This window comes from Pseudomonas sp. 15A4, from assembly GCF_016925575.1.
GTDB lineage: Bacteria > Pseudomonadota > Gammaproteobacteria > Pseudomonadales > Pseudomonadaceae > Aquipseudomonas.
Window position 1 is genome coordinate 4,982,672 of sequence record NZ_CP068986.1, and the last position, 461,373, is coordinate 5,444,044.

Sequence of the window (461,373 nt, forward strand, 5' to 3'; positions counted from 1 at the left end):
AAAGCCGTTGCCCACGTAATGGGGCAGCACCGCCATTTCCATGTTTTCCAGCACCGACAGGCACGGAAACAAGCCGCTGAGCTTGCGGTCTTCGGTGAGCAGCGCAAAGCCTCTCTCGATGGCGAAGTGCGGGTCGCTGACGCGGATTGGCGTCCCGTCGAGGAGAATTTCCCCGCGCGTACTCGGGGTGATGCCGAAGAGCGTTTCGGCGACGTTGGTGCGCCCCGAGCCCATGAGGCCCGCGATGCCCAGCACTTCGCCAGCGTGGAGGTCGAACGATACGCCTTCGAACACGCCGTCGAGCGACAGGTCGCGAACCGACAGCAGCAACTTGCCCAAGGGCTGGTCGCGTTCGGGAAACAGTTGAGTCAGTTCACGGCCAACCATCATCGAAATCAGGCCGTCGCCGTTCATGCTGTCGGCTCGCTGCAGGCCGATATAGGCGCCGTCGCGGAACACCGCCACTTCGTCGGCGATGGCGAACACTTCGTTCATCTTGTGGGTGATATAGATGATGCCCTTACCCTGGGCGCGCAGGTCGGCAATGATCGAAAACAGGTGGGCCACCTCTGTCTCAGTGATAGCGGACGTCGGCTCGTCCATGATCAAGACGTCGGAGTCGTAGGAAACGGCCTTGGCGATCTCGACCATCTGCCGTTCGGCGATGCTCAGGTTGCCGACCATTTCTTCCGGATCGAGGTTGATGCGCAGGCGTTCGAGCAGTTCCGCCGTGCAGCGGTGCATCGCGCGGTGGTCGACCATGTGCAGGCCGTTGAGCTGCTCACGGCCGATCCAGATGTTCTCGGCGATGCTCATGTGCGGCATCAGGTTGAGTTCCTGATGGATCATCGCGATGCCCGATTGCAGCGCCGCCAGTGGCGACTGGAACACCACCGGTTTGCCGCGCAGGCGGATTTCGCCGGTGTCGGGCTGGTAGATGCCGGCGATGATCTTCATCAGCGTGGACTTGCCCGCGCCGTTCTCGCCCATCAGCGCCAGCACGCTGCCGGGCCGCACGCGCAGTTGCACGTTGTCCAGTGCCACGACCCCGGGGAAGCCCTTGCTGATGTTGGTGATTTCCAGCAGATAAGGGTGCTCGACGTCGTCCGCCGTCCCGGAACCGGGGGGTTGGTCGAAGCCGAAGACATTGCGGAAGCGGAAGCGAACATGGTCACAGGCTCCTCGAGTGACAGGGGCGGCAGCAGCACGGAGGGGGATGCTCTGCCGCGTGTCAGTCGTTGTGAGATGAGCGGTTATTTGAAGGTGTTGACGTTGTCCGGCGTGATCAGCTTGAAGGGAATCACGATGGCCTGTTCGGGCAGCGTTTCCTTCTTCGCCAGTTTCACGGCCGCATCAATCGCGCCCTCACCCTGTCCCTTGGCGTCCTGGAACACCGAGACCGAGAGGTCGCCTTTCTTGACCGCGCTCAGGCCGTCCGGCGTACCGTCGACACCGGCCACAAACACCTCACCTTTCTTGCCGGCCTGCTTCAGGGCCATGGCCGCACCGATGGCCATTTCGTCGTTGTTGGAGATGACCGCCTTGAAGTCGCGGCCCTGGGTCAGCCAGTCATTGGTGACGTCCATGCCTTTCTGCCGCTGCCAGGCGCCGGTCTGCTCCTGGGTCACCTTGATATTGGGGTAGTTTTTCAGGACTTCCTTGACCCCTGCGGTGCGGTCGCGTGTCGAATTGTTCGCCAGCTCACCGAGCAAGATGACGACATTGCCTTTGCCGTCCATTTTCTTGGCCAGATACTCCATCTGCATGCGACCGGCTTCTTTGTCGTCGGAGGTCACAGAGGCGACGCCTGCGGGCAGCTTCGGATCGTCCGGCCGGCGGTTGACGTAGACCAGCGGAATGCCGGCATCTGTGGCGGCCTTGGTGATTTTTACGGTGGCTTCGGTGTCGACGGGGTTGACGATCAGTGCGTCGACCTTCTTGCCAATCAGCTCTTGCACCTGATCGAGCTGTTTGTTCACGTCGTTGCGGCCATCGACGAACTGCAGATCGACGCCGCCCATGGCTTTGACTCTCTTGTCCATGTCCTCGCGCATGTAGGTCAGGTAGGTGTCATCGAACTGCGACATGGACACGCCGATCTTCAGGTCGGCGGCCAGGGCGGCGCCGCTGCTCAGCATCAGGGCCAGGGCGAGTGAGGTGAAACGCAGTGGGGTATTCATGAACGGTCTTTCTCCAGATTCTTGTTGTTGTAATGGCAGGGCTGACGACTGCTGGAGGTGCTGAGACTTAGCGCGGAGCGGTTGGCGCCGTGTCTGCAAGGTGCGCGACCGACCCGCCCGATGCCCCGCACACCACAACGCCGCGGCTTTGAACGTAGAGCACGCGGGCGATGGTTTCGAGGGCGGATTCGAGGGCGGATTCGAACGCGGGGGCAGCGTTGACCAGCGTGCGGGAAGCTGCGTGGGAAACAGCGCGGCGGAGGGCGGGAAGCGCGAGTAAGAAGGGACGGCAAGCCTTGGCGGCTGATCTGAAGATGTTCATCGGCGGTACCTGTCTGCGATTGGCTTTCTTGTTTTTGTGTCGCTCGTTCGGCCTGCTGCCGGAAGACCCGACCTCAGGCGCTGACGGCGAGAATCGGCAACCTGGAAAGGACTCTATTGGAAAATAATTTCTACTTCAACAGCTTTTAGAATTAATTTCTATTTTCGTTTTGATGCGCCACGTTCGGACTATTGGTGGGTGCAGCGCAGTGCGTCACAGGGCATCTGCGTGTGCTTTTCACAGCACCACCACCCTGCCCTCCATCGCGCTGATTCTCGCGGCATCCAGCACCCTGGCCGAGGCCACCGCATCGTTGGCATCCACAGGATTACGCCCCTGATTCATCACCGCGTCTTGCAACTGCCGGTAGAACTCGGTCCAGCAGCCACGCTCCGACGGGACCCGCTCGCGGTGCTCGCCCTGCTCGAACCAGCCCCAGCGTCGGTGTTCTTCCACGCCCCAGCGTTCGCCTTCGGATCGGGGAGACAACCCGGCCAGCGCAGCAGCTTCCTGGCCGTCAAGGCCCTCCACGGTATAGCAGCCCCGTGAACCATTGACCCGAAATCGCGGGCCCTGGGCGTTTTGCAGGCAGTTGCCCCAGAGGTGCGACACCACGCCATTGGCATGGGTCAGGGAAATAAAGAAGCCGTGATCGATCTTTTGCTCAGGCGTCGCAAACTCAAGCTCGGCATACACCCGCTTCACCGGCCCGAACAACAGCAGCGCCTGGTCCACCAGATGGCTGCCGAGATCGCGGAGAATGCCGCCGCCGCTTTCCTTGCCAACCGAGGTGGGCGAATAGCGTTCGACACGGGACTCGAAGCGGCTGATGTCGCCGAGAATGCCCTGGTCGATCAGCTTGCGCACGGTGAGGAAGTCGGAGTCCCAGCGACGATTCTGGTACACGCCCAACAGCACGCCTCGGCGTTCGGCGGCGTCCACCAGTTCCTGTGCCGCCTGGGCATCCGGCGCGAAGGGCTTGTCGCTGACCACGGGGACGCCGAGTTCAATGGCCTCGAGGATCAATGCACGCCGGGCGGCCAGCGGCGTCGAGATCACCACCGCATCGACACCGGCGGCGATCAGATCGGCCAGGCTGTCGAAGGACGGGACCTTGGGGTAGTCGTTGCGCAGGTCTTGGCGGCGTTCCGGCGAACGGGTGACCACGCCGGCAAAGGTCACGCCGGGCTGGCTGGCAATCAGCGGCGCGTGAAAGTAGCGCCCGCCTTTGCCGTAGCCGATGAGTCCGATTTTCATGGGTGGAATTCCTGTTCCTGCTGGAGCCTGTTCAATACTGACGGGCCTTGGCCAACGCCGTTTTTTGTCGCTCGTACGCTTCGGCGGTCGTGCCCGTGGTCGATACCTGCGCTACGCCCACGCGCCACCACGACAGGTAGCCGTGGATCATGGTTTTCGGCAGCACCTTGATGTCGATCAGGGTGGAAACCGTCTGCGTGCGGGCATCGGCCAGTGCCGCTTCCAGCTCCCGGGCGTTGCTGACTTTGTACGTCTTGCAGCCATAGGCCTCGGCACTCATGGCGAAATCCACCGGCACAAAATCGCCATCCAGCTGACCGGTCTCGGGATTGCGATACCTGAACTCGGTGCCGAAACTGCCCATGCCGTTGCCCATCTGCAAATTGTTGATGCAGCCGAAGGCCATATTGTCGAGCAGCACCACGTTGATCTTGCGCCGTTCCTGAATCGACGTGGCCAGCTCCGAGTGCAGCATCATGTAGGAACCGTCGCCGACCAGCGCGTACACCTCACGTTCCGGCGCCGCCATTTTCACGCCCAACGCGGCGTTGACCTCGTAGCCCATGCAGGAATAGCCGTACTCGACGTGATAACTGTCGACACTGGTGCTGCGCCAGGCCCGCTGCAAATCACCGGGCAGACTGCCGGCCGCCGCGACGATCACCGCGTCCGCTGGCAATTGCTGATTGAGCACACCCAGCACCCGGCTCTGGGTCAGGCACGAACCGGTCATCTCGATGAAGTCGCGTAGCACCTGCGGGTCAAGGTGGCCGCTGACTTCCGGCTCGAAATTCTCGGTCTGGTATTCCACGGCGTACAGCCGATCCACTTCCGCGTCCAGGGCGGCCCTCGCCTCTCGCGGCTGCTCGCCCCACTGCGCGCGATAGTCGCCCAACTGACTCGCCAACGACTGCAGCGCCAGGCGCGCATCGGCCAGCACCTGCACGCCATCGAGCTTCTGCACATCGAAGGCGCCGACGTTGAGGTTGAGAAACTGCACGCCAGGGTTCTGAAACAGGGATTTGGAGCCGGTGGTGAAGTCGCTGTAACGGGTGCCGACGCCAATGATCAGGTCTGCCTCTCGCGCCAGGGTATTCGCCGCCAGGCTGCCGGTCTCGCCGATACCGCCCATGTTCAGTGGATGGGCGGAGACGATGGCGCTCTTGCCCGCCTGGGTTTCGCTGAACGGAATGCCGAAGCGCTCGGCAAACGCCTGCAACTCGGCGGCCGCGCCGGAATAGCGCACGCCGCCACCGCAGATCAGCAGCGGTTTGCGTTTGCCCTTCAGCAGCGCAACGGCGTCATTTAGCATGGCTTCGGTGGGCGGACGGCGGTCGATGCGGTGCACGCGTTTTTGCAGGAAGGAATCCGGGTAGTCGTAGGCTTCGGCCTGCACGTCCTGGGGCAGCGCCAGGGTGACCGCGCCGGTTTCGGCAGGGTCGGTGAGCACGCGCATGGCGTTGAGGGCCGCGCTCATCAGTTGCTCAGGGCGATTGATGCGGTCCCAGTATTTGCTCACGGCCTTGAAGGCGTCGTTGGTGCTGATGCTGAGGTCGTGGAACTGCTCGATCTGTTGCAGCACCGGATCGGGCTGGCGACTGGCGTAGACATCGCCGGGCAGCAACAGCAGCGGAATGCGGTTGGCCGACGCGGTGGCCGCGGCGGTGATCATGTTGGCGGCGCCGGGGCCGACCGACGAGCTGCAGGCGTAGATCTTGCGCCGCAGGTGTTGCTTGGCAAAACCCATGGCGGCGTGGCACATGCCCTGTTCGTTGCGCCCTTGATGCACGATGAGGTCGCCGCTGTCTTGCTCCAGCGCTTGGCCCAGGCCAAGGACGTTGCCGTGACCAAAAATGGTGAACACCCCGGCGACGAACTTGCTCTGCACGCCGTCGACCTCGACGTACTGGTTATCGAGAAACTTCACCAGGGCCTGGGCCATGGTCAATCGAGTCGTGGTCATGCTTGCACCTTGTTGTTATTAGAGGTGATTGCTTCGTCTGCTTACCGCGATCCCCTGTAGGAGTGAGCTTGCTCGCGAAGACGGCATTCCAGCCGCTGAAGATTTAGCGAATGTCCGAGCCCCTTCGCGAGCAATCTCGCTCCCACATTGACCACCTACGACAGACGGCCAGCGCAAATTCCTTACTTCGCCGTCGGCATGCTGAATTCCGCACCCTTGGCGATGCTGTCCGGCCAGCGCTGCATGACGCTCTTGTAGCGGCTGTAAAAGCGCAGGCCTTCTTCGCCGTAGGCATGGTGATCGCCGAACAGTGAGCGCTTCCAGCCGCCAAACGAATGCCAGGCCATCGGCACCGGGATCGGCACGTTGATGCCCACCATGCCGACCTTGATGTTGCGCGCGAACGCCCGGGCGATGCCGCCGTCGCTGGTGAAGCACGACACGCCGTTGCCGAATTCGTGGGCGTTGATCAGCTCCACCGCCGAAGCGAAATCAGGCACGTGGACGATGCCCAGCACCGGCCCGAATATTTCTTCCTTATAAATAGTCATCTCCGGGGTCACGTCATCGAACAGCGTGGCGCCGACGAAGAAGCCCTGCTCCGCGCCCGGCACGGTGAAGTTGCGCCCGTCGACGATCAGCTTCGCGCCTTCCTGCACGCCCTGAGCGATGTAGCCCTCGACCTTGGCCTTGTGCACCGCCGTGACCAGCGGGCCCATGTCCGAATCGGCGTTCATGCCGTTGCCGACCTTGAGCGCATCAATGCGCGGCAGCAGTTTGTCGATGAGTTTGTGCCCCACGTCCCCCACCACCACGGCGATGGATATCGCCATGCAGCGCTCGCCCGCCGAACCGTAGGCTGCGCCGATCAATGCGTCGGCGGCCTGATCCAGATCGGCATCGGGCATGACGATCATGTGGTTTTTCGCACCGCCGAGGGCCTGCACCCGCTTGCCGTGAGCTGTGCCCTGTTGATGAATGTATTCGGCAATGGGCGTGGAGCCGACAAACGAAATGGCCTCGATGCCCTTGTGTTGCAACAGCGCGTCCACGGCCACCTTGTCGCCCTGCACCACGTTGAACACACCATCCGGCAGGCCCGCCTGTTTCAGCAATTGCGCCATCAGCAGGCTCGCCGACGGGTCACGCTCGGACGGTTTGAGGATGAAGCAGTTGCCGGTGACCAGCGCCATGGGGATCATCCACAGCGGCACCATCACCGGGAAGTTGAACGGCGTGACGCCGGCGCAAACACCCAGTGGCTGACGCAGGTTCCAGTTGTCGATGCCGCCACCGATGTTGTCGCTGTAGTCGCTTTTCAGCAGGCTCGGCGCGCCACAGGCGAACTCGACGATCTCGATGCCACGCACCACTTCGCCCTTGGCATCGGAAAACACCTTGCCGTGCTCGCGGCAGATGATGGCGGCCAGCTCGTCATGGTGCTGGTCGAGCAATTCCTTGAATTTGAACATGACCCGCGCACGCCGCAGGGACGACTGATCCGCCCACGCGGGAAACGCCGCCTGGGCCGCGGCGACGGCTTCATCAACGGTCTTCAGCTCCGCCAGCGCCACCCGCGCCTGCACGGCGCCAGTGGCCGGATTGAACACATCACTGAAACGCTCGGCGCTGTCGTGAATCTGGCCGTTGATGTAGTGGCCGATGATTGGGGCAGTGCTCATTGCGGGCTCCTTAAAATAAGCGGGAAATTACAAGTCGAGCAGCCAACTGTGTTGCGGATCGTTATGGAATTGCCAGGCGCGCTTCGGCCCGGCCATCACGTTCAAATAATAGGACTCGTAGCCGTACGGCACGCTGACCGGGTGATAGCCCTTGGGCACCGTGACCAGGTCATTGTTCTCCACGGCCATGGCCTGATCGATGCTGCGATCGTCGGTGTACACGCGCTGGAATACATAGCCCTGGGGCGGGTTGACCTGATGGTAATAGGTTTCTTCGAGAAAGCTCTGGTGGGGTAAATCATCTGTGTCGTGCTTGTGCGGCGGGTAGCTCGACGAGTGGCCCGAGGGCGTGCGCACCTCCACCACCAGCAGTGAATGCGCCGGTTCGGAATCGGGAAGGATGTCGCAGACGTAACGGGTGTTGGCGGCCCGGCCACGCACGCTGCGTTTCATCGTGTTGGGAGTGATGACGCGCGCCGGCAGGTCTTTGGACGCATCACCGGGCGCGGCGCACACGGCAATCTGCACCGCGCTCAGCGCCGTGACTTCGGCCTGACTGCCCGGCGGCAGATACACCGCAAAGGGCGATTTGTCCTCGAACACGGATTGCCGATCGCCGAGGTTTTCCCAGCTGAAACTGCCCTGCCCCGGCGCCTCGCCGCTGACGCTGATGCGGCCGCTGAGCAGCACTAGGCAGATTTCCTTGTCGCCCGTACTCACCGGCAGCCGTTCGCCGACGCTCAATCGGTGGGCGGAGAACCCGACGTACGTCAGCACGCCGTCGGCCAGCGCTACCACGTCGCGCCCTTCCGGCTTGCTCTTGACCAAAAGATTCATGTTCACAGGCTCCTCTGTTCAAGGGGATGTTGAAGTGCGTTCTGTTGGTCAGCCACGCTGTTCACCTGCGCGGCGGCCAGCAGCGTGCGCAGGGTTTCGCAGCCCTTCTTCGCGTAGGCATAACTCGGCGCGACGGCCGGGTCCTGTTCCGCCTCGACCACCAGCCAGCCCTGGTAACCGGCCTGCATCAACACGTCCAGCAGCGCGGCGAAGTCGATGTCGCCATCGCCGGGCACGGTGAAGGTGCCGTTGACGATGCAGTCCGGAAAGCTCCACAAGTTGTTGCGCGCCAACTGCACCACCGGCTTGCGCACGTCCTTGAAATGCACATGGCAGACGCGCTCAATGTGTTTGCTCAGCACTTGAAGCGGCTCGCCGCCCCCATGTAGCAGTGACCGGAATCGAACAGCAGGCCGACTTCATCGCCAGTCAGCGCCATCAGCGTGTCGATGTCCTGCGGCGATTCCACGTACGCCCCCATGTGGTGGTGATAGGCCAGACGCACGCCCTGAGACAAGGTAAATCGGGCCAGTTCGGTAAGTTTGTCGGCGTAGGCCTGCCAGGCGCTGGCGGTTTGGAAGCGCGGCCGCTCGACCAGCCGGATACGCTGGCCCTGAATGGAATCGGCCACTTCGCCATAGACCAGCACCGAGGCTCCGTTGTGTTTAAGCAGTTCGACGTGACTGGCGATGGCGTCGACTTCCTCGGCCGCCGAACGGCTGGCCAGTCGACCGGAATACCAGCCTGACACCAGCGCCAGGTCATACGGGCGCAACACATCGGCCACGCCTTGAGCGGTCTTCGGGAATTTGCCGTTGAGCTCGAAGCCCTCGTAGCCAATCTCCTTGCCCTCACTGAGCGCAGTGCTCAGAGGCGTTTCGCCGCCGAGGGCCGGCAGGTCATCGTTGCTCCAGGAAATCGGGTTGATGCCAATTCGGATTGCAGAAGCGGGCATGGCTGCACCTTTATTGTTGTTATCACGTTCAACTGAACGCACAGTCCTCAGGTTCTGACTTCAAGCCCGGGCGTCGCGCCAGGACTCGATCAGGAACACGAAATTGCTCTGCACCCGCGTGATCAGGTCCGCGTCATCGATTTCGCCCTCCAGCCAGGCTCGGCTCGGTTCGTGAAAAATCGTCCGGCCTACGGCAAACCCACGGCAGGTGGTGCTTTTCGCCGCCTGACGAAAACCGGCCGCGAGGGTTTCGGCAGGCGCGTTCAGCCCCAGTAACACCACGCCCCGGCAGTACGGATCGCGCTCGTGAATCAGCGCGTCGAGCTGTTCCCAGACTTCGGCGGGCTGCGACTCGATTTTCCACCATGCCGGGTAAATGCCGAGGTTGTAGAGGCGCTTGAGAGAACGAAGGATGACGTCCGGATGAGTCGAAGGATGATCCTTGGGCGGGATAACCTCCAGCAGCAGTTCGTGACCGCTGGCCAGCGCCGCCTGATACAGCCCCAACAACTGCGCTTCCTGCTCCAGCCGCAGCATCGGCTCGTCGTCCGGGTGATATTGCACCAGGCACTTGATGATCTGTTCCTGAGGCCAGGCCAGTAACGTGCTGCCCACCGAACGCCCATGCTCGAATGCCAGCGGCCGCGAGCCTTGCACTTCCACCGGCCGGGCCACCCACCAGCCGCGGCCGCTGGCGGCATTCAGCGAATCCTGACCAAAGCGCTGATCCGCCAGCACCCCAACATCAGCGGCAATGCCGCGCTTGTGCAAATCGGCCTCGACCCGGGCGACCGCCTGAACGAACAACTGCTTGAGCTGGCCGATGCAGGCCGGATCGCGCCCGGCCTTTTGCGCCAGTTCTACCAATTGCCCCCGGTGATCGAAGGCGAAGATAAACAGCGGCTGCCATTCCCGACGGGGCACGCTGACGCGGTGCAGTCGCTGCAGCACCGCGTCCTGATCGGGTCGGGTAATCGGCACCGGGCTGTTGAACAGGTATTCCAGCTCGACCAGCGTGGGCATGGCCGGCGCGCAGGCATGGCGCGATACCACCAGACCACCGCAGGCATTCGCCAACTGGCAGCAGCGCTCGTCGCTCTCGTCGTTAAGCCAGCCCTTGAGGAAGCCGGACATGAACGCGTCGCCCGCGCCCAGCACATTGAGGACTTCCACGCGCACGCCGGGGTAAATTGCGCCGTCTTCCAGCTTCTCCGGTATCGCCCCGTGAATCACCGTGCAGCCTTGGGGCCCGAGCTTCACCACCAGGGTCGCGGCACTGAGCTCGCGGACCCGGCGCAAGGCACTGAGCAAATCGGTCGAGCCGCCGGCGATGAGGAATTCTTCTTCGGTGCCGACGATCAGGTCGAAGCGCGGCAGGATGCGCTGCACGTGCTGGCTAACGGTGTCGTTGGCGACGAAGCGCGTCTCGCCGTCAGCTTTGCCGGCCAGCCCCCAGAGCACCGGGCGGTAATCGATATCGAGGACACGTTTGACGTTGTGTTTTTCGGCGTAGTCCAGCGCCTGACTGCTGGCGCGGAACACCTGATCGGTGGAGAAATGCGTGCCGGTGATCAGCAGCGCCTTGCTGGAGGCGATCTGCGCTTCGTGGATGTCTTCGGGTTGCAGCGCCATGTCGGCGCAGTTCTCGCGGTAGAACACCAGCGGAAAGGTTTCGCGGTCCTTGATGCCGAGCAGGACCATGGCGGTCAGGCGTTCACTGTCGACTTTGATACCGCTGACGTCGCAGCCCTCCCGCGCCAGGGATTCCACCAGGAACCGGCCCATGTGATCGTCGCCGACGCGGGTCAGCATGGCCGACTTCACGCCCAGCCGTGCGGTGCCGAACGCGATGTTGGCGGAGGAGCCGCCGAGGTATTTGGCGAAACTGCTCACGTCCTCCAGGCGCGCGCCGATCTGCTGCGCGTAGAGATCGACGCCAAGGCGCCCGAGACAAATCACGTCCAGCTGACGCCCAGTGGCAAAACGAGTCTGGCCCATGCCGGCCCCTCTTCTTTTATTGTTATTGATTTGATTGCTCATGGACCCGCTTGAAAGCGAGGTGCCTGCAAGCGAGTTCGTGGGTGCAGACTAGAACGCCGCCGAGGCTTGATCAATGAATTTTTCTAAATTATTTTCATGTGGAATATTTATTCCACTTTGCAATGCGGGTCGCAGCCTGCAAAACTGCCTGCCTGTCGTCCCGAACACTCCACAACGCAACACCCCGCCAAAGGATTCGCATTTATGTCCAGCCTTGATCAGCCAGGCTCGCCCGATACCGGAGCCGACGGTGCAACGGCCGTTACCGCCGCGCCGGAGACCGCCGATGCACTGCTCAAGTTGATCACGGCCGAATACGAAAGCCTGCCGCGCCAGCTCAAGCGCATTGCCAGCTACATGAGTCAGCAGAGCGACCGGATCATGGTCGACCGCATCAGCGACATCGCCCGGGAATGCGAAGTGCATCCTTCCGCCATCGTGAGGTTTTCCCAGCGCTTCGGCTTCAGCGGCTTCAGCGAAATGCAGGCGCTGTTCCGCGAGGCCTACACCCACAAAGCCACGCCGGTGCAGAACTACCAGCAACGCATTCGCAGCATGATCGCCAACAAATCCCAGAAGGCCAGCGCAGGCGACCTGGCCCGCGAATGCGTGAACGCCACCCTGTCGGGGCTGGAGCGGCTGGCGCTGGAACTGGACGACGAGGCCTTCGAGAACGCCGTGGACCTGGTGGTCAACGCCGACAATATCTACGTGGTCGGGGTGCGACGTTCGTTCGCCGTCGCCGACTATCTGGTCTACAACCTGCAACACACCAACAAGCGCATCCATCTGATTTCCGGGCTCGGCGGCAGTTATCGGGAACAGATGCGCAGCGTACGCGCCAACGATCTGGTGATCGCCATCAGCTTCACGCCCTACGGCAAGGAAACCCAGCACTGTCTGCGCATCGCCCAGCATCATCAGGCCAAGACGTTGATCATTACTGACAGCAATCTGTCGCCCCTGGCCAAGCGCGCCAATGCGGTGCTGCTGGTCAACGAAGGCAGTTCATTTGCGTTTCGCTCCCTCAGCGCCACGCTGTGTTTGTGTCAGGCACTGTTCATTGCCGTGGCTTATCGCCTAGAGCTGAAAGTGGACGAGATCTCCGAGCAGGCGGGGTTCGAGGACTGACATCAGACAACCTTATACAAAACCGACGAGCTGTATAACTTCGGTATAGCTTTTTAACATCACGTGCGTGATGATCCGCTGCACTGCACACGGAATACGCATCTGAGCTGCCTCGCGCTCGCCAGGTCATGGATAGGACCGCTCCTCATCCATTTGCCTGAGCCGCCATTATGTTTTTCGACTCGTCCAAGAACAAAATCATCCAGGACCTGCAACTGACCGTCGCCCATCAGGCCAGTCTGCTGGAGGCGATCAATCGCTCAATGGCCAGCATCGAATTCGATCTGAACGGTGTGGTGCTCAAGGCAAACGACAACTTCTTCAAAACCATGCGCTACCGGCCCGAGCAGGTCATCGGCAAGGAACACCGCATGTTCTGCACGCCCGAGCACGCGCGCAGCCCCGAGTACGCGCAATTGTGGTCGCGCCTGCGCAATGGCGAATTCGTCTCGTCGAGGTTCCAGCGCATGGCGGGCGATGGCAGCACCGTATGGCTGGAGGCCAATTACAACCCGGTCAGGGACTCGGACGGCAAGGTCACCCGGGTGGTCAAATACGCGATGGACGTCACCACCAAGCTTCAGGGCGAGAGTGAAACCCACAATAAGCTGCAGGCCATCGACCGCGCCATGGCAGTCATCGAGTTCGACCTGGACGGCACGATCATCGCTGCCAACGACAACCTGTTGCGCTTGCTGGGCTACAGCCGGCAAGAGCTGCTGGGTAAAAGCCACAAGTTACTCTGCCCCCTGAGTTCACCAAAAGCACCGAGTATCAGGACTTTTGGCGTCGGTTGAACAAGGGTGAGTTTTTCAGCGATCAGTTCAAGCGCGTCGGCAAGCACGGCCAGACGCTCTGGCTGGAAGCGTCCTATAACCCGGTGTACGACGCCGCCGGCAAGCTGTGGAAGGTGGTCAAGTTTGCGTCGGACGTGACCGCGCGCATCGAAAAGCACGAGCAGGATTCCCACAGCGCTGCGCAGGCTTATCACATTTCGGTGCAGACGCAGAAGTTTGCCGAGCAGGGCACGCTGGTGATTCAGCAGGCGGCCAGTGAGATGCGTCAGATCTCGCAGAATATCGATGATTCGTCGCGGATCATTGGTCAGTTGGGTGAGCGGTCGGAGCAGATCACGGCGATCGTGAATACGATTCGCAGTATTGCGGATCAGACGAATTTGCTGGCGTTGAATGCGGCGATCGAGGCGGCCCGGGCCGGTGATCAGGGCCGTGGCTTTGCGGTGGTGGCGGATGAGGTTCGGCAGTTGGCGGGACGCACGAGCCGTTCGACGCAGGAGATTTCGGAGATGATTCAGGTGATTCAGACCGAGACGCGGCAGGCGATTGTGAGTATGGACAATACGCGGAGTACGGCGGTGAAGGGTGTGGGTCTGGCGGATCAGGCGGGGGATGCGATTGTGCAGATCAGTTCGGGGACGAATGATGCGGTGGATGCCGTGAGGATGTTCGCTGGGCGGGATTGATCTTCAAGCTCAAGATCAAGGGCGTCTGCCTGGGGGCAGACTGTTTCGCCTTCGGCGACTTACTTTTGAAAAGCACCAAAAGTAAGCAAAAGTGCCTGCTCTGGGGTTGGCCCTTCCTTCGTCAGGGTTCCTTCACTCCGGTCTCGCTCCGTGGGCCCGCTGCCATCCGCCATCCATGGCGGGGGCAGCTCTCGCGGCATCCATGCCGCTCGGCCCACTCCGCGAGACCTGCGTTCAGCCTGCACTCAAGTCGCGATTGGCGGTGACTGGACCATCAGTGTATGAAGATCAAAAGCAGATCAAAGGCTTCCCGGCTGAAGCCGGTCTCACTGAGCGCAGGGGATGCTTTTAGTGGGACCGGCTTTAGCCGGGAAGGGGCCAGTTCAGGCGCTGGCGATTTCAGGATCTTCGCTGATCGTGCCCACGCTCCGCGTGGGCATGCATACCGTGACGCTCCGCGTCACCCGAAACCGGTTCCACTGAGTGAACGCGGTGTTTTTGTAGGACTGGCTTTAGCCGGGAAGGGGCCAGTCCGGGCACCACTTTTTTGACTGAGTTGAGCGACTGATTTATTTACGACGCCTCACTGCAAATTCATCAGCCCCCGACCTCCCGCGTCACCCTTCCCACTCACAACTGCCCTTCATTCCTGAGCCGCATGGCCTTCGCGCGCTTTTCCAATACCACGTAAACCACCAGCGCAATCATCAGCGGGATGAGGAAGTAGATCACCCGATAGCCGATCAGCGCAGCGAGCAGTTGGCCTTTGCTGAATTGGTGTTGCATCAATGTGATGAAGACCGTCTCAAGCACACCGAGCCCGGCGGGGATGTGGGCGATGACGCCGGCGATGCTGCTGATGAGCAGGATCCCGAGCACCGCCGGGTAGAAGGCTTTTTCCGGCAGCAGGACGTAGATGAGCAGCGCCATCAGTCCCCAGTTCAGCGCGCCCAGCAAGGCTTGGCGCAGTGCCTGGTTGAGTGAGGGCAGGACGAGTTGTTGCTTGCGAAGGGTCCAGGTGCGTTTTTTAGAGAAACGGCAGGCCAGGAAGTACGCCAGGCAGACCGCCAGCAGGACGAAGCCGATAAGTTGCAGCGTGGTGTCGCCGATCTTCCAGCCTTCCGGGAGGTCGACGAAATCACCCGCGAAGACAAACCCCGCCAGCAGCATGTAGCCCAGCCAGTTGGTGATCAGGCTCAGGCTGAGGATCCGGGTGATGGTCGGCACGTCCAGGCCCAGCCGCGAATACAGCCGATAGCGAAGCGCGATGCCGCCGACCCATGAACTCAGGTTCAGGTTGAAGGCGTAGCACACGAAGGTCAGGGGGATGATCTGTTTCACCGCCAATTTGTGTTCGGTGTAGCGCCGGGCCAGGACGTCGAAGCAGCAATACGTCAGATAACTGCCCGCAGCGATGACGAAGCCCAGCGCCAGGGTGCTGAGCTTGTAGGACTCCAGCGCGTGCATCACCTCGTTCCAGTCGAGGTTCTTCATCAGCGTGAACAGCAGGACCGGCACGGCGATGAAGAAGAACAGCGTAAACGCACGTTTGGCCCACTTCAGCCACGGACGATTCTTGCTGGCCTCGGTCGGTTTCTGCTCGTGGGTGGAAGCTTGGGAGACGCCTGTCATAAGGATTTCTCCTGATCGGTCGGCAGGTCGTTTTTAAGGGCGGCGGCTTCCGGCAGTGTTTCCGGTGCGCGCAGGGGTTTAAGCCGAGGGCCGTGTACCGGGAACAGGCCGGCAATGGCCGGAAAGTGCCGCAGGAAGTGGAAGCTGAGGAAAATCATCGGCGCACGCCACCATTGCCCTTTTGCCAGGCCCTTGAGGTTGACCTGTTTGCTGTGGGCCACCGCGAGGTCGCGCAAGTGTTCGTGCAAGCGCTGGTTCAAGGCGTGGTCGCGGATGAACAAATTGGCTTCCAGGTTCAGCGCGAGGCTCAGCGGATCGAGGTTGCTGGAACCCACGGTGGACCACTCGTGGTCGATCAATGCGACCTTGCCGTGCAGCGCCCGTTGTTTGTATTCATGGATCACCACGCCTTCACGCAGCAGCCAGGTGTAGGTCAGGCGTGAGCACACGCGCACAAACGGCATGTCTGGCTTGCCTTGAAGGATCAGCGTGACCTTCACCCCGCGACGGGCTGCGTTGCGCAGTTCACGCAAGAACCGGTAGCTGGGGAAGAAGTACGCGTTGGCAATGGTGATGCGCTGAGTCGCATTACGCATCGCCAGCAGGTATTGCTCTTCGATATCGGTGGTGTGATGACGATTGTCGCGTTCGGCGAGAAGCATCCGCGCGCTGCCGGCCTGACGGGTCACCGGCTTGAGCGGCGTGAAGGTTTTGCGCACGGCCGGGCCTAGCATGGCCAGGGTCGAGCGATAAATGTCGGCGACAATCGGCCCGCGCACCAGCACGGCGTAGTCCTGCTTGGCGGTGATGCCGGTGTCGGCCATGTGGTCGACGCTGTAGTTGATGCCGCCCATGAACGACGTCTCGCCGTCGATGACCACCACCTTGCGGTGCAGGCGCCGGAACAGGTTAGTGCGCATGCCCATCAGTTTAGGGCGCGGGTCGAACAGCTGAATCTGCACGCCGGCTTCGATCATCTTGCTGACGAACGCGGTGCTCAGGTCGCTGGTGCCGTAGTCGTCCACCGTAATAATCACTCGCACGCCACGGCTGGCCGCTTCGATCACGGCCTGCTGCAAACCCTCGCCGACGCGGTCTTCGAAGATGATGAAGGTCTCGATCAGCACCTCTTCGCGCGCCCCGCGAATGGCGTCGAACACCCGAGCGAAGAAGTCTTCGCCATTGATCAGCAACTCCACCGAGTTGCCGTCCCGCCAAAGGCCACACATGGCGCCCATCGCTCTCATACCCCTCAAAGCGTTACCTCCACCGCCAACGGCGCATGATCGGAAAGGTGCGACCAGGGACGATTCGACATCACCCTGGGCGACCGGATGTGCGCGTTGCGCACGTAAATACGGTCCAGGCGCAACAACGGAAAGCGCGCCGGGAAGCTTTTCGCCGGCGCGCCAAATGATTCAACAAAAACCTCGCGCAGCCCGGCAGGATTCAACACGTCATCGGCCTTCTGCCGCCAATCGTTAAAATCCCCCGCCACAATCACCGGCGCATCGGCCGGTAGACGCCCCACCAAGTCGGCGAGCAATTTCAGCTGCTGCTGGCGATGAACCTCTTTCAGGCCCAGGTGCACGCACACTGCGTGCAGCTCGCCGAAATGCGGCACGTCCAGCACGCAATGCAGCAGACCGCGTTCCTCAGTGCCGTGGATCGAGATGTCGAGGTTGTCATGACGGAGGATCGGGTACTTGGACAGCAGCGCATTACCGTGGTGGCCATGGGGATACACGGCATTGCGGCCGTAGGCGAAATCCTTCCACATGCTGTCGGCGAGGAATTCGTACTGCGAGGTGGTCGGCCAGTTCTTCACGTTCTGCGCATGGTCCTGATGCTCGCCATGGACTTCCTGCAGGAAGACGATATCGGCGGACACCGAGCGTACTGCGTCGCGCAGCTCCGGGAGGATGAAGCGTTTGTTGAGGAAACCGAAGCCCATGTGCATGTTCATCGTCAGCACGTTAAGGGTGACCGAGGCCGACGCGCTTTGTCGTCGGCCGTTGAGGTCTTCGGGGATCAGGGCACTGGTCACAACGTGGCTCCATGCAAATCGCCTGGCGCAACTTCCAGGTTTTCAGTGAGATTGAAACGTTCAAGCAACCGGCGCGCGTCGTAAGGGGCGCGGACCTTGATGTCGTTGTCGAAATAGCAATAAACGTCGCGGGACTTCCGCGCGCGCGGGGCTTTGTCCACGATCAGTTGAGCATCCTTGGGCTGCGCGCCCCGTTGCCAGGCATCGATGCGGTCGCCCCAGTGCTTGATCGCTTCGTCGGAATAGCCGCTGGCATAGAGTTCCTTGTCACCGTGCAGGCGCACGTAGACGAAATCCGTGGCAAGGTCTTCAACGTGGGGCCACTTGCCGGCGGTGTCCGCGACCACCAGCGCCACCTTGTATTGGCGCAGCAGCGCGACAAACTCAGGCACCAGAAAGCTTTCATGGCGGATTTCAACGGCGTGACGCAGCTTCAGGCGCGCCGGAATGTCCAGATAACCCGGCTGCTGCAGCCGTTCTGCGCATTTGCTGGCGCAGGCCTTGGCGGCTTTACCGTCGTGGGGCAGCAGTTTGAGAAAGTGCTCAAAGCGCTCGGCGTCGAACTTGAAGTTGGGCGCGAACTGCCAGAGGATTGGCCCCAGTTTTTCCTTGAGCTGAAAAACACCGGAGGCAAAGAAGTTGGCGACAGGCTCGTCGATTTCCTTGAGACGGCGGACATGGGTGATGTAGCGCGGGCCCTTGACGCTGAAAACAAATCCCTTTGGCGTGTCGTCGTACCAGCGCGCGTACAGCTCAGGCGATTGCAGCGAATAGAACGAGCCATTGATTTCGATGCTGTTCACGGCTCTGGAGGCGAATTTCAACTCGTTTTTCTGCGTCAGGCCGTCGGGATAGAAATCCCCGCGCCATGGCGTGTAACGCCAGCCTGAAATGCCGATACGAATGTCGCCCATGCCTGTGCTCTCTCGTGTCCTGCCACGGCACCTGCCGCGACACTTCTGAACTAGAGATAAGAAGCTTGGGAACCCGGCAGGTTCCCTGGCTTTTTGCGGGCGTTGTCGCGCAGATTGCCGCAGGCTGCGCCACTGCCTGCGCTCAGGACGCGGCCATGGCCCTTTTGACCTTTTCCCGCGCGCCGCAGACATTCATCTGGCACCACCGGCGGCGGCCGTTTTTAGAGGTGTCAAGGAACAGCCAGTCGCAGTCCGGGGTGGCGCACGCCCTGAGACGCGACAGATCGCCGGAGGTGAGCAGCTCTGATGCCTGAACCGCAAGCCGGCCGATAAACCCGGCCGTCATCGAGCCCAGATCATCGCCGACACGCCAGCGCCAGATCACACCCGCTGGCGTCAATACCAGCAGGCGCTGGTCGGCCGTGTCGGCCAGCGCCTGATTCAACGCATCGAGGCTGACTTGATCGGCGCTGTGGTCCAGCGCCATAGGAAGCAATAACCGATACAGCGCTTCGCGGAAATCGATCAATTGTTCAAATGCCGTCACCGTGTGCCAGGAAGAACGGCGCACGACGGCAACGAAGTGCTGGTGCTCCAGATCGTCGATCAGGTCGGCGTGGCGGAACCAGTGGACGATGTCCTCCAGGTTGCCCAGCTTGTCGACAACCTCCAGCAACCCCGTGCCCGGGCGGCGGCCGTCACAGGTATTGAGGTAATCCAGCACAGCCGACCCGCCGACGAGGCGGATGGCGTTGATCTTCAGTTGTCCGATAGACATGGAATGCCCTCAGCTGGAGGCGGTGAGGGCATCATGGCAGAGATGTGAGGGGTTGCTGAAGTTTCGGACGGTTGTAGGGTGAGTGGCTGTACACGACTCCAAGTTGCCGGTCACCTCTGCAGACATGGGCTGAGAGTAAGCCGGCCCCTAGCCAACCGATGCGCCATCTTTATGCATTGATGTGTCCTTACTTCCGCCAACGAACAGGTCCCTGCAGTGGCGACTCATATACCTAACAATTGCCGAGGAAACCCATGCTCGGATGGGAGGCCAAGCGATGCGAACAGGCAGCCAGGTAAATCGGGCTTCGTGTCGATTATGTCTCCCACTTGTTGCAGCCACCGTGACCCTGGCCCGATCTGGCGTAGCAGGAACCACATAACGGAAATCAGTCCGTAGAGACGGCTGAGCGCATTCTGATCTAGCGCCAGGGCTTGGAAGTATGCATCTGTGGGGAGCACTGGTAACGGATTAGACGCTACCTGGTTCCAGATACGGGTATGGTGAGCGCTACGGTTTCGCAGCGTGTTAATTTCCTGCAGCCAATCTTTAAGCACCTTTGCGTTGCTGATCCCCAGTCGAGCTGCAATTCGGTTTTGATAGCCTCCCTTCAGGATCTCAAAGTACTTGGAGAGAGTCCCGAAGTCCCAAGCCTCTACCACTACCCAGAAAGGCATGGCTTTGTGGTTCTGACGATGCCATTCGATGCAGTCTTCCCGGCTGCGGTTAATTTGATCCGTTTGCCTGGTCTGCCACTCGTTCCAGGTGTTGCGCTGCCTCCCGCGTCGGTCCTGCCAGTTCGTGGTCTGCTTCGGGTTGACGAATCGCGTGTCGAGGTAAGCGAGCGGATCGTGGTATCCAACCTCATGAGCAATTATCGCGCGCATGTGAATCTCGATACGCTCGATAGCATCGAGCATCAACTGGCGAAGCTTTTTGTCGAAGAGATAAAGATTGACTACCGAATCAAAAGAGGCGCCAGCCGTGAAGGCCTCTTTTCGCCGAGGCTTCAGCGTGGCGTTGCAGAGGGTAACTTGACCTTGCTGATCCCGCTCAAACTCTCGTGCGGGAAACCAGAACCCACTAAGCCGATAGTAGCCCACCTGTGCAAGCTTGCGCTCAGCCCGAAGCGGATCTGCAACCTCCATGCCGCGACTGATCAGCAGTCTGGCCAGGTCGCTATAAGACCGGAATGGTTTAGGTGGAGCGAGTTGCCGCAACTTCCATGTCCCAAATACGAGAAGGCCCAACCATAGAACCGGACTTGCCGGTACCAGAGGATTGGGCGCAATTGCCGCAAATACTGATTCACACCGCCTGGTTTGTCAAATAGTCCCATGATCCGATGCCACAGCCATCCACCTCAAGCTCACACCCACCTCAAGACGTCTTCCCAAGCTGAGAAAGACTCGCCGCCAGCTCGCTCTTGCGGAACGGTTTGGTCAGGCGCGGCAAATCCGGGTCCAGCCCTTCATGTTCCGCATACCCCGATACAAGCAGGATCGCAGTCCCGGGTCGAGCGTTACGGACCCGTCTGGCCAGGTCGGTGCCACTGATGCCGGGCATGAGATGGTCCGTGACGATCAGGTCGACGTGCTGGCCGGTCCCCAGCAGTTGCAGGGCTTCCTCGCCAGACGAGGCTTCGATGACCCGGTAGCCCAGGTCGGCCAGCATGTACGACGTGCTGGCCCGCACAAGCTCTTCATCGTCTACAAGCAGCGCGATCCCACGCAGCGAGTGCCGTTCCTGCGCGTCGTCGATACGTGCTGCCGAGGTCGGCAGGGTCATGCTGCGGGGCAGCCAAAGCTCTACGTTTGTCCCAAGCCCTGGCGAACTCTGAATGGTCAGCGCGCCGTTCAGCTGGGACGCCAGGCCGTGCACCATCGACAGACCCAGCCCCGTGCCTTTGCCAACCCCCTTGGTCGAAAAGAACGGCTCCACCGCCCGCGCAAGGGTGGGCGCATCCATACCAATGCCGGTGTCCGCAACGGAGAGGCACAGGTAGTCGCCGGTCGGCAGCCTGGAACGGTGGTCCCTGCTCACCCACTCGGTGCAGGCAGATATCCGCATGGTCCCGCCCTCCGGCATGGCGTCGCGGGCGTTCACGGAAAGGTTCAGAAGCGCCATCTCAAGCTGGTTAGGGTCCGCGATCGCCGCTGGCAGATCAGGCGGGGCATCGACCACGACCCGGATCTGCGGCCCGGTAGTGCTGGCGACGAGATCGCCCATGCCGTTCACCAGTTTCGCCACATCGACCGACACGGGCTGCAGCGGTTGACGACGAGCGAAGGCCAGCAACCGCTGCACCAGCGTCCTTGCACGATCGGCTGACTGCACGGCGCCGGAGATCAACCGCTGCTCACGTTCACCGCCCACGCCTCGGCGCTGGAGCATGTCGAGGGTGCCGACGATCGGGGTGAGCAGGTTGTTGAAGTCATGGGCCACGCCACCGGTAAGCTGCCCCATGGCTTCCATCTTCTGACTCTGGCGCAGTGCCGCCTGGACTTCTTCACGCTCGGCGATGGCATTGGCAATTCGTCCTTCCAGCGTGGCGTTCAGCTCCCGCAGTCCCTCTTCGGCCTCCTTGCGCGCGGTCACCTCGACAGCCGTGCCGGTAACGCGCAGGCAGCGGCCGGCGGCGTCGAACACGCCGCGCCCCTTGGCGGCGACCCAGCGAATCATGCCGTCGTCCCTGCCAATGGTGCGGTAGTCGACGTCATACAGGGCGCGGCGTTCGGGGTCGATGGCCGCCGTGAACGCCTCGATCGTTGCGTCCCGGTCATGGGGATGCAAACCGTCATAAAAGTCTTGAATCGTGACTGGCACGTCAGCCTGGATGCCGAACATTGCTTTGGTTCTGGGCGGCCAGATCAGCGTGTCGTGAACGATGTCCACGTCCCAGAAGCCGATGTCGGCGTGTTCGACGGCAAGGCGCAGACGCTCTTCGCTTTCGCGCATGCGCATCTCGGCGCCCACCCGCTCGACATGCGCCCAGCAGCGTTCGACGACTTCCCTGACGAGCATGACTTCCGAGGGCAACCAGTCTCGAGGCTGATCCTGATGCACCGCCATCATGGCGGTCAGCCGGCCATTCTTGACCAGCGGGCAGCAGATGATGGCGTCAACGCCGATGCCCCGAAACATCTCGAGGCCTTCGCTGGGGCCGAGCTCTGCGCCGACGTCGTGCACGATCAGCGTTCGGCCTTCGCGCATGTCAGCCGCCGCCCGCGGGCCGAAAAGATCGAGGCTGTAGGTTCCGGCCGAGCTCTGGATGCCAGCCGCGTTGTAGTCGCTGCGAATCCAGAAGCGGTCGTTATCGACGTCGACATCCGCGTAGGCGCAGCGCGACACGTTGAGCCGGCGCCCGAGCAACTCGGTCGCAACGAGCAGAGCGTCTTCGGCGCGGCGGATGCTGAAAAGGCGACCGTCGAGTTCATCAAAAAGCTCAGTCTCGCCGCGCTCTCCTGCAGCGCCGCTTCCGCCTGATGCTCGGCGGTGCGGTCGCGGAAGATTTTCACGAAACCGCCCTGATCCATGACAAGGGGCATCATCAGTCCCGAGCCCCAGAAGCGCGCACCGTTTTTATCAACGTGCCAACGCTCGTTGACGGCCCGCCCCTGTTCCACCGCGAGTGCGAGCTCGCTCTGGAACACTCGCTCGGCCTGGTCGGTTTCGGTGTAGAAAAGATCGCCGTCGCGGCCCATGACTTCCTCGGCACGGTAGCCGACAACGCGCTGGGCGCCGATGTTCCAACCGGTGACCTTGCCTTGGGCATCAAAAGTGATGATTGCGAAGTCCTCTGCGCCTTCGACGATCTGGCGGTAGCGCGCCTCGCTGCTACGAATCGCTGCCTCAGCCCGGGCACGGTGGACGACCAGTCCGACGGTCTTGACCAGGAAGTCGCCGATCTCGATATCCGCCGGCAGCGGCTCGCGCCGTTCAGGGTGATACATGACAAACGTGCCGAGCATGGCACCCTGTGCCGACCGAATCGGAATGGACCCGCAGACCTGCAAACCGTGTCCGACGGCGAGCGCCCGGAATGCGGCCCAACGCGGATCGTTGGAGATGTCGGGCACCGCCACCCGTGGGTTCGGGCTCGAGGACGTGCTGCCGGGACCTGCGCCCGGGCTGACATGGGTGCTTTCCACAGCCTCGATAAATGCCAGGGGCAGGCCAGGTCCGGCGCAATGCTGCAGATGATTGCCCTCCTCGTTCAAGAGCAGGATATTGCCCAGAAAACGGGACGGGGACAGCGCCTCCACCTCGCGGACAATCGCGTCCAGCGCGACGTTCAGCGGTGTTTCTTCAACCGCCAGTTCAAGGATTCGGTTCTGGGCGGCCCCCGTGCTGCCGCGCGATTGCGTGCCTGGGTCAGGCGAGCATTCTCGATGGCAATCGTTGCCAGACGCGCCAGGCTTTCCAGGCGTTTGACCGTGTCGTCGTCGTGAGTGCGGACCTGCGACCAGTAGGCGCCGAGTGCCGCGACCGGAACAGGTCGACCGATAGGCGCCATGACCAGGCTACGGACGAACGTCGGCGCGTAGGCGTCCTGCGGGATACGTGGATCGGCCCGCACGTCAGGGATCGCAACGGTCTCGCCGCGATGCATGACCCACCCTGAGATGCAGTGATCGGCCGGGAAGGTCTGGCCTTGCCAGAGCGGTGAGACCGCATCTTCCGCTATGTAGGAACAGCGCCCGTCATCCTGAATGACGATCGCAACGCCATCCGCGCCGACCGTGGCGCGCGCCACGTCGCGGAGGACGGCAACGACCTCATCTACTGATTCCGCCATCACCAGCCGCTCACTGGCATTCAGCACATGAGACAGGCGCTCATCGCCGCTAGGATCGACCGGATTGGTAGTCAAACGGATCTCCCGACATCGCCACGGCATCAACATCCCGCAGACTGGTTCGAACTGGACAGGGCTAGAGCGGCATTGTATCGGGTAACCCTTCGCCCTCGACACGGCCCGCATCAGTTTTTTCGGCGAAGCGACCCACGCGCAAACAGCTCACCCTTTTGCATGATTCAGCAAACCTGAAACCACGAAGCCCCGCTGTCAGAAAACCGACCAGCCAATCCGCGAGCTCAACAATTCCAGTGCCGCCATCCCGGCGAGCGAATTCCCTGCTGCATTGAGTTCCGGCGACCACACGCACACGGTAAATTGCCCCGGCACGATCGCCACGATTCCGCCCCCTACCCCGCTCTTGCCAGGCAACCCCACGCGGTAGGCGAAATTGCCGGCTTCGTCATACAGCCCGCTGGTGGCCATGATCGAGTTCACTTGCTGGGTCTGGCGTGGGGTGAGGATCTGCTCGCCGCTGTGCTTGCAGAACCCGTTGTTCGCCAAAAAGCAGAACGCCCGGGCCAGGTCGAGGCAGCTCATCTTCAGCGCGCAGCAACTGAAATAACTGCGCAGCACGGTTTCAACCTCGTTATGGAAGTTGCCGAAGGACTGCATCAGGTACGCCATTGCCGCATTACGGGCGCGAAACTGGTACTCGGAATCCGCCACGCGGGCATCAATCAAGACCTGGGGATTAGCCGACAGCCGCCTTACGAAATCGCGCATGGACAACGTCGGCGCGGCGAAGCGCGACTGATTGATGTCGCAGATCACCAAAGCGCCGGCATTGATAAAGGGATTACGGGGCCGCCCGCGCTCGAACTCCAGCTGCACCAGCGAGTTGAACGGCTGGCCCGAGGGCTCATGACCCAGGCGCTCCCAAATGGCTTCGCCGGAATGGCCGATCGCCTGAACCAGGCTGAACACCTTGGAAATGCTTTGCACCGAAAACGGCTCCAGTGCATCGCCCGCGCAGTGATAGGTGCCATCGTTGCCATACACGGCAATGCCCAACTGCTGGGCCGGCACGTCGGCCAGCGCGGGAATGTAATCAGCCACCTTGCCCTGGCCGATCAAGGGACGGACTTCGTCGAGAATCTCGTTCAACAGCGTTTGCATGGAGGGTCCTGGTGTCGATCCCCTGACGGCAGCAGGGGTTAGGATTCATGACGAATGCTGGAGGGGCGGGATCACACAATTGGCCAGGATTTTGGTTGTTGAGGTCTAGAAGATGGCGTATCAAAGGACCGGCATTGCGTCGGTCGCGGGTCGGGAGGCAGGGGGCAGCATCAAATCACCCGGCCCCCGCGCGGGAATGTGCGAGGAAATAAAAATCATCGAAGGTGAGGACTGCGGTCGACCGAGCATGCCATACGGAGTGCCCGGTCATTTGCCGCATTGGCCTGTTTATCGGTCTATCGAGGCGACTTCCAGTCGAGCCTGACGACGTACGCTTTCGGTATTTTCACGAACAATGGCAGGAATCAAAAAAGCGTCAACCAGCACCCATATCCCCGTGATGATTAGCGGAATCAAAGTAAACAGACCCACTACGGTGATGATGAGCTGGGCCACTGCAGTACCGGTTTTGCCTAGATAGAATCGGTGGCCCCCGAAGCCGCCCACAAAAAACCAGAGCAGGTAAGCCACTCCAGTAGATTTCTGGGCGTTGGATACTTTTTGCTCGATGAGCATTTCAGATTGTAGATTGGACATGTATTCCCTTTCCCTGGTAGTGATCGACGCGCTTAATTTCGCGTGGCTAATTGAATCCTCAAGGGTAGCAATTTGCAATCATTTTGACGTTGCTCGGCATTTCAATGATCTGGAGGGCCAAGCCCGCTCATTGCGATGACACGACCACATCTCAGGGGCAGGGCAACAATCCCAAGTGAGCAAGCACGCCAAAAACAAAAGAAGTGCGCGCAAAACAGGGGACCCATCTTTCCCTCAACGCTGTCCGCTACAAGCCGAAAGCCGCTCATGGCGATGGGTAGCTGTCGCGCAAAAACTGTCTCCCGCCCTCGCGACATTAATGCCCTAGGTTTCGCTGTCGTCCGCGACTACTGGAGTCGCAGCCGTTCCGGCCAACAGGCCACCATCAATGTTGAACTCACTGCCCGTGATGTACGTGGCGTCATCCGACGCGAGTAACAGAGCCAGAGCGGCCACTTCTTCGGGCATTCCAAATCGCCTGAGCGGCGTGTCTCGAACCAGCGCAGCCATTCTCGCTTCGCGACCGGCATCGTTGCCCAACATGGGTTCCCACATGGGGGTAAGGACGGCCGCCGGATGTATCGAGTTGCATCTGACGTTCAGCCCTTGCTCGGCGCAGTAAAGCGCTACTGTTTTAGTGTGATTGCGAACGGCAGCTTTGGACGACGCATACGCTGCGGCACTTGGAATGCCCACCAGGCCGGAGCGAGAGGAGATGTTGACGATGGAACCGGCGCCTGACGGGCGCATGGAGCGAATGGCGTATTTGCATCCGAGGAAAACACCGTCGAGATTGGTCTGATGCACCGAACGCCAATCTTCCAACCGTGCATGTTCCGGGTCATGCTGCACTGCGCCGTTCTCGAATCCGGTGATGCCCGCGTTATTCACGAGGACATCCCAACGGCGGCCGCCATCTGAAATCTGCCCGGCCAATCGTTGCCAATCCTCTTCACGCCGCACATCCAGACGCAGAAAACAGGCGCGAACACCCAACGCGCTTGCAACCGCACGACCCAGCTCTTCGTTGATATCCGTGACGTAAACGAAGCAACCTTCTTGCACAAAGAGCCTTGCAATGGCGGCACCGATGCCTTGAGCCGCGCCGGTAACGACCGCTGTCTTGGAGGCCAGTTTATTTTCCATAAATGATTTTATCTCCAGGGTAAGGGGTGTTGAGCGCCCATGAGAATGAGGCACTGTCCTGTGCCATGCTTACGGCTGGCGTAGAGGCTAATCCATAACCGAACGCCACGAAACCTGAACGCCAAAACCTGACCCGAAGTCATAAAAACACCTCAGCCATGCTCCTCAAGGTGCCTTATGCGTTTGATACCCGAACTGAACGGCAAAGCTCACGTGCTGATATGCGGAGCCAGCCGCGGTATTGGCCTGGCACTGTGCGCGGCGTTGCTGGCTCGCGATGATGTGTCTCAGGTTTGGGCAGTATCACGAAACGCTACTACGGCTACAGAGCTGGCAAAGCTCGCAGAGCACTATGGCGACCGTCTGAAACGAGTCGACTGCGACGCGCGGGATGAGCCATCCCTCGAAGGACTGGTGAGCGAGACGCTTGCAGGGTGCGATCATCTGCACCTCGTCATCAGTGCGCTGGGCATCCTTCATCAGGACGGCGCCAAAGCAGAAAAGGGTCTGGCGCAACTGTCGCTGGCGAGCCTGCAAGCGAGCTTCGCGACCAACGCCTTTGCTCCCATCCTGTTGCTCAAACACCTGCTTCCGTTATTGCGCAGGCAACCTTCGACGTTCGCGGCGCTGTCCGCGAGGGTTGGCTCCATTGGCGATAACCGATTGGGCGGCTGGTACAGCTACAGAGCCAGCAAAGCGGCGCTCAACCAGCTGCTGCACACGGCCAGTATTGAACTGAAACGCTTGAACCCTGCCTCTACCGTCCTCGCCATACACCCAGGCACAACGGATACCGACCTGTCCCGGCCATTCCAGGCGAATGTGCCTGAAGGTCAACTATTTGAAGCGGGTTTCTCGGCGGATCGCATTCTTGAGGTGGTAGGCGCACATGGGCCGGAGGACAGCGGGACATTTTGGGCCTGGGACGACAAACCCATTGTCTGGTGAAGTATTTTGATCGAGAAATCCCTGCCAGGCATGTCCCCCGAAGGAGGAAACATGCGGCAGGAATCGTTTAGAGCATGCCCGCTGCGTTGCGCACCCCTTCAGGCGCAGCTTTGGTTTCAGACAACGCCCCACCATAAGCACCAGCCGCCATGGCGACCGGGTTGCCGCCACCGCCGATAAGGCCCACGGCTGCGCCTTTCGCAGTGTCCACTGCGCCTCCGACGCCGCCTTTGAGCATCCCGCCGACACTGCCGTCGGACTCGCCGATGCCAGTCATCACGTTACTCAAACCGGGCACCATCCACAGTGCTTTCCCGACTTGCCCAGCGGCTCCGGTTAAACCGTCCTTGTTATGGCTTTGCTCGGCCACAGGCGTGTCCTTGGTGTGCGTGCGGGCAGCATCGCCGCCGGCAGGTTGCTTACTCGCCCCGCCGCCAACTGACTGCAACAGCGCCCCGATCAACTTATCCAGCAGCTGCAGAAGCGGTGAGTTCTGCGTCGACTGCTCACCGGCGTTGCCCAGTCCCGGGCTCTGCTGAGCCAGGGACTGGTTTTGCAGACCCGACGGCCCGCCACTCCCGGCAGGGCCGCCATAGTTCACTGCGCCCGTGGTGGATTGCGTGGCGTATTGAGAATTCTGCGTGCTCTGGTCAGCCCGGTAAATGGCCGCGCCGCCGCTGGCCAGAGCGCCCGTACCTTGGGCGACATTGCTGAAGTTGCCGGTGGCACGGCTGCCGCCGTTACCGGAGTCGGTGGAGGTATTCGAGGGTTTGCCCGCGTCGGGCGTCGGCTTGGCGTCCGGCTTGGAGGCATGGGGAGTGATGTCTGGTGTCTTGGGCGACGAGGCGCCGAGTCCGGGTAATTTCACGTTTTTCTCCAAACTGAAAGGTCGGTTGGCAGTGCCCCAGGCCCACTCTGGACCGCTTGCACGGATGCAGGCGTGTTGGATGTTGTAACGGGGCGATCGCTGTGAGGTTCGCGTGGGAGTGGGTAGCCCTTGTGTGGCGCCTAACGGCAGATCGGTTCCGCGGAAATAAAGGGTCCGGTCTGCAGCGGGGTCCCGATCTTCACTTCGCAGCAAAAAACGCCTTCAGCGCGCTCGCCAGTTCAGCCGGCGCCTCCTCCGCCATGTGGTGGCCGCTATCGATTCCGATGCCGGTGACCTTCTGTTGTGCCCATGGCTGCCAAACAGCAATCACATCGCCGTAGAGGAATTCGAGGTCATCCTTCAAGGACCAGATGACGTGAAGCGGGCATTGAATCCGGCGACCGGCCTCGCGGTCTTCCTTATCATGCACGTGGTCCAGGGCGAGGCCTGCGCGATAATCACCGAGCATTCCGATAACCGTTTCGGGGTCCTGGATCGCGGCCTGAAAATCTTCGAAATTCTCCTGGCCCATCGATTCGGCGCTGCCTCCGTACCAGGCTTTGGGGTCGGCGAAAATCGCCCGCTCAGGCTTGTCGGGTTGAGCATAGAAAAACCAGTGCCACCAGCTGGAAGCAAACCGCGCTCCACACCGTTCGAGCGCTTCCAGGATGGGCACGCCATCCAGAATCGCCAATTTCAGCACCCGAGAGGGATGGTCAAGGGCCAGACGAAACGCCGCGTAGCTGCCCCGGTCATGACCTGCCACATGAAATTTATCGAAACCGAGGCTATCCATCAGGGCGATGCAATCACGCGCTTTCGCTCTTTTTGAAAACGCCTCGTGGTCATGGGGGTCGGCGGGCTTGCTGGACTGCCCAAAACCCCTGAGGTCAGGGCAGATCACCGTAAAAGAGTCTGCCAGCAGTGGCGCCACCTGATGCCAGGTCGTGTGGGTCCGTGGATGACCATGAAGCAACAGCAACGGAGGACCAGAGCCACCGTAGCGAACCCGTAGCGTCGCCTCAGGCAGATCAATCATCGCGAGTTGGAAACCTTCGAACATGTTCACCTCCTGGTGACCTCCCACGGTAGTGCAGGCACCGCTGGCGTGCGCCCGCTTCAGGCTCACCGATTACAGTCGGCCGTGCGCAACTTCCTGACAGCTCAGAAACGATCCCTTGGCCCATGGAATCAGCTGGATCACTACCGCGATCGCCATCGAGGCGACGGCGCACAGCCGCAATAGGCGGTGGTGGCATACCCGGCCGTCCTGGTGCGGCTGGACTCTGGCACATGGTCCGCCAGGGCGGCGGAAATCGATGCGCCGATCATCGGCATGAACAGCCCTGTCGCCCCTTTATGCGTGGGGACCGACAGCCGAGCCGGGATGTCAGGACGGCATCAACAACTGCGGCAGCCTGGAAAGGTCTTTCAGTACAGCGTCAGGTTGCCATGCGGGGTCCAGGGGTTCGCCCTCTCGGTCGATCCAGACGGACCGAATGCCCAGTTCCTGGCAGACCTTCAGATCACTGAACTGGCCCATGGCGACATGGATCGTTTCATCTTTCGTAACACCCATCGCGGCGTAAGCGTGGTGGAAGAGCGCGTGATCGGGCTTGTACGCACGCGCCTGTTGGGCCGTGATGACAAAATTGATCGGTGTTGCGATGGCGGTGATGGTGTCGGCAATCAGGTGATCCGAGGTGTTGCTGATGACGGCGATCCGGTAATGCTCGCGCAATCGGGCAAGCGCTTCGGGTACGTCGGGGTGGGGCTCGATCCTTCCCAGGGTCGCGAGCAAGGCCTCAAGGTCTGCCGCCGTGGCGTCATGACCGGTTTCGCGCAACGCCTGGTTCAGGCTCGCATCGAGTACCGCTTCATAGTCGCGAAAGGGCGATTGCTGTTGGTGCTCCATCGCAATCTCGCGCAGGCGCACCGCGAAACTTGCGATGCTTTCCGTGGAGGCAGGGGCCGACAGATGTCGCTCAAGGATGGATGCCGCCGCTCGCCGAACAGCGTCATGCCACTGCACAAGGGTGCCGTAACAATCGAAGGTAATGACTTTGATGCGGGAATCGAGCTCAAGCATGGAAGTGTTCTCCGAAGGCTGCGGAACGATGCCGCGTGTGGACCACAAAAGGGACTGACCCGGCGGCACGCGCTAAAACTCAGTGTCCGGGTTGTTCAAAGAGTTCCACCGGAATACGCCGCCTGGCAGGTGGAAATGATGATGTCCCTGAGCCTGCGGTGAACCGGGTCAGCGTCCATGCGGGGGTGCCAGAGCGCCGAGACTTTGAACGCCGGAACGGGTGACGGAAGATCAAAGCGGCCCAGGGTTTGGCAGCCCGGGGCCGAAGCCGCATCAGCGAGGCAGGATGCCGGGACGATAGCGATCAGTTCCGACTGGCAAGCGATGCCCATGGCGTCCGGGTAGCCCGGCACCACAATGGTGATTCTTCGGCGCAGACCGATGCCTTCAAGTTCGTCATCCAGCGGCTTGATCGCGTGCCCCTCCTGCAACGCGACAACATGACTGCACGCGGCAAACTGCTCAAGCGTTACCGCCTCACTTTCCAGAATCGGGTGCCCGATCCGCGCCACGCCCACGTAGTGATCGTGGAAAAGAAAGCGGGTGCGAATTTCCGGTGCCGACGTTCCTATGCGCCCGATCTCCAGGTCAACCAGCCCCTCCCGAAGGGGTTGCGCATCCTTATCGGGCTTCGCTTCGAAACGCAGACAGATGCGTGGCGCTACGCCAAGAACCGCGTTCGCCACCGGGCCGGAAAGCCACTTCATGAACGATTCACTCGCGCGGACCGTGAACGTCAATTCGACCGACGCCATGTCCACCTGACTGACTTGCGGCCGCAGCACCGCCAGGGCATCTCGCGTCAACGTATGGACGTGATCCACCAGCTCCAGCGCACGAGGGTGGGCACCAGCCCCCGTCCTGCGCGCACCAGCAACGGATCACCCGTCACCACACGCAAGCGCGCCAGCGTACGGCTCATGGCCGAGTGGCTCAGGTTCAAGCGGCGAGCGGCGCCGGTCACGCTGCGTTCGACGAGTAAAGCATCCAGCGCCATGAGGAGGTTCAAATCAACGTTGCTCATATGGGAATCCGCAGGGGTTGCGATGGCCAGCTATGGCGTCGGACGCAACTATAGTGTGATTCCTATGCGCCTACCGCTTTTAGCAGGCCGACTTTATAGTCGAATCAACCCCAAAGACCCTCGCAGCACAGCGTGCCGGGCGACGGTCAATCGGGCTGAATTATCCCGGTAGACCCATTGCGCGGTGAGCGCGGAGAACAGGATGAAGCTGATAGGCATCGAAGAGCATTTTCTGATGGCGGAAGTACATGACGCGTGGAGCGCAATCGGCCTTGAGCTGACCGACCCCAGCGTCGGCTTCCATGCCGGCGCCATCGAGAAACGCCTGACAAATCTCACCGACGAGCGTCTCGCGCTGATGGATGAAACAGGACTGGATGTTCAAGTGCTGTCGCTCACCACCCCGGCGCTTCACGACCTGGGCCCGGAAAGCGTCGATATGGCACGCCGGATCAATGACACGGTCGCCAGGGCAGTGGCGCGGCATCCCGACCGCTTTCAGGCGCTGGCTACGTTGCCGGTCGGATCGCCTGAGCAGGCCGCCCTGGAACTGGAACGCTGTGTCACCGCCCTGGGTTTCAAAGGGACCATGCTGTGCGGGAGAGTGGGTGAACACAACCTGGACCACAGCCGCTTTCATTCCATCTTCGCCTGCGCCGAAGCGCTGACCGCACCGGTATTGCTCCACCCCCGAACACCGCCGACTGCCGTGCGCGAGGCGTATTACTCCGGATTCAACCCCACGCTGGATGCCTGTTTCGCAACCTTTGGTATGGGCTGGCACTACGATGCCGGTCTTCAGTTTCTGCGGCTGATCCTGTCTGGCACCTTTGATCGCTTGCCGAGGCTGCAGATTATTCTCGGCCACTGGGGCGAGCTGGTGTTGTTCTATGCCGAGCGCTTTGCGCGAATGGATCAGGTCGCCGGCCTGGAGCGTCCCATCGAGACGTACTTTCGCGACAACCTGTATGTGACGGCCAGCGGGATGTTTCTTCGTCACTATCTGGACCGTGCCGTCGAGATCGTCGGCACCGAGCGGTTGCTGTTCTCCACCGACTTCCCTTACCAGTACCGCCCGGGTCGGGATGCCCGAAATTTTTGGAACAGTGCGGCCTCGATCAAGAAGCGACCGACGCATTTGCCCATGGTAACTGGACGCGATTGATCAGCGGCTTGCCAGCTTGAAGAGGTGCGGATGACCACGGGTGGTTATCCGCACCTCTTCCCCTACCCTCGCGCCAACAACCAATCATCAATCATCTTCACCGCCCGCCCCACATCAACCTGATCACTGCGAATGTGCAACTCGGGAAACACCGGCGGTTCATACGCTGAATCCACCCCGGTAAACCCTGTAATTCCCCCCGCCCGCGCACGCCGGTACAACCCTTTCGGGTCCCGGGCTTCAGCCACCGCCAGCGGCACGTCGACAAACACCTCCACAAACCGCGCACTGCCCACAATCGAGCGGGCCAGCTGCCGGGCCGAGCGCGTGGGCGAGATCAACGCCACCATCACCGTCAACCCTGCTTCAACCATCAACGCCGCGACTTCCGCCACCCGGCGCACGTTCTCTTCACGATCTTCGGCAGAGAAACTCAAGTCGCGGCACAGACCGGTGCGTACCGAATCGCCGTCCAGAATGCAGGTCGTCAACCCGCGAGCGCTGAGCACCGGCCTGAGGTTGTCGACGATGGTGGATTTCCCGGCCGCCGACAGCCCGGTCAACCAGAGGACCCGGGGTCTGGCGCCGGGCCTGGCCGAGGTGATTTCGCTAAACGGGTACGGCACCAGATTGTTGTGCTGCGTCAGGCCAGGGGTATGGGTGATCATGACAATGCTCCTCCTTGAGTCGGCGTCAGGCGTGGGCCTGGTGGATGATGAAGTCCACGTTCATGACGTCGTAGATCGGCTTGAAGTCGCCGTACGCATGGGGGCGCGGAACCCCGCCGCACGCAGTTCGTCCTGCAACTGGCGCGGGCGAATCGGGCACACGCGCAGCCGATATTGCGGCCCGTCGGCGAAGCGATAGACGAACTCGCACACCGACTCGTCCAGTTCGCCAAGGCTGACACTGGCGGTGTCGCCGCAGTAGTAGTACCGGCCTGAAGAGGTGAAACGGCCGGCTAGAATCGCCTCGAAGTTGCGCTGATCGATCAACAGCAGCCCACCGGGTTTAAGCATCTGCCGAAACCGCTTCAACACGGCGATGCGCGCCTCGCGGTCGAACAAATGGCATAGCGAGCTGCCGAGGCACAGCACTGCGTCAAACTTGCCCAGTACGCGGGCGTCCAGCGCTTGCCAGTCGCAACGATGGAGCGGAACGTCGACCCCCAGCCGATCGAAGTTGCGGCGGGCGCGATCCACCATGGTCGGGCTGCCGTCACAGGCAGTGACGTCAAACCCGGCCTTGTGCAGCTGGGCGGCATGAAAGCCGCTGCCGGTGGCGGCATCCAGCACCCGCCAGGCACCGGCGGGGCGCAGCAGATCGTAGAAGAAAGAGCCCTCGCCGGCCGCACGTTTGTTCCAATCGATGAGTTCGTCCCAGCGCTCGACGAAATCCGCCGTGTACTGCCGGGCATAATCCTCCTCGGCACTGCCTGACAGGTCAGCAAGCGAAAGCGCGATAACCGGCGTCATGGGCGGCGACTCCTGCGTGATGGCTGTTGGTGTGGTGGCTCGCGTCGGCGTACGCCCGGTATTTGCTCCCCAGTTCCTCCGCCCACGCTGCAGAATCGCAAACGCGCATCTCGGCCATGGCGAAATTCAGTTCACGCTGCATGACCTGCCTCTGCGCCTCGCCGAACACTACCGTGCCATCGGCGCGAATCAGGCTGATGCCGTCCAGGCGCTGCCCTGCTTCATTGACCTTGATGGCTTCTTCGCGCGTCACGCCGTAGGGCAGGTCGAGCAGCACCTTGCCCATGCCGACCTTGACCGGATAGCCACCGGGCAACCCGTGGGGACCGGGGGCGTGAACCCGCACCTCGTGATCGGCGTAGAGGTTTTCCAGCACGGTCACCGCAGACATGGCGGTGAGATACTGCCCGTCAACGCCGCCGAGCCGACTGAATTCACGGGCGACGCAGCCAAAAATAGCCTCGGCCGTGTGCTCGTCGGTGCGCTCTTCGCCATCAATCCAATAGGTCAGGTTGAAGCTGGCGTCGTGCCGTTGCGTCGCCAAGCCATGGCGAGGCACGCTGTGGCTGAAATAGTGATGGCCGACGAGTTTGGCGCAAACCTGTGTCGGCAGGCAGTCGGTCAGATGCGCGATGGCGCTGCGCGTGGCCGGAACCAGGTTGGCGATGTTGCCGATGCCGACATCCGGCGCCATGCCGACCTTGTAGAGGATCGGATTGACGGCGTCCGGGAACGCCGCGTTGACCACCAGACTTTTCGGGCACGCCTGTTTGACGGCGCGCATCAGCGCGTAGGCCGGTGCCAGGTGCATCGGTAGCCAGGGCCCGAGCTGCGCCTGATCGAGGGCAGCGAAACGCTCGGCCGGCAATTGCGTGATCACACGCCAGGATTGCAGCGAGGCACAATTGATAATGATGTCCGGACGAATCTTCAGGAGCATCTCGGCATTGCGGGTGATGCACGACTCGCGCAGGTCCATCTCATGGCTGTGAATCTGAATCGCGACGTTTTGTTGAAGTGCGGCCAGTCGGATCAGGTTGCACATCCGCGTGGCCTTTTCGAGATCGCGGCTGGCGACGTGGAATTCGAACTGATTGCGCGGGGCCAGGACCTGCAGGATTTGCAGGCACAAATTGCCGCCGCCAACGATGAGCAGTTTCTTGCGGTGCATGGTGTTCTCCCTGAAATGCGTGAGGGACTGCGGTGTTCCTGATCGCTAGCGCGGGTAGGCGCCGTTATCCACTGCGAGGACTTTTCCGGTCAGGTGACGGCTCTTTTCCGAGAGCAGGAACAGAATGACGTCGGCCACGCCGTCTGGCTGGATGGGCTCCTTGATGATTTCCTGCCGCTCGTACTCCTTAAGGCGCGGCTCCGGAATACGGTCATGAATCGAGGTGTCACGAATCAGCCCCGGGGACACGGCGTTCACCCGGATCCGGGGGCAAAATTCCAGGCATTGGCCTTGGTCAGGCCGATCACCCCAGCCTTCGTCGCGCCGTACAGCGCGTCCATGCTGCCGACCTCACCCGCAACCGACGTGACGTTGACGATGCTGCGCAAGTGCGTTGCGCCGGACTCGCGCCGGGCGAAATCCTTCGACAGGTAAACCAGCGACTTCAGATTGACCGCCCATATTTCCTCCACCTCCTCGTCGCTGTAGTCATAGACGCTCTTGCCGTGATAGATCCCGGCATTGTTCACCAGCGCCTCAAGTGCGTTGTGTCGGTGGCGGTCATAGAGGTCGCCGATGAATGACTGATAGACCTGCGGCTGAGAAAAGTCTGCCAGGTGCGTTTCCAGCCGATGCGTGGGCAGACGGGCCTGCAAGGCTTGCAGCCCCAGGCGATCCTTGTCAGCGGCGATGACGTAATAACCCGCCTCTACACAAGCAATGGCGGTGGCCTTGCCGATGCCGTTGGCGGCACCGGTGATGACGATTTTTTCATGGCTGTCCCTGCTCGGTGAACTGATTCATGCGCTCATAAAAAGGCCGATGAAGCTGGTAGTAGGTCAGCAAGCGCGAATCAGCGTGCAGAGGACGCTCGTCGAAGTCGGCGCTGCCAGCTGTGATGGTGGTGCTGTTTTCCGCGTCCTTGTGCCAGCCGCGCCAGGTCTTCCATTGTTCGGGACATGTCGCGTTCCAGTTCAAGGCATCGGGCATGAAGTCCAGCTGCAGGTGGTCACACAGCCTGCGCACGGTATGTTCCGGGCGGCTGGCAAGGTCCTCTGCGTTGATCACCCAGGGGGTTTTGCCGGTCAGCCGCCTGACTTCGCAGAATATTTCGTAGAGCGCCTGGTGACCGATCGCCTGCACCGGCATCTGCGGGAAGATCGCGTAATGGGAAAGAATCGCCCGGGCCGGGTCGCGAATGATGAAGACGTTCTGCTGCTCCATTAAAAACTCGGCATCAGCCTTCAACGGGGCGAGACAGTGGTAGCACATGTCCTTGTGCAAGACAGACGAGCGCTGGCGGGCGTTGCGCAACAGGGCCTTGATCGCTTCGTAGTCACGGGGTATCCCGCAGTTGAGGTCGCCATGGGGAATGGCCGAATGCTCGTCGAAGGCCATGTGCGAAAAAGGCTCGTGGAACACCTCGAAGTCACCGCGCTCGATGAACACCCTTTCCAGCACTGTCGAGCGCGACCGAGGATGGGCCCACAGGGCAATCATGCGGTTCATGCCCGGCCCTCCAGAGCCGCTTGCCGAAACGCGGACCGACGCACGAAACCTGGCGGATCCAGGGTGTCGGTGATAAAGCCTTGCAGGCGTTGCATGCCCAGGCGCACGTCATTGCCTGCGGTGAGGAACGCCGGATGACGCGCGTATTCGTCCTGGGTCAGGCCGCCTTCAAAATACGCCTGGTTGAAATAAGGAATGGCCAGAAGACGATCGAGGACTTTGCCGGGAATCTGCACCCACTCGGTGGCCGGTACGATGCTGCGCCCGGCCTGCTGGCGACGCACGATAAACTCGATGAGCTGAGGCGTCAGCGTGTACAGCGTGGTGTCGGCGCCGGTGCGCTGCAGGTGCCAGCAATGCTCGCGGCCGCGTGCATCGGTGTCGACCTTGATGCTGCACAGCAACAGTTGCGCCGGGGTCTCGCGCCGTCGCATCAGCGCCTGCATCGCCTGATACACCGCAAGCTCCGCCCAGCGTTTGTCCGTGCGGCTGAGGTTGATACGACTGCCCCGCGCCTGCCGCTCGAACTCCGTTTCCGCACCCAGCCGACCAATCATGAAGCTGACCACGTAACGCGCCCGCTCCGTGTTCACGCCGTTGGCGAGTGCACGCTGACGCCCGGCATGGATGGCCTTGAGGCAGGCCTCCAGCTGGGAAACGGTAAAACACAAGGTGTTGTTGATCGAGCAGCCCCGCGCCACCAACTGCTCTATGGCGCGATAGCCCTGGGCGCTGCCGGGGATCTTGATCATGATGTTCGGCGCCAGCGCCGCCAGTTCCAGCCCCGCGCCACCAGCGCGTCCTGATTCATCCAGTGCCCGCCCTCGATTTGTGCCGACATCCAGCCGTATCGGTGTCTTGAACGCTTAAACAGCGGCAGCAACGGTTGAGCGCTGTCGATGATCACCTGGTCGTAGAGCTGTCGCAGCCGGGGTTCGACCGACATCGACGTCGGCAAGGTGTGAAGGAAATCACGGTAGTGGGCTGCATTGCTCATGACAGCCTGACCGATGAGCGAAGGGTTGGTAGTGGCCCCGCTGACGCCTGCATCCGAACTACCCGGTTCATCGGGCAACAGTCCGGTAATAACATCGCGCATGTCCGGATAATCCCGCATCAACTTGTTGGCGCAGTCTTTATATACAGTCGGCGACGAATCAAACCACACTTGCGCATCGGAGTTATGACGTTTTAACAGATCAACAAAGCCCGAAGCATCCATGTAAATGCCCTTCCCTTTTCAATAGACCCAGGAAAAATCGAGGCCCCCATTGCATACGGGCAAAATGCCAGCTTTTTCAAGCTGATAGTCAGGAATCTGAGCCGTCGAGGCATTAAGATGGATCCATGCAGATGACCTGTCAAACTGATTTAGACAGATTTTTAATGCCAATTCAGAATAAAAAGATGCAGTGCATATAGCTAATATCAAGATGAATGATTATTCAGCGTTTTCCCGCTATTTGAATTTACTCAAACGAATGACATTTAATTTAAGTATCAGAATTAGTGCAAATCAGTATTAAGCAAGTCAGCCCATGAACTTTTCGAAGCCGCGATCTGTGAAATAATTAGTCATACCAATTATGAGGGATGGAACTGTTTCGTAGTGGAAGCGATAACGCTGCGGACATGTTTCACGCGCAAGCGGGTGATGCGCCAAGTGCAGGTCGACTCGCACGTTGTCCTCGACGACCACCCGCCATTGGGTTATGAAAGCGCTGCGGCAGTGATTGCGCCGCGCCAGATCACAAAAACAGACCAAGAGACCTGACCGTGAGCAAACCTTTCGCTACCGAACGCTACAGCTATAAAGCCCGCTGGTTTCACTGGGTGATGGCGATCCTGATTGTGCTCGCCTACGCGCTGATCCTGAGCCGTACCCAACTGGCCCGTGGCAGCGACGCACGAACCTTCGTGGTGCAAACGCATTTCTGGGTCGGCATTGTCGTGCTGGTCATGGCATTTTTCCGCATCGCCGAGCGCCGCCGCCACACGCCGCCCGGCATCATCCCGCCTCTGGAAGGCGCGTTGCGTCTGGCCGCCACGTTGTCCCATTACGCGCTGTACGCCTTCCTGTTCGCACAACCCCTGCTGGGTCTGTTCACGGTGCTGCTGGAACGTGGCGCCTTGCCAATTCCCCTGACCTCGCTGAGTATTCCGGCGCCGTTCGACCTTTCCAAGGACACCGCCGAAACACTGGAGCATTACCACGTCCTGCTGGGTACGATTTTCTACTACGTCATCGGCCTGCACATGGTCGCGGCGATCTGGCACCACTTTGTGCGCAAGGACAACACCGTCAGACGCATGGTGTAAGCGCGACCTGTCATTCGTCAGCGCCTCTCGCTTCAGCCTTTCCATGGGCCTCATCGAGGAGCTGGCGAATGACCTGCTCCTGGGTGTCGTAGGCGCCTTCGCCAAAGTGGCTGTAACGGATCTGCCCCCGGGCGTCGATGAGGTAATGCGCGGGCCAGTACTGATTGTCGAAAGCGCGCCAGATGGCATAGTCGTTGTCGACAGCGATCGGGTAATTCAGGCCCAGCCTGGCGACGTTCTTGCGCACATTGTCGATGTCCCGTTCGTAAGGGTATTCAGGCGTGTGCACGCCGATCACCACCAGGCCATCCTTCTCGTACTTCTTCGCCCACTCATTGACGTGCGGAACACTGTGCTGGCAGTTGATGCAGTCGAAGGTCCAGAAATCGACCAGCACCACCTTGCCGCGCAGGGATTCATCATCGAGCGGCGGCGAGTTGAGCCATGCCGTTGCGCCGGAGAGTGAAGGCATCGCGCCCTGGCTGCCGAGATTCGGCGCGGCGGCAGCGTTGACGCGGGCGACGACGTAGTCGATGGTTTTGGGCACGGCGCTGAGCAGGCCCTTTTCTACCGCGGCTGCGCCTTCAGACGTGGTGCCAGCGAGCAACTGATTCTGCGAGCCGGTGGCAAGGGTCACGGCCACCAGCAATGCAGCGAAGCCAATGCCACGCCGCAGCCAGCCGGTGACCGGCAGCGACAGTTTCAGCCGCGCGAGCAACCCGCGTCCGGCGAAAATCAGTACCCCCAACGACACCGCACTGCCGAGCCCGTACGCCAGTAGCAACAGGCTGGTCTGCGCATTCGGCCCCTGCAACATCGCGCCGGTGAGAATGATCCCCAGAATCGGACCGGCACATGGCGCCCATAGCAAACCGGTCGCAACACCGATCGCCACTGACGCACAAGGACCGGACAGGCGCCGCGTAGCCGGGTCGAGCCGATTGCCCAGCGTCACCAGCGGCAGCATCAGCCAGTGACCCAAGCGGACGGAAAGCAGCGACAGGGCAAACAGCGTCAGGATGACCAGCGCGATATCACGACCGATGCCGTTGGCCGCCACCACCCAGTCGCTGCTGACCACGGCCAGGATTGAGACCAGCGCAAACGTCAGGGTCAGCCCCAGCAGGGTCATCAGCACCGACGACGCCGACCGATCGGCCCGGGCAAACAGAAAGGGGATGACCGGCAAGATGCAGGGGCTGAGCACCGTAACGATGCCGCCCAGAAACGCGATCAGAAACATGGCCGGCCACCCACGTCGCTGATGAGCGTGGCGGACAGGAAGGCAGTGGTGAGGTTTTTCCAGTTCATGGCGGGCTCCGGGCACTGGGCACGTTGGATGTAAGAGCGGCCGAGGCGTGTTGCCTCGCAGCCGCCATTCAACGTGCGGGAGGTGTCGCCGGTGTGTCGGAAACATCAGTCAACGAATCGGCACGTATTTGCCACGGGACGGGATACACGGCGATACAGGCGGGCCGATTCAGCGACCGTTCACCGAGTCCACCTTGCCATCCACCGGGTCCGGCGGTACGGCGCCGTCCTGGCTGGTGTCGATGCTGACCACCACCGACATCCCCGGTCGCAGACGGTCGACGTCGTGCTGGTCGTCGTCGATGGTGATGCGCACCGGAATGCGCTGGGCGATCTTGACGAAGTTGCCGGTGGCGTTGTCGGCAGGCAGCAGGCTGAACTCGGACCCCGCTGCGGGGAAATGCGCTGCACCCGGCCGCGCATCTTCAGATTTTCCAGGGCATCGACGGTGAAACTCACCGGCTGACCCAGACGCACGTTGGCCATCTGGGTTTCTTTCATGTTGGCGATGATCCAGCGCGGGCGCGGCACCAGCGCCATCAACTGTGCGCCGGAATTGACGTACGCACCCAAGCGCACCCCGATCTGACCCAACTGACCGTCCCGAGGTGCGGTGATGCGCGTGTTGGTCAGGTCGATCCGCGCCAGCTCAATGGCCGCCTCGGCATTCTTCACCGAGGCCTCCAGCGAGCCGCGATTGACAATCACCGTCTGCAGGTCCTGACGGGAAATCTCCAGCGCCGCTTTGGCCTCGGCCAGCGCCGCCTTCGCTTGCGCATCTGCGGCACGGGTCACATCGAATTCGCTTTTCGACACTGAGCCATCAGTCACCAGCGCCTGCCCGCGGCGAAGGTCGGCTGCGGCCTTGTCACTCTGGGCCTGGGCATTCGCGATAGCGGCCTGCCGCTGGGCAATAGTGGCTTCGGCGCTGCGCCGTTGCTGCAGATTATTGGCCAGTGCGGCCTGTTGAACGCCCAACTGAGCAATGCCCTGATCCAGGTGCTGCTGATAGATCCGGTCGTCGATGCGCACCAGCAAGTCGCCCTGCTTGACCCACTGAAAATCCTGCACCGGCACTTCGTACACATAGCCACTCAGCTGTGGGCCGATGATCGTGGTTTGCCCGCGAATCAGGGCGTTCTCGGTGCTTTCGATCGGACTGCTGAACGGCGGTAACTGCCACGCATACAGCACGACCAGCACACCCGCCAGGGCGATGCCGCCGAACAGAATGGAGGACACCAGGCGGATACGCGCCGAACGCGGTTGCGTGGTGGCCGGCATCACCGCCGGCGCGGGCGCCGGAGCACTCGCCGAGGACGGTGCAGAGCTGCCCGAATCACCGGGTGTTGTATAGCCAGTAGCGTTGCCAGAAGGTTTGCCGGGTTCTGTCATGAAGGTTGAGCGCCAGAAGGTGTTAAGGGAGATGCCGCAGGGGTCGCCGGCGTAAACGGCGCGACCGGCTCGGTGGTGATCCACAGCCAGGTGGCGCGGCTGGTGATCCAGATCATGGTCAGCACCGCGATGACCGCAATCAGCATGAATACATCGTTATAGGCCAGGGTATTGGCTTCGCGGGTGGCGGCCGTCGCCAGCGAGCGAATGCCCAGACTGGTGCGCGCCGCCGGGTCGGCGATGGCGGAAATATAGGTCCCGCTCGCGCTTTGCAGGCGCGACTGCACCTGAGCATCAATCAGCGTGACGTGTTCGACGATATGCGCCGAATGGAATTTCTCGCGCCAGACCTGAAAGGTGCCCAGCAACGCCGAGCCGATCAGGCTGCCGACGTTTTGAGTGATCCCGAACATCACCGAAAAACTGACCATGTTGCGCGGGTTGCTGATCACCCCGCTGATGCCCAGTACCAGGGTCGGCCCAAGAAAGAAGGTGCCGCCGAACGCCAGCAAAAACTGGCTGAAATACATCTGCGGGCCGCGGGTCAGGCTGGTTGAAAAGCTGTCCATGCTCGAACCGATCGCCATCAGCGCCAGGGAAATGATCAATGGCTTGAACAGGTGCTGCGGATCGATCGTCAGTGCGCTGATCGCCAGGCCGGCGACGCTGCCCAGCAGCATGAACATATACAGCGTGTGCAACTGCTCGGTGCCCTGGTTCATGCCCTGAAGAAAACCGACCGCGCCGGTGGATTGTTCCGACAGCACGATCCGCGTCAGCAGCACGCCGAAGGCGAAGCGGATCATCCGTCCACTGCCCAGCCAGCGGGTGATCAACAGCGGGCGGGTGCGGTTGTGCTCGATGCACAGTCCGGCCAGGATCAGCACGATGGACGACGCGAGAGCGATGCCGATCCACGGTTGTTCAAGCCACCACTCGATTCGCCCCAGCGACAACGCCGCGCACAGTGCCGCGAAGCCTGATGCCAGCAAGGCGAAGGTCAGAAAATCGAGTTTTTCGAAAGCCTTGAAGCGGTCGCCCGGTGGCAACTTGAGAATCAGCACGCAGCCCAGGGACAGCAGGCACATGCCCAGTTCGAACAGGTAAAGCCCGCGCCATTCGGCAATCTGCAACAGGTCTTCGGAGACCAGTCGCGCCAGCGGTGTCGCCAGTTGCGCCGTGCCGAGGCCCAGCACCAGCGCTTTCATCCGCCACTTCTGCGGAAAAGCCTGAATCATGTAGTACAGGCCCAGCGAACTCAGTGCCGCGCCGACCATGCCGTGGGCAGCGCGAACGGCGATGGCCGATTCGATGTCGTTGACGAACAAGTGGGCGAAGGTGACCAGCGCGTACAGCACCAGAAATACTTCAGTGAACGCTCGCAGACCAAACTGCTGGCGAAACTTCACCAACAGCAGATTCATCGAAACGTTGGTCATGACGTAAGCAGCCGGCAGCCACGCGATTTCGGCCTGGGTGGCGCCCAGCGAGCCTTGCAGGTATTGGAGGTTGGCGACCACCAGCGCGTTGCCCAGCCCGCCGGTCAAGGCCACGATCACGCCGACGATGGCGTAGGCCCAGCGCTTGGGCGTTGCGTGCAAGGGCGTCGACGGCGACCCCGGCAACGTTGGTCGCTCGTGGGGGGCCCAGTCGTGGGGTTTGTACTTGTCGTTCATTGAGCGAACCTGATGGATGCCGTGCCGAGATCACCGAGAAGCGAGGGAGGCCATTCCTGCAAGAATGGTCCCCCGTTAAAACTAGCTGATCATTCTCAGTTCCCGCGCCTGCTCCAGCGTCACATCCACCGCATGAATGCTTGCCTGTCGATGCTTGAGCATCCCGCCGCTGCGGCCGTTGAACACCGCGTTGATCTCGGCGAGGATCGACAACGCCACGCTGTGGGGCGCGTCACCGCCCAGGTCCAGCCCGACCGGGTAATGCAGGCTGGCCTGCGCAGCGGCTTCACGGGCCTGATCCGGCAGCTCGTCGAGCAAACGTTCGGTGCGGCTGCGTGGCCCGAGCTGGCCAATGTAGCGCGGCGTCGATTGCAGAACCTGCCCCAGCCAATGACGGTCCTGGCTCAGGCTGTGGGTCATCACCACCACGGCGGCATCGGCGACCATCGCATGGAGTTCGGGCATCGGTTGCAGGGGCGCTGAAAGCACCTGATCGGCATCCGGAAAACGCTGGGGCCGGGCGAAATGCGAGCGCGCGTCGATCACCGTGATGTGCCAGCCCTGCAACCGCGCCATGCTGACCAGCGGCATGGCGTCATGTCCGGCACCGAAGACCACCAGTCGACGCGGCGCTGCGATGTACTCAAGCAGCACTTCAACGGCGCCGTCCGCGCTGTCGTAGTTACGGGTGGCCGAGCGGCGGGCATCGAGCACCGTTTTCAGGTCCTCGGCCACGGCCGTCGCCAGCCAGCGTTCGCGCATTTCGACCTGCACCTGCCCGGATGAGCGAATCGCCACCCGTTCACCCAGCGCGGTGTGACGTTCGCTTTGTGTGCCGATCACCGTCGCCAGCGCAGCGCCAGATCCGCTGGCCTTGACCTCACGCAGCACGTCGACCACCAGACTCGCGGCGTGAGGATCTATCCGCTCGAAAAGGATGTGCACCGTGCCGTTGCAACCCAGCCCGAAGCTGAGTTCGGCGTCTTCGAGCTCGTCGTCGTCCTCGCCCGTGCTGTATGTGCGCATGGACGGCTTGCCATTGGCCGTCAGCCACCAGGCCTTTTTGCTGACGTCGCTTTCCAGGCAGCCGCCGCTGACGGTACCGGTCGACTCGCCCATCGGCGCGATGATCATCCGCGCCCCCGGGCGTCGGTAGGCCGAACCCTCGACCTTGACCACCGTGGCGATCACCACTTCCTGCTGCCCGGTCTGCGCCTCATCAAGCGCCTCCAGCAGACTGGATAGATCATTCATGCGCGTCCCCAAAAACCGGTTCATTCATCTGGCGTGATTCGTTTGTCACCTGACACATAGCCTGAAAAGCCACTGCCGTCTGTGACGCAAGTGCTGTTGTGCAGACTGCGAGTCGCGGCGCAGGTTCAGGTTTTGCCCACGAAACACGCGTCGTGCGCAGCGCACTTCCAGCGATTGGCCAGCAGGTTACCGCAGACGGCGCGCGGGTTGGCCATCGGTCACCAACCGGGCGAATCAGCCGACGCCGGGGCTACACTCGAAGCTTGCCGTTAAATCCATGCAAAACGCTGATAATCCAGGGCATCAACGTACTCGTGGACAAGCGCCATCCTTCGTTTGGATATTTCGGTTGAACATTCCGGGCGACCCGAGTCTCAAACCCTGAATCGCCGTACCGCCTGGCTGCGTGGAATCAGTCCACCGGGCCCACCGGGCATCGGCTACGCCGGAGAGCACCTGATGACGCGCCAATTACGCCAGCTTCGCGAAACATCCTCCACTCACACCCTGTGCCAGCGCTTTCAGAGCGTGCGCGACCGTACCGAATTTCTGGTCGAGCCGCTGAGCGCCGAGGACATGGTGGTGCAGTCGATGCCTGACGCCAGCCCGGCCAAATGGCACATGGCGCACACCACGTGGTTCTTCGAGACATTTCTGCTGATCCCGAACCTGTCGGCGTACGAGCCCTTCGATCCGACATTCGGCTACCTGTTCAACTCCTATTACGAAGCCGTCGGCCCGCGCCATCCGCGTCCGCAACGCGGTCTGATGACCCGGCCGAGCGTCGATCAGGTCCTGGCCTACCGCAGGCACGTCGACGAAAACATGACCACGCTGCTGATGACGCCGCTGAGCGACGAGATGACCAGCCTGATCGAACTCGGCCTCGCCCACGAAGAGCAGCATCAGGAACTGCTGCTGATGGACATTCTCCATCTGTTCAGCCTCTCGTCGCTGAAACCGGCCTATAGCCCACGCTGGCCGAAGGACCTGTCCGGACGCCGCGGTCATTTCAAGCCGCTAAGCGCCGGCCTGACCGAGATCGGCCACGACGGCGACGGCTTTTCGTTTGACAACGAAGGCCCACGCCATACCACCTACCTGCAGTCCTTCGAGATCAGCGACCGGCTGGTGACCAATGGGGAATGGCTGAGCTTTATTGCCGACGGCGGCTATCACACCGCTGCGTTGTGGCTGTCCGAAGGCTGGACGCTGGTGCAGGAACACGGCTGGAATTCACCGATGTACTGGCAGCACGACGAGAACGGCTGGAAGCGCATGAGCCTGCGCGGTCTTGAGTCGATCGACCCGTCAGCGCCGGTCACCCACATCAGTTATTACGAAGCCGCCGCATTTGCACTGTGGGCCGATGCGCGCCTGCCCACCGAAGCCGAATGGGAAGCCGCTGCCCGCGCCGGTCTGCTGGAGCAAGTGGACGACGTCGCCTGGCAGTGGACCCAAAGTGCCTACAGCGCCTACCCCGGCTTCAAGCCGTCAGTGGGTGCCGTCGGCGAGTACAACGGCAAGTTCATGGTCAATCAGATGGTCCTGCGGGGCGGTGCCAGCATCACGTCGCCCGATCACTGCCGCCTGACATACCGCAATTTCTTCCACGCCGACAAGCGCTGGATGGTCTCGGGCCTGCGCCTGGCCCGTGACAGCCGTCAGCCCGGCGTGGTTGACCCCAACGACAGCGAGTTTGCCCGCGACGTGGTGGCCGGTCTAGGCGCCCCGCAGAAAACCCTGTCGCCCAAGTATTTCTACGACGCAGCGGGTTCGGACCTGTTCGAAGCCATCTGCGAAACGCCTGAGTACTACCCCACCCGCGCCGAAACCGGGCTGCTGAAAAGCATCGCCGGGCAGATCGCCGCGACCATTCCACACGGCGCAGCGCTGGTGGAATTCGGCAGCGGCGCCAGTGAGAAGACGCGCCTGGTGCTCGATGCCGCGCCGCACATCGCCGTCTACGTGCCCATCGACATCAGTGCAACCGCGCTGAACAAGGCCGCACGGTCATTGCGCCAGCGCTACCCGTCGCTGGTCGTCGCGCCGCAGGTCGATGACTTCACCCGGGTGCTCACGCTGCCTGAAGAAGCCGACGGCCACACGCGCGTGGGTTTCTTTCCGGGCTCCACCATCGGCAACTTCACCCACGAGCAGGCTGTTGATTTCCTCCACAGCGCCCACGATGTGCTGGGTGAAAACGCCCATTTCATCGTCGGCGTCGATCTGGTCAAGGACGAGCAGACACTGGTGGCGGCCTACGATGATGCCGAGGGCGTTACCGCGCAGTTCAACAAGAACCTGCTGACCCGCATCAATCGCGAGCTGCACGCCGACTTCGACGTTTCTGCCTTCGACCATCTGGCGGTCTGGAATGCCGAACAGTCCTGCATGGAAATGCACCTGGTCAGCCGCAAACAGCAGAGCGTCACCGTCGCCGGCCACACCTTCCGTTTCGCTGCCGGTGAACGGCTGCACACCGAGAACTCCCACAAGTTTACCGTCGAGTCGTTCACTGAACTGGCGGCCCGTGCAGGGTGGACCGTCAGCGAATGCTGGATCAGCGACGCGCCGGAAATGGCGCTGTTCAGTTTGCAGGCTTGATGGGGATCGCTGTTCTCCCACAATTGCGGTCGGTTGATGCCTCGACATTCCCACAGGATTCTCCAGTGTCATTTGCAAAATGGCGCTGGTAGCATCCGTTAGCACCCTCACGGATCCCGGCGGTTCAGCCGGGGATTGAGCACAACAATAATCAACAGGGAGTCAGCGATGACGGCTCAGGTCTTACCTGCCGAATACGCGGGCCAGCAATCAGCCTGCGCGAGCGTTCTGTCCGACGTTCGCAATCACATTGGTCACCTCACCCTCAACCGCCCCCAGGGCCTCAACGCCATCGACCTGCACATGGTCCGGCAGCTGCAGTTCCAGCTGGACGCCTGGGCGAAGGATGATGACGTCTACGCCGTGGTCCTGCGCGGCTCCGGCGAAAAGGCGTTCTGCGCCGGCGGCGACATCCGCTCGCTGTACGACAGCTTCCACGCCGGTCGAACCGAGCACCTGGACTTCTTTGTCGAAGAATACGCGTTGGACCTCACGCTGCATCGTTACCGCAAACCCGTCGTCGCCCTGATGGACGGCTTCGTGCTGGGCGGCGGCATGGGGCTGGCGCAAGGTGCAGACCTGCGCGTCGTCACTGAACGTAGCCGTCTGGCGATGCCGGAAGTGGCGATCGGTTATTTCCCTGACGTCGGCGGCAGCTACTTTCTGTCCCGGGTCCCCGGCGAGCTGGGAGTCTATCTGGGCGTCACCGGTGTGCAGATCCAGGCTGCCGACGCGCTGTATTGCGGTCTGGCGAACTGGTACCTCGACGGCGAACGCCTCGATGACCTCGATCTGCAGCTGGATAATCTGAAGTGGAGCCTGACCCCGCTCAAGGACTTGCAGGGCGTGCTGGCGAAACTCGGCGTGCAGCATCTGCCCGCCCCGCCGCTGGCCCGGTTGCGGCCAGCCATCGATCACTTCTTCGCCCTGCCAGACGTCCCGAGCATCATCGAGCAACTGCTGGAAGTGAGTGTCTTTGACACCCATGCCTGGGCCATCGACACCGCTCACCTGATGCAAACCCGCTCACCACTGGCCATGGCAGTGACCCTGGAGCTGCTGCGCCGCGGCCGGCACTTGCCGCTGGAGCGTTGTTTCGCCCTGGAGCTGCACCTGGACCGCCAGTGGTTTGAACGCGGTGACCTGATCGAAGGCGTTCGTGCCTTGATCGTCGACAAAGACAAGAAACCGCAATGGAGCCCTTCCAGTGTGCAGGCCCTGGATGCCGAGCACGTGGCAAGCTTCTTCAGCGGTCATGAGGCGTGACCTATGCAAGATATTGAAATGACCGAAGAACAAGTGATGATCCGCGACATGGCGCGGGACTTCGCGCGCAACGAAATCGCGCCCCATGCTCAAGCCTGGGAAAAAGCCGGCTGGATCGACGACGGGCTGGTGGCCAAGATGGGCGAACTGGGCCTGCTTGGCATGATCGTTCCGGACGAATGGGGCGGCAGCTACATCGACTACGTCGCCTACGCGCTGGCGGTGGAAGAGATCTCCGCCGCCGACGGCGCCACCGGCACGCTGATGAGCGTGCACAGTTCAGTGGGCTGCGGGCCGGTGCTCAACTACGGCAGCGACGCGCAGAAACAACAGTGGCTTGAAAAACTCGCCAGTGGCCAGGCCATCGGTTGCTTCTGCCTGACCGAACCCCAGGCCGGCTCTGAAGCTCACAACCTGCGCACCCGCGCGGAGCTGAAAGACGGCGAATGGGTGCTCAATGGCGCCAAGCAGTTCGTCAGCAACGGCAAGCGCGCGCAGTTGGCGATCGTCTTCGCCGTCACCGACCCGGAGCTGGGCAAGCGCGGCTTGTCGGCGTTTCTGGTGCCCACCGACAATCCCGGCTACAGCGTCGACCGCATGGAGCACAAAATGGGTATCCGCGCCTCCGACACCTGCGCGGTGACCCTGAACGACTGCCGGATTCCGGCGCAGAACCTGTTGGGTGAACGGGGCAAGGGTCTTTCGATTGCCCTTTCGAACCTGGAAGGCGGACGCATCGGCATTGCCGCCCAGGCCCTGGGCATCGCTCGCGCCGCCTTCGAGGCCGCGCTGGGGTACGCCCGCGAGCGGGTGCAGTTCGACAAGCCGATCATCGAACACCAGAGCGTCGCCAATCTGCTGGCCGACATGCACACCCGCATCAACGCCTCGCGATTGCTGGTCCTGCACGCTGCACGCCTGAGAACGGCGGGCAAACCCTGCCTGTCGGAAGCGTCCCAGGCCAAACTGTTCGCCTCGGAAATGGCCGAGTGGGTCTGCTCCAAGGCCGTGCAGATTCATGGTGGCTACGGCTATCTGGAAGATTACCCGGTGGAGAGATACTACCGGGACGCGCGGATCACTCAGATATACGAGGGCTCCAGCGAAATCCAGCGTTTGCTGATTGCCCGCGAGCTACGGCTCTACGCGCTGTAAGGGTGAGCCGGTTCGCCGGCACGCCCTCGCCTGCTCACCACCCAACGAACGCCGAGCCCCTCAAAGCTCGGCGTTTGTCACTCAGCGGCCGCCCGGCGAAGAGGCTGGCACGACAAAGCTGCGTCTTCCCAGGCGCAGGATCAGCAGGGTCACCGAATCGGCATTGGCCAGCAGAATCTTGCTTCGTTTACTCGCATCGCTGAGAAACACGTCACGGGCCTCGTCCAGAGTCTTGGTGCGCGCAAGCTTGAGGATAGCGCCGTGTTCAAAGCCCTCATCTTCATCGAAATCACGCCACTCGCCCTCTTTCAGCTGCAGAAACAGCTCATTGCGCGTGCTCAGGTGCGACAAGCCGTAGGTTTGCATCCGCTCGATATCCGCTTTCAGCTTGATGTTGTTGGCGTTGTTTTCCAGTAGCAGGTCGGGATACGGCGCCGTGCTTTCCAGATAAGCAATGTCGTGGGTATCGAGCACCAGGTGCGAGAGTTCGTGGATCAACGTCGCGGCACGGTAATGGGCCGGGCAATCGAAGCCCTGGGCGGCCGCCTCGGGTGTGAGCGGGAACGGCGGTGCATCAAAATAGCGATCAGTCAGGAACACGCGCTTTTTCGGGTCCCTCTTGATGACGAAGCCCATGGTCCCTGAATGGCCCGCGCGATTGGTCCCCACCACAAACCGCGGTGATGAATACGGCGACAGCGACGCATCCATGACCTCATCGAACAGCGCCTTGATCGCGCGCTCGGTCTCGACCAACAGTTCGGGATCGGGCTGACTGACGCCAAAAAAGTCACCGATGATTTGCGTGACACGCGGGTGCAGCGGAGCGCCCGGTTTATGCACGTTCAAGTTATCCAGCGCGTTTTCAAGGTAGCGCTTGGCCTGCAGATGAGCCTCGCCGATATGCTGCGCGCGTTCGCGAAAGAACTGGCGTATCTCGGGCATGCCAGTGGCCTCGACGAGCAAGACGTCATCGGCGCTGACGTCCGCAGCATGTGCGCGCAGCTTGGTCACTGCCCCGCCACCGCCCTTCAGACCGGACTCGATGTCCAGCTGCCAGCGCTGCTTGTCGTCCAGCCTGATGCGCGGGCCGAGTGTCCGGTCTGCGCCGATAATCATCCATCTGCCGTTATTGGCCTCGCGTCGCACTTCATATACCCGTCCGGCAACCGCCGCGTAGGCCTTGCCGTTGCTCGGGTTGATGAACAGGCTCAACAATTCATCGCGACGCAGATTTTTGAGCGAGATGTTCCGGGCCTCCAGCGCCTGCAGGCGCTTCAGTTGCTCGGCGGTGAGTGTGACCTCATCCCAGGAAAAGTCTGAGGATCTCAAGTCCTCGTCGGTGATCAGATCGCCCCCGATCAACTCGTCCTTTTCGGCCTGTTCCCTGGCCGTCACCATCACGCCCAGCGCCGCGGAAAACTCCGAGATGGCCTCGCCCCAATGACGCCCGGCCGCAGACGCCGCCGATGCACGAAACAGCGTATGGCTCTGCCACAACGCAACCAGAGTGGCGAGCTTGCCGGGCACGATGCTCAATGCCTGCTCCAGGCCCAGCGACGCCAGGAACTTGCGGGACGCCTGATCGGCCTCCTCGGTGGTGACCGTGTCGGACGCGCCAATGTCCAGCAGCAGGCTGACGGTGTCGGTAAACATGAACTGCAGGGCGTTGCCCTTTTCTTCATCGAGCGAAACCGTGACCGGCCCCGGCGTGTTGGTGGGCACATCGCCCGGCCCCTGGTAAAAGAACGGCAGATGGGGCTCGACGAACCCGCCGTGTTCGTATCGCTTGCGTATTTCCGGGTCCAGTCGTTCGAGCAGCAGCTGTTGCACTGTGGTGTCGCTGCGTATATCGGCCAGTAAGGCGGACAGGCTGGCGTACTCGCGGAAGACCAAATCCGGGTGGTACACGGCGTGCAAAATCACCGGGCCGCTGTCAGGGTCCTCGGCGCAGATCAGATAAACGCCCTTGACGGGGTCGGGTGTCATGCCTTCATCGGCAACCAGGCGCAGGGCACTGATGATCGTGCGCTCGCCGTCAAACGGTTCGCGGGCGATACCGTCGGGCATTTCAACCACCTGCGAGATGAATTCGCAGGCCCTGAAACTCAGTTTTCCTTGCAACTTATGCTGCATCGCCACCGCCTGCATCATCGGCGGCAGCTGATTGACATAGAGGGTGTTTCGCTTTTCCCAATTGGCATCCGCAGGATTCAACGTCTGCCGCAACAATGCTCGGAAGCCTGCGCCGACGTCCAGCCGACGGACAGTCCTGCGCACATAATCCGGTGTCACCAGGCGGCTGACATCGGGGTATTCGGTGGAGTGGAGGGTCAACGCCGCGTCCGGGAATTCAACGAAGCGATTGATGGCGTAATCGGTCAGTGACTCGCTGTGCTCAAGGGTGGCGGCGGGAATCGCTGAGGGAATTTGTCCAATGCCGGGAGGCGCGGCCACGTAACGACGCTGGGTGACCCTGATCTGGTCAGGATCCAGATTGCGTCCTGGGAAATCCATGCTCATCTGATCAAGCAGCCTGGTGCGCGCGTATTCAGAGAGCGTCGGGATGCCAAAGAGAAAGTCTTCATCGCCTTCGCTGGCGAGAAAAAACGACGCCATATCGCGTTATAGGCACGAATGTCGCTGACCGAGGCGGTCTTGAACCAGTCCGGCAACAGCTCTTCAAACAGGGTGTTGTCGATCCGGACCGCGAGCGCGTCAAGCATGTCGACCAGTTGCGTATCCAGTTCGGTGGCACGGGCGACGCCGGTAAAGAGCCCGGCTTCAAACCGACAACGCCGGGCCCGGGCGCACAGCTGCTGAAGATTCTGCAACTGGCGATTGAACACGCTCTGCTGTAACGCCTCGATCGCATGGCCGTCGCAACGATTGAAACGCACATGAAGTTGCCCGCTCGGTTGCGTACGCAGGTGATTGCGCAGCAGCACCCGGTCTCGCTCCCCCAACAAACCCAGCCAGCGCTCGCTGTGTCCGCTGCGCAATCGACTGCTGAGTTTGTCGATCAATGCCTGAGTGGAGGCGAAGTACTCCCACCCCTGCAGGCTGCTCCAGAACATCAGACCTGCGCCGGGCTGAAACGGCTGCCAGAGCACCATCGCATCGCTGAGGATGGCCCTGACCTCGGGCCCGTATACCAGCGAAAGCGAAAACACGTCGGTCATCGACAGGCCCGACGCTGTTCTCTGCGCACGGAGCGGAGCGTTGAGCACTTGCATGACCATGCGCGCCTGCTCGCTCGTCACCTGTTCCATGCGCTGCCTCACGGCCAGGTCCAGCCGCAGGGCGTCTTCCCTGAGCACCAGCGCCATCGCAACCGGCTGCAGCTGCCTGTCGTCAAGGCGCGCAAGGGCGACGCGTGACTGCTCAAACCGATCCAGGTAGCGTTCGACGAAGTCCTCGGCAATGCGCTTGAGCATGAAGTTGATCAGCTCGATATCCAGGTGCGCCCCTGCCACCTGGGAAGAGACCAGTACCTGCGCCGTGTGTATGAGGGGATCAGGTCGGTGACCACTCACGCGCTCAAGCAACAACGCCACCAGATCCATTGACGTCGCGCGCAAGGATTCACTGATGGCGACAGAGGTCGGCTCGACATCGGAGGCGGCAATCGGCAGCGATTCCAGCCAGCGAACCCGGACCTCACCCGCGCGCAGGCCCCGTGCCGACGCCGCGCAGAGATAGCTCTGCAGTGCCTGCTCGGCGTAGCTGACGAGAACGTTGTCCAACTGGCGCAGGTGCGCCGCGCTGGCATCGGACGCCTGGGTTCTCTCCAGCCAGGACGGTGGCGACGGCTGAAGCACAGCGGTCTGGGAGGGTCCGGAGGCTGGGGGTTCATGGACGGCACTGTCAGGCCCCGGCGCCAGGGCGACCTGAATCAGGTTGTCCGCGGCGCTGCTGCACCAGACGGCGGCGAAGTCCATCGGTTGATTGTGCCGCCAGCGGCCCGCAGTGAAATGCACCTGACGCGGATCGATCAGGTGACGCACGTCCAGCGCGTCGTCATACATCGCCGACACCTTCACCGACTCAGCCGACAAACCTGTGACGTACTGCAGATTGCGCAGCTGAAGCGCAAGGATGGAATCCACCCGTTCGCGAAGCATGGGCCCGCCGATGATCTCCAGCGACACGGTCAAGGAGCCTTCACGCAGCAACAGTGGCTGGTCGGCAATCCCCAGTGTCGGGCGCAACAGCTCGCGTCCTTCCGGGGTTGAGCAAAATGAACTCAGCGACGTCAGGTTGGCGAATCGGCGCAGGCCGTGCTCCGGCGTAAACCACAGCAGCGGCAGGTCGGCCGGGCTGAAATCGAAAACCAGTGTGCCGGCCAGTTGCGTGACGGTCCCGTCAGCCAGGTGCAGCACAAGACGTCTGCAGCGCACTTGAGCGTCTGACGAGGTGTAGAGCGGCGCCGAGATGAGCAACGGCTTCAGCCTTTCGTACTCTTGCCGAGTGAGGTTGCCCTCGTGGCCGTAGCGGTACAGCTCATGGCACAGGCTGGTCGCGTAGACCTGAATAGCCATGTCGCGGCAGGAACCGGTCGCGCGTTGCTGGCTCCAGTAATCGCGCAGCAGCGCGGCGAATCGGTCAGGCAGCGCAGGAATCGCATCGGCCATGGCCTGCGTGAATAATTGCGCGTCGCGATCGCTTACCACCCGCCCCTGCTCATCCAGAAATTGCTGCGTCACCCCCGCAGTCTGCTCGGCCTTGCAAAACGCTTCAAAGGCCGTCTGCGCCAGGGTTTGCGTCATCAGCACCTGCTCTTCGTCAGCACTGAAAGCAGGTTGCACCATGCGCATAAGGTGCTTCGCCGGATCAATAGCCTGATCCGGCAGCAGCCGGCGCAGTTGCAGGGCCAGAGCCGACGTGACAGCGCCAACCAGGTCAGGGGTCAACTTCAGCTTCTCGGTGAACTGCCTCACTGACTGCGCCTGATATTCGACGATGGCCTGCATCTGCGCGTGAAAAAACTGATTTTCGATTTTCTCGTACTCGAACGCCGCCGAGCGGTCGCTGTTCGCAAAGCGTCCAAGCAGCGCCTCCAGCAAAGCATGGCGATCGTCAAAGGCTTCGATGCCGGACGCCAGGGTAAACAGAAAAATCCGTGGGTCGGGGGTCTGGCCGTGGCTGAACATCAGCGCAGCGCTGAGCTCAAGCGACGTGGGCGGGCCGTCATTGAGCAACAGCCGATCGACCCTGACCGGATCGGGATCATCGGCAGCCATCGCGCCTGCTGCGCGTCTGAGCCAGGTTTGTTCGGAAGAGCCGAGCACGCCCGCAGCGAAAGCGTGGTCGAGTTCGTCGAGAAAGCGCTGTCGCAGTGACGCGCTGTTGAAGTACGTGGTGGTAACGGTGGACATGATAGCTCCTTGAGCACAGGCGCCCACGGCTGGCGTTGGCCGGCTGTGGGCAGGAAGGCTGGGAGCGTAGGGAAGAAATCCACCGCGACTGCGGTACATAACGCTGTACACGGGAAGGAAAATTCAGGATTGACTGGCGAAGGCGCGGCGACGTCAGGCCATGAATGCGAAAGGCCCGCACGTCGAGTGGCGTGCGGGCCTTTTGATCAGAAGACAGTCCAGCCAATCAGGCTTTCAACGTGCGCTCAACGTGGCCGGCGAACGCATCAATGATGTTCTGCAGGAACGGCCGGGTTTTCTCGCTCAGTTTGCCGTGCTCGTCAAAGAAGGTGCCGGCGTTGCCCAGATACGCTTCCGGCTGCTGCATGCACAGCACGTCGAGGAACACGAAGCACTGGCGCAGATGCTGATTGGCGCCGAAACCGCCGATCGCCCCAGGCGACGCACTGACCACCGCCGCCGGCTTTGCTTTGCCCCACGCGCTTTTGCCATAAGGGCGCGAGCCGACGTCGATGGCATTCTTCAGCGCGCCCGGTACCGAGCGGTTGTATTCAGGGGTGACGAACAGAAAGCCGTCCGCGCCCTGCAAGGCTTCGCGGAACGCGGTGTACGCGGCAGGCGGCGAGTCGAGGTCGATGTCTTCGTTGTACAACGGCAGGTCGCCGATTTCGACGATGCTCAGCTTCAGGCTTGGCGGCGCCAGTTCGGCCAGTGCACGGGCCACTTTGCGGTTGATGGAGTCTTTCCTCAAGCTGCCGACGATGACTGCAATCGAATGAACCTGGCTCATGAAACGGACCTTCTGCTGTGGGAGGAAACAACAGTTATAGATGAAACAGGTGCGACATTCTGCGTTGTTTTTCCGTTGCTGATCATCGAAAGGTTCGATCCTGAAGCGTTGGCCTTCAGCGCGTCCATCGACAGGCCCCTCGATCCCGGCGCTACCGTTGGTCGCGACTATTTTTTACGCGGCGAAAACTACCTCTTGAAACGGCGGTCTGACTGCCTTAGGCGAATAAGGTCCCTGTAGAAATTTAGGAATTACCTTACAAGCGGCCACGGTTTATTCACTCGCGGTGTTAGGATGCGAGCGAAAACGAGCAGTTATTTCCAGAGGTTACAAAGCAAATGGCTTCAGTTCTAGTTGGGCAATTTCATGCGAGGGATGCGGAGGGTCGCGTTTACTCGGTGCATGAATTCCGTGAATCACAACCTGACGAGGTTGATGGCAAGGAGCCCGTTTCCACTTATCGCCTGGCCATTGGCGACCGCGTCAAACATTTGGGCGGAGAAGAATTCGAGTTGATTCAGGGCAAGGTCAAGCTCATACGAGAGCATTGAAATACCCTGCAAGCCCGCCTCTCTCCCCACAGGCCGTGCAACTGGCGCGGCCACGAGTCTGGTTAGAAGGGCTTGCCACAGTGATCGATGCCCGGCGCGTCGAACAGCAGATACCAGAAAATCGCCGTTTCCTGCGTCGCCGGATCTATCGCGCGATAACGCAGATGATCCACCCCGCCGACCACAAATCCGTAGCGCTCATATAACCGGCACGCCTCCAGATTATTGTTCTGGGTTTCCAGGGTAATGCCCGGCAGACCGCGCTTGCGGCTCCAGAACTGCGCCACGTCCAGCAGCTTTCGCGCCACGCCATTGCGCCGCGCCCCGGTGTCCACCGCCAGCTCGTCGATATGGGCGAAGCCATTCCAGTGCTGACTGACCACCACATGCCCCACCGGCTGTTCGTCAAGCCAGGCCACCAGCACGGTGCTGTCGGCGGCGTCCCGATAATCGCAGAACTCTTCCGAATCGATGCCGTAGTTTTTCAGGTAAGGCTCGACCGCATCGACGGGCCAGTGAGCAACCGGCTCGCCGATCTGCACCCGTGCGTAACCGGTGACGGTGAAGGTGAATTCGCTGTTGAGGATGTAGTCTTCGAAGCACTCGTCAGCGACACGAATGCTGAACGTCGGGCTGGACGTGTTCACCATGGGCCTCCTGCACCATTACCGGATCGACATCACCTTCTATCAGAGCCGCCGTCTCACGCAAGCAGAGTCTTCGCGTCGCTGCTGCCGTCAGGCTTCTGCCTGAGTCTGAGTCTGCGCTTCAAGCAGCTGGGTCCACAGGGCCGGGGCACCGGCGGATTTGGCGATAACGGCCAGACGCGCCTCGTGCTCCGCCAACTCTGACTCGCTGGCGATGATGATGCGGCCCGGCGTGCGATTGGCGATCCGGCGGATCTCGGAAGGACGGTCGGCGCCACCCTCACCATCGTTGTTGCCCGCCAGCGACAGGGTGGTCTGGCCACCGGTCATCGCCAGATAGACTTCGGCGAGAATCTCGGAGTCGAGCAAGGCGCCGTGCAGCTCGCGGCCAGAGTTGTCGACGTCGTAGCGTTTGCACAGCGCATCGAGGCTGTTGCGCTGGCCCGGGTGACGTTCGCGGGCCATCGCCAGGGTGTCCAGGATCGTGCAGTAATCGCTCAGGTTGGCGCGATCGTGCTGGCCGATCAGGGCGAATTCGTTGTTCAGAAAGCCAACGTCGAACGCCGCGTTGTGGATGATCAGCTGAGCGCCTTTGACGAACTCGAAGAATTCGTCGGCCACTTCAGCGAAACGCGGTTTGCCGATCAGGAACTGGTCGGTGATGCCGTGAACGCCAATGGCCCCCTCGTCACTCTCCCGGTCCGGTTGCAGGTAAACGTGGAAATGCCGCCCGGTCAGACGTCGGCCAATCAGCTCGACGCAGCCGATTTCGATAACCCGGTGGCCGTCGGTGACTGGCATACCGGTGGTCTCGGTATCGAGGACAACCCTTCGTTCAGTGATGATGTTTTGTACAGTCATTGCCTACCGCCTCAGCTTCAGGCGCGGATATTAGCATGGGGGTTTTGGGATGTGCGCTCCCCTCGGGCGACGGACACCACTGTTGCAGCGACCATAATCTTCAGCGCACGCTAAATCTGTGGGAGCGCAGTCACTGCCATACAACGCGGCGTTCGATCGACAGAGATCGCCTGCAATACTCAATGCAAGCTAGGCGTGCTTGATACCGCGCACTTCATCCACGCCGCGGTTCGCCAACTGGTCGGCGCGTTCGTTGCCAGGATGGCCAATGTGCCCACGCACCCACTGCCAGCTCACCTTGTGGCGGCCAACCTGCTCGTCCAGCTGCTTCCACAGATCGGCGTTTTTCACCGGTTCCTTCGCTGCGGTCTTCCAGCCGCGCTTCTTCCAGTTGGTCATCCACTCGGTGATGCCCTTCATCACGTACTGCGAGTCGGTCACCAGGATCACTTCACACGGCCGCTTCAGCTCTTCCAGCCCGCGAATGGCGCCGAGCAGCTCCATGCGGTTGTTGGTGGTGTTGGCTTCGCCGCCCCAGAGTTCTTTTTCGACGCCTTTGCACACCAGCAACGCACCCCAGCCGCCGGGCCCCGGGTTGCCCTTGCAGGCGCCATCGGTGAAGAGTTCTACGGTATCGCTCATTACGATGTTTCCAGAAAATTGAGAAAGCGTGGCGCCGGCCGGTGAATCAAGGCTCGGGCGTGCGCCGATTGACCTTGGCCATCGGCAGCGGCAGCAATTTGCCCATCGGCTCGCGGCGCGGCATGCGCACAGGTCGCAGCCCTACGCTCATTTTACGTGCAATCAATAGATAGAAGCCGCCGCCGGGACTTTGCCAGCCATCGCCGAGACGTTCGAGTCCGGCCAGACGGGCCTGCCACTTGGGCGAAGCAAGCGGCGGACGATAGCACCCGAAGCGGCGTTTCTCCAGCGCGAAGCCCAGTAGGTTGAGCCAGTCACCAACCCGCGAAGGCGAGATGCAACGCGCCCTGCGCAGGGCGTCGTTGGCGAAAAAATGACGAATGCCCCAAGTGCTCCAGGGGTTGATGCCGACGATCACCAGATGCCCACCGGGCCGCACGCTGCTGGCCGCTTCGCGCAACAGGCCGTGGGGCGACAGGCAGAAATCCAGGCCATGCTGCATGACCACCACATCGGCGGCGTGCTCGCTCAACGGCCAGGCCTGCTCTTCACAGACAATCTCGACACCCGGCAACGGTGCGCCGAGCCGTACGTTGCGCTGCACCTGCTTTGCTGCCGGCGGGGTTTGCGCGGACGGACCGTAATGCACCAGATAGCCGCCGAAAAAACGCTCGAGCTCTTGCTCCAGCACGCGGCTTTCTTCTTCCAGCAACAACTGCCCCAGGGGCCCGGACAGCCAGTCGCGGGCGGCGCTGATCAGCTCAAGCCATTCAGGATCGGCCTGGGCGAACGCTTCATCGGTCATTTCCGGTCTCCATGAGAAGGTCATTGCGATAGAGACTCGCCTCGAGTCAGTTCAGACCCTAAGATGCTTCTCTATGTTTCCAGCCAAGCGAACCGCGCCATGATACAGGTCGATGCCCTGCCCGCTTTCAGCGATAACTACATCTGGTTGTTACAAGACAATGCCGCCAAGCGCTGCGCCGTGGTTGACCCGGGCGACGCCACTCCGGTCATTGCCTGGCTTGAGCGCAACCCGGATTGGCGCCTGACCGACATTCTTATCACTCACCACCACGCCGACCACACCGGTGGCGTCGCGCAACTTAAAACGCTCACCGGCGCCAAGGTGTACGGCCCGGCCAACGAGAAGATTCCGGCGCGGGACGTGGCCCTGTCCGACAATGATCAGCTCACCGTACTCGGCCTGACATTCAGCGTCCATGCGGTCCCCGGCCACACCCTGGGCCACATCGCCTTTTACCATGCCGACGCACAACAGCCGCTGCTGTTCTGCGGCGACACGCTGTTCGCCGCCGGTTGCGGCCGCTTGTTCGAAGGCACCCCGCAGCAGATGCACCATTCCCTCAGCCGACTCGCCGAGCTGCCCGACAGCACCCTCGTCTACTGCGCCCACGAATACACCCTGAGCAATCTGCGCTTTGCTGTCGCGGTCGAGCCGGACAACCCTGACGTGCTGCAACGTTTCGAGCAAGTGACGCAATGGCGTGCGCAAAATCGCATCAGCGTGCCGTCGACACTGGCACTGGAGCGCAAGACCAATCCGTTTCTGCGCGCCGCCGTCATCTCAGTGAAACAAAAAGCAGACGAACGGAGCGGAACCCTCAACGTAACGCCCACAGAGGTCTTTGCCGTGCTGCGGGCATGGAAAGATAAGTTCTAAACAGGCTGCGAATCAGCACGGAAATTCTGAAAGGTTGACCGTTCAGCAGCCGCTTTCTAGAATCGCCCGACATTTTCGCCTGGAACTATCCCCCAGCCAATGTCGTCATCTATACGTAAAACCTTCAATTCCGACACATTGACTCGGTTGGCCCAGGCGATCGCGGTGGTCGCGAGCGCGACACTGGCAGGCTGCCAGAGCACCGGCAGCCTCGAGTCCGGGAATGGCAGCAGCACGTCTCATCCCGTCGCCAGTACCAAGCCGAAGCCTGTTTACATTGCGCGCAAACCCGTGCCGCTGGCCCCGCCCCACGATGTCTGGGAGCGCATGCGTCAGGGTTTCCAGCTGCAGGACGGCAACGACCAAAACCCACGTATCGATCAGCAGCGCCTCTGGTACGCCAACAACCCGTCGTTCCTCGAAACGGCCGGTAACCGTGGCAGCCTGTACATGCACTACATCGTCGAGCGACTGGAAGAGCGCAACATGCCCCTCGAACTGGCGCTGCTGCCTGTGATCGAGAGCGCATACAACCCGATGGCCTTGTCACGCAGCGATGCGGCGGGGATCTGGCAGTTCATTCCATCCACCGGCCGCTACTTCAACCTGCGTCAGACCAATTTCTACGACGGCCGCCGGGACATCACCGCGTCCACCACGGCAGCGCTGGACTACCTGACCAAGCTGCACGACATGTTCAACGGCGACTGGCTGCTGGCCCTGGCGGCCTATAACGCCGGCGAAGGCACGGTCAGCCGCGCCATTGAGCGCAACGACAAGCTCAACCTGCCCACCGATTACTGGAACCTGCCGCTGCCACAGGAAACCCGCGACTATGTGCCTAAGCTGCTGGCGCTGTCCCAGGTGGTCATGTCGCCGGATGCTTACGGCGTCAACCTCAGCCCGATCGACAACAAGCCGTACTTTCAGGTGGTCGAGCTGAATCAGCGCATGGACCTGTCGAAGGTCGCCGCCATGGCGAACATCGACGAAGACGAGCTGGTGCAGCTCAACCCGGCGTTCAAGAAGCGTCTGACCATCGATGGCCCGCAGCACCTGCTGGTGCCAACCTCGAAATCCCAGTTGCTGACCACCAACCTGTCGAACATGAAGCCTGAAGAGCTGGTCGACTGGCAGCAGTACCGCGTACGTCCGGGCGACAGCCTGGCCAGCATCGCCAGCCGCTACAAGGTCTCGACCAGCACCCTCAAGGACATCAACAAGCTGTCCGGGAACCAGGTCAAGCGCGGCCAGGCGCTGACGATTCCGGTACAACCGGGCATGCAATTCGCGATGCCAGTGTTCGAAGAAGTCGCCGAGGTGGACGAGAAGCCAGCGCGCACCCGCAGCTACAGGGTGAAGAAGGGCGACAACCTGGTGCAGATCGCGCGCATCAACAAGGTCGACGTCAAGGATTTGCAGCACTGGAACAAGCTGTCGGGCCAGAACCTCAAGGTTGGCCAGACCCTGGTCATGCAGGACAACAGCAAACCGGCGAAAGCCAGCTCCCGCGCCGTGGCCAAGGCCGACAACAGCGCCAGGGGCGAAGACGCCGGCAAGAAATCGATGCAGTACAAGATCCAGAAAGGCGATTCGATGTACCTCGTCGCCAAGCGGTTTAACGTCGAAATGCAGCACCTCAAGCGCTGGAATCCGCGCAGCGGCCAGGCGCTCAAGCCAGGGCAGACGTTGACGGTGTACCTGCCGCATTGATCTTACGCCCGCCGTGCCGACGCGCCGTGTAGGAGCGTCGGCCTGACACCTCCGCCCCACCCTTTTTCCAGCCGATACAAGCTGTTACTGTGACCGACCGCTGCCTGGATCGACCGCCGACTTGATACGTCACCTGCTGCTGACTTTCAGCCTGGTCTTGAGCACGACAGCCGCCGCGACCATCAGCGAAAGCCATGGTTACGCACAATTCGGCGTCCTCAAGTACCCTGCCAGTTTCACGCATTTCGACTGGGTCAATCCTGAGGCGCCGAAGGCTGGCACCCTGCGAATCATGGCCAACGGCACGTTTGATACCCTCAACCCCTACACCTTCAAGGGCAGCAGCCCGATTTCGACGGCCAACTTCGGCCAGTACGGCGTCAGCGAACTCAACGAACCGCTGATGGTAGGCACCGGCCAATACGACCCGTCCGGCGATGAACCCACCTCCAGCTATGGCCTGATCGCCAAAACCGTCGAGTACAGCGAGGACCGCAGCTGGGTGGTCTTCAACCTGCGCCCCGAAGCGCGCTTTCACGACGGCAAGCGGATTACCGCCTACGACGTGGCGTTTTCCTACCGGACGCTGTTGAAGGACGGCCACCCGCAGTACCGCACCGCGCTTCAGGAAGTGCAGCGGGTGGACATCCTCAACCGCCACCGCATTCGTTTCGTGTTCAAGCGCGCCGGCAATCCATTATTGATTTTGCGCCTCGGCGAACTGCCGGTCCTGCCGCAGCATTACTGGAAGAACCGGGACTTCAAGGCCACCTCCTTCGAGCCCCCGTTGGGCAGCGGCCCCTATCGCATCACCCAGGTGCGGCCGGGGCGCAGTCTGGTGTTCGAGCGCGTAAAGGATTACTGGGGCAAGGACCTGCCGGTCAACCGCGGCAAGTACAACTTCAATCGGGTGGAAGTGGAGTTCTACCGCGACGCCGACGTGGCGTTCGAAGCCTTCAAGGCGGGCGAGTTCGACATCTACATCGAGCATCAGGCGAAAAACTGGCTCACCGGCTATGACTTTCCGGCGGTAACCGAGGGCAAGGTGATCAAGGCGCAGATCCCGCACCAGATCCCCACGCAGACCCAAGGGCTGTTCATGAACACCCGCCGCGGCGCGTTCGCCGACATCCGCGTGCGCGAGGCCCTGGGGCTGATGTTTAACTTCGAATGGACCAACCGCACGCTGTTCAACGACGCCTACATGCGCTCGACCAGTTACTACCCCAACAGTGAATTCACCTCCAGCGGACTGCCCGCCGGCCGGGAGTTTCTTATGCTTTCGCCCTACCGCGAGCAACTGCCGGCCAGGCTGTTCACCCAACCGTTCGCCGTGTCAAAAACCGACGGCGGCGGCGTGCCCCGGGATTCCATTCGCAAGGCGCTGGGGCTGCTGGCCGACGCAGGCTGGACGTTCACCGAGCGCGGCTTGACCAACCGCGCGGGCCAGCCGTTGCGTTTCGAAATACTTCTGGTCAACCCCAACCTAGAACGAATCCTGCAGCCCTACATCGAAGACCTCACGCGGATCGGCGTCGACGCGCACCTGCGCACCGTCGACCGCGCCCAGTACAAACAGCGGTTGGACCAGTTCGATTTCGACATGATTCTGATGACCCTGAACCAGACCCTCAGTCCGGGGCTGGAGCAATGGCAGTATTTCCATTCCAGCCAGGCCAGCATCAAAGGCAGTAAAAACTACGCCGGCGTCGCCAATCCGGTGGTCGACAACCTGCTCAACCAGCTGTTGGCCGCGAAGACCCGGGACGACCAGGTGGCAGCGACCCGCGCCCTGGATCGCGTGTTGCTGTGGCAGCACTACATGATCCCCAACTGGTACCTCAATAATCATCGTCTGGCGTATCGCAACCGGTTCGCCATGGTCACCACCCCGCCCTATACCCTGGGCCTGCGTGCGTGGTGGCTCAAGCCTTCGGAGAAAACCCAATGACTGCCCTGCGCTCCCTGACCCGCGCCGGCGGCCTGTTTCTGAGTCCGTTCGTGCTGGCCCCGCTTCTGCTGGGCGTGACCGGTCCAGCCCACGCGGCCCCGCAACACGCCATCACCCTGTACAACGAAGCGCCGAAGTACCCGGCCGACTTCAAGCACTTCGATTACGTGAACCCGGACGCGCCCAAAGGCGGAATCCTGCGCAGCGCCGGTTTTGGCGGCTTCGACAGCCTCAACCCGTTCATCAGCAAAGGCGTGCCCGCCGACGACATCGGCTTGATCTACGACACCCTCGCCCGCCAGGGCCTGGACGAGCCGTTCACCGAGTACGGCCTGATCGCCGGCAAGATCGAAAAGGCCCCGGACAACAGCTGGGTGCGTTTCTACCTGCGCCCCGAAGCGAAGTTCAACGACGGCCACCCGGTGCGCGCAGAAGACGTGGTGTTCAGCTTCGAGACCCTGATCAAGGACGGCTCGCCGCTGTACCGCAGTTACTATGCGGACGTGGATCAGGCCGTCGCCGAAAACCCGACCACGGTGCTGTTCAAGTTCAAGCACAACAACAACCGCGAACTGCCGCTGATCCTCGGCCAGTTGCCGGTGCTGCCAAAACATTGGTGGGCCTCCCGCGACTTCAGCAAGGGCAACCTGGAAATTCCGCTTGGCAGCGGGCCGTACAAGGTCGTCGAGGTCAAGGCCGGCCGCTCGGTGCGCTACGAGCGGGTCAAGGATTACTGGGGCAAGGACCTGCCGATCAACAAGGGCTTCTACAACTTCGACCGGCTGTCCACCGACTACTACCGCGACAACACGGTGGCCCTCGAAGCATTGAAAGCGGGTGCCTTCGACTTCTGGCAGGAAATGGCGGCGAAGAACTGGGCGACGGCCTATGACGTTCCGGCTGTCAGAGAGGGTCGTCTGATCAAGGAAGAAATCCCCAACGGCAATCCCCAGGGCATGCAGGGTTTCATCTTCAACCTGCGCAAGCCGATGTTCCAGGACGTGCGCGTGCGTCAGGCCCTCAGCCTGTTGCTCGACTTCGAGTGGACCAACAAGCAGCTGTTCTTCGGCACCTACACCCGCACCAAAAGCTATTTCGACAATTCCGACATGGGCGCCAAAGGCCTGCCGACGCCTGCCGAGCTGAAGATTCTCGAGCCCTTGCGCGGCAAGCTGCCGGAATCGGTGTTCACCGAGGCATTCAAACTGCCGGTCACCGATGGCAGCGGCATCATCCGCGAGCAACAGCGCAAGGCGTTTCAGTTGCTCAAGGAGGCTGGCTGGAAAATCGTTGGCGACAAGATGGTCGACACCGACGGCAAGCCCGTCACCATCGAGTTTCTCCTGGCCCAGACCGAATTCGAGCGCGTGCTGCTGCCGTACAAACGCAACCTGGCCGACATCGGCATTGATCTGGAAATCCGCCGGGTCGACGTCTCCCAGTACATCACCCGCCGCCGCTCACGGGACTACGACATGATCGTCGGCAGTTTCCCGCAATCGAGCTCGCCGGGTAACGAACAGCGCGAATATTGGGATTCCTCAGCCGCCGACAAGCCGGGCAGCTACAACGTCATCGGGCTCAAGGACCCGGCGGTCGACACGCTGGTGAACGGCTTGATCAACGCCGACTCGCGCCAGAGCCTGATCGACCACACCCGCGCCCTCGACCGCGCGCTGCTGTGGGGCTACTACGTGATCCCGAACTGGCACATCAAGACCTGGCGCGTCGCGTACTGGGATCACCTGGGCCACCCGGGCAAAACCCCGCTGTACGACATCGGCACCGTGACCTGGTGGGTCAAACCCGACGCGACGCCGGCCATTCCCGTGCAGGTCGCGCCGGACGCCGCCGAGCCTGAACCCGCCCAGCCTGAAACCGACCAGCCAAAAGGCACGGAGCAATAACATGCTGGCCTACATTCTGCGGCGTCTGCTGCTGATCATTCCGACCCTGTTCGGCATCTTGCTGATCAACTTCGTCATCATCCAGGCCGCGCCGGGTGGTCCGGTGGAGCAGATGATCGCCAAGCTTGAAGGCTTCGAAGGCGCCACCAGCCGCATCGCCGGCGGCGGCGCGGAAGTCTCGGTGGCCGGCTCGACCTATCGCGGCGCCCAGGGCCTGGACCCGAGCCTGATCAAAGAAATCGAGCACATGTACGGCTTCGACAAGTCGGCGCCGGAACGCTTGTGGATCATGGTCAAGAACTACGCCCATCTGGATTTCGGCGACAGCTTCTTCCGCGACGCCAAGGTCATCGACCTGATCGTCGAGAAGATGCCGGTGTCGATCTCCCTCGGGCTGTGGAGCACGCTGATCATGTACCTGGTGTCGATCCCCCTGGGGATCGCCAAAGCCACGCGCCACGGCAGCCATTTCGACGTCTGGACCAGCTCGGCAATCATCGTCGGCTACGCCATTCCGGCGTTCCTGTTCGCCATCCTGCTGATCGTGGTGTTCGCCGGCGGCAGTTACTTCGACTGGTTCCCGTTGCGCGGGCTGACGTCGAGCAACTTCGACGAAATGAGCTGGCTGGGTAAAGTGGGTGACTACTTCTGGCACTTGGTGCTGCCGATCACCGCGCTGGTCATCGGCAACTTCGCCACCATGACCCTGCTGACGAAAAACAGCTTTCTCGACGAGATCGGCAAGCAATACGTGATCACCGCCAAGGCCAAGGGCCTGACCCAGCGCCGCGTGCTCTACGGCCACGTGTTCCGCAACGCCATGCTGCTGGTGATCGCGGGTTTTCCGTCGGCGTTCATTGGCATCTTCTTCACCGGCTCCCTGCTGGTTGAAGTGATCTTTTCCCTCGACGGCCTTGGCCTGATGAGTTTTGAAGCCGCGATCAACCGCGATTACCCGGTGGTGTTCGGCACCCTGTTCATCTTCACCCTGCTGGGGCTGGTGGTGAAACTGATCGGCGACCTGACCTACACGCTGGTTGACCCACGCATCGACTTCGACCGCAGGGATCATTGATATGACGTTGTCCCCTCTCAATCGACGCCGTTTCGAACGTTTCAAGGCCAACAAGCGTGGCTGGTGGTCGCTGTGGCTGTTTCTGATCCTGTTCGGCGCAAGCCTTGGCGCCGAACTTATCGCCAACGACAAACCCCTGGCCGTGCGCTACGACGGCGAGTGGTATTTCCCGGTGTTCAAGCGCTACCCGGAAACCACCTTCGGCGGCGAATTCCCGCTGGAAGCCAACTACAAGAGCCCGTACATCAAGGAGTTGCTGGCGGCCAAAGACGGCTGGACGCTGTGGGCGCCGATTCCGTTCAGCTACCAGAGCATCAACTACGACTTGAAAGTCCCCGCCCCGGCCCCGCCTTCGCGGGAGAACCTGCTGGGCACCGACGATCAGGGCCGCGACGTGCTGGCGCGGGTGATCTACGGCTTCCGGGTGTCGGTGCTGTTCGCCCTGACGCTGACGATCCTCAGCTCGATCATCGGCGTGATCGCCGGGGCGCTGCAGGGTTTCTACGGCGGCTGGGTCGATCTGATCGGCCAGCGCTTCCTGGAAATCTGGTCCGGGTTGCCGGTGCTGTATCTGCTGATCATCCTCGCCAGCTTCGTCCAGCCCAACTTCTGGTGGCTGCTGGGCATCATGTTGCTGTTTTCGTGGATGAGCCTGGTGGACGTGGTGCGCGCTGAGTTTCTGCGTGGCCGCAACCTCGAATACGTCCGCGCCGCCCGGGCGCTGGGCATGGAGAACGGCGCGATCATGTTCCGCCACATCCTGCCCAACGCGATGGTGTCGACCATGACCTTTATGCCGTTCATTCTCACGGGAGCCATCGGCACGCTGACCGCGCTGGACTTCCTCGGCTTCGGCCTGCCCGCTGGCTCACCGTCCCTGGGCGAACTGGTCGCGCAAGGCAAATCCAACCTGCAGGCGCCGTGGCTGGGCATCAGCGCCTTTGCCGTGCTGGCGATCATGTTGAGCCTGCTGGTGTTTATCGGCGAATCCGCCCGCGACGCATTCGACCCGAGGAAATGAGATGAATCAGGACAATCTGGTCGAAATCCGCGACCTCTCCGTCGAATTCGTGAACGGCACCAGCGTCCAGCGGGTGGTCGAGGGCATCAGCTTCGACATCCGCAAGGGCGAAACCCTGGCGCTGGTCGGAGAAAGCGGATCGGGCAAGTCAGTCACCGCCCACTCGATCCTGCGGCTGCTGCCTTACCCCCTTGCGCGCCATCCGACGGGGACGATTCGCTACGCCGGTGACGACCTGCTGAAAGTCAGTGAGAAGCGCCTGCGCGGCATTCGCGGCAATCGCATCGCGATGATCTTCCAGGAGCCGATGACGTCGCTGAACCCGCTGCAGTCCATCGAAAAACAGATCAACGAAGTGCTCGGCCTGCACAAGGGCCTGACCGGCAAAGCCGCGACGCGACGGACGCTGGAGCTGCTCGATCTGGTGGGCATTCCGGAACCGGCCAAGCGCCTGAAAGCCCTGCCCCATGAACTGTCCGGCGGCCAGCGGCAGCGGGTGATGATCGCGATGGCCCTGGCCAACGAGCCCGAGCTGCTGATCGCCGATGAACCCACCACTGCGCTGGACGTCACGGTGCAGCTGAAAATCCTCGAGCTGCTCAAGGAATTGCAGGCCCGGCTGGGCATGGCGTTGCTGCTGATCAGCCACGATTTGAACGTCGTCCGGCAAATTGCCAACCGAGTATGTGTCATGCAGCGCGGTTGCATCGTCGAACAGGCATCGTGCGAAGAGCTGTTCCGCGCGCCGCAGCATCCGTACACCCGGGAATTGCTCAGCGCAGAGCCCAAAGGCGGGCCGGCGAACAATCCGCCGGGCGCGCCGATGCTGGAAGTCGAGGACCTGCGGGTCTGGTTTCCGATCAGGAAAGGTGTGTTCAAGCGCACGGTCGATCACGTCAAGGCTGTCGACGGCATCCATTTCAGTCTGCCCAAGGGCCAGACGCTGGGGATTGTCGGCGAGAGCGGCTCGGGCAAATCAACGCTGGGCCTGGCGATCCTGCGGTTGATTCGCAGCGAAGGCGAGATACGCTTTCACGGGCATTCGCTGGGCGCGATGAATCAACATCAGGTCAGGCCGCTGCGGCGGCAGATGCAGGTGGTGTTTCAGGACCCGTTCGGCAGCCTGAGCCCGCGCATGTCGGTGTGTGACATCGTCGGCGAAGGCCTGCGAATCCACAAGATGGGCACGCCGGTCGAACAGGAAGCGGCGGTGATCGAAGCGCTCAAGGAAGTGGGCCTTGATCCAGCGACCCGGCACCGCTACCCCCACGAGTTTTCCGGGGGACAACGGCAAAGGATCGCCATTGCCCGGGCATTAGTGTTAAAACCGGCGCTGATTTTGCTGGACGAGCCGACTTCGGCCCTCGACCGCACCGTTCAGCGTCAAGTGGTGGAGCTGTTACGCTCCCTGCAAACCAAGTACAACCTGACGTATTTGTTCATCAGCCATGACTTGGCGGTGGTCAAGGCGTTAAGCCACCAACTGATGGTGGTCAAGCAAGGCCAAGTGGTTGAACAGGGTGTGGCAGAAGCCATCTTCGCCGCACCGCAACATCCTTATACACAGCAGCTGCTGGAGGCCGCCTTCTTGGCGCCGGCAGCTGTCGATTAACCTGAAGAGGAACAAAACAATGGGTTTTCTCGCCGGTAAGCGCGTCCTGATCGTCGGTGTCGCCAGCAAATTGTCCATCGCATCCGGTATCGCTGCCGCCATGCACCGTGAAGGCGCTGAGCTTGCCTTCACGTATCAGAACGAAAAACTCAAGAAGCGCGTCGAGGAATTCGCCGAAAGCTGGGGTTCGAACGCTGAGCTGTGCTTCCCTTGCGACGTCGCCAGCGACGAAGAAATCGCCAAGGTCTTCGAAGAGCTGAGCAAGAAGTGGGACGGCCTGGACTGCATCGTGCACTCCGTTGGCTTCGCGCCGGGCGACCAACTGGACGGTGACTTCACCCAAGCCACCACCCGTGAAGGTTTCCGTATTGCTCACGACATCAGCGCCTACAGCTTCGTGGCCCTGGCCAAAGCCGGCCGCGATCTGATGAAGGGCCGCAATGGCAGCTTGCTGACCCTGTCGTACCTGGGCGCCGAGCGCACCATGCCGAACTACAACGTAATGGGCATGGCCAAGGCCAGCCTTGAGGCCGGCGTCCGTTACCTGGCCCGCAGCCTCGGCCCGGAAGGTACCCGCGTCAACGCCGTATCGGCTGGCCCGATCCGTACCCTCGCCGCTTCGGGTATTTCGAACTTCCGCAAGATGCTGGCGGCGAATGAGGCGCAGACTCCATTGCGTCGCAACGTGACCATTGAAGAAGTGGGTAACGCCGGCGCGTTCTTGTGTTCTGACCTGGCGTCCGGTGTCAGCGGCGAGATCATGTACGTCGACGGTGGTTTCAACACCACGGCGATGGGTGATCTGGAAGGTTGATGGTTGCTGCCCGTTTTCAGAGTGACGACGCTCTGAAGACGGGCGCAAGACCTGCAAGCGCCGGCTAGCTGGCGAAAGCGGTGGATCAGACGGCCCTGAGGCTGAATGATCTGCCGTTTTTTTCGTCCTGAGTTTGCCAGTCGGGGTATGCGGCGTTCATTGGAGTCGGCCTAACGGCCTCGGGTTTCGCCTTCGGCGAGTTACTTGGAAAAGCACCCCAAGTAACTCGCCGAAGGCGAAATGTCTGCCGTTAGGCAGGCGCTTGTGATCTTCATATGCCACGCCGCAGATCTCTGTAAGCACGAACGCGGAATAATGGACACAAAAAAAGCCCCGACTCTCGCGAGTCGGGGCTTTCTGTTAACAGCTTCCTGCGTCGATCAATATTTCTCGATCTTCGCCGCTACTTCCAACTGCTTACGGTAGGCCGCGAAATCCTGCTGCCCCTCACGGGATGACAGGAAACGACGGTACTGGCTCTTCTCCTCATCCGACGCCGGCGCCGCCTGATTCACGCCATTCAGACGCACAATCACAAAACTGCCATCCGCCGCCGTCAGGCTGCCATATACCGGCTTGTCCTTGCCTTCAGGCTTCGGCATACGGAACACCGCCTGCAACACCTGAGGATCGACACCTTCCTGGCTGCGTGAGGCCGCTTCCACGACCTTCCAGCTCTGACCTTCCTGCTTGGTCGCCGCATACGGCACCTTGCCGTCACGCAGGCCTGCCAAGAGCGCCTCGCCCTTGGCCTTCATCGCATCGCTGGCATGTTCTTTCGCCAGTTGCGCACGAATCGGCGCCGACACCGCTTCCAGTGGCAATTGCTCCGGCTGACGGTGCTCCTTGGCATGCACCACCACCACAGTCTCCGGATCCAGTTCCAGCGCAGAACTGTTGGAACCCTCTTCCATCACTTCCGGACTGAACGCCGCTTGAATCACCGCGCGGTTGGCTGCAATCCCTTCGCCACCCTCGCGACCGAACGGCGCGGTCGTCTGCACTTTCAGACCCAGATCCTGAGCCGGTTGAGACAGGTCGGACGCTTCGAACGCAGCGTCTTCCAGCTTCTTGCTCGCATCAACAAACTTCTGCTCGACCTGCTGAGACTTCAGCTCGTGGGTCAGCTTCTCCTTCAGGCTGGCGAACGTCGGTACCGACGGCGCTTCAACGCCCAGCAGCTTGATCAAGTGCCAGCCGAACTGACTGCGAACGGGTGCCGAAACCTGATCCTTGTTCAGCGCGTACAGCGCGTCTTCAAACGCTGGATCGTAGACGCCCTTGCCGGCGTAGCCCAGGTCACCACCTTTGGTCGACGAGCCCGGATCCTGAGAGAATTCCTTTGCCAGCGCCGCAAAATCTTCGCCTTTGGCCACGCGCTGCTGGATCTCTTCGATTTTGGCTTTCGCCTGAGCATCCGTGGTCTTGTCGTTGACTTCGATAAGGATGTGCGCCCCACGGCGCTGCTCGGCCAGATTCGCGATTTCTTTCTGATAGGCCGCCTGCAGGTCTTCGTCCTTCACCGAAACCTTATCGAAGAAGGAAAACTTCTTCAGTTCGATGTAGTCGAGCACCACTTGCTCAGGACTCAGAAACTCTTTCGCGTGTTGATCGTAGTGCGCCTTGATCTCGTCGTCGGTGACTTTAACGCTCGACGGATCGGCCGGAAGGGTCAGCGTAGCGAAATCGCGGGTCTGTTTTTCCAGGCGGGCGAACGCGTCGACCTGGGCGTCAGTCACGAACGCACTGCCGCCGATGCCGGCACGAATCTGACCGATCAGCATTTCCTGACCCAGAATCTGGCGGAACTGCAGGCGGGTGTAACCAAGCTGGCGAATGACCTGATCGAAGCGATCGGCGTTGAATTTACCGTCGACCTGGAATTCCGGCGTCAGCAACATTTGCTGATCCAGCGCAGCTTCGGAGAAGCCGAATTTGGAGTCAGCGGCGCCCTGCAACAGCAGCTTGCGATCGATCAGGCCTTTGAGGGCCGAGTCACGCAGCATCTTTTCGTTGAGCATCGCAGGATCGAAATCCTTGCCCAGCTGTTGCATCAGTTGGCGGCGCTGCATTTCAACCGCTTGACCCAGTTCAGCCTGGGTGACTTCCTCGCCATTGACCTTCGCAGCGTCCTGAGAATGGCTGGTAGCCCGAAAAATGGCATCGAAGCCGGTCAGGGCCATCAGGGCGATGATGACCCCGATGATGGTTTTGGCAATCCAGCCCTGTGAATTGTCCCTGATATTCTGCAGCATGTATCCCCCAGAGGGTTGTACTCGACTCACCAGGCTGCTGCACACGGTAACGCGGAGCGTGGGTTGAATCCGGATAGAAGAAAGGCGCATCCGAGGATGCGCCTTCTCGTAACTTGCAGAGCGGACGGGGTTCGATGTGCGTTCCCCGAGTGACAGTCCAGCGCTTGACCAACCGCACGTACCGCTTCACGCCCCGAACAGAGATAACGCTGTCCTGGACGGGCAAAGTAAAAAGAAACTTAGTTGACGGCTTCTTTCAGAGCTTTACCGGCTTTGAAGCCTGGTTTCTTGGCCGCTGGAATTTCCAGGGTTTTACCGGTCTGAGGGTTACGGCCGGTACGGGCAGGACGATCAGTGACGGAGAAAGTGCCGAAGCCCACCAGTACAACAGAGTCGCCAGCCTTGAGAGCGCCAGTGACGGATTCGATTACAGCGTCCAGCGCACGGCCAGCAGCAGCTTTCGGGATGTCAGCGGATGCGGCGATGGCATCAATCAGTTCCGACTTGTTCACTCTAAGTCCCCTTATATATTTGAGTATTTCTAAGTTTTTTTGGTGCAACCAAACGAACACTGAGCGGCCTGAACAGGCTTGAAGAGCCGCTTTATAGCAAGGGCCCCAAAAACCTGTCAAGGAAGGCCTCCCAGACTAATGCGTGCTGATCCTCTCCTTGGCATCAGACTCGCGCTTTTCATCCTTGGCAACCATCTCGGGAGCCACATCCGGCAAGGGCTGCGGCGCGTATTGCAGCGCAATTTGGAGGACCTCGTCAATCCATTTAACCGGTTTGATCTGCAGGTCTGCCTTGATGTTGTCCGGAATCTCCTTCAGATCACGAACGTTCTCTTCCGGGATGATCACTGTCTTGATGCCACCACGGTGAGCGGCCAGCAATTTCTCCTTGAGACCACCGATGGCCAGCACCTGTCCACGCAGGGTGATTTCACCCGTCATGGCGACGTCAGCACGGACAGGAATCCCCGTCAGGGCCGACACCAGTGCCGTGCACATGCCTACGCCTGCGCTTGGGCCGTCTTTTGGCGTCGCACCTTCCGGCATATGGATGTGCGTGTCGCGTTTCTCATGGAAGTCCAGAGGAATGCCCAGGCTCTTCGCACGGCTGCGCACAACAGTCAGCGCTGCCGTGATCGATTCGACCATGACATCGCCCAGCGAGCCGGTCTTGATCAATTGACCCTTGCCCGGAACAACTGCCGCTTCGATGGTCAGCAACTCGCCGCCCACCTGCGTCCAGGCCAGACCGGTCACCTGACCGACCTGATCCTGCTGCTCGGCCAGGCCATAACGGAATTTGCGCACGCCCAGGAAGTTCTCGAGCATATCCGCCGTAACGACCACGGAAAAACGCTTCTCGTGGGCGTGTTCCTTGACCGCCTTGCGGCACACCTTGGCGATCTGACGCTCAAGGCTGCGCACGCCCGCTTCACGGGTGTAGTAGCGGATGATGTCGCGGATCGCCTCGACTTCGAACTCGATCTCCCCTTTCTTCAAGCCGTTGGCAGCGATCTGCTTGGGCGAGAGGTACTTGGTCGCGATGTTGATCTTCTCGTCTTCGGTGTAGCCGGGCAGACGGATGACTTCCATACGGTCGAGCAGCGCCGGCGGAATGTTCATCGAGTTGGCGGTACACAGGAACATCACGTCGGACAGGTCGTAATCGACTTCCAGGTAATGGTCGTTGAAGTTGTGGTTCTGCTCAGGGTCGAGCACTTCCAGCAACGCCGACGCCGGGTCACCACGCATGTCGCTGCCCATCTTGTCGATTTCGTCGAGCAGGAACAGCGGGTTGCGAACGCCAACCTTGGTCATTTTCTGAATCAGACGACCTGGCATCGAACCGATGTAGGTGCGACGGTGACCGCGAATTTCAGCTTCATCGCGCACGCCGCCCAGAGCCATACGCACGAACTTGCGATTGGTGGCGTGGGCGATCGACTCGGCCAGCGAGGTTTTACCCACGCCAGGAGGACCGACCAGACACAACACCGGGCCACGAATCTTCTTCACGCGCTTTTGCACGGCGAGGTATTCAAGGATCCGCTCTTTGACTTCTTCAAGACCGTAGTGGTCAGCGTCAAGGATGTCCTCGGCGCGGGCGAGGTCAAGACGCACCTTGCTCTGGGCCTTCCACGGCACCTGGACCAGCCAGTCGATGTAGGAGCGAACGACAGTGGCCTCCGCTGACATCGGCGACATCTGCTTGAGCTTGTTCAGCTCGGCGGTGGCTTTGGTCATTGCGTCCTTGGGCAGGCCGGCGGCATCGATGCGCTTTTTCAGCTCTTCAATTTCGTTGTGGCCTTCTTCGCTGTCACCGAGCTCCTTCTGAATGGCCTTCATCTGCTCATTCAGGTAGTACTCGCGCTGACTGCGCTCCATCTGCTTTTTCACGCGACCGCGGATGCGCTTCTCGACCTGGAGCAAGTCGATTTCGGCATCCAGCAACGCTAGCACGTGTTCGACACGGGCTGGCAGGTCAATGATCTCGAGGATCTCCTGCTTTTGCTCGATCTTCAGCGCCATGTGGGCAGCCATGGTGTCGACCAGACGACCCGGTTCATCGATGCTGTTGAGGGAGGAAAGCACTTCAGCCGGGACTTTTTTGCCCAGCTGTACGTATTGTTCGAACTGAGCCAGCAGGCTGCGAACGAAGACTTCGGATTCACGATCCGGCGCGTCGACTTCATCGATCAACGCAACCTCGGCGCGGCAGTGGCCGTCTACCTCAATGAAGCGCTCGACCGAGCCACGCTGCTCGCCTTCGACCAGCACCTTCACGGTACCATCCGGCAGCTTCAACAGTTGCAGCACGGTGGCAACGGTGCCGACGTTGTACAACGCGTCTTCGCCGGGATCGTCGTCCGCCGGGTTTCGTTGCGCCAGCAGCAGGATCTGCTTGTCGCCGGTCATCGCCGCTTCCAGGGCCTCGATCGACTTCTCGCGCCCCACGAACAGCGGGATAACCATATGCGGGTAAACCACAACATCGCGCAATGGCAAGAGAGGCAGTTCAATGGTCGTCTTCATGATTTCGCCTCTACGGCGGCCTTCAGGCCATGGACAGATATAAATAAGCTGAAAATCAAGATGGGGGTAGAACCTTAAAAAAACAAGCGCCGGGTTGAGTTAAAACGAAAGGATGCTTAAACGCAGACCGGCTTCGGAAGAAACGCGAAAAGGGCCCGAGGGCCCTTTTCGTTTCCAGTCGCCCGGTACGTTGCCAGCAGGCTACGCGTCGGGTGCCGCCTTGGCAGGTGGCTCGCTATTTTCGTAAATCAACAGCGGCTTGGAGGTGCCCTCGATCACGCTTTCATCGATCACCACCTTGCTCACGTCGGACTGCGACGGGATCTCGTACATGGTGTCGAGGAGAACGCCTTCGAGGATGGAGCGCAGACCGCGAGCACCGGTCTTGCGCTCAAGCGCACGACGGGCAACCGATTTCAACGCATCCGGGCGGAACTCGAGGTCTACGCCTTCCATCTCGAACAGCTTGCCGTATTGCTTGGTCAGCGCGTTCTTCGGCTCGGTCAGAATCTGCATCAGCGCAGCTTCGTCCAGCTCGTCCAGCGTCGCCAAAACAGGCAGACGACCCACGAATTCCGGGATCAGACCAAACTTGACCAGATCGTCAGGCTCGACCTCACGCAGGGACTCGCCGACCTTCTTGCCTTCTTCCTTGCTGCGCACCTCGGCGTTGAAGCCGATGCCGCCTTTGGTGGAGCGATTCTGGATGACCTTTTCCAGGCCAGAGAACGCACCGCCGCAGATGAAGAGGATATTGCGCGTGTCCACCTGCAGGAATTCCTGCTGCGGATGCTTGCGACCGCCTTGAGGCGGAACGGAAGCCACAGTGCCCTCAATCAGCTTCAACAAGGCCTGCTGCACGCCTTCGCCAGACACATCACGGGTGATGGAAGGGTTGTCGGACTTGCGCGAAATCTTGTCGATTTCGTCGATGTAGACGATACCCATCTGGGCCTTCTCAACATCGTAATCGCACTTCTGCAACAGCTTCTGGATGATGTTCTCCACGTCCTCACCCACATAACCGGCTTCGGTCAGGGTGGTGGCGTCAGCGATGGTGAACGGAACGTTGAGCAAACGAGCCAGCGTTTCCGCCAGCAGAGTCTTGCCGGAGCCTGTGGGGCCGATCAGCAGGATGTTGCTCTTGCCCAGTTCAACGTCGTCGTTTTTCTTGTCACGCTGGTTCAGTCGCTTGTAGTGGTTGTACACCGCTACTGCGAGAACCTTTTGGCACGTTCCTGACCAATGACGTACTGGTCAAGGATGCCGCTGATTTCTTTAGGCGATGGCAGTTTATGCGCGCTGCTCTCGGCCTGTGCTTCCTGCACCTCCTCGCGGATGATGTCGTTGCACAGGTCGACGCACTCGTCACAAACAAATACCGAGGGGCCGGCAATCAACTTGCGCACTTCATGCTGGCTTTTGCCACAGAAGGAGCAATAAAGCAGTTTGCCGTTGTCCTCGCCGTTGCGGGTGTCAGTCATTCGATCGATCCAATCCGGTAGGCTTGCAACACAAGATGAGGGCAATTGCTCGATTTTTCAAGTCCACAGGCGGCATGGATGTATCAACCGCCCGGGATTATTGCCCTTCACGCAATCATTTGGTCATTTGACGCCGGTCGATCACCGAGTCCACCAAACCATATTCAGCAGCGCGTTCGGCGCTCATGAAGTTGTCGCGGTTGGTGTCGCGCTCGATCGCTTCCAGCGTCTGGCCGGTGTGGTGCGCCAGCAGCTCGTTCAGACGTTGACGGATGAACAGGATTTCTTTCGCGTGGATGTCAATGTCCGACGCCTGACCCTGAAAACCGCCCAACGGCTGGTGAATCATGACGCGAGAGTTCGGCAGTGCGAAACGCTTGCCCTTGGCACCACCGGCCAACAGGAAAGCACCCATGCTGCAGGCCTGGCCCATGACGGTCGTCGAAACGTCCGGCTTGATGAACTGCATGGTGTCATAAATCGCCATGCCCGCGGTCACCGAACCGCCTGGGGAGTTGATGTAAAGATGGATGTCCTTGTCCGGGTTTTCCGCTTCAAGGAACAGCAGCTGCGCCGAGATAAGGTTGGCCATGTAGTCTTCAACCGGACCGACCAGGAAGATGACGCGTTCCTTGAGCAGGCGGGAGTAGATGTCATAGGCGCGCTCGCCACGGGCGGACTGCTCGATAACCATCGGGACCAGGCCGCCAGCGGCCTGGATGTCAGAGTTCTGCTGAATATAAGAATTGCGGGACATGTCTCGCATTCACTCCCAAATAGTCATGTCTTGAATACGCATAAGCCAGCGCGAAGGCTGGCTTATGGTGTTTTCGAACGAGAGAAGGAAATCAGTCGGCTTGTGGAGCTTCAACCGGCTTGACTGCCTCTTCGTACGAGACCGCTTTGTCGGTCACGCTCGCTTTCTGCAAAACAGTATCCACAACTTGTTCTTCCAGCACAACCGAACGAACTTCGTTCATTTGCTGTTCGTTCTTGTAGTACCAGGCCACAACCTGCTCTGGCTCCTGGTAAGCGGAAGCCATTTCCTGAATCAGCTCGCGAACGCGAGTGTCTTCAGGCTTGAGGTCGAATTGCTTGACGACTTCAGCCACGATCAGGCCCAGTTCAACGCGGCGCTTGGCCTGCTCTTCGAACAGCTCTGCCGGCAGTTGGTCAGGCTTGATGTTGCCGCCGAACTGCTGAACAGCCTGAACGCGCAGACGGTTCACTTCGTTTTCCAGCAGCGCTTTAGGCACTTCGATCGGGTTGGCGGCCAGCAGACCGTCCATTACCTGATTCTTGACCTTGGACTTGATGGCCTGACGCAGCTCGCGCTCCATGTTCTTGCGAACTTCGGTGCGGAAGCCTTCGATGTTGGTTTCCTTGATACCGAACTGCTTGAAGAAGGTCTCGTTCAGTTCAGGCAGGGTCGGTGCCGACACGGTGTTGACAGTGACGGTGAACTCGGCGGTTTTGCCAGCCAGTTCCAGATTCTGATAATCCTCTGGGAAGGTCAGATTCAGAACGCGCTCTTCACCGGCTTTGGCGCCGACCAGACCGTCTTCGAAACCCGGGATCATGCGACCCGAACCCAGCACCAGCTGAGTACCGGTGGCCGAACCGCCAGCGAACGCTTCGCCGTCGATCTTGCCGACGAAGTCAATGTTCAGTTGGTCTTCATTTTGCGCAGCGCGGTCAACGACTTCGAAGCTGACGTTCTGCTTGCGCAGGATTTCCAGCATGTTGTCCAGGTCGGAATCAGCGACGTCAGCCGACAGACGCTCGACGGAAATGGACTCGAAACCGGCAACGGTGAATTCAGGGAACACTTCGAAAGTAGCGATGTACTCGAGGTCCTTGCCCTTTTCGAAGGTTTTAGGCTCGACGGACGGTGCGCCGGCCGGGTTCAGCTTTTGCTCGACGACTGCTTCGTAGAAGGTCGCCTGGATCAGGTCGCCCAGTGCTTCTTGACGAGCACCGTCTTCGTAACGCTGGCGGATCACGCTCATAGGCACTTTGCCTGGGCGGAAGCCCGGGATCTTGGCTTTACGTGCGGTCTGCTGCAGACGCTTGTTGACTTCAGTCTCGATGCGCTCAGCGGGCACGCCAATGGTCATGCGGCGCTCGAGAGCGGAAGTGTTTTCAACAGAAACTTGCATGGATATTCCTCGTTGCACAGACGTTAGCCGGCCGTTTCCGACCCCAGAATCAAGGGCAAGCATTCTAGTGGGTCAAACTCAAGAAGTCACCCTACTGAACAAGGGTAAATAAAGTGGCATGCAGCCTGGGAATCGCAGACGTATGTTTCAACCTGCGGGAGGTGTCTGGAACGCACCTGATACGCCCCTATATAAAGGAAGCAAAAGGACGACCGAAACATGATCCAGTCCCTGGAAGCACACCGGACGAGCCCTGTGTCATGGACCCCATCAAGCTCGCACCGCGGTAAAAAGCAGCACGCTGAAACAAAAAAAGCCGCACTAGGCGGCTTTCTTTCGCCCCTCAACACCCGAGGCGTTGCGAGACTTGTAACTGGTGCGGACGGAGAGACTCGAACTCTCACACCTTTCGGCGCTGGAACCTAAATCCAGTGTGTCTACCAATTCCACCACATCCGCGTTTTGAAGCGCTTAAAGCAAAGGCGCCAGATCAAAAATCTGGCGCCTTTTCGAATATGGGGTGGACGAAGGGGATCGAACCCTCGACAACGGGAGTCACAATCCCGTGCTCTACCAACTGAGCTACGCCCACCATATTGCGTTGTAACCGACGCACTCAAACTGAATGCTACTTGTGCCAAAGCTGCCTAATGGCGCACCCGGCAGGACTCGAACCTGCGACCATCCGCTTAGAAGGCGGATGCTCTATCCAGCTGAGCTACGGGCACTTATTTCATTTGCCTTCATGAGACTGCAAATTAAGAGCTTTCAATCACGCTGAGCCGATCTTAACTCTACCTGACTTATTCAACCTTTCGACCTGATCTACCGCTTCCGGCTTATCCTGTGTGGGGTTGTGCCCGACAAGTGCGACGAATCTTATAGACGGCCCAAAAGGTCGTCAACACTTTTTTCTAAAAAATTCAGTTAATTAAAGGGCTTAGCTTATTAACCGGACCAACCGTCTTTGCCCTTGGGTCAGGTCATGCGAGAATGCGCGCTCTTTTTCCCTCCCCTTCCGATGGTTAATCACGCGTAATGACTGCAAAACTAATAGACGGCAAAGCGATCGCAGCCAACCTGCGCCAGCGGATCGCTCAACGAGTCGCCCAGCGTCGCGAGCAAGGCCTGCGCACGCCAGGCCTCGCGGTGATTCTGGTTGGCAGCGACCCGGCCTCTCAGGTTTACGTCTCGCACAAACGCAAAGACTGCGAAGAGGTCGGCTTCATCTCCCAGGCCTATGACCTGCCCAGTGAAACCACCCAGACCGAACTGACCGATCTGATCGACCGCCTCAATGACGATCCGGCCATCGACGGCATCCTGCTGCAACTGCCGCTGCCCGAGCATCTGGAATCTTCCAGCCTGCTGGAGCGCATCCGCCCGGATAAAGACGTCGACGGCTTCCACCCCTACAACGTGGGTCGTCTGGCCCAGCGCATTCCACTGCTGCGGCCCTGCACACCCAAAGGCATCATGACCCTGCTTGAAAGCACCGGTGTCGATCTGTACGGCAAGGACGCGGTCGTGGTGGGTGCTTCCAACATCGTCGGTCGTCCGATGGCGATGGAGCTGCTGCTGGCGGGCTGCACCGTAACCGTGACCCATCGCTTCACCCAGGATCTGGCCGGACACGTCGGGCGCGCCGATCTGGTGGTCGTGGCAGCGGGCAAGCCGGGCCTGGTCAAGGGCGAGTGGATCAAGGAAGGCGCCATCGTCATCGATGTCGGCATCAACCGTCAGGATGACGGCAAGCTGGTGGGCGATGTCGTGTACGAAACCGCCCTGCCCCGCGCCGGCTGGATCACGCCGGTGCCAGGCGGCGTCGGCCCGATGACCCGCGCCTGCCTGCTGGAAAACACGCTGTACGCGGCTGAAACGCTGCACGGCTGATTTCCCAAGCCTGAGCCCCAAAGCGCGCACATGAAAAACGGCACCCGAGGGTGCCGTTTTTTATGGGCCGAACGTAGAAGCGTGCAGCTTACTTCTTCGCGGCTTCCCAGCTCTTCAAGAGGTCCGAGTAAGCGATGGTTTCGCCCTTCGGTTTCTCGTTGGCCAGTTTGCGTTGTGGCGCGAGGAATGCACCGTTGCTCTTCTCGGCTTTGGTGTACCACTCTTCGGCCGAGGTTTCCGGGTTCATCTTCGGCGCGCAACCGCTTGGTTCCTGAACCTTGGAGCGCTCGATGCGGGTCATGATTGCATCCTGATCCTTGGCCAGACCGTCGAGGGCCGCTTGCGCGCTTTTCTCGCCGGTAACGGCTTCAGCCACGTGACTCCACCACAACTGAGCCAACTTCGGATAATCCGGAACGTTGGTGCCGGTTGGCGACCATTGCACACGGGCCGGGCTGCGGTAGAACTCGACCAGACCACCGAGTTTCGGCGCCAGGGCGGTCATCTCTTTGGAGTTGATGTCCGATTCACGAATCGGCGTCAGGCCCACGATGGTTTTCTTCAGCGAGACGGACTTCGATGTCACGAACTGCGCGTAGAGCCAGGCGGCCAGGCGTTTCTTCTCTTCGGTGGACTTGAGGAAGGTCCAGGAGCCCACGTCCTGATAACCCAGCTTCATGCCCTCTTTCCAGTAAGGACCCTTAGGCGATGGCGCCATCCGCCATTTCGGCGTGCCGTCGGCGTTCATGACCGGCAGACCTGGCTTGGTCATGTCAGCGGTGAAAGCGGTGTACCAGAAGATCTGCTGTGCGACGTTACCCTGGGACGGCACCGGACCGGACTCGGAGAAGGTCATGCCTGCCGCTTCAGGCGGCGCGTAGGCCTTGAGCCAGTCGATGTACTTCTGAGTGGCGTACACAGCGGCCGGGCCGTTGGTGTCGCCGCCGCGGGTGATGCTCGAACCGACCGGGTGGCACGCTTCAACACGAATGCCCCACTCGTCGACCGGCAGACCATTGGGCAAGCCTTTGTCGCCACTGCCGGCCATGGAGAACCAGGCATCGGTGAAGCGCCAGCCCAGGGACGGGTCTTTCTTGCCGTAGTCCATGTGGCCGTAGACTTTCTTGCCGTCGAGTTCCTTGACGTCTTCGCTGAAGAACTTGGCGATGTCTTCATAGGCGGACCAGTTCACCGGCACGCCCAGCTCATAGCCGTATTTGGCCTTGAATTTCTCTTTCAGGTCAGGACGGTCAAACCAGTCGGCGCGGAACCAGTACAGGTTGGCAAATTGCTGGTCAGGCAGTTGGTAAAGCTTGCCGTCCGGCGCGGTGGTAAAGGACGTACCGATGAAGTCCTTGAGGTCAAGCGTCGGAGAAGTGACTTTCGCCCCTTCCGGGCTGGCCATCAGGTCCGTCAGGGACATCGCCTTGCCGTAGCGGAAGTGCGTACCGATCAGGTCAGAGTCGTTGACCCAGCCGTCATAGATACTCTGGTTGGACTGCATGGCGGTCTGCAGCTTCTCGATCACGTCGCCTTCCTGCAGCAGGTCGTGAGTGACCTTGATGCCGGTGATTTCGGTAAACGCCTTGGCCAGGGTTTTGGATTCGTATTCATGGGTGGTCAAGGTTTCGGAAACCACCTTGATGTCCATGCCGCGGAACGGCTCGGCGGCCTTGATGAACCACTCCAGCTCCTTGAGTTTCTCGGCATCGGAGAGCGTGCTCGGCTTGAACTCGCTGTCGGCCCATTTCTTCGCGGCATCCTCGTACTGATCGGCCCAGGCTGACACGCTCAAACCACTGAGCACTACCATCGTTGCTACCGTCACACTATGTCGCAGCTTGTTTTTCTTATTGAACATAGACACCTCTTGTGTTGAATCTTATGTGATCCCGCGTTTCAACCTTCGTCATTCGCTTGCAGCAGGGGTACGTCTGCCCCCTGCTGGCAAAACCTTTTCAACCCCAACGCATCACCACCAACAGCCAGACCAGGGACAACCCGGAGGCCACCCAGATATCCCAGCTCGTCGCGCCGATGACCAGCAGATGCAAGTAGGCACTTCCGAGCAGGCCAATGAACAGACGATCGCCGCGCGTCGTGGCGATCGGCAGAAACCCACGCCGCTCAATGCTCGCCGAACGCAGTTCCCAGGCCGTCATCGCTACCAGGATCGCAGCGATGGACGCAAAGAAAATAGCAGTTGGCAGGGTCCAGGACATCCACTCCATTTTTCGACTCCTCAGACACGACCAAGAGCAAAGCCCTTGACCACGTGATTACGAACGAACCAGATCACCAGCATGCCCGGCAGAATGGTCAACACCCCCGCCGCCGCCAGCACCCCCAATCAATCCCCGACGCTGAAACAGTCCGGGTCATGACCGCCGCGATCGGCTTGGCATTGACCGAGGTGAGCGTGCGCGCCAGCAGCAACTCGACCCAGGAGAACATGAAGCAGAAGAACGCCGTCACACCGATGCCCGAGCCAATCAGCGGGATGAAAATCTTGCCGAAGAACTTGGGAAAGCTATAGCCGTCGATGTAAGCCGTTTCGTCAATTTCCTTGGGAACCCCGGACATGAAGCCTTCCAGAATCCACACCGCCAGCGGCACGTTGAACAGGCAGTGCGCCAACGCTACCGCAATGTGCGTGTCGAACAGGCCGATGGACGAATACAGCTGGAAGAACGGCAGCAGGAAAACCGCAGGTGGTGCCATCCGATTGGTCAGGAGCCAGAAGAACAGGTGTTTGTCGCCGAGGAAACGATAGCGTGAAAACGCGTAGGCCGCAGGCAATGCGACGCTCAGCGATATCACCATATTCAGGCAGACGTAATACAGCGAGTTGATGTAGCCGCTGTACCAGCTTTCGTCGGTGAAGATCACCTTGTAGTTCGCCAGCGTGAAGTCCTGTGGGAACAGGGTCAGGCCGCCGAGGATTTCGGTGTTGGTCTTGAACGACATGTTGACCAGCCAGTAGATCGGCACCAGCAGAAACAGCAGGTAGATCCACAGCGGTATGAGCTTTTTGAACGACACTTTCTCGCGCTTGTTCATGGGCGCTCCTCAGTTCTTTTCGCTGTGGGTCATGGCGGTGTAGAACACCCACGACACCAACAGAATGATCAGGAAATACACCAGCGAGAACGCTGCCGCAGGGCCCAGGTCGAACTGGCCCAGCGCCATGGTCGTCAGGGTCTGGCTGAGGAAGGTCGTCGAGTTGCCCGGACCGCCACCGGTGAGTACGAACGGCTCGGTGTAGATCATGAAGCTGTCCATGAAGCGCAGCATCACCGCGATCAGCAGCACGCTCTTCATCTTCGGCAGCTGGATGTGTCGGAACACCGCCCAGTTCGACGCCCGATCAATACGCGCCGCCTGGTAGTACACGTCCGGAATGGCGCGCAGACCCGAATAGCACAGCAACGCCACCAGCGAGGTCCAGTGCCAGACGTCGATGACCAGCACGGTCACCCAGGCGTCCGACGCGTTGGCCGCGTAGTTGTAGCTGATGCCCAGCACATCGTTGAGGATCCAGCCCAGCAGACCGATGTCGCCACGGCCGAAGATCTGCCAGATGGTGCCGACCACGTTGAAGGGGATCAGCAGCGGAATGGTCATGACGATCAGGCACACCGACGACCAGCGTCCCTTGGTCGGCATGGTCAGGGCGATGCCGATGCCCAGCGGGATTTCGATCAGCAGCACGCAGGCGGAGTAGATGAACTGGCGCAGCAGGGAGTCATGCAGGCGCGGGTCCTGCAGCACTTGCCGGAACCAGTCGGCGCCGACGAAGTAACGGCTGGACTGGTCGAAGATGTCCTGCACCGAATAGTTGACCACGGTCATCATCGGAATGATGGCGCTGAACGCCACCAGCAGGAACACCGGTAGCACCAGCCACCAGGCCTTGTTGTTTTGCACTTTAGTCATGGGACACCTCGCTGGCCGACAGTGTGTTCGTCGCGGCCTCCAGCAGAAATTCATCGGCGTAGAGCATCAGCCATTGCGCAGGGAAACTGACCCAGGCCTGACCCTGAGGCACGGGTTTGTCTTCCTGCAGGCGTACTTTCAACAGTTGGCCGGCCAGCTTGAGGGTGAGGATCTTGTAGGTCCCCAGGTCCTCGACGTAGGTGACTTCAGCCTGCATGGCGTCATCCACCGGGCCGTCCCAGACGTGCACGAACTCGGGACGAATCCCGACTTTCAACGTGCTCCATTTAGTGGCTGCCAAGCGCTGCTGCAAGGCGTCGGACAACGGCAGATGAATCCCGCCAAAGCCCACCCCGCCCGCTTCAGGCTTGACCTCGATGAGGTTCATGCCGGGGCTGCCGATGAAGTAGCCGACGAAGGTGTGGTGCGGCTTTTCAAACAGTTCGCGGGGGTGCCGAACTGGACGATCTGGCCGCCGTACATCACCGCAATCTTGTCGGCGAAGGTCGATGCCTCCAGCTGATCGTGGGTGACATAGACCATGGTGATGTTGAACTGCTCGTGAATCTGCTTGAGCTTGCGGCGCAGTTTCCACTTCAGGTGCGGGTCGATCACAGTGAGCGGTTCGTCGAACAGAATCGCTGACACGTCATCGCGAACCAGCCCGCGGCCCATGGAGACTTTCTGCTTTTCGTCAGCGGTGAGGCCTTTGGCTTTCTTCCTCAGCAACGGCTGCAGATCCAGCACGTCGGCGATTTCCTGCACCTTGATCTTGACTTTCGCTTCCGGCATGCCCTGATTGCGCAGCGGAAAGGCGAGGTTGTCGTACACCGTCATGGTGTCGTAGACCACCGGAAACTGGAAAACCTGAGCGATGTTGCGCTCTTCCGGCGACATGTCGTTGACCACGGTGGTGTCGAACAGGACCTTGCCTTCAGAAGGGCTGAGCAGGCCGGAGATGATATTGAGCAGGGTCGATTTGCCACAGCCGGACGGGCCGAGCAAGGCATACGCGCCGCCCTGCTCCCAGATGTGGGTCATTTCACGGATGGCATAGTCTTCAGGGCCGGTCGGATTGGCGCTGTAGCTGTGCGCGAGTTGTTGCAAGCGGATCTCGGCCATCAGGCAACCCTCGCCATGCGCAGGCCCGGCGCCTGAATCAGGCCGCCCTGCTGATCGAATACGAACAGTTTGTGAGTCGGGATGTACACGCGAATCGGCGTGTCCACGTCGTACTCATGGACGCCCGGCAGATGCAGCACCAGCGAGAAGTGCTCGTTGCGCACGTGCAGGAAGGTTTCCGAACCACTGATCTCGGCGAGCTCGACGGTGACCGCCAGCTCGAGGTCGTCGTCGTTGGAAGGCACCAGGCTCAGGTGGCTCGGGCGCACGCCAAAGCGGTACTCGCCGTCGCCGATGGTGCGCAGGTCGACGTTCAGCGGAAAGTGCACGAAGTTGGCGAAGCTCACTTCGTTGCCTTCGATGCGGCCTGGCATCAGGTTGATCGGCGGCTCGGAGAACAGCTCGGCGGCCAGCACGGTTTTCGGCTGGTGATACACCTCGGGCGTACGGCCGCTCTGAATCACGCGACCTTCGTGCAGAATCGTGGTGGTCCCGCCCAGCGCCAGCGCTTCGTTCGGCTCGGTGGTGGCGTAGATAGCAATGGTGTTGCGCGTCTCGAACAGCTGACGCATTTCCTGACGCAGCTCTTCGCGCAGCTTGTAGTCCAGATTGACCAGTGGCTCATCGAACAGGATCAGTTCGGCGTCCTTGACCAGTGCCCGCGCCATGGCCGTGCGCTGCTGCTGGCCGCCGGACAATTCGAGGGGGTGGCGGCTGAGGAATTTTTCGATGCGCAGCATCTTCGCGGTTTCGCGAACGCGGCGGTCGATTTCGTCCTTCGACATCTTGGCCTGGCGCAGCGGCGAGGCGATGTTGTCGTAGACGGTCATGCTCGGATAGTTGATGAACTGCTGATAAACCATGGAAACGTTGCGATGACGCACCGCGACCTGGGTGACATCTTTGCCATTCATCAGTACCCGGCCGCTGTCTGGCTTGTCCAGACCGGCCATCAAGCGCATCAGGCTGGTTTTGCCTGATAAGGTGCGCCCCAGCAATACGTTGAATGAGCCGGGTTCAAAGCTCAGCGAAGCATCGTCGATCCAGATCTGACCGTCGACGGCGCGGCTGACGTGCTCAAGCGTGAGAGACATGGCGTGCCCTTTTTATTTGTTTTGTTCGGGGTGTTGCGTGTGTGCCGTATGGCAGGCCGTGACATCCGTTGACCGATTGTGCTGACCGCTTGTTGGATAGCGACAATCGTGCCAACCGGCCTGCTCCGGCGCTTTCTGGCTGAAATGCGCGGACTAGAGCGGTGGTGACAATTTGCCGCAAAGATCGGCATTCGTAGATGAACATAAATGAACAGGAAAGGCTGAACACCTGAACAAAATGAACATTGACTTTGAACAATCCTGAACAACAATGGGTGGACGTTTTCGAGCAGGGATGCTCTGCCTAGCGGCATCTCGACAACAATAAATAAAAAGTACTCGGACGGAGCCATTTCATGGCCACAGCAGGCGCATCCCCCAGCCACGACACCATCATTCAGGACTCGTGGGCCCGTTGCCGCGAGTTCGGCCTCGACCACCAGTCACGGCCGTCCTTTGGCCGCCTGCCCGATCAGCAGGTTTCGCAACTGCTCGAGCGCCATCATTCACTGGTGCAGACCACCCATCAGCAGGTGCTGCCCTTCTACGAGAACATCCTGAGCAATTCCAATTGCCTGATTCTGCTCGCCGATCATCAGGGCCAAGTGCTCAATTCCTGGGGCAACAAGCGCTTCGTCGAGCCAGATCAACAACCGGGTTTCGTCGCCGGGGCCAGCTGGCTGGAGCAAGGCGCCGGCACCAATGCCATTGGCACGGCCCTGGCGTGTGAACAGGCTGTTCACATTGAACACGATGAACACTTTCTCAAGGCCAACCGTTTCATGACCGGGTCGGCGGCGCCGATTTTTGATGCGTCGCGGCGGATGATCGCAGTGCTCGATGTGTCCAGCGACAGCTTCCTGCCGCCCTCCCACACCCTTGGGATGGTCAAGATGATGGGCCAGACCATCGAAAACCGGTTGATCCTCGACCAATTTCAGCACAGCCATTTCCAGCTGGTGTTCAATACCGGCCTGAACAACCTCGACAGCCAGTGGGCCGGGCTGCTGGTGTTCGACGAAAGCGGCCGGGTGCTCTGTGCCAACCGCCGCGCCGACAACCTTTTGGGCGTCAGCCTGCTCAACGCCAACATCGAAAACCTGTTCAAGGCGCCGATCGCCGACCTGCTTGATCAACCGGAAGGCCAGCCTTTCCCGCTTCAGGCCTCTGGCCACAACCGTTTTCATTGCGTGCTGAAGCGGCCGAAGGCGCCGGTGCTCAAGCTCAGAACGGTACCGGTGCCAATTCCGGTGCAAGCACCGGTTGTGTCACGGTCGGTCACCGTTGGCGCCATTGAGCCAGGGCTGGGTGATGAGCGGGTTGAGAAAGCCGCGCGCCAAGGTCAGCGACTGCTGGAGAAGAACGTTCCGCTGTTGATCCTCGGCGAAACAGGCGTAGGCAAGGAAGTGTTCGTCAAGGCCCTGCACCGTGCCAGCTCCCGCGCCGATCAGCCCATGATTGCCGTGAACTGCGCGGCGATCCCGTCGGAACTGGTCGAGGCCGAGTTGTTTGGCTATGAAAAAGGCGCGTTCACCGGCGCCCACCATAAAGGCAGCATCGGGCTCATCCGCAAGGCCGACAAAGGCACGCTGTTCCTCGACGAAATCGGCGACATGCCGCTGCCGGTTCAGGCGCGCTTGCTGCGGGTGTTGCAGGAACGGTGCGTGCAACCGGTGGGCAGCAGCGAGTTGTACCCGGTGGACATCCGGGTGATTTCAGCGACCCATTGTTCACTGCGCGAGCATGTGCAGAACGGGCGGTTTCGTCAGGATTTGTACTACCGCATCAGCGGCCTGAACCTGGAGTTGCCGCCGTTGCGGGATCGCAGAGATAAGCCCGCGCTGGTGCGTGCCATTTGGGAGCAGCACCGCGAACCGCAGCAGACCGCGGGGTTTGAGCCGCAGGTGATGGAGTTGTTCGAACGGCACCCGTGGCCGGGGAACCTGCGGCAGTTGAGCAACGTGATTCAGGTGGCGTTGGCGCTCGCCGACGATCAGCCAATTTCCACCGAGCATCTGCCGGAAGACTTTTTGCGGACCTGGCGATGGGCTGCGAGCGCGTCGAGCCCGAGACAGTGCTCAACCGCAAGGCTGCGCTGGACACGCCGGAGGAACTGAGTGAGCTGTTGCAGGCCGCGGGCGGGAATATCTCGCAGCTGGCGAAGCGGCTGGGGGTAAGCCGGAATACGCTGTACAAGCGACTGCGGGAACAGGGGTTTTGAAGGCTTAGATGGTTCCCACGCTCCGCATGGCAACCCGCCGATGACGCTCCGCGTCAAATTAGACGCGGAGCGTCAGACGAGGTATTCCCACGCAGAGCGTGGGAACGATCGTCATCAACCGTGTGCGCGGCTGATCAATCCGTCAGCCGCCATGTCGTGCTGCCTTTGCTGTCTTCCAGCACCACGCCCATGGCGGTGAGTTGATCGCGGATGCGGTCGCCTTCAGCCCAGTTCTTGTCAGTGCGCGCCTGCAGGCGTGCGGCAATCAAGGCTTCGACTTCGGCAGCATCCACACGACCTTCGGCGCCGGCGCGCAGGAAGTCGTCGGCTTCCAGTTGCAACACACCCAGCACACTGGCCAGTTCCTTCAAGCGCGCCGCCAGACCTGCCGCTGCGTTGACATCGCTGTCGCGCAGACGGTTGATCTCGCGAACCATCTCAAACAGCACGGCGCACGCTTCCGGCGTGCCGAAGTCGTCGTTCATCGCCGCCGAAAAACGCTCGACGTACGCTTCGCCACCCGCAGGCTCCGCGACCGGCAGCCCCTTGAGCGCGTGATAGAAACGCTCCAGCGCGCCTTTGGATTCCTTCAGGCTGTCTTCGGAATAGTTGATCGCGCTGCGGTAGTGGCTCGACACCAACAGGTAACGCACCACTTCCGGGTGGTATTTATCCAGCACGTCGCGAATGGTGAAGAAGTTGTTCAAGGACTTGGACATCTTCTCGCCATTGATGCGGATCATGCCGCAATGCAGCCAGGCGTTGGCGTAGGTCTTGCCGGTCGCGGCTTCGCTCTGGGCAATCTCGTTTTCGTGGTGCGGGAATTCGAGGTCGCTGCCGCCGCCATGAATGTCGAAGGTCTCACCCAGGCAGCAGGTGGACATCACCGAGCACTCGATGTGCCAGCCCGGACGCCCTGCGCCCCACGGCGATTCCCAGCTCGGCTCACCCGGCTTGACGCCTTTCCACAGCACGAAGTCCAGCGGGTCGTCCTTGGCTTCGTCGACCTCGATCCGCGCACCGATGCGCAGGTCTTCGATCTTCTTGCGCGACAGCTTGCCGTAACCGAGGAATTTGCCGACGCGGTAGTACACGTCGCCATTGCCCGGTGCGTAGGCATAGCCCTTGTCGATCAGGCGCTGGATCATGTCATGCATGCCGCCGATGTAATCGGTGGCACGCGGCTCCATGTCCGGCTTGAGGATGTTCAGGCGCGCTTCGTCCTCGTGCATCGCGTCGATCATGCGCGCGGTCAGGGCATCGAAGGCCTCACCGTTTTCACGGGCGCGGTTGATGATCTTGTCGTCGATGTCGGTGATGTTGCGCACGTAGGTCAGGTCGTAGCCGCTGAAACGCAGCCAGCGGGTGACGACGTCGAACGCCACCATGCTGCGGCCGTGGCCCAGGTGGCAGTAGTCGTACACGGTCATCCCGCAGACGTACATGCGCACCTTGTTGCCATCCAGCGGTTTGAAGACTTCTTTGCTCTTGCTGAGCGTGTTGTAGATAGAAAGCACGTTGCCTACCTTAGCTCCACGAATCGCGGAGCGTCACAGTCCGGTTAAAGACCGGATGACCGGGTTTCGAGTCCTTCAGATCCGCGCAGAAATAGCCTTCGCGTTCGAACTGGAAACGGTCTTCCGGCTGAGCGTCAGCCAACGACGGTTCAGCGCGACAACCGGTCAACACCTGCAGGGAGCCTGGGTTGATGTTGTCCAGGAAGGTCTTGCCCTCTTCTGCTTTCTCAGGGTTTGCCGACAGGAACAGACGGTCGTACAAACGCACTTCGCATTCGATGCTTTCGGCTGCCGGCACCCAGTGCACAACGCCTTTGACCTTGCGGCCTTCAGGGTTCTTGCCCAGGGTTTCCGGGTCGTAGGAGCAACGCAGCTCGACAATGTTGCCGTCGGCGTCTTTGATCGCTTCGTCGGCGCGAATCACGTAGCTTCCACGCAGGCGCACTTCGCCGTTGGGCTCCAGACGCTTGTAGCCTTTCGGCGGCTCTTCCATGAAGTCGTCGCGGTCGATGTAGATCTCGCGGGAGAACGGCAGCTTGCGCACGCCGAGCTCTTCCTTCTGCGGATGGCGCGGCAGTTCGAGGTGGTCGACCTGGCCTTCCGGGTAATTGGTGATCACGACTTTCAGCGGACGCAGCACGCACATGGCGCGCGGGGCGTTGTGGTCCAGGTCCTGACGGATGCTGAATTCCAGCATGCCGAAATCGACCACGCCGTCGGAACGGTTGGTGCCGATCATTTCGCAGAAATTGCGGATCGACGCCGGGGTGTAACCGCGACGGCGGAAGCCCGAGAGCGTCGACATGCGCGGATCGTCCCAGCCATGCACGTGCTTTTCATCGACCAGTTGCTTGAGCTTGCGCTTGCTGGTGATGGTGTAGTTCAGGTTCAGGCGCGAGAACTCGTACTGGCGCGGCTTGCACGGCACCGGCAAGTTGTCGAGGAACCACTCGTAGAGCGGGCGATGGCTCTCGAATTCCAAAGTGCAGATCGAATGGGTGATGCCTTCGATGGCGTCCGATTGACCGTGGGTGAAATCGTAAATCGGGTAGATGCACCACTTGTCACCGGTCTGGTGGTGGTGGGCGTGACGAATGCGGTAGAGGATCGGATCGCGCAGGTTCATGTTCGGCGACGCCATGTCGATCTTGGCGCGCAGTACGCGGGCGCCGTCTTCGAACTCGCCGGCTTTCATGCGGCTGAACAGGTCGATGTTCTCTTCGACGCTGCGATCGCGAAACGGGCTGTTCTTGCCCGGCTCGGTCAGGGTGCCGCGGTATTCGCGGGCCTGCTCGGGGGTCAGGTCATCGACATAGGCCTTGCCCGTCTCGATGAGATGGACCGCCCAGGCGTACAGCTGGTCGAAGTATTGCGAGGCATAACGCACTTCGCCGGACCACTCGAAGCCCAGCCATTTGACGTCGGCTTCGATGGCATCGATGTATTCCTGGTCTTCCTTCGCCGGATTGGTGTCGTCGAAGCGCAGATGCGTGACGCCGCCAAATTCCTGAGCCAGACCAAAGTTGACGCAGATCGACTTGGCATGACCGATGTGCAGGTAGCCGTTGGGCTCCGGCGGGAAGCGGGTCACGATCTGGGTGTGCTTGCCCGAATCCAGGTCTGCCTGCACGATGGGGCGCAGGAAGTTGGTTGGAATGGCAGGGCCTGCCTTGGAATTCGCAGCGGCATCTTGAGTGGGCTTGCTCATAGGATCCTTGTACGGGTCGCGGCCAGGAAGGCCGGTTAAATCAAAGCGCCTATCATAGCCGAAGCTGTCAAGCCCCTGACAGCGCGCTGTGACAAAACTGCCGAGATGGACGTGTACCTAGCGAGAACCGCCGGGGCAATCGCAACTACCCGAGCGACGGCGACCCTCTGTAAACTGCGCGCCTGGTGTGATCAAAGGAACAGGCCTCGCACCCCGATGGCCGACTGCTGCGATCACCGCCCCTCACCACAGACTTCAAAGAGCGAGCTGACCATGTCGAAAGTAAAGCTGACCACCAACTACGGTGAAATCGTTCTGCAACTGAACGCAGAGAAGGCGCCGCTCACCGTCGCCAACTTCATCGAATACGTCAAAGCCGGTCACTACGAAAACACCGTATTCCACCGCGTGATCGGCAACTTCATGATCCAGGGCGGCGGCTTCGAGCCGGGCATGAAAGAGAAGAAAGACAAGCGCCCGAGCATCCAGAACGAAGCCGGCAACGGCCTGCCGAACAAGAAGTACTCAGTGGCCATGGCCCGGACCATGGAGCCCCATTCAGCCTCGGCGCAGTTCTTCATCAACGTTGCCGACAACGACTTCCTCAACCACAGCGCCAAGACCGTGCAGGGCTGGGGTTACGCCGTGTTCGCTGAAGTCATCGAAGGCACTGAGGTGGTCGACAAGATCAAGGGCGTCGCCACCACGTCCAAGGCGGGTCATCAAGACGTGCCGGCTGACGACGTGATCATCGAGAAAGCCGAGATCGTTGAGTGATATTGCTGATCTCCGATCTGCACCTGGAGGAGAGACGCCCGGACATTACCCGGGCGTTTCTCGGTCTGCTGAATGGGCGCGCTCGTGGGGCCGAGTCGCTGTACATCCTCGGGGACTTTTTCGAGGCCTGGATTGGCGATGACGCCATGTCGCCCTTTCAGCGCTCGATTTGCCAGGCGCTGCGTACGCTGAGCGACAGCGGCACGCGGGTGTTCCTGATGCATGGCAATCGCGACTTCATGATCGGTCAGGGGTTTTGCAAAGCGGCGGGCTGTACGCTGCTCAAGGACCCGAGCGTCGTGAATTTCAACGGCGAACCGGTGCTGCTGATGCACGGCGACAGCCTGTGTACGCGGGACGAAGCCTACATGCGTATGCGCCGTTACCTGCGCCATCCGCTGACGCTGTGGGTGCTGCGGCATCTGCCGTTGAGCACACGGCACAAGCTGGCGCGCAAGCTACGCAGCGAAAGCCGTGCGCAGACGCGGATGAAGGCCAGCGACATTGTCGACGTCACGCCCGAAGAAGTGCCACGGGTGATGAACGAGTCTGGCGTGAAGACGCTGATTCATGGTCACACCCATCGGCCTGCGGTTCACGACCTTCAACTGGGTGAGACCACGGCGCAGCGCATCGTGCTGGGGGACTGGGATCGTGAGGGGTGGTTGCTGCAGATCGATGAATCGGGCTTTCATCTGGAGTCGTTTGCGTTTGAGGCCTGACAGTCCGACGATTGTCCGACGGGGAACCTGTGGGAGCGAGCTTGCTCGCGAAAAGGCCGGTACATCCGCTGAATCTTCAGCGGCTGAAATGCCGTCTTCGTGAGCAAGCTCACTCCCACAAGTATCGTGTTTGACGCCAACAGCGCGGCGTCAATCAATGCCCTCCCCAGGCGCCGCCTTCGCGGTAAACGGCGGTTTAGCCAGCCAGATGATCAGGATCAGCGACAGGAAGATCCAACCCATCATGTAGAAATAGTCCACCGTGGACATCATGTAGGCCTGACTGGTCACCATCGAATCGAGCTGTGCATACGCCTGATTGCTCGCCCCGCCCAGGGTCTCCAGCGCATGCCGCGTTGTCGGCTCGTAGGCGTTCACGTTTTCGCTCAGATACGCATGATGCTGATTGGCGCGGCGGATCCAGATCCAGGTGGTCAACGACGCTGCGAAGCTGCCGCCCAGGTTACGCAGGAACGTCGCCAGCCCCGAGCCGTCGGCAATCTGCGACGGCGGCAGGTCCGACAGCAGGATGCTCAAGGTCGGCATGAAGAACAGCGCCACGCCTGCCCCCATGAACAACTGCACCAGCGCGATGTGGGTGAAATCCACCTGACTGGTGAAATCCGCACGCATGAAGCAGCTCAGGCCGATCGCCAGAAACGCCAGACCGGCCAGCAGACGCAAGTCGAACTTATGCGCGTAACGTCCCACAAAGGGCGACATCAGCACTGGCAGCACGCCCAGTGGCGCCACCGCCAGCCCTGCATAGGTCGCCGTGTAACCCATCTGCGTTTGCAGCCACTGCGGCAGGATCAGGTTGATCCCGAAGAACCCCGCATAGCCCGCCACCAGACAGATCGTCCCGTAGCGAAAGTTGCGGAACGCAAACAGCCGCAGGTTGACCACGGGATGGTCATCGGTCATTTCCCAGATGACAAATGCCGCCAGGCCAATCGCCGAAATCGCCGAACCGATAATGATGAAATTCGACTCGAACCAGTCCAGGTCGTTGCCTTTGTCGAGCACGATCTGCAACGCGCCCACGCCGATGATCAGCGTGATAAGCCCCACGTAGTCCATGGGCTGGCGACTGGTGCTGACCGGTCGCGTGGCCATCTGCTGACGCACCACGAACGCCGCGAACAGACCGATCGGCACGTTGATGAAAAAGATCCACGGCCAGCTGTAACTGTCGGTGATCCAGCCGCCAAGAATCGGCCCGGCAATCGGCGCCACAACCGTCACCATCGCCAGCAATGCCAATGCCATCCCCCGTTTCGCAGGAGGATATACGGCAATCAGGAGCGTCTGTGTCATCGGGTACAACGGCCCGGCGACCATGCCCTGCAGTACCCGAAAGCCCACCAGCTCAGGCATCGAGGTGGAAATGCCGCAGAGGAACGAGGCAGTCACGAACAGCAACGTCGCCCACAGAAACAGCTTCACCTCACCGAAGCGTCGGCTGAGCCAGCCGGTCAGCGGCAGCGCGATGGCGTTACTGACCGCGAACGAGGTGATGACCCAGGTGCCCTGCTCCGAACTCACACCGAGGTTGCCGGAAATGGTCGGCAAGGCCACGTTGGCGATGGTCGTGTCGAGCACTTGCATGAAAGTCGCCAGCGACAGGCCTATGGTGGTCAGCAACAGGCTTGGCGGCGTGAAAGAAGCGGGAGCGTTATTACTCATCGCGAATCCTTTGACACTCGAAGATCACCCCAGCCTGTACACACAGGCCGGGGCAGATGGATTGGCGAATCAGCGCAGGGCCGTCTTGCCGCTGGTTGACGCGCTGTTCTCATGGATCACGCGGGCAATCATCGTGTCGGCGTCGGCCAGTTGTTTGGCGTAGACATCGGTGGTGAACAGCGGCTGCTTCGGCGGTTGCTGCGCCAGCACCGGACCGCTCTGGTCGTGCAGGTTGACGTCAACGGTGGTCGACAGGCCTATGCGCAGCGGGTGCTTGGCCAGTTCGTCGGCGTTGATGTGAATCCGCACCGGCACACGCTGGACGATCTTGATCCAGTTACCGGTGGCGTTCTGCGCGGGCAGCAACGCAAACGCACTGCCGGTACCGGCGCCGACGCTGTCCACGGTGCCGCTGTATTTGATGTCGCCGCCGTACAGGTCTGCTTCAATGTCCACCGGCTGGCCGATGCGCATCTGGCCCAGCTGGGTTTCCTTGAAGTTGGCGTCGATCCACAGCTGGTCGAGGGGAATCACCGCCATCAGCGCAGTGCCCGGCTGAACCCGCTGGCCCAACTGCACGGTGCGCTTGGCGACGTAACCGGTGACCGGCGCAATCAGCGTACTGCGCGCGTTGCTCAGGTAGGCCTGGCGCAGTTGCGCGGCCGCCGATTTGACGTCCGGGTGCGAGGAAACCTGGGTGTCGTCCACCAGCGCGGTGCTGGTTGCCAACTGCTGCTGGATGTTGGTCAACGCGTTCTGCGCGGTGGTCAGGTCATCCTTGGCGTGGGACAGCTCTTCCTGGGAAATCGCCCCGCCCGCCGCCAGACTGCGACGACGGTTGTAGTTGTCCTGGGCTCTCTGCACTTCGGCGCGCTGGGCCGCCAGTTGCGCCTTCATGCCGTCGACGTTGCTGTACAAACCACGCACCTGACGCACCACTTTGGCCAGATTGGCTTCGGCACTTTGCAGCGCCACTTCGGCGTCATTCGGGTCGAACTGCACCAGTACCTGCCCCTCGCGGACCAAATCGCCGTCGTCGGCGCCGATGCTGACAACGGTGCCGGTGACTTGCGGGGTGATCTCCACGACGTTGCCGTTGACATAGGCGTCGTCGGTGCTCTCGCTCCAGCGACCATACATTTCGTACCAGGCCCAGACGCCAATCACGCCGAGCACCACGATCAGCAGCAAACCGAGCAGCAGCAACTTGCGCTTGCGCGGGTTTTTGGTCGGCGTGGTCTGCCCGGCGCCCTTCTCGGCTGGCTTGTCAGCGGCCTTGTCGGGCGCCGAAGCGTTGACGTCCTTTTGTTCGTTTTCAGCGTTGTTGTCGGTAGTGGCAGTGGCCATGACGATTACCTTAATGAGTCAGCGAAGCAGTTGACGGGACGACCGGGGCGGCGTTTTCGCCGGGCTTGCTGTCTTCGAAGCCTCCCCGAGGGCCTGCATCAACTGGATCGAGAGATCGATTCGTTCCGCGTTGAGATCAGCCTGTTGGCGTTGCGATTGCAGCAGTTGTTGCTCGACGCTCAGCACGTCCAGGTAATTACCGATGCCGGATGAGTAGCGTTGAACGACGGTGTCGTAGGATTTCTGAATCACGTCGGTCGCCTGCTGGCGGGCCTCGATCTGGCGACGGATGTCGCGCAACTGGCCAATGCCATCGCTGACATCCCCCAGCGCCCGGACCAGCGTCTTGTTGTATTGCGCCACGGCGAGGTCGTAGTCGGCGTCCCGTGCATCAAGGTCGGCACGGCGACGGCCACCGTCGAAGATCGGCAGCGACACCGTCGGCGCCACGTTGAAGAAGCGACTGGCGGAACCGAACATCGCATCACCCAGCAGCGACTCCGCCCCTGCCGAGGCGCTCAGGTTGAGGTTCGGGTAGAAGTTGGTCTTGCTGACGTCGATGTTCTTGCTCGCTGCTTCAACCCGCCAGCGCGCGGCGACCAGATCCGGGCGACGGCCCAGCAATTCCGCAGGCACCACCGACGGCAAGGCCACCGCAGCGGGTTGCAACACGGCAGGCCGGCTCAACTGTTCGCCGCGGTCCGGGCCTTTGCCCATGAGCACGGCCAGTTGGATCCTGGCGCTGCGCAGGTTCTTTTCCGCGTCCGCCAGCGACTCGCGGGAGTTGGCTTCAAGGCTCTGGGTCTGCTCGTACTGGTACTCGCTGTCGATGCCCGACTTGAAGCGCCGCGAGCCGAGGTCCAGCAGTTGACTTGTGCGCTTGAGGTCTTCGGCCGCCAGATCGCGGACGATATAGGCCTGGCCCAGGTCGCTGTAGGCACGGGCAACGTCGGCAGCGAGGGTCAGCTGCGCCGCTTGCTGATCGACTTCGCTGGCGCGGGCCTGGCCCAATGCCGCTTCCCAGGCAGCGCGCTGGCCGCCCCACAGATCGAAGTTGTAATTAAAGCCCGCGCTCAGGCTGCGCAAGGTGCTGTAGCGACCGCCGGCCCCGGTCGGGTCCTGATCCCGGGCCAGACGGGAACGGCTGACGCTGGCATCGGCATCGACGGTCGGCATGCGTTCGGCGTCGGCGGCGTACGCCTGGGCATTGGCCTGATGGGTGCGGGCAGCGGCGATCTGCATGTCCGGGCTGTCGCGCAGCGCTTCGGTGATCAGGCTGTTGAGCTGCGGATCGCCCAGGCTGGTCCACCAGTCGCGCTTGGGCCAGGCCGCGGGCGACAGGGTGATGCCGTTGAGGCTCTGGGTCGCCTGCAGCGTGTTTGCATCAATGCCGACGCCTTCGGTTTTCAGGCCTTTGGAACTGGCGCAACCGGCCAGCACGAGTGCCACGACTATCAGGCTCAGGGACGTGCGCAGGGTCGAGCCCCGCTGAATGTGAGTGCTCATCGTTCGGCGATCCGGGCAATCGTGATGGGGTCGCCCGAGGCAACCAGAATTTTTGTCAGAATCTTTTCCAGTGCCAGCAGCTCGCTGTCTTCCAGCACGCCGACCATTTCGTTCATCGCGTGTGCGCCGATTTCAGGCAACAGGTCAGAGAGCGCCTTGCCTTCATCGGTCAGCACTAACTGCACCTGGCGTCGATCTGATTCCGAGCGCGCGCGGGACAGCAGGTTTTTCTGTTCAAGGCGATCGAGCATGCGGGTCATCGAGCCACTGTCCAGGTTCAACATGCGACAGATGTCAGCCGGGGTCTCGGCGCAGAAACGCGCGATCATCACCAGCACTTTGAACTGCTGCGCGGTGACGCCATGGGGCTCGAGATGTCGGTCGAGGATGCGGTTTTTCAGCTGTTCAGTCCGGCCCAGCAACATGCCCAGCAGACTGTCGTGAAAGTTTTCGGGAGTGAAATGCGCCATTGATAGCCAACCATTATCTGCTTAGGCAGTGAATGGAGCGGATCTTACTGCCTAGGCAGTGAACACACAATGAAACAATATTTAAGGTGCACGAAATCGGACGAACGTGATTCGCCTGCTGACGCGGAGGCTTTGATGATGTGGGGATCTAACGCATCTAATGCGGATGAGAAACTGTGGAAGTGAGCTTGCTCGCGAAGTGGTACGTACATCCGCTAGATATTCAGCGGATGTAACGCCGTCTTCGTAAGCAAGCTCACTCTCACATGGACGTTGATTGCTGCCGACAGCGCGGCGCCTGAATTATGAGGAGGCGCCTGAAATGACGCGTTAACCAAAGACGATTTAAAGGGCCGGCACGCCGCTGTGAAAGCGGAAGTCTTCGTCCGGGCTCAAGATCAGCTCGCGCTCGGCCTGGCGGATTTCTTCGATCTTGGCGTCGACGTCCGCCTCGGTGCCGTAGGTGTAGGCGAGCTTCAGGTAATCCTGAAAATGCCGGGCTTCGGACTTGAGCAGGCTGGCGTAGAACTTCGACAGGTCTTCATCCAGATGCGGCACCAGCGCAGCGAAGCGTTCGCAGGATCGCGCTTCGACGATGGCGCCGACGATCAGCGCGTCGGTCAGTCGGTAGGGGTTGTGAGTGCGAACGAGTTTGCGCAGCGAACCGGCATAGCGCGCTGAACTGATGTTAGCCATCGGGATGTTGCGCTTCTTGATGATGCCGATCACCTGCTCGAAGTGACGCAGCTCTTCGCGCGCCAACCGCGACATCTTTGCCAGCAGATCGAACTTGTCGTTGTACTGGAACATGAACTGAAACGCCGCACCGGCGGCCTTCTTTTCATTGTTGGCGTGATCGATCAGCAGGATATCCAGATTCTGCAAGGCGGCCTGAACCCAGCTGTCGGGCGTGGGGCAAAGCAGGAAGGCGTCGATTTCTGGATAAATCTGCATGGGTTCACGGATGGCTGGCTGGGCAAGGCGCCGCATTATACGGAGCCTGACCGGCAGAGCCAGCCTGCGCAGATGAAAAGCGCAGGATTTACCGCAGGCGCCTGAGCGTCACGCTGCTGTCAGACCGCGCCCATCGCATCCTTGAGGAAGCCGGGCGCGATGTAGCGTTCATAGTGCGCTTCGGACAGCAGGAAGAATTCCCGATCAATGGCATCGCGCAGTTCAGGCAGCGACCAGTCGCGAAACTCCGGCAGCAGCACCATGCCGTAAGCGTCCAGCTGGTTGATCACCCGCGCACCCCGCGCAATCAACTGATACGCCCAGCAATATTCAGACTGATGGGGGACGAAGCGGATCTTGCGCTGCTCCAGCTGCGCCCGAAGCCTGGCCGGGTCGAAGACCTCGACTTTCCCCGCCATCACCTGCACCAGCAGCTGTTCCAGACGCAGCCAGACGGCACGTTTAGCCTCTTCGTCATAGCCGTTCCAGTGAATCACTTCGTGGTGGAAGCGCTTGCATCCCCGGCACACGAGGTCGCCGTAGACGGTGGAGCACAGGCCCACGCAGGGCGTTTTGATGATTTGATTGGGCATGAAGGAGCAACACGGCGGCGAACGAAACAAGCCGGCATGTTAGCCCTTTGTCTAACGAGGTACACCCTTCAACCTGTAGGGGCTAACTTACCTTCAGCGGTTTTTTACCGTAGAATCACCGGGCCTTTTAAGGCGCCAATGTCCGTTGGAAGCTGTTTTCAAAGCGTCACGAGCACAGTCAGGGCTTTTTACGATGAGTCGGCCAGCCACCCGTCGCACAAAGCCCGCCCTGCAGTCCGGTCCGACGCGAGTTCGCTTGCGTCCCCTCCTCGACCGATCATGCAGGCGTAAAACTTTGAAAACAGCTTCTGTTGGAGATCGTCAGCTTCCTGCCAAGAAACTTTAAAAAGTTCGAGAGCGCCGATGCGGACCTTCTCTGGATGAGCGTCCCGGACACCCATTTGGGACCACTGATGAGGGTAATACTGTGCTTGAAGCCTACCGTAAACACATCGAAGAGCGTGCCGCCCAGGGTATCGTGCCCCAGCCGCTTAACGCCGAACAAACTGCAGGCCTGGTCGAGCTGCTGAAAAACCCACCGGCTGGCGAAGAAGCTTTCCTGCTTGACCTGATCACCAATCGCGTTCCACCAGGCGTTGACGAAGCTGCCTACGTCAAAGCCGGTTTCCTTTCTGCCCTGGCCAAGGGCGAAGTCACTTCCCCTCTGCTGGACCGTAAACACGCTGTAGAGCTGCTCGGCACCATGCAGGGCGGTTACAACATCGTGACCATGGTCGAGCTGCTGGACGACGCTGCATTGGGCCAGGTCGCTGCCGACCAACTCAAGCACACCCTGCTGATGTTCGACGCCTTCCACGACGTCGCTGAAAAAGCCAAAAACGGTAATGCAATCGCCCAAGGCGTTCTGCAGTCCTGGGCTGACGGTGAGTGGTTCCGCAAGCGTCCGACCCTGGCCGAGAAGATCAGCCTGCGCGTCTTCAAGGTCACCGGCGAAACCAACACCGACGACCTGTCGCCTGCACCTGATGCCTGGTCGCGTCCAGACATCCCGCTGCACGCCCTCGCCATGTTGAAAATGGCCCGGGAAGGCATCGTGCCTGACGTTCAGGGTTCCATCGGCCCGATGAAACAGATCGAAGAAATGCGCGGCCAGGGTTTCCCTATCGCCTACGTGGGCGATGTGGTCGGCACCGGTTCTTCGCGCAAGTCGGCAACCAACTCGGTGCTGTGGTTCTTCGGCGACGACGTCCCGAACGTACCGAACAAGCGCGCGGGCGGTTTCTGCTTCGGCACCAAGATTGCCCCGATCTTCTACAACACCATGGAAGACGCCGGCGCCCTGCCAATCGAATTCGATGTCTCGAACATCAACATGGGCGACGTGATCGACGTTTACCCATACGCTGGCAAAGTCTGCAAGCACGACAGTGAAGAAGTCATCACCACCTTCGAACTGAAGACCCCAGTGCTGTTGGACGAAGTCCGTGCCGGCGGTCGTATCCCGCTGATCATCGGCCGTGGCCTGACCGACAAGGCGCGTGCCGAGCTGGGCCTGGGCCCGACCGACCTGTTCAAGCTGCCTGAAGCCCCTGTCGACACCGGCAAGGGTTTCACCCTGGCGCAGAAAATGGTGGGCAAGGCCTGCGGTCTGCCGGAAGGCAAAGGTGTGCGTCCTGGCACCTACTGCGAACCGAAGATGACCACCGTCGGCTCCCAGGACACCACTGGTCCAATGACCCGTGATGAACTGAAAGACCTGGCGTGCCTGGGCTTCTCGACCGATCTGGTGATGCAGTCGTTCTGCCACACCGCGGCGTATCCAAAGCCGATCGACGTGACCACGCACCACACGCTGCCTGACTTCATCATGACCCGCGGCGGCGTTTCCCTGCGTCCGGGCGATGGCATCATCCACAGCTGGCTGAACCGCATGCTGCTGCCGGACACCGTCGGCACCGGTGGTGACTCGCACACCCGTTTCCCGATGGGGATTTCGTTCCCGGCCGGTTCCGGTCTGGTGGCGTTTGCCGCGGCCACTGGCGTGATGCCACTGGACATGCCGGAGTCGATCCTGGTCCGCTTCAAGGGCGAGATGCAACCGGGCATCACCCTGCGCGACCTGGTTCACGCGATTCCTTACTTCGCGATCCAGAAGGGTTTGCTGACCGTCGAGAAGAAGGGCAAGAAAAACGCCTTCTCGGGTCGCATCCTGGAAATCGAAGGCCTGGACAACCTGAGCATCGAGCAGGCATTCGAGCTGTCCGACGCCTCGGCCGAGCGTTCTGCCGCAGGTTGCACGATCAAGCTGTCGAAAGAGTCGATCACCGAATACCTGAACTCGAACATCACCCTGCTGCGCTGGATGATCGAACAGGGTTACGGCGATCCGCGCACCCTGGAACGTCGTGCTCAAGCGATGGAAGCCTGGGTCGCCAATCCGGAGCTCATGGTTGCGGACGCTGATGCCGAGTACGAAGAAATCATCGAGATCGATCTGGCCGACATCAAAGAGCCTGTGCTCTGCGCGCCAAACGATCCGGACGACGCCCGTCTGCTGTCCAGCGTTGCTGGCGAGAAGATTGACGAAGTGTTCATCGGTTCGTGCATGACCAACATCGGCCACTTCCGCGCTGCGGGCAAGTTGCTGGATCAGGTCAAAGGTCAGCTTCCTACGCGTCTGTGGCTGTCGCCGCCGACGAAGATGGATGCTCATCAATTGACCGAGGAAGGCTACTACGGCATTTACGGCAAGGCTGGCGCGCGCATGGAAATGCCGGGCTGCTCGCTGTGCATGGGTAACCAGGCACGTGTGGAGCCGAATTCGACCGTAGTATCGACGTCGACCCGTAACTTCCCGAACCGTTTGGGTGATGGGGCGAACGTGTATCTGGCGTCGGCTGAGTTGGCGTCGGTGGCGTCGATTCTGGGTCGTCTGCCGACGGTCGAGGAGTACATGGAGTACGCGGGCAAGATCGACAGCATGGCTGCCGATGTTTACCGTTACCTGAGCTTCGATCAGATCGCGGAATTCCGTGAGGCTGCGGCGAACGCTAATATCCCGGTTGTTCAGGCTTAATAGCTGAGACCGTGTTGAGAAAACCCCGCTTCGGCGGGGTTTTTTGTTTTTAAGATCAAGGGCGTCTGCCTGGGGGCAGACTGTTTCGCCTTCGGCGACTTACTTTTGAACAGCACCAAAAGTAAGCAAAAGTGCTTGCTCTCGGTTGGGCCCCTCGTTCCTCGGGGTCCCTTCACTCCGGTCTCGCTCCGTGGGCGCGCCGCCATCCGCCATCCATGGCGGGGGCGGCTCTCGCGGCATCCATGCCGCTCGGCCCACGGAGCGAGACCTGCGTTCAGCCTGCACCCAAGTCGCGTTTTGCGGTGACTGAGCTTTTTGCGTATGAAGATCAAAAGCGCAAAGCAGATCAAAAGCTTCCCGGCTGAAGCCGGTCCTACGGGCGTACGCGCTGCTGTTAGTGGGACCGGCTTCAGCCGGGAAGGGGCCGGTGTGGGCGACGGTAATTTCACGGCATGACGCTTGATCGTTCCCACGCTCTGCGTGGGCATGCATCCCGTGACGCTCTGCGTCACAACGCGCGATGTCCATGCTTTTGGGCACGGGTCGCCGTAGCCATGTCAGCAATTGGCCGCTTAGACTGTTCCCTCTTTCTGTTTTCAAAGGACGAATCCAGTGAATGTTGCTGTCGATCAAGTGGTGATCCATCGTTTTACCGAGGCCCATATCGAGGGCGTGACTGCGTTGTATAACGACCCCGAGGTGTGTCGTCAGGTGCTTCAGATGCCGTATCAGTCCGCCGATGTCTGGCGCAAGCGGCTGGCGGGGGCGGACGACCGGTCTGTGAAACTTGTCGCTTTGCATCAGGGCCAGGTGATCGGCAACATTGGTCTGGAGCAATACGCGCGCATTCGCCAGCGCCATGTCGGCGCGATCGGCATGGGCATAGCGGCGGCGTGGCAGGGCAAAGGGGTGGGGTCGCGGCTGATGGCTGCCGTGCTGGAAGTCGCGGACAACTGGATGAACCTGCACCGGGTTGAACTGACGGTGTTCGCCGACAACGAAGCCGCCCTGGCGCTGTACCGCAAGTTCGGCTTCGAAACCGAAGGCCGCCTGCGTGACTACGCCATACGCGACGGCGTCCTCGTCGACGCCATCAGCATGGCGCGGCTGAAATAACCGCCCAGCCCTTTGGAAGAACGACGCAGAGCGTCCCAGGATGCATACCCACGCGGAGCGTAGGAACGATCAACAGCATTCGCGAGCGAGCTCGCTCCCACAGGTAGGTTGTTCGGCCAGCAAACCTGCCACCGTCCACACTGGCCCCTTCCCGGCTAAAGCCGGTCCCACTAAAAAGCACACCGCGTACACCCTGTGGGACCGGCGTTAGCCGGGAAGCTTTTGATCTGCTTTGCTTTTGATCTTCATACGCAAAAAGCCCAGACACCGCCAAACGCGACTTGGGCGCAGGCCGAACGTAGATGATGCGCAGTGGGCCGAGCCGCATGGATGCGGCGAGAGCGCCGTCAGGACATGGATGTCCGTTCGGCGCGGGCCCACGGAGCATCGTCGAAGTGAGGGAACCCGACGAAGTCGGGCCTAGCCAGGAGCAAGCACCCTTGGTTACTTGGGGTGCTTTTCCAAGTAACTCGCCGAAGGCGAAACAGTCTGCCCCCAGGCAGACGCCCTTGACCTTGATCTCCCAACGCAAAAACAAAAAAGCCCCGCGTCTCTCAACGCGGGGCTTCCGATTACAAACGACTAAACCCTCAAACCACAGCCGTCTGCCCACTCATCGCCAGATCCAGCAACTCACGGTTAGCGACCGCATACATCGCGTAATCGTGACCACTCGCTGCACGCAACTCCACCAACATCGCGCGCCAGCGCTCGACCATCGGCAAATGCTGCTCCAGCCACAGATTCAAACGCTCCTCGACGTCCGCAGGACCATTCGCCATCTGCAACACAGACACCGTGATCGCCCGCTGCTGCCAATCGATATCATCGCGGAACGCCTCACGGGCCAGCGCCTGCCAATTGTTTTCAACCGGCAACGCACTGATCTGCTGCAGATACCACGTCACATCCAGCGAACTGCCCACCGCGAAATACACCTTCGCCACGTCCGCTGCATTCTGACCGGTCACATCCGACGCCTCGATGATCGGCAACAGCGTGTACAAATGACTCGTACCCGCCACCATCCGCGCCAGCAACTCCGGCACGCCGGCTGCCACGTACTCCTGATATCGCGTCTGCCAGACCTCACGGGTCGGCCCTTCCAGCAACTCGTCCAGCTTCAGACCCAGCGCCGCGATGTGCGGACCGAAGTGCGCCACGTCACGCGCCGCGTCCAGTTCGTTGCGACGGCTGCGCAGGAACCAGCGCGTCGCGCGACGGCCCAGACGCATCAGCTCATCCATCAACGCCAGCTGAATCTCGGCCGGGACCTTGTAGTCCAGCGCCTCGATCTGACGGAACCAGTGCGGGAGGTGGAAAATGTCACGCACGATCACGTAAGCACCGGCCACGTTGGCGGCCGTCATGCCGGTCGACTCTTTGAGTCGCTGCACGAACGTGATGCCCATGTGGTTGACCAGATCGTTGGCGATCTGAGTGCTGACGATTTCGCGCTTCAAACGGTGACGACGCATCGACTCGGAGAACTTCGCGCCCAGCGACGGCGGGAACGCGGTTTCCATGTCGCGGGCCAGGTAATCGTCGTCCGGAACGCGGGACTCCAGCAGCGCTTCCTTGAGGTCGATCTTGCTGTAGGAAATCAGCACCGACAGCTCGGCCCGGGTCAGGCCCTTCTTCTCGGAAATGCGCTCGGCCAGCTGATCTTCCGCCGGCAGGAACTCGATGGCGCGGTCCAGCTTGCCCCGCGCTTCCAGGTCGCTCATCAGGCGCTTGTACTCGGCGATGCGCTCGTAGGCACGGCGCTCCGCCAGGGACAGAGCCTGGGTCTGCTTGTAGTTGTTGCCGAGGACGAGATTGCCCACTTCGTCGGTCATGCTTTCGAGCAGCAGGTTGCGCTGCTTCTCGGTCATGTCGCCGGCCTGAACCACTTCGTTCAGCAGGATCTTGATGTTCACTTCATGGTCGGAGCAGTCCACGCCACCGGCGTTGTCGATGAAGTCGGTGTTGGTAGCGCCGCCCATCAGGCCGAACTCGACACGGCCCAGTTGGGTCATGCCGAGGTTGCCGCCCTCGCCCACCACTTTGCAACGCAGCTGATTGCCGTTGACGCGCAGCGCGTCGTTGGCTTTGTCGCCGACGTCTGCATGGGATTCGGTGCTGGCCTTGACGTAGGTGCCGATGCCGCCGTTCCACAACAGATCCACCGGCGCCTTGAGCAGCGCGTGCATCAGTTCGGTCGGGGTCAGCTTGTCAGCGGTGATGTCGAAGCGCGCTTTCATCTGCGGGGTGATCGCGATGCTTTTCGCGCTGCGCGGGAAGATACCGCCACCTGCGGACATCAGGCTGGTGTCGTAATCGGTCCACGCCGAACGCGGCAGGTCGAACAGACGCTGACGCTCGACGAAGCTGCTCGCCGGGTCCGGATTCGGGTCGATGAAGATGTGCAGGTGGTTGAAGGCCGCCACCAGTTGCAGCTTGTCGGACATCAACAGGCCGTTGCCGAACACGTCACCGGCCATGTCGCCAACGCCGATCACGCTGATGCTGTCCTGCTGCACGTTGATGCCGCGCTCGCGGAAGTGGCGCTGTACGCCGACCCACGCGCCCTTGGCGGTAATGCCCATTTTCTTGTGGTCGTAACCCGCCGAGCCGCCGGAAGCGAAGGCGTCGCCGAGCCAGAAGCCGTAATCGATAGCGATGCCGTTGGCGATGTCGGAGAAGGTCGCGGTGCCTTTGTCGGCGGCCACGACCAGGTACGGGTCATCGTCGTCGTGACGCACGACGTTGGCCGGCGGTACCAGCGCGCCTTCTTTCAGGTTGTCGGTGATGTCCAGCAGACCGGAAATGAACAGGCGGTAGCAGGCGATGGCTTCAGCCTGAATCTCGTCGCGGGTCCCGGTGGTCGGCAGACGACGGGGCAGGAAGCCGCCCTTGGCGCCGACCGGCACGATGACCGAGTTTTTCACCTGCTGGGCTTTGACCAGACCCAGCACTTCAGTGCGGAAGTCTTCTTCACGATCGGACCAGCGCAGGCCGCCACGGGCTACGTTGCCGAACCGCAGGTGTACGCCTTCGACGCGCGGCGAGTAGACGAAGATTTCGAACTTCGGCACCGGCTTCGGCAGCTCGGGGATCAGGCGCGGGTTGAACTTGAAGCTGAAGTAGCTCTTGCTCTGGCCGTTGGCGTCGCTCTGGTAGAAGTTGGTGCGCATGGTCGCCTTGATCAGGTCAAGGTAGCGACGCAGGATGCGGTCTTCGTTGAGCACCTGCACGCCGTCCAGCGCGGTCAGAATGGCCTGTTCCAGACGCTGCTGCATGTCGTCGAGGTCGCCGCCGCTGAGCTTGCGCGCCAGGTAGAAGCGGGTCTTGAACAGACGCGTCAGCTCGCGGGCGATGTCGGCGTGGTTGTTCAGCGTGCTGGCGATGTAACCCAGGTCGAAGCCCAGACGGATCTGTTTCAGGTACCGCGCGTAGGCCCGCAGCAACGCCACATCGCGCCACGGCAAACCGGCCGTCAGCACCAGGCGGTTGAAGGCGTCGTTTTCGGCTTCGCCCCGCACGATATGGACGAAGGCGTCCTGCAACGTGTCGTTGAGCTGTTGCAGGTCCAGCTTCAGGCCTTCGCCGTAAGTGAACGCAAAGTCGTGAATCCAGAATTCGCGGCCATTGGTGTGGCGCAGGCGATATGGGAACTCGCCGAGCACGCGCAGGCCGAGGTTCTCAAGAATCGGCAGCACGTCGGACAGCGCCAGCGGCGTGTCAGCGTGGTACAGCTTGCAGTGCAGCTGCGCCTTGTCGCCCGACAGCGGCTGATAGAAGCTCATCACCAGCGGATTGGCTTCGGACAGGCTCAGCACGTGTTGCATGTCGACCACGGCAGAGTGCGCGGCGAAACGCTCGCGGTAGCCGGCCGGGAAACCTTTCGGGAAGTCGGCCAGTACATTGGTGCCCTGGGCTTCGCCGAAGCTTTCGATGACCAGACTGGCGTAGTCGTCTTTCCACGAACGGCAGGCCTGAACGACTTCGTTTTCCAGCTGCTGCGGGTCGATGTCGAGGGTGACTTTCGGGTCCACCCGCAGGATCAGCTGCACACGCGCCAGTACCGACTCGGAGAAGAAGGTCCAGAACTCGCAGTCGGTGGCTTTCAGGCGATCCATCAGCACTTGCTGGATCTTCTGACGGACTTCGGTGGAGTACACGTCGCGCGGCACATAGGCCAGGCAGTAGCAGAAACGACCGTACGGGTCTTTGCGCAGGAACACGCGAATCTTGTTGCGCTCCTGGATCTGCACGATCGACATGACGGTGGTAAACAACTCGTCCACCGGGGTCTGGAACAGGTCGTCGCGCGGCAGCACTTCAACCACTTGCGCCAGTTCCTTGCCCAGGTGCGCCTTGGCGTCGAACCCGGAACGGCGCTCGACTTCGGCGACCTTGCGGCGGATGTAGGGAATGGCGCGCACGCTTTCGCCGTACACCGACGAGGTGTACAGGCCCATGAAGCGAGACTCCTTGATGACCTTGCCGTCGGCGTCGATCTGGCGGATCGACACGTAGTCCGGATACGCCGGGCGATGCACGCGGCTTGGGTGCGCGGCCTTGGCGAACGACAACAGGGTCGGCTCCTGCAGGTACTTCACTGCATAACCTTCGATGTGCAAGTCATCGGCGGTGAGCCCAGCGCGCAGCAGTTTGGTCAGGCCTAGGAAGGACGACGGGTCGTACTGGAGCTGACCGCCCTCGCCTTCGTCACTGACGGTGAATTCTTCGTAACCGAGGAAGGTGAAGTGGTTGTTCACCAGCCATTCGAGGAACACCTTGACCTCGGATTTCTCCTCGGGGTCAATGTTGTACTCGGTGGCGTCGATGCCGGCCAGCAGCTCGTGGAGCTTGGCTTTCATCGGCTCGAAGTCTTCCACCGCGACGCGGACTTCCCCCAGCACCTGCTCCAGTTCGCGGGCCAGCACGTTCAGCTCCGCAGCATTGGCGCAACGGTCGATCTCCAGGTACATCAACGATTCTTGCAGCACATCTTCGCCGCTGGTGCCTTTGGGCAGCAGTTCGACCAGTTGACCACGGGCATCGCGTCGCACACTCAGTACGGTGGTTTGCAAGGTGTGGATGCTGTAGCCGCGGCGGTTGAGCTCGGTGCGCACCGAGTCCACTAGAAACGGCAGGTCGTGGTGCAGCACTTCGACGGCGGTGTGGGTCGACTGCCAGCCGTGGCGCTCGTAATCGGGGTTGTAGACCCGCACTTGCGGGCTGGAATGTTCAAAGCGCTCAAGCAAACGCCAGGCAGAAAGGGTACAGCCTGCCAGATCGGAGAGCCGACGCTGGGTCAGCTCGTCCAGGGAAATGATGCCGAAGAACTGCTCAGCGAACAGCGCCACTTGTGGCAGTGCCTGTTCACTGATGTGCTGGGCCAGTGCCGCTTGCAGTTGGTGCTGGAAGTCGGACTTGCTGGCTGCGGTGAAGAACGCCATCTTTGGTACTCCGCTTGGGCTTTTATATACGGTCTTAGGAGAGATGCGTGGTGCCGGGTCGAGTGTCGCGTTTACCGCTGCACGAGGATAGTCAGGAAAACGTGACTACGGGCAAAGCGTAGCGCTTTGCTTAAGTACTAACGCTTGTCGTGTGTGCGCCGTCACATCTGGCCGACCCGAATGAACCGTGTACACCGTCGCCCAGGCAGGCTCGGCTGTACAGCGTTTCATCTGCTACGCAGCTTAACGAGACCAGCCGCGCGCCTGCTTGCGGTGCTGCGACATATTCGGACATCGGGTTGCTACGGGATGTTGCGAAAGCGGCGAAGGCGCCGCCTGGCTGAGATGACAACCCGGGCCTGGTACGAGTGAGTGGGCAAATGTGCGCGAACACTGGCAAAATCCCGCTCACCCCCAGACGCTCTCAAGGAACATTCCCATGCTCATGACCACCGACAGCTTCATCTACAACCCCTGTGACGAGGAAGAAGATGACATGGCGCTGGCGTGTTGCCATGGGTCAAACGGCGACCTGTTCATGCTGGCGCGCTTTCCGGACGAGGACGAAGTCGACATCACCTTCCGCGACGACACCATTCACGTCGACGAGCAGATCATCGTGACCTTCAGCGCCACCCGCCTGATCTTGGAGATTGACGCAGGGGACGCCATCCATCTGGGCGGAGATACGTCCTACGAAATCCTGCACAGCACGCCGGCCAGTGAGCTGGCCGATCTGGATGCAACGTTGCGAATCATCCTCAAGGATGTAGGGGCATACATCAGCGAAATCCGCTAGTGAGTGACCCGGTCGTGGAGTACACCCGGCGGTGAGCGACGACTGGCCTCCCTTCTTCGACCGACGCCACCAACGCCTCGACCTCTTCACTGAACGCTTTTCCGCCGTCGAGCGCCATGTATCGCACATGCAAGATGACGTCGGTCAGCGTCGCAAGCATAGCCTGCTGACTCTCGGATTCATGGTTGGGGAAACTCAGCGTCCAGCTAGAGATGGCGCCCGTGCCTTCAAACGGGAAATAACGCTCATCGCCAAAGTCCAGCGTCGCCATGCCGTGGTCATCAACACCGCTGGAAAGACCAATCTGCTGATTGGATCGTGGGTTGAAGACGATCTGGTCCTGACGAATATCTTCGTCGCCTTCTGCCAGCTCCCCAGCCTGTTGATAAAGGTATTTCACATTGCCAATCTGCGGCTTCAACAGGTAGCTACTGGACTGCTGGCTCAGCGTTGCATGAATGTCCTGATAGGGTTGGAGCACGACTGGCAATGACACCGACACCCGCACCAGTTGGCGCAAGTAATGGCCGGGGTAATCCTTGTCGAATGTCGAGGACTTGAGCTGAAAATTGATTTCACCTTCGGCCCGCAGTGTCTCGACCACCGCGTCCCAACCCGTGGCAGCGGTCTGCGACGAGAAAGCAGCGCCTGGATCGTAATCCTGCAATAGCGCTTTGAGCGACACGGTTTTTGTCAGTTCAAGGCGCCGCTCATGACGACTCAGATACGCCGACTCCATCTGCAGCAAGCCCAATTTAAGGGACTCGCCCGCTGTCAACCCGAAGCGGTTATCAGCCCAGGCGGTGGTCGAGATAAACCGCGTATCGCGATCGCCGATTTCATACTGCCAACAGGCTTCGGTGCTCAAGCACATCGAGAGCACGGCGTCGTAGGCCTGGAAATACAGCGTCGACATTTGGCTCAACAACCATTGATACAGCCCAGCGCCGCAGGCCCGCCCTTTGATGAAGGCGTACATCGCTTGCGCCTGTTCCCGCGCTTTGGTGGCCTGTTCCAGGCTGGTTATGGCCGACTGCAGGTTCACGTCCTGCGCCTGGATCTGCTGATCGAGTATCTCCAGCTCGAACTCGGCCTGTTTGGCCATGAACTGCCACTCGTCACGACGGCGATTTTGCATGTCAGTGGTCAGTTGTACCTGGGCCAGCTCCGACAATACTGCAGCGGCACTTTCGGCTAATTCCGCCGGGCCAAAAGCAGCGCCGCCCCAGTGCATGCCACCGGTGGCACCACCGAACAGGTTAGGTGCCAGGTTGGCGAAGTGTCCAGCGGCACCCAGCGCCCGGGCAGCAACGGTAGAGCCCATCGCAGCCATACGCTTGCCATGGGCAGATTTTTCCAGCGCGCTGACATCCTTGCGCACTAACGCGTCGTAATACTCTTTGCGCGCGGCGACACCGCGACGACTTGCTTGCAACGCGTCGCGGCTTTTGCCGGCCTCATCGATGGCATTTTGTTGTAGCCGCTCGGCAAAGGTCGCCAGATCATCGACGATCTGCCCTTGCTGCAGCTCATCCTGCTCGGCGCGGTCCCGGGATTCCATGTGGTTGAGCACTACCTGGGCAAAACGGATCAACATTTCCACCGCGTATTGGGTGCGTGGCAGCATGGCGCGAAAACGATACGGCGGGATGATTGCCAGCGAGCCCAGGCGCCGCTGGCTCAGGCTCGAGCCGCTCAACTGCGCACGCAGCAGGTCCAGCGGATTGGCCGGGGCTTCGTACAGCGCCAGTTGCATCGGCTTGCCGTCCAGCGTCAGGTTGTGGCGCAGGTTGAACAGCCGTTGCTCCAGCTGGCTCCACAGGTCCAGCAACAGGCTGTTGACCGGCAGTCGGAAGGCCGGGAGATCAAGCAGACGCAGCCAGGGTGCGCCGTCGTCGCGCAGCGGGATCAAGTCGCGCAGCTTGTGGAGCATGGATGACTCGAGCAAGGCAAAGGAACGCTTCTCCGGTTCCAGCACAGCAGACAGGGTCGCCGGCGTCCAGCGGCTGATACTGCGGCCCTTCGACAACGGGCCTAACAGGGAGCCTGCCCGAACGTACAGCAGCTTGGCCTCGTTGAGGGTGTCGCGGGTGACCTGGCGATACAGCATGTCGCCCCAGGTCATGAGGTTGTTCACGTAGAGCATGAATATCGCTTTGCGGTAGTGCGACGGCGCCCCTCGCGCGATGGCGTCAGGATTGCCCAAACCTTCCAGCTCGGTGTTGAAGCGATCAGGCAGGCCCAGCGGACGGCAACTCCAGTAAGGCAACCAATCTGTCGTTGAAGGCGGCGGGTAAAGGGGAGCAACGCGCATTTGCGGATTGAACAGGCGCTCCAGCCAGGCCTGCGCTTCTGAGTAGTCGAACTCCTGCTGTAAGCGCCAGGCGACCAAGTGCGAGACGTGAAAGAAAATCTCCCAGAAATAAAGGCCATTGGCGCCATCGAAGTCCAGGTAAACCGGCGCGGTCTGGCCGGGTAATTCAGGTTCTACGGTGTGCTGGGTTTCCCAGGACAAGGCACTTTCCAGCGAGAAAGCAGCCTTGTGCGACAGTTCCTTTGCGAAAAGGGTGTTGAGGCGGATGGAAGCGGCGCTGGCATCGATGCCAATGGGGCTGAGATCAAGGTAATGCGCGCCGGCTGGGGTTGTCATGATCAGTGGAGCGGGGGTGGATACCGGCACCAGCTCCACCTTGAATGCGTTTGCGCCGAACTTCACGTCATCACCCAGTTTTTCACCCCACTGATACACACGATTATGGTCAAAACCCGTCGCCCAACTGTGCTCGATCAGGGGCGTCCTGGCAGCGCCATTTAAAATTAATGTTCCACTTCCTACCGGTGCAATGGGATCGAAGCGGCGGATAACCCACTCCATCTCCGCCGGTTGGTAATTAGGCTTGTATTGAGCACAATCCAGTGGCCAGTCCATGCTATCGCTTATGCGGACGATGAACTCACCGTCACTGCCCGTCAATTCAAACGCCTCTTGATCAAACTCAATAACTTTCTCTGCCCGCATGTAGGTGAAATAACCGTCGCCGTAGTCCGCAAAGTCGGCCTCATTAACGGTACAGAGCTCTTGTCCAGCACAAACGAGTGATGCGCTTATAGGAGGAAATACCAAGTCCTTGTCGATAAACCTGATCACGCTGAAGGTTAAATCGCCGATACCTGAGATGACGTCCACATGAAATCCATACCGCTGACTGTAGTCGATGGCTTTACTATAAATAAAATCACTGCCCCGCTTTACATTGACTGCCTTATTGCAGAACCCTTGAAGGGTCCCGGCATTGTTTTTCCAATCGACGTGAAGTGTCAGGTATTGATTGACCGCCAACTCTCCTTTCCCGAGTACCGTTCCCTCGCTTGTTTGATCCCACGTTATCGGCGCAATCGTATACTCGCTGGCCACATCGTCGAAGGCGAACTGAACCCGACGGTTGTCTGCGCCAAGCATTGCACCCATGCTCCCGGAGACATCAAGGTTGATAGGGTTTAAAAGACTGTCGCGCACGAGGTAAGTGTTGATATCAGGCTCGAATCCTTGTGAGACAAAGTGTACCGCTAACAGCCGACCACCATCAGCGGCCCGGTCAGTGCCAACACCGAGTCGATAGCCTTTTGTAACAACACCCTCGGCACTCACCTCGTTGGCGAGCAATTCATCCGGCGCCACACCCGACTGAAGAAGAATTGGCACACTCCAGCCATTATCAAGCCTTCGATATGCCAGCTTCAGATGATATTCGAACTCACCGGTGGTAGCCCCGGCATCGTCATATACCGCTTTCCCGGACTCAGCCCAGACCGCATATAACCGCCCATCCATCACAACCGGCCGACAATGTTTTATATGTGCACCCGAGACCGAGTCAATCGGCAACCACTGTGTCCAGCCTGCCATGGTCGGTTTGGTTGCATCGTCTCCCGGATATAAATGCGCCTTGCGCCAATAGAACCCAAACGGCTCGATGCTTTGCCGTCCGATAAAATAGTAATCGGCATCCACGAACTTCGTGCTGTCCACATAACAACCGGTGATCTGCAGATTGCTGATCACCTCGAATGCCTGCAGGTAGTTGCCCAACGCGCTTTGAACCGAATCCCGAGACAACCGGGCCTGGGCGATTTCTGACTCAAAAGTCTCGAACATGCTCGTCTTGTCGAGTCGCAGCGTCGGGTCAAGATAGTTTTCGGGGTAATCCGCAAGCATCTGGTAGCCCGCCCACACGCTGTACTGCGACATGCCCTCGCGCCAGAGCGTCAGCGATTCGCGGGATGCGTTGGCGTAGCCTGGCTCCATGCCATTGTAGATGGCGTGAATATGTTGCTGGACGCTGGCAATGCTCTGCGCCACTCGACTGGTGTCCACCTGCCCGGTGACCTGATTGTCGATCAGCAGATACTCGTAGAGATCGTCTTGGGTCAGCGCCGGACTCAACGCCGCGTTTCCCTGGGGAGCGAGCTGGCCCAAATAGTAGGCGACCAAAGCATCCCGTCGTTGTTCTTCCAGAACCCCAATAATTGCCTGGCTCATGGCCTTGCCCTCATCATCCGTTGATGTGCGTACGCCGCGCCGCCAGAGCGGCACGATCCTGTTGAAGGCTGGCGGCCAGCGTCGCCGCTAACCGACGCTGGTCAGGGGTGGCAGCAGCGCCTTGACCTGTTCGGCAAACACTTTCCCACCGTCCATAGCGCGATAGCGCAGGTGGATGATGATGTCCTGCAACTCATCGAACATCCGTTGCTGCGAGCCACATTCGTGTCGCGCAAATGTCAGCGTCCAGCTCGATACTGCGCCAGTCCCCTCAAAGGGCAGGTAACGCTCATCGCCCGCCAGGGGCGTATGCAGACCGCTGTCTTCGGTATCACCTGAGATCGCGATCTGCTGCCCTGATCTGGGATTGGCGATGACAAACCTGGGATTGACGTCATCGTGCTCGCCCGGCAACTCATTGGCCTGCTGATACATGTGTTTGCAACCACCCGGATCAGCCTTCAGCAAGTAGCTGTTAGTGAGTTGTCCGAGCACCGCCCGGGCGTTCTCGAACGGCCCCAGCACGCCGGGCAGCGACAGCGTTACCTGTCCCAGTCGACGCAAGTAGTGGCCCGGATAATCCCGGTCGAACAGCGATGGCTTCAAGGCAAAATCAAGGGTGCCGGACGTACGCAACTGGGCGATCACGGAAGGCCAGCCTGCCTCGTTTCCGTCAGTTTGGTAGTCGGCCAGCAAGCGTCTTAGCGATACGGTTTTTGCCAGGTCAAGGGACCGTTCATTGCGCACAAGGAAGGCCGACTCCATTTGCATCAGCCCCAGCCCCAGGCTTTCTCCTGCCGTAAGCCCGTGGCGGTTGTCCTGCCACGCATTGACCGGTATGAAGCGCGTGTCATCATCTCCGATCTCGTACTGCCAGCATGCTTCGGTGGCCAGGCACAGCGAAAACACGGCGTCGTAGGCCTGAAAATAAAGCGTGGCCATCTGCCCGCCCAACCACTGATACAGGGCAGCATTGGTGGCGCGGTTCTGGATAAATGCATACAGCGCCTGCGCCGCTTCACTGGATTTGCGAGAGCGATCGCGTTTCAGTTGTGCTGAACGAATCAACATCTGCTGCAGCTCATCCTGCAGGGCGAGCGCCTCGACCTGCTTTTGCGCCTCGTCCTTGAGGAACGCCCACTCGGTGCGCCGCCGCTCACGGGCATCGGCACGCATCTGCGCTTCGGCACTGTCCGAAAAATAGATGGCCGCACCCTCTAGCAGTGAAGCCGCCGCCCAGGGCGGCCCTCCCCACGTCCATCCACCCGGTACGGGGATAGGCACCGGGGCGCATATCAAGGTGATGGTGTTGGGAAGCGCGCTCAACGCGCTGCCGGCTGAGCGCAACCCGGCCGCTACCATCCGTGAGGCACTGGCTCCGGCGAGCATCTGTTCCGCCGCCAGCTCCGCATCGCTGACATCCTCTTCCAGCCATTTGTCGTAGGACGCGACTTTGGCGTGCAGTTGCTCACGGCGCGACTTCAACGCTGCCAGATTAAATTCCGCCTGCTCGATGGCCTGAGTGTCGAAGGTTTCCACGAACTGTGTCAGCTCCAGCAGATGAGCCTGTTGGAGGCTCTGCTGTTCGGCGCGGTCGCGGTTTTCCATATGCGCCTGCAGTTGATTGCCAAACGCCATAAGCGTGTCCACCGCCGACCGCGCACGCATCAGCATCGCTGAAAAGCGGTAAGGCGCAATGATCGCCAGTGCACCCAGACGCCGGACGGCGGCGCTGCTGCCTGCCAGTTGAGCACGCAGAAGGTCCCGCGGGTTGGCCGGGGCCTCATACAACGCCAACTTCATCGGCCGGCCATCCAGCGTCAGGTTGTTGCGCAGGTTGTAGAGACGCGTGTCCAGCTGGTCCCATACGTCCAGCAGGCGGGTATTGACCGGCAGGCGAAACCACGGAGCGTCGATCAGCCGGAGCCAGGATCCGGCACCCAGAGACGCGCAAGTCACGTGTTCGGGGGACGCGGCGGTTGATACCTCGAAAGCTGCCAAGGCGTCATCCTCATGACGGGCGGCTTGAGCCAGGGTTTGCGGCGCCCATTGGCTGATGCTGCGGCCCTTGGACAGAGGCCCGAGCAGCGACAGTGCACGGACATAATGCAGCTGGGCTTCGGTCAAGGTGTCGCGCGTCACCTGCCGGTAAAGCGAGTCGCCCCAGGCAATGAGGTTGTCCACATAGAGCATGAAAATGGCTTTGCGATAGTGTGAAGGCGCGCCATACGCGATGGTGTCCGGGTCCCGTGGCGCGGCGGTGTCGCGCGACGGGTCATCGGCGAACGCCAACGGTCGGCTGGTCCAGTAGGGCAGCCAGTCCACAAGCGCAGGAGCGGGATGCAACGGCGCCACCCGCGCCTGTGGATTGAACAGATAATGCAGCCATTGTTCAGCGCCCGCGTAGTCGAACGACTGATGCAAACGCGTCGCGACCAGGTGTGGAAGGTGAAAGAACAATTCCCAGAAGTACCGCCCGTTGGCGCCATTGAAATCGACGGGCTGGGGCTGCTTGCCCGGTGCAGCGCCTTCGAGCATGTGCTGTGCCTCCCAGCCCAGCGCCGCCTCCACAGAGATCTCAGCCCTGCGCACCAGCTCACCGGCGAAGGCGGTGTTGAGCCGCACGTAACGCAGAGACGGCACCAACAGGCATTCCAGATCGATGAACTGGCTGCCATCGGCGGCGGTGACGATAGTGGGCATCGCATCGGAACGTTCTTTGCGGGTGATGGTGAATTCGTTGTAGCCCAGGCTGCCCGCCTCTTTTTTCATGCCGAAGCGCATCGGATACGTCAACTCGCCGCTCCATGGATCAACTTGCGCAGTCGTTCTGGCCGAGCCATTGAGCACAAGAGCATGATCGGCGTCTGGCACGCTTTTCCAGATTCCGAAGTTGCGACGTAGGGGAGTGATCCCTTCAGCGTCCTCATACAGCGGCTTGCTGCACACGCCGATGGACTCAATTTTGCAAACCTGGTCAATCACTTTGATGCGTACATTGAGATCGAGAAACGAACTCAAGACGCCAGGATCGTTGTCACCGCTCGGATTCAAGTCCACGCGGTCCAGGGTCCACACTTTCCCGTCAGCGTCGGCACCTTCCATCGGAACCTGTGCGCGCCCGCGATCGCCACCCAACTGCTTCACCAGCGCGGTAAGGGCTGAGGTCATGGACGCCGAAGTCGGCGTGACGGACTGCCAGTACTTATCTTTCACGAGCACAAATGCGTGGCCTTCCACCAGAGTAACGTGTCGTTTTAAAAAGCCGATGATGAGTCTGGGATCCGCATGAGAGCGGTTATCAAACGTAGCTATCAGCATGTAATCCGACGCTTCGAGTGTTTCAAACGAAGGCATCGTGCATTCACGCAACGCGATTGCAGCACTCCATTGCCCGTTGCTTTGCAGGTAACTCACGTTCAGTCGATAGATAAAACTGTCAGCCTTGGGCTTTTCATTTGCGTCCAGCTCTTCTCGTAGTTGTTCCAGCCACACCACATGCAGACGCCCCTCCACCACCACCGGGCGGACATGAGTAACTGTTCCAGACGTTTGCGTTTCGATCTTCTTCCACTCAGTCCACGCGGACGGTGGCACCACCGGGCTGCTCCCATCAAGATCAATGGCTGCCTTGCGCCAATAACAAGCGAACGGCTCCACTGTCTGGCGGCCGATAAAGTAATAGTCGGACTTACAGAAATCCACGCCATCGATGTAACAGGCCACCGTATTGAGGTTGCTGACTTCTTCAAACAGCGTCAGGTAGTTGCCCAGCGCTTTTTGCACCGTATCGGTTGTCAGTCGCGCCTGCGCCAGATCCCCTTCCAGCGCCTTGAACGCCTCCGTCTTGCTCAGCCGCAAGGACGGGTCGAGATAATTTTCAGGATAGTCGGCCAGCATCTGGTAACCCGCCCAGGTGCTGTATTCACTCATGCCGTCACGCCACAATTGCTGCGTACGAGTGTGCTCGGCGAGATCGGGAATCTCCCCGAACCCCGGCTCCATGCCGTTATAGATGGCATGCACATGCTGTTGAATGCTGGCAATGCCTTGCGCGACACGACTGGTGTCTACTTCGGCGCTGACCTGATTGTCGATCAGCAGGTATTCGTAGAGGTCTTCCGGGGTGATAATGTTTTCGGGCGCAGGATATTCCGGACTTGGGACAAGTTGGCCGAGGTAGTAGGCGACGAGGGCGTCGCGGTGTAGTTGAGCTAATTGATTCACACGAGTCGTTAGCATGGTTATTCACCTTTGAAACAAGCGCGCCTGATCATAACCATGGACAACACTGTGACCAGGAAGAAACCCTAAATGTCTATTTTCAGATACACAGCCCGTGCTTGACGTCGATTCGCCACCCACCCAAGGAACATTGTCAACAGAATCAAGGAGCGAGCCCCATATAGCCTGCCCGAATGGTGCAAAGACTATGGTTGTCCGCTTTGTCCAACCATCTACTGATGAGTAATCTGTATAGAGGATGCCATCCAAAAGATCTGAACCGTCAGAACCGTCAGTAGGATGAAGAGCGTCGGGCATCGTGCCGAAAACCCGGGAGTCTGACGCCGGTTGCCAAATCGCAATGGCCAGCCCCTGATAGAATATGATCCCGGCATAACTGCAAATCGATCCTATATAATAATTCAGACTCAGAGGTGTAATCGCGTCTCCTTGCAAGATTAGTCCAATATCCGCCCGCGACCCACCTTCGACGTCGATTAATATATCTACGCCACCCGAGATCGAAACCAGATCCTCATCTAAACCATCGATTATCACGCCTTCCAGAGCTGGTTCCACACCGGTGGACTTTAATGCGAATTTTACGCCCTCGTCTTCTAAACCATCTTCATTGACGACTCTAACATTGAGGACGTAGGAGGAGCCTCTCGATAATAGCCTGGACTCTGCCGGATGTTGTAACCCTTTAAGGCTCACGACAAAGTCGCACCTCGTAAATGAAGCAACCGAGAACTCAGCCGACTCTTGCCCGCCATAAATTCGCGCAATGACTATATGGTCTCCTGCTGCAAAATCCGAATTAAAACTGGCCAGACCTAATTTATCTGAGTACGTAGTTATTGTTTTCGCCCCATCTATTAGCCAATCTACCGGCATTCCCGGCGCAACTTCGCTTTCAATTTCCAGCCAAACTGAAAAAACGATGGGCTTAGATAATCCAACTAGATACCGCTCACTGGTAGCCTCTTGTTTAGAAATAACCACATGCTGATAAATCTTAGTCACTGGCGAAATTTTAGGTCCGATTGAATCGCCCATGTCTGTGGTCGCGGTTACCGTTAACTGCACCTGGCCCGCCGCTTCCGGTAAAAAACGATTTACCGCAATACCGTCCTCCCCAGTAATGCTCTCCAGCCCTGAGAGGCCCGAAGCGTCCGCACTCCAGTCGACTGTCACTCCTTGTTTGGGAGTGCCATCCAACTCTACGACACGGCAATTTATTCCAACCTCAATACCCGCTATAAGCGTGCTCACGAATCGCACATATTCAAAGTATGGGATGCTTAAGAACTCGACCGATTTAAACGGATATTCCTCGCCGTTACTGAAGCGCGCCACTGCAATCGCAGAACCCGGATGCAGACTTCTCAAGTCAGCCGTCGCCACACCATCGCTATTGGTGAATGTTTGAGGTCGCTTGAATGCACCCAGCGAGGTGGCCCACTCAACAGCTCGGTCAACCCCCTGTTCCCGTAATAGTCCTCTAGAGTGACGCTGTGCGGGATGGATTCCAGCAGGTTGCACAATGCTGAATCGGGCGAACGCTCACCCGCAATGAAAGTCAACGTACCTTCATCGCAGTCAATTCTCAACGAAGGCGCCTTGAGCACGTCATCGAGCCCATAATTCGCTACAACATTTACGACGCCCATCTCATCGCCACTGGTGAAGATTACGGAGCTCATTCCGTTTTCATCTGTCACGCCGGATAACTGATCCAGTTCGCCCAGTTCAGGATTGCTCCATGTAACGGTCGCTTGCGCGATGGGATTGTTCATAAAGTCGCGCAGAGTAATGGTGTAAGTGGCGGTATCTCTGCGTTTTGCAACCAGATAATCAGGCGTAACTGTAATGACACTGTTGGAACTCTGCCCGACTTCGTCGGCTACCCCCTGGGAGGTTTCGGTCAGACAACTGAGCGCCAGTTCTGCAGCCTCACGATATTGCTCGGCTACGCTGGTAGGTGCTAGCGCATGCAACGCCAAGTGGGCTTTGGCATCCATCCGGGTGTTGCCACTGAACCGCGAAATCCGGACCGCCGTATCGAATGTGCGCAATGTATCGATCACGCCGTCTTTGGGCTCAACATGAAAGGCAATGGCCAATATCTCGCGGACGCTCCAGCGCAAAAAACCGGCCAGCTTATTCGCCGCGCTTTCGCGAATCAGACGTTTGTCCCCTTCGGATAACCCGTCCTTCCAAAGAGTGTTGATCAACCGGAAGTAGTCCAGCACAGTCTCTTCATTCTGCTCACTCAAACGCAGCGCTGTGGCGTATTGCGTCAGAAAAAATACCAGCTGCAGTGATAGCTCGGCGTCATTTAGGCCAAACCACGCCGGATGTTCCAACAGTTGTGTGATCAATGCCGAGCTCAATTCCAGATGCGAGCTGACAGCCGCGCGTTTGACTAATGCATCCAGCACCAGCAACACCTCATCGCCGATGTCTACCGTGGAATCACCTGGCTGGCTGTAGACCCTGAGCACCTCGTTCAGCAACTGATAACGGCTACCATGGGCCCAGCTCAAGAGCGCCTTTGCAAGGTCCGCAGAGGTATTCAAGTAGCTGGCTAAATCCTCCATCAGCAGAGCTTCCTGCGCACCTCGGGCACGCATGATCATGTTAGTAATTTTCGGGTGCAGCTCCTCAACGGCGAGGCCATGGGCTTTTATGACTCTTATAACCTGCTCGCTCAACGCGTTTGCAAATTCTGCCTCTGTCTCGCCACTGAGAATTTTCACCAGGCCCCTTGCAGTGGCCGCGGTTTTACCCGTATCGATGAAAGTCTCTAACTCGGCAAACCAGTCAATCGGCTCACTGGTATGAAATTTCTTACCCTGCTCATCAGGCTGCGACGTCACCGACACCTCCGGCGCCCCCACTTGAGCGAAGCTGCTGTCGGTGACCAGTGCCTCCGTCAGCCGAGAGTGGATTTGCTCAAGCAAGCCTTGTTCGGCTTCAGTGGCAATGGGCCTAGTCACTGGAGGCAGCACCAGCTGACACAATTGAGTAACGGTCCATTTGTTGTCCTTAAGCCAGACGCTGAAATCAACCAGCGCGTGCATCACGCTCAACGTGTCGGTGTTGGCCGAGGCAGAGTACGTCGCGATCTGCGTGACGCCCGCCAGCTTGGAAACCAGATGACTGCCGCCGCCGTCCAGCAACTCCAGCAGCGCCAGTGCTTCGACAGTATTGAGGTCCAGATAACGCGGCAGTTTTACCAGGCGATAAAACGCTGAAACCACTTCGCGGGACCAGCGTAATGACTGCCCGGCGTAGGCCTGTCGCACCACCTTGGCGACATAGCGAAACACTTCGTAGGTCATCCCCAGCGCCGCGCACAAGTGATTGATCTTCTGCCGCTCAGCCTCGTTCTCGGGGATGATCGAAAACGGCTGGTCGTCGAGAATCAGCGGCACTTCAAACAACGCCTGGCCGTTAAACACCCGATCAAATTGCGACGCGGTCTTCCCCCGTCCATACGTGCCCAACCCGTACAGCAACGCGGCAAAGTCTTCGGCGGTGGCGCCAAAGCGTTTACGCACGATCTGAAACAGGCCCAGCGAGCGCAGTGTGTTCTGGGTGATGTGGTAGGGGTTCGAGTCGCCTACCTTGACTCTGCGCGTGACAGTGGATGCCTGTTGCTCGGCTTGCAACGAGGCCACCAGCAGCAGGTCCACTTCATGAAATGGCAGCTCAAGCCAGCGCGATAAGCGGATCATTCGGTTCATGCGATCAAATCGATCAGGCGAGCTACCGGTGAGGCGATGACTTGGCCCTGGACCGCCGTCCTGCGCTGGCAGCGTTTCAATGCCCATCGCCGGCGATGCGCCAGCGTTGATGTAGACCGAACCGGACAGGCTGCCATCCACCGCCTGCCCCGCGGCCTGAGTGACGTTGGATGAACGGGTCGTTGCGAACGCACCGACGGACAATAAGGCTTCAAGTTCCTCGGTGGTAAGCCCGGTGCGAAGGCAAAACGTCTGGGTGTCCTCCAAATCGGTAAAACCGCCCACACCAAAGTTGTCCAGATAAAACGTTGTGGGGGTGCCCAGGTCGGTTTCATCGCGCAACAGGCGGGTGCGCGGATCGATGCGGCCTCGGCTTGAACTCAGCGGATGTGCCGGGGCATCGTCTTGAGGAAAATACGGTGCTTCGAGCAGCAACCCCTGCTGCACCGGACCAAACCCGGTGTCCTGAATCAGCGCGATGTCTGACAGCAAGGAATGCACACCGGGCTCCTTGAAGTACGGATAATCAGGGTCCGCCGCGCGTATGGCATCGCCCAGGGTGTAATTCTTGCGGCCGAGGGCGTAGTTGATCTGGCTGGTGTAGCGCTCGAACGGCAGCGCATTGGGGTAGCGCGCCTCCAGTAGCGCATCGTCGACCGGCTTGTCCTCCAGCGCGATGCCGTCCAGATAACCACGGATCGAGCTCTCCAGAATCTCGTTGACCAACACGATGGTCGGCTCTACGCGGTTGAGCGCGGTGTGGTCGAGCAGCAGGTCCTTCAGATCAGGCCGCCGCGCGTCGAGGCTGATGATTGCGCTCTGATCACCGGAGGCCTCCAACTCCAGCGCGAACCGATACAGATCCGCCAGATAGGCAACAGGCGAGGTGGTGGCTTCAATGGCATCCGGCGGACAGTGATTGGCCCAGTCCGGGTTGAACATGTCTGTGTAGGTAGGGCCTTCCACCAAACCTTTGATTCCGGACGGCGGGCGGTTAGCCTGGCGCACCGAGGCCGTCAGACGTTGCTCGCGAAACTGTCGGGCAATCACCACAGACATCGCCTGCGCACGCGCATGGATATCGCGGGCTTCAGTGATGTGCATCTGCGGGTTTTGCTTCATCAAGCGGGGAATATTGGCTTGGGCCAGGCTCAGAACCGAACTGAACTGCTGGGTCAGCGCAGAAATTCCAGCCTTGGTCTGCCGTGTATTGCCCAGCAGCATATCCAGGGCCGAAACGGACTTGGCGGAATTCTTGACGATCTTCTTCATGACGGTCCTCATCCTGAGATAACGCTTCCATTAACGGATCACCGCACAAGATCCTTAAGATAAGTCAAGCAGACCCACGCCAATCCGCCGGGCAGAACCGACTAACGGCGTAGTCATACAAGAGGCTTCAGCCTGCGACCCGCGACCCGCGACTAAAGAGGGTAAGCACCCGTAAAAAAGTCTGAGCAATGTGCGGGCAGCTCTGAGAATACGTTCTGTTGGCGCTGACGAGCCGAGCGAGGATTCGTATCCTTCAGCCAATTCTCCACTTTGCGACACCCTTCCCTGAAAATCCTGCAAAAACCCCCTTCGCCGTTAGTCGCCAGCCCTTGGATCGATTAAAGTAACGCCCCCAGCTTCGGCGCCACTTGGCGCTGCTGCCTCTCCTGCCAGGAACTGTCATCGATGGAACATCGTGAAGCGTTGATCGCGCTGCGGACCTTTCTCTCCACCCAGATTCTCGGGCAGGAGAAACTGGTTGAGCGCTTGCTGATCGCGCTGCTGGCCGACGGCCACATGCTGGTCGAAGGTGCCCCGGGCTTGGCCAAGACCAAGGCGATCAAAGAGCTGGCCGAAGGCATCGAAGCGCAATTCCATCGCATCCAGTTCACCCCTGACCTGCTGCCCGCCGACATCACCGGCACCGAGATTTATCGTCCGGAAACCGGCAGTTTCGTGTTCCAGCAAGGCCCTATCTTCCACAACCTGGTGCTCGCCGACGAAATCAACCGCGCGCCGGCCAAGGTGCAATCTGCCTTGCTGGAGGCCATGGCCGAGCGTCAGGTCAGCGTCGGGCGCAGCACTTACGACCTGTCGCCGCTGTTTCTGGTGATGGCGACGCAGAACCCCATCGAGCAGGAAGGCACCTACCCGCTGCCCGAGGCGCAGCTCGATCGATTTCTCATGCACGTCAAGATCGGTTTTCCGGACGCCACCGTCGAACGCAAGATTCTCCAGCAGGCCCGGGGCGAAGCGCTCAACGGCGAGACCAAGCCCGAGCGCAGGGTCAGCCAGCAGGCGATTTTCGCCGCGCGCAAGGAAATCCTCGGTCTGTACATGGCCGATGCCGTTGAGGAATACCTGGTGCAGCTGGTGATGGCGACCCGCACGCCGGCCAAGTTCGATGCCGAGCTGGCCGAGTGGATCGGTTATGGCGCAAGCCCGCGTGGCTCGATTTCCCTGGACCGCTGCGCCCGGGCCCACGCCTGGCTGGCTGGGCGGGATTTCGTCAGCCCGGAAGACATTCAGGCGATGGTGTTCGACGTGTTGCGCCACCGCATCATTCTGTCGTTTGAAGCAGAAGCGGCTGGCATCGATCAAGACCGCGTGATCCAGCGCATTCTCGACGTCGTGGCCGTCGCCTGACCCCATGCAACCCTATCTGATCTCCCAACCGGGCATCCGCATCAGCCTCGCCGAGCTGATTGAAATGCGTCATCGCGTGCGGGAAGTGCAGCTGTTTTCAACGCCCAGCCAGCGCAGCCCGTTGATCGGTCTGCACCACTCCAAGCTGCGCGGGCGCGGGGTCGACTTCGATCAGGTCAGGGTGTATCAGGCCGGCGACGACGTCAGGACCATCGACTGGCGCGTCACCGCCCGCACGCAAGAGCCCCACACCAAACTGTTTCACGAAGAACGCGAGCGACCGATTTTCATCATGGTCGAGCAAAGCCGCCGTCTGTTTTTCGGGTCCGGACTAATGTTCAAATCAGTCCTCGCTGCCCAAGCCGCCGCGTTGGTGGGATGGGCAGCGCTGGGCCACAACGACCGGGTCGGCGGGCTGGTGTTTGGTGACAACGAGCATTACGAAATCAAACCGCGACGCAGCAAACAAAGCCTGCTGCAACTGCTGAACCGGCTGGTGCGGGTCAATCAGTCGCTGCACACCGAAGCCGCTGCTGACCGCGACACCTTTGGCGTGGCGCTGCGTCGTGCGCGGGAGGTGATGCGTCCGGGCAGTCTGGCGATCATTCTGTGCGATGAGCGCGCGCTGTCCGACTCGGCCGAACAACAACTGACCTTGCTGTCACGGCACTGCGATCTGTTGCTGCTGCCGCTGTCCGATCCGCTGGATCACGCCTTGCCCGCTGCCGGCCTGCTGCGCTTTGCTGATCGCGGCGCGCACCTGGAACTCGACACGCTGAACGCCGACCTGCGCCAGAGCTACCGCGCCCAGGGCGAGGCCCGCCAGGCACGTTGGGAACTGCTGGCGCAAAAGCTGCGCGTGCTGATGATGCCGCTGAGCACCCAGCGGGAAATGGTCGAGCAACTGCGCGAATACCTCAACGGCCAGCGTCCGGTGAAACAGCCATGAGTGCGCTGGACCAGCTGCAACCGCTGATCCTGCCGGAGCCGGTCGGGTTCTGGCCGCCCGCGCCGGGCTGGTGGCTGTTGCTGATCCTGCTGCCGGCGCTGGGCTACGGACTCTGGCGCGCGCGCACGCTGCTGCCGAAAAAGGCCAGCCGCGAAACCGTCGAGCCATTGGACCCGCTGCGCCAGGCCGCGCTGGTCGAACTCGCGCAGATGCCCAAACCCTACGACGGCGCCCCGGCCGGTGCCTGGCTGCAACAGATCAATGGCCTGCTCAAGCGCCTGTGCCGCAATCACTACCCCTACAGCCAGAGCCACACCCTCAACGGCCGCAAATGGCTGGCGTTTCTCGACAACCGCTGCCCGGCCGCCGGCCTGACGCGCTGGATGATCCTCGTCGAGGGTGCCTACAAACCGGAATGCAAGCTCGACGACAAGGCCATCAACGGCCTGACCCAGTCGGTCGAGACCTGGATTCGCAAGCATGTTTGAATTCGCCTGGCCGTGGCTTTTCGCCCTGCTCCCGCTGCCGTGGCTGATGCGCTTCGTGCTGCCCGCCGCAGACAGCGGCGAAGCGGCGTTGAAAATCAGCTTTCTCCCCGAGCTCGAAGGCCTCGCCGGTCGCCGCGCCCGAACCCGTTTGCCGGGCTGGCGGCGTCAGTTGCCGTTCATTACCGTCTGGCTCCTGCTGCTGGTCGCTGCCGCCCGCCCGCAGTGGCTGGGCGAGCCGTTGCCGGTTGCCGCCAGCGGGCGCGATCTGCTGGTGGCGGTGGATGTGTCGGGCTCGATGGATTACCCGGACATGGTCTGGAAAAACGACGAGGTCAGCCGGCTGACCTTGGTGAAAACCCTGCTAGGGGACTTTCTTGAGCACCGTCAGGGCGATCGCATCGGCCTGATTCTGTTCGGCAGCCAAGCGTACCTGCAGGCGCCGCTGACCTTCGACCGCAAGACCGTGCGCGTCTGGCTGGACGAAGCGCGCATCGGCATCGCCGGCAAGAACACCGCCATCGGCGACGCGATCGGCCTGGCTTTAAAGCGTCTGCGCCAGCGCCCGGCCGAGAGCCGCGTGCTGATTCTGGTCACCGACGGCGCCAACAATGCGGGCCAGATCGACCCAAGAACGGCCGCGCGCCTGGCCGCCAGCGAAGGCGTGAAAATCTACCCGATCGGCATCGGCGCCGACCCTGACAAAGGCGCCACCAGCATTCTCGGCCTCAACCCGAGCCTGGATCTGGACGAGCCTGCGCTGCGGGAAATCGCCGCGGTCAGCGGTGGGCAGTATTTCCGTGCGCGCAACGGCGCCGAACTCGCCAGCATCGGCAAGGCGCTGGACCGGCTGGAGCCTGTCGCGCAACAACCCACCCAGGCACGTCCGGCCCGGGCGCTTTATCACGTACCGCTGACGATGGCCCTATTGTTGAGCCTGCTGCTGGTGGTTCAGGAGCGTTGGCCGAACAACCCGGTTTATCACTTCTTCGCGCGCCGGCCGACGTTCGTTCGGCGCACGCAGTGGATTCAGCACTTGAAGCGCCTGACGAGGCGCCCATGATCGAGTTCCTGTCCGGTCTCTGGCCCCATTGGTCGCGCCCGGGGTGGCTGCTGATGCTGCCAGCGCTTGGCTGGCTGTTGTGGCGGTTATGGAATCGGCAGAAGCGCGTCGGGCGCTGGCAGATGATTATTCCCAGCGCCTTTCATTCTGCTTTGCTCAGCGGTGGCGGCGGTCGGGAAAGCAAATTGCCGTGGGTGGTGCTGGGCCTTGGCTGGTTGCTGGCGGTGTTGGCACTGCTCGGGCCGAGCTGGCAGCGGGTTGAGCAGAACAGCCAGCGGCCGGTCGATCCGTTGGTGGTGATGATCGAGTTGACCCCGGAAATGCTCGCGGCTGACAGCCCGCCCACCCGACTCGAACAGGCGCGGCGCAAGTTGCTCGATCTGCTACAGGCGCGCAGCGATTCACAGACCGCGATTATCGTGTACGCCGGCAGCGCCCACACGTTGGTGCCGCTGTCCGATGACCTGGCGACCAGCAAAAACCTGCTGGATACGATCAAGCCATCGATCATGCCTGAAGCCGGCCAGCGCGCCGACCTCGCCGTGCGCAAGGCGCTGGATTTGCTGGAACAGGGCGACCTGGGCCAGGGGCGACTGCTGTGGGTCGGTTCATCCCTCAGCGACGCCGAACGTCAGGGGATTCGCGCCGCGATGACCGGCCGCGATGCCCCCCTTTGTTAATGCTCGGTGTCGGCACGGCGGAAGGCGCGCCAGTCACGCAAGAGAAAGGCGGGTTTCTGAAGGACGCCCAGGGCGGCATTCTCGTGCCGCGTCTGGACGGGCCTGTGCTCAAGGATTTCGCCGACAGCATGGGCGGTCGCTACACCGCGCTGCGCCTGGACAATCAGGACCTCGACGAACTCGGCCTGCTCGACGGTCCGAAGAGCCTGATCAGCCAGGGCCAGAAAGTGCGGCTCGACCGCTGGGCGGATCAGGGCTATTGGTTGCTGCTGCCGCTTCTGCTGCTGGCCGGTTGCGCCGGGCGTCGCGGCTGGCTGTTGTGTTTGCCGTTGCTATTGATGGCCGTACCGCAACCCAGCTATGCCTTCAGTTTCGAAGACCTGTGGCGCACGCCCGATCAGCAGGGCCAACACCTGCTCAAGCGGCATCACCCGGCGGAAGCCGCTCGGCATTTCGAAGACCCCCAGTGGCAAGGCGTTGCCCTCTATCAGGCCGGTGACTACGCTGGCGCCGTCCAGCGCTTTGCCCAGGGCAGCAGCGCCGCGGACCATTACAATCGTGGTAATGCACTGGCCCGAAGTGGTGAACTGGAAGGCGCCATTGACGCCTATGAACAGGCGCTGGAGCGTCAACCGGACTTCCCGGCGGCGCTGGCCAACAAGGCGTTGGTGGAACAGCTCCTGGAGCAAAGCAAAGCGTCGGATCAGGCAAAAGCAGACGAGAAGGCGAAGACTGACGAGAACGCCGACAATGCCCGCCAAGGCAATGCCGGACAGACGTCATCGAACGCGCAGTCAGCGCCGCAGGATGCCAATGCCGACCGCTCGGCCAGCGATCAGGAAGCCTCGGCCGACGAGCAGGCTTCTGGCGCAGGATCCGACAGCGATGAGCCTGCCCGCGCTTCCGGCAAACCGGGGGACGGGCAAATCGATGGCGAGCAGAAACAGGCGCTCGAACAATGGCTGCGACAGATCCCCGACGAACCCGGTGAGCTGTTGCGGCGCAAATTCTGGTACGAACAACAGCAGCATCAGGAAAAGACCCGATGAGTCGTCTGCACAGGTTGCTGATCGCAGGAATGTGGTGCCTGTTTGCCCTGGTGGCGCAGGCCGGCAGTGCAGGCTCCACGCTGCAATCCAGCGTCGATCGCACGCGCGTCAACACTGGCGAAACCGTCGAACTGACCCTTGAGACCGACGACGCGACCGTCTTCGGCCGGCCGGACATGAGCGCGCTGGACGCCGACTTCGAGGTCCGCGACACCCGCCAGCTCAACAGCCTGACCACGCTGGAAGGCAACGTCCACGCGACGACCCGCTGGCTGATCACGCTGATGCCGCGCCACAGCGGATCGATCGAAATCCCGTCCCTGAAACTGGGCGAAATGACCAGCCAGCCGATCGTGCTGCAAGTGGTCGACGTCGGCCCCGCCGCCCAGGGTCAGGAGCAGAAGCTCGCCCCGGTGTTCATGGAGGCGAGCCTCGATCAGGACAGCGTGTATGTTCAGGCGCAGGTCTTGCTCACCGTGCGCATCTACCACTCGGTGTCGCTGTTCGACGACAGCAGCCTGACACCGCTGCAAGTGCCCGACGCGCGCATCGAAAAGCTCGGCGAGACGCGCACGTACGAGAAGCAAATCAATGGCGTTCGCCACGGCGTGATCGAAATGCGTTACGCGCTGTACCCCCAGCACAGCGGTGTGCTGACCATCCCGGCACAGGCGTTCAGCGCCACGCTGGTTCAGGACACTACCGACGCCGCTGCGGCCGCTGCCATGGCACCGGGCGCGATTGCCAGCGGCCCGAAACCTGGCCGATTGATGCACGTGACATCGCTTCCCTTGACCCTCGACGTCAAGCCGCAACCCGCGCACTACCCGGCCGACACGCCATGGCTACCGGCGCGCAGCGTCAGCCTCAGCGAAAGCTGGAGCCCTGATCCCGCCCACAGTCAGGTCGGTGATTCCCTCACGCGCACCTTGCAGCTCAAGGCCGAAGGCTTGTCCAGCGCGCAGTTGCCGCCGCTGCCCGCCACTGACGTCAGTGCGTTGCGCCGTTACCCCGATCAGCCGCAACTCAGCAATCAGCCCGGCGAACGCGGTTTGACCGGCGTGCGCGAGGAGCGTGAGGCGCTGGTGCCCAATCGTCCCGGTGCCATCGAAATCCCCGCTGTCGATCTGGTCTGGTGGAACACCCATGAAGATCACCTGGAGCACAGCGCCCTCCCCGCTCGCACCTTGCAGGTCAGCCTCAACCCTGCTTTTGCCGTGGACACGCCGGTGAGCGACAACGCAAATGTGACGGTGATGGGTCCGCCGGTCTGGCCATGGCAGTTGAGCACGGTGCTGTTGAGTTTCACCACGCTGCTGGGCTTCGGCCTGTGGTGGCGCGGCCGCTGGCAACCGGCACTGGCCCGAGTCGCGCAAACGGGGCCGAGTCCGCGTACAGTGCTCGACGACCTGAAACGCGCGTGCCTGGCCAACGACCCCCACGCCACCCGCCAGGCGCTGGACGCCTGGGCCCGTCAGCAGCCGGAAACCCTGGCCGACATGGCCGCGCGCTTCGTGCCGCTGTCCCATGCGCTGGATGGCTTGAATGGCGCGCTGTACAGCGAGACCGAAAAACTGTGGCTGGGCGACGACCTCTGGCGCGCCGTCAAAGCGCTGCCCGCCATCGAAAACCCCCAGGACCCGAGCGGAGGCGACAGCTTGCCGCCGCTTTATCCAAAATGATTTCCATCGATCAGCGCATTCACCGGTCACAGACACAATGCGCTGATTGTTAAACCAAGGTACCCCCATGCGTCTGTTCCACACCTCCGACTGGCACCTCGGCCAGAACCTTCATGGTCAGGAGCGAGATTTCGAACACGCCAGCTTTCTGACCTGGCTGCTGGCCCGTCTGGCCGAGCGCAAACCAGATGTCCTGCTGATCGCCGGCGACATCTTTGACACGGTCAATCCGCCGGTCAAATCCCAGGAGCGCCTGTACGATTTCATCGTCAGCGCCCACGAGCAGAACCCGCAGCTGACCATCGTCATGATCGCCGGCAACCACGACTCCGGCTCGCGCATCGAACTGCCCGCGCCGCTGATGCGACGCCTGCGCACCCACGCCCTGGGCCGGGTGCTCTGGCTCGACGACGGCGTGCTCGACGTCGATCGCCTGTTGCTGCCGCTGAGCAACGCCAAGGGCAAAATCGTCGGCTGGTGCCTGGCGCTGCCCTTCCTGCGCCCCGCTGAAGTCACCGGCGCCGCGTTGGGCGACAACTACTTGCGCGGCATCGGGCAGGTCCACGAAATGCTCATCGCCGCCGCCAATCAGCGGCGCAAGAAAGGCCAGGCGCTGATCGCCATCAGCCACGCGCACATGGCCGGCGGCTCAGTGTCGGAAGACTCCGAACGCAGCCTGATCATCGGCAACGCCGAAGCCCTGCCCGCGAGACTGTTCGGCGACAGCATCACCTACGTCGCGCTGGGTCACCTGCACAAGCCCCAGCGGATTAACGGCGAAGACCGCATTCGCTACAGCGGCTCGCCCATTCCCCTGTCGTTTTCGGAAATCGGCTACCAGCATCAGATCCTCGAAATCGAGTGCGACGGCGACACACTGGTCAGCGTCAAACCGTTACTGATTCCCCGCGCCGTCAACCTGCAAAGGGTCGGCCCGGCGCCACTGGCCGAGCTGTTGCTGCAGCTGCGGGATCTGCCGGACATCGACCTGCTGGCCGATGTCGACCGTCAGCCGTGGCTCGAAGTCCGCGTGCGCCTGGACGAACCGCAGCCAGACCTGCGCAACCAGATCGAGGCCGCGCTGGAAGGCAAGGCCGTTCGGCTGGTGCGGATCGCTGCCGAATACGCCGGCAAGGGCCGCCGCGAAGACGCCAACCAGGACCTGATCGAACTGGACCAGTTGAGCCCCCAGGAACTGTTCAGCCGTGCGTGGCAGGACAGTTACGGCAGCGAAGTAGATGAGCAGACGCTGCAGGACTTCGCGACCCTGCTTCAGGACGTTCAGCTGGAGAGCGAGCAGCCATGAAAATCCTCGCCATTCGCCTGAAAAACCTCGCCTCGCTGGCCGGCCCCTTCGAGCTGGATTTCACCGCCGAGCCCCTCGCCAGCGCCGGCCTGTTCGCCATCACCGGCCCCACCGGCGCGGGCAAAAGCACGTTGCTGGACGCCCTGTGCCTGGCGCTGTTCGGCGCGATTCCCCGGCTGAACAACATCGGCCAGTCCCGCGTGCCGGAGATCGATGGCGACATCAGCACAAACGACCCGCGCAACCTGCTGCGTCGCGGCACCGGCAGCGGTTACGCCGAGGTGGATTTCGTCGGCATCGACAAGCGTCGTTATCGCGCGCGCTGGGAAGCCAACCGCGCCCGCGACAACGCCACGAAAAAACTGCAGGCCAGCCGCCAGACGCTGATCGATCTGGACAGCGAGCAGATTCTCAGCACGCAGAACAAGACCGAGTACAAGACCCTGCTCGAAGCACGGCTGGGGCTGAACTTCGAGCAGTTCACCCGCGCGGTGATGCTCGCGCAAAGCGAGTTCAGCGCCTTCCTCAAGGCCGACGACAAAGACCGCAGCGAACTGCTGGAGAAGCTCACCGACACGGCGATCTACAGCCAGCTGGGCCGCCGCGCCTACAGCAAAAGCAAGGAAGCCGAAGAAGCGCTGAAAACCCTTCAGGCCCAGGCCGGCACGCTGACGCCGATGGAGCCGGAGCATCGCGCCGAGCTTGAGCAGCGCTTCAACGACGCTCAGCAGCAGCTGAAACTGCAACAGGCGCACCTGCGCGAGCTGGAGCTCAAGCAACAGTGGTTCAAGGAATTGAATCGCCTGCGCGACAGCCATCAGGCGGCCAACGAACAGCTTGCCAGCGCCCAGCAGACGTGGGACGCACACAGCGCTGATCGCCAGCGGCTTGCGCTGCTGGAGCGTCTGGCGCCACAGCGGCATCTGTTCGGTCAGCGCGCCCGGCTTCACGCTCAGCTCGCGCCGCTCACCGCCGCGATTCAGGCCCATCAGCTCAAGCAAACCGGGCTTGATGGGCGCATCGCCGACCTGGACAGCAAGCGCATCAGCGCCGACGGCGCGTTGCAGCAAGCGCAGGAACAACTGCTCAATGCGCGGCCGGCCCTGAGTGAAGCGTTCGAGCAGCAGGCTCAGCTCAATCATCTGAATCAGGAGCTGCAACCGCTTGGCGAGCAGGCACGCGCCGCGCAGCAGGCCAGCACCGAGGGCCAGTCGACACTCGATCAACTCGCCGAGCAGCAGCGCCAGGTCCAAGCGCGTTTGCAGTCGATCGCCGAGCAGCTGGAACAGAGCGCGTCGCTGACCACGTTGAGTCAGTCGTGGAGCGCCTACCGGCCGCGTCTTCAGCAAACCGTGCAGCTCAGCGCGCGCCTGATTCAGGGACGTGCCGAGCTGCCGCAGCTGGAGAAAAACGCCACCCTCGCCGAGCAGACCCTGAGCGAGCGCCGCAGCGCGTTGCAGGCGCTGTACGACGACGCCGAGGTCAAGGCCGATGCGGTCAGCCACGACATCGACCGGCTGGGGCAACTGCTGCAGGACAACCGCCAGCAGCACGGCGCCAGCGACTCGCTCGAACGCCTGTGGCAGCGCCATCAGGACGTCGCCGGCCGGTTGCTGGACGTGCAAACCCGCCAGCAGCAGGCCACCGAGCGTCGCGCCCAAGGCATCGCCCAAGGCCTGAAACTCAAGGCCGAACACGAAGCCGCCGAGCAGGCGCTGAAGGTCACCGTCGAACTGCTGCAGCGCCAGCGCCTGGCCCGCAGCGCCAGTGTCGAGCAACTGCGCGAGCAATTGGTCGATCAGCAACCGTGCCCGGTGTGCGGCAGCGAAGAGCATCCGTATCACCAGTCGGCCGCGTTGCTGGAAGCGCTGTCCGGCCATGACGATGGCGAAGAGGCGCGCGCCCGGCAAACCGTCGGGCAGCTCAGCGAAAAGCTCGCCGAGCTGCGCGCCGAAGTTGCCGAGCTCAATAACCAGCTTAAGCAATCCAAACCGCAGCAGGACCAACTGGCCGAACAGCTGCAGACCCTGGCACCTGAGCTGGAAGCTCACCCGCTGTATCCGCGCTTGCTGGAGCAACCCGAGCACCTGCGCGGCGACTGGCTGAGCGAACGCCTGCACCAATTGGCCCAGGACATCGTCAGCGCCGAGCAGCGCCAGACCCGTCTGCTGAAAGTGCAGCGGGATGCCGAGTCCCTGCAGCAGCAAGTGCTTGAGGCGCGCGAGGCCAGTCAGCAGGCCATGAAGCTGCTGGACGATCAGCAACGCCACATCGCCTTGGACAACCAGGATTTCGAAGCGGCGCTGCAGGAGTTCGAACCCCTGCTACCCGCCGAAAGCCTGAGCCAGTGGCGCGAGTCGGCGACCCAGAGCTTCATGCAGCTGGACAACGACATTGCCGCACGCGTCGAGCAGCTCGATCAGCAGAAGACCGAGCAGCAGGAGCACAGCGAGCGGGCGCAAAAACTAGAACGCGAGCAAGTTGCGCAGCAGAGTCGCGAGACCGAACATCAAAAGGTGCAAGCGCAACTCGCGGCCCGTCATCAGCAGCAACAGACGGTGCAACAGCGCCTGGCACAGACCCTCGGCGATCACGCGTCGCCCGAGCGCTGGCAGCACGCCCTTGAACAGGCGGTCGAACAGGCCCGTGAGGCTCAGGCCGCCATTGCCCACGAACTGCAAGCGGCGCGCAGCGAACTGATCAAGCTGACCGCCGAACTGGAGGGTGAGCAACACCGCTTACTGGCCCTTGAACAGGAATTGGCAGAACTCGAACGGCAGATCGCCGAGTGGCGCAGTAGCCACAGCGAGCTGGATGATGCCGCGCTTGAGACCTTGCTGGGGATGAGCGACGACAGTGTTGGCGGGTTACGTCAGCAATTGCAGTCCAGCGAAAAGGCGCTGGAGCAAGCCAGGGTGTTGGTGGCAGAGCGCGCGGCGCAGTTGCAACAGCATCAGGCCCAGCACAGCGACAGTGGCGACGCCGAGCAGTTACTGGCCGCGTTGACCGAAGCGCAGGCGCAATCGGTGATTCAAGATCAACTGTGCGCCGACCTGCGCGCCCAGGTCAGCGAAGACAACCGCCGTCGCGACGCCAGCAGCGAGCTGCAACAGCGCATCGCCCACGCACACGCTGAATATCTGCGCTGGGGCCGACTCAACGCGCTGATCGGCTCCGCCACCGGCGATACGTTCCGCAAGATCGCCCAGGCCTACAACCTAGATCTGCTGGTGCACCACGCCAACGCGCAGCTCAAGCAGCTGGTGCGTCGCTATCGCCTGAAACGCGGCGGCAGCATGCTCGGCCTGCTGGTCATGGACACCGAAATGGGCGACGAACTTCGGTCGGTTCACTCGCTCTCGGGCGGTGAAACCTTCCTGGTGTCCCTCGCCCTGGCGCTGGGCCTGGCGTCCATGGCTTCAAGCACGCTGAAGATTGAATCGCTGTTCATCGACGAAGGCTTCGGCAGCCTCGATCCTGAATCCCTGCAACTGGCCATGGACGCCCTCGACGGGCTGCAGGCCCAGGGCCGCAAGGTCGGGGTGATCTCCCACGTGCAGGAAATGCACGAGCGAATCCCCGTGCAGATTCAGGTGCGGCGTCAGGGCAATGGCCTGAGCACCGTCGAGGTCAGCAGCGGCTAATCCGTTTTTTCACGACGCACGGAAGCGCCCGATGGCGTTTCTGTGCAACCCTGTATCCCTTGCGCGACAGTCGCGCCAAACTCGAAAGAAGGTAAAACCACGTGGCAAACTCAAAAGTATTCTTCGACATCACTGCCAACGACGAGCCGATGGGCCGCATCGTCATGGAGCTGCACAACGACGTCGTTCCGAAAACCGCTGAAAACTTTCGCGCGCTGTGCACCGGCGAAAAAGGCGACGGCCTGAGCTACAAGGGTTCGTCCTTCCACCGCGTGATCCAGAACTTCATGCTGCAGGGCGGTGATTTCACCAACCACAACGGCACCGGTGGCAAGTCGATCTACGGCAACAAGTTCGAAGACGAAAACTTCACCCTCAAGCACACCGCCCCAGGTGACCTGTCGATGGCCAATGCTGGCCCGAACACCAACGGCAGCCAGTTCTTCATCACCACCATCGTCACCGAATGGCTGGACGGCAAACACGTCGTCTTCGGCAAAGTCATCGAAGGCATGGACGTGGTCAAGGCCATCGAAGCGCTGGGTTCGCAATCCGGCCGCACCAGCAAGAAAGTCGTCATCGCCGATTGCGGCGAACTGACCGAGGCTTGAGCATGACGTCGGCGCCTCACGCTGAATCGACGGTGCCGACGCTCTACTCGTTTCGCCGCTGCCCCTACGCCATGCGCGCCCGCATGGCGCTGGGATATTGCGGCGCACCGGTGCAGACCGTGGAAGTCAGCCTCAAGGCCAAACCGGCCGAGATGCTCGAACGCTCACCCAAAGGCACCGTGCCGGTTCTGGTGCTGCAAGACCGGGTGCTGGAGCAGAGTCTGGACATCATGCACTGGGCCTTGGCGCAGCATGACCCGGACGATTGGTCCCTCGCACGCAACGTCGAAGGTCAGCAACAGATCGCCGCGCTGATCGCGGAAAACGACAGCAGCTTCAAACAGGATCTGGATCACTACAAATACGCCGTGCGTTATCCCGAATTCACGCAGGAAGAATACCGCCAGCGGGGCGAGAGGTTTCTGCGCAGGCTGAACGAGTTACTGGCGTCACGGGACTTTCTGATCGCCGATCGACTGAGCCTGGCCGACACCGCCATTGCGCCGTTCATACGGCAATTTTGCGCGGTGGATGCGGACTGGTTCTGGCAAAGCCCCTACCCTCACCTGCAGCGCTGGTTGCAGCGATTTCTGGCATCGGAGCTGTTCATCACGGCGATGGCCAAGCGCTGATTGCAACCGCATCGGTTAATAGCCAAACCACTTCGCTACGCCACTTCCAACTGAAAGATCGGCGAGATCATCTCGCTGTGCCGTGGCGGCGGATTGCCGGTGTTGAGCTTCTGCGAGCGCTGCATCTCGACCGCTTCAGCGACCTCTGTCTTGAACTCCATGCTGCGTGCCACACCGCCCACCGAACCTTCGCCATGGCCGAGCAATGAGCAGCCGTTGTTGATCAGTGCAAAGAACACAATCCCCCAGAAGTTCGCGCCTTTCACGACGCACGCCCCTGGGACTGAACTGGCGCTCGTATGACTTCAACGGATGCTGTTTGCGTCGACATCTGCGACGGGGCATTTATTTGTGGGTTCGTGCTGATGACGGTAACCACTGCGATGAAAACAACATACAACGCGATGGCGGTATAAGCGCCGTGTTTGATTGAATTGAGGATGGCAGTGGCCATGTGTGTAGCTCCGGGACGTGTCTGTTTCAGGCGCCCAGAATGCTTGAAGTGATAGTTATTAAAAAACGATGGCTGGCGATTCAAAAAATCGATGGGGTTGATTATTCAAGAAGTTAATCAGGTAAATAGACCAACGCGTTGGTCATACTTACATCAATCCAAGTGGGAGCGAGCTTGCTCGCGAATAGGCTGGGACATCCACCAAATCTCCAGAGGCTGGAATGCAGTCTTCGCGAGCAAGCTCGTTTCCACAGGATCAGTGCCTGCTGTCGGAAACCGGGCGTCACCCCCTTGGATACAACCCACAAAAAATCCCCATCGCTTATTCAGCAGACGGGGACCAAGGGAGGAATTCAGCGCTTTCGCGAACAAGCTCGCCGGCACTTGATGCATGGCCTGACACGCAATGGTCAGTAGGTCGCATCAACCTGTAGAAGACGAAGTTGCTCGCGAAAGCGTTTTCCGGTGATCAAAAACTTGCCGTTAAAAACCAGGTTCTTACAAATCCATTCCCCGGCAACGATACGTTCGTTAACGGGGAATGGATTCACTTCGAATTTCTATTCATTGTTGAATCTTGTGATCCAGAGCGGCGTAGAAGTTGGCGCTTTGTTGCAGGTACTTCGGGGTGTAACTCTGGGTCGAGCTGACTTTCTTGTCGGTCGCTTCAACACTGGCACTGGCAGGCAATGCAACGGTGGCGGAGATGGCGGACGCGGCGATGATGGAGAAGAGATTGAAGTTCATGGTGGGTACCTCGCTGTGGTGTGTCGTTTCAAGTCTTGACCGTCGTGGCCGTGGAATGAAAGTTACGCCCGAGGATGTTCTGGAAAAAATCTTTTCTGGCACTAGCCCTTATCACTTGAATTGATACAGGCCCAGAGCCCTTGTGGAGCAAGGGCCGAGCCTGCGTCAAAGTGTCACGCCGGCGTCAGTGCGCCGTCAGGAAATGAAAGTCAGACGGCGAATCTAAGTCGACTTTCTGCACGGTGTCGCCCAGCAGACCGGTTTTCGGGTCAAAGCGAACGGTCACGATCTGGTTGCTCTTCTGGTTGGCGATCAGCACAAAGTGGCCGCTCGGGTCGAAGGCGAATTCGCGCGGTTCCTTGCCTTCCACGGCGCGGCGCTGGATTTCCCTGAGCTGGCCGTTGGCAGCATTAATGCTGAACACCAGCAGCTCATTCACTTCGCCACGGTTGGCAACGTAGAGGAATTTGCCGTCCGGCGAGGTGTGCAGGCCACCGGCAGCGCGGTTTTGCTGACCTTCCTTGTTGGCGAGATCCACCAGTTGGGTCTGCTTGAACACGCCGTCGTGGTAGTCAAACACCGCCACTTGCGCCGTCATTTCCATGGTCAGCCAAGCGTGCTTGCCGTCTTTGCTGAAGGTCAGGTGACGCGGACCGCTGCCCGCTGGCAGATCGACCGAAGGCACTTTCGCGGGTTGCAGCGGCTGGGGCTGCTTGGCGTCGTAGTTGAAGACGAACATCTTGTCGGCGCCCAAGTCCATCGCGATCAGGTACTTGCCATCCGGCGTCGGTACCGCGGCGTGGACGTGGGATGAAGCCTGACGCTCCGGATTGACCTTGCTCGCTTCGTGGGTCGCGGTCTGCACCACCGGCGCGAGTTTGCCGTCGTTGCCGACCGGCACTACCGCCAGCAGGCCACCCGGATCAGGGTGTACGGCGTAGTTGGCAACGAACAGGAAACGCCCGTCCAGGCTCAGGCTGGAATGGGTCGGCTCGTCACTCTTGGTGTCAACCTGATTAAGAAACGACACCGCATGGGTCTTGGGATCGATTGAGTAGCTGCTGACCTTGCCGACGACGTCAGTCTGGCCCGGGCCGTTTTCGTTGACCGCGAACATGTGGCGCTGGTCCTTGGAGAGCGTCAGCCAGGACGGGTTTTCAGTCTGGATGACCTGACGCGGCTTGGCATCGAGCTGGCCGGTCTGGGTGTTGAAGCCGAAGCGGTAAATGCCTTCGCTGGCGCCGGCGGTATACGAACCGACCAGTACGTCGTAATCAGTCATGGGTTTGGCCTGAACGGAGAGCGCGGAAAGGCTGCTGGCGAGCACTAACCACGGCAGAATTCTGGGAGTCATTGGGGTGTTCTCTTGTTGGAGTTGTTGGCGTGCCGTGCACGCGGGCGTTCACCGGCTATGACAGCGTAGTGCGGAAAGTAGTTGCCTGGGGCTGGACGCCTCGGGGCACGCAGCACATTTGCAGGAGCCGGCATGCTGGCGAACACGATGAATCTCTCACCGCTGCGGCGACTGGAAGAATGCGTTCGCCAGCAAGCCGGCTCCTACGGAGAATAGGCGTTGCCCTCTAAATTGAGGTCAGGCGCAGAAGGGTTATCACCCGTTATCCGCCATGTCGCCTTGATTGATGAGTACGCGATTACTCCTGTTCGCCCTCGTCATCCTCGTCACTCGCCGAGATGCCATTGAGCACGACGATGCGGTGGTCGGCGTTGCCGTCATTGATGACCCAGCTCTGCAGCTCGGCATCGAATTCGGCAGCGTCGATCTGCGCCAGCGAGAAGCGCCAGACCTTGCGCTCGCGGCCGTCCATGCTTTCGATCTGGAGCATTTCGTCGAGGGTGAATTCGAAGGCGTGCAAGCCGTCGATTTCCAGCATGCTGTGGGCGGTCAGCGCGGCCTGGAGTTCAGTGCGCAGGGATTGAGGTGTGGTGGTCATGGCAGTGGTTCGCATCAGTGAAAGCGCGAATGATAGGGGAAAGACGCCGAGGCGCTGGCCTCGGCGTCCGATGACCGCAGGTTCAGTCCTGAACCGCTTCCTTCACGTAGTAGCGCGAAGGGATGCCCCAGACGATCAGCGCGATGGCCAGCACGCTGACGCCGAACAACGCGAACAGCGCCGGCGTCGCCGTGCCGGTGAGGTCCTTGATGCGGCCGACCATGAACGGCGCGATGATCCCGCCCAGTTGCCCCAGGGAGTTGATCAGCGCGATGCCCGCAGCGGCGGCGATACCGGTGAGAAAGCGCGGCGGGATGGTCCAGAAAATCGGCATCCAGGCGATGATGCCGGTCATGATCATGGTCATGCCGATCATCAGCGGCACCAGTTGTCCGGGAAACAACGCACAGACCAGATAGCCCGCAGCGGTCAGCGTCGCGCAGCCCGCCATGTGCCAGCGGCGTTCGCCGTGGCGGTCGGAGCTGGCGCCGATCAGCAGATTGCCAATCACCGCGCCCACATACGGGATCACTGTCAGCAAGCCAATGTTCAGGGTGTCGGTCACGCCAGCGGTTTTGATCAACTGCGGCATCCAGAACAACAGCCCGGTCAGCGCCATGACCAGGCACAGGTAAATGCCAGACATCACGTAAGTGGTCGGGTGTTTCCAGATGTCCTTTACGGTCTGTTTAACGACGGGTTTGGCCTCTTTTGCCATGCGCGCCAGTACCACCTGTTTCTCCTGATCACTGAGCCAGGTGGCGTCCTCGATACGGTCTTTAACCAGCCAGAACACCACGCCGCCGAGCAGAATGGACGGAATGCCTTCGATCAGGAACAGCCAGCGCCAGCCGGCCAGGCCCATGACGCCGTCGAAGTGACCGAGGATCAGCCCGGCAATCGGACCGCCGACGATCCCGCACAGGCAGATGGAGCTTTTGAAGTAGGAGTTGACCCGCGCCCGACGTGAGCCCGGATACCACTGGGTGAAGAAATACAGGACGCCGGGGACGAAGCCGGCTTCCATCACACCGATCAGAAAGCGCAGCGTGTAGAACCAGAACTCGGTCTGCACGAACATCATGCAGGCGGAGGCGATGCCCCACGAGACCATGATCCGCGCGATCCAGATTCGCGCGCCGATCTTGTGCAGCAGCACGTTGCTTGGCACTTCGAACAGGAAGTAGCCGACGAAGAACAGGCTCGCACCCAGTCCGTAAACGGTTTCGCTGAATCCGAGGTCGCTGGCCATTTGCAGCTTGGCAAAGCTGATGTTGACGCGGTCCAGGTAGGCGAACAGAAAACAGGCGATGAACAACGGCACGATTCGCCAGCTCACCTTGCGATAGATGCTGTCCTCGAGGGCGTCGGCATCAAGGCGTTCCAGCGGGATGGCAGTGGCGGTCATGGGTCGCACCTCGTTTTGTTTTTATGGGTGTCGTATCGAGCGCAGCAGCCAGCCACTGTAGGAGTGAGCTTGCTCGCGATAGCGAAATTCCGGTCATCCCGTTCAGGGACTGAATCACCGCATCGCGAGCAAGCTCACTCCTACAAAAATCTCTGCAACGCGGCGGATCACCGCGCATGCAGTCCTGGCCATTGAAGCGTTGTGCAGCCGGCCAGGAATCAAAGCTGCTTGATGCCGCCCGGCTGGAAAACGGCCTCGGCCGGCGCGATGCCATTGATCAACGGCGCGCCGAACTCATGCTGGCTGATCTCGAACGTGTCGCCCGGTTGAGTCTTGACGCCGTCGGCAAACGACAGCGTTGCGGTGCCGAAGAAATGCACATGCACATCGCCCGGGCGCAGGAACTGGGCGTATTTGAAGTGGTGGTATTCAAGGTTTTCCAGGCTGTGGCACATGTTGGCCTCGCCGCTCAGGAATTCCTTCTCCCACAGCACCTGGCCGTCACGGTGGATGCGACTGGTGCCCGCCAGATTCTGCGGCAGATCGCCGACGCGCAGCTCCGGGCCGAACGAGCAGGCACGCAGCTTGGAATGGGCCAGGTACAGGTAGTTCTTGCGCTCCATGATGTGATCGGAGAATTCATTGCCGATGGCGAAACCCAGGCGGTAAGGCTTGCCATCGTGACCGATCACGTACAGGCCACTCAGCTCAGGCTCTTCGCCGGCGTCTTCGGAGAACGGCGGCTGCGGGAACGACTCACCCGGGCGAATGACGATGCTGCCGTCGCCCTTGTAGAACCACTCCGGCTGCACGCCCGGCTGACCGGCTGCTGGCTTGCCGCCTTCCAGGCCCCATTTGAAGATGCGCAGGGTGTCGGTCATGCCCGCTTCGTCATTGCCCTGCTGGTGCATTTTGTCCCGGGCCGAGGCGCTGCCCAGATGGGTCAGGCCCGTGCCGCTGACCAACAAGTGCGCCGGATCGGGGTGATCCAGTGGCGGCAAAATCATCAGATCGGCGCGCAGCTGCGAGTAATCGTGGTTGTCGCCCAGGCCCAGGCTGTCGACCTGTTCAGCGAGGGAGATTTTTTGTCGATGGCTGCCAGGGCCAGATCACGGGTGCTGGTCGCGCCCTGGATTTCGCGCACCAGGGGGCCGTCCACCAGACCGACGCGACGCTGGCCGTTGCCCAGCTCGAACTGTACTAAATGCATGGGATTCTCCTGTTTGGGGTCTACACGGCCGCCCCGGAGAGCGGCCTGAGGTTAACGAGAGCCGCGCGCGCTGGCGGCGAATTTGGACTCGGGCAAGACGTGCTTGCGTTCCAGGACACGGTAGACCACGCCGGTCAGAATCAGGCCGCAGATCATCACGCCCGAAAGGAAGTACAAGCCGCTGGCCAGATTGCCGGTCAGTTCTTTCAGCCAGCCGATGACGAAGGGGCCGATGTAGCCGCCCAGATTGCCCACCGAGTTGATCAACGCAATGCCCGCCGCGGCACTGGCGCCGGCGAAGAAACGACCGGGCAAGGTCCAGAACACCGCGGTGCAGGAAAACAGTGAGAACGCTACCAGCGACAGCGCCGCCAGTTGCAGCACCGGCACGGTCAGGTACGCGCTCAGAAACAAACCGATCGCGCCGATCACATACAGCACGGCCAAGTGGCCATAGCGGTCGTTGAGCCGGTCGGAGCTGCGCGGGACGATCAACAGGCCGACGATGCCGAAGATGTAAGGCACGGCTGAGATGAAGCCGGTGGTCAGGTCACTGCCGCCGAACTGTTTGATCAGCGTCGGCAGCCACAAGCCCAGGCCATAAATGCTCAGGGTGACCGGAAGGTAGAACAGCGCCAGCAGCAGAACGCGTTTGTCTTTCAGCGCGTGCAGCGGATTACCGTGGCGGGTCTGGCCGTATTCTTCCAGGTCCTTTTTCAGCTCGCCGGCGAGCCATTGTTTCTCGACCGGATCCATCCACTTCACGTCTTTCGGGCCGTCAGGCAACCAGCGCAATACCGGCAGGGTCAGCAGAATCGCCGGCGCGCCGATGCACAGGAACAGCCACTGCCAGCCGTGCAGACCGGCCACCCCTTCCATGCCCAGCAGACCGCCGGAAATCGGGCCGGTGATCATCATCGCGATCGGTTGGGAAAGAATGAACAGGCCGAGGATCTTGCCGCGATGGCGGACCGGGAACCATTGAGTGATGTAGTACAGAACGCCCGGGAAGAAGCCCGCTTCGGCCGCGCCCAGCAGAAAGCGCATGACATAGAAGCTGGTCGGGCCCTGGACGAACGCCATGCCCATGGTGATGGCGCCCCAGGTGAGCATGATCCGGGCGAACCAGCGCCGCGCGCCGAAGCGTTCGAGCATCAGGTTGCTGGGGATCTCCAACAGGAAATAGCCAATGAAGAACAGGCCGGCGCCCATGCCATAGGCCGCGTCGCCGATGCCCACGTCCGCGCCCATGTGCAGCTTGGCGAAGCCGACGGCGGAACGATCCACATAAGCGATCAGGTAGAGCAGGATCAGAAAGGGAATAAGTTTCAGGGTGATGCGACGAATAAGCCTGAGTTCCTGGCTCATGGATGCGGTCCTCATTGTTTTTGTTATGGAAGCCTGCGGGGATCGCCTCTGCCTTCGTGTGCGCATTGCTGCGGAAGAAGCCGGCAGGGTCGTCCCTCGGTCGAGATCGACTATATAGTATTACTATTTAAGACTACAACTCTTCCACTCGTGACATTTTCGGCCTATTTTAGTCGGCACCTGCAGCCTTTAGTCTTACAAATAAGCCCTAACAATAAGAGTGCCGATTTATGTCTGATTCCGATAAGAAACCCGTGCTGCGCTCCGCCCAGTGGTTCGGTACCGCCGACAAGAACGGCTTCATGTACCGCAGCTGGATGAAGAACCAGGGCATCGCCGACCATCAGTTCCAGGGCAAGCCGATCATCGGCATCTGTAACACCTGGTCCGAGCTCACTCCCTGCAACGCCCACTTCCGCACCATCGCCGAACACGTCAAACGCGGCGTGATCGAGGCCGGTGGTTTCCCGGTGGAATTCCCGGTCTTCTCCAACGGCGAATCGAACCTGCGCCCCACCGCGATGCTGACCCGCAACCTGGCGAGCATGGACGTCGAAGAGGCGATTCGCGGCAACCCCATCGACGGCGTGGTGCTGCTCACCGGTTGCGACAAGACCACCCCTGCCCTGTTGATGGGCGCCGCCAGCTGTGACATCCCGGCCATCGTCGTCACCGGCGGGCCGATGCTCAACGGCAAGCACAAGGGCAAGGACATCGGCGCCGGCACCATCGTCTGGCAGATGCACGAATCCTACAAAGCCGGGCAGATCAGCCTCGACGAATTCCTCTCCGCCGAATCGGGCATGTCCCGCTCGGCCGGTACCTGCAACACCATGGGCACCGCCTCGACGATGGCGTGCATGGCCGAAGCGCTCGGTACTTCGTTGCCGCACAACGCTGCGATTCCTGCCGTCGACTCCCGCCGTTATGTACTGGCGCACATGTCCGGCATGCGCGCGGTGCAGATGGTCAACGAAGACCTGCGCCTCTCGAAAATCCTGACCCGCGAAGCCTTCGAAAACGCCATTCGCGTCAACGCGGCCATCGGCGGTTCGACCAACGCGGTTATCCATCTCAAGGCCATCGCCGGTCGTATTGGCGTAGAGCTGGAGCTCGACGACTGGACCCGCATCGGTCGCGGCACGCCAACGTTGGTGGACCTGCAGCCTTCCGGGCGCTTCCTGATGGAAGAGTTCTACTACGCCGGCGGCCTGCCTGCGGTGTTGCGTCGTCTGGGCGAGAACAACCTGATTCCCCATCCCGAGGCCTTGACCGCCAACGGCAAGACGCTCTGGGAAAACGTGCAGAACTCGCCGATCTATGGCGACGATGAAGTGATCCGCGCCATCGACAATCCGCTGGTGGCCGATGGCGGTATCTGCGTGCTGCGCGGCAACCTTGCACCATTGGGCGCAGTGCTCAAGCCGTCCGCCGCCACGCCTGCGCTGATGAAGCACCGGGGTCGCGCCGTGGTGTTCGAGAACTTTGACATGTACAAGGCGCGCATCAACGATCCGGATCTGGACGTCGACGCCAGCAGCATTCTGGTGATGAAGAACTGCGGGCCGAAAGGTTATCCGGGCATGGCCGAAGTTGGGAACATGGGTCTGCCGGCCAAGCTGCTGGCCCAGGGCGTGACCGACATGGTGCGAATTTCCGATGCACGCATGAGCGGCACGGCGTACGGCACGGTGGTATTGCACGTGGCGCCCGAAGCGGCTGCCGGCGGTCCGCTGGCGGTGGTGCAGGAAGGTGACTTCATAGAGCTGGATTGTGCAACCGGCCGCTTGCACCTGGACATCCCGGAAGCGGAACTGGCCGCGCGCTTGGCCGATTGGCAAGCGCCGCCACAGTTGTTGATCGGCGGATACCGTCAGCTGTACATCGATCATGTGATGCAGGCGGATCAGGGTTGCGACTTCGACTTCCTGGTCGGCATGCGCGGCTCGGAAGTGCCACGGCATTCGCATTGATTGACAGTCATTAATTGAGTGCGCCACGCCGCCGGAACTGTGGGAGCGACTGAGTTCAGACTCAACCTGGAATTCCGCGACTGGTGGAGATCCTGTGGGAGCGAGCTTGCTCGCGAAGACGTCAGTCCAGCCGCTGCATCTCTGGCGGCTGGACATAAGCTTTCGCGAGCAAGCTCGCTCCCACAGGTTCGGTGTTCGGCCGAACAATCCCAGCTCATTTCGGGCGGCGCGCCTCTCTCGCCGCCAATGCTATGATGCGCCGCATTCATCGCTCAGGATCGCCCCGCGCCCCATGGATTACCGTAAGCCCTCCGACCGTAAAAGCATGCACTCGCGCATTGTCCAGGACATCGGCATGCAGATTGTCTCGGGTCGATTCAAGCCCGACGACAAGCTCCCCGCCGAAGCCTTGCTCTGTGAAGAATATGCGGTCAGCCGTCCGGTGCTGCGCGAAGCCACGCGGGTATTGGTCGCCAAAGGGCTGGTGTATTCCCGGCCACGGGTGGGCACGGTGGTCAAGCCGCGCCGCGAATGGCACATCCTCGACCCGGACGTGCTGCACTGGCTGATGCAAAGCTCGCCGCAGAATGAATTTTTCGCCCTGCTCACCAGCGTGCGCAGCATCATCGAACCGGCCGCCGCCGCCCTCGCCGCGCAACATGCGACCCCCGAAGACCTCACCGCCATTGGCGAAGCCTACGAGCGCATGGCTGCGGCGCCGACCGTCGAAGACGTGCTGCAACCCGACCTCGATTTCCACAGCCGCATCGCCGACGCTACTCACAACGACCTGCTCGCGCACTTGTGCAACATGCTGTCGCTGGCACTGCGCGAAGCGTTGAAGCATTCCAACAAACGCCCGAACCTGCACGAACTGGCCTTGCCCCGCCATCGTGCGATCCTCACTGCCATCGAAAATCGCGATGCACTGGGCGCCCACCACGCCACGCTGGTGCAACTGGACGATGCGCGCAACGCGCTGAATGTGGTGCTCGGAAAAGGCGTGAAGCTGTAATTGGCAGACGCTCCTGCCGTGTCCACCATCAGGCGGCTTACGCAGAGACTGTGGGAGCGAGCTTGCTCGCGAAAGGGCGGCTTCCGCTGAATTTTCAAGCGATGGAATACCGTATTCGCGAGCAAGCTCGCTCCCACAGATTCGCCCACAGCGTCATTGTTGTCAGGGCAGATAAATGCTGAACAACCCGCCGCCCAGCTCGCCGCCGTTGGCAATTTCGATGTGGCCGGGGACGCCTTTGCGCTGATGCTGCCGGGCAATGTTCGCCGCGAAGTACAAACCCAACCCCGTGCTGCCGCTGTTCTGGTTGATCCCCAGCACGTAGTCGGTCTGCTCCTCGATCATGCGCGCGGGAAAGCCCGGGCCGTCGTCGTTGATGCTGATCACCAGTTGCTCGCCGACCTGTCCTGCCGTAATCAGCACTTCGCTGCGCGCAAAGCGAATGGCGTTGATGACCACGTTGGACACCACCGAACCCACCAGCTCGCGATCAAAGAAACCCGGCAAATCGAAAGCATCGACGGTAAAGCGGGCAGAGATGCCGCGACTGACGAGGACTTCCTGATGGAAGGCCAGCTGCGCTTCGATGAAATCGTCCAGCTCGTGATAATCCGGGCGCAACGGCAGTTGGTTGACCCCCAGCTTGTACAGCCCAAGCAGCTGCACCAGCATGCCGTTCAGGTGGGCGAATTCGTAATCAATGACACCCTGATCCGGCGTACCACGACAGTTCTCGGGAAGCTGCTTGACCCATTGACCGTGGGCCTGAATCAACGAACCCAGCGAGTTCTTCATGTCATGGACAGTGGAAGCAATCACCATAGAGAAGTCGAGCCCGAGATCCTGATCTTTCATTCGCCGAAAGCCCTCAGCCGCAGTTTCTGGAAGCGCTCGAAGCGCGGGTCGGTCTCTGGCATCTTGCCGACCATCTTGAGACTGTTCTGGCATTCCGCCAGGCTCGCCGCGTCGAGGTTCTGAACGCCCATGTGCAGCAGCGACTGCGCCATGTTCAGGGCGATACTGATGTTCTTCGGTTGCAGGGCCAGGCCCTGGCGGAACAGATCCTGCGCCTCGCCGAGCTTGCCGGCGCGGTAGCAGCGAATGCCCTGAACGTTGAAGTCGATAGCCGCTTTGCCCGCACCGAGAATCTCGGGATCGTCGGTCTGCTTGGCGATGTTCTGCATAACCACCGGATCGTCGCCGTAGATCTCGGCACAGCTTTTCAGAATGCCCGCGCCGGCGTTTTCCTGGCCGAGCGCCTTGAGCTGCGACGCCACCGCCAGCGCCGCATCGGCGCTGAGAAACTGCTCCATGCCCTCGAGCCGCTCCATCGCCTGCTCGGTCAGCTTGGCGGCCATGTCCGGATCAGAAGATGCGACGCTGGTGGCTTTCATCAGACGCGCGCGCACCTGCAGGCCGGCATCGTTGCCGTTCTCTTTGGCGACTTCGGTCAGGGTCTGGTTGATCTCCACGCGAGTGCGCGCATCCAGCCCGCGCTCGCCACCACGGCTGATCAATGCCTGAGCAAAACCCAGGTTGGTTTCCGGGTCCTTGAAGCGAGAAAACTGGCCCTGGGAAACGGCCTGACGATACGCTTTCGACGCACCGTCGAAGTCCTCATTTTCCAGCGCCAGTTTGCCCAGCAAACGCTGACGGCGAACGGCGTAGGGCGACAAGCGCACCGCTTCTTCCAGCATCTTCTGGGCGCGCTTGTTGTCGCCGCTGGCCACCAACACATCGGCCAGCCCGTCGTACAACACTGGCATGGCGTTGAAGGCGCGAATCGCTTCTTCGTACACGGCTTGCGCTTCGGCATTGCGGCCGCGCTTGAACAGCAGCTTGCCCAATGCCGCATATGCCCAGGGCTGCGGGCGGTCCGCGAGGATCGATTTGAGAAAGGCTTCCAGCGGCTCGTGCTGGTTGAGGTCACGCAGTGCGTCGGCTTTGTAGCGCAGGCACAGCGGCGCAAAACGGGGGTCCTGTTTGGTCAGCGCGAGGCAGGCCGCCAGCACTTCGGTGGGGTTGCTGCGATCGAGCGCTTGCAGGATCGGTTTGAGCAGGGTCTTGCGCTGGACGATCTTCTCCAGACGCTGAGCCAGGCTCGCGCGGTTGAACGGCTTGGTGAGGTACGCATCCGGCTCCCACTCCAGGGCGCTCATCACCATCGCCTGGCTGTTTTCAGCGGTGACCATGACGAACACGCTTTCATGGCTGATCAGCCGATCGGTCATCAGGTCTTCAAGCACCTGCTGGCCGTTTTTCTTGCCATCGCCCAGATTGAAGTCGTGGAGGATGAAGTCGTAGCGCTTCTGCGCGCACATCTTCAGCGCCTCTTCGCCGGTGTCGGCAGTGTCCACTGCCCTGACGCCCAGCTCGCGCAGCATCGAGCGGACCGAACTGCGGAAGTCGGAAAAATCGTCGACGATCAGAAAGGTTTTTTGGTTCCACGCCAGCATCGAGATTCCTGTCACCGGATAAATAGTCGGCCCTGAGGCACTTGCAAGGGCGGCGGTCTCGTTCCCAACGTCGGGCAGAGACGGCCAATAGAAATGCGGCATGACGCCGCTTGTCCGAGTTATCGGCGGCTGCAGGGCAAAGCTTAGGCACGCCGCGCGGGAAAAGTGACGGGCGCGCGTCGGGTTGATGGGGGCATCGACGCCGAATGAGGCGTGCACGAGCAGGTAAAGTCCTTGGGTGCCCAGCCGATATCCAGTCATGCAACGCGTAGCCAACAGCAACAACCCATTCCCTTCGAGTGCACCCCATGTCCTGGCTGACCGACCTGAAATTGAAGACCAAGCTCCTTTCGGCTTTCTGCCTGTGTGCGCTGATCACCGTGGTCGTGGGCGTGCTGGGTCAGAGCGGTATCTCCCGCCTCTACGAGCTGTTTGAAAACACCGTAAGCGACAATCTGGTATCGATCGCCAAAGTCGATTCGGTGAAGGCCAACGTCATCGCCACCAACCGCGACTTTTTCAAGGCCATCGGACTGAGCGCGCTCAAGGCCAACCCGGACGACATCAACGCGGCGATCCAGTCACTGAAAGAAAATCAGGCCCAGGCCGAGACCGACTTCAAGGTCTATCGCTCAACGCCGCTTGAAGCGGATGAAAGAGCCGCAGGCGATGACTTCGAACGCGACTGGGCCGCTTACATCAGCGCCGCCCTCAATGCGCTGTCTGTGGCGCAGAGCGGCGACCTGGAGCAAGCCAGCAAACTGGCGGCCACCAGCGTGACGCCCAGCTATCGCAAGACCATGGGTGAACTGAAACTCATGATCGAATCCAACATGCGCCAGGCCAACGAACAGGCCCAGGCGGGGGTTGAAACGGACAAGCAGGTCACTTGGACGCTGATCATCGGCTCGTTGATCGCGGTGGTGTGCGCCATCACGTTGGGGCTGAGCGTCACGCGAATGATCACCCGGCCTATCTACCAATCGGTGGCCAGCGCCACCCGGGTGGCGGCGGGTGATTTGAGTCAGGCGATCCAGGGTGGCGGCCAGGATGAAACCGGTCAGTTGCTCAAGGCGCTGTCCAACATGCAGGGCAGCCTCAAAGGCACGGTTCAGCAGATCGCCACCGCGTCGGACCAGTTGGCGTCCGCCGCTGAAGAACTGACCATGGTCACCGATGACAGCACCCGCGGGCTCATGCGTCAGAACGATGAAATCCAGCAAGCCGCCACGGCCGTCAATGAGATGACCGCTGCGGTGGAAGAAGTGGCGCGCAACGCCGCCAGCGCGTCGCAGGTGTCTGCGCAGACCTCCGAAGATGCCATCAAGGGCCAGCAACAAGTGCAACAGGCTGTCACCGCGATGAATACCATGACCGTGGAAATCACCGACTCGACCCAACGCGTCGAAGCGCTGGCCGGGCAGATCCGCGATATCACCAAAGTGCTCGATGTGATCCGCGGGATCGCCGAGCAGACCAACCTGCTGGCGCTCAATGCCGCCATCGAAGCCGCCCGCGCCGGCGAGCAGGGCCGAGGCTTTGCGGTGGTGGCGGACGAAGTACGTGCCCTCGCCCACCGCACTCAGACCTCCACCGGCGAAATCGAGTCGATGATCACCAAGGTGCGCAATGGCGCCGACGAAGCCGTACAGGCCATGGGCAAGAGTCAGGCAATCGCCGTGCACACTCAGTCGCTGGCGACCGAGGCCGGCCACGCACTGGCACGCATCAGCGAGGGCGTCAGCCAGATGAACGAACGCAACCTGGTCATCGCCAGCGCCGCGGAAGAGCAGGCGCAAGTGGCTCGCGAAGTAGACCGCAATCTGGTGAACATCCAGGACTTGTCGACACAGACCGCGGCGGGCGCCAACCAGACCAGCGCCTCGAGTCAGGCGCTGTCGCGATTGGCCGTGTCGTTCCACGCCATGGTCGGTAAATTCACGCTGTAACCGGCTTGGCGTTTCGGCGTCCGGCCAGCCAATCGCCACCCTGAGACAAAATGGCGTATTGACTAATTTGACACCCGATTTGTCGAAAATGACATTTCGGGTACAATCCCCGCCCGCCGCAGGGGATGGACCTGATGACCAGGTCCTGCGGTGGATGATGTTTACTCAAGCTGCTGATTCCAATGATCGAATAAAAAGCACAGCACCGAGGGACATAGAACACGAGGTCGACCTGTTCACTGGCCTCTTGACCCTTCCTCCTCGTTTTCCGAGAGCGAAGCCTGTCTGACGTTCGCGCCGCACACTGGCGCCCGGCATCGCAGGACGTTGCGCGACGATTGCTGCAGGCGGATAACTTTCTATCTATTGGATGATTCGATGTTCAAGAAAACGAGCACCGCTCTACTGGGCCTCGCGATTTCGGCCACCTTCCTGCAAGCCCATGCCGCAGAAAGCAAGAAAGTCGATGTACTGCTGATCGGCGGCGGCATCATGAGTTCGACCCTGGGCGTCTGGCTCAATGAACTCGAGCCGAGCTGGTCGATGGAAATGGTCGAGCGCCTCGACGCCGTGGCCGAAGAAAGCTCCAACGGCTGGAACAACGCAGGCACCGGTCACTCCGGTCTCGCCGAGCTGAACTACACGCCTGAAGACAAAGACGGCAAGGTCAACATCTCCAAAGCCATCGAGATCAACGAAGCCTTCCAGGTCACCCGTCAGTTCCTGTCCTGGCAGGTCCGCCAGAACGTCCTGAAGAACCCGCCTTCGTTCATCAACACCACACCGCACATGAGCTTCGTGTGGGGCGATGACAACATCAAATTCCTGAAAAAGCGTTATGACGCGCTGCAAGCCAGCCCGCTGTTCCGCCCGATGCAGTATTCCGAAGACCCGGCGCAGATCGCCAAGTGGGTCCCGCTGATGATGGAAGGCCGTGATCCTTCGCAGAAGCTGGCGACCACCTGGACGCCAATCGGCACCGACGTCAACTGGGGTGAAGTGACCCGCCAGTACGTGTCGTACCTGCAGACCCGCCCGAACTTCGACTTGAAGCTGTCCAGCGAAGTCAACGACATCACCCGCAACGACGACGGTTCGTGGCACGTTGAATACAAGAACCTGAAAGACGGCACCACCACCGGTACCGACGCCAAGTTCCTGTTCATCGGTGCAGGCGGCGGCGCATTGAAGCTGCTGCAGAAATCCGGCATTCCCGAAGCTCAGGACTACGCAGGCTTCCCGGTTGGTGGTTCGTTCCTGGTGACCGAGAACCCGACCGTTGCCATGCAGCACATGGCCAAGGCCTACGGCATCGCCTCCACCGGCGCGCCGCCCATGTCGGTTCCGCACCTGGACACCCGCGTGCTGGACGGCAAGCGCGTGATCCTGTTTGGCCCGTTCGCCACCTTCTCCACCAAGTTCCTGAAAGAAGGTTCGTACTTCGACCTGTTCAGCAGCATGACCACCCACAACTTCTGGCCAATGACCAAAGTGGGCATCGAGCAGTACCCGCTGGTCGAGTACCTCGCCGGTCAGTTGATGCTGTCTGACGACGACCGTTTCAAGGCGTTGCAGGAATACTTCCCGCACGCCAAGAAAGAAGACTGGCGCCTGTGGCAAGCCGGTCAGCGCGTGCAGATCATCAAGCGTGACGCGGACAAGGGCGGCGTGCTGAAACTGGGCACCGAAGTCGTTTCCTCCCAGGACGGCACCATCGCTGCCCTGCTGGGCGCATCGCCAGGTGCTTCGACTGCTGCACCGATCATGCTCAACGTCCTGGAAAAACTGTTCAAGACTCAGGTTGCGACGCCTGAGTGGCAAGCGAAGATCCATCAGATCGTGCCGAGCTATGGCACCAAGCTGAATGAATCGCCAGCTGCTGTTCAGCAAGAGTGGAACTACACTGCCGAAGTGCTGCAACTGGGCAAGCCACCTGTGCTCGATCAGAGCGTCGGCACCAGCACTGCTGCGCCGGGCAAGCCTGCTGAAAGCAAGCCCGCCAGCGACATGGCGCTGTAAGCACGCCTGACCGTTTGCATCGATGCCTCTGCAGCCGTTCACGAAAGCCACGAGACTCCGCGTCTCGTGGCTTTTTTATTGCCTGTTCACCCACCCAAGGGCCTTGCGGATTGCCTGAAGAGCGTCGGCAACCGCTGATGAGGTGAAAGTGAACGGCAAGCGCTTGCGTCGGGTCCATCCTGTAGAACCAGTCAGGGAGAAAGGTATGGACGCCACAAATACACAAGTGCTTAGGGATGTCGTCGTCATCGCAGGTTCACAAGGCGCGACCGAGGCCCTGCGGCACCTGCTCGTCAAGCTGCCGGCGGATTTCCCCGCTGCGGTGCTCATCGTCATTCACACGCTCCCTTCAGGTCCCGACTACATGGCTTCAGTGCTCGGTCGTTACTCGACGCTGCCTGTAGGCTATGGTGAGGAAGGCGAACCGGTGCTGCCTGGCCGTGTGTACCTCGCCCCTCCTGACCGGCATCTGGAAATCGTCTCCCCCGGGATCATTCATCTCGACGACGGACCCAAGCTGCACCTCGCACGTCCTGCCGCCGATCGCCTGTTCACCACTGCTGCCGAGGTTTTTCGCGAGCGAGTGATCAGCCTGGTGCTGTCAGGCGGCGACTCCGATGGTGCGGAGGGTGCGGTAGCGGTCAAGAACGCCGGCGGGTTGAGTTTTGTCCAGCGTCCCGAGGAGGCGCCGGTGCCCAGCATGCCGATCGAGACGATGCGAAAAACCATATCGAGCCCTCAACTGAGTGCGGAAGAAATGGCAGACGCGCTGATCAAAGCGGTCGGCAGCGTCCATAGCTGACTTATTGCAGGAGACCGCGAGCATGCCAGGAGGCGAACAGCATCCACCGCCGTCAGGCGCCTTCGATCTGCTGGACCTGGGCCCGGGGCGCAACACGGCGGTGTTTCGCCTGACCCTTGCTTTCATGATTCTGGTGCTGCTGACGTTCATCTCGGTGGAGGGTGGCGCGCCTGGCGCGACTACAACCACGCGTACGACTTCGCCCGGGACTCGGTCACCAATCTGGCCCGTGCCACGGCGCAGCACGCTGAGGACGCCATCAGGCAGGTCGACATCCTGACGTACGCCCTGGGTGAGCGGGTCGAAGGCGACGGCCTGGCCAATATCAACGTTCCCCGCATTCACGCCCTGATGGTGCAGCAATCGAGGCTCATGCCTCAGCTCCACGGGCTGTTCATCTACGGCCCCGACGGTCGATGGATCGTCACCGACAAGGACATCACCCCGGAGACTGCAAACAACGCAGACCGGGATTACTTTAACTATCACCGGACCCACACCGATCACCGTGTACGCATCAGTAACGTGGTCAAGAGCCGGTCCACCGGCGAGCTGATTATCCCGGTCTCCCGACGGCTGAATAACCCGGACGGGTCGTTCGCGGGCGTGCTGCTGGGCACCATCAAGCTCAGCTACTTCATGGATTACTACGGCGACTTCAAGATTGATGATCGTGGTGCGCTGGTCCTGGCGATGCGCGACGGCACTATCCTGATCAGGCGCCCTTTCATGGATTCGATGGTGGGGCAAAGCCTGGCCGACAGCGAGATATTCAAACGCTACCTGCCGACCGCCGACGAAGGGGTTGCGGAAGTCAAAGCCATCGTTGACGGCACGTACCGGCTGTACGCTTACCGCGCCCTGTCCAGCTACCCGCTGGTGGTCGAAGCGGGGCTGTCGAGAGAGTCCTTCGTAGGGCCGTGGCGTCGCGACCTGTTCAAGTCCGGACTCGTGCTGTTGGTCCTGGTTGCCGGGCTCATCGGATTTGCCTTCATCGTACTCACCCAGCTGCGCCGCCGCATGGCCATGGAAAGTGAAATACGCCTCGCCCACCAGGCGGTCAAAGACATGGCACTGACCGACAGCCTGACCGGGCTGGGCAACCGCCGGCGCCTCGACATGGCACTCCACAGCGAAATCGGGCGCGCGAAACGTCAGCGCTACCCGCTTGCCCTGATCATGCTCGACATCGATTACTTCAAGCGCTTCAACGACCGCTACGGCCACGGCGCGGGTGACGACTGCCTCCAGCAGGTCGCTCAGGCCATCAGCGGCGTGCTGAAACGCCCTGCGGACCTCGCCGTTCGTTACGGCGGAGAGGAATTCACGATATTGCTCCCGGACACTGACATCCAAGGTGCAGGGCGTCTTGCGGAGGACATCCTGCAGGCTATCCGTGGGCTCGCGCTGGAACATGCCGATCATCCTGAGCGAATCGTCACCGCAAGCGCTGGCGTCACAGCCAGGTTTCCTGCGCAGGAAGACACGACCCCCGCCGGCATGATCAAAGCGGCGGATGCCTATCTCTACTACGCGAAAAATAATGGTCGCAATCGCTGGTATGCAGATCAGCACGCTTAAGCGAGCACGCAGGCATGAATGACAGATGGGTTTGAATGGCCGGCGGCCGGGACGCGTTACCGGGAAGGAAAGGTGTTCTGGCGGGAATGGAAGTGGATCAGATATGTCCCCTGCAGGAATCGAACCTGCATCTAGCCCTTAGGAGGGGCTCGTTCTATCCGTTGAACTAAGAGGACACTAAAACGGACGGCGTGCATCTTAACGGCAAGGCGCATGCTTGTCATGTCGTCATTATCAACGGGAGCTGTAGGCCGCTGGCTGGACGTCACATCGAAGGGCCATCGTGCAGAATGCAACGACGGCAATAGGCCATATTGCAAAACGCAACCCTACAATCCGCCAAATAAGCCATAGGTTATTGATTTACATCGGTTTTATTCGTCTTCGAGATTGGCATGCAGGCTGCAATACTTTTCCTCGCAAATTACCCTTCTGTACGCCATCCCTGCGAAGGTACCCGAGATGAACATGACCCTGCCCCTGCTTAACGCTGCCGCGCTTGTCGCATTGGTCGCCTTCCACTTCCAGGATGATGGCAGCACGTCAGAGGCGGTCCGTTCAGAGAGCTTGGCAATACAGGCGCAGCCCCATTACCTCATGCAGCAAGCTCCCAGGTTCGCAGCCATGCCGAGCCAGGGTACAGAAGCTATCTTGGCTAATGACAGTGAAGAGGCGGTACCCGTTAACCGCCCGGACCGTTGGGTATTCTGAAAAAAATCGCCGATCGGCAGTTTCAAAGAGTTCGATGAGCTCTCTTCCAGAGAGCAAACATAGAGAGCAACCATGTCCAAAGCAGCAATTTCATTCCTGATCCTGGCCCTGATGGCCCTCGCAGCAGACCAGCTACTGGTGCCTTCAATGGAAACGATGAGCACCTTGGCGAAAGCCGCGGCAGGCGTTTTTGCCAGCCTGTTCGTTGTAGCACTCTTCGTAGGGCGCCGCATCAAGTTTGACCCGATCTTGCGGCAAGCCAAGTCCTGACGCCTCGCCAGCCCCACGCTGGGGTGCTTTCAAGGCTGATCGCCGTCTCCCAGGCGGCTGAGGCATATGCAAGGCGCTCACACCGCAGCCGACCCTTCGTCTTTTTATTCACTCCCTCCTCGTATTTTGCTTATTCTCCCACTACGCTGGAGACAGATAGCCATCACGGCGCAGGCCCAGTACCATCAGGCCGCTAGCCTTCGCACTTTGCAAACCAGCACGCAATTCGGATAATTGGTGCTGGCTAAAAGCCTTTATCTAGTTCAATATTTGTCACACATTTGACGCCAAGGATTCGACGCATTGATGCAGGATGTCGGTCCTTTATGCGGGCTGGTTGAACATTTCGTCTAAAAGACAGTCAGAGCATGACATCTCGCGGCCTAATGCAAGAACCGCCTCTCTCTTTGAACTAATTCGGTTAAATATATGAGCCCTATGAAACAGGCCAATTATTCCAGTCGCACAGCTGACAAGTTCGTAGTTCGTCTACCGGAAGGCATGCGCGAGCGTATTGCGGACGTCGCCAAACAGCACCACCGCAGCATGAACTCTGAAATCATTGCGCGTATTGAGCAGAGTCTGATTCAAGAAGGCGCGCTGGGTGATGAGCCAAGCCTGCGCCTGGACAGCCCGGAGCTTTCGCTTCATGAACGTGAGCTGTTGCAGCGCTTCCGTCAGTTGGCTCATCGCCAACAGAACGCGCTGGTTTCCCTGATTGCACATGACACTAGCCTGGCAAACGACGACGAATAAGTCGCGCAAGCCAGAGACTTAAAGGCCAGCGCTCTGCTGGCTTTTTTGTGCCTGAAATTCGGTTGAAACCTGGTCTGCGCGCATTAAAAACCGCCTTGAAGGCGGTTTCGATTGAAGCGATGGGTCAAAGCAAGAATACGGTCGCCAGCCCGAGAAAGATAAAGAACCCGCCACTGTCCGTCATGGCCGTGATCATCACACTGGCGCCCATGGCCGGATCGCGCCCGAGCCGCGCCAGGGTCATCGGGATCAGCACGCCCATCAACGCCGCCAATAGCAGATTCAATGTCATGGCGACGGTCATCACCACCCCAAGGGACCAACTGTTGTAGAGAAGATAAGCAACAATCCCTATCACCCCGCCCCACACCAGACCGTTGATGAGCGCAACGGCCAGCTCTTTGCGCATCAGGCGTGAGGTGTTGCCGGTGTTGACCTGATCAAGAGCCATGGCCCTAACGATCATGGTGATGGTCTGGTTGCCGGAGTTGCCCCCGATCCCCGCCACGATCGGCATCAATGCCGCCAGCGCCACCAGCTTCTCGATGGAGCCTTCGAACAGGCCGATCACACGTGAGGCGAGAAAGGCTGTAATCAGGTTGACCGCCAGCCAGGACCAGCGGTTGCGCAGCGAACGCCAGACCGAAGCGAAGATGTCTTCTTCTTCGCGCAGACCCGCCATGTTGAGCACTTCGGTCTCGCTCTCCTCGCGGATGAGGTCGACCATCTCGTCGATGGTCAAACGGCCGATGAGCTTGCCGTTCTTGTCGACCACCGGGGAGGAAATTAAGTCGTAACGCTCGAACGCCTGGGCGGCTTCATATGCATCGCCGTCAGGGTGGAAGCTCACCGGGTCGCTGGCCATGACCTCCGACACCTGCTTTTCGGGGTCGTTGACCAGCAGACGCTTGATGGGCAGAACGCCCTTGAGCACGCCATCGGAATCGACAACAAACAGCTTGTCGGTGTGGCCGGGCAGTTCTTTGAGACGGCGCAGATAACGCAGAACGACTTCCAGGCTGACATCCTCACGGATCGTCACCATCTCGAAGTCCATCAGGGCGCCGACCTGCTCCTCGTCGTAGGACAGAGCAGAGCGCACGCGCTCGCGCTGCTGACTGTCCAGCGCCTCCATCAGCTCATGGACGACATCGCGCGGCAGCTCTGGAGCAAGGTCGGCGAGCTCGTCGGCGTCCATTTCCTTGGCGGCGGCCAGCAGCTCATGATCGTCCATGTCGGCGATCAGGGTTTCCCGAACGGAGTCGGACACTTCGAGAAGGATGTCACCGTCACGCTCGGCCTTCACCAGCTGCCAGACCGTCAGACGGTCTTCGAGGGGAAGTGCTTCGAGGATGTAGGCAACGTCGGCAGAGTGCAGATCGTCGAGCTTACGCTGCAGCTCCACGAGGTTCTGCCGGTGAACGAGGTTTTCGACACGATCCTGGTGCTGGCCTTCCTGACGGTGTGTCAGGTCTTCGACGATGCGCTGACGCTGCAGCAAGTCGATGACTTGGGCGAGACGATCCTGAAGGCTTTCCTGCGTCTTTTTTACTTCGATTTGGGTCATAGGCGAACTCCACTCCCAGCAGTGGAACCCGCCAGAAGATCAATCAGTCGATTCTTGATTGGTGAAACTTAGTATTGAGTTGCTACTGGGTAAGTCCATGGAGGTAGTCCACAAGCCCCGGCGGGGCTGACGGCCGCAATCATACACCGCTTGCCGTGGCGGGAGGCTAAAAATTCAACCTGAAACAATCGGTTGCATCGCATCCCTAACCGTTGTCCGAGTCCCTGATATCGCGCCGTCACATCCGGCGAACAAAACTCGCTCGCCGTGAGAAATTCTCATCGCTACCCTTTGCGGACACAGGTCAGGGAGGACGTCGCGATGCCGCTGAACACTGAAAAGCTCTTCATCACTCTGCTACTGCTTTTGCCATTCGGCGTAGGTGCCTCCACCGTCAATCGCTGCCAGGATCAAAGCGGCAGCGTGACCTTCACCACGCTGAGCTGCCCCAGCGGCCAAACGACAACACCACAGGGTATCAACCCAGCATCAGGCATGACTTTCACGCCCCCTCCTCCAACTTCGAAAGCGGAGGAGACGAAAGATCGCAAAAGCCGAGAGGTGGTGGTCGTGGGTCAGCGCGATGATGGTTGCGGAAATATCCTGAGCGCAGAGCAGCGCCGCAAGGCAATCATCAATCGGCAGACGCCAACGGGGATGAGCAAACGTGATGTGGAAAATTTGCTCGGACGACCGGACAAGATCATCAGCCGGAACGCTGAAGTCCGATATGTGTATGAGGAAAAGAAGGGACGCAGCCGACAGGTGTCATTCGATGAGCACGGCTGTGTAAAAGGCAAACGCTAGAAAGCAAAAAGCCCGCATTTGCATGCGGGCTTTTCGTTTTATGGTGCACTCGACAGGATTCGAACCTGTGACCGCTCGGTTCGTAGCCGAGTACTCTATCCAGCTGAGCTACGAGTGCAGATGGTGCTTTTTAAACCAGTTCACCTCTGGGCATCGCATTTTACTTCTGGAAGTGAGTGGTGCTTCCGAAGACCTGTTGAAGCCAGGCTCTTTCTAACTTAAGACAGTTGCTTGTATCACTACAAGCAACGCTTAAATGGTGCACTCGACAGGATTCGAACCTGTGACCGCTCGGTTCGTAGCCGAGTACTCTATCCAGCTGAGCTACGAGTGCATTTGTTGCCGCGCATTATAGGCCGTCAAATCTCTTGGTCAAGCACTTTTTCTAGTAAATTCAACAACTTACCGATCAAGCCAGATTACAACGTACTACGCAAATAATGGCGGAGAACGGGGATTCGAACCCCCGACACCCTTTTGAGGTGTACTCCCTTAGCAGGGGAGCGCCTTCGGCCACTCGGCCAGCTCTCCGCAACACGGGGCGTATAATAACCACCCTTTTCCCCGTTTGCAAACCAAAAATTCAATAAAAATTAATGGCTTGGTTCTTCGTCCTTCTCTTTCTTTATACGCAGGTAAATCTCTTCGCGGTGAACAGCCACTTCCTTGGGCGCGTTGACCCCAATACGTACTTGATTGCCTTTTACGCCGAGCACGGTCACGGTGACTTCACCATCACCAATGATCAGACTTTCCGCGCACCGGCGAGTCAGAATCAGCATACCTATCTCCTTACGGCTTACATTCAAGGGACTACAGTCTGCACAGACAAACGGCATGATCCCGAGCCAGAGGCCGCAGGATCATGCCTCAGTATCGACCAGCGCCGGAAAAAGAATAGCGGCTTGCACACATCCACTCGCAGAAGGCGCGACCGAAATCGGGCCTTCTGTCCAAGGCTTACTCGCCCTGACGCGGTGCGTCGAGTTCGAAAGCGGTATGCAGTGCGCGCACGGCCAGCTCCAGGTACTTCTCTTCGATCACCACCGAGACCTTGATTTCGGATGTCGAGATCATCTGAATGTTGATGCTCTCCTTGGCCAGCGCTTCGAACATGCGGCTGGCAACACCGGCATGGGAACGCATGCCGACACCGACGATGGAAACCTTGGCGATCTTGGTGTCGCCAATGACTTCGCGCGCGCCGATTTCACTGGCGGTGTTCTGCAGAACCTGCAGCGCGGCCTGGTAATCATTGCGGTGAACGGTGAAGGTGAAATCGGTGGTGTTATCGTGCGAAACGTTCTGCACGATCATATCGACTTCGATGTTCGCGCCACTAATGGGACCGAGAATCTTAAACGCAACGCCCGGGGTGTCTGGCACGCCACGGATGGTCAGCTTGGCTTCGTCGCGGTTGAAGGCGATGCCCGAAATGATCGGCTGTTCCATGGATTCCTCTTCATCAATGGTAATGAGGGTGCCTGGACCCTCCTTGAAGCTGTGCAGTACGCGCAGCGGGACGTTGTACTTGCCGGCGAACTCGACCGCGCGGATCTGCAGGACCTTGGAGCCAAGGCTCGCCATCTCCAGCATTTCTTCGAAGGTGATCTTGTCCAGACGCTGGGCCTGCGACACAACACGCGGGTCAGTCGTGTAGACGCCATCGACGTCGGTGTAGATCTGGCATTCATCGGCTTTCAATGCCGCAGCCAGGGCCACGCCGGTGGTGTCGGACCCGCCACGACCCAGGGTCGTGATGTTGCCGTCTTCATCGACGCCCTGGAATCCGGCGACCACCACCACACGACCGGCCTTCAGGTCAGCGCGGATTTTCTGATCGTCGATCTGCAGAATACGCGCCTTGTTATGGGCGCTGTCGGTCAGGATGCGGACCTGATTGCCGGTATACGACACAGCCGGAACGCCGCGCTTGATCAGCGCCATGGCCAGTAGAGCAATGGTGACCTGCTCACCGGTGGAAACAATGACGTCCAGCTCGCGAGGCACCGGCTGATCGCTGATCTGCCGGGCCAGTTCGATCAGGCGATTGGTTTCGCCGCTCATGGCCGAAAGCACCACCACCAGATCATCGCCCGCATCACGGAATTTCTTGACCTTGTCGGCCACCTGTTCGATGCGCTCGACCGAGCCCACCGAGGTGCCGCCAAACTTTTGTACGATTAAAGCCATCTCAAAGCCGCCTCAGCCCATGAAGGGCGCCCGTTATCATTCAAACCGCGAAGCGCCGGGACCCGAATGACGGGCCCCGGGTGGGTCGACTTAAATACCTTGCTCGGCGAACGGAACAGCCAGTGCCAGCGCTGCTTCGAGTCCGGCAGCATCAACACCGCCGCCTTGCGCCATGTCAGGACGACCGCCGCCTTTACCGCCTACTGCGGCAGCCGCCTGCTTCATCAAATCACCGGCTTTGAGTTGGCCAGTCAGGTCTTTGGTGACGCCTGCCACCAGCACGACCTTGTCTTCATGCACCCCGCCGAGCAGGATCACTGCGCGGCCGAGCTTGTTCTTCAATTGATCAACCAGGGCCAGCAGCGCCTTGCCATCCTGACCGTCGAGACGGGCAGCGAGAACCTTGGCGCCCTTGACGTCCACTGCCGACCCTGACAGATCGTCGCCCGCAGCACTGGCCGCCTTGGCCTGCAGTTGTTCCAGCTGTTTTTCCAGCAGCCGATTGCGTTCCAGCACCGCCGACAGCTTGTCCAGAACGTTGTCACGATTGCCTTTGACCAGGTTCGCGGCTTCCTTCAGTTGTTCTTCAGCCGCGTTCAGGTATTCCAGTGCCACGGCGCCGGTCACCGCTTCGATACGGCGCACGCCGGCGGCCACACCGCTTTCGCTGATGATCTTGAACAGCGCGATGTCGCCGGTGCGGTTGGCGTGAATGCCGCCGCACAGCTCGACCGAGAAACCGCCGCCCATGCTCAGCACGCGGACGTTGTCGCCGTACTTCTCGCCGAACAACGCCATGGCGCCCTTCTGCTTGGCGGTCTCGATGTCGGTTTCTTCAGTTTCGACGGCCGTGTTCTTGCGCACTTCGGCGTTGACGATGTCTTCAAGCGCCTTGATCTGCTCGGGCTTGATGGCTTCGAAGTGGCTGAAGTCGAAACGCAGGCGCTGACTGTCGACCAGCGAGCCTTTCTGCTGGACGTGATCGCCCAGCACTTGGCGCAATGCAGCGTGCAGCAGGTGCGTGGCGGAGTGGTTCAGCGAAGTGGCCTGGCGCACTTCGGCAGCCACTTCGGTGCTGACGGTGGTGCCGACTTTCAGGCTGCCCGACACTTGAACGCCGTGGTGCAGGAACGCGCCGCCGGTCTTGGTGGTGTCGCTCACGTCGAAGCGCGCATCGCCCACGGTCAGGTAACCGCTGTCGCCAATCTGGCCGCCGGACTCTGCGTAGAACGGAGTCTGGTCGAGGATGACCACGCCGTCCTCGCCTTCACTCAATTGCTCGACCGCGAGGCCGTCTTTGTACAGGGCGACGACCTTGGCCTCGCCTGCGGTGGCTTTGTAACCGGTGAACTGCGTGGCCACGTCAACCTTGACCAGGCTGTTGTAGTCCATGCCGAAGGAACTGGCGGAACGCGCACGTTCACGCTGGGCGTCCATCTCACGCTCGAAACCGGCCTCGTCGAGGGTCAGGTTGCGTTCGCGGGCGATGTCGCCGGTCAGGTCCATCGGGAAACCGTAGGTGTCGTACAGCTTGAAGACCACGTCGCCGGGGACGATGGTGCCCTTGAGTTCGGCGAGATCCTGCTCGAGGATCTTCAAGCCCTGCTCCAGGGTCTTGGCGAACTGCTCTTCTTCGGCCTTCAGCACGCGCTCGATGTGCGCCTGCTGGTTCTTCAGCTCGGGGAAGGCTTCGCCCATTTCGGCGACCAGTGCAGCGACGATCTGGTAGAAGAAGCTGCCCTTGGCGCCCAGCTTGTTGCCGTGACGGCAGGCACGACGAATGATGCGGCGCAGCACGTAGCCGCGGCCTTCGTTGGACGGCAGCACGCCGTCGGCAATCAGGAAGCCGCACGAGCGGATGTGGTCGGCGACGACTTTCAGGGACGCCTGATTGTCGTTGCTGCAGCCGATGGCTTTGGCAGCGGCGGCCAACAGGCTCTGGAACAGGTCGATTTCGTAATTGGAATTGACGTGTTGCAGGACGGCGCTGACGCGCTCAAGGCCCATGCCGGTGTCGACCGATGGCGCTGGCAGCGGGTGAAGCACGCCGTCGGCCGTGCGATTGAACTGCATGAACACGTTGTTCCAGATCTCGATGTAACGGTCGCCGTCTTCTTCCGGCGAACCCGGCGGGCCGCCCCAGATGTCGGCGCCGTGGTCGTAGAAGATCTCGGTGCATGGGCCGCACGGGCCGGTGTCGCCCATGGTCCAGAAGTTGTCGGAGGCGTAAGGCGCGCCTTTATTGTCACCGATGCGCACCATGCGCTCGGCCGGCACGCCGATCTCTTTGGTCCAGATGTCGTAGGCTTCGTCGTCCGAGGCGTAAACCGTGACCCAGAGCTTTTCCTTGGGCAGGTTCAGCACGCCGGTGAGGAAGGTCCACGCGTAGGTGATCGCGTCGCGCTTGAAATAATCACCGAAGCTGAAGTTGCCCAGCATTTCGAAGAAGGTGTGGTGGCGCGCGGTGTAGCCGACGTTTTCCAGGTCGTTGTGCTTGCCACCGGCACGTACGCACTTCTGGCTGCTGACGGCGCGGGTGTAGGCCCGTTTTTCCTGGCCGAGGAAGCAATCCTTGAACTGGTTCATGCCTGCGTTGGTGAACAGCAGGGTCGGGTCGTTGCCCGGGATCAGGGAGCTGGAGGCGACTCGGGTGTGGCCTTGCTCTTCGAAGAAGCGAAGGAAGGCTTCACGGATTTCTGCGCTTTTCATAGGTTCTTCCACGGGAACTGCGGCCTGGCACATGCATAGCGTCGTTCGACGCAGCGACGGCAAAGGGCCGCATTATATAGGCGTTGTACGCTCGGTACAGCGTGTTATTCGATAGAAACCGGCAATCGGGCCGATCACCCGATCAGCGAACGCCAAATTCGGCAAAGGCCGCAACGACCTTGTCCAGATGCGCAGCCGTCACATCAAGATGGGTGACCATGCGCAACCGCGGCGCAGCGCTCAGCACGATACCGCGCTCGGCACACAGAGCTTTGAGCGCCTGGGCACGATCGCCGATCTGCACGTAAACCATGTTGGTCTGCACCGGCTCGACGTTAAAACCGAGGTCTGCAAGCGCTTTGCCCAGAGCGGTGGCATTGGCGTGATCGTCGGCCAGGCGCTCGACCTGATGCTCCAGCGCGTACAGCCCCGCTGCCGCCAGGAGACCGGCCTGACGCATACCGCCGCCGACCATCTTGCGCAGACGCCGGGCCTTGGCGATGAACTCACTTGAGCCGCACAGCACCGAGCCGACCGGCGCGCCGAGCCCTTTGGACAGGCACACCGACACCGAATCGAAATGGCGGGTGATCTCATGCGCGTCCACCCCCAGCTTGACAGAGGCGTTGTACAAGCGAGCGCCGTCCAGGTGCAGGCTGAGGCCTTTTTCGCGGGTAAATGCCCGGGCCGCCGCGAGGTATTCCATCGGCAGAACCTTGCCCTGCATGGTGTTTTCCAAGGCCAGCAACCGGGTGCGGGCGAAATGAAAATCGTCGGCCTTGATGGCGGCAGCCACTTGATCCAGGTCCAGCGATCCGTCCGCCTGGTTGTCGAGGGGCTGAGGCTGGATCGAGCCGAGCACCGCCGCCCCGCCGCCTTCATATTTGTAGGTGTGTGCCTGCTGGCCGACGATGTATTCGTCGCCCCGTTCACAGTGGGCCATGAGGCCGAGCAGGTTGCTCATGGTGCCGGTCGGCACGAACAGCGCGGCGGCAAAACCGAGACGCTCGGCCAGCCACGATTCCAGCCGATTGACCGTCGGGTCTTCGCCGTACACGTCATCGCCAAGGGGCGCGCCGGCCATGGCGTCGCGCATGCCGGCGGAGGGTTGGGTCACGGTGTCACTGCGCAGATCGATAACCGCCACGATGAAGCTCCCAATGATTAGGGTCGAGCCTCAGTTCTGAGGCCCGGGGCACCGATAATCAAGGCTTGGGGCGGGAATGCCAATACGCCTTATAAGAAAAGCTGATGAAAACCATCAAAAAGGCTCCAAGCGAATCCGGGAAATGTATGTTACAAACTGCACGCCGACGCGAAACGCCGTTGGCAACGTTCTCAGGGCGGGGTGCGATTCCCCACCGGCGGTAATGGCGCGCAATGCGTCTAGCCCGCGAGCGCTTGCGCCGAGCTAAGGCTCGATGCAAGGTCAGCAGACCCGGTGTGATCCCGGGGCCGACGGTCATAGTCCGGATGAAGAGAGAACGGGACTGGCACAACAGGATCGTTTCGAGACAGCTCCAGGCGCTTGGCGTCGGGGACGGTTTCGCACGTACCCTGGCATCCCATTCGATCCAAAACGCCCTGTTTTTTTCATTAAACAGGAGTCAGAACACATGCAACCTACCGCCATTCACGCTCACGAGCGCATCGCTTTCATTCAAGCCTGCTGGCACAAGGAAATCGTCGATCAAGCGCGTAAAGGGTTTGTCGCCGAGATGGCGCAACACGGTTACGCCGAGACCGACATCGATTTCTTTGAAGTCGGCGGCGCGTTCGAAATCCCGCTTCACGCCAAATTGCTCGCCAAGTCGGGTCGCTACGGCGGCGTCGTGGCGGCCGGTCTGGTGGTCGACGGTGGTATCTATCGCCACGAGTTCGTTGCGCAGTCGGTGATCAGCGCGCTGATGCAGGTTCAGCTGGAAACCGAAGTGCCGGTGTTCTCGGTCGTGCTGACCCCGCACCACTTCCACGCGGGTGAAGAGCACCAGAAGTATTTCTTCGACCACTTCGTGCACAAAGGCCAGGAAGCCGCCAAAACGTGCGCCGACACGCTGACAAAACTGCGTGCAGTGCGTCGGGTGGGTGAGGTGCAGAAAGCGGCGGGTTGATCAAACCGACGGCAGTACATCCGCCAGAAAATTAGCGGATGTACCGGCCCCTGTGGGAGTGACCGGGGTGGCGCTCCACCTTGCTCACGAAGACGGCATTCCAGCCGCTAGAAATGTAGCGGATGTACCGGCCTCTTCGCGAGCAAGCTCGCTCCCACAGTTCGGTCTTCGGCGGGACAGCTACTGGCGCGTCACGCCAATGTCTCGTCCGTCGCCGGCACGATCAGAATCCCCGCCCGCAGTCCGTTTTTGACGTTCGGGTTGGGGAAGATGATCCGGGCGCCCTCTTCTTCTATCACCCAGCGTGAATCGGCCAGGTCTTCGGCCAGCACGTAGCCTTTTTCCAGTTCCGTGAAGTTCTCGATGTCCGCCGGCAGGTGCAGGCGGAAGGCGTCGCTGTGCTTGATGATCTCCCGGGCCACGCTGAACAGCTGCAAGCCATCCAGATCGGCAGGCTGATCGGCGTTGGTGCCAGCGATCAGGTGTTCGAGGCAGGACTTCAGCTTGTCCAGATTGACCTGCTGGTTCTGCCCGAACGGGCGCGCCTTGCCCAGTTCCAGGGTGAAGGCTTCGGCGTCGAGCTTGTCGTAGGTGTAGGCGCTGAACACGATCGACGCCTTGTTCTGCAGGAGCACCGCTTCCATGCCCGCCGTGCGCAAACGGGCGAGTTCACGGCGGGAGTGGGCGCGACCTTCTTTCCACGGGTACAGCGCGAACTGCTCGATTCTGGAGCCGCGAATCGCCGTGTGCAGGTCGTAGTGCAGGCGATAGCGGCCCGGAATATTGAAGAAGCTGGCGGCCAGACGCTCGAGTTCGCAGGCGCGCAAGGCTTCGCTGCCGCCGCTGTGCTCGTGACGGCCGTTGAACAGCCGGTTGACGTCCTGCTCGACGTATCGCTCGCCGCGACGCATCGCTTCGGGGTTGCCAAACAGGAACAGAATACGCGCGCGAGGCTTGAGTTCGCCCCGGGCGATGGCGTGAATCAGCGTGTCGAGCAGTTCGATCGGCGCGGTTTCATTGCCGTGGATGCCGGCGGACAGCAGCAGGTCGGTGCCATTGTCGCGTGCTTCGGGAGGCCGGACTTCCAGCGCCCCCTCAGCGAGCCAGCGCATGCGAACGCCGTCGACGGTCAGCTGAGTCTTTTCCGCGGGTTCGCGACCCGCGAGGGTCAGTTCAAGCAGTTTGCCGAGGGCGAGCATGGGGAAGCTTCCTGCGCAGGCTTAGTCGTGGGTGCAGTCTGGGCCGTGCACGTGGCCTTCTTCGTCGTCGCCGCTCATGTCAGCCGGCTCCATTTCCAGCTGCAGGCTGACCAGGTTGGTCGCCAATGGACGCAGCAGCAGGTTGGCGTATTCGGCATCGCCTTCTTCGACGTCAACGCCGATCAGCAACTGGCCACGGCCGTCCTGTTGAATCCAGACCTCTTTGCCCTGCCAGATAACGGCAAGACGGGTGCAGGACGTTTCCAGCTGAGTGCCGTCGGTGTCTTCAAGGATCAAACGCAGCGCGTCGGTCATGGCAAAACTCTCTCTGTAAAAGCAAAAACATCGTCGCCTGACGCCGCTCGGGCGCAGGCGTAACGGATGGGGTGCATCAGTTGATCTGGAAAGGATAGACCGCGCCCAGTTTCAGGTGCTGCGTCAGCTCGTCCAGCGCCGTGCGGCATTCGGTCAGCAACTGCGGATCGGCCAGATCACTGTCGCTCATGCGGTCGCGATAGTGCTTGTCGACCCACTGCGTCAGCGTGTCGTACAGCGGCGCGGTCATGATAACGCCTGGATTGACCGCCGCCAGTTCGGTTTCATTCAAGGCCACGCGAAGACGCAGGCACGCCGGGCCGCCGCCGTTCTGCATGCTCTGCTTGAGGTCGAACACCTTGACCTCGCGAATAGGGCTGTCGTCCGCCAGCAGGCGCTGCAGGTAATGCCACACGCGCTCGTTGCTGCGGCACTCTTCCGGCACGATCAACAGCATCGAACCGTCGGCACGGGACAGCAACTGGCTGTTGAACAGGTACGAACGCACCGCGTCTTCCACCGCCACTTCACTGCGCGGCACGCAAATGGCCTGGAAGCGACCGCCGCGTTGACCGAGTTTGGCGTGCAAGTCGGCGAGCATGGGCTCGGTATTGAGGAACGCATCTTCGTGGAAGAACAGAACTTCACCGTTGCCCACCGAGATCACGTCGTTGTGAAACACGCCCTGATCGATGACGGCCGGGTTCTGCTGGGCGAAGACCACGCCCTCGGCGCTCAGGCCATGCAAACGCGCAACGGCCTGGGACGCTTCGAGGGTCTGGCGTGCCGGGTATTTCTGCGGCGCGGGGAAACGGCTGTCGAACGCAGCGCGGCCGTAAACGAAGAACTCGACGCCGGGCTCCCCGTAGCTGCGGCAGAAGCGCGTGTGGTTGGCAGCGCCTTCGTCACCGAACTGGGCAACGGCAGGCAGCGCCGCGTGGTGGGCGAAATGCTGCTGATCGGCGAACATCGCGCCAAGCACGCGGCTGGTGGTCGGGTGCTCGATGCTGCGGTGGTATTTGCAGTTGAGGTTGGCGGCGGTGAAATGCACGCGGCCGTCGGCGGTGTCGGCGCTGGGGCTGACCGTGGCGGCGTTGGCCACCCACATGCTCGACGCCGAGCAACTGGCGGCCAGCAGCGGCATCGACTCTTTGGCCGCGCGCTCGATGACCTGTGCGTCGCTGCCGCTGAAGCCCAGCTTACGCAGACCGGCCACATCGGGACGTTCGTGGGGGGCCAGCACGCCCTGGGCAAAACCCATCTCCATCAGCGCTTTCATCTTGGCCAGCCCCTGCAAAGCGGCCTCGCGCGGATTCGAGGATTGCTGGCAGTTGTTCTGGGACGCGACGTTGCCGTAGGACAGCCCACCGTAGTTGTGGGTCGGGCCCACTAGACCGTCAAAGTTGACTTCACAGGATTTCATCGGTGAGGCTCCGTGGATCTGTTTTTATGTGCACATTCTTCGAAGTGCGCGGCGCTATCAAGGAGCGCGGTCAGTTCAGGGTGATGCCGGGCGTCAGGCTGGCAGGCAGCGCCAGGGTTTCGGTCTCCAGCGACGCCACCGGGTACGCGCAATAATCCGCCGCGTAGTAGGCGCTGGCGCGATGGTTGCCCGAGGCGCCGACACCGCCGAACGGTGCCGTACTCGCCGCGCCGGTCAGTTGCTTGTTCCAGTTGACGATGCCTGCACGGCTATGCAGCCAGAACTGCTGATAGCGCGCCTGGGAATCCGACAACAGCCCCGCCGCCAACCCGTACTGCGTGGCGTTGGCCTCTTCGATGGCTGCGTCGAAATCAGCGTAGCGAATCACCTGCAACAGCGGCCCGAACAGTTCCTCATCCTCACGATCTGCCACGTCACTGACGTCGATGATGCCCGGCGTCAGCAGCGCCGATTGCGCGGCAGGCTGGGCCATTTCAAGCAGGGCAACTGCGCCGTTGGCCAGCATCACTTCCTGGGCATCGATCAGTGCCTGCGCAGCGGCCAGGGAAATCACCGAGCCCATGAACGGCGCCGGCTGTTGATCGAAGGCGCCGACCTGAATGGTCGAGGTCACCTCAACCAGCCGCGCCAGGAATGCATCGCCCCAGGCACCTTGGGGCACCAGCAGGCGGCGGGCACAGGTGCAGCGCTGGCCGGCAGAAATAAAGGCTGATTGAATCACGGTGTAGACCGCGGCATCGACGTCGGCGACCTGATCGACCACCAGCGGGTTATTGCCGCCCATTTCCAGCGCAAGAATCTTGTCCGGGCGACCGGCGAACTGTTGATGCAGGGAATTGCCGGTGCGGCTGGAACCGGTGAAGAACAAGCCGTCGATGCCTGAATGGCCGGCCAGTGCGATGCCGGTGTCCCGCGCGCCTTGCAGCAGATTGAGCACGCCCGCCGGCAGACCGGCCTCGATCCAGCATTGCACGGTCAGTTCGGCGACGTTGGGGGTCAGTTCGCTGGGTTTGAACACCACGGTATTGCCCGCCAGCAGCGCCGGGACGATGTGGCCGTTAGGCAAGTGACCCGGGAAATTGTAAGGACCAAACACCGCCACCACGCCGTGGGGTTTGTGTCGCAGCACGGCGGTGGCGTCGCCTAGCGGGCCGCTCTTCTCCCCGGTCCGCTCGCGGTAGCTTTGAATGGAGATCGCCACTTTGTTGGCCATGCTGGTGACCTCAGTCGCCGATTCCCACAGTGGCTTGCCAGTTTCCTCACCGATGCAACGGGCGATTTCATCGGCGCGGTTCTTCAGCGCAGCGGCGAAGGCTTCAAGCACAGCAATGCGCTCGTCCAGGCTGCGCGTCGCCCAGGCCGGAAACGCCTGACGGGCCGATTTGACCGCCGCATCAACCTGTTCCGCCGTTGCGCTTTTGCCCGACCAGATCACTTGCTGGGTCACAGGGTTCAGGGAATCGAATACGTCGCCCTGGCCGTCCTGCCAGGCACCGCCGATATACAACGTGTTCATCAAATACTCTCCCGGGCAGGCGACAGTGGCACGGCGCGAACCTGATCACCGGCGCTGAGGCGCAAGCGCTTGGCGGTCTGTGGATCGACCACCAGGGTGCCGGCGGCGAAACGCGCAGGGGCAGCGGTCACGCGGCAGTCTTCGCGCTTGCGGTTGTGGATAAGGAAGGGCGTCGCGTCGTCACCCGGCGTGCCGACGGCCAGCACCAGCGCCTGGCTGTCGCGGACCGCGCGGATCTTGCTGGTTTCGCATTCGATGGCCGGGCCGGCGTCGAAGATGTCGACGTATCCCTGATAGCTGAAGCCTTCAGCCTTGAGCATGGCCAGCGCCGGTTCGGTGCTGACGTGCACGCGGCCGATGACCTCGCGCGCGGCTTCTGAGAGGAAGCAGCTGTACAGCGGAAACTTGGGCATCAGCTCGGCAATGAACGCGCGGTTGCCGACTCCGGTGAGGTAGTCGGCCTGGCTGAATTCCATTTTGAAGAAGTGCCGACCCAGGCTTTCCCAGAACGGCGAATGACCCTGCTCGTCGGAGATGCCGCGCATTTCAGCGATGGTCTTGGTGCCGAACAGCTCCGGAAACTCGGCAATGAACAGCATCCGCGCCTTGGACAGCAAGCGGCCATTGAGGCCATTGCGGTAGTCGGCGTGAAGGAACAGCGAGCACAGCTCGGAGTTGCCGGTGAGGTCGTTGGCCAGAAACAGCGTCGGGATCTCGCGGTAGATGTTCAGCTCTTGGGACGCGCTGACCGTCAGGCCCACCCGGTAGTTGTACCAGGGCTCGCGCAGCCCCACAGCGCCGGCGACCGCAGAAATGCCGACGACTTTCTCGTCGTCATCCTCGAGCACGAACAGGTAATCAGCATCGCCCCGCCCCGCCTCGCCACGGAAGGTTTTCTCGGCCCAGCCGACCCGGTGCGCCAGACGCTCTTCATTGGCCGGCAAGGTGGTCAGGCCTGCGCCGGTGCTGCGCGCCAGCTCGATCAGCGCCGGAAGGTCACTGCTGCGTACGGGACGAACGATCATGCTTTCTCCTCATGCCGGGGTTCTGCAACCCCCGGCGAACTCGCTAACCTGCTTTACGGCGTCGGCCTGCCATTGCATCGCCGTTCGCCGTCAACTCATCTCAACCCAACTTGACCCGGTTGTCAGACCGCGACGATGCGCACACTGGCGCCTTCGCCGACACCCAGCGCTTCGGCCGCAGTCAGACTCAAAGCGACCGGCTTGCCGGGCACCCAGTCCAGTTCCAGCATGACCGCGCGGTAATCCTGCAACTGGCCATTGGAAACCAGATAAGGCCGCCCGCCCTTGACCGCATCACCGGTACTGACCGTGTCGACCTTGACCGGCACGACGCGGCTCTGGGCGATGGAACGAATGCCCGAGACCCGCGCGTGCAGGGTCGGCCCGCCGTCGAAGATGTCGATGTAATGATCGGTCTCGAAGCCTTCGCGCATCAGGATGTCGAAGGTGATCTGCGCGCGCGGATGGACCTGGCCCATGGCCTCTTGGGCTTCATCGGGCAGCAGCGGCACATAGATCGGGTAATGGGGCATCAGCTCGGCGAGGAAGGTCCGGCTTTTCAGCCCGCACAGGCGCTCGGCTTCGGCGTAGTTGATGTCGAAGAAGTTGCGCCCGATGGCGTCCCAGAACGGCGAGTCGCCGTGGTCGTCGCTGTAACCGACGATCTCAGTGACTACTGAGTCGGCAAAGCGCTCCGGGTGGCCGGCGACGAACAGCAGACGGCCGCGGGAGTTGAGCTCCGACCACAGCGTACCGACCAGTTCGGGCAGCACGTAGAAGCTGGTCAGCAGGCTGTTGCCGGTAAGGTCGTGGCACTGCGAGAGCACGTGAATCTTGTTGTGGATCTTCAGTTCACGGGAGGCGTGGACGAAGGTTTCGTTGCGAAAGCTGTAGAACGGCTCGGAGTACCCCGCCGAGGCGACGATCCCTGAACAGCCCACCAGGCGGCCCGCTTCTGTGTCTTCGAGGACAAAGAAGTAGGTCTCTTCACCGTTGAAACTGACTTCCGCCGCGAACGAGGCTTCGGACGCAGCAATCTTGTCACTCAGACGTCCAGCGTCATCCGGCAGGGACGTGACACCAATCGGGCTGTCTGCCGCGAGTCGTTGAACCTCGCTCAGATCCGCCATTTGCGCGGGGCGCATCACCAGCATGGTGTCACTCCTTGAGAAAAAATCGGGCCGGTATTCCGGCACAGGAAAAAACAAAAAGTGAAGCGTGCCCGACCTTGTAGGTGTGGGCTTGCGGGAGCGCCCGGGGTGGCGCTCCCACAGGTGGCTTATGCCGCCGTCAGCTTGGCAACCGCCCGTTCGAAGCGGTTCAGGCCTTCTTCGATGTCGGCGTCTTCCACCACCAGACTCGGGGCGAAACGCACCACGTCGGGACCGGCCTGGAGCACCATCACGCCTTCCTGTTCGGCGGCGTTGAAGAAGTCTTTGGCTTTGCCTTTCCAGGCGTCGGTCAATACGCAACCGATCAACAGGCCCATGCCGCGCACCTGGCTGAACACGCCGTATTGCTGACCGATCTTCTCCAGACGCGCCTTGAACAATTCATGCTTGGCCTTCACGCCCGCCAGCACTTCCGGGGTATTGACCACATCGATGACCGCTTCGCCGACTGCGCACGCCAGCGGGTTGCCGCCGTAGGTGGTGCCGTGAACGCCAACGGCCAGGTGCTTGGCGAGTTTTTCAGTGGTGAGCATGGCCGCCATCGGGAAGCCGCCGCCGATGCTTTTCGCGCTGGAGAGGATGTCCGGCGTCACCCCGTAATGCATGTAAGCGAACAGATGACCGCTGCGCCCCATGCCGCTCTGAACTTCGTCGAAGACCAGCAGCGCGTTGTGGTCGTCGCACAATTTGCGTGCGCCTTGCAGGTATTCGAGTTCGGCAGGCAGTACGCCGCCCTCGCCCTGGATCGGCTCCAGCACCACCGCGCAGGTCTTGTCCGAGACAGCGGCTTTCAGCGCGTCAAGGTCATTGAAAGGGACGTGGGTGATGCCGGTGATTTTCGGCCCGAAGCCGTCGGAGTATTTCGGCTGACCGCCGACGCTCACCGTGAACAGGGTACGACCGTGAAAACTGTTCAGGGCAGCGACGATTTCGTACTTGTCCGGGCCGTACAGATCGTGGGCCACGCGGCGGGCCAGTTTGAAAGCGGCTTCGTTGGCTTCCGCGCCGGAGTTACAGAAGAACACGCGGTCGGCAAAGGTGGCGTCAACCAGCTTCTTGGCAAAACGCAGCGCCGGTTCGTTGGTGAAGACGTTGGAGACGTGCCACAGCTTGTTGGCCTGTTCGGTCAGCGCGCCCACCAGCGCCGGGTGCGCGTGGCCCAGCACGTTGACCGCGATGCCGCCGGAGAAATCAACCAGTTCGCGACCCGACTGATCCCAGACGCGAGAACCCTGACCGCGCACGGGGATGAACGCTGCCGGGGCATAGTTGGGGACCATCACCTGGTCGAAATCGGCACGTTGCACCGGTACTTGCTCAACGGACATCGGAGTCTCCTGAAGAGGAACGCCTGCCTGGGACAGGCGAGCGATGGAAGGATTGTAAGGACTGATTCGGGCCGGGCCTTGCCGCCAAGCGACAACTTCTTACAGCGCCAAACCGGCTTTTTACGGGGTTTGCGGCAATGCGACAAATTGCGTCACAAAGGCGCAGTTTAACCGGTGGCGTGCGCGTATTGCAGTGCAGGATCGAAACAGCCCAGGGCTAATGCTCAACCACGCTCGGCGGGCACCGACGACAATTCGAATGGGCTGCTGCTGCGACGCTGGTTGCGGTCTTCACGGGGTGTGGCGCCGAAGAAGTTGCGGTAGGCGCTGGAGAAATGCGGCCCCGAGGAGAACCCGCAGGACAGGCCGATCTGAATGATCGACTTGCTGGTCTGCATCAGCATCTGGCGCGCCTTGTTCAAGCGCAGTTCGAGGTAATACTGGCTCGGCACGCGATTGAGGTATTGCTTGAAGATGCGTTCCAGTTGACGTCGCGAGACGCACACGTGCTGGGCGATTTCGTCGGTGGTCAGCGGCTCTTCGATGTTGGCTTCCATCAACAGCACCGCCTGGGTCAGCTTCGGGTGGCTGGAACCCAGACGGTTCTGCAACGGAATCCGCTGACGCTCGCCGCCCTCACGGATGCGCTCCACCACCAATTCTTCCGACACCGCGCCGGCCAGCTCGGCGCCATGATCACGGGCCAGCACCGCGAGCAACAGATCCAATACGGACATCCCGCCGCAGGCCGTCAGGCGATCGCGATCCCAATCGAACAGATGACTGGTGGCGATGACCTTGGGGAAGCGTTCCGCAAAATCGTCCTGCCAGCGCCAGTGCACCGCGGCACGGTAACCGTCGAGCAAACCCAGCTGCGCCAGTGGATACACACCCGCCGACAACCCGCCGATCACGCAACCGGCGCGGACCAGCTGCTTGAGCGCGCCACCGAGGGCCGAAGACATCGGCGCCGGCGGCTCGTCGGCCAGCAGAAACAGCTTCTGAAACCCCTCCAGACGACCGACCCACGGCTCGCCCGGCAATTGCCAGCCGGTGCCATCAGTTGGCGGCTCGGCCTGCAGAAACGACAGTTCGTAAACCACTTCGGGGTGAACGCGCTGAGCAACACGCAGGGCTTCCTCCGCCAGCGCCAGGGTCAAGGCTTTGGTGCCGGGCCAGATGAGAAATCCGATTCGATGGGCAGTCATGGCGTGCAATCCGAAACGTGTCGCTAAAAGGGGTCGCACGCCTGGCATGCGATGGGATTCTGTAACCTTCAGTCAATGGCTGCGGTCTGAATGACGCGCAGCATGAACCGTTCTGAAGCAAAACGCACCGCTCTCACATGGCGGGCTCGCTACTTCAAACTGCCGGACAGGAACTGCTGCAAACGCTCGGATTTCGGATTGACCAGCACTTCACGGGGATTGCCACTTTCTTCGACCAGGCCCTTGTGCAGGAAGATCAACTGGTTCGACACTTCACGGGCGAAGCCCATTTCGTGGGTCACCACCACCATGGTCCGGCCTTCCTGGGCCAGCGCCTGCATGACTTTCAGCACGTCGCCGACCAGCTCGGGGTCCAGCGCGGAAGTCGGTTCGTCAAACAGCATGACTTCCGGCTCCACCGCCAGCGCCCGGGCAATCGCCACTCGCTGCTGTTCGCCGCCGGACATGTGCCCTGGGTAAGCGTCCTTGCGGTGATAAACGCCGACCTTGTTCAGATAATGTTCGGCCTTTTCCAAGGCCTCTTTCTTCGGCACGCCCAGGACATGCACTGGCGCTTCGATGATGTTTTCCAGTGCGGTCATGTGCGACCACAGGTTGAAGTGCTGGAACACCATCGACAGGCGCGAACGCATGCGCTGCAGCTGTTTCGGATCAGCTGCCTTCAGACCACCGTTCTTGTTGGAGACGAGTTTCAGCTCTTCATTGTTGAGCAGGATGCGCCCTGATTTCGGCTGCTCCAGCAAGTTGATGCAGCGCAGAAAGGTGCTTTTACCCGAGCCGCTGGAACCGATGATGCTGATGACATCACCAGCCTTGGCGGTCAGCGAGACGCCTTTCAGCACTTCGTGACTGCCATAGCACTTGTGCAGGTCCTGGACTTCCAGTTTGTTCATGATGTCGGTTCTCACAAGTAATCAGTCACTGAGCAGGCGGCCGCTGCGCAACGGTGTGCGGCCGGCCACTTTGGCCATCCAGAAACCCGGCTGGGCGTAACGCAGTTTTTCGATGGCGAACAGCACCCCGGCGGTGCCGGCACAAACGGTGGTGGCGCGATCGGTCAACGGGTCGATGACTTCGAACAGCGGCTCGCCTGATTCGACCCAGGCCCCCGCCGGACGCAAGAAAGTCAGCACGCCGGGATGGGGTGCGTAAATCATTTCGGTGCCTTCGAACGGCATGCCTTCGCACGCTTCATGGCCAGCTTGCGGCCAGTCGCCACTGATCAGGCCCTGCTCGGCGAGAAACGCCAGAATGCCCTCGGCGTAGGCCTCGGCTTCAGCCTTGCCGGTGTTGGTCTGGCCGCCCAGTTCCAGAGTGGTCGCCAGGCAGGCCAGCGGGATCTGCGCGTCCGGGAACTGCTTGGACAAACGCAGCCACGGCAACGAACAGGCTTCGTCGAACGAACTGCCGCCGGAATCTTCAGCCAGCAGCGCAACCGTGACCCCCAGATGCGCCGACAGCGAACGCCATTGCGGCCAGTGCTGGGGCAAGGCGTACATGTGCAGCGAAGCGTCGGTGTCGCAATGCAGGTCCAGCACCACGTCGGCGTTGCAGGCGTGACCCAGCAAGACGCGCTGCATGCCGGCCAGTTCGCTGCCCGCCGGCGGTAACTGCTCAAGCACGTCGGCCATGGCCTGACGAACCAGTTTGACGTTGGCGTGGGGGTCGTCACCGAGCTTGCCTGCCAGCGCCTGAGCCACCGGCTCGCTCAATTCGGTGAAATCGCGATTGAAATTCTTGCCACTGCCGTACTCGAAACGGCCCTGATGGTTGCCCTGCAGCAACTGGCCCAGACCGATCGGATTGGCGACCGGCACCAGCTCGATGACGCCCTTGAGCAGGCCCTGTTCTTCCAGCTGGGTCAGGCGTTTCTTCAATTCCCAGGCGGTGCGCATGCCCGGCAGCTCATCGGCGTGCAGGCTGGCCTGAATGTAGGCCTTGCGCTCGCCCTGACCGAAACGGAACACACTCAGGGTGCGCTGGGTGCCGAGGTTGCCCCACGGCAAATCGTGATCGATGCGCTGCATATCAGTGCTTCCTCGGGGCGAGGTAACTGAGCCAGCGGCGCTCGGCCAGCTTGAACAGTTTCACCAGAATGAACGTCAGGCACAGGTAGAAAACGCCTGCGGTGATGTAGGCCTCGAACGGCAGGTAGAACTGGGCGTTCACAGCGCGCGCCGCACCGGTGATGTCCATCAGCGTGACGATGGACGCCAGACTGGTGGTCTGCAGCATCATGATCACTTCGTTGCTGTACTGCGGCAGCGCCCGGCGCAGGGCCGACGGCAGCAGAATGCGGCGGTACATTTTGGCTTTCGACATGCCCATCGCTCGCGCCGCCTCGATCTCGCCCGGCGGCGTGGACTTCAGGCTGCCGGCGATGATTTCAGCGGTGTAGGCGCTGGTGTTGATGGCGAAGGCCAGGCACGCACAGAACGTCGCGCTCGACAGCCACGGCCACAGAATGCTTTCGCGCACCGCTTCGAATTGCGCCAGACCGTAGTAGATCAGGAACAGCTGCACCAGCATCGGCGTGCCGCGAATGACGTAGGTATAACTCCAGGCCAGCAGATTGACCCAGGCGATTTTCGACACGCGCATCAGGCCCAGTGGCAGTGCAGCGAGCAGGCCGAAAAACAGCGAGAGCGCGAGCAGTTTGAGGGTGATCAGCAGGCCGCCGAAATACAGCGGCAGGCTTTCCCAGACGACGTTGTAATCGAAAATCATAGGTCTGCCACCCTTACGCCGGCCGAGTAACGTTTTTCGACGTAGCGCAGTACCAGCAGCGAGACACTGGTGATCACCAGGTACATGGCCGCGACTGCGAGGAAGAAAGTGAAGGGCTCGCGGGTGGCATCGGCCGCCTGCTTGGCCTTGAACATCATGTCCTGCAGACCGACCACGGAAATCAGCGCGGTGGCCTTGGTCAGTACCAGCCAGTTATTGGTGAAACCGGGGATCGCCAGACGGATCATCTGTGGAACCAGAATGCGGAAGAACACCCGGCCACTGCTCATGCCGTAGGCCATGCCCGCTTCGGCCTGGCCTTTCGGGATGGCCATGAACGCGCCGCGGAAGGTCTCCGACAGGTACGCGCCAAAAATGAAACCCAGCGTGCCGATGCCGGCCACCAGCGGGTTCAGGTCAATGTAGTCGTCGTGACCGAGCAACGGTGCAACGCGGTTGAGCAGGTCCTGACCGCCGTAGAAAATCAGCAGAATCAGCACCAGATCGGGAATGCCGCGGATCACGGTGGAGTACAGATCGCCCAGCCAGGCCAGCCAGCGCACCGGCGACAGCCGCAATGCCACGCCGATCAGGCCGAGCACGATCGCCAGCGCCATGGAGCACAGAGCGAGCTGCAAGGTCAGCCATGCACCGTCGAGGATGACGGCTCCGTAACCTTTCAACATGTTGTTTGGCCCTCAAGCGCGGGATAGAAAAATGGCGCAATTAGTCGGTGCGGTGACCGGCTGTTTGCGCCATTGACGGCTTTAAACCAACTTACTTGCCGTAGATGTCGAAGTCGAAGTACTTGTCCTGGATGGCTTTGTATTTGCCATTGGCACGGATGGCCGCGATGGCGGCGTTGAGCTTGTCCAGGTCAGCCTTGTCGCCTTTGCGCACGGCAATGCCGACGCCGTCGCCGAAGTAGTTGACGTCGGTGAAGGCCGGGCCGACGAACGCGTAGCCTTTGCCGGATTCGGTGTTCAGGAAGCCGTCCTGCAGCAGGGTGGCATCCGCCACGGTGCCATCGAGACGACCGGCGCCGATGTCCAGATAGACTTCGTTCTGCGAGCTGTACGGCTTGATTTCAGCACCCAGCGGGGCCAGGACTTCCTTGGCGAAACGCTCGTGGATCGAGCCACGCTGCACGCCGATGTTCTTGCCCTTGAGCTCGGTCAGGGCGTCGCTGACGACGGTGCCCTGTTTCATGACCAGACGGGCCGGGGTGTTGTAGTACTTGTTGGTAAAGTCGACCGACTTCTTGCGGTCTTCGGTGATGGACATCGAGGACAGGATGGCGTCGATCTTGCGCACTTTCAGCGCCGGGATCAGGCCGTCGAATTCCTGTTCGACCCACACGCACTTGACCTTCATCTCTTCGCACAGGGCGTTGCCGATGTCGTAGTCGAAGCCGACGATGCTGCCGTCCGGCGCCTTCGAGGCAAACGGAGGGTATGCCGCTTCGATGCCGATCTTCATGGGCTTTTCATCGGCGAACACGGGCTGTGCCAATACGGACAGTGCCAGCGCACCCAGCAGCATGAGCTTTTTCATTTCTTGGAACTCCATCGGTATAACGCGACAAATGGCAATGAGCGAGACGCTCAATGAGCAGGAGGAATCAGAAATTGCGACGCGAGGTGCCGGCGGGTCTCTGGACCCGACTAGCCTTCGGCGAGTGGTCGGCATTTTAGCGGCAGGCTGAAAGTCGATATTTCTTCAATGCGACAACTAGTTACAGAAGCGCATGAAATCGTATTCAGGCTAATTGACATCCAAAAAGCTTTATGCGAGTGCCAGAGCTGGCAAACCTATCAACGAAGCAAATAACGCGCCCATTATTGGCAAAGCCTTATGATCCGGCAAGTCCAGCGTGGAAGCGGGTTGATTCGGGAGGATGAAATGCTTTGTTTTCGGGTGGAAACGCCCCACAGCGGGGCGCAAGGTTACGCGAGCGGATGTGCGGTAACAGATCGATAATTCCCGATTCTTCGGGGGACCGTCCGGGTTATTAGGATCAAGAGCGTCCGCCTGGGGGCGGACTGTTTCGCCTTCGGCGAGTTACTTGGAAAAGCACCCCAAGTAACCAAAGGTGCTTGCTCCTGGTTTGGCCCTCCTTCGTCGGGTTCCCTCACTCCGACGACGCTCCGTGGGCCCGCGCCGAACGGACATCCATGTCCTAGCGGCGCTCTCGCGGCATCCATGCCGCTCGGCCCACTCCGCGTCGTCTGCGTTCAGCCTGCACCCAAGTCGCGATTGGCGGTGTTTGAGCCTCTTGCGCATGAAGATCAAAAGCAGATCAAAGGCAGATCAAAGGCAGATCAAAGGCAGATCAACGGCAGATCAAAGGCAGATCGAGGGCGGATTGCGGGCTAAGGATACTGGGGGACTTGTGGGAGTGAGCTTGCTCACGAAGGAGTTGGTACATCCTTCGAATCTCTGATGTTTGAAATGCAGCATTCGCGAGCAAGCTCACTCCCACAAGGACGGGGGTGCGATCAGCATAATTGTTGGCGCCTGGACTGGCCTCTTCCCGGCTAAAGCCAGTCCCACTCACAGCAGCGCGTGCATTCAGTGGGACTATCGCCGACTGTAGGACCGGCTTCAGCCGGGAAGCTGTTGTTGTTGATCTTCTACGCGATAGCCCAGACACCGCAAAATGCGACTTTGGTGCAGGCTGAACGGAGGTCTCGCGGAGTGGGCCGAGCCGCAGGGATGCGGCGAGAGCGCCGTCAGGACATGGATGTCCGTTCGGCGCGGGCCCACGGAGCGAGGCCGGAGTGAAGGAACCCGACGAAGTCGGGCCCAACCGAGAGCAGGCACCCTTGGTTACTTGGGGATGGTGCGACTTTCGACTTTTCCAAGTAACTCGCCGAAGGCGAAACAGAGGCCGTTAGGCCGACGCCCTTGATCTTACGAAGCATGACCGTCACGCCGCAGTCATGGTCTTGTGGGTTTCCACCAGATGCGCCACCACACTCGGGTCAGCCAGCGTCGAGATATCGCCCAGCGCGTCGTACTCCCCGGTCGCGATCTTGCGCAGGATGCGTCGCATGATCTTCCCGGAACGGGTCTTCGGCAGGCCCGGCGCCCACTGGATCACATCCGGCGAGGCGATCGGGCCGATCTCCTTGCGCACCCAGTTGCGCAGCTCGATGCGCAACGCCTCGTCCGGCACCTCACCGCCATTGAGCGTGACGTAGACGTAGATGCCCTGCCCCTTCAAATCGTGAGGCACGCCCACGACCGCCGCTTCGGCCACTTTCGGGTGAGCCACCATCGCGCTCTCGATTTCGGCGGTGCCCATGCGGTGGCCGGACACATTGAGCACGTCGTCGACGCGGCCGGTGATCCAGTAGTAACCGTCTTCGTCGCGACGGGCGCCGTCACCGGTGAAATACATGCCGCGGAAGGTCTTGAAGTAAGTGTCGACGAAACGGTCATGATCGCCATACAGGCTGCGCGACTGACCCGGCCACGAGTCGAGAATCACCAGATTGCCTTCCGCTGCGCCTTCGATGAGGTTGCCCAGGTTATCCACAAGGGCCGGAATCACGCCGAAGAACGGACGGGTCGCCGAACCCGGCTTCAGGGCAATGGCGCCAGGCAGCGGGCTGATCAGAATGCCGCCGGTTTCGGTCTGCCACCAGGTGTCGACAATCGGGCAATTCTTCTTGCCGACCGTGTTGTAGTACCAGTTCCAGGCTTCCGGGTTGATCGGCTCACCCACCGAACCCAACAGGCGCAGGCTCGAACCGTCGGCGCCCTCTACGGCTTTGGTGCCCTCGGCCATCATCGCGCGGATGGCGGTCGGCGCGGTGTAGAGGATGTTGACCTTGTGCTTGTCGACAATTTTCGACACGCGGGTGATGTCCGGGTAGTTCGGCACGCCCTCGAACAGCAGCGTGGTCGCGCCATTGGCCAGCGGACCGTAGACGATGTAGCTGTGGCCGGTGACCCAGCCGACGTCCGCGGTGCACCAGTACACTTCGCCCGGACGGTAATCGAACACGCGCTCGTGGGTCAGCGCGGCGTACAGCAAATAGCCCGCTGTGGTGTGCAGCACGCCCTTCGGCTTGCCGGTGGAACCCGAGGTGTAAAGGATGAAAAGCGATTCTTCGGCGCCCATCTCTTTCGGCGCGCAGGTGCTTGAGGCCACGTCCAGCAGCGAGTGGTACCAAATGTCGCGATGACGGTTCCACTCGATATCGCCGCCGGTGCGCTTGCACACGATGACTTTCTGTACGCTCGCCGTTTCCGGGTTGGTCAGGGCACGGTCGACATTCGCCTTCATCGCGGTTTTCTTGCCACCGCGCAGCCCTTCGTCTGCGGTAATCACTACCTTCGATTTGCAGTCGATGATGCGACCAGCCAGTGCTTCAGGCGAGAAACCACCGAACACCACCGAGTGAATCGCACCAATGCGCGCGCAGGCCAGCATGGCCACCACGGCTTCCGGGATCATCGGCATGTAGATAGTGACGACGTCGCCGCGATGGACATCCTGCCCGCGCAGCGCGTTGGCGAACTTGCAGACTTCCTCGTGCAGTTCGCGGTAGGTAATGTTGCGGCTCTCGGAAGGATCGTCGCCTTCCCAGATGATCGCGATTGAATCACCGCGCTCGGCCAGATGGCGGTCGAGGCAGTTGTAGGAAACGTTCAGGGTGCCGTCGGCGAACCACTTGATGTCGACGCGGTGGTCGTCGAAGGAGGTCTGTTTGACGGTGGTGAATGGCTTGATCCAGTCAAGGCGCTGGGCTTGTTCGCGCCAGAAGCCATCGGGGTTGACCACCGACTGCTGGTACATCGCCTTGTAGGTCGCCTCGTCAGTCAGCGTATTGGCTGCCACTTCAGGGCGGACGGGGTACAGGGAAGCCGCACTCATCTTTCTTACCTCGGTGGAAATGTTGTTGTTTTATGACCCTGTTGTATCCGCCGATGGCTGCAAAGGCCATTCGACGATGGTCTTACCGACTCCGAGCATAGCGCCGAAAGCAGCTGAGGTGCCCGGTTTCAGGCAAATCTTCATGTCCCGGCTACGACTAAAGAACCCGTCGAGCCCGGCCAACAACCGAATAACAGCGATTGTTGCCGATTTGCTCAACAGACTTTATCAGAATGGTTTCTATATGAATTCCAGACAGGGGCATAGAATCCGTTCCGCCAACACGGCAAATGATTGATTAACAACAGCCCCCACGCTGGAGTATCGATCAACTAAACCCACCCGGTCATCATTCGCTTCACCCAGAGCCCCACAAGGATTCTGCGCACCCTGTCGACCGCACTTTCTGCGTCGCAGTGTTAATGAAGCAACTTAGAGGAAATGAGTAATGAAAGCTGCACTGGTTGTAATGGCTCTTTGTGGTTTCAGCGCCATGGCAATGGCAGAAGAATCCGGCGCAAAAGTCGCCGCCCAGCAACAGCGTGTCGAGGAATACACCTACTCCACCAAGCTGGATATCGCGAAGGTTATTTCGGTGGATGAAGTGCCGAACGTCTGCCAGGTCGTCCCACAGCATATGACCTACGTTGACTCTCAGGGCAAACGCCACGTGCTTGAGTATCAGGTCATGGGCAACGGTTGCAGCAACGGCTGATCAGTTGCGCTCGCCGCTTGTTTGCAAGAGCGCTTGCCCGCGAATCGCGGTGTATGAGTTTATATATCCGCTAACAGCATTACAGATTCGCGGGTAAGCGTGCCTCTGTAGTCATGAACAACTTTTAACTTTGGCCTATTCCGTAGTGCTTCAACTTATTGGCGACGGTTGTATGGGAAACACCCAATCGCTTGCCTAATAAACGGCTGCTCGGGTGCGCCGCATAGAGCTGCTCAAGTACTGCTTTCTCAAACCGCCCGACAATATCTTCCAGCCCCCTTCCAGGGAAAACGCTCCCAAGGGTTGTCGCACGCCGTAATCCGGCAGGCGAATATGGTCAGCTTTCACCAGTTTTCCGTCGCACAGCGAAACAGCCTGGAACAACACGTTTTCCAGCTGCCGCACATTGCCGGGCCAATCGTATTGGCTGAGGCGCTCCATTGCCGCTGGCGCCAGCCGGGGCAAAGTGCAGCCGATCTGTCGGCTGGCCTGATCGAGAAAGTGCTCAACCAGCGGCGCGAGGCCGTCCAGGCAGTCGCGCAGGGGCGGAATGTGCAGCGACAGCACGTTGAGCCGGTGATAGAGGTCCTGGCGGAATTCGCCCCGGGTGCAGAGTTCGGACAAGTCCACTTGCGTGGCACAGATGATGCGCACGTCCAGGTACACCTCCTCGTCGCTGCCGACCCTCCGAAAGCACCCTTCCTGCAAGTAGCGCAGCAGTTTCGCCTGCAACCGTCCACTCATCTCCGCAACCCCGTCGAGAAACAACGTCCCCCCGAGGTCAATTCGAGCAGCCCCAGCTTGCCTTCGGCTCGTGCACCTTCAAATGCGCCGGGGCCGTAGCCGAACAGCTCGGTCTCAGCCATGGATTCGGAGAACCCCGCGCAATTGAGCGCCATCATCGGCGACTGGCCGCGGGGGCTGGCCAGGTGACAGGCCCGCGCCAGCAGTTCTTTACCCGTGCCGGTTTCGCCTTCGATCAGCAACGGCGCATCCAGCGGCGCCATGCGCCGGGCCTCCCGGACCACCGCGGCCATCACCTTCGAGCTTTGAAAGATGCTGTCGAACCCACGCAGCTCCTGCTTGCGCACGTTATAGATGTGCTCGCCGACCCGGTCGGCGCGGTGCAGTGTCAGCACTGCGCCGGCCATGGCCTCGCTGTCTTCATGCTCGGATTGCAGGGGCGCGATGTCAGCCAGAAAGATGTCGCCCCTCACTTTCACACGCATGCCGTTGATGCGCGAGCGATTGGCGCGCACCAGTTGTGGCAAGTCGAAGTCCTCAGCGTAGCGGGACAGCGGGATGCCCGGCACCTCATCAACCCGCACTCCCAGCAGCTGCGCGGCGGCGCGGTTGGCCGCAACGATGGAGCCGCCCATGTCGATGGAGAGCACCGGGAATTCAAGTGCGCCGAGCAAAGCATTGAGCTCCATGTGCCGACGCTCGCTGGGCATCAATCCCACACGCTTGACGCCGAATACCCCGGCGATGGTCTCGAACTTCGGCACCAGCGCCTGGAACTGCAGATTGATCAGGTTCGGGCAACGCAGGTAAATGGCGTCGCCATGCTCACCGCCCACTTCGCCGCCGGAGACGTTGACGCCGTAAGCCACCAGCAACTCGAGGATGTCGCGCAGGATACCGACGCGGTTCTGGCAATGGACTTTGATACGCATGAAGGGCTCGCGAACGTGGCATCGATTTCGGATTGGGCCGAGTTTATCGTCAAGAATACGTTACAGCGCAAGCGCTGAATGAAGCGCATCAGGTGATGTATTTGAGCAAGCACCGGCTGGTCGTCACGATTTCTTTACAGATCCGCGAGCATTTCGGTGCTGATCGAACGGCAACCCTGCACTTCAAGAGCGCCAAATCAGCTATCAATGGCTCAATCGGATTTAACATCCGCACATCGCTTGCTCCATATAAGAAAAAACCATCAGGAGTGCCCCATGAGTACGCAGTACGTCGCCCGCGAGCCGGATGCCACCGGATTCATTGATTATCCCGACGCTGAGCACAGCATCTGGAACACCCTCATCACCCGGCAGCTCAAGGTCGTCGAGGGCCGTGCATGTCAGGAGTATCTGGATGGGATCGAGCAACTCGCCCTGCCCCACGACCGTATTCCGCAGCTCGGCGAGATCAACCGCGTCCTCGGCGCTACAACGGGTTGGCAAGTCGAGCGCGTACCGGCGCTGATCCCTTTTCAAACGTTCTTCGAGTTGCTGGCGAGCAAGCGATTTCCAGTCGCTACGTTCATTCGCAGCGAAGAAGAGCTCGACTACCTGCAAGAGCCCGATATCTTTCACGAGGTTTTCGGACACTGCCCGCTACTGACCAACCCCTGGTTTGCAGAATTTACCCACACCTACGGCAAGCTCGGTCTGGCAGCCAGCAAAGAGCAGCGCGTGTATCTTGCCCGCCTCTACTGGATGACCATAGAGTTCGGCCTGGTCGACACGCCCCAAGGGCGCAAGATCTACGGCGGCGGCATCCTTTCCTCGCCCAAGGAAACCGTTTACAGCGTGTCATCAACCCCCGAACATCAACCCTTCGACCCGATCGAAGCCATGCGCACGCCCTACCGCATCGACATTCTCCAGCCGCTGTATTTTGTGCTGCCGGATCTCAAGCGCCTGTTCGACCTTGCCCACGAAGACATCATGGGCATGGCCCGCACGGCGTCCGAACGAGGGCTGCACGCGCCGAAGTTCGCCGCCAAGACAAAAGCCGCCTAAACAAAAGCTGCCTGAAACAGCAAGCCCGAACCCGATCAAGGAATCTCCCAATGACCGCTCTCAATCAATCCCAGTGCGAAGCCTGCCGCGCCGACGCCCCACAGGTCAGTGACGCCGAGCTGCCGGACTTGCTCAAGCAGATCCCGGACTGGAACATCGAAGTGCGTGACAGCGTCATGCAGCTGGAAAAAGTCTTTCTGTTCAAGAATTTCAAATTTGCGCTGGCGTTTACCAACGCGGTCGGCGAAATTGCCGAGGCCGAAGGTCATCACCCGGGTCTGCTGACCGAATGGGGCAAAGTGACCGTGACCTGGTGGAGCCATTCCATCAAGGGGCTGCACCGCAACGATTTCATCATGGCCTCCCGCACCGACGAGGTGGCCAAAAGTGCCGAGGGCCGTAAGTAAATGCATTTTTCACAGATCCAGCGCGTACCGGACGATCCCATCCTGGGCCTGATTCAGGCCTACGCCAAAGACCCGAATCCGAACAAGTTCGACCTGGGCGTGGGCGTCTATAAAGATGCGCAGGGCCTGACGACCATTCCCCGCGCGGTGAAAATCGCCGAGCAGCGGCTGGTCGACTCGCAACCCACCAAGAGTTACATCGGTGGCCATGGCGAACCGCGGTTCGGCACGCTGATCTGTGAGCTGGTCATGGGCGCCGACTCACCGCTGATCGCCAGCAAGCGCGTTGGCGCCACGCAGACACCCGGCGGCACCGGAGCGCTGCGTTTGAGCGCGGACTTCATTGCCCATTGCCTGCCGGGCAAGGGCATCTGGCTGAGTGATCCGACCTGGCCGATTCACGAAACCATCTACGCCGCGGCGGGCCTGAAAGTCAGTCACTACCCCTACGTGGGCAGTGACAACACGCTCAACGTGCCGGCCATGCTGGAGACGTTGAGGACCATTCCCGAGGGCGACGTCGTCCTGTTGCATGCCTGCTGCCACAACCCGACCGGGTTCGACCTGTCCCGTGATGACTGGTACGCGGTGCTGGACATCGTCAAGCAACGCAACCTGCTGCCCTTGATCGATTTCGCGTACCAGGGTTTTGGCGACGGTCTTGAGGAGGACGCCTGGGCGGTTCGCCTGTTTGCCGGCGAACTGCCGGAGCTGCTGATCACCAGTTCGTGCTCGAAAAATTTCGGCCTGTACCGCGAGCGCACCGGCGCCTTGCTGGTTTGCGCCGACACCACCGACAAGCTGATGGATGTACGCAGTCAGCTGTCGGCGACGGCCCGTAATCTGTGGTCGAATCCACCGGATCATGGCGCTGCCGTCGTCGCCGAAATCCTCGGCGATCCTGAATTGAAAGCCCTTTGGGCTGAAGAAGTCGAAGAGATGCGCAGCCGCATTGCGCACCTTCGGGTCGGGCTGGTCGAGGCACTCACGCCGCTGGGTCTGGGTGAACGCTTCGCCCACATCGCCGTGCAGCGCGGGATGTTTTCCTACACCGGCATGAACGACGATCAGGTGGCGCGTCTGCGCAACGAACACAGCGTGTACATGGTGGCGGCGGGTCGGGCCAACGTGGCGGGGATTGATGCCACGCGACTGGCTGAACTGGCAGCGGCGTTTGCAGCGGTTTGCGAGGACTGAGGCGCTCACCGAGCCGACTTTTTCGAGGGCCGCGCGCATGTTGTAGGAACCCATCCTCACTACATGACCGGCGGCCCGCATTTAAAAGTCTGATTGTCATTTGTACTGCTGTATCCTCCCTGAGCGTTTTAAGACGCGCTGTTCAATTCAGCCGCAACACACTTGTGAGGAGCGATGATATGCATGAAATCCCGAACTTCCCCTTCCCAAGCCAAACCCAGCAAAGTGCAGCAGCCCGCCAGGAACTCGGTCAGCCGATCGAGATGAAAGCCAGCGGTAAGAGTAATGACAGCAGCAAAGCCCAAAGCCCGCGCTGAAGGCCGATTTTTACCGCTGACTGTTCAGCCCCTATGGAAGAGCGTCTTCAAGGTGTATTTCCATAAGGGCTGAATCATTCGCAACAGGCTTTACCTCTGCTTGACCCCGAAATCAGATCCGCCCATCCGCTGCTGCCATGAACCACCGTGCCTCGTTATCATGTGCCCTCGCACGGATTCAAGCGTCTACGCTTCAACCCGATTGACCCCTCGCTATTCTTTTTCCGTCGTAACCGTGGATCTATGCCCATGCCAGACGCTTCGAGCGCTGCCCCTCAACGTCCTATGGCTGTCACGCTGCAGGTTGTTTCCATCGTGCTGTTCACCTTCATCGGCTACCTGAACATCGGTATCCCGCTGGCCGTATTGCCGGGTTATGTGCACACCGACCTTGGCTTCGGCGCGGTCGCCGCCGGGCTGGTCATCAGCGTGCAATACCTCGCCACACTGCTCAGTCGCCCCTTTGCCGGGCGCTTCATCGACACCCGAGGCCCGAAAAAGGCCGTCATCATCGGCCTGTTCGGCTGCGGGTTGAGCGGCGTGTTCATGCTCCTCGCCGACTGGCTCGACGCCTGGCCGATGGTCAGTCTGATCAGCTTGTTCGTGGGCCGTCTGGTGCTCGGCAGCGCAGAAAGTCTGGTTGGCTCCGGCTCGATTGGCTGGGGCATCGGCCGCGTCGGCGCTGCCAACACGGCCAAAGTGATTTCCTGGAACGGTATTGCCAGCTACGGCGCACTGGCCATCGGCGCGCCGCTGGGTGTGCTGCTGGTCAACGCGCTGGGGCTGTGGAGCATGGGCGTCAGCATCATGCTGCTCGCGGCGCTGGGGATTTCCCTGGCCTGGAAGAAAACCCCGGCGCCGTTGGTGCATGGGGAGCGTTTGCCCTTCCTTCACGTGCTAGGGCGTGTGCTGCCCCACGGCACCGGGCTGGCGCTGGGGTCGATCGGTTTCGGCACCATCGCGACGTTTATCACGCTGTATTACGCCAGCCACGCCTGGCCGAATGCGGTGTTGTGCCTGAGCCTGTTCGGCGCCTGTTTCATTGGCGCACGCCTGCTGTTCGGCAACCTGATCAATCGCATCGGCGGCTTCCGCGTGGCGATTGCCTGCCTGTCGGTGGAGACGTTGGGGTTGCTGCTGTTGTGGCTGGCGCCCAACCCGAATCTGGCATTGGCCGGCGCGGCGCTGACCGGCTTCGGCTTCTCACTGGTGTTCCCGGCGCTCGGCGTTGAAGCGGTGAATCTTGTGCCACCGGCCAGTCGCGGTGCGGCAGTGGGGGCTTATTCGCTGTTCATTGATCTGTCACTGGGGATTACCGGGCCGGTGGCGGGCGCCGTGGCGGCAGGCTTCGGCTTTGCGTCGATTTTCCTGTTTGCCGCGCTGGCTTCGCTGAGCGGGCTGGGGCTGAGCGTGTATCTCTATAAGCACGCGAAGAGGACCCGGGAAAAGCCAGTCGCGAGCTGATCCCGCTTGCGCGGGTCAAAAATCGACTTTGCCCCGCCCTGCCTTGATCGACCCGCGCTTGGTCTTCGACTCCAGTCGACGGGTCTTCGAGCCCAGGGTCGGCTTGGTTGGCCGGCGCTTCTTCTCGACCTTCCCTGCACTGATGATCAACTCACTCAGACGCTCCAGCGCGTCGGCACGGTTCTGCTCCTGCGTCCGGTATTGCTGCGCCTTGATGACCAGCACGCCGTCGCTGGTGATACGACTGTCACGCAGCGCCAGAAGTCGCTCCTTGTAGAACGGCGGCAGCGACGAGGCGTTGATGTCGAAGCGCAGGTGCATGGCGCTGGACACCTTGTTGACGTTCTGGCCACCGGCACCCTGGGCACGGATGGCGGTCAGCTCGACGTCGCTGTCCGGCAGATGGATGTTGTTGGAGATGATCAGCATCGCAACCTATGTCCTGGTTCAAAGCCGCCGCGATTTCACCGGCGGCTCTCGCCTCATTTGATGATCGACGTGCGCTGGGCCATCGACTCGCTGTTGGCCCGGCGCTTGTTCTTGATCAGGTAGAACACCCACATCGCCGCCAGCCAGACCGGGATCGCGTACACCGAAACCCGGATACCGGGAATCATCAGCATGATCCCCAGAATCAGCACCACAAACGCCAGACAGACGTAGTTGCCGTACGGGTACCACAGCGCCTTGAACAGCGGCTGCTGGCCGACGCGGCTCAGGTGCTGGCGGAATTTGAGGTGGGAATAGCTGATCATCGCCCAGTTGATCACCAGCGTCGCGACCACCAGCGACATCAGCAGCTCAAGGGCGTTTTGCGGCATCAGGTAGTTGAGCAACACGGCAATCAGCGTCACCGCCGCCGATACCAGAATCGCCCGCACCGGAACACCCCGACTGTCGACCCGCGCCAGTGACTGCGGCGCATCGCCCTGCTCGGCCATGCCGAACAGCATGCGTGCGTTGCAATAAGTGCCGCTGTTGTAGACCGACAAAGCCGCCGTCAGCACGACGAAGTTGAGAATGTGCGCCGCCGTTGTGCTGCCCAGCATCGAGAAAACATGCACGAACGGGCTGCCGCTGTAGGCATCGCCGGAGGCATTGAGGTCAACCAGCAAGGCGTCCCACGGCGTCAGTGACAGCAGCACCACCAGCGAGCCGATGTAGAAAATCAGAATCCGGTAGATCACCTGGTTGATGGCCTTCGGAATGATGGTGCGCGGCTGGTCCGCTTCCGCAGCGGTGAAGCCGAGCATTTCCAGGCCCCCGAACGAGAACATGATGAACGCCAGCGCCATCACGAGCCCGCTCACGCCATGGGGGAAGAAGCCACCCCGATCCCATAGATTGCTCACCGACGCTTGCGGGCCACCCTCGCCGCTCACCAGCAGATAACTGCCCAGGGCGATCATCCCCAGAATCGCCACGACCTTGATGATCGCGAACCAGAATTCGGCCTCGCCGAAGACTTTCACATTGGCCAGGTTGATGACGTTGATCATCACGAAGAACACGGCTGCCGAGGCCCACGCAGGGACTTCCGGCCACCAGTACTGGATGTATTTGCCGACGGCGGTCAGCTCGGACATGCCCACCAGAATGTACAAAACCCAGCAGTTCCAGCCCGACAGGAAGCCGGCAAAGCCGCCCCAGTATTTGTGGGCGAAATGGCTGAACGACCCGGCCACCGGCTCTTCGACGATCATCTCGCCGAGCTGGCGCATGATCATGAAGGCGATGAAGCCGCAGACGGCGTAGCCAAGGATCATCGACGGGCCAGCGGATTTCAGAACCCCTGCCGAGCCCAGGAACAGACCCGTGCCAATCGCGCCACCGAGGGCGATCAGCTGGATGTGGCGGTTCTTCAGACCGCGCTTCAAGTCACCCGAATGGGACATGTTTTCACTCATTGGCAAATCACCTTGGCGCGCTTGTCTGTGACGGAATCGAACCCGACGCGCTCATGGCGCGACGGAGGAAAACGGAGTGGGTAACCCCGAGGGGTTGGCGTCCGTACGCCGGTGGATCACAGAAAAAACGGGCGCGCATTGTACACCGCTCACACCGGTTTGCGCGGAAGAGTAGGACCGGCTATAGCCGGGAAGCTGTTATTGATTGGGCTTTCAATCACCCCACCGACACAATTTTGTCGCAAAAATAATTAAATAAAATCGTAAGCCCCCTAACGTTGTTTTCGTTGCAACTTCTGAAAAGTCCGGCAAAATGCCAGCATCCAGCACCCGTTTTTCACTTTGCAACAGCCTGACTATTGAACTAGTTTTTTCAGTGCTTGCTGGCCACGAAGGTCAGTGTGCTTCCATGACGAGGACTTAAAGCGATGCCTTTCGTCCTCGCTGCATTCGGCAAGTACGTCATTCTCAGGAGATTCACCTATGCAAACAGTTGAACTGGCTCTGGAAGAAGAACTGCAATTGGACGATTGGTTTGAAGCACCGACTCATGATGCCGCTGTGGAGATGATGCAGGCCGACGCCGTGGTGCCGTTTGGCACCGCAATGTGGCCGTTCTAAAACAGCTGAAGGGCGAACGTGGCTAACGCGTTCGCCCTCTTGTTTTGAGCATTCGGAGCGGAGCGCACCCATGGACAACAGCAGCGCCATCGAACACTTCCTGTATTACCTGCAACACCACCCCGCCGTTAACGGCATGACCACTCCTCAAGTACTACTGGCCCATACCCCGGAATACCGCAGCCTCATCGACGCCATCGCCGAAAGCTCGACGGCGCGGGATTTCTTCCGGTTCAGCACTATGCCGCTGGACACCACCCCGGTCGGCGAACTGACAGAAGCCATCACCCATTCCGATCTCTTTGTCCTGTTCTACGATTCCTCAACGCTGCCTAACCCGCGCGCCGAAGGACCGCCTTTCATTCGTCAGTTGCAGGACGTGATGTCGGCGCAGTGGAAGAAGTCTCTGCTGTTCAAGGATTACGGCGACTATTTCTACGACACGTTCAGCGTTGAGCCAGAGCGCATCGCGCAGCTGAATGCGGCGTTGATCGACACCATGAACGAAGGCGAGACCCTCAGCTTCAGCGACGAGCACGGCTCGTACTTCGAGGCACCGCTGCGCGAACTGAAGAAGTGGACCAACATCAACGGCGTCGGCAACTACGACCTGGCACCCGGTGAGATCGCCACCCACAGCGAATCCATCAACGGTCATGTGCGGTTCCTCGGCACCTTTCTCAGCACCATCCCTTTCGCGCGCAAGTACGGGATCATCGAATCGCCACTGGAACTGTGGATCGAGAACTCCGTGGTGACCCGCATCGCTACTGACGTACCGGGGCTGGAGCATGACTTCAATAAGTACCTGGACGCCAATCCTTCGAACCGGCGCATCGAAGAACTGGGGATCGGCACCAACGAAGGCGTCAGTCAGCTGTACGCGCGCAACGCGGGGTTCGAAGAGCGTCACTGCGGGCTGCATCTGGGCCTGGGCGGCGGCGCCAAGGGCAGCCATCACATGGACCTGATCTTCAACAGCGGTTCACTGGCCGTGGACAAGCGCGTGGTGTTCGACGGCACCGCCTACGTCGTCTGACTGTTAAGCGCGCATAAAAAAACGCCAGTCTCTCGACTGGCGTTTTTCGTAGTGCAGACCGCTGTCAGTGTTTCACTACGGCATTACTCAGGCTTGCGACGACCGAAGCCTGGACGCTGACCGGAGCCGCTTGGCGGGCCGCGGCGTTTGCCGGACGGGGTCTTGTCGTCCACCAGACCAATGCCAGGGCGCGAAGGCTTAGGCTTGGCTGGGCGTTTGTTCATGTCGCTCGGACGTTCCGCCACTGGCGTACCACGACCGTTGTCACTGCGAGCGCTGTCGCCACGTGGATTGCCGCCACGGGCATTGTCGCCGCCACGACCACCGATGGCCGGACGCGGGGTGCGCGCCGGACGACCGTTTTCCGCAGGCTTGCGCGCCGGGCGCTCGCCATCCGCCAGACGCGGCTCGCGGGCCGGACGATCCGGAGACACCGCATCCTTGGCCGGACGCAGCTGACGCACGCGCTCGCCTTTGCCCAACGGACGGGACGACTGACGCTGCAAACGCTCCAGCTTGTCCTTGGTCTTGGCGGTCATCTGCGGCATGGCGACCGGCGTCAAGCCGACCTCCGCGCTGAGGATGTCGACTTCCTGCTGACTCATTTCGCGCCAGCGGCCCATCGGCAGGTCGGAATTAAGGAACACCGGACCGAAACGCACGCGCTTCAGGCGGCTGACCACCAAGCCCTGGGATTCCCACAACCGGCGAACTTCGCGGTTGCGGCCTTCCATCACCACGCAGTGGTACCAGTGGTTAAAGCCTTCGCCGCCCGGTGCCTGCTGGATGTCGGTGAAACGCGCCGGGCCGTCTTCCAGCACCACGCCAGCCTTCAGGCGTGCCAGCATGTCGTCGTCGACTTCGCCACGGACGCGCACGGCGTACTCGCGGTCCATCTCGAACGAGGGGTGCATCAGGCGGTTGGCCAATTCACCGTCAGTGGTGAACATCAGCAAGCCGGTGGTATTGATGTCCAGACGACCGATGTTGATCCAGCGGCCTTCTTTCGGGCGCGGCAGGCGATCAAAGACGGTCGGACGGCCCTCGGGGTCGTCACGGGTGCAGATTTCACCGTCTGGCTTGTTGTACATGATGACGCGGCGAACGGTTTCGGCGGCTTCTTCGCGTCGGATCACGCGACCGTCGACCGTGATGGCGTCGTGCAGGTCAACGCGTTGACCGAGCGTGGCCTGAACGCCGTTGACCTTGATGCGGCCTTCGCCGATCCAGGCTTCAACGTCGCGACGGGAACCAACGCCAATGCGCGCCAGAACCTTCTGCAGTTTTTCGCCTGCTGGGCCGATCTCTTTGTCTTGCTTGTCTTGTTCACTCATCTGGGCACCTCCCGGTGTGTCGAATCAGGGCATGCGCGAGTGGGCATGGCCTGTGGCCCGGCTCTCTGGAAGAAAGCGACTCCGGATCAGAACAACTCTGACGCGGAACGGGCAGAAAACTGAAATCCCTGGCGCGTGTGGATCGCCAAAAGGTCGCGAATCATACGCGCCTGACGCGCGTTGCGCATCAAAGACTAGATGAAAAAATCAGGCTCACTTCTTTTTCCGCCGACTGGCGCCCTTGAGCTTGATCAGCCGAAGGGCCGATTCGGCGAGCACCGAGCGCTTTTCGTCCTTCTCCATCTTCTTCCAGGATTTGATCTCGCGCTTGCTGCGACCGCAGCCGAGGCAAATCTCTTCGTCGAACTTGCAGAGGCTGATGCAGGGATTCTTGGTGCTCATGGGTTCGCCTGAGTGAGGAATTGGAGCTGCGGACATTTCCGCCGCAGCCATCGTCACCGCGGATCTTCATCGTCCTGCGGCGGTTCTTCCAATTCAGACTCTTTATCGGCCTCATCGAGCAATAAATCGTCGAAGTCGATTCTCAGGCCCTGCTCCATGGTATCCAGCTCGGCCAGCAGGCTGCGGAAACTGGTCTCATCCCGAGGTGTTTCAGGCTCTGCGTCGGGATCAACTTCCAGGCTGGCATCGGCCAACGCCTGCAAATGCGCAGGCACTGGCGCGTCGTCGAATTCCAGCACCGGCTCGGTTTCCATCTCGCGCAAGTCGGCCAGCGGCGGCAGTTCGTCGAGGTTTTTCAGGTTGAAGTGGTCAAGAAAGGCTTTCGTGGTGGCGAACATCGCAGGCTTGCCGGGCACGTCGCGGTAGCCGACGATCCTGATCCACTCGCGCTCCATCAAGGTCTTGACGATGTTGGTATTGACCGCGACGCCGCGCACGTCCTCGATCTCGCCCCGAGTGATCGGCTGGCGATACGCGATCAGCGCCATGGTTTCCAGCAGGGCCCGTGAATAGCGCTGGGGCCGTTCTTCCCACAGACGCCCGACCCAGGGCGCGAACTTCTCGCGGATCTGCAAGCGATAGCCGGTGGCGACTTCTTTCAGTTCAAAGGCGCGGTTGTCGCAGGACTTGCCCAGCAACGTCAGCGCCTTTTTGAACACCGGCGGTTCAGGCCGCTCGCCCTCTTCGAACAGCTCATAGAGGCGTTCCAGGGATTGCGGTTTTCCGGAGGCAAGCAGAAACGCTTCGAGCAACGGCGCCAGATCGCGAGGTTCATTCAGGTTCATTGGTCAGTTCTTGCTCTTTATTCGGCTCGCGCCCGCACATGAATGACGGCGAAGGCCTCGTTTTGCACCAGTTCCACCAGTTGCTCCTTGACCAGTTCCAGCACGGCCATGAACGTCACCACCACACCCAGCCGCCCCTCTTCTGCCGTGAACAGCTCGGCGAAAGGCACGAAACCCGCCCCTTTCAAGCGCTCCAGCACATCACTCATCCGCTCGCGGGTGGACAGCGCTTCGCGGCTGACCTGGTGGCTTTCAAACATGTCACCACGGCGCAGCACGTCGGCCATCGACATCAACAGCTCTTCGAGGGCGACATCCGGCAACAACTTGCGCACCCGTGCTTCCGGCGCTTCCAGCCTGGGCACCAGTACGTCACGGCCCACGCGAGACAGCTGATCGATACCTTCTGCCGCGGCCTTGAACCGCTCGTATTGCTGCAAGCGGCGGATCAGTTCGGCGCGGGGATCGCCCTCTTCCTCTTCGGCCATTTCCGAGCGCGGCAGCAACATGCGCGATTTGATCTCGGCGAGCATGGCCGCCATGACCAAGTACTCGGCGGCGAGCTCCAGGCGCACGGTTTTCATCAGCTCGACGTAACCCATGTACTGACGGGTGATTTCCGCCACGGGGATGTCGAGGATGTTGATGTTCTGTTTGCGAATCAGGTAAAGCAGCAGGTCCAGCGGGCCTTCGAAGGCTTCGAGGAACACTTCCAGCGCATCCGGCGGGATGTACAGGTCGACCGGCATCTGTGTGACGGCCTGACCGTAGACCATGGCAAACGGCAGCTCTTGCTGAGCACCGGCCTGCGCGTCGGTCTGAGCATCCAGGGTTTGCGCTTCGGTCACTCGACTTCGACCCCGAACGGCGTCGGATCGCCGCAACCCACGCGCACCACCTGGGGCTCGCCATCGGTCAGGTTGACCACGGTCGAGGCCGAAATGCCGCCCTCGCCTGCGTCGATGATCAGATCCACCTGGTGCTCGAGGATTCCGCGCATCTCGTAAGGGTCACTCATCGGAATGGTCTCGCCGGGCATGATCAGGCTCACGCTCATCAGCGGCTCGCCGAGTTCCTGCAGCAGCGCCTGGGCGATGGGATGACCCGGCACGCGCAGGCCGATGGTCCGGCGCTTGGGGTGCAGGACCAGACGCGGCACGTCACGGGTGGCGCCGAGGATGAAGGTGTACGGCCCCGGCGTGTGCGCCTTGAGCACGCGGAACGCCGCCGTATCGACCTTGGCGAACAACCCCAGTTGGGACAGGTCGCTGCACATCAGCGTGAAATTGTGTTTGTCATCGAGTTGACGCAGGCGACGGATGCGCTCGACGGCCGTCTTGTCGCCCATCTGGCAACCCAATGCGTAGGACGAATCGGTGGGATACACCACCAGACCGCCCGCCCGGATGATTTCCACGGCCTGCTTGATCAGGCGCGCTTGCGGATTCTCCGGGTGGACCTGGAAAAATTGACTCACGGTAATTTCCTGTTCAGACGGCAGTAGGCTGGTCATGTTTGAACCGACACCAAAGGGGCGGCAGGTCTTCGGGCAATGGGCGATAAACGCCGATTTCAGACCATGCGCCTGGGGCATGAAAATCACTGCCGGCACTGACCAGCAGACCGAACTCACGGGCCAGAATCGCCAGACTGCCGACCTGATCGGCAGGCTGCAGGCCGTTGACCACTTCTATTGCGTGGCCGCCGGCCTGGATGAAGTCGGCGACCAGCTTGCGACGCTTGCTGCGAGTGAAATCGTAATGCGAAGGGTGCGCAAGGCTGATCCAGGCCCCGGCGGCGCGCAGGGTCGCCACCGTTTCCTCAAGGGTCGGCCAGTGTTGCTTGACGTCGCCCAGTTTGCCCGCACCAAGCCATTTGCGGAACGCTTCGGCGCGATCTTTGACGAAACCCTGATTGACCAGAAAGTCGGCAAAATGCGGTCGGGCCGGCGCATTGCCGCTGTCGCCCAGCGCCTGCTGCACCGCGCGTGCACCTTCGAGCGCGCCGGGCATACCTTTCATCGCCAACTTTCGGCTTATTTCTTCGGCCCGCAACCAGCGCCCCTTGTGCAATTGCTCGATGGCCTCACGCAATTGCGGGGCATCTACGTCGAATCCGTAGCCCAGTACGTGAATGGTGGCACCGCCCCAGGTGCAGGACAATTCGATGCCATCAATCAGCTGCATACCCAGCGCAAGCGCCGCAGCACGGGCCTCGGCCAGGCCTTCAAGGGTGTCGTGATCGGTCAGCGCGAGGACTTTGACGCCGTGCTCGTGGGCACGCGCGACAAGTACCGCGGGCGCAAGGGCGCCATCGGAAGCGGTACTGTGGCAGTGCAGATCGACGTTCATAGGGGCGCTTTCGCAGTCATTGATGTTTGTTATTATGCCGTCACATCCAGCTTCTGGCTCTTACTGTGAAACAATTCATCGACTTCATCCCGCTCATCCTGTTCTTCATCGTTTACAAAATCAGCCCGCAAGCCGTCGATGTCCTTGGCCACAGCTTCATGGTAGGCGGGATTTACAGCGCCACCGCGATGCTGATCGCCAGTTCCCTCGTGGTCTACGGCGTCCTTTATGTCCGTCAGGGCAAACTGGAAAAAGTCAGTGGCTGACGCTGATTGCCTGTCTGGTCTTCGGTAGCCTCACCCTGGCCTTCCACAGCGAAACCTTCCTCAAGTGGAAAGCACCAGTCGTCAATTGGGTCTTCGCGCTGATCTTCGCCGGCAGTCACTTCATTGGCGACCGTCTGTTGATTCAACGCATCATGGGTCACGCGCTGACCCTGCCGCAGGCGGTCTGGACCAAGCTGAACATCGCCTGGATCGTGTTCTTCCTGTTCTGCGGCGCGGCCAATCTTTATGTTGCGTTTACCTATCAAGAATTCTGGGTCGATTTCAAGGTGTTCGGCAGTCTGGGCATGACCCTGCTGTTCCTGGTCGGCCAAGGCATCTTCCTGGCCCGCCATATCCATGACGCCGACCCGTCCACCCAGCCTTCAAACAAAAAAAGAGAGGACTGACATGCTCTACGCAATCGTGGCAACCGACGTCGCCAACTCGCTGGAAAAACGCCTAGCCGCACGCCCTGCGCATCTGGAGCGTCTGAACGCAATGAAAGCCGAGGGCCGCATCGTCCTTGCGGGCCCGATGCCCGCGATAGACAGCATCGACCCGGGCACGGCAGGGTTTACCGGCAGCCTGATCGTCGCCGAATTCGAGTCGCTCAAGGACGCCCAGGCCTGGGCCGATGCTGATCCCTACGTCGCAGCGGGTGTCTACGCCGGCGTGGTCGTCAAACCATTCAAGCAAGTCCTGCCCTGATACCTCAGTCGAGCACCCGGCTCTTCTCACCGAGTCGGGCCGCCTTCAACCCGCACGCTAAAGCTCACCCTTCGCACCGCCCTGCCGATACGTTGCTAGAACCAAAGGCTTTAACTGCGGCTCAAAGAGGCACGGGCGGTCATGCCTTGTGGGTGTTGATCGAACAATAATGGTTTGTCGCGAGGGGTCACACAGCAAGGGTGGCCCTCCAGTGCGGTATCGTTGCCAGCGGCTGGCGTAGACGTCGTCGGCACTGGCTAAATTGAGTGAGTCATGAGCGAGCTGTTACTTATTGATGATGACCAGGAGCTCTGTGAGCTTCTGAGCAGTTGGTTGAGTCAGGAAGGGTTCGCCGTGCGCGCCTGTCACGATGGCCAGAGCGCGCGCAAGGCGCTCGCTGAATTTGCACCCGCTGCGGTGGTGCTGGACGTGATGCTCCCCGACGGCAGCGGTCTGGAACTGCTCAAACAATTGCGCACCGATCACCCGGACCTCCCCGTGCTGATGCTCTCGGCGCGCGGCGAACCGCTGGACCGTATCCTCGGTCTGGAGCTGGGCGCCGACGATTACCTGGCCAAGCCCTGCGACCCACGCGAACTGACCGCCCGTCTGCGTGCCGTGTTGCGCCGTAGCCACCCGACGGCGGTGTCGTCGCAGATCGAGCTGGGTGACCTGTGCTTCAGTCCGGCGCGCGGTGTGGTCACGATTGACGAGCAGGAATTCACCCTCACCGTTTCCGAAGCGCGCCTTCTTGAAGCCTTGCTTGGTCAGCCCGGCGAGCCGCTGGAAAAGCAGGAGCTGGCGCAGCTGGCCCTGGGCCGCAAGCTGACCCTCTACGACCGCAGCCTTGATATGCACGTCAGCAACCTGCGCAAGAAGATCGGCCCCCACGCCGACGGCCGCCCGCGCATCGTTGCGCTGCGCAGCCGCGGGTATTATTACAGCCTCTGACGAGGCAGTTGGGAGCGGCAAGCTGCAAGCAACAGCGACAGCACAAGCAACAGCATCGGCAGCGACGCCGGACTGCTTTTGGCTTGAAGCTTGTGGCTTGCAGCTTACAGCTGGGCGCGCACTCGGTAGGCACACTACGTCAACACGCCAGCGCGCCCCCTTTACCCAAGCTTTACCGATGCCTGACCTCCCTTGACCTTGATCTCCCTAAACTGGCCTCAACCGGCACAGAGCCGAAATCGAGACAAGGAGATTCACCATGCGCAAGACTTTGATGGCTTTGATGTTCGCCGCAGCCCTGCCTACCGTTGCAATGGCCATGCCTCCGGAAGGCGGCCCGATGGGTGGCCCTGGCGGCCCAGGCTTCGATGGCCCCGGCATGCATCACCGCAACGGTCCGATGGACAGACTCAACCTGACCCCGGAACAACGTCAGCAAGTCGACAGGCTGATGGGCGCTCAATGGCACGGCCGCAACGAGATCACCCAGAAGTACCTGGCCAAGCTGTCGGCTGCCGACCAGAAGGCGATGAAGGATGAACAGGACGCTGCCCGTGCTAAAACGCAGTCCGACATTCGCGCCCTGCTGACGCCGGAGCAACAGAAGACCTTCGACCAGGTCCAGAAGGACGAAGCCCAGCGCCGTGCGGACCGCGCCGAGTTCGAAGCCTGGAAAGCGCAGAAAGCGCAAAAACCCAGTAACGGCCTGCTGGCGCGGCATTACACTTCCCCCAACCCGACACGCTTCCCGGCGTGTCGGGTTTTCTGTTTGACGAACCGGGTCGAGGGCAGCACGTGCGTTCATTGTTCTGGAGAATCCTGGCGAGCTTCTGGCTGGCCATCGCGTTGGTGGCGGGCCTGTCGATTCTGATGGGCCATGTGCTCAATCAGGACGCCTGGATTCTCAGTCGTCATCCCGGTCTGCATAACTTGCCGCAGAAATGGGTCGAGCTGTACGAAGGCCAAGGTGAAAAATCTGCCCAAGACTATCTGCAAGACCTCAAGCGCAAATACCATATCGACGTTCAGGTGCTGAACGACAGCGGCGAAGCGGTGATCCCCGGCACCTTCCGCCCCGCGCGGCGGCCTTTGAAGAGCGACAGAAAGACGATACACGCCCATTGCCGTGGCGGCGCCTGACCAGCGAATACACCAGCGAAAAAACAGGTGAAACCTACCTGCTGATTTACCGTATCCCCCACCCGGAGCTGGACGCGTGGCACCGCGACAGTCTGGTCTGGCCGCTGAGTGCGCTGGGTATCGCGCTCGTGGTGCTGACGTTGTTCAGCCTGATGGTGACGCTGTCGATTACCCGCCCGTTAAGCCGTCTGCGCGGCGCGGTGCATGATCTGGGCCAGACCACCTACCAGCAAAACAGCCTGGCGCAACTGGCTAATCGACGGGATGAATTCGGCGTGCTGGCAAATGACTTCAACCGCATGGGCGCCCGGTTGCAGAGTCAGATCAGCAGCCAGCGGCAGTTGCTGCGTGACGTTTCCCATGAACTGCGCTCTCCCCTGGCCCGGTTGCGGATTGCCCTGGCGCTGGCCGAACGTGCCGAACCGGTCGAGCGAGACAAGCTGTGGCCGCGCCTGACGCGCGAGTGCGACCGGCTGGAAGAGTTGATCAGCGAGATTCTGGCGCTGGCGCGACTGGACGCCGACATGGGCAGCGCCACGGCGGTGGATCTGTCAGGGCTGTTGCACCATTTGCAGGCCGAGACGGAGATGGGCAGCGGCGAACAGACGGTTTCGGTGTCGGTGGAGCCGGGCGTGCAGTTGCAGGGCTGGCCGAGCGTGCTGGAACGGGCGCTGGATAATCTGCTGCGCAACGCGCTGCGTTTCAATCCGGCAGGCCAGCCGATCGAGTTGAGCGCAAGCACCGAGGGGGATGAACTGCGCCTTAGCGTGCGGGATCATGGCCCAGGCGCCAACCCGGAGCATCTGGCGCAGTTGGGCGAGCCCTTTTATCGCGCGCCGAACCAGACCGCACCGGGTTACGGGCTGGGTCTGGCGATCGCCAAACGCGCCGCCGAGAAGCACGGCGGAACGCTGATGCTGGGCAATCACCCGCAGGGCGGCTTCGTGGCCAGCATCGTGGTACCCCGCGAGCTGACCGTTCTGCACGGCTGACCCAATGTGATCGCCTGATGCTCAGCAGGACCGGCTTCAGCCGGGAAGAGGTCGGCAAGAGCGCCATTTATTTTGCGGTGTAACGCAGGCCGCCTTCCCGGCTGAAGCCGGTCCCACTAGCCCTCCCAAGCGCTTACAAAATCAGCCACCTCAGGCTTCGCAGGTTCTCGCGGCGGGTTTTGCGGGGTACCGAGGTAGAGGAAGCCGACAACTTCTTCTTCGCCTGTCAGACCCAGCCCTTCGGCGACGTGGCGAGAGTACGACAAATCCCCCGAACGCCAGACCGCGCCGATACCCATTGCGTAGGCAGCCAACAGGATGCCGTGGGCGGCACACCCTGCGGTAATCACCTGTTCCTTTTTCGGCACTTTGTAGTGGTCAGTCAACTTGGCTATCACGACGACCACCAAGGGCGCGCGAAGGGGCCCGTTGCGGGCCTTGTCCAGCGCTTTGGCGTCGACATCGCCGCCCTTGTCGACCAATGCCTGGGCGAGCAATTCGCCCATGCGATGGCGTGCGTCGCCTTCGACGGTCAGAAAGCGATAAGGCCGCAAGACGCCATGGTCAGGCGCGCGCAGGGCGGCGCCAAAGAGGATCTCGCGCTGCTCGGCGTCCGGGGCGGGTTCGATCAAGCGGGGCACGGACACGCGATTAAGCAATACGTCGAGCGCTTCCATTAAGTCGTCTCCAGGAAAAATGACGGGCCATTGTAGTGCCCTCGGTGCAGTCTTGAACTTCAATAACGATTAACCCGGGCAATTACTTACAACACTCTCGGAAATGCCTCGGTTTACACCAACGGGCTCGCGAGTAGAATGGCCGCCCTCTCACTTCCTGATCAGAGCGACTGCATGGCGTTGCCGACCCTCCGCATCATCGGTTTCATTATCGGCATCTTCCTGATTACCCTGGCCATCGCCATGGTCGTGCCGATGATCACCTTGATGATCTTCCACCGTACCGCCGACATGCCGTCGTTTCTGTGGTCGAGCCTGATCACCTTCGTGTCCGGGCTGGCATTGGTGGGCCAGGGCCGGCCAGAGCATGTGCACCTGCGTCCGCGCGACATGTACCTGCTGACGGTCAGCAGTTGGGTCATTGTGTGCATCTTCGCGGCGCTGCCGTTTCTGCTGACGCAACACATCAGCTACACCGACTCCTTCTTCGAAAGCATGTCCGGCATCACCGCGACGGGTTCCACCGTGCTCAGCGGTCTGGACACCATGTCCCCCGGCATCCTCATCTGGCGTTCGTTGCTGCACTGGCTCGGCGGTATCGGCTTCATCGGCATGGCGGTGGCGATTCTGCCGCTGTTGCGCATCGGCGGCATGCGCCTGTTCCAGACCGAGTCGTCGGACCGTTCCGAAAAAGTCATGCCGCGTTCCCACATGGTCGCCAAGTTCATCGTCCTGGTTTACCTCGGCATCACCGTGCTCGGCACGCTCGCATTCTGGTGGGCGGGCATGAGCCTGTTCGACGCCATCAATCACGCGATGTCGGCGATATCGACGGGAGGGTTCTCCACCTCTGACCAGTCACTGGCGAAATGGCCACAACCCGCCGTGCATTGGGTGGCGATCGTCGTGATGATCCTCGGCGCCCTGCCGTTCACCCTGTACGTGGCGACACTGCGGGGCAATCGCGGGGCGCTGCTCAAGGATCAGCAGGTGCAGGGTTTCCTCGTCCTGCTGCTGGTGACGTGGCTGGTGATGGGGGCCTGGTACTGGGCGACGACCGATCTGCCGTGGTACGACGCGCTGCGTCATGTCGCGCTGAACGTGACATCGGTGGTGACCACCACCGGCTTCGCGCTGGGGGATTACAGCCTGTGGGGCAACTTCGCGCTGATGCTGTTCTTCTATCTGGGGTTCATCGGCGGGTGTTCGGGGTCGACGGCGGGCGGGGTGAAAGTCTTCCGCTTTCAGGTCGCGTACATCCTGCTGCGCGCCAACCTGCACCAGCTGATTCACCCGCGCGCGGTGATCAAGCAGAAGTACAACGGTCACCGGCTGGATGACGAGATCGTGCGCTCGATCCTGACCTTCTCGTTTTTCTTCACCTTCACCATCTGCCTGATCGCGCTGATGCTGTCGCTGCTGGGGCTGGACTGGATGACCGCGCTGACAGGCGCCGCCAGTACCGTGTCGGGCGTAGGGCCAGGGCTCGGTGAAACCATCGGGCCGGCGGGTAATTTCTCGACGCTGCCGGACGCCGCCAAGTGGATTCTGTCCCTGGGCATGCTGCTCGGGCGGCTGGAGATCATCACGGTGCTGGTGCTGTGCATCCCGGCGTTCTGGCGCCACTAGAACACTGCAAGCCGGACAACATCACGGGCGGCGCCGTCAGAAAATTTCACCTCGGGCGGCGGGGGCTGGACTAAGCTCAGCCAACACCTTGGCCGCAGAGCACAACCTTGTGGAAACCCTGAAGACTTTCGACCGGTTTGCAGATTTCTATCCGTATTACCTGCATGAACACCGCGACAGCACCTGCCGTCGTCTGCATTTCATCGGCACCAGTCTGGTCATCCTGATCCTGGCATTCGCCGTGCTCAGCGCAAACTGGACGTTGTTGTGGGTCTTGCCGCTGGCGGGTTACACATTTGCCTGGGTCGGCCACTTCTTTTTCGAGAAGAACCGCCCGGCCACGTTCAAGCATCCGTTCTACAGCCTGCTCGGCGATTTCGTCATGTACAAGGACATGCTCAGGGGCAAAGTGCCGTTTTGACCCAACGTTATCGGCGTCGCTCATGACGCCTCGCTGCCGCGCCGCTTGAGCAAAAAGCTGCCGGCGCTCAGACCGTCTCGCCCACGGGCTCGGGGGCTTGCGGGCTTTTAACCTTGACGTGGGCATCGGCCAGCCGGAACAGCTCGATCGTGCCATCCCAGTGCTCGATCAAGGCCGTGCAGGACTCCACCCAATCGCCGCAGTTGAGGTACTCCACGCCGCCCACCTGACGGATTTCGGCGTGGTGAATATGTCCGCACACCACCCCGTCCAGCCCGCGCTTGACGCACTCATGGGCGATGGCTTCCTCGAAGTCGCTGATGAAACTCACCGCTGTCTTGACCTTGTGCTTCAAGTACGCCGACAGCGACCAATAGCCGTAACCGTATTTGGCGCGCCAGTGGTTGAGCCAGCGATTGAGGGTCAGGGTGAATTCGTAGGCCGAATCGCCAAGGAAGGCGAGCCAGCGGTGATAGCGGGTGATGACGTCGAACTGGTCACCGTGGATCACCAGCAGCCGACGACCATCGGCGGTCAGGTGCACGGCCTCATCGACCAACTGGATGTTGCCCAGAATGAGTTTTGAATAGCGGCGCAGAAATTCGTCGTGGTTGCCGGTGACGTAGATGACTTCGGTGCCACGCTTGCTCATGGTCAGCAGGCGGCGGATGACGTTGGTGTGCGCTTGCGGCCAGTACATGCCGCCGCGCATCTTCCAGCCGTCGATGATGTCACCGACCAGGTACACCTTGTCGGCATGGTATTGCTTGAGAAATCCAGAGAGGTGTTCGGCCTGGCAGTCACGGGTTCCCAGATGCACGTCAGAGATCCACAAGGTCCGGACACGTTGTTTGCGGCTGGGTTTCGCGTTCTCGGCAATGCTCATGGACCACCTCCACTTTGGTTTTCCCAAGGGTGGACGCGGTCGGTGATATGAACATGACGGCTGTGTTTAGCTTTGATGACACGACATATCGGTTAACACTTTCCGAGACCCGATGCGCATTCAGGTGTCCAGACCTGCGTGACGATCGTTGTGTCCCAGGTCTCGGGCAGGATCAATTTGATCACGCACCCGCTGCTTGAGAACCTTGGCCTCGGGAAACCCGCCGTCAGCCTTGCGCTCCCAGATCTGCACGTCATTGCAGGTGATGCGGAACACACCGCCGGTGCCCGGACTCAGCGACACCTTGCCGAGATCGTCGGCGAAGGTGCTTAGCAGTTCCTGAGCCAGCCAGGCGGCACGCAACAGCCAATGGCATTGTGTGCAGTAGGTGATGGTGATTTCAGGCTTGGCGGACATTAATCAGCCCAACCCTGCCAGCAGGTCACGGGCCGTTTGCTGCGGGCCATCGTCGGAACCGTCGATGACTTCCTGCAACAAGCGACGGGCCTCGTCGATGTTGCCCTCATCAATCAGCACCTGCGCCTCGTTGATCTTGCTCAGCGGCTCTTCGTCCAGGCTCAGCAGATCGAAGCCGCCCTCCTCGATCATGAAGCTGTCGAGAAAAGCGTCATCCATTAAATCGCTGTTGCTCTGCACGATGTCTGCCGGGCCCGGCTCGAAATGCACGCCCATTTCCGGCGGCGTTTCCTCTTCGGCAAAATCGCTGAGGAACTGCTCTTCCGGCATCTCGAAGACCTCGGGCAGCTGGGTGAGGTCGGACGAGAACGAGGTGTCCAGTTCAGGTTCGGCCTCAGCTGCCGGGACGGGCGTGCGGGGCGCGGGCGTGCTATCGAACGGATCAACCAGCTCCCAGTCGGCGTCCATGGAAAGGTCGTCGAGATTGAGTTGAAAATCATCCGCAGGGTCAACCGGGTTCAGCGACGCGGCCGCATTTTCGTCCAACCGGGCGGGCTCCGTGAGGCTGAGCTCCGTCCGGTCTTCTGATGCTTGACTGGCCGAGGCTGTTTGACCAGCCAGCATTGCGGCAGCACCCAGCGCAGCTACAGGGGCTGCCGCCGAGGTCATGGCAGGCGACGCGACCGGCGCGGACGGCGCTTCGGGCGCAACAGGCTCGGGTTTGAGTTTCGGATAACGATCGCGGATGCCCTGAAGCTTCTGTGCGTCGACGCCCTGGCTCAGCAGAACGCGCTCTTCCTCGTCATACGCTTCCACGTCGCCCTGTTCGCCGAGCAGTTCGAGGATGCGCAGGCGAACATCGGTACGTTCGGGCTGCTTGTCCAGCGCATCGCGCAGAATGGCCAGGGCTTCGGCGAAGCGACCGTAGGCAATGTAAATGCTCGCGCCATCCAGCGCGTCGGTGGCGGCACCGGCCAGGCGCTGGCCGGCAGGCGCTGAAGAGGCCGAACGCGCAGGGGTGACCGCCGGTACCTCGAAGACTGGCGTGACCGTGGCGGAAGACCTGACCACCGGTTCCACGGGCACAGGCTCGAGGGCCAGCTGATTTTTGATCCGGTTGCGGCGCACCGACCAGGCCAGCGCGAGGAGCAGCACTATCACCAACAAAGCCGCCAGGACCGTCGTCCAGGGAAGTCATCGTCCTCGGCGGCAACCGGCACCGGCGCTTGTGAAGGAATGGCTACCGGAGCAGGTGGGGCTGGCGTTGCAGCTGCCGGGTCAACTGTGGTCGTCGCCACTGCAGAGGGGCGGAAGCAACTGGCGCAGGCTTGGACGACTGGGCCTTGAGTTCGGCGAGTTGTGTCTGCAGTTCGATGATCTGCTTGTCCTTGTCGGCCTCTTCGACCGTGGACGTCTGGACTTGCTGCTTGAGGTCATCCAGCGTCTTGTTCAACTGCTGGTTTTCAAGCGCCGTCGCCGCCAGCTGCTCGCCGACGTTCTCGGTCGCTGGCGCAGAGGCCGCTGGCGACGTGGTGCTACCTGCAGCGGCAGGTGCAGGGGCAATCTTCGGTTCAACGGCGTTGTCGGGGAGCAACAGGCTCTGCCCGACCTTCAACTGGCTGCGCTCGCCATTGGCAAACGCTTGCGGATTGAGCGCCACCACACCTTTTATCAATTCGGCAGAAGAGGTCTTGCTGCCCGGCGCCTGCACCTGGCGGGCAATACCCGCCAGCGTGTCGCCGGACACAACGGTGTAATGCTTGCCCTGTCGAGCCTGGGGCGGCGCGACCGGCAGACGCGACTCATCATTCTTTGCACCCGCCGCCGGCGATTGAGTACGGCTGCGCGTCGCGGCTAGCCCTGTCGGCGAGGTCGGCGGATCAAGGAGCACGGTGTATTCATGCAGCTGGTCCCCGTTTGGCCGTACCAGCCTGACAAGGAAATTCAGATACGGCTCGGTGACCGCCTTGTGCGATTCGATGTGAATCACACTGCGGCTGCCACGGATCACCGGGGTGAAGCGCAGGTCGTTGAGAAAAAGACGCGCTCCACGCCAGCCTTGGCAAAAGCCTCGGGCGGCGCGAGCCCGACGACAATTTCTTCAGGACTCAGCCCGCCCGCTTCAATCAGTTCGATATCGGCGTTGAAGGGTTGCCCGAGGGCCGAATGCAGGCTGATCTCACCCAGCCCCAGCGCAGCCGCCACGGAGCTGTGCAGCAGCGCGGCCGAGGCAAGCCCGATGGCCAGCAAACCCGAACGAAGACCTGACTGAACGCGAAGGGGCACCCCCTTCACGACGACTACCGGCCTGAAAACTCTTCAGCATGCGAACCCTTTTGAAGACGAGGCAGGCGTCCCTGCACATTCGGTACGCCCGGACACGTCATCCGGGCAGCATCAGTATGGGTGCAAATAGAACAGGATGTTTCGCCCGCATCAATGTATTTGTCGCGGGCGTTCGCGCGGTTTTCAGGATTTTTCGAGATTCGCCAGGATTTTCGAATGAACACGCATGCACAGGTGCAGTTCTTCCTCGTCGATGCCGGCAAAAAGCTCGTGCCGCAAGGCCGTGGCGATGGTTTCGATTTTCTCGATCAGGGGCCGTGCGGGGTCACAGAGGACGATCTTTTTCGCTCGACGATCTTCGAGCACCGCCTGCCTGAGCACCAGTCCCTGATTTTCCAGACTGTCCAGCAACCGGGCCAGGGTCGGGCCTTCAACGCCTACGCTCTGGGCCAGTTCACGCTGGGTCGGCGGCGTCTTGAAACGTGCCAGATGCAGTAAAACCAGCCAGCGCGCCTGGGACAATCCCAGATCAGCCAGCCGGCGATCCAGCTCCGCACGCCAGCCCCGGGACATATGGGCCAGCTGCATGCCAAAGCGGTGTTCTTCGGTTAACGGCATAGGTAACTCGACGGTTAAAGGCAATTCCTAATTAATAGGCAGCTAACCATGGAGCCCGGCAGGAGGCAAGCGCCTGAGCGCGGTGATTCGTCGCAGAGGCTGGGAGGGGCCGGGATGCGGCGGGTATGCCTTGGGGTTGTTTGAATGCGGGCGCGCAGTGCGCCGTGCGCCGCGATGGCGGCGGGTTAAACTTCAAACTCCGACTGCAGCGCCGCGCGCACGCAATACAGCACGCCTTCGGGAACGCGGCCGGTAAACAGTTCGGCAATGGCGGTGACAGGGGGCAGTTCGCCTTCACCGTCGAGGAATGCGTCCTGAATCTCGGTCATCAGGTCTTCGGGGAGGTCCAGCGCCTGATCCAGTGAAAGTTGCTGTTTGCCAATGGCTTCGGCGAGCATCGTGTAGACGTTTTTCTCCGAGCATTGCAGTTGACCGGCGATCTGCATCGGGGTCATGCCGGCGCGGGCGAGGCTGATAAGCTCATGCCGCACATCGGTGACCACACGCGGCGCCGGTGCCGCACCGCCGAGCACTTCAAGAAATGCCTCACCGTAACGCTCCAGCTTGCGCGCGCCCACCCCGCTGACCCGGCCCATTTCGGCCATGGTCCCCGGCTGGCTGCGCAGCATTTCGAGCAGAGTCGAATCCGGGAAGATGACGTAAGGCGGCACGCCATGTTCCTCCGCCAGCTTGCGCCGCAAGGCACGTAGCGCTTCCCACTGTTCGCGCTCTTCGCCGCGCACCAGTTGGCTCGCCGGGCTGCCGGAGGCTTTCGCGGTGGTCTGCGGTTTCAAGTCACGGCGCAGTTGCAAAGTGACTTCGCCACGCAACAGCGGCCGACACGTGTCGCTCAGGCGCAAGCCGCCGTAGCCTTCCAGGTCAATGTCGGCCAGACCACGGGCCACCAGTTGTCGGAACAATGAACGCCACTCGCCTTCGCTGCGGCTCTTGCCGACACCGAACACCGCCAGCTTCTGGTGACCGAAGCTCTGCACCTTGTCGTTTTCCTTGCCCAGCAAGACGTCGACCAGATGCCCTACGCCGTAGCGCTGGCCAGTCCGATAGATCGCTGAAAGCGCCTGTCTCGCAGGCTCGGTGGCGTCCCAGGTCTGCACGCCGTCGACGCAGTTGTCACAATGCCCACAGGGGTTGGGCATGATTTCGTCGAAGTAGGCCAGCAGCGACTGACGTCGGCAGCGGGTTTCTTCACACAGCGCCAGCATTGCGTCGAGCTTGTGCTGCTCGACGCGCTTGTGGCGCTCATCGCCTTCGGAGTTTTGCAGCATTTGCTTGAGCATCAGCACATCTTGCAGACCGTACGCCATCCACGCATCGGCCGGCAGACCGTCCCGCCCTGCCCGGCCGGTCTCCTGATAATAGGCTTCCAGCGATTTGGGCAGATCCATGTGCGCCACGAACCGCACGTTGGGTTTATCGATGCCCATGCCGAACGCGATCGTGGCGACCATGATCAGCCCTTCCTCATTGAGGAAGCGCCGTTGATTGCCGGAGCGGGTTTCGATGGGCAAACCGGCGTGGTACGGCAGCGCCGGGTAGCCGTTGTCGCTGAGGAAAGCTGCGGTCTCTTCGACCTTCTTTCGCGACAGGCAATAGACGATGCCGGCGTCGCTGCGCCGCTCGGACAGAAACGCCAGCAGCTGCTTGCGCGGCTGTTCCTTGGGCACGATGCGGTAAAAAATATTCGGGCGGTCGAAGCTCGACAAAAATCGCTCGGCGTTCTGCAAGTGCAGACGCTCGACGATCTCTTCACGGGTGCGCTTGTCGGCCGTAGCCGTCAGGGCAATGCGCGGCACATCCGGAAACAGCTCCGCTAGCTGCCCCAGTTGCAGGTATTCCGGACGGAAATCATGACCCCATTGCGACACGCAGTGGGCTTCGTCGATGGCGAACAGGGCAATGTTGAGGTTCTGCAAAAACGACAGCATGCGCGGCTGGACCAGACGTTCCGGCGCCAGGTACAGCATCTTGATTTCGCCCAGACGAATGCGGTTGGCGAGGTCGCGCTGCTGCTCGGCGCTGAGGGTGGAGTTGAGCGCTGCGGCTGAAACACCGAGTTCTTCAAGCGTTGCGACCTGATCGTCCATCAACGCGATGAGCGGCGAAACCACCACCGCGAGGCCATCGCGCAGCAGACCGGGCACCTGGAAGCACAGGGACTTGCCGCCGCCGGTGGGCATCAGCACCAATGCATCACCGCCACTGGCCACGCGCTCGATAATGGCACCCTGGCGACCACGGAAGCTGTCGTAGCCGAAGATGTCTTTAAGTACGCGTTGAGCCTGGTCGAGCATAAATACCCCGGATGGTGCCGCAACAGCGGTCGATAATCGCTGTGAAAATCGCAAAGCGCGGCAGTATACCGGAGCGCTCCGACAGATTGGACAGCGGCGACACCGGCGGTCGAAATTAACCGGAATAGTGATTCCAGTGGCCTCGCCGCTGGCGCCGGGCGGCCTCAGGGCCTAGAATTCAGCATCGTTTATTCCCAAGGTAGTCTGTCAATGTCCTTCGCTGAGCAATTACACCGCCTGCAAGCCTTCCTCGATGCCGATGAGCTGCATGACGAAGCGCTGGACTATGTAGCCGCCCATGGCTATTTGACCGCGCTGTCCATCTGCGCCGAAACCGTGCCGGACCGTGAGTGGATCGACGCGCTGTTCGCCGAGCCGCCGCATTACGCCGACGACGCCCAGCATCAGGAAATCGAAGCCACGCTGATCCAGCTCAAAGCGCACATCGCTCGCCAACTGGCGTCGGACGAAGAGTTCGAATTGCCGTGCGACCTGGACCTGGGCGATGACCCCGACGACTCCGAGCTGCGCGGCTGGTGCATCGGCTTCATGGAAGGCGTGTTCCTGCGCGAGTCCGCCTGGTTCGAAAACGACGAAGAGGAAGTTAGCGAGATGCTGCTGCCGATCATGGTCGGTTCCGGTCTGTTCGACGAACAGCCAGAGTTCGCTGACATCGCTGCCGACGCCAACCTGATGGACGACATGATCGTACAGATCCCGGAAGCGCTGACCGCCCTGTATCTGCTTTTGCAAGCCCCGGATGAAAAGCCGGCGATCCTCAAGCCTCGCCATCACTAAGCCTCGCGGTGAGGCAATGACTTCCGTGTGCGAGCCGAAATTGGCCCGCACACTCTCCCCTCGCTACTTGTGCTTCTTGTCACTCTTCCTGAATGCCGCTTCGATCGCTTCGTTGATCGTGCGCAGTACCTTTACCCGCGCCCAGCGTTTGTCGTTGGCCTCGACCAGCGTCCACGGGGCAATTTCAGTGCTGGTGCGATCCACCATGTCACTCACTGCCTCCCGATACAGCGGCCACTTGCTGCGGTTACGCCAGTCATCCTCGGTGATTTTGTGGCGCTTGAACGGCACCTTCTCCCTCGCCTGAAAACGCTCCAGCTGGGTCTTGTCGTCGATCGCAAGCCAGAACTTCACCACCACGACGCCAAAGTCGGTGAGCTGTTCTTCGAAGTCGTTGATCTCGCTGTAAGCCCTCAGCCAGTCCGCCTCGGAGCAGAATCCTTCAACCCGCTCAACCAGCACACGCCCATACCATGACCGATCAAACACGGTGAATTTCCCGCGCGCCGGGATCTGCCGCCAAAAGCGCCACAGATACGGCTGGGCCAGTTCGTCCTGGCTGGGCGCGGCGATTGGCACGATGTGGTACTGCCTCGGATCGAGGGCGCCGGCGACCCGTTTGATCGCGCCGCCCTTGCCCGCTGCATCGTTGCCCTCGAACACCGCCACCAATGAGTGACGGCGCATGCGTTTGTCGCGCATAAGCCCGGAAAGTCGCGCCTGCTCGGTGATCAGTTGCTCGTCATAGTCGTCCTTCTCCAGCGCCAGTGTCATGTCGAGGTTGTCGAGCAGGCTTAGCTCATTGCTGTTGTTGGGCAAAGGGCCGAGTCCGACTAGATGGGTCGCCCCTTCAGGCGTCTTCAGGGCGTTTTGCAAACCTTCGAGCAGCAAGCGGCCGACGGTCAGACTCCGGTAGTTCGGGTCGACCCCTTCGATGACGTGCCAGGGCGCGTAGTCGCGACTGGTGCGACGCAGCACGCGCTCACCAAAACGCACAAAGCGGTCGTAGGTCTTCGATTGCTGCCAGTCCAGCGGGCTGATCCGCCAGCTGTGCAACGGGTCATCCTTGAGGGTTTTGAGGCGCAGCTTCATCTGCCGCTTGGACAGGTGAAACCAGAACTTGAAGATCACCGCGCCTTCGTCAACCAGCATCTTCTCCAGGCGCTCGGCGCCGTTAATGGCCTGATCCAGGACCGGGTCCTTGAACCGCTTGTGCACCCGCCCCTGAATCATCTGGCTGTACCAGTTCCCGAAAAACACGCCCATGCGGCCCTTCGGCGGCAACTGGCGCCAGTAACGCCAGACCGGCGGATGGGCCAGCTCCTCATCGGTTTGCTGATCGAAGGTGCGCACTTCGATGTAACGCGGGTCCATCCATTCGTTGAGCAATTTGACGGTTTCGCCCTTGCCGGCGCCTTCGATGCCGTTGATCAGCACGATGATCTGGCGCTTGCCTTGCTCATGCAGCTCGTACTGAGCCTCCAGTAGCGCTTCGCGCAGGGCCGGGACTTCAGCGTCGTAGGTTTCGTCGTCGATGGTGTGGCCGATTTCAGCGGATTCGAACATGCAGGGCTCCCTTCAGGATCGCTCAAGACTAGCAGGCGACAGGCGGCGTCGATGCAGGTTATGACCGCCAATCGCTGCGATGGATCACTGCATCGAGAAACATTCGGTTGCAGTAGCACCGAGGCGGCGGCATCACGAGTCCACCTCGATGCGCGCGTTACCAGCCCGCGCGGTACAAATCCGTCAACTGGGTGAGCAGCAACGTTTCGGCCGCTTCGCGCTCGGCGATCAACGCCAGGCCCTGTCGGTGGTACTCGTCGGGATCAACCGGCGGATGATCCTCCAGCGCCGCCATACGGGTGCGCACTGGCGCAGTGGCCGCAGCCAGTGCCGGCGCATGCTCGGAGCGCAAACGCGCGTTCCACTGCCGGTCACTGACGGCAAACTGCAGGAAAGCCGGGCCGCGTTCCGCCTCCAGCACCTGGCGACTGGCATCCAGCAATGCCCCACGATCAACTGCCGCCAGTCGCGCCCAGACCATGCGGTAAGGCTGGCCGGGCAGCCCGAGCTCATCCGCGAGCCCGACGCGGTAGGCCAGTCGCACCTCGGCATGATCCAGCGCCATGCCAAGGGCTTCGCGCCGGGCAATCTCCGCATCCGCAATCGCCTGCACTTCGTTAAGGCGAAAAAGCTGACGGAGAACACCCAGCAACGCATCCGTGCGTTGGCTTTCTGCAACGCCCTGCAGCGATCCATGGCTGTAAACCGCGACCTGAATATCACTGAAAATCAGACGCGCACCGTCCTGGCAGGTCTGATTGGCTCCGAACAAGCGGTCGTTGGCCATGACCTCGATCTGCCCGCGCAACACGGCATCCTGCGCGGTCGTTTCCAGGACCGTGAGCACCTCACTGGCAAGCTCGGCGTGGAACTGGCGGAAGTCCGGGGTTTCCCTCAGACGTTGCATCAACATTAAAAGATGAGGCGCATCGGCGGCTTGTTCAACTTGCGCCCAGGCCGCGAGCAACCGCTGATTCAGCACATCCTCGCCCGGGCGCAACCACGCCTGCGCGGAGGGTCTGCCAGCCCTCGCGCTCGGACCCGCGCGGTGGCCATGGGACTCGGATTCGTCGTCGGATGCCTCAGACTCGGCGTTCATCGGCGCGCCCTCCACGTGGATCTCGCGGATGTCTTCGGGAAAGTCGTAATCAAGCTGATAGCGATGACCATAACCGGTGTCGTTGCGCCAGTAATCCTCAAGCGCCTGGTGAGTGAACGGATTGTTGTAGGCGTAGATCACCGTGTGCCGGCTATCGTCCAGCGGGTTTTCGATGACTTCGAGCGGGATGTCGGTGATCTGGTTGTCACTGATGTCCAGCTCGCCAAGCCCCAGCGAGTGGGTCCACTCCGGCCACTGCGTGAGGCCCGTGTTATTGATCCAGAGAGTCGATAAGTTAAAGCGGCTGGTGTCGGTGAATTCACCCAACTGGCTGCCGGCCAGACTCAGGGAGTTCAGCGCAGGCATATCCATCAACGTATTCATGGCGGGCTGGTCCAGCGTCCACGACATATTTTCCAGCGTCAGATGATGCAAAGACTGAAACTGCGGCAAGACGTCCGGAAGCGCGGTGAAGCTGCCGCGAACGTTCAAATGGGTCATGCTCGGGAAATTGGCCAGAAAAGCATTGGCAGCGCCCGTATCAAACTGCACGTTATTGAGCTCGATCTGTGTGATGTCGGCGTAGAAGCTATGCAACGGCGGTAAGTCCGGCATTGTCAGGTATTCGAGCGTCAGCCAATGAGTACCCCGGGGTGCGTCATCATGGCTGTAGCGCCAGGCCCGACCCAGCGCATTGGCCACCCGGCGCCGCGCCAGACGTTCACCGTCATTGAGCAACACGCTGATATCGTCGGCCTCAGCCCAGGCGACCAGGCTCATGTGCAATTGGCCGTAGGCGACAGCGCGTGCACGCGTCGCGCTCAGCAGTTGTTCCAGTGATCGCCCCCGTCGCGTCATGCCACGCACCTGCTCCGTTATCTCGAGGCTCTCCGGGTAGAGTTGCGCCATCGCCTGAAGCAATTGCTGATGAACCGCACTGTCGGCCACAGGCAAACCGCGCCCGCTCAATACGTAGCCGATGCGCCCGTCAAGCAGACGCCGCGGCGGCCTGAAGCCAGTCGGCAACGTCCATTGCCCCAATTGCTCGGCCGCCCATTTCGGTTGCGACCGGACCCAATTGAAAATGCGGCGCTTGAACACCTTTGCCGCCGTTTCCAGATCGTTGAACCCCATCGCCTGGCGACTGCTTTCGGGCAGCGCACGCAAGAGCGCGGCAAACAAGCTGACTTTTTTCGGGCGCCTCGGTACCCTCTACCTGAAAGCCTTTGTCGCCCTTGATCAATACGCGGCGTCGGGCGGCGTCTTTCGCACCAATGCTGTCCAGCAAGGACCCGGTGGCGCTGCCGTCCCTCAGTTCGATGCGAAGGTCAGCCGGCCATCCCGGGAATGTTTCAAGGCTGCGCAACGTCAGGCGCTGAAGATCATCATTGGCCGTACTGGGCGTCAGGAAAAAGCCTTCCAGCGCGCGGCTCATGCGGGTCTGACGCAAATGCCCACGAACCTTTCCTGCCATTTCCAGCGGGATGCGCCGAGTGTCCAGCATGGCAACCCTTTGTTCGCCCGCGGTCTCCGCGATCAGCTCTCGGCCTGCTGCCAGCGTAAGGGAGGGAAAATCCCGTCTGAGCAGGGTAATCAGCGGGTCGTTTGACTGCTCGGTGGCGAGGTAGGCCGCGTTGAAAGCATCAGCGGAGTCTGCCGCCTGCTGACTCAGGCGAAAACGCTTGGCGGTATCGAGCAGCGCTGCCGGCGCAGGTTGATTGCCAATGTGCAATGCCGCGAGCTCTTCTTCGTCTACCCCGCTGACTGCCATTATCCGGCCAACGGCTTTGTCGTCGATGTCCGCGAGTTCCGGATGGAGGCGACGCAGGGCAACGCCCACGTCGGTCAGGCGCAGATGACCTGCAGCATTTCGGGCCGGAACGCTGCGTCGAATGAACGAAGGTGGCTGCGACGCCGCAGCTTCTGCCGCCATTGCGCCTGTTACGGCACCCGCGACACCCAGCGCCCCCATGAATGCCAGGTTTTGCGCGACATTGCCCAAGTGATCCAGTGCTTCATTCATCTCGCCATGGCGCCACGCGTCAATGCCTTCGAAGGTCTCGTCCAGCAATTGCGCGCCCGCAACAACCATCATGACTTCGCCAAGACCGGGAACGAACAGCGCAGCGAAATTGAGCGCGTCCATGCCGTAGTCCAGCCAGTCCGCGAGGCGCTGGTCGCGGGTTTTCTGGTCCTCGTCATCGGTGGGGACCGCCAGTACGCGAGCGTCGTCTTTCAGTCGCAGCATCTGATGAAGATAGAAAACATCACCCAGCGCGCCGCCCACGTCGATGGCTTCCAGGTCGAGAAAAGCATTCTGATCCACTTCCGAAACGCTGATCAGCTGTCGGTGGAAGCCTTTGCCGCGGGCGACGCTGTGCAGAACATGGGGTGCCAGGCGCTCATGCAGCCGCTTGAAAAATGCTGCCTTGCTGCGCTCGGGGATGAAGCGGTCGAAGTAGCGCTGATACGCCTCTGTACGCAGCTTGGTCCGCAACGCTTGCGTGAAATGGTCCAGCGATGGATAGGACTGAATGGAGCAATCGGCGTCGCCAGGCAGGTACACCACGCAACGCGTCTGCTCGGAGGCTTTGAATAACAGCGGCCCGCGAAGCTTGCAGCCCAGCAGTTGCAGGGTAGACACCTCATCCGCAGGGCCGTAGGCGTCGAGCTGCAGCAACATCTGGTACTGCGCCTCATCAATGGCGCCCTTGAGGCGTGCAATGTGGGAGTCGACCCGCAAGGCCAGACGGGCGTGCTCGATAATGCGCGCCTTGATGTCATCGCTGCCCAGGCTACCGGGAACGTCCGGCCTCGCGACAGGGTGCAGTACATGATGCAGGTGCCGCTGATACTGGCCACCCAGGTCAAGCCGGCGGCACAGTTCGATGAAGCGACCGGGGCTTACGTTCAATGCATGAACGCTTTCTGGCCCCGCAGATGTGTCTGGCGTGCCGCCAAGGATGGCCGAGGTGCTTTCACGATCCGCTTCCATTGCCTCCACCGCTTCAAAATTTTGCAGGGCGGCAGCCAGCAGCGAACGCGTGCTGGAACGCTGCGGCGAAGCACGACCTGTGAGCCAGTCGCGCTGGAATCTGGCGTGGAAGAAGTGGTCGCGATCGACATCGAGACCCCGCCCGAACTCGGTGTCGAGGGCCTGGATCAGCAACGGCCTGGCGAACGCCGGCAAGCCCTGAATGCGCTGGAGCACCTGATTGAGGTCTTCGCGGGCAGCCTGTGCGAGGGTCATGTCCTGGCGCAGCGCATCGCGCAAGGCTGGCGTCGCCTGGATGAACCATTGCGGTAGCGTATTCTGAATAAATGAAGTCGTGAGAGCCTGACTGGCGGTGTTCATCTTACGTCCTTGTTTCTGCGTGTGATCAAAGGCGCATAGATAAACAGGAACGCACCCGCAAAGTGGCATACATATGTAGTGCACGGCCCCCGGACGCTGGAGTAACATCGCCACCTCGCCCGTCCCGAGCCGAACATGACTACCATTGACCCCACCCAGATTGCCGGGATTGTCCACGGCCACGCGCAGATCGACTGGGACGAACACGGCAATCCGCATTCGCGGGTGTTCTCCGACGTCTATTTCTCGACCGAGTCGGGCCTGGATGAAACCCGCCATGTGTTCCTGACTCAGAACGAGCTGCCCGAGCGCTTTGCCGCGTTGCCGGCGGGCGGTCGGCTGGTCATCGGCGAAACCGGGTTTGGTACCGGGCTGAATTTCCTGTGTGCCTGGCAGCTGTTCAACGCCAGCGCAGTCGCAGACGCCCGCCTGCATTTCGTCAGCGTCGAAAAATTTCCGCTGAGCCGGGCTGATCTGCAGCGCGCGCTGAGTTTGTGGCCCGAGCTAAAGGAGCAAGCGGACCAGCTGGCGGGCCAATACGTGGCAGTCCATCAGGGCTTCCAGCGGCTGGTCTTCGATGGCGGCCGCGTCACGCTGACCTTGCTGATCGGCGACGCGCTGGACATGCTGCCGCAACTCGACGGGCAGATCGACGCGTGGTTTCTCGACGGTTTCGCGCCCGCGAAAAACCCTGAAATGTGGACGCCCGAGCTGTTCGCCGAGCTGGCGCGGCTGGCGGCACCGGGCTCGACCATCGGCACCTTTACCAGCACCGGCTGGGTGCGCAGGGCCTTGAACGCAGCCGGTTTTAAAATGAAGCGCGTGCCGGGGATCGGGCATAAGTGGGAGGTGCTTAAAGGCCGCTTTATCGGCTGGCCCGCAGACGTGGCAACGCCCCCACGTGACAAGCCCTGGTTTGCCCGACCTCGTTCAATGCCCCGTTCACCGGACACCCCTCGCACAGCATTGGTAATCGGCGCTGGGCTGGCCGGGTGCGCCACCGCGTCGAGTCTGGCCGCGCGCGGTTGGCGCGTCAGTCTGCTGGAGCGCCACGGGGATCTGGCGCAAGAAGCATCGGGCAATCCACAAGGCGTGCTCTACCTGAAGCTGTCGGCCCACGGCACCGCGCTCTCGCAGCTGATCTTGAGCGGATTTGGTCACACGCGACGTTTGCTGGAGCGGCTGCAACGGGGCATCGACTGGGACGATTGCGGCGTGCTGCAGTTGGCCTTCGATGAAAAAGAGCGTGAGCGTCAGGCGCAACTCGCCGCGGCCTTTCCCGACGATCTTCTGCATGTGCTGGACCGGGCTGACGCTGAGTCGCAGGCGGGTGTGGTGTTGAAGAGCGGCGGTTTGTTTTACCCGCAAGGTGGCTGGGTGCATCCACCGGCGTTGTGTCGCGATCAGGCCAGCGCAAGTAACATTGAACTGCTAACCCACAGCGAGGTGATCGAGCTGCGGCGCGACGGCGTGCTGTGGCAAGCGTGGGATGGCGAGCGACTGTTGGCTTGCGCTCCCGTCGTCGTGCTGGCGGGAGCAGCCGAGATCAAACGCTTCCCGCCCAGCGCGGACCTGCCACTCAAGCGAATTCGCGGGCAGATCACTCGACTGACTGCAACCTCCGGAAGCCAGGCGTTGACGACTGTCGTGTGCGCCGAGGGTTACGTAGCGCCCGCGCGCGCTGGCGAACATACGCTGGGCGCAAGCTTCGCCTTCAACAGCGATGACCTGACGCCGAGCACGGCTGAGCACCTCGGCAATCTCGAATTGCTGCGGGAAATCTCCGAGGACCTGACCGAGCGGCTGAATGCCGACGCGCTGCCCGCCGAGGAGTTGCAAGGTCGCGCCGCGTTTCGCTGCACCAGCCCGGATTACCTGCCTATCATCGGGCCGCTCGCGGACCGGGCAGCATTCCTTGAAACGTACGCCGTGCTGCGCAAGGACGCGCGCCGGACGCCGGATACCGAATGCCCATGGCTCGACGGTTTGTATGTAAACAGCGGTCACGGCTCTCGCGGCCTGATCACTGCGCCGTTGTCAGGCGAACTGATCGCCGCCTGGCTGAATGATGAACCGCTGCCACTGCCGCGAAGCGTGGCCGAAGCCTGTCACCCCAACCGATTCGCGCTGCGCGGGCTGAGTTCGAGGGAAATAGAAAAGCCTGCGGTATCGGCTGTCCAGGCGCCCGCCGCCGCTATCCGACGCAACTTCTTCCTCCTTCCGAAGATCCACTGCTTCGCCAGCTACATCGGCTCCGGCCAAACCGTTATCCTCCAGCCCATCCCTCCATTCAGGTGCGTGTCGATGCTGCAAGTCCAGGGTGTGTTCAAGAGCTATGCCACGGCCCAGGGCCCATTGGCTGTTTTGCGTGGAGCGGACCTGCAACTGAATCAGGGCGGCAGTCTGGCGTTGATGGGTGAGTCCGGCAGCGGCAAGAGCACACTTCTGCATCTGGTGGCCGGTCTGGACCACGTGGACAAGGGCAGCATCGAGATCGCCGGACAGCGTCTCGACCAGATGAACGAGGCGCAACTGGCCAACTGGCGACGCACGGAAATCGGTCTGGTGTTCCAGCAGTTCAACCTCATCGGCAGTCTGAAGGTCGAGGACAACCTGGCATTTCAGGCGCGTCTGGCCGGGCGCTATCAGCCTGAATGGCAGGCTGAACTCACTGAGCGACTGGGCTTGGGCGCGCTGCTCAAGCGCTACCCCGAACAGCTGTCCGGCGGTCAGCAGCAGCGCGTTGCGATTGGCCGGGCACTCGCCTCGCGCCCAGCCCTGCTGCTCGCTGACGAGCCCACCGGCAACCTGGACGAAGCCACCAGCGATGAAGTGCTGCAGTTGCTGCTTGACCTCCTGGCCGACAGCACCACAAGCCTGTTGATGGTGACTCACAGCCCCAGGGTGGCCGCGCGATTGCAGCGTCAGGCCGTGCTGCACCTGGGTAGGCTGGTCAGCGAAGGCGAACGCTGAGATGGCGGTCTTCTACTGGACGTTGAAAGCACTGCTGAGCCACTGGCGGCGCCATCCCGTGCAGTTTTTCAGCGTGCTCACGGGCCTGTGGCTGGCAACCAGCCTGCTCACCGGCGTGCAGGCGCTGAACAGCCAGGCCCGTGAAAGCTACGCCAAGGCCAGTCAGATGATCGGCGGCGAGCCCCAGAAAATTCTGGTCTCGCCCAACGGCGCCAACTTTTCCCAGGACCTGTTCGTGACCCTGCGCCGCGCCGGCTGGCCGGTCTCACCTGCATTGCGCGGTCGTGTAAACCTAAAGCAAGCGCCGGAGCAGCGTTTGACGGTGCTCGGCATAGAGCCGGTCTCACTGCCAGTGAACACCGCGCTGGCGGGGCAATCGCTGGACACCGAGCAGATCGTCGACTTCTTCACGCCTCCCGGCACCACCTGGATTTCACCGCAGACCCTCGCGGCCCTCGGCCTGCATGAAGGCCAGCAGCCGGTCATCGAATCGGGCAAGGTGCTGCCCCCTTGCGTGCGAAAACGGACATGGCGCCGGGCGTGCTACTCATGGACATAGGCTTCGCCCAGCAGCTGCTCAATCAGCCGAATCAGATCTCGCGACTGGTGCTGCCCAAGGATTTTGCCGATAACGCCCCTGCGTTGCCCGCCGAGCTGAAGGGCGAGCTGGTACTGCGCAAAAGTGGCGAAGACAACGACTTGGGCAGGCTGACAGAGAGCTTCCACCTGAACCTCGACGCGCTGGGTTTCCTGTCATTCGTGGTCGGCCTGTTCATCGTGCATGCGGCGATTGGTCTGGCACTTGAACAGCGTCGCGGGCTGCTGCGCAACCTGCGCGCCTGCGGGGTTAGCGCGCGTGGGTTGATGGTGAGTCTGGTGGTCGAGCTCGGCGTGCTGGCCTTACTCGGCGGCATCGCCGGCGTCATCAGTGGTTACTGGCTGGCGAGCGCGCTGTTGCCCGATGTGGCGGCGAGTCTGCGCGGGCTGTACGGGGCTGAAGTCGCCGGGCATCTGAACCTGAGCATCTGGTGGTGGTTGAGTGGTCTGGGCGTCAGTCTGCTCGGCGCGTTTCTCGCAGGCGCCAGCAGCCTGCTGCGTGCCGCGCGCCTGCCTTTGCTGGCGCTGGCCAATGCCCAGGCGTGGCATGAAACCCACGCCAAATGGCTGCGGCGCCAAGGCTGGGTCGCCGGTGTTTCAGCGCTGATTGCGGTATTGGCCGGGCTGTTTGGCGATAGCCTGGCGCTGGGCTTTGTGTTGATGGCGAGTCTCCTGCTGAGCGCGGCGCTGGGCCTGCCGGTGCTGCTCAATCTGCTGCTCAACGCACTGTTGGGCAGGAACCGCTCGGTGCTGGGGCAGTGGTTTCTCGCCGACTGCCGCCAGCAACTGCCGGCCCTGAGTCTGGCGCTGATGGCCCTGTTACTGGCCATGGCCGCCAACATCGGCGCGGGCAGCATGACGTCGGGGTTCCGCCAGACATTCACTCACTGGCTGGAACAACGCCTCAGCGCAGAGTTGTATATCAATCCGCAGAATCCGGCCCAGGCCGCACCCTTGCAGCAGTGGCTGAGTCAGCAACCGCTGACGTCAGCGGTGCTGCCCAACTGGCAGGTTTCAGTGCAACTCCATGGTTGGCCAGCCGAGCTGTATGGCGTGATTGACCATCCGCACTATCGCCAGCACTGGCCGCTGCTGGAGTCGGCGAGCGGGGATGCGTGGAAGCAACTGGCGCAGGAAGACACGTTGATGCTCAGCGAACAGCTGGCCCGCCGCCTGGACGTCAGCGTTGGCGATGAAGTGAACCTGCCCGCGCCGGACGGGCCGTGGCCGCTGCGCGTTGTCGGTATTTACGCCGACTACGGCAACCCCAAGGGCCACATGCTGGTGAACGCTGACCACCTGCTTAATCACTGGCCGCAACTGACGCCCAACCGCTTCAATCTGCGCATCGATCCCAAAGCCATCCCGCAGCTGCTACGTGTGCTGCACAACAAATTCACCATCGACGACAACCGCATCGTCGATCAGATCCAGCTCAAGGCCTGGTCGCAGCAGGTTTTCGAACGCACCTTCGCCGCCACCGCCGCTTTGAACAGCCTGACGTTGATGGTCGCTGGTGTCGCCCTCTTCATCAGCTTGCTGACCCAGAGCCAGAGCCGCCTCGCGCAACTGGCGCCGTTATGGGCGCTGGGTGTGACGCGGCGGCAATTGATGCTGCTCAATCTGGCGCAAACATGGTTGCTGGCGGTGCTGACGCTGGTGCTGGCGATTCCGCTGGGGCTATTGCTGGCGTGGTGCCTGGACGCTGTGATCAACGTGCAAGCCTTCGGCTGGCGCCTGCCACTGCAGGTGTTCCCCATGCAGCTATTGCGCCTGACGCTGTTGGCGATGCTTGCCACACTGCTGGCCTCGGCGTGGCCGCTCTACCGTTTGTACCGTACCCGCCCCGCCGATTTGCTGAGGACTTTCGCCAATGAAGGTTAAGGCCCTGATCCTCTTCGGTGGGCTACTGCTCATCACGCTGCTGAGCGGCTGCGATGAAAAGCCCGAGGAAGAGAAAGGCTTCGCCGGCCTTGCCGACGACGCTTCAAGCTACGCACAGGTAACGCCGGACAGGCATTTCGCTTTTCCCGACGACCACGGCCCCCACGATGACTTCCGCATCGAGTGGTGGTACGTCACCGCCAATCTCAAGGATGCCGACGGCCAGTCGTTTGGGGTGCAATGGACGCTGTTTCGCAACGCACTGCCCCGTGCGAAAGGCTTTCAGGGCGACGGCTCTGGCTGGAATAACCGCAACCTGTGGATGGGCCACGCGGCAGTGACGTCCCGAGACGACCATTTCGCAGCGGAACGCTACGCCCGTGGCGGCGTGCAGCAGGCCGGTGTGACGCTGGCGCCGTTCGCAGCCTGGATCGATGACTGGTCCTTCATCAGCCAGTCTGCCAACAAGGACCCGCTGGCGGACATGCAGTTGCAGGCCAGCGGTCCGCAGTTCAACTATCGCCTGCACCTGAAAGCCACGAAACCATTGGTGCTGCAAGGCAAACAGGGTTTCAGTCAGAAGTCCGAGCAGGGTCAGGCGTCGTACTACTACAGCCAGCCGTTTTTTCAGGCGGACGGCAGCATCGAGATTGACGGCAAAACCTATCAGGTGTCGGGGCCTGCATGGCTGGACCGGGAGTGGAGCAGCCAGCCGCTCACGGACAATCAGACAGGCTGGGACTGGTTCTCGCTGCATCTGGGTGATGGCACCGAAGTCATGCTGTATCGCATGCGGCAAAGGGACGGTGAACCGTACCTGACCGGGACATGGATCAACGCCGATGGCAGCACCGAACAACTGGCGGCGAAGGACATAGAACTGGTACCGGAAGACACCACTGACGTTGAAGGCCGCGACATCCCCACACGCTGGTCGGTGAAAATCCCGTCGAAGGCCGTGGACATTGCCGTCGAAGCGCTCAACCCGCAGGCATGGATGAACTTGCAGATCCCCTATTGGGAAGGGCCGGTCACCCTGAACGGTAGCCATGAGGGTGTGGGGTATCTGGAGATGACGGGCTACTGACATGCCGCCGCGACGGACCCTCAGAATCATCTAAAGTTTCCTGGCGGCTGCCGATAAACAAAGAATCGGACAGTGAACCCGATATCCCAACCCCGTCAGGCCAGGACGCCTGCTTCAATAGCGTCTGGAGCCTCGATGTCTACATTAAGCTTGAAAGATATGCAGCTGGATCTTGAAGATTCGGCGGCTTACTTTGACTCTCTGTCGCAATTTCTCGAAGGTCATGCCATCTACCTGAAGGCTCAGAGAGTTGTGTGTCGACAAGAGGACCTCATGCTCCTCGAAAGTCACGCCGGTAACCTTGCCAACTCGGTGAGGTACATCAAAACCGCAGCTTTACGGATCGCCAACCGATCGCGTTGAGTCGGGCGAGATATGCGCTTCCCAGACATCACGTGGGCAGCGCTTCTTGAACCTGTGAGCGCGTCGGCACCCCACGAAAAACCTCGTCGGTGATTAAAAACCCGGCCACACCTCCCTCGCCTGCAATGTTTTTTTATTGAACGATCCACGCCTGCCTGCACTCGATAAAGCTAGGCCGCTGACGGCAGCGCGCCCTGATTATGTGTTCGCTTTTGAAGTAAGCGGATTCACGTCAGGGTCTTATCCGCGCCGAAACAGGGCCGAAACGTTACTGGCTGAGTGCATTGCGCGAGCTTGGGATTAGACAGCGCAGGATGTACGCCACGCGCCACACGTACGCAACCATGCGCCTGATGTCCGGAATGAACCCGGCATTCACCGCCGCGCAATCCCGGTAACGCCAAACACGCCGAAACATAAAGGGTTTAGGACTGATGTGCGGATTAGCTGGCGAACTACGCTTTGACAATCAACCTGCGGATCTCGCCGCAGTAGAACGTATCACCCATCATCTCGCGGCCCGCGGCCCGGATGCGTGGGGGTTCCATAGCCAGGGGCCGATTGCCCTGGGCCACCGTCGTTTGAAAATCATGGACCTGTCGGACGGTTCGGCGCAGCCGATGATCGACAGTCACCTGGGTTTGTCCCTGGCCTTCAACGGCGCTATCTACAACTTCCCGGAACTGCGTGCCGAGCTTGAAAGCCTTGGCTACCAGTTCCACTCCGGCGGCGACACCGAAGTGCTGCTCAAGGGCTACCACGCCTGGGGCGCTGACATGTTGCCCAAGCTGAACGGCATGTTCGCGTTCGCCATCTGGGAGCGCGACAACAGAAGCCTGTTCATCGCCCGCGACCGTCTTGGCGTCAAGCCGCTGTATCTGTCGCGCACCGACAAGCGCCTGCGTTTCGCTTCCGCCCTGCCCGCCTTGTTGAAAGGCGGCGACATCAGCCCGATGCTCGACCCGGTCGCACTCAATCACTACCTGAATTTCCATGCCGTTGTGCCTGCGCCACGCACGTTGGTGGCCGGCATCGAGAAACTGCCGCCGGCGTCCTGGATGCGCGTGAGTGCCGAAGGGAAGGTCGAGCAGAAGGTCTGGTGGACGCTGCCTTATGGCCCGCGCGCCGACGAAGCCAATCTGACCCTCGAAGACTGGCGCGACCGCGTGCTCGACAGCACCCGCGAAGCCGTTGCCATCCGTCAACGCGCTGCGGTGGACGTCGGCGTGCTGCTGTCCGGCGGCGTTGACTCGAGCATGCTCGTCGGCCTGCTGCGCGAAGTGGGCGTTAAGGATCTGTCGACCTTCTCCATCGGTTTCCAGGACGCGGGCGGCGAACGGGGTGACGAATTCCAGTATTCGGACCTGATCGCCAAACACTATGGCACCAACCACCATCAGCTGCGCATCAAGGAAAGCGAAATCATCGAGCAACTGCCCGCCGCATTTCGGGCAATGAGCGAGCCGATGGTCAGCCATGACTGCATCGCCTTCTACCTGCTGTCTCGCGAAGTGGCCAAGCACTGCAAAGTGGTTCAGAGCGGCCAAGGCGCGGACGAGTTGTTCGCCGGCTATCACTGGTACCCGCAAGTAGACGGCGCCAGCGATCCCTACGCTGCTTACCGCGATGCGTTTTTTGACCGCAGTTACGCCGAATATGCCGAGACCGTCGCGCCGAAGTGGCTGACCGCGAATGACGCCGCAGGCGATTTCGTGCGCGAGCATTTCGCGATGCCAGGGGCTGATGCGGCGGTGGACAAGGCCCTGCGACTGGACAGCACCGTCATGCTGGTGGATGACCCGGTCAAGCGCGTCGACAACATGACCATGGCCTGGGGCCTTGAAGCCCGCACCCCGTTCCTCGACTATCGACTGGTCGAGCTGTCGGCACGGGTACCTGGCCGTTTCAAACTGCCGGATGGCGGTAAGCAGGTGCTTAAGGAAGCCGCTCGCCTGGTAATCCCGTCGGAAGTCATCGATCGCAAGAAAGGCTATTTCCCGGTGCCGGGACTCAAGCATCTGGAAGGCAATACGCTGAACTGGGTCCGCGATCTGCTGCTTGATCCAAGCCAGGACCGAGGCCTGTTCAACCCGGTCATGCTCGACAAACTGCTCACCGATCCACAGGGCCAATTGACGCCACTGCGCGGCTCCAAGTTGTGGCAGCTCGCGGCGCTGAACCTGTGGCTCAGCGAACAAGGACTCTGACCGATGAAAGCCAACGCTTCGATCCATAACCAGCGTTTGCTACGCGGCCAGACGCCATCGTACGAGCGCTTGCAGGCTCGCCTTGCCGAGGACGGCAGCACGCCTGAGACAGAACCGCTGGCTCTGCATTGCGGCTGGGGACGGCTGCTGATTGGCCACACCTACCCTGATCCTGCGTCTCTGGCGCAGGAGCTGCTCAACGAAAAACAGGGTGAGCGCGACATCGCCCTGTATGTCGCCGCACCGCAGCAGGTGCTGGCGCAATCGCCGCAACAGTTGTTTCTCGACCCATCAGACACTTTGCGTTTGTGGTTCAGCGATTACCGCCCCGCCCAGCGCGTGTTTCGTGGTTTCAGGATTCGCAGAGCGCAAAGCGAAGGTGACTGGACCGCGATCAACAATCTGTACATCGCCCGTGGCATGTTGCCCATCGACCCTGCTCTTCTGACACCTCGGCACCAGGGCGGCCCGGTCTACTGGATTGCTGAAGACGAGACCACTAATGCCGTGATCGGCAGCGTGATGGGCCTGAATCACCAAAAGGCTTTCAACGATCCCGAAAAGGGCAGCAGCCTGTGGTGCCTGGCGGTTGATCCGCAATGCACACGGCCTGGCGTCGGCGAAGTGCTGGTGCGTCATTTGGTCGAGCACTTCCAGAGCCGGGGCCTGGCGTACCTGGACCTGTCGGTGCTGCATGACAACGAACAAGCAAAAAGCCTGTACGCCAAGCTGGGCTTCCGCAATCTGCCGACCTTCGCCATCAAGCGTAAAAACGGCATCAACGAAAAGCTGTTTCTCGGCCCCGGCCCACAGGCAGACTTCAACCCCTACGCGCGGATCATCGTCGAAGAAGCCCATCGTCGCGGCATCGAGGTGCAGGTGGATGACGCCGAGGCCGGACTGTTCACGCTGATCCATGGCAGTCGCCGTGTGCGCTGCCGTGAGTCGTTGAGCGATCTGACCACCGCCGTCAGCATGACGCTGTGCCAGGACAAGCGCATGACCCAGAAGACGCTGAAGGCGGCGGGGCTGGAAGTACCGGTGCAGCAATTGGCGGGTAACGGTGACGACAACCTGGCGTTTCTGGAAGAACATCAGCGCGTCGTGGTCAAGCCGGTTGACGGCGAGCAGGGTCAGGGCGTGGCCGTGGACCTGCGCACCATCGAGGACGTCCAGGCGGCGGTCGAGCGTGCTCGCCAGTTCGACAGCCGCGTGCTGCTAGAGAGTTTTCATAAAGGCCTGGACCTGCGCATCGTCGTGATCGGTTTTGAGGTGGTGGCAGCGGCCATCCGCCGTCCTGCCGAGATCATTGGCGATGGCCGTCACACCGTGGGTCAGTTGATCGAAGCGCAAAGCCGTCGTCGGTCCGCAGCCACGGGCGGCGAGAGCAAGATTCCAGTGGACGACGAAACCCATCGCACCGTTGAGGAAGCGGGTTTCAGCTTTGACAGTGTGTTACCGGCCGATCAGCGGCTGGCCGTACGCCGTACCGCGAACCTGCACACCGGCGGCTGCCTGGAAGACGTCACCGCGATTCTTCACCCGGTACTGAAGGACGCCGCCATACGAGCCGCACGCGCCCTCGACATCCCGGTGGTCGGCCTGGACCTGATGGTCCCTGCAGCTGATCAGCCGGAGTATGTGTTTATCGAAGCGAACGAGCGCTGCGGCCTGGCCAATCATGAGCCACAACCGACAGCCGAGCGCTTCGTCGATCTGTTGTTTCCCCACAGCCAGCCTGCTCATGGCTAAGGCGAAATCCCTGTAGCAGTGCGCGTGCCCGCAACTGGTCCGGTATGGCAACGAATGCGTCGCCGCCGGACCGGTACCGCGAGCGACTCCGCTATCAGGTTAATTTGCGCCACACAAAGAGGTCCCTATGACGACTGCAACCTCCCTTGAACCGGATCTGAATTACCTGCAGAAAGTCCTGCTGGAAATGCTCGCCATCCCGAGCCCGACCGGGTTTACCGACACCATCGTGCGCTACGTCGCCGAGCGCCTTGAAGAACTGGGCATCCCGTTCGAACTGACCCGTCGCGGCACCATCCGCGCCACGCTGAAAGGCAAACAGAACAGCCCCGACCGCGCCGTTTCCGCGCATCTGGACACCATCGGCGCCAGTGTTCGAGAAGTCAAAGACAACGGCCGCTTGGGCCTGGCCCCGGTCGGTTGCTGGTCGAGCCGTTTTGCCGAAGGCAGCCGCGTCAGCGTATTCACCGACACTGGCGTGATTCGCGGCAGCGTGCTGCCGTTGATGGCTTCCGGGCACGCCTTCAACACGGCCGTCGACACCATGCCCATCAGTTGGGACCACGTCGAAGTGCGCCTGGACGCCTACAGCGCCACTCGCGCGGACTGCGAATCGGTGGGCATCAACATTGGCGATTTCGTGGCATTTGACCCGTTGCCCGAATTCACCGACAGCGGCCACATCAGCGCTCGCCATCTGGACGACAAGGCCGGCGTCGCCGCTCTGCTCGCAGCCCTCAAAGCCATCGTCGACAGCGGCGTCGAGCCCCTGATCGATTGCCACCCGCTGTTCACCATTACCGAAGAAACCGGCAGCGGCGCTGCGGGGAGCCTGCCGTGGGACGTCAGCGAGTTCGTGGGGATCGACATCGCGCCTGTCGCGCCCGGCCAGCACTCGAGCGAACACGCGGTCAGCGTGGCGATGCAGGATTCCGGCGGCCCATATGACTATCATCTGTCGCGACATCTGTTGCGCCTGGGCGAGCAAAACGATCTGTCCGTGCGCCGCGACCTGTTCCGCTATTACTACAGCGACGCGCACTCGGCGATCACTGCCGGTTACGACACGCGCACGGCCCTTCTGGCCTTCGGTTGCGACGCGACCCATGGCTATGAGCGCACACACATCGACAGCTTGAACACGCTGAGCCGTCTGCTCACCGCCTACATCATGAGCCCGCCGGTGTTCGCCAGCGATGCGCATCCGTCCAATGCGTCTCTGGAGAATTTCAGCCATCAGTTGGAGCACGACGCGCAAATGGAAAGCGACACCCGTGTGCCGTCGGTGGATACATTAGTGGGGCAGCGCTAGCCTGCCCGCACGGGGCGCGATAGCATCGCCGCCCCGTGTATATTTTGTGATGGCCGAGAAACCTATGCTGATCCCTTACGACCAACTCGAAGCCGACACCCTGACGCGCCTGATCGAGGACTTCGTGACCCGCGACGGTACTGACAACGGGGATGACACTCCCCTTGAAACCCGCGTATTACGGGTACGTCATGCGCTAAGCAAAGGTCAGGCGGTGATTTTCTTCGACATGGACAGCCAGCAATGTCAGCTGATGCTCAAGCGCGAAGTGCCGAAGGAATATTTCGAGGAATAAAGGGACTTACCTTCCCGGCGAGCGGTTGGCGAGTTGTTGCAGCCGTGAGGCGATTCTTCGGAACACCTCTGTGCGGTGAATCCTAATATGCTGCGGCGCATCGATTCCCAGCCGGACCTGATTGCCGGTGATGCCCAGCACCTTCACGGTAATGTCATCGCCAATGTTGAAGGTCTCTCCGATTTCCCGCGTCAATACCAGCATACGTCCTACTCCTTGGCTGTAACCGAGGGAGCAGGTTGACGCTCAGACCCCGGCGCTTCAATGCGCCAGAGCAAAATCAGTAACGTCCTTCAATCCTTCAAGACCACGGCTGACAGACGCGTCCTACGCGCCCGACCATTTCCGGCCTGCACTCAGAGAAAGGTCCGGCAGACGCCAGTTTTTTCACTGCGGCCGGGAAGATCAGGCGGCTGACCAGCGCGGCCCGAACAGAATGATGGTTGCGCCCATCACGCATAAGCCAACGCCGATCCAGTCCGACATCAGCGGTCGCACACGCTCGATTACGCCTAGCCAGGTAATGGAGGCAATGATGTAGATGCCGCCGTATGCCGCATAGGCGCGCCCGGCGTAAGTGGCTTCAATTCGAGTCAACAGCAGGGCGAACAGCGTCAGGCTGATCAGCGCCGGAAGGGCCCACAGCGCGCTCTTGCCTTGACGCAGCCACATCCAGAAGGCGTAACAACCGGCTATCTCGAACAGCGCGGCAAGAAAAAACCAGAGGTAATTGAGCACGATGAGCGTCGTCCAGGGCAGCCGGAAAGTGCCGGCAACCCTATCAGAAAAGAGCCTGGGAATGTCTGGCTCCGCTTCAGGCCTTCGCCTTGGCACGCATCTTCTCCGCCATGTTGGCCATCTCGTCGTACAGCAACTGCGGATTTTTCTGTTTGAGCTGCCAGGCCATTCGACCTTGCTCATGGGGCAGGATCATGAATTCACCGCTGGCGACCTGCTGGTAGATGTAGTCGGCGATGTCCTTCGCGCTGATGGGCGAACTCTCCAGCAGCTTGCCGACCTGGGCTTTCATCGCCGGCGTGGGGCCTCGGAAGGAATCCAGCAGGTTGGTCTGGAAGAAGGATGGACACACCACATGCACACCGATTTCCTGGTGACGCAGCTCGATCAGCAGGCTCTCGGACAGCGCCACCACACCGGCTTTGGCCACGTTGTAATTGCTCATCGCCGGCCCCTGCATCAACGCCGCCATGGAGGCGATGTTGATGATCTTGCCTTTGCTCTGTTCCAGCAGCGGCAAAAACGCCTTGCAGCCTTTGACGACGCCCATCAGGTTGATTGCGATCTGCCAGTCCCAATCCTCAAGGGACAGTTCGCCAAAGAAGCCGCCTGAGGCGACGCCGGCGTTATTGACGATCACATCGATGCCGCCGAATTTCTGTTCGCAGGCCTGGGCGAAAGCGGTGAGCTGGCTGTAGTCCCGAACGTCACAGCGCTGAACAAACCCATCCCCTCCCGCCTCCCGCACCAGGCGCAGGGTTTCCTGAAGGCCGCTGTCGCTGACATCCGACAGCGCCAGCTGCCAACCTTCGCGCGCCCAGCGCAGCGCGATCTCACGTCCCAGCCCGGACCCTGCGCCGGTAATCATGATGCGATTGTGCATAGCAGACGCCTTGTCGATTACGAAGAAGTGGCTAGAGTGTAAACAGGAGGATTGTCCGACAAACCCTTCATCAGATCGCTGAATATGAGACGCAAACCGGTGCTTTGAGTGTTAATCACTCTTTTGGGTGTATTTGGCCGATGATTATTTGCAGGACACACTCTAATGTCGAATCCGACGACCTGTTAGTTACTGCTTGGTTCCACACTAAGCGAGGTACTTTTCGCACGTTTTGTACGTCAGGGCTTTAAGCGATCGCGGCGACTTTTAAACACCCAAGCATTTGATTCGAATGGTATTTTCTGGAGGTGTTAATTTTTATTTCTGCGTTCCAGAACCTTTTGATTACTGCAGCAGTCGGATTCATCAAGCAGCACAATGATTAGCCGTAGTGGCAACCTCTTGAACTGCATAGCCATCTTCCAAGAACACTAGAAGGAACTCGTCATGGGCATCGGCACAATTCTGATCATCATCCTCATCCTGCTGTTGATCGGTGGACTCCCGGTATTTCCGCACTCCCGGAGCTGGGGCTACGGTCCGTCGGGCATTATCGGTACGATTCTGGTGATCCTGCTGATATTGGTGTTGCTGGGCAGGATTTAACTGCTAAAGCTGCCAATAAAAAGAACCGCGCTTAGGCGCGGTTTTTTTATGGGCTTATGGAAGTGGCTCTGCTGGTGCAGAACTGTTTCGCCTTCGGCGAGTTACTTTTAAAAAGCACTAAAAGTAACCAAAAGTGCCTGCTCTCGGTTGGGCCCTTCCTTCGTCAGGGTTCCTTCACTCCGGTCCCGCTCCGTAGGCCCGCGCCGAACGGACATCCATGTCCTGACGGCGCTCTCGCGGCATCCGTGCCGCTCGACCCACTGCGCGAGACCTGCGTTCAGCCTGCACCCAAGTCGCGATTGGCGGTGACTGGGCTTTTTGCGTTTGAAGATCAAAAGCGGATCAAGAGCTTCCTGGCTAAAGCCGGTCCTACAGGCGCCGCTGCAATTCTACTGAATGCACGCATTGCTTTTAGTGGGACTGGCTTTAGCCGGGAAGGGGCCGGCGTGAACACCGTAAATTTTAAACGCGCGTTCACTCATCAGCGGCTGCGACTGGGCGTGGAGGAAATCAGCGGGAGGGAGGATTTACAGCAATCGAACAGAACGTTCTGGGAAGCTAGGGCGTAAAGCCCTAGCGGGGTGCAGATATCACTTTTTCTTTTTTGCAGGCTTGTCGGCCTTTTCTGCCTTGTCTGATTTCTTGGCTTTCTCTGGCTTGCTATCAGCTTTCTTTGCAGCTTTCTTTGGCTCAGCTGCTTTCTTGGTGTCTTTCTTGGTGTCTTTCTTTTCGGAAGACTTCGAAAGAGCCGATGCCGCCGCTGATTTCTTTTCTGGTGAGGACTTTTTGTCTTTCAAATCCTTGCTGGCTTTCGAAGCTTCGCCTTTGGTTTTCTTGTCGTCTTTAGCCACGTTAACCACCTCTCAAAGAGTGCCGGTATTAGCACAAGGCCTGTGGGAATCTCCACACGCTGATCATTAGGCGAAGCGGCTTGAAAGCGGTTCAATCTTTTTAAGCACTGAACGCAAAAATGACATCTGCATCAGATTAGTCAGCGCCTGCACCGTCCCCTTCGAGCGGGATGACCATAATCCGGGGACAGATTCATTTACGGTGAAGCGCTGTAAATAAATCAGTCCCCTAGGCATTTTCAGCGTCTGAACGGACCCCTTCCCGGCTAAAGCCGGTCCCACTAGAAAAGCATACCGCGTCCACCTGTGGGACCGGCTTCAGCGGGAAGCCGTTGCCGTTGCCGTTGCCGTTGCCGTTGCCGTTGCCGTTGCCGTTGCTTTTAATCTTCGTACGCGAAAAGCCCAGTCACCGCCAAACGCGACTTGGGTGCAGGCTGAACGCAGGTCTTGCGGAGTGGGCCGAGCGGCATGGATGCCGCGAGAGCGCCGTCAGGGCATGGATGCCCGTTCGGCGCGGGCCCACGGAGCGAGACCGGAGTGAAGGAACCCGACGAAGTCGGGCCCAACCGAGAGCAGGCACTTTTGGTTACTTTTAGTGCTTTTTAAAAGTAACTCGCCGAAGGCGAAACAGTCTGCCCCCAGGCAGACGCTCTTGATCTTGATCTTAAGCGCGTTCAAAACAAAAACGCCCCGAATAATCGGGGCGTTTCCACAACAACACTACATCAGCTCAATGCGACACCGCACCACTGGCCCCCAGGCCCGTCTGCGAACGCACAAACTGCGGGAAGAACAACGCACGCTCACCTTCCGCCGCCTTCGACTTATCCGTAATCGAGAAAAACCAGATCCCGACAAACGCAATCGCAATCGAAAACAACGCCGGATACTCGTACGGGAAAATCGCCTTCTCGTGATGCAGAATCTGCACCCAAATCGTTGGGCCCAGAATCATCAACACCACGGCACTGATCAAGCCCATCCAGCCGCCAATCATCGCGCCGCGCGTGGTCAGGTTCTTCCAGTACATCGAAAGCAACAACACCGGGAAGTTACAGCTCGCTGCAATCGAGAACGCCAGGCCCACCATGAACGCAATGTTCTGACTCTCGAACGCGATACCCAACAGGATCGCCACGACCGCCAAGGCCACCGTGGTGTACTTCGACACACGGATCTCGTCTTTCTCGTTGGCCTTGCCTGCCTTGATCACACTGGCATACAAGTCGTGGGACACCGCCGAAGCACCGGCCAGGGTCAGACCTGCCACCACTGCCAGGATGGTCGCGAACGCCACCGCCGAGATGAAGCCCAGGAACAGACTGCCACCGACCGCATCGGCCAGGTGAACCGCCGCCATGTTATTGCCACCGAGCAGCGCGCCCGCCGCGTCCTTGAACGCCGGATTGGTGCTGACCAAGAGGATCGCGCCAAAACCGATGATGAAGGTCAGGATGTAGAAGTAGCCGATGAAACCGGTCGCGTAGAGCACCGACTTACGGGCTTCCTTCGCATCACTCACGGTGAAGAAGCGCATCAGGATGTGTGGCAGGCCCGCGGTGCCGAACATCAGCGCCAGACCCAGGGAGAACGCCGAGATCGGATCCTTCACCAGACCGCCCGGGCTCATGATCGCCTCACCTTTCGGGTGAACCTTCACAGCCTCGGAGAACAGCACGTTGAAGTCGAAGTTGACGTGCTTCATCACCATCAACGCCATGAACGACGCGCCGGAGAGCAGCATCACCGCTTTGATGATCTGTACCCATGTGGTCGCCAGCATGCCGCCGAACAGCACGTACAGGCACATCAGAATACCAACGAGCACCACCGCCACCGCATAGTCCAGGCCGAACAGCAACTGGATCAGCTTGCCGGCGCCGACCATCTGCGCGATCAGGTAGAACGCCACCACCACCAGCGAACCGCAGGCGGACAAGGTACGGATTTCCTTCTGCTTGAGGCGATAGGACGCCACGTCAGCGAAGGTGTACTTGCCCAGGTTACGCAGGCGTTCGGCGATCAGGAACAGAATGATCGGCCAGCCCACGAGAAAGCCGATGGAGTAGATCAGACCGTCGTAGCCGGAGGTGTAGACCAGCGCGGAAATCCCCAGGAAAGACGCCGCCGACATGTAGTCACCGGCAATGGCCAGACCGTTCTGGAAACCGGTGATCTTGCCGCCTGCCGAGTAATAGTCCGACGCTGTCTTGTTCTTTTTCGACGCCCAGTACGTGATGTAAAGCGTGAACCCGACGAAGACCACAAACATGATGATCGCCGACACGTTCAACGGTTGCTTCTGTACCGCACCGGTCAGCGCGTCGGCTGCCCAGAGTGTCGGTGCGAAAGCGGCAAGGCCGAAGGCCGCAAGCAAGCGCCGGATCATTGCTGCGCCTCCTTCAGGATGGCGTTGTTCAGGTCATCGAATTCACCGTTTGCGCGGCGAACGTAGATGGCGGTCAGAACGAACGCGGACACAATCAGCCCGACGCCGATCGGCATTCCCCAGGTGATGGTTGATGTGGCGCTGATTTTGGCGCCGAGAATCTGAGGCCCATACGCAATCAGAAGGATGAATGCGGCATAGAGCCCAAGCATGATTGCCGAGAGAATCCAGGCGAATCGTTCCCTTTTCGAGACCAGCTCCTTGAAGCGCGGGCTGTTCTGAATCGAGAGGTAAATGCTGTCGTTCATTGTTTTTGTCCTCGCAGCACAGATGGATGTCACGGTTTGCACTTTAGTCCGCTCTGCGATGCACTCCAGACGACCTTAGTATTAGAACGACATTAGTTGATGTTCGAAGAATTGCCTCTTTCGCCCGAGGCAGATCGAAACTTAAGGTTGCGGCAACAAAAAACCGCCTGACGATGGCTCGCCAGGCGGTTCGGTAAGACGTTAAATCTTTGTGACGGATTACTTACCGGTCCACTCTTTCACGCGATCCGGGTGCTTCGCGACCCAGTCCTTGGCCGCCGCTTCAGGCTTGGCGCCGTCCTGGATGGCGAGCATGACTTCGCCGATTTCATCCTTGTTGGCCCATTGGAATTTCTTCAGGAAATCCGCAACGTCAGGGGCCTTTTTCGCCAGATCAAGGCTACCGATGTTGTCGACGGTTTCAGCTGCACCATAAACGCCCTTCGGGTCTTCCAGGAATTTGAGCTTCCATTTCGCGAACATCCAGTGCGGTACCCAGCCGGTCACGGCAATGGATTCTTTCTTGTTCTCAGCGCGGGTCAGCTCGGCGATCATGCCGGCGCCGGAACTGGCCTGCAGCTTGTAACCGTCGAGGCCGTAATCCTTGATCGCCTGATCGGTCTTGATCATCACGCCTGAACCGGCATCGATGCCGACGATTTTCTTCTTGAAGGATTCGTCGGTCTTGAGGTCCGCCACCGAGTTGGCTTTCACGTACTCAGGCACGATCAGGCCGATCTTTGCGTCCTTGAAGTTGGGGCCGTAGTCAGTGACCTTGTCCTTGTTCTTGGTCCAGTACTCGCCGTGGGTCACGGGCAGCCAGGCAGACAGAATCATGTCCAGCTTTCCGGTCGCGACGCCCTGCCACATGATCCCGGCGGCAACGGCCTGCAGCTTCACCGGATAACCGAGTTTCTGCTTGATCACCTCGGCGGCGACGTTGGTGGTGGCAACACTGTCGGACCAGCCATCGACGTAACCGATGCTCAGCTCGGGTTTGGCGTCGGCATGGGCCAGCGTGGAACTGATGGCCAGTGCCAGCGCGGCACCGACACCCAGGATTTTTCGCATCGTCATTTTCACTTCCCCGGTAGTCCAGAGCCCGACAGCGGTCGGGCGTCGTTAACGTTCTTATAACGTCGCACTTGCGCCCTGGTTCGGGGCAAGCCACGCGTTTCACGCTTCCACCACGTGCCTGCGCAGACGCAATCGCTGCGTGGACGATTGATCATCAACCCCCATACACCTCGTGCCTTTCCTGCCAGCGACACCCAGCCACCCGGTAAACGACATCACCGCGCCATCAACGACAGACAGGTCGTAAAGAGGCTAGCGGCTCGTCCGGAAATTGCATGGTTTACGAAAGCGCTGAGAGGATGAGGTGTGTAGCGGCATCATCTTGCTAATATGCCGCCCTTCGCCCCACTTCGGCCCCATCATGTCCGCACCCTCCCGCTCGCCTGTCGTCCTTTATCTGTTCTCCTGTGTGATTGCCTTGCTTGGCCTGTGCGGCTATTGGTACTGGCTGGGCAAACCGGTGATCCTGCCGGACGCCGCCACGCCGACCCACAAACTGCAATGCGCGTCCTACACGCCGTTCGACAAAGACCAGTCCCCGTTCGACCAGCCCTTCACCCTGCGCCCCGCGCGGATGGACGCTGACCTGGCGCTGCTGGCGACGCGCTTCGACTGCGTGCGCACCTATTCAATGACCGGCATGGAGGCGATTCCCGACATCGCTCGCAAGTACGGCCTCAAGCTGATGCTCGGTGCCTGGGTCAACGGCAACCCGGTCGACACCGCCAAGGAAATCAAGGCACTGGTGACGGCCGCGAATACCCACCCGGATGTGGTGACGGCGGTGATCGTCGGTAACGAGAGCCTGTTGCGCAAGGAAGTCACCGGCGCTCAACTGGCCACGCTGATTCGTCAGGTGAAGGCGCAGGTCAAGCAGCCGGTCACTTATGCAGACGTCTGGGAATACTGGCTCCAATACCCGGAAGTCGCCCCGGCTGTGGATTTCCTGACGATCCATCTGCTGCCGTACTGGGAAGACGACCCCACCGGCATCGACAAGGCCCTGGCCCACGTCGCGCAGATCCGTGAAACGTTCGGCAAGCAATTCGCGCCCAAGGACATTCTCATCGGCGAGACCGGCTGGCCCAGCGAAGGCCGTCAGCGTGAAACCGCGCTGCCCAGCCGGGTCAACGAGGCCAGGTTCATTCGCAGTTTTGTCGCGATGGCCGAGCAACACGGCTGGCATTACAACCTGATCGAGGCGTTCGACCAGCCGTGGAAGCGCCAGTCCGAGGGCGCAGTGGGCGGTTATTGGGGGCTGTTCGATGCCGATCGCCAGGATAAAGGCGTGTTGGCCGGACCGGTGTCGAACCTGCCGTTGTGGCCATTCTGGCTGACGGTCAGTGGCGCGATCGCCGTGATGGCGCTGGCGTGGGCGGGTCGTGTCAGTCAAGCACGCAGCGCGCTGATGCTGCCGTTGCTGGCAGCGTTCGCCGGTTGCTGCATCGGCACCTGGGGTGAACTGGCCCGGGTGACCAGCCGCTTCGCCGGTGAATACCTGTGGGCAGTGGCCCTGGTGGTGCTGAATCTGCTGGTGCTCGCCCACGCAGCGCTGGCATTGTCAGCCCGCGCAGGCTGGCGCGAGCGCGTGTTCGCCTGGCTGGACGCACGGGCCGGTTGGTGGTTGTACGCCAGCGGCTTCGCAGCGGCGGTGATGATGCTGGCGATGGTTTTTGATCCGCGCTACCGCAGCTTCGCGACGGCAACGTTGTGGCTGCCGGCGCTGGTCTACCTGATCCGCCCGGCGGCGGCACCGCGCCGAGACATCGGTTTGCTGATGTTCATCGTCGGCGCCGGCATCGTGCCGCAGCTGTTTCGCGAAGGCTTGAGCAATCCCCAAGCCTGGGCGTGGGCGGCCGTGAGTGCGCTAATGGCGCTGGCACTGTGGCGCAGCGTGCGCATTGGCGCACCTGTAAACGCGCGGAGCACTGCGCAGCAGAGCACCGTTGACGCTGTGTAGCCAATGCTGTGTAACCGAGTGTGCGTTGGGACGGATACATTGTGTTACCGCCGAGGGACTGAAAGGCTCGAAGGCGGGTAACACGGAAACAAAAATCCGTTACTCAGGAGGGGTGCCAGTTGATCGGAATCTGCAAGGCCTTGATTTATAAGGTATTGCAAAAGTTGGCACGCACCCTGCTATATCTCCTGCATAACAAGAACAAAATGTGAAAACCCAATAAAAATAAGATGAATCGGCTCTGACATAACAAGAACAACGGCACAGAGACGCAGCCAACAGATTTTTTTGGAGTAGAAACGCTTTACTGAGGCTTAGGCCTCGCAGCCCGACCGAGAATAATAAAACTACCCTCAGGTAGCGGCCAGAACGGGTTGGATCACCTCTCGCAGAAGAGGAATCAAAGCAGGTCAGCGCTCAAAAAAATACGTTTGCTCTTGTATCCCGTATGGGGATCACCGAAGACGCTGTAGAGGGACCGGTTGCCAATAACAACAACAGACCGCCCTACAACAATAAGAAAGAGCACGTGCAACGATTTAAAGGGGAGCCTCGGCTCCCCTTTATGCTGTCTGGCGTTTGGCTTTTGAAGCCATGCCCGCAGTGACGTTAAGCACGTTGATCGCGCACCAGCCGCAATCCGGCAATCACCACCGCGAACACCGCCAAGCTGGCCGTATACAGCACCAGCGCCAATATCCCCAGCAGTAAGCCGACCACTGCAAGCGCTCGACCGACCTGACGCGGAATAAAGAACGCGACCAGCGCCGTGATCAGCGCGCCCCACCCGAACACACCGAAGTGAATCCACAGGCCCAGATTGGAGCGCAACTGGCACTGCCATTTCGACGACTCGTCCGCACAGATTCCTACCCACTGCACGTCCTCCATCAGGCCGTAACGCAAGCCGTAACTGACGGCGAGCCACAGCGCCAGAATCAAAAACAGCACCACCAACGGCAGACGACGGGACACGACACACTCCAGAAAATAACCAACGGCGCGCAGCATAGCCGTAGCGGCCGGAACAAAACCATCCGGGCAATAAAAAGCACGAGCGGACAGGTCAGAAGTGCCATAACCTGTATCGTCGGAGAGGGTCATGCGAGAGTCGCTTGCCGTCACGGCACTTTGGCACTACACCCGTGTCATAGCCTGCGTATTTCAACAGCACATCATTCCCAAGGGATTCAGTCATGCTTCGTTTTCTGCGCCTCGCCGCCTTATCAGGCGGCCTGTTTTTGAGTGCGTCCGTGATGGCGGTCGATATCGATCCGTCCAGCTATGGCTTCCCCTTGACCAATCCGTTCGAAGCGACCATCGCCACGACCCCACCGGATTTGCGTGCCAAGGTGCCTGAAGACGCCGACATCGATCAGGACGATTACAGCCTCACCATGCGCCCGGAGCGTGAGTTCACACTGCCGGACAACTTCTGGGCCGTGAAAAAACTGCGTTACCGCCTCGCCAAACAAGACCACCCTGCGCCGCTGATCTTCCTGATCGCCGGCACCGGCGCGCCGTATAACAGCACCCTGAATGAATACCTGAAGAAGCTTTATTACGGCGCGGGTTACAACGTCGTACAGCTTTCGTCGCCGACCAGTTATGACTTCATGAGCGCCGCCTCGCGCTTCGCCACCCCTGGCGTGACCAAGGAAGACGCCGAAGACTTGTACCGCGTCATGCAGGCCGTTCGCGCCCAACAGTCGAAACTGCAGGTCACCGAGTATTACCTGACCGGTTACAGCCTCGGCGCGCTGGATGCGGCATTCGTCAGCAAACTCGACGAAACCCGCCGCAGCTTTAACTTCAAGAAAGTGCTGCTGATCAACCCGCCGGTGAACCTCTACACCTCGATCACCAACCTCGACAAGATGGTGCAGACCGACGTTAAAGGCATCACCAACAGCACCACCTTCTATGAGCTGGTGCTGCAGAAGCTGACCCGTTACTTCCGCGAAAAAGGCTACATCGACCTGAACGATGCGCTGCTGTACGACTTCCAGCAGTCCAAGCAGCACCTGTCCAATGAACAGATGGCCATGCTGATCGGCACCTCGTTCCGTTTCTCCGCTGCCGACATCGCGTTCACCTCCGACCTGATCAACCGTCGCGGTCTGATTACTCCGCCGAAGACCCCGATCAGTGAAGGCACCAGCCTGACGCCGTTCCTCAAGCGCGCACTGCAATGCGATTTCGATTGCTACGTGACCGAGCAGGTCATCCCGATGTGGCGTGCCCGCACCGACGGCGGCAGCCTGTTGCAACTGGTTGATCAGGTCAGCCTGTACGCGCTGAAGGATTACCTGGCCAGCAGCAAGAAGATCGCGGTGATGCACAACGCCGACGACGTGATCCTCGGCCCGGGCGACCTCGGTTTCCTGCGCAAGACTTTTGGCGATCGCCTGACCGTTTACCCTTACGGCGGTCACTGCGGCAACATGAACTATCGCGTCAACAGCGACGCCATGCTGGAGTTTTTCCGTGGCTAAACGTCTATTGCTTATCGCCGCCCTCCTCTGCGCTGGCGCCGTCCACGCGGCCGACGCGCCGATCATTTCCCAGGCAGCCCCGGTCCAACGCATCGATAACCCGGACGGGTTCACCGAGCCGTTGAAGTCGCTGAAATTCAACCCGGGTCTGGATGCTCAGGAGTTCGAGCGCTCGTCGCTGAACGCGCTGAACGTCTATGACCCGCTTGAATCCTGGAACCGCCGGGTCTACCACTTCAACTATCGCTTCGATGAGTGGGTGTTCCTGCCGGTGGTCAACGGCTACAAATACATAACACCGAGCTTCGTGCGTACCGGCGTCAGCAACTTCTTCGGCAACCTGGGCGATGTGCCGAACCTGCTGAACAGCCTGCTGCAGTTCAAGGGCAAGCGTTCGATGGAAACCACCGGCCGCCTGATCGTCAATACCACGCTGGGCATTGCCGGGCTGTGGGACCCGGCCACCCTGATGGGCCTGAAGAAACAAAGCGAAGACTTCGGTCAGACCCTGGGTTTCTATGGCGTACCGGCCGGCCCGTACCTGGTGCTGCCGATCCTCGGTCCATCGAACCTGCGTGACACCGGCGGCCTGGTCTTCGACTTCACCGCTGAATCGCAGATCAACTTCCTCAACGTCGCTCAGGTCAGCGAAGACCACCCTGAACTGTACCTGCTGCGCGCCATCGACCGTCGCTACACCACCAGCTTCCGCTACGGTCAGATGGATTCGCCGTTCGAGTACGAGAAAGTCCGTTACGTGTACACCGAAGCCCGCAAGCTGCAGGTGTCCGAGTAACGTGATCTGAATACTGCTGGCACTGCTGGCAGCAAAACCTGTAGGACCGGCTTCAGCCGGGAAGAGGCCCGTCGGCACGCCATCACATTCGTGGTGTTAATGCCGGCGTCTTCCCGGCTAAAGCCAGTCCCACAAGTGCGCGGTCCGGCCGCTGGAGATCTAGCGGCCGCTAACACCTCTTCGCGAGCAAGGTGGAGCGCCACCCCGGTCACTCCCACATGGACAGTGTTTGCTGCTCGACCTTACGGCGCCCGGATGAAGAGGCTCCCCGACAGTATCCGGAACAAGCCCCAGACCCATCGCCAAACCCGATCATTCCCCCGCAAAAACGTCACCCATCCATCGCCTCAACAGGCCTACCATAGGCGCCATTCCCCTTTTGCCGGAGTGAGCCCCATGCCCCCATTTCGTAAAGTGCTGTCGATCCAGGCCGGCCAACCGACGTCCGACGGTGCTGGCGTCAAGCTGACCCGTGTGTTCGGCGGGCCCGGCATCGAAGCCTTCGACCCGTTCCTGATGCTCGACGAGTTCGGCTCCGAGAACCCCGACGAGTACATCGCCGGTTTTCCACCCCATCCCCATCGCGGCTTTGAAACCGTGACCTACATGCTCGAAGGCCGCATGCGCCATGAAGACCACATGGGCAATGTCGGCTTGCTGCAGGGTGGCGGCGTGCAGTGGATGACCGCTGCGCGCGGCGTGATTCACAGCGAAATGCCCGAGCAGGAGAAAGGCGCCATGCGCGGCTTCCAGCTGTGGCTCAACCTGCCGGCCAAATCGAAGATGGGCAACGCCGGTTACGACGACATTCAGCCCGAGCGCATTCCGCGCATCACCACGCAGGACGGCGTCGACGTCGTGGTCATCGCCGGCCAGTTCGACGACGGCCACACGTCCCAGGCAGGCGCCGTGCAGCGTCCGGACACCGAGCCGCAGTATTTCGATTTCCACATGCCTGCCGGCAGCCTCATCAGCCCGCGGGTCCCCGACGGCCATCGCGTGCTGCTGTACGCGTACGAAGGTGAAGTCGAGATCGCAGGGCAGCCACAGAAGTTGGGTACGAGCCGTCTCGCGCGATTGTCGGAAGATGGTGAGATTCAGCTGAACACCCAGGCGGGCGCCCGCGTGTTGCTGATCGCTGGCAAGCCGCTGGGCGAGCCGATCGTGCAATACGGCCCGTTCGTGATGAACAGCCGGGAAGAAATCGAACAGGCCCTGCGGGATTTTCGGGATGACAAGCTGACGGCGTGATTGCCCTCGACCCGGCCTTCAGCAGAGCAACTACTCCAGCTGCAGGAACCGCATCAACTCATCCTTCTGGGCCATCGCGTCGCGACGGCCCAGTTCGATGAGCTCGCTGCAGTAACCTGATTCAAACAACAGATAACTTAATACCCCTGCCCCGCTGGTTTTGGTCGCACCCGGGCCGCGCAGAAACGTGCGCAGCGCCGGGGGCAATTCGCGGCGATGACGGGCGGCGATTTCATCGATGGGCTGGCTGGGCGAAATCACCAGTACTTCAACCGGCGCCAGGGATTGAATGGGCGTCGAGTCTGACGACTGCGGCTTGGGCACGTCGGGCTCGGGCAGCATGCGGCTGACGATGTTCAGCCGCTCCAGCAATTCGATGTCGCTTTCGAGGCTGTCAATGAATGTGCTGTTGAGCATGTGCCCACCGATCTGCGCGAGACTCGGTTGCACGCCACGGACCGCCCGCGGCACAGACGGATTCGCGCCAGGGCCCCGGGGTTGCCGCTGACGCCCACCACCAGCACGCGGTTGGCGCCCAGGTGCAGCGCCGGACTGATCGGCGCCGACTGCCGCACCGCGCCGTCACCAAAATATTCCTGTCCCAGCTTCACCGGCGCGAACAGCAACGGAATCGCGGAACTGGCCAGCAGATGGTCAATGGTCAAGCGCGTCGGCAGGCCGATCCGGCGATGCCGCAGCCAGGAATCGATCGTGCCCTTACCCTGATAAAACGTGACCGCCTGCCCCGACTCGTAACCGAATGCGGTGATCGCCACCGCGCGCAGATGCCTGGCTTCAATGGCTTCGTCGATGCCGTCGAGGTTGAGCCGCGCGGTCAGCAGGTCCTTGAGCGGCGAACTGTTGAGCAGTGCTACCGGCACCTGCTGGCGACCGATGCCCAACAGGCTGCGACCGAAGAAACGCGCGGCCTGCCGGACGACGCCGGGCCAGTCGCTGCGCAACACTTGATGGCTGCGAAAGCCCTGCCAGAAGTCAGTGAGTTCGTGGATTGCCGTACGAAACTGCGCGGCGCCGCTGGCCAGCTTCACCGCATTGATCGCGCCGGCGGAGGTGCCGACGATGACCGGAAAAGGATTCTTGGCGCCGACAGGCAGCAGGTCAGCGATGCCGGCCAGTACGCCCACCTGATAGGCCGCGCGGGCACCGCCGCCGGACAGGATCAGCCCGGTAACCGGCTCGACGCCGGGGGCTAGCGCTGAGGCGTGGCGCACCGCGTGTTGTTCTGTGGTGCTTGTCGTCATGGGGATTGAGCTCTTGGTTTCAGCCACGCTTCTTGTACAGCTTCGGCTCACCCGGCGGCCGGCTCTTGAAACGCCGGTGCGCCCACAGGTATTGCTCGGGGCATTCGGTGACGGCGCGCTCGACCCATTGATTGATGCGAATGCAATCCGCCTCGTCGCTCTCCCCGGGAAATCGCTCAGGGGCGGATGGATCACCAGCTTGTAACCACTGCCATCGGCCAGGCGCTCCTGAGTAAACGGCACCACCAGCGCGTGGCCGAGCTTGGCGAATTTACTGGTGGCCGGCACGGTGGCGGCCTGAATGCCGAACAGCGGCACGAAGATGCTTTGCTTGGCGCCGTAGTCCTGATCTGGCGCGTACCAGATGGCCCGGCCCTTGCGCAGTTGCTTGATCATGCCGCGCACGTCTTCGCGCTCGACGGCGATGGAATCCATGTTGTGGCGCTCGCGGCCGCGACGCTGCACGTAATCGAACAGCGCGTTCTTGTGCTCGCGGTACATGCCGTCGATGGTGTGCTGCTGCCCCAGCAGCGCTGCGCCGATTTCCAGCGTCGTGAAGTGCAGCGCCATGAGGATCACGCCATGGCCGTCCAGCTGCGCCTGCTTTAAATGATGCAGGCCTTCGACGTGCGCCAGCCGCGCGAGACGGGGCTTGCTCCACCACCAGCTCATGGCCATCTCGAAAAAAGCGATGCCGGTGGAGGCGAAGTTTTTCTTGAGCAGGCGTTTGCGCTCGGCCTTTGAATACTGTGGGAAACACAGTTCGAGGTTACGCGCGGCGATCACCCGTCGATCGGTCGCCTGGTAATACATGACCCAGCCCAACGCACGGCCAATCACCAGCAACACGCGAAACGGCAACTGCACGATCAGCCAGAGCAAGCCCAGCCCCAGCCACAGCAGCCAGAAGCGGGGATGAAGAAAGTGAGCTCGAAAACGCGGGCGATCCATTACAGCTTCCGTCAGGACAAAGGCGGGCATTCTACATCGGTTCGCGCGGATCGTGCCGCCGTCGGTTGCGCCTCCCTTGCGGCTGGCGGGCGTTATCGTTATAAGTCTCGGCACTTTTAGCGACAAGCCGCTGTATGCCGACATGAGCCAAATCGAATTGCAAGACAAGGAACCCGTGTTCCAGCTAAAGGGCAGCATGCTGGCCATCACTGTGCTGGAACTGGCCCGCAACAACCTCGAAGCGCTGGATCGTCAACTGGCGGCAAAAGTCGCCCAGGCGCCGAACTTCTTCAGCAATACACCGCTGGTGCTGGCGCTCGACAAGTTGCCGCCGGATGAAGGCGCGATCGATCTGCCGGCAATGATGCGCATCTGCCGCCAGCATGGGTTGCGCACCCTGGCCATTCGCGCCAACCGGATTGAAGACATCGCCGCCGCCATTTCCATCGACCTGCCGGTGCTGCCGCCGTCGGGTGCGCGCGAGCGACCGCTCGATCCGACGGAAGGCGAAATCAAAAAGAAGCCGGAAATCATTGAAAAGCCGCCCGAGCCGCTGATTAAGCCGACCAAGATCATCACCGCCCCCGTGCGCGGTGGTCAGCAGATCTACGCCCAGGGCTCGGATCTGGTGGTGATTTCCTCGGTCAGCCCCGGCGCCGAACTGCTCGCCGACGGCAACATTCACGTATACGGCCCGATGCGCGGCCGCGCGCTGGCGGGGATCAAAGGCGATACCAAGGCACGGATTTTCTGCCAGCAGATGGTCGCCGAACTGATCTCCATCGCCGGCCAGTACAAGGTGTCCGAAGACCTGCGCCGGGATCCGCTGTGGGGCGCCGGTGTGCAGATCAGTCTGTCCGGCGACGTGTTGAACATCACCCGTCTTTAACGGATACTGCGCCATTTTTAAGCCACTCTGATTCGTCGCGAAAACGACGCGAAGGCACCGAGACGTTCGGGCTATTTTTTGTTCTCCCGAACAGGAATTCCGTCACGGGTTCCGATCACCGCCCTCGCCCGCTTTGGTTGCGCCGTCATGAGGGGCTCTTCAGGGACTCAACGTCCTTTTCCTCTAGGGGTGATACACCTTGGCCAAGATTCTCGTGGTTACATCCGGCAAGGGTGGTGTGGGCAAGACCACCACCAGCGCCGCCATCGGTACCGGTCTCGCACTGCGCGGCCACAAGACAGTAATCGTCGACTTCGACGTCGGCCTGCGTAACCTCGACCTGATCATGGGTTGCGAGCGTCGCGTCGTTTATGACTTCGTCAACGTAGTGAACGGCGAAGCCAACCTGCAGCAAGCGCTGATCAAGGACAAGAAGATCGAAGGTCTTTACGTCCTCGCCGCCAGCCAGACCCGTGACAAAGACGCGCTGACCAAGGAAGGCGTTGAGAAAGTCCTGATGGAACTCAAGGAAACCTTCGAGTACGTGGTCTGCGACTCCCCTGCCGGTATCGAAACGGGCGCTCACCTTGCGATGTATTTCGCCGACGAAGCCATCGTCGTGACCAACCCGGAAGTGTCCTCGGTTCGTGACTCGGACCGCATGCTGGGCCTGCTGGCCAGCAAGTCCCGTCGCGCCGAGCGTGGTGAAGACCCGATCAAGGAGCACTTGCTTCTTACCCGTTACAACCCTGAGCGCGTGAGCAAGGGCGAGATGCTGGGCGTTGAAGACGTCAAAGAAATCCTCGCGGTGACCCTGCTGGGCGTGATTCCAGAGTCCCAGGCCGTACTCAAGGCGTCCAACCAGGGCGTGCCGGTCATCCTTGATGATCAGAGCGACGCTGGCCAGGCGTACAGCGATGCCGTTGACCGTCTGTTGGGCAAGGACCGTGAGCACCGCTTCCTGGACGTACAGAAAAAGGATTTTTCGAACGCCTGTTCGGGGGTAACTGATGAGCATTTTTGACTTCTTTCGTGCCAACAAAAAGCCCAGCACCGCGTCGGTAGCGAAAGAGCGTCTACAGATCATCGTGGCGCATGAACGCGGCCAACGCAGCACCCCGGATTACCTGCCCGCCTTGCAGAAGGAGCTGGTCGAGGTGATCCGCAAGTACGTCAATATCGGTAACGATGACGTGCATGTCGCCCTTGAAAACGACGGCAGCTGCTCGATTCTGGAACTGAATATCACCCTGCCTGATCGTTGATCGACAAGGCAGTCGCCACGGCGGCCCGGTTGCCTGAAGCCCTTTGCGGGATCAGGCAAGCGCGCCGCCGTTGGCGTTCCTGAATACCTGTTTTCTGCGCCGCGATGGCTGTTTCGATCGTGCGGCGCCTGTTTGAGTGATGAGGCTTTCAATGCCGCTGTCCAACGTTCATATCCTCCATCAGGACGACGCTGTCCTGGTGGTGAACAAACCTACCCTGCTGCTTTCGGTCCCCGGTCGCGCTGACGATAACAAGGACTGCCTGATTACCCGCCTGCAGGAAAACGGCTACCCCGAGGCGAGAATCGTCCACCGGCTGGACTGGGAAACGTCCGGGATCATTTTGCTGGCACGTGACGCGGACACCCACCGTGAGCTGTCCCGGCAGTTTCATGACCGCGAGACGGAGAAGGCCTACACGGCACTGGCCTGGGGTCAGCCGGCGCTGGACAGTGGCAGTATCGATTTGCCGTTGCGCTACGATCCGCCGACCAAGCCGCGTCATGTGGTGGATCATGAGTTGGGCAAGCATGCGTTGACGTTCTGGAAGGTGCTGGAGCGGTATGGCACCCACTGTCGGGTCGAGCTGACGCCGATTACGGGGCGGTCGCATCAATTGCGGGTGCATATGTTGTCGATCGGGCATCCGTTGCTGGGCGATGGTTTGTATGCGCATCCGGAGGCGCTGGCGGCGTATCCGCGGCTGTGTCTGCATGCGAGCATGCTGGCGTTTACCCATCCGGGGACGGGTGAGCGGGTTCGGTTTGAGTGCCCGGCGCCGTTTTGATCGTTCTTGTGGCTCTGCCTAACGGCAGAGCGTTTCGCCTTCGGCGAGTTACTTGGAAAAGCACCCCAAGTAACCAAGGGTGCCTGCTCTCGGTTTGGCCCGACTTCGTCGGGTTCCCTCACTCCGACGATGCTCCGTGGGCCCGCGCCGAACGGACATCCATGTCCTGACGGCGCTCTCGCCGCATCCCTGCGGCTCGACCCACTCCGCATCGCCTGCGCTCGGCCTGCACCAAAGTCGCGTTTTGCGGTGTCTGGACTTTTTGTGTAGGAAGATCAAAAGCACAGCAACAGCAACAGCAACAGCATTCGCGAGCAAGCTCGCTCCCACAGGGAAAGGGGCGGTCTGCAAAACTACCAGCGCACATACTGGCCCCTTCCCGGCTAAAGCCGGTCCTACCAAGAAATCGCATGCATCCAGTGGGATTGGCCTCGACTGTGCGATTGGCCTCGACTGTAGGACCGGCTTCAGCCGGGAAGCTGTTGATCTTACGATCGAGCCCACGCTCTGCGTGGGTATGCATCCGAGGACGCTCCGCGTCCATTCCCGGCTAAAGCCGGCCCCACTAAAAAGCACACTGCGTACCCCCGTAGATACTCTGTTCCCGATCAAGCTTTTTGCAGATGTTTTTCGCTGAAAAGCTTGGCCGTATTGAAGTCTTCGCCGCTGCGCATGCAAGCCCACAAACCTGTCAGGTATTTACGCATCACTGCGCAGATCGCTTGCATCTTACGTTTGCCTCGGCCCACCAGAGCCTCGTAAAAACCCTTCACATAGGGGTCGCAACGGATCGCGGTCAGCGATGGCATGTACATTGAACAGCGTAAGTAAGCGTTGCCGCATTTGCTGAGCCTGCCAGGCTTGTCGATGCTCGTTCCAGACTGAGTCAATCGCACATCCAGACCTGCGTGGCGGCTTACCTGGCCTGACTTCAAGGTCGTTGGCAGGGTCGCCATTTCAGCAAGCGCGGCCAGCGTGGAGACTTCGCCCATGCCGGGGGCCGCCAGCATATTATCGAACTGACCTTGCAGCACAGGACAGCTGGCAACCAGATCCAGTCCAGCCTTTCTGAAGCGTTCAATACGCTTGTCAAAGGCTGCGATGGCCTCTTCTTCGTCTTCGATCAGCAGTGCCGAAGACGTGTCAGTCGCTTTAAGCGCGTGCAACTCATTTTTCGCCTGGGTACGGTGGTCGACCAGACGATTGATGTGCCGGCCGATAGCCCGCAGCTCAAGCTGGGCGGAAGTTGGCGGAGTCCACAAGCGAGGCGTCATACACTCGCCATATTCGGCAAGCAACTGGGCATCGATTGCATCCGTCTTGCTGTGCTGAAGATTCAGCCTGGCAAAATTACGAGAGCTTTTCGGGTTAATCACCGAGACCGGCAAACCCGCTGCACTCAGCTCTATCGCCAGATCCAGGTAGTAAATGCCGGTGGCTTCCATGACAACACTGAGCGGTTTGAGGGCCAGGAGTTTCTTGACGGCAGCCTTGCAGCCTTTAGGTGTTTGAGCAATTTCCCACGCGCCGGCTGATCGACCCTCATCGCGCCATCCCATAGCCGTCGTGCGTGAACCAACATCAAGACCGACGTGAATAGCCATGGCTTTCATCTCCAGAAAAACTGGGTAATGATGGCTCTGGTTCCCCTGACCTCGAACTTCATGCCGCTGCAACCTTGTAATGCGAAGTCCGACTTGTCGGCTTCTCGATACTCTACGTGGTGGGCAATGAGGCGGGGGGACCTCTCTACGGACAAGGTCAGGATTAACGTCTGCCTTAGGGACCGATCGGTCTCCCCCAGAACACATCTTTTTGGTTATGCATCCAGAAGACTAGCGAGTCTGAGCGGGTGTGGGAGAAACATACAAGGACCGGCTTCAGCCGGGAAGCCTTTGATCTGCTTTTGATCTTCGAACACACAAAGTCCAGGCACCGCCAAACGCGACTTGGGTGCAGGCTGAACGCAGGTTTCGCGCAGTGGGCCGAGCCGCATGGATGCGGCGAGAGCGCCGTCAGGACATGGATGTCCGTTCGGCGCGGGCCCACGGAGCGAGACCGGAGTGAGGGTACTCCGACGAAGGAGGAGCCCAACCAGGAGCAAGCACCCTTGGTTACTTGGGGTGCTTTTCCAAGTAACTCGCCGAAGGCGAAACAGTCTGTCCCCAGACAGACGCTCTTGATCTTAAGGATCTTGATCTTGATCTCGATCAAAACACCTTTTGGCCTGTAAACTCCCGCCCATTGCTGCCTGGAGTAACCTATGCGCGAAGAGTTGAATCAGGGCCTTATCGATTTCCTGAAGGCCTCCCCCACCCCCTTTCATGCCACCGCCAGCCTCGTCCAACGCCTCGAAGGCGCCGGCTACCAGCGCCTCGACGAACGCGAGCCCTGGTACACCGAAGCCGGCGGCCGCTACTACGTCACCCGCAACGACTCCTCCATCGTCGCCTTCAAACTCGGTCGCCTGTCGCCCCTCACCGGCGGCATCCGCCTGGTGGGTGCCCACACCGACAGCCCGTGCCTGCGTGTCAAACCACAACCCGAACTGCAACGTCAGGGCTTCTGGCAACTGGGCGTCGAAGTCTACGGCGGCGCCCTGCTCGCGCCATGGTTCGACCGCGACCTCTCCCTCGCCGGCCGCGTCACCTTCCGCCGCGACGGCAAAGTCGAAAGCCAGCTGATCGACTTCAAGCTGCCGATCGCGATCATCCCCAACCTCGCGATCCACCTCAATCGCACTGCCAACGAAGGCTGGGCAATCAACCCGCAGACCGAACTGCCACCGATCCTGGCCCAGGTCGCCGGTGACGAACGCCCCGACTTCCGCGCCCTGCTGACTGATCAACTGGCTCGCGAACACGGCCTGAACGCTGACGTCGTCCTCGATTACGAACTTAGCTTCTACGACACCCAAAGCGCGGCCGTCATCGGCCTCAACGGTGACTTCATCGCCGGCGCCCGCCTGGACAACCTGCTGTCCTGCTTCGCCGGGCTGCAAGCGCTGCTCAATGCCGACGGCGACGAAACCTGCCTGCTGATCTGCACCGACCATGAAGAAGTCGGCTCGACGTCCGCGTGCGGTGCCGACGGCCCGATGCTCGAGCAAGTGCTGCAACGCCTGCTGCCGGAAGGCGACGACTACGTGCGCACGATTCAGAAGTCCCTGCTGATCTCCGCTGACAATTCCCACGGCATACACCCCAACTACGCTGAGAAGCACGACGCCAACCACGGCCCGAAACTCAACGCCGGCCCGGTGATCAAGGTCAACAGCAACCAGCGCTACGCCACCAACAGCGAAACCGCCGGTTTCTTCCGTCACCTGTGCATGGCCGAAGAAGTCCCGGTGCAAAGCTTCGTCGTGCGCAGCGACATGGCCTGCGGCTCGACCATCGGCCCGATCACGGCGGGCCACCTCGGCGTACGGACCGTCGACATCGGCCTGCCGACCTTCGCCATGCACTCGATCCGCGAACTGGCGGGCAGTCAGGATCTGGCGCATCTGGTGAAGGTGCTGTCGGCGTTCTACGCGAGTGCCGAGTTGCCTTGATCTCAAGCCACTGGTGAAAGCAGGCCGATCCATGTCCTTCACGGGTCATGGAAACGGCCTGCACATCGCGCTGTCCCGGACTTCAAAATTCCCCCTCGCCACACCCCCCATCCCCTCGTAAACTCATCCGCCTCTGCTTGACCCTGCACGGCCCCCATACCGCGCTACTTCAAGCGCCTGTCTATTCGAGGTTTGTTTCCAGGTGATCGCTCCCACCCGCCTTTCCCTTCTGCCCCGCCTCTTCCTGCTTTGCCTGCTGGCGCTGTTCCCGTTTGCGTTGACCCACGCCGCTGGCCTGCCAAGTCTGCTGAGTGGCGGTGACAAGACGCAGCCTCAGGCCCAGGAACCGTTGGGGCAGTCGCTGGACGAGGTCATTACGTCGCTGGAAAACGATCAACAGCGCAGCAAGTTGCTCGATGACCTGAAAAAACTGCGGGACGCCACCAAAAAAGCGCAGCCGACGGTGGAGCAAGGCGTGCTGGGCCTGATCGGCAGCTCCCTTGCCGGGCTGGAAAAACAGTTCACCGGCGCAGACAGCCCGCTCAGCCGCTGGGCGGACGAGGCAGGTATGGCGGAGGATGAGCTGGTGGCGCTGATGCTGCCGGCCAACCAGTGGTGGCCGATCATCTGGGGCTTTGCCGTGGTCCTGGCGATCTGGGGGCTGCTGGCGGCAGCGCTGATCTGGCTGGGCCACAAGGTCCGTTTGCGCTTCGGCCTGTCTGCCGAGCTTCCGCAGCACCCGCGCCTGTCGGACATGCTGCGTTTCGCGTTGCGCAAGTTGGGCCCGTGGCTGGTGGCGCTGGTGATCACGATCTACCTGAGTTACTCGCTGCCGCCGTCCCTAGGCCGGGATCTGGCGATGGTGCTCGCCTACGCGCTGGTGGTCGGCACGCTGTTCTCGGCGGTGTGCGTCATCGCGTTTTCTCTGCTGGACGGCCCGCACCGGCACCAGGCGCTTTACATTCTGCGGCATCAGGCATTTCGGCCGCTGTGGTGGATTGGCAGCTTCGCCGCGTTCGGCGAGGCGTTGAGCGACCCGCGTCTGGTCGCCAGCCTCGGCGTGCACCTGGCGCACACCGCCGCGACCCTGGCCAATGTCATGGCCGCGCTGTCCACCGGGCTGTTTATCATCCGCTTCCGTCGCCCGATCGCGCACCTGATCCGCAATCAGGCGCTTGAGCGTCGCCTCAAACGCCGCGCCCTGAGTGACAGCATCGAGGTGCTCGGCACGTTCTGGTACCTGCCAGCGCTGGTGCTGGTGGGCGTTTCCCTGTTCGCCACGTTTTTCTCTGCGGGCGACACCAGCACCGCATTGCGTCAGGCCCTGATCTGCACCGTGCTGCTGGTGATGTGCATGGTGATCAACGGCCTGGTACGGCGTCATTCGCTCAAGCCAAGCCACGCTCACAAGCGCCACGCGCTGTATTCGGACCGCCTGAAGAACTTCTTCTATACGGTCGCGCATTTGCTCATCTGGCTGGTGTTCATCGAACTGGGCCTGCGCGTATGGGGTCTGTCGCTTATTCGATTCGCCGAGGGCGACGGCCACGACATCAGCGTCAGGCTCATCGGCCTGGCGGCCACGCTGATGTTCGCCTGGCTGATCTGGATTCTCGCGGACACAGCCATTCACCACGCCCTCACCCGCTCGCGCAAAGGCTTGGCGAATACCCGCGCGCAAACCATGATGCCGCTGATCCGCAACGTGCTGTTCGTGACCATTTTCATCATCGCGCTGATTGTCGCCCTGGCGAACATGGGCATGAACGTGACGCCACTGTTGGCCGGTGCGGGTGTGATCGGTCTGGCCATCGGTTTCGGCGCGCAGTCGCTGGTGGCGGATTTGATCACCGGGCTGTTCATCATCATCGAAGACTCGCTGGCCATCGACGATTACGTGGACGTCGGCGGTCACCTGGGCACTGTGGAAGGGCTGACGATCCGCACCGTGCGCCTGCGCGACATCGACGGCATCGTCCACACCATCCCGTTCAGCGAGATCAAGAGCATCCAGAACTACTCGCGGGAGTTCGGGTACGCGATTTTCCGCATCGCGATTCCGGCGAGCATGAACATCGACGACGCCCTGAAGATGATCCGCGACGTCGGCCAGAAGATGCGCACCGACCCGCTGCAACGACGCAACATCTGGTCGCCGCTGGAGATTCAGGGGGTAGAGAGTTTCGACTCGGGCAACGCCATTCTGCGCGCACGCTTCAAGACCGCGCCGATCAAGCAGTGGGAAGTGTCGCGGGCGTTCAACCTGTCGCTCAAGCGTTATCTGGATGAGGCCGGCATGGACTTGGCGACGCCGCGCCTGAACGTGCAGGTCAGCACCAGTGGCGGGCGTGTGAACAAGGTGCGTGAGAAGAAAGACGATGCCTCGGTGTAAGCCGGCCTAGATATCCCCCACCACCGCGCTTACGTGAATCGCGTCATGGCGCCAATATTCCAGATCGCAATCGATCAGCCGCCCGCGCTGGTCGTGGTTGACCCGAACAATGCGCAGGCCCGGGCTGCCGATGGAGACTTTCAGCGCCCCTGCCGCTTCCACGGGTAACGCCGTGGGCACCATCTCGAAACGCACCTGGCCATAGCGAATGTCGTAATAGCTGGCGTAGAGCTCGGTGAGCGACTGGTTTAGGTCCAGCTCGAGGATCTGCGGGAAGTAATCTGGATTGAGGTAGTGCTCGACGTAGAGCACCAGCCGTTCATCGATGCGACGGGCGCGGCAGATCTGGATCACGCTGGACAACGCCGGCAATTGCAGCAAACCGCAAATCACGGCGGAGGCCGGTTGCAGCCGCGCGGAAATCACCTGGGTCGCAGGCACTCGGCCCTGGGCCTGAACCATTGCGTGAAAGTGGCTGCGCCGCATCAGGTCATAGGCCAGTCGCGGCGGTGAAATGAACCAGCCGCGCCGCTCCTCACGATAGATCAAGCCCCTGGCCTCCAACTGCACCAGCGCCTCGCGCAAGGTGATGCGTGTGGTATCGAAGACCTCGCTCAGCTTGCGCTCAGCCGGCAACTTGCTGCCCGGCGGCAACAGACCGTGTTCGATCTGTTCTTGCAGCGCGTTGCAAATGGTCGTCACTGCTCGGGGTATTTCGTCGCGCATTGCGTTACCTATCTGGACTAGACCAGCGCTATTAAAGGGCGAAGTCGCTCGTTGACTGGCCCGTTTCGGTGCTCCAGAGCCTAGGCAGCCTAGATGACCATTGCGTGACATTCCAGCCAGGAACGGGCGCAACACCAGCGCTCAGCAAATCATGCGGGCCTTTCAGATCAGGCCCTTGAGCATGGTCTACGCTCATTCCACAGCAACTGGCCGGGCTGTGTCTCGCCCCAGCAAGAGTCGGTCCAGACACGAAAGCGTCATGTAACTCGCCTAACTTGGCTCAGGTATTGCTGACCTAGACCAACCATCCGCAACGAACACTTCTATGAGTCCGTCGAGAAGTGCACAAAGGAGCTTCGAATGAAACACCTTTTGCTGGCATCACTCCTGGGTTCGGCCATCGCGCTGAGCACTTCGGCCATGGCCGCCGACACCGACCTCAAAACACTTGAAGCCGCCGCCAAGGCTGAGGGCGCGGTCAACAGCGTGGGCATGCCCGATGACTGGGCCAACTGGAAAGGCACCTGGACCGACCTGACCGCCAAGTACGGTCTGGTGCACATGGACACCGACATGAGTTCGGCTCAGGAAGTGGCCAAGTTCGATGCGGAAAAAGACAACGCCAGCGCTGACATTGGCGACGTGGGTGCAGCGTTCGGCCCGATCGCTGTGGCGAAGGGCGTGACTCAACCGTACAAGCCGAGCACTTGGGCTCAGGTACCGGACTGGGCCAAGGATAAAGACGGTCACTGGGCATTGGCCTATACCGGCACTATCGCTTTCATCGTCAACAAAAAGCTGCTCCACGGCTCGGACGTACCGACCCAATGGGCTGACCTGAAGAACGGCAAGTACAAGGTCACCATCGGTGATGTCAGCACCGCGGCCCAGGCGGCTAACGGCGTATTGGCCGCTGCGATCTCCATGAAAGGCGATGAAACCAACCTCGCGCCGGGCCTGCAGTTGTTCACCGAACTGGCCAAACAAAAGCGCTTGGGCATCAACAACCCGACGATCCAGTCGATGGAAAAAGGCGAAGTGGAAGTGGGCGTGGTCTGGGACTTCAACGGCCTGAGCTACAAAGCCAAGATGGCCAATCCTGACGACTACGTCGTGCTGATCCCGTCCGACGGCTCGGTGATCTCGGGCTACACGACGATCATCAACAAGTACGCCAAACACCCGAACGCCGCCAAGCTGGCCCGTGAATACATCTTCAGTGACGCCGGTCAGATCAACCTGGCCAAAGGCAACGCGCGCCCAATCCGCGCCGAGCATCTGACGCTGCCAGCAGACGTGCAAGCCAAGCTACTGCCCAACGAGCAGTACAAGAACGTGACGCCGATCAAAGACGCTGCGGCATGGGAAAAACCTCGAAAGCCCTGCCACAGCAGTGGAACGAGCAAGTCATCGTCGAGATGCAGTAATAGCCGAACGGCGCTCCAGAAATGGGGCGCCGTTTTCAGCCACCCATTGCACTGTGGGAGTGAGCTTGCTCACGAATAGGCCCATATATTCAACCTCTTCAGGGCCTGTTGATCAGCATTCGTGAGCAAGCTCACTCCCACAGGGATCTCCGACAAACTCCAACACCCTCCGGAGCGGCACATGAAACACAACGTCATCCTCATCCTGCTGGACGGCCTGAGTTACAGCGTCGCGCACCATGCGATGGGGCATTTGCTGGCCTACCGAAACGCAGGCCGTGCGGCGTTGTACAAGCTCGAATGCGAACTGCCGTCGCTGTCACGCCCGCTGTATGAGTGCATTCTGACCGGCGTGGCGCCCATAGACAGCGGCATCGTGCACAACCAGGTTTCCCGGCTGTCCAACCAGCGCAGCGTGTTCCATTACGCCACCGACGCCGGACTGACCACCGCCGCTGCGGCATACCACTGGGTCAGCGAGCTGTACAACCGCAGCCCGTTTATGGCCGCGCGCGACCGTCACACCGACGACGTCGACTTGCCGATTCAGCACGGGCATTTCTACTACGTCGATCACTACCCCGATTCCCATCTGTTCGACGATGCCGAGCATCTGCGAACCGCCCACGCGCCGCACTTCTTGTTCGTGCATCCGATGAATATCGATGACGCCGGCCACAAGCACGGCCTCGACACCCCGCAGTACCGCAACAGCGCGCGCTCCGCCGACATCATCCTCGCCGAGTACCTGCAGCGCTGGCTCGATGCGGGCTATCAAGTGCTGGTGACCGCCGACCACGGCATGAACAACGACCGTTCACATAACGGCGTGCTGCCGGAAGAACGCGAAGTCCCGTTGTTCGTGCTCGGTGACGCCTTCAGCCTCGACCCCGACGCGCACCCGAAACAGACCGAGATCTGCGGCACCGTCTGCGAACTGCTCGGGGTGCCCCACGACAAACCTGTGTGCAGAGAGGTGCTCAAGTGAATTCACAAAGCCGCGGCAAATGGCTGGCGCTGTTGTGCCTTGTGCCGTTTGCGGTATTCTTCATCGCCTTTCAGATCGCGCCGCTGGCCTGGGTGGCGATCAACAGCCTGCAATCGGACGCCGGCTGGGGCATCGACAGCTTTGTCAAAGCATTCAACTCGCGCTTCTACCGTCAGGCGATGCAGTACAGCCTGGAGATCAGTTTCTGGTCGAGCCTGATCGGCATCGTCATCGCGATTCTCGGCAGTTATTCCCTGCGCAAAGTGCCGTCGCGCCTCCGGGATTTCGTCAGCGCCTTCGCCAACATGACCAGCAACTTTTCCGGCGTCCCGCTGGCGTTTGCCTTCATCATCCTGCTCGGTTTCAACGGCGCGCTGACGCTGATTCTCAAGCAGGCCGGGATCATCGATGACTTCAACCTGTACTCGAAAACCGGCCTGATCATTCTCTACACCTATTTCCAGATCCCGCTGGGCGTGTTGCTGCTGTACCCGGCGTTCGACGCACTGCGGGAAGACTGGCGCGAATCGGCGTCACTGCTGGGCGCCAGCGGCTGGGACTACTGGCGGCACATCGGCATCCCGGTGCTGACGCCTGCGCTGCTCGGCACCTTCGTGATCCTGCTGGCCAACGCGCTGGGGGCTTACGCCACGGTGTATGCGCTGACCACCGGCAATTTCAACGTGCTGCCGATCCGCATCGCGGCGATGGTCGCGGGCGACATTACGCTGGACCCGAACATGGCCAGCGCCCTGGCGATGATTCTGGTGGGGATGATGACGCTGGTGACCGTCGTGCATCAGTGGCTGTTGAAGAGGAGCTACCATGTCTCGCGCTGAACGCCGCCCGCCGGGGCTTTACCACCGCGTCGTGGTCTACCTGCTGTTTCTGATTCTGCTCGCGCCGCTGCTGGGCACCTTTGTGTATTCGATCGCCACCAGTTGGTCGGCGACCATTCTGCCCGACGGGCTGACCTACAAATGGTACGTCGCGCTGTGGAGCGATCCGCGTTTTCTCCGCGCGTTCGGCCAGTCGCTGCTGGTGTGCGTCGGCGCGCTGGTGCTGTCGGTGGTGCTGATTCTGCCGCTGCTCTTCGTCGTGCATTACCACTTCCCCAAACTCGACGCGCTGATGAACATCCTCATCCTGCTGCCTTTCGCGGTGCCGCCGGTGGTGTCCTCGGTGGGTCTGTTGCAGCTCTACGGTTCGGGGCCGCTGGCGATGGTCGGCACGCCGTGGATTCTGATCGGCTGCTACTTCACCGTGGCACTGCCCTTCATGTACCGGGCGATCACCAACAACCTGCAAGCGATCAATCTGGTTGACCTGATGGACGCGGCCCAGTTGCTCGGCGCCAATACCTTTCAGGCAGCGTTTCTGGTGGTGCTGCCGAACCTGCGCAAAGGCCTGATGATTGCCCTGCTGCTGTCGTTCTCGTTCCTGTTCGGCGAGTTCGTGTTCGCCAATCTTTTGGTTGGCACCCGCTACGAGACCCTGCAGGTGTACCTCAACAACATGCGCAACAGCAGCGGTCACTTCAACAGCGCGCTGGTGATTTCCTACTTCTTTTTCGTACTGCTGCTGACGTGGGCGGCCAACCGACTGAACAAGGACAAAGACTGATATGAGCTTCGTCAGTGTCGAAAACCTGCAGAAGAATTACGGCAGCACGGCGGTCTTCAGCGACATCAATTGCGACATCCACAAAGGCGAGTTCGTCACCCTGCTCGGCCCGTCCGGGTGCGGCAAGTCCACCTTGCTGCGCTGCATCGCGGGGCTGACGCCTGTGACCAGCGGCAGCATCTTCCTCGACGGCAAGGACCTGGTGCCGGTGTCGCCGCAAAAGCGCGGCATCGGCATGGTGTTCCAGAGCTATGCGCTGTTTCCCAACATGAACGTGGAGCAAAACGTCGCGTTCGGCCTGCGCATGCAGAAAGTCAGTACAGACGAAATGAAGCAGCGGGTGGGCGAGGTGCTCAAGCTGGTGGAGCTGAACGAGTTCGCCACGCGCTACCCGCATCAGCTCTCGGGCGGGCAGTGTCAGCGCGTGGCATTGGCGCGATCGCTGGTGACGCGCCCTCGCCTGCTGCTGCTCGATGAGCCGCTGTCGGCCCTCGATGCGCGCATCCGCAAGCACCTGCGCGAGCAGATCCGCGCCATTCAGCAGGAGCTGGGCCTGACGACGATCTTCGTGACCCACGATCAGGAAGAAGCGCTGACCATGTCCGACCGGATTTTCCTGATGAATCAGGGCCGGATCGTGCAGAGCGGCGACGCCGAAACCCTGTACACCGCACCGGTCGACGCCTTCGCAGCCGGCTTCATCGGCAACTACAACCTGCTGGAAGCCGATGCAGCCAGCCGCCTGATGCAGCGCCCGATCAACAGCCGCGTGGCGATTCGCCCGGAAGCCATTCAATTAAGCCTGACCGGTTCGCTGGAAGGCGAAGTGCGCAGCCATAGCCTGCTGGGCAACGTGATCCGCTATCGCGTCGAAGCCCGGGGCGTGGAACTGGTGGTTGACGTGCTCAACCGTTCGGCCAGCGACTTGCACCCGAAGGGTCAGCGCGTCACCCTGCACATTGAAGATTCGGCGTTGTGTGCCGTTTGAAGCAGCTGCAAGCTTCAAGCTAAAAGCTGCAAGAGGGCGCGGCGGTGATCCAGCTTTTTCTTGCAGCTTGCGGCTCGGAACTTGCCGCTGTGCGCCGGACACCAACAGAACCAACACTGATTAATGGAGGGCGCGGTGCCTTTAGCAATTTTCGATCTGGACGAAACCCTGATCCACGGTGACTGTTCCAGCCTGTGGAGCGAGCAGATGGGCCGGCTGGGCTGGGTCGATCCCGAGTGGTTCATGAAGAAAGACCACGAACTGATGGAAGCCTACGGCAAGGGCGAGCTGGCCATGGAAGATTACATGGCGTTCAGCTTGGACCCGATGATCGGGCGCACACCGGAGGAAGTGGATTTTCTGGTGGGGCCTTGGGTCGAGGATTACATCGAGCCGATCATTTTCAGCGACGCCACCAAGGCCATCGCCGAACACCGCGCCGCCGGTGACCGCATTCTGATCATCTCGGCGTCGGGCGTGCACCTGGTCAAGCCCATTGCCGAGCGCATCGGCGTTGATGAGGTGCTGGCCATCGATCTGGAGCTCGCCCATGGCGTGTACACCGGCCAGACCACCGGCGTGCTCACCTACCGCGAAGGCAAAATCACCCGCTTGATGGCATGGCTGGATCAGGAGGGCGAAAACCTGGAAGGCGCGAGCTTTTATTCCGATTCGCGCAACGATTTGCCCCTGTTGCTGAAAGTGGATTTCCCCACGCGGTGAACCCGGATCCGGCGCTGCGCGAACACGCTGAAAAGGCCGGCTGGCCGATTCATCACTGGAAGTAGCTGTCTCAGCTGCCCCCGCCGCCGTCCAAACCGACCAAAGGGAGCAAAACCTGTCATTTCTGACAGTAGCCGACTTCCCTGATCCGGCGCTCAATGACTCCTGGCATTCATCGACAGGAGTCAACCGCCATGACCACATCGCCGCTTAACCCGTCTCGCCCCTCCAGTGAGACCAGCTCGCTCATCGACCTGGAAATCCCCGGCCGCGTGGGCCCTCTGCCCGTGCCACCGGCTGAGCCAGGTCAGACGCTATTGGGCATTAACCACGGCGCGGCTCTGGATAACTTTCCGCTATATGGCTTGCAGCTGTACATTCCGGCATGGCCGAATATGGCTATGGGCGACAGTGTCTCCGTATGGCTCGACGACAAAGTAGTCACCACGCAGTTCATCACGGTACCGGAGCAGGCCGGCCATCGGCTGACTACCTTCGTCAAAGAAAAGGACCTCATTTCCGACAAGCACACCCTGCGATACAGCGTGACGCAATTCGGTCAAACGCCCCAGTTCTCCGCTTACACAGATATATTCGTCAAACTTGAACGGCCCGGCGGACAGGATCAGAACGGCGACACACCCGGCCATTCGGAACTGAAATTCACGCTGCCCGAGGCCATTGTCAACGATGGTGTGGATGCCGGTGCCGCCGAGAATGGCGTGCCCGTTACCATCGCGCATTATCCGAACATGACCGCTGGGGACACTATCAAGCTTTCCTGGGGTGGGCAGTTTGTGGAACATGCGGTGACGTCGGACGAAGTGGGTCAACCGATCGAGATGACTGTCGCTAAAGACGTCATTGAACGCGGTGGAGACTCAGGCGCAAACGGCCTGGCCGTGACGTTCGAGGTCTACGATGTGGTGCAGAACCGGTCCGAAGACTGGGCCGCCGAGACCCGTATTGAGGTTGACACCGGCAACTCTCGGTTGAGCGCACCGCTTGTCAAGGAAGCTGTCGAGAATGTTCTGGACGTGGACACCCTGGCGGGCAAACCGATAACCGTGCAGATCGTCGCGTTCGACGGTCGGGAGATGTTAGAGCAACTCAGCCAGTCATTAACGCCGGAACAAGCCGCACAGTTGCAAGCATCGATGGGCAAAGAAACCCTCTCGCGTCTCGGGGCACTCAAGACGGGCCTCGCCAGAGGCGACAAGATCCGGGTGACCTTGAAGGGCACCACGACTGAAGGCGTTCCGATCAATCATGAAGCGCCTGAGATTACGATCGACCACCTGCCGCAGATCCTCGAAATCCAGATCCCTAACACCGTGATCCGGCAACTGGCAAAAAGCCAGGCGATTTTCTCCTACCGGGCAATTCATGCGGACGCTACCGAGTCGAAGTCCAGAGGGGCATTCATCGGTGTGATCGGTGAAGCTGTGCGCATGGCCGCGCCGGTTGCGCTTGATGTCGAACAGGGTGCGATTGATCCAGACCTCCCCACTACGACCGTGCAGATCCCGTGGGATGACAGCATGGCAGCGGGCGATCAACTCAGACTGCAATGGGTCGGCACCGAGCCTGACCTGGACATCTATATGCCCGAGTTGCCCCCGCACGCCATCACCGACGGCGAAGCCGCCACCAAGGCTCCGATCGATTTCAGAGTAGAGGGCAAGCACCTCAAAGCGATCGAGGGCGGTACCCTCGAGCTGTATTTCATCCTTGCTCAAGAGGTGAAAAAACGCCCAATTGTCGAGCGCGAATCGGCTCGCGCCGCAAGGCTGAACGTCGGTGAGCCTCGGCCCGAGCTGGACGCTCCGGTAGTTGAAGGGGTAGTCGACGGGCTGATAGATCCCGCTTACGGCGCAACCACCGTGACCGTGCCGGTTTACACGGGAATGGAGATAGACGATGTGGTGTATTACCAATGGGACGGCAGCGCCAAAGATGCGGAGGACTCGCAGAGAATCACCTCATTCACCCAGAACAAACCCGTCAAATTCGACGTAAAGCAAGAATACATTTCGGACAACGACGGCGGCGCTGTAAAGGTTTCCTATTGGGTGATTCGTACGAGCGGACGCCGCAGCGACTCGGGCATCAACCGCTTCAGTGTCGGCGCTGCACAGAGTCTTTTGCCCCCCCATCATTGTAGAAGCGGTGGAATCAATGCTAACGCCTTGAAAGGCGTCCGACGGGCAGGATCCCATTTAGCGAGGAAGCTCATCATGAAACGCTACTCATGCACCCTCTCTCGCTGGACCACAATCATTCGACGCTGGCTTTGCGAGCTGTGCTGATCGCCAGCAGACCTGTTGATAGCGGGCAATAACCATAGGAGCCGAGCGCAAGGCAGACGGCTGTCACAGCCAATCTCTCGGCTTACACACATCTGCCTTGACAGCCAGTTGAAGCCCGACCAAAGGCAGCAAAACCTGTCATTTCTGACAGTAGTCAACTTCCCTGATCCGGCGCTCAATGACTCCTGGCATTCACCGACAGGAGTCAACCGCCATGACCTCATCGCCGCGGAACTCGTCTAGCTCTTCCCGTGGTATTAGCTCGCTCATCGACCTGGAGATCCCCGGTCGCGGTCTACGACGACGGGATGACGATTGAAGCGATCGTGACAGTGACCGGCCTTGCACAGGTCGAGTGCGCCGTAAATGACCTGCGCGTTTGACGCTCCACCAGATAGCACATCCGTTTGGCGGTTCAATAGCCTAGGGAGCCTTCAGCCGCGGTATTGCCGCTCCAGGCGCCGACCGAACTCAATGCACTGACGATGGACCGGCGACAACTGATCCGCCCAGGACAACATCCTCTGAAAGGAAGCTCATCATGAAACGCTACTCACGCACCCTCTTCCCCCGCTGGACCAGAATTATTCAACGCTGGCTTTGCGCCCTCTGCTGATCTCCGGCATGGTCGAGGACGTCTTGGACCATGACGGCGGGATCAACCTCAGCATTGTCGAAGACCCGTCCGGTGTGCTGTCTGCCGTCGACCCCTGGCTGCGCATGCAGGTCGGCGACCGTGTCAAGATCCATTGGGACGGTGTACTCATGGGCGAACGCGTCGTCGCAGAGGCCGACATCGACAATCGTATGTTTTTCAGGCTGGAATCCACTGCTATCGAAGCCGGCCGAAAGAAAGAGGTCTATTACAGCCTGACCCGCGTCGGCTCGAGCGTGCCGGAAGACTCCGTGTTAAGAAGCCTGCTGGTCAAGCTTGACCGGCCCGGAGGCAAGGACCGCGACCCGCATCTGCCCGGCCACTCAGAACTCGCTGCGCCGCAACTGCCCCAAGACATTATCGACAACGGCGTTGATGCCCAATCGGCCAGGGATGGCATCCCGGTGACCATTGCTGCGTACCCGGGACGCGCCGCGCGCGACACCTTGGAGTTGCGGTGGGGCGTGGTGTCAATCAGACATGTGATCTCGGTTGAGGAGGCACCGGGCAATGGCCCCATCGTCATCCAGGTTAAGCAGGCCGACATACTCGCAGCAGGCGACTCTGCAAACCTGCTCGTTCACTATCAGGTGTATGACGAAGTCTGGAACTTCTCCGAGCAGTGGTCGCTGCAGACGTTCGTGCCGGTAGATGCCGGCGCCTGGAAGCTGGATGCACCGATCATTCAGGACGCTATCAACGGCGAAATCGATCTGGGCCACCTGGGCAGCGCGGACGTCACGGTGAGGATCGCTGTCACCGCAGACCCATTCGAGCGAGGGGACACAGTGACCATGACCTGGCTCGGCACTACGGCGGCAGGCACTCCGCTGGAGCACAGCCAATCGGTCAGCATAACGAATATCCCGGCAATCTATGACACCACCGTGCCGAATGCACTCGTGCGCGAAATGATCAACGGGACCGCTCAGGCCTCGTATGTTCTGACCAAAGCCAACGGTGACCCGCCGCAATCGTCGAAACGGGCAGCCGTGCGGATCACCGGTGTGGCACCGCTGGAGATCCCGCGGATTCTGGAAGTGATCGGCGACGTGCTCGACCCGTATGTAGAACGCGCCCATGTAGAGATCCCGGTCTACGCCGGTATGGCCAACGGGGATCTGATCGATTTGGCCTGGCTGGGCACTCGCACTGATGGCGCGCCCTACCTGTATGAAACCCAGCACGTCGTCACCGCCAACGAAGCGGGCAACGTCGTGTATATCCCTGTGATGGGCGAACACATTGCCTTGCTTGAAAACGGCACAGTCGATGTCAGTTATCGGGTCTCTAACGACGCGTGGCAGGTACGAGATGTAAGAGATGTAAGAGATGTAAGAGTATCCGAGCATCTGGTCGTCAAGATTGGGCAACACAGGAGTGAATTGCCGGCGCCGATTATCGTTGAAGCACCGGACGGCGTGCTTGACCCCGAAGTGAATCCCGGTGATGTCACCCTACGGGTCAACTACCTCGGTACGGTTGCCGGCGATACGCTGACCTGGTACTGGCTCGGTCATCCGCTGGAGGGCAGCGGCAGTGACTGGCTCCCCATCACCACTACCATTGCCGGCGAACCGGTCGATTTCACCATTCCCCGTTCGTTGGTCGAGCCCAACATCAATGATGAAGTGCGGGTGCTGTACACCCTGAAGCGGGGCGCCACCGGCAAATTTCAATACTCGGCAACGCTGGACCTGGTGATCGGCAAACTCATCGGCGAACTGCCCGCCCCTATCGTGCTGGAGGCCAGCGCCGGGGAGCTTGACCCCATTGACGCGCTGACCGGCGCGACGGTACAGGTGAGCTACGCCAGCATGGAGGCCCAGGACCGTATCACGATGACCTGGCTGGGCAGCCCGGGGCCGGGCACGCCTGCTGACCAGGCAAAACCAGGCACCGCCAGCGGGCAAGTTGATTTCACAGTACCCGCCACGGTAGTCGGCGCGAACATTGGCCGTGATATCAGCGTGTCCTATCGGGTGAAACGCTACACCGCAGAAAAGCAATCCGATCCAACGATGCTCTCGGTACTGCCCTTCGGTGACCCGGACAATGACCTGCCGCATCCCGCTATCACTCAGGCCGACAGCCAGACGCTGATCCTTAACCTGGCAACTTTCACCGGCAATGGCACCGCAACCGTCGCGAAATGGCCATTTATTCTCGAGGGGCAGCGTGTATGGCTGCGCCTTGAAGGGGAAACCGGCAGCGGCGGCATGCACTCGATTACGCTCCTCGACAGCGCTGTGCTGACCAGTGCTCAGGCTTCTGCCGGCCTGTCTCTGTCCATCCTGCGAACCGAGCTCGAAAAACTCGGGCAAGACACCCGCGTGACGATGATCTGCAATGTGGCTTTCGATGGCGTCGCCAGCGAGAGTGCTGCCGTGCAGTTCCCGAGAACGGTCTACACCTTCAAGCTGCATCACGATTGGGTCAGCCCGCAGATCGTCAGCGTCAGGGACAGCAAGGGCGAAGTGGCTGACGGGGGCACCACGTTCGACACTGCTGTGAGCATCAGCGGTACCTCCACGATTGACGCCGAACAGGAAATCCTGGATGGCACGAACCGACTCGAAAGTGTGCGCGCCAATGCCTCCGGTGCGTGGAGCACGAATCTGTCGGCGCTCACTCCGAAAAACTACAGCTTCACGGCAAGGGCCCTCGACGGCAGCGGGCTGATCTCACCGCCTCGCCGCCTCGAAGTTCTGGCCAATGTGACGCCAGTGATCAATCAGGTGCTCGACTCTCGAGGGCCAGTCACCAACGGCGGCACGACCGTGGACACCAGTGTCACGGTATCGGGGCTGGCGAGCGCTGATCAGCAGATCGAGCTGTTTGACAACAGGGTCTCAAAAGGCACCACCAGAACAGATGGAGCCGGCGTCTGGTCGCTCACGGTTACCGGGCTGACCGTTGCCTCGCACCCGTTCAAGGCCAGGGCCATGTATGGCACGCAGCCTGAATCCGCTGTCTGGACGGTGATCATCTCCGCCGCAGTCACACCGACCATCACCCATATTAAAGACACGCAAGCCGTGGAGATCCCGCCTGATGGTTTCACCGTCGATACCAGCGTGGTGTTGACCGGCAAAGCCAGCGCGGGTCTTGAAGTAGAAGTCTTCGACGGCGCGGCGTCGCGCGGCAGATCGACTGCCAATGCAAGCGGGCAATGGACAATCACCCTCACGGGGCTGAGCCTGGCGCGGCATGACATGAAAGTCAGGGCGAACTACGGAAGCAATCCGGAATCCTCCGTGCGTAAGTTCACGGTCACCGATGTGGTCACTCCGACCATTACACGAGTCGTAGACCCTCAGAGCAACGCTGTCAGTAACGGCGGGGCTACCTATGCCAATGCTGTCGCCGTATCGGGCATGGCGTCGATTGGCCAATCCGTGGAGCTGTTCGACGGAGGCTCGTCCAAAGGGATTGCCAGTGTGAACTCAAGCGGTGGATGGTCTCGATCGGTCAGCGGCCTGTCGGTGGGGGCCCATAGCCTGACTGCCAAAGCCGTGTATGCCAGTCATCCGGCGTCCTCACCCTGGACCTTCAGCGTCAGGGCTGCAACGGCGCCGACGCTGATCGTACGCGACTCAAAAGGCGAGATCGCACAGGGAGGCACCACCGCAGAGACCACGGTGACGGCGTCAGGCACAGCGGCGGCCAATGAGCAGGTGGAAGTCTTCGACGGGACCACCTCTAAAGGGAAGACCGCAGTAGGCGGTAACGGTAGCTGGAGCGCATCGGTGGCCGTGGCGCTGGGTGACCACAGTCTCAAAGCTGTGGGGCAATACGGTCCAAATCCTGCATCGGCTGTTCGCCAGTTTTCGGTCATTTCTCCGATACCTGAGTTCGTGCTGAATTCGTCGCCCGTTTCGCTGAATGGCGGTTTTTACGCGTTTGGAGGCTATCCCGGGACGCTCCCGCTCAGTTGGCCAGCCGGTACCACACTGGTGAGAACACCCACCAGTGGTGTCCCACCTTATTCGTACTCGTCCAGCAATACGTCAATGGTGCGCGTCGATCAAAATGGCCGTATCTATTCAGCATCCAACGGCGCGGCAACTATCACAGTGCGGGACAAGGAGGGTCGCCAAGGCAGTTACACGGTGACCGTTTCTAATGTGACTCTGGTGCACGGAATGGGGAATCGAAACTGGCCAGATGCAAACAGGACTGTTTCCGGTGCCGGACGGAGGATGATGAACATGGGCCAACTGCGGCAAATCTACAATCTGTATGGCAGCAACTTCCCAATGGGAAGCCATGAATGTTGGTCCACCGACTCTGCAGGGCTGTTCCGCAATTGGACGAAGAACCTGGCAACCGGTGCGGAAGGTACAGCATATACAACAGCCCCCGCCGGCGGCTTTTGTTACGTGATGGCGATATAAGGAAGGCGGGAGAGCTACTCAGGCTCTCCCGCGTTATATTCACCAGCTATACCGCAACCCAACATTCGCCCCAAACGGCTGCTCAATATTCTCGCCATTGGCGTAATCAAAATCAGCATGCACCTGCAGGCTGTCTGAAAACGCCACGGCAACGCCCGCCCCCAACTCACCTCGCGAGCCGGACAAGTCGTTGTTGAACACGTTGTTGTTCACTTGCACTTCGTTGTTCTTCGCGAACTCGTGCACACCCGCCACCCGCACATACGGTTGCACCACTTTGCCGTCACTCATCTCGAAGTTACGACCTGCCGTCATCCCCACCTTGCCCAGCAGCGAACGGGTGCGATCGCCTTCGGCACGCATGTCGTTGTTCAACCGGTAATCCTTGCCCTGGATCACCACCGCGGACAACTGGCTGTACGGTTCGATGAAATACCCGTCGTTCAGCTTGATGTGTCGACCAAACTCCACTGAGCCACCGGCGCCCGAGTTGTCGTAATCACCCTTGGCACGGGTGCCGTCGCTGATGCTGACCTTCGAGTCGTTGCGGAAGCGGTTGAACTTCAACACACCGTCGAAATAGTAGCCGCTGGCCTGGTCCATCCAGGTGGTGTAGATCCCGGCGTAATAGCTGTTGACCGTGCCCGACGTCCCGCGACTGAGGTCAAGATCGGATTTGCTGTGCCCGGCCAGTACGCCCACCAGCCACTGCCCGTCGCCAATCGGCAGCGGTGCATCGGCGCCGAGCGATACGCCCTGCTGCGTCTGCTGATAGCCGACCCCGGACGCTTCATCGACGTTATATTTGTTGCCGTAGGTGCGCACCCAGCCGCCCGATTTACCGCCGTTGAAGCGCAACTCGCCCATGCGACTGCGCAGCGATGTCAGCTCGCCGTACCAGACCGTCGGCGCGGTATTGAACAGCGCCAGCACCGAGCGCGTGCCAGGGCTGATCGTCGCGGTATTCGGGTCCAGAAACCAGTCTGTGCCGCCCGCGCCATTGCTGGCCGACGCAAGTTGATAGGAATAGGTCCCCACGTCAACCGCACCGTCGCCCGCCAGCGCAAAGGTTGCGTCACCGCCCCCGGTCTGCACAATGGTCAGGGGCTGTGGTGACGTCGGATCGACGCCGGAACCTGCGATCAGCAAGGTATGGCTGCCCGTCGCAGAGCCGGTCACATTGAGCAGGTCGTGCTCGTTGGTAAGATAATCCGCGTCCATGATGAACGTGCCGTTGCCGGACAGCGTGCCGACGTTGAGTTGGTAGAACGCATTGGTCGCGCCAAACCTCACCGCACTGTCGTTCATTGCAAGTGAATTGAGGCTATTGGAGCCCAGCATTTCCCAGGTGGAAGACCCTGCGAGGGTAACGCTGTCAACGTTGATCAAGTTGCCGGTGAGCACCGAGTTGTTGGTCAGCGAAACCACGCCGCCACCGGAGGTGATATCGCCGGACATCGAGCTGGCATCCAGGCTGACATTACCGCTGCTCACATCGCCTTTCAGCGTTGAGCCGCCGAGCAACCTCAGCACACCTGCGCCGCCGGTCGATGTGACATTGCCGACGATCGAACTGGCGTCGAGGCTGACGTTGTCGCTGCTGACATTACCCTCCAGCACGGAGCCTGCCACCAGGGACACCACGCCTGCATTGCCGGTCGACGTGACATTCCCGACTATCGAGCTGGCGTCGAGACTGACGTTGTTGCTGTTCACGTTGCCTCTCACCAGAGAGCGGCGAACCAGCTTGACGGCACCTGCTCCGCTGGCCGAAGTGACATCGCCGACAACCGAGCTGGCGTCAAGACTGACGTTGTCACCGATAACCTGACCTTCTACGGTGGCCCCTCCGATAAGCGATACAACGCCGGCGTTGCTGGTCGACGTGATGTCACCCTTCATTGAACTGGCGTTCAGGCTGACGTTATCGCTGCTGACATTACCTTCCAGCACGGAGCCTGCTACCAGGGACACTACGCCTGCGCTGCTCAACGACGTGATGTCGCCGATCATCTGACTGGCATCCAGGCTGACGTTGTCGCTGTTAACGTTGCCTTCCAGCACTGAACTGCCGACGAGCGACACCACGCCTGCGCTGCTCATCGACGTGATGTCGCCCTTCATCTGACTGGTATCCAGGCTGACGTTGTCGCTGTTCACGTTGCCTTCCAGCACTGACCGGTTAGCCAGCGAAACCACACCGGCGTTGCTGGCCGAGGTCACGTTTCCGGTAATGGAACTTGCATTCAGATTGACCGTATCAATACCGGTGACATCGCCCGTGAGCGCCGAGTTATTGTTCAGCGCCAGCGTGCCGCTGCTGGTGGCGTCCGCCGAAACGTTACCGATCAACCGGCCCTGATCGAAGGTCAGGTTGGCGATGCTGCCGTTGGAGATAGCGAAGTTACCGGTCACTTCACTGCTCTGCAGCAGCACGTTCGCCGTCGCCGTGTTGGTCACTTCCAGCGCATTGCCGTTGCCGCCCGTCAAGGTGGTGCCGTTGAGCAGGTTGAGGTTGGCAACCATCCCGCCGCCCTGACCATTGAGCAGGATCGCAGCGCCGTTGGTGCCTTCTATATGGGAACCTTCGATATTGATCGTTCCCTGTCGCCCGCTGGAAACGTCCGCGCGGTAGGCAAGACCATTCAGGCCCCCGTCACGGTGCTGTCGCGCAGGGTAATGTCCGAGCCAAAACCTCGGACCCCATAACTGTTCCCGCCAGTGCCGGTGATCACCGTCCCGGTTGCGTCCAGACTGCTGCCAAAGGAAAGCGACGCGCCGCCAGTGGAACCGGTAATGGTGCCGCCGTTGATCAGGAACGAACTGCCCGATCCGGTGAGGACTTGCGTGCCGAACAGCCCCAGACCGTTTGTACTGACAACGTTGGCATTGTTCAGTATCGCCGAGCTGTCGGTGAGCACCAGCGCATTGCCGCTTGCGATAACGCTGGCACCCGTGATGTTGGCCACAGCACCTGGGGCACTTAGATTGACACTGCCTGCCGAACTGCCTGTATTGAGATTGACGACGCTGCCTGCACCTCCACCGTTGATCGACAGCGTTTGCGCGCCGTTGTTAACGGTGAGAGTAGAACCGGTGGCCAGGGTCCATGATTCGGGCGTGTCGCCCTGATTGACCTCGGTAGACTCGCCAGGTACCAACGCGCGCGCCTGGGCTACGGCACTGATGCACAGGGCCAGAGAAATGAAGGTTGAGGGTTTGAAATATCGAGAGGAGATAAAACGCGATTCGGCCATGACCTGCTCCTTGGGAATAAACGCCATTCCCGCGGAACCATCTATTTAAACGCCGCAGGATAAGGGCGCGAAGACTACATTCTTCAAATCCACATCTGATGTAGGACGTTTCCTAACCTTTTGAGCGTAGCTTCCTACAATGCACTTCGCCTGCCGTTTACCGCCTGATTTGGCAACCTGACGGTTCAAAGACCAAGGCCGCGTGACGCGGCCTTGGTGGTATCAAACGACTCAGCAAGATGCAAATTTCAGGTTGCCCCGAACTTAACAGCCGCACCCTTTCAACGTTGCACGACGACGCGAATTGGGAGGGCAAAAACCGGCCGAATTCGTCGCTGATGCCCTGATAAGCATTTCGCCTTTCATAGGCGGCGTGGTATCCGACTCATATGTCAGCTTGATCGAACCATTGGTTCCGACTGGCTTGATGTGAGTCTCAAAGGGCCCGAATACTATACTAAAGCCATTGAGAGCTTCGGCCTCGGTAATCGCCTTATCGGTCTCCAGTGGCGTGCCCACCGGGTAGTTACCGACTTTATCGGTGTAGCACTGCCAAGTGAAAGTAAGCGTTTCACCGCCCTTCAACAGCGGAGTATTCGCCGGGATCTCGACGGCAACGTCTTGATTCGCACCGATGAATGAATTGCAGTTAAGAATGGGAGCCCCGCCTGTAGCGGATCCCGCATCAGGAAACTCCGGATCAGCTAGCTTGATCGGCAAGGCCGCACTGACATCGACCAGGGTAGGAACGCACATCTCAATGTTGCCCTTATCATTCATACGTCCGACAGTGTAGAAGACCGGCACATTGGTCCCGCTTGGCAGGTTCTCGATGGCGTCCCACGCGACCGTGAATTTATAGGGGTCGGTCGTGTCGTCGACCGGACCGAATTCGGCTACCTTGTGCTCTAGCGAAGACCAGTACAGCACCATCTTTTCCTGTGGGCCGATAGGTGCATACAGAGCCACGGTAACTTCTACCGGTAAGTCTATGTCGCCCTCGTTAAGCTTGTTATCTGCGGCCGACGCGCCGGTACCCTTCACCAGTACTTGGGGAAGCCTCGTATTTACGGGGTTCGGGCGGTCAGGGTTTACCGGTCCAGGCACAAAAAAGTCGACATTAATGATCGCTTCGGGGGATTCGAACGTCCTGTTACCGCGTTTGACGACATACGTGACGGACGTAGGCAGCTCGATGTTGGTGCTGCCGTAGGCCGGCGCAAGCATTGATTCATACGGGACGTTCAGCACGATCTTGGCCGTCGGCTGGGTGACTTCGTGGATACTCTTCATTGCGGCAGTCCCCCAGGTCAACTCGACCTTATCGCCTTCCAAAGCGTTGGTGTAAGGCGCGATCTCAACGAGGGTTTCCGTACCCGAAGCAATGTCAGCAAGATTCAGCGTGTTGTCATTCGCGATCCTTGGCACAGTGGGAGGGGGCAGGGGAGTGCCAGGCAGTGGATTTCTGAACAGGCCGGTGATCGTGTCATCGGCGCGCGGCCCGTGATTTCCCACTTTGTCGCGCAGCCGGTAGGAGACATAGATAAGCCCGTCCAGCAGACCTTCAAACTTATCAGCTGGAATTGTGATTTGACGGTTCTCATCCATTGAAGCGCGATGAGTCGGCTCGGTGGGACTGGTGGCAGGCATGTGGACATATATATCCACGGCATCCCCAAGTTGCTCGTCCGGGTAATCCGGGATTAGTACCTCCACACCACCATTCGTGGTCAGATACTCTCCAGTGATACCGCCATCTGTCACCGCCTGGTCAACGAAAGTGAGTTTGTCCGGCGACTGATTGTTAGCAGGCGGCGTTTTATCGATGATGATCTGAGTAAGGTCCGACTCCGTAAGGATGCCGTTGTCACTCGTAACGGTATAACGAAGGTCGTACGTGCCCTCGACTTTGAAATTATCCTTCGACAACTGCAACGTCTTTGGAAAATCGGCCGCATCTAGAGGCCCTGGGAGATCAATCGCGGGCTGAGCCGGTTGCCAGACGCTGGAGGTTTGCAACTTCCATTCAAATTGCAGGACATCAATTTCGCCCGTTTGCGCTGTGTTTGGCCAAATACCGATCTGGATGTCCATGTCCCTTTCTTGCTCATCCGCCGGAACCAAACCGGCGAACTCCGACTCTGGCCACCAGACGGGTATCACCGGCGCGACGAGCGTGTCACGAGCCTGGCTTGCTCTCTTCTGGGTTTTCAGTTTATTGACACTGCGTTCGAGCGCATTCGCGAGAACAATGGATCGTTTGGTTGGTTTGCTGCTCATGTCGTTTCTCCTTGAGTTGACTCGCGCCCGTGCCGCCCGGCGCGTCCTTTGTTTCCGGGTTACCTCCCACTACTGCCACGCCCGATTGCCTGAAACACGCGGGCGATAAAACGCCTGACCTTGCGGCAGGCGCTGCATCCGCCAGCCAACGTCGCGTCAGACTGCATGGCCAACGTCGTCGGCCCGCAGATCTCGCCGCTGGGCAACTGGCGATCGATCTTCACTAGCCCTTCGTAGGACGCGCCCGACTGCCCGCCGACTTTCGTCAACCGGTAAGTGGCCAGCGCCGATCCGTTGAGGATGGGTTCGATGTGGGGAGTGAAAGGCTCGACCAGAATGTCCATGTAACCGTCGGTCACGTTCTTCACGCTGACCGTTCGGGCAAACACGCCCTCGGTGCCCGCAATCGGATCGTTGCCGTTCAACGTGTGATAGCCCTGCCAATACAGCGTGATCTGGTCCTGGTACTCGAACAGGTTACGAACGAAGGTGACCCGTACCGTAATGCCGTTCCAGGGCTCGTTAGCGCAGTTGATGTAACCGTCGATGTCCGCTTCCGGAAAATCGGGCTCGGGGAGATCGCCCCCGGCAGCGGCTTCAGCGCAACGGTAGCGGGCGTTTCACGGGAGAACGAGTCCGTCTCGTTGCCGGCAAGGTCTCGTACTTTGTAAGTGGCGTAAAAATCGCCATCCCGGTCCGGTGCGCGCACGGCGTCGCCGGGCAGGCTGATGCGGATATCGTCTGCATCGATCTGCGCCTGGGTCACCGTCACGCTGGCCACAACCGACGTCGTTGGCGGGTTGTCCTGTGACCAGTAAAGGTCAACGACATCGCCTTCTTTCGCGTCGAGATATACAGGGCTCGGCAGGCGCAGCTCTACCTGATCGCCATGACTTGCCAGGTACGCTTCGTTGATCACCCCGTCTACAAGATCAATGGGTAACAACAAGGCCAGCAACTGCTTGTCGTAGCTGGGCGGGCGGGTGTCGATGGTGACGGTGCGCTGATCGGAAAGTGCAACCGCGCCAGCGTCGTTGGTGACCGTGTACCAGAGTTGGTATTGGCCATCCGGCTGCAAGAGTTCCTTGTCGAACGTGAGTAAAACAGGGAACAAGAGAGGATCGACGGGGCCTTGGAAACTGGCGCTTGCCACAGGCAGGTTATCGGACTTGCCGCTCCAGAAGAGCTCCAGCAGGTCGGTCTCGCCATCCATCGCCGGCAGCGCCCACAGCGGCACCAGCACCTCTAGATCATTGGTCTGGGTCCCCGTCGCAACGAGGCCTAGCGGATCATTCGGATCAATAATCGCTGGCACCTGGGGCGCCGCCAGATTGATCTTCGAAATGTTCGGTGGTCGCCGCATCAGCGGCTCTTTACTCCTGTCCTTGGCCATCCCGTCCTCACCTCGTCCGATGAAGCGTTCTCAGCCGACACTCGCCGACTGAGCTCACGCAACAAGGCTTTATTGAGAACCGAATGGGCCAGGCTGACTACTGTCAGAAATGACAGTTCCGGCCACCGCCGGTCGGCTGACGAGGCACTGCCATGCAGAACGGAAACAGCAAAAGCAGGGTCACACCAGACTGTCGTCGATCACCAGCACGACCTTGCCGGACACCTGATTGGTGGCGAGCTCTGCGTAGGCCGCTTCGGCTTCGCTGATCGGAAAGCTGCGCGCCAGTTGTGGCTTCAAGCGGCCTTCGGTGAACAGCGGCATGACGTGCTGGCCCAGATCGCTGAGCAGGTCGGCCTTGAACTGGTCGTCGCGGCTGCGCAGGGTCGAGCCGAGGATATGAATGCGTTTGCCCAGCACCTTTGCGAAATCCAGCTCGGACTTGCTTCCGCCCATCAGCCCGATCAGCACCAGACGACCGTCAACGCCGAGCACCTTGAGGTTCAGCGCCGCATAGTTGGCGCCCACCGGGTCAAGGATGACGTTAAAAGGCGCAAAGTCGTTCAGCGCGTCGAGGTTCTCGTTGCGCAGCACACCGCCCTGGGCGCCGAGGGATTCGCAATACGCCAGCCGCTCCGCCGAGCCGACGGTGACCCAGACCGGGTTGCCGAAGGCCTTGCACAGCTGAATGGCAGCTGAACCAACGCCACTTGCCCCGGCGTGCAGCAACACTTTTTCGCCGGGCTGGAGGCCGGCCAGCTGGAACAGATTCAGCCAGGCCGTAGCGTACACCTCGGGAATCCCCGCCGCTTCGTGCAGCGAAATTCCTTCAGGCACCGGCAGCACATGCCGGGCGTCGACCACCACTTCTTCGGCCATCGCCCCGCCCGCAACCAGCGCGCACACGCGGTCGCCGACTTCCCACGCGGTGCCCGGGCCGACCTCGGCAATCACCCCGGAACATTCCATGCCGAGGATTTCCGTGACACCCGGCGGTGGCGGGTAATGCCCCGAGCGTTGCAGCAAATCGGCACGATTAAGTCCGGCGGCTGCCACCTTGATGCGGACTTGTCCTACATCCAGCGTCGGCGATGGCTCTTCAACCCATTCCACACGACCTTCAACGCCTTGCAATGCTTTCACGGTGCCTCCATAGTGAGTCTTGACTGAGCCCGATGTGCCTCACGGCCACTGGGCTTTTTGCATTATGCGACCGTGTTCTGACCGAACCGGCGACCTCCAAAGACGGCCTAATATGCGTTATCAATTGTCCCCGCGTCGAATCAGCATGAAGCATTTTTTACCCAGCACCACCCTTGCATTACTCATTGGCCTGACTGTCCTGCCAATGTCGGCCAGTTCGTTCGCCGCCAACAGCTGGGATAATCTTCAACCTGATCGCGATGAAGTCATCGCCAGTCTGAATGTCGTGGAGCTGCTCAAGCGCCACCACTACAGCAAGCCGCCGCTGGACGACAAGCGTTCGGAAATCATCTATCAGAGCTACCTCAAACTTCTCGATCCTGCGCGCAGTTACTTCCTCGCCAGTGACATCGCCGAGTTCGACAAGTGGCGATTCCAGTTCGACGACTTCCTCAAAAGCGGCGACCTAGCCCCAGGTTTCACTATCTATAAGCGTTATCTGGACCGCATCAAGTCGCGTCTGGATTTCGCCCTGGCGCAGTTGAACAAGGGGGTCGACAAGATCGACCTGAACACCCAGGAAACCTTGCTGGTTGATCGCAAGGACGCGCCATGGGCCAAGAACGAAGCCGAACTCGACGACCTCTGGCGCAAGCGCGTCAAGGATGAGGTTCTGCGTCTGAAGATCGCCGGCAAAGACCCGGCGAAGATTCAGGAAACCCTGACCAAGCGTTACAAGAACCAACTCGCGCGTCTGGGCCAGACCCGCAGCGAGGACGTGTTCCAGGCGTACCTGAACACCTTCGCGATGTCCTACGATCCGCACACCAACTACCTGTCACCGGACAGCGCGGAAAACTTCGACATCAACATGAGCCTTTCCCTGGAAGGGATCGGCGCTGTCCTGCAGAGCGACAACGACAACGTCAAGATCGTCCGCCTGGTGCCGGCCGGCCCTGCCGCCAAGACCAAGCAAGTGGCAACCGCCGACAAGATCATCGGCGTCGCCCAGGGCGACAAAGAGATGGTCGACGTGATCGGCTGGCGTCTGGATGAAGTGGTCAAATTGATTCGCGGTCCGAAAGGCTCGGTCGTGCGTCTGGAAATCGTCCCGGCCAGCAATGCGCCAAGCGACCAGACCACCAAGATCGTCTCGATCACCCGCGAAGCGGTGAAGCTCGAGGAGCAAGCGGCGAAGAAGTCCATCCTGCACCTGAATCAGGACGGCAAGGATTACAAACTGGGCGTCATCGAGATTCCTGCTTTCTACCTGGACTTCAAGGCCTACCGCGCCGGCGATCCCGAGTACAAGAGCACGACCCGCGACGTCAAGAAACTGCTGACCGAATTGCAGTCCGAGAAAGTCGACGGCGTGGTCATCGACCTGCGTAACAACGGCGGTGGTTCGCTGCAGGAAGCCACCGAGCTGACCAGTCTGTTCATCGACAAAGGCCCGACCGTTCTGGTGCGTAACGCCGACGGCAAGGTCGATGTACTGGAAGACGAAAACAGCGGTGCGTTCTACAAAGGCCCGATGGCCTTGCTGGTCAACCGCCTCTCGGCCTCGGCTTCGGAGATTTTCGCCGGCGCCATGCAGGACTATCACCGCGCGTTGATCATCGGCGGCCAGACATTCGGCAAAGGCACCGTGCAGACCATTCAGCCGCTGAACCATGGCGAACTGAAACTCACGCTGGCCAAGTTCTACCGGGTTTCCGGCCAGAGCACCCAGCATCAGGGCGTGCTGCCGGACATTGGTTACCCGTCGATCATCGACACCAAGGAAATCGGCGAAAGCGCGCTGCCTGAGGCGATGACCTACGACACCATCAAGCCGGCGATCAAGCCTGCGGTGGATCCGTTCAAACCGTTCCTCGCCCAGTTGCAATCGCGTCACGACGTGCGTTCAGCCAAGGACGCCGAGTTTGTTTTCATCGAAGAAAAACTCGCGCTGGCGAAGAAGCTGATGAGCGAAAAAACCGTCAGCCTCAACGAAGCCGAGCGCCGCAAGCAACACGCCGACATCGAGAGCCAGCAGCTGGCGATGGAAAACGTACGTCGCAAGGCCAAAGGCGAAGAGCCGCTTAAAGAGCTGAAGAAAGAAGACGAAGACGCACTGCCTTCGGACGATGACAAGACCAAGCCAGAGGATGACGCCTACCTGGCCGAAACCGGGCGTATCTTGCTCGACTACCTGGGCTTGAGCGGTTCGGTGGCAAAGAAGTAAGCAGCATGAAACATGACTAAATGATGGCAAATCGTCATCAAATAGTCATGAATCTGTCGTGAAATAGCGGGGCTCGGCGCCACAGGCGTCCAGCCCCTTTTTCTTGCCCCGAGATTGCCATGACCGTGACTGAACAGCTGGGCGCTTTGAGTTCGATCCTGACTCACGGCGACTTGCACAGCCTGTTCCAACCGATTGTGTCGCTGTCGGATCGGCGCATTCTCGGCTACGAAGCCCTGACTCGCGGCCCTTCCAACAGCGCGCTGCATTCCCCTCTGAACCTGTTCGCCGTGGCCCGTCAGGCCGGGCGCCTGAGCGAACTGGAACTCGCCTGCCGCGAGTCGGCCTGTCGTCGCTTCAGCCAACAGAAGCTGGAGGGCAAGCTGTTTCTCAACATCTCGCCGGAGTCACTGCTGGAAGCCTCGCACCCGCCGGGGCGCACCTTGCAGCTGTTGCAACGCTACGGGATCCCGCCTAGCCGCGTGGTCATCGAGCTGACCGAGCAGACACCAACCGATGACTTCGGTCTGCTCTACAACGCGCTGTATCACTATCGGGATATGGGCTTTTCCATTGCCCTCGATGACTTGGGCGCAGGCTATTCGAGCCTGCGGCTGTGGTCCGAGTTGCGCCCGGATTACGTGAAGATCGATCGGCATTTCATCGATGGCATTCATCAGGACGCGGTCAAGCGCGAGTTTGTCGGTTCCATGTTGCAGATGGCCAAGGCCTCGCGGGCGCTGGTGATCGCCGAAGGCATCGAGTTGCAGGAAGAACTCGCCGTGTTGATCGACATGGGCGTCGAGTTGGTTCAGGGCTATTTGCTCTGCCGACCCCAAGAGTTTCCGCCCCGGGACGCCCGTGCGCTGCTGCCGAAAATCGACCCGGCCGCCGCGACCCTCACCGAAGAAACCAGCGACCTCAGCGCCCTGCTCAACGAGCAGCCGGCGGTGGTGCAGACCACGCCCACGGCCACAGTGCTGGAAGCGTTTCGAAAGCAGGCCAATCTCAACTCGCTGGCAGTGCTGGATGAGCAGCATCAGCCGATCGGCATCGTCCACCGCCACTCGCTGTCGGACGTACTGCTGCAGCCGTTCGCCACCGAGCTGTATGCGCGCAAGCCCATTAGTCGTCTGATGAGCGACGACTTTCTGGCTGTCGAGCTGAGCCATTCGCTGCAGCAGGTCAGCCGACTGATCACCAGTCGGGCGCGGCAACGCATCGAAGAAGATTTCATCATCATGCAAAACGGCACCTACCTCGGGCTGGGCCGAGTCATCGATGTGCTCAAGTTGATCACCGAGGTGAAGATTCAACAGGCGCGCTACGCCAATCCGCTGACCCTGCTGCCGGGCAACGTGCCGATTCAGCAATGCCTGACCCGGCTATTGCAGCAGGGCCGCGAATCAATGATCTGCTACGTGGACATCGACAGCTTCAAGCCTTTCAACGACATCTATGGCTACGGGCGCGGCGACGAGGTGCTGCTGTGCCTGGCGCAATGCCTGAACGACCGGATCGACCAGAGTCGCGACTTTGTCGGCCACATCGGCGGCGATGATTTCCTGATGGTGCTGGGCTCGGACGACTGGCGTAAACGTTTGTCCATGCTGCTGGAGGACTTCCAGAACCAGTGTCGACGCTTCTACCGCGCCGAGCATCTGGAGGCCGGTTGCTTCGTGGCACTCAACCGCCAAGGCCAGCGCCAGGAATTCCCGCTGCTGTCGCTGTCCATCGGCGTCGTGCACCTCTATCCGGAAGTCTGCACGACGCTCGACGCCAGCCAACTCGCCGAACTGGCCTCACAGGCCAAGCACCACGCCAAGGAGGTGATGGGTGCGAGTGTGCATGTGATCAATACGCGAGAGGCGGAGGTGATGGCGACGTTGAATCAGGCGGTTTTGGGGTGAGGTGCCGGTATTATGAAATCGGGTTGGGGGTGGGAGTCAGTCTCGAAATCCCGAGTGCGACACTGACCCTGCAGGAGCGAGCTTGCTCGCGAAGGCGTTCTTTCAGCCGCTAAACTTCCAGCGAGCGTAATGGCCCCTTCGTGAGCAAGCTCACTCCCACAGGTCCGAGATCAAACCTTGACCCTAAGTCAGCCTTGATCACTTCCAAGGATCCGCGATCAGACCGGAATCCCGAGTACAGCTCAGATCACGTGGGAGCGAGCTTGCTCGCGAAGGCGATAGCGCGGCGAACCGGGAATCAGATGCCTGCTCTACTCCGGCTTCGCCGGTTGCGGGTACTCATATTCGAAGACTCGCGCCACTTCCGAGGCGTGCCAGGAGGCAGCAGCGATGCCGTCGGAGGGGCCGGAGAAACGGCCAAGGCGTTCGACGCATTCAAAGAATCCGGTGCGTGGCAGGCGGCTGGCGCCCTGGCTGATCACCAGCGCGCTGCGCAATGGCTGCTCGGCGCGGGCGTCGAGGGCGGCGAGGTGTTCAAGGGCGGCGGTCAGGGTTTGCATGGCGGGGGTGGGCAACTGCAACCGCTCAAGCAATGCGCGATAGGTCACCAGATGACGCTGACGACGGGCCAGGTCCAGTTCGGCGAGCAACCCGTCCCAATGCTGGCGACTGATGCGCACGCTCATGCCTCACCCCGCCAGCCCGCAACACCCAGCTCCCACGCCAGACTACGGCGAATGGCCGCGTCCGGCTCACGGGCGCCGCTTTCAATCAGGTTCAGATAAGACGGGCTGATGCCGACTGCGCGGGCCAGCTGCGCTACTTCCAGGCCCTTGGCCTCGCGCAGGGCACTTAGCTGATCGAAAGAAGGAAGGTCAACTGCGCTAGCAGGCTGTTCGCGACGGCCCTCAGTGTGAGTGGCAGACTCGGACTCCGGGCCATGCGCAACCCCCGCCGCACGCAACAGGGCCTGATACTGCGCCCATGGCAGCACCGCATATTCCGGCTCTCCATCGCGCGAAATAACCTGAAGATCCATACCAACACCCCTGTAGGACAAAAACGCGCTTTACGTAGTATTTTTCTAAGTATGGGCGGCATCTTAACAGCGGTCAGCGACGACTGGCGTGTGCGGAGTCAATGAGTGCTGCCGCCGCCACTGATAAGCCACGCAAGGCCGTCTTCAAATCTTCTTCTCATGCTCCAGCAAGACCGGCGTCGCCGGCAAACGCTCAACCACCGCGAGCTTTTCCGGGTTCTGCAACGCGCGCCAGGCACGAAACGCGCTGAGCTCGGCTTCGAGGTGCTTCATCACCCACGCCAGCACGGCGATGTCATCCAGCATCCCCAAGCCCGGAATCCAGTCAGGAATTGCATCCAGAGGGCTGATGAAATACATCAGGCCGGCCACGATCGAGAGAATCGCCTTACCGCTGATGGCGCGATATTCCCCGCGCCAGTAAGCCAGGCACAACGCTTGAAGCAGTTTGAGATCGTCTTTTATCTTCCCCAGTCGACCGCCTTCACTGGCCGTTTTGCCTGCCACGGCAAACAGCAATGCGGGCAAACGACCTGCCGCCATCAAGCGCTTGGCCATGGGCAGATAACGAATGAGATTCCAGGGTGCTTTCATATCTACTCCACAATTACCGATAAAAATCGACCTGCTGTCTCACGTGTATCGTACTGAAGCCTACCGACTCGGCAGCCGATTCCGCGCCCAAAGGTTATCCACACAAATTGTGGATAACCTTGTGAACAGACCTGCTTTTCGAGCCCGGAACGCCCGTTCTACCGGGCCTGGGCTTAGATCGCGCGTTTTTTACACACATAAAAACCCGCAAAAACCGTTGACTCATTCTGTCTGTGAGGCTAGCCACGGCCCAATAAATGACTCTCAGCCTCCGACAAATCCCGGCTTAACACCCGCTGACTGCCCGACATGGGACTCTGCCCGCTCAAGCCGGTTCGATCAAATCGCCCCGGAAATGAAAATGCCCCGTCGAGACGGGGCATTTCTTTCAAGCGGTAATCAGTCTTTCGAAAGATTACTTCTTGGCGGCTGGCTTGGCCGGTTCGGCGGCCGGGGCAGCCTCTTCTTCTTCATCAGCGCCGGCAGCAGCATCATTGGCGCCTGCAGCAGCAGGGTCCTTGATGCCCAGCAGTTCCAGGTCGAAGACCAGAACCGAATTCGCCGGGATGGTTGGGCTAGGGCTTTGCGCGCCGTAGGCCAATTCGCTAGGGATGTAGAGTTTGACCTTCTCGCCAACGTGCATCAGCTGCAGACCTTCGACCCAACCCGGGATCACGCCGCTCACTGGCAGATCGATCGGGCTGCCGCGTTCAACAGAGCTGTCGAACACTTTACCGTCAGTCAGCTTGCCTTCGTAGTGAACAGTCACGACATCAGTTGGCTTCGGTACTGGACCGTCGGCTTTCTTGATGATTTCGTACTGCAGACCGGAAGCGGTGGTGGTGACTTCCTTACGCTTGCCGTTTTCTTCGAGGAACTTCTTGCCGGCGGCTGCCGACTCTTCGCTCATCTTGGCCATGCGCTCTTCAGCGCGCTTTTGCAGGTCGCCAAACGCTGCAACCAACTCTTCGTCTTTGAGCTTCTGCTCTTTCTTGCCAACGGCGTCTTCGATACCCAGCGCTACCGCTTTGGAATCCAGATCGTCCATGCCTTCCTGAGCCAGGCTTTTGCCCATGTTCAGGCCGATGCCGTAAGAGGCTTTCTGGGCCGGGGTTTTCAGCTCAACGGTGCTGGCTTGCTTGTCACAGCCCGCGAGTACCAGACCGACCAGGGCAATCGCCGCTGCCAACCGATGCTGTTTCATTCTGTTTCCTTGTTCATGCGCCAATAGGGCAAACGAGTAAAGCCGCGAGCTTATCAGGCTGCCGCGATCAATGGCTACCGGCATGAGAGGCAGAAAAGGCAGATAAGTTCAGGTATCCAAAGGTTTTCTTGTTTGATCGAGAAATCCGTTCAGTTACGGTTCAGTCGCCAACCACAAGGTGAGCGAACGGGGCTAATACACGTCCCGCAGGTAGCGCTTTTGCTCGGTCAGACAGCGCAACTGTTCGGCCGCTTTTTCCAGGCTGACGCCGCCTTGTTCGCTGATCACGCGACGCAGCGCCTGATCGACATCCCGCGCCATCCGCGAAGCATCACCGCAGATGTACAGGTGCGCGCCTTCCTCCAGCCATCGCCAGAGCTCGGCGCCCTGTTCCTGTATGCGCTGTTGAACATAGATTTTCTCCGCCTGATCCCGGGAAAACGCCAGGCTCAGCCGGGTCAATAGGCCGTCCTGCTGCAGGCCTTGCAGTTCGTCGCGGTAGTAAAAGTCGGTGGCCTGATGCTGCTCGCCGAAAAACAGCCAGTTACGGCCCCGGTCGCCGCGCGCGCGCCGCTCCTGTAGAAACGCCCTGAATGGCGCCACGCCGGTGCCCGGACCAATCATGATCATCGGCACATCCCCATCCAGCGGAGGGCGAAAATGCCGCGTGGGTTGCAGGAAAATCGGCACCTCGCAATCGCCCGCACGATCCGCCAGAAAGGTCGACGACACGCCTTTACGCGATCCATAGCGCACGGCGGAAACCGTCAGGTGGACTTCATCGGGATGCGCCTTGGCGCTCGACGCGATGGAATAAAGCCGGGGCTGAAGGGGCTTGAGATGGTCAAGCCATTCCTCAGCAGAGCAGGCGATAGGGAACTCGCGCAACACGTCGGCGAGCTGCCGCCCCCACAGCCAGTCCTTCAGCTCGCTTTTGAAGGGTTCGGTGAGCAGGGTTTTAAGGTCGTTGCTGCCGTTTCGCTCGGCGATGAATGCCAGAGTGTCTGCACCCGGTCGCGCGATTTCATATTGCTCGGCCAACGCCTGACCCAGCGGCACGTCGCTAGCCTTCAGGCCACGCACCGGTTGGTCGGCGTTCAGCCCCGTGAGTTCGAGCAGTTCGTTCACCAGCTCAGGGCAGTTGCGCGGCCAGACCCCCAAGGCATCGCCCGCCTCATAGGTCATGCCCGAGCCTTCAAGGCTCAGCGCCAGTTGCCGCGTGTCCTTGGCGGCACCGTCGGCGTTCAGCCGCCGGTTGAGGGACAAACGCGCGTAATGGGGCTGCGTCCGTGACGGCTGATTCCCAAAAACCGGTGCGTTGTCGACCATTGAAGGAGTAGGAAGATTCAGCGACAGGGCCTGCTGCAACCCTGTGAACCAAGTGTCTGCGTGGGCTTGGTAATCGCCATCGCACTCGACTCTGGGGAGCAGTGACGAAGCGCCTAAGTGTTGCAGGCGCTGGTCGAGGTTCTTGCCGTGTTGGCAAAAGCGGTCATAACTCGAATCACCGAGCGCCAGCACGGCGTAACGCAGCGACTCCAGAGGCGCTTGCCGGGCAGCCAGTGACTGCCAGAATTGTTGCCCGTTGTCGGGAGATTCGCCATCGCCAAACGTGCTACTGATCAGCGCGACGTTCTGCAGCTGGTCCAGACGCTCGGAAGAAAAACTGTCCATCGCCGCCACCTGAACCGGCACACCGGCAGCCTTCAACTGCTCGCCAAACCGCCGGGCCAACGCTTCGGCATTCCCGGTCTGGGATGCCCACAGCAGCGCCAACTGCAGCGCATGGTCGGGTGCAATCTCGTTCTCGGGCTCGGCTTGGGGCAAATCGAGGAAGCGATGCCCGATCAGCTCGACCTTGCGCAAGGCGATCGCGCAGTATTTGAACTCGGGCTGTCGGGAGATCGGGTCGACGGCGTCGTTGGTCACGGCGTTGATGGCCAGCTTTTCGCCGTACACGTCGTTCCAGTGAAAGGGCGCGAAGCAGTTGCCCGGCAGCACGCGGTCGCTGATCACCGCAGGCAACACCGCCAAGCCTCGTACGGAACGGATTTCCACGCCATCCCCTTCGCGGATGCCCAGCGCAAGGGCATCGTCGGGGTGCAGCTCGACGAACGGCCGCGCATTGAGCGCGTTCAGTGTCGGCACTTTCCCGGTCTTGGTCAGCGTGTGCCATTGGTGTTGCAGGCGGCCGGTGTTGAGCACCATGGGAAATGCATCGTTGGGCAGTTCAGCCGGCGCCATGTGCGGACGTGGGAAAAATACCGCTTTGCCGTTTGCGGTGGGAAAAAGGATCGCAGGACGTATCGCTGTCTCAACGGGTCGTGCGTCGGTATCGCTGAGGTAACGAATCGGGTTGCGTGTACGCTCGTCGTCCGGCCCGCACGGCCACTGCACCGGCTGATCCCGCAGCCGCCCATAGCTGGCGCCACGAATGTCATAGCCTGTGGAGGGGTTCCACGCCTGTTTGATTTCCTCGAACACCTCCTCCGCCGAGGCGTAACTGAAGGCGTCGGCGAAGCCCATTTCACAGGCGACCCTGGCGATGATCTGCCAGTCGGGCAAGGCCTGGCCCGGCGCATCCACCGCTTTTTGCGTCAAGTTCAGATTGCGTTCGGAATTGATCATCACCCCTCCGCTTCGGCCCAGAGCGCGCCCGGCAAAAGGATGTCGGCGTAGCGGTTGGTCTCGGTGTCGATAAAGGCGTCTTGGGCGATGACCAGCTCGGCGGCCTTAAAGGCGTCGATGACCGTGGCGCGGTTGGCAACGCTGGCCACCGGGTTGGTGCAGATGATCCAGCAGGCCTTGATCACGCCGTCGCGCATCTGCTCAAACAGGTCGATGGTGCCGCCGCCGGGTGAGTGCGGGATGCTGCCCTCGGGGATGCGCCAAAGGTCTTCAATGAAGCGGCGGTCGGCGTCCACCAGTACCGAGCGCTGTCCGGGAAGTCCTGGGCCCATGTAGCCCATTTCCCTTCCGCCCATGGCATTCGGTTGGCCGGTCAGGGAAAACGGACCGCTGCCGGGCCGGCAAATCGCTCCGGTTGCCAAGTGCAAGTTGCACAGCGCATTGGTGTTCCAGGTGCCATGGGTGCTCTGGTTGAGGCCCATGGTCCAGCAACTCATCCACTCTTGCGCCGCGCCGATCATCCGCGCGGCTTGACGGATTTCTGCTTCGCCCAGGCCGGTGATCTGCGCGACGTACGTGGGCGAGTACTCGGCGAGGAAGTCGGGCATGGCGTCCCAGCCCTGGGTGAACGAGGCGATGAATTCGGCGTCGGTATCGCCGTTCTCCACCAGCAGATGCAGCAGGCCATTGAGCAGCGCAAGGTCAGTGCCGGGTTTAATCTGCAGGAACAGCCCGGCCTTGTCGGCAGTGGCGCTGCGCCGGGGGTCGACGACGATCAACTTCGCCCCGGCCTTGACCCGATCCATCATGCGCAGGAACAGGATCGGGTGACAGTCGGCCATATTCGCGCCGATCACGAAAAACAGATCGGCCTTGTCGAAATCATCATAGGACCCCGGCGGGCCGTCCGCGCCCAACGAAAGCTTGTAGCCGCTGCCCGCGCTGGCCATGCACAGCCGCGAGTTGGACTCGATATTGGCGGTGCGCACGAAACCTTTGGCGAGTTTGTTGGCCAGGTATTGCGCCTCAAGGGACATCTGCCCCGAGACGTAGAACGCCAATGCGCCCGGGCCGTCGCGATCCAGAATCCCACGCAGGCGCCGGGCGGTTTCGCTGATCACGGCGTCCATGTCAGCGCGCACCGGCTCGTGGCTGCGCTGATGGCGGATGTATGCAGACTCCATCCGACCCGACTCGGCAATCGCCTGGCCGCAGGTGGTGCCTTTGGTGCACAGACGGCCGAAATTGCTTGGGTGAGTCTTGTCGCCGGCCACCTTGATGACTCGGTTGTCCTCGACCTGCATGACGATGCCGCAACCGACGCCACAATAAGGACACACGCTCTTTACGCTGCTGCTCGCCATATTCCGTTTCCTGAAAGCAAAAAAGACGCCCTGTTCTCATCCGTTGAAAAACGGAGAGCACACGGCGCCTTTGTCGTGAATATGGCAATCGGCGTTGATTGCCTGTGGACACGGTGTTGCAAACGACAGGCCAGCCTGGCCGGAAGACGTGCAGCGGACGGTTTCGGGCGAATTCTGCTCACACGATCAAAGGGCGTTGAGCTTCACAGTGGGGCGCACCAGGGTAAATCGCACCCTTTTCGAGCCGGAACCGTTCGCTATTGAGGGCGATGAGATCGGCTTACGATCACGCTTCTGACCCGTCAAACCTTCGCGTCTGGCGGGAACGAAAGGCATCCGACACCTGGACATTCTTCACTGGCACAGCCATTGCTACGTCCCTTATCAAGTCCAGCCTGAACACCCGGTTGGCAGCCCTGGCCGGTCAACGCAGACCGCCAGCCGTTCGCGGCATCGGGCTCACCAGGTTGGCGTCGACACTGTGGTCGGGCGGCAACCCTTAAAAGAACAGGCAAAGGCGCCTGGAACCGAGAGGTTCCGGGCGCCTTTTTTGCTTTCGAAAAACCTGATTGGCCTTGGCCGGGACTCGATATGACCACCACAGTCGCCCCACTCAACGACGTCCAAACCCTGATCGTCATCGGCAACGGCATGGTGGGTCACCACTGCGTCGAACAACTGATCGCCGCCGGCGCCCTTGAGCGCTACCGCATTCATGTGTTCGGTGAGGAAGGCCAGCGCGCCTACGACCGCGTGCATCTGTCCGAATACTTTGGCGGTCGCGACGCCGAGTCACTGGCGATGAGCGCTGCTTCCTTATATGAGCAGACCGGGCTTGCGCTGCACCTGGGTGTACCGGTGCTGGAAATCGACCGGGTGGGGCGCGAAGTGATCACCGCCAAGGGCCGCTTTGGTTACGACAAGCTGGTGCTGGCGACCGGTTCGTATCCTTTCGTGCCGCCCATCGAAGGCGCTGAAGGCAACTCGCGGCTGGTCTACCGCACCTTGGACGACCTCGACACCATCCGCGCCGCCGCCCGCCAGGCGAAACGCGGCGTGGTGGTCGGCGGCGGGCTGTTGGGACTGGAAGCGGCCAACGCGCTGAAGTCCCTGGGCCTGGAAGCCCACGTGGTGGAATTCGCGCCGCGCCTGATGCCAGTGCAGCTGGATGACCACGGCGGCGCGGCCCTGAAGGCGCGCATCGAAGCGCTGGGCGTTGGCGTGCATCTGTCTCGCGCGACGCAATCCATCAGCGCGGGGGAGGAATACCGCTACCGGATGAATTTCGCCGGCGATGAATTCCTCGAAACTGACCTGATCGTTTTCTCCGCCGGCATCCGCCCCCAGGACGCCCTCGCCCGTCAGTGTGAACTGGCGCTGGGCCCGCGCGGCGGGATCGCCATCGACGAACATTGCCGCACCAGCGACGCCGACATTTTTGCCATCGGCGAATGCGCGGCCTGGAACGGCAGTGTTTTCGGCCTCGTCGCGCCGGGTTATCAAATGGCGCGCAATGTCGCCGCGCAGTTGTGCGACCTGACCGCCGAGCCGTTCTTCGGCGCGGACATGTCGACCAAACTGAAACTGCTCGGCGTCGACGTCGGCTCCATCGGCGATGCCCATGGTGCGCTGACAGGTTCGCGCAGCTACCGATTCATCGATGAGGCCAGTGGCAGCTATCGCCGATTGGTGGTGTCCGCCGATGGCAAACAGGTGCTCGGTGCGGTGCTGGTGGGCGACAACAGTTATTACGACACCCTGCTGCAATACGCACAGAACGGCATCAAGCTGCCCGCCGATCCATCGAGCCTGATCCTGCCCCACAGCGACGGCGCGCCAAGCCTTGGCGCCGATGCCCTGCCCGCCACGGCAACCATTTGCTCGTGCCACAACGTCAGCAAGGCCTCGATCTGCTCGGCCATCGACGGCGGTTGCACGGACCTCGCCGGGCTCAAAGCCTGCACCAAGGCCGCCACCGGGTGCGGCGGTTGTGCGGCGCTGCTGAAAGGCGTCTTCGAGCACGAACTGATCGCCCGCGGCGTTACCGTCGATAAAAGCCTGTGCGAGCACTTCGCCTTTACGCGTCAGGAGCTGTACGCCTTCGCCCGTGTAGAAAACATCGAAAGCTTCGACGAGATGCTTGCTCGCCACGGTAAAGGCCATCTGGGTTGCGACATCTGCAAACCCACCGTCGGCTCGATCCTCGCCTCGTGCTGGAACCGGCCGATCATGGACCCGTCGCTGGTGCCACTGCAGGACACCAACGACACCTTCATGGCCAACATGCAGAAGAACGGCACGTACTCAGTGGTGCCGCGCATCCCGGCGGGTGAAATCACCGCGGACGGCTTGATCGCCATCGGCGCGGTCGCGAAGAAATACGACCTGTACACCAAGATCACCGGCGGCCAGCGCATTGACCTGTTCGGCGCGCAGTTGCACGAGCTGCCGGACATCTGGGCCGAGCTGATCGCTGCCGGATTCGAGACCGGCCATGCCTACGGCAAATCGACACGGACGGTGAAGTCCTGCGTCGGCAGCACCTGGTGCCGTTACGGCGTTCAGGACAGTGTGCAAATGGCGCTCAACATCGAGGACCGCTACAAAGGCCTGCGCTCGCCGCACAAGCTGAAGTTCGCGGTGTCCGGTTGCACCCGTGAATGCGCCGAAGCCCAGAGCAAGGACATCGGCGTGATTGCCACGGAGAACGGCTGGAATCTGTACGTGTGCGGCAACGGCGGCATGCGCCCGCGCCACGCCGAGCTGTTCGCCACCGATCTGGACGACGAGACGCTGATTCGCTACATCGACCGGGTGCTGATGTTTTACATCCGCACCGCTGACAAGTTGCAGCGGACGTCGGTCTGGCGCGAGTCCCTTGAGGGCGGGCTGGATTTTCTGAAAGCAGTGGTGATCGAGGACAGCCTTGGGCTCGCTGCCGAACTGGAGGCGCAGATGCAGTTGGTGGTCGACCGTTATGAGTGTGAGTGGGCGAACGCGCTGAAGAGCCCGGAGAAACTCAAGCGCTTCCGCACATTCGTCAATGACAAGGGCGCTGACCCGGACATTCATTTCGTCAAGGAGCGCAGCCAGCGTCGTCCAGCTCGCGCTGAAGAGTTGAATCTGATTGCCGCTGTGGAGGTTGCACGATGAGCCAGGCCAATGCTGCAGTGATGGAGATGCCGAAGACTCAGGTGTGGCGCGCGGTGTGTGCCCGTGAGGATCTGGTGCTGAATTCCGGCGTGGTTGCGTTGGTGGGCACTGCGCAGGTGGCGTTGTTTTATGTGGCGTCCATTGGCGGCGCGGCGCAGTTGTTTGCGGTGGACAATCGCGATCCGGCCACCGGGGTGAATGTGATTGGGCGGGGATTGGTTGGCAGTCTGGGCGGGGATCTTGTGATTGCTTCGCCTTTATATAAGCAGCATTACCGGCTGAAGGACGGAACGTGTCTGGAGGATGCGGCACTGCGGCTGCGGACCTGGCCGGTGCGGCTGGTGGGCGACGTGGTCGAGGTAGATGTCGGATAAGTTCGCTGAGTCTGGATCCGCGGCGTGGCTTAGAAAGATCCAGGGCGTCTGCCTAACGGCAGACTGTTTCGCCTTCGGCGAGTTACTTGGAAAAGCACCCCAAGTAACCAAGGGTGCCTGCTCTCGGTTGGGCCCGACTTCGTCGGGTTCCTTCACTCCGGTCTCGCTCCGTGGGCCCGCGCCGAACGGACATCCATGTCCTGACGGCGCTCTCGCCGCATCCATGCGGCTCGGCCCACTGCGCGAGACCTGCGTTCAGCCTGCACCCAAGTCGCGATTGGTGGTGCCTGAACTTCTTGTGTTTGAAGATCAAAATCAAAGGCAGGTGCAGATGCAGAGCGAAAGCTTCCCGGCTAAAGCCGGTCCTACAGTCGGAACCAATCTCACTGAATGCACGCGCTGCTTTTAGTGGGACCGGCTTTAGCCGGGAAGGGGCCAGCCCAGGCGCCGACAGTATTGCTGATCAGCCACACTTCCTGTGGGAGCGAGCTTGCTCGCGAATGCTTTATCTCAAACTTATTTCTGATCGTTCCCACGCTCCGGGTGGTAACACCGCCCCGGACGCTCTGCGTCCTGCAGGCGACGCTCATTCAAGCCTGGGCAAGTTGACGCGGAGCGTCATTAACAGTGTTACCACGCGGAGCGTGGGAACAATCATCGATGAGACTGCGCCCACCAAATCCCAGGCACAAAAAAAGCGACCCTAAGGTCGCTCTCTTTGTCGTTACGAGGAGTTCAAGGGCCTCGTAACTCAATATGGCGCAGCGGACGGGACTCGAACCCGCGACCCCCGGCGTGACAGGCCGGTATTCTAACCGACTGAACTACCGCTGCGCGTAACACTTGAAACGAATGGTGGGTGATGACGGGATCGAACCGCCGACATTCTGCTTGTAAGGCAGACGCTCTCCCAGCTGAGCTAATCACCCTTCGCTTCGGTGTGGCGCGCATTCTACGGAGCGATCAAAAAGCTGGCAAGCACTTTTTGAAATAAATTTTATAATCCTTCCAAAGGCTTACATCAGGGTTGGCCGCAGGGTCACAGCAGCGAATAATGCCCCCCTTTGTATAAAGGAGAGATGTACCCCATGTGGTTCAAAAACCTGCTTGTCTATCGCCTGACCCAGGACCTGCCATTTGACGCCGAGGCGCTGGAAACCGCGTTGGCGACCAAGCCTGCACGTGCCTGTGCCAGCCAGGAGTTGACCACTTACGGTTTCATCGCCCCGTTCGGCAAGGGCGAAGACGCGCCACTGGTGCACGTCAGCGGCGATTTCATGCTGATCTCGGCGCGCAAGGAAGAACGTATCCTGCCCGGCAGCGTGGTCAACGATGCATTGAAAGAGAAAGTCGAAGAGATCGAGACCGAGCAGATGCGCAAGGTCTACAAGAAGGAACGCGATCAGCTCAAGGATGAAATCATCCAGGCCTTCCTGCCCCGCGCTTTTATCCGTCGCTCGGCGACCTTCGCTGCCATCGCCCCCAAGCAAGGCGTGATTCTGGTCAACGCTTCCAGCCCGAAGCGCGCCGAAGACCTGCTATCGACCCTGCGTGAAGTAGTGGGCTCGCTGCCCGTCCGCCCCGTCACCGTCAAAACAGCGCCAACCGCCGTGATGACCGAATGGGTCAAGACCGGCGAAACCGCCGAGCACTTCTTTGTGCTGGACGAGTGCGAACTGCGCGACACCCACGAAGACGGCGGCGTTGTGAAGTGCAAACGTCAGGACCTGACCAGCGACGAAATCCAGTTGCACCTGAGCACCGGCAAAGTCGTCACTCAGCTGTCGCTGGCGTGGCAGGACAAGCTGTCATTCGTGCTGGACGACAAGCTCGGCATCAAACGCCTGAAGTTCGAAGACCTGCTGCAGGATGAAGCCGAGCAGAACGGCGGCGACGATGCGCTGGGTCAGCAGGACGCCAGCTTCACCCTGATGATGCTGACGTTCGGCGAGTTCCTGCCGCAACTGATGGAGGCACTGGGCGGCGAAGAGATTCCACAGGGGATCTGATTTCACTGCCTGCGTAGGGGCCGGCGTGCTGGCTCCCATCAAGGATGACCCTGCCGCAGATGTATCTGGCGACGGATGAATGTGGGAGTGAGCTTGCTCGCGAAAAGGCAGGGACATCCGCTGGATCTTTATTGGCTGACAGGCCGTCTTCGTGAGCAAGCTCACTCCCACAGGGACTGCGTCTGCCGCGCGACACCGGGAAGCCGGAACAACAGGGAATCGCCTGCAGTTTCCGGCTCCACTTCATACTCATAAGAAAGGAGCAGGCTATGCGCGCCCTGGCTGCGTTGAGTCGTTTTGTCGGTAATACCTTCGCGTACTGGGTGCTGTTGTTCGCCGTGCTGGCGTTCCTGTTCCCGTCCTGGTTCATCGGCCTCAAGTCGTACATCGTGCCGTTGCTCGGACTGGTGATGTTCGGCATGGGCCTGACCCTCAAGCTTGATGATTTTTCTGAAGTCGTGCGCCATCCCTGGCGCGTGGCTCTGGGGGTGGTCGCGCATTTCGTGATCATGCCCGGCGTGGCCTGGCTGCTTTGCCAGTTGTTTCACCTGCCGCCGGAAATCGCCGTGGGCGTGATTCTGGTCGGCTGCTGCCCGAGCGGCACGTCGTCCAACGTCATGACCTGGCTGGCGAAAGGTGACCTGGCGCTGTCGGTGGCCATCGCCGCCGTCACCACCCTCCTCGCCCCGCTGCTGACCCCGGCGCTGATCTGGCTGCTGGCCTCGGCGTGGCTGCCGGTGTCCTTCATGGAAATGTTCTGGTCGATCCTGCAGCTGGTGATGCTGCCGATCGTGCTCGGCGTCGTCGCTCAGCGCCTGCTGGGCGCCAAGGTGAGTTTTGCCGTCGACGTGCTGCCGCTGGTGTCGGTGGTGAGTATCGTGATGATCGTCTGTGCGGTGGTGGCTGCGAGTCAGGCGAAGATTGCGGAGTCGGGCCTGTTGATCATGGCCGTGGTGATCCTGCACAACAGCTTCGGCTTTCTGCTGGGTTATTTCACCGGCAAGCTGTTCAAACTGCCGTTGGCTCAGCGCAAGTCGCTGTCCCTGGAAGTCGGCATGCAGAACTCAGGCCTCGGCGCCGCCCTGGCCGCCGCGCACTTTTCGCCACTGGCGGCGGTGCCAAGCGCGCTGTTCAGCGTGTGGCACAACATCTCCGGCGCGCTGCTTTCGACGTACTTCCGGAAGATGACGCCGGATGCGGTGGTTGCGGAAGAGAAGCCGATTGTAGGTTGATCGGTTTGGCTTAAGTAAGAGACTCCCGATCGGTCACATGTCGTACAGCTAATGCGGCCCCTGTGGGAGCGAGCTTGCTCGCGAAGACGATATTCCTACCGCTGAAAGTTTAGCGGATCTACCGACCTCTTCGTGAGCAAGCTCACTCCCACAGGTGCTCTGTAGCAGCTCAACCAGCAGTCTCCCACAAGGTATTCCGACAGCTCAAAACATCGGCTTCCGGCTAACGCACCGCCCCCGCAACTGCGCCACCCGCTCACGCACCAGCGCCGGTTGCGATTGCTCACCCGTCAACGCTGGCCCGGCCACCAGGGTCACTCGCGACCACAGCCTGCGAAACACACCCTTGTTCGGGTCGCGGCTGAAAAAGCTGCCCCACAACCCCTGCAATGCAAGCGGAATCACCGGCACGTCGGTTTCCTGCAAGACCCGGGTCATGCCGCTTTTAAATGTGTCGATCTCGCCGTCGGTGGTCAGTTTTCCTTCCGGGAAGATGCACACCAGCTCGCCTTCCTTGAGGTAATGAGCGATGCGTTCAAACGCTCTGTCGAACACCGCCTTGTCCTCCTTGATGCCGGCAATCGGGATAGCACCCGCCGTGCGGAACACAAAATTCAGCACCGGCAGATTGAAGATCTTGTAGTACATGACGAAGCGGATCGGCCGGCGCACAGAACCTGCAATCAACAGCGCATCGACGAACGAGACATGGTTGCAGACCAGCAACGCCGCGCCTTCGTCGGGGATCAGGTCGAGATCACGATGCTCCACGCGGTACATGGAATGGCTGAGCAGCCAGATCATGAAGCGCATGGTGAACTCGGGCACGATCTTGAAGATGTAGGTGTTGACCGCGATGTTCATCAGCGACACCACAAGGAACAGCTGCGGGATCGACAGCTTCACCACACTCAACAGCACGATCGAGACAATCGCCGAGACCACCATGAACAACGCGTTGAGGATGTTGTTGGAGGCAATGACCCGCGAGCGCTCCTTCTCCGGCGTTCGCGATTGAATCAGCGCGTACAGCGGCACGATGTAAAAGCCGCCGAACACGCCAATGCCGAGGATGTCCAGCAACACCCACCACGCCTGCCCGTACCCCAGAATCGCCAGCCAGTTGTTGGCCTGTACGTTCTGCGGGAAATCACCGGAATGCCACCAGAGCAACAAGCCGAAAACCGTCAGACCCATGGAGCCGAACGGCACCAGGCCAATTTCAACTTTGCGCCCGGACAGGCGCTCACAGAGCATCGAACCGGCGGCGATGCCGATGGAGAACACGGTCAGAATCAGGGTAACGACGGTTTCATCGCCGTACAGAAAGTCCTTGGCGTAGGCCGGGATCTGCGTCAGGTAAATCGCCCCGACGAACCAGAACCACGAGTTGCCGACGATGGAACGCGACACCGCTTTGGTCTGCCCCAAGCCGAGTTTCAGGGTGGCCCAGGATTCGCTGAAGATGTTCCAGTTCAGGCGCATGTCCGGCGAAGCGGCGGCCGCCGGCGGAATGCCCCGGCTGGCGAGATAACCCAGGCACGCCACCGAAACCATCGCTGCGGCCACGATGGGCGCGTAGTGAGTCGCCGACATCATCACCCCGGCGCCGATGGTGCCAGCGAGGATCGCCAGAAACGTGCCCATTTCCACCAGACCGTTGCCGCCCACCAGTTCGTTCTCATGCAGGTGCTGCGGCAGGATCGAATACTTCACCGGCCCGAACAGTGCGGAGTGAGTGCCCATGGCGAACAGCGCGGCCAGCATCAGCGACAGGTGATTGAAGAGAAAGCCCGTGGCCCCCACGACCATGATCACGATCTCCAGAACCTTGATCATGCGGATCAGCTTGTCCTTGGGGTACTTCTCGCCGAACTGCCCGGCCAGCGCCGAGAACAGAAAGAACGGCAGGATGAACAGCAAGGCGCAGAGGTTGACGTAGATGGACCGGTCCCCGTCGATGCTCAGCTTGTAGAGAATGGCGAGGATCAGCGACTGCTTGAAGATGTTGTCGTTAAACGCCCCGAGGGACTGGGTCACGAAAAACGGCAGAAAACGCCGCTTACCCAACAAACTGAACTGCGACTGACTCATCTTCCCTGGTCCTGAGTGGCGCCGGTGCCGGCTTTCGGATGGGAACGCCGAACGGCGGTTCCGGGCCACATTGAAGACGACACCGGCGGCAAAGTCGAGCACCTGCTCGAACGCATAGCCCGTTAGAGCGTGGGAGCGTTATCTAGCGTAAGCCCGCGATGCACGGCGAAACGAACAGCTCGCCTTTATAGGCCCCGCTCACGGTGCGCTTCATGATCACCAGCCACAGGACAGTCAGTGCGGCGACCAGCACGCTGCCGAGCACCGCGAAGAACCCGAGATGAAGCAGCGCGCCCAGCTTCAGGGTGGTCAGCGCGAACACGCCCAGCGGAAAGGTGAAACCCCACCAGCCCAGATTGAACGGGATGCCGTTGCGCAGGTAACGCGCAGTAATCAGCAGCGCCATCAGGCACCACCACACGCCGACACCCCACAAGATCACGCCGCCAATCAGGCCAAGGCCCGAGGCGATCTCGCCGACGCCGGGCAAACCATTGGCGTTCAAGATCAGCGGAGAGTCTGCGCCCAGCACGATCAGGCCGAATGCCCCGGTGCTGATCGGGCCCAGCGCCAGCCAGCTCGAAGCAGCCATGCTTTCGTGGGGCAATTTGTGCAGGGCCATGCGCAGCAACAGGATGGTCAGAATGCTGAACGCCACCGGCACCGACATCGCCCACAGCACGTAACTGGTGATGAGCACGCCGAACTGGCTGTGGCTTTCAGCCAGATGTGGCGCCAGCAGTCCGCCGCTCACCGCTGCTACTTCGCAGGCCACCAGCGGCAAGAGCCAGACGGCGGTCATCTGGTCGATGCGGTGTTCCTGGCGGGTGAACATCAAAAACGGGATGAGCACGCCGCAGGCCAGGGACATCGCCACGTCCAGCCACCACAACAGTTCGCCAAGCGGCAACACGGCGTCGCCCCAGCGAGGCAGGCCGAAAGTCAGCAACCCGTTAATGAGCGTCGCCAGGCCCATGGGAATCGTGCCGAAAAACATCGACACCGTGGAATGCCCGAACACCCGCCGCGCCTCGTCGAAAAACATCACCCAGCGGGCGATGTAGAGGGCGCTGAAGGTCAGGAACAGCACGATGTTGAGCATCCACAAGGCTTCGGCCAGCTGGAACACACCGGGGATGGTCACCGGAAGCTGCACCAGCACAGCCGACAGAATGCCGGTGCCCATGGTCGCGGCGAACCAGTTGGGGGTGAATTGGCGGATGACTTCCCGGGAATGAATCAGTTGGCTGAAGGGTCTTTGCGGGAAGAACATGGCGTGGGTCATGGCGGGCTCCTGTCCTCGTGTGAGGTGGTCCCCATAGTAGGACGGCAGCTGATATCGACTAAGCGGGTAATTTAGCTATGGGTCATAGATTTCCCAGATATATAGGTGCCGACTGAAAACATAGGCGTCAGAGCACCCTCGACACTGACTGCACGCGCTGCTTTTAGTGGGACCGGCTTTAGCCGGGAAAGGGCCGGTGCAAACGCTCAAGATGCGCCGCTCAGACCATGGTCGAAACAGACGAACCCCACGCGGCGTGCGAGACTATCCGGCCGGCGAGGGATCGCCACCGAAACCGCTCGCCGCTTGTCTCTGGAGTTCCCATGTCGCTGTCCAGCGGGTTGATCGCTGCGGTCGCCCTGGCCTATATGGCCATCATGTTCGCCATCGCCTTTTACGGTGACCGTCGCAGCAAACCGCTGCCGCCGCGCCTGCGCGCCTGGGTGTACAGCCTGTCGCTGGCGGTGTACTGCACCAGTTGGACGTTTTTCGGCTCGGTCGGTCAGGCCGCCGAGCAACTGTGGTCGTTTCTGCCGATCTACCTCGGGCCGATCCTGCTGTTGCTGCTGGCGCCCTGGGTGCTGCAGAAAATGGTGCTGATCAGCAAGCAGGAAAACATCACGTCCATCGCCGACTTCATCGCCGCCCGCTACGGCAAGTCGCAGACCCTCGCCGTCGTCGTCGCGCTGATCTGCCTGATCGGCGTGCTGCCCTACATCGCGCTGCAGCTCAAAGGCATCGTGCTGGGAGTAAACATCTTGATTGGTGCCGGCGCCGACGCCACCGGGACCCGCGCCCAGGACACCGCGCTGATCGTCTCGCTGGTGCTGGCGCTGTTCACCATCGTCTTCGGCACCCGCAACCTCGACGCCACCGAACACCACCGCGGCATGGTCCTGGCGATCGCCTTCGAGTCGCTGGTCAAGCTGTTCGCCTTCATGGCCGTCGGGGCGTTCGTGACCTTTGGGCTGTACGACGGCGTGGACGACCTGTTCAACCAGGCCATGCTCGCACCGCGCCTGGAGGAATACTGGAGGGAAACGGTCAACTGGCCGTCGATGGTGGTGCAGACCGGTGTCGCCATGATGGCGATCATCTGCCTGCCCCGGCAATTTCACGTCACCGTGGTGGAGAACATCGAGCCTCAGGATCTGCGCCTGGCCAAATGGGTGTTCCCGGCGTATCTGGTGCTGGCGGCGGTGTTCGTGGTGCCGATTGCGCTGGCCGGGCAGATGCTGCTGCCCGCCTCGGTGCTGCCGGACTCGTTCGTGATCAGCGTGCCGTTGGCCCACGCCCACCCGGCGCTGGCGATGCTAGCGTTCATCGGCGGCGCCTCGGCGGCCACCGGCATGGTGATCGTCGCCAGCGTCGCGCTGTCGACCATGGTTTCCAACGACATGCTGCTGCCGTGGCTGCTGCGGCGCAAAACCGCCGAGCGCCCGTTTGAAGTGTTCCGCCACTGGATGCTCTCGGTGCGCCGGGTCAGCATCGTCGTCATTCTGTTGCTCGCCTACGTCAGCTATCGGCTGCTGGGATCGACCGCCAGCCTGGCGACCATCGGCCAGATCGCCTTCGCCGCCATCACGCAGTTGATGCCGGCGATGATTGGCGCGCTGTACTGGAAGCCGGCCAATCGGCGCGGGGTGTTTGCCGGGCTTGCGGCAGGGGTGTTCATCTGGTTTTACACGCTGGTGCTGCCGATCATTGCCCACAGCATGGGCTGGTCGCTAAGCAGTTTTCCGCTGCTGGCGTGGCTGCACAGCAACCCCTTCAATCTGCCGATCAGCCCGCTGACCCAGGGTGTGGTCCTGTCGATGCTGGGCAACCTGGCGCTGTTTGTGTGGGTCTCGCTGCTGTCGCGAACGCGGGTGTCCGAACACTGGCAGGCGGGGCGTTTCATCGGTCAGGAATTGCAGCCGCGGCCTAACAATCGCTCGCTGCTGGCAGTGCAGATCGAAGACTTGCTCAAGCTCTCGGCGCGTTTTGTGGGCGAAGAGCGAGCGCAACAAAGCTTCATCCGCTTCGCCTACCGACAGGGCAAAGGCTTCAACCCCAACCAGAACGCCACCGGCGAGTGGATCGCCCACACTGAACGCTTGCTGGCGGGGGTGCTGGGCACGTCGTCGACACGGGCGGTGGTCAAGGCGGCGATCGAAGGCCGCGACATGCAGCTCGAAGATGTGGTGCGCATCGCCGACGAAGCCTCCGAAGTGCTGCAGTTCAATCGCGCGCTGTTGCAAGGCGCCATCGAGAACATCACCCAGGGCATCAGTGTGGTGGACCAGTCCCTGCGGCTGGTGGCCTGGAACGCACGCTATCTGGAGCTGTTCAGCTACCCGGAAGGCTTGATCAGCGTGGGCCGGCCCATCGCTGACATCATCCGCTACAACGCCGAGCGCGGCCTGCTCGGGCCCGGCGAGGCCGAGGTGCACGTTGCCCGACGCCTGCACTGGATGCGTCAGGGCCGCGCGCACACCTCCGAGCGATTGTTTCCCAATGGGCAGGTGATTGAGCTGATCGGCAATCCGATGCCCGGCGGCGGCTTCGTCATGAGCTTCACCGACATTACGGCCTTCCGCGAGGCCGAGCATGCGCTCAAGGGCGCCAATGAAAGCCTCGAACAGCGCGTGGCCGAGCGTACGCGGGAGCTGTCGCAGCTGAACACGGCGCTGAGCGAAGCCAAGGCCCATGCCGAAGCCGCCAATCAGTCGAAAACGCGGTTTCTCGCCGCGGTCAGTCACGACCTGATGCAGCCCATGAACGCTGCGCGTTTGTTCTCCGCCGCCTTGCTGCACAACGACGACAACGTGCCGGCGGAAGCGAAGCAGCTGATCCAGCACCTGGACAGCTCCCTGCGTTCGGCCGAAGACCTGATCAGCGACTTGCTGGATATTTCGCGCCTGGAGAGCGGCAAGTTCACGCCGACCATCACGCCGTTCGCGCTGAACAATCTGTTTGAAACCCTCGGCGCCGAATTCAAGGCGCTGGCCCAGGAGCAGGGTCTGGACTTCCGTGTGCGCGCCAGCAATTTACGCGTGGCCAGCGACGCCAAGCTGCTGCGGCGGGTGTTGCAGAACTTCCTGACCAATGCGTTCCGTTACGCTAAGGGGCCGATTCTGCTGGGGGTGCGGCGCAGACACGGGCAGCTGAGCCTGGAAGTCTGGGACCGTGGCCCGGGCATTCCAGAGGACAAGCGGCAGGTAATTTTCGAGGAGTTCAAGCGGCTGGACAGCCATCAGACCCGCGCCGAGAAAGGGCTGGGATTGGGCCTGGCGATCGCCGATGGTCTGTGCCGCGTGCTCGGTCATTCGCTGGAAGTGCGTTCATGGCCGGGCCGGGGCAGCGTGTTCAGCGTTACGGTACCGCTGGCGCCCGCCTTGCCGACGCCGGCCGCTGCGCCGAGCGAGCCTTTGCGGGCCGTGCTGAACGGCACGCAGATTCTGTGCGTCGACAACGAAGACAGCATCCTGATCGGCATGAACAGCCTGCTCAGCCGCTGGGGCTGTCAGGTCTGGACGGCGCGCAATCGCGAGGAATGCCAGGCCCTGCTCAACAACGGCATTCGCCCGCACCTGGCGTTGGTGGATTACCACTTGGACCACGGCGAAATCGGCACCGAACTGATGGCCTGGCTGCGTACGCAACTGGGTGAGCCCGTCCCCGGGGTGGTCATCAGCGCCGACGGCCGCCCGGAGCTAATCGCCCAGGTGCATGCCGCCGGCCTGGAATACCTGGCCAAACCGGTGAAGCCGGCAGCCCTGCGAGCGTTGTTGAGTCGGCATGTGCGGCTGGGTTGAGGCTGGCTGGTCTCGTCAAGATGGGAACGATGATCCACTGTAGGCGTGAGCTTGCTCGCGATCGGCTGCGCAGCAGTCGTGAAACCGGTAATGCCTGACACACCGCATGCACCGGTTTGCTGCCGCTGCGCGCCAGATCGCGAGCAAGCTCACTCCTACAGTTTTTGCAGCGTCCAGAGAATTCGTCAGCAACACCCAGGCTGATCGTGCATGAATGGCTTCGCCCCAGACCACAAATCGTGCCTGACCGTGCGCAGATTCCGCGCCAGACGACGATCGATGTAGGAGTGAGCTTGCTCGCGATCGGATGCGCAGCAGTCGTGAAACTGACGCCCTGGCAATGCCTGACAAACCGCATTCACAGTCTGCTGCCGCTGCGCGCCAGATCGCGAGCAAGCTCACTCCTACAGTTTTCTTCCGCATTGCCCGAAGCATTCGCCGCAGGCTTGGACGGCCCTACCCAACCTTCCTGAACACAAACATCAACCCCACCACGATCAACACCATCCCCAGCAAACTCATCATCCCGAGGCGGTTGCCGTAGATCAGGTAGTCCATGATCGCGGTGACGCCGGGCACCAGGTAAAACAGGCTGGTGACGTTGACCAGGTTGCCCTGGGCGATCAGGCGATACAGCAGAAACGTCGCCAGCACCGACACCACCAGCCCCATATACAGCACCGGCACGTAGAAGCCGATGCTGTGCTCGAAATGAAAAGGCTGAAACGGCACGAAGACGGCACACACCGCCGTCCCCGCAAGGTACTGCACCGGCAACGTGCCGAGGGGGTTGTCGGTAATGCGTTTCTGCATGATCGAGCCGCCGGTCATGCTCAACATGCCAAGCACGCCGAACGCCATGCCGGCCAGCGACCCACCGTCGCCGATGCCTTGCCAGACCACCAGCACCAGGCCGACCAGCCCCATACTCAGGCCAAACAGGCGTGACACCGAGCGGCTGCGTTCGACCAGCACGGCCGTGAGAATCGGTTGCACGCCCATGATCGTGGCCATGACGCCGGGCGCGACCTTCATGTCCAGCGCCAGCAGGTAGCAGATCTGATACGCGCCCAGCAGCACAGCGCCCGTCAGCAACGCGAAGCCCATCGAGGCGCGGGTGGCGGGAAGCTTGTAACCCAATGCAGGGATCAGGATCGCCAGCGCAACAAGCGCCAGCAGGAAACGAAACAGCAGAAACGCAAAAGGTGAAGCGTGGGTCAGGCCCCACTTGGAAACAATTGCGCCACTGCTCCATAGCAGGACGAACAGCGTCGTCGTGGCTACCGAGGCCAAGGCTTTATTAGCGAACATGAGTCACCTGTGATTCAGACAAAATCGGACCCGGCACGAACCGGATTCACGGATGTTTTGCGGGCGTGTGCAGGCCTGGACCGACAGCGTTGAGGCAGTCGATCAGCCGAGCACAATGACCCCTGGCGGTGCAACGGCGCACACGACAGGACTGTTCACAGGTGGGGGTGGCGGGTAGTGCGTGATGACGGCGATTTGCATGCAGCTGCACGGTTCCGCAACAGCGTAAGCCGTGGCGGATAAAGCGAACCGTTTGCTGGATGCAGGCATCGTGCTCATCTTCTGGAAGGAGTGATTCGGTGTTGCCAAGTGTTACGGCAACGAGACTGACTATAACCAGCGATCGGTGCCTCGTGCAATGCCATAGCGCGACGTCGTGAATGGCCCTGATGCGCTACCACCAAGGGAGCCCTACCAAGACAGCTTCAGCTCAACGCCGAGGTAGTTGCTGTCGTGCCCGCCGGCATCGCGCACTGACTGGCCGACATCATAGTGAACCGCCTCGATCGCGCCGCTCAGATTGCCGGTGAACGCGTAGTCCGTGCGCACCTGTCCATACGCGCCGGTCCAGCGACTGCCCTGCCCCGCCGTCCCCGCCACCGCAATGTTGGGCTGCACGTAAACGGCATCTTCGGTCGTTTCCCGCCATTGCAGGCCGAGCGCCGTCTGAATGCTCAGCTTGGCGATGGGCTTGATGGTAATCGACGGTTTGACGTGCAGGATGTTGGCGTAACCGGTATAGCCGCCCAGCGAAAAGTAATAGCCATTGGGGAACAGCGGATTGAAGGTGCCCAGCGTGCCATCGCCGTTGTTTCGGTCGCCCGAGGCCGCGTCCAGTTGCAGGCCCAACCGCGGCGTCCAACTAATGTCGGCAAACGTGTAGCCCACGCGACTGCCCGCTGCCCAGGCACGAATGCTTTTGGCGCCGACCGAGCCGGTCTGCCCCATCGCTTCCAGGTCCCAGTCGTAGCCATCGGCAGCGCCGCCCAATCGAGCGTCGAAGATGTTCCGGTGCTCTGCGCCGCTGGCGTCCAGATAGTTGGCGTCGTCGCGTTCATACAGGCCGACGTACGCCGAGAGCTCGTTACTGCCGCCGACCAGGCGCTCGGCGCGGAGCATGTGGAAGCGAAATTCATGGTTCGAGCGATCGTCGAAGTGGCGCTCGTCCTGATACTGCACCGGTCGACTGGCGATCGCGATGAAGCGCCACAAGCCGGTCTCCCAGTCCGCCCACAACGCATCGAACGACTGGCGCACGTTGGGCCCGTCGCGGGAAGAAATAAAGCGCTGCAGGTCGAACGCGAAATCCTGCCGCCCGACCCGCGCCTTGAACGTGTTGTCGCCCAGCTTTTTGGTGTACTCCAGAAACGCCAGGCGCAGGTCGGTACGGTTCTGATCAGCGCCACCAATCGTGGTCTTGTCATAGGCGCGCACGTCCTCCAACTGCGTGAACACGCGCCAGTTCTCGTTGAAGTGCAGATCGGCGTGGACCTGAAAGCGCTGCAGCCGATACCTGTCGCGGGCCACATTGCGGGTGCCGAACGCGCTGGCGTCGTTCATCTCGAAGCGCTCACGCAAAGTGCTGCCCAGTGAGAGGTAGGTCTGAGGATTGTCGGCGGACAACGGGATGTACTTGAGACTGTCCAGCGGTGCGGTCCTGAGGGTCGGATTGGCGAGCACCGACCAATCCTCCTGCCAGCGATTGGTCTTGATCGTCGGCCTGGCTTCAGCGTCGGCAGCACGGGCCGGGCTGCTGACCATCGGCAACGCCACGGCCAGGCACAGACCGCTCACACCTGCCGCGAATCGAGTACGCGCCATCGGTCAACCGGCCGCAGCGGTCTGATGAATTTCAGCAACGTAGCCACCTGGAAACTCAACGACTGCTGCCGTGCGCCCCTCGCTCGTGAACGGCTCGACGAGCACGTTCACGCCCGCTGCTTTGGCCTTGCCCAAGGTGTCCTGCAAATTAGCGACTTCGTAGCCGGTGTTGTCGTGGCCGAACGGATACGGCAGATGGCCGTCGGTGGCCAGCACGACCATTTTGCCAAACGGCGACTCGATGCGAATGCGGTGGAACGTAGCATCAGCGCGGCCGATTTCGATGCCCGGTGCTTTCTGCTCGTCACTGACGACTTTGCCGTGGGAGAACGCGACAAACGCTTTCACGAAAGCCGCAGCGCGGTCATTGGAGACGTAGACGCGGTTCTCCGGAATGGTCTGGAACGGCGCGTAATTCGGCACTTTGGTGTGCCAGTAAAGCTGCATGTTCACGCCACCCGGCCACTGCACGACGGCGTCGCGACCGATCGGGTCCGGGAAATCGGAGACGATCACGTCGGCGCCGGCCTGACGGGCCTCTTTAATCGCAACGTCCATGTCCTTGACCAGATACCCGTTGCGCTCATCGCCAAACGGACGCGGGATCGGGGTCTTGAAACCGAACAGCGAAACCGTGCCGACCGGGGTCTGAATCAGTTGGGACGTGGTGCTGCTTGGCACCGGCAACACGTTGACCACCACCTGCGGCGTGCTCTGTCCGCCAAACGTGGCGGTAAAACTCTGAACGAAGCGGTCCACGTCTGCGGGGGCCACGTACACATGGGTGGTGTCGTATTGCGGCGCAACGGCCACAGCGGCGGACTGGGCAAAGGCAACGGTGGGTGCAACCACGGCCGCCATCGGACCGGCCAAGAACAGCGTGGCGGAAAGCATCAGGAATCTGGCGCGCATGAACAACGTCTCCGGGGGAAAAGGGCTGGACGCAGGGTCCGCCGACTGGCCCGAGGAGGATTGAATAGACGTGCTATTTGCCGGTTATGCCCTGGCGCCAGGCATAAAAAACGCCGCTGCACAGGGTGCAACGGCGCTTGATAAAGCCATTCGTTCATCCGAACAGCCAGTAGCCCAGCAGCGTCAGCACGAGCACGGCCAGCACCGGACGCAAGATGCGATAGGCCTTGGGGTTGGCGCGTTTGAACTGCTTGACCTTGCCGCTGAAGCTGTTGCTGAACCGCTTACTGAACGCATAAGCCTGATTGATCCCGCCGACGCGCTCGTCATCGGTGTTCTGCGGCGCGGTGGCACGGCCGAGAAACGCGCTGACGCGGCGGTTGACGGCGGTCATGAAGCGGTTGCTCAGCGGCCGCTCGATGTCGCAGAACAGAATCACCCGGGTGACGTCGGTTTCGTTCTTGACCCAGTGCACGTAGGTTTCGTCGAACATCACGTCGTCACCGTCGCGCCAGGCATACACCTGACCGTCGACGAAGATGCGGCAATCGTCGGAGTTCGGCGTGGACAGGCCCAAGTGATAACGCAAGGAGCCGGCAAACGGATCGCGGTGCGGGTTCAAGTGACTGCCACCGGGCAACAGGGCGAACATCGCGCCTTTGACATTGGGAATACGGCTGACCAGTTCGACGGTCTTGGGGCACAACGCCTCGGCCGATGGCAGCGGTTTGTCATACCACTTCAGGTAAAAACGCTTCCAGCCTTTCTTGAAGAACGACCCGAAACCCGCGTCGTTGTCCTTGGCGGCGGCACGGATATAGCCTTCGTCGAACAGGTGCATGGCCTCGTCGCGGATGGTTTCCCAGTTATCACGCAGCACATCGAGTTCGGGAAACTTGCTGCGGTCCAGGTACGGCTTGGACGGCACGCTGGAGAACAGGTACATCAAGGCGTTATAGGGGGCGAACAGTGCGGAGTGATTCACGAACTGGCGCAATACCGGCAAACGCGCCTTGCCGCGCAGATGCACGTACAGCGTGCTGCCGACAAACAGCAGCAGAATCGCCGCTTTGACAGCAAAAGAAAGGGTCATGAAACTCTCCTTGGAACAGGGCCGAACGGCGCGGCCCGAAGCTTACGCTGCTGAAACCGCTGCCGGATGACCTGGGACAATCTTCCGGCGGGTTTCGAATGGCGGCCATCATAAGCTTTAGTCCGCCGGGTAAAAAGCCGAAGCGGCCGCGGACACGACTATTGGGTCAGCTCGCGTTCAGTAAACAGGTCGCTGAAGAGCATGCTCGACAGGTAGCGTTCACCCGAATCCGGCAGCACTACCACAATGGTCTTGCCCTGCATTTCCGGCTTCTCGGCCAGTCGCACCGCGGCGTGCATGGCCGCGCCGCAAGAAATACCGCAGAGAATCCCCTCCTCCTGCATCAGACGCAGGGCCATGGCCTTGGCCTCTTCATCACTGACCAGTTCGACGCGGTCGACAATCGAGAGATCGAGGTTTTTCGGGATGAAGCCCGCGCCAATGCCCTGAATCTTGTGGGGGCTGGGTTTGATCTCTTCACCGGCCATCGCCTGGGTGATGATCGGCGAGCCCATGGGTTCTACCGCCACCGAAATGATCGGCTTGCCCATGGCGTGCTTGATGTAGCGCGAGACGCCGGTGATCGTGCCGCCGGTGCCGACGCCCGCGACCAGCACGTCGATGGCGCCGTCGGTGTCGTTCCAGATTTCCGGCCCAGTGGTCTTCTCGTGAATGGCCGGGTTGGCCGGGTTCTCGAACTGCGCCGGCATGAAGTACGTGTCGGGATCACTGGCAAGCAGCTCCTCGGCTTTGGCGATGGAGCCTTTCATACCCAGCGCAGGCTCGGTCAGGACCAGTTCGGCACCCAGGGCCTTGAGCACCTTGCGCCGCTCTATACTCATGGAGGCCGGCATGGTCAGGGTCAGTTTGTAACCACGGGCTGCGGCGACAAATGCCAGGCCGATGCCGGTATTGCCTGACGTGGGTTCGACGATGGTCATGCCGGGCTTGAGTCTGCCGCTGCTTTCGGCGTCCCAGATCATGTTCGCGCCGATCCGGCACTTGACGGAATACCCGGGATTACGCCCCTCGATCTTGGCCAGGATGGTGACCCCGCGCGGCGCGATTCGATTGATCTGCACCAGTGGCGTGTTGCCGATGGAATGGGCGTTATCTGCGTAAATACGGCTCATGACCGGGTCCTTGTGCAGGTTTGGAAAAGCTCAAAGCCTATGCCTTGAGCCGGTGCAACGTCCAGTCGAAGCGAACCGATCACATCGCCAGCAGTCAACAAAACTACGTGACTGGAGGGTGGAAACATGAAACGTCGTTACAGCTGGCCGTTATGGACAATTGTTGGCCTGGTGGTGCTGCTCATCGCGGTGCATATCGCGCTGCCGTACGTGGTGCGCAATTATCTCAATGACAAGCTGGCAGACATGGGCGACTACCGCGGCCAGGTTACCGACGTGGACCTGGCCCTGTGGCGCGGGGCGTACCGGATCAACGGTCTGAAAATCGTCAAGGTCGACGGCAAGGTCCCGGTGCCGCTGCTGGATGCACCGGTCATCGACCTCGCGGTCAGCTGGCATTCGCTCTGGTACGACCATGCCGTGGTCGCCGAGGTCGCGTTCGTCAGCCCCGAACTCAACTTCGTCGACGGTGGCCCGGACAAGCGCCAGTCCCAGACCGGTGCCGGCACTGACTGGCGCGCTCAGCTGGACAAGCTGCTGCCGATCACCCTCAACGAGCTGCGCATTCAGGACGGCAAGATCACCTTCAGCAATTTCAACTCGACGCCGAAAGTGAAAATCGATGCCGATAATATCAACGCCAGCATCTATAACCTGACCAACGTCGAAGACAAGGCCGGCAAGCGTGATGCCCGTTTCGAGGGCAAGGCCATGCTGCTGGGCCACGCGCCACTGGAAAGCACCGCAACCTTCGACCCGTTCAGCCTGGAGGACTTTGACTTCAAGCTGAGGGCGACCGGTATCCAGCTCAAACGCCTGAACGACTTCGCCTCGGCGTACGGCAAATTCGACTTCAACGCGGGCGACGGCGATGTGGTCGTCGAAGCGCAGGCCACCAATGGCCAGCTCAGCGGCTACATAAAGCCTCTGCTGCGTAATGTCGATGTATTCGACTGGCAACAGGACGTCGAGAATCAGGACAAAGGCTTCTTCCGCTCGATCTGGGAAGCCGTGGTCGGCGGCGGCGAAACGGTCCTCAAGAATCAAGGCAAGAACCAGTTCGCAACCCGCGTCGAACTTAGCGGCAGTGTTCACAAACAGGACATCAATGCGTTCGAGGCGTTTTTGCAGATCCTGCGCAATGCCTTCGTGAAGGCGTTCAACACGCGCTATGACAGTGGCAAGAGCGAGGCGAAGTAAACACAGCGGTTCGATTGGCGCATCCTGTAGGAGTGAGCTTGCTCGCGAAGCGCTTAGTCAGCGATGACTTTCATCGCTGACACGCTTCTCTCGCGAGTCAGTTCACTCGCCCTCTTCGCGTGCCCCCTCGCCGCCGCCGCCTTTCTTCTCAACGCTGCTCCCTTTGTCAGCTCCGTACGGTGCACGCTTCTCGGCCACCATCACGCCGTTCTCGGGCTGATTCTGCAACGCATCCCATCCCAGACACGCCAGCGCCAAGGTGCGCGGTGCGGCCTCGCTGCCGTTGGTGTAGCGGGTGATGCTGCGCGTGCTGACCCCCAGTGCCTCGGCCGCCAAGGCCAGCGGCAATCCGGTGCGCGCGCGCCAGCCGATGAAAATCCGCGTGTTTTCGTCGGTAGCGACCTGCGCCTTGGCGTCCAGGTAAAGGGTGTCGGCGCCGATCTGGATGTCGGGCCCCGCCCACTCGACGGTCCAGCCGTCGTCGCCGATCTGAGCCTGCTTGAACACGTTCGGATCCTTCAGCGGTTGCAGCCCCGGAAATGCAGCGATGTCGCCGCTCAGGTCGAGGACGTATTTCACGTCGTTGATAAATGTCAGCGCCAATTGTTGATGAGCCAACGCCTCTACGGTTTTGAGGCGTGGACGTTTCATGGATGCCATCGTTTCCATTCCTCCAGCAATTCTGTTTGGTGGGTCCTTACCCATTCGAGCGCCTCCCTGAGGACGGCGGCCGGGGCGTGGCCGAGCATGGGTTCAACCAACTGCAGACAGATCAACACATCCAGCCCGCCACCGGTGAGGTGCACGTGGGGCGGCAGGTGATCCTTTTCCCGCAGTTGAATCCTGTATTTGTCCCTGAATCTGTATTTGGTCGACATGCGCAGGAAGGTATCGCTATTTTGGCGATACCTCAACGGTGGTTACAATTTTCTCCCCGGTCAGACCGTGACGCTCCATTCAGATACTGAATAAAGCGTCTGCGTTCACAGTCGCGCGGGGTGCGCGGTATAGTCGCTGCATTCTTTGCGCCCTATCTTGCGCGGTTCAGGCCACAGGCCTGTTCGCGCTGTTCGAGGATTTTCCCCATGAAATTCGAAGGCACCCACGCCTACGTCGCCACCGACGATCTGAAGCTTGCGGTCAATGCCGCCATCACCCTGGAGCGCCCGCTGCTGGTCAAGGGCGAGCCCGGAACCGGCAAGACCATGCTCGCCGAGCAACTGGCCGAGTCCTTCGGCGCGCGGCTGATCACCTGGCACATCAAATCGACCACCAAGGCCCATCAGGGCCTCTATGAGTACGACGCGGTCAGCCGTCTGCGCGACTCGCAGCTGGGCGTCGACAAAGTCCACGACGTGCGCAACTACCTGAAGAAGGGCAAGCTCTGGGAAGCCTTTGAATCCGAAGAGCGGGTGATTCTGTTGATCGACGAAATCGACAAGGCAGACATCGAGTTCCCCAACGACTTGCTGCAAGAACTCGACAAAATGGAGTTCTACGTTTACGAGATCGACGAAACGATCAAGGCCAAAAAGCGCCCGATCATCATCATTACGTCCAACAACGAAAAAGAGCTGCCGGACGCTTTTCTGCGCCGCTGCTTCTTTCACTACATCGCGTTTCCCGATCGCAGCACCCTGCAGAAGATCGTCGACGTGCATTACCCGGACATCAAAAAGGACCTGGTCAGCGAGGCGCTGGACGTGTTCTTCGACGTGCGCAAAGTCCCGGGCCTGAAGAAAAAACCATCGACCTCCGAGCTGGTGGACTGGCTCAAATTGCTGATGGCCGACAACATCGGCGAAGCGGTACTGCGCGAGCGCGACCCCACCAAAGCCATCCCGCCGCTGGCCGGTGCGCTGGTCAAGAACGAGCAGGACGTGCACCTGCTTGAGCGCTTGGCGTTCATGAGCCGTCGCGGCAATCGCTGAGCCTTTTTGGTCAAGCTTAATTAGATCAAGCGCGGGACGCCGACTATGTTGCTCAACCTGTTCAACGAAATGCGTGCGGCCAAAGTGCCGGTTTCGTTGCGTGAACTGCTCGACCTCATCAACGCGCTGAAGCAGCGCGTGACGTTCGCTGACATGGACGAGTTCTATTACCTGTCGCGCACGATTCTGGTGAAGGACGAGCGCCATTTCGACAAGTTCGACCGGGCGTTCGGCGCTTACTTCAATGGCCTGGAAAAGCTCGACGATCACCTGCAGGCACTGATCCCCGAAGACTGGCTGCGCAAGGAGTTCGAGCGCTCGCTGACCGCTGAAGAGCGCGCGCAGATCCAGTCCCTGGGTGGCCTGGACAAGCTGATCGAAGAATTCAAGAAGCGTCTGGAAGAGCAAAAGGAGCGCCACGCCGGCGGCAACAAATGGATCGGCACCGGCGGCACCAGCCCGTTCGGCTCAGGCGGTTATAACCCCGAAGGGATTCGAGTAGGCGACGCCGGCCAGCGTCAGGGCAAGGCAGCGAAGGTTTGGGATCAACGCGAGTACAAGAACCTCGACGACGGGGTTGAACTGGGCACGCGCAACATCAAAGTGGCCCTGCGGCGCCTGCGCAAGTTCGCGCGCCAGGGTGCGGCGGACGAGCTGGACATTGATGGCACGATCGACCACACCGCCCGCGACGCCGGCCTGCTGAACATCCAGATGCGCCCGGAACGCCGCAACACCATCAAACTGTTGCTGTTGTTCGACATCGGCGGCTCGATGGACGCGCACGTGAAGATCTGCGAAGAACTGTTTTCAGCCTGCAAGACCGAGTTCAAGCACATGGAGTATTTCTACTTCCATAACTTCGTCTACGAATCGGTGTGGAAGAACAACCAGCGCCGCACCTCCGAGCGCACCGCCACTCAGGACCTGCTGCACAAATACGGCGCTGACTACAAAGTGATCTTCATCGGCGACGCTGCCATGGCGCCGTACGAAATCACCCAACCGGGCGGCAGCGTCGAGCACTGGAACGAAGAAGCGGGCTACGTCTGGATGCAGCGGTTCATGGCCAAGTTCAAGAAAATCATCTGGATCAACCCGTACCCCAAAGACGCCTGGGCCTACACCACCTCCACCAACATCGTGCGCGACTTGATCGAAGATCAGATGTACCCGCTGACATTGCGCGGGCTGGAGGAAGGGATGCGGTATTTGGCGAAGTGAGGTTTTAGTACCAAGGTCATAACGACTTCGCTAATTTTCCCTGTGTACGAGCTTGCTTGCGAGTGGGGACCGCCTGAGCCATCAACTTCGCCTGACCCAGTGCATTCGCCAGCAAGCTGACTCCCACAGGTTCAGTGCATGACGCCGATATTCCGGCAAACGCAGCTCCATCGTGGGAGCGAGCTTGCTCGCGAATGGGGACCGCCTGAGCCATCAACTTCGCCTGACCCAGCGCATTCGCCAGCAAGCTGACTCCCACAGGTTCAGTGCATGACGCCGATATTCCGGCAAACGCAGCTCCATCGTGGGAGCGAGCTTGCTCGCGAGTGGGGACCGCCTGAGCCATCAACTTTGCCTGACCCAGTGCATTCGCCAGCAAGCTGACTCCCACAGGTTCAGTGCATGACGCCGATATTCCGGCAAACGCAGCTCCATCGTGGGAGCGAGCTTGCTTGCGAATGGGGACCGCCTGAGCCATCAACTTCGCCTGACCCAGCGCATTCGCCAGCAAGCTGACTCCCACAGGTTCAGTGCATGACGCCGATATTCCGGCAAACGCAGCTCCATCGTGGGAGCGAGCTTGCTTGCGAATGGGGACCGCCTGAGCCATCAACTTCGCCTGACCCAGCGCATTCGCCAGCAAGCTGACTCCCACAGGTTCAGTGCATGACGCCGATATTCCGGCAAACGCAGCTCCATCGTGGGAGCGAGCTTGCTCGCGAAGAGGTCAGTACATTCACTGAATCTTTAGCGACTGAAATGCCGCTTTCGTGAGCAAGGTGGAGCGCCACCCCGGTCACTCCCACACGGACGGTGATTGCCGCATGGTGGCGCGGCGCCTGGACAACTGAAACCTCCTAAAGAAGACCGCTGACAAGCTTCAAAAACCGCACCTGCTCCCGATGTGCAACGTCCTGCACGACGGCTTTCATCCGCACCACACTCCCCGGCAGCTTTTGCGCCAGCCGGGCCAGTGACATCGGCGTCAGTGCGCCGAGTCTTGGGTAGCCGCCGATGGTCTGGCGGTCGTTGAGCAGGATGATCGGCTGGCCATCCGGCGGGACCTGAATCGCGCCGAGCGGGATGCCTTCCGAGATCATCGGCTTGCCCCGGTAAGCCAGCTCCGGCCCGAGCAGGCGCATGCCCATGCGGTCGGCGCGGCTGTCGAGGGTCCAGTCGCTGTTGAACGCATCGAATAAGCTCAAGCCGCTGAACTGGCCGATCTGTGCACCCAGCACCACGTCCAGCGGACGCTGATCGGAAACGTCGGGAATAAGATGATCGGGCAGCGCGTGAAGCTCAAACGACGCCCCTGAATAAGTCAGTTGATCGCCTTCAACCAAAGCTTTGCCGCTTCCTTCGAGCCCACCCAGCCCTTCTCGTGCGACGGTGGCACAACTTCCAAGCACATCGACCGCCGCGAATCCGCCGGGCGCAGCAAGATACGCGCGGGCACCAGTGATGGGCCGGGTAAAGCGTAGCTGCTGGCCTTTGCGCACGAAGAAGCTGCGCCACGGCGCAATCGGACGATCGTCGAGCACGGCGCCCAGATCCGCACCGGCCAGCGCCAGGCAGCAGTCGGATTCGGCCAGCAGCGTCAGACCGCCCAGCGTCACTTCGATAACGGCGGCGTTCAGAGCGTTATTCAGCAGCTTGTTGGCCCACGACATCGACACCCAATCCAGCGCCCCACCCTGGGTAACGCCGAGGTGCCTTACGCCGAACCGTCCAACGTCCTGCAACAGGCACAGCGGCGTACTGCTTTTGACCGTCAACGCGCTCATGCCAGGCCTTCCAGCGGCGTGTCGTCGCCGCCCAGACGAATGAATTCTGCGTGATCAACCGCGGCAAAGCGCACGGTATCGCCGGGCTGCATCAGGCTGTAGCCGTCGATTTCGCGATCAAAGAGCTTGGCCGGGGTGCGCCCGAGGATATTCCAACCGCCGGGCGACTCCAGCGGGTAGGCCGCCGTTTGCCGTTCGGCGATGCCGACACTTCCCGCCGCGACGCGCTTGCGGGGTGTCTTGATACGTGGCGCGGCGAGGACTTCTTCCACCAGCCCCATGAACGCAAACCCCGGTGCGAAGCCCAGGGCGAAAACCTGATACTCGCGCTGGCTGTGGCGGCGAATCACCTCGTCCACCGACAACCCGCTGCGCCTGGACAACAGGCTTAACTCGGGGCCAACGCTGAGGTCGTACCAGACCGGCAACACATGCTGCCGACCGCTTTGGGCGGCGTCGGGTGCGAGGTCGGTCAGCGCATCGGTAATGATTGCCCTGGCCTGTGTCGGACTTAGCGCCAACAGATCGTAATGCACCATCAGCGTGGTGTAGGACGGCACCAGATCAATCAAATGCGCAGCGAAACCCTCTCGCAGACGCGACGTCGCGGCCAGCATCCACGGCATATTGGCCTCGTCGATGGCGTCGAATAGACGGACCATCAGGCAGTCGATGGCGACGACTTCGATGCGCAGGTTCACAGGGCAGACGGTCCGGCGTCAGCGGCGTTCAACGCCTGACGAATGCGCTGGACCGCGTCGATGGAGCTGGCGTTGTCGCCATGCACGCACAAGGTGTGTGGTTGCAGTCGCAGCTCGCTGCCATCGCTGGCAATCAAGGCTTCGCCTCGAGACAAGGTCATGGCCTGGGCGATGATGACCTCTGCATCGTGATGCACCGCGCCGGGCAGGTTGCGCGAGACCAGCCGCCCCACGCTGTCGTAGGCGCGATCAGCGAAGGCTTCGAACCACAGCGTGACGCCGAACTCATCGGCAATGGCCTGCGCTGCCGAGTTGTCGCGCATGGCCAGCAGCATCAGCGGCAGTTCAGGGTTGTAACGGGCGATGGCTTCGATGACGGCGCGCAATTGGGTCGGGTTGGCCATCATGTCGTTGTACATCGCGCCGTGGGGCTTGACGTAGCTGACATGGCTGCCCTGGGCTCGGCAAACGCCGTCGAGCGCGCCGATCTGGTAATGCAGCAGGTCTTGAATCTCTTGCGGGGAACAAGCCATCGAGCGACGCCCGAAGCCCACCAGGTCCTGATACGCCGGGTGCGCGCCAATGGTGACGTTGTTGGCCAGAGCCAGCGCGACGGTCTTGCGCATGACGCTCGGGTCCCCGGCGTGGAAGCCGCAGGCGATGTTGGCGCAATCGATGTAGGGCATGACCTCGGCGTCCAGACCCATGGTCCAGGCGCCGTAGCTTTCGCCGATATCACAATTCAATAACAGGCGGCTCAAGGGCGTGACTCCTGTGCGAACGAAACGGGGAGAAGCTCGAGTGTACGCGCGGGTTCATCAGGTTGGCAGCGCGGCACACAGGGCTGTGCGGATGGGAGCATTCTTCGGCGCGAATGGCCGAAGCGTCCAACGAATAAAAGCGCGGGGGAGGATAAGAAAAAGTGAACGGTGCGGGGGATCCTTGCTGACCGGGATGGCCTCATCCCGGCTGAAGCCGGTCCTACAAAGTACGCACCATTGTAGGACCGGCTTTAGCCGGGAAGGCGTCGGCAGCATCGCCATCAACGAAAGGCAAGCCGGACAATCCGCCTCAGCGCCAGTCCCGGCCCACCGGCCGCACGTGGTGCCGACCGACGAATACCCAGTCGATGAACACCACAATGCTTTCGATGACCAGCGAAAACAGCAGCGCGCACAGCAGGCCCCAGCCGATGACTTCCGGCGACAACAACACCTGCCAGGTGTAGCCATTCCAGGTCTCGGTGCGGATCGCAGTGTCAGCGTCAGTCAGCACATGCCAGGCGCGGGCGTACCACGGGCGTTGCAACGCGAGCCATTCACGGTCGAGGGTCTGATTGCGGGTGAGCAGATTATTGATGTTGTCGGCGTCGGTGCGGAACACCGGGTCATCGCTGGTGCGGTAATGCTGGATCAGCGCTTGCACGTCGCCATTGAAGAACCGCAGGGCAGTCTCGTTGTAGCCGCGCAGGCTCTGCTGAGCTTCCAGCATGTGCGCTTCGACGCGCTTGGTGTAGTCGCTGATAAACCCCGGAATCTGCACGCCTATCAACAGGCCTGCCGTGAACAACACCAGTCGTATATAGCTGCGCAGCATAGATCCCTCTCTTTCAGGCCGAACCTTCGACGACGCATTCGCCGCGGCGCCAAAGACTCCAGTGACCTGGCTCGTAGCGGTTCCAGGTCTCGTTTTCGGTCAGTGGCTCGGTGGCGATCACCGTCACCACATCGTTGGGCGTGGTCTCCGCCTGGAAATCGACGATGACGTCGACGTCTTTGAGGCGCGCCGGCCCGAACGGGGCGCGGCGGGTGATGTGCACCAGCTTGGTCGAACAGTAGCAAAACAGCCAGTCGCCATCACTGAGCAGTGCATTGAACACGCCTTTGCTGCGGTATTCGCTGCAGGCCTCGACCAGTGTCGGCAGCAACTGCTCGATCTCGACCGGCTCGGGAAATGCTTCGCGCACCCGGTTGAGCAGGTCGCAGAACGCCGCTTCGCTGTCGGTATCGCCCACCGGCCGATAGAAAGTCGCGCCGGGATGGAAATCCGCGAGCTGACCGTTGTGGGCGAAACACCAGTTGCGCCCCCACAGTTCGCGGACGAAGGGATGGGTGTTGGACAGGCAGACCTTGCCGACGTTGGCCTGACGAATGTGGCCAATGACCACTTCGCTCTTGATCGGGTAACGCTGCACCAGTTGCGCGACTTCCGACTCGCTGCTCGCGGCAGGATCCTGAAACAGGCGCAGACCCCGGCCTTCGTAGAAACCGATGCCCCAGCCGTCGCGGTGCGGACCGGTGCGACCACCGCGCTGCATCAGCCCGGTGAAGCTGAACACGATGTCTGTCGGTACGTTGGCACTCATGCCCAGGAGTTCACACATGCTCAGGTCTCGGTGCGGTGAAGCACGCGTCTGGGAGAATGCCGGTCACCATCACAGTTTGGGTTCGACGCGATAGCGGCCGCTGGGTGCAGGCGCCGGCGTGGAAGCGGGAGACTGGCTGGCGAAGCGCCCTGCGGCTGGGTCTGCATAAGGCTCGTCGTGTTCCTTCTGCTCGGCGGCAGCTTGTGCAGCGGCGGCTTCGGCGTGGGCCAGACGGGCTTTTTCTTGCGCAGGAACGGCAAGCGGATCAAAGCGAAGATGACGTAGAGCCCCAGGGCGATGGCGCCATAGGTGGCGAGGTCGAGCACGGCGCGCCAGACGTTGTTGCCGACCTTGAGCGCCAGGTCCAGCACGCTGATCGCCAGCGCCGGGGCGTATTGGTCTTTGGCGGGATCAACGATCGTCGGGCAGAACAACAGCACGGCTCCGATCACGCGCAAGGGTTCGCGCAGGTAGCGCCACATCCAGCCGGTCAGCTTGAACCACACCAACAGACAGCCCAACGCGGCGAACGCGTAAAGGCCCCAGGCAATCAGATAGTCGTTGTCGGTCATGACGTCCGTGGTAAGGCAGGTAAAGAGGCGCTTATGATAACGGCTTTTCACCAGCCCGGCTTCCCCGGCTTCAGTTATCGATCTGCGGTATGTCCGGCACCGGGCAACGCGACCGATCCCTTTTAAATGAGCCCACGTGAGAGAGCCCAGCATGCCTTCCGCCCCACATACTTCCAGCGCCCCCGTCGCCCGCAAGGCTGACGGCGCCGATCCGTACGTCTGGCTGCAAAACCGCGACACTGATGAAGTGCTCGATTACCTCAAGGCCGAAAATGCCTGGCAGGAACAGCAGCTCGCAGACCTGCAGCCGTTGCGCGAAACCCTGTTTCAGGAGATCAAGGGCCGCATCCTCGAAACCGACCTGTCACTGCCCTCCCCCTGGGGCCCGTATCTTTATTACACCCGCACCACCGAAGGGGACGAATACGCCCGTCACTATCGCTGCCCGCGGCCGGGCGATGACTCCCAAACCATCGACGAAAGCGCTGAAGAGTTGCTGCTCGACCCGAACGAACTGGCCGGCGGAGGCTTCTTCTCCCTCGGCGCGTTCAGCATCAGCCCCGACCATCAACGCCTGGCCTACAGCCTCGACACCAGCGGCGAAGAGGTTTATCAGCTCTACGTCAAGGAGCTGGACAGCGGCGTGGTCAGCAGCCTGCCGTTCGAAGACTGCGACGGCAGCATGACCTGGGCGAACGACAGCCAGACGCTGTTCTTCGGCGAACTGGACGACACTCACCGTCCGCACAAGCTGTATCGCCATAAGCTGGGCGAAGCCTCCGCCGAACTGGTGTTCAGCGAGCCCGACGGGCGCTTCTTTCTCCACTGCTATCGCAGCAGCTCGGAGGGGCAGTTGATCGTGGGGCTGGACAGCAAAACCACCAGCGAGGCCTGGGTGCTGGACGCCAGCACACCAGAACAGACGTTCGTGTGCATGGCGCCGCGCAGCGAGGGCCATGAGTATTCGGTGGACCACGGGCTGATCGAGGGCAAGTGGAGCTGGGTCATTCGCAGCAATCAGGACGGCATCAACTTTGCGTTGTACCACGCGCCTGAAAAACCCGATGGCATCCCGGAACGGAGCGATTGGCAGAACCTGATTGCCCACAGCGAGACCGTCATGCTCGACGGCTTCAGCCTCAACGCCAAAGGCCTGACCTTGAGCCTGCGCGAAGGCGGCCTGCCGATCGTCGAAGTGCATCCCCAAGGTCTCCCGGCGTATCGCGTGCAACTGCCGGATGCGGCCTACAACCTGTATGTGCAGGACACCCTTGAATTCGAGAGCGACAAGATTCGCCTGCGCTATCAATCGCTGAATCGCCCGCCGCAGGTGTGGCAATTGTCGCTGGCCTCCGGGGAACAGGTCGTACTCAAGGAAACGCCCGTACTGGGTGTGTTCGACGCCGATGCCTACGTCAGCCAGCGGTTGTGGGCGACAGCTGCCGACGGTACGCAAGTGCCGATCAGCCTGGTGGTCAAACGCGAGTTGGCCGGTCAGACCGTTCCGCTGTATCTGTACGGCTATGGCGCGTACGGCGAAAGCCTGGACCCGTGGTTTTCCCATGCACGGCTGAGCCTGCTTGATCGCGGCATCGGGTTTGCCATCGCCCATGTGCGCGGCGGCGGGGAGCTGGGCGAAGCCTGGTACCGCAACGGCAAGCAGGAGCACAAGCAGAACACCTTCAGCGACTTCATCGCCTGCGCCGAACACTTGATCGCGGAAAACATCACCACGGCCGAACAACTGGTGATCAGCGGTGGCAGCGCCGGCGGCCTGTTGATTGGCGCGGTGGTGAACCAGCGTCCGCAGCTGTTCAAGGCGGCCATCGCTGAAGTACCGTTCGTCGATGTACTGAACACCATGCTCGACCCCGATCTGCCGCTGACCGTCACTGAATATGACGAATGGGGCAACCCGCAAGAGCCGGACGTCCACGCGCGCATCAAGGCCTACGCGCCATATGAAAACGTCACGGCGCAGCATTATCCGGCCATGCTGGTGATCGCGGGCTATAACGACAGCCGCGTGCAGTATTGGGAAGCGGCCAAGTGGGTGGCGAAACTGCGTGATCGCAAAACCGACGATAACCTGCTGTTGCTCAAGACCGAACTGGGCGCAGGCCACGGCGGCATGAGCGGGCGTTATCAGGGATTGCGTGACGTAGCCCTCGAATACGGGTTTATTCTGAAAGTGCTGAAAATGGCCTGACGACATCTGCGCGGGCGGTGTGTCACATGACAAGCCCGGACCCTGTAAAGTCCGGGCTGCTTTCACGGCAGCCCGTGCTTAACGCAACCCTCTAGAACACTCAACAAGAACTCGCCATGTCTACATTGCTCAACTCTTCGTCACTCAATAAGGAAATCCGCGACAAGCTGATGGACTGCGGTTTGTTCCTCGCCCTGACGCCGGCTGAATTTGCCGCCGCTGCGGGGTACTTCAGCATCAGCAGCATTGAAAAGGGCGACGCGATCTTCAACGAAGGCGACGCGGGCACGTTCATGTGCATCCTGCATTCGGGCACGGTGTCGGTGCAGAAGCTTAACGGCGACGGCCACCCGGTGGAGACCGCCATCCTGCGCAGCGGCAGAGCGTTCGGCGAAATGGCGGTGCTGGATGGCGAACGTCGCTCGGCCACGTGCATCGCTGCTTCATCGTGCTATTTGCTGAACCTGGGCAAGGACTCGCTGGACAAGATGCTCAACGACGCGCCGAAAGTGGCAGCGAAAATCATCCGCGCGATCGCGGTGGCGATGTCCAAGCGACTGCGCATGATGGACGGCCAGGTCGTGGCGCAGCAGGATTAAGCAGAACGGCCTTCAGGGAGTCGGCTTGGCCGAAGGCTGCAAGCCCGGCAATGGCTCATCTTCCTTCGGAGGGCCTGGCTGGGGGATCTTCGGCAGCAGCGGCGGGTTGCCCTGTCCGCCTGCATGGGGAATGCCCGGCGGTGCCACTTGCGGATAGGGTGTGGGCGTTGCGGTGCCGGGCGAACCGGCCGACGCCGCGATGGGCTCGGGCGTATTCAGAACAGGTTGCAGGCTCTCGGCAGACGCTTGCGACACGCCGAGCACAGTGATGACAATCGTCAGTAGAATGGAGCACTTCATCGTTGGCCTCCCCTGCCAATCTTTCGCTTATCGCTCAGGCTACTCCTGCGCAACCCATCGCGCTCTGACAAATTGCGCTGTATGCGGCCCAACCCTTTTGACGAGTTATCCATGAAACGTTTTGTTCTGCTCGACACCACTCCGATCCCCGATAACGGCGGCGCCTTGTGCCTGTTCGAGTACGGCGAGGATTTTGTCATCAAGATCCAGGGTGGCGACGGCGGCCAGTTGATGAACACGCGCATGCATGGTTCCGAAGACGCCCTGGCGGAAATCCCCTGCAAGAAGGTCGCGGCGCGCCTCAACCCTCGGGTGCTGATCGGCGGGCTGGGCATGGGCTTTACCCTGGCGTCAGCACTCAAGCACCTGGGCAAGAACGGGGAAGTCGTCGTCGCCGAGCTAGTGCCCGGTGTTGTCGAGTGGAACCGCGGCGCGCTGGGTGAGAAATCGGGCAATCCGTTGCAGGACCCACGCGCCAAGGTGGTGGTGCAGGACGTCGCCCAGGTACTGAAGGCCGAGCCTCAAGGCTTTGACGCGATCATGCTGGACGTCGACAACGGCCCCGAAGGCCTGACACAAAAATCCAACAGCTGGCTATATTCGGCCGGTGGTCTCGCGGCCTGTCCCAGCGCGCTGCGCCCCAAAGGCGTGCTGGCCGTATGGTCCGCCAGCGCCGACGCGGCTTTCAGCGACAAGCTGCGCAAGGCCGGTTTCAAGGCTGAAGAGGTCAAGGTCTACGCCCACGGCAACAAAGGCACACGGCACACCATCTGGATCGCTGAAAAACTCAAGGGCTGATCGACGGGCAAAGCGCTAGACTTGCCTGCATTGCTCTCCATCGCCAACAGAACACGAAACAGGTGACGCCATGAGTTCGGCCAACACGCCAACCAACACTTCCAAGCTGGACCGCATCCTCGCCGACAACCAGCGTGACCGCGAGATGGGTTACCGCGACAAAGCCCTGCGCATGTACCCGCACGTGTGCGGCCGCTGCGCCCGGGAATTTGCCGGAAAACGCCTCAGTGAGCTGACCGTGCACCACCGCGACCACAACCACGACAACAATCCCCAGGACGGCTCCAACTGGGAACTGCTGTGCCTGTACTGCCACGACAACGAACACTCGCGTTACACCGATCAGCAATACTTCTCGGAAAGCTCGACCAGCAGCCCGAAAACCGCCAAGGCGACCCACAACCCGTTCGCCGCGCTGGCGGGGTTGATGAAGAAGGATTGAGGCGTTGAGCTGCAAGTTTTAAGCGGCAAGCTGCAAGTAAAAGCACAGCGGCGTTTGTCGGGCCACCGTTCACCGCCTCTTGCAGCTTAAAGCTTGAGGCTTGAGGCTTGCAGCTTGTGGCTTGTGGCTTGTGGCTTGTGGCTTGTGGCTTGCCGCTTAAAGCTTAAAGCTGCCTCTTTCCCCTATACTCCCGCGCTTTCTCTGATGAGCACCCTCCCCCGTGGCCAACAAACGCTATGCCTGCATCGGCTTGTTCAATCCCAAATCCCCGGAAAACGTCGGTTCGGTGATGCGCGCAGCGGGCTGCTATGGCGTGGCGTCGGTGTTCTACACCGGCAAGCGCTACGAGCGTGCGCGTGATTTCGTTACCGACACCAAGAAGATCCACCAGGACATTCCGCTGATCGGCATTGATGACCTGCGCAAGATCATCCCGCTGGGCTGCGTGCCGGTGGCCGTGGAGTTGGTCGAGGGCGCACGTGCGCTGCCCGACTACACTCACCCGGACCGGGCGATCTATATCTTCGGGCCGGAAGACGGTTCGCTGGATAAAGAGATCCGCGATTGGTGCGAAGACGTGGTGTACATCCCCACGACGGGCTGCATGAACCTCGCCGCGACCGTCAACGTCGTGCTTTACGACCGCATGGCCAAAGGCATCAATACCCGCTCTGGCCCGCAGTTCGGACGGGAAACCGATCGCACCTGACGTCCGCGCGCTGACAAAACGCATTGAACAGTTTGCGCTGCTGACAGTCAGCTTTAAGGACCCCAACCTTTCACGGAGAACGCATCATGAGCGACACCCCGATCATTGAACGCATCGAACGACCTTTGCACGATTACCCGGAGCAGAACGTACAGGGCTGGGAGCGCATTGGCTCGCTGGCAGGTGGTGTACTGATGATGGGCAAAGGCCTGCGCCGCGGCGGGATTTTTGGTCTGGTGCAGCTGGCAATCGGCGGCGCCGTTCTGGCCCGTGGCATCACCGGCCACTGCTCTGCCAAGTCGCTGATCGACAAAAGCCGCAGCGAAATGGACGTGGCCCGTTCGCGCATCGAAGAAGCAGGCGCTGAGCTGAGCAAGCTGAAAACCAAAGCTGAAGTCGCTGTAGAAGACGCTGTCGACACCGGCGTCGACGCACTGAAAGGTCCGAAAGGCGTCTGATCGACGCTGCATCGCAAGCAAGCTCGTGACGGCTGAACCCACAGCCTCACGAGCTTTTTGCATTAGCCTGCTCGAAAAATCAGGTAATCCTCCCAGTCGTCCTCGGGCACGCTGCCTTCGCTGAGCATGCGTCCGGACTGGGAAATATGCTGTTTATGCACCTGATCCCGGTCCCCGCACACCAAGTGGTGCCAGAGCGGCAGGTCCTTGCCCTCGCTGACCAGCCGATAGCCGCAGGTGGGCGGCAGCCATTTGAATTCGTCAGCCTTTCCGGGCGTCAGCTGAATGCAGTCCGGGACCTGGGCGCGGCGATTCGGGTAGTCAGTGCAGGCGCAGGTCTTCAGGTCCAGCAGCTTGCAGGCGATGCGCGTGTAATAAACGCTGCCGTCGTCCTCGTCCTCAAGCTTTTGCAGGCAGCACAAACCGCAACCGTCGCACAGCGACTCCCACTCGACGGCATCGAGCTGATCGAGGGTTTTGCGTATCCAGAAGGGTTCTACGATGGCGGCCATGGTTCTCGCGCAAACAGCTGTGGGCAATGAAAGGCCGCCAGTCTAGAGGTACAGGTCCGTTGGGCCAAGCACGGGCGACTGTCGGTCGACGGGCGCGGCAGATGGAAGCGGCTATAACTGCGAAATGCGCAAGCTTGTCAGCAGCGAAGCGGCGCAGTAGCTTTAGGCCCTCGCGGGCAGGTCTGCCATTGCCCGCGCTGACCCACCCCCTTTGCGACGATGCCTGCCGTCAACGGCCCATCTGAATGATCCCGCCACCTGCTGCAGGCGAGCGGTTTATCTCTCTTTTAGGATCGAATCCATGAGCGCCAATCCACGTGTTGCCGAATACGCCATCGACCCGCAATTCATCGAGCGCTGGTCGCCGCGCGCGTTCAGCGGCGAGAGCATCCCGCAGGAAACCCTGCTGAGCTTTTTGAAGCCGCGCGCTGGGCACCTTCGGCTTACAACTCACAGCCCTGGCGCTTTCTCTACGCCCGCCGTGACACGCCCAACTGGGAGCGTTTCCTCGGCCTGCTGAATGAATTCAATCGGGGCTGGGCACAGCATGCCTCGGCGCTGGTGATCATTATTTCCAAAACCACCTTCACCGCCCCCGGCGCGACGGAAGAAACGCCGGCGCTGTGGCACACCTTCGATACCGGTTCGGCGTGGGGATACCTGGCGCTGCAAGCAAGTCTCGGCGGTTGGCACACCCATGGCATGGCGGGTTTCGATCAGGAACTGACTCGCCAGGAGCTCAAGATTCCAGAGGATTACGCGGTGCACGCGGCCGTGGCGATCGGCAAGCTGGGGGATAAATCGACGCTGGCCGAATACCTTCAGGCTCGGGAAACGCCGAGCCCGCGTCGGCCGCTGGCTGAATTGGCGGCCGAGGGGGATTTCAGTTTGTAAGGGCTGGACGCTCGGTTTTAGTGGAACCGGGTTTAGCCGGGAAGACGTCGGGGGCCACTCCACAAAATGGATGGCGTACATACTGGCCTCTTCCCGGCTGAAGCCGGTCCCACAAGGACAGGCTTCAATACCCCTTGGCGAAGTCCACTTCGCCGCGCAACGCCTCGCCGGCCGCATAGGCCTTGAGGTTGTCCACGAACAGCTGGGTCATCGCCGGCGGCGACGTCGGCGCCGAGCTGTGACCGGTGAGCAACAAGCCCCACGCCGTCCAGAACGGGTGACGCTGGGGCAGCGGTTCCTGACGGCAGACGTCGATAACCGCCCCGGCCAGATGCCCTTCTTTCAGCGCCTCTACGAGATCCGCATCCACCACCGCCGTGCCCCGACCGACGTTGATGAACAACGCCGAAGGCTTGAAGCAGGCAAACAGTTTGGCGTTGTAGAGATCCTGGGTCTGCGGCGTGTTGGGCAGCAGGTTGATGACGAAATCAACCTCGGCCACCAGACGCGGCAGGTCCTCCAGCGCAGCCACTTCAACGAACGGCGCTTCGGTCCGCGCGCTCGACGCGATGCCATACAACTCGACGCCAAACGGCACGAGGAACTGCGCGACGTGCCGGCCAATGTCGCCCGTCCCGACGATCAACGCCTTGCGCCCGGACAGACTGCGGCCCATGCGATTGTCCCACTTGCGCTCGACCTGACTGACCAGCCGCGCCAGCACTTCACGCTCGTGCACCAGCATGTAAGTCAACACGAACTCGGCCATCACCTGACCGAAGATGCCAACGGCGCGGGTCAGTTGATAATCGCGGTACAGCCCGTCAGCCAGCAGCGGCGTGATGCCGGCCCATGTCGATTGTAGCCATTTCGGTTTGTGTCCCTGGCGCAGCAGATTGGCCAGCAGGTCAGGCTGGCCGAGCCAGATCGGTGCTTCGGCGGCCATTTTCGACAGTTCGGCGGAATTACCGCTGCTCATCACTTCGATCTCGGGGGCCGTCTGGCGGAGCAGTTCGGTGTAAACGGGGTAATCGTGTTCGGCGATCAGAACGCGCATGGATTCAAAACTCGAATAAACGGGGCATGCGACCGCGCAGCGTTCCAGACCGTGCTCGGTTCAGCCGGTCAGATTTGACGCATGCAACGGTCCGGTGTACCCCTGCGATGGATTGCAGGGTCAGAAATCGATCACATCGGATCGTTGCGGCGCAGCAGCTCTTCAGGCAAGTGCTCGATGTAGTCGTCTTCGGCCGGTGGCATCTGCAGGTGGTAACCCTGCTTGTCCAGATTGGCGAGCACCGCGTGAATGTCTTCACGGGCCAGGGCGCGCTCCGGCGACAGGACCAGGTTGAAGGCGTGCTGCGGCTTGCCGAACGCGGTCAGCAACTCCTCGGGCACACGCTCCAGGGCGTCGCTCTTGAGGACATACAGGTACATTTCGTTCCTGCGCGGGCTGCGGTAGATGGAGCAAATACGTTTCAAGGCTGTTCTCCGGCGTTGGCCAGGCTGTCGAGCAGCATCTGACCCATCAATTCGCGGCGCCAGCCACGCAGCGAATCGGGCAGTTTATAGGGACCGTCTGGGTAACCGGTCTTGAGCAGGGCTTCGAGGGTCTTTTTGCGCAGCATCAATTCCGGCGCCATGTCGAGGCGCTCGGCTTGCTGCTGGCCAATGGCGCGCAGGCTCTTGAGCACATTGGAGGCCTCGATCGGCAGCGGTTCCGGCAGTGCGGGCGGCCACAGATCCGGCGACACGCTGCCGGCTTTCTTGATCAGGTCGAGCAGAAATTCGCCGTCCTGCCGCACGGTCTTGGGGTGCATATCATCGATCTTCGCCAGCGCGGCGAGGTTGTCCGGCTGGGATTTGGCCAGCGGCCAGAGCGAATGTTCGCGCAGAATGCGATTGCGTGGCTGATTACGCAGGCGCGCCTGTTGCTCGCGCCAGGCGCAGAGCTCACGCAGCACGGCGAGTTGCGCCCGGGACAGCTTCCACGCCAGCTTGGCGTCGCGGTAAGCGTCATAGGGATCGGTTTCGCGGCGCAGGTTGGCGACCAGTTCGGCACCGTCCTCCAGCACCCATGCGTACTTTTCATCGGACAGACGCGGACGCAGCAGGTTGTACACCTCGGCCAGGTGAACGGCGTCTTCGGCGGCGTAGCTGATCTGGGTTTCCGAAAGCGGCCGCTGCAGCCAGTCGGAACGCGTCTCGCCCTTCGGCAGATCGATGTTCAGCACTTCCTGAACCAGACGCGAATAACCCATCGAGAACCCGAGGTTCAGGTAGGCCGCAGCCAGTTGCGTGTCGAACAGCGGCGCCGGCAGACTGCCGGTCAGGCGCAACAGCACCTCAAGGTCCTCGCTGCAGGCGTGAACGACTTTGATGACGTCAGGGTTTTCCAGCAGCGCGGCCAGAGGTTTCCAGTCGCTTATCAGCAACGGGTCGATCAGGTAAGCGCTTGAACCATCGCCGATCTGCAACAGCGCGGCGATGGGATAGAAGGTGTCGACCCGCATGAATTCGGTGTCGAGCGCAACGTAGGGCAGTGTCTGCCACTGTGCGCAATGTTCGGCGAGGCTATGGTCGTCGCGAATCCAGTGAATATCGATGGCCACACGGCTCTCCCTCGAAGAATGGCGCGCAGTATATATCGCTACAAGCGGTTACCGGGCATCCGTCCTGCAAGTCTCGAACAACTTCATCTTTGGAGCGCGCAAATAGCCGCCGCGGCGACGACCGTCCATCCGATCACTGATCACTGGCCCGCCTTGCGCAGCACGTACACACGCCACATGGCGTAGCCGGGGAGAAAGTCGTGGTGATCGATGATCCTGAAACCCGCCTGCGCGAACTCGGATTCGATGTCGCTGCGGCACACCACATACCGATTGCGTGGAGCGGATGCTTCAACGTCCAGTCGACCTTGCTGACGTTTGCGACGCCACGATTTCACGTTGCCGTCGACCCACAGCGCGACGATGGCTGTGTCGCGGGTGACTCGATGAAACTCGTCGAGAATCGCGCCGCGTTTTTCACGGTCGGCCAGGTGATGGAACAACCGCATGCAAAAGATGCAGTCCACTGCATTGGCGGACAGGCCGATGGAAAACGCCGAGCTCTGGAACGTGCGGATGCGCTTGCGCACTTCGCTCGACGACTGCGCCTCGGCACGCGCCAGCATGTCGGTGGAAGGGTCGGCCGCGAGGATCACTCGATTGGTGTGTTCGGCCAGCACTGGCCAGAAACGCCCCGAGCCCGACGGCAAATCCAGCACCAGCCCGGGCTCCCCCGCGTCTCGCAACGCTCTGCGCGCTATTTGCGCATCGCGCCAGAGACTGAGACGTCGGCTGAGGGTGTGTCCGTGTGGGCGCCCGAACTCACCGGCGTGAAGGTTTTTATCGAGGGACTCACTCATTGGCCAATACCCCGTCCGTATAAATCCCCCGACAGCCCGCGAACATGTCCAGCGCGGGGTTGTAGACGCTTGTCCGCACCTGCAGCAGACCCAGCATTGAGTGGAACAAGTTGTCCTGACTCAGCGGCGCGTTTCGCTCTTTTTGCAGGCAATGGGTATCCACGGCAAATGACTGCTGATAGTTCTCGGAGAACCAGGCAACCATCGGGACATGTTTCTGTTGATCGGGCGCCAGCATATAAGGCGTGCCGTGCAAGAACAGGTTGTACTCACCCAACGACTCGCCGTGGTCGGAAAGATAAACCATGGCCGTGTCTACGTTGCCCTGATTGTTGCGCAGGATGTCGATCAACGTCGCGAGTACATGGTCGGTGTACAGCAATGTGTTGTCGTAACCGTTAACGATACTTTCCCGGGAGCAATTATTCAGTGCATTGCTTTCGCACACCGGCGTGAACTTCTCGAACTCTTTTGGATAACGCTTGAAGTACTCAGGCCCATGACTGCCCATCTGGTGAAGGACCAGCACGGTGTCTTTGTCCAGTGTGTCGATGAAGTGCTGCAGGCCCTGCAACAGGATTTCATCGCGGCACTCGTTGTTGGCGCACAGCGCCGGGTCCTTGAGATTGCTGACATCCTGCAACGTCACCCGGTCGCAAGTGCCTTTGCAACCCGACTGGTTGTCGCGCCAGATCACATCCAGCCCGGCGCGTTTCAACACATCAAGCATGCCTTCTTCATTGCGGGCGGTGGTTGCGTTGTAATCCTTGCGGCCCATGTTGGAGAACATGCACGGCACCGACACCGCCGTCTCCGTGCCGCAGGAATGCACATCCGTAAACGTGAGCAGGCCCTGCTCCTTGCTCAACTGCGGCGTGGTATCGCGGTTGTAACCCAGAATGCCGAAGTTCTCGGCCCGCGCACTTTCGCCCACGACCAGCACGGTCAGTGACTTGCGCTTGTGCTGCTGCCAATCGCTGGCAAGCTTGGCGTCTTGACCGATACTCACGAACGGCCGCTGCGCCGACTTGACCTGCTCGCTCAAGTAACCCAATGACGCCGCAAGGTAGTTGCTCGGCACCACCATCAGGCGCAACTCGTGATGATTGCGAAACAGCGACGACAGCCCCTGATAATTCAACAGCGCCACACCGCCAATGGCGACCGCGCACACAACAGACACCAGCGCTTTGCTGAGCAACTCACGGGGCCAGCGGCGATAAGCAATCGGTGTGTTGAAAAGAATAAATGAAGGCACAACACCCAGAAAAAACAAATAACCGAGCAACTTCAATGAAAGAAGATCGCGCACTTCGGTGACATTGGTTTCAGCGAAGTTTCTGAACATGCCCGCGTCAATCATCACGCCGTATTGGCTCATGAAATAAGCCACACCGGCGCTGATAAAAAAGAGACAGATCAGTACAGATTTCAATACACGCTTGAACGCTAACAGCGTGAAAAAGATATTGAACGCGCAGAACACCATCAGCGCAAACGCACAACGCAATAACACACCCTTGCCGTCCGAGTCGGTGATTGCAAATAGATGCTGCCAGAGGGTCAGGTTAAACCCGACCAACAAAAAGGCACTGGCAAGCAATGTCACAAGCTCGGGACGAACTGCTTTGACGTTGAGCATAAAAGTCTGCTTGGTTGGAAATGAGAATATAAACGCGGAAGGACCCCCGCCGATGCCGCGAACTTTAGGCATCTGGCCATCAATTTTTTGTGAAAAGGATGAGAACGAATGGTGGGGTGGGTTTGTTGCTTATTAGATAGGATCCTGCGGTGCAAGCCGCAGGAAATCAGCCAGGTCTTCAGTAGCCGATCAAGCTTTACGCCGAGCGGGCCTGCGCCGCTGCATCCTCAATAATCATCTGCGCCGCCTTCTCGGCGATCATTACGGTCGGCGAGCAGGTGTTGCCGGAGGTGATGTTCGGCATGATCGACGCATCCACCACGCGCAGGCCGGTGATGCCGTGCACGCGCAGGCGTTCGTCTACCACGGCGTCGCGGCCCTGCCCCATCTTGCAGGTGCCGACCGGGTGAAAGATCGTCGTGCCGACAACGCTGGCCGCCTCGCGCAATTCTTCCTCGGTTTGCAGGCTCGCGCCGGGCAGGTACTCGACCGGTTCGAAGGGAGCGAGGGCAGGTGCCGCGGCGATGCGACGGGTCAGGCGAATCGCATCTGCGGCCACTTTGAGGTCTGCCTCGTGACTCAGGTAGTTCGGGCGAATGATGGGCGCGGCATCGGCCAGCGCCGAACGGATTTCCACCGTGCCACGGCTCTGCGGGCGCAGATCGCACACGGACGCAGTGAATGCGGGGAAGCCGTGAAGCGGCTCGCCGAAGCGCTCAAGGGACAAGGGCTGCACGTGGTATTCAAGATTGGCGCTTGCCTGCTCCGGCCCCGAGCGTGCAAACGCGCCCAACTGACTCGGCGCCATCGCCAACGGACCGCTGCGATTGAAGGCATAGCGCAGACCCATGTTCATCTTGCCCCACAGGCTGCCGGCCATCTGGTTCAGCGTCTGGCCGTTGCTGACCTTGTAGATCAGCCGCAACTGCAGGTGATCCTGCAGATTCGCACCAACGCCGGGCAGCGCATGCCGAACGCCGATGCCGAGCTTTTCCAGCAGTGGACGCGGCCCGATGCCTGAGCGCTGCAACACCATGGGCGACCCGATGGCGCCGCAGCAGAGGATGATCTCCCGCCGGGCGCGAAGCGTCTGTTCCTGCCCGTTGACGCGAACAATCACTCCGCTGGCCCGGTTGTTTTCAAAAACACGCGCGACACTTCTGCACCGGTGATCACCGTCAGATTGGGGCGTTTTAACGCCGGTCTGAGAAATGCCTTGGACGCGTTCCAGCGCACACCGCGCCGCTGATTGACCTGAAAATAACTGCACCCTTCGTTGTCGCCGCCATTGAAGTCGGGGATCGACGGGATGCCGGTTTGCGCCGCCGCCTCACGGAACGCATCCAGCAACGTCCATGAGAGGCGCTGCTGCTCGACGCGCCACTCACCTTTCGCGCTGTGAAGGTCCGAGTCGCCGGCGTAGTGGTTTTCCGAGCGCTTGAAGATCGGCAATACGTCCTTCCAGCCCCACCCGTTGTTGCCCTGCTCCGCCCAGCCGTCGTAGTCCCGCGACTGGCCGCGCATGTAAATCATGCCGTTGATGGATGAGCACCCGCCCAGCACTTTGCCGCGAGGGTAATTGAGAGCCCGCCCGCCGAGGCCGGGCTCCGCTTCGGTCTTGAAGCACCAGTCGGTGCGCGGATTGCCGATGCAGTAGAGGTAGCCCACCGGCACATGAATCCAGGCGTAATTGTCCTGGCCGCCCGCTTCGAGCAGCAGGACTCGATGGGCAGGATTCTCCGACAGCCGATTGGCCAGCAGGCAGCCCGCCGGGCCTGCGCCGACGATGATGTAGTCATGGAGACCGACGTCCGTTTGCATGCGTCCCTCGCTGATATTTTTGTTTTTATGCAGAGCCCATCCTGAAGTTATTCGCCACAAAACAAAAGACCGCCGCATGTTTCCATGGGGCGGTCCGGGTTGAAGCGTTTGCTGTCAGTAACGGATGCGATTACACCGCGCTGCGGCGGTAGCTGCGGTAGTTCGGCATCCAGAAGTTATGCTCGATGGCTTCGACGAGCATTTCTTCGGTGGTCTCCAGGGCCATGCCTTCAGCCTGAGCCTGCTTGGCCACGGCCAGGGCAATCTTCTTGCTCACCTGCTGAATCTCTTTCAACGGCGGCAGGACAGCGTCACCTTTGCCCGTCACCATCGGCGAGCATTCCGCCAGCGCATTGGAAGCCGCCATCAGCATTTTGTCGGTGATGCGCGTGGCTTTCGACGCCACAACACCCAGACCGATGCCGGGGAAGATGTAGGAGTTGTTGCACTGGGCGATGTGGAACGTGCGATCGCCTACGGTGACCGGGGCAAACGGACTGCCGGTCGCGACCAGCGCGTCGCCGTTGGTCCAGGTCAGCACTTCCTGCGGCGTAACTTCGACCTTCGAGGTCGGGTTGGACAGCGGCATGACCAGCGGCTTGGCGCAGTGCTTGTGCATCTCGCGGATAACCTGCTCGGTGAACAGCCCGCGCTGGCCGGACACGCCGATCAGCACCGTCGGCTTGCCGTTGGCGACCACGTCCAGCAACTCGGGCGAACCCTCACCGCTCGACCAGACCGACACGTCGACAGACTTCTGCGCGAGGTTCTTCTGGAAGTCCAGCAGGTTGTCCATGCTGTCAGTCAGCAGCCCGAAGCGGTCGACCATCATCACGCGTTTGCGCGCTTCGGCTTCGCTCAAGCCCTCGATGACCATGGCCGCAATGATGTGCTCGGCAATCCCGCAACCTGCCGAACCCGCGCCCAGGAACACTACCCGCTGCTGGCCCAGGGTTTCGTGCTTGGCCTTGCAAGCCGCCAGCAAGGTGCCCACGGCAACCGAAGCCGTACCCTGAATGTCGTCGTTGAAGCAGCACAACTCATCGCGATACTTCTCCAGCAACGGCATGGCGTTGGTCTGGGCGAAGTCTTCGAACTGCAGCAGCACGTCCGGCCAGCGGCGCTGAACAGCCTCGATGAACAGCGCGATGAAGTCGTCGTATTCCTTGCCGGTGACGCGCTCGTGGCGCCAGCCCATGTACATCGGGTCGTCCAGCAGCTCTTTGTTGTTGGTGCCCACATCGAGCACGATCGGCAAGGTGTAGGCCGGGCTGATGCCGCCGCACGCGGTGTACAGCGACAGCTTGCCAATCGGAATGCCCATGCCGCCGATGCCCTGATCGCCCAGGCCGAGGATGCGCTCGCTGTCCGTTACCACGATGATTTTGATGCGATCTTTCGTTGCGCTGCGCAGGATATCGTCGATGCGATCGCGCTCGGGGTAGGAGATGAACAGCCCGCGGTGGGTACGGTAGATCTTCGAGAATTCCTGGCACGCCTGACCCACGGTCGGTGTGTAGATGATCGGCAGCATCTCGTCGAGGTGCGAATCCAGCAGGCGGAAGAAGAGGGTTTCGTTGTTGTCCTGGATCGAGCGCAGATAAATGTGTTTATCCAGATCGCTCGCGCATTGCTGGTACTGGTTATAAACGCGGGTGACCTGCTCTTCGATCGTTTCGACGTTCTGCGGCAGCAGGCCGACCAGGTTGAAATCGATGCGCTCTTGCGGTGTGAACGCACTGCCCTTGTTGAGCAGCGGCATCTCCAGCAACGAAGGGCCGGCATAGGAAATATATAAAGGTCGCGAGGTCTTGGTCATTTGCAGTGATCGCCTTTTCTCTGTTTGCTCTATCAATACGTCGTCGACACGATGCCCCGGAGGTCGATGTATACGACGCTCAACGCGGGATCCGTCCGAAAAAATAGGGGGTAAAAACAGGGTGCCTATCTTACTCGCCTGAAAACGATTGCGACATTTTGTCGCCCGTCGATTGCGAAATGGTGGCGCCCAAGCGTCCACAGGGTGAGGAAACACCCTTGGATTAGGAACAAAAACCGCGCGCTGGGTCACAGTGAAAACGCCGGCATGACGATTTGACCGTTTCAAGAAAAGGGCTTTCGATCGTGGTCACCCTGGATCAAGGGACGAAATGCCTTACACATTGAACTGGCGATACGCCATTGCAGTCACATTGATATCAATCCGGAGATATTAATGTCAGGCCAGCGCATCTTTCGTATCCACTACCGCTTTCTGGGCGAGCAACGTGTCTTTCTCCAACCCGATTCGGCGCTGAACGAAGTTGATGCCTGGTACTACGCCTGCCTGCATGCGGGCATCGGCGTACTGCACAATCTGTCAAAGACCCGGGAAGAGCTAACGGCGCTGATCGCCCATGGGCGGCGATATGGTTTGACGGACGTGCGCTGGGGGAGTGGGCGTGATCTCGGAGCGCGACCGATCCGCGTTGTGCGGATTCATCGAAAGATAGGCAGTGCACGCAGACGCCAGAAACGAAAAAGCCCCAGAAGCATAACTTCTGGGGCTTTTTAAATAATGGCGGAGAGATAGGGATTTGAACCCTAGGTACTGTCGCCAGTACAACGGATTTCGAATCCGTCCCGTTCGGCCACTCCGGCATCTCTCCAACGGCGCGCATCATAACAGTTCGTTCGAGGAACGCGAACCCTTTTTAAGGATTTTTTCGCGTTCTTTCAGATGCTTGCAGCGTTTTCCGCCGGAGTCGTTGGATCAGAGCGGTACGCCGAGACGCTGGGCGACTTCTTCATAGGCTTCGATGACATCGCCGAGGCCCTGACGGAAGCGGTCCTTGTCCATTTTCTTGCGGGTCTCTTTGTCCCACAGGCGGCAGCCGTCCGGGCTGAACTCGTCACCCAGGACGATCGAGCCGTCGCTGAACACGCCAAATTCCAGCTTGAAGTCGACCAGCAGCAGGCCGGCGTCGTCGAACAGCTTGGTCAGGACTTCATTGACCTTCAGCGACAGTTCTTTCATGCGAACCAGTTGCTCGGCGGTGCCCCAACCGAACGCGACAACGTGGGAGTCGTTGATGAACGGGTCGCCCTTGGCGTCGTCCTTCAGGAACAGCTCGAACGTGTAAGGGTTGAGCTTCATGCCCTCTTCCACGCCCAGGCGCTTGACCAGGCTGCCCGCGGCGTAGTTACGCACGACGCATTCGACCGGGATCATGTCGAGCTTCTTGACCAGCACTTCGTTGTCGCCCAGCAGTTTGTCGAACTGGGTCGGAACGCCTGCGGCTTCCAGCTTCTGCATGATGAAGGCGTTGAACTTGTTGTTCACCATACCTTTGCGGTCGAGCTGTTCGATGCGCTTGCCGTCGAACGCCGAAGTGTCGTTGCGGAACACAAGGATCAAGCGGTCAGCGTCGTCGGTCTTGTAAACCGACTTGGCTTTGCCGCGGTAGAGTTCTTCACGTTTTTCCATGATGGGCTCCGCTTGCTGAATCTGGCTGAATAGTGGGGGCAAGTCGCCCGTTTGGGACGCTAGGCGATTTCGCGCCAGTCGAGCCCTGAATCCTGATCGGCCAATTGTAGCCAGTCCTCGTCGCACCCAAGGGTGTCGACGAAACATTGCCGGGCCAGATGCGGCAGGTTGTTCTTGCTGCTCAGATGGGCCAGCACCAGGTGCTGCAGATCCTGCCATCCCAACTCGTTCACCAGACTGGCAGCCTGATGATTGTTCAAATGACCGTGATCGCCGCCCACCCGCTGCTTGAGAAAGTACGGGTACTGGCCCCGCGCAAGCAGATCGCGGCAGTGATTGGACTCGACCATGAGCGCGTCGAGCCCGCGGTAGCTGTCGAGCACCATCGGGCAATACGAACCAAGGTCGGTCAACAGGCCGAAGCGCCGGCGCCCGTCGTTGAACACGAACTGCGTGGGCTCCAGCGCATCGTGAGCCACTGACACCACGTCGATGCCCAGACCGCCAATGCGCAGACCCTGCCCGCCCACCAGCCGAAGACCCGCTTCGACCGGTTTGCGCATGCCGCGCAGCGTGCCGTCGCTGAGGTACACCGGCACATCGTAGCGCCGAGACAGCAAACCCACGCCATGCACATGATCGGCATGTTCGTGGGTTACCAGAATGGCGCTCAGTTGTTTACCGCTGACGCCCAGCCTGTCGAGCCGCCGTTCGGTCTCTCGCAGGGAGAAACCGCAATCGACCAGCACGTACGTGTCGTTGCTCGCGACCAGCGTGGCATTGCCGCGACTGCCGCTGCCAAGAACCGCGAAGCGCACTTAACCCAGGTTGTCCTGAATGACGCTTAACACACGACGAGCGACTTCCGTCGGCGCCACGGTGTTGATGTTCTTCTCGACCGTGACCTGAACGTTCTCGCCGACCTTGCTCAGGCGAACCTGATAACGCTCGGCGCGGGCTTCTTTCTCTTCCTTGGACTCTTCACTGCCGAACACGCGGCTGAGGAAGCCAGGCTTGTTTTCAGGATTGTCGGGCTTTTCCGCCACGTTGATGTAGTACAGGCCCAGGCTGCGGTTGATGTCTTCAACGCGCCAGTCGCCCTGGTTAAGCGCACGACCGACGCTCGACCAGGCGCGATCCAGGTCCGCGCCCAGGTTCAGCACCGGGTTGCCGCTGCCGTCTTCGCTAAGGGAAACGCGGCTCGGGGTGTCGAAATCGCGCGCCGCCAGCAGGGAGACCGAACCGCCCTTCTCGGCAGTGCGGGTAAGGCTTGCGAGCATGTCGTCAGTCAGCACAGAGTCGAGGCCGACATTAGTGCTGCGCGACGGGAACGCAGGATCATCGTTGCTTCCCGCCGGGCGTTGCACGCTGACGACGTATATTTCACTGGTGTTGCGCTGCACGCCCGGCTCGATGCGAACGCGGACACGGGTTTCGGTGTTGGCGGCATCGCCACTCGAACCCATGCGCTTGGCAACCGATGCGGACAACTCGTCCATGCGCTGCCAGGTGGTGTTGAATTCACCGGTTTGCGGACGATCTTCGGCGATGCGGAAGCCGTTGTCTTCGAAGTACTGATGCGCCACAGGCCAGACTTCAGCCGGTGCGCGCTGGGCGAGAATCCAGCGGTTGTCGCCGCTCTTCTGCAGGGTGTAGTCGCCGGAGTCCTGAGCAGTGGTCAGCGGCTGCGGACGCGGCACATTGAACTCACCCTTCTGGGTGTCGTCGGCAACGTTGCGCGGGATCGGCAGCAACGGGTCCAGGCGTTTGACTTCCTGAACGCCCTCGGGCAATTGCATCGGCGGCTTCTGGGTCGCTTCCAGGTAATCGCTGCTGCGATCGCGGAAATAACCGTCCTGGCCAAAAAGCCAGCTGCAACCGCTGGTGCTGGAGATAATCAAGGCTAGTGCGGAAAGTCCGGCCAGTCGCTTCATTGCGTAATGCTTCCTCATTAGACCAATACACCGGACTGGCGCAGGGCCTGACGCAGCGGCTCGTGGCAGGACTCGCTGAGCCAGGTGAGCGGCAGACGAATACCGTCTGGCATCAAACCCATCTCATGCAGGGCCCATTTCACGGGAATAGGGTTCGATTCGATGAACAGGGTCTTGTTCAGCGGCATCAGTTTTTCGTGGATGGCGCGGGCGGTGTCGGCGTCACCGGCCATCGCGGCCTTGCACAGGTCCGCCATGGCGCGCGGGGCAACGTTGGCAGTGACCGAAATATTGCCTTTGCCACCGAGCAACATCAGCTCGACCGCAGTGGCATCGTCGCCGGAATAGACCAGGAAGTCGCTGCTCACGCCGGCAAGAATATCCTTGGCGCGCTGCAGGTCTCCGGTGGCTTCCTTGATGGCGATAATGTTTTTGACTTTCGACAGGCGAATGACGGTCTCGGCCGACATGTCGCAGGCGGTACGGCCCGGCACGTTATACAGAATCTGCGGGATGTCGACGGCTTCGGCGATGTGCTTGAAGTGCTGGTACAAGCCTTCCTGGGTCGGCTTGTTGTAGTACGGGGTGACCAGCAGGCAGGCATCGGCACCGGCGTTCTTCGCATTGGTGGTCAGTTCGACCGCCTCGCGGGTGGAGTTGGCGCCCGTGCCGGCGATGACCGGAATGCGGCCAGCGACCTGCTGTACCACGCGGCGGATGACTTCGATGTGCTCGTTGACGTCGAGCGTCGCGGATTCACCTGTAGTGCCGACGGCAACTATGGCGTTGGTGCCCTCTTGCAGGTGAAAGTCCACCAGTTTGCTCAGGCTGTCCCAATCGAGACGACCTTGTGCATCCATGGGTGTGACCAGTGCCACCATACTGCCCGCAATCATGCAAACCGCTCCTGCCGGAAAAAGAGAGCGGTAATGGTACTGGCGCCATGATCCTTGCACAAGGCGAGCATTCCCCTCGGCGCCGGTTTTCGCTACCCTTCGGTCTTTGATCGGTACGGGTCATCTGCCCGGCTCGCTCGACTGCTCGATTTTGTCGTCACTTACCCCGCCCTGCGTCGTTATCGCGCGCCATGACAGGCTCATGGACGCGATTGACGGCTGTGGGTCGGGGCGACGTCACGATGCCTTCGTCCGTCGAACCCGCCGGCACAGGCCTGCTGCGTACCGACCGCTCATCGTTTAGGAATGCTGCATGTCATCCATCCCCACAGTTCGCGAACAATTCCTTGTCATCAGTGCCCTTGGCGCCAACCCAATGGAGCTGACCAACGTCCTGTGCCGCGCCAGTAACGAAAGCCGTTGCTCGGTCGTCAGCTCACGCCTCACTCGCCACGGTGAGTGCAGCGCCCTGATCCTGCAGATCTCCGGCAGCTGGGACGCGCTGGCGCGTCTGGAAACGGGTCTGCCCAATCTGGCCAAGAAACACGCCTTCACCGTCAATGTGGTGCGCAGTGCCTCCCTGGAAAACCGTCCGGAAGCCCTGCCCTACGTGGCCTACGTCAGTTCGGCGTATCGCCCGGATATCATCAACGAGCTGTGCCAGTTCTTCATCGATCACAACGTCGAGCTGGAAAACCTGATCTGCGACACCTATCAGGCACCGCAGACCGGCGGCACCATGCTCAACGCGACGTTCACCGTGACATTGCCGGCCGGCACCCAGATCAGTTGGCTGCGTGACCAGTTCCTGGACTTCGCCGACGCCCTAAACCTTGATGCGCTGATCGAACCATGGCGCCCTCAAGCACCGATGTAAGGAGCCCCGAATGGCTGTAGAACTCGACCAACCCGTTGCCGACTTTCAAGTGCAGGCCACGAGCGAACAGGCGGTCAGCCTGTCGGCGCTGAAAGGTCAGCAAGTCGTGCTTTATTTCTACCCGAAGGACAGCACCCCTGGCTGCACCACCCAAGGCCAGGGCTTCCGCGATCATCACGCTGACTTCAAGGCCGCCAACACGGTGGTGTTCGGTGTGTCGCGGGACAGCCTGAAATCCCACGAGAACTTCAAGGCCAAGCAGGAATTCCCGTTCGAGCTGATTTCGGACAAGGATGAATCGCTGTGCCAGCTGTTCGATGTGATCAAGCTGAAAAAGCTGTACGGCAAGGAATACCTGGGCGTCGACCGCAGCACTTTCCTCATCGACAAGGACGGCGTACTGCGTAAAGAGTGGCGCGGCGTAAAAGTGCCGGGGCATGTGGCGACAGTATTGGAAGCGGCTCAGGCGCTGAACAAGGCTTGACCGCCATGATGCAGGCGTGAGCTTGCTCGCGATCGGGTTCGTTTAGTCATCGTATATTGACCAGGACGACGCCGATGGCGAGCAAGCTCACTTCGACACAAGCAAGGCAACGCCTATAACAACGGCGCCACCGTCGGTTCGTTCCGTGGCCACGCATCGAGCACAGCCTTGAACAGAGTCGCCAGTGGGATCGCAAAGAAAATCCCCCAGAATCCCCACAGACCGCCGAACAACAGGACGGCGCAGATGATCGCCACCGGGTGCAGGCTCACGGTCTGGGAGAACAGCAGCGGCACCAGCACATTGCCGTCCAGGGTCTGGATGATGCCGTAGACCGCCATCAGATAGATGAACTGATCGCTCCAGCCCCACTGGAACAGCGCGATGAACGCCACCGGCACCGTCACCACCACAGCGCCCACATAGGGCACTACCACTGAGATCCCGACCAGCATCGCCAGCAACGCCGAATAATTCAGGCCCATGGTCACGAAGGCGATGTAGGTCACCCCGCCACAGATGAAGATCTCGATGACCTTGCCGCGAATGTAGTTGGCGATCTGCCGGTTCATTTCCTCGGCCACATGGGTAATCAGCGTGCGTTCGCGGGGCAGATAGCCCCTCGCCCAGCGGCTGATCATCCGACGGTCCTTGAGGAAGAAGAACACCAGGATCGGCACCAGCACCAGGTAGATCATCATGTTGACCAACAGCGGCAAGCTGGACAGGGAAAACGTCAGTGCCCATTGCCCGAACTTTCCGACCTCGCCGCGAGCCACTTCTATCGCCTGCAAGACCTGCTCGTCCGACACCAGATGCGGGTAGCGCTCCGGCAGCAGCAACAGCAACGACTGCCACTTGGCGAGCATCCCGGGCAATTCGTTGAACAAGGTAATGAGCTGGCGCCACAGCAAAGGCACGAGCACCAGCAGAAACAGCGCCAGCGCCCCCATGAATAACGCGAAGACCAGCCCCACTGCGCCACCTTCCGGCACGCGCAAACGCTCGAGCAGATTGACCAGCCCCTGCATCAGAAAAGCCAGCACCAACCCGGCCAACACCGGAGCGAGCATGCCGCCGAGGGTGAGCACTACGGTAAATCCGAGAACCAACAGCACTGCCAGCACCACCGCTTCCTCATCGGAAAAGTAGCGCTGTATCCAGTCGCGAAGCACTTTGAACATCAAGAATCCTAAAGGGGTTGCGAGGGGTCAGAAAGGCTCAGGCCTTGCGCAGCCAATACCGATAAATGCCGTCAGCGTCTTCTTCATGCAGCAGCACATGCCCGGCCAGTTTTGCGAATGTACGGAAGTCGCGCTGCGAACCGGCATCGGTGGCCGTCACTTTGAGGACCGCGCCGCTGGCCAGACGGTTGAGTTCCATCTTGGCCTTGAGCAAGGGAAGCGGGCAGTTGAGACCGCTGGCGTCGAGCTCTGCATCGCAGGTAGCGGGGTGTCCTACAGCGTCAGACATCGTTTCTCTCCGGATAGACACATCCGCCCTCGCATAAAAGCCAACGGGCGGAAGAACATTCTTACAAGTTTTCCAGAATACCCCACTCTGGTCAGCAAGCCATTGAGCCAGCTACAGTGGCGCCTTTCTGCCCCAGAGTCTCGTGCATGAATTTTTTGCGCCCCACGCTGCTGACCCTCGCCTGCCTGCTGGCAGCGCCGAGCTTCGCAGAAGATGACCTGCCCTCCCTCGGCGACGCGAGTTCATCCATCGTTTCTCCCCAGCAAGAACACGACCTGGGGCGCGCCTGGCTCGGGCTGTTGCGTTCTGAAGTGGCGCAACTGTCCGACCCACTGCTCAAGGACTACGTCGAGTCTTCAGTTTATCGGCTCGCCGAAACCAGCCAGGTGCAGGACCGCCGGCTCGAATTCATCCTGATCAACACGCCAGAGATCAACGCCTTCGCAGCGCCCGGCGGGATCATCGGGGTCAACGGCGGGCTGTTCCTCCACGCGGAGACTGAAGGCGAATACGCCGCGGTCCTCGCCCACGAACTGGCTCACTTGTCGCAACGGCACTTCGCCAGGGGCGTGCAGGCGCAACAGCGCATGCAAGTGCCGGTGATGGCGGCGATGCTCGCCGGTATTGTCATGGCCGCAGCGGGTGCAGGCGATGCGGGGATCGCCGCCATTGCCGGCACCCAGGCCGCTGCAATCCAGGAGCAGGCGCGCTTCTCCCGGCAAAACGAAGCGGAAGCGGACCGCATCGGCATCCTCAATCTGGAGAAAGCCGGCTACGACCCGCGCAATATGCCGACCATGTTCGAGCGTTTGGCGCGCCAATATCGCTACGACGCCAAGCCGCCGGAATTCCTGATGAGCCACCCGGTGACCGAGTCCCGTATCGCCGATACCCGCAACCGCGCCGAGCAAGCCAAACCCGGCGGCAAGGAAGACAGCCCTACGTATCAGCTGATGCGCGCGCGCACCGTGCTGATTTACGAAGAAACCCCGGCATGGCCGCCAAGCGTTTCCGCGCGCAACTGGCCGAGAACCCGAAAAACGACGCGGCTCGCTACGGCCTCGCGCTGGCCCAGACCAAAGCAGGGCAACTGAATGAAGGGCGCGAGACGCTGAAGCCTTTGCTCGACAAGGCGCCGGACAACATTGCCTACAACCTCGCTGCCGTGAATCTGGACATCTCCAACAATCGCCTGCCCGACGCTCAACAGCGGGTGGACCGAATGCTGAACCTGTACCCCGACAGCTACCCGCTCAATCAGGCGAAAGTCGATGTTTTGCTCAAGCAGTCCAAGGCGCCCGAGGCGTTGAAGTCTCTGGAAATTTTGCTGAAGAGCCGCCCGGACGATCCGGACATCTGGAATCAGGTGGCTGACACCCGAGGCCTGTCTGGCAACACCATCGGCCTGCATCAGGCCCGTGCGGAATACTTCGCGCTGATGGGCGATTTCAAGCAGGCGATTCAGCAGCTTGAATTCGCCAAGCGCCGGGCGAACAACAACTTCCAGCTGGCCTCTCGCATCGACGCGCGGCAGCAGGAAATCATCGCCCAGGAACGGGCGGTGAAGGACATGATGAACTGAGGCGAGCTACGGTCAGCTACAAGCGGCAAGCCATAAGCTGCAAGCTGAAATGCGGCAAATCGGCTTTTAGCTTGAGGCTTGCCGCTTGCCGCTTGCCGCTTGCCGCTTGCCGCTGGTAATCAGGCATTACCCGAGCTTTTCATGCGTGCCGCCTGGGTAAAGTCGAGCATGCGCTGCAGCGGCCGAACGGCGTGAGGAATGACAGCCGGGTCGACGAAGATCTCATTGGTGCCTTCGCGCAAACACTGAAGCGTGCGCGCCAGGGTGTTCATCGCCATCCACGGGCAATGGGCACAACTGCGGCAGGCGGCGCCATTGCCGGCCGTGGGCGCTTCGATGAAGACCTTGTCCGGGCACAGCTGCTGCATCTTGTAGAAGATGCCGCGATCGGTGGCGACGATGAAGGTGGTGTTCGGCAGCGTCTGCGCCGCCTTGATCAGTTGGCTGGTCGAGCCCACCGCGTCCGCCAGATCAATGACCGATTCGGGCGACTCCGGGTGCACCAGAATGGCCGCATCCGGGTACAAGGCCTTCATGTCTTCCAACTGCCGGGACTTGAACTCCTCGTGCACGATGCAGGCGCCGTCCCACAACAGCATGTCGGCGCCGGTTTCGCGCTGGATGTAACGGCCCAGATGCTTGTCGGGCGCCCAGATGATCTTCTCGCCGTTGTCCATCAGGCTCTCGACGATCTCCAGCGCGCAACTGGACGTCACCACCCAGTCGGCACGGGCTTTTACGGCGGCGGAGGTGTTGGCGTAAACCACCACGGTGCGCTCGGGATGCTGATCGCAGAACGCAGCAAACTCATCGACCGGGCAACCGAGATCCAGTGAGCAGGTCGCTTCGAGGGTCGGCATCAGGATGCGTTTTTCGGGGGTCAGAATTTTTGCGGTTTCGCCCATGAAACGCACCCCGGCGACCAGCACGGTTTTCGCCGGGTGGTTTTTGCCGAAACGCGCCATCTCCAGAGAATCCGAGACGCAACCGCCGGTTTCTTCCGCCAGCGCCTGAATCACCGGATCGCAGTAGTAGTGCGCCACCAGCACAGCGTCCTGGGCCTTAAGCTCGGCGGCGATCAAGCGGCGGTACTCCGCTTCCTCGTCCGCACTCAGGATTTTGGGCTGTTTGGCGTCCAGGTGCGCTTGGACCAGGAGGCGTTCAGAAATGTGTGTCATGTCGATAGACCTGAATGCGCGGACGTAGAGTCAGCATGATAAGAAAACGGCCGGGAAGTTAGCACGGGATCTGTTGAGCGATCACTTACCCGCGGTCCCACTGAATTAACGCAGGCGCCAATACCTCAACCCTGGGACAACGCAAAAACACCCACGTAATGGTTGGAACGAGTCACCCAAAAAAGCACCGAAACCCTCAAGCCCGCCATTCAATGGCAGAATCTGCGTCAATGGACAGTTTTGGAGCCCCTCATGCTGAGCGTATTTGAACGACGACTCGACCCCTTCCCACCCGACGAAGCACCCCCGCCACCTGTGGGTTTGGTGCGTTTTCTGTGGGCCTGCACCCGGGGAGCGCGTGGTTACATTCTCGCCCTTGCAGTGCTCAGCGCCTGTGTGTCGCTCTACGAAGCGTGGCTTTTCTCGTTCCTAGGGCAAGTGGTCGATCTGCTGTCGACCTGGAAGGACGGCGGCGCCACTGCTGGCGAGGAAAGTCGGGCGCTGTGGGGCATCGGCATTGTGCTGGTGATCAGCGTTGGGCTCGTGGCCTTGCGCACAATGGTCCAGCACCAGGTGCTGGCGATCAATCTGCCGCTGCGACTGCGCTGGGACTTTCACCGCCTGATGCTGCGACAAAGCCTGTCGTTCTTTTCCGATGAATTTTCCGGCCGGGTCACCACCAAGGTCATGCAGACCGCGCTGGCGGTGCGGGACGTGCTGTTCACCCTGATTGAAATCGCGCCCGGCATCGGCGTTTATTTCATCGCCATCATCGCGCTGGCCGGCGGCTTCGCCTTGAAGCTGATGCTGCCTTTCCTTGCCTGGATCGTGTTGTTCGGCCTGGCCATGCTGTATTTCGTGCCGCGCCTGGGCAAAGTCGGGCAGGAGCAGGCCAACGCGCGGTCGTCGATGACTGGGCGGATTTCCGATGCCTACACCAACATCACCACGGTGAAACTGTTCTCCCATTCCAAACGCGAAGCGCAGTTTGCCCGCGCGGCAATGGAGGACTTCAAGCAGACCGGCTTTCGCCAGATGCGTCTGGTGAGCCAGTTCGAAATCGTCAATCAGGCGCTGGTGGTGGCGTTGATTCTGGGCGCGGGCGGTTATGCCCTGTGGCTGTGGCATCAGGGCGATGTCGGCACCGGCGCGGTGGCGGCAATTACCGCCATGGCGCTGCGCATCAATGGCATGTCCCACTGGATCATGTGGCAGATGACGTCGTTGTTCGAGAACATCGGCACGGTGCAGGACGGCATGGCGACGCTGACTCAGGGCCCTAAAGTGCAGGACGCGCCAGATGCAGCGGTGTTGAAGAGCAACGGCGGCGCGGTAACCTTCGACAACGTCAGCTTCAATTACAACGGCGAGCGTCAGGTGCTGGACGGTTTGAACCTGGCGATCCGGCCGGGCGAGAAGATCGGGCTGGTCGGCCGCTCAGGTGCCGGCAAATCCACGCTGATCAATCTGCTGTTGCGCTTCTATGACGTGGACAGCGGCGAGATTCGCATTGATGGGCAGAACATCAGACAGGTCACGCAGGACAGCCTGCGCAGCGCCATCGGCATGGTCACGCAAGATACGTCGCTGCTGCATCGGTCCATTCGCGACAACATCGCGTACGGCCGACCCGATGCCACCGATGAGGAAATCCACACCGCTGCGGCTAACGCTCAGGCAGATGGCTTCATCGCCCAGCTCAGCGACAAGCATGGTCACAGCGGCTACGACACGCTGGTCGGTGAGCGCGGCATCAAGCTGTCGGGCGGCCAGCGCCAACGGGTTGCCATTGCGCGCGTGATGCTGAAGAACGCGCCGATCCTGTTGCTGGACGAAGCCACCAGCGCGCTGGATTCGGAAGTCGAAGTGGCCATTCAGGAAAGCCTCGACGAAATGATGAAGGGCAAGACCGTGATCGCCATTGCTCACCGGCTGTCGACCATTGCGGCCATGGACAGGCTCATCGTGATGGACGACGGGCGCATCATCGAACAGGGCACCCACGCTGAACTGCTCAACAAGAACGGCACATACGCGCGGCTTTGGCATCACCAGAGCGGCGGGTTTCTGGGCGAAGATCAGGGCGTGCCTGAAGCGGTGGATCAGGTATAACGGGCACGCTCGCGGTAAAACCGCGTCCAACGACGGCTTTCGGGCAACGCCGTCGTTGGAGATCGCCCCCGCCGACGCACAACATCATCGCCCATCAGAATCAGCTAGTAGACCGACTTACTAGGATGTATTCTCCGAGCCATGAATACTCCTCAAACACGTGGTTCATCTGATGTCCGTCAAGGAATCCTCGACGTCGGCCAACGCATCATGGCCGCCAAGGGGTATTCCGGCGTAGGCCTGAACGAAATTCTTGCCGCCGCGGGCGTGCCGAAAGGCTCCTTCTATCATTACTTCGGCTCCAAGGATGCCTTCGGCGAGGCGTTGCTCGAACACTATTTCGACGACTACCTCGCTGATATTGATCGCATCCTCGGCGAGCCCGGCCTCCCCATGGGCGAGCGCCTGATGAACTACTGGCGGGTCTGGCAAGACACGCAGTCGTTCCAGGAATGTCAGGGCAAATGCCTGGCCGTGAAGCTTGGCGTTGAAGTGGCCGATCTGTCGGAGACCATGCGTGCCGTCCTCAAGCGAGGAACTTCCGGGATTACTGACCGCCTTGGCAGCGCAATCGAGGCTGGTGTTGCCGACGGCTCGCTGCCCGCCTGCGACAACCCTTACGCCGTTGCGCAAAGCCTGTACCAGCTGTGGGTCGGTGCCAGCGTGATGGTCAAGATCGAAAGAAGCCTCGCGCCCTTCGATACGGCCATGGCCACCACGCGCACGATCTTGCGCCTTAACTGATCAGCCCCCCAGTGTCCCGCTGTTCTCTCTGGCTTCGTTTCAAATCTGCATAAAGCCCGCCGGTCTCTCCTGACCGGCTTTGTATCGTCTACGCCCCCCATGACCGAACACCTCGAAAAAGGCCCTCTGAAATAATTTGAAAATAACTCTAGACGACTGGTCTACTCAGAGTTAAGGTGTATCCACATTAACCCGCCGCCACAAGGACTGACGTGATGAAAACCAGAACAACGATCACCGCTCTCGCCACTGCCGTGACACTGCTTGCAGCCGCTGGATTCGCGTCAGCCCAGGATCGCCCTGCCACTCCGCTGACCGCCAAGACTGTCGTGCTGGTACACGGCGCTTTCGCCGACGGCTCTTCCTGGAACAAAGTGATTCCGCTGCTGGAAAAAGCCGGTCTGAATGTGGTGGCGGTGCAGAACCCGCTGGACTCCCTGGACGGAGATGTCGCTGTGACCAAGCGCGCCATTGCCGCTGCGCAGGGTCCGGTGGTTCTCGTCGGCCATTCCTGGGCAGGCGCAGTCATCACCGACGCTGGCGTCAACGACAAAGTCCGCTCGCTGGTGTACGTCGCCGCTTACGCCCCGGATGATGGCCAGTCAGTGTTCGATGCCGTGAAAGGCTATCCCGACATGCCCGGCCAGGCCTCCTTCGTGAAAGACGCAGATGGCTACGTGAAGGTCAGCAACGAAGGCGTCGCCAAATTCTTCGCCCCTGATCTGCCCCGCGCCGAACAGAAACTTGTGGCCGCCACCCAAGGTGCGCTGAACATCAAAGCGCTGAGCCAGCCCATCCCCCACGCTGCCTGGCACAAGGTGCCCTCCTTTGCGGTGGTCGCCACAAACGACCAGATCATTTCGCCACAACTGCAGCGCGATCAGGTGAAGCGCCTGCACGCCGACTCAATCGAGGTCCCTTCAAGCCACGTTGCGATGCTGGCCTATCCCAAGGCCGTGGCTGACTTGATCATAAAAGCTGCCAAGTGAATTTCGTTTTACCGTTGAACTAGACGACTAGTCTATTAATCCAAGCAAATGATGCTCTACCTTTCGGCTGCTGCTCGGCAGTCGCAAACCTAAATCGAAAAGGAAATACCCGATGAAAGTTCTCATGGTTCTGACGTCCCACGACACCCTCGGCAACACCGGCCGTCCGACCGGCTTCTGGCTGGAAGAACTGGCCGCGCCTTACTACGCGTTCAGCGACATCAACGCTGAAATCGTTCTGGCTTCGCCACAGGGCGGGCAACCTCCGCTGGACCCGAAGAGCAACGAGCCTGACTTCCAGACAGACCTGACCCGTCGTTTCGAGAAAGACGAAACCGCCAAAGCCCTGCTCGCCAATACCGTCCGACTGGACAGCGTGTCCCAGGCAGATTTCGACGCTGTGTTCTACCCAGGCGGCCATGGTCCTCTGTGGGATCTGGCTGAAGACAGAAACTCGGTCCAGCTCATCGAATCGTTCATCGCCGCCAACAAGCCAGTCGCTGTCGTCTGCCATGCCCCCAGCGTGCTGCGCCACGTGAAGAACGCCGACGGCACGCCACTGGTTAAAGGCAAGAAGGTCACCGGCTTTGCCAACAGCGAAGAAGAAGCCGTCGGCCTGACCAACGTGGTGCCTTTCCTGGTGGAAGACGAGCTGAAATCACTGGGCGGCGTCTACTCCAAAGGTCCGGACTGGGGCTCGTACGTCCTCACCGATGGTCTGCTGATCACCGGCCAGAACCCTGCTTCCTCCGGCCCTGCGGCAGACGTGCTGATCAAGGCACTGCAAAACAAATCGGCCTGATCACCGCCCGGCGCGAGGGGTGTTCGCACCCCTCCCCGCTTCTCAACTTTGCACCGAGATAACCGCCATGAACTGGTAATGAACGGATTCAACCCGACCCCAGGCCCGACTTTATGTCGGGCTTTGTCGTTTCTGGACGGATGCGAATAATCAAACGGACACTGCTTCGCCGGGTCTATCACGCCAGTGGCGGGCATTGATGAACGGTCACGATGCCCGTTGTGACAGGCGAAGGAGGCGCGGAACCGATGTTCAGCGCCAATGCCCGCAACACCTTTGCCTTCAAACACCTCACCGACAGCGTGGTGAACAACGGCAAGAGGGAGTTCAGCGTCGACTTCATCCACTGCTTGAGGCTCGGCGCCACTGAACTGCTGGACGTTTCGGCTTTCAGCTTGACCGCCTGGGAGGTGGCACCGACAGCACGTTTAAGCTGATTGACGATACGGCCTCCACCTTATACCTGGCTCAAGGATTACGAAGCGGACGCTGACGGTAACCCATTCGAGTTCAGTATCGACAAGAACGTCGCCCAGATCTTCACCGCCGATATCTGATCGTCGCCGACGCAAGCGCCCACACGAGCGCTGCGCCCATTGAGCTTGTGGGTCTGGCACCCGCTGACCTGCACACGATCGGCTGAATCCAGAACTGCCAACCCGAATGGCAGGCATGAAAAAGCCGTCGCAGGTGCGACGGCTTTTTGCAGCATGGGCGGTGACACAGCTTCTCACATGCGGGTACTGCTCACCGACTCTCAGTCAACGCTTTTGGCCCATACCGCCTGGGCGTTGGTGAACTCGCGCAGCCCGAAGTGGGACAGCTCGCGGCCATAGCCACTCTTTTTGACGCCGCCCACCGGGATCCGCGCGTTGGTGGCCGGGAAACCATTGATGAACACACCGCCGGTCTCCAGACGCCGGGCGATGCGTTGCGCGCGCGGGATGTCCTGGGTCCACAGGCTGCCGCCCAATCCGTAGTCACTGGCGTTGGCCAGCACGATCGCCTCTTCGGCGTTGGCGGCAACGGTGATCGCTGCGACCGGGCCGAAGGTTTCTTCGTCGAATGCGGCCATGCCTGGCTTCACATCGGCCAGCACGGTGGGCGCGTAGAAGTTGCCGGGGCCGTCGATCTTCTTCCCGCCCAGCAGCAACGTCGCACCCGCTGCAATCGTACGTTGAACCTGACCATCCAGCTCATCGCGCAAATCAGCGCGGGCCATCGGGCCAACATTGATTGCGCCGTCCAGCGGGTCGCCGACTTTCAGTTGCTCGACAGCTGCCACGAATTGACGCGTGAATTGCTCGGCGATCGGCGCCTCCAGAATGAAGCGCTTGGCCGCCAGACAGACCTGGCCGGCGTTCTGGAAACGCGCCTCGACGGCGGCCTTCACCGCAAGGTCGATATTGGCGTCGGCCAGCACAATAAAGGCGTCCGAACCGCCCAGCTCCAGCAGGCTCTTCTTGAGTGCCTTGCCTGCGGTCGCTGCCACGGCAGAACCTGCGCGCATGCTGCCCGTCAGGGTGACGGCGGCAATGCGCGGGTCTTCAATGGTGCGGGCCACGGTGTCGTTGTCAGCGATGAGATTGGTGAACAGACCTTTGGGAAAGCCCGCTGCCTCGTAGGCCTCTTGCAGCGCGTAAGCCGAGCCCATGACGTTCGGCGCGTGCTTGAGCATGAAGCCATTGCCCGACAACATGATCGGCCCGGACGCACGAATCACCTGCCACAGCGGAAAATTCCAGGGCATCACCGCCAGCACGGTGCCGATTGGCAGAAAGGACACGTGGACCTCGTCGTCGCTGCCTACATTGACGGGCTCATCGGCAAGAATCCCCGGGCCGTTGTCGGCAATCCACTCAATAGTGGCCGCGCACTTCTCCACTTCTCCACGGGCCGCCGCCAGGGTTTTGCCCATTTCAGCGGTGATCAGCGCAGCGAAGGATTCCGAGCGCTCACGCAGGGTGTCCGCCAAACGGCGATAGGCCGCTACGCGCTCGCGCATCGGCGTGGCGCGCCACAGACGAAAGGCCGCAGCATTCACATCCAGCAATTGCTCGACGTCGGTTTGCGTCTGGAAGGGGTAAGTGGCGATCAGCTCACCGGTGGCCGGGTTGCGTGATGTAGCGACGTTTGCGGTGGAGATCGGGCTCAGGTCAGACATCGTGATTACCTCGTTGGCGGTCGGTGCAGCACATGTGCGCTGCGATGACCGTCACTCTAGGCAAGCCCGAAAAAGCCAGTAAGGCGTCTTGTTATCCTATGACCGTGAGTCATAGGCAGTGTGGCGAGGAATGTAAGTCACCAGCGAAAGATCCGGCCGTCCTTCAGGCGTCAACGCGACATAGGTGAAATCGATATGGCCGCTAATGGGATGCAACAGACGCTTGCGGCCTTCTTCAAAACCTTTGACCTCGGTGTCCTGCCACCACTCTTTGAACTCAGGGCTCAGAGCCGAAAGTTCTTCGATCAGGCTGTCGAACGGTGCCTTGTCCTGGGCCAGCGCGCGCGATGCCCGAAACGCACTGATCATGCCGCGCGCCATCTGCTCCCAATCCAGAATGATGGTTCGGTACGGGATGTACAGAAAAAGCAGACGCAGCGTGTTGCGCTCATGGGGCTGCAACGAACCGTAGTCGACAAACAGCTCGGCGATGGCGTCGTTCCACGCCAGAATGTCGAGCCGGGCGTTGCGCACATACGCCGGAATGGGGTTGATCGCCTGCACAAGCATTTCCAGACCGGCCGTTACCCCGCCTCCGGTCGCAGCAGCCGGCACCTCCAGTGCGGAGAGCGCATACAGGTGCGCAGACTCCACACGATCAAGCTTGAGGACTTTGGAGATCCGTTGCAGCGCGTCCGGCGAGGGCTGAATGTCCCGGCCCTGTTCAAGCCATGTGTACCAGCTGACGCTGACCCCGGCGAGCGCCGCTACCTCTTCGCGACGCAATCCGGGCGTGCGCCGCGGCCCTTCCGGCAGACCGAAGTCCTTCGGATCAAGCCGCGCCCGCCGGCTGGACAGGAAGTTGCCGAACTCGCGGCGCTGCTCTATCGACGGTCTTTTCGCCATAACTCACTCGTGATCCCTGCGGTCGTTGATCGCCGACAATCAGGCATCGTGGGTCAAGCTCTGGCGTGGGTCAAGCCGGTCAGGGTATCGGCGATGGCTTTAGTGCGCCGGGCCGTGCCTTCGGTGGCTTGGTTAGAATGTTCCAGAGAGTCGAGCATTTCGCGCAGCGCGCCGACGCCGGTGGACTGGTCCTCGATCTGCTGCGCCACCCGCTGGATCTCGCTGGAGAGCAGGTCGATGTCAACGCCGATTTCCGCCGCGTTCTTGCGGGTGATTTCCGCCAGCTTGCGCACTTCGTCGGCGACCACCGCAAAGCCTCGGCCCAGTTCCCCTGCCCGTGCGGCTTCAATGGCGGCGTTGAGCGCCAGCAGATTGGTCTGGCCGGCGATCTGTTGAATCACCTGCACGATGGACTGGATGCGCAGGCTCGATTCCGCAAGGGCTCGTGCGCCGACTACCGCTTCGTCCGCCTGGCTGACCAACGCTACAACAGTATTGCCGGCGTTTGTCGAGACGGTGTTCTGCTGGTCAATCGTACCGGCGAGATCGTCCATCGACAGGTGCAGCTCGCCGGAGTAGTGCTTGATTTGCGTGGACATCTCTTCCTGCTGCTGACCGGCCTGGGCAAGCACCCGACCCAGTGCGGCGAGGCCTTCGAAGACAGGCAGGACTTTGGTATCCAGCCCGCGAGTATCCAGGGCGTTGTTGAAATCGTTGAGCTTGAACGACTCGATCTGCTTCACGATGACGTGATTCAAGCCCACCATCTTCTTGAGCTGGCGGCGCAGGAAAAACGCCTTGAATTCGCCATAGTGGGCGATGAAATTGTCCACATACTCATCCGTGAATGACGCACCCTTTGCCACCCGAAAGAAGAAGATCGCGGTGAGCGTCTGGTTCAGGTTCAGGCCGAGAATTTCACCAAAGGTCGAGAAACCCACCAGCGGTACGTCACCGAACAATCCGGTCATGCTGCCCAGGTCCTTGCCGTTGTTGGCCCGACGCAAGATGCAGTCGTTGAGGATCGCCGCGACGGGCTGCCCGCCTTTGCCGCGCAGGAATTGCTCGTAATCCACGCGGGTGGCTTCGCGCAACGGCGTGCGCTTGACCATTACCAGTTCCTCGCCGGGAGCCACGTCGCAGAACAGCTGAATGATCTGCTGCGCATGGTCGATGCGGGCGATGGAGCGCACGAACAACTCGCTGCCCACCCGAATGGCAAAGGAGTAATCAGCCAGGTTCTTCTCGAGGGCTTGGGCGTCACAATCGAAGGCGTTACACAGCGCCTGCACCATGCTCATGATGTTGCCCTTGCTGTCGATCACCTGGTCGATGGTGCGGTCTTCGACAGACGCGGTCAGGACACTGAAGGTCAGCCCGGCGGGCTGGAAATTCTGACTTTTGAACACGCCGAAGCGTATGTCGGCGGCGGTCTTGATGAAGACAATCTGCGCATGATTCTGATAGCTGCGCTGGCCGTCGTGAATCAGCGTCTTCTTGAAATCCGACTTGCCGCCGGCGGAGCCTCCTACAAAGAGGCAGGGAAAGCGCCCGGACTCATACAGCGCTTCCATGAAGAACGATTCGGACGCTGACAAGCCATCGAACACCACATAGGCCAAGGTGTCGCGATGATCGATGGTGGTGCTGACCTGAGCACGCTTGATGTTGTTGACCAGTTTTTCGATGCGCTCACGCATCTCCATGCGCTTGCCTGCGCCGCGGATGTCTTCGCATTCCAGCGGCACCATCACCACTTCAGCGGAGGCAATCACGCTGCGTTCGAAGAGCTGCAGAACGATGCGGTCCCATCGATCGCCGGTCGCACAATACAAACCGCTCGCACTGTTGCACAGCTCGCCGGAGGTGGTGCACAGGCTCAGCGCGCTGTCGGGAAAGCGCTGCTTGATACGCGCAGCGACTTGGTCGATGTCCAGGTGCGGAGAGACGAAGCCTGTCACCAGAACGGGAGCCGAACGCACGGCCGCGAGGGCACGATCCAGTTCGCCAGCAGTGCAATTAATGCTGATCGCTTCCTGGCGGTTGGCACGGGTTCGGTTAAAGAGATTGAATGGGTTCATCGTCGGCTCGCTAGAAAGGATCGCTGAGCGGATGCGTGCATACGCGGCAGCTTTCCTCTGTATCGGCCGTGGAAAATCTGACTTGAAGGACAGGACGTGGCGTTGGTCGGAGGGTGCGAACCGAGGTCCGCACGATTGCTTCAGTTTTAATCGCCGTAGGCGTAATGGATGCCAAAGTCGTGGCGCCCCGGCGCGAGGTGTGGCTTGAGCGTGAGCGCCGGGATCTCGTAATCGCCGGCATTCTGTCGACGAAACGGCAGTGGCGGATCGGTGAAGAGGTTATCCAGCCGCGTCGCATATTCAGCGCACAACTGGTCGAACCGCACAGCATCGACCTTGCCGGTTTTATAGATCGGGAAAGGCGGCAGAACTGTAAACCCGGGGTAAAACAGCACCCCGTGTTGTATCGGAAAGAGCACGTCATTCAACGCACCGTTCACCCCGCGTTCGCTGTAGTGAGACTCCCATCCGCCCATAGTGACCGTGAGCATCGCGCGCTTCCCGACCATCCGGCCCTCGCCGTAGCGATCACCCCAATGGCTTTCGCTGTGCTCGCCCACACCATAGGCAAAACCATAGGCATACACTCGATCGACCCAGCCCTTGAGGATCGCCGGCATCGAAAACCACCACAGTGGAAACTGGAACACCACGGCATCAGCCCACTGCAACTTGGCCTGCTCAATCTCGATGTCGTGGGGCTGGACACCGGCGGAGAACACTCGGTGTGACTCGACGGCGGGATTGAAAGGCGTACTGGGGTCGTAACCAGGAGCGTCATCAGGGTCAAGCGCCGCCTTCCACTTCATGCTGTAGAGATCCGATATTTCCACGTCATGGCCAGCCGCCTTGAGATGGGCGATCGCAAAGTCCCTCAGCGATCCATTGAGAGAGCGAGATTCAGGGTGGGCGTAGATCAACAGTATGTTCACAAGAGGCTCCGGATGGGATGGATGCCTCACCGTAGCGGCGATCGCGCTATGCTAGAAATGAATTCCCGAAACAGCTGGTATTTGCATGCACAATATCTTGTGCCGACTGGACCTCAATCTGCTGCTGACGCTCGATGTCTTGCTGGCTGAACTGAATGTCACGCGCGCGGCACGCGTCCTCAACCTATCGCAGCCAACTGTCAGCCTGCAGCTGGGCAGGCTCAGGGAGATGCTGGCCGATCCTCTGCTCTTGCCAGGCCCCCGGGGCATGCTGCCCACGGAACGCGCCCGCGAATTGCGCAAGCCGTTGAGCGAAGCGCTGGCAGCCTTGAACAGCGCATTGAGCCCTGCTGATGCATTTGACCCCGGATCCTCAAATCAAACCTGGAAAGTAGCCGCCAGCGACTACGCCACCACCGCTCTTGTCTGGCCGTCACTGCAACGGATCAGGAGCATCGCGCCGCAGACTCGGTTGGCGCTTCTGAACAAGCACCCTCTCGACCTTGCCAGCGACCTGGAAGGTGGTCGTCTCGATCTCGCTCTGCACATTCGCGACGAAGCTCCGCCAAAGTTGCGTCAACGCTCGCTGGTCCACGAACGCTACGTCCTGGCCGGCCGGCACGGGCACCCAGCGTTCCAGTCAAAGCTGACCCTCAAAGCGTTTTGCGCCCTTGAACACGCCATCATGTCCCCCAACGGCGCAGGCTTTGCTGGCATCACTGATCAGGCATTGGCGATCAAAGGCCTGCAACGTCAAGTGGTGTTGTCGGTGCCCAACTTCAACTCACTTATTTCGGCCCTGACCCACAGTGATCTGGTGGCAGTCGTGCCGCAGAGGATGGTGCAAGATGAGGCTGCCTTGCATGTTCAGGCTCCTCCTCTCGTTATCCCCGGGTTTGAAATGTTGATGCTGTGGCCGGAGCGCCTGCACCGCGATCCCGCGCACATGTGGTTGCGCGACCTCATCGCTTCGACGGTTGAAAAGACCTGCTGCCCGCCGCACTGACGCTGAGCTCTGCATCAGTCATGGACAATCCAAAAAATGACGCGGAGCTGTCAAAACGATGCCACTGGCACGTACCTTGGGTAGACATTTTCAAGTAACCGCCCTTCAAGCTGAGCCATCAAGGAAAGTCCATTTGTCAGCAAAGCCTCTTACTGCCCGTGACACCTGTCAGGTGCTGCGTGACATCGCCCTCGGCATTCGGGTGATGCGTCGGGTGGGCGGCGACGCTCAAGTCGACATCGACAGCGGTCTGATGACCGTAGAGGTTGATGGCTGGCTGGTCACGTTTTACAACGAGCACAATGCCCTGGATCACTGCGACCGCTGCCTCAGCCCCGAAGGCCGTCTCTACATGTTTGACGCCCGCCAACGCTACGGCACTGATCCGCTTGAGCTGCTGAGCACTTGGGAACGCGGTCAGCTGGAAACGCTGCTCTCCCTTCTCTAAGCGAACGCTCATACACCGCGCGTCAAAAGAAACGGCCTTGGCCCCATAGCGTGGGACGATGGAACCAAAGCGGTTCAGTTGCCACACACGCGGTATAAAGTCCAAAGCGGGTGGCGTATGTCGACGAAAGTGAGTGGGCCTGTTGATCAGATGTTCGGCTTGCATAACAGCGATTTTGGATCGCCCCAGGGGCGTTTCGCTGATCAACGGCAAGCGGGCGCGGGCATCGATTTTGGTGCGTCGCCCGGTGCTGGTGCGCAGTCGGTGAGCTTCGGCGGACCCTCGCCGCACCACAGTGACAGCCGAGTGAATGCCAGCGAGCGCGCGGCCAATCCCACCGATCAGGACCTCGCTGCATCGGTACGAAATCTGGTCGAGCAAATCATGCAGGCGCTCGCACAGTTCATGCAGCAAAGTCGGGGCGATACGGGCGCATCTTCCCCAGGCGGTGGCAGTCCGCAAGGCAAGTCAGCGGCAGTCTCGGCACTTGGTCAGCCGATGGCAGCGAACGCTGTGTCCCAACAGGCGGCTGCAACGCCAGGGGTAACCCAGGCGCCATCGGCCGCTCCTCATGCCTCCACATCTGCGCCGGACACGTTGACGGCCTCCAAGCCCGCAACTGCGCCTGAGTCCGTAGGCAAGCCTGGCGCTGTGGCCGACGCCGCCCCCGCTGGCAGTGGTCCTTACTCGCTCAATATCACCAATACCCAAGACCATGCGATAAAGATTGGCCAGTTCGACAAAAATGAAAAACGGGTAGGCGAACTGTCACTCGAGCCTGGGCAAAGAGGAACCATGAAGTACGAGGCGGATACGACGGGCCTGCTCAAACAGGCCGACGCGGACGGCAACTACAAGCCCGATGCGAGCCGCCTGGAGTTCTACAACGGCTTCATCAATACCAGCGACATCGATGGCCGCAATGCGGCGATCCATGCGACCGACGGCAAAGGGTTTGAAATCGGTGACAAGCAGAGTATTGCTGACAAGGCACCTGACAGCATCACGTCCCTGGACTCCGCCGGGAACAAAACCATCGCCGGATGGTATGACGGGTCCACGGAGAAGATGAGACAGGGAGGCGATTTCCTGACCAAAGCACTGGGCACTGGAATGACCTATCAGCATCCGAATGACGACACCTTGGGCCAAGGCAATAACCCTATGCGGCACACTGACTCGATGTCCCTGGACGTGGTTTTCGGGAAGGCGTGAGATGAACGCGAGGGGCGCTGAGTTATTGAGTCAGGCCCGGCCACTGCCTTTCAGGCAAAAAAATCTGGAAATCCGCATTTTCATGGGCCTTCCAGATTTTCGAAATGGTGGGTCGTGTGGGATTCGAACCTACGACCAATTGGTTAAAAGCCAACTGCTCTACCAACTGAGCTAACGACCCGCTTCGTTGTGGCGCGTATATTACTGATATTTCACAGTAATTCAACACCCAAGCGAAAATAATTTAAAAATAACGCGTTGGGTCCGTCACGCCAGCCGCCGCGAAGCCTTCAGCGCGCAACCGGCAGCTGTCGCATTTTCCGCACGCACGCCCCTGGTCGTCGGCCTGATAGCAGGAAACCGTCAATGCGTAATCCACCCCCAGACGCGTACCGGTTTTGACGATATCGGCCTTGCTTAGCATCTGCAGCGGGGCCTGTATCGTGAAGCCCTCACCTTCGACACCAGCCTTTGTGGCGAGATTGGCCATGCGCTCGAACGACTCGACGAACTCCGGACGGCAATCCGGGTAGCCGGAGTAATCCACGGCGTTGACGCCAATGAAGATGTCCCGGGCACCAAGCACTTCCGCCCAGCCCAACGCGAGAGAGGAAAACGGTATTGCGCGCCGGCACGTACGTCACCGGAATGCCCTCGCCCGGCGTCTCCGGCACCGCGATGTTGCTGTCGGTCAGCGCGGAACCGCCAATGCCATTGAGGTTAAGGCCGATGACCTTGTGTTCAGCCACGCCCATATCCGCCGCTACACGCTCCGCCGCCTGCAGCTCGGCACGATGCCGTTGGCCGTAGTCAAAACTCATCGTGTAGCAGCTGAAGCCATCGGCCTTGGCCATCGCCACCACAGTGGCCGAGTCCAGCCCGCCGGACAGCAGGATTACCGCTCTTTTCTCAGTCATCGGTTGCTCACTCATTTATCGCCCCGGCTCGTCGTTCCACAGGATTTTGTGCAACTGCAACTGCAGACGCACCGGAAGGTTGTCGGCCACGATCCAGTCGGCCAGGTCTCTGACGTTCAGATCGCGGTGGACAGGGGAAAACAGCACTTCGCCGGCACGACGGTCCAAACCGTACTGAATGATCTTCGAGACGGCCCAGTCGTAATCTTCCCGCGAACAAATGACGAATTTGATCTGGTCGTTAGGCGTGAGCAGCTCGATATTTTCGTATCGATTGCGCGCCACCTCTTTTGAACCCGGGGTTTTCAGGTCGACGACACGGCTCACGCGGGGATCGACTTTGGAGATGTCCAGCGCGCCACTGGTTTCCAGCGAAACCTCGTAGCCCGCGTCACACAGCCGCTGAAGCAAAGGGATGGCGTTTGGCTGCGCCAAGGGCTCGCCGCCTGTGACGCAGACGTAGCGCGGGCGGTAGCCGGCAACCTGCTCCATCAACGAGTCGAGGGTTTGGATGGTTCCGCCCGTGAAGGCGTATTCGCTGTCGCAATAACCGCAACGCAATGGACAGCCGGTGAGACGCACGAAAACGGTAGGCAAGCCTGCCGTGCGCGTTTCACCCTGCAAAGAGTAGAAAACTTCGGTGATGCGTAATGTGTCTTGCATAAGGGCCACGGGCGTAACGGCTAAACAGGCCATCCGCCTCCGTCAGGCACTTCTGTACACCCTGCACACGCAGAATCCACAGAAGCGTAATCAATACCGGAATTTCGGGGGCGGAATTCTAACGAAGAAAGCCGCGCAATGCGCGGCTTTCTTGAATCAGCGGTCAGATTGCCTGGCAATCAAAGACGCTGCAGGTCCCGCTGTGCCAGCTGAGCGGCTGAACTGCCCGGGTACTGAGCAACAACTTGCTGAAGGATACCCTTCACCTTGTCGGTGTGACCCAGGCGACGTTCGACGTCCGCCAGCTTGTAAAGGGAGTCAGGTACTTTGGCGTGCTTTGGGTAGAGCTGACTGACCTTTGCAAAGGCCTGACCGGCACCTTGAAGGTCGCCTTTGGCCAGATTCACTTCGCCCAACCAGTATTGGGCATTGCCCGCATACTGGCTGTTCGGGTATTTGCGCAGGAATGCCGCAAAGGCCTGACTGGCCTTGTCGAAATCCTTCGCTTTGATCAAGTCGAAAGCCGCGTCGTAGTAGAGCTTTTCTTTCGCTGGGTCACCGGGCTCGCTGCTCGCCTGGGGCGCTTGAGCGGCTTGTGACGCGGGTGCTCCGCCGGCGCTGGTGCCGCCGTCGGAAGCAGAATTGTTGGCAGCTGATGGGGCAGATGCGCCGCCAGCTCCGATACGGGAGTCGAGATCTTTGTAGCGATCCAGCGCTTCTTGCTTCATCTGCTGGATATCGTTCTGCTGGACTTCCACTATTCCGCGCAAGCGCGAAATTTCGTCCTGCATTTGCTGCAATTGCATGAACAGCTGACCTTGCGCCGAAGGCGCGGCCGTAGCCGCACCTCCGGCGTAGGCGCCAGACGTACCATAACCCGATGGCGGATAACTGCTACCAGCAGAGCCAGAGTTGTCATCGACCACAGGAACCGCACCCATCGCTGCAAGAGGAAGGGTGAGAGCCAAAACGGTTAAAGCACGTCGGCACGTTCGCATGTCAAATTACTTACGCAGTTCGACGCGACGGTTTTGAGCCCACGATTGCTCGTCGTTACCGGTAGCAACTGGACGCTCTTCACCGTAGGAAACGAGTTCCAGCTGAGCTGGCGAAACGCCTTGCAGAACCAGGTAGCGTTGAACGGCTTTCGCACGACGCTCGCCCAGTGCCAGGTTGTATTCGCGAGTACCGCGTTCGTCGGTGTTGCCTTCCAGAACTACGCGAGCGCCGTTGGCTTTCAGGTCTTTGGCGTGAACGTCCAGAGCGCGCATGGCTTCTGGTTTCAGGTCAGAACTGTCGTATTCGAAGTAGAAAGTAGTGATAGCGCGCAGAGCAGCTTCTTCGCTCAGGCTGCCATCAACAGCGCCAGAGTTAGCGCCGTAACCAGCGTTAGGATCTACAGCAGCGCCGCCAGCACCGGCATTGTCGCCGCCTTTGGACGAGCAACCTACAGCTACGGCCATGGCCAGAGCCAGCGCAGCAAATTTACCAAACTTCAGCATTTCCATCGTAAAACTCCTAATGAACCCCAAGTGTGTTAAGTACAACGTAAAGCGCCGCGTCAGTTCAGGTAAGGGGACCAGGAAGGTTCTCTGACTTCGCCTTGAGCGGTAGGAAGCGGGAGCCTTACGCGTCCATTAATGGACACGAGCATCAAGACTCCCCGGCCCTGCTGGCGGGTGGCGTAGATTACCATGGTGCCGTTAGGCGCAACAGTAGGCGACTCATCAAGGTTGCTGTCTGTGAGGATTTTTACGCTACCGCGCTGCAAATCCTGAGCCGCCACCTTGAAGTTGGTGAAGCCATCTTGACGATGGATCATCACCAGAGTCTTTTCATCCGCCGATAACTTAGGGTTGGCATTGTAGTTACCGATGAAAGTAACGCGCTCTGCCCCTCCGCCATTAATATTGGTTTTATAAATTTGTGGCTTGCCGCCGCGATCAGACGTGAAGTAAAGCGTCGAGCCGTCTTTACCGAAGAACGGTTCTGTATCAATGGAGGAATCGTTGGTCACTCGCGACAATTGACGCGACGCCAGATTCATCACATAGATTTCCGGGTTGCCATCTTTCGACAAGACCATCGCCAGCTTGCTGCCGTCCGGGGACCACGCAGGCGCGCCGTTCAGACCTTCGAAGTTGGTGATTTGCTCGCGGCGACCGGTGTCGATGTGCTGAACGAAAATGCGCGGACGCTTCTGCTCAAACGACACATAGGCAATGCGCTTGCCGTCCGGCGCAAAGCGTGGCGACAGGATCGGCTCACGGGATTGCAGCAGTGTCACCGCACGGGCGCCGTCGTAGTCCGAACGCTGCAGCGTGTAGCGAGTGTTGTCAGTGGAGAAACGCTCGGCAGTCACGTACAGCATACGGGTCGAAAACGCACCCTTGATGCCGGTCAGTTTTTCGAACGACTGGTCGGCGATGTAGTGCGACATATCACGCAGCTGGTCAGCTGTGCCCGAAACGTTGCCGGTCAGAACCTGCTGCTCGGTGGCCACGTTGAACAGTGCGTATTGGACCTGCAGGCGACCGCCCGAAGGAACGATGCTGCCGACCATCACGTACTGCGCGCCCAGTGCTTTCCAGTCGCGGAAGATGACTTCGCTGGCCTGGCTCGGCTGGCTGATCATGTTTTCCTTTGGAATCGGCGAGTAGTAGCCCGAGTTCTGCAGGTCGTTGCCAATGATCTTGGCCATGTCTTCCGGCAGGACGCTGCCGCCCTGCAAGCCAAACGGTACGACCGCGATAGGCGTGGCGCGGTCACTGCCGCTTGTTACCAGAATGTTCTTTTCGTCGGCAGCGGCAAAACCCGCTGCGCAACACAGAACGACAAGCATTCCTCGAAGAAGGTTAATCACAAGGCTAGGTCCTCAGGTGTGAATGTCATCTTGAATGAACGGTAAGGCGCGAAGTCCGAAGGCTTCATCCCCTGCATCTCTGTCAAACGACCAATATTCTTGACCGCCGCTACTGCTGAACTGTCGAAAGGACCATCGCCGCTGGACTTGCTCACCGTGACCGAAGTCAAGGTGCCGTCCGGCAACATGTTGATCTGCAGGACGACCGTCATGCCCTTGCGCGCAGAAGGTGGACGTGCCCAGCCTTCAGCGGCTCGAGAGCGAATCAAGTCATCGAAGCTGCCAGCCACTTCATCGCCACGCTCATCGGCCAGCGCCTGTTGGCGTTCCGGCTTATCGGAAAGCAGGTCGGCCAGTGCTTGCGCCTTCTTGTCTTCCGCCGATTTGCGAGCAGCGTCCTGGGCCTTCTTCTTCGCGTCCTCGGCCGACTTCTTCTTGGCATCCTCAGCCGCTTTCTTCTTCGCGTCTTCAGCAGCCTTTTTCTTGGCGTCGTCCGCAGCCTGCTTCTTCGCGTCCTCGGCAGCCTGTTTCTTGGCTTCCTCAGCGGCCGCACGCTTGGCGTCTTCCTCGGCTTTCTTCTTCGCGTCGTCTTCGGCTTTCTTCTTGGCTATATCAGCCAATTGTTTCTCTTCGGCGGTTTTCTTCGCGTCATCCGCTTTTTTGGCTTCGGCTTTCTTGGCGTCTTCCGCAGCCTTTTTAGCGTCATCGGCTTTTTTGGCGTCGTCAGCTTTCTTCGCTTCCTCGGCCTTTTGCTCTTCGGCTTTTTGAGCGGCATCGGCTTTCTTTTGTTCCGCCGCCTTCACCGCCTCTTGCTCAACTTTTTTCTGCTCCATCTGCTCGACTTCGGTTTGTCGCGCAGCGGATTTCTTCGCCTCACCGGCAAGCTTCTGGTTGGTCTGGGTGGTTGCCTGACTTTTTGATTTCAACTGATAGAGCGTGGCCTGAACAATCGGCCTGGCTTCAGGAAGCTCAGGCGTCATGGCGAAGCTGACGAACAACAAACCAAAAATCAGGACGTGCAGTCCTACCGCCCAGACGGACGGCCAGAAGTAGCTTTCCGAGGCGGACGGCTCTCGAATCGGCTGCATCAGGGGGCCTCGGTAATCAAACCAACGTTCCCGACCCCGGCCTTCTGCAACCCGCCCATCGTGCCCATGACGGCACCGTAGTCGACCGTCTTGTCGCCACGGATGAACACTTGAGTCTGCTTGCCAGCATCACGGCCGGCAGCAATGATTTTGGTCACTGCGCTGGTCAGTTGCGGCAAGGTCATGGCCTTGTCCATTTGCTTGTCGGTGTCGACTTCGCTGCCAAGGTTCCAGTAATAGGTCTTGTCAGCCTTGATCGAGATCGTCAGGACCTGATTGTTGTTGTCCTGCGGCAAAGCCTCGCTGGAGACCTTGGGCAGATCAACTTTCACGCCCTGGTTGATCATCGGAGCCGTCACCATGAAGATGACCAGCAGCACCAGCATCACGTCGATGTACGGCACCACGTTCATTTCGGCGACCGGCTTGCGCTTGTTGCGTCGGCCGCGAGCGATTAAAGCCATTGGGAAATACCTGCTTATTCTTCGCTGGTGTGCACTTTACGGTGCAGGATCGCCTGGAACTCGTCGGCGAATGTGTAGTAGCGACCGATCAGGTTCTCGCCACGAGCGGCGAAGCGGTTGTAAGCGATGACCGCAGGGATTGCTGCGAACAGGCCGATAGCGGTGGCGATCAGTGCTTCGGCGATACCCGGTGCAACCGTGGCCAGAGTGGCTTGCTGCGCAGTGGCCAGACCGCGGAAGGAGTTCATGATGCCCCACACGGTACCGAACAGACCGATATACGGGCTGGTGGAACCGACGGTTGCCAGGAACGGCAGGCTCTGCTCGAGCTTTTCTTCTTCACGGGAGATGGCAACGCGCATGGCACGGGCAACACCTTCCATCACCGCATCCGGATCGACGCCGGCCTGCTGACGCAGACGGGAGAACTCTTTGAAGCCCGCGCGGAAGATCTGCTCTACGCCGGAGTCAGGGTCCGGGTTGCTGCCAGCCTGACGGTAGAGCTTGGACAGATCGATGCCTGACCAGAAGCGCTCCTCGAAGCTGTCCAAGGCCTTACGCCCGGCGCGCAGCATGGCGCTGCGCTGAAAAATCATGATCCACGAGGTGACCGAGGCGGCCACCAGGATCAGCATTACCAACTGCACAACCACGCTGGCATTGCTGACCAAACTCCACATGGAGGAATGGTCGACGACGTTAGCTTCCACGCTGTATCTCCTGCTCTGAATGTGTACCCGCGCCGCCCTGCCCGGCAAAGGCCGTGCGCAGAGCTTCGGGAATGGCCCGGGGTTTCAAACTGTCGGCGCGCACACACGCCACCAAAAACTGCCCTTCGCAGAGCAGCACATCATCCGCAGCCCGCCTGACCTGTTGCTGAAAGCGCAGGCTGACGCGGTTCAATTCGATTACTTCGGCGCTGATCAGCAGTTCGTCGTCCAGCCGCGCGGGCTTATGGTACCGAGCCTCGCTTGAATGCACGACGAACAACAGGTTCTCGATACCCGCCATTGCGGATTGGGCAAAGCCCAGTTCCCGCAGTCGCTCGGTTCGAGCCCGCTCCATGAATTTCAGGTAATTGACGTAGTAAACGATGCCGCCGGCATCGGTGTCCTCGTAATAAACGCGACAACGATGTGCGAACGACTGAGCCCCGTTTTGCGCGCGCATACTCTAGTGCTTACTCCTCAGGTTGCCAATCCGGCCAGGCAACTGTTTTTCATCGTTTTTACTGCCTGTGGCACATCACTTTGCGGTGACTGCCCGTCAGACCACCAAACACCCGAATAAATCGGTTGATTGTGCATTTATTCGTCAGGGTCTTCGACCGGTTCATCCAGCACCGCACGGTCGCCCAGGCGCGAGGGAATGTTCAGACCGAAGTGCAGATACGCATGCCGCGTGACCATGCGACCGCGAGGTGTGCGCATCATATAGCCTTGCTGGATCAAATAGGGCTCCAGCACATCTTCAATTGTGTGTCGTTCTTCGCTGATGGCCGCCGCAAGGTTATCCACCCCGACCGGCCCGCCGTCGAACTTCTCGATCATCGTCAGCAGCAAGCGACGATCCTGGTGATCGAATCCGCGCTCGTCGACGTCCAGCAGGTTCAGCGCGAGATCCGCAATGGCCTTGGTGATCTCGCCCTTGGCGCGTACTTCGGCGAAATCCCTCACCCGACGCAGCAGCCGATTGGCGATCCGCGGCGTACCCCGTGCACGTCGGGCAATCTCGAATGCGCCTTCGTCCTCGATGTACAGCCCGAGAATTTTCGCCGAGCGCGACACAATCGTGGCCAGATCCGCAGTGCTGTAGAACTCAAGACGCTGCACGATACCGAAGCGGTCACGCAGCGGATTGGTCAGCATGCCTGCGCGAGTCGTCGCGCCGACCAGTGTGAACGGCGGCAGATCAAGCTTGATGGAGCGCGCCGCAGGGCCTCACCGATCATGATGTCCAGCTGGAAATCTTCCATCGCCGGGTACAGCACTTCCTCAACGATGGGTGACAGACGGTGGATTTCATCGATGAACAGCACGTCGTGGGGCTCAAGATTGGTGAGAATCGCCGCAAGATCACCCGGCCGTTCAAGCACGGGGCCCGAGGTGCTCTTGATCGATACTCCCATTTCCTGGGCAATGATATGCGCCAGTGTGGTTTTACCCAGGCCTGGCGGACCGAAGATCAGCGTGTGATCCAGCGCTTCACTGCGCCCGCGTGCCGCTTGAATGAACAGTTCCATCTGCTCACGCACGGTGGGCTGACCAATGTAATCGGCCAGGCTCAGCGGCCGAATCGCACGGTCCAGTTGCTCGTCACGGTCACGCCCGGTCGCGGCGATCAGACGGTCGGCGTCTATCACTTACAGCATCCCCTTCAGTGCGCGACGAATGAGGTCTTCGCTGCTGAGATTCTTGTCTTTTATCGCGGTCACCGCTTTGCTCGCTTCCTGGGGCTTGTAGCCCAGGGAAATCAACGCACTGACAGCATCCGACTCGGCCGTTGCCACTGGAATCGGCGCGCCCGGCCCGTCCGACACGAGCGCGAAGGTACCTGGCAACGAATCCCACGCTTTGAAGCGATCCTTCAGCTCAACCAGCAACCGCTCGGCGGTCTTCTTGCCAACGCCCGGGACGCGGGTCAGCGCGGAGGTGTCCTGCGCCTGCACACACCGCACCAACTCGTCCACTTCCAGCGTCGACATCAGGGCCAGCGCCAACTTCGGCCCGACGCCGTTCAGGCGAATCAGCTCGCGAAACATCTCGCGGTCACGCTTTTCGTAGAAACCGAACAGCAGGTGCGCATCTTCGCGGACCACCAGATGGATATGCAGCGTCACGATTTCGCCCAGATGAGGCAGGCGATACAGCGTGGTCATGGGCACTTCGACCTCGTAACCCACGCCGTTGACATCCAGTACCAGATGCGGCGGCTGCTTCTCGACCAACGTACCGCGTAGACGTCCAATCACGAATCAAATCCTTTCCAGGTGCCCATCGCCACGACGGGCCGTGCTAACACGAATAATGCCATCACAGCCGCAGACGTCCGCCACGACTGCGCGCCGTATTGAGGCCGTGAGGGATGAGGCTGGATCGGGTATGCGCGTGACACATGGCGATTGCCAGTGCATCCGACGCATCCACCTGAGGCTTGGTGGTCAGCTTGAGCAGGTGCATGACCATCATCATCACCTGATCCTTGTTGGCGCCGCCTGTTCCGGCAACGGCCTGCTTGACCTGAGTCGCGGTGTACTCGGCGATCTCCAGTCCTTCTTCGGCACCCGCAACAATCGCCGCACCGCGGGCCTGACCCAGCTTCAAGGCAGAGTCCGGGTTGCGCGCCATGAAAACTTTTTCGATGCCCATCGTCACCGGGCCGTACGTCTGGATGACTTCGCGCACGCCGCGATACACGATCTGCAGCCGCTCATGAAGCAAGCCTGTGCCCGTGCGAATGCAGCCCGAGGCCACGTACTCGCAGCCGCGCCCGGTATCACGCACCACGCCAAACCCGGTAATTCTTGAACCGGGGTCGATACCTAAAATAAGAGTCATAACGCCTGCAGCTTGAGAGGTAACGCGAACAATTGGACGCAGCATAAAGGCAGAAGCCGGAGGCCGATAGCGTTGATCATCAACGCTTCGTGCGCTCCGGCCTCAAGTTCCGAACGGGCAAAGGATCAGCCGAGCTGCTCCAGCACCTCGTCCGGGATTTCAGCGTTGGAGTAGACGTTCTGCACGTCGTCCAGGTCTTCCAGCATATCGATCAGCTTGAGGACCTTTTCCGCCATGTCCAGATCGAGCACCGCACTGGTGGTCGGCTGCATCACGATTTCCGCATCGGCGGGCGTGAAACCAGCGGCTTCCAGCGCGTTGCGCACGGCATAGAAACTGGAGAACGAAGTGAATACGTCAATAGAGCCATCTTCGTGGGTGACCACGTCGTCAGCATCCGCTTCCATCGCAGCTTCGATCAGCGCGTCTTCATCTACGCCCGGCGCGAAGGAAATCTGCCCCTTGCGCTCGAACAGATAAGACACCGAGCCGTCAGTCCCCAGGTTGCCGCCGCACTTGCTGAACGCATGACGCACGGCAGCCGCGGTCCGGTTGCGGTTATCGGTCATGGTTTCGACCATGACCGCAACGCCGCCGGGGCCGTAGCCTTCGTAACCCAGTTCGACCATGTCATCGGCATCGGCGGCGCCGGCACCACGAGCGATGGCGCGGTCGATGATGTCGCGACTCATGTTCGCGCCAAGGGCCTTGTCCTGCGCCAGACGCAAGCGCGGGTTCGACGCCGGATCACCGCCGCCCTGACGGGCAGCGACGGTCAGTTCGCGAATCCACTTGGTGAAGATCTTGCCTTTCTTGGCATCCTGACGCTCTTTGCGGTGCTTGATGTTCGCCCACTTGGAATGACCAGCCATAACACGCTCCAAACCTTGAAACACGCACGCCCGCGCTTGATCGCTCAAACGCAGACGCTTCACTCGAATCTTTGCCCGAAATGGGCGAGGCTCAGGGCGGACCGAATGGTCGGTCCGCCGAGCCCATGCCTAAAAGCCGACACGGCTTACTCGGCCTTCGGCGTCTCGCGCAGGCGGATGTGCAGCTCGCGCAGTGCCTTGGCATCGACCACGCCCGGTGCCTGGGTCATCACGTCCGCAGCACTCTGGGTTTTCGGGAAGGCAATGACTTCACGAATGGACTGAGCGCCGGTCATCAGCATGACCAGACGGTCCAGACCGAACGCCAGGCCACCGTGGGGCGGCGCGCCGTACTTCAGTGCGTCGAGCAGGAAGCCGAACTTCTCCTGCTGCTCGTCTTCGGAAATGCCCAGCAGACGGAACACGGCCTGCTGCATTTCCTTGCGGTGGATACGGATCGAACCGCCGCCCAACTCAGTGCCGTTCAGCACCATGTCGTACGCGCGTGACAGCGCGGTGGCAGGGTTGGCTTCGAGCTCGTCAGGCGAGCATTTCGGCGCGGTGAACGGGTGGTGCAGCGCGGAGAAGCTGCCGTCGTCATTTTCCTCGAACATCGGGAAATCAACGACCCACATCGGCGCCCATTCACGGGTGAGCAGGTTCAGGTCGTGGCCCAGCTTGATGCGCAGAGCGCCCAGTGCTTCGCTGACGATTTTGAATTTGTCCGCGCCGAAGAACACGATGTCGCCGTCCACTGCGCCCACGCGATCGAGGATCACGTTGAGGTTGGCTTCCGGGATGTTCTTGACGATAGGCGACTGCAGGCCTTCGACGCCCTTGGCGCGCTCGTTGACCTTGATGTAGGCCAGGCCTTTGGCGCCGTAGATGCCGACGAACTTGGTGTACTCGTCGATCTTGCTGCGCGGCATGCTTGCGCCGCCGGGAACGCGCAGCGCCGTCACACGGCACTTCGGATCGTTGGCAGGACCGCTGAACACTTTGAAATCCACGGCCTGAAGCTGATCGGCAACGTCAACCAGTTCCAGCGGGTTACGCAGGTCTGGTTTGTCCGAGCCATAGCGGCGCATGGCTTCTTCGAAGGTCATGTGGGGGAAGTCATCGAACTCCACATCCAGCACTTCCTTGAAGAGCTTGCGGACCATGGTCTCGGTGATGCCCATGATGTCCTCTTCGTTGAGGAAGCTGGTCTCGATGTCGATCTGAGTGAATTCAGGCTGACGGTCGGCACGCAGGTCTTCGTCGCGGAAGCACTTGGCGATCTGGTAGTAACGGTCGAAACCGGCAACCATCAGCAGCTGTTTGAACAGCTGGGGCGATTGCGGCAATGCGAAGAAGCTGCCTGGGTGGGTACGGCTTGGAACCAGGTAATCGCGAGCGCCTTCGGGCGTGGCACGAGTGAGGATCGGCGTCTCGACATCGAGGAAGCCGTTGCCGTCCAGAAAGCCACGGATGCTGGAGGTGATGCGCGAGCGCAGACGCAGCTTTTCAGCCATCTCCGGACGACGCAGGTCAATAAAGCGATACCGCAGGCGGGTTTCTTCGCCGACGTCGGAGTATTCGTTAAGCGGGAACGGCGGGGTTTCCGACTCGTTGAGGACTTCCAGCTCATAGCCCAGCACTTCGATCGCGCCCGACGCCATGTTCGGGTTGACGGCGCCAGCAGGACGCGCACGTACTTTGCCGGTCAGCTTGACCACGTATTCGCTGCGAACACGGTCGGCGATGGCGAAGGTGTCGGCACGATCCGGATCGAAAACCACCTGGGCCAGACCTTCACGATCGCGAATGTCGAGGAAAATCACCCCCGTGGTCGCGACGGCGATGGACCCATCCGCAAAGGGTAATTTCCTGACCTTCCAGGCTCTCGTTCAGTTGGCCGCAATAATGGCTGCGCATCATGATCGTGTGTTCACTTCTCGTAATTCGGAATTCGATGGAGCTTTCGCCCGTCGCCGGTGCAAGGGTGCGCAAGCTTTGGCATGCAGTCCGACCTGACGGTCAGTTACTGCCTTCCACAGTAAGGCGGGGGATTATATAGGGATAATCATCGCTGTGCAGCCGCGCAGCCCGATACCGGGCAAGAAGATGTCGGCGCGCGGCGTGGAGGCCGCGTTGCCGCCAGCGAATGCAGGCCCGCCGCAACGGGCCCGCTGAAATCAGGTCATGTCGGGGACGGCGTCAACCGCAGGCCCTCGGCACTCAATACGTGCGCCACGCACACGACGCGGATCAGGCCGCTGAAATTCTTGACGCCGCCGTAGCGCAGGTGAACCTCGCGATCCACGTAGGACAGCACGGCGTTGATGGAGCAATCGTTGAAACGTGCCATTTCGGACAGAATATTCCAGTACACCTCCTCAAGTCGCAAGCATGTGGCCAGCCCATTCAGCCTCACCGATCTGGCGTGCGGCTGGGCCAGGCTCATGTTGAAATTTTCGATAAACGGGTCGCCCCGGGCGTTTAGACATTGGGTGGGCTCCCACCCCTCTCGGGCAGTATCCAGGTTCATGCAGGTCCCCCATGTTGCGATCACGGATAGGGCATCGACACCTTCGCAATCAGTTGAAAAGAGGTGCCTATCAAGCCGTATTCCACAAGGCGCAACCAGCAGAAGGAGCACTTTGAACCTGTAGGAGATCACCACGCTGCAGGGGTGATTTTCGAGAGCCAGCAAACGGCCCAGGCCCTATCTCCCTTGAGGTGTTAGATATGTATTTTTTGTCGGTTTATTTCTTCCCGTTCAGCCAATCGCCATAGTCAGCCCGACTCGAAAAACAGGGGAAATGCGTTTTACAGGTGAGCGCTATGAGCAGAGGGATTTGATACAGGGGATGAATCAGGAGGGGACTGTCGTGCAAGGCGGGGGACAGCAGTGCGGAGCGGGCACTCGTTACGTTGCCCGCGCCTGTGTTTCTTTGATCCGCTGGTGATTACTGGGCTTCGAGCATCGAGCGCAGCATCCAGGCGGTTTTCTCATGCACCTGCATGCGCTGGGTCAGCAGGTCTGCCGTTGGCTCGTCGCTGACTTTATCCAGCAACGGGAAAATCCCACGGGCAGTACGGGTGACCGCTTCCTGGCCCTGAACCAGCGAACGAATCATGTCCTCGGCCGCAGGTACGCCCTCTTCTTCCTTGATCGACGACAAGCGCGCGTAGGTCGAATAGGTGCCCGGCGCCGGGAAGCCCAGTGCGCGGATACGTTCGGCAATCTGATCCACCGCCAGCGCCAGTTCGTTGTATTGCTCTTCAAACATCAGGTGCAGCGTACGAAAAGCCGGGCCAGTCACGTTCCAGTGAAAGTTATGGGTTTTCAGATACAACACATAGGTGTCTGCCAGCAGGCGGGAAAGACCGTCCACGATGGACTTGCGATCTTCTTCGCTGATGCCGATATCGATTGCCATGTTCAGCCCTCTTCTATGATGGTTTATTGTCAAACGACTGCCGCCCACTCTACCAAGACCATTGACCCTGCGCAGCCATCTGTCGGGATTAGTTCAGCGACAACCATCGCAGTCAGACCCCACTTCCTTTAATGGAGACGATCGGGCTGGCGCGTTGTTTATCCCGGCCGCTCTGGCGCGAGCCTTTGACCGGAATAAAAAAACCGACATACAGCCACCCTCACCGGTCAACACGTGAGCTAAGCGCTTGATTTGAGTAGCTCTCGGCTTTGCTGTTAAATACAGACGCGCTGCCGCCAAAGTGCCGTCCGGCTGCAGCGCATAGGCAGGACCGACACTCGTGCATCACGCCTCCCTTTTTACTCGAAGCGTACCGAAGGTCACCCGCTATTTCCTTGTGATCCATCTTAATGTGAGTCATCGAAATGTTGAAAATAGTCCACCTGCTAACGGGCGCAGCTGCCCTGCTGCTGTCTTTCATCCCCAGCCTTCGTAGTGAAGCGCTGTCTTCTTACCTGTCCCAACCGGATGCGCTGTACCTGGCGCTCTTCGGCCTCATCAACCTGGTGCTTGCGCCAGTGATTCCTTACTGGAACAAAGGTCCACGTCATCAACTGCAAAACCTGGTCAGCGGCTTGCTCGTGCTGGCCGTCGTGCTTCAAATCCTCACGCTGCTCGTTCCGCTCGAAACCATTGCTGGCCAACCGGCCGTTCTGGTCAGCCTGCTCGCCGTCGTCGTTGCCGTGGCGTTGCACCTGGCGGTCAGCTTCTACCGGTCCTCCCCTGCGCCTGCCGCCCAGTCCCAGGATCTGGGCAATCGCGATACAGGCACGGTGAAGTGGTTCAACACCTCCAAAGGCTTCGGATTCATTTCCCGGGATTCGGGCGACGACATCTTCGTGCACTTTCGCGCCATTCGCGGTGAAGGCCACCGCGTTCTGGTCGAAGGCCAGCGTGTCGAGTTTTCGGTGATGAATCGCGACAAGGGCCTGCAAGCGGAAGACGTCATCGCTGCGCTCCCGCGCCGTTAACTTCGCCACATAAAAAAACCGCGCTGAGAGGCGCGGTTTTTTTGGCTGAAATTCCTGCCCGGCTCTCTTCCCTTTAATAATGAGGAGGGCGAGAGTCTTCAACGAAATCGTCGCCCTGCCCGCCCATTTCCTCCTGACGCTTGATCAGGGCTGCGATCTGTAACTCCAGACGATCAAGGCTACGCTGCTGGGTGACCAACACGTCGTTGAGCGCTTGAATGGTATCGTCCTGAAAGGCCAGTCGACTCTCCAGCTCCATGACACGCGATTCGAGATCCATGGTCAGCCCTCCTTAAAGGTGAATGCTTCGGTCAATTCGGACTTCAGTTGCGCGCTGATCCGCGCTACCTCCTCCGGCGTATATGGCTTGGCCGGATGTTTGCCCCACACTGGCGCTGGCCACGCCGCGTCGCCAACACGGCGAACAATGACGTGCATGTGCAGCTGATTGACCACATTGCCCAGCGCAGCAACGTTCATCTTGTCCGCCTGAAACGTGCGATCAAGTACGGCCGAGAGGGTGGTGGTTTCTTTCCATAACTGCACCTGGTCCGTTTCGGACAGTTGGAACACTTCACTGATATCTGCACGCTTGGGCACCAGAATGAACCAGGGGTAACTGGAATCATTGGACAGCAGCAGCGTGCACAGCGGGAAGTCGCCGATCGGTAGTGTGTCTTGCAGCAAGCGCGGATCTAGAACAAACACGAAAAATTACTCCTGATCGCCGATTTGATTCATCGAGCCGATTGACTGGCCCGAAAAGAAAGTCTTGGGTAGCGGAAAGAATACGCGCGAATTCCTGAGGATTCATCCGGCACAACGGTTCAGAGCATTTTGCGGATTTGCTGTTGATCGATGATCACCGCAAGCCCACCCCGCACTGGCAGTGAGCGAAAAAAAGGCCGCGCACCGACATGAAGCAGCTGACCGCTGGCGCAGACCGCGCAAAATCAGCTAGCAAATTCCGGGTAACGCCAGTGAATCCGGGGCTGCAGGACGCGTTTCGGGAGCAGGGCTGCGTGCAGCATGCTCGCCAACTCGCCGGACTCGGGGCTGAGGAACCAAACGCAGGCAGTTGTGCGGCACGGTGCACCAAAAAGACTCAGATCAAGCCCGAATATGTGACAGCCATCCGCGAATTACCCACTTTTGAGGGGTGACAGGTAACGTCAGTGACACCTGCCCGCGCTATTCTCAACAAAATCGCCGTTGCAAAGCAGGCTATCTAAAATATTTTTATCATCTATATTCAATAGCTTGGCGCTGACATCGAATGTTTTTACAGCGCTTTCGACATTTTTTTCATGTTCGTCGAAATTTTGTGCACGGTTGTTGCTTTGTCACACACAAGCTTGAAGGCGAGCGTGTCGCAAGACAGGCCAGGACCGAAGGGATGCAGCGATGCTTAGCAAGGTAGCTGGAGAGGCTGGACTCGATGAGGGTGTGAACGAGTCCAGCATTGAACATGACCCGGTAGTTGCACGATTGAAGAATTTGGAGCTGTTCAGTACCGACATGGACAGAGCGGGCGGCGACAAGGCCGTAAAGAAATAGAAAGGATAGGTTTGTCACTATCGCCATTAATGTCAGCGTGTTGTAGATTTCGCCGACACCAAAAAGAAAGAAGCCGGCCAGATAAAAAAACAGGTGGACGGCAGTACTCTTCTTAAAAACCAAAGGAGCAAAGTCACGATGAGAGTGATGAAGTGGAGCGCAATCGCACTGGCCGTTACTGCAGCCAGCACCCAATTGGCATCGGCTGCGGCATTCGTAAGCGATCAGTCCGAAGCAACTGGTTTTGTAGAGGGGAGCAAGCTCGACGTTAAGGCTCGTAACTACTATTTCAACCGCCACATCCTGCACGACGAAGGTCGCAAAGACCAACGTGACTGGACCCAAGGTTTCTGGGGCAACTTCACTTCGGGTTACACCCAGGGCCTGATCGGCGTAGGTGTCGATGCCTTCGGCTATGCCGGCTTCAAGCTTAGCGGCGACGACAAGCACTCTGGTTCCGGCAACCTGACGCTGGACACCACACCCAATTCCGACGGCTTCCGCGACAACCACGACAGCTTTGGTAAGGCCGGTGGCGCAGTCAAGTTCCGGGTTTCGAAAACCGAACTCAAAATTGGTGACATGCAGCCTCAGAACCCAGTGTTCGCGGTAGGTGGCTCGCGCCTCTTGCCACAGACCGCAAGCGGCCTGAGCCTGCAGAGCAGCGAAATCTCGGGCCTGGATGTTGAAGCCGGTCATTACTACTCGGGCACCAGCCAGAACGATACCAGCCACGATGGCTCAATCTTCGCTCAATACGCTAACGTGCAGGCCAAGTCCGCTGACTTTGGCGGCGGTAAATACTCCATTACCGACAACTTGGGCGTTGGTTTCTACTACGCCAAATTGGAAGACGTGTGGAACCAGTACTACGGCAACATCAACTACGCACTGCCGTTGACTGACGACCAGGCCCTGGCCTTCGACTTCAACATCTATAACACCAAAGATACCGGCAGTGCCAAAGCCGGGGCGATCAGCAACACCGCATGGTCGGGTTCGGCTGCTTACTCCTTCCTGGCGGCGCATACGTTGACACTGGCATTCCAGAAAGTTAACGGCAATACGCCGTTCGACTACATCGGTATCGGTGACAACAACAAAGGCGGCGACTCGATCTTCCTTGCGAACTCGATTCAATACTCCGACTTTAACGCTCCTGGCGAAAGATCGTGGCAAGGTCGTTACGACTTGAACATGGCCACCTACGGCACGCCGGGCCTGAGCTTCATGGCCCGTTACGTCAGCGGTACCAACATCGACGGCACCCGTGGCAACAACGCTATTTACTCAGGCCTTTACGGCGCTGACGGCAGCCACCACGAAACCAACGTCGAGGCCAAGTACGTCGTTCAGGCTGGCCCTGCAAAAGACCTGTCGTTCCGTATTCGTCAAGCATGGCACCGTGCCAATGCCGACGAAGGCGAAGGCGATGTCAACGAGTTCCGTCTGATCGTCGACTACCCGATTTCGGTCCTGTAATCGCACTGTCTGACACTCGTTAACGAAAAGCCCGGCCTTCGCGCCGGGCTTTTTCATGGGAGCATGTGTGACATTCCCTCCCTTCGCAACGCCCGCCCGGCCTGTACTCAGCGATACCACCACCGTACAATCCCGAATCATTTCCCAGCCACCGCAACCGACAACGGCCGACCATGCGTACCAGTCAATATTTGCTCGCCACACAGAAAGAAACGCCATCCGATGCGGTCGTGATCAGCCATCAGCTGATGCTTCGTGCCGGCATGATTCGCAAACTTGCCTCCGGTCTCTACACCTGGCTGCCCATGGGCCTGCGGGTGTTGCGCAAGGTCGAAGCGGTGGTTCGTGAAGAAATGAACGCAGCGGGCGCGCTGGAAGTGTTGATGCCGGGCATTCAGCCAGCGGAGCTGTGGCAAGAGTCGGGGCGCTGGGAGCAATACGGCCCTGAGCTGTTGCGCCTGAAAGACCGCCACGATCGGGACTTCTGTGCAGGCCCGACCCACGAAGAAGTCATCACCGATCTGGCTCGCAACGAACTCAACAGCTATAAACAGCTGCCGATCAACATGTACCAGATTCAGACCAAATTCCGTGACGAAATCCGCCCGCGCTTCGGTCTGATGCGCGGCCGCGAATTCATCATGAAAGACGCCTACTCCTTCCATGCGACCCAGGATTCCCTTCAGGAAACCTACGACCGCATGCATCAGGCGTACTGCAACGTCTTCACCCGCCTGGGCCTGAACTTCCGCCCTGTGGTGGCTGACAACGGTTCCATCGGCGGCGCGGGCTCCCATGAGTTCCACGTGCTGGCCGAGTCCGGCGAAGACGACATCGTGTTCAGCGACACCTCCGACTACGCCGCGAACATCGAAAAAGCCGAAGCCATTCCACGCGAAACCAGCCGCCCTGCGCCGACTGAAGAGCTGCGCCTTGTCGACACCCCGGACGCCAAGACCATCGCGGCGCTGGTCGAGCAGTTCAATCTGCCGATCGAAAAGACCGTCAAGACCCTCGTCGTGCACGCGGCTGAAGAAGGCAAGCTGATTGCGCTGATCATCCGTGGCGATCACGAGCTCAATGAAATCAAGGCCTCCAATCTGGAGCAGGTCGCCAGTCCGCTGGTCATGGCCTCAGAAACCGAACTGCGTGAAGCCATTGGCGCCGGCGCGGGTTCCCTCGGCCCGCTGAATCTGCCACTGCCGTGCATCATCGACCGCTCGGTTGAACTGATGAGCGACTTCGGGATTGGCGCCAACATCGACGACAAGCACTACTTCGGCGTCAATTGGGAGCGGGACTTGCCGGTTCCGGCCGTGGCTGACCTGCGCAACGTCGTCGCCGGCGACCCAAGCCCGGATGGTCAGGGCAATGTGATCATCAAGCGCGGCATTGAAGTCGGGCACATCTTCCAGCTGGGGACCAAGTACAGCGACGCGATGAAGTGCCAGGTGCTGGGCGAGAACGGCAAGCCGGTCACGCTGACCATGGGCTGCTACGGGATTGGTGTGTCGCGGGTTGTGGCTGCCGCCATCGAGCAGAACAACGACGCAAACGGCATCATCTGGAGCGACGCACTCGCGCCTTTCCAGATTGCCCTCGTGCCGCTGCGTTACGAAACCGATGCCGTCAAAGAGGCCACCGACACGCTGTACGCCGAACTGACGGCTGCGGGCTTCGAAGTGTTGCTGGATGACCGTGACAAGAAGACCAGTCCGGGGATCAAGTTCGCCGACATGGAACTGATCGGCATTCCGCACCGCATCGTGGTCAGCGACCGTGGCCTTGCCGAGGGTAACCTCGAGTACAAGAGCCGCACCGAAGCCGAAGCGCAGGCCCTGCCTGTTGCCGATGTGTTGTCTTTCATCAAGGACCGGATCAAGCGCTGACCGGATTGCGCGCCTGCGACTATGCAGGCGCGCATTCATCCGCCACGCCTCTGCGATGCGCCTTACCTGCACCTAGAGATCTCATGTTCAAGCGAAATCCCTCACGTCTCGCAGGCGCTGTGTTGTGCACCAGCCTGTTTCTCGGCGGCTGTGCCAATCAACTGTCTCAACGCAGCGAGCATGAAGAACGTGTCGAGCGCAAACTGCTCGACCACAGTTTTCAGGTCGACCTCGGCGAACCCAGGACGCTGGAATTGCCCCAGCGCCGGATACGGATCCACGAGTTGAAAACCTTCGACATCACCGAATTCGAAGTCACCCGGCACTACGACCGATATACGCCGTATCAGCCGTGGCGGGAAATCTATGAAATCCCGCTGGGCGCCGTCGCCATCGTTGCGGGCATTGGCGCGAACGTGGTCAACCTGTTGACGCTTGGCAGCCTGCCCGACAGCGTCACCAAGGACTGGCTCACTTACGGCGTCGCCGGCGTCAACCCGTTCATGAACGCACCCTCCCATGGCCGTGCGCAGCAAAACCTGGCCGGCATCGACGAGGTCCAGCGCGATCATCGCGTCGAGCATTCAAGCCTGCCCTGGAGTGACGCGCCGGTTGAAGTCACTGCGGGCAAAGAGACCCATGAGCTGACGACGGACCGTAACGGGGGCTGCGCGTCAACCTGCTGGACAGCCCGTTCGCCGAACAGAACCTCAGTTATGTCACCCAACTGAACATCAAAGTGCAGGATGACCAGAGCAACGTCCAGGCAACCGCCACGTTGCCACTGAGCAAATCACTGCGCGGCAAGCTGATCGAGGCGCACGACCTGATCTACGACGACCTGGAAGACGACGAGGTGAGCCAGTGGGTGCATCGCGTCAAGCGTCTGTCCGAATTAGGCCTTGAAGATGAAGCGAGTGAGCTGGAACAGTCCCTGATCGAGCTGACCCGCAACGATCCGCAACTGCAGCACGAATTCCTTCGGTCACTGGCCAAAGACGCTGGCCGACTGGTCGCGGTACCGCCGGGCAGTGAATAACCTCAGCTGAACAGCTCCAACTGCTCGTGGGCAGCCCGAAGGTCATGAAGGCGCACGCCAATTCCCAGCAATCGCACCGGTTTGCCGCCGCGTGCGAAGGCCTGGGTCAAGAGTTGCTCATAACTGCTCAAGTCCCGCCCTGCTCCCGCCTGTTCCAGCGTTGTCTGGGTGAAGTCGTGAAACTTGACCTTCACGAACGGCTTGCCGGGGCGGTAAAGGCTATCGATCCGCGCAATCCGGTCGTTCAACGTTTCCAACAATGCCGGCAGCCTCAACAGACAACTGGCGAGATCCGGCAGATCGGTGTCGTAGGTGTTTTCGACACTGACCGACTGGCGCCGATTGTCGTTCTGCACGGGCCGCTCATCGACGCCATGGGCCAGGTTCCACAGCCGCTCGCCGAATGAGCCGAATTCGCGCACCAGCGACAGTTTGCTCCAGCTGCGTAAATCGGTGCAGGTAACAATGCCGAGACGGCCAAGCTTGTCGGCAGTCACTTTGCCAACGCCGTGCAGTTTGGACACCGGCAGTTGGGAGACAAACTCTTCGATCTGATCGGGCGTGATCACGAACAGCCCGTTCGGCTTTTTCCAGTCGCTGGCGATCTTGGCCAAAAACTTGTTTGGGGCCACGCCGGCGGAAACCGTGATGTGCAACTGATTGGAGACCCGGCGGCGAATGTCCTGGGCGATACGCGTTGCGCTGCCGGCGAAGTGCTCGCATTCCGTGACATCCAGGTAAGCCTCGTCCAACGACAGCGGCTCGATCAGGTCGGTGTAATCGCGGAAGATGGTCTGGATCTCTTTCGAGGCTTCTTTATAGGCATCCATCCTCGGCTTGACGATGGTGAGGTCCGGGCACAGCGTCAGTGCATGCCTGGACGACATCGCCGAGCGGATGCCGTAGGCCCGGGCCTCGTAGTTGCAGGTGGCGATCACGCCCCGCCGTTCTGCCGACCCACCGACTGCCAACGGCTTGCCAGCCAGACGCGGATCGTCGCGCATCTCAATAGCGGCGTAGAAGCAATCACAATCGATATGGATGATTTTGCGCTGCGGCATCACACAGGGTCGTAGGAAAACAGGCGCGCAGTATCTCATTCACGGGCCTGTCTGACACTGAATATGCCTCATTCCCTACGGAATGTACCCTTCACTAAACCCGCCCCAAACGCGCTGAAAGCGAGGCGCGCCTTAGCTGGCCGCCACAGGCCCAATGCTAACCGCTTGAAGAAAAAGCATTTTTTTCTGCCGTTTGCTTGACACCCCGGCGATCCTCTGTAGAATGCCGCCACACAGACGCGGGATGGAGCAGTCTGGTAGCTCGTCGGGCTCATAACCCGAAGGTCGTCGGTTCAAATCCGGCTCCCGCAACCAAACATCAAAAAAGGCTACTCGAAAGAGTGGCCTTTTTTGTGGGCGTCATTTGAGCGAGCCTGCTCCCTTCGCTATCTCCCTCTCTCCCTTCATATAAATGAAACAAGGCCCGCGGATGATGCCCACCTGTCTTTAGGCGCGGATTGCGATAAAAGCCTTGTCCAACCGCCACTTAGGCCTACTGACGCCGCCGATTCGGTTATTTTGTCGATCTCTGGCATTAAAGGTTGACACTTTGTCGTTCGACTGTAGAATGCCGCCACACAGACGCGGGATGGAGCAGTCTGGTAGCTCGTCGGGCTCATAACCCGAAGGTCGTCGGTTCAAATCCGGCTCCCGCAACCAACATCTAAAAAGGCTACTCGAAAGAGTGGCCTTTTTTTGCCTCGCTGAAAGTTCACGAACAGCGGGCCGGAATCCTTGTCACATCCCCACTACCGGGGTGCGTTCATCCGAGAGGTCTTGTTACTGTATGTTGCCGGGCGATAGTTTTGATCTCCCCTGCCGATACGCTGGCCAGCGACTGAACCTAGACTGAACGGCCACCGATACGTATCCGTGGTATTCGCTCGTTAGACGTTGAAGCGCTAACATCCTGAATTATTTTTTGCGTAGGGATTGGTAACTTGGCTGTATACCTCCATCCTGTCGCGCACGATCCAAGGAGTGATTGATGCGCGCCAACCCGTCCGACACAAATGAAGCAGTGACGGAGAATCCTCCGACTCCCCCAAAACGACTGCGTCTACGCGAACTGGTGAGCAAGTATCGTCAACCCATCGGCTTGGGCGTCACGATCCTTCTGTTTGCCGTTGCCCTGATCGCCTGCCGGCACATGCTGACCGAGCTGGACATCTACGCGCTCCAGGACTCGCTGCTCAGTGTGCCTGTGCCTTCTCTGGCTGGCGCGGTGCTCGCGACAGCCATCGGTTTCGTGATTCTGCTGGGCTACGAGTGGTCCGCCAGTCGCTACGCCAATGTCGATCTGCCGCCGAAGTCGCTGATCATGGGCGGATTTTGCGCGTTCGCCATCGGTAACGCGGTAGGACTGTCGATGCTGTCCGGCGGCTCGGTTCGTTACCGCCTCTACTCGCGATTGGGGCTGGGTGCGGGCGAAGTTGCCCACATGACGCTCTTTGCCAGCCTGTCATTGGGTTGCGCACTTCCTCCACTGGCTGCACTCGCCACCTTGAGTGACCTGCCCTCCGCTTCGCTGGCACTGCATGTGTCGGTGCCGGTATTGGCAACCGCAGCGGTTGCGGTGCTGGCGATCAGCGTAATCCTGGGTTACGCGATCTATCGCCGACGCTTGCCGGAACAGACGATCCCGCATAACTTGCTGGTCCGCGCCGGACGCCGCACCCTGCGTCTGCCGGGCGTACGGCTGACCCTGATGCAACTGGTGATCACCGCGCTGGACGTCGCCGCCGCTGCCGCCGTCCTTTATCTGTTGCTGCCCTCTGCCCCGCCCTTCGGCGCATTCCTGCTGGTTTACCTGCTGGCCCTGGCCGCTGGCGTTCTCAGCCACGTGCCCGGCGGGGTCGGCGTCTTTGAAGCCATTCTGCTCGCCGCCTTTGCCGACGAATTGGGCGCCGCACCGCTGGCCGCCGCGTTGCTGCTGTATCGCCTGATCTATGTGGTGATGCCGCTGCTCATCGCCTGTCTGGTTCTGCTTTACAGCGAGGCCAAGCGACTGTTGTTCGCGCAACAAGCCATGCGCGTTGCTTCAGGGCTGGGCGCCCTGATTCTGGCGCTGCTGGTGTTTCTCTCTGGCGTGGTACTGCTGTTTTCCGGCTCGACTCCCGAGATCGACACCCGTCTGGAGAGCCTCGGATTTCTCATTCCCCATCGACTGATCGACGCTTCGCACTTCGGCGCCAGCCTGATTGGCGTGCTTTGCCTGTTGCTCGCACAGGGTCTGCGTCGACGTCTTTCGGCGGCGTGGATGCTGACCACCATCCTGTTGTTTGTGGGCTCCATTCTGTCGATCCTCAAGGGTTTCGACTGGGAGGAAGCGAGCCTGCTGCTGCTGACCGCGTGCCTGCTGGCGATCTTCCGTCGCTCGTTCTACCGGCCGAGCCGCTTGCTGGAATTGCCGTTTTCGCCGCTGTATCTGGTCGCCAGTGTCTGCGTACTGGGCGCTTCGATCTGGTTGCTGCTGTTCGCCTATCAGGACGTGCCGTACAGCCATCAGTTGTGGTGGCAGTTCACGCTGGACGCCGACGCACCTCGCGGCCTGCGTTCGGCGCTGGGCAGCGCGGTGTTGCTGCTGATCGTCTCGCTGACCTGGCTGCTGCGCACCGCACGCCCTGTGATCAATCTGCCGGACGAAGCGCAACTGGCCAAAGCGGCGGAGATCATCAAAGCGTCCAGCCAGCCCGATGGCGGCCTGGTGCTAACCGGCGACAAAGCCGTGCTGATGCACCCGGACGGCAACGCTTTTCTGATGTACGCCCATCGCGGCCGCAGTCTTGTTGCGCTGTACGATCCAATCGGCCCGACCCAGCAACGGGCCGAGCTGATCTGGCAGTTCCGCGATCTGTGCGACGTTCACCATGCCCGCCCCGTGTTCTATCAGGTGCGTGCCGAGAACCTGCCGTTCTATATGGATATCGGCCTGACCGCGATCAAGCTGGGCGAAGAAGCCAGGGTCGATCTGCACAAGTTCGACATCGAAGCCAAGGGCAAGGAAATGAAAGACCTGCGCTACACCTGGAATCGGGGTGGGCGCGACGGCCTTTCGCTGGAAATCTACGAAGTGGGCCAGGCGCCCATGGAAGAGCTGAAAGTGATCTCCGATGCGTGGCTGTTGGGCAAGAACGTGCGCGAGAAGGGCTTCTCGCTGGGCCGCTTCAGCCTGGATTACCTCAAGCATTTCCGCATCGCCATCGTCCACTTCCAGGGCAAACCGGTCGCGTTCTCCAATCTGCTGGAAACCTCGCGCAATGACCTGGCGAGCCTGGACCTCATGCGCTCGCACCCGGAAGCGCCAAAGCTGACCATGGAGTTCATGATGGTCGGGCTGATCCTGCATTACAAAAAGAAGGTTACGCCCGCTTCAGCCTCGGCATGGTGCCGTTGTCCGGGTTGCAACCACGGCGGGGCGCACCCCTGACCCAGCGTTTGGGTTCGATGGTGTTCAGTCGTGGTGAGCAGCTCTACAACTTCCAGGGCCTGCGCCGTTTCAAAGACAAATTCCAGCCTGACTGGGAACCTCGTTATATGGCCGTGCCCGCAGGACTTGATCCGCTGGTGGCACTGGCAGATACCGCCGCCCTGATCGCGGGCGGCCTGACTGGATTGGTGAAACGCTGATGATTCAACGCTACTGGCGCTTTTTGCTCGCAGCCCTGGTAATTCTGGTGGTGGCATTGGGTTTCTGGCTGTGGAACCGCCCCGCCGCGCAACCTACTCTGGAACACATCACGCTGGATGACGGCTCTGCGCTGACCCGCGTAGTGCCCTCGACCAAGGTGAAAACCCAGGTCGCGCTGGCCGTTACCACCGAAGAATCGCTGACCGAGAAACAACTGCTCGCCTTGAGCTATGACGCTTCGGCCCGGGTCATTCAAGTGACGCTGCCGAAGGACGACTGCCAGCTTCAGGCGAAGACCTTCAATGCCGCACTGCAAAAGCTCGACGGCGCACCGGATCTGGTCGCCGGGGTCGGATCAGGCGCTTCCCTGGCCTGGCGCTGGCTGGCCGGCCAGACCAACGACAACGCCCGGGCCATCTCGGTCGGCTTCGTGCGCGATCAACCGGGCTGTACCGATCCTGTGCCGAAAGCCGCTGCGCACGGCAAATGGACGGTCGCCTGGAACGATGGCCCCGACGACGAGAGCGCCACGCTGGTACGGGACGCACCCAACACCGAAACGAGCATCAGCGACTACGACATCAAGTACCCGCAGGTGCTGAACAACGAAGTGCGCCGTCGCCTGATTGGGGGTGACGACAACGGCGGCTTGAACATACCTGTGGTTGAGGTGCCGTCTTCGCAGCCCTCTGACACGGTGACGCTGTTCCTCTCCGGCGACGGTGGCTGGCGCGACCTTGACAAGGACGTGGCGGGCGACATGGCGAAAATGGGCGGCTACCCGGTGGTTGGCATCGACACCCTGCGTTACTACTGGGAGCACAAATCGCCTGAACAAACCGCCGCTGACCTGACTGAGCTGATGGCCCATTACCGGCAGAAATGGGGTGCCAAGCACTTTGTGCTCGCGGGTTATTCCTTCGGTGCCGACGTACTGCCCGCGATCTACAATCGCCTGCCGGAAGAAGACAAGGCGCGAGTTGACGGGATTATCCTGCTGGCCTTCGCCCGCACCGGCAGCTTCGAGATTGCCGTCGAAGGCTGGCTGGGCGCTGCCGGTAAAGAAGCGGCGACAGGGCCTGAGATGGCCAAGCTGCCCGGCGACAAGGTGCTGTGCGTCTACGGCATCGAAGAGAAGGATGAAAGCGGCTGCACCGAAGCCACCGCGCCTGGCGAGAAGATGCAACTGCCCGGCGGCCATCACTTCGACGAAGACTACCCTGCCCTGGCCAAGCGCCTGAGCGCGGTGATCGACAAGTGGAAGGGCAAAGAGCCCGCCGCCGAGTAATCCCCCACCCATAAAAAATCCCCGCTCTCTTGCGATTGCGGGGATTTTTTTGTTTTCGGGGTCTGCCCAAGCCGGGTACCACCTGGAATACGCGCCATCCTTGTGGGACCGGCTTCAGCCGGGAAGAGGTCTGTATGTACGCCATCAATCTCGCGTCGTACCGCCTGACGCCCTCCCGGCTAAAGCCGGTCCTACAATAGCCCGGTTGCGCCAATCCCATTGGATGCACGCATCTCCCGTAGGACCGGCTTTAGCCGGGAAGAGGCCGGTGCATACACCATCAATCCTGCAGCGCGGCACTAAACGCCTTCCCGGCTAAAGCCGGTCCCACAAAAGCCGGAGTTGCTTACATCTCCACCTGCGTACCCAGTTCGATCACGCGGTTGAACGGCAGCTTGAAGAAACGCAAATTGCCGTTGGCGTTCTTCAACATGAACGAGAACAGACCCTCGCGCCAGCGGGCCATGCCCACCAGTTTCGAGGAGACCACGGTTTCGCGGCTGAGAAAGTAGGTCGTGCGCATCGGACTGAAATCCAGTTCCGGCAAGTGACACAGGCTCAGCGCCGCCGGCACGTCCGGCTCGTCGATGAAGCCGAAATGCAGGATCACCCGATAGAAGCCCTCGCCGAACACCTCGACCTCGAAACGCTGCGCAGCGGGCACCCGCGGGGTGTCTTCGTACACAACAGTCAGCAACACCACCTGCTCATGCAGCACCTGGTTGTGCAGCAGGTTATGCAACAGCGCATGGGGAACGGCGTCCGCACGCGCCGTGAGAAACACTGCCGTGCCCTGAACGCGATGGGGCGGCTGCACGCGAATGCTGCTGATGAAGATCGGCAGCGGCAGACCGCCTTCGTCGATGCGTTCCACCAGCAGCTGTTTGCCGCGCTTCCAGGTGGTCATCAGGATGAACAGCGCGATCCCCGCCAGGAATGGAAAGGCCCCGCCCTGAACAACCTTTGGCACGTTGGCCGCGAAGAACAGGCCGTCAACGAACAGACATCCGACCAAAATCGGCACCGCGATCAGCGGCGGCCATTTCCAGGCCAGCAGCATGACCGACGCCACCAGAATCGTTGTGCAGAGCATCGTGCCGGTCACCGCCACGCCGTAGGCGGAGGCCAACGCGCCGGAGGATTCGAAACCCAGCACCAGTAGGATTACTCCCACCATCAGCGCCCAGTTCACCGCACCGATGTATATCTGCCCTTGGGCGTCGCTCGACGTGTGCTGGATGTACATGCGCGGGATGTAGCCGAGCTGAATCGCCTGCAGCGTCATCGAGAACGCCCCGGAAATCACGGCCTGGGAAGCAATAATGGTCGCCAGTGTCGACAGGGCGATCAAAGGCAACAAGGCCCAGCTCGGCGCCAGCAGGTAGAACGGGTTGCGCACCGCTTCAGGGTCCTGAATCACCAAGGCGCCCTGACCAAAGTAGTTCAGCACCAGCGCCGGCAAGACCAGTGCGAACCACGCGCGGGAGATCGGCTTGCGACCGAAGTGCCCCATGTCCGCGTAGAGCGCCTCGGCACCGGTCAGTGCGAGCACCACAGCGCCCAGGACCGAAACGCCAATGCCGGGATGATCAATAAAGAAGCGAACCGCCCACACCGGATTGACCGCGTGCAGCACTTCCGGCTGCTGGAGGATGCCGTGGACACCGAGTACCCCGAGGGTCACGAACCACAGCACCATGATCGGTCCGAACATCACGCCGATGCGCGCAGTGCCGTGACGCTGAATCAGAAACAGCGCCACCAGCAAGACCAACGCGATCGGCACCACCCAGTGCTCGAGCCCGTCAAAGGCCAGCTCCATGCCCTCGACCGCTGACAGCACGGAGACCGCCGGGGTAATCATGCTGTCGCCGTAAAACAGCGCCGCGCCGAACAGGCCGAAGACGATCATGCTCGCCTGTAGCTTGGGGTATTTGGCCGATGCCCGCCGCGCCAACGCCGTCAGCGCCATGATGCCGCCCTCACCGTCGTTGTCGGCGCGCATCACCAAGGCCATGTATTTGAAGGAGACCACCCAGATCAGTGACCAGAAGATCAGTGACAGAATGCCCAGCACGGCATCGTGGCCGGCTTGCACGCCATAACCGCCGACAAAGACCTCTTTAATGGTGTAAAGCGGGCTGGTACCGATGTCGCCATAGGCTACACCCACCGCGCCCACCAGCAGACTCAACGGTTTCGCCGAAGAATGCCCGACCTCTGCCTGACTCGTTGCGTGACCCATTTACCACTCCTGAAACCATGACTCGAGCACCGCGATCCGGCGTTGTCGGATTGACCCACGCCGCACCGGTAAATTCCGATGTGCCCGGCTCCCTTGGGGTGCCGGGCGTAGCGCCGCGAAGCATAGCGCAGCACTCGTCGTAATTCTCTGTATAACACTGGTCAATCGTTTGATGCGCCGCTAGAATTGCGCACTTTTTGATCAGAGGCGCCCCAAGCGCCCAGTCAGTGACTCGGCCAAACGCCGGGCATCCTACGCCGAGGTTAGTCAATGTCCACCGTCACCACGTCTGCCGCCCCCAAGGTCGGCTTTGTCAGCCTCGGTTGCCCGAAGGCCCTGGTCGATTCCGAACGCATCCTGACCCAGCTGCGCATGGAAGGCTATCAGGTCGTTCCGACTTACCAGGACGCTGACGTGGTCGTGGTCAACACCTGCGGCTTCATCGACAGCGCCAAGGCTGAATCCCTCGAAACCATTGGCGAGGCGCTGGCCGAGAACGGCAAAGTGATCGTCACCGGCTGCATGGGCGTGGACGAAAGCGTGATTCGCAGCGTGCACCCGAGCGTGCTGGCCGTGACCGGTCCGCAGCAGTACGAGCAAGTGGTCAATGCCGTCCACGACGCCGCGCCACCTAAGCTCGATCACAACCCGCTGATCGATCTGGTGCCGCCGCAAGGCGTCAAGCTGACCCCGCGTCATTACGCCTATCTAAAAATTTCCGAAGGCTGCAACCACAGCTGCAGCTTCTGCATCATCCCGTCCATGCGCGGCAAACTGGTCAGCCGCCCGATTGGCGACGTGCTCGACGAAGCCCAGCGTCTGGTCAAAGCCGGCGTGAAAGAGCTGCTGGTGATCTCCCAGGACACCAGCGCCTACGGCGTCGACATCAAGTACCGCACCGGTTTCTGGAACGGCCAACCGGTCCGCACGCGCATGACCGAGCTGTGCCAGGCACTGAGTTCGCTGGGTGTGTGGGTACGTCTGCATTACGTCTACCCGTACCCGCACGTCGACGAAATCATTCCGTTGATGGCGGCGGGCAAGATCCTGCCGTACCTGGACATCCCGTTCCAGCACGCCAGCCCGAAGATCCTCAAGCTGATGAAACGCCCGGCCTTCGAAGACAAGACCCTGGCGCGCATCAAGAACTGGCGCGAACAGTGCCCAGACCTGATTATCCGTTCCACCTTCATCGTCGGCTTCCCGGGCGAGACCGAAGAAGACTTCCAGTACCTGCTGGACTGGCTGACTGAAGCCCAGCTCGATCGCGTCGGTTGCTTTCAGTACTCCCCTGTCGAGGGCGCGCCGGCGAATCTGCTGGATGCGCCGATCGTGCCGGACGACATTAAGCAGGATCGCTGGGACCGCTTCATGGCGCACCAGCAAGCCATCAGCGCCGCACGCTTGCAGATGAAGATCGGCAAGGAAATCGAAGTGCTGATCGACGAAGTGGACGAGCAGGGTTTCGTCGGCCGTTCGTTCTTCGATGCGCCGGAAATCGACGGCAACGTGTTTGTCGAAAGCGATCGCGACTTCAAGCCAGGCGACAAGGTCATGTGCCGCGTGGTGGATGCTGATGAGTACGACCTGTGGGCTGAGCCGATCTAACGCTCAAGCGCCGGTTCCAACACCGTTCCGCCTCAAACAGCCCCGCCCGTAAAACGGCGGGGTTTGTTTTTCTGGCTATCGTCCCCACATCAGGATCACTACCCAGGGAGCAGCGGCAACGTGACTCACCCATCGGTCATTTATCTGCCCAGGCAGCACGACTTCGCCGAACTCACCCGGGTCTGGGAAGCCTCCGTGCGCGCGACCCATGACTTTCTGGCCGAGAACTACATCACGCTGCTCCGGCACCTGCTGGAAACCCAGTACCTGGGCGCCGTGAACCTGTTCTGCACCCGCGACTCCCACCTGCACATCACCGGTTTTGCCGGCACCACGCCCGGCAAGCTGGAAATGCTGTTTATCGCCCCCGATCACCGCGGCATGGGACTGGGCAAGCAACTGCTGGACTATGCGCTCGAGCATTTCCATATCACCGAGCTGGACGTGAACGAACAGAATGCCCAGGCGCTGGGCTTTTATGAACGACAGGGGTTTGAGGTGGTGGGCCGGACCGAGCTGGACGGGCTCGGCCGACCGCATCCGATATTGCGGATGCGGCTCAAGGTCATCTGAAGCAACCCTGCATCAGCGCTTCAGACTTTCCAGCAGCACCTTGTTGAACTGCTGCGGGTCCTGAATCTGCGGCGCATGCCCCAACCCGGCAAACTCCACCAGTGTCGCCTGGGGAATGCGCTTGGCCGCGGCCTTGCCCAGCTCGGGGTAATTGCCCAGGGTCTTGCGCAACGCTTCGGGCGCCGCGTCCTTGGCAATGGCGGTGTTGTCCTTCTGCCCGATTAGCAGCACGGTGGGCATCTTCAGTTTCTCGAAGTCGTAGAACACCGGCTGATTGAAGATCATCCCGTAGGTCTGCGCTGACGCCCGCGCCACCTCTTCCTTGCCTTTGCCGTTGAACATCCCGGCCTGCATATCGACCCAATGATCGAACTCGGGCCGCCACTCATTGGCGTAGTAGGTCGACAGCTGATACTTGCGAATGCTCTCGGCATTGGTCTTTAGCTCACGGGCGTACCAGTCATCAAAGCTGCGATCCGGCACGCCTTTGGCTTTCCAGTCTTCCAGACCGATAGGATTGACCAGCAGCAGCTGATCCACTTGCTCGGGGTACATCAGCGCAAACCGGGTCGCGAGCATGCCGCCCATTGAATGCCCGACCACCGTGACATGATCGATGCCCAGCTGGGTCAGCAGCGCTTTGGTGTTTTGCGCGAGTTGCTCAAACGAGTACTTATAATCTGCCGGTTTGCTGGAGCGACAGAAGCCGATTTGATCCGGCGCGACCACCCGATACCCCGCGCCCGTCAACGCCTTGATGGTGCCTTCCCACGTGGCGCCGCAGAAGTTTTTGCCGTGCAGCAGCACTACGCTGCGACCATTGGCGGTACCGGTCGGCTTGATGTCCATGTAACCCATCTGCACCGGTCCGCCCTGGGACTCAAACGTGAAATTCTGCGCCGGGAACGGATACTGAAAGCCTTCCAGCTGTGGGCCGTAAGACGGTGATTGCGCAGCGAGCAGCGGCAGGCTGACAGTCATCAGCAGTGCGGGTAGCCATTTGGTCATGAATTCGCTCCAGACAGTGTAGGAATAGAGAGCAGACCTGCGTCACTCCCGGAAAAATCCATCGAGTGGAGGCTTATTCACCCACCAATTTCAATGTGGCCGCGATTAACGCTGCATGCGCGGGTACAATAGGCGCCTTTCCATTTTGTTACGGCTTTTCTCATGACTGATCCCATTCGCCTCTCCAAACGCCTGATCGAGCTGGTCGGCTGCTCTCGCCGCGAAGCCGAGCTGTTCATCGAAGGCGGCTGGGTCACGGTGGACGGCGTCGTGGTAGACGAGCCGCAGTTCAAGGTCGAAAACCAGACCGTGGTGCTGAACGCTGAAGCGAAAGCCGATACACCTGAATCCGTCACCCTTCTGTTCAACGCACCGGCGGGCATGGCCCCCGAAAGTGCCTTGGCGTTGATCACGCCAGGTACGTTGTCGGCGGACCACAGCATCGGTCGACGTCCGCTCAAAGGGCACTTCCTGCGCCTGGAAGCGATTTCCACGCTGCAAGCCAATGCCAGCGGCCTGATGGTGTTCAGCCAGGACTGGAAAATCCTGCGCAAACTCACTGACGACCGCAGCAAGATCGAGCAGGAATACGTCGTCGAGATCTCGGGCGACATGGTTGCCCACGGCCTCAACCGCCTGAACCACGGCATGACCTATAAAGGCAAGGAGCTGCCGAAGGTCAAAGCCAGCTGGCAGAACGAAAACCGCCTGCGCTTCGCCATGAAAAACCCTCAGCCCGGTGTCATCGCCCAACTGTGCGAAGCGGTGGGTCTCAAGGTTGTTTCCGTGCGGCGCATTCGTATCGGCGGCGTGTCCATCGGCAAGGTGCCGGAAGGCCAGTGGCGCTACATGACAGACAAAGAAAAATTCTGAATCCCCTTTCTGAGCGCCGCATCCAGTCTCGCGTGCGCTCATCTGCGAATCTCCAGGAAATACACGCACCATGATGAACAACGATGTACTGCGCAGCATCCGTTACATGCTTGATATCAACGACGCAAAAGTGGTCGATATCATCAAGCTCGGCGGATTCGACGCGACCAAAGCCGATGTCGCGGCCTACATGAAGAAAGACGAAGAAGAAGGCTTCGTGCCGTGCAGCGACGAAGTCATGGCGCACTTTCTCGACGGCCTGGTGTTCTTCAAGCGTGGCAAGGACGAGAGCCGCCCGCCACTGCCTGTCGAGCTGCCTATCACCAACAACATCGTCCTGAAGAAGCTGCGTGTGGCGTTCGAGCTGAAAGAAGACGACATGCACGCGATCCTCAAGGCCTCCGAGTTCCCGGTGTCCAAGCCTGAACTCAGCGCCCTGTTCCGCAAGGCAGGCCACACCAACTACCGCGTCTGCGGCGACCAACTGCTGCGCAACTTCCTGCGCGGTCTGACCCTGCGCGTACGCGGCTAAGCGCTGCGGCTACGTCGATGACCCAAGGCTATAGCGTCTCGCCGATCGGCTTCATGCGCTCGTGCTTCAAAGAGAAGTTCGCCATTCCACGGCAGCCGCAACTGGCGCCTGCCGCCCGGGGCGTGCTGGAGTTGGTTGCGCCTTTCGATCAGGGTGACGCCGTGCAGGGCCTGGAACAGGTCAGCCATGTCTGGCTGCTGTTTCTGTTTCATCAGGCCCTGGAGGACAAGCCGCGACTCAAGGTGCGCCCTCCTCGCTTGGGCGGCAATCAGTCGATGGGCGTGTTCGCCACGCGCGCGACCCATCGGCCGAACGGCATCGGTCAGTCGGTGGTCAAGCTGGACAAGGTCGAAGCCGGGCGCCTGTGGTTGTCAGGCATCGACCTGCTGGACGGCACGCCGGTGCTGGACGTCAAACCCTACGTGCCCTACGCCGATGTCATCGCTGATGCGCGCAACGGCATGGCCGCCGCCGCGCCGGAGCTGATTCCGGTGCAGTGGGGGATGCGGCGCTGGCGCAGGCCCGCGAACACGGGGTGCGCCTCGAAGAACCGCTGATCGAACTGATTGAGCAGTGCCTGGCGCAAGACCCGCGACCGGCCTACCAGACGCCCACGCCGGAACGACGCTACGGCGCGCAGTTCTGGGACCTGGACGTTCGCTGGCATTATCCGCAGCCCGGCGTCATTTGCGTGCTGGAAGTGGTGTCTGCCGTCGGTTCATAAACGCGTTACGCCCGCCCACAAAAAACCGCCTGGTCCGTGACCTCCAGGCGGTTTTTTCAGACCCCAAAAACGCGGGTGCCTGTACTGACCTATTCGCCGATGACGTCACCCTCGCAGTGCTGCGAGGATGATTCATCGGCGATTGGGTCGTGTCTGTGCGCGATTACTACTCTGGGGGCTACTTCTCGACGAATGCGCGCTCGATCAGGTAATCACCCGGCTCGCGCATACGTGGCGAAACGGTGAGGCCGAAGCTGTTGAGCACTTCGCTGGTTTCGTCGAGCATGCTCGGGCTGCCGCACAGCATGGCGCGGTCGTCCTGCGGGTTGATCGGCGGCAGACCGATGTCGCTGAACAACTTGCCGCTGCGCATCAGATCAGTCAGGCGGCCTTCGTTTTCGAACGGCTCGCGGGTTACGGTCGGGTAATAGATCAGCTTGTCGCGCAGCATCTCGCCGAAGAATTCGTTCTGCGGCAAGTGCTCGGTGATGAACTCGCGGTAAGCCACTTCGTTCACATAACGCACGCCGTGGCACAGGATGACCTTCTCGAAACGCTCATAGGTTTCGGGGTCCTGGATCACGCTCATGAATGGCGCCAGACCGGTACCGGTGCTGAGCAGGTAAAGGTGTTTGCCCGGCTTGAGGTCGTCCAGCACCAGCGTACCCGTAGGCTTCTTGCTGATGATGATCTCGTCGCCTTCCTTCAGATGCTGCAGCTGCGAGGTCAGCGGGCCGTCCGGCACCTTGATGCTGAAGAACTCCAGATGCTCTTCCCAGTTCGGGCTGGCAATGGAGTAGGCACGCATGAGCGGGCGCCCGTTTGGCTGCTGCAGACCGATCATGACGAACTGACCGTTCTCGAAGCGCAGGCCAGGATCACGGGTGCACTTGAAACTGAAGAGGGTGTCGTTCCAGTGATGAACGCTGAGGACACGCTCGTGATTCATGTTGCTCATGGTACGTGGGAGCTCCTGATAAATAACGTGCGCCAATCGAATGCGCCATTGCGCGACATTCTAGTGGCAGACACAATATCTGTTAACTGAATTATCAAGATATGGGTTATCGGTTATATAGATATGCGATTTACTCTCCGTCAGCTCCAGGTGTTCGTCGCCGTCGCCCAACAGGAAAGCGTTTCCCGCGCCGCGGTGCTGCTGTCCTTGTCGCAATCGGCGGCGAGCACTTCCATTACTGAACTGGAACGCCAGTCCAGCTGCCAGCTATTTGACCGGGCCGGTAAACGGCTGAGCCTCAACGCGACCGGCCGGCAACTCTTACCTCAGGCCGTTGCCCTGCTCGATCAGGCCAAGGAGATCGAAGACCTGCTCAACGGCAAGTCCGGCTTCGGCTCGCTGGCGGTCGGTGCAACGCTCACCATCGGCAACTACCTGGCGACCCTGCTGATCGGCAGCTTCATGCAGCGCCACCCTGAAAGCCAGGTGAAGCTGCATGTGCAAAATACTGCGAACATCGTTCAGCAGGTTGCCCACTACGAGATTGATCTGGGCTTGATCGAAGGCGACTGCAGCCACCCGGACATCGAAGTGCAGACCTGGGTCGAGGATGAACTGGTGGTGTTCTGCGCTCCTCAGCACCCGCTGGCCAAAAAGGGCCGGGCGTCGCTGGAGGAACTGACGCGCGAGGCGTGGATCTTGCGGGAACAGGGCTCGGGGACGCGGCTGACCTTCGATCAGGCCATGCGTCATCACCTGAACAGCCTGAACGTGAGGCTGGAGCTGGAACACACCGAGGCCATCAAGCGCGCCGTGGAGTCAGGGCTGGGAATCGGCTGCATCTCGCGTCTGGCCCTGCGGGACGCCTTTCGCCGGGGCAGCCTCGTGGCCGTTGAAACGCCGGAGCTGGACCTGGTGCGCCAGTTCTACTTCATCTGGCACAAGCAGAAATATCAGACGTCGGCTATCCGCGAGTTTCTCGACCTCTGTCGCTCATTCACCGCCGGTGTTAACCGCAGCGACGAAATCGTCCTGCCGAGCATTGCCTGAGGCGCCGCCCGACTATCAAAGGTGAAGGTCAGCCCAACAGGATCAGGCCCCACACCACGGCGATCATGCTCAGCGCCACAAACTGTGCGGCGCTGCCCATGTCTTTGGCGTTCTTCGACAGCGGGTGGCGGTCGAGGGAGATTCGGTCAATCGCGGCTTCGATCGCCGAGTTCAGCAGTTCGACGATCAGCGCCAACAGGCACACCGCGATCAGGATCGCGCGCTCGCCTCGGCTGACGTGAAACACGAAGGAAAGCGGGATCAATATGACGTTGAGCAGCACCAGTTGACGGAAGGCGGCTTCGCCTTTGAATGCAGCGGTCAAACCGTCGAAGGAATAGCCGGAGGCGTTGAGAATGCGTTTCAGGCCGGTCTGGCCTTTGAATGGGGACGTCATAGGAAAACTACTGATGAATGAAAGCGGTGGAGGCTAGTGCGGCGCCGGTCAAAAAAGTGTGAAGGTCGGCCGCGCAAAGCCCGGGGCTGAGCCTGATTCCGGGGAATCAGCTCTGCGGAATGGATTCCAATTGTTGCAGCAGTAAGGCCGCCTGGGTTCGGGTGCGCACATTGAGCTTGCGAAAGATCGCCGTGACGTGGGCCTTGATCGTCGCCTCCGACACGCTCAGCTCGTAGGCGATCTGCTTGTTCAGCAGCCCCTCACAGACCATCGTCAGCACGCGAAACTGTTGGGGCGTCAGGCTGGCAAGGCCTTCGCTGGCGGCCTTGGCCTCCGGCGACACGCTGATGCTTTCATTAACCTGCGGGGGCCACCAGACATCGCCATCCAGCACCGTTCGTACGGCTTTCTGAATGGTTTCAAGGGAACTGGATTTAGGGATGAAACCGCTGGCGCCGAATTCACGGGACTTGACCACGACCGCGGCCTCCTCCTGGGCAGACACCATCACCACCGGCACTTGCGGGTACTGGCCGCGCAACAACACCAGCCCCGAAAAGCCATAAGCGCCGGGCATGTTCAGGTCCAGCAGGACCAGATCCCAGTCGGACTTCTCGGTCAGTCGCGCTTCCAGATCAGCGATGCTCTCGGCCTCGACCAGCCTTGCGTCCGGCCCGAGCCCAAGGCTCAGCGCCTGGTGCAGGGCGCTGCGAAACAGGGGATGGTCGTCGGCAATCAGGATTTCGTATGGCATTTCATGATCCTTTAAATGACTCAGCGCCGACGGATTCAACACCCAATGAGGCAGCCCGCGACATCTTGACACAGGGACCGTACGTGAGCGGCGCCAAGGATGCCCAGCGAAGTCGGGGTGGTCAAGCCTGATGCTTTGCGGCAAAGTCTGCGCCCCCGACCTAACGAGTGCCACCATGCCAAACCATGCCCTGCGAGCGGACCTGCTCATGCTCCTGACCGCATTGATCTGGGGCACCGGCTTTGTCGCTCAAACCGCCGGGATGGATCACATCGGTCCGTACCTGTTCTCGGGCCTGCGCTTCGCGCTCGGCTCCCTCTGCCTGATCCCGCTGATTCTGCGCAACGCCAAAACAGCGCGCGTGCCGGAGCCCTTGCTCAATCGCGGCATGCTGCGCGCCGGCATCATCATGGGCCTGGCGCTGGCACTGGGCATCAACCTGCAACAGGTCGGCCTGCTGTTTACCAGCGTGACCAACTCCGGCTTCATCACCGGCCTGTACGTGATTGTAGTTCCGTTGCTGGGCTTGCTCCTTGGTCATAAAACCGGGCTGGGCACCTGGCTGGGCTGCCTGCTGGCGGTGGTCGGCATGTGCCTGCTGAGCATTGGCGATAACTTTCATGTCGCTTCGGGGGATTGGCTGCAGCTGATCGGCGCGTTCGTGTGGGGCGGCCACGTGGTGTTGGTCAGTCTGTTCGCCAGCCGCCACGACCCGATCCGTCTGGCCTTTCTGCAGTTCGCCATCTGTTCGGTGGTGAGTCTGCTGCTGGCAGTGCTCTTCGAACCGATCGCCCTCAACGCGATCATCGACGCGGGCCCTGCCCTGCTCTACGGCGGCATCGTCGCGGTCGGCGTGGGTTACACACTGCAAGTGGTCGCGCAGAAACACGCCATTGCCTCCCACGCGGCCATCATCCTTTCGCTGGAGGCCGTATTCGCCGCCATCGCCGGGGCCTGGATTCTTGGAGAGGCGTTGCAACTGCGCGGTTATATCGGTTGCGGACTGATGCTGGCAGGGATGCTACTGGCGCAGTTGTGGCCGAAGAAAACCCTCGCCTGAGATAAAGCTTCTATTGCGAGCCGCTTTGATGCGGCTCGCGGGCGGCGGCACAACTGATGACTACTCGAGGTAACCCTTCAGCTCTTGATGGGCGTCGCTTAGCAAGTCGAGGGGTAACTGGTTTTTAGCCCCTAAATAGTGCTGACTGAACACATCGAAATAACAACTCAACGCAGAGCCTGCCTCAGTATCGCCGGCCAGATCGAAACACAGTGCGGCCACTTCAGCGGTACAGAGATGTTCGCTGCGGGTGGAGCGTCTCAATTTATATCGTGAGAGCTTCTCGGGAATCAGGCTCAAAATCGGGATCGAATCAAAGTAAGCGCTTTTACGGAAGATCTTCCTCGCTTCAGTCCAGGTCGCGTCAATCAGCACAAACAGCGGTCTCTTGTTCGGGTTGATCGTCACGGTGTTAGTGACGCGCTCGGCCGCTACGTACTCACCCGGAAAAACCAGATAGGGCTGCCATTGCGGATCATTGAGCAATGCAATCAGCTTTTCATCAGTTTCGGTGCGTGACCATACGAAGGCGTGGTTATCAGGAATGACGTCTGCGATGAGCCAACCCGTGTTGCTGGGTTTAAACACCTCTTTTTTCGTCATGATGAGGCACACCCCTGATTGTGCCTCGACCTTGGGACGCCATCTGCAAAGGCAGTGACTTTCGATCACGCGACAGTAATGGCACCTTGGCGCACGTGATCCGCGGGCCAAGTAAGGCTTCGTACTCTCCTCCTCCCGCTCATCTCTCAGACGTGCGACCGAATTCGTGTGAAAAACAGTCTGGGCCATTGACGGGTAGGAAGGCAGTGACACGAGGGGCATCCGGCAGGTCGAAAAGTCGCGGCATTCTATCAGACGCAGCCCGACGCGCCGTGTTCTCTGGTGTCCGCCGAGGCTCCTCCCCTATACTGGCCGGCCTTGAGAGCACTCACTCAGCAGTGAACGCCTCGGGATGTCGCCGGTCCAACGGCCTGCCTCTGCCCCACCCGTCCATGCACCAGGAGAATTCAATGCTGCGCCTCATCGCCCCCACTCTCACGCTTTTGCTCGTCGCTCCACTGTGCGCCAACGCGGCGTCCAAGCAGGATTACGAACTGAGCCAGATGCTTGATAAAGTCGCGAAGGAAAGCAGTGTCGGCACGCCACGCGCCATCAACGAAGACATCCTCGACGAGGGCTATACCGTTGAAGGCAAGATGCTGATCAATCACCTGAGTGTGCAGTCTGGCCAGGCCGCTCAAATGCGTGAACACCCGGACGATGTCCGCGGTCAGCTGGGCGGCAGCGTGTGCCGCAACGCCGGTTACCGTCAACTTATGGCCAAGGGCGCGATCCTGCGTTACCAGTTCACCGAATACAAAACCAACAAGCTCATCACGACTCAGGAAATCAAAGCGGCGGACTGCGCTGCCAAACCCCCTGCCCACAAGAAGTGATGTAACCGGCTTTACGGGCTGCGTGTTTCGATATCTTTTCAACGCGCAGCCTTGCTCTCCCTCCCCGCTACAGACCCCATTCAAATCCACGCCACTCAGCACGTCCCCCCGCTGCTTGATCGCTGATCCTGATGCCTGATTTTCGTTTGGCCGTGCCCGTTCTGCCTCATCACATTTTGCATGCAAGAAAGGGTTGCCTGCGGCGCCGGTTGCCATCAATGTTTTCTCTTTTCAACCACGGATTAGTCCAGAATCGGGCGCCGCGCAGGTCTGATGCCTCCCTTACCTTCGGATGCGCTGCGCACGCCGACGCATGAAGCGTCGCGATCCCGCCCCTGGCGGCGGTCAATGATTCTGCAGAAGGAGAAAGCGTGAATGCCGTACGTACCCAGTGATGCGTTGTCTCAGCACTTTCAGAGCAACGGAAACGACCTCACCCTAAAGGTCGAAGAACTCCTCGGTTCGGTTGCTCCGGACAGCCCCAATCTTCCGCTCTACCGCGACATGACCCTGACCGTCCTGCGCATGGCCCAGGACGATCTCAATCGCTGGAATGCCAAAATCACCCTGCAAGCATTACGCGAGCTGGAGAATGCCTTTCGAGTGCTTGAACGCTTCAAAGGCCGCCGCAAGGTCACGGTGTTCGGCTCCGCACGCACGCCCTTGGAACACCCCGTTTATGCTTTGGCCCGTGAACTGGGCAAGCAACTGGCCGCCTCCGACCTGATGGTCATCACCGGTGCCGGTGGCGGGATCATGGCCGCGGCCCATGAAGGCGCAGGCCTGGATCACAGCCTGGGCTTCAACATCACCCTGCCGTTCGAGCAGCACGCCAATGCGACCGTGGATGGCACCGGCAATCTGCTGCCGTTCCACTTCTTCTTCACGCGTAAGCTGTTTTTCGTCAAAGAGGCCGATGCGCTGGTGCTCTGCCCCGGTGGGTTTGGCACCCTCGATGAAGCGCTGGAAGTGCTGACGCTGATCCAGACCGGCAAAAGCCCGCTGGTTCCTATCGTGCTGCTGGATGCACCGGGAGGCACGTTCTGGGAAGGCGCGCTCGGTTTCATCAAGAATGAGCTGGAGGCAAACAAATACATTTTACCCACGGACATGAACCTGATGAAGCTGGTGTACAGCGCCGATGAGGCTGTCGCCGAGATCAACCGCTTTTATAGCAACTTCCACTCCAGCCGCTGGCTGAAGAACACCTTCGTCATCCGCATGCACCATGCGTTGAGCGAACAGGCGCTGAGCGCCCTGCAGGACAGGTTCGCCGATCTACGGTTAAGCGGCGACTTCCAGCAATACGGCCATCAAGACGAATATGACGATGCGCAGTTCAGCCATCTCACGCGTCTGGCGTTTGCCTTTAACGGCCGTAATCACGGCCGCTTGCGCGAGCTGGTGGACTTCATAAACCTGGAGGAGAACTGGGCGACACCTGCGCAATCTCAGCAGGCCCAAGCAACCGAGCCCGCAAAATCGATTTAACGTGCAATGCTTAAGGGCGTTCTTGCACGCCTTCAAGCCAATCACGTTTCAGTCGTCGTTTCCCTTACCACTCAGCAAACGACCAATCAGCTCGGGCGGGTATCCGCGATAGCTCAAAAAGCGCATTTGCTGCCCCCGCTCGCGGGCATCTCTGGGCAGTTGGCCGCTGAACTTGCGCTGCCACAGCGCTTCCAGTTTTTCCCACCAGTCCACGCCGCACTCGCGCAGCGCCTGCTCAATGTCCGGGCGCGCCAAACCGCGTTGCCCCAGCTCCTCGCGGATACGCAAAGGGCCGTGGCCAGAACGGGCACGGTAGGAAACAAAGCTTTCGAGGTATCGGGATTCAGACAGCAGACCCTCTTCCGTCAGACGGTCGAGCGCCGCATCAATCAATTCGGGAGGTGCGCCGCGCTGACGCAACTTGCGCGTCAGCTCGACACGACCGTGCTCGCGTCGCGCGAGCAGGTCCATTGCAGTCCGCCTGACAGCGACGGGGGTATCAAGCAAAGCAGGCATGGCGGGGATCAGATATCCGCGTCAGCTTCAACTTCAGCCACATCGTCTGCCGCTACGCGGGACGACTGGGCCTTCACATCAGGCGCTGCCGTCAGCAGCTTCTCGCGAATCTGCCGTTCGAGGGTGGTGCCGATTTCCGGGTTGTCCGCCAGGAACTTCGCGGAGTTGGCTTTACCCTGACCGATCTTGCTGCCCTGGTAGCTGTACCAGGCACCGGATTTCTCCAGCAGACCGTGCAGCACGCCGAGGTCGATGATCTCGCCGTTACGGTAGATGCCCTTGCCGTAGAGAATCTGGAACTCAGCCTGACGGAACGGCGGGGCCACCTTGTTCTTGACGACTTTGACGCGGGTTTCGCTACCGACGACTTCGTCGCCTTCCTTGACCGCGCCTGTACGGCGGATGTCCAGACGGACCGACGCGTAGAACTTCAGCGCGTTACCACCGGTTGTTGTTTCCGGGCTGCCGAACATCACGCCGATCTTCATACGGATCTGGTTGATGAAGATAACGAGGCAGTTGGCAGTCTTGATGTTACCGGTGATCTTACGCAGCGCCTGGGACATCAATCGGGCTTGCAGGCCGACGTGCATGTCGCCCATTTCGCCTTCGATTTCAGCCTTCGGAACGAGGGCGGCAACGGAGTCGACGACGATGACGTCGATCGCGTTCGAACGCACCAGCATGTCGGTGATTTCGAGGGCCTGCTCGCCGGTGTCTGGCTGGGAGACCAGCAGGTCATCGACGTTGACGCCCAGCTTGCCGGCGTACTCTGGATCGAGCGCGTGCTCGGCGTCGACGAATGCGCAGGTGGCGCCCATTTTCTGGGCTTCTGCGATGACGGACAGAGTGAGGGTGGTTTTACCCGAAGATTCCGGGCCGTAGATTTCAACGATCCGGCCTTTTGGCAGGCCACCGATACCAAGTGCGATATCGAGACCCAGCGAACCGGTGGAGATAGCAGGAATAGCCTGGCGGTCATGGTCACCCATGCGCATTACGGCACCTTTGCCGAATTGACGCTCGATCTGACCCAAGGCCGCAGCCAAGGCTTTCTTCTTGTTGTCGTCCATTGAATCCTCTCGTAATAGGTTAGGCCTTGACGGCCGATATAACTGTATAAGTAGCCAGTATTATTCCACAGGGCCTGACGCGCGCCTACCCCTGATTTGGTATTTCTCCGCGAGAGAGGCGGACAAGCCCCTCTAGCGCGGCGATCACCGTTTGTCGGCGAACCGCATCACGGTCACCTGCAAATAGAAGGCACTCGGCGATCAATCGTTCCGCCATGCCCCAGCAGACCCACACAGTGCCAACGGGTTTCTCCGCCGAGCCGCCGTCCGGTCCGGCCACGCCGCTGACCGCGACTGAAAACTGCGCGCCGCTATTGGCCTGCGCGCCCTTGGCCATGGCCTCGACCACCTCGCGACTGACGGCGCCGACCTGGGCGAACAGCGCTTCCGGCACCGCCAGCTGTCGGGTCTTCTGCCGGTTGGAGTAGGTGACATAGCCGGCCTCGAACCAGGCCGAACTTCCGGGGATACGGGTGATGGCTTCGGCGATGCCGCCTCCGGTGCAGGATTCGGCCGTGCTGACCTGCGCGCCCGCTGCCAACAGTTGCTGACCCAAGGTTGCTGCCAGGTGGGTAATGTCGTCCAAAGGGGTTCTCCGTATCGGTCGAGGCAAAGTAGACACGCTACACCAGCCGGGTTGATGTGCAACACAGGACGCGATCCGAATCCGGTTCATGCCTGCGAGCCCTCTATTTGCGCTCCGGTTTCTCGGGGCAGGGTTTCTTGACTGTTTCCACGATGGTTTCCCGTGGCCTTCGCTTGGCCTCCTCCAGAGGGATGAAACGGCCGTTGGTTGAATCTCGTCCTCGCTTGCGTTGCATAGGGCAATCCTTGTCGATAATGCCGCCTCCCGTCGGGCGGTGCTCGACATCCTAGCCAGCTCGAAGCGCTTCGTGTCGGTTCGGAAACGCGCCGTGACGAATCAGCCGGACCTGCGGCCCGCGAACGTGCGTGGTAACCTTGCCGCCATCGCAAAAGCAATCGGATCCGACGTCGAGCCACGTAGGTGGAATCCCCGCCGTCGCCCGAAACTTGCCTCAATCCCCTACAGAATTTGCCTAAATAACTGATGAATAAAGCAATTTCCGACCTGTCCTCGCATACCCCGATGATGCAGCAATACTGGCGGTTGAAAAATCAGCATCCCGATCAGCTGATGTTCTATCGCATGGGTGACTTCTACGAGATCTTCTACGAAGACGCCAAGAAGGCGGCCAAGCTGCTCGACATCACGCTGACTGCGCGGGGCCAGTCAGCGGGGCAAAGCATTCCCATGTGCGGCATCCCCTATCACGCAGCGGAAGGCTATCTGGCCAAGCTGGTGAAGCTCGGCGAGTCAGTCGTCATCTGCGAACAGATTGGCGATCCGGCCACCAGCAAAGGCCCGGTCGATCGTCAGGTGGTGCGCATCATCACGCCGGGCACGGTCAGCGACGAAGCCTTGCTGGACGAGCGTCGGGATAACCTGATCGCCGCCGTGCTGGGTGACGAACGCCTGTTCGGCCTCGCCGTGCTGGACATCACCAGCGGCAATTTCACCGTGCTGGAAATCAAGGGCTGGGAAAACCTGCTGGCCGAGCTTGAGCGCATCAATCCGGTCGAGCTGCTGATTCCCGATGACTGGCCCCAAGGGTTGCCCGCAGAGAAACGCCGCGGTGCCCGTCGTCGCGCGCCATGGGACTTCGAGCGCGACTCGGCGCACAAAAGCCTGTGCCAGCAGTTCTCGACTCAGGATCTCAAAGGCTTCGGCTGCGAGAACCTCACCCTGGCGATCGGCGCGGCCGGCTGCCTGCTGAGCTACGCCAAGGAGACCCAGCGCACGGCATTGCCACACCTGCGCAGCCTGCGCCATGAGCGCCTCGACGACACGGTGATTCTGGATGGGGCTAGCCGCCGCAATCTGGAACTCGACACCAACCTCTCGGGTGGGCGCGACAACACGCTGCAGTCGGTGATGGATCGCTGTCAGACCGCCATGGCAACGCGCTTGCTGACCCGTTGGCTGAACCGACCGTTGCGCGATCTGCACATCCTCCAGGCCCGGCAAGAGTCTATTGGCTGCTTCCTCGAGCGCTACCGCTTCGAGAACCTGCAGCCGCAGTTGAAAGAGATCGGCGACATCGAGCGCATTCTTGCGCGTATCGGCCTGCGCAATGCCCGTCCTCGGGACCTGGCGCGACTGCGTGATGCCCTGAGCGCGTTGCCCGAACTGCAATTGGCCCTGGCCGAGCTTGAAGCGCCGCACATTCAGCAATTGGCGAAAACCGCGAGCACCTACCCGGAGCTGGCTGACCTGCTGCAACGCGCGATCATCGACAATCCACCTGCGGTGATTCGCGACGGCGGCGTCCTGAAGACCGGATACGACGCCGAGCTCGATGAATTGCTGTCCCTGAGCGAGAACGCCGGGCAGTTCCTCATCGATCTGGAAACCCGCGAAAAGGCACGCACAGGCCTGGCCAACCTCAAGGTCGGCTACAACCGCGTGCATGGTTACTTCATCGAGCTGCCGAGCAAGCAGGCGGAGCAGGCGCCGGCCGATTACATCCGCCGCCAGACGCTCAAGGGCGCCGAGCGTTTTATCACCCCTGAGCTCAAGGAATTCGAAGACAAGGCGTTGTCAGCCAAGAGCCGCGCGCTGGCTCGGGAAAAAATGCTCTATGAGACGCTGCTGGAAGACCTGATCGGCCACCTGGCGCCGCTGCAGGACACAGCCGCCGCGCTGGCCGAGTTGGATGTGCTGAGCAACCTGGCCGAGCGTGCGCTGAATCTGGACCTGAACCGTCCGCGTTTCACCGATGAGCCGTGCATGCGCATCGAGCAAGGTCGGCATCCGGTGGTGGAGCAGGTGTTGTCATCGCCGTTCGTGGCCAACGACCTTGATCTGAACGACAACACGCGCATGCTGGTGATCACCGGTCCAAACATGGGCGGTAAATCCACCTACATGCGCCAGACTGCTTTGATCGTGTTGCTGGCGCATATCGGCAGCTTCGTGCCGGCGGCGAGCTGCGAGCTTTCACTGGTCGACCGTATCTTCACGCGTATCGGTTCAAGCGATGACCTGGCCGGCGGACGCTCCACCTTCATGGTGGAGATGAGCGAGACGGCGAACATCCTGCACAACGCCACGGACAAAAGCCTGGTGCTGATGGATGAAGTCGGACGCGGCACCAGCACCTTCGACGGGCTTTCGCTGGCGTGGGCTGCGGCGGAATGCCTCGCCCAGCTTCGTGCGTACACGCTGTTCGCCACCCATTATTTCGAGCTGACCGTGTTGCCGGAGAGCGAGCCGCTGGTGGCCAACGTGCACCTGAATGCCACCGAGCACAACGAGCGCATTGTCTTCCTGCATCGCGTGCTGCCGGGCCCGGCGAGCCAGAGTTATGGTCTTGCCGTGGCGCAACTGGCCGGCGTGCCGGGGCGCGTCATCACGCGAGCCAAGGAGCATCTGCTGCGCCTGGAGGCCACCAGCCTGCCCCACGAACAGCCCAAGGCCAAGCCGGGCAAACCGCCGCTGCCGATGCAGAGCGACATGTTTGCAAGCTTGCCGCACCCTGTTCTGGACGAGTTGTCGAACCTGAAGATCGACGACCTGACGCCGCGCCAGGCGCTTGAGTTGTTGTATTCGATGAAGACACGCATCTAACGTGATTCGTAACAAGCTGTTAGAATCCCGCGCGGTTCGGGACGCTGTGAGCTTTTAGCCTGGCTTCACAGCGCACCTGGCCGCGTTTGAACGCAGCGAACCAAGGTCGGACATCGCCGCGCAGGACACCTTGCCTGCCGCGTTGCTCGAGAAGCTGAGTTTTACGGCCGGGGACGTCCCGTACCTGGCAAGCCGGACTGAACGGCCTTGCTGCCGCCGCCTGAGGAGAGAATTAGAAATGACCTTCGTCGTCACCGACAACTGCATCAAGTGCAAGTACACCGACTGCGTAGAAGTCTGTCCGGTGGACTGCTTTTACGAAGGCCCGAACTTCCTGGTGATTCACCCGGACGAGTGCATCGACTGCGCCCTGTGCGAGCCGGAATGTCCTGCGAATGCGATCTTCTCCGAAGACGAGATTCCGGCCGGCATGGAGAATTTCATTCAGCTGAATGCTGAGCTGGCCGACGTCTGGCCCAACATCACTGAACGCAAGGACGCGTTGCCGGATGCGGCGGAGTGGGATGGCAAGACCGGCAAGATCGCGGACCTGGAGCGCTAAGCTTCCGAAGCATCGAGCGCCCGCTGATGCAAAAGGCCCTTCGGGGCCTTTTTGCGTAGTGAGGTGGTTGCAGCCGCACTTTTCTACAGACGAAAAAAGGGGCGGTATGACCCGCCCACATTTTTCCTTAATCCCTTCAATCCGTGTTCATCATCCTGATGAATCGCGTCCTGCGATGTCCTTGAGCAGTCTTCCTTGACCGCCTGTACCAATCCGTCGGTACAGGACTGATCTTAGTGATTTAAACGGTCAGGGCAAGGGCCGAGAGTTTTCAGGAAAATTCAGCCACTGACTGACGCCAGTTTTAAATTGCCAACTAAATCAACAGGATAACTATTGGCTTTCACCTGACGGAGACATGATCAGCCAAAGAAGAGACGATAACTCACAGGACGCGTAAGAAACTGCTTACAGCATGAGTAAGCATCACTTACCTGATTGTGAAAAAGATCATCGACCTCTCAAGACGCTGTCATGAGACGTCCATCTAACTCACATTGGATCGACATAAAAAAGCCCCGACTCGTCGGGGCTTTCATACCGCTTGATATAACGAACGCCCACTCTCTCGCCTTACTGGAAGAGTGACTCGCTGGACAGGCCATTTTTCTCGAGTATCTCGCGAAGGCGTTTCAGCCCTTCCACTTGAATCTGCCGTACACGCTCACGAGTCAGGCCGATTTCCAGCCCGACGTCCTCAAGCGTGCTGCTTTCATGCCCGCGCAGCCCAAATCGACGCACGACGACTTCACGCTGTTTGTCGGTCAACTCTGAAAGCCACTGATCGATGCTCTGGGACAGATCATCGTCCTGCAGGAGCTCGCACGGATCGGTAGGACGATCGTCCGTCAGCGTGTCGAGCAGCGTCTTGTCCGAATCAGGGCCCAGCGACACATCCACCGAAGACACCCGCTCGTTGAGGCCCAGCATGCGCTTGACCTCACCGACCGGCTTCTCCAGCAGGTTGGCGATTTCTTCGGGAGAGGGTTCGTGGTCAAGCTTTTGCGTCAGCTCCCGCGCGGCGCGCAGGTAGACGTTGAGCTCTTTGACCACATGAATCGGGAGGCGAATCGTCCGCGTCTGATTCATGATCGCGCGTTCGATGGTTTGACGAATCCACCAGGTGGCGTAGGTCGAGAACCTGAATCCGCGCTCCGGATCGAATTTTTCGACCGCTCGAATGAGGCCCAGATTGCCCTCCTCGATCAGGTCCAGCAATGACAGACCACGATTGACGTAGCGCCTGGCGATTTTCACGACCAGCCGCAGATTGCTCTCAATCATGCGTTTGCGCCCAGCCGGATCGCCGCTCTGCGACAGTCGCGCAAAGTGGACTTCTTCTTCCGGGGAGAGCAAGGGGGAAAAGCCGATTTCATTGAGGTACAGCTGCGTAGCATCCAGTGCCCGAGTGTAGTCAATGTACTTATGCTGTTTGAGCGCTGCAGAGTTTTTGGGCTTCGCACGAACGGAAGGTGTAGCTGGCTTCTCATCCGTTGCAGAATCCAGGACGATTGCGGGCTCCATGAGGAGCACCTCGTCGTCTATGTCAAACTCCGGCACTTCTTTGCTGAGAGCCATTGTTATAGTCCTTTGGTGAGTTCGACCTCAAGCTCCAGTGACGCCTTCTTCCGTGGCAGCACTTGAGCCTGTCCCCTCTACGCAGGAACAGGCTGACAACCGATCAGCGACGTGGCAAGAATTCCAGTGGATCAACCGGTTTACCCTGGCGGCGAATCTCGAAATGCAGTTTCACCCGGTCAGTTCCCGTTGATCCCATCTCGGCAATACTTTGCCCTGCCTTGACCTGTTGTCCCTCCCGAACCAAGAGCCGACGGTTATGTCCGTATGCACTGACGTAGGTGTCGCTGTGTTTGATGATGACCAATTCGCCGTAGCCCCTTAATCCACTTCCGGCGTATACCACTGCCCCATCAGACGCGGCCAAAACAGGCTGTCCCAAATCACCAGCGATATCAATTCCTTTATTCAAACTACCGTTTGAAGAGAACTTACTGATCAAAACGCCGCTCGTCGGCCATGTCCAGCCGCTTGGAGAACGGGCGCCGGTCACCACGGTTGTATTGACCGGCGTCGTCGTCGAGTTGCTGGTCGGTGGTGGCGTCGTGGCCGCGACAGCCCCTACCGGCCTTGAAATGACGGTGGTTTTCAGCGACCCGGAGGGGGATGTCGAGCTGCTCGTGGTGGTCTGCGGAACGCGTGCAGAGCCAGCAGCCACTGCCGTGGACGGCGAGTTGGCGCGCCCGTCGAAGCGGATCGTCTGACCGACATGAATGGTGAAGGGCTCTGGAATGCTGTTGCGTGCGGCCAGCGCTTTCCAGTCCCAGCCGTAACGGAATGCAATAGAAAACAGCGTGTCGCCGCGCTTCACGACGTACTGTCCGGTGGTCACGGGCTGACGCGTCGGCACCGTCGATTTACCGTTGCGGTCGACAACGCGTACGCCGCCCGATGGCGTGCTGGAGCAGCCGACCAGAAGGATACTCAAGGCAACTCCAATCACCAGACGCTGAAAGCTTGTTGAAGAACTACGCTGCCGAATGACTGTGAGACTCACCCGCCACTCCCTTTACCGGTGACTGAAGAAGAAACTGTCCTGGGTCGTGGAAGACCAGGCAGCCATGAAAAACAGGGTGTAAGACGGCGCTGCGGGAGTTAACCGAAGCATCGTTGCAAAACGCCAGCCTGTAGACCGGCTGCGTCTTCGGGAATTCATTGCCGCCAAAAAATAGCGCTTACGCCAGTGGTCCGTTGAGCAGCGGGACAAAACGGACAGCGCCCAATACGTGCCGGGAGAAACCGTTTTCCTCACGAATGATCAACATGAGTTGCTGCACCTCGCCTGAACCCACCGGAATCACCAGACGACCGCCGGGTGCCAGCTGGTCCAGCAAGGCCTGAGGTACGTCGGTGGCAACCGCAGTGACAATGATGCCGTTGTAAGGCGCGAGCGCCGGCCAGCCTTCCCAGCCGTCGCCCCAACGAAACACCATGTTGCGCAGGTTCAGTTCGACGAGGCGTTCCTTGGCGCGATCCTGCAGCACCTTGATGCGCTCGACGGAGAAAACCCGCTCCACCAGTTGCGCCAGCACGGCGGTCTGGTAGCCCGAGCCGGTGCCAATCTCCAGCACTTTGTCCAGCGGGCCCGCCGCCAGCAGCAGCTCGCTCATGCGCGCCACCATGTAAGGCTGGGAAATCGTCTGGTTGTTGCCGATCGGCAGCGCCGTGTCTTCGTAGGCGCGGTGCGCCAGGGCTTCGTCGACGAACAGGTGACGGGGAGTCTTGCGAATGACGTCCAGCACCTGGGTGTTGGCGATGCCCTCTTCGCACAACCGCTGGATAAGACGCTCGCGGGTACGCTGGGAAGTCATCCCCACGCCACGTCGTAACAGATCATCTTGCTCACGCGACATCAGGCCATTCCCTCCAGCCATGCGTTCAGGCTGTTGAAACCGTCCTGATAGGTACGATCCAGCTGCAACGGGGTGATCGACACATAACCCTGCATCACGGCGTGGAAATCGGTGCCCGGCCCGCCGTCTTCGGCATCTCCGGCGGCAGCAATCCAGTAACCGGCCCTTCCGCGCGGGTCGACCACGCGCACGGGGGCCGCCGCACGGGTGCGATGGCCGAGACGGGTCAGCTGGATACCGCGCACGTTTGCCAACGGCAGGTTAGGGATATTCACATTCAATACGGTACGGGGTGGAAGGTCGAGGCGCTCGTGGGCTTCGACCAGCAGCCGGGCAAAATGCGCGGCGGTTGCCAGGTTATCGGCCTGACGTGACAAAAATGAAAAGGCAAATGACGGGCGTTGCAGAAAACGGCCTTCCAGCGCCGCAGCGACGGTGCCCGAGTACAGCACATCGTCACCCAGATTGGCGCCCAGATTGATACCCGAAACAACCATGTCCGGCTCATCGGGCAGCAGACCGTTGAGCCCAAGGTGGACGCAATCGGTGGGCGTGCCGTTAACGCTGATGAAGCCGTTGTCCAGGGTGTGCGGGTGCAAGGGCCGGTCCAGCGTCAGCGAACTGCTCGCGCCGCTCTTGTCTTGATCGGGCGCAATCACCACGCACTCGGCGTACCCCGCCAGCGCGCCATGCAGCGCAGCAAGCCCGGGCGCCATGACCCCGTCATCATTTGAAATCAGAATACGCATGAGCTGTCCGTCTGCCCTGCCGGGGCGAGATCGACGAGTTCGCGCACCAATGCGGTGGCGAAGCATCCGGCCGGCAGGACGAATTCCAGTTGCAGAATGTCAGGCTCGGGATAATGCCACGTCAACCGCCGGATGGGCAGTCGCAGGATGCGCCGTTCGTGTTCCATTCCCGCTTTTATCAACCAGTTACAGAGCGACGCCTCGCGCACCGCGATGCTGTTTTCAAGCGCGGCGGTGGCGCCGGCGGCCGGGGAATCGCCCTCACCCCACTGCGGCCCGGTCGGGTGCAGATCGAGGATCGCCAATCGCGGGTCGCTGCACTCGGCTTCGCCAGCAGGGAAGAAACTGCGGCTGTCGGTGAAGGCCAGCAGATCGCCCACTTGCGCACGTTGCCAGCTGCCATCGGCGACCCGCGCGGCCAAGACCTGGTTGAACAGGTAACTGCGCGCAGTGGATAACAGTCGAGAGCGCACATTGCGCTGCTCGGGCAGGGCCTGACGCTCAGCGTAGTGACGGGCCTCACCCAGATTCCCGCCCTCGTAGCCAAAGCGTTGGGCACCGAAATAGTTGGGGATGCCGTGTTGCTTGATCGACTCAAGACGTGCGTCGAGCCCGGCCTTGTCGGCCTGCAATTGCGTCAAACGCAGCGTAAAACCATTGGCCGCATGGGCGCCCCTTTGCAGCTTGCGCTTGTGGCGTTTGCTGTCGAGGATTTTCAGGGAATCGTTTTCAGCCACCGACATGTCTGGATCAGCCTTGCCCGGCAGCTGAATGCTGAACCACTGCCGGGTCAACGCCTGACGATCCTTCAAACCGGCATAGGCGACGGTTCGCAACGGCACACCAGCTGCCTTGGCCAGACGCCGGGCGGCTTCCTCGGTATTCAGGCCGCGCTTTTCGACCCACAGCCACAGGTGCTCGCCATCCCCGGAAAGCGGGATATCGAGGACTTCATCGACCTGAAAGTCTTCAGCGGTGGCCTTCAGCACGGCAGTGCCCAACGCGTCGCAATATGCTCTCGGGCCCAGAAGTTCGAGCTCGGTCATGCGCTGATCAACAGTGCGACGGCGTGCACGGCGATGCCTTCTTCCCGGCCGGTGAAGCCCAGCTTCTCAGTGGTGGTGGCCTTGACGTTGACCTGGTCGATGTCGACTTGCAGGTCTTCGGCAATCAAGGCGCGCATGCTTTCAATGTGCGGGGCCATCTTCGGCGCCTGGGCAACGATGGTCGCGTCGACGTTGCCGACCTTCCAGCCCTTGCCCTGCACTTGCTTGAGCACGTGACGAAGCAGCACCCGGCTGTCGGCGCCCTTGAATTGCGGATCGGTGTCAGGGAAGTGCTTGCCGATGTCGCCCAGGGCGGCAGCGCCAAGGAGAGCATCGCTCAACGCGTGCAGCACTACATCGCCATCGGAATGCGCGAGCAAACCCGACGTGTGCGCAATCCGCACGCCGCCCAAGGTAATGAAATCGCCTTCAGCGAAACGGTGCACATCATAGCCGTGGCCAATACGCATAAAAAAACGCCCTGAAAAAGTCAGGGCGTGATTCTACCTACTTTGATCGACATTAGGGCCGGCCGGCGCGCAATTGCCCGAGACACTGCAATTGAAGGCGGAGACTTCAGCCGGCCAGGGCTCGGGCGTGGTGGCGCAGGTGGTCTTCGATGAAACTGGCGATGAAGTAATAGCTGTGGTCGTACCCCGGCTGCATGCGCAATTCCAGGGGATGACCGGCCGCCTTCGCCGCCTGAACCAATGATTCCGGCTTGAGCTGATTGCCGAGGAAGTCGTCGCGATCGCCTTGATCCACCAGCAATGGCAGGCGCTCGGTGGCCTCGGCGATGAGCACGCTGGCGTCCCATTCACGCCAGCGCGAACGGTCTTCGCCCAGATAGCGCGAGAAGGCTTTCTGCCCCCACGGGCAATCCATCGGGTTGCAGATGGGCGAGAACGCCGACACCGATTTATAGCGGCCCGGGTTGCGCAACGCGCCGACCAGTGCGCCGTGGCCGCCCATGGAATGCCCGCTGATGCTGCGTTTGTCCGAGGCCGGGAAGTGCGCCTCGATCAACGCCGGCAGCTCGCTGATCACGTAATCGTACATGCGGTAGTGCCGCGCCCACGGCTGTTCGGTGGCGTTCAGATAAAAGCCGGCGCCCAGTCCGAAGTCATAGGCCTTGTCCGGGTCATCCGGCACGTCGGCGCCGCGCGGGCTGGTGTCCGGCGCCACGATGATCAGCCCCAGCTCGGCAGCAACTCGCAGTGCACCGGCCTTCTGCATGAAGTTCTCATCGGTGCAGGTCAGTCCTGACAACCAATAGACCACCGGCAACTTGCCGCCCTGCTCCGCCTGAGGAGGCAGATACACCGCGAACACCATGTCGCAGCCAAGCACATCAGAGTGATGTTTGTAACGCTTGTGCCAGCCGCCGAAGCTTTTCTGGCACGAGATATTTTCCAGACTCATAGGCTTCTCCGGGCGGCAAGCTGCAAGCCTCGAGCGGCAAGAGGTCATGACACGCTCCTCTTGCCGCTTGTAGCTTGAAGCTTGCCGCTACTCCTTAGAAATGAATGACGGTACGGATGCTTTTGCCTTCGTGCATCAGGTCAAACGCTTCGTTGATCCGGTCCAGGCCCATGGTGTGGGTGATGAAGGTGTCCAGCGGGATCTCGCCGGCCTGCGCTTTTTCGACGTAGCTTGGCAATTCGGTGCGGCCTTTGACGCCGCCGAAGGCCGAACCGCGCCAGACGCGACCGGTCACCAGCTGGAACGGACGGGTAGAGATTTCCTGACCGGCACCGGCGACGCCGATGATCACCGATTCGCCCCAGCCCTTGTGGCACGATTCCAGTGCCGCACGCATCAGGTTCACATTGCCTACGCACTCGAAACTGTAATCGACGCCGCCATCGGTCATTTCCACAATCACTTCCTGGATCGGCTTGTCGTGATCCTTCGGATTGACGAACTCGGTAGCACCCAATTCACGGGCCACGTCGAATTTGGACGGATTGATGTCGACTGCGATGATGCGCGAGGCCTTGGCCATTTTTGCGCCGATGATCGCCGCCAGGCCGATACCGCCGAGACCGAAGACCGCCACAGTGGCGCCCTCTTCGACCTTGGCCGTGTTCAGCACTGCGCCAATGCCGGTTGTCACGCCGCAACCCAGCAGGCAAACCTTCTCCAGCGGCGCTTCCTTGGGGATTTTGGCGAGGGAGATTTCCGGGACCACGGTGTATTCGGAGAACGTCGAGCAGCCCATGTAGTGATAGATCGGCTGGCCGTTGTAGCTGAAGCGGGTGGTGCCGTCGGGCATCAGCCCTTTGCCCTGGGTGGCGCGGACTTTCTGGCAGAGGTTGGTCTTGCCGGATTTGCAGAACTTGCACTCGCGGCATTCGGCGGTGTACAGCGGGATGACGTGGTCGCCCACGGCCAGCGAGGTGACGCCTTCGCCGACGGCTTCAACGACGCCGCCGCCTTCGTGACCGAGGATGCAAGGGAAGACGCCTTCGGAATCAGCACCGGACAAGGTGTAGGCATCGGTGTGGCAAACGCCGGATGCCACGGTACGAATCAACACTTCGCCGGCTTTCGGGGCTTCAACGTCCACTTCGACGATCTGCAGTGGTTCGTTGGGCGCGAAAGCGACGGCAGCACGTGACTTGATCATCATGATCTCCAGCTAAATAAATACGAGCCCGGAGTGTAATACAGTGCTGGCTGATGAATAATCCGCCTGAAAGCAAAACATTAATGCTGTGCAGGGACAATCGATGCAGGTCAATCGTTGGGAAAGTCTGGACGAGTTTGTCGCCGTCGCCGAGTGCGGGCAGTTCACCGCCGCCGCTGAGCGCCTGGGGGTGTCGTCATCGCACATCAGTCGGCAGATCGCGCGACTGGAAGAGCGCTTGCAGACGCGGTTGCTGTATCGCAGCACCCGGAAGGTCGCGCTGACCGAAGCGGGTCAGACGTTTCTTCATCACTGCCAACGCCTGCAGGACGGACGCGAGGAAGCATTGCGGGCAGTGACCGACCTGACCAGCGAGCCAAAGGGGTTGCTGCGGATGACCTGCGCCGTAGCGTACGGCGAGCGGTTCATCGCCCCGCTGGTGACGCGCTTCATGGAGGATTACCCGCAACTGCGCGTGGACATCGAGCTGACCAACAACACGCTGGATCTGGTGCATGAAGGCCTGGACCTGGCGATTCGCCTGGGTCGCTTGCAGGAGTCACGACTGGTGGCCGCCCGACTGGCGCCGCGTAAGATGTACCTGTGCGCCTCCCCGCCTATCTCGAACGGTACGGCCGGCCCCACAGCGTGTCCGAACTGGCCCGACACAATTGCCTGATCGGCAGCTCGGACAGTTGGTTGTTGCAGCAAAACGGGCGGGAATTTTCCCAGCGGGTACAGGGAAACTGGCGCTGCAACAGTGGGCAGGCAGTGCTGGATGCGGCGTTGCGTGGGGTCGGGCTGTGTCAGCTACCGGATTACTACGTGCTGGAGCATCTCAAGCGCGGCGCGCTGGTCTCGTTGCTGGATGCCCATCAGCCGCCGAACACCGCCGTCTGGGCGTTGTACCCGCAGCAGCGGCATCTGTCGCCCAAGGTGAGAAAGCTGGTGGATTATCTGAAAGCGGGACTGGCGTCACGGGAGGAATACAGCGTGTAGGCGGATCAGCCGTTGAATTCCACCCGACGCTGGCGCAGCCATTCGAGGTCTTCAGGGCGGGTGACCTTAATGTTATCCGCGCGCCCTTCGATCAGACGCGGCGATTGCCCGGCCCACTCGATAGCGGAAGCTTCATCGGTGATCGCCACGTTGGACACCAGACTGTCCGCCAGCGCGCGGTGCAGCGCACCCAGACGAAACATCTGCGGCGTATAGGCCTGCCAGATCAGGGTGCGGTCCACGGTTTCGGTCACACGGCCATTGGCGTCGGCGCGCTTGAGGGTGTCTTTGGCCGGCACCGCCAGCAAGCCGCCGACCGGATCATCCGCCAGCTCGCCCAGCAGATTATCGAGGTCCGAACGCGCCAGATTCGGGCGCGCGGCGTCATGCACCAGCACCCAATCGTTGTCATCGGCGCCGTTGGCGTGCAGGTGCAGCAGTGCATTGAGCACCGAGTCCGCACGCTCTTTGCCGCCTGCGACCTGCTGAATCCGGGAATCCAGGGCGCAAGGCAACGTAGGCCAATAAGGGTCATCCACAGCGAGACTGACCACCAGGCCCTTGAGCCGGGGGTGATCGAGAAAGCAAAGCAGGCTGTGTTCAAGAATTGTGAGGCCGCCCAGTTGCAGGTATTGCTTGGGACGGTCTGCCGCCATGCGCGCGCCAACGCCCGCTGCGGGAATCACTGCCCAGAAGGCAGGAAGGGATTGAGTCATTACACCAACGTCACTGTGCCAACTGATAAAGGGTTTCGCCGTCCTTGACCATGCCCAATTCATGACGGGCACGCTCTTCAACGGTCTCGAGGCCTTTTTCAGCTCCAGCACTTCCGCGTCGAGGACCCGGTTGCGCTCCAGCAGCGCATCGTTTTCGGCGTGTTGATCGGCGATTTGCTGCGTCAGACTGGCCACCTGCGCGAGACTGCCGTTACCTACCCATAGGCGATACTGCAAGCCAGCGAGCATCAAAAGCAGAACGAGGAACAACCAGTTAGGACTGCGCATTGTGAATATCTGTTACCCGGCGAATAAAGACAGCAAAACCGACCATTTCAAATGCCCATGAGCCCGGTGGTCACCGGGCTCATGGATCAGGACGACAAGAGCGGTCACCTTTCAGCGACTTCTCCTACAACGCCTGCTGCCTTTTTACCATCTTTGCAATCAGCCGCGAAACTCGCCGCGACCACGGTACACCGCTTTGGCGCCGAGTTGCTCTTCGATACGCAGCAGCTGGTTGTACTTGGCGATACGGTCGGAACGGCTCAACGAACCGGTCTTGATCTGGCCGGCGGCGGTGCCCACGGCCAGATCGGCAATGGTGGAGTCTTCGGTTTCGCCGGAACGGTGCGAAATCACGGCGGTGTAACCCGCGGCCTTGGCCATCTGGATGGCTTCCAGCGTTTCGGTGAGCGTGCCGATCTGGTTGAACTTGATCAGGATCGAGTTACCGATCTTCTTGTCGATGCCTTCTTTCAGGATCTTGGTGTTGGTCACGAACAGGTCGTCACCCACCAGCTGGATCTTGTCGCCGATCTTGTCGGTGAGTACTTTCCAGCCATCCCAGTCCGACTCGTCCAGACCGTCTTCGATGGAAATGATCGGGTGCTTGCTGACCAGGTCAGCCAGGTAGTCGGCGAAACCGGCAGAGTCGTACTCGCCTTCTTCGCTCAGCACGTATTTGCCGTTCTTGTAGAACTCGCTCGCTGCGCAGTCCAGCGCCAGGGTCACATCGGTGCCCAGTTTGTAGCCCGCGTTGGCAACGGCTTCGGCGATGGCGTCCAGCGCGTCGCCGTTGGAGTTCAGGTTCGGCGCGAAGCCACCTTCGTCACCCACGGCAGTGTTCAGACCGCGCGCTTTCAACACCGCTTTGAGGTGGTGGAAAATCTCGGTACCCCAGCGCAGGCCCTCGGAAAAGGTCTTGGCGCCCACCGGCTGAATCATGAATTCCTGGATGTCGATGTTGTTATCAGCGTGCTCGCCACCGTTGATGATGTTCATCATCGGAACCGGCATCGAGTAAACACCCGGCGTGCCGTTCAGGTTGGCGATGTGCGCGTACAACGGCAGGTCCTGATCCTGAGCAGCTGCTTTGGCCGCAGCCAGCGACACAGCGAGGATCGCGTTGGCGCCCAGGCTGGCTTTGTTTTCGGTGCCGTCCAGCTGAATCATCGCGTGATCCAGGGCTTTCTGGTCAACCGGGTCTTTGCCCAGCAACAGGTCGCGGATCGGGCCATTGATGTTGGCCACAGCTTTCAGAACGCCCTTGCCCATGTAACGGCTCTTGTCGCCATCACGCAGCTCCAGCGCTTCACGCGAGCCGGTGGAAGCACCGGACGGCGCGCAGGCGCTGCCGATGATGCCGTTGTCGAGGAGCACGTCTGCTTCCACGGTGGGATTGCCACGGGAGTCGAGAACTTCACGACCTTTGATGTCGACGATTTTTGCCATTGTTGTTAACACTCCAAGATTGACGAAAACGACGCAGCTGGGAAAACGATTCGGCGTCTCAGGGCTCTAGGACAACGGGCAGGGCCTGAAACGACAATTTTCCCGACCCTTTGGTCGGGAAAACAACGAACGGCACTCTACCGGAGGGCTCGGCGCCGGAGAAGCGGGTTTTACGCCGTTTCGATCGTCGGGAAGCTTTTAACGAGTTCGTCGAGCGCTTTGAGCTGGGCCAGAAACGGCTCCAGCTTGTCCAGGCGCAGGGCGCAAGGACCGTCGCACTTGGCGTTGTCCGGATCCGGATGGGCTTCCAGGAACAGACCGGCCAGGCCCTGACTCATCCCGGCCTTGGCCAGATCGGTGACTTGGGCGCGACGGCCACCGGCGGAATCGGAGCGGCCGCCCGGCATCTGCAAGGCGTGGGTCACGTCGAAGAACACTGGGTATTCGAACGATTTCATGATGCCGAAACCGAGCATGTCGACGACCAGGTTGTTGTAGCCGAAGCTCGAACCGCGCTCACACAGGATTAACTGATCGTTGCCCGCTTCCACACACTTGGCGAGGATGTGTTTCATCTCGTGGGGCGCCAGGAACTGGGCCTTCTTGATGTTGATCACGGCGCCGGTCTTGGCCATGGCCACGACCAGGTCGGTCTGGCGGGACAGGAAAGCCGGCAACTGAATGATGTCGCAGACTTCCGCCACGGCAGCAGCCTGCTCAGGCTCGTGCACGTCGGTGATGATCGGCACGCCGAACGCTTGCTTGATGTCCTGGAAAATCCGCATGCCTTCTTCAAGGCCCGGGCCGCGATAGGAGGTCACCGAGGAACGGTTGGCCTTGTCGAAGCTGGCCTTGAACACGTACGGAATGCCGAGCTTCTCGGTCACTCGCACGTATTCTTCGCAGACCTGCATCGCCATGTCGCGCGACTCCAGGACGTTCATGCCGCCGAACAAGACCATGGGTTTGTCGTTGGCGATGTCGATGGAGCCGACGCGGATGATTTTCTGTGCCATGTGATGGATTCCCTATCAACCGTTCTTCTGGTGTTGAGCAAGCGCTGCTTTCACGAAACCACTGAACAACGGGTGGCCATCGCGGGGCGTAGAGGTGAACTCGGGGTGGAACTGGCAAGCCACAAACCATGGATGGTCAGGAGACTCCACCACTTCAACCAGCGCGCCGTCACCCGAACGACCGGAGATTTTCAGGCCGGCTTCGACCAGTTGTGGCAGCAGCTTGTTGTTCACTTCATAGCGGTGGCGATGGCGCTCGACGATAACGTCGTTGGCGTAGCAATCGTGCACCAGAGAACCCGGCTCAAGCAGGCATTCCTGGGCACCCAGACGCATGGTGCCGCCCAGGTCCGAAGTTTCGGTCCGGGTTTCGACAGCACCGGTGGCGTCTTCCCACTCGGTGATCAGACCGACGACAGGGTGTTGGCTGGCACGATCAAACTCGGTGGAGTTGGCGTCTGTCCAGCCCAGCACGTTACGGGCGAACTCGATGACCGCCACCTGCATGCCCAGGCAGATGCCCAGGTACGGAACCTTGTTCTCGCGAGCGAACTGCACGGCCGTGATCTTGCCCTCGACACCGCGCAGACCGAAGCCGCCCGGAACGAGAATCGCGTCAACGCCCTCAAGCAAACCAGTGCCCTGATTCTCGATGTCTTCGGAATCGATGTAGCGCAGATTAACCTTGGTACGGTTGCTGATCCCGGCGTGACTCATGGCTTCGATCAGCGACTTGTAGGCATCCAGCAGCTCCATGTACTTGCCGACCATCGCGATGGTGACTTCGTGTTCCGGATTGAGTTTGGCGTCGACGACCTTTTCCCATTCGGACAGGTCGGCGCTGCCGCACTGCAGACCGAAGCGCTCGACGACGAAATCGTCGAGGCCCTGGGAATGCAGGATGCCCGGGATCTTGTAGATGGTGTCGGCGTCTTCGAGGGCGATGACCGCGCGCTCTTCAACGTTGGTGAACTGCGCGATCTTGCGGCGCGACGAGATGTCGATCGGGTGGTCGGAACGGCAGACCAGTACGTCTGGCTGCAGGCCGATCGAACGGAGTTCTTTCACCGAGTGTTGTGTCGGCTTGGTCTTGGTCTCGCCCGCGGTGGCGATGTACGGAACCAGCGTCAGGTGCATGAGCATCGCGCGCTTGGCGCCCACTTCGAAACGCAGCTGACGGATCGCTTCGAGGAACGGTTGCGACTCGATGTCGCCGACGGTGCCACCGATTTCGACCATGGCGACGTCGGCATCGCCGGCACCCTTGATGATGCGACGCTTGATTTCGTCGGTGATGTGCGGGATCACCTGAATGGTCGCGCCCAGATAATCACCACGGCGCTCTTTGCGCAGGACGTGTTCATACACACGGCCGGTGGTGAAGTTGTTGTTCTGGGTCATGGTGGTGCGAATGAAACGCTCGTAGTGACCCAGGTCCAGGTCCGTTTCGGCGCCGTCGTGGGTGACGAACACCTCACCGTGCTGGAACGGACTCATGGTGCCGGGATCGACGTTGATGTAGGGGTCCAGCTTGAGCATGGTGACCTTAAGTCCCCTCGCCTCCAGGATGGCCGCCAATGAAGCCGAGGCGATGCCTTTCCCCAATGAAGAAACAACACCGCCCGTGACGAAGATGTAGCGCGTCATGAAAAACCCTAGAAGTCTGCGTTAAAGCGGTCAGAGCCGCCGGGGAAAGCGAAGGAAGGCCGAAGCCCCCGACAACCTGCATGTTCCACTGTGCATTTCCAATCTGTCGCGCCCAAATCAACGACCGGCCTTGAAAAGGCCTGTCCGTGGTTCGCCACATTTTTGAGAATCGCCCAGTAAAGACTGGCTGGTAATCGGCAACTTGCGTCGTTCCGGAAGGATCGACATAAGCTGTATCAAGAAGGGAGCGTAGTCTACCGGAAAGGCCCTTTCAGCTCAAACTTTGGTCATTCGTCGGTGGCAACCAGTGCAATCGCCAGTCGCCACGGGGGCTGGCGTCCAGTCCCGGAAGGTTTGCCACGGCCAATAACTGCTCGCCGCGGTACAACAGCGGCAATCGGCCGCGCAGAAACACCGGCACACCCTTTTCGTTGAGCAGCCGTTTGAGGTCTCGACGTCCCCGATCCGGCACATCAAAGGTTTCGCCGCCCTGGCGGTAATGCACATGCAGGCCACCCGATGGCGCAGCGCCGAGGATCTGCAACATGCCGTTGCCCGGCAGCGCGAGAGGTTGCGACGCCATGGACCAGTGCTGCGAGCCGGCGACGTTTTTCAGCCAGATCCCCGACAGCCACCAGATGCGCCCTTCCGCTCGGTGCATCTGACCATCGGCCAGCCGCCAGATGGGGCGACCGTCCGGCCCGGCATCGCGCAGCGAATCCCAGCCTGCCCAGTGATCGGTATCAGGCAGTCGAGTGAGCGGCGCCAGCCAGTGGCGCAATGCGTTGCGCTGCCGGGCGGGTGACAACGTTTCCAGCGGCGCGAGCTCAAGAGAGGGCATGTCCAGCCACGGCCAGGGGCACGGTGTATCGGCCAGAGCCAGGTCCTGCACCGCCAGCTCGTCCAGCAACTGCTGAGCTTCGGCCAGATGCGCGGCGCTACGAGCCATGCTCGCAATTGCCTGCGGCCAGCGCGTCGTCACCAGCGGCAGCACGTGGCTGCGCAGGTAGTTGCGCGAAAAACGGCTGTCTTTGTTGCTCGGGTCTTCGATCCAGCTCAAACCCTGCTCCCGAGCATAGGCCTCGAGGGTTGCGCGGGATTCGTGCAGCAGCGGCCGAAATAACTGTCCTGCGCCCAGTGGCCGCTGCGCCGGCATGGCAGCCAGCCCGCGCACCCCGGCGCCACGCAGCAGACGGAACAGCAGCGTCTCAGCCTGATCGTCCCGATGCTGGGCGGTCAGCAGCACTTCGCCAGCCGCGAGCGTCGAATTGAAGGCCGTGTATCGCGCGTCCCGCGCCGCTTGTTCAAGGCTCGCACCGGGGCGCACCTGGACGTCGATGACCTGCATCGGTACGCCCAGAATCTGACACATCTGCCGGCAATGCACCGGCCACGACGCCGCCACAGCCTGAAGGCCATGGTTGACGTGAACAGCGGTCAGAGGTGGAAGCGGGTGAACCCTGGCAAGTTCCGCCAGCAGGTGAAGCAGAACAGTGGAATCGAGCCCACCGGAGAATGCGACGCGCCAGGCGCATGCAGCGCGCCAGGGTTCGAGGCGCGACAGCAGACGTCTGGAGAGTGCGAGTTTGATGCTGTCCGGTTTGCTCATGCTGGTTAACCCTGCTTAAAGCTCGCCGGACCGGAGACGTCACCGGGTTCGGTGACGCTCTCTTTGCAGAACGGTCCGGTTAAAGGCCATAGCTCATCAGGCGGTCGTAACGGCGGGCCAGCAGCGCGTCGTTATCGAACTTCTGAAGCATGCTCAGTTGGCTGCTCAGTTCTTCGCGGATCAAGGCAGCGGCAGCGGCCGGATCGCGGTGCGCGCCGCCCAATGGCTCGGTGATCACCTTGTCAACGATGCCCAGTCCCTTCAGACGCTCGGCAGTGATGCCCATCGCTTCAGCTGCGTCCGGCGCCTTTTCGGCGGTTTTCCACAAGATGGACGCGCAGCCTTCCGGCGAGATCACCGCGTAGGTCGAGTACTGCAGCATGTTCAGCTGATCGCACACGCCAATGGCCAGTGCGCCGCCTGAACCGCCTTCGCCAATCACGGTGGCAATGATCGGAGTCTTCAGGCGCGCCATCACACGCAGGTTCCACGCGATGGCTTCGCTCTGGTTACGCTCTTCGGCGTCGATGCCTGGGTATGCGCCCGGCGTATCAATGAAGGTCAGAATCGGCATCTTGAAACGCTCGGCCATTTCCATCAGGCGGCAGGCCTTGCGGTAGCCTTCAGGACGCGGCATGCCGAAGTTGCGGCGAACCTTCTCGCGCACTTCGCGGCCCTTCTGATGACCGATCACCATCACTGGCTGGTCGTTCAGCCGGGCAATACCGCCGACGATGGCAGCGTCGTCGGAGAAGTGGCGATCCCCATGCAGCTCGTCGAACTCGGTGAAGATGTGTTGAATGTAGTCCAGCGTATACGGACGACGCGGATGACGCGCCATGCGCGCGATCTGCCAACTGGTCAGGTTGCCGAAAATGCTTTCGGTGAGCGTATTGCTCTTCTCTTGCAGTCGAGAGATTTCGTCGCCGATGTTCAGCGAGTTGTCATTGCCCACCAGACGCAGCTCTTCAATCTTGGCTTGCAGGTCAGCAATCGGCTGTTCGAAATCCAGAAAATTCGGGTTCATAGGCATCCGTCTTGGGTCGACGGCCAAGAGGCCGGCCGGTTGATCCGATAAGCGCCATACCTTAATGGAGCGGGCGCCTTTCGGTCGAGTTTAAAGTGTCGAGGTCATCAATATTGAGCTGATCGGTGTCAGCGATACTGCAGGAAGACGTTCTCTCGTCCGAACTGGTCACGCAGCGCCTGAATCAGGCTGTCTGCGGGATCGATCCGCCACGCTTCGCCGAACTGCAGCAATGCCCTGGCTTCCTGCCCGGTGTAGTCGAGGGTGATCGGGCACGCGCCTCTGTGCTTCTTGCACAGCTCGCCCAGCCAGCGCAGCCGGTCGCCCTTGAGCGCCTCGGCCCGCACGTTCAGGCGCAAACTTTCCGCCAGCCCGGTGCGCGCTTCTTCCAGGCTCATCACCCGTTTGGCACGCAACCGCAGGCCACCGGAGAAGTCGTCGGTGCTGACCTCCCCTTCCACCACCACCATCGCATCGGTTTGCAGCAGCGACTGAGCCGCCTGGAACGAATCGGCAAACAGCGACGCTTCGATACGCCCGGAACGGTCGTCCAGGGTGATGAAGCCCATCTTGTCGCCCTTTTTGTTCTTCATCACCCGCAAGGCAATGATCAGCCCGGCGATGGTCTGGGTCTCCCGCGAGGGCTTCAGGTCGACGATCCGCTGACGCGCGAAGCGGCGGATCTCACCTTCGTATTCGTCGATCGGGTGCCCGGTCAGGTACAGGCCCAGGGTTTCTTTTTCGCCACGCAGCCGTTCCTTGAGAGTGACCTCTTTGGCGCTGCGATGGTTCGCGTAAACGTCGGCGTCGGCTTCAACGAACAGGCCGCCGAAGAGATCGGCATGGCCGCTGTCGTGACTGCGGGCGGTCTGCTCGGCGGCCTGAATGGCTTCTTCGAGTGCGGCCAGCAGGACACCGCGGTTACGGTCGATATTGGCTTGATACTGTTTTGGCTCGTCATAGAAGAACGGGCCGAGACGGTCCAGGGCGCCACTGCGAATCAGGCCATCGAGGGTGCGCTTGTTGACGCGCTTGAGGTCGATGCGGGCGCAGAAATCGAACAGGTCGGCGAACGGGCCTTCCTGACGCGCTTCGGTGATCGCTTCCACCGGGCCTTCGCCGACGCCCTTGATCGCGCCGAGGCCATAGACGATGCGGCCGTCGTCATTCACGGTGAACTTGAACTCGGAGTTGTTCACGTCCGGCGCATCCAGGCGCAGCTTCATGATCCGCACTTCTTCGATCAAGGTCACGACCTTGTCGGTGTTGTGCATGTCCGCTGAAAGCACCGCCGCCATGAATGGAGCCGGGTAGTGACGCTTGAGCCAGGCGGTCTGGTACGACACCAGCCCGTAGGCCGCCGAGTGCGACTTGTTGAAACCGTAACCGGCGAATTTCTCTACCAGGTCGAAAATGTTACCGGCCAGGTCAGGGTCGATGTTGTTGGTCTTGCAACCCTCGATGAAACCGCCGCGCTGCTTGGCCATTTCTTCGGGCTTCTTCTTGCCCATTGCACGACGCAGCATGTCAGCGCCGCCAAGGGTGTAGCCGGCCATGACCTGAGCAATCTGCATCACCTGTTCCTGATACAGGATGATGCCGTAGGTCGGCGCAAGCACCGGCTTGAGGCCTTCGTACTGGTAATCGACGTGGGGGTACGACAGCTCCGCGCGACCATGTTTACGGTTGATGAAGTCGTCAACCATGCCCGATTGCAACGGACCGGGACGGAACAGCGCCACCAGTGCGATCAAGTCTTCCAGGCAGTCGGGCTTGAGCTTTTTGATCAGCTCTTTCATGCCGCGGGATTCAAGCTGGAAGACGGCCGTGGTTTCGGCGCGCTGCAGCAGCTCGTAGGTCGGCATGTCATCCAACGGGATGAACGCAATGTCGAGGGGTTCTTCGTCGACCTTGGCGCGGTCGCGGTTAATCGTCTTCAGTGCCCAGTCGATGATGGTCAGGGTGCGCAGACCCAGGAAGTCGAACTTCACCAGACCGGCGGCCTCGACGTCATCCTTGTCGAACTGGGTGACCAGGCCACCGCCCTCTTCATCGCAGTAGATCGCCGAGAAATCAGTCAGCTTGGTCGGCGCGATGACCACACCACCGGCGTGCTTGCCGACGTTACGCACAACGCCTTCGAGCTTGCGCGCCATTTCCCAGATCTCAGCCGCTTCCTCATCGACCTTGAGGAAGTCGCGCAGGATCTCTTCCTGCTCGTAGGCTTTTTCCAGCGTCATGCCCACTTCAAAGGGGATCATCTTGGACAGACGATCCGCCAATCCGTAGGACTTGCCCTGCACCCGCGCCACGTCCCGGACCACTGCTTTCGCGGCCATGGAGCCGAAGGTGATGATCTGGCTGACCGCGTTGCGACCGTATTTCTCAGCCACGTACTCGATGACCCGGTCGCGACCGTCCATGCAGAAGTCGACGTCGAAGTCGGGCATGGAGACCCGCTCGGGGTTGAGGAAACGTTCGAACAGCAGGTCGTATTCCAGCGGGTCAAGGTCGGTGATCTTCTGCACGTAGGCCACCAGCGAACCGGCACCCGACCCACGGCCCGGACCCACCGGCACGCCATTGCTCTTGGCCCACTGGATAAAGTCCATAACGATCAGAAAGTAACCGGGGAATCCCATCTGGATGATGATATCCAGCTCGAAATTCAGGCGGTCGACGTACACCTGCCGCTTGGCCTCGTAGTCCGGCGTGGTTTCTCTTGGCCAGAGCACGGCAAGGCGCTCCTCCAGCCCCTCGAAGGACACCTTGCGGAAATACTCGTCGATGGTCATGCCATCGGGAATCGGGAAGTTGGGCAGAAAGTGCGTGCCCAGCTTCACGTCGATGTTGCAGCGCTTGGCGATCTCGACGGTGTTGGCGAGGGCGTCAGGCAGATCGCTGAACAGCTCGGCCATCTCCTCCGCGCTCTTCAGGTACTGCTGATCGCTGTAGTTGTGCGAGCGGCGCGGATCGTCCAGCGCCCGGCCTTCGCCGATGCACACGCGGGTTTCGTGGGCTTCGAAATCTTCCTGCTTGATGAAACGCACGTCGTTGCTCGCCACCAGCGGCACGCCATGGCGCTCGGCCAGGGCGACGGCGGCGTGCAGATGTTCTTCGTCATTGATGCGGTTGGTGCGCTGGACTTCGATGTAGAAGCGGTCCGGAAAAACCGTCAGCCACTCTTTCAGCAACTCGTCGGCTTCGGCCGGATTGCCACCCAGCAGGGCCATGCCGATCTCGCCTTCCTTCGCCGCAGACAGGGCAATGAGCCCTTCGCTGGCCTCGGCCACCCACTCACGCTCGATCACCACCAAGCCGTTGCGCTGGCCGTGCATGAAGCCACGGGAAATCAGTTCGGTGAGGTTCAGGTAGCCTTTGGGGTTCATCACCAGCAGGCTCAGACGGCTGAGCGGTGCATCGCGATCACGCCCCGCCAGCCAGATGTCGGCGCCACAGATCGGCTTGATGCCGGCGCCCATGGCCGCTTTGTAGAACTTCACCAGCGAGCACATGTTGTGCTGGTCGGTCACCGCCACGGCCGGCATGTTCATGGCCGCGAGCGCCTTGACCAACGGTTTTACACGGACCAGACCATCAACGAGGGAGTATTCGGTGTGCAGGCGTAGGTGAACGAAAGAAGCCGGCATGGTTGATCCTATGGTGCAGAAAAAACGAAGGCCGGATTGTACCGGCCATTCAGAAAAACATCAGCCCGCGATCAACTGAGTGGCAGCGACATGAAACCGGTAGCGACCATCATGTCCCGCGCGGCCCAGGCCTGACGGACCGGACCGAAGGAACGCCGGTGAATAGGCGTTGGCCCCAAACGCGCCAAGGCTTCCAAGTGCACGGCTGTCGGATAACCCTTGTGGCCGCCGATGCCGTAGCCCGGATAGAGCAGCTCCATGCGCGCCATTTCCCGGTCGCGACTGACCTTGGCCAGAATCGAGGCGGCGGCAATGGCCGGCACGTGGGCATCGCCCTGAATGACCGGCGCGCTGGGCACCGACAGCTGCGGGCAGCGATTGCCATCGATCAGCGCCAGTTTCGGCGTGATGATCAAACCTTCTACGGCTCGCTTCATCGCCAGCATGGTGGCGTGAAGAATATTCAGCTCATCGATCTCTTCGACTTCAGCCCGCGCGATGTGCCAGCACAGTGCTTTCTCGCAAATCTCGTCGAACAGTCTTTCGCGCTTGGCTTCGGTGAGTTTCTTGGAATCGTTCAGGCCCAGAATCGGGCGCTTGGGGTCGAGAATGACCGCCGCGGTAACCACGGCGCCACACAGCGGACCGCGGCCGACTTCGTCGACACCGGCGACCAGATCCTCGACGAGATTGAAGTCCAGACCCATTTGCATTGATTGCTTGCTCATTGTGAAGGCGTTGCGCCAATCAGGTTCAATACCGCCTCGGCAGCCTGATTGGACGCATCGCGACGCAAGGTACGGTGAATCGCATCGAAGCCGGCAGTCTGTGCGTCGCCGTCGTCCAGCAACGGCAGCAGCGTCTGCGCCAGGGCCTCGGCGGTCGCCGCGTCCTGCAGAAGCTCCGGAACCAGCAAACGCTGGGCCAGGAGGTTCGGCAGCGACACGTACGGGCTCTTCACCATCCGCTTGAGTATCCAGTAAGTCAGTGGTGCCAGACGATAGGCAACCACCATCGGTCGCTTGTACAACAGGGCTTCGAGGGTCGCGGTCCCGGAAGCGATCAGCACGGCATTGCACGCCGCCAGCGCTACATGGGACTGGCCATCGAGCAGCGTCAGCGGCAGTTCGCGCCCTTGCAGCAGTTGTTCGATCTGTTCGCGGCGCTGAGGACTGGCGCAGGGCAGCACGAAACGGATGTCGGGACGCACGGCCAGCAGGCGCTCGGCTGCGTCGAAAAACAGGGCACCGAGACGCCCGACTTCACCACCGCGACTGCCCGGCATCAGCGCGACCACCGGGCCTTCGCCCAAGCCAAGCGCGGCGCGAGCGGCCAGTTGATCTGCCTGCAGTGGAATGGTGTCGGCCAACGGGTGCCCGACGAAACGCACTGGCACGCCTTGCTCTTCATAGAAACGGGCTTCGAACGGCAGCAACGTCAGCATCAGGTCGCAGCCTTCGCGGATCTTCAGAACACGCTTCTGCCGCCACGCCCACACGGACGGGCTGACGTAATGAACGGTCTTGATCCCGGCCTGACGCAGCTTGAGCTCGATATTAAGGGTGAAGTCCGGGGCATCGATGCCGATGAACACGTCCGGCTTCTCGTCAATGAGGGTCTGAATCAGCAACTTGCGACGGGCGAGCAGCTCTTTGAGCCGGCCGAGCACTTCCACCAGCCCCATGACCGACAGGCGCTCCATCGGAAAATACGACGTCATGCCCTGGGCTTCCATGAGCGGACCGCCGACACCGATGAATTCGGCGTCCGGGTGCCTCGCCTTGATCGCACGCATCAAGCCGGAGCCAAGAATGTCGCCGGAAGCCTCTCCGGCCACCAGCGCAATACGCAAGCGAGCCATGGTCAGCGAGTGATGCCGCGAGTCGATGACTGGATGGACTTGAGGAACAGCTCCACTTCAGGGAACTGCGCAGCAGGCTCGCTCAGCTCGACGATCGCCTGCTCTACGGTCAGGCCCTGACGGTAGACGGTCTTGTAGGCGCGGCGCAGCGCGTGAATCGACTCTTCGGAGAAGCCGCGACGACGCATGCCTTCGAAGTTCATGCTGCGGGCTTCGGCCGGGTTGCCGAACACGGTGACGAACGCCGGGACGTCCTTGCCGATGGCAGTGCCCATGCCGGAAAAGCTGTGCGCGCCGATGTGGCAGTACTGATGCACCAAGGTGAACCCGGACAGAATCGCCCAGTCATCCACGTGCACATGGCCGGCCAACGCGGTGTTGTTGACCAGAATGCAGTGATTGCCAATAACGCTGTCGTGACCGATGTGCGCGTACGCCATGATCAGGTTGTGGTCACCCAGCGTGGTTTCCGCACGGTCCTGAATGGTGCCACGGTGGATCGTCACGCCTTCGCGGATGACGTTATGGTCACCAATCACCAGACGCGTCGCTTCACCTTTGTATTTCAGATCAGGCGTGTCCTCACCTACCGAGGAAAACTGGTAGATGTGGTTGTGTTTGCCGATCCTGGTCGGGCCGCGCAGGATCACATGCGGACCGATCACTGTACCCTCGCCGATTTCCACACCAGGTCCGACGATCGACCACGGGCCGACCTCCACATTGTCGGCCAGTACGGCCGTCGGATCGATGATTGCGCGAGAGTCAATCAAACTCATAGTTTGCGTTCCGCGCAGATGATTTCAGCCGAGCACACCGGCTTGCCATCAACCGACGCCTGACATTCGAACTTCCAGATCTGGCGCTTGCAGCTGAGGAATTTTGCTTCAAGGATCAGCTGGTCGCCCGGCAGTACTGGCTGGCGGAAGCGCAGTTTGTCGGAGCCGACGAAGTAATAAAGGGTGCCATCGGCAGGCTTCACATCGAGCATCTTGAAGCCCAGGATGCCGGCCGCTTGAGCCATGGCCTCAATGATCAGCACGCCCGGCATGATCGGGTGCTGAGGAAAGTGGCCATTGAAGAAAGGCTCGTTGATGCTGACATTCTTGTAGGCACGAATGCTTTTGGTCTCGACATCCAGCTCCACCACACGGTCCACAAGCAGGAACGGGTAACGGTGCGGCAGATATTCGCGGATTTCGTTGATGTCCATCATTTCGAAGGGAAGCCTGTAGTAAAGATTGGGAGGGCGCGACTAACGCGCGTCACTCCTCTAGCAAATCAAGGAGGCAGTTTATCGGCTGTGCACGCTTGATAAGAAAAAGTATCAGCCATCAGATGAAGCTTTACCGCCTGAGGTCACTGCCTCGACAATCTTTTCCAGGTGCTGCAGGCGCCGCGCCATGTCGTCGAGATGGCGCATGCGTGCCGCGCTCTTGCGCCACTCTGCCGCCGGCTGCATCGCCGTTCCCGAAGAATAGGAGCCGGGCTCGGTGATCGACCGCGTGACCATGGTCATGCCGGTGACGAAAACCCCGTCGCAGATCTCGATATGGCCCACCAGCCCGACACCGCCGGCAAGCATGCAGTGCTTGCCGATTTTGGCGCTGCCTGAGATACCCACACACGCAGCCATGGCCGTGTGATCACCGATCTGAACGTTGTGAGCGATCTGAATCTGGTTATCCAGCTTCACGCCATTGCCGATGCGGGTGTCATCCATGGCGCCGCGGTCGATGGCGGTGTTTACGCCAATCTCGACATCGTCACCGATGGTCACACCGCCAGTCTGCGCGATCTTCTGCCAGACGCCTTTCTCGTTGGCGAAACCAAAACCTTCACCGCCCAACACTGCGCCGGACTGGATAACCACGCGCTGCCCGATACGGACGTCGTGATACAGCGTGACGCGCGGGGCCAGCCAGCCGCCCTCGCCAATTACGCTGCGCGCACCGATGAAGCAATGCGCGCCAATGGTCACGCCCGCTGCAATATGTGCACCGCTCTCGACAACCGCATACGCGCCAACACTGGCCGACGGGTCGACGAAAGCATCCGCTGCCACCACGGCTGTTGGATGAACACCAACAGCAGCCTTGGGCTTGGGATCGAACAGATGGGAAATACGGGCGTAGGCCAAATACGGATCAGGCACCAGCAACGCGTCGGCGGCGTACCCTTCCGCATCTGTCGGCTTGAGCAGCACGGCAGCGGCCTGGGTGGTCGCGAGGAATTTTCGGTACTGAGGATTGGCCAGAAAACTGACCTGATCAGGACCGGCTTCCTGCAAGGTTGCCAGTCCTGTGATTTGCTTGTCCGCCGGGCCACGCAGGGTGGCGCCGAGGAACTCGGCCAATTGGCCGAGTGTGATGGTCGCAGTCATTAACTTACTTCAGCTGATTCATGCGCTCGATAACCTGGCGAGTGACGTCATATTGTGGCTTGACGTCAATCACGGCACCGCGCTCGAACACCAGGTCAAAACCACCTTTCTTGATGACTTCTTCTACCGCCTGGTCCAGCTTCGGCTTGAGTTGCTTGAGCATGTCGCGGTCAGCAACAGCCTTGGCTTCGTTCAGCTCCTTGGACTGGAACTGGAAGTCACGGGCCTTTTGCTTGAAGTCCAGCTCCAGACGCTCGCGCTCAGGCTGGGCCATCTTGTCACCACCGGCGACCAGACGATCCTGGATACCTTTGGCGCTGCTCTCAAGAGCCTTCAGTTTGGTCAGCTGAGGACCGAATTTTTTCTCTGCATCTACTGCATACCGTTTGGCTGCGTCGGATTCAAGCAAGGCCATCTGGTAGTTCAGTACTGCGATTTTCATGTCAGCAAATGCCGGGCCTGCGATCAGAACCGTTGCCAGCAATGCCAATTGGGTCAACTTACGCACGATGTAACTCCTACAGAATCCGTTGTCGTTAGCAGTGATCAGACCCTTAGAAGGTCTGACCGAGAGAGAATTGGAAGACCTGGGTTTCGGTGCTGTCGTCCGGTTTCTTGACCGGCATCGCCAGGGCGAAACTCAACGGACCCAAGGCAGTGACCCATGTCACGCCGACACCGACGGAACTGGCCAGGCCCGACAGCTCTGGACCATTACACTCGACCTTCTGACCATCGGTCGTGGTCTTCTGCGAACCGCAGTTGGTATTGAAAACGTTACCCACGTCCCAGAACAGCGAGGTACGCAGCGAACGCTGGTCCTTGATGAACGGCAGCGGGAACAGGATCTCGGCACCGCCGGTGATCAGGACGTTACCACCGAACGGCAGCGGATCCTGGTCCGGGTCAGCAAGGGTGCCACTGCCTGCACGACCGCTACTTGGCGTACTGCGCGGACCGAGCGTGCTGTCCTTGAAGCCACGTACCGAGTTGAAGCCACCAGCGTAGTAGTTCTCGTAGAACGGCAGACCAGACGTCGAGCCATAACCGTCGCCATAACCCAGTTCCGAGTGCAGACGCAGGGTGTAGTTGCTGGTGATCGGGTGGAACAACTGGCCGCGATAATCAAGTTTATAGAACGACAGGTCGCTGCCCGGAATAGTCGTTTCCAGCGTCAGGCTCTGGGAGCTGCCACGGGTCGGCAACGTGCCTTTGTTCAACGTCGACTCGGACCAGCCCACCGACGCTTTGAAGTTGGTGAAGCTGTCGCCTTCCTGCTCGATGAAGTCGAAAATTTCGTCAACGGTGTACTTACCGGTGCTCAGCTCATCCTTCTGTACCGACAGGCCGAAGTTCAGGCGAGAGGTTTCGCTGATCGGGTAGCCCATGTTGATACCGGCACCCAGGCTGTCGACCGAGTAGCTCGCGACGTCGACGTCGAGGTCGTCGTAGTCGGTCTTGCGGTAGAACGCGCTGTAGCCAAGGCTCACACCGTCAGGCGTGAAGTACGGGTCGACGTAGCTGAAGTTGTAACGGGTCTGGTATTCGCTTTTGGTCAGGCCGATGCTGACCTTGTTACCGGTACCCAGGAAGTTGTTCTGGCTGATGGAACCACCGAGGATCAGACCGGCGCTCTGCGCAAAGCCGACGCTGGCGGTGATCGAACCGGACGCCTGCTCTTCTACTGCGTAGTTCACATCAACCTGATCGTCGGTGCCAGGCACCGCCGGGGTTTCTACGTTCACTTCCTTGAAGAAGCCCAGACGGTCAAGACGGGTCTTGGACTGGTCGATCAGGTAAGTGGATGCCCAGCCGCCTTCCATCTGGCGCATTTCACGACGCAGCACTTCGTCCGCTGTCTTGGTGTTGCCACGGAAGTTGATGCGGTTGACGTATGCACGCTTGCCCGGATCGACAACAAAGGTAATGTCGACGGTGTGGTCTTCGTCATTCGGCGTTGGCACACCGTTGACGTTGGCAAAGGTGTAACCCTCGTTACCCAGACGGCGGGTGATCAGCTCGGAGGTCGTGGTCATCACCTTGCGGGAGAACACCTGGCCCGGCTTGACCAGCAACAGCGACTTGACCTGATCTTCGGGGACCTTGAGGTCGCCGCTCAGCTTGACCGACTTCACGCTGTACTTCTCGCCCTCATGAATGTTGACGGTGATGTACACGCTTTTCTTGTCGGGTGTGATGGATACCTGGGTCGAGGCGATATCCATGTTGATATAGCCGCGGTCGAGGTAATACGAACGCAGACGTTCCAGGTCGCCGGAGAGTTTCTCACGGGCGTACTTGTCGTCGTTCTTGAAGAAGGAAAGCCAGTTGGTGGTTTTCAGTTCGAACAGATCGACCAGATCGTCTTCAGGGAAAACCGAGTTACCCACCACGTTGATGTGCTGAATGGCGGCGACCGCGCCTTCGTTGATGTTGATCTTCAGACCCACGCGGTTGCGCGGCTGCGGCACGACTTCAGTAGCGACTTCTGCAGAATAGCGGCCCTGAGCCACGTACTGACGTTGCAGCTCGTTGCGGACGCCTTCCAGCGTGGCGCGCTGGAAAATCTCGCCTTCGGCCAGACCCGACTGCTTCAGACCCTTCATCAGATCCTCAGTGGTGATCGCTTTGTTGCCTTCGATCTCGATACTCGAAACCGACGGACGCTCGACAACTGTGATGACCAGGACGTTACCGTCGCGGCCCAGCTGGATGTCCTGGAAAAATCCGGTTTTGAACAGCGCGCGAGTTGCGTCGACAAGACGCCCATCATCGGCCTGTTCACCCACGTTCAACGGCAGCGCACCAAACACGCTGCCGGCGGAAACCCGCTGCAGACCGTTGACACGGATATCGGAGATAGTGAAGGACTCGGCGTGAACTTCGGCGATCATCAGTACGGCAAGAACCGCAGTTAGCAGCAGACGTTTCATGAAGTCCTTTCTTATTCCAACTGGCAATAAACAAACTGCCGCAAAATGCGGCAGATTCACAATTCGGCGTAGCTTTTACAGTCGTCCCAGATCGTTGACCAGTGCGAGCAACATCACTCCAACCACCAGACTGATACCGATCTGAACCCCCAGCCCTGCACCTTCTCTGACAGTGGTCGGCCACGCGCCCACTCGATCAGATAAAACAGCAAGTGCCCCCCATCCAGCACTGGTATGGGCAGCAAATTGAGAACGCCCAGGCTTATGCTCAGATAAGCGAGGAAATTCAGGAAGTCACCTACGCCTGACTGGGCCGAAGCGCCCGCCACTTTAGCAATGGTTATCGGTCCGCTCAAGTTTTTTACCGAGAGCTCGCCGAACAACATTTTCTTCAGCGAATCGAGGGTCAGCACGCTCATGGTCCAGGTACGCCGCGCGCCTTCTGCGACGGCGGCTACAGGGCCATAGCTGACCTCGCGCAACATCTCCGGCGGCCAATCCACGCCTTTCACGCCAGCACCGAGATACCCGGTCGCCGCAGTGCCTTCGCCCCGTGTCACCAGATCGACGGGCACCTCCAGCTGTGCGCCATCACGCTCGACGCGCACCGAAATCCGCGTATCGGGATGGACACGAACCCAGTCAACGACCTTCTGCCATTCGTCGACAGGCTCGTTATTAAGAGCCAGTAGGCGGTCGCCGGTTTTCAGCCCGGCGGTTTGTGCAGGGCCTTTCGGATCGAGCTCTGCCAGCACCGGCGGTAGCGCCGGACGCCACGGTCTAATACCCAGCGAACGGATCGGGTCCGGCTCGGCTGCGCCCTTGAGCCAGTCGTTGAGCACCAGTGAACGCGGGGTTTCCACGTCGGAACCCTGATCGCGAACGTTCAGCGCAATGCTACCGCTTTCACCCAGACGGCGGACCAGCTGCAAGTTCACGCCCGCCCATCCGGTGACGGCCTCACCATCCACGGAGACGATTTCCTGACCGGAACTCAGCCCGGCCTTTTCCGCAATGCTGCCTGGCTCAACGCCGCCGACGACGGGCCGAACCTGCTGGCTGCCCAGCATGGCGAGCACCCAGAAAAACACAATCGCCAGCAGAAAATTGGCGACCGGGCCGGCGATCACGATGGCGATGCGCTGATAAACCGACTTGCGGTTGAAGGATTGATCCGCCAGCTCGGGGGGAACGTCGCCCTCCCGTTCGTCGAGCATTTTCACATAGCCGCCGAGGGGAATCGCCGCAACGACGTATTCGGTGCCCTTGCGATCACTCCAGCGCAGCAATGGCATGCCAAAGCCCACTGAAAAACGCAGGACCTTGACGCCACACCGGCGCGCCACCCAGAAGTGACCGAATTCGTGAAACGTTACCAGCACGCCCAACGCAACCAGGGTGCCGACAATCATGTATAGCGCGCTCATCGCTGCTCTCCGGGTACCGATCTAGCGGTGCGTTGAAGCCCACATTGCGTGCAATTCGTCGAAATCATCAGTGCCTGAACCGACTGCCTAGCGACCATTGCGAGCTAGCCAGCGCTCGGCCAGCGCCCGCGCCCGTGCATCGATCTCGAACACCGTCTCCAGCTCGGACACGGCAACGACAGGCTCCAGGTTCAAAACCTCGTCGATCATACTCGCGATTTCGGGGTAGCGAATGCGCTTGTCGAGAAATGCGGCGACTGCGACTTCATTGGCCGCATTCAGCACTGCGGGTGCACTGTCGCCCGCCTCGGCAGCTTGCCGCGCCAGACGCAGGCATGGGAAGCGCACTTCGTCCGGAGCTTCGAAGTCCAGCCGCGCGATGCTGAACAGATCCAGCGGCGCGACGCCGGAATCAATGCGCTCAGGCCAGGCCAGCGCGTGGGCAATCGGCGTGCGCATATCAGGATTACCCAGTTGCGCCAGCACCGAGCCGTCGACGTAATCGACCATCGAATGGATCACGCTCTGAGGGTGAATCACCACCTCGATCCGCGCGGGCGTCGTATCGAACAGCCAGCAGGCTTCGATCAGCTCAAGGCCTTTGTTCATCATGCTGGCGGAATCGACGGAAATCTTGCGGCCCATGGACCAGTTGGGATGGGCACACGCCTGATCCGGCGAGACGTGTTCCAAGTCGGCGAGCGGTGTCTGCCGGAACGGACCACCGGAGGCAGTCAACAGAATGCGCCGGACGCCGACCTTCTCGAGACCGCTTTCGTAATCACGCGGCAAGCACTGGAAGATCGCGTTGTGCTCGCTGTCGAGGGGCAGCAGTACCGTGCCACTGCGGCGGACAGCCTGCATGAACAAGGCGCCGGACATGACCAGCGCTTCCTTGTTGGCCAGCAGGACTTTCTTGCCCGCCTCGACCGCGGCAAGGGTCGGGCGCAAACCGGCGGCACCCACGATAGCGGCCAGCACCGTATCCACCAGAGGGTGCGCAGACACTTCGCAGAGCCCGCCCTCCCCCACCAGCACCCGCGTATCCAGACCGGCTGCACGAAGGTCATCCTGCAACTGGCGGGCGGCGGCCGTCGTCGGCACCACGGCAAACTGCGGGGTATGGCGAACGCACAATGCCAGCAGTTCGGCCATACGTGTATGACCCGTCAGGGCAAAGACCTGGTACCGCGACGGGTGGCGTGCGATGACGTCCAGCGTGCTTAACCCGACCGAGCCCGTTGCGCCAAGTACAGTAATGAGCTGAGGCGTACTCACATCACGCCCCAGTCTTTGGCGGCCCAGAGCAACAAGGCGAACACCGGAATGGCCGCGGTCAGGCTGTCGATGCGATCCAGTACGCCGCCATGGCCCGGTAGCAGGTTGCTGCTGTCCTTGACCCCGGATTTGCGCTTGAACATGCTTTCGGTGAGATCGCCGACGACCGAGATAAGCACGACGATCGCTGCCGACACCAGGGCGAAGATGATTTCACCCAGTGACCAGCCACGGTAGACACCCACCACCGCCGTGATCAGCAGGCATGCTGCCAGGCCTCCATAAAGGCCCTCCCAGCTTTTACCCGGGCTGACCTTCGGCGCCAGCTTGCGCTTGCCGAATGCCTTGCCGGAAAAGTAGGCACCAATGTCGGCGCCCCACACCAGGATCATCACCGAGAGGATCAGCCAGTTGCCCAGCGGCATTTCTTTGATCAACACCAGACCCTGCCACGCCGGCAGCAGTATCAACAGGCCGATGACCAACTTGCAGATCGCACTGGCCCAATGCTCACTCGACTCAGGAAAAGTGAGCACCAGCCAGGTTGCGACCAGCCACCAGATCAGCGCCGCCACCAGCAGCCATGGTGCAATAGCGGGCCGAAGGTACAACAAGAACAGCAGCGCAGCGACCACCACGGCGTAAAGAACGCGGGACGATTGCGCTTCGAAGCCGGAAAGGCGCGCCCATTCCCAAGCGCCAAGCACGACCACCGCACCGATGAACAACGCGAAGCTGCCGCCTGCCAGCAGGAAGAAACCGCACAGGGCGAGCGGCGCAAGGATCAACGCGGTGATGATTCGTTGTTTAAGCATTAAGCGCGGGCTCCAGCTTCTACCTGCTCGCTGGTTTTCCCGAAGCGGCGTTGGCGAGAAGCGAAATCGGCCAGCGCAGTGCGCATGGCATCGTGTTTGAAGTCCGGCCAGAACAGGTCGGAGAAATACAGCTCGGCGTAGGCCAGCTGCCAGAGCAGGAAATTGCTGATGCGGTGCTCGCCGCCCGTGCGGATGCAGAGATCGGGCAACGGCAGGTCACCCGTGGCCAGGCACGTTTGCAGCAGTTCCGGGGTGATGTCCTCCGGGCGCAGGTGGCCGGCCTGAACTTCGCGCGCCAGCCGCTGGGCCGCCTGCGCGATATCCCACTGACCGCCGTAGTTGGCGGCGATCTGCAGAACGAAGCGGCTGTTTTCAGCCGTGCGCTGCTCGGCTTCGCGGATGGCAGCCTGCAGTTCAGGGTGAAACCGCGAACGGTCACCGATGATGCGCAGGCTGATGCCGTTCTCGTTGAGGCGCTTGGTCTCGCGGCGTAGCGCCGTGAAAAACAACTCCATCAGCGCGCCGACTTCTTCCGCCGGGCGCTGCCAGTTCTCGCTGGAAAACGCGAACAAGGTCAGCACCTCGACCTTGGCCTCGGCACAGACTTCAATCACCGCACGAACAGCGTCGACGCCGGCTTTGTGGCCTGCTACACCCGGTAGCAGGCGCTTCTTCGCCCAGCGGTTGTTCCCATCCATGATGATCGCGACATGACGCGGCACCGATGCCGGCGCAGCCAGCTTTGTCTTATCCATGAAAGCTTCCCGGCCCTTATACGGCCATCAGGTCCGCTTCTTTGGACTTGGTCGCGGCGTCGATGTCCGCCTCAGCCTTGTCCGTCAGCTTCTGGATGTCGGCAGCGGCGCGGCGCTCTTCGTCTTCGCTGATTTCCTTGTCCTTGACCAGCTTCTTCAGCTCACCCAACGCGTCACGGCGAATGTTACGCACGGCAACGCGGGCGTCCTCTGCGGCGCTGCGTGCCTGCTTGGTGAAGCCCTTGCGGGTCTCTTCCGTCAAGGCAGGCATGGAGATCAACAGCATCTCGCCCAGGTTGGTCGGGTTGAGGTTCAGGCCAGCGCTCTGGATAGCCTTGTCGACCGCAGAGAGCATGTTGCGCTCGAAGGCCACGACCTGCAGCGTACGGGAGTCCTTCACGGTGACGTTGGCGACGCCGCTCAACGGGGTGTCGGAACCGTAGTACGGCACCATGACGCTGCCGAGAATGCTCGGGTGCGCCTTACCGGTGCGGATCTGGCCGAATGCATGGGCCAGGGACTCAAGGGATTTCTTCATCCGCTCTTGAGCGTCTTTCTTTATTTCGTTGATCATTGTTCGCCTTCCTCGATCAAAGTACCTTCCGCGCCGCCATGCACAATGTTCAGCAGGGCGCCGGGCTTGTTCATATTGAAGACACGCAGTGGCATCTTGTGGTCACGACACAGACAAATGGCTGTCAGATCCATTACACCCAGCTTGCGATCCAGCACTTCGTCGTAGGTCAGACGATCGAACTTCTCGGCATGCGGGTCCTTGAATGGATCGGCAGTGTACACACCATCGACCTTGGTTGCCTTCAGCACGACATCAGCGTCGATCTCGATCGCGCGCAGGCACGCTGCCGAATCCGTGGTGAAGAACGGATTGCCGGTACCGGCGGCGAAGATCACGACTTCCTTGGCATTCAGGTGACGCATGGCTTTGCGACGATCGTAGTGATCGGTCACACCCACCATGGAAATGGCGGACATTACGATGGCCGAGATGTTGGCCCGCTCCAGCGCGTCACGCATGGCCAGCGCGTTCATCACGGTGGCCAGCATGCCCATGTGGTCGCCCGTGACCCGATCCATGCCGGCCGCGCTCAGCGCTGCACCGCGGAACAGGTTACCGCCACCGATGACCAGGCCGACTTGAACGCCGATGCCGACCAGCTGACCGACTTCAAGGGCCATGCGATCCAGCACCTTTGGGTCGATGCCGAACTCTTCCGACCCCATCAGGGCCTCGCCGCTGAGCTTGAGTAGAATGCGTTTATAGCGAGCTTGATAGCCACTGCCCTGCTGAGCCATTGCGAATCTCTCCTGCGGCGTTTGAAAAAATCGTTCGAGTTGCGGGCCATTGTCGGCCTGCGCTCACTCTAGGTCACTGCTTCAGGGAAATGCAGCCTCGTAGGCCCAACCCCTGCAAAAACAAATTCAGTGCAGCAATGACAATTCCGCATACCGCTTTGACAAAGAGGCTGCGCGCGTTAGCGGGCAGCCTCTTCGGGGCGACAGTTGGAAACCGTCTTATTGCTTGCTTGCAGCTACTTGAGCAGCGACTTCTTCAGCGAAGTTGTCGACTGGCTTCTCGATGCCTTCGCCTACTTTGAAGTAGGTGAAGGAAACGATTTCAGCGCCGGCTTTCTTGGCCAGTTCACCGACCTTGATTTCCGGGTTCTTGACGAACGCTTGCTCGACCAGGCTGGCTTCGGCCAGGAACTTGCTGATACGACCGCCAACCATCTTCTCGGCGATTTCAGCAGGCTTGCCTTTCAGCTTGTCTTCGTTCAGCTGCATGAAGACATTCTTCTCGCGCTCGATCGCTTCCGGGGAAACGTCCGAAGGCAGCAGGAACTCAGGGTTGGTCGCTGCTACGTGCATGGCGATGTCCTTCGCCAGCTCTGCGTCGCCGCCCTTGAGGACAACAACCACGCCAATCTTGTTGCCGTGCAGGTACGAACCCAGCACGTCGCCTTCGATACGCGCCAGACGACGAATGTTGACGTTCTCGCCAACCTTGCCGACCAGAACCAGACGATCAGCTTCCATCGCTTCAACCAGAGGCTCAACGGTGGTCAGCTTGTCAGCGAAGGCTTTCTCGACGCTCTTGGCGACGAATGCCTTGAAGTCATCCTGCAGAGCCAGGAAGTCGGTCTGGGAGTTGACTTCGATCAGGACTGCGGCTTTGCCGTCGTCCTTGATGGAGATGGCGCCTTCAGCAGCAACGTTGCCTGCTTTCTTGGCCGCCTTGATTGCGCCCGAAGCACGCATGTCGTCGATGGCTTTTTCGATGTCGCCGCCAGCCTTGGTCAAGGCCTTTTTGCAATCCATCATGCCTTCGCCGGTACGCTCGCGCAGTTCTTTGACCAACGCTGCAGTAATCTCTGCCATTTCAAAATCCTCTTGGATAGGTCTTCAACCATTCCACCCGCAAGACGGGCGTTCAAATTCTTGAAAATCCATGGTGACTGCTGCACATGACAATAAGATCGATGGCAACGTCAGATGGTTTTCGAGGTGGCAAAAAGGGGGCCAAGCCCCTTTTTGCGTACTGAGTCAACGCCAGGCGTTTGTTACTCAGCCTTCAACAGTTGCCGCTGGAGCTTCTTCAGCGTAAACGTCGGTGCCGCCAGCATTGTTGTTGCGACCACGGATCACAGCGTCAGCCATCGAACCCATGTACAACTGAATGGCGCGGATTGCGTCATCGTTGCCCGGGATGATGTAGTCAACGCCTTCAGGGCTGCTGTTGGTGTCGACAACGCCGATGACCGGGATACCCAGCTTGTTGGCTTCGGTGATCGCAATGCGCTCGTGATCAACGTCGATAACGAACAGAGCGTCTGGCAGACCGCCCATGTCCTTGATACCACCCAGGCTACGATCCAACTTTTCCAGATCGCGAGTGCGCATCAGCGCCTCTTTCTTGGTCAGCTTGGTGAACGTGCCGTCTTCTGCCTGGATTTCAAGATCACGCAGACGCTTGATGGAAGCGCGGATGGTCTTGAAGTTGGTCAGCATGCCGCCCAACCAGCGGTGATCGACGTACGGCGAACCGCAACGTGCTGCTTCTTCAGCAACGATCTTGCCAGCGGAACGCTTGGTGCCGACGAACAGGATCTTGTTTTTGCCCTGAGCCAGGCGCTCAACGAAAGTCAAAGCTTCGTTGAACATAGGCAGGGTTTTTTCAAGGTTGATGATGTGGATCTTGTTGCGCGCGCCGAAAATGTATTTACCCATTTTCGGGTTCCAGTAACGGGTCTGGTGACCGAAGTGCACACCGGCCTTCAGCATATCGCGCATGTTGACTTGGGACATGATAGTTCCTTGATAAGTCGGGTTAGGCCTCCACGTATCCCAATGACCAACCAGCGACTTGAGCCGAAGGCACCCAGGTCATCGTGTCGACACGTGTGTGGGTTAGAGCTTTCGGGGCAGACCCCGTAAAGCGGCGCATTTTATATCACAAAAGACTGGATAACGGAACTCGAAATAAGAGCCTGTTTTTCCGACGCTTTTGCCCCCTCGTGCCAGCGGTCGGACACCCTGCCCGCATCGATGGAGGACGCGATGATAACCCGGCTGACGACGGTCTGGTAGAATCGCGTTTTTTCCGTATCAAGCCGTGGCCCTGCCGCGCCGAGAGAGCCTGTTTAATGACCGTGACACTGAAAACCCCCGAAGACATCGAAAAGATGCGCATTGCCGGCCGCCTGGCTGCCGACGTCCTGGAAATGATCGGCGATTATGTAAAGCCTGGCGTGACCACCGAAGAACTGGACCGCATCTGCCACGACTACATCGTCAACGAGCAGAAGGCAATTCCGGCGCCGCTGAATTACAAGGGTTTCCCGAAATCCATCTGCACCTCGATCAACCACGTGGTCTGCCACGGCATTCCGAACGAGAAGCCGTTAAAGAATGGCGACGTGCTGAACATCGACGTCACCGTCATCAAGGACGGCTACCACGGCGACACCAGCAAGATGTTCCACGTCGGCAAAGTGCCGGAGTGGGCCGAGCGTCTGTCCCGCGTCACGCAAGAGTGCCTTTATAAAGGCATCGAAGTGGTCAAGCCCGGCGCGCACCTGGGCGATATCGGCGAAGTGATCCAGAAGCACGCTGAAAAGAACGGCTTCTCTGTCGTCCGCGAATACTGCGGCCACGGCATCGGCAGGGTCTTCCATGAAGAGCCACAAGTGCTGCACTACGGCGCGGCCGGTGATGGCATGGAGCTGAAAGAAGGCATGACCTTCACCATCGAGCCGATGATCAACCAGGGCAAGGCCGACACCCGCCTGCTGGGCGACGGCTGGACAGCCATCACCAAGGATCGCAAGCTGTCGGCCCAGTGGGAGCACACCATTCTGGTGACCGCGACCGGCTACGAAATCTTCACCTTGCGCAGTGATGACACCATCGCCCGCACCTCGGTCTGATCGCGGAGTCACTTGCGATAAGAGCCGGTACAGCCAGCACGGTCGGTTTAGCACGGTCGGTATAGATAGAAGGAAAGCAGTTCGATGCCGCAGGTGGACCCAGATTTGTTCGATCGCGGCCAGTTTCAGGCCGAGCTGGCATTGAAGGCCAGCCCCATACCCGCCTTCAAGAAAGCCATCCGTCAGGCGCGTGAAGTACTGGACGGACGCTTCAAATCCGGCCGCGAGATCCGCCGCCTGATCGAAGACCGTGCCTGGTTCGTCGATAACATCCTGCAACAGGCCTGGGATCAGTTCGATTGGAGCGAAGACGCCGACATCGCCTTGCTGGCGGTCGGCGGCTACGGTCGCGGCGAGCTGCACCCCTATTCCGACATCGACCTGCTGATCCTGCTGGACAGCGCCGACCATGAAGTTTTCCGCGATTCCATCGAACGCTTTCTGACACTGCTGTGGGACATCGGCCTGGAAGTCGGTCAGAGCGTGCGTTCGGTGGATGAATGCGTCACAGAAGCCCGGGCGGATCTGACGGTCATCACGAATTTGATGGAGAGCCGCACGATTGCCGGTCCCGAGCGACTGCGTCAGCGCATGCTCGCCGTCACCAGCACCCGCGAGATGTGGCCGAGCAAGGAGTTCTTCCTGGCCAAACGCGCCGAGCAGAAGAACCGCCACCACAAGTATTTCGACACTGAGTACAACCTTGAGCCCAACGTCAAAGGCTCGCCCGGTGGGCTGCGCGACATTCAGACCATTCTCTGGGTTGCCCGTCGCCAGTACGGCACGCTGAATCTGCACGCCCTGGCCGACGAGGGTTTTCTGCTGGAGAGCGAAAACGCACTGCTGGCGTCTTCCCAGGAGTTTCTCTGGAAGGTCCGCTATGCGTTGCACATGCTCGCTGGTCGTTCCGAAGACCGTCTGCTCTTCGATTACCAGACCAGCATCGCGCGCCTGCTGGGCTACGAAGACACCGACGCCAAGCTGGCCATCGAACGCTTCATGCAAAAGTATTACCGGGTGGTCATGAGCATCGCGCAGCTCAGCGATCTGATCATCCAGCACTTCGAAGAAGTCATCCTCGCAGACGACGACGGCACGGTCACCGAGACCATCAACTCGCGCTTCCAGCTGCATGACGGCTACATCGAGGCGACCCATCCGAACGTGTTCAAGCGCACGCCGTTCGCGATGATCGAGATCTTCGTGCTGATGGCGCAGCGCCCCGAAATAAAGGGCGTGCGGGCCGACACCATCCGGCTGCTGCGCGAGCATCTGTACCTGATCAACGACGATTTCCGCAACGATATCCGCAACACCAGCTTGTTCATCGAGCTGTTCAAATGCGAGATCGGCATCCATCGCAATCTGCGGCGGATGAACCGCTACGGCATTCTCGGGCTGTACCTGCCGGAGTTCGGCCACATCGTCGGGCAGATGCAGCACGACCTGTTCCACATCTATACGGTCGACGCTCACACGCTGAACCTGATCAAGCATCTGCGTAAGTTGCAATACACGCAGGTGTCAGAGAAATTCCCGCTCGCCAGCAAGCTCATGGCCAGACTGCCCAAGCCCGAGCTTATTTATCTGGCCGGGCTTTACCACGACATCGGCAAGGGCCGCGGCGGCGATCACTCGGAACTGGGCGCGATCGACGCCGAGGCGTTTGGCACCCGTCACCACTTGCCACAGTGGGACACCCAGCTGATTGTCTGGCTGGTGCAGAACCATCTGGTGATGTCGACCACCGCCCAGCGCAAGGACCTGTCCGACCCGCAGGTGATCCACGACTTCGCCCAGTTCGTCGGCGATGAAGTGCATCTGGACTACCTGTACGTGCTGACCATCGCGGACATCAACGCGACCAACCCGACGTTATGGAATTCCTGGCGTGCCAGCCTGTTGCGCCAGCTGTACACCGAGACCAAGCGCGCGCTCAAGCGTGGGCTGGAAAACCCGGTCGACCGCGAGGAGCAGATCCGTCGCACGCAAAGCGCCGCCCTGGATATTCTGGTGCGCAGTGGCACCGATCCCGACGACGTCGAGCAATTATGGTCGCAACTGGGTGATGACTATTTCCTGCGTCACACCGCAGGCGACGTGGCGTGGCACAGCGACGCGATTTTGCAGCAGCCGGCCGATGGTGGCCCGTTGGTGCTGATCAAGGAAACCACCCAGCGCGAGTTCGAAGGCGGCACGCAGATCTTTATTTATGCACCCGACCAGCACGACTTTTTCGCCGTGACCGTGGCGGCGATGGACCAGCTGAACCTGAACATTCACGACGCCCGGGTCATCACCTCCACCAGCCAGTTCACCCTCGACACCTACATCGTGCTCGACAGCGAAGGCGGTTCGATCGGTGACAACCCGGAGCGCATCAAGGCCATTCGCGATGGACTGACCGATGCGCTGCGCAACCCCGACGACTACCCGACCATCATCAAACGTCGTGTCCCACGTCAGCTGAAGCACTTTGCGTTCGCGCCCGTGGTGACGATTTCCAATGACGCTCAAAGGCCGGTCACGGTGCTTGAACTCAGCGCGCCGGATCGTCCCGGGCTGCTGGCGCGACTGGGCAAGATTTTCCTGGAGTTCGATCTGTCATTGCAGAACGCCAAGATCGCCACGCTGGGCGAGCGCGTAGAAGACGTGTTTTTCCTGACCGATGAAAACCACCAGCCGCTGTCCGATCCGCAACTGTGCCGACGCCTTCAGGATGAAATCGTCGAGCAGCTCAGCGTCAACTCCGAGCCCGGCAGCGAATTGCGCATCAGCATTTGAACCGGCCAGGACGGCACGACTTAACGACTTGATTCAACGGCGCCTTGCCACCTCGTGACCACGAGTGCGGGCGCCCAGCCTTGAGAACGATTCGACATGAATAACGCCCTGCAGCAGCTCCAGCCCTACCCTTTCGAGAAACTTCGCGCGTTGCTCGGTGCCGTTACACCGAATCCGGACAAACGTCCGATCGCCCTGTCGATCGGCGAACCCAAGCACAAATCGCCGCAGTTCGTCGCCAAGGCGCTGGCCGACAATCTCGATCAAATGGCGGTCTATCCGACCACAGCCGGGATTCCTGCATTGCGTGAAGCCATCGCCCACTGGTGCGAACGCCGTTTCAGCGTGCCAGCTGGCTGGCTGGATGCAGCAAAACACGTGCTGCCGGTCAACGGCACCCGCGAGGCGTTGTTCGCGTTTACCCAGACGGTCGTCAATCGCGCTGATAACGGCCTGGTGATCAGCCCCAACCCGTTCTACCAAATCTATGAAGGTGCGGCGTTTCTGGCCGGTGCCACACCGCACTACCTGCCCTGCCTGGCCGAGCACGGTTTCAATCCGGATTTCGACGCCGTCAGCGCCGACATCTGGGATCGCTGCCAGATTCTGTTCCTGTGCTCGCCGGGCAACCCGACCGGTGCGCTGATCCCGCTGGATACCCTGAAGAAACTCATCGCCTTGGCCGACAAGCACGATTTTGTGATCGCGGCGGACGAGTGCTACAGCGAGTTGTATTTCGACGAAGCGACCCCGCCCGCCGGCCTGCTCAGCGCCTGCGCCGAACTGGGTCGTCAGGATTTCAAGCGTTGCGTGGTGTTCCACAGCCTGTCCAAGCGCTCGAACCTGCCGGGCCTGCGCTCGGGTTTTGTCGCCGGCGATGCCGACATTCTCAAGGCATTTCTGCTGTATCGCACTTACCACGGCTGCGCGATGCCGGTGCAGACGCAACTGGCGAGCATCGCGGCCTGGGGCGACGAAGAACACGTGCGCGCCAACCGCACGCTGTACCGGGAAAAGTTTGACGCCGTGCTGGAAATCCTTAGCCCGGTCATGGACGTACAGCGTCCCGACGGCGGCTTCTATCTGTGGCCCAACGTCGGGACTGACGATGCGAAGTTCTGCCGTGATCTGTTCGTCACTGAGCACGTGACCGTGGTGCCGGGGTCATACCTGTCCCGCGAGGTCGACGGCTTCAACCCCGGCGCCGGCCGGGTGCGCATGGCACTGGTTGCACCGCTGGCCGAGTGCATCGAAGCCGCGCAGCGTATTCGCGAGTTTGTGACGAGCCGCTGACATCCCGCCGACTGAGGCTGGCTATAGGCCTCAGTGCGCCAGCCCCAGATTGGCTTCATTAAGATCGAGTTCCGCCAGCACCAGGCGCAGCACGTCATCGCCAATCTGGTGGTGACGGTGCAGGTTGTACAGTTCCAGACGCTGGGCACGCAGGGCGTTGAGGCGCATGCGTTTCTCCAGTTGGTCCATCTGGAATGCCAGGGCCTGGGCTTCGGCGGTGTCGTTGAAGATATCCAGACGCTGGCGGTATTCGGACATGATCCGCGCTTTTACTTCTATCGCGAGCACAGCCTGTGCGGCCTCGGGTGAATCCGTGGCCGCCGGGATCGCTTCGTTTTCCAGTGTCTTGATTGCCGCCTGGGCCGTACGCTTCCAGGCGTCCCTCACTTCGCGCTTCATGCGCATGTCCGGTTCATTGACCTGCCCACGCAGCAGCAGTGGCAAACCGATGCTCGCCGACACCAGCGACAGCAGGATCACCCCGGCAGCAATGAAAATCAGCAAGTCCCGCTCTGGAAAGTCGACGCCGGCGCTGATCAGCATCGGCACCGACAATGTACCCGCGAGCGTGACGGCACCGCGCACCCCGCCCACGGTCAGCAGCAATGACGAACGGGTCGACAGATCCAGCGTGCCATCGCCCCTGCCGCGCCAGCGCCGAATCTGGATCATCAGCCGCCAGACGCTTTGCACCCAGATGTAACGCAACACCGCCAGCACGACGAAGATCGCCAGCACATCCAGGCAACGCCACAACAAGGTCGGCCACAGCGTGGCTTCATGGTGGGTAACGGCGGTGATGATGTCAGGCAGCTGCAAGCCGAGCAGCAGGAAGATCAGGCCGTTGAATGCAAATTCCAACAGGGTCCACACGCTGCGATTGAGCAGTCGGGTGGTGGTCTGGCGGGGCAGCAGATCGACCCAGCTTTGCATCATCCCCGCCGCCACCGCCGAGAGAATTCCGGACAGTTCAAGCCGCTCGGCAAGGACGTAAGCGGCGAACGGCAGCAGCAACATGAAGACGACGTGGGTCGCCGGATCATCCCAGCCCCGGGTGATCATCCAGCTTCGCAGACGCCCCACCATCCAGCTGAGCGCAACGCCAACGGCAAGACCGCCACAGGCCACCAGCACAAAATTCAGGCTGGCATCGGTCAGGGAAAACACCCCGGTGATGGCGGCTGCGAGGGCAAACTTGAAGGTCACCAGGCCGGTTGCGTCATTCATCAACGCTTCGCCCTGAAGCATGCGCATGATCGGCGCAGGCAGCCGGTCCTGGGCGATGGCCGAGACCGCCACGGCGTCGGTCGGGGACAGCACCGCTGCCAACGCGAAGGCGACAGGCAAGGGAATGGAAGGCAGCAGCCAGTGGATGAAGTAGCCGGCGCCGATCACGGTGAAAATCACCAGCCCGACCGCCAGGGTCAGAATGGCGCCGCGGTAGCGCCAGAGGTCGCGCTTGGGCATCCGCCAGCCATCTGAAAACAGCAGGGGCGGCAGGAACAGAAACAGGAACAGCTCAGGGTCGAGTGCCACGTGCAGGCCCAGCGTCGGCCAGGCGAGCAAGGCACCCGCAGCGATCTGTACCAGCGGCAGCGGCAGCGGAATCACCCGGGCCAGCAATCGCGAGACACCTACCAGCGTCAACAAGATAAGGACGGTATAGGCTGTTTGCATTGCGTGTTCCCCAAGCGTTGACTCATGACTGACATCGGCAACAGACCGGATGCGTCCGGCAAAGTGCCCATATTAGTGCCTGTAACGGTCATGGGTTCCTGATACATCATGAGTGGCCAACCGCCGTCGCCGCCAGACATGGCGCGTAAACACGGGTCAAGTAGACAAAGCGTCGGCCCGCCGCGCTTACCCTGCGTGTACGTGGCATAATCCTCCACCGTTTTTTTCAACCGTCCCGAAAGGAGCAGGCCGATGGCCAAGGAAACCCACACGTTGCACCTGTTTGGGATCAAGGCGTGCGACACGATGAAGAAGGCGCGCACCTGGCTCGATGAAAAATCGGTGAATTACGATTTCCACGACTACAAGACCCAAGGCATCGACCGCGACCACCTGACCCGTTGGTGCAACGAGCATGGCTGGCAGACGGTACTCAACCGCGCCGGCACGACCTTTCGCAAACTGGACGAGGCGCAGAAAGCCGACCTCGATCAGGAAAAGGCCATTGAGCTAATGCTCGCTCAGCCGTCGATGATCAGGCGCCCGGTGCTGGATCTTGGCGACAAAACCCTGATTGGCTTCAAACCCGAACTGTACGCTGCGGCTATCGCCTGATTGAGATAGCCCTAAATAACGAGGTATCTGCATGTCCACTTCTCTGTTCAGCCTGGCCTTTGGCGTTGGCACACAAAACCGTCAAGGCACCTGGCTGGAAGTTTTCTACGCCCTGCCACTGCTCAACCCGTCGGCTGAAATCGTCGCCGCGGTCGCACCGATCCTGGGCTACACCGGTGGCAATCAGGCCATCGCATTCAACACCGACCTGTCCTCGCGTCTGGCCAATGCCCTCAAAGGCATCGACGACGCCCAGGCCGCGCTGCTGACCCGGCTGGCCGAGAGCCACAACCCGCTGGTTGCCACGCTGCTGGCCGAAGACGCCGCGCTGACCTCCACCCCCGAGGCTTACCTCAAGCTGCATTTGCTCTCCCATCGACTGGTCAAGCCCCACGGCTTGAGCCTGGCCGGCGTGTTCCCGCTGCTGCCGAACGTCGCGTGGACCAGCCAGGGCGCCATTGATCTGGGCGAGCTGGCCGAGCGTCAGCTGGAAGCCCGCCTGAAAGGCCAGTTTCTGGAGGTCTTCTCGGTGGACAAATTCCCGAAAATGACCGACTACGTCGTGCCGGCCGGCGTGCGCATCGCTGACACCGCCCGCGTGCGTCTGGGCGCATACATCGGCGAAGGCACCACCGTGATGCACGAAGGTTTCGTCAACTTCAACGGCGGCACCGAAGGCCCGGGCATGATCGAAGGCCGTGTGTCGGCTGGCGTATTCGTCGGCAAAGGTTCGGACCTGGGCGGCGGTTGCTCGACCATGGGCACGCTGTCGGGCGGCGGCAACATGGTGATCAAGGTCGGCGAAGGCTGCCTGATCGGCGCGAACGCCGGCATCGGCATTCCGTTGGGCGATCGCAACACCGTTGAAGCCGGTCTCTACGTCACTGCGGGCACCAAAGTGGCGCTGCTGGATGACAAGAACGAGCTGGTCAAGGTTGTGAAGGCCCGAGAACTGGCCGGTCAACCGGACCTGCTGTTCCGTCGTAACTCGCAGACCGGCGCGGTGGAATGCAAATCCCACAAGTCGGCCATCGAGTTGAACGAAGCGCTGCACGCTCACAACTGATCGATGCTGCGTGCGGGTTCGGTTTCCCTCGGGGCTCCGAACCCGCCTCAACGAGCGTGACTGATATGCCCCTCATTTCTCCCTGGCGCGCTGACTTTCCGGCCATCGACGCCCTGCAACGGCAAGGCCAGACCTACTTGGACAGCGCCGCCACCGCACAAAAACCCCACGCCCTGATCGACGCCACGGTGCATTACTACGCCAACGGCGCAGCGAATGTGCATCGCGCCCAGCACCTGCCGGGCGCCATGGCGACCCAGGCCTTCGAGGACACGCGACGCAAGGCCGGCGAATGGCTGAATGCCGGAGCGTCCGGGCAGATCGTTTTCACCCACGGCGCCACGTCCGCGTTTAACTTGCTCGCTTACGGTCTGGAGCACGTGTTTCAGGCCGGCGACGAGATTGTCATCAGCGCCCTGGAGCATCACGCCAATCTGTTGCCCTGGCAGCAGCTCGCCCTGCGTCGCGACCTGAAGCTGGTGGTGCTACCGATCACCGACGCCGGCGTGATTGATGTGGAAGCCGCCGCCGAGCTGATTACTTCACGCACCCGTTTGCTGGCGGTCAGCCAGCTGTCAAACGTGCTCGGCACCTGGCAGCCGGTTCGGCAACTGGTCGCGCTGGCCCGAGCCCATGGCGTGCTGACGGTGATTGATGGCGCCCAGGGTGTCGTCCATGGCCGACACGATGTGCAGGACATCGGCTGCGACTTCTATGTGTTCTCCAGCCACAAGCTCTATGGCCCGGATGGCGTGGGCGTGCTGTTCGGGCGACATCAGGCGCTGGCACAGCTGCAGCATTGGCAGTTCGGCGGCGAAATGGTCCTGCAGACCGGTTACCAGACGGCTACGTTTCGTCCTGCACCGCTGGGCTTCGAAGCAGGCACGCCGCCCATCAGCGCGGTGATCGGTCTCGGCGCGACGCTGGATTACCTCAATGGCCTCAACCAGTCCGCCGTCGCCGAATACGAAGCGTGCCTGCATGAGCGGTTGCGCGCCGGGTTGATGCTGCGCGACGGTGTGCAGGTGCTGGGCGATCCCCATGTGGCACTGGTGAGTTTCGTGGTCGAGGGCGTACACAATGCCGATCTTGCGCACCTGCTGACCGAGCAAGGCGTCGCGGTTCGCGCCGGTCACCACTGCGCCATTCCGTTGATCAGTGGCTTGGGCCTCTCCGGCGCGATTCGGGTGTCGCTGGGGCTGTACAACGATTCCGAGGACCTGGAGCGGTTTTTCAGTGCTCTGGATCAGGCATTGGAGGTGTTGCGATGAGCCTGCCAATCGAGGCGCAGACGGCGCTGGAAACCTTCAACGGGTCATTGAGCTGGGAGCAGCGGGCGCGGCTGTTGATGCAATGGGGCGACCGCCTGCCACCCATGAGCGACCAGGAAAAGACCGACGAGCGTCTGGTGGACGGCTGCGAGAGCAAGGTCTGGCTGGTGGGCGACGTGATCGACGGGCACTGGCAGTTCCGCGCCGCCAGCGATGCGCGGTTGATTCGGGGGCTGGTGGCGTTGCTGCTGGCCCGGGTCAATGGCCTGTCGTCGCAAGCACTGCAGGAAGTGGATCTGGTTGAGTGGTTCACGCAGTTGGGATTGACCCGTCAGCTGTCGCCATCCCGCAGCAACGGGCTGAATGCGGTGTTGCAGAAGATGCGGCAGCTCGCACGGTAGAGATGCCCCGTCGTCCAGGCGCCGCGCTGTTGCGCAGCAAACATGAGACTTGGGGGAGCGATCGGGGTGGCGCTCCACCTTGCTCGCGAAGACTGCTTACAGCCGCCGAAAATTCAGGGGATGTAAGACCTTATTCGCGAGCAAGCTCGCGCCCACAAGGGGTCCCGAGCAACACTTTGGAATCTTCGGCGTACACAAAACCTGTGGGAGTGAGCTTGCTCACGAAAGGGCCGTTCAACCGCTGGATATATAGCGGATGTACCGGCCTCTTCGCGAGCAAGCTCGCTCCCACAGGTAGTTCATTTGCAGGACTATCGGCGGCTGTTCACAAAGGAGGCGTCAGCAAGATTGCTCCCACGCCTCGACCTTCAAGCCGCCGGCTGCGCCTTGGCTCGCTCCGACGGCCGTCGCACGCCGGCGACGATTTTGTCCACGGCCTTGGTCGCGGCGACCATCCCGAAAGTGGCAGTGACCATCATCACCGCGCCAAACCCGCCCGCGCAGTCCAGCTTCACGCCATCGCCGACGAAGCTTTTCTGCAGGCAGATGCTGCCGTCCGGCTTGGGGTAGCGCAGTTGCTCGGTGGAGAACACGCACGGCACGCTGTAGTGGCGGGTGACGGTGCGAGAAAAGCCGTAATCGCGGCGCAGGGTCGAACGCACTTTGGACGCCAGCGGATCGTTGAATGTCCGGTTGAGATCGCAGACCTGAATCAGGGTCGGGTCGATCTGGCCGCCCGCGCCACCGGTGGTGATGATCTGGATCTTGCGGCGTTTGCACCAGGCGATCAGCGCGGCCTTGGCGTTGACGCTGTCGATGCAATCGAGCACGCAGTCGATGTCCGGCGTGATGTATTCGGCCATGGTCTCGCGGGTGACGAAGTCGGCGACGGCATGAACGACGCAATCGGGATTAATCTCTCGCAGACGGTCGGCCATGACCTCGACCTTGGCGCGGCCAACGGTGCTGCTCAGGGCGTGCAACTGGCGGTTGCTGTTGCTGACACAGACGTCGTCCAGATCAAACAGGGATATTTCGCCTACGCCACAGCGTGCCATGGCTTCCGCCGCCCAGGAACCCACACCGCCAATGCCGACCACCGCCACGTGGGCCGCGCGCAGGCGTTCCAGGCCCTCAATGCCGTACAGGCGGGCAACGCCAGCGAAACGCGGATCTTCTGTACTCATGACCAATACCCCAAAAACCGGCGCGCATTATAGGCCCTGACGGCGATTCGCAAAGCGCTGAGTGGCAGGCGTTTGGTCTGAAAGTCACCTCTTTCCCCGCCTGCCCAATACAGAACAGGTAACGGCCTACAGCCCCGGCCGAACAGAACTTCAACACGTGTCGGTTGCCAAAGTTTTGGCCCGCTGTACCCTGTCACTCCTCCCCGTTCCCCTCTTGGAACCTGAAGCACCTATGTCATCGCGTAAATTTGGACTCAACCTCGTTGTCGTCGTGGCGATTGCTGCGCTGTTCACCGGCTTCTGGGCGCTGATCAACCGCCCCGTCACCGCCCCCAACTGGCCTGAACAGATCTCCGGCTTCTCCTATTCGCCTTTCCGCCTCGGACAGAATCCACAGAAAGATTCCTACCCATCCGACGAAGAAATGCGTCAGGACCTGGAGCTGATGAGCAAGCAGACGGACAACATCCGTATCTATTCAGTGGACGGCACGCTCAAGGACATCCCCAAGCTGGCCGAAGAGTTCGGCCTGCGGGTGACCCTCGGCATCTGGATCAGCCCGGACCTGGAGCGCAACGAGCGCGAAATCACCACGGCGATCGAGCTGGCGAACACGACCCGCAGCGTGGTTCGCGTGGTGGTGGGCAACGAAGCGCTGTATCGCGAAGAGATCAAACCCAAGGACCTGATGGCCGCCCTCGACCGCGTGCGCGCCGCCGTCAAAGTCCCGGTGACCACGTCGGAGCAATGGCATATCTGGGAGAAGTACCCGGAACTGGCCAAACACGTTGACCTGATCGCCGCGCACATCCTGCCGTACTGGGAATACATCCCGATGGATAAAGCCGGTCAGTATGTGCTTGATCGTGCCCGCGAACTGAAACGCATGTTCCCGAAAAAGCCGCTGCTGCTCTCTGAAGTCGGTTGGCCGAGCAACGGCCACATGCGGGGCGGTGCGGACGCCACCCAGGCGGATCAAGCGGTTTACCTGCGCACGCTGGTCAACAAGCTCAACCGTCAAGGCTTCAACTACTTCGTGATCGAAGCCTTCGACCAGCCGTGGAAAGCCAGCGACGAAGGCTCTGTCGGGGCGTATTGGGGCGTGTACAACGCCGCCCGCCAGCAGAAATTCAACTTCGAAGGCCCGGTCGTTGCGATCCCGCAATGGCGTGTATTGGCGATCGGTTCGGCGGTGTTGGCGATGCTTGCCCTGGCCTTGCTGCTGATTGATGGCTCGGCGCTGCGTCAGCGTGGCCGGACATTCCTGACGTTCATTGCTTTCCTGTGTGGATCTGTCCTCGTCTGGATCGGCTACGACTACAGCCAGCAATACAGCACCTGGTTCAGTCTGCTCGTAGGATTTTTACTGGCGCTGGGCGCGTTCGGCGTCTTTATCGTGCTGTTGACCGAGGCCCACGAGCTGGCCGAAGCGGTGTGGACGCACAAGCGCCGCCGCGAATTCCTGCCCGTTGAAGGGGATTCGGCCTACAGACCGAAAGTGTCGATTCATGTGCCCTGCTACAACGAGCCGCCGGAGATGGTCAAACAGACCCTCAACGCACTGGCCGCGTTGGATTACCCGGATTTCGAAGTGTTGCTGATCGACAACAACACCAAGGACCCCGCCGTGTGGGAGCCGGTCAAGGCCCACTGCGAAATGCTCGGGCCGCGCTTCAAGTTTTTCCACGTCGCGCCGCTGGCCGGCTTCAAGGGCGGCGCCCTGAACTACCTGATCCCGCACACCGCGCCGGACGCCGAAGTGATTGCCGTGATCGACTCGGACTACTGCGTGGACCGCAACTGGCTCAAGCACATGGTTCCGCACTTCGCCGATCCGAAAATCGCTGTGGTGCAGTCTCCGCAGGACTACCGCGACCAGCACGAAAGTGCGTTCAAGAAGCTCTGCTACTCGGAATACAAAGGCTTCTTCTACATCGGCATGGTCACCCGCAACGACCGCGATGCGATCATTCAGCACGGCACCATGACCATGACCCGTCGCTCGGTTCTGGAAGAACTGGGCTGGGCAGACTGGTGCATCTGTGAAGACGCCGAGCTGGGCCTGCGCGTGTTCGAAAAAGGCTATTCGGCGGCGTACGCCCACAATAGCTTCGGCAAGGGCCTGATGCCCGACACCTTCATCGACTTCAAGAAGCAACGATTCCGCTGGGCCTATGGCGCGATTCAGATCATCAAGCGTCACGCCGCCAGCCTGCTGCGCGGCAAAGACACCGAGCTGACCCGCGGCCAGCGTTATCACTTCCTCGCGGGCTGGCTGCCGTGGGTGGCCGATGGGATGAACATTTTCTTCACGGTCGGCGCATTGCTCTGGTCGTCGGCGATGATCATCGTGCCAAACCGGGTCGACCCGCCGCTGCTGATTTTCGCGATCCCGCCGCTGGCGCTGTTCTTCTTCAAGGTCGGCAAGATCATCTTCCTGTACCGCCGCGCCGTTGGCGTGAACCTCACGGACGCGTTCTACGCAGCGCTCGCGGGGCTGGCGCTGTCCCACACCATCGCCAAGGCGGTGCTGTACGGGTTCTTCACCACCAGCATCCCGTTCTTCCGCACCCCGAAAAACGCCGAAAGCCATGGCTTGCTGGTGGCGATCTCCGAGGCCCGCGAAGAGCTGTTCATCATGCTGATGCTGTGGGGCGCTGCATTGGGGATCTGTCTGGTGCAGGGTCTGCCGAGCAACGACATGCGCTTCTGGGTCATCATGCTGCTGGTGCAATCGCTGCCGTATCTGGCGGCGTTGATCATGGCGTTTCTGTCGTCGCTGCCGAAACCGAAACCGGCAGACGAACCCGCTACCGCCTGAAACAATGGGGCGCTGTACTAAACGGCGGCCTTCGGGTCGCCGTTTTGCTTTAAGCTATTCGCCGGTTTATGCCTTGCCTTCACTCAATATCTCGGACCTTTCATGACAGCCCCAGCCGACCTCTCGCCCACGCTGCAACTCGCCTGCGACTTGATCCGTCGCCCATCCGTCACGCCACTGGACGCCGACTGCCAGGCCGTGATGATGAAACGCCTGAGCGACGCCGGTTTTGCCCTGGAGCCTATGCGTATTCAGGATGTGGATAACTTCTGGGCCACCCACGGCAGCCAGGACGGTCCGGTGCTGTGTTTTGCCGGTCACACCGATGTCGTGCCGACCGGCCCCGTTCAGGCCTGGCAGAATGATCCGTTCAGCGCGCTGATCGACGAAGACGGCATGCTCTGCGGCCGTGGCGCGGCGGACATGAAAGGCAGCCTGGCGTCGATGATTGTCGCTACCGAGCGTTTCGTCGCCGATCACCCGAACCATAGAGGCAAGATTGCCTACCTGATTACCAGCGACGAAGAAGGCCCGGCGCACCACGGCACCAAAGCGGTGGTCGAGCGTCTGGCGGCGCGTAAGGAACGTCTCGACTGGTGCATCGTTGGCGAACCGTCGAGCACAACGCTGGTAGGCGATGTGGTCAAGAACGGCCGTCGCGGCTCACTGGGCGCAACCCTCACCGTCAAAGGCATTCAGGGCCACGTCGCCTACCCGCATCTGGCGAAAAACCCTATTCATCTGGCAGCACCGGCGCTGGCTGAACTGGCCGCCGAGCACTGGGACAACGGCAATGATTTCTTCCCGCCGACCAGCCTCCAGATCTCCAACCTGAATTCCGGCACCGGCGCCACCAACGTGATCCCGGGGGATCTGGTGGCCGTGTTCAATTTCCGTTTCTCCACCGAATCCACAGTCGAAGGCCTCAAGCAGCGCGTCGCCGACATTCTCGACAAACACGATCTGGACTGGCACGTGGAATGGGCGCTGTCCGGCCTGCCGTTCCTCACCGAACCGGGCGCATTGCTGGACGCAGTGTCGGCGAGCATCAAACACGTCACCGGCCGCGACACCCGTGCGTCGACCAGCGGCGGCACCTCGGACGGTCGCTTCATCGCCACCCTCGGCACCCAAGTGGTCGAACTGGGGCCAGTCAATGCGACGATCCATCAGGTCAACGAACGCATTCTCGCCAGCGATCTCGACGTGCTGACCGAGATCTACTACCAGACCCTGGTCAAGTTGCTCGCCTGATGCTGACCTGCCCGATCTGCTCCGCCCCGCTCGATTCAGCGGATAACGGCGTCGTGTGCCCCGCCGGGCACCGCTTCGACCGCGCCCGTCAGGGGTACCTGAATCTGCTGCCCGTGCAGCACAAAAACAGCCGCGACCCTGGCGACAATCAGGCGATGGTCGAGGCGCGGCGCGACTTTCTCAACGCCGGGCATTACGCGCCGGTTGCCAAGCGTCTCGCCGAACTGGCCGCCGAGCGTGCCCCCGCGCACTGGCTCGACATTGGGTGTGGCGAGGGTTATTACACCGCGCAGATCGCCCAGGGTCTGCCCAACGCCGACGGCTATGCGCTGGACATCTCCCGCGAAGCGGTGAAGCGCGCCTGCAAACGCGACCCGAACATCACCTGGTTGATTGCCAGCATGGCGCGCGTGCCACTGCCGGATGCGAGCATGCAGTTCATCGCCAGCGTGTTCAGCCCGCTGGACTGGGCCGAGGCCAAGCGTCTGCTTTCGCCGGGCGGTGGCCTGATGCGTGTAGGACCGACCAACGATCACCTGATGGAATTGCGTCAGCGCCTGTACGACGAAGTCCGCGATTACAGCGATGACAAGCACTTGGCCCTGGTGCCGGAAGGGATGAGCCTGCAGCACAGTGAAACGTTGCGTTTCACACTGACACTGGTGGACGGCCAGGCCCGTGCCAATCTGCTGGCCATGACGCCCCACGGCTGGCGCGCCAGTGCCGAACGTCGTGCGAACGTGATCGAGCAGGCCGAGCCGTTCGAGGTCACGGTGTCCATGCGCTACGATTATTTCGTCCTGAACTGACGGCTTGAAGCACCCGAACAGACTGAATCCGCGAGTGGATTTTCCAGCACAACCAAGAGGCATCCATGCGCCAACCCGATATCGAGATTTACCTGAAAGACGCTGACGTCGACCATAAGGCCATCACCGCCTGGCTGACTCAAGCCATCGGCCCCTGTACCGAATGGGCACAGAAAGGCCAGACCTGGAAATGCCAGGCGGGCGACGTGCCCGTGACCTGGATTCCCAAGGCCGTCGGCAAGTGGAACAGCCTGTGCCTGGACAGCGACAAAACCCCGTGGGAAGACGACATCGCCTGCGCCCGCGCCGCCTTCGCTGCGTTGAAAGTCGAAGTGCGTTGCGCGCCGGGGACGTGGGTCGAAGAAGAGAGTGACGCCGAAGCCGATCAATGGATCCGCATCAGCGTGGATGGTGAAGAAGAAATCACCTGGCATACGTCCTGATACATCATCCTGACGGGCGCCCCCGCCGCTTTGCCCATCCCCGCCAGATGCGGCAAACTGGCGGCCTCGCGGGCGTCGCCCCTCTCAGCAGAATTCTATGACCCGTTCCCCGTTTCGCCGTCTTGTATTCGGCACCGTGCGCCGCCTGCTTTACCTGTGGGTGCGCTCGGAGACGATCAACCAGTCGTCCTTCACCCTCAATCTCGACCGCAGCCGCCCGGTTTTCTATGCGCTGCAAAACCCTTCAATGAGCGACCTCGCCGTCCTCGACACCGAGTGCCGCAAGGCCGGTCTGCCGCGTCCGGTACTCTCCGTGGCCGTTGGCAATCTGACCGAGCCGGCCGCGTTTTTCTACCTGACGCCCGAGCCTGACTGGCTGGGACGCCACGACAAACGCGGCGCACCACCGACCCTTGAACGCCTGGTCAGCGCGGTCACGCAAAACGCCACCGAAGACGCGCAAGTCATTCCAGTCAGCGTGTTCTGGGGCCAGTCCCCGGACAAGGAAGACAGCCCGTGGAAACTGCTGTTTGCCGATAGCTGGAAGGTGACCGGGCGTCTGCGTCGCTTTGTGACCATTCTGATCCTGGGCCGCAAGACCCGCGTGCAGTTCTCGGCACCGGTTCATCTGCGTGAGCTGGTCGATCAGAACAAGGGTTACGAGCGCACGGTGCGCATGGCTCAACGCCTGCTGCGGGTGCATTTCCGCAACTTGAAGACCTCCGTGATCGGCCCGGACCTTTCCCACCGTCGTCATCTGGTCAAAGGGCTGGTGGCGGATCCGCTGGTCAGGCAGGCCATTCTCGACGAGGCCGCCCGGGAGAAAATCACCGAAGCCAAGGCCCGGGACAAAGCGCTTCATTACGGTAACGAAATCGCCTCGGACTACACCTACACCGCCATCCGTTTTCTGGAAGTGGTGCTGAGCTGGTTCTGGAACAAGATTTACGACGGCATCAAGGTCAGTCACCTGGAGGGCGTGCAGAACGTCGCCCAGGGCAATGAGATCATTTATGTGCCGTGCCACCGCAGTCACATCGACTATCTGTTGCTGTCGTACCTGCTGTTTCGCAACGGCCTGACCCCGCCGCATATCGCTGCGGGTATCAACCTCAACATGCCGGTGATCGGTGGCCTGCTGCGGCGCGGCGGCGCGTTTTTCATGCGCCGCACGTTCAAGGGCAATCCGCTGTACACCGCGGTGTTCAACGAATACCTGCACACCCTGTTCACCAAAGGTTTTCCGGTGGAGTACTTCGTCGAAGGCGGACGTTCGCGCACCGGGCGCATGTTGCAGCCGAAGACCGGAATGCTGGCGATCACCCTGCGCAGTTTCCTGCGCAACTCGCGCATGCCCATCGTGTTCGTGCCGGTGTACATCGGCTATGAACGGGTGCTGGAAGGCCGGACCTACCTGGGTGAACTGCGCGGTGCAGCGAAGAAGAAAGAGTCGATCTTTGACATTTTCAAAGTCATCGGCGCCCTAAAGCAGCGCTTCGGCCAGGTCTCGGTCAATTTCGGTGAGCCGATCAAGCTGACCGAGTTTCTCGACCATGAGCAGCCGGACTGGCGCACTCAGGAACTCGGCCCGGTGTTCAAACCGGCCTGGCTCAACGAGACCACACACCGTCTAGGCGAACGCGTCGCCCGTCACCTGAACGAAGCGGCGGCGATCAACCCGGTAAATCTGGTGGCACTGGCGTTGCTGTCGACGGCCAAACACGCGCTGGACGATCAGGCCCTGGCGCGGGTGCTCGATCTGTACCTGACGCTGTTGCGCACCGTGCCCTACTCGCCCCATACCACGCTGCCGGAGGGCGATGGCCGCGCGCTGATCGAGCACGTCAAGGACATGAATCTGCTCTCGGAACTCAGCGATGCGCTGGGCAAGATTCTGTACCTGGACGAGCAAAATGCCGTCCTGATGACCTACTACCGCAATAACGTGCTGCACATTTTCGCGCTGCCTTCGTTGCTGGCCTGCTTCTTCCAGAGCTCGTCGCGTATGAGCCGCGAGCAGATTCTGCGGTATACCCGGGCCCTGTATCCGTACCTGCAATCGGAGCTGTT

At 60.5% G+C, this 461,373-nt stretch carries 348 protein-coding genes, 13 tRNA genes, 37 pseudogenes and 1 riboswitch (2 of these 399 only partly in view); of the genes and pseudogenes, 151 read left to right on the top strand and 247 right to left on the bottom strand.

The features are described 5' to 3' along the window. From JN403_RS22125 to iolC, 8 genes and pseudogenes are all read right to left on the bottom strand, one after another. Window positions 1-1,169, bottom strand: a pseudogene (locus JN403_RS22125) (sugar ABC transporter ATP-binding protein) (it extends 399 nt beyond the left edge of the window). Window positions 1,170-1,253: 84 nt separating this feature from the next. Beyond that, on the bottom strand, window positions 1,254-2,180 hold the full coding sequence (locus tag JN403_RS22130; RefSeq protein ID WP_205484282.1) for a sugar ABC transporter substrate-binding protein: 927 nt from the start codon (window positions 2,178-2,180) through the stop codon (window positions 1,254-1,256). A 559-nt stretch (window positions 2,181-2,739) separates the two neighbouring features. Beyond that, window positions 2,740-3,759, bottom strand: a complete 1,020-nt coding sequence (locus JN403_RS22135) for a Gfo/Idh/MocA family oxidoreductase (protein ID WP_205484284.1) — start codon at window positions 3,757-3,759, stop codon at window positions 2,740-2,742. A gap of 31 nt (window positions 3,760-3,790) precedes the next feature. After that, window positions 3,791-5,722, bottom strand: coding sequence for a 3D-(3,5/4)-trihydroxycyclohexane-1,2-dione acylhydrolase (decyclizing) (iolD, locus tag JN403_RS22140; RefSeq protein WP_205484286.1), 1,932 nt, complete (start codon window positions 5,720-5,722; stop codon window positions 3,791-3,793). Window positions 5,723-5,904: 182 nt separating this feature from the next. Further along, complete coding sequence (locus JN403_RS22145) at window positions 5,905-7,404, bottom strand: CoA-acylating methylmalonate-semialdehyde dehydrogenase (protein WP_205484288.1); 1,500 nt, start codon at window positions 7,402-7,404, stop codon at window positions 5,905-5,907. 27 nt (window positions 7,405-7,431) lie between these two features. Then, window positions 7,432-8,241, bottom strand: coding sequence for a 5-deoxy-glucuronate isomerase (gene iolB, locus JN403_RS22150; protein ID WP_205484290.1), 810 nt, complete (start codon window positions 8,239-8,241; stop codon window positions 7,432-7,434). A 2-nt stretch (window positions 8,242-8,243) separates the two neighbouring features. Then, window positions 8,244-9,196, bottom strand: a pseudogene (gene iolE / locus JN403_RS22155) (myo-inosose-2 dehydratase). Between the two features lie 60 nt (window positions 9,197-9,256). Beyond that, window positions 9,257-11,194, bottom strand: coding sequence for a 5-dehydro-2-deoxygluconokinase (gene iolC / locus JN403_RS22160; protein WP_205484292.1), 1,938 nt, complete (start codon window positions 11,192-11,194; stop codon window positions 9,257-9,259). 246 nt (window positions 11,195-11,440) lie between these two features. Here iolC and JN403_RS22165 point away from each other — a divergent pair, with 246 nt between their 5' ends. Continuing rightward, complete coding sequence (locus JN403_RS22165; protein WP_205484294.1) at window positions 11,441-12,367, top strand: MurR/RpiR family transcriptional regulator; 927 nt, start codon at window positions 11,441-11,443, stop codon at window positions 12,365-12,367. Window positions 12,368-12,537: 170 nt separating this feature from the next. Further along, window positions 12,538-13,850, top strand: a pseudogene (locus tag JN403_RS25830) (PAS domain-containing methyl-accepting chemotaxis protein). Between the two features lie 630 nt (window positions 13,851-14,480). On the opposite strand, the gene JN403_RS22180 reads toward JN403_RS25830, so the two are convergent. The 12 genes and pseudogenes from JN403_RS22180 to JN403_RS22230 all read right to left on the bottom strand — a co-directional run bounded on the left by JN403_RS22180 (window position 14,481) and on the right by JN403_RS22230 (window position 26,941). Continuing rightward, window positions 14,481-15,482: a lysylphosphatidylglycerol synthase domain-containing protein gene (locus JN403_RS22180; protein WP_205484298.1), complete on the bottom strand. Its 1,002-nt coding sequence runs from the start codon at window positions 15,480-15,482 to the stop codon at window positions 14,481-14,483. Beyond that, entirely contained in the window at window positions 15,479-16,711 is a 1,233-nt protein-coding gene (clsB, locus tag JN403_RS22185; RefSeq protein ID WP_240356739.1) for a cardiolipin synthase ClsB, read from the bottom strand. Before clsB ends, JN403_RS22180 begins: the two co-directional genes overlap by 4 nt. 23 nt (window positions 16,712-16,734) lie before the next feature. Beyond that, on the bottom strand, window positions 16,735-17,448 hold the full coding sequence (locus tag JN403_RS22190; protein ID WP_122537857.1) for an endonuclease/exonuclease/phosphatase family protein: 714 nt from the start codon (window positions 17,446-17,448) through the stop codon (window positions 16,735-16,737). 77 nt (window positions 17,449-17,525) lie between these two features. Next, window positions 17,526-18,443, bottom strand: a complete 918-nt coding sequence (locus JN403_RS22195; RefSeq protein WP_205484302.1) for a DUF72 domain-containing protein — start codon at window positions 18,441-18,443, stop codon at window positions 17,526-17,528. A gap of 142 nt (window positions 18,444-18,585) precedes the next feature. Then, window positions 18,586-19,221 carry a CGNR zinc finger domain-containing protein gene (locus JN403_RS22200; RefSeq protein ID WP_122537729.1) on the bottom strand — a complete coding sequence of 212 codons (636 nt, stop codon included), beginning with the start codon at window positions 19,219-19,221 and terminating at the stop codon, window positions 18,586-18,588. A gap of 224 nt (window positions 19,222-19,445) precedes the next feature. Beyond that, window positions 19,446-20,369, bottom strand: coding sequence for an Abi family protein (locus JN403_RS22205; RefSeq protein WP_205484304.1), 924 nt, complete (start codon window positions 20,367-20,369; stop codon window positions 19,446-19,448). Window positions 20,370-20,601: 232 nt separating this feature from the next. Beyond that, window positions 20,602-22,572, bottom strand: a complete 1,971-nt coding sequence (locus JN403_RS22210) for an ATP-binding protein (protein WP_240356741.1) — start codon at window positions 22,570-22,572, stop codon at window positions 20,602-20,604. Between the two features lie 146 nt (window positions 22,573-22,718). Then, a pseudogene (locus tag JN403_RS25960) lies at window positions 22,719-23,486 on the bottom strand (PAS domain S-box protein); the annotation flags it as partial. Window positions 23,487-23,515: 29 nt separating this feature from the next. After that, window positions 23,516-24,094, bottom strand: coding sequence for a GAF domain-containing protein (locus tag JN403_RS22215; RefSeq protein ID WP_205484308.1), 579 nt, complete (start codon window positions 24,092-24,094; stop codon window positions 23,516-23,518). A gap of 195 nt (window positions 24,095-24,289) precedes the next feature. Then, window positions 24,290-25,198, bottom strand: a complete 909-nt coding sequence (gene glsB, locus JN403_RS22220; protein WP_122537727.1) for a glutaminase B — start codon at window positions 25,196-25,198, stop codon at window positions 24,290-24,292. Between the two features lie 288 nt (window positions 25,199-25,486). Beyond that, entirely contained in the window at window positions 25,487-25,795 is a 309-nt protein-coding gene (locus JN403_RS22225) for a TM2 domain-containing protein (RefSeq protein WP_205484310.1), read from the bottom strand. Window positions 25,796-26,119: 324 nt separating this feature from the next. After that, entirely contained in the window at window positions 26,120-26,941 is an 822-nt protein-coding gene (locus tag JN403_RS22230; protein WP_205484312.1) for an SDR family oxidoreductase, read from the bottom strand. 177 nt (window positions 26,942-27,118) lie between these two features. Between JN403_RS22230 and JN403_RS22235 the strand changes: the two genes are divergently transcribed. After that, window positions 27,119-27,889 (top strand): SDR family NAD(P)-dependent oxidoreductase, encoded by a 771-nt coding sequence (locus JN403_RS22235; protein ID WP_205484314.1) that lies wholly within the window; start codon window positions 27,119-27,121, stop codon window positions 27,887-27,889. 67 nt (window positions 27,890-27,956) lie between these two features. Here the strand turns inward: JN403_RS22235 and JN403_RS22240 are convergent, their stop codons facing one another. From JN403_RS22240 to JN403_RS25965, 5 genes are all read right to left on the bottom strand, one after another. Next, complete coding sequence (locus JN403_RS22240; protein WP_205484316.1) at window positions 27,957-28,757, bottom strand: hypothetical protein; 801 nt, start codon at window positions 28,755-28,757, stop codon at window positions 27,957-27,959. Between the two features lie 199 nt (window positions 28,758-28,956). Continuing rightward, complete coding sequence (locus tag JN403_RS22245) at window positions 28,957-29,820, bottom strand: alpha/beta hydrolase (protein ID WP_205484318.1); 864 nt, start codon at window positions 29,818-29,820, stop codon at window positions 28,957-28,959. A gap of 327 nt (window positions 29,821-30,147) precedes the next feature. Next, window positions 30,148-30,846, bottom strand: coding sequence for a haloacid dehalogenase type II (locus tag JN403_RS22250; RefSeq protein ID WP_205484320.1), 699 nt, complete (start codon window positions 30,844-30,846; stop codon window positions 30,148-30,150). A 95-nt stretch (window positions 30,847-30,941) separates the two neighbouring features. Beyond that, complete coding sequence (locus JN403_RS22255) at window positions 30,942-31,670, bottom strand: LysR substrate-binding domain-containing protein (protein WP_205484322.1); 729 nt, start codon at window positions 31,668-31,670, stop codon at window positions 30,942-30,944. Next, on the bottom strand, window positions 31,649-31,870 hold the full coding sequence (locus JN403_RS25965) for a LysR family transcriptional regulator (protein ID WP_205484324.1): 222 nt from the start codon (window positions 31,868-31,870) through the stop codon (window positions 31,649-31,651). The genes JN403_RS22255 and JN403_RS25965 overlap by 22 nt, the downstream gene beginning before the upstream one ends. 202 nt (window positions 31,871-32,072) lie before the next feature. On the opposite strand from JN403_RS25965, the gene JN403_RS22265 reads away from it, so the two are divergent. After that, entirely contained in the window at window positions 32,073-33,035 is a 963-nt protein-coding gene (locus tag JN403_RS22265) for an amidohydrolase family protein (protein WP_205484326.1), read from the top strand. 62 nt (window positions 33,036-33,097) lie between these two features. On the opposite strand, the gene cysC is transcribed toward JN403_RS22265, so the two are convergent. The 8 genes from cysC to JN403_RS25835 form a co-directional block, all read right to left on the bottom strand. Beyond that, window positions 33,098-33,700 (bottom strand): adenylyl-sulfate kinase, encoded by a 603-nt coding sequence (gene cysC, locus JN403_RS22270; protein WP_240357024.1) that lies wholly within the window; start codon window positions 33,698-33,700, stop codon window positions 33,098-33,100. Window positions 33,701-33,763: 63 nt separating this feature from the next. After that, window positions 33,764-34,510 (bottom strand): class I SAM-dependent methyltransferase, encoded by a 747-nt coding sequence (locus JN403_RS22275; protein WP_345945828.1) that lies wholly within the window; start codon window positions 34,508-34,510, stop codon window positions 33,764-33,766. Next, on the bottom strand, window positions 34,479-35,681 hold the full coding sequence (locus tag JN403_RS22280) for a hypothetical protein (RefSeq protein ID WP_240356743.1): 1,203 nt from the start codon (window positions 35,679-35,681) through the stop codon (window positions 34,479-34,481). The genes JN403_RS22275 and JN403_RS22280 overlap by 32 nt, the downstream gene beginning before the upstream one ends. Window positions 35,682-35,726: 45 nt before the next feature. Next, a complete protein-coding gene (locus tag JN403_RS25720; RefSeq protein WP_240356744.1) occupies window positions 35,727-35,939 on the bottom strand; it encodes an SDR family oxidoreductase in 213 nt (70 codons plus the stop codon). Further along, the gene (locus JN403_RS25725; RefSeq protein WP_345945856.1) at window positions 35,936-36,481 is read right to left on the bottom strand and encodes an SDR family oxidoreductase; all 546 of its coding nucleotides are present in this window, start codon (window positions 36,479-36,481) and stop codon (window positions 35,936-35,938) included. The genes JN403_RS25720 and JN403_RS25725 overlap by 4 nt, the downstream gene beginning before the upstream one ends. Then, window positions 36,453-37,190 (bottom strand): sulfotransferase family protein, encoded by a 738-nt coding sequence (locus tag JN403_RS22290; RefSeq protein ID WP_205484330.1) that lies wholly within the window; start codon window positions 37,188-37,190, stop codon window positions 36,453-36,455. The genes JN403_RS25725 and JN403_RS22290 overlap by 29 nt, the downstream gene beginning before the upstream one ends. After that, on the bottom strand, window positions 37,187-37,942 hold the full coding sequence (locus JN403_RS22295) for a transaldolase family protein (RefSeq protein WP_205484332.1): 756 nt from the start codon (window positions 37,940-37,942) through the stop codon (window positions 37,187-37,189). The genes JN403_RS22290 and JN403_RS22295 overlap by 4 nt, the downstream gene beginning before the upstream one ends. After that, window positions 37,939-38,412 (bottom strand): transaldolase family protein, encoded by a 474-nt coding sequence (locus tag JN403_RS25835; RefSeq protein WP_205484334.1) that lies wholly within the window; start codon window positions 38,410-38,412, stop codon window positions 37,939-37,941. The genes JN403_RS22295 and JN403_RS25835 overlap by 4 nt, the downstream gene beginning before the upstream one ends. Window positions 38,413-38,966: 554 nt before the next feature. Between JN403_RS25835 and JN403_RS22305 the strand changes: the two genes are divergently transcribed. After that, entirely contained in the window at window positions 38,967-39,509 is a 543-nt protein-coding gene (locus tag JN403_RS22305; RefSeq protein WP_275900171.1) for a cytochrome b, read from the top strand. 10 nt (window positions 39,510-39,519) lie between these two features. Here JN403_RS22305 and JN403_RS22310 read toward each other — a convergent pair whose 3' ends face one another. The 4 genes and pseudogenes from JN403_RS22310 to JN403_RS22325 all read right to left on the bottom strand — a co-directional run bounded on the left by JN403_RS22310 (window position 39,520) and on the right by JN403_RS22325 (window position 45,145). Next, the gene (locus JN403_RS22310; protein WP_205484336.1) at window positions 39,520-40,752 is read right to left on the bottom strand and encodes a cytochrome c biogenesis protein DipZ; all 1,233 of its coding nucleotides are present in this window, start codon (window positions 40,750-40,752) and stop codon (window positions 39,520-39,522) included. 237 nt (window positions 40,753-40,989) lie between these two features. Further along, window positions 40,990-42,104: pseudogene (locus JN403_RS22315) on the bottom strand (HlyD family secretion protein). 107 nt (window positions 42,105-42,211) lie between these two features. Continuing rightward, a complete protein-coding gene (locus JN403_RS22320; RefSeq protein ID WP_205484338.1) occupies window positions 42,212-43,891 on the bottom strand; it encodes an MFS transporter in 1,680 nt (559 codons plus the stop codon). An 81-nt stretch (window positions 43,892-43,972) separates the two neighbouring features. Then, on the bottom strand, window positions 43,973-45,145 hold the full coding sequence (locus tag JN403_RS22325; protein ID WP_205484340.1) for an XdhC/CoxI family protein: 1,173 nt from the start codon (window positions 45,143-45,145) through the stop codon (window positions 43,973-43,975). 459 nt (window positions 45,146-45,604) lie between these two features. Here JN403_RS22325 and egtB point away from each other — a divergent pair, with 459 nt between their 5' ends. From egtB to JN403_RS22340, 3 genes are all read left to right on the top strand, one after another. Further along, complete coding sequence (gene egtB, locus JN403_RS22330; protein WP_205484341.1) at window positions 45,605-47,752, top strand: ergothioneine biosynthesis protein EgtB; 2,148 nt, start codon at window positions 45,605-45,607, stop codon at window positions 47,750-47,752. A 168-nt stretch (window positions 47,753-47,920) separates the two neighbouring features. Beyond that, complete coding sequence (locus JN403_RS22335; protein ID WP_205484343.1) at window positions 47,921-49,018, top strand: enoyl-CoA hydratase/isomerase family protein; 1,098 nt, start codon at window positions 47,921-47,923, stop codon at window positions 49,016-49,018. Window positions 49,019-49,021: 3 nt separating this feature from the next. Then, window positions 49,022-50,173, top strand: a complete 1,152-nt coding sequence (locus JN403_RS22340; RefSeq protein ID WP_205484345.1) for an acyl-CoA dehydrogenase family protein — start codon at window positions 49,022-49,024, stop codon at window positions 50,171-50,173. Window positions 50,174-50,254: 81 nt separating this feature from the next. Here JN403_RS22340 and JN403_RS22345 read toward each other — a convergent pair whose 3' ends face one another. The 3 genes from JN403_RS22345 to JN403_RS22355 form a co-directional block, all read right to left on the bottom strand. Beyond that, window positions 50,255-52,792, bottom strand: a complete 2,538-nt coding sequence (locus JN403_RS22345) for a DUF6543 domain-containing protein (RefSeq protein WP_205484347.1) — start codon at window positions 52,790-52,792, stop codon at window positions 50,255-50,257. Then, the gene (locus JN403_RS22350) at window positions 52,693-55,551 is read right to left on the bottom strand and encodes a hypothetical protein (RefSeq protein WP_205484349.1); all 2,859 of its coding nucleotides are present in this window, start codon (window positions 55,549-55,551) and stop codon (window positions 52,693-52,695) included. The genes JN403_RS22345 and JN403_RS22350 overlap by 100 nt, the downstream gene beginning before the upstream one ends. Before the next feature lie 226 nt (window positions 55,552-55,777). Further along, the gene (locus JN403_RS22355; RefSeq protein ID WP_122537624.1) at window positions 55,778-56,341 is read right to left on the bottom strand and encodes an NAD(P)H-dependent oxidoreductase; all 564 of its coding nucleotides are present in this window, start codon (window positions 56,339-56,341) and stop codon (window positions 55,778-55,780) included. A gap of 338 nt (window positions 56,342-56,679) precedes the next feature. Between JN403_RS22355 and JN403_RS22360 the strand changes: the two genes are divergently transcribed. Next, window positions 56,680-56,892 (top strand): hypothetical protein, encoded by a 213-nt coding sequence (locus JN403_RS22360; protein ID WP_172611342.1) that lies wholly within the window; start codon window positions 56,680-56,682, stop codon window positions 56,890-56,892. Window positions 56,893-56,954: 62 nt separating this feature from the next. Here the strand turns inward: JN403_RS22360 and JN403_RS22365 are convergent, their stop codons facing one another. The 4 genes from JN403_RS22365 to JN403_RS22380 form a co-directional block, all read right to left on the bottom strand. Then, window positions 56,955-57,539, bottom strand: coding sequence for a GNAT family N-acetyltransferase (locus JN403_RS22365; protein WP_205487633.1), 585 nt, complete (start codon window positions 57,537-57,539; stop codon window positions 56,955-56,957). 90 nt (window positions 57,540-57,629) lie between these two features. After that, window positions 57,630-58,382 carry a DNA polymerase III subunit epsilon gene (gene dnaQ / locus JN403_RS22370; protein WP_122537838.1) on the bottom strand — a complete coding sequence of 251 codons (753 nt, stop codon included), beginning with the start codon at window positions 58,380-58,382 and terminating at the stop codon, window positions 57,630-57,632. A 207-nt stretch (window positions 58,383-58,589) separates the two neighbouring features. Continuing rightward, complete coding sequence (rnhA, locus tag JN403_RS22375; RefSeq protein ID WP_122537621.1) at window positions 58,590-59,042, bottom strand: ribonuclease HI; 453 nt, start codon at window positions 59,040-59,042, stop codon at window positions 58,590-58,592. 46 nt (window positions 59,043-59,088) lie between these two features. Continuing rightward, window positions 59,089-59,847 (bottom strand): methyltransferase domain-containing protein, encoded by a 759-nt coding sequence (locus JN403_RS22380; protein WP_065986459.1) that lies wholly within the window; start codon window positions 59,845-59,847, stop codon window positions 59,089-59,091. A gap of 99 nt (window positions 59,848-59,946) precedes the next feature. Here JN403_RS22380 and gloB point away from each other — a divergent pair, with 99 nt between their 5' ends. The 8 genes from gloB (at window position 59,947) to fabI (ending at window position 70,819) form a co-directional block, all read left to right on the top strand. Then, window positions 59,947-60,726 (top strand): hydroxyacylglutathione hydrolase, encoded by a 780-nt coding sequence (gloB, locus tag JN403_RS22385; protein ID WP_205484351.1) that lies wholly within the window; start codon window positions 59,947-59,949, stop codon window positions 60,724-60,726. A gap of 99 nt (window positions 60,727-60,825) precedes the next feature. Continuing rightward, on the top strand, window positions 60,826-62,439 hold the full coding sequence (locus tag JN403_RS22390) for a LysM peptidoglycan-binding domain-containing protein (RefSeq protein ID WP_205484353.1): 1,614 nt from the start codon (window positions 60,826-60,828) through the stop codon (window positions 62,437-62,439). 121 nt (window positions 62,440-62,560) lie between these two features. Further along, the gene (locus tag JN403_RS22395; protein ID WP_205484355.1) at window positions 62,561-64,390 is read left to right on the top strand and encodes an extracellular solute-binding protein; all 1,830 of its coding nucleotides are present in this window, start codon (window positions 62,561-62,563) and stop codon (window positions 64,388-64,390) included. Beyond that, window positions 64,387-66,297, top strand: a complete 1,911-nt coding sequence (locus tag JN403_RS22400; protein ID WP_205484357.1) for an extracellular solute-binding protein — start codon at window positions 64,387-64,389, stop codon at window positions 66,295-66,297. The genes JN403_RS22395 and JN403_RS22400 overlap by 4 nt, the downstream gene beginning before the upstream one ends. Before the next feature lies 1 nt (window position 66,298). Beyond that, the gene (locus tag JN403_RS22405) at window positions 66,299-67,372 is read left to right on the top strand and encodes a microcin C ABC transporter permease YejB (protein ID WP_122624745.1); all 1,074 of its coding nucleotides are present in this window, start codon (window positions 66,299-66,301) and stop codon (window positions 67,370-67,372) included. Between the two features lies 1 nt (window position 67,373). Beyond that, a complete protein-coding gene (locus JN403_RS22410) occupies window positions 67,374-68,393 on the top strand; it encodes an ABC transporter permease (RefSeq protein WP_074891214.1) in 1,020 nt (339 codons plus the stop codon). Window position 68,394: 1 nt separating this feature from the next. Next, window positions 68,395-70,005 (top strand): ABC transporter ATP-binding protein, encoded by a 1,611-nt coding sequence (locus JN403_RS22415; protein WP_205484359.1) that lies wholly within the window; start codon window positions 68,395-68,397, stop codon window positions 70,003-70,005. 19 nt (window positions 70,006-70,024) lie between these two features. Beyond that, window positions 70,025-70,819 (top strand): enoyl-ACP reductase FabI, encoded by a 795-nt coding sequence (gene fabI / locus JN403_RS22420; protein ID WP_108121389.1) that lies wholly within the window; start codon window positions 70,025-70,027, stop codon window positions 70,817-70,819. Window positions 70,820-71,199: 380 nt separating this feature from the next. On the opposite strand, the gene JN403_RS22425 is transcribed toward fabI, so the two are convergent. From JN403_RS22425 to JN403_RS22465, 9 genes and pseudogenes are all read right to left on the bottom strand, one after another. Further along, on the bottom strand, window positions 71,200-73,074 hold the full coding sequence (locus JN403_RS22425) for a SurA N-terminal domain-containing protein (protein WP_205484361.1): 1,875 nt from the start codon (window positions 73,072-73,074) through the stop codon (window positions 71,200-71,202). A 239-nt stretch (window positions 73,075-73,313) separates the two neighbouring features. Further along, entirely contained in the window at window positions 73,314-73,586 is a 273-nt protein-coding gene (locus JN403_RS22430) for an HU family DNA-binding protein (RefSeq protein WP_003183171.1), read from the bottom strand. Window positions 73,587-73,721: 135 nt separating this feature from the next. After that, window positions 73,722-76,118, bottom strand: coding sequence for an endopeptidase La (gene lon / locus JN403_RS22435; protein ID WP_122537615.1), 2,397 nt, complete (start codon window positions 76,116-76,118; stop codon window positions 73,722-73,724). A gap of 201 nt (window positions 76,119-76,319) precedes the next feature. Continuing rightward, a pseudogene (gene clpX / locus JN403_RS22440) lies at window positions 76,320-77,602 on the bottom strand (ATP-dependent Clp protease ATP-binding subunit ClpX). 115 nt (window positions 77,603-77,717) lie between these two features. Further along, on the bottom strand, window positions 77,718-78,359 hold the full coding sequence (gene clpP, locus JN403_RS22445; RefSeq protein WP_122537614.1) for an ATP-dependent Clp endopeptidase proteolytic subunit ClpP: 642 nt from the start codon (window positions 78,357-78,359) through the stop codon (window positions 77,718-77,720). Between the two features lie 91 nt (window positions 78,360-78,450). Next, window positions 78,451-79,761 carry a trigger factor gene (gene tig / locus JN403_RS22450; RefSeq protein WP_122537613.1) on the bottom strand — a complete coding sequence of 437 codons (1,311 nt, stop codon included), beginning with the start codon at window positions 79,759-79,761 and terminating at the stop codon, window positions 78,451-78,453. Window positions 79,762-80,135: 374 nt separating this feature from the next. Continuing rightward, window positions 80,136-80,220 (bottom strand) — tRNA-Leu (locus JN403_RS22455). Between the two features lie 57 nt (window positions 80,221-80,277). Continuing rightward, window positions 80,278-80,353 (bottom strand) — tRNA-His (locus JN403_RS22460). Window positions 80,354-80,412: 59 nt separating this feature from the next. After that, a tRNA-Arg gene (locus tag JN403_RS22465) sits at window positions 80,413-80,489 on the bottom strand. A gap of 310 nt (window positions 80,490-80,799) precedes the next feature. Here JN403_RS22465 and folD point away from each other — a divergent pair. Beyond that, a complete protein-coding gene (gene folD / locus JN403_RS22470; protein ID WP_205484364.1) occupies window positions 80,800-81,654 on the top strand; it encodes a bifunctional methylenetetrahydrofolate dehydrogenase/methenyltetrahydrofolate cyclohydrolase FolD in 855 nt (284 codons plus the stop codon). 88 nt (window positions 81,655-81,742) lie between these two features. Here the strand turns inward: folD and JN403_RS22475 are convergent, their stop codons facing one another. The 6 genes and pseudogenes from JN403_RS22475 to JN403_RS22500 form a co-directional block, all read right to left on the bottom strand. After that, the gene (locus tag JN403_RS22475; RefSeq protein ID WP_205484366.1) at window positions 81,743-83,515 is read right to left on the bottom strand and encodes an ABC transporter substrate-binding protein; all 1,773 of its coding nucleotides are present in this window, start codon (window positions 83,513-83,515) and stop codon (window positions 81,743-81,745) included. Window positions 83,516-83,612: 97 nt separating this feature from the next. Next, window positions 83,613-83,885, bottom strand: a complete 273-nt coding sequence (locus JN403_RS22480) for a DUF2160 domain-containing protein (protein ID WP_065986436.1) — start codon at window positions 83,883-83,885, stop codon at window positions 83,613-83,615. A gap of 11 nt (window positions 83,886-83,896) precedes the next feature. After that, window positions 83,897-84,696: pseudogene (locus tag JN403_RS22485) on the bottom strand (carbohydrate ABC transporter permease). Between the two features lie 27 nt (window positions 84,697-84,723). Beyond that, entirely contained in the window at window positions 84,724-85,590 is an 867-nt protein-coding gene (locus tag JN403_RS22490; protein ID WP_122537610.1) for a sugar ABC transporter permease, read from the bottom strand. Continuing rightward, window positions 85,583-86,712: pseudogene (locus tag JN403_RS22495) on the bottom strand (ABC transporter ATP-binding protein). Before JN403_RS22495 ends, JN403_RS22490 begins: the two are co-directional and overlap by 8 nt. Then, complete coding sequence (locus JN403_RS22500; protein ID WP_074892082.1) at window positions 86,712-87,806, bottom strand: ABC transporter ATP-binding protein; 1,095 nt, start codon at window positions 87,804-87,806, stop codon at window positions 86,712-86,714. Before JN403_RS22500 ends, JN403_RS22495 begins: the two are co-directional and overlap by 1 nt. A gap of 356 nt (window positions 87,807-88,162) precedes the next feature. Here JN403_RS22500 and JN403_RS22505 point away from each other — a divergent pair. Beyond that, window positions 88,163-90,027: pseudogene (locus JN403_RS22505) on the top strand (sigma-54-dependent Fis family transcriptional regulator). A 134-nt stretch (window positions 90,028-90,161) separates the two neighbouring features. On the opposite strand, the gene cysS reads toward JN403_RS22505, so the two are convergent. Continuing rightward, window positions 90,162-91,544: a cysteine--tRNA ligase gene (gene cysS / locus JN403_RS22510; protein WP_205484368.1), complete on the bottom strand. Its 1,383-nt coding sequence runs from the start codon at window positions 91,542-91,544 to the stop codon at window positions 90,162-90,164. Between the two features lie 10 nt (window positions 91,545-91,554). Next, the gene (locus JN403_RS22515) at window positions 91,555-93,252 is read right to left on the bottom strand and encodes a glutamine--tRNA ligase/YqeY domain fusion protein (protein ID WP_205484370.1); all 1,698 of its coding nucleotides are present in this window, start codon (window positions 93,250-93,252) and stop codon (window positions 91,555-91,557) included. 273 nt (window positions 93,253-93,525) lie between these two features. On the opposite strand from JN403_RS22515, the gene JN403_RS22520 reads away from it, so the two are divergent. Further along, entirely contained in the window at window positions 93,526-94,029 is a 504-nt protein-coding gene (locus tag JN403_RS22520; protein WP_205484371.1) for a peptidylprolyl isomerase, read from the top strand. After that, window positions 94,026-94,751, top strand: a complete 726-nt coding sequence (locus tag JN403_RS22525; protein ID WP_205484374.1) for a UDP-2,3-diacylglucosamine diphosphatase — start codon at window positions 94,026-94,028, stop codon at window positions 94,749-94,751. The genes JN403_RS22520 and JN403_RS22525 overlap by 4 nt, the downstream gene beginning before the upstream one ends. Before the next feature lie 150 nt (window positions 94,752-94,901). Here JN403_RS22525 and JN403_RS22530 read toward each other — a convergent pair whose 3' ends face one another. The 6 genes from JN403_RS22530 to JN403_RS22555 form a co-directional block, all read right to left on the bottom strand. Beyond that, window positions 94,902-96,437 (bottom strand): DHA2 family efflux MFS transporter permease subunit, encoded by a 1,536-nt coding sequence (locus JN403_RS22530; RefSeq protein WP_205484376.1) that lies wholly within the window; start codon window positions 96,435-96,437, stop codon window positions 94,902-94,904. A 69-nt stretch (window positions 96,438-96,506) separates the two neighbouring features. Next, window positions 96,507-97,784, bottom strand: a complete 1,278-nt coding sequence (locus JN403_RS22535; protein ID WP_205484378.1) for an HlyD family efflux transporter periplasmic adaptor subunit — start codon at window positions 97,782-97,784, stop codon at window positions 96,507-96,509. Between the two features lie 18 nt (window positions 97,785-97,802). Beyond that, window positions 97,803-99,290: an efflux transporter outer membrane subunit gene (locus JN403_RS22540; RefSeq protein ID WP_205484379.1), complete on the bottom strand. Its 1,488-nt coding sequence runs from the start codon at window positions 99,288-99,290 to the stop codon at window positions 97,803-97,805. Continuing rightward, window positions 99,287-99,760 (bottom strand): MarR family transcriptional regulator, encoded by a 474-nt coding sequence (locus JN403_RS22545; RefSeq protein ID WP_065986418.1) that lies wholly within the window; start codon window positions 99,758-99,760, stop codon window positions 99,287-99,289. The genes JN403_RS22540 and JN403_RS22545 overlap by 4 nt, the downstream gene beginning before the upstream one ends. Before the next feature lie 345 nt (window positions 99,761-100,105). Then, window positions 100,106-100,714, bottom strand: a complete 609-nt coding sequence (gene miaE, locus JN403_RS22550) for a tRNA isopentenyl-2-thiomethyl-A-37 hydroxylase MiaE (protein WP_205487635.1) — start codon at window positions 100,712-100,714, stop codon at window positions 100,106-100,108. 119 nt (window positions 100,715-100,833) lie between these two features. Then, window positions 100,834-101,307, bottom strand: a complete 474-nt coding sequence (locus JN403_RS22555; RefSeq protein WP_122537601.1) for a DUF1289 domain-containing protein — start codon at window positions 101,305-101,307, stop codon at window positions 100,834-100,836. A 427-nt stretch (window positions 101,308-101,734) separates the two neighbouring features. Here JN403_RS22555 and acnB point away from each other — a divergent pair, with 427 nt between their 5' ends. Further along, complete coding sequence (gene acnB / locus JN403_RS22560; RefSeq protein WP_122537599.1) at window positions 101,735-104,344, top strand: bifunctional aconitate hydratase 2/2-methylisocitrate dehydratase; 2,610 nt, start codon at window positions 101,735-101,737, stop codon at window positions 104,342-104,344. 612 nt (window positions 104,345-104,956) lie between these two features. Continuing rightward, window positions 104,957-105,460 (top strand): GNAT family N-acetyltransferase, encoded by a 504-nt coding sequence (locus JN403_RS22565; RefSeq protein WP_205484382.1) that lies wholly within the window; start codon window positions 104,957-104,959, stop codon window positions 105,458-105,460. 590 nt (window positions 105,461-106,050) lie between these two features. Here the strand turns inward: JN403_RS22565 and JN403_RS22570 are convergent. After that, window positions 106,051-110,907, bottom strand: coding sequence for an NAD-glutamate dehydrogenase (locus JN403_RS22570; protein WP_205484384.1), 4,857 nt, complete (start codon window positions 110,905-110,907; stop codon window positions 106,051-106,053). A gap of 439 nt (window positions 110,908-111,346) precedes the next feature. Here JN403_RS22570 and JN403_RS22575 point away from each other — a divergent pair, with 439 nt between their 5' ends. After that, window positions 111,347-111,706 (top strand): hypothetical protein, encoded by a 360-nt coding sequence (locus JN403_RS22575; RefSeq protein WP_205484386.1) that lies wholly within the window; start codon window positions 111,347-111,349, stop codon window positions 111,704-111,706. Here the strand turns inward: JN403_RS22575 and JN403_RS22580 are convergent. From JN403_RS22580 to JN403_RS22595, 4 genes are all read right to left on the bottom strand, one after another. Further along, complete coding sequence (locus JN403_RS22580; protein WP_205484387.1) at window positions 111,690-116,246, bottom strand: neuraminidase-like domain-containing protein; 4,557 nt, start codon at window positions 116,244-116,246, stop codon at window positions 111,690-111,692. The genes JN403_RS22575 and JN403_RS22580 overlap by 17 nt on opposite strands. An 87-nt stretch (window positions 116,247-116,333) precedes the next feature. Then, window positions 116,334-120,488 carry a neuraminidase-like domain-containing protein gene (locus JN403_RS22585; protein ID WP_205484389.1) on the bottom strand — a complete coding sequence of 1,385 codons (4,155 nt, stop codon included), beginning with the start codon at window positions 120,486-120,488 and terminating at the stop codon, window positions 116,334-116,336. 6 nt (window positions 120,489-120,494) lie between these two features. Next, window positions 120,495-121,877: an Ig-like domain-containing protein gene (locus tag JN403_RS22590; RefSeq protein WP_205484391.1), complete on the bottom strand. Its 1,383-nt coding sequence runs from the start codon at window positions 121,875-121,877 to the stop codon at window positions 120,495-120,497. Continuing rightward, window positions 121,859-125,494 (bottom strand): Tc toxin subunit A, encoded by a 3,636-nt coding sequence (locus JN403_RS22595; protein WP_205484394.1) that lies wholly within the window; start codon window positions 125,492-125,494, stop codon window positions 121,859-121,861. The genes JN403_RS22590 and JN403_RS22595 overlap by 19 nt, the downstream gene beginning before the upstream one ends. Window positions 125,495-125,899: 405 nt before the next feature. On the opposite strand from JN403_RS22595, the gene JN403_RS22600 reads away from it, so the two are divergent. The 10 genes and pseudogenes from JN403_RS22600 (at window position 125,900) to JN403_RS22645 (ending at window position 138,960) form a co-directional block, all read left to right on the top strand. Beyond that, entirely contained in the window at window positions 125,900-126,859 is a 960-nt protein-coding gene (locus tag JN403_RS22600) for a MoxR family ATPase (RefSeq protein WP_037013687.1), read from the top strand. 4 nt (window positions 126,860-126,863) lie between these two features. Beyond that, a complete protein-coding gene (locus JN403_RS22605) occupies window positions 126,864-127,808 on the top strand; it encodes a DUF58 domain-containing protein (RefSeq protein WP_205484396.1) in 945 nt (314 codons plus the stop codon). Continuing rightward, window positions 127,805-128,296, top strand: a complete 492-nt coding sequence (locus tag JN403_RS22610) for a DUF4381 domain-containing protein (RefSeq protein ID WP_122624726.1) — start codon at window positions 127,805-127,807, stop codon at window positions 128,294-128,296. Before JN403_RS22605 ends, JN403_RS22610 begins: the two co-directional genes overlap by 4 nt. After that, complete coding sequence (locus tag JN403_RS22615; RefSeq protein WP_205484398.1) at window positions 128,289-129,356, top strand: VWA domain-containing protein; 1,068 nt, start codon at window positions 128,289-128,291, stop codon at window positions 129,354-129,356. The genes JN403_RS22610 and JN403_RS22615 overlap by 8 nt, the downstream gene beginning before the upstream one ends. 8 nt (window positions 129,357-129,364) lie before the next feature. Next, window positions 129,365-131,085, top strand: a pseudogene (locus tag JN403_RS22620) (tetratricopeptide repeat protein). After that, window positions 131,082-132,767, top strand: coding sequence for a BatD family protein (locus tag JN403_RS22625; protein WP_205484400.1), 1,686 nt, complete (start codon window positions 131,082-131,084; stop codon window positions 132,765-132,767). Before JN403_RS22620 ends, JN403_RS22625 begins: the two are co-directional and overlap by 4 nt. Before the next feature lie 67 nt (window positions 132,768-132,834). Continuing rightward, window positions 132,835-134,073: an exonuclease SbcCD subunit D C-terminal domain-containing protein gene (locus JN403_RS22630; protein ID WP_205484402.1), complete on the top strand. Its 1,239-nt coding sequence runs from the start codon at window positions 132,835-132,837 to the stop codon at window positions 134,071-134,073. Beyond that, the gene (locus tag JN403_RS22635) at window positions 134,070-137,717 is read left to right on the top strand and encodes an AAA family ATPase (RefSeq protein WP_205484404.1); all 3,648 of its coding nucleotides are present in this window, start codon (window positions 134,070-134,072) and stop codon (window positions 137,715-137,717) included. Before JN403_RS22630 ends, JN403_RS22635 begins: the two co-directional genes overlap by 4 nt. Window positions 137,718-137,818: 101 nt before the next feature. Next, window positions 137,819-138,328, top strand: coding sequence for a peptidylprolyl isomerase (locus JN403_RS22640; RefSeq protein WP_037013702.1), 510 nt, complete (start codon window positions 137,819-137,821; stop codon window positions 138,326-138,328). Between the two features lie 2 nt (window positions 138,329-138,330). Continuing rightward, window positions 138,331-138,960, top strand: coding sequence for a glutathione S-transferase (locus JN403_RS22645; RefSeq protein ID WP_205484406.1), 630 nt, complete (start codon window positions 138,331-138,333; stop codon window positions 138,958-138,960). Window positions 138,961-138,995: 35 nt separating this feature from the next. On the opposite strand, the gene JN403_RS22650 is transcribed toward JN403_RS22645, so the two are convergent. The 8 genes and pseudogenes from JN403_RS22650 to JN403_RS22685 all read right to left on the bottom strand — a co-directional run bounded on the left by JN403_RS22650 (window position 138,996) and on the right by JN403_RS22685 (window position 146,099). Beyond that, the gene (locus JN403_RS22650; protein WP_205484408.1) at window positions 138,996-139,226 is read right to left on the bottom strand and encodes a hypothetical protein; all 231 of its coding nucleotides are present in this window, start codon (window positions 139,224-139,226) and stop codon (window positions 138,996-138,998) included. Continuing rightward, window positions 139,223-139,414, bottom strand: a complete 192-nt coding sequence (locus JN403_RS22655) for a hypothetical protein (protein ID WP_205484410.1) — start codon at window positions 139,412-139,414, stop codon at window positions 139,223-139,225. The genes JN403_RS22650 and JN403_RS22655 overlap by 4 nt, the downstream gene beginning before the upstream one ends. Before the next feature lie 564 nt (window positions 139,415-139,978). Beyond that, window positions 139,979-140,161 carry a hypothetical protein gene (locus tag JN403_RS22660; protein WP_065986171.1) on the bottom strand — a complete coding sequence of 61 codons (183 nt, stop codon included), beginning with the start codon at window positions 140,159-140,161 and terminating at the stop codon, window positions 139,979-139,981. Window positions 140,162-140,345: 184 nt separating this feature from the next. Beyond that, complete coding sequence (locus JN403_RS22665) at window positions 140,346-141,515, bottom strand: lactonase family protein (protein WP_205484412.1); 1,170 nt, start codon at window positions 141,513-141,515, stop codon at window positions 140,346-140,348. Between the two features lie 298 nt (window positions 141,516-141,813). Next, window positions 141,814-142,113, bottom strand: coding sequence for a DUF5629 family protein (locus JN403_RS22670; protein WP_205484414.1), 300 nt, complete (start codon window positions 142,111-142,113; stop codon window positions 141,814-141,816). A gap of 82 nt (window positions 142,114-142,195) precedes the next feature. Then, complete coding sequence (locus JN403_RS22675; RefSeq protein ID WP_205484417.1) at window positions 142,196-143,521, bottom strand: MFS transporter; 1,326 nt, start codon at window positions 143,519-143,521, stop codon at window positions 142,196-142,198. Between the two features lie 218 nt (window positions 143,522-143,739). After that, window positions 143,740-144,731 (bottom strand): annotated as a pseudogene (gene araD1 / locus JN403_RS22680) (AraD1 family protein). A gap of 51 nt (window positions 144,732-144,782) precedes the next feature. Beyond that, window positions 144,783-146,099, bottom strand: coding sequence for an MFS transporter (locus tag JN403_RS22685; protein WP_122537573.1), 1,317 nt, complete (start codon window positions 146,097-146,099; stop codon window positions 144,783-144,785). A gap of 230 nt (window positions 146,100-146,329) precedes the next feature. On the opposite strand from JN403_RS22685, the gene JN403_RS22690 reads away from it, so the two are divergent. Both JN403_RS22690 and JN403_RS22695 read left to right on the top strand, forming a co-directional pair. Continuing rightward, window positions 146,330-148,072, top strand: coding sequence for an IlvD/Edd family dehydratase (locus JN403_RS22690; RefSeq protein ID WP_205484419.1), 1,743 nt, complete (start codon window positions 146,330-146,332; stop codon window positions 148,070-148,072). A 292-nt stretch (window positions 148,073-148,364) separates the two neighbouring features. Continuing rightward, the gene (locus JN403_RS22695; protein ID WP_122537571.1) at window positions 148,365-149,087 is read left to right on the top strand and encodes a FadR/GntR family transcriptional regulator; all 723 of its coding nucleotides are present in this window, start codon (window positions 148,365-148,367) and stop codon (window positions 149,085-149,087) included. A 162-nt stretch (window positions 149,088-149,249) separates the two neighbouring features. On the opposite strand, the gene JN403_RS22700 is transcribed toward JN403_RS22695, so the two are convergent. After that, on the bottom strand, window positions 149,250-149,942 hold the full coding sequence (locus JN403_RS22700) for a HAMP domain-containing sensor histidine kinase (protein WP_205484421.1): 693 nt from the start codon (window positions 149,940-149,942) through the stop codon (window positions 149,250-149,252). After that, a complete protein-coding gene (locus tag JN403_RS22705; protein ID WP_122537569.1) occupies window positions 149,939-151,543 on the bottom strand; it encodes a response regulator in 1,605 nt (534 codons plus the stop codon). The genes JN403_RS22700 and JN403_RS22705 overlap by 4 nt, the downstream gene beginning before the upstream one ends. A 308-nt stretch (window positions 151,544-151,851) precedes the next feature. Here JN403_RS22705 and JN403_RS22710 point away from each other — a divergent pair, with 308 nt between their 5' ends. The 4 genes and pseudogenes from JN403_RS22710 (at window position 151,852) to JN403_RS22725 (ending at window position 157,894) form a co-directional block, all read left to right on the top strand. After that, window positions 151,852-153,492: a methyl-accepting chemotaxis protein gene (locus JN403_RS22710; protein WP_205484423.1), complete on the top strand. Its 1,641-nt coding sequence runs from the start codon at window positions 151,852-151,854 to the stop codon at window positions 153,490-153,492. Window positions 153,493-153,870: 378 nt separating this feature from the next. Continuing rightward, complete coding sequence (mqo, locus tag JN403_RS22715; RefSeq protein ID WP_205484425.1) at window positions 153,871-155,511, top strand: malate dehydrogenase (quinone); 1,641 nt, start codon at window positions 153,871-153,873, stop codon at window positions 155,509-155,511. 205 nt (window positions 155,512-155,716) lie between these two features. Then, entirely contained in the window at window positions 155,717-156,313 is a 597-nt protein-coding gene (locus JN403_RS22720) for a chemotaxis protein CheB (protein ID WP_205484427.1), read from the top strand. A gap of 124 nt (window positions 156,314-156,437) precedes the next feature. After that, window positions 156,438-157,894: pseudogene (locus JN403_RS22725) on the top strand (diguanylate cyclase). 104 nt (window positions 157,895-157,998) lie between these two features. Here the strand turns inward: JN403_RS22725 and JN403_RS22730 are convergent. Further along, window positions 157,999-158,070, bottom strand: a tRNA-Arg gene (locus JN403_RS22730). A 286-nt stretch (window positions 158,071-158,356) separates the two neighbouring features. Between JN403_RS22730 and JN403_RS22735 the strand changes: the two genes are divergently transcribed. From JN403_RS22735 to JN403_RS22745, 3 genes are all read left to right on the top strand, one after another. Next, entirely contained in the window at window positions 158,357-158,605 is a 249-nt protein-coding gene (locus JN403_RS22735) for a hypothetical protein (RefSeq protein ID WP_205484429.1), read from the top strand. Window positions 158,606-158,677: 72 nt separating this feature from the next. After that, complete coding sequence (locus tag JN403_RS22740; RefSeq protein WP_205484431.1) at window positions 158,678-158,875, top strand: PA3371 family protein; 198 nt, start codon at window positions 158,678-158,680, stop codon at window positions 158,873-158,875. 429 nt (window positions 158,876-159,304) lie between these two features. Further along, on the top strand, window positions 159,305-159,631 hold the full coding sequence (locus tag JN403_RS22745) for an Arc family DNA-binding protein (RefSeq protein WP_065986187.1): 327 nt from the start codon (window positions 159,305-159,307) through the stop codon (window positions 159,629-159,631). 124 nt (window positions 159,632-159,755) lie between these two features. Here JN403_RS22745 and mgtE read toward each other — a convergent pair whose 3' ends face one another. Beyond that, window positions 159,756-161,198 (bottom strand): magnesium transporter, encoded by a 1,443-nt coding sequence (gene mgtE, locus JN403_RS22750; protein ID WP_122537562.1) that lies wholly within the window; start codon window positions 161,196-161,198, stop codon window positions 159,756-159,758. A 321-nt stretch (window positions 161,199-161,519) separates the two neighbouring features. On the opposite strand from mgtE, the gene JN403_RS22755 reads away from it, so the two are divergent. Next, window positions 161,520-162,005: a DUF4124 domain-containing protein gene (locus JN403_RS22755; protein ID WP_122537561.1), complete on the top strand. Its 486-nt coding sequence runs from the start codon at window positions 161,520-161,522 to the stop codon at window positions 162,003-162,005. A 41-nt stretch (window positions 162,006-162,046) separates the two neighbouring features. Here JN403_RS22755 and JN403_RS22760 read toward each other — a convergent pair. From JN403_RS22760 to ltaE, 7 genes are all read right to left on the bottom strand, one after another. Continuing rightward, window positions 162,047-162,123: transfer RNA gene (locus tag JN403_RS22760), tRNA-Arg, on the bottom strand. 139 nt (window positions 162,124-162,262) lie between these two features. Beyond that, window positions 162,263-162,339: transfer RNA gene (locus JN403_RS22765), tRNA-Arg, on the bottom strand. Window positions 162,340-162,446: 107 nt separating this feature from the next. After that, window positions 162,447-162,536, bottom strand: a tRNA-Ser gene (locus JN403_RS22770). A gap of 62 nt (window positions 162,537-162,598) precedes the next feature. Further along, window positions 162,599-162,787, bottom strand: coding sequence for a carbon storage regulator CsrA (gene csrA / locus JN403_RS22775; protein WP_122537560.1), 189 nt, complete (start codon window positions 162,785-162,787; stop codon window positions 162,599-162,601). Window positions 162,788-162,965: 178 nt separating this feature from the next. Then, complete coding sequence (locus JN403_RS22780) at window positions 162,966-164,198, bottom strand: aspartate kinase (RefSeq protein WP_122537559.1); 1,233 nt, start codon at window positions 164,196-164,198, stop codon at window positions 162,966-162,968. Window positions 164,199-164,288: 90 nt separating this feature from the next. After that, entirely contained in the window at window positions 164,289-166,907 is a 2,619-nt protein-coding gene (alaS, locus tag JN403_RS22785) for an alanine--tRNA ligase (RefSeq protein ID WP_205484433.1), read from the bottom strand. A gap of 142 nt (window positions 166,908-167,049) precedes the next feature. Next, window positions 167,050-168,054, bottom strand: coding sequence for a low-specificity L-threonine aldolase (gene ltaE, locus JN403_RS22790; protein ID WP_205484434.1), 1,005 nt, complete (start codon window positions 168,052-168,054; stop codon window positions 167,050-167,052). A gap of 183 nt (window positions 168,055-168,237) precedes the next feature. Then, a riboswitch (FMN riboswitch) is annotated at window positions 168,238-168,397 on the top strand. Window positions 168,398-168,523: 126 nt separating this feature from the next. On the opposite strand from ltaE, the gene JN403_RS22795 reads away from it, so the two are divergent. Next, window positions 168,524-169,018, top strand: a complete 495-nt coding sequence (locus tag JN403_RS22795; protein ID WP_205484435.1) for a 6,7-dimethyl-8-ribityllumazine synthase — start codon at window positions 168,524-168,526, stop codon at window positions 169,016-169,018. Between the two features lie 191 nt (window positions 169,019-169,209). On the opposite strand, the gene astE is transcribed toward JN403_RS22795, so the two are convergent. The 14 genes from astE to acs form a co-directional block, all read right to left on the bottom strand. Then, a complete protein-coding gene (astE, locus tag JN403_RS22800; RefSeq protein ID WP_122624635.1) occupies window positions 169,210-170,217 on the bottom strand; it encodes a succinylglutamate desuccinylase in 1,008 nt (335 codons plus the stop codon). A 21-nt stretch (window positions 170,218-170,238) separates the two neighbouring features. Then, window positions 170,239-170,532, bottom strand: a complete 294-nt coding sequence (locus JN403_RS22805; protein ID WP_065986195.1) for a topoisomerase II — start codon at window positions 170,530-170,532, stop codon at window positions 170,239-170,241. A gap of 76 nt (window positions 170,533-170,608) precedes the next feature. Beyond that, window positions 170,609-171,955: an N-succinylarginine dihydrolase gene (gene astB / locus JN403_RS22810; protein WP_205484436.1), complete on the bottom strand. Its 1,347-nt coding sequence runs from the start codon at window positions 171,953-171,955 to the stop codon at window positions 170,609-170,611. 70 nt (window positions 171,956-172,025) lie between these two features. Next, window positions 172,026-173,495 (bottom strand): succinylglutamate-semialdehyde dehydrogenase, encoded by a 1,470-nt coding sequence (astD, locus tag JN403_RS22815; protein WP_205484437.1) that lies wholly within the window; start codon window positions 173,493-173,495, stop codon window positions 172,026-172,028. Next, window positions 173,492-174,517, bottom strand: a complete 1,026-nt coding sequence (astA, locus tag JN403_RS22820) for an arginine N-succinyltransferase (protein ID WP_065986198.1) — start codon at window positions 174,515-174,517, stop codon at window positions 173,492-173,494. The genes astD and astA overlap by 4 nt, the downstream gene beginning before the upstream one ends. A gap of 122 nt (window positions 174,518-174,639) precedes the next feature. Next, a complete protein-coding gene (aruF, locus tag JN403_RS22825; protein ID WP_122537551.1) occupies window positions 174,640-175,671 on the bottom strand; it encodes an arginine/ornithine succinyltransferase subunit alpha in 1,032 nt (343 codons plus the stop codon). Window positions 175,672-175,796: 125 nt separating this feature from the next. After that, window positions 175,797-177,017 (bottom strand): aspartate aminotransferase family protein, encoded by a 1,221-nt coding sequence (locus tag JN403_RS22830; protein ID WP_205484438.1) that lies wholly within the window; start codon window positions 177,015-177,017, stop codon window positions 175,797-175,799. A 224-nt stretch (window positions 177,018-177,241) separates the two neighbouring features. Beyond that, window positions 177,242-178,225: a transcriptional regulator ArgR gene (argR, locus tag JN403_RS22835; RefSeq protein ID WP_122537549.1), complete on the bottom strand. Its 984-nt coding sequence runs from the start codon at window positions 178,223-178,225 to the stop codon at window positions 177,242-177,244. A gap of 149 nt (window positions 178,226-178,374) precedes the next feature. After that, complete coding sequence (locus JN403_RS22840; RefSeq protein ID WP_122537825.1) at window positions 178,375-179,139, bottom strand: ATP-binding cassette domain-containing protein; 765 nt, start codon at window positions 179,137-179,139, stop codon at window positions 178,375-178,377. 21 nt (window positions 179,140-179,160) lie between these two features. Then, window positions 179,161-180,273: a succinylglutamate desuccinylase/aspartoacylase family protein gene (locus tag JN403_RS22845; protein WP_205484439.1), complete on the bottom strand. Its 1,113-nt coding sequence runs from the start codon at window positions 180,271-180,273 to the stop codon at window positions 179,161-179,163. Between the two features lies 1 nt (window position 180,274). Beyond that, window positions 180,275-180,973, bottom strand: a complete 699-nt coding sequence (locus JN403_RS22850; RefSeq protein WP_122537547.1) for an ABC transporter permease — start codon at window positions 180,971-180,973, stop codon at window positions 180,275-180,277. Further along, a complete protein-coding gene (locus tag JN403_RS22855) occupies window positions 180,970-181,659 on the bottom strand; it encodes an ABC transporter permease (RefSeq protein ID WP_122537546.1) in 690 nt (229 codons plus the stop codon). The genes JN403_RS22850 and JN403_RS22855 overlap by 4 nt, the downstream gene beginning before the upstream one ends. 91 nt (window positions 181,660-181,750) lie before the next feature. Beyond that, the gene (locus JN403_RS22860; protein ID WP_122537545.1) at window positions 181,751-182,527 is read right to left on the bottom strand and encodes an ABC transporter substrate-binding protein; all 777 of its coding nucleotides are present in this window, start codon (window positions 182,525-182,527) and stop codon (window positions 181,751-181,753) included. Between the two features lie 1,375 nt (window positions 182,528-183,902). After that, on the bottom strand, window positions 183,903-185,858 hold the full coding sequence (gene acs / locus JN403_RS22865; RefSeq protein ID WP_122624629.1) for an acetate--CoA ligase: 1,956 nt from the start codon (window positions 185,856-185,858) through the stop codon (window positions 183,903-183,905). A 448-nt stretch (window positions 185,859-186,306) separates the two neighbouring features. Here acs and JN403_RS22870 point away from each other — a divergent pair, with 448 nt between their 5' ends. Continuing rightward, a complete protein-coding gene (locus tag JN403_RS22870; RefSeq protein ID WP_122624628.1) occupies window positions 186,307-186,573 on the top strand; it encodes a DUF2790 domain-containing protein in 267 nt (88 codons plus the stop codon). Between the two features lie 124 nt (window positions 186,574-186,697). Here JN403_RS22870 and JN403_RS22875 read toward each other — a convergent pair. Next, window positions 186,698-188,249, bottom strand: a pseudogene (locus tag JN403_RS22875) (sigma-54-dependent transcriptional regulator). A gap of 276 nt (window positions 188,250-188,525) precedes the next feature. Here JN403_RS22875 and phhA point away from each other — a divergent pair. From phhA to JN403_RS22900, 5 genes are all read left to right on the top strand, one after another. Next, complete coding sequence (gene phhA, locus JN403_RS22880) at window positions 188,526-189,314, top strand: phenylalanine 4-monooxygenase (protein WP_205484440.1); 789 nt, start codon at window positions 188,526-188,528, stop codon at window positions 189,312-189,314. 50 nt (window positions 189,315-189,364) lie between these two features. After that, window positions 189,365-189,721: a 4a-hydroxytetrahydrobiopterin dehydratase gene (locus JN403_RS22885; protein WP_065986962.1), complete on the top strand. Its 357-nt coding sequence runs from the start codon at window positions 189,365-189,367 to the stop codon at window positions 189,719-189,721. Continuing rightward, on the top strand, window positions 189,722-190,918 hold the full coding sequence (locus JN403_RS22890) for an amino acid aminotransferase (protein ID WP_205484441.1): 1,197 nt from the start codon (window positions 189,722-189,724) through the stop codon (window positions 190,916-190,918). It abuts the gene before it with no gap. A 179-nt stretch (window positions 190,919-191,097) separates the two neighbouring features. Continuing rightward, window positions 191,098-191,235 carry a hypothetical protein gene (locus JN403_RS22895; protein ID WP_163023151.1) on the top strand — a complete coding sequence of 46 codons (138 nt, stop codon included), beginning with the start codon at window positions 191,098-191,100 and terminating at the stop codon, window positions 191,233-191,235. A 249-nt stretch (window positions 191,236-191,484) separates the two neighbouring features. Next, window positions 191,485-192,699 carry an MFS transporter gene (locus tag JN403_RS22900; protein ID WP_122537538.1) on the top strand — a complete coding sequence of 405 codons (1,215 nt, stop codon included), beginning with the start codon at window positions 191,485-191,487 and terminating at the stop codon, window positions 192,697-192,699. A gap of 15 nt (window positions 192,700-192,714) precedes the next feature. Here JN403_RS22900 and arfB read toward each other — a convergent pair whose 3' ends face one another. Further along, complete coding sequence (gene arfB, locus JN403_RS22905; protein WP_065986956.1) at window positions 192,715-193,128, bottom strand: alternative ribosome rescue aminoacyl-tRNA hydrolase ArfB; 414 nt, start codon at window positions 193,126-193,128, stop codon at window positions 192,715-192,717. A 53-nt stretch (window positions 193,129-193,181) separates the two neighbouring features. After that, window positions 193,182-194,606 carry an amino acid permease gene (locus tag JN403_RS22910; protein WP_205484442.1) on the bottom strand — a complete coding sequence of 475 codons (1,425 nt, stop codon included), beginning with the start codon at window positions 194,604-194,606 and terminating at the stop codon, window positions 193,182-193,184. Window positions 194,607-195,089: 483 nt separating this feature from the next. Here JN403_RS22910 and JN403_RS22915 point away from each other — a divergent pair, with 483 nt between their 5' ends. Together JN403_RS22915 and JN403_RS22920 are read left to right on the top strand one after the other, a co-directional pair. After that, window positions 195,090-195,227, top strand: coding sequence for a hypothetical protein (locus JN403_RS22915; protein WP_163022139.1), 138 nt, complete (start codon window positions 195,090-195,092; stop codon window positions 195,225-195,227). Window positions 195,228-195,297: 70 nt separating this feature from the next. Continuing rightward, window positions 195,298-196,266 (top strand): leucyl aminopeptidase, encoded by a 969-nt coding sequence (locus JN403_RS22920; protein ID WP_205484443.1) that lies wholly within the window; start codon window positions 195,298-195,300, stop codon window positions 196,264-196,266. Between the two features lie 83 nt (window positions 196,267-196,349). Here the strand turns inward: JN403_RS22920 and rluB are convergent, their stop codons facing one another. The 6 genes from rluB to JN403_RS22950 all read right to left on the bottom strand — a co-directional run bounded on the left by rluB (window position 196,350) and on the right by JN403_RS22950 (window position 201,198). Then, window positions 196,350-197,600, bottom strand: a complete 1,251-nt coding sequence (gene rluB, locus JN403_RS22925) for a 23S rRNA pseudouridine(2605) synthase RluB (protein WP_122537535.1) — start codon at window positions 197,598-197,600, stop codon at window positions 196,350-196,352. Window positions 197,601-197,813: 213 nt separating this feature from the next. Beyond that, window positions 197,814-198,002 carry a DUF1289 domain-containing protein gene (locus tag JN403_RS22930; protein ID WP_163022138.1) on the bottom strand — a complete coding sequence of 63 codons (189 nt, stop codon included), beginning with the start codon at window positions 198,000-198,002 and terminating at the stop codon, window positions 197,814-197,816. 53 nt (window positions 198,003-198,055) lie between these two features. After that, on the bottom strand, window positions 198,056-198,847 hold the full coding sequence (gene scpB / locus JN403_RS22935) for an SMC-Scp complex subunit ScpB (protein WP_205484445.1): 792 nt from the start codon (window positions 198,845-198,847) through the stop codon (window positions 198,056-198,058). Between the two features lie 17 nt (window positions 198,848-198,864). Continuing rightward, window positions 198,865-199,563 carry a ScpA family protein gene (locus JN403_RS22940; RefSeq protein ID WP_163022142.1) on the bottom strand — a complete coding sequence of 233 codons (699 nt, stop codon included), beginning with the start codon at window positions 199,561-199,563 and terminating at the stop codon, window positions 198,865-198,867. 128 nt (window positions 199,564-199,691) lie between these two features. Then, complete coding sequence (locus JN403_RS22945) at window positions 199,692-200,324, bottom strand: L-threonylcarbamoyladenylate synthase (protein WP_108121457.1); 633 nt, start codon at window positions 200,322-200,324, stop codon at window positions 199,692-199,694. A 13-nt stretch (window positions 200,325-200,337) separates the two neighbouring features. Further along, complete coding sequence (locus tag JN403_RS22950; RefSeq protein ID WP_205484447.1) at window positions 200,338-201,198, bottom strand: PHP domain-containing protein; 861 nt, start codon at window positions 201,196-201,198, stop codon at window positions 200,338-200,340. A gap of 65 nt (window positions 201,199-201,263) precedes the next feature. On the opposite strand from JN403_RS22950, the pseudogene JN403_RS22955 reads away from it, so the two are divergent. The 5 genes and pseudogenes from JN403_RS22955 to JN403_RS22975 all read left to right on the top strand — a co-directional run bounded on the left by JN403_RS22955 (window position 201,264) and on the right by JN403_RS22975 (window position 205,255). After that, window positions 201,264-201,871: pseudogene (locus JN403_RS22955) on the top strand (septation protein A). A gap of 1 nt (window position 201,872) precedes the next feature. Further along, window positions 201,873-202,172 carry a YciI family protein gene (locus tag JN403_RS22960; RefSeq protein ID WP_122537530.1) on the top strand — a complete coding sequence of 100 codons (300 nt, stop codon included), beginning with the start codon at window positions 201,873-201,875 and terminating at the stop codon, window positions 202,170-202,172. Window positions 202,173-202,445: 273 nt separating this feature from the next. Continuing rightward, on the top strand, window positions 202,446-203,123 hold the full coding sequence (locus JN403_RS22965; protein WP_122537529.1) for a response regulator transcription factor: 678 nt from the start codon (window positions 202,446-202,448) through the stop codon (window positions 203,121-203,123). 259 nt (window positions 203,124-203,382) lie between these two features. After that, window positions 203,383-203,817 (top strand): annotated as a pseudogene (locus JN403_RS22970) (Spy/CpxP family protein refolding chaperone); the annotation flags it as partial. Window positions 203,818-203,918: 101 nt separating this feature from the next. After that, window positions 203,919-205,255 (top strand): annotated as a pseudogene (locus JN403_RS22975) (HAMP domain-containing sensor histidine kinase). 116 nt (window positions 205,256-205,371) lie between these two features. On the opposite strand, the gene JN403_RS22980 reads toward JN403_RS22975, so the two are convergent. After that, window positions 205,372-205,932 carry an NAD(P)H nitroreductase gene (locus JN403_RS22980; protein WP_205484451.1) on the bottom strand — a complete coding sequence of 187 codons (561 nt, stop codon included), beginning with the start codon at window positions 205,930-205,932 and terminating at the stop codon, window positions 205,372-205,374. Window positions 205,933-206,106: 174 nt separating this feature from the next. Here JN403_RS22980 and JN403_RS22985 point away from each other — a divergent pair, with 174 nt between their 5' ends. Together JN403_RS22985 and JN403_RS22990 are read left to right on the top strand one after the other, a co-directional pair. Continuing rightward, a complete protein-coding gene (locus JN403_RS22985; protein ID WP_205487637.1) occupies window positions 206,107-207,561 on the top strand; it encodes a TrkH family potassium uptake protein in 1,455 nt (484 codons plus the stop codon). 109 nt (window positions 207,562-207,670) lie between these two features. Next, window positions 207,671-207,982: a DUF962 domain-containing protein gene (locus JN403_RS22990; protein ID WP_122537526.1), complete on the top strand. Its 312-nt coding sequence runs from the start codon at window positions 207,671-207,673 to the stop codon at window positions 207,980-207,982. A 67-nt stretch (window positions 207,983-208,049) separates the two neighbouring features. Here the strand turns inward: JN403_RS22990 and JN403_RS22995 are convergent, their stop codons facing one another. The 6 genes and pseudogenes from JN403_RS22995 to recQ form a co-directional block, all read right to left on the bottom strand. Continuing rightward, window positions 208,050-208,868: a UDP-2,3-diacylglucosamine diphosphatase gene (locus JN403_RS22995; RefSeq protein WP_205484452.1), complete on the bottom strand. Its 819-nt coding sequence runs from the start codon at window positions 208,866-208,868 to the stop codon at window positions 208,050-208,052. 120 nt (window positions 208,869-208,988) lie between these two features. After that, window positions 208,989-209,285, bottom strand: coding sequence for a SelT/SelW/SelH family protein (locus JN403_RS23000; protein WP_205484454.1), 297 nt, complete (start codon window positions 209,283-209,285; stop codon window positions 208,989-208,991). A gap of 3 nt (window positions 209,286-209,288) precedes the next feature. Further along, window positions 209,289-210,446 carry a FimV/HubP family polar landmark protein gene (locus tag JN403_RS23005; RefSeq protein ID WP_205484456.1) on the bottom strand — a complete coding sequence of 386 codons (1,158 nt, stop codon included), beginning with the start codon at window positions 210,444-210,446 and terminating at the stop codon, window positions 209,289-209,291. A gap of 190 nt (window positions 210,447-210,636) precedes the next feature. Beyond that, window positions 210,637-211,580: pseudogene (locus tag JN403_RS23010) on the bottom strand (LysM peptidoglycan-binding domain-containing protein); the annotation flags it as partial. Window positions 211,581-211,754: 174 nt separating this feature from the next. Then, a complete protein-coding gene (locus JN403_RS23015) occupies window positions 211,755-212,189 on the bottom strand; it encodes a MarR family transcriptional regulator (RefSeq protein ID WP_122537522.1) in 435 nt (144 codons plus the stop codon). A gap of 185 nt (window positions 212,190-212,374) precedes the next feature. Continuing rightward, window positions 212,375-214,501 (bottom strand): DNA helicase RecQ, encoded by a 2,127-nt coding sequence (gene recQ / locus JN403_RS23020; protein ID WP_205484458.1) that lies wholly within the window; start codon window positions 214,499-214,501, stop codon window positions 212,375-212,377. A 210-nt stretch (window positions 214,502-214,711) separates the two neighbouring features. On the opposite strand from recQ, the gene JN403_RS23025 reads away from it, so the two are divergent. Further along, complete coding sequence (locus JN403_RS23025) at window positions 214,712-215,299, top strand: YecA family protein (RefSeq protein ID WP_172611200.1); 588 nt, start codon at window positions 214,712-214,714, stop codon at window positions 215,297-215,299. Window positions 215,300-215,362: 63 nt separating this feature from the next. Here JN403_RS23025 and pap read toward each other — a convergent pair whose 3' ends face one another. From pap to JN403_RS25735, 3 genes are all read right to left on the bottom strand, one after another. Next, entirely contained in the window at window positions 215,363-216,865 is a 1,503-nt protein-coding gene (pap, locus tag JN403_RS23030) for a polyphosphate:AMP phosphotransferase (protein ID WP_205484459.1), read from the bottom strand. Between the two features lie 157 nt (window positions 216,866-217,022). Beyond that, complete coding sequence (locus tag JN403_RS25970; protein WP_345945857.1) at window positions 217,023-218,873, bottom strand: NEL-type E3 ubiquitin ligase domain-containing protein; 1,851 nt, start codon at window positions 218,871-218,873, stop codon at window positions 217,023-217,025. A gap of 79 nt (window positions 218,874-218,952) precedes the next feature. After that, window positions 218,953-221,319, bottom strand: a complete 2,367-nt coding sequence (locus JN403_RS25735) for a DUF6543 domain-containing protein (RefSeq protein ID WP_240356746.1) — start codon at window positions 221,317-221,319, stop codon at window positions 218,953-218,955. Between the two features lie 135 nt (window positions 221,320-221,454). On the opposite strand from JN403_RS25735, the pseudogene mnmC reads away from it, so the two are divergent. The 9 genes and pseudogenes from mnmC to JN403_RS23075 form a co-directional block, all read left to right on the top strand. Next, window positions 221,455-223,452: pseudogene (gene mnmC / locus JN403_RS23040) on the top strand (bifunctional tRNA (5-methylaminomethyl-2-thiouridine)(34)-methyltransferase MnmD/FAD-dependent 5-carboxymethylaminomethyl-2-thiouridine(34) oxidoreductase MnmC); the annotation flags it as partial. A 171-nt stretch (window positions 223,453-223,623) separates the two neighbouring features. Further along, the gene (locus JN403_RS25740; protein WP_275900187.1) at window positions 223,624-224,292 is read left to right on the top strand and encodes an ABC transporter ATP-binding protein; all 669 of its coding nucleotides are present in this window, start codon (window positions 223,624-223,626) and stop codon (window positions 224,290-224,292) included. A 1-nt stretch (window position 224,293) separates the two neighbouring features. After that, window positions 224,294-226,773, top strand: a pseudogene (locus JN403_RS23045) (FtsX-like permease family protein). Continuing rightward, complete coding sequence (locus JN403_RS23050; RefSeq protein WP_205484465.1) at window positions 226,763-227,860, top strand: lipocalin-like domain-containing protein; 1,098 nt, start codon at window positions 226,763-226,765, stop codon at window positions 227,858-227,860. Before JN403_RS23045 ends, JN403_RS23050 begins: the two are co-directional and overlap by 11 nt. 135 nt (window positions 227,861-227,995) lie before the next feature. Next, a complete protein-coding gene (locus tag JN403_RS23055) occupies window positions 227,996-228,223 on the top strand; it encodes a hypothetical protein (protein ID WP_122537513.1) in 228 nt (75 codons plus the stop codon). Window positions 228,224-228,657: 434 nt separating this feature from the next. Beyond that, window positions 228,658-230,430: an N-acetylglutaminylglutamine amidotransferase gene (locus JN403_RS23060; protein WP_122624610.1), complete on the top strand. Its 1,773-nt coding sequence runs from the start codon at window positions 228,658-228,660 to the stop codon at window positions 230,428-230,430. Between the two features lie 3 nt (window positions 230,431-230,433). After that, entirely contained in the window at window positions 230,434-232,182 is a 1,749-nt protein-coding gene (gene ngg / locus JN403_RS23065; protein WP_205484466.1) for an N-acetylglutaminylglutamine synthetase, read from the top strand. Window positions 232,183-232,309: 127 nt separating this feature from the next. Further along, window positions 232,310-233,494 (top strand): osmoprotectant NAGGN system M42 family peptidase, encoded by a 1,185-nt coding sequence (locus JN403_RS23070; RefSeq protein WP_122537510.1) that lies wholly within the window; start codon window positions 232,310-232,312, stop codon window positions 233,492-233,494. A 64-nt stretch (window positions 233,495-233,558) separates the two neighbouring features. Next, window positions 233,559-233,789, top strand: coding sequence for a YheU family protein (locus JN403_RS23075; RefSeq protein WP_122537509.1), 231 nt, complete (start codon window positions 233,559-233,561; stop codon window positions 233,787-233,789). A gap of 6 nt (window positions 233,790-233,795) precedes the next feature. Here JN403_RS23075 and csrA (JN403_RS23080) read toward each other — a convergent pair whose 3' ends face one another. The 3 genes from csrA (JN403_RS23080) to JN403_RS23090 all read right to left on the bottom strand — a co-directional run bounded on the left by csrA (JN403_RS23080) (window position 233,796) and on the right by JN403_RS23090 (window position 235,410). Next, window positions 233,796-233,993, bottom strand: a complete 198-nt coding sequence (gene csrA, locus JN403_RS23080; RefSeq protein WP_122537508.1) for a carbon storage regulator CsrA — start codon at window positions 233,991-233,993, stop codon at window positions 233,796-233,798. Window positions 233,994-234,194: 201 nt separating this feature from the next. Further along, window positions 234,195-234,527 (bottom strand): YnfA family protein, encoded by a 333-nt coding sequence (locus tag JN403_RS23085; RefSeq protein WP_172611179.1) that lies wholly within the window; start codon window positions 234,525-234,527, stop codon window positions 234,195-234,197. Between the two features lie 76 nt (window positions 234,528-234,603). Then, window positions 234,604-235,410 carry an SDR family oxidoreductase gene (locus tag JN403_RS23090; RefSeq protein WP_205484468.1) on the bottom strand — a complete coding sequence of 269 codons (807 nt, stop codon included), beginning with the start codon at window positions 235,408-235,410 and terminating at the stop codon, window positions 234,604-234,606. Window positions 235,411-235,857: 447 nt separating this feature from the next. Between JN403_RS23090 and JN403_RS23095 the strand changes: the two genes are divergently transcribed. After that, window positions 235,858-236,016, top strand: coding sequence for a DUF3309 family protein (locus JN403_RS23095; RefSeq protein ID WP_092410703.1), 159 nt, complete (start codon window positions 235,858-235,860; stop codon window positions 236,014-236,016). A gap of 245 nt (window positions 236,017-236,261) precedes the next feature. Further along, window positions 236,262-236,585: a hypothetical protein gene (locus tag JN403_RS23100; RefSeq protein WP_205484470.1), complete on the top strand. Its 324-nt coding sequence runs from the start codon at window positions 236,262-236,264 to the stop codon at window positions 236,583-236,585. 21 nt (window positions 236,586-236,606) lie between these two features. Here JN403_RS23100 and JN403_RS23105 read toward each other — a convergent pair whose 3' ends face one another. The 4 genes from JN403_RS23105 to JN403_RS23120 form a co-directional block, all read right to left on the bottom strand. Beyond that, window positions 236,607-236,876, bottom strand: a complete 270-nt coding sequence (locus JN403_RS23105; RefSeq protein WP_172611174.1) for a hypothetical protein — start codon at window positions 236,874-236,876, stop codon at window positions 236,607-236,609. Window positions 236,877-237,597: 721 nt separating this feature from the next. Next, on the bottom strand, window positions 237,598-239,256 hold the full coding sequence (locus JN403_RS23110) for a cation acetate symporter (protein ID WP_122537503.1): 1,659 nt from the start codon (window positions 239,254-239,256) through the stop codon (window positions 237,598-237,600). After that, on the bottom strand, window positions 239,253-239,564 hold the full coding sequence (locus JN403_RS23115; protein ID WP_074890233.1) for a DUF485 domain-containing protein: 312 nt from the start codon (window positions 239,562-239,564) through the stop codon (window positions 239,253-239,255). Before JN403_RS23115 ends, JN403_RS23110 begins: the two co-directional genes overlap by 4 nt. 219 nt (window positions 239,565-239,783) lie before the next feature. Further along, window positions 239,784-240,641 carry a glycine betaine ABC transporter substrate-binding protein gene (locus tag JN403_RS23120; RefSeq protein WP_122537502.1) on the bottom strand — a complete coding sequence of 286 codons (858 nt, stop codon included), beginning with the start codon at window positions 240,639-240,641 and terminating at the stop codon, window positions 239,784-239,786. A gap of 361 nt (window positions 240,642-241,002) precedes the next feature. Here JN403_RS23120 and JN403_RS23125 point away from each other — a divergent pair, with 361 nt between their 5' ends. Then, the gene (locus tag JN403_RS23125; RefSeq protein ID WP_205484472.1) at window positions 241,003-242,601 is read left to right on the top strand and encodes a glycosyl hydrolase family 17 protein; all 1,599 of its coding nucleotides are present in this window, start codon (window positions 241,003-241,005) and stop codon (window positions 242,599-242,601) included. Window positions 242,602-243,210: 609 nt separating this feature from the next. Here JN403_RS23125 and JN403_RS23130 read toward each other — a convergent pair. Further along, window positions 243,211-243,576, bottom strand: coding sequence for a hypothetical protein (locus JN403_RS23130; protein ID WP_122537817.1), 366 nt, complete (start codon window positions 243,574-243,576; stop codon window positions 243,211-243,213). Between the two features lie 221 nt (window positions 243,577-243,797). Here JN403_RS23130 and JN403_RS23135 point away from each other — a divergent pair, with 221 nt between their 5' ends. The 3 genes from JN403_RS23135 (at window position 243,798) to JN403_RS23145 (ending at window position 247,143) form a co-directional block, all read left to right on the top strand. Beyond that, window positions 243,798-245,096 (top strand): serine/threonine protein kinase, encoded by a 1,299-nt coding sequence (locus JN403_RS23135; RefSeq protein WP_065986875.1) that lies wholly within the window; start codon window positions 243,798-243,800, stop codon window positions 245,094-245,096. Continuing rightward, window positions 245,089-245,892: a VacJ family lipoprotein gene (locus tag JN403_RS23140; protein WP_205484474.1), complete on the top strand. Its 804-nt coding sequence runs from the start codon at window positions 245,089-245,091 to the stop codon at window positions 245,890-245,892. Before JN403_RS23135 ends, JN403_RS23140 begins: the two co-directional genes overlap by 8 nt. Before the next feature lie 396 nt (window positions 245,893-246,288). Continuing rightward, window positions 246,289-247,143, top strand: a complete 855-nt coding sequence (locus JN403_RS23145; protein WP_205484476.1) for a pirin family protein — start codon at window positions 246,289-246,291, stop codon at window positions 247,141-247,143. Window positions 247,144-247,173: 30 nt separating this feature from the next. Here JN403_RS23145 and JN403_RS23150 read toward each other — a convergent pair. Next, window positions 247,174-248,405, bottom strand: a pseudogene (locus JN403_RS23150) (patatin-like phospholipase family protein). 19 nt (window positions 248,406-248,424) lie between these two features. Beyond that, window positions 248,425-249,356, bottom strand: a pseudogene (locus JN403_RS23155) (lipid A biosynthesis lauroyl acyltransferase). Between the two features lie 142 nt (window positions 249,357-249,498). On the opposite strand from JN403_RS23155, the gene minC reads away from it, so the two are divergent. The 4 genes from minC to JN403_RS23175 all read left to right on the top strand — a co-directional run bounded on the left by minC (window position 249,499) and on the right by JN403_RS23175 (window position 252,297). Further along, on the top strand, window positions 249,499-250,245 hold the full coding sequence (gene minC / locus JN403_RS23160) for a septum site-determining protein MinC (RefSeq protein ID WP_122537815.1): 747 nt from the start codon (window positions 249,499-249,501) through the stop codon (window positions 250,243-250,245). A gap of 199 nt (window positions 250,246-250,444) precedes the next feature. Beyond that, on the top strand, window positions 250,445-251,269 hold the full coding sequence (gene minD / locus JN403_RS23165; protein WP_205484478.1) for a septum site-determining protein MinD: 825 nt from the start codon (window positions 250,445-250,447) through the stop codon (window positions 251,267-251,269). Then, window positions 251,256-251,510 carry a cell division topological specificity factor MinE gene (gene minE, locus JN403_RS23170; RefSeq protein ID WP_037013831.1) on the top strand — a complete coding sequence of 85 codons (255 nt, stop codon included), beginning with the start codon at window positions 251,256-251,258 and terminating at the stop codon, window positions 251,508-251,510. The genes minD and minE overlap by 14 nt, the downstream gene beginning before the upstream one ends. A gap of 151 nt (window positions 251,511-251,661) precedes the next feature. Then, window positions 251,662-252,297 carry an RluA family pseudouridine synthase gene (locus JN403_RS23175; protein ID WP_205484480.1) on the top strand — a complete coding sequence of 212 codons (636 nt, stop codon included), beginning with the start codon at window positions 251,662-251,664 and terminating at the stop codon, window positions 252,295-252,297. Between the two features lie 608 nt (window positions 252,298-252,905). Here the strand turns inward: JN403_RS23175 and JN403_RS23180 are convergent. Further along, entirely contained in the window at window positions 252,906-253,901 is a 996-nt protein-coding gene (locus tag JN403_RS23180) for an IS110 family transposase (RefSeq protein WP_205484482.1), read from the bottom strand. A gap of 659 nt (window positions 253,902-254,560) precedes the next feature. Between JN403_RS23180 and JN403_RS23185 the strand changes: the two genes are divergently transcribed. Then, on the top strand, window positions 254,561-255,850 hold the full coding sequence (locus JN403_RS23185; protein ID WP_074890571.1) for a M18 family aminopeptidase: 1,290 nt from the start codon (window positions 254,561-254,563) through the stop codon (window positions 255,848-255,850). A gap of 202 nt (window positions 255,851-256,052) precedes the next feature. Next, window positions 256,053-258,242 (top strand): mechanosensitive ion channel family protein, encoded by a 2,190-nt coding sequence (locus tag JN403_RS23190; protein WP_240356748.1) that lies wholly within the window; start codon window positions 256,053-256,055, stop codon window positions 258,240-258,242. Window positions 258,243-258,248: 6 nt separating this feature from the next. Here JN403_RS23190 and JN403_RS23195 read toward each other — a convergent pair whose 3' ends face one another. After that, entirely contained in the window at window positions 258,249-258,968 is a 720-nt protein-coding gene (locus tag JN403_RS23195; RefSeq protein WP_205484483.1) for a UTRA domain-containing protein, read from the bottom strand. A 360-nt stretch (window positions 258,969-259,328) separates the two neighbouring features. Between JN403_RS23195 and JN403_RS23200 the strand changes: the two are divergent. The 8 genes and pseudogenes from JN403_RS23200 (at window position 259,329) to JN403_RS23235 (ending at window position 272,078) form a co-directional block, all read left to right on the top strand. Further along, window positions 259,329-260,395: pseudogene (locus JN403_RS23200) on the top strand (ABC transporter substrate-binding protein). A gap of 181 nt (window positions 260,396-260,576) precedes the next feature. Beyond that, window positions 260,577-261,383 carry an alkaline phosphatase family protein gene (locus JN403_RS23205; protein ID WP_205484485.1) on the top strand — a complete coding sequence of 269 codons (807 nt, stop codon included), beginning with the start codon at window positions 260,577-260,579 and terminating at the stop codon, window positions 261,381-261,383. Then, window positions 261,380-262,222, top strand: coding sequence for an ABC transporter permease subunit (locus JN403_RS23210; protein WP_205484487.1), 843 nt, complete (start codon window positions 261,380-261,382; stop codon window positions 262,220-262,222). Before JN403_RS23205 ends, JN403_RS23210 begins: the two co-directional genes overlap by 4 nt. Beyond that, a complete protein-coding gene (locus JN403_RS23215; RefSeq protein WP_122537490.1) occupies window positions 262,209-263,006 on the top strand; it encodes an ABC transporter permease in 798 nt (265 codons plus the stop codon). Before JN403_RS23210 ends, JN403_RS23215 begins: the two co-directional genes overlap by 14 nt. Window position 263,007: 1 nt before the next feature. Further along, entirely contained in the window at window positions 263,008-263,994 is a 987-nt protein-coding gene (locus JN403_RS23220; RefSeq protein WP_205484489.1) for an ABC transporter ATP-binding protein, read from the top strand. A 135-nt stretch (window positions 263,995-264,129) separates the two neighbouring features. Further along, window positions 264,130-264,782, top strand: a pseudogene (locus JN403_RS23225) (HAD family hydrolase). A 129-nt stretch (window positions 264,783-264,911) separates the two neighbouring features. Next, on the top strand, window positions 264,912-267,026 hold the full coding sequence (locus JN403_RS23230) for a hypothetical protein (protein ID WP_205484491.1): 2,115 nt from the start codon (window positions 264,912-264,914) through the stop codon (window positions 267,024-267,026). 624 nt (window positions 267,027-267,650) lie between these two features. Further along, the gene (locus tag JN403_RS23235) at window positions 267,651-272,078 is read left to right on the top strand and encodes a hypothetical protein (RefSeq protein WP_205484493.1); all 4,428 of its coding nucleotides are present in this window, start codon (window positions 267,651-267,653) and stop codon (window positions 272,076-272,078) included. 39 nt (window positions 272,079-272,117) lie between these two features. Here the strand turns inward: JN403_RS23235 and JN403_RS23240 are convergent, their stop codons facing one another. The 6 genes from JN403_RS23240 to JN403_RS23265 all read right to left on the bottom strand — a co-directional run bounded on the left by JN403_RS23240 (window position 272,118) and on the right by JN403_RS23265 (window position 280,151). Then, complete coding sequence (locus tag JN403_RS23240; RefSeq protein WP_240356750.1) at window positions 272,118-274,604, bottom strand: autotransporter outer membrane beta-barrel domain-containing protein; 2,487 nt, start codon at window positions 274,602-274,604, stop codon at window positions 272,118-272,120. Between the two features lie 119 nt (window positions 274,605-274,723). Next, entirely contained in the window at window positions 274,724-275,335 is a 612-nt protein-coding gene (locus JN403_RS23245; protein WP_205484495.1) for a hypothetical protein, read from the bottom strand. 264 nt (window positions 275,336-275,599) lie between these two features. Further along, the gene (locus JN403_RS23250) at window positions 275,600-277,615 is read right to left on the bottom strand and encodes a hypothetical protein (RefSeq protein ID WP_205484496.1); all 2,016 of its coding nucleotides are present in this window, start codon (window positions 277,613-277,615) and stop codon (window positions 275,600-275,602) included. Between the two features lie 59 nt (window positions 277,616-277,674). Next, on the bottom strand, window positions 277,675-278,040 hold the full coding sequence (locus tag JN403_RS23255) for a hypothetical protein (RefSeq protein ID WP_205484497.1): 366 nt from the start codon (window positions 278,038-278,040) through the stop codon (window positions 277,675-277,677). Continuing rightward, window positions 278,037-279,008, bottom strand: coding sequence for a hypothetical protein (locus JN403_RS23260; protein WP_205484498.1), 972 nt, complete (start codon window positions 279,006-279,008; stop codon window positions 278,037-278,039). The genes JN403_RS23255 and JN403_RS23260 overlap by 4 nt, the downstream gene beginning before the upstream one ends. A 180-nt stretch (window positions 279,009-279,188) precedes the next feature. Beyond that, window positions 279,189-280,151 (bottom strand): NAD(P)H-quinone oxidoreductase, encoded by a 963-nt coding sequence (locus tag JN403_RS23265; RefSeq protein ID WP_205484499.1) that lies wholly within the window; start codon window positions 280,149-280,151, stop codon window positions 279,189-279,191. 145 nt (window positions 280,152-280,296) lie between these two features. Between JN403_RS23265 and JN403_RS23270 the strand changes: the two genes are divergently transcribed. Both JN403_RS23270 and JN403_RS23275 read left to right on the top strand, forming a co-directional pair. Then, window positions 280,297-282,378 carry a carboxy terminal-processing peptidase gene (locus JN403_RS23270; protein WP_205484500.1) on the top strand — a complete coding sequence of 694 codons (2,082 nt, stop codon included), beginning with the start codon at window positions 280,297-280,299 and terminating at the stop codon, window positions 282,376-282,378. Between the two features lie 119 nt (window positions 282,379-282,497). Next, window positions 282,498-284,288: a bifunctional diguanylate cyclase/phosphodiesterase gene (locus JN403_RS23275; RefSeq protein ID WP_205484501.1), complete on the top strand. Its 1,791-nt coding sequence runs from the start codon at window positions 282,498-282,500 to the stop codon at window positions 284,286-284,288. A 311-nt stretch (window positions 284,289-284,599) separates the two neighbouring features. Here the strand turns inward: JN403_RS23275 and JN403_RS23280 are convergent, their stop codons facing one another. The 5 genes and pseudogenes from JN403_RS23280 to JN403_RS23300 form a co-directional block, all read right to left on the bottom strand. Continuing rightward, entirely contained in the window at window positions 284,600-284,974 is a 375-nt protein-coding gene (locus JN403_RS23280) for a hypothetical protein (RefSeq protein WP_122537481.1), read from the bottom strand. Beyond that, complete coding sequence (locus JN403_RS23285) at window positions 284,971-285,327, bottom strand: helix-turn-helix transcriptional regulator (protein ID WP_205484502.1); 357 nt, start codon at window positions 285,325-285,327, stop codon at window positions 284,971-284,973. Before JN403_RS23285 ends, JN403_RS23280 begins: the two co-directional genes overlap by 4 nt. A 144-nt stretch (window positions 285,328-285,471) precedes the next feature. Further along, window positions 285,472-285,921 carry a YkvA family protein gene (locus JN403_RS23290; RefSeq protein ID WP_122537479.1) on the bottom strand — a complete coding sequence of 150 codons (450 nt, stop codon included), beginning with the start codon at window positions 285,919-285,921 and terminating at the stop codon, window positions 285,472-285,474. 415 nt (window positions 285,922-286,336) lie between these two features. Further along, window positions 286,337-287,125 (bottom strand): FKBP-type peptidyl-prolyl cis-trans isomerase, encoded by a 789-nt coding sequence (locus JN403_RS23295; protein WP_037013885.1) that lies wholly within the window; start codon window positions 287,123-287,125, stop codon window positions 286,337-286,339. Between the two features lie 192 nt (window positions 287,126-287,317). Continuing rightward, window positions 287,318-291,117, bottom strand: a pseudogene (locus tag JN403_RS23300) (bifunctional nitrate reductase/sulfite reductase flavoprotein subunit alpha). A gap of 591 nt (window positions 291,118-291,708) precedes the next feature. On the opposite strand from JN403_RS23300, the gene nirB reads away from it, so the two are divergent. Both nirB and nirD read left to right on the top strand, forming a co-directional pair. Further along, entirely contained in the window at window positions 291,709-294,270 is a 2,562-nt protein-coding gene (nirB, locus tag JN403_RS23305; RefSeq protein ID WP_205484504.1) for a nitrite reductase large subunit NirB, read from the top strand. Then, the gene (gene nirD / locus JN403_RS23310; protein WP_205484506.1) at window positions 294,267-294,644 is read left to right on the top strand and encodes a nitrite reductase small subunit NirD; all 378 of its coding nucleotides are present in this window, start codon (window positions 294,267-294,269) and stop codon (window positions 294,642-294,644) included. Before nirB ends, nirD begins: the two co-directional genes overlap by 4 nt. Window positions 294,645-295,401: 757 nt before the next feature. On the opposite strand, the gene JN403_RS23315 is transcribed toward nirD, so the two are convergent. Both JN403_RS23315 and JN403_RS23320 read right to left on the bottom strand, forming a co-directional pair. Continuing rightward, window positions 295,402-295,478 (bottom strand) — tRNA-Asp (locus JN403_RS23315). 19 nt (window positions 295,479-295,497) lie between these two features. Then, window positions 295,498-295,573, bottom strand: a tRNA-Val gene (locus tag JN403_RS23320). Window positions 295,574-295,732: 159 nt separating this feature from the next. Here JN403_RS23320 and rdgC point away from each other — a divergent pair. Both rdgC and JN403_RS23330 read left to right on the top strand, forming a co-directional pair. Then, window positions 295,733-296,653: a recombination-associated protein RdgC gene (gene rdgC / locus JN403_RS23325; protein ID WP_065986824.1), complete on the top strand. Its 921-nt coding sequence runs from the start codon at window positions 295,733-295,735 to the stop codon at window positions 296,651-296,653. Between the two features lie 269 nt (window positions 296,654-296,922). Then, entirely contained in the window at window positions 296,923-297,885 is a 963-nt protein-coding gene (locus JN403_RS23330; RefSeq protein WP_205484508.1) for a bile acid:sodium symporter family protein, read from the top strand. A 204-nt stretch (window positions 297,886-298,089) separates the two neighbouring features. Here JN403_RS23330 and JN403_RS23335 read toward each other — a convergent pair whose 3' ends face one another. Together JN403_RS23335 and JN403_RS23340 are read right to left on the bottom strand one after the other, a co-directional pair. Continuing rightward, window positions 298,090-299,979, bottom strand: coding sequence for an MFS transporter (locus JN403_RS23335; protein WP_205484509.1), 1,890 nt, complete (start codon window positions 299,977-299,979; stop codon window positions 298,090-298,092). Between the two features lie 142 nt (window positions 299,980-300,121). Beyond that, on the bottom strand, window positions 300,122-301,264 hold the full coding sequence (locus JN403_RS23340) for a TDT family transporter (protein WP_205484511.1): 1,143 nt from the start codon (window positions 301,262-301,264) through the stop codon (window positions 300,122-300,124). Window positions 301,265-301,587: 323 nt separating this feature from the next. Here JN403_RS23340 and JN403_RS23345 point away from each other — a divergent pair, with 323 nt between their 5' ends. After that, a complete protein-coding gene (locus JN403_RS23345; protein ID WP_205484512.1) occupies window positions 301,588-305,061 on the top strand; it encodes a hybrid sensor histidine kinase/response regulator in 3,474 nt (1,157 codons plus the stop codon). 456 nt (window positions 305,062-305,517) lie between these two features. On the opposite strand, the gene JN403_RS23350 is transcribed toward JN403_RS23345, so the two are convergent. The 5 genes from JN403_RS23350 to cysK all read right to left on the bottom strand — a co-directional run bounded on the left by JN403_RS23350 (window position 305,518) and on the right by cysK (window position 311,331). Next, window positions 305,518-306,372 carry a DMT family transporter gene (locus JN403_RS23350; protein WP_205484513.1) on the bottom strand — a complete coding sequence of 285 codons (855 nt, stop codon included), beginning with the start codon at window positions 306,370-306,372 and terminating at the stop codon, window positions 305,518-305,520. A 411-nt stretch (window positions 306,373-306,783) separates the two neighbouring features. Further along, the gene (locus tag JN403_RS23355; RefSeq protein WP_240357032.1) at window positions 306,784-308,133 is read right to left on the bottom strand and encodes an alginate export family protein; all 1,350 of its coding nucleotides are present in this window, start codon (window positions 308,131-308,133) and stop codon (window positions 306,784-306,786) included. Between the two features lie 63 nt (window positions 308,134-308,196). Next, window positions 308,197-309,054, bottom strand: coding sequence for a glyoxalase (locus JN403_RS23360; RefSeq protein ID WP_240357033.1), 858 nt, complete (start codon window positions 309,052-309,054; stop codon window positions 308,197-308,199). A 205-nt stretch (window positions 309,055-309,259) separates the two neighbouring features. Then, the gene (locus JN403_RS23365) at window positions 309,260-310,198 is read right to left on the bottom strand and encodes an aspartyl/asparaginyl beta-hydroxylase domain-containing protein (protein ID WP_122537467.1); all 939 of its coding nucleotides are present in this window, start codon (window positions 310,196-310,198) and stop codon (window positions 309,260-309,262) included. A gap of 158 nt (window positions 310,199-310,356) precedes the next feature. Continuing rightward, window positions 310,357-311,331 carry a cysteine synthase A gene (gene cysK, locus JN403_RS23370; RefSeq protein WP_172611117.1) on the bottom strand — a complete coding sequence of 325 codons (975 nt, stop codon included), beginning with the start codon at window positions 311,329-311,331 and terminating at the stop codon, window positions 310,357-310,359. Window positions 311,332-311,457: 126 nt separating this feature from the next. Between cysK and JN403_RS23375 the strand changes: the two genes are divergently transcribed. Further along, entirely contained in the window at window positions 311,458-312,531 is a 1,074-nt protein-coding gene (locus JN403_RS23375) for a DUF748 domain-containing protein (RefSeq protein ID WP_205484516.1), read from the top strand. A gap of 102 nt (window positions 312,532-312,633) precedes the next feature. Here the strand turns inward: JN403_RS23375 and JN403_RS23380 are convergent, their stop codons facing one another. Then, entirely contained in the window at window positions 312,634-313,182 is a 549-nt protein-coding gene (locus JN403_RS23380; RefSeq protein WP_205484517.1) for a DUF2442 domain-containing protein, read from the bottom strand. Beyond that, window positions 313,179-313,409 carry a DUF4160 domain-containing protein gene (locus JN403_RS23385; RefSeq protein ID WP_205484518.1) on the bottom strand — a complete coding sequence of 77 codons (231 nt, stop codon included), beginning with the start codon at window positions 313,407-313,409 and terminating at the stop codon, window positions 313,179-313,181. The genes JN403_RS23380 and JN403_RS23385 overlap by 4 nt, the downstream gene beginning before the upstream one ends. A gap of 207 nt (window positions 313,410-313,616) precedes the next feature. Here JN403_RS23385 and JN403_RS23390 point away from each other — a divergent pair, with 207 nt between their 5' ends. Together JN403_RS23390 and JN403_RS23395 are read left to right on the top strand one after the other, a co-directional pair. Further along, the gene (locus JN403_RS23390) at window positions 313,617-314,462 is read left to right on the top strand and encodes a MoxR family ATPase (protein WP_122537462.1); all 846 of its coding nucleotides are present in this window, start codon (window positions 313,617-313,619) and stop codon (window positions 314,460-314,462) included. A gap of 45 nt (window positions 314,463-314,507) precedes the next feature. Next, the gene (locus JN403_RS23395; RefSeq protein WP_122537461.1) at window positions 314,508-315,686 is read left to right on the top strand and encodes a VWA domain-containing protein; all 1,179 of its coding nucleotides are present in this window, start codon (window positions 314,508-314,510) and stop codon (window positions 315,684-315,686) included. Window positions 315,687-316,543: 857 nt separating this feature from the next. Here the strand turns inward: JN403_RS23395 and JN403_RS23400 are convergent. The 6 genes and pseudogenes from JN403_RS23400 to JN403_RS23425 all read right to left on the bottom strand — a co-directional run bounded on the left by JN403_RS23400 (window position 316,544) and on the right by JN403_RS23425 (window position 321,108). Beyond that, a complete protein-coding gene (locus tag JN403_RS23400) occupies window positions 316,544-317,470 on the bottom strand; it encodes a biotin-dependent carboxyltransferase family protein (protein ID WP_205484519.1) in 927 nt (308 codons plus the stop codon). Then, a complete protein-coding gene (locus JN403_RS23405; protein ID WP_205484520.1) occupies window positions 317,467-318,171 on the bottom strand; it encodes an allophanate hydrolase subunit 1 in 705 nt (234 codons plus the stop codon). The genes JN403_RS23400 and JN403_RS23405 overlap by 4 nt, the downstream gene beginning before the upstream one ends. After that, window positions 318,168-318,932: a 5-oxoprolinase subunit PxpA gene (locus JN403_RS23410; protein ID WP_205484522.1), complete on the bottom strand. Its 765-nt coding sequence runs from the start codon at window positions 318,930-318,932 to the stop codon at window positions 318,168-318,170. Before JN403_RS23410 ends, JN403_RS23405 begins: the two co-directional genes overlap by 4 nt. Before the next feature lie 310 nt (window positions 318,933-319,242). Next, window positions 319,243-319,767 (bottom strand): DUF2937 family protein, encoded by a 525-nt coding sequence (locus tag JN403_RS23415; RefSeq protein WP_205484524.1) that lies wholly within the window; start codon window positions 319,765-319,767, stop codon window positions 319,243-319,245. Between the two features lie 13 nt (window positions 319,768-319,780). Beyond that, entirely contained in the window at window positions 319,781-320,554 is a 774-nt protein-coding gene (locus JN403_RS23420) for a class II glutamine amidotransferase (RefSeq protein WP_205484527.1), read from the bottom strand. A 51-nt stretch (window positions 320,555-320,605) separates the two neighbouring features. After that, a pseudogene (locus JN403_RS23425) lies at window positions 320,606-321,108 on the bottom strand (MFS transporter). A 151-nt stretch (window positions 321,109-321,259) separates the two neighbouring features. On the opposite strand from JN403_RS23425, the gene JN403_RS23430 reads away from it, so the two are divergent. Continuing rightward, on the top strand, window positions 321,260-323,317 hold the full coding sequence (locus tag JN403_RS23430) for a S9 family peptidase (RefSeq protein WP_205484529.1): 2,058 nt from the start codon (window positions 321,260-321,262) through the stop codon (window positions 323,315-323,317). A 116-nt stretch (window positions 323,318-323,433) separates the two neighbouring features. Beyond that, window positions 323,434-323,916, top strand: a complete 483-nt coding sequence (locus JN403_RS23435) for a cyclic nucleotide-binding domain-containing protein (protein WP_205484530.1) — start codon at window positions 323,434-323,436, stop codon at window positions 323,914-323,916. 12 nt (window positions 323,917-323,928) lie between these two features. On the opposite strand, the gene JN403_RS23440 is transcribed toward JN403_RS23435, so the two are convergent. Then, window positions 323,929-324,216, bottom strand: coding sequence for a hypothetical protein (locus JN403_RS23440; RefSeq protein WP_122537453.1), 288 nt, complete (start codon window positions 324,214-324,216; stop codon window positions 323,929-323,931). A gap of 111 nt (window positions 324,217-324,327) precedes the next feature. Here JN403_RS23440 and JN403_RS23445 point away from each other — a divergent pair, with 111 nt between their 5' ends. The 4 genes from JN403_RS23445 (at window position 324,328) to JN403_RS23460 (ending at window position 326,623) form a co-directional block, all read left to right on the top strand. Then, on the top strand, window positions 324,328-325,014 hold the full coding sequence (locus JN403_RS23445) for an MnmC family methyltransferase (RefSeq protein ID WP_205484531.1): 687 nt from the start codon (window positions 324,328-324,330) through the stop codon (window positions 325,012-325,014). 70 nt (window positions 325,015-325,084) lie between these two features. Further along, window positions 325,085-325,456: a YajD family HNH nuclease gene (locus JN403_RS23450; protein WP_074890657.1), complete on the top strand. Its 372-nt coding sequence runs from the start codon at window positions 325,085-325,087 to the stop codon at window positions 325,454-325,456. A gap of 220 nt (window positions 325,457-325,676) precedes the next feature. Further along, window positions 325,677-326,165 carry an RNA methyltransferase gene (locus tag JN403_RS23455; protein WP_205484532.1) on the top strand — a complete coding sequence of 163 codons (489 nt, stop codon included), beginning with the start codon at window positions 325,677-325,679 and terminating at the stop codon, window positions 326,163-326,165. 86 nt (window positions 326,166-326,251) lie between these two features. Then, on the top strand, window positions 326,252-326,623 hold the full coding sequence (locus JN403_RS23460; RefSeq protein ID WP_205484533.1) for a DUF2892 domain-containing protein: 372 nt from the start codon (window positions 326,252-326,254) through the stop codon (window positions 326,621-326,623). Window positions 326,624-326,685: 62 nt separating this feature from the next. On the opposite strand, the gene JN403_RS23465 is transcribed toward JN403_RS23460, so the two are convergent. Beyond that, window positions 326,686-327,135 (bottom strand): YcgN family cysteine cluster protein, encoded by a 450-nt coding sequence (locus JN403_RS23465; protein WP_205484534.1) that lies wholly within the window; start codon window positions 327,133-327,135, stop codon window positions 326,686-326,688. Window positions 327,136-327,436: 301 nt separating this feature from the next. On the opposite strand from JN403_RS23465, the pseudogene JN403_RS23470 reads away from it, so the two are divergent. After that, window positions 327,437-328,029 (top strand): annotated as a pseudogene (locus JN403_RS23470) (nitroreductase family protein). Window positions 328,030-328,153: 124 nt separating this feature from the next. Here the strand turns inward: JN403_RS23470 and JN403_RS23475 are convergent. The 7 genes and pseudogenes from JN403_RS23475 to JN403_RS23505 all read right to left on the bottom strand — a co-directional run bounded on the left by JN403_RS23475 (window position 328,154) and on the right by JN403_RS23505 (window position 336,723). Next, window positions 328,154-329,086 (bottom strand): D-2-hydroxyacid dehydrogenase, encoded by a 933-nt coding sequence (locus JN403_RS23475; protein WP_205484535.1) that lies wholly within the window; start codon window positions 329,084-329,086, stop codon window positions 328,154-328,156. A 131-nt stretch (window positions 329,087-329,217) separates the two neighbouring features. Next, on the bottom strand, window positions 329,218-329,511 hold the full coding sequence (locus tag JN403_RS23480) for a YcgL domain-containing protein (protein WP_122537448.1): 294 nt from the start codon (window positions 329,509-329,511) through the stop codon (window positions 329,218-329,220). After that, window positions 329,508-330,641 carry a ribonuclease D gene (rnd, locus tag JN403_RS23485; RefSeq protein ID WP_205484537.1) on the bottom strand — a complete coding sequence of 378 codons (1,134 nt, stop codon included), beginning with the start codon at window positions 330,639-330,641 and terminating at the stop codon, window positions 329,508-329,510. Before rnd ends, JN403_RS23480 begins: the two co-directional genes overlap by 4 nt. A gap of 140 nt (window positions 330,642-330,781) precedes the next feature. Beyond that, window positions 330,782-331,441 (bottom strand): class I SAM-dependent methyltransferase, encoded by a 660-nt coding sequence (locus JN403_RS23490; RefSeq protein WP_205484539.1) that lies wholly within the window; start codon window positions 331,439-331,441, stop codon window positions 330,782-330,784. Next, the gene (locus tag JN403_RS23495; RefSeq protein WP_205484540.1) at window positions 331,434-333,083 is read right to left on the bottom strand and encodes a phosphoethanolamine--lipid A transferase; all 1,650 of its coding nucleotides are present in this window, start codon (window positions 333,081-333,083) and stop codon (window positions 331,434-331,436) included. The genes JN403_RS23490 and JN403_RS23495 overlap by 8 nt, the downstream gene beginning before the upstream one ends. A 196-nt stretch (window positions 333,084-333,279) precedes the next feature. After that, window positions 333,280-334,904 (bottom strand): annotated as a pseudogene (locus tag JN403_RS23500) (GMC family oxidoreductase N-terminal domain-containing protein). 130 nt (window positions 334,905-335,034) lie between these two features. Beyond that, window positions 335,035-336,723, bottom strand: coding sequence for an NAD-dependent malic enzyme (locus tag JN403_RS23505; protein ID WP_205484541.1), 1,689 nt, complete (start codon window positions 336,721-336,723; stop codon window positions 335,035-335,037). Window positions 336,724-337,119: 396 nt separating this feature from the next. Here JN403_RS23505 and JN403_RS23510 point away from each other — a divergent pair, with 396 nt between their 5' ends. Beyond that, window positions 337,120-337,458 carry a DUF6555 family protein gene (locus tag JN403_RS23510; RefSeq protein WP_205484542.1) on the top strand — a complete coding sequence of 113 codons (339 nt, stop codon included), beginning with the start codon at window positions 337,120-337,122 and terminating at the stop codon, window positions 337,456-337,458. Between the two features lie 4 nt (window positions 337,459-337,462). Here JN403_RS23510 and JN403_RS23515 read toward each other — a convergent pair. From JN403_RS23515 to dapA, 5 genes are all read right to left on the bottom strand, one after another. Then, window positions 337,463-337,552 (bottom strand) — tRNA-Ser (locus JN403_RS23515). Between the two features lie 104 nt (window positions 337,553-337,656). Beyond that, entirely contained in the window at window positions 337,657-338,370 is a 714-nt protein-coding gene (gene purC, locus JN403_RS23520; protein ID WP_122623059.1) for a phosphoribosylaminoimidazolesuccinocarboxamide synthase, read from the bottom strand. Window positions 338,371-338,429: 59 nt separating this feature from the next. Continuing rightward, window positions 338,430-339,188, bottom strand: a complete 759-nt coding sequence (locus JN403_RS23525) for an MBL fold metallo-hydrolase (RefSeq protein WP_205484543.1) — start codon at window positions 339,186-339,188, stop codon at window positions 338,430-338,432. Continuing rightward, window positions 339,189-340,304, bottom strand: a complete 1,116-nt coding sequence (gene bamC, locus JN403_RS23530) for an outer membrane protein assembly factor BamC (RefSeq protein ID WP_205484544.1) — start codon at window positions 340,302-340,304, stop codon at window positions 339,189-339,191. Between the two features lie 17 nt (window positions 340,305-340,321). Continuing rightward, entirely contained in the window at window positions 340,322-341,200 is an 879-nt protein-coding gene (gene dapA / locus JN403_RS23535; RefSeq protein WP_122537438.1) for a 4-hydroxy-tetrahydrodipicolinate synthase, read from the bottom strand. A gap of 313 nt (window positions 341,201-341,513) precedes the next feature. Between dapA and JN403_RS23540 the strand changes: the two genes are divergently transcribed. Continuing rightward, window positions 341,514-342,077, top strand: coding sequence for a glycine cleavage system protein R (locus JN403_RS23540; RefSeq protein WP_037014004.1), 564 nt, complete (start codon window positions 341,514-341,516; stop codon window positions 342,075-342,077). A gap of 10 nt (window positions 342,078-342,087) precedes the next feature. Next, complete coding sequence (locus JN403_RS23545; protein ID WP_122537437.1) at window positions 342,088-342,561, top strand: peroxiredoxin; 474 nt, start codon at window positions 342,088-342,090, stop codon at window positions 342,559-342,561. 113 nt (window positions 342,562-342,674) lie between these two features. Here JN403_RS23545 and JN403_RS23550 read toward each other — a convergent pair whose 3' ends face one another. Beyond that, on the bottom strand, window positions 342,675-343,745 hold the full coding sequence (locus JN403_RS23550) for an AI-2E family transporter (protein ID WP_065986753.1): 1,071 nt from the start codon (window positions 343,743-343,745) through the stop codon (window positions 342,675-342,677). Between the two features lie 37 nt (window positions 343,746-343,782). Further along, the gene (locus JN403_RS23555) at window positions 343,783-344,034 is read right to left on the bottom strand and encodes a sulfurtransferase TusA family protein (RefSeq protein WP_172611077.1); all 252 of its coding nucleotides are present in this window, start codon (window positions 344,032-344,034) and stop codon (window positions 343,783-343,785) included. A 146-nt stretch (window positions 344,035-344,180) separates the two neighbouring features. Between JN403_RS23555 and JN403_RS23560 the strand changes: the two are divergent. Next, a pseudogene (locus tag JN403_RS23560) lies at window positions 344,181-345,616 on the top strand (M48 family metalloprotease). A 119-nt stretch (window positions 345,617-345,735) separates the two neighbouring features. On the opposite strand, the gene nadA reads toward JN403_RS23560, so the two are convergent. Continuing rightward, window positions 345,736-346,794: a quinolinate synthase NadA gene (gene nadA, locus JN403_RS23565; RefSeq protein ID WP_205484546.1), complete on the bottom strand. Its 1,059-nt coding sequence runs from the start codon at window positions 346,792-346,794 to the stop codon at window positions 345,736-345,738. 252 nt (window positions 346,795-347,046) lie between these two features. Here nadA and JN403_RS23570 point away from each other — a divergent pair, with 252 nt between their 5' ends. The 5 genes from JN403_RS23570 (at window position 347,047) to JN403_RS23590 (ending at window position 351,878) form a co-directional block, all read left to right on the top strand. Continuing rightward, window positions 347,047-348,906 carry an ABC transporter ATP-binding protein gene (locus tag JN403_RS23570; protein WP_122623054.1) on the top strand — a complete coding sequence of 620 codons (1,860 nt, stop codon included), beginning with the start codon at window positions 347,047-347,049 and terminating at the stop codon, window positions 348,904-348,906. A 141-nt stretch (window positions 348,907-349,047) separates the two neighbouring features. Then, entirely contained in the window at window positions 349,048-349,650 is a 603-nt protein-coding gene (locus tag JN403_RS23575; protein ID WP_122537431.1) for a TetR/AcrR family transcriptional regulator, read from the top strand. 215 nt (window positions 349,651-349,865) lie between these two features. Continuing rightward, window positions 349,866-350,639, top strand: a complete 774-nt coding sequence (locus tag JN403_RS23580) for an alpha/beta hydrolase (RefSeq protein ID WP_205484548.1) — start codon at window positions 349,866-349,868, stop codon at window positions 350,637-350,639. Window positions 350,640-350,751: 112 nt separating this feature from the next. After that, a complete protein-coding gene (locus tag JN403_RS23585; protein ID WP_205484550.1) occupies window positions 350,752-351,441 on the top strand; it encodes a type 1 glutamine amidotransferase domain-containing protein in 690 nt (229 codons plus the stop codon). Between the two features lie 248 nt (window positions 351,442-351,689). Further along, window positions 351,690-351,878: a hypothetical protein gene (locus tag JN403_RS23590; RefSeq protein ID WP_205484551.1), complete on the top strand. Its 189-nt coding sequence runs from the start codon at window positions 351,690-351,692 to the stop codon at window positions 351,876-351,878. Window positions 351,879-352,198: 320 nt separating this feature from the next. Here the strand turns inward: JN403_RS23590 and JN403_RS23595 are convergent, their stop codons facing one another. From JN403_RS23595 to JN403_RS23610, 4 genes are all read right to left on the bottom strand, one after another. Then, window positions 352,199-353,596, bottom strand: a complete 1,398-nt coding sequence (locus tag JN403_RS23595; protein WP_205487651.1) for an NAD-dependent succinate-semialdehyde dehydrogenase — start codon at window positions 353,594-353,596, stop codon at window positions 352,199-352,201. Window positions 353,597-353,701: 105 nt separating this feature from the next. Then, window positions 353,702-354,511, bottom strand: a complete 810-nt coding sequence (locus JN403_RS23600; protein ID WP_205484552.1) for a helix-turn-helix transcriptional regulator — start codon at window positions 354,509-354,511, stop codon at window positions 353,702-353,704. A 53-nt stretch (window positions 354,512-354,564) separates the two neighbouring features. Then, window positions 354,565-356,592, bottom strand: coding sequence for an FIST N-terminal domain-containing protein (locus JN403_RS23605; RefSeq protein ID WP_205484553.1), 2,028 nt, complete (start codon window positions 356,590-356,592; stop codon window positions 354,565-354,567). 146 nt (window positions 356,593-356,738) lie between these two features. Then, complete coding sequence (locus JN403_RS23610) at window positions 356,739-357,524, bottom strand: NAD(P)H-dependent oxidoreductase (protein WP_205484554.1); 786 nt, start codon at window positions 357,522-357,524, stop codon at window positions 356,739-356,741. 85 nt (window positions 357,525-357,609) lie between these two features. On the opposite strand from JN403_RS23610, the gene JN403_RS23615 reads away from it, so the two are divergent. The 3 genes from JN403_RS23615 to JN403_RS23625 all read left to right on the top strand — a co-directional run bounded on the left by JN403_RS23615 (window position 357,610) and on the right by JN403_RS23625 (window position 360,193). Further along, a complete protein-coding gene (locus tag JN403_RS23615) occupies window positions 357,610-358,530 on the top strand; it encodes a LysR family transcriptional regulator (protein WP_205484555.1) in 921 nt (306 codons plus the stop codon). A 133-nt stretch (window positions 358,531-358,663) separates the two neighbouring features. After that, entirely contained in the window at window positions 358,664-358,978 is a 315-nt protein-coding gene (locus JN403_RS23620; RefSeq protein ID WP_205484556.1) for a hypothetical protein, read from the top strand. Window positions 358,979-359,095: 117 nt separating this feature from the next. After that, a complete protein-coding gene (locus tag JN403_RS23625; RefSeq protein WP_205484558.1) occupies window positions 359,096-360,193 on the top strand; it encodes a hypothetical protein in 1,098 nt (365 codons plus the stop codon). A 105-nt stretch (window positions 360,194-360,298) separates the two neighbouring features. On the opposite strand, the gene JN403_RS23630 is transcribed toward JN403_RS23625, so the two are convergent. From JN403_RS23630 to JN403_RS23710, 17 genes and pseudogenes are all read right to left on the bottom strand, one after another. Further along, a tRNA-Lys gene (locus JN403_RS23630) sits at window positions 360,299-360,374 on the bottom strand. Between the two features lie 63 nt (window positions 360,375-360,437). Then, window positions 360,438-361,110: pseudogene (queC, locus tag JN403_RS23635) on the bottom strand (7-cyano-7-deazaguanine synthase QueC). 15 nt (window positions 361,111-361,125) lie between these two features. Then, window positions 361,126-361,773 carry a 7-carboxy-7-deazaguanine synthase QueE gene (queE, locus tag JN403_RS23640; protein WP_205484560.1) on the bottom strand — a complete coding sequence of 216 codons (648 nt, stop codon included), beginning with the start codon at window positions 361,771-361,773 and terminating at the stop codon, window positions 361,126-361,128. 179 nt (window positions 361,774-361,952) lie between these two features. Next, the gene (gene ybgF, locus JN403_RS23645) at window positions 361,953-362,771 is read right to left on the bottom strand and encodes a tol-pal system protein YbgF (RefSeq protein WP_205484562.1); all 819 of its coding nucleotides are present in this window, start codon (window positions 362,769-362,771) and stop codon (window positions 361,953-361,955) included. Window positions 362,772-362,777: 6 nt separating this feature from the next. Next, window positions 362,778-363,281, bottom strand: coding sequence for a peptidoglycan-associated lipoprotein Pal (gene pal, locus JN403_RS23650; protein ID WP_065989719.1), 504 nt, complete (start codon window positions 363,279-363,281; stop codon window positions 362,778-362,780). A gap of 53 nt (window positions 363,282-363,334) precedes the next feature. Then, window positions 363,335-364,615, bottom strand: coding sequence for a Tol-Pal system beta propeller repeat protein TolB (tolB, locus tag JN403_RS23655; protein WP_172613050.1), 1,281 nt, complete (start codon window positions 364,613-364,615; stop codon window positions 363,335-363,337). Window positions 364,616-364,632: 17 nt separating this feature from the next. Beyond that, window positions 364,633-365,724: a cell envelope integrity protein TolA gene (tolA, locus tag JN403_RS23660; RefSeq protein ID WP_172611030.1), complete on the bottom strand. Its 1,092-nt coding sequence runs from the start codon at window positions 365,722-365,724 to the stop codon at window positions 364,633-364,635. Next, window positions 365,724-366,179, bottom strand: coding sequence for a protein TolR (tolR, locus tag JN403_RS23665; protein ID WP_172613049.1), 456 nt, complete (start codon window positions 366,177-366,179; stop codon window positions 365,724-365,726). The genes tolA and tolR overlap by 1 nt, the downstream gene beginning before the upstream one ends. 23 nt (window positions 366,180-366,202) lie before the next feature. After that, complete coding sequence (tolQ, locus tag JN403_RS23670) at window positions 366,203-366,898, bottom strand: protein TolQ (RefSeq protein ID WP_122537415.1); 696 nt, start codon at window positions 366,896-366,898, stop codon at window positions 366,203-366,205. Beyond that, complete coding sequence (gene ybgC / locus JN403_RS23675; protein WP_205484563.1) at window positions 366,888-367,358, bottom strand: tol-pal system-associated acyl-CoA thioesterase; 471 nt, start codon at window positions 367,356-367,358, stop codon at window positions 366,888-366,890. Before ybgC ends, tolQ begins: the two co-directional genes overlap by 11 nt. Before the next feature lie 137 nt (window positions 367,359-367,495). Beyond that, window positions 367,496-368,550, bottom strand: a pseudogene (gene ruvB / locus JN403_RS23680) (Holliday junction branch migration DNA helicase RuvB). Further along, a complete protein-coding gene (gene ruvA, locus JN403_RS23685; protein WP_122537412.1) occupies window positions 368,551-369,159 on the bottom strand; it encodes a Holliday junction branch migration protein RuvA in 609 nt (202 codons plus the stop codon). It lies immediately after the preceding pseudogene. A 61-nt stretch (window positions 369,160-369,220) separates the two neighbouring features. Further along, window positions 369,221-369,745: a crossover junction endodeoxyribonuclease RuvC gene (ruvC, locus tag JN403_RS23690; protein ID WP_065989739.1), complete on the bottom strand. Its 525-nt coding sequence runs from the start codon at window positions 369,743-369,745 to the stop codon at window positions 369,221-369,223. Window positions 369,746-369,870: 125 nt separating this feature from the next. Then, window positions 369,871-370,617 carry a YebC/PmpR family DNA-binding transcriptional regulator gene (locus tag JN403_RS23695; RefSeq protein ID WP_065989740.1) on the bottom strand — a complete coding sequence of 249 codons (747 nt, stop codon included), beginning with the start codon at window positions 370,615-370,617 and terminating at the stop codon, window positions 369,871-369,873. 146 nt (window positions 370,618-370,763) lie between these two features. After that, a pseudogene (gene aspS, locus JN403_RS23700) lies at window positions 370,764-372,537 on the bottom strand (aspartate--tRNA ligase). Between the two features lie 262 nt (window positions 372,538-372,799). Next, window positions 372,800-373,147 (bottom strand): ribbon-helix-helix domain-containing protein, encoded by a 348-nt coding sequence (locus tag JN403_RS23705; RefSeq protein ID WP_205484565.1) that lies wholly within the window; start codon window positions 373,145-373,147, stop codon window positions 372,800-372,802. A 421-nt stretch (window positions 373,148-373,568) separates the two neighbouring features. Beyond that, window positions 373,569-374,042, bottom strand: a complete 474-nt coding sequence (locus tag JN403_RS23710) for a Dps family protein (protein WP_074893279.1) — start codon at window positions 374,040-374,042, stop codon at window positions 373,569-373,571. 425 nt (window positions 374,043-374,467) lie between these two features. On the opposite strand from JN403_RS23710, the gene JN403_RS25840 reads away from it, so the two are divergent. Further along, the gene (locus tag JN403_RS25840) at window positions 374,468-375,073 is read left to right on the top strand and encodes a cold-shock protein (protein ID WP_122537409.1); all 606 of its coding nucleotides are present in this window, start codon (window positions 374,468-374,470) and stop codon (window positions 375,071-375,073) included. Window positions 375,074-375,146: 73 nt separating this feature from the next. On the opposite strand, the gene JN403_RS23720 is transcribed toward JN403_RS25840, so the two are convergent. Both JN403_RS23720 and JN403_RS23725 read right to left on the bottom strand, forming a co-directional pair. Then, window positions 375,147-375,353 (bottom strand): SlyX family protein, encoded by a 207-nt coding sequence (locus JN403_RS23720; RefSeq protein ID WP_172611023.1) that lies wholly within the window; start codon window positions 375,351-375,353, stop codon window positions 375,147-375,149. Between the two features lie 2 nt (window positions 375,354-375,355). Beyond that, complete coding sequence (locus JN403_RS23725) at window positions 375,356-375,781, bottom strand: HIT domain-containing protein (RefSeq protein ID WP_205484566.1); 426 nt, start codon at window positions 375,779-375,781, stop codon at window positions 375,356-375,358. 987 nt (window positions 375,782-376,768) lie between these two features. On the opposite strand from JN403_RS23725, the gene JN403_RS23730 reads away from it, so the two are divergent. The 3 genes and pseudogenes from JN403_RS23730 to JN403_RS23740 all read left to right on the top strand — a co-directional run bounded on the left by JN403_RS23730 (window position 376,769) and on the right by JN403_RS23740 (window position 381,040). Then, a complete protein-coding gene (locus JN403_RS23730; RefSeq protein WP_122537406.1) occupies window positions 376,769-378,112 on the top strand; it encodes an OprD family porin in 1,344 nt (447 codons plus the stop codon). Window positions 378,113-378,285: 173 nt separating this feature from the next. Next, window positions 378,286-380,001 carry a proline--tRNA ligase gene (locus tag JN403_RS23735; RefSeq protein WP_205484567.1) on the top strand — a complete coding sequence of 572 codons (1,716 nt, stop codon included), beginning with the start codon at window positions 378,286-378,288 and terminating at the stop codon, window positions 379,999-380,001. 83 nt (window positions 380,002-380,084) lie between these two features. Further along, window positions 380,085-381,040 (top strand): annotated as a pseudogene (locus tag JN403_RS23740) (hypothetical protein). A gap of 2 nt (window positions 381,041-381,042) precedes the next feature. Here JN403_RS23740 and dinB read toward each other — a convergent pair. After that, window positions 381,043-382,101 (bottom strand): DNA polymerase IV, encoded by a 1,059-nt coding sequence (gene dinB / locus JN403_RS23745; RefSeq protein WP_122537403.1) that lies wholly within the window; start codon window positions 382,099-382,101, stop codon window positions 381,043-381,045. 238 nt (window positions 382,102-382,339) lie between these two features. Here dinB and JN403_RS23750 point away from each other — a divergent pair. The 4 genes and pseudogenes from JN403_RS23750 to JN403_RS23765 all read left to right on the top strand — a co-directional run bounded on the left by JN403_RS23750 (window position 382,340) and on the right by JN403_RS23765 (window position 387,020). Next, a tRNA-Met gene (locus JN403_RS23750) sits at window positions 382,340-382,416 on the top strand. A gap of 268 nt (window positions 382,417-382,684) precedes the next feature. Further along, window positions 382,685-382,761: transfer RNA gene (locus JN403_RS23755), tRNA-Met, on the top strand. 328 nt (window positions 382,762-383,089) lie between these two features. Further along, window positions 383,090-385,731 (top strand): annotated as a pseudogene (mprF, locus tag JN403_RS23760) (bifunctional lysylphosphatidylglycerol flippase/synthetase MprF). Next, complete coding sequence (locus JN403_RS23765; protein ID WP_205484568.1) at window positions 385,731-387,020, top strand: virulence factor family protein; 1,290 nt, start codon at window positions 385,731-385,733, stop codon at window positions 387,018-387,020. The pseudogene mprF and the gene JN403_RS23765 overlap by 1 nt, the downstream one beginning before the upstream one ends. 346 nt (window positions 387,021-387,366) lie before the next feature. Here the strand turns inward: JN403_RS23765 and JN403_RS23770 are convergent, their stop codons facing one another. After that, entirely contained in the window at window positions 387,367-389,265 is a 1,899-nt protein-coding gene (locus JN403_RS23770; RefSeq protein ID WP_205484569.1) for a potassium transporter Kup, read from the bottom strand. Between the two features lie 270 nt (window positions 389,266-389,535). Between JN403_RS23770 and rimO the strand changes: the two genes are divergently transcribed. Further along, the gene (rimO, locus tag JN403_RS23775) at window positions 389,536-390,873 is read left to right on the top strand and encodes a 30S ribosomal protein S12 methylthiotransferase RimO (protein ID WP_122537399.1); all 1,338 of its coding nucleotides are present in this window, start codon (window positions 389,536-389,538) and stop codon (window positions 390,871-390,873) included. 120 nt (window positions 390,874-390,993) lie between these two features. Next, window positions 390,994-391,446, top strand: coding sequence for a GNAT family N-acetyltransferase (locus JN403_RS23780; RefSeq protein WP_122537398.1), 453 nt, complete (start codon window positions 390,994-390,996; stop codon window positions 391,444-391,446). A 12-nt stretch (window positions 391,447-391,458) separates the two neighbouring features. Here JN403_RS23780 and JN403_RS23785 read toward each other — a convergent pair whose 3' ends face one another. After that, window positions 391,459-392,454, bottom strand: coding sequence for an alpha/beta hydrolase (locus JN403_RS23785; RefSeq protein WP_205484570.1), 996 nt, complete (start codon window positions 392,452-392,454; stop codon window positions 391,459-391,461). Window positions 392,455-392,616: 162 nt separating this feature from the next. Here JN403_RS23785 and JN403_RS23790 point away from each other — a divergent pair, with 162 nt between their 5' ends. The 3 genes and pseudogenes from JN403_RS23790 to tsaA all read left to right on the top strand — a co-directional run bounded on the left by JN403_RS23790 (window position 392,617) and on the right by tsaA (window position 394,583). Then, entirely contained in the window at window positions 392,617-393,327 is a 711-nt protein-coding gene (locus JN403_RS23790) for an rRNA pseudouridine synthase (protein WP_122537396.1), read from the top strand. A 70-nt stretch (window positions 393,328-393,397) separates the two neighbouring features. Continuing rightward, complete coding sequence (locus JN403_RS23795; protein WP_074891250.1) at window positions 393,398-393,859, top strand: DUF1456 family protein; 462 nt, start codon at window positions 393,398-393,400, stop codon at window positions 393,857-393,859. A 17-nt stretch (window positions 393,860-393,876) separates the two neighbouring features. Next, window positions 393,877-394,583: pseudogene (gene tsaA, locus JN403_RS23800) on the top strand (tRNA (N6-threonylcarbamoyladenosine(37)-N6)-methyltransferase TrmO). A 178-nt stretch (window positions 394,584-394,761) separates the two neighbouring features. Here tsaA and fpr read toward each other — a convergent pair. After that, on the bottom strand, window positions 394,762-395,541 hold the full coding sequence (fpr, locus tag JN403_RS23805; RefSeq protein WP_065989778.1) for a ferredoxin-NADP reductase: 780 nt from the start codon (window positions 395,539-395,541) through the stop codon (window positions 394,762-394,764). Between the two features lie 123 nt (window positions 395,542-395,664). Here fpr and JN403_RS23810 point away from each other — a divergent pair, with 123 nt between their 5' ends. Beyond that, window positions 395,665-396,591 carry a LysR family transcriptional regulator gene (locus JN403_RS23810; protein WP_065989779.1) on the top strand — a complete coding sequence of 309 codons (927 nt, stop codon included), beginning with the start codon at window positions 395,665-395,667 and terminating at the stop codon, window positions 396,589-396,591. 28 nt (window positions 396,592-396,619) lie between these two features. On the opposite strand, the gene JN403_RS23815 is transcribed toward JN403_RS23810, so the two are convergent. Beyond that, the gene (locus tag JN403_RS23815; protein ID WP_122537394.1) at window positions 396,620-396,988 is read right to left on the bottom strand and encodes a diacylglycerol kinase; all 369 of its coding nucleotides are present in this window, start codon (window positions 396,986-396,988) and stop codon (window positions 396,620-396,622) included. 106 nt (window positions 396,989-397,094) lie between these two features. Further along, window positions 397,095-397,742, bottom strand: coding sequence for a response regulator transcription factor ErdR (erdR, locus tag JN403_RS23820; RefSeq protein ID WP_065989781.1), 648 nt, complete (start codon window positions 397,740-397,742; stop codon window positions 397,095-397,097). Between the two features lie 175 nt (window positions 397,743-397,917). Between erdR and JN403_RS23825 the strand changes: the two genes are divergently transcribed. Beyond that, window positions 397,918-398,802: a DMT family transporter gene (locus tag JN403_RS23825; RefSeq protein ID WP_205484571.1), complete on the top strand. Its 885-nt coding sequence runs from the start codon at window positions 397,918-397,920 to the stop codon at window positions 398,800-398,802. 60 nt (window positions 398,803-398,862) lie between these two features. Here the strand turns inward: JN403_RS23825 and JN403_RS23830 are convergent, their stop codons facing one another. Then, entirely contained in the window at window positions 398,863-399,594 is a 732-nt protein-coding gene (locus tag JN403_RS23830; RefSeq protein WP_205487653.1) for a tRNA-uridine aminocarboxypropyltransferase, read from the bottom strand. Between the two features lie 221 nt (window positions 399,595-399,815). Between JN403_RS23830 and JN403_RS23835 the strand changes: the two genes are divergently transcribed. Together JN403_RS23835 and JN403_RS23840 are read left to right on the top strand one after the other, a co-directional pair. Next, complete coding sequence (locus tag JN403_RS23835) at window positions 399,816-400,241, top strand: quorum-sensing-regulated virulence factor family protein (RefSeq protein ID WP_172610999.1); 426 nt, start codon at window positions 399,816-399,818, stop codon at window positions 400,239-400,241. Between the two features lie 375 nt (window positions 400,242-400,616). Beyond that, window positions 400,617-401,732, top strand: coding sequence for an LOG family protein (locus JN403_RS23840; RefSeq protein WP_205484572.1), 1,116 nt, complete (start codon window positions 400,617-400,619; stop codon window positions 401,730-401,732). 48 nt (window positions 401,733-401,780) lie between these two features. On the opposite strand, the gene recX is transcribed toward JN403_RS23840, so the two are convergent. The 3 genes from recX to JN403_RS23855 all read right to left on the bottom strand — a co-directional run bounded on the left by recX (window position 401,781) and on the right by JN403_RS23855 (window position 403,907). Then, a complete protein-coding gene (gene recX, locus JN403_RS23845; protein WP_205484574.1) occupies window positions 401,781-402,248 on the bottom strand; it encodes a recombination regulator RecX in 468 nt (155 codons plus the stop codon). An 8-nt stretch (window positions 402,249-402,256) separates the two neighbouring features. Beyond that, window positions 402,257-403,321 (bottom strand): recombinase RecA, encoded by a 1,065-nt coding sequence (recA, locus tag JN403_RS23850; RefSeq protein ID WP_065989790.1) that lies wholly within the window; start codon window positions 403,319-403,321, stop codon window positions 402,257-402,259. Window positions 403,322-403,406: 85 nt separating this feature from the next. Next, entirely contained in the window at window positions 403,407-403,907 is a 501-nt protein-coding gene (locus tag JN403_RS23855; RefSeq protein WP_345945829.1) for a CinA family protein, read from the bottom strand. A gap of 495 nt (window positions 403,908-404,402) precedes the next feature. Between JN403_RS23855 and mutS the strand changes: the two genes are divergently transcribed. After that, a complete protein-coding gene (gene mutS, locus JN403_RS23860) occupies window positions 404,403-406,970 on the top strand; it encodes a DNA mismatch repair protein MutS (RefSeq protein ID WP_205487661.1) in 2,568 nt (855 codons plus the stop codon). Between the two features lie 238 nt (window positions 406,971-407,208). Then, the gene (fdxA, locus tag JN403_RS23865) at window positions 407,209-407,532 is read left to right on the top strand and encodes a ferredoxin FdxA (protein ID WP_037014184.1); all 324 of its coding nucleotides are present in this window, start codon (window positions 407,209-407,211) and stop codon (window positions 407,530-407,532) included. Between the two features lie 573 nt (window positions 407,533-408,105). Here fdxA and rpoS read toward each other — a convergent pair. The 8 genes from rpoS to JN403_RS23905 all read right to left on the bottom strand — a co-directional run bounded on the left by rpoS (window position 408,106) and on the right by JN403_RS23905 (window position 415,387). Next, the gene (gene rpoS, locus JN403_RS23870; RefSeq protein ID WP_122537386.1) at window positions 408,106-409,110 is read right to left on the bottom strand and encodes an RNA polymerase sigma factor RpoS; all 1,005 of its coding nucleotides are present in this window, start codon (window positions 409,108-409,110) and stop codon (window positions 408,106-408,108) included. A gap of 103 nt (window positions 409,111-409,213) precedes the next feature. After that, window positions 409,214-410,107, bottom strand: coding sequence for a peptidoglycan DD-metalloendopeptidase family protein (locus tag JN403_RS23875; protein ID WP_122537385.1), 894 nt, complete (start codon window positions 410,105-410,107; stop codon window positions 409,214-409,216). Window positions 410,108-410,285: 178 nt separating this feature from the next. Continuing rightward, window positions 410,286-410,921 carry a protein-L-isoaspartate(D-aspartate) O-methyltransferase gene (locus JN403_RS23880; RefSeq protein ID WP_172610991.1) on the bottom strand — a complete coding sequence of 212 codons (636 nt, stop codon included), beginning with the start codon at window positions 410,919-410,921 and terminating at the stop codon, window positions 410,286-410,288. A 41-nt stretch (window positions 410,922-410,962) separates the two neighbouring features. After that, on the bottom strand, window positions 410,963-411,712 hold the full coding sequence (gene surE, locus JN403_RS23885) for a 5'/3'-nucleotidase SurE (RefSeq protein WP_205484578.1): 750 nt from the start codon (window positions 411,710-411,712) through the stop codon (window positions 410,963-410,965). Then, entirely contained in the window at window positions 411,700-412,758 is a 1,059-nt protein-coding gene (truD, locus tag JN403_RS23890) for a tRNA pseudouridine(13) synthase TruD (protein ID WP_205484580.1), read from the bottom strand. The genes surE and truD overlap by 13 nt, the downstream gene beginning before the upstream one ends. Then, window positions 412,755-413,228 carry a 2-C-methyl-D-erythritol 2,4-cyclodiphosphate synthase gene (gene ispF / locus JN403_RS23895; RefSeq protein ID WP_122622973.1) on the bottom strand — a complete coding sequence of 158 codons (474 nt, stop codon included), beginning with the start codon at window positions 413,226-413,228 and terminating at the stop codon, window positions 412,755-412,757. Before ispF ends, truD begins: the two co-directional genes overlap by 4 nt. Window positions 413,229-413,334: 106 nt before the next feature. Next, window positions 413,335-414,180, bottom strand: a complete 846-nt coding sequence (gene fghA / locus JN403_RS23900; protein ID WP_172610986.1) for an S-formylglutathione hydrolase — start codon at window positions 414,178-414,180, stop codon at window positions 413,335-413,337. A gap of 94 nt (window positions 414,181-414,274) precedes the next feature. Beyond that, window positions 414,275-415,387 carry an S-(hydroxymethyl)glutathione dehydrogenase/class III alcohol dehydrogenase gene (locus JN403_RS23905; RefSeq protein ID WP_122622971.1) on the bottom strand — a complete coding sequence of 371 codons (1,113 nt, stop codon included), beginning with the start codon at window positions 415,385-415,387 and terminating at the stop codon, window positions 414,275-414,277. Window positions 415,388-415,490: 103 nt separating this feature from the next. On the opposite strand from JN403_RS23905, the pseudogene JN403_RS23910 reads away from it, so the two are divergent. Beyond that, window positions 415,491-416,386, top strand: a pseudogene (locus tag JN403_RS23910) (LysR substrate-binding domain-containing protein). 5 nt (window positions 416,387-416,391) lie between these two features. On the opposite strand, the gene ispD reads toward JN403_RS23910, so the two are convergent. The 23 genes and pseudogenes from ispD to rpsB form a co-directional block, all read right to left on the bottom strand. After that, window positions 416,392-417,102 carry a 2-C-methyl-D-erythritol 4-phosphate cytidylyltransferase gene (gene ispD, locus JN403_RS23915; RefSeq protein ID WP_205484581.1) on the bottom strand — a complete coding sequence of 237 codons (711 nt, stop codon included), beginning with the start codon at window positions 417,100-417,102 and terminating at the stop codon, window positions 416,392-416,394. A 10-nt stretch (window positions 417,103-417,112) separates the two neighbouring features. Next, window positions 417,113-417,390 (bottom strand): annotated as a pseudogene (gene ftsB, locus JN403_RS23920) (cell division protein FtsB). A gap of 159 nt (window positions 417,391-417,549) precedes the next feature. Continuing rightward, window positions 417,550-418,836: a phosphopyruvate hydratase gene (gene eno, locus JN403_RS23925; protein ID WP_122537377.1), complete on the bottom strand. Its 1,287-nt coding sequence runs from the start codon at window positions 418,834-418,836 to the stop codon at window positions 417,550-417,552. A 170-nt stretch (window positions 418,837-419,006) separates the two neighbouring features. After that, window positions 419,007-419,852: a 3-deoxy-8-phosphooctulonate synthase gene (kdsA, locus tag JN403_RS23930; protein WP_122622970.1), complete on the bottom strand. Its 846-nt coding sequence runs from the start codon at window positions 419,850-419,852 to the stop codon at window positions 419,007-419,009. Between the two features lie 15 nt (window positions 419,853-419,867). Then, window positions 419,868-421,499, bottom strand: a complete 1,632-nt coding sequence (locus tag JN403_RS23935; protein WP_122537375.1) for a CTP synthase — start codon at window positions 421,497-421,499, stop codon at window positions 419,868-419,870. Between the two features lie 271 nt (window positions 421,500-421,770). Beyond that, complete coding sequence (tilS, locus tag JN403_RS23940) at window positions 421,771-423,108, bottom strand: tRNA lysidine(34) synthetase TilS (protein ID WP_205484582.1); 1,338 nt, start codon at window positions 423,106-423,108, stop codon at window positions 421,771-421,773. Between the two features lie 79 nt (window positions 423,109-423,187). After that, on the bottom strand, window positions 423,188-424,135 hold the full coding sequence (locus tag JN403_RS23945; RefSeq protein ID WP_122537373.1) for an acetyl-CoA carboxylase carboxyltransferase subunit alpha: 948 nt from the start codon (window positions 424,133-424,135) through the stop codon (window positions 423,188-423,190). A gap of 128 nt (window positions 424,136-424,263) precedes the next feature. Then, on the bottom strand, window positions 424,264-427,785 hold the full coding sequence (gene dnaE, locus JN403_RS23950) for a DNA polymerase III subunit alpha (RefSeq protein ID WP_205484583.1): 3,522 nt from the start codon (window positions 427,783-427,785) through the stop codon (window positions 424,264-424,266). Between the two features lie 71 nt (window positions 427,786-427,856). After that, window positions 427,857-428,498, bottom strand: coding sequence for a ribonuclease HII (gene rnhB, locus JN403_RS23955; RefSeq protein WP_172610975.1), 642 nt, complete (start codon window positions 428,496-428,498; stop codon window positions 427,857-427,859). Between the two features lie 11 nt (window positions 428,499-428,509). Next, entirely contained in the window at window positions 428,510-429,646 is a 1,137-nt protein-coding gene (gene lpxB, locus JN403_RS23960; protein WP_122537370.1) for a lipid-A-disaccharide synthase, read from the bottom strand. Window positions 429,647-429,648: 2 nt separating this feature from the next. After that, complete coding sequence (gene lpxA, locus JN403_RS23965; protein WP_122537369.1) at window positions 429,649-430,425, bottom strand: acyl-ACP--UDP-N-acetylglucosamine O-acyltransferase; 777 nt, start codon at window positions 430,423-430,425, stop codon at window positions 429,649-429,651. Then, on the bottom strand, window positions 430,422-430,862 hold the full coding sequence (gene fabZ, locus JN403_RS23970; RefSeq protein WP_037014232.1) for a 3-hydroxyacyl-ACP dehydratase FabZ: 441 nt from the start codon (window positions 430,860-430,862) through the stop codon (window positions 430,422-430,424). The genes lpxA and fabZ overlap by 4 nt, the downstream gene beginning before the upstream one ends. A gap of 111 nt (window positions 430,863-430,973) precedes the next feature. Beyond that, complete coding sequence (gene lpxD / locus JN403_RS23975) at window positions 430,974-432,029, bottom strand: UDP-3-O-(3-hydroxymyristoyl)glucosamine N-acyltransferase (RefSeq protein WP_205484584.1); 1,056 nt, start codon at window positions 432,027-432,029, stop codon at window positions 430,974-430,976. 4 nt (window positions 432,030-432,033) lie between these two features. Further along, the gene (locus tag JN403_RS23980) at window positions 432,034-432,537 is read right to left on the bottom strand and encodes an OmpH family outer membrane protein (protein ID WP_037014235.1); all 504 of its coding nucleotides are present in this window, start codon (window positions 432,535-432,537) and stop codon (window positions 432,034-432,036) included. Between the two features lie 46 nt (window positions 432,538-432,583). Next, on the bottom strand, window positions 432,584-434,962 hold the full coding sequence (gene bamA / locus JN403_RS23985; protein ID WP_172610970.1) for an outer membrane protein assembly factor BamA: 2,379 nt from the start codon (window positions 434,960-434,962) through the stop codon (window positions 432,584-432,586). 75 nt (window positions 434,963-435,037) lie between these two features. Further along, a pseudogene (gene rseP / locus JN403_RS23990) lies at window positions 435,038-436,389 on the bottom strand (RIP metalloprotease RseP). A gap of 87 nt (window positions 436,390-436,476) precedes the next feature. Beyond that, window positions 436,477-437,667, bottom strand: coding sequence for a 1-deoxy-D-xylulose-5-phosphate reductoisomerase (ispC, locus tag JN403_RS23995; protein WP_205484586.1), 1,191 nt, complete (start codon window positions 437,665-437,667; stop codon window positions 436,477-436,479). Continuing rightward, on the bottom strand, window positions 437,664-438,482 hold the full coding sequence (locus JN403_RS24000) for a phosphatidate cytidylyltransferase (RefSeq protein WP_205484588.1): 819 nt from the start codon (window positions 438,480-438,482) through the stop codon (window positions 437,664-437,666). The genes ispC and JN403_RS24000 overlap by 4 nt, the downstream gene beginning before the upstream one ends. Beyond that, window positions 438,482-439,237 carry a polyprenyl diphosphate synthase gene (gene uppS, locus JN403_RS24005; RefSeq protein ID WP_074891303.1) on the bottom strand — a complete coding sequence of 252 codons (756 nt, stop codon included), beginning with the start codon at window positions 439,235-439,237 and terminating at the stop codon, window positions 438,482-438,484. Before uppS ends, JN403_RS24000 begins: the two co-directional genes overlap by 1 nt. Window positions 439,238-439,253: 16 nt before the next feature. Further along, the gene (gene frr / locus JN403_RS24010; protein WP_065989845.1) at window positions 439,254-439,811 is read right to left on the bottom strand and encodes a ribosome recycling factor; all 558 of its coding nucleotides are present in this window, start codon (window positions 439,809-439,811) and stop codon (window positions 439,254-439,256) included. Then, window positions 439,808-440,551, bottom strand: coding sequence for a UMP kinase (pyrH, locus tag JN403_RS24015; RefSeq protein ID WP_037014256.1), 744 nt, complete (start codon window positions 440,549-440,551; stop codon window positions 439,808-439,810). Before pyrH ends, frr begins: the two co-directional genes overlap by 4 nt. A 219-nt stretch (window positions 440,552-440,770) precedes the next feature. Beyond that, entirely contained in the window at window positions 440,771-441,634 is an 864-nt protein-coding gene (gene tsf / locus JN403_RS24020; RefSeq protein WP_122537362.1) for a translation elongation factor Ts, read from the bottom strand. A 186-nt stretch (window positions 441,635-441,820) separates the two neighbouring features. Further along, entirely contained in the window at window positions 441,821-442,561 is a 741-nt protein-coding gene (rpsB, locus tag JN403_RS24025) for a 30S ribosomal protein S2 (RefSeq protein ID WP_037014262.1), read from the bottom strand. Between the two features lie 338 nt (window positions 442,562-442,899). Here rpsB and map point away from each other — a divergent pair, with 338 nt between their 5' ends. The 3 genes from map (at window position 442,900) to dapC (ending at window position 447,759) form a co-directional block, all read left to right on the top strand. Further along, complete coding sequence (gene map / locus JN403_RS24030; RefSeq protein ID WP_205484590.1) at window positions 442,900-443,682, top strand: type I methionyl aminopeptidase; 783 nt, start codon at window positions 442,900-442,902, stop codon at window positions 443,680-443,682. Between the two features lie 84 nt (window positions 443,683-443,766). Further along, the gene (locus JN403_RS24035) at window positions 443,767-446,466 is read left to right on the top strand and encodes a [protein-PII] uridylyltransferase (RefSeq protein ID WP_205484592.1); all 2,700 of its coding nucleotides are present in this window, start codon (window positions 443,767-443,769) and stop codon (window positions 446,464-446,466) included. A gap of 96 nt (window positions 446,467-446,562) precedes the next feature. After that, entirely contained in the window at window positions 446,563-447,759 is a 1,197-nt protein-coding gene (dapC, locus tag JN403_RS24040; protein ID WP_205484593.1) for a succinyldiaminopimelate transaminase, read from the top strand. A gap of 30 nt (window positions 447,760-447,789) precedes the next feature. Here the strand turns inward: dapC and JN403_RS24045 are convergent, their stop codons facing one another. Then, on the bottom strand, window positions 447,790-449,436 hold the full coding sequence (locus JN403_RS24045) for a Na+/H+ antiporter (protein ID WP_205484594.1): 1,647 nt from the start codon (window positions 449,434-449,436) through the stop codon (window positions 447,790-447,792). Between the two features lie 252 nt (window positions 449,437-449,688). On the opposite strand from JN403_RS24045, the gene JN403_RS24050 reads away from it, so the two are divergent. From JN403_RS24050 to JN403_RS24065, 4 genes are all read left to right on the top strand, one after another. Further along, complete coding sequence (locus tag JN403_RS24050) at window positions 449,689-450,051, top strand: ArsC family reductase (RefSeq protein ID WP_205484595.1); 363 nt, start codon at window positions 449,689-449,691, stop codon at window positions 450,049-450,051. Between the two features lie 31 nt (window positions 450,052-450,082). After that, complete coding sequence (gene dapD / locus JN403_RS24055) at window positions 450,083-451,117, top strand: 2,3,4,5-tetrahydropyridine-2,6-dicarboxylate N-succinyltransferase (RefSeq protein WP_122622956.1); 1,035 nt, start codon at window positions 450,083-450,085, stop codon at window positions 451,115-451,117. A 65-nt stretch (window positions 451,118-451,182) separates the two neighbouring features. Then, a complete protein-coding gene (locus tag JN403_RS24060) occupies window positions 451,183-452,388 on the top strand; it encodes a cysteine desulfurase (RefSeq protein ID WP_205484596.1) in 1,206 nt (401 codons plus the stop codon). Beyond that, window positions 452,385-452,789: a SufE family protein gene (locus JN403_RS24065; protein WP_205484597.1), complete on the top strand. Its 405-nt coding sequence runs from the start codon at window positions 452,385-452,387 to the stop codon at window positions 452,787-452,789. Before JN403_RS24060 ends, JN403_RS24065 begins: the two co-directional genes overlap by 4 nt. Window positions 452,790-453,157: 368 nt before the next feature. Here JN403_RS24065 and tcdA read toward each other — a convergent pair whose 3' ends face one another. Then, window positions 453,158-453,976 carry a tRNA cyclic N6-threonylcarbamoyladenosine(37) synthase TcdA gene (gene tcdA / locus JN403_RS24070; RefSeq protein WP_122537355.1) on the bottom strand — a complete coding sequence of 273 codons (819 nt, stop codon included), beginning with the start codon at window positions 453,974-453,976 and terminating at the stop codon, window positions 453,158-453,160. Window positions 453,977-454,208: 232 nt separating this feature from the next. Here tcdA and JN403_RS24075 point away from each other — a divergent pair, with 232 nt between their 5' ends. The 5 genes from JN403_RS24075 to plsB all read left to right on the top strand — a co-directional run. Continuing rightward, window positions 454,209-456,797, top strand: a complete 2,589-nt coding sequence (locus JN403_RS24075; RefSeq protein WP_122622952.1) for a glycosyltransferase family 2 protein — start codon at window positions 454,209-454,211, stop codon at window positions 456,795-456,797. A gap of 102 nt (window positions 456,798-456,899) precedes the next feature. Next, entirely contained in the window at window positions 456,900-458,051 is a 1,152-nt protein-coding gene (dapE, locus tag JN403_RS24080; RefSeq protein ID WP_205484598.1) for a succinyl-diaminopimelate desuccinylase, read from the top strand. After that, window positions 458,051-458,860 carry a putative RNA methyltransferase gene (locus JN403_RS24085; protein WP_205484599.1) on the top strand — a complete coding sequence of 270 codons (810 nt, stop codon included), beginning with the start codon at window positions 458,051-458,053 and terminating at the stop codon, window positions 458,858-458,860. The genes dapE and JN403_RS24085 overlap by 1 nt, the downstream gene beginning before the upstream one ends. Window positions 458,861-458,925: 65 nt before the next feature. Beyond that, window positions 458,926-459,303: a hypothetical protein gene (locus tag JN403_RS24090; protein WP_122537351.1), complete on the top strand. Its 378-nt coding sequence runs from the start codon at window positions 458,926-458,928 to the stop codon at window positions 459,301-459,303. Between the two features lie 97 nt (window positions 459,304-459,400). Continuing rightward, window positions 459,401-461,373, top strand: partial view of a glycerol-3-phosphate 1-O-acyltransferase PlsB gene (gene plsB, locus JN403_RS24095; protein WP_205484600.1) — the 5' portion only. It continues 520 nt past the right edge of the window; 1,973 of the gene's 2,493 nt are visible here — the first part of the coding sequence; the start codon lies at window positions 459,401-459,403; its stop codon lies off the right edge, out of view.

Bases quoted from the DNA above. Each gene is read 5' to 3' on its own strand.
- JN403_RS22535 (WP_205484378.1), bottom strand. From the start codon at position 97,784: ATGGCCACTGCCACTACCGACAACAACGCTGAAAACGAACAAAAGGAC.
- JN403_RS22555 (WP_122537601.1), bottom strand. From the start codon at position 101,307: ATGCCCAATCAAATCATCAAAACGCCCTGCGTGGGCCTGTGCTCCACC.
- acs (WP_122624629.1), bottom strand. From the start codon at position 185,858: ATGAGTGCGGCTTCCCTGTACCCCGTCCGCCCTGAAGTGGCAGCCAAT.
- astA (WP_065986198.1), bottom strand. From the start codon at position 174,517: ATGATCGTTCGTCCCGTACGCAGCAGTGACCTTCCGGCGCTGATCGAG.
- JN403_RS22985 (WP_205487637.1), top strand. From the start codon at position 206,107: ATGGCGTTGCCGACCCTCCGCATCATCGGTTTCATTATCGGCATCTTC.
- JN403_RS22380 (WP_065986459.1), bottom strand. From the start codon at position 59,847: ATGACCGATGAAGCGTTCGCCCAGGCCGATCCTGAATGGCTTGAGCTG.
- JN403_RS23175 (WP_205484480.1), top strand. From the start codon at position 251,662: ATGCCGCTGTCCAACGTTCATATCCTCCATCAGGACGACGCTGTCCTG.
- erdR (WP_065989781.1), bottom strand. From the start codon at position 397,742: ATGCCATACGAAATCCTGATTGCCGACGACCATCCCCTGTTTCGCAGC.
- fabZ (WP_037014232.1), bottom strand. From the start codon at position 430,862: ATGATGGACATCAACGAAATCCGCGAATATCTGCCGCACCGTTACCCG.
- rnhB (WP_172610975.1), bottom strand. From the start codon at position 428,498: ATGCAAATGGGTCTGGACTTCAATCTCGTCGAGGATCTGGTCGCCGGT.
- nirD (WP_205484506.1), top strand. From the start codon at position 294,267: ATGAGCCAGGCCAATGCTGCAGTGATGGAGATGCCGAAGACTCAGGTG.
- JN403_RS23270 (WP_205484500.1), top strand. From the start codon at position 280,297: ATGAAGCATTTTTTACCCAGCACCACCCTTGCATTACTCATTGGCCTG.
- JN403_RS23055 (WP_122537513.1), top strand. From the start codon at position 227,996: ATGTCTACATTAAGCTTGAAAGATATGCAGCTGGATCTTGAAGATTCG.
- JN403_RS23385 (WP_205484518.1), bottom strand. From the start codon at position 313,409: ATGTCGACCAAATACAGATTCAGGGACAAATACAGGATTCAACTGCGG.
- JN403_RS22645 (WP_205484406.1), top strand. From the start codon at position 138,331: ATGACGTCGGCGCCTCACGCTGAATCGACGGTGCCGACGCTCTACTCG.
- JN403_RS22575 (WP_205484386.1), top strand. From the start codon at position 111,347: ATGCTCATGACCACCGACAGCTTCATCTACAACCCCTGTGACGAGGAA.
- JN403_RS22605 (WP_205484396.1), top strand. From the start codon at position 126,864: ATGCAACCCTATCTGATCTCCCAACCGGGCATCCGCATCAGCCTCGCC.
- JN403_RS22410 (WP_074891214.1), top strand. From the start codon at position 67,374: ATGACGTTGTCCCCTCTCAATCGACGCCGTTTCGAACGTTTCAAGGCC.
- JN403_RS22720 (WP_205484427.1), top strand. From the start codon at position 155,717: ATGGACGCCACAAATACACAAGTGCTTAGGGATGTCGTCGTCATCGCA.
- JN403_RS23375 (WP_205484516.1), top strand. From the start codon at position 311,458: ATGAAACGTCGTTACAGCTGGCCGTTATGGACAATTGTTGGCCTGGTG.
- queE (WP_205484560.1), bottom strand. From the start codon at position 361,773: ATGCAAGACACATTACGCATCACCGAAGTTTTCTACTCTTTGCAGGGT.
- JN403_RS23440 (WP_122537453.1), bottom strand. From the start codon at position 324,216: ATGAAGTGCTCCATTCTACTGACGATTGTCATCACTGTGCTCGGCGTG.
- JN403_RS23555 (WP_172611077.1), bottom strand. From the start codon at position 344,034: ATGTCTGACGCTGTAGGACACCCCGCTACCTGCGATGCAGAGCTCGAC.
- JN403_RS23625 (WP_205484558.1), top strand. From the start codon at position 359,096: ATGTCGACGAAAGTGAGTGGGCCTGTTGATCAGATGTTCGGCTTGCAT.
- JN403_RS23240 (WP_240356750.1), bottom strand. From the start codon at position 274,604: ATGGTTGCCAACCTCAACCTGCTCAACGGCACCACCTTGACGGGCGGC.
- JN403_RS23195 (WP_205484483.1), bottom strand. From the start codon at position 258,968: ATGCGCGACGAAATACCCCGAGCAGTGACGACCATTTGCAACGCGCTG.
- JN403_RS23290 (WP_122537479.1), bottom strand. From the start codon at position 285,921: ATGAAAGCACCCTGGAATCTCATTCGTTATCTGCCCATGGCCAAGCGC.
- JN403_RS22690 (WP_205484419.1), top strand. From the start codon at position 146,330: ATGTCTGATTCCGATAAGAAACCCGTGCTGCGCTCCGCCCAGTGGTTC.
- JN403_RS23695 (WP_065989740.1), bottom strand. From the start codon at position 370,617: ATGGCTGGTCATTCCAAGTGGGCGAACATCAAGCACCGCAAAGAGCGT.
- JN403_RS22700 (WP_205484421.1), bottom strand. From the start codon at position 149,942: ATGAAAGATCAGGATCTCGGGCTCGACTTCTCTATGGTGATTGCTTCC.
- arfB (WP_065986956.1), bottom strand. From the start codon at position 193,128: ATGCTGATCATCTCCAACAACATCCATCTGCCGGACAGCGACGTCGAG.
- dapC (WP_205484593.1), top strand. From the start codon at position 446,563: ATGAATAACGCCCTGCAGCAGCTCCAGCCCTACCCTTTCGAGAAACTT.
- JN403_RS22245 (WP_205484318.1), bottom strand. From the start codon at position 29,820: ATGTTCGAAGGTTTCCAACTCGCGATGATTGATCTGCCTGAGGCGACG.
- JN403_RS22200 (WP_122537729.1), bottom strand. From the start codon at position 19,221: ATGTCTATCGGACAACTGAAGATCAACGCCATCCGCCTCGTCGGCGGG.
- JN403_RS23785 (WP_205484570.1), bottom strand. From the start codon at position 392,454: ATGACCAAATGGCTACCCGCACTGCTGATGACTGTCAGCCTGCCGCTG.
- JN403_RS22840 (WP_122537825.1), bottom strand. From the start codon at position 179,139: ATGAACAAACTGGAAGTCCAGGACCTGCACAAGTGCTATGGCAGTCAC.
- JN403_RS23340 (WP_205484511.1), bottom strand. From the start codon at position 301,264: ATGACCCACGCCATGTTCTTCCCGCAAAGACCCTTCAGCCAACTGATT.
- JN403_RS23460 (WP_205484533.1), top strand. From the start codon at position 326,252: ATGAGCGACACCCCGATCATTGAACGCATCGAACGACCTTTGCACGAT.
- JN403_RS22950 (WP_205484447.1), bottom strand. From the start codon at position 201,198: ATGAACGTCGATCTGCACTGCCACAGTACCGCTTCCGATGGCGCCCTT.
- JN403_RS22685 (WP_122537573.1), bottom strand. From the start codon at position 146,099: ATGAGCCAGGAACTCAGGCTTATTCGTCGCATCACCCTGAAACTTATT.
- JN403_RS23090 (WP_205484468.1), bottom strand. From the start codon at position 235,410: ATGCACAATCGCATCATGATTACCGGCGCAGGGTCCGGGCTGGGACGT.
- JN403_RS25970 (WP_345945857.1), bottom strand. From the start codon at position 218,873: ATGGCGCAACTCTACCCGGAGAGCCTCGAGATAACGGAGCAGGTGCGT.
- JN403_RS22675 (WP_205484417.1), bottom strand. From the start codon at position 143,521: ATGACCGCCACTGCCATCCCGCTGGAACGCCTTGATGCCGACGCCCTC.
- JN403_RS22390 (WP_205484353.1), top strand. From the start codon at position 60,826: ATGTCGTCATCTATACGTAAAACCTTCAATTCCGACACATTGACTCGG.
- JN403_RS22190 (WP_122537857.1), bottom strand. From the start codon at position 17,448: ATGAACATGCACATGGGCTTCGGTTTCCTCAACAAACGCTTCATCCTC.
- JN403_RS23495 (WP_205484540.1), bottom strand. From the start codon at position 333,083: ATGCTCAACGTCAAAGCAGTTCGTCCCGAGCTTGTGACATTGCTTGCC.
- JN403_RS23245 (WP_205484495.1), bottom strand. From the start codon at position 275,335: ATGGCCGAATCGCGTTTTATCTCCTCTCGATATTTCAAACCCTCAACC.
- JN403_RS23510 (WP_205484542.1), top strand. From the start codon at position 337,120: ATGTCAGGCCAGCGCATCTTTCGTATCCACTACCGCTTTCTGGGCGAG.
- JN403_RS22340 (WP_205484345.1), top strand. From the start codon at position 49,022: ATGCAAGATATTGAAATGACCGAAGAACAAGTGATGATCCGCGACATG.
- fabI (WP_108121389.1), top strand. From the start codon at position 70,025: ATGGGTTTTCTCGCCGGTAAGCGCGTCCTGATCGTCGGTGTCGCCAGC.
- uppS (WP_074891303.1), bottom strand. From the start codon at position 439,237: ATGGATAAGACAAAGCTGGCTGCGCCGGCATCGGTGCCGCGTCATGTC.
- scpB (WP_205484445.1), bottom strand. From the start codon at position 198,847: ATGAACCTGAATGAACCTCGCGATCTGGCGCCGTTGCTCGAAGCGTTT.
- mqo (WP_205484425.1), top strand. From the start codon at position 153,871: ATGTTCAAGAAAACGAGCACCGCTCTACTGGGCCTCGCGATTTCGGCC.
- JN403_RS23280 (WP_122537481.1), bottom strand. From the start codon at position 284,974: ATGAGCGTGCGCATCAGTCGCCAGCATTGGGACGGGTTGCTCGCCGAA.
- JN403_RS22860 (WP_122537545.1), bottom strand. From the start codon at position 182,527: ATGAAAAAGCTCATGCTGCTGGGTGCGCTGGCACTGTCCGTATTGGCA.
- JN403_RS22705 (WP_122537569.1), bottom strand. From the start codon at position 151,543: ATGCTGGCGTGGAACCAAAAAACCTTTCTGATCGTCGACGATTTTTCC.
- JN403_RS23465 (WP_205484534.1), bottom strand. From the start codon at position 327,135: ATGGCCGCCATCGTAGAACCCTTCTGGATACGCAAAACCCTCGATCAG.
- purC (WP_122623059.1), bottom strand. From the start codon at position 338,370: ATGGAAAAACGTGAAGAACTCTACCGCGGCAAAGCCAAGTCGGTTTAC.
- JN403_RS23840 (WP_205484572.1), top strand. From the start codon at position 400,617: ATGCCGTACGTACCCAGTGATGCGTTGTCTCAGCACTTTCAGAGCAAC.
- map (WP_205484590.1), top strand. From the start codon at position 442,900: ATGACCGTGACACTGAAAACCCCCGAAGACATCGAAAAGATGCGCATT.
- JN403_RS22910 (WP_205484442.1), bottom strand. From the start codon at position 194,606: ATGAGTGAAAACATGTCCCATTCGGGTGACTTGAAGCGCGGTCTGAAG.
- recQ (WP_205484458.1), bottom strand. From the start codon at position 214,501: ATGCTCGACCAGGCTCAACGCGTACTTAAAGACATCTTCGGCTACGAC.
- JN403_RS23015 (WP_122537522.1), bottom strand. From the start codon at position 212,189: ATGCCGTTAACCGAAGAACACCGCTTTGGCATGCAGCTGGCCCATATG.
- JN403_RS22755 (WP_122537561.1), top strand. From the start codon at position 161,520: ATGCCGCTGAACACTGAAAAGCTCTTCATCACTCTGCTACTGCTTTTG.
- JN403_RS24050 (WP_205484595.1), top strand. From the start codon at position 449,689: ATGGCCAAGGAAACCCACACGTTGCACCTGTTTGGGATCAAGGCGTGC.
- JN403_RS23215 (WP_122537490.1), top strand. From the start codon at position 262,209: ATGTCTCGCGCTGAACGCCGCCCGCCGGGGCTTTACCACCGCGTCGTG.
- JN403_RS22310 (WP_205484336.1), bottom strand. From the start codon at position 40,752: ATGTTTCTGATCGCGTTTCTGGGCGGCATCGTTACGGTGCTCAGCCCC.
- JN403_RS22735 (WP_205484429.1), top strand. From the start codon at position 158,357: ATGAACATGACCCTGCCCCTGCTTAACGCTGCCGCGCTTGTCGCATTG.
- JN403_RS22205 (WP_205484304.1), bottom strand. From the start codon at position 20,369: ATGGAGGTTGCAGATCCGCTTCGGGCTGAGCGCAAGCTTGCACAGGTG.
- JN403_RS22600 (WP_037013687.1), top strand. From the start codon at position 125,900: ATGGAACATCGTGAAGCGTTGATCGCGCTGCGGACCTTTCTCTCCACC.
- pal (WP_065989719.1), bottom strand. From the start codon at position 363,281: ATGGAAATGCTGAAGTTTGGTAAATTTGCTGCGCTGGCTCTGGCCATG.
- JN403_RS22980 (WP_205484451.1), bottom strand. From the start codon at position 205,932: ATGGAAGCGCTCGACGTATTGCTTAATCGCGTGTCCGTGCCCCGCTTG.
- JN403_RS22635 (WP_205484404.1), top strand. From the start codon at position 134,070: ATGAAAATCCTCGCCATTCGCCTGAAAAACCTCGCCTCGCTGGCCGGC.
- JN403_RS23125 (WP_205484472.1), top strand. From the start codon at position 241,003: ATGTCCGCACCCTCCCGCTCGCCTGTCGTCCTTTATCTGTTCTCCTGT.
- JN403_RS24035 (WP_205484592.1), top strand. From the start codon at position 443,767: ATGCCGCAGGTGGACCCAGATTTGTTCGATCGCGGCCAGTTTCAGGCC.
- JN403_RS22845 (WP_205484439.1), bottom strand. From the start codon at position 180,273: ATGCAGCGCATCGATCACGATTTGCCGTGGGGCAACCTCGGCACCCAG.
- rpoS (WP_122537386.1), bottom strand. From the start codon at position 409,110: ATGGCTCTCAGCAAAGAAGTGCCGGAGTTTGACATAGACGACGAGGTG.
- JN403_RS22325 (WP_205484340.1), bottom strand. From the start codon at position 45,145: ATGAATGATCTATCCAGTCTGCTGGAGGCGCTTGATGAGGCGCAGACC.
- JN403_RS22890 (WP_205484441.1), top strand. From the start codon at position 189,722: ATGCATTTTTCACAGATCCAGCGCGTACCGGACGATCCCATCCTGGGC.
- truD (WP_205484580.1), bottom strand. From the start codon at position 412,758: ATGACCGAGCTCGAACTTCTGGGCCCGAGAGCATATTGCGACGCGTTG.
- argR (WP_122537549.1), bottom strand. From the start codon at position 178,225: ATGACTGCCCATCGAATCGGATTTCTCATCTGGCCCGGCACCAAAGCC.
- JN403_RS23450 (WP_074890657.1), top strand. From the start codon at position 325,085: ATGAGTTCGGCCAACACGCCAACCAACACTTCCAAGCTGGACCGCATC.
- rdgC (WP_065986824.1), top strand. From the start codon at position 295,733: ATGTGGTTCAAAAACCTGCTTGTCTATCGCCTGACCCAGGACCTGCCA.
- bamC (WP_205484544.1), bottom strand. From the start codon at position 340,304: ATGAAGCGACTGGCCGGACTTTCCGCACTAGCCTTGATTATCTCCAGC.
- JN403_RS23380 (WP_205484517.1), bottom strand. From the start codon at position 313,182: ATGAAACGTCCACGCCTCAAAACCGTAGAGGCGTTGGCTCATCAACAA.
- JN403_RS22265 (WP_205484326.1), top strand. From the start codon at position 32,073: ATGAAGCTGATAGGCATCGAAGAGCATTTTCTGATGGCGGAAGTACAT.
- JN403_RS22425 (WP_205484361.1), bottom strand. From the start codon at position 73,074: ATGCTGCAGAATATCAGGGACAATTCACAGGGCTGGATTGCCAAAACC.
- dapA (WP_122537438.1), bottom strand. From the start codon at position 341,200: ATGATTGCGGGCAGTATGGTGGCACTGGTCACACCCATGGATGCACAA.
- JN403_RS22595 (WP_205484394.1), bottom strand. From the start codon at position 125,494: ATGAAGAAGATCGTCAAGAATTCCGCCAAGTCCGTTTCGGCCCTGGAT.
- JN403_RS23720 (WP_172611023.1), bottom strand. From the start codon at position 375,353: ATGGATCTCGAATCGCGTGTCATGGAGCTGGAGAGTCGACTGGCCTTT.
- JN403_RS23275 (WP_205484501.1), top strand. From the start codon at position 282,498: ATGACCGTGACTGAACAGCTGGGCGCTTTGAGTTCGATCCTGACTCAC.
- JN403_RS23880 (WP_172610991.1), bottom strand. From the start codon at position 410,921: ATGACTTCCCAGCGTACCCGCGAGCGTCTTATCCAGCGGTTGTGCGAA.
- JN403_RS23345 (WP_205484512.1), top strand. From the start codon at position 301,588: ATGTCGCTGTCCAGCGGGTTGATCGCTGCGGTCGCCCTGGCCTATATG.
- JN403_RS22545 (WP_065986418.1), bottom strand. From the start codon at position 99,760: ATGGCGCATTTCACTCCCGAAAACTTTCACGACAGTCTGCTGGGCATG.
- JN403_RS22400 (WP_205484357.1), top strand. From the start codon at position 64,387: ATGACTGCCCTGCGCTCCCTGACCCGCGCCGGCGGCCTGTTTCTGAGT.
- JN403_RS22615 (WP_205484398.1), top strand. From the start codon at position 128,289: ATGTTTGAATTCGCCTGGCCGTGGCTTTTCGCCCTGCTCCCGCTGCCG.
- JN403_RS22225 (WP_205484310.1), bottom strand. From the start codon at position 25,795: ATGTCCAATCTACAATCTGAAATGCTCATCGAGCAAAAAGTATCCAAC.
- glsB (WP_122537727.1), bottom strand. From the start codon at position 25,198: ATGCAAACGCTGTTGAACGAGATTCTCGACGAAGTCCGTCCCTTGATC.
- JN403_RS22670 (WP_205484414.1), bottom strand. From the start codon at position 142,113: ATGACCACCACACCTCAATCCCTGCGCACTGAACTCCAGGCCGCGCTG.
- JN403_RS22195 (WP_205484302.1), bottom strand. From the start codon at position 18,443: ATGGGCGACATTCGTATCGGCATTTCAGGCTGGCGTTACACGCCATGG.
- miaE (WP_205487635.1), bottom strand. From the start codon at position 100,714: ATGCAGATTTATCCAGAAATCGACGCCTTCCTGCTTTGCCCCACGCCC.
- cysK (WP_172611117.1), bottom strand. From the start codon at position 311,331: ATGAGCCGTATTTACGCAGATAACGCCCATTCCATCGGCAACACGCCA.
- lpxD (WP_205484584.1), bottom strand. From the start codon at position 432,029: ATGACTGCGACCATCACACTCGGCCAATTGGCCGAGTTCCTCGGCGCC.
- pap (WP_205484459.1), bottom strand. From the start codon at position 216,865: ATGTTCGAATCCGCTGAAATCGGCCACACCATCGACGACGAAACCTAC.
- frr (WP_065989845.1), bottom strand. From the start codon at position 439,811: ATGATCAACGAAATAAAGAAAGACGCTCAAGAGCGGATGAAGAAATCC.
- JN403_RS22630 (WP_205484402.1), top strand. From the start codon at position 132,835: ATGCGTCTGTTCCACACCTCCGACTGGCACCTCGGCCAGAACCTTCAT.
- gloB (WP_205484351.1), top strand. From the start codon at position 59,947: ATGATACAGGTCGATGCCCTGCCCGCTTTCAGCGATAACTACATCTGG.
- JN403_RS23905 (WP_122622971.1), bottom strand. From the start codon at position 415,387: ATGATCAAGTCACGTGCTGCCGTCGCTTTCGCGCCCAACGAACCACTG.
- tig (WP_122537613.1), bottom strand. From the start codon at position 79,761: ATGCAAGTTTCTGTTGAAAACACTTCCGCTCTCGAGCGCCGCATGACC.
- JN403_RS22295 (WP_205484332.1), bottom strand. From the start codon at position 37,942: ATGATCAAGATCCCCGGCAGCGCCCAGGGCTATCGCGCCATAGAGCAG.
- JN403_RS24065 (WP_205484597.1), top strand. From the start codon at position 452,385: ATGAGCCTGCCAATCGAGGCGCAGACGGCGCTGGAAACCTTCAACGGG.
- JN403_RS22855 (WP_122537546.1), bottom strand. From the start codon at position 181,659: ATGTTGAAAGGTTACGGAGCCGTCATCCTCGACGGTGCATGGCTGACC.
- alaS (WP_205484433.1), bottom strand. From the start codon at position 166,907: ATGAAAAGCGCAGAAATCCGTGAAGCCTTCCTTCGCTTCTTCGAAGAG.
- tilS (WP_205484582.1), bottom strand. From the start codon at position 423,108: ATGAGCAAACCGGACAGCATCAAACTCGCACTCTCCAGACGTCTGCTG.
- JN403_RS23120 (WP_122537502.1), bottom strand. From the start codon at position 240,641: ATGACGATGCGAAAAATCCTGGGTGTCGGTGCCGCGCTGGCACTGGCC.
- rluB (WP_122537535.1), bottom strand. From the start codon at position 197,600: ATGAGTGAACAAGACAAGCAAGACAAAGAGATCGGCCCAGCAGGCGAA.
- JN403_RS22405 (WP_122624745.1), top strand. From the start codon at position 66,299: ATGCTGGCCTACATTCTGCGGCGTCTGCTGCTGATCATTCCGACCCTG.
- ngg (WP_205484466.1), top strand. From the start codon at position 230,434: ATGAAAGCCAACGCTTCGATCCATAACCAGCGTTTGCTACGCGGCCAG.
- JN403_RS23230 (WP_205484491.1), top strand. From the start codon at position 264,912: ATGACCACATCGCCGCTTAACCCGTCTCGCCCCTCCAGTGAGACCAGC.
- JN403_RS22180 (WP_205484298.1), bottom strand. From the start codon at position 15,482: ATGACAGGCGTCTCCCAAGCTTCCACCCACGAGCAGAAACCGACCGAG.
- JN403_RS22165 (WP_205484294.1), top strand. From the start codon at position 11,441: ATGTCCAGCCTTGATCAGCCAGGCTCGCCCGATACCGGAGCCGACGGT.
- JN403_RS22540 (WP_205484379.1), bottom strand. From the start codon at position 99,290: ATGAGCACTCACATTCAGCGGGGCTCGACCCTGCGCACGTCCCTGAGC.
- fpr (WP_065989778.1), bottom strand. From the start codon at position 395,541: ATGAGCAACATGAATCACGAGCGTGTCCTCAGCGTTCATCACTGGAAC.
- JN403_RS23335 (WP_205484509.1), bottom strand. From the start codon at position 299,979: ATGAGTCAGTCGCAGTTCAGTTTGTTGGGTAAGCGGCGTTTTCTGCCG.
- JN403_RS22520 (WP_205484371.1), top strand. From the start codon at position 93,526: ATGTCGAAAGTAAAGCTGACCACCAACTACGGTGAAATCGTTCTGCAA.
- JN403_RS22320 (WP_205484338.1), bottom strand. From the start codon at position 43,891: ATGAACGACAAGTACAAACCCCACGACTGGGCCCCCCACGAGCGACCA.
- JN403_RS23490 (WP_205484539.1), bottom strand. From the start codon at position 331,441: ATGAGTGAGTCCCTCGATAAAAACCTTCACGCCGGTGAGTTCGGGCGC.
- JN403_RS23710 (WP_074893279.1), bottom strand. From the start codon at position 374,042: ATGGCAATCGATATCGGCATCAGCGAAGAAGATCGCAAGTCCATCGTG.
- clsB (WP_240356739.1), bottom strand. From the start codon at position 16,711: ATGTGTGGCCTTTGGCGGGACGGCAACTCGGTGGAGTTGCTGATCAAT.
- JN403_RS25835 (WP_205484334.1), bottom strand. From the start codon at position 38,412: ATGGATGCTTCGGGCTTTGTTGATCTGTTAAAACGTCATAACTCCGAT.
- JN403_RS23180 (WP_205484482.1), bottom strand. From the start codon at position 253,901: ATGGCTATTCACGTCGGTCTTGATGTTGGTTCACGCACGACGGCTATG.
- JN403_RS22870 (WP_122624628.1), top strand. From the start codon at position 186,307: ATGAAAGCTGCACTGGTTGTAATGGCTCTTTGTGGTTTCAGCGCCATG.
- lpxB (WP_122537370.1), bottom strand. From the start codon at position 429,646: ATGGCTCGCTTGCGTATTGCGCTGGTGGCCGGAGAGGCTTCCGGCGAC.
- JN403_RS23605 (WP_205484553.1), bottom strand. From the start codon at position 356,592: ATGAACCCATTCAATCTCTTTAACCGAACCCGTGCCAACCGCCAGGAA.
- JN403_RS22360 (WP_172611342.1), top strand. From the start codon at position 56,680: ATGGCTTCAGTTCTAGTTGGGCAATTTCATGCGAGGGATGCGGAGGGT.
- csrA (WP_122537508.1), bottom strand. From the start codon at position 233,993: ATGCTGGTATTGACGCGGGAAATCGGAGAGACCTTCAACATTGGCGAT.
- minC (WP_122537815.1), top strand. From the start codon at position 249,499: ATGAGCCAAATCGAATTGCAAGACAAGGAACCCGTGTTCCAGCTAAAG.
- folD (WP_205484364.1), top strand. From the start codon at position 80,800: ATGACTGCAAAACTAATAGACGGCAAAGCGATCGCAGCCAACCTGCGC.
- tolB (WP_172613050.1), bottom strand. From the start codon at position 364,615: ATGCTTGTCGTTCTGTGTTGCGCAGCGGGTTTTGCCGCTGCCGACGAA.
- eno (WP_122537377.1), bottom strand. From the start codon at position 418,836: ATGGCAAAAATCGTCGACATCAAAGGTCGTGAAGTTCTCGACTCCCGT.
- dnaE (WP_205484583.1), bottom strand. From the start codon at position 427,785: ATGCCGGCTTCTTTCGTTCACCTACGCCTGCACACCGAATACTCCCTC.
- JN403_RS22655 (WP_205484410.1), bottom strand. From the start codon at position 139,414: ATGGCCACTGCCATCCTCAATTCAATCAAACACGGCGCTTATACCGCC.
- JN403_RS22710 (WP_205484423.1), top strand. From the start codon at position 151,852: ATGTCCTGGCTGACCGACCTGAAATTGAAGACCAAGCTCCTTTCGGCT.
- JN403_RS22480 (WP_065986436.1), bottom strand. From the start codon at position 83,885: ATGGAGTGGATGTCCTGGACCCTGCCAACTGCTATTTTCTTTGCGTCC.
- nadA (WP_205484546.1), bottom strand. From the start codon at position 346,794: ATGACACACATTTCTGAACGCCTCCTGGTCCAAGCGCACCTGGACGCC.
- rpsB (WP_037014262.1), bottom strand. From the start codon at position 442,561: ATGTCCCAAGTCAACATGCGCGATATGCTGAAGGCCGGTGTGCACTTC.
- JN403_RS23000 (WP_205484454.1), bottom strand. From the start codon at position 209,285: ATGTCCGCCAAGCCTGAAATCACCATCACCTACTGCACACAATGCCAT.
- JN403_RS22280 (WP_240356743.1), bottom strand. From the start codon at position 35,681: ATGCACCGCAAGAAACTGCTCATCGTTGGCGGCGGCAATTTGTGCCTG.
- dinB (WP_122537403.1), bottom strand. From the start codon at position 382,101: ATGCCGCAGCGCAAAATCATCCATATCGATTGTGATTGCTTCTACGCC.
- iolB (WP_205484290.1), bottom strand. From the start codon at position 8,241: ATGAATCTTTTGGTCAAGAGCAAGCCGGAAGGGCGCGACGTGGTAGCG.
- JN403_RS23540 (WP_037014004.1), top strand. From the start codon at position 341,514: ATGTCATCCATCCCCACAGTTCGCGAACAATTCCTTGTCATCAGTGCC.
- JN403_RS23395 (WP_122537461.1), top strand. From the start codon at position 314,508: ATGTTGCTCAACCTGTTCAACGAAATGCGTGCGGCCAAAGTGCCGGTT.
- JN403_RS22795 (WP_205484435.1), top strand. From the start codon at position 168,524: ATGCAACCTACCGCCATTCACGCTCACGAGCGCATCGCTTTCATTCAA.
- JN403_RS23550 (WP_065986753.1), bottom strand. From the start codon at position 343,745: ATGTTCAAAGTGCTTCGCGACTGGATACAGCGCTACTTTTCCGATGAG.
- ispF (WP_122622973.1), bottom strand. From the start codon at position 413,228: ATGCGTATTGGCCACGGCTATGATGTGCACCGTTTCGCTGAAGGCGAT.
- recX (WP_205484574.1), bottom strand. From the start codon at position 402,248: ATGCCTGCTTTGCTTGATACCCCCGTCGCTGTCAGGCGGACTGCAATG.
- JN403_RS23575 (WP_122537431.1), top strand. From the start codon at position 349,048: ATGAATACTCCTCAAACACGTGGTTCATCTGATGTCCGTCAAGGAATC.
- JN403_RS22915 (WP_163022139.1), top strand. From the start codon at position 195,090: ATGCAAACAGTTGAACTGGCTCTGGAAGAAGAACTGCAATTGGACGAT.
- JN403_RS22130 (WP_205484282.1), bottom strand. From the start codon at position 2,180: ATGAATACCCCACTGCGTTTCACCTCACTCGCCCTGGCCCTGATGCTG.
- JN403_RS22230 (WP_205484312.1), bottom strand. From the start codon at position 26,941: ATGGAAAATAAACTGGCCTCCAAGACAGCGGTCGTTACCGGCGCGGCT.
- JN403_RS23060 (WP_122624610.1), top strand. From the start codon at position 228,658: ATGTGCGGATTAGCTGGCGAACTACGCTTTGACAATCAACCTGCGGAT.
- JN403_RS23830 (WP_205487653.1), bottom strand. From the start codon at position 399,594: ATGGCCCAGACTGTTTTTCACACGAATTCGGTCGCACGTCTGAGAGAT.
- JN403_RS24000 (WP_205484588.1), bottom strand. From the start codon at position 438,482: ATGCTTAAACAACGAATCATCACCGCGTTGATCCTTGCGCCGCTCGCC.
- JN403_RS23050 (WP_205484465.1), top strand. From the start codon at position 226,763: ATGAAGGTTAAGGCCCTGATCCTCTTCGGTGGGCTACTGCTCATCACG.
- JN403_RS22995 (WP_205484452.1), bottom strand. From the start codon at position 208,868: ATGAGCATTGCCGAGAACGCGAAACCCAGCCGCAAACAACGTGTCCGG.
- JN403_RS23615 (WP_205484555.1), top strand. From the start codon at position 357,610: ATGCACAATATCTTGTGCCGACTGGACCTCAATCTGCTGCTGACGCTC.
- JN403_RS23025 (WP_172611200.1), top strand. From the start codon at position 214,712: ATGTCCTTCGCTGAGCAATTACACCGCCTGCAAGCCTTCCTCGATGCC.
- JN403_RS23355 (WP_240357032.1), bottom strand. From the start codon at position 308,133: ATGGTCAGCAGCCCGGCCCGTGCTGCCGACGCTGAAGCCAGGCCGACG.
- JN403_RS23590 (WP_205484551.1), top strand. From the start codon at position 351,690: ATGTTCAGCGCCAATGCCCGCAACACCTTTGCCTTCAAACACCTCACC.
- JN403_RS22625 (WP_205484400.1), top strand. From the start codon at position 131,082: ATGAGTCGTCTGCACAGGTTGCTGATCGCAGGAATGTGGTGCCTGTTT.
- JN403_RS23235 (WP_205484493.1), top strand. From the start codon at position 267,651: ATGGTCGAGGACGTCTTGGACCATGACGGCGGGATCAACCTCAGCATT.
- JN403_RS24090 (WP_122537351.1), top strand. From the start codon at position 458,926: ATGCGCCAACCCGATATCGAGATTTACCTGAAAGACGCTGACGTCGAC.
- minE (WP_037013831.1), top strand. From the start codon at position 251,256: ATGAGCATTTTTGACTTCTTTCGTGCCAACAAAAAGCCCAGCACCGCG.
- JN403_RS23585 (WP_205484550.1), top strand. From the start codon at position 350,752: ATGAAAGTTCTCATGGTTCTGACGTCCCACGACACCCTCGGCAACACC.
- JN403_RS22500 (WP_074892082.1), bottom strand. From the start codon at position 87,806: ATGTCTCTCACGCTTGAGCACGTCAGCCGCGCCGTCGACGGTCAGATC.
- JN403_RS23545 (WP_122537437.1), top strand. From the start codon at position 342,088: ATGGCTGTAGAACTCGACCAACCCGTTGCCGACTTTCAAGTGCAGGCC.
- JN403_RS23135 (WP_065986875.1), top strand. From the start codon at position 243,798: ATGCTTCGTTTTCTGCGCCTCGCCGCCTTATCAGGCGGCCTGTTTTTG.
- pyrH (WP_037014256.1), bottom strand. From the start codon at position 440,551: ATGGCTCAGCAGGGCAGTGGCTATCAAGCTCGCTATAAACGCATTCTA.
- JN403_RS22290 (WP_205484330.1), bottom strand. From the start codon at position 37,190: ATGAACCGCATGATTGCCCTGTGGGCCCATCCTCGGTCGCGCTCGACA.
- recA (WP_065989790.1), bottom strand. From the start codon at position 403,321: ATGGACGACAACAAGAAGAAAGCCTTGGCTGCGGCCTTGGGTCAGATC.
- JN403_RS22885 (WP_065986962.1), top strand. From the start codon at position 189,365: ATGACCGCTCTCAATCAATCCCAGTGCGAAGCCTGCCGCGCCGACGCC.
- JN403_RS22585 (WP_205484389.1), bottom strand. From the start codon at position 120,488: ATGCTAACGACTCGTGTGAATCAATTAGCTCAACTACACCGCGACGCC.
- JN403_RS22350 (WP_205484349.1), bottom strand. From the start codon at position 55,551: ATGTCCACCGTTACCACCACGTACTTCAACAGCGCGTCACTGCGACAG.
- nirB (WP_205484504.1), top strand. From the start codon at position 291,709: ATGACCACCACAGTCGCCCCACTCAACGACGTCCAAACCCTGATCGTC.
- csrA (WP_122537560.1), bottom strand. From the start codon at position 162,787: ATGCTGATTCTGACTCGCCGGTGCGCGGAAAGTCTGATCATTGGTGAT.
- bamA (WP_172610970.1), bottom strand. From the start codon at position 434,962: ATGAAACGTCTGCTGCTAACTGCGGTTCTTGCCGTACTGATGATCGCC.
- JN403_RS23945 (WP_122537373.1), bottom strand. From the start codon at position 424,135: ATGAACCCGAATTTTCTGGATTTCGAACAGCCGATTGCTGACCTGCAA.
- clpP (WP_122537614.1), bottom strand. From the start codon at position 78,359: ATGTCCCGCAATTCTTATATTCAGCAGAACTCTGACATCCAGGCCGCT.
- JN403_RS23075 (WP_122537509.1), top strand. From the start codon at position 233,559: ATGCTGATCCCTTACGACCAACTCGAAGCCGACACCCTGACGCGCCTG.
- JN403_RS23250 (WP_205484496.1), bottom strand. From the start codon at position 277,615: ATGAGCAGCAAACCAACCAAACGATCCATTGTTCTCGCGAATGCGCTC.
- JN403_RS23790 (WP_122537396.1), top strand. From the start codon at position 392,617: ATGACTGATCCCATTCGCCTCTCCAAACGCCTGATCGAGCTGGTCGGC.
- iolD (WP_205484286.1), bottom strand. From the start codon at position 5,722: ATGACCACGACTCGATTGACCATGGCCCAGGCCCTGGTGAAGTTTCTC.
- JN403_RS22145 (WP_205484288.1), bottom strand. From the start codon at position 7,404: ATGAGCACTGCCCCAATCATCGGCCACTACATCAACGGCCAGATTCAC.
- JN403_RS23070 (WP_122537510.1), top strand. From the start codon at position 232,310: ATGACGACTGCAACCTCCCTTGAACCGGATCTGAATTACCTGCAGAAA.
- JN403_RS22355 (WP_122537624.1), bottom strand. From the start codon at position 56,341: ATGAGCCAGGTTCATTCGATTGCAGTCATCGTCGGCAGCTTGAGGAAA.
- dapD (WP_122622956.1), top strand. From the start codon at position 450,083: ATGTCCACTTCTCTGTTCAGCCTGGCCTTTGGCGTTGGCACACAAAAC.
- JN403_RS23145 (WP_205484476.1), top strand. From the start codon at position 246,289: ATGCCCCCATTTCGTAAAGTGCTGTCGATCCAGGCCGGCCAACCGACG.
- ybgC (WP_205484563.1), bottom strand. From the start codon at position 367,358: ATGCGCGCGCAAAACGGGGCTCAGTCGTTCGCACATCGTTGTCGCGTT.
- JN403_RS23505 (WP_205484541.1), bottom strand. From the start codon at position 336,723: ATGACCAAGACCTCGCGACCTTTATATATTTCCTATGCCGGCCCTTCG.
- JN403_RS25840 (WP_122537409.1), top strand. From the start codon at position 374,468: ATGTTGAAAATAGTCCACCTGCTAACGGGCGCAGCTGCCCTGCTGCTG.
- JN403_RS23570 (WP_122623054.1), top strand. From the start codon at position 347,047: ATGCTGAGCGTATTTGAACGACGACTCGACCCCTTCCCACCCGACGAA.
- tcdA (WP_122537355.1), bottom strand. From the start codon at position 453,976: ATGAGTACAGAAGATCCGCGTTTCGCTGGCGTTGCCCGCCTGTACGGC.
- JN403_RS22965 (WP_122537529.1), top strand. From the start codon at position 202,446: ATGAGCGAGCTGTTACTTATTGATGATGACCAGGAGCTCTGTGAGCTT.
- tolA (WP_172611030.1), bottom strand. From the start codon at position 365,724: ATGCAGCCGATTCGAGAGCCGTCCGCCTCGGAAAGCTACTTCTGGCCG.
- JN403_RS23445 (WP_205484531.1), top strand. From the start codon at position 324,328: ATGAAACGTTTTGTTCTGCTCGACACCACTCCGATCCCCGATAACGGC.
- JN403_RS23185 (WP_074890571.1), top strand. From the start codon at position 254,561: ATGCGCGAAGAGTTGAATCAGGGCCTTATCGATTTCCTGAAGGCCTCC.
- lon (WP_122537615.1), bottom strand. From the start codon at position 76,118: ATGAAGACGACCATTGAACTGCCTCTCTTGCCATTGCGCGATGTTGTG.
- JN403_RS22695 (WP_122537571.1), top strand. From the start codon at position 148,365: ATGGATTACCGTAAGCCCTCCGACCGTAAAAGCATGCACTCGCGCATT.
- JN403_RS22530 (WP_205484376.1), bottom strand. From the start codon at position 96,437: ATGAGTAATAACGCTCCCGCTTCTTTCACGCCGCCAAGCCTGTTGCTG.
- JN403_RS23795 (WP_074891250.1), top strand. From the start codon at position 393,398: ATGATGAACAACGATGTACTGCGCAGCATCCGTTACATGCTTGATATC.
- JN403_RS23770 (WP_205484569.1), bottom strand. From the start codon at position 389,265: ATGGGTCACGCAACGAGTCAGGCAGAGGTCGGGCATTCTTCGGCGAAA.
- JN403_RS22920 (WP_205484443.1), top strand. From the start codon at position 195,298: ATGGACAACAGCAGCGCCATCGAACACTTCCTGTATTACCTGCAACAC.
- JN403_RS22580 (WP_205484387.1), bottom strand. From the start codon at position 116,246: ATGAGCCAGGCAATTATTGGGGTTCTGGAAGAACAACGACGGGATGCT.
- JN403_RS23935 (WP_122537375.1), bottom strand. From the start codon at position 421,499: ATGACGCGCTACATCTTCGTCACGGGCGGTGTTGTTTCTTCATTGGGG.
- JN403_RS22610 (WP_122624726.1), top strand. From the start codon at position 127,805: ATGAGTGCGCTGGACCAGCTGCAACCGCTGATCCTGCCGGAGCCGGTC.
- ybgF (WP_205484562.1), bottom strand. From the start codon at position 362,771: ATGCGAACGTGCCGACGTGCTTTAACCGTTTTGGCTCTCACCCTTCCT.
- JN403_RS22250 (WP_205484320.1), bottom strand. From the start codon at position 30,846: ATGCTTGAGCTCGATTCCCGCATCAAAGTCATTACCTTCGATTGTTAC.
- JN403_RS22900 (WP_122537538.1), top strand. From the start codon at position 191,485: ATGCCAGACGCTTCGAGCGCTGCCCCTCAACGTCCTATGGCTGTCACG.
- JN403_RS24075 (WP_122622952.1), top strand. From the start codon at position 454,209: ATGTCATCGCGTAAATTTGGACTCAACCTCGTTGTCGTCGTGGCGATT.
- JN403_RS23815 (WP_122537394.1), bottom strand. From the start codon at position 396,988: ATGACGTCCCCATTCAAAGGCCAGACCGGCCTGAAACGCATTCTCAAC.
- JN403_RS22895 (WP_163023151.1), top strand. From the start codon at position 191,098: ATGCATGAAATCCCGAACTTCCCCTTCCCAAGCCAAACCCAGCAAAGT.
- JN403_RS22740 (WP_205484431.1), top strand. From the start codon at position 158,678: ATGTCCAAAGCAGCAATTTCATTCCTGATCCTGGCCCTGATGGCCCTC.
- JN403_RS23825 (WP_205484571.1), top strand. From the start codon at position 397,918: ATGCCAAACCATGCCCTGCGAGCGGACCTGCTCATGCTCCTGACCGCA.
- ispD (WP_205484581.1), bottom strand. From the start codon at position 417,102: ATGACTCAATCCCTTCCTGCCTTCTGGGCAGTGATTCCCGCAGCGGGC.
- JN403_RS22135 (WP_205484284.1), bottom strand. From the start codon at position 3,759: ATGAAAATCGGACTCATCGGCTACGGCAAAGGCGGGCGCTACTTTCAC.
- JN403_RS23285 (WP_205484502.1), bottom strand. From the start codon at position 285,327: ATGGATCTTCAGGTTATTTCGCGCGATGGAGAGCCGGAATATGCGGTG.
- tsf (WP_122537362.1), bottom strand. From the start codon at position 441,634: ATGGCAGAGATTACTGCAGCGTTGGTCAAAGAACTGCGCGAGCGTACC.
- JN403_RS22830 (WP_205484438.1), bottom strand. From the start codon at position 177,017: ATGTCCGTTGAGCAAGTACCGGTGCAACGTGCCGATTTCGACCAGGTG.
- JN403_RS22805 (WP_065986195.1), bottom strand. From the start codon at position 170,532: ATGACCGACGCGCTGCGTTTGATCCTTGAAGACACCGACGGCACTCAG.
- JN403_RS23835 (WP_172610999.1), top strand. From the start codon at position 399,816: ATGCTGCGCCTCATCGCCCCCACTCTCACGCTTTTGCTCGTCGCTCCA.
- JN403_RS22415 (WP_205484359.1), top strand. From the start codon at position 68,395: ATGAATCAGGACAATCTGGTCGAAATCCGCGACCTCTCCGTCGAATTC.
- JN403_RS23810 (WP_065989779.1), top strand. From the start codon at position 395,665: ATGCGATTTACTCTCCGTCAGCTCCAGGTGTTCGTCGCCGTCGCCCAA.
- ruvC (WP_065989739.1), bottom strand. From the start codon at position 369,745: ATGACTCTTATTTTAGGTATCGACCCCGGTTCAAGAATTACCGGGTTT.
- JN403_RS22960 (WP_122537530.1), top strand. From the start codon at position 201,873: ATGCTCTACGCAATCGTGGCAACCGACGTCGCCAACTCGCTGGAAAAA.
- JN403_RS23705 (WP_205484565.1), bottom strand. From the start codon at position 373,147: ATGAACCTGGATACTGCCCGAGAGGGGTGGGAGCCCACCCAATGTCTA.
- JN403_RS22665 (WP_205484412.1), bottom strand. From the start codon at position 141,515: ATGACTCCCAGAATTCTGCCGTGGTTAGTGCTCGCCAGCAGCCTTTCC.
- fghA (WP_172610986.1), bottom strand. From the start codon at position 414,180: ATGAGTCTGGAAAATATCTCGTGCCAGAAAAGCTTCGGCGGCTGGCAC.
- JN403_RS23765 (WP_205484568.1), top strand. From the start codon at position 385,731: ATGATTCAACGCTACTGGCGCTTTTTGCTCGCAGCCCTGGTAATTCTG.
- JN403_RS22475 (WP_205484366.1), bottom strand. From the start codon at position 83,515: ATGTTCAATAAGAAAAACAAGCTGCGACATAGTGTGACGGTAGCAACG.
- astB (WP_205484436.1), bottom strand. From the start codon at position 171,955: ATGAAATCCTGTGAAGTCAACTTTGACGGTCTAGTGGGCCCGACCCAC.
- JN403_RS22850 (WP_122537547.1), bottom strand. From the start codon at position 180,973: ATGATTTTCGATTACAACGTCGTCTGGGAAAGCCTGCCGCTGTATTTC.
- JN403_RS23330 (WP_205484508.1), top strand. From the start codon at position 296,923: ATGCGCGCCCTGGCTGCGTTGAGTCGTTTTGTCGGTAATACCTTCGCG.
- JN403_RS23415 (WP_205484524.1), bottom strand. From the start codon at position 319,767: ATGCTGCGCAGCTATATACGACTGGTGTTGTTCACGGCAGGCCTGTTG.
- JN403_RS23365 (WP_122537467.1), bottom strand. From the start codon at position 310,198: ATGACCCTTTCTTTTGCTGTCAAAGCGGCGATTCTGCTGCTGTTTGTC.
- JN403_RS22745 (WP_065986187.1), top strand. From the start codon at position 159,305: ATGAGCCCTATGAAACAGGCCAATTATTCCAGTCGCACAGCTGACAAG.
- JN403_RS22660 (WP_065986171.1), bottom strand. From the start codon at position 140,161: ATGAACTTCAATCTCTTCTCCATCATCGCCGCGTCCGCCATCTCCGCC.
- JN403_RS23350 (WP_205484513.1), bottom strand. From the start codon at position 306,372: ATGTTCGCTAATAAAGCCTTGGCCTCGGTAGCCACGACGACGCTGTTC.
- fdxA (WP_037014184.1), top strand. From the start codon at position 407,209: ATGACCTTCGTCGTCACCGACAACTGCATCAAGTGCAAGTACACCGAC.
- JN403_RS25735 (WP_240356746.1), bottom strand. From the start codon at position 221,319: ATGAACACCGCCAGTCAGGCTCTCACGACTTCATTTATTCAGAATACG.
- JN403_RS23390 (WP_122537462.1), top strand. From the start codon at position 313,617: ATGAAATTCGAAGGCACCCACGCCTACGTCGCCACCGACGATCTGAAG.
- JN403_RS23580 (WP_205484548.1), top strand. From the start codon at position 349,866: ATGAAAACCAGAACAACGATCACCGCTCTCGCCACTGCCGTGACACTG.
- JN403_RS25965 (WP_205484324.1), bottom strand. From the start codon at position 31,870: ATGAGCAACGTTGATTTGAACCTCCTCATGGCGCTGGATGCTTTACTC.
- JN403_RS22780 (WP_122537559.1), bottom strand. From the start codon at position 164,198: ATGGCTTTAATCGTACAAAAGTTTGGCGGCACCTCGGTGGGCTCGGTC.
- JN403_RS23600 (WP_205484552.1), bottom strand. From the start codon at position 354,511: ATGGCGAAAAGACCGTCGATAGAGCAGCGCCGCGAGTTCGGCAACTTC.
- JN403_RS23420 (WP_205484527.1), bottom strand. From the start codon at position 320,554: ATGTGTGAACTCCTGGGCATGAGTGCCAACGTACCGACAGACATCGTG.
- lpxA (WP_122537369.1), bottom strand. From the start codon at position 430,425: ATGAGTTTGATTGACTCTCGCGCAATCATCGATCCGACGGCCGTACTG.
- JN403_RS23730 (WP_122537406.1), top strand. From the start codon at position 376,769: ATGAGAGTGATGAAGTGGAGCGCAATCGCACTGGCCGTTACTGCAGCC.
- JN403_RS23115 (WP_074890233.1), bottom strand. From the start codon at position 239,564: ATGAACGACAGCATTTACCTCTCGATTCAGAACAGCCCGCGCTTCAAG.
- rimO (WP_122537399.1), top strand. From the start codon at position 389,536: ATGTCCACCGTCACCACGTCTGCCGCCCCCAAGGTCGGCTTTGTCAGC.
- JN403_RS22490 (WP_122537610.1), bottom strand. From the start codon at position 85,590: ATGACTAAAGTGCAAAACAACAAGGCCTGGTGGCTGGTGCTACCGGTG.
- JN403_RS23295 (WP_037013885.1), bottom strand. From the start codon at position 287,125: ATGAAACAGCATCGGTTGGCAGCGGCGATTGCCCTGGTCGGTCTGGTA.
- JN403_RS24085 (WP_205484599.1), top strand. From the start codon at position 458,051: ATGCTGACCTGCCCGATCTGCTCCGCCCCGCTCGATTCAGCGGATAAC.
- JN403_RS24060 (WP_205484596.1), top strand. From the start codon at position 451,183: ATGCCCCTCATTTCTCCCTGGCGCGCTGACTTTCCGGCCATCGACGCC.
- JN403_RS22345 (WP_205484347.1), bottom strand. From the start codon at position 52,792: ATGGCGTCGTTTTTTCTCGCCAGCGAAGGCGATGAAGACTTTCTCTTT.
- egtB (WP_205484341.1), top strand. From the start codon at position 45,605: ATGACGCGCCAATTACGCCAGCTTCGCGAAACATCCTCCACTCACACC.
- JN403_RS23435 (WP_205484530.1), top strand. From the start codon at position 323,434: ATGTCTACATTGCTCAACTCTTCGTCACTCAATAAGGAAATCCGCGAC.
- JN403_RS22570 (WP_205484384.1), bottom strand. From the start codon at position 110,907: ATGGCGTTCTTCACCGCAGCCAGCAAGTCCGACTTCCAGCACCAACTG.
- JN403_RS22275 (WP_345945828.1), bottom strand. From the start codon at position 34,510: ATGACGCCGGTTATCGCGCTTTCGCTTGCTGACCTGTCAGGCAGTGCC.
- JN403_RS23430 (WP_205484529.1), top strand. From the start codon at position 321,260: ATGCCTTCCGCCCCACATACTTCCAGCGCCCCCGTCGCCCGCAAGGCT.
- JN403_RS24045 (WP_205484594.1), bottom strand. From the start codon at position 449,436: ATGCAAACAGCCTATACCGTCCTTATCTTGTTGACGCTGGTAGGTGTC.
- phhA (WP_205484440.1), top strand. From the start codon at position 188,526: ATGAGTACGCAGTACGTCGCCCGCGAGCCGGATGCCACCGGATTCATT.
- JN403_RS22235 (WP_205484314.1), top strand. From the start codon at position 27,119: ATGCGTTTGATACCCGAACTGAACGGCAAAGCTCACGTGCTGATATGC.
- JN403_RS23360 (WP_240357033.1), bottom strand. From the start codon at position 309,054: ATGGCGGCCGTGGTTGCACCCACCGTTGCCTTTGCCCAGTCCGCCGCT.
- rnhA (WP_122537621.1), bottom strand. From the start codon at position 59,042: ATGAGCGATACCGTAGAACTCTTCACCGATGGCGCCTGCAAGGGCAAC.
- aruF (WP_122537551.1), bottom strand. From the start codon at position 175,671: ATGCTGGTGATGCGCCCCGCGCAAATGGCGGATCTGAGCGAGGTTCAA.
- JN403_RS22335 (WP_205484343.1), top strand. From the start codon at position 47,921: ATGACGGCTCAGGTCTTACCTGCCGAATACGCGGGCCAGCAATCAGCC.
- JN403_RS22515 (WP_205484370.1), bottom strand. From the start codon at position 93,252: ATGAGCAAGCCCACTCAAGATGCCGCTGCGAATTCCAAGGCAGGCCCT.
- JN403_RS23110 (WP_122537503.1), bottom strand. From the start codon at position 239,256: ATGATCCGGCGCTTGCTTGCGGCCTTCGGCCTTGCCGCTTTCGCACCG.
- JN403_RS23735 (WP_205484567.1), top strand. From the start codon at position 378,286: ATGCGTACCAGTCAATATTTGCTCGCCACACAGAAAGAAACGCCATCC.
- JN403_RS23260 (WP_205484498.1), bottom strand. From the start codon at position 279,008: ATGGCCAAGGACAGGAGTAAAGAGCCGCTGATGCGGCGACCACCGAAC.
- iolC (WP_205484292.1), bottom strand. From the start codon at position 11,194: ATGGGCCAGACTCGTTTTGCCACTGGGCGTCAGCTGGACGTGATTTGT.
- surE (WP_205484578.1), bottom strand. From the start codon at position 411,712: ATGCGTATTCTGATTTCAAATGATGACGGGGTCATGGCGCCCGGGCTT.
- JN403_RS22930 (WP_163022138.1), bottom strand. From the start codon at position 198,002: ATGAGCACCAAGAATCCCTGCATCAGCCTCTGCAAGTTCGACGAAGAG.
- JN403_RS23475 (WP_205484535.1), bottom strand. From the start codon at position 329,086: ATGCGCGTTCTGATCGCCGAACACGATTACCCCGTTTACACCGAACTG.
- JN403_RS23095 (WP_092410703.1), top strand. From the start codon at position 235,858: ATGGGCATCGGCACAATTCTGATCATCATCCTCATCCTGCTGTTGATC.
- JN403_RS23220 (WP_205484489.1), top strand. From the start codon at position 263,008: ATGAGCTTCGTCAGTGTCGAAAACCTGCAGAAGAATTACGGCAGCACG.
- JN403_RS25740 (WP_275900187.1), top strand. From the start codon at position 223,624: ATGCTGCAAGTCCAGGGTGTGTTCAAGAGCTATGCCACGGCCCAGGGC.
- astE (WP_122624635.1), bottom strand. From the start codon at position 170,217: ATGCTCGCCCTCGGCAAACTGCTTGAACTGACCCTCGCGGGTCGCGAA.
- JN403_RS23205 (WP_205484485.1), top strand. From the start codon at position 260,577: ATGAAACACAACGTCATCCTCATCCTGCTGGACGGCCTGAGTTACAGC.
- JN403_RS23400 (WP_205484519.1), bottom strand. From the start codon at position 317,470: ATGAGCGCGTTGACGGTCAAAAGCAGTACGCCGCTGTGCCTGTTGCAG.
- kdsA (WP_122622970.1), bottom strand. From the start codon at position 419,852: ATGGCACAGAAAATCATCCGCGTCGGCTCCATCGACATCGCCAACGAC.
- dapE (WP_205484598.1), top strand. From the start codon at position 456,900: ATGACAGCCCCAGCCGACCTCTCGCCCACGCTGCAACTCGCCTGCGAC.
- mgtE (WP_122537562.1), bottom strand. From the start codon at position 161,198: ATGACCCAAATCGAAGTAAAAAAGACGCAGGAAAGCCTTCAGGATCGT.